We start from the raw sequence: 390115 nt of genomic DNA on the forward strand, positions 1-390115 counted from the left end.
AACTCGCTGCGATCTCTCGTAGCGGGAGGCGAATCATACAGCGTTAAAACCTGCTGTCAACTGCCTTTTTCACCGCTGCCGATCAGAAGACCGAAGCCCTTCCAATACTACCTGAAGCGTTCAACCCGTTGATTATCAAGGAGTTTTGCGTTTCGACTGCGTCGGAAGTGGGGCGCATTATAAGGGGATTCGAAACCCCGTCAACCGTTATTTCACAAAAACTTCAAAACAATGTCCTTAGCGTGTCACAACATCTCGTTCGATCATCCTGCCTCGCTCACGAACCGGCCGCGGCTGCCACCAGTTCTGTCCCTCATGCGGGGAATCCAGGCTGACCCGCTCACCCATTTGTGGCGTGGACAAACGCACCTGCGCTTGCGAGGCCAGGGCAACAATGCGCTCGAATGGCTCCTGCCATCCATGGATGGACAAGTCAAAGGTTCCATTATGGATTGGCAGCAACCAGCGCCCGCGCAGGTCAAGGTGGGCCTGCAAGCTCTGCTCCGGCTGCATGTGCACGTTGGGCCAGGCCAGGTTGTAGGCACCGGTTTCAATCAACGTCAGATCGAACGGCCCGTAGCGCTCGCCAATCCGACGGAAGCCGTCGAAATAGCCGGTATCTCCACTGAAGAACAGACGCAACGCTTCATCCATTACCACCCAGGACGCCCACAACCTGCGATTGCTGTCGAACAGACCACGTCCTGAAAAGTGCTGCGCCGGGGTTGCCGCCAAGCGAATGCCTTCAACCTCGATTTCCTGCCACCAATCCAGCTGACGCACCTTGGCTGCAGGCACCCCCCAACTGATCAAGAGATCTCCCACGCCAAGCGGTGTCAGAAACAACCCGGTACGTGGCGCCAGGTGGCGAATCGTCTGTTCATCGAGGTGATCGAAGTGGTCATGGGAAAGAATCACTGCGGTCAACGGCGGCAGCTCCTCCAGGCTCAGGGGCGGAGCATGGAAACGTAGCGGCCCAGCCCATTGCACGGGCGAGGCGCGCTCGGCGAACACCGGGTCAGTAATAAAGAAGCGTCCGCGCAGCTTGAGCAGTACCGTCGAATGCCCTAGGCGCCAGAGGCTGTGGTCCGGCGCATCAAGCACTTGTTGACGGGTCATCGGCTGCAGGCTGATGGATGCGGTCGGGCGTGTTCCGGGGGGCTTGCGCAGGAACAGGTACTTCAAGCCAATACGCAGTTTTTTCAGAGCGCCGTCCTGAGGCAGGATGGCCTGGTTATGAAAACGCCCATCCCGATGGGGCGCCGCCCCACCAGCGTTAGAGTCAAGGGGCAACATGAGCAGTAGCACTCCGACCAAGAGCAAGGCGTTCATGGTACCCCACAGTGATTGGCTCAACCGTGAAATAGCCTGCGAGGCCATTTTTCATCGATGAATTGATGCTGAACACATTAATGCGGCTTATGCGATAAACGTGCCCCCACGCAACAGTAGCGGGCTGGGCCCCTGTAAAGCCGACCCCAAGTCTCCCGAACAGTGCAGCCAAGCGCGAAAAACGTGACCAAGTGAATTTCTCCCAGGACGGCGCTGCCACGCGCAAGCTGGCCTATCCTGACTGAACCTGCCCCAGGCCGCCGCGCACCAGGGATGCAGTTCATCAAGGAGCTCTCGCGCATGGACAGGCATGTCGACTCTTCGCCCAGCACCCCTGCTCCGCGCTTGCAGGTTCGTCGCCTGATCATTGGTTTTTCCCTGCTGTTTATACTCGCCGCTCTGGTCACTCTAGGCGCACTGTTTAACATTGCCCGAATTCTCGATCGACAGGAGCAGGAACGCAGCACGTTCCAGGCTACCCAGGCCTTGGAACAACGACTGCAGGCTTCGCGTCAGTTCCTGTCCAGTTATGCGGTGTGGGATGCCGCCTACCAGCACTTGGCCGGCCAGGTCGATTGGCATTGGGCTTACGAAGAGAAGAACATCGGCGATTCACTGTACACCGCCAGTGGTTACGAAGGCGTCTTCGTGGTGGACGACCAGCGCACCACTTATGCCCTGCTCAGAGGAAAGCCGACCGACTCGCCGGCCAGCGCCCTCATCGATGGACCTTTGGCGGCGATTATCACCGAGGCCCGCGCGGCGGCCCCTGCTCGGGAACAGGTGACCCAGTTTGTGTTGCTCGACGGTTCACCGGCCGTGCTCAGCGCCGCCGCCGTACGCCCGGACAAAGACGTCGAGCCAAGCGAGGTGGACGACGCACCGGTGATGCTGTTCGTCGATGAACTGACCGGACCGAAGCTCTCCCAGCTCGGTAAAGGCGCCGGCCTGACCGACCTGCACCTGGAAAAGGACGCGATCGATGCCCGCAGCCATCCTCGCATCACGCTGGGCGACACCGGCTACAGCCTGGCCTGGAGCAGCCCGCAACCGGGCAGGCAATTGCTCTGGGCGGTACTCCCGCCTCTGTCTGGGGCATTGCTGGTACTGGGGCTGGTGATGCTCTACCTGTTTCGCCAGGTGTTGCAGGGCTCGCGTGCCGTCGAGCTGAGCCTGCAACGCCTGCAGCAGAGCAACCAGGCCTTGGAGGCCAGCGAGCAGCGTTTTCGCGCCGTCGCTGAGGCAGCGTCCGATTGGATCTGGGAAACCGATCGCCAACAGCGCCTGACCTACCTGTCCCAACGCTTCGTGCGAGTCACCGGCTACGCCGTCGAAGATTGGCTGGGCCAGCCGCTGAACCAACTACTGTCTTGCGACACCACTCCCCTCTCCTCCTGGCTGGACAGCCAGGCGCAGGCCGACCCGCAGCAGTTGGCCAACCTGCGTTGCGCCTACCGGGATCACAACGGCCAGAACCGTTATTGCCGGATCTCGGCTCGGCCGATCCTGTTCGAGGGCAAGCACAACGGTTTTCGCGGTACCGCCAGCGATATCACCGACGAAGTGGACGCCCATGCGCGTATCCAGCACCTTTCGATGCACGATGCCCTCACCGGCCTTGCCAATCGCAACAAGCTCGCCCGCCACCTGGAACAGGCGCTGCTGCGTGGCAGCGACGCGCCGCCACTGACTTTGCTGTTGTTGGATCTGGACAACTTCAAGCCGATCAACGACGCCCTTGGCCATGCCGCTGGCGATGCCGTGCTGCTGGAAGTCGCCACGCGCCTGCGCGATACCACCCGCGAAGGTGACCTGGTAGCGCGCCTGGGCGGAGACGAGTTCGTATTGGTACTCAGTGGACTGGACAATCACAGCGAAGTCGATCGCTTCTGTGCCCGACTGATCGATCTGCTGCAGCAGCCCATCCTCTTCGAAGACCAAGCACTGCACATCGGCGCCAGCCTCGGCATCGCCCAGAGCCGCGCCCAGGGCTACGATGCCGGGGAGCTGATACGCTGCGCCGACATCGCCCTTTACCAGGCCAAAGGCGAAGGCAAGCACACTTGGCGTTACTTCGATGCGCAGATGAATCAGCAGATCCAGTATCGCCGCCAATTGGAGAACGACCTTCGCCGCGCCCTGAAACACGAAGAATTCGTGCTTCACTATCAACCCCGGTATCGCCTGCGGGACCTTCAGATCGTTTCGGTCGAAGCGCTCCTGCGCTGGCAGCATCCCCAGGAAGGTCTGCTCGGCCCGGATACCTTCATTCCTCTAGCCGAACAAAGCGATCTCATTGTCGCCCTCGGCCGATGGGTACTGCGCGAGGCCTGCCAAAGCGCCCGAGACTGGCCCCAGGACCTGCTGGTTTCGGTCAATCTTTCGCCGGCGCAGTTTTCCCGTAGCAACGTAGTGGCGGATGTGCGCGAAATCCTGTTGGACACGGGTTTTCCGGCCCAGCGCCTGGAGCTGGAAATCACCGAAAACGTCATGCTCAACGACATCGAGGGCGCCCTAGGCACCATGCTCGCCCTCAAGGAGCTCGGCGTACGCCTGAACATGGACGATTTCGGCACCGGCTATTCTTCCCTGGGCTACTTGCGGACTTACCCGTTCGACAGCATCAAGATCGACAAGCGATTCATCGCAGGCCTAGGCAACCCGAGCGGCAACGATCGCGCCGTGGTTCAGGCAATCATCAACCTGGGCCGGGCCATGGGCCTGGAGGTGACCGCCGAAGGAGTGGAAACCGAGCAACAGCTCAAGCTGCTGGCCAAGGATCGTTGTGACGAAGTCCAGGGCTACTACCTGAGCCGCCCGCTGGATCGCCATCATTTCGAATGTTTGCTCAAGGCGCGCAGCGACCAGCGTGGCGCGCTCTGAGCCTTGCATTCAACGCAACCGGCGCTCGGCGATGATCTCCGGAAGATCCCCACGACGCAGGTAGAGGCGCAGCGGCTCGCCGATATTAAGCCGATCATCCACATGCTGGGCCAACAACAGTGCCAGGCGCTCGCGGCACAGGGCCATGCGGGCGCCTTGCACAGGGCGCCAGACGAATTCGCTGCAGGGTGTGATGCTTTCATCGGCCACATCCATGCCGAAGGCGTCTTCGCTAAAGCGCACGATATGGGTGCCGCGCTTGCCGTGGTAGCCGACGAAGCCGATGAGCTGGTCGGCGGCATTGCAGATATCCAGGGATGTGATGGTCATACGTACCTCGCAATTGATGTCGAAAGGACGCACGCCGGGCGGGAGCGGTCGCCTCTTCTCGGGCGACGCGCACGGCCAGCCTAGCGCAAGTGGCAGACCGTTCGCCAAGTTTTTCCATGCTCCCACCATCGGCCCGCTAGACTGAACTTCCTACCGCCACGGACATCGGACCGTCATGGCCATCGACCTCAGTGCCGACATCGCCATCATTGGCCGCATCAACGCCGTTCCGGCCATCCTGCAAGTGATCTGCGAGACCACAGGCCTGCGTTTTGCTGCCGTAGCACGGGTCACCGAGAACAATTGGGTCGCCTGCGCCGTGCTGGACAACCTGGGCATGGGCCTGCGACCTGGTGATGAACTGGACGTGACCACTACCCTGTGCCAGGAAACCCGCAGCAGCCAGCAGACCATCGTGATCGACCAAGCCAGCCTGGACGAGCAGTACTGCCAGCATCACGCACCGCGGATCTACCGCTTCGAAAGCTACATCTCGGTGCCGGTGCTGCGCACCGATGGCAGTTTCTTCGGCACCATCATCGCCTTCGACTCACAGCCCGCACCGCTCAAAGGCAGCGCAATCCAGCCCATGATGGAGTCCTTTGCCCGGCTGCTGGCGATCCAGATAGAAAGCGAACAAAGCGCCCAGCGCACCGAGCGCGCCCTTCAGAAGGAACGGGCCATGGCCGAAGTGCGCGAGCAGTTCATCGCCGTCCTCGGTCATGATCTGCGCAATCCGCTGTTCGCCATCACCGCCGGTGCCGAACTGCTCATCCAGCGCCTGCAGGATGAGCGTAACCGTGTCATCGCACGACACATCCTAACCTCCGGCAAACGTGCCTCGCAGTTGGTGCGTGATGTGCTGGACTTTGCCCGTGGTCGCCTCGGTGCCGGCATCACACTTAACGTGCAGCCCTGCCACGATCTGCATGGCGCGCTCAGCCACGTCGCCTCGGAATTGCAGCGTGTCCATCCGCAGCGCCAGATGGTGCTGAACATCGGCGATCTGGGCGGACTGTATTGCGACCGGGAACGAGTGATGCAGCTACTTTCCAATCTGATTGCCAATGCCCTGACCCACGGCGCCACCGATGGGCCGGTGACCATCACCGCCGCCGTACGTGACGGCACTTTCGTGCTCAGCGTGCACAACTTGGGCGAGCCGATCCCGGCGCATACCCTGGCGCAATTGTTCCAGCCGTTTTCCCGGCCGCTCTCCAACAGGCCGCAACAAGGGCTGGGCCTTGGGCTGTACATCGCCAACCAGATTGCTCTGGCCCACGGTGGGCGTATGGACGTCGTGTCCAACCCGCAGACGGGGACGCTGTTCAGTTTTCGTCTGCCTGTGGATCGACCTGGGACGCCAGCACCTGGGCCAGCCAGTTCATGAACACCTGGACTCGGCGCGGTACATGCCGCTGCCGGGCGTACAGCAACGACACCGGCATGGCTTGGGCCTGAAACCCTTCCAGCACACAGACCAGCGCACCACTGCGCAGATGGTTGGCGACGCCCACAGCGGGCACCTGGATCAGCCCCAGGCCTGCCAGACAGGCCGCCGAGTAGGCCTCGGCGTTGTTCACGGTCACGGCACCCGTCATGGCCTGGACATGCACTTGTCCGTTGCGCTCGTATTCGAACCCTGGGCTGCGCGCGCCCAGGGTGCCGACGTAATGAACCAGGCGATGCTCAGCCAGATCCTGCAGGCTGCGCGGCTCACCGTAACGCGCCAGGTACCCTGGGCTTACGCAGTTGCGCATGCTCAATTGGCCAACCGGTCGCGCCACCACGTCCAGGTCGTTCAGCACACCAATTCGCAGCACACAGTCGAAGCCTTCGCGCAGTAGATCAACCCGCCGGTCGGTGCAACTGATCTCCACCTCCAGACGCGGGTAGCGATCCAGGAACCCAGGCAGCGCCGGAATGATCACTTGCCTGGCCATCATGGTCGGCAAATCGATGCGCAAACGCCCCGTCAGATCAACATCGTGAGCACGAAACAGCCCCTCGATTTCTTCCATGCCCGACAGCAGATTCTTGCTGCGCTCATACAACAGCATGCCGTCCTGAGTGGCCTGCACACGTCGGGTGGTGCGGTTGAACAGCCGGGTGCCCAGCAGATGCTCTAGCGCCCGAATCTGTTCGGACACTGTTGATCGCGGCAACCCCAGGCTGTCGCCGGCCAGGGTGAAACTGGACAGTTCACTGACCCTGACGAAAGTGCGCAGCAGCTCCAGCTTGTTCATGGAAACGTCGCTCATTGTCCAAAACATTCGAACAGTATTTCCATAAATACCGGATTTATCACCCCTGTGCAGACCAATAGTCTGTTACCCACAGCCATCAACGAGGTAACCGACATGACCCGCAAACTCGCTTTGATCACCGGCGCCAGCCGAGGCCTGGGCAAGAACGCCGCAGAACACTTGGCCGCGCGAGGCATCGACATCATCGGCACGTTCCACAGCAAGGCCGACGAAGCCCAAGCGCTCGCACGCCGCCTGGAACAGGCCGGAGTGAAAGCCGCCATGCTGCAATTGGATGTGAGTGACAACGCCAGTTTCGCGACCTTCGCCGAGCGTGTAGGCCAGACCCTGCGACAGCACTTTGGCCGGGAGCGTTTCGACTATCTTGTGAACAATGCCGGCATCGGGCTGAACGTGCCGTTCACCGAGACCAGCGAGGCCCAGTTCGACCAGTTGCTCAACATCCAGCTCAAAGGGCCGTTCTTCCTGACCCAGCGCCTGTTGCCGCGGATGGTCGATGGCGGGCGCATCGTCAATATCTCCACCGGCCTGACCCGCTTCGCCCTGCCTGGCTATGCCGCCTACGCGGCCATGAAAGGTGCGATGGAGGTGCTGACCCGCTACCAGGCTAAGGAGCTAGGAGCCCGGGGCATTCGTGTGAACATCCTGGCCCCTGGGGCGATCGAGACAGACTTCGGCGGTGGCGTGGTTCGCGACAACCAGCAGGTCAATGACTTCATTGCCGGTAACACAGCCCTGGGCCGGGTCGGTCTGCCCGATGACATCGGCGCGGCAATCGCCCTGCTGCTCGAAGATGGCAACGGCTGGATTACCGGCCAACGGCTGGAAGTATCCGGCGGCATGTTCCTCTAAGCCGGCACTCAGCGCTGCGCCTGCTCATGAACCTGCACGCTGGCCGTCATGCCCGCGCTCAGGTTCATGCCCTCCGGGATCTGGTCAAGACGAATGCGCACCGGGATCCGTTGGGCCAGGCGCACCCAGTTGAAGGTCGGCTCGACCTCCGGCAGCAACTGGCTGTCGGGATTGCTGTTGCTGTCGGTGATGCCGCGGCTGATGCTTTCCACGTGCCCATCGATCGACTCACCTGCGCCCATCAACCAGACTTTGACCGGGTCGCCCACGCGAATGCGCGGCAGCTTGGTCTCCTCGAAATAGGCCTGGATATAAAAAGTCGAGTCGTCCACCAAGGCCATCACCGATTGCCCGGTGTTGACGTAGTTGCCCTGGGCCAGACGCAGGTTGGTGATGTGCCCGCTGCGCGGCGCACGCACTTCGCTGCGGTCCAGGTTTATCTTGGCCACCTGCAGCTGTGCCTGGGCTTCGTGCAGTTCACCACGGGCGATCGCCGCGTTGATCTGGGCGTTCTCGCGCAGCTCAGCGCTGATGGCCTCTGGGCCGAGCGCAGTGCGCCGGGCCGCCTCGCGCTCACGCAGGCGCAATTGGTGGGCACGGGTTTCGGCCACAGCGCTGGCTTGGTCGTAGGCGGCCTGGAAGCGCTCGCGGTCGATGTTCATTAGCACATCGCCGGCCTTGACCTGCTGATTATCATGGACCTTCAGCTCGCGTACCCATCCGGAGACGTCCGGGGCGATGACCACCACGTCCGCGCGGACCCGTGCGTCCCGCGTCCAGGGGGTGAGCATGTAGTACTGCCAGAGCTGGTAACCGGCGAACACCGCCAGCGCCACCACACACAGGGTGACCAGGGTACGTACGGCTGTACGCATGGACTTCACTCCTTACAAAGGCCCTAGCAGGTGCACCACCAGGGACAGAACACAAACGAACAATGCGGCATCGAACAATGCTTCGTGCCAGATCCAGCGCCCCAAAGGCGTGGCCTGCACCACCAGACGCAGCAATCCGGTAAGCGCCAGGGCCATCAGCACATAGACCAGAAACGGGCTGAGCAACACGCCGCCCAGCGCCCACTCACGCAAGCCCATGGATTTCCTCCTGCCGGCGGCACCACTTGCCCCAGCTCCTTTGCAGTTGCAGCACCGCGCCAATAGCCAGGTGCAGCGGGTCGCTTGGCGGCTGGCGACGCAGGGCCTCGATGAATTGCTCGCTGGCCGCGTCCAGGCGCTGACCACGGCCCGGCGCCGGGCCGCTGGCGAGCACTGCTTCCAAATGTTGCAAGTAATGACGCTCGGCTGCAGCCAACGGCGCCTGAGCGACGGCAAGGCACATGCGCAGATGCACCAGCTCATCGCCGATATCCAGGCCGTGCAACCCATCGTCCCAACGCTTGCGCTCAGCCTCCGGCAGCTCGCTGGCGTGTCGCGCCAGCTGCATCAGACGGTCGGCCATGCGCCCGCCGAACCAGCTATCGGCTCCCCGCAGGTCACGGCGGGTCAGGCGCACCAGATCGCCCTGAGTCGCCTTGCGCAGACGCCGACCGAGCCAGGCCGGATGACGCAGCACCAGCAGCCGAAACGCCAACACCGCCGCCCCCACACCGATCAACATGGCCTGGGCGCTGTTGAGCATGGCAGCCACATCGAAATGCATGGTGTTCAGTGGCGCCACCAGCACGATGAAATGCAGGCAATAAGAGGTCGCCGTGGCGCCTGTGCGCGGGTGCGCCATGCCCAAAGCACCGAAGAACAGCGGCACGCCCATCCCGAGGCATAGCATCGCGAAGCTGCTCCACTGTGGCAGGAGGATCTGTCCCACCAGAAACGCCACTGGGATTGCCAGGAGAATCCCGCGCAGGAAACTCAGCCCGATCTGCGCACCGTTCTCACGGCTGGCGAACAAACTGCAGACCACACAAGTGAGCACCAATCCACCCGGTGCCGCCGGCCATGCAGTGGCCAGCCAGAAACTGCTCATGGCCAGGAACGCCAAGGCGCTGCGCGACCCAAACAACAGCGCCAACGGCAAATCCCGGTGAGCGGCCAGGCTCTGGGACACTTCTTTGGGAGCCCTGCCCTGCTCCACGTCCTGCAAAGCCTGGGTCGCAGCCATGGCAAAATCCAGCAACAGAGTCAGGCGCGCCAGGCAGTAATGCTCGGCAGAGCTGATCTGCCCGTCATGGGCTGCATCCCAGAGGCGCTGGCGCAACAGCAGCAGGTTCGCGGGTTCAGGCGCGATCAACTGTGCGCGAACCTCATCCAGCCATGGCGCCAGCCGACCGGCCTCGGTCTCGTCAAGCTGGCTCCATTGGCGCCGCACCGATCGCGAAATACGCAGCAGCATCATCAATTTCTGGCTCAATCCACGAATGGCCCGGGCGCGCTGACGGCCGCGGTGTCCTTCGAACCAGGCGTGTTCGCGCTGGGCATCGATGGCAACGATTCGTCCCAGAATTTCCAACAGCCCCTTACGCGCTTCGTCTTCGCCACCGAGCATGGCACTGCACGCCTGCAGGCCGTTCTGCCAGGCCTGGCGTGCCTGGCCTGCGAGCTGCTGTTCGACCCGCAGCGGCCAGAGCAAGGCGCTGGTGGCGGTGGCGCAGACGATCCCCAGGCAGATCTCCGTGCAGCGTGCCACCGCCTGGTCGAACACTTGCAGCGGATGGTTGATCGCCGGCAAGGCGATGATCGCAACGGTATAGCCGGCCAGCACGAAGGCGTAAGCCCAGGCGCTACGTAACTGGGTGGACGCCGCCGTACACAGCGCCAACCACAACGCCAAAGTGAGCAGGAACAACCACGGTGTCTGGGCGAACAGCCCCATGAACACCACCGACATGAACGTGCCTACCAAGGTCCCGGCCAACCGGGCCAGGCCCTTCTGCACCACCATGCCAGACAGCGGCTGGGCCACGATGAAAGCCGTCATCAACGCCCAGGAAGGCTGCTCCAGGCCCCAACGCATGGCCAGCCACAGCGCCAGCCCCCCACCGAGCAAGGTCTTGATGGCGAACTTGACAGCGAGGGGGGTGGGAGCAAAAAGGGCCGTGAGGGTGATGGGCACGGAATCGGGCCTTGCGCAGCGGTAATGGATGAAAGATAGACAACGGCGCAAGGATAAAGCGGAATCGTTTAATTAGCTAGCTAAGCATCATTCTGGATCCACTCCCGCTCCATCTGCATCAGCAGTTACGCGGATAGCGAAAACACAGGCAAAAAAATGGGCGACCGAAGTCGCCCTAAATGCCTTGCGTGCTCGTGAATCGGGAAGGATCAGCGCGACTTGCGCTTGCTCGAGTCCTTCCAGATGAAAATGCCCAGACCGGCGAAGAACACCAACATCAACCCGACCGTTACCACACCGGCGATAACCACGTTGTCGAAGAACATGTCGGCCTCCCGTTCGTTTGCCGTTGTCCGATGGATGCAAGGTAACGAATGCGGGAGTGGAAAAAATTGACGGGCGTCAATGGTGCCCGGGGGCGGGCACGCGAGGCGTGTACAGATTTGACATGCGTCAAATTTCAGCGTTTTTTCGGCTTGCCCTTGGGCTTCTTCTTGGATTTGCCCAACGGCATGGCCTGTTCGAAGGCCTGGCGCACTTCGTTCAGGCGCTTTTCCTTGAGGTCATGGATGCGCTTGCTGCGCTCGGCATCGAAATCGATCAGGTTGTCTTGGCTCATGGCAGGCTCGACTGACAGCAGAGGCTTGCATGATGAAGCCTGACGCCGATGCTGACCAGCTCAGACTTCGATATCCACCAGCAGCCCCTGGCGCGGTCGCTCGCCCAGCGGCGATACCGGTACAGTGTTGTCGGCGTTAAGCTCATCATCCGGCACAGCGCTGAACGGCTCGTCCTGATCTTTTTGCTGACGCTGCTGTTGTTGCCGGCGTTGCTCTTCGCGCAACAACAGGGCCTGCTCCTGCGGGTCGCGCTGGTGACGCAGATCGATGGTGCCGTCGCTCGAGCTGGGCTGCGCGGGGACCACCGGCGGAATGGGCGGGGTCTGTTTGACCGGATCCTGTTGCGAAGTCACCGGTGCGGCGCTGAGCGGAATGATGGGCGGCAGCATGGAAATCGTCTCCTGTTACCCTTGTATCGGCCAACGCCCGGCCGCCTTGAGCGACCGCTCGCAAGCCCCTTCATGGTCAGGTGCCCGGAGTATAGGACACCGCCTTCATTGGACCTCGACGTCATCTTCGGTCGGCTCATCGGCCGATGGACTGGTTTCGCTCCAGGGCCGCTTGTAGACCTGCTGCCACACCGCATCCATATGATCGCGCAACACCTGCGGCGCACTCTTGAGCGAGGCGCTGTCCTCGCGCTCGCCGCCGACTGGTTCCTCACCGGCCGGCGTGATCAGTGACTGGCCGGTAATGCTGTAGACCGCCTGCCCTTCGCGCATCTCGATGGCGATGTCATGGGGATCGATACCGCCACCACAGAAGGCATGGCTGGCCACGGTCAGTTCGGCGACGCCATCTTTGTTCAGGTCGCTGACATCACTGACATCGGTGTAGAAGTCCACGTCCAGATCCAACCCCGGGCAACTGGTCTCCTGTTCGATCTGCCAGCGGGACTTGAACGCATCCGCCTCCGCGCTACGCCCATAGAGGGTGGCCTTGAGCACCACCTTGTCGACTTCCTGCTCGGTTTCGGCGTCGGTGGCCTGGCCGTCGGTTCGGCTGAGCACCAGCAGGCCTTCGCCGTCACGGTCACGGAAATGCACGCTCTTGATCGGGGTCTGCACGCCCAGCACTTCCAGCTGCTCGGCGGGAATCGGCGGCAAGGTCTCGAAGTTTTTCTGGTCACAGGCAGCCAGCAACAAACTGCTCAGGGCCAGGGAGGCATACAACCAGCGGTGCTTGGCAAGCATGGTGGCGTGGGGCCCTCGTTGTGCAACGGTATTCGTCGATGAACAGCTAGACTCTTTGGTCTAACCGGCCCTATCCGTTAACATAGCCGGCTTTTCATCGCGGGAGTTCAGGCAGTATGGCGCAGCAGTATCAACCGGGGCAACGCTGGATCAGTGACAGCGAAGCCGAGCTCGGCCTGGGGACCATCCTGGCGCAGGATGGCCGCCTGCTGACCGTGCTCTACCCGGCCACTGGCGACACCCGCCAGTATTCCCTGCGCAATGCGCCGCTGACCCGCGTGCGCTTCTCGCCTGGCGACCAGATCACTCATTTCGAGGGTTGGAAGCTGACCGTGCGCGAGGTCGAGGACGCCGATGGCCTTCTGGTCTACCACGGCCTCGACGGTCAGAACCAAGCGCGAGTCCTGCCGGAGACCCAGCTGTCCAACTTCATCCAGTTCCGTCTGGCCAGCGACCGCTTGTTCGCCGGGCAGATCGACCCGCTGTCGTGGTTCTCCCTGCGCTACAACACCTTGCAGCACACCAGCAAGCAGATGCTCTCAACCCTGTGGGGTCTGGGCGGCTGCCGCGCCCAGCCGATCGCGCACCAGTTGCACATCGCCCGTGAAGTGGCTGACCGCATTGCGCCACGGGTACTGCTGGCCGACGAAGTGGGCCTGGGCAAGACCATCGAAGCAGGCCTGGTGATCCATCGTCAGTTGCTCTGCGGGCGCGCCAGCCGCGTGCTGATCCTGGTGCCGGAAAACCTGCAGCATCAGTGGCTGGTGGAAATGCGTCGGCGCTTCAACCTGCAAGTGGCGCTGTTCGATGCGGAGCGCTTCATCGAAAGCGACGCCAGCAACCCGTTCGAAGACGCCCAGCTCGCGCTGGTGGCGCTGGAGTGGCTGGTCGAAGACGAGAAGGCCCAGGACGCTCTGTTCGCCGCTGGCTGGGACCTGATGGTCGTCGACGAAGCGCACCATCTGGTCTGGCACGAAGAACAGGCAAGCCCCGAGTACGCCTTGGTCGAGCAACTGGCCCAGGTCATCCCGGGCGTGCTGCTGCTCACCGCCACTCCCGAGCAATTGGGCCAGGACAGCCACTTCGCCCGCCTGCGCCTGCTCGACCCCAACCGTTTCCATGACCTGGCCGCCTTCCGCGCCGAGAGCGAGCACTATCGCCCGGTTGCCGAAGCTGTTCAGGAACTGCTCGACGAAGGCCGTCTGTCACCCAAGGCCCACGCCACCATCGAAGGCTTCCTCGGTGCCGAGGGCGAAGCGCTGCTGGCCGCTGTCACCGACGGCGACAGCCAGGCCAGCGCACGCCTGATCCGCGAGCTGCTCGATCGCCACGGTACCGGCCGCGTGCTGTTCCGTAACACTCGCGCGGCGATCCAGGGCTTCCCGGAGCGCCAGCTGCACCCCTACCCGTTGGCCAATCCGGCGCAATACCACGATCTGCCGAGCGGCGAACGTGCCGAGCTCTATCCGGAAGTGGCCTTCCAGGCCCAGGGCGAAACCAGCGACGACGAGCGTTGGTGGCGCTTCGATCCGCGGGTCGACTGGCTGATCGACACCCTCAAGATGCTCAAGCGCACCAAAGTGTTGGTGATCTGCGCTCACGCCGAGACCGCCATGGACCTGGAAGACGCCCTGCGCGTGCGCTCCGGCATTCCGGCCACGGTGTTCCACGAGGGTATGAGTATCCTGGAGCGCGACCGCGCCGCTGCCTACTTCGCCGACGAAGAGTTTGGCGCCCAGGTGCTGATCTGCTCGGAAATCGGCAGCGAAGGCCGCAATTTCCAGTTCGCCCACCACCTGGTCATGTTCGATCTGCCGGCCCACCCCGATCTGCTCGAGCAGCGCATCGGCCGCCTGGACCGTATCGGCCAGAAACACACCATCGAGCTGCACATCCCCTACCTGCAGGACAGCCCACAGGAGCGCCTGTTCCAGTGGTACCACCAGGGCCTTAACGCCTTCCTGGCCACCTGCCCGACGGGTAACGCCTTGCAGCACCAGTTCGGCCCGCGCCTGCTGCAGCTGCTCGAAGGGGGCGACAGCAAGGCCTGGGAGGCGCTGGTAGATGAAGCCCGTGCAGAGCGCGAGCGTCTGGAAGCCGAGCTGCACAGCGGCCGCGACCGGCTACTGGAGCTCAACTCCGGTGGTGCGGGCGAAGGTCAGGCGCTGGTGGAGGCGATTCTCGAACAGGACGACCAGTTCGCCCTGCCGATCTATATGGAAACCCTGTTCGACGCCTTTGGCATCGACAGCGAAGACCACTCGGAAAACGCGCTGATCCTCAAGCCGAGCGAGAAGATGCTCGACGCCAGCTTCCCGCTGGGCGACGACGAAGGCGTGACCATCACCTATGACCGCAACCAGGCGCTCTCGCGCGAGGACATGCAGTTCCTGACCTGGGAACATCCGATGGTCCAGGGCGGCATGGATCTGGTGCTGTCCGGTTCCATGGGCAACACCGCGGTGGCGCTGATCAAGAACAAGGCGCTCAAGCCTGGCACCGTGCTGCTCGAGCTGCTCTATGTCAGTGAAGTGGTCGCCCCTCGCAGCCTGCAGCTGGGTCGTTACCTGCCTTCGGCGGCCCTGCGCTGCCTGCTCGATGCCAACGGCAACGACCTGAGCCCTCGTGTGGCTTTCGAAACCCTCAATGACCAGTTGGAAAGCGTGCCCAAGGCCAGCGCCAACAAGTTCGTCCAAGCCCAGCGCGATGTACTGGCCAAGCGCATCGCCAGCGGCGAAGCCAAGGTCATGCCTAGCCATGTCGAGCGCGTGGCCGAGGCGCAGCGCCGCCTGGCCGCCGAAGCTGACGAAGAACTGGCCCGCCTGACCGCACTCAAGGCCGTCAACCCGAGCGTACGCGACAGCGAAATCGACGCCCTGCGCAAGCAGCGCGAAGAAGGCCTGGCCATGCTGGAAAAAGCCGCCCTGCGCCTGGAGGCGATCCGCGTCCTGGTCGCGGGCTGATCTGCATCCTCGCGCAGGCTTCGCCAGCGCCTACCGTGTTTCGACGACTTGTAGGCGCTGGCACTCACCGCCAAGCTTAGATCCGCGCGCTATTAAGCCAATATCCAAATGGTTGAAATCAAAGTGCCATTAATCAGGAAGGCTTAACCACTCATTTCTATACTGCTGCAGAACGGTCTCCACCGGCTTTTTTGGGGACGAGTGCGAACTCGACGAAGAGGCATGCAATGGAGTGGTTGGGACTGCAATTGTTCGCCAAGCTGCCAACTACCGGCCAGATCTTCCTGGACTGCCGCCATGACCCCCTACTGGTTCTGCTGGCCTATGGGGTGGCCTGCATTGCCTGTTTCGCGACGCTGGACATGGCCGAACGCCAGAGCCAGAGCGAAGACCCCATGGCCCGAAGGCAATGGCGTGTGCTGGGCGCCTGTTGTCTGGCCGCCGGCATTTGGGCGCTGCACTTCATCAGCACACTGGCCTTGCAGGCACCGGTCGATATTCGCTACGACGTGCCGATGACCGGCTTGTCACTGCTGATCGCCCTGCTCACCGCCTGGTTCGCGATGAACAGTCTCGATCGGGACGAAATGCGTCTGGGCCATTACGTGCAAAGCGCCCTGCTGACCGGGCTGGGCATCGTGCTCATGCATTTCGCGGGGATGGCGGGCCTTAAGATCAACGCCAACCAATTCTACGAACCCGTCCTGACGTTCCTGGCGCTGGCCGTCACCCTCGGCGCCAGCCTGCTGGTGCTGTCGATGGGACGTTTTTTCAGCCGAGGCAGCGGCACCCTGCATCTGGCCAGCAAGTACGCCGCCAGCCTGCTGATAGCAGGCGGCCTGATCGGCACGCATTTCATCAACATGGCTGCCATGACGCTGGTGGTTCCCGTCGACACTGCCTTGCGTCTGCCTTCGGCCGACAACAGTCTGCAATTGGGCCTGACCGTCGCCTTGATTACCCTTCTGATCAGCGGTAGCAGCATCAGCGCCGCCTTGTCCGACAGAAAACTGCAGAGCAAAGAGCACGACCTGCGTCGGGTCAATGTCCTGCTCAGCCAATTGGACCAGGCGCGCGCCTCCCTGCAGCAGGCCGCCCATTACGATGCCCTTACCAACCTGGTCAACCGCCGCGGTTTCAACCAAGTCTTCGCCGAACGCCTGTGTGAACACGCCAACAGCGAAAACCGGCTGGCGGTGATGTTCCTGGACATCGATCATTTCAAACGGATCAACGACAGCCTTGGCCACGCCGCAGGCGACGAGCTGCTCAAGGTCATCGCCGGCCACATCAAGGCCGCAACCCGTAACCAGGATCTGGTAGCCCGTTTTGGCGGAGACGAGTTCTGCATCGTCACCAGCCTCAACAACCGCGACGAAGCACGCCACCTGGCCCAGCGCATCATGCAGAGAATGAAGGACCCGATCGACCTAGGCGGCCGGCGCATGGTCATGACCACCAGCATCGGCATCAGCATCTTCCCTGATGACGGACGCACGGCCGAAGAGCTGCTCAAGAATGCTGATCTGGCGCTGTACCAATCCAAGGGTTGCGGGCGCAACAGCCTGAACTTCTTCAACAGCAGCCTGAAGACGCGCGCGACACTGGAGTTGCAACTGGAAGAAGAGCTGCGCGTGGCCCTGCTCGAAGAGCGAGGACTGTGCGTTCACTACCAGCCGATCTTCGACCTGCACAATGGCCAGGTCGCAAAGCTCGAAGCCCTGGTGCGCTGGCAGCACCCCCAGCACGGCCTGCTCAGCCCGGACCGTTTCATCGGTATCGCCGAAACCAACGGTTTGATCGCCGACCTGGACTTGTGGGTACTGCGCCGGGCGTGTCATGACCTGGCGCAGCTCAATCGCCACGGCTATAGCAACCTCAAGGTCACGGTCAATTGCTCGGCGGTGACCCTTGGCCGCGAGGAGTTGCCCAATGAAGTGGAAAGGGCGCTGTTCCAGGCCGGGGTGTCCGCTCGTCAACTGGAGCTGGAAGTTACCGAGAATGCCTTGATGGGCGATATCCAGCGGGTCGTCAGCCTGCTCAAGCGCATCCGCGCCCAAGGCGTAGCCCTGTCGATCGATGATTTCGGCACTGGGTATTCATCACTGGCCTACCTCAGGCGCCTGCCGCTGGACGTACTCAAGATCGATCGGTCGTTTATCCAGGACGTGCCGGGGAGCCAGAAGGATCGCGAGATTGTCCAGGCGATCATCATCATGGCCCACACCCTGCACCTGCAGGTCGTCACCGAGGGCGTCGAGACCACCGAGCAGCATGCCTTCCTCGCCGCCCACGGTTGTGATTTCCTGCAGGGCTACCTGCTCAGCCGCCCGGTGCCCCTGGCCGAACTTCAGCCGATCCTCGAGCGCCTCGACGGCCAAGCGCCAACGTTCAGTCCTTGTTGCGATACAGCTCTACCAGTGTCGCCGGATCTTTTTGCAGATACCCCTGGCTACCGTGCAAGCGCATCAGTTGCGCAGCCAGGCCACTGACCGGTGTCGCCGAACCCTGCTCGCGCGAGAATTTCACTGCGGTATCCAGGTCCTTGAGTAGCGTGCGCACATGCCACTTGATCGGCTCGAACCGACTCTCAGCCATTTGAGGCGCCAGGATCTGCAGTGGCTTGGAGTCGGCAAAGCCCCCAGCCAGGGCCTCGGCGATCAGGCGAGCGTCAACGCCCGATTGCTCGGCCAGCGCGACAACCTCGGCGATGACCAGCGCGTTGCACGCCACGATCATCTGGTTGCAGGCCTTGGTCACCTGGCCTGCCCCCACACCGCCCATGTGCGTGACCCGCTGCCCCAGGGTCAACAACACAGGGCGCACGCGCTCCAGATCCTGCGCCTCGCCTCCCACCATGATCGCCAGCGTGCCGGCCTCGGCGCCCGGAGTACCGCCGGAGACCGGCGCATCCAGCCAGGCCATGCCGCACAGCGCGGCAAGCTCGGCCGCCATCTCACGGGTAGCGGTCGGCTCCAGGCTGGAGAAATCCACCAATAGCTGGCCGGCACGTCCGCCCTGGGCAATACCTTGCTCGCCGAATACCACCTCCCGCACCACAGCCGTATCGGCCAGACACAGCAGCACGATATCCGTGTCGCGGCACAACTCGGCGGGGCTGGCGGCTTGGCGCGCACCGGCCGCCACCAGTTCGGCGCACTTTTGCCGGTTGCGGTTCCAGACCGTCAACGGGTAACCCGCCGCCAGCAAGCGCTGGCACATCGGCAATCCCATCAGTCCGATTCCGGCGAACCCCAGCGAAGGCAATGCAGTACTCATGAACTACTCCAAGCAGACGATTAAAGAAGCATGACAAACAGACGATACAGTCGCGTAATCCCACCCGTGATGGCTAGATGACATAACTTGTCCGACGGCCCACCACCCAAGGCAAATGGCGCACTATGACCCTAACAACTACTTCTGCCAATGCGGTGCCCGAGTCGTCGATCCCCTCCCCCCTGCCCACGGGTGCCGCCCGGGACCTCGCGCCGTTGCGCAGTGTGCCCACGCAGCAATACCTGTACTACACCGAACCGGACATCCAACGCATCCTCGATAATCTCGATGGCCTGCGCGACCTGGTGTTTCCGCAGAACCTGCACGCCGAGGATGAGAACCAGCTGCGCCTGGAGCAGCAGTTCCCTTCGGTGTGCTTGATCGGCCTGGGCCGCTGTGGCTCGAACATCGCCCTTGACGTGGCCGAGCTGGTCTACAACGCCCGGACATTCTTCCTCAACGAGTTCAACAACGAGGATCGGCACAAAGGCGAAACTGGCTACAGCCCAGCGCGCTGGATCCGCCAGAACCTGCGTCTGGTACAGAACAAGGCCATGAAGCCGGTGTTTCTGGTGGAGCCGCTGGTGATGCTCGGTGACCTGGACAAGGACATTGCCGGGCGCATCCGCTTCTCCCGCCAAGGCGAGCGCGGTGGATTCTTGCGTGACTACAGCAAGATGAAAATCATGGATCTATCCGAGGTCCACGCCGGCGGGGCCGGTAACGCGCCGATCCTAGGCCAGTACCTGGCCAAGATCATCCTCAACAAGGACACCCAGCGTTTCTCCAGCGCCGACTGGAAACTGATCCACTCGTACCTGATCGACTCCTGCGGCATCAAAGCCAACCAGTCGCGCCTGTATTTCTACATCTTCAGCGCCGGCGGCGGTACCGGCTCAGGCATGGCCTCGGAATTCGGCCTGGCCCAGCAGTACTCGTACATGAACAAGACCTTCGATACCAAGCCAGCCGACGAGAACGACGGCAAGAGCGGTCACTCGTTCGTCTTCGAACCGATCTTCACCAGCGGCATCTGCGTGCTGCCGAATATCTCCGACCACCGCAGCGAGATGTCCGAGGCATTGCACATCAATGCCGGGCGCCTGTTGTGCAAGTACCTGTCGGAAGAATGGGACTTCTCGTACAACTTCGATAACGAAGACAGCAGCGAAGCCAGCGTCATGGGGCGCATCCGCCCCTGGAATGCCATGATGCTCATCTCCAACGACATCATGCGCTACGCCGAGGAAAGCGACGACGGCACGATCCAGAACATCGACGTCAACGCCATGGAGAAGCACGCCAACCAGTACATCTCCCAGCAGATCTTCAACATCCTTACGGCCCAGGCCGTGACCACCGACTACGACCAGAACTACTTCCGTCGCGCCGGCATCGACATTGGCGAAACCATTCGCCTGGACGCCAACGACCTGTTCATGAGCCTGGCAGGCCCGGTCGCCATCGCCTATGCCGAGTCGGTGGTGCCGGAGCGCCCTGCGCCGGCTTCGGACAAGTTCAAGGTGTTCGAGAAAGAAAGCCCGCGGCTGGACATCGACGATCTATTCTTCCGCTCCATCGACCTGCCGCACTTCAACAAGCAGACCCAAGCCATCGAAGGGATCAGCCTGCTGCCGATCGAATCGCGTCGCTACCGCGCGGCGCTCGAGCAATACCAAGCCTCCGGCTATGACGCCGCGGCCCTGCATGACCTGCACTTCTTCAAGAACTGCTCCTCGGTGGTGTCGATCGTGTCGCTGCCCAAGGACTACAAGCTGTCGTACATGGACCTGAACCGGCTCAAGACCCACCTCAACAGCCTGTTCCCCAATACCACGCTCAAGCGCTACGCGCTGGTCATCGGCGCCTCGGCGAATCTGTCGCTGACCACCCTGATCGCCAAGAGTCCGTGCCTGTCGGACGACTTCCTGACACTGATCGTGGCCTTCATCAAGCGCTGCTTCGCGCGTACCCCGTACCGCTTCGACGACACGCTGGACAACGCCATCCTCGAATTCATCACCAGCGAGCACTTCGCCGAAGAACGCATCGACGACCTGCTCAACGAGTTCGAAAACCCGGCCAAGATCCTCGACACCAACTGGTACGCGATCAAACCGATGTACGAGAAGAAGTACCGCGAGTTGATCAATGACAAGAGCCGCTTCGTCTCGATCAACGACATCCGCCTGTCACGCGAGTGCGTGAAGAAAGCAGTGAAATACCTGCGCGAGATCTTCCGCCACCGGATTGGCAAGACTCGGGTCATCTCTTTGAACAACCATACCGGGCGGGTAGATTACTAACGGACCGCTTGGGGCCGCGTCGCGGCCCATCGCAGGCTTGGCCAGCTCCAGGGATTCAACTGGCGCTGGCCAAGGCTGAAGCGGGATGTGCATTACGCATGCCGTAAACTGTTACCGCCACGCCGAACCGCGGCGCCGTTGTTACTTGTTTCCACCTTACGTGAGCGTCAATGCGCACCCTTGTGGCGCACTGTGCGTTTTCGCGCACTAAAAACGCCCGTGCTTATTCCGGTTTCTTTACCTGGATCACGATGAACGGCGAAACGACCACCGCCCAGATCTCTGGATCGCGGCTTTGCAGGTCCAGCGCCTGCTCTGCGGTGACGGGCGCCACAGTGCCATCATTGCGCCACTTGGCGAAGATCTCGCTGCGATTCTCGGCCATCGCCTCGGCAACAGCGATCAGGTCCAGGCTGGGGTCGACCCAAATCAGGTCACCTTTGGCCCAGAAACGCTCCAATGCTTTCCACTCGATGATTGCCGTCTCGCCGAGCAATTTGGCATAGAGGGTGCTTGCTTGATCAGTCATGGGTTCCTACCGGCAGAAATGTGGCATTTGAAAAGGCCGGCATTTTTGCAGAAAAACCCGGTTTCAAATACGTAAATTGGTCGATCAGTCCCGAAGTTGTGGGGTGGGGCCAAGGATGCAGGCAAAGTAATGGCGCTTTTCTGTATCTTTGTTTCGATCAGGCGACACCCGGAGAAAGTCGCGCTTTTCGCCCGCTTTTCAAGCGCTCGAAGGGCGCTCTACACTGTACCGGTACAGTTCCGGGACATGTTCCGGGGGAAGGTAGGCTTGCGACATGGCGTGGCCATGCCGGAGCCGCCCGATCTGTAGCCCTGGCCGCCAGGACTATAAGAATTACAACAGAATGAGTGGAGCACTATGATCAAGATTTCCAAGCTGTTCGCCGCAATGGTTCTGGCCGGGGTTGCCAGCCATTCGTTTGCCGCCGACACCATCAAGATTGGTATCGCCGGCCCTAAGACCGGTCCGGTCACCCAGTATGGCGACATGCAGTTCATCGGCGCGAAAAAAGCCATCGAGGACATCAACGCCAAAGGCGGTATCGACGGCAAGATGCTCGAGGCCAAGGAATACGACGACGCGTGCGACCCTAAACAGGCCGTTGCGGTCGCCAACAAAGTGGTCAACGATGGCGTCAAGTTCGTGGTCGGCCACCTGTGCTCCAGCTCCACTCAGCCTGCGTCGGATATCTACGAAGACGAAGGCGTTATCATGATCACCCCGGCTGCCACCAGCCCGGAAATCACCGCCCGTGGCTACAAGCTGATCTTCCGCACCATCGGCCTGGACAGCGCCCAGGGCCCTGCCGCCGGCAACTACATTGCCGACCACGTCAAACCAAAGGTCGTCGCGGTCCTGCACGACAAGCAGCAGTACGGCGAAGGCATCGCCACCGCGGTCAAGCAGACCCTGGAAGGCAAGAACGTCAAGGTCGCTGTCTTCGAAGGCCTGAACGCTGGTGACAAGGACTTCTCCTCGATCATCCAGAAGCTCAAGCAGAACAACGTCGACTTCGTCTACTACGGTGGCTATCACCCAGAACTGGGCCTGATCCTGCGCCAAGCCCAGGAAAAAGGCCTGAAAGCCAAGTTCATGGGTCCAGAAGGCGTCGGCAACGATTCCATCTCGCAGATTGCCCAGAATGCCTCCGAAGGCCTGCTGGTCACCCTGCCCAAGTCCTTCGACGCCGACCCTGCGAACAAGGCCATCGTCGACGGCATCAAGGCCAAGAACCAGGATCCGAGCGGCCCGTTCGTGTTCCCGGCTTACTCCGCCGTCCAGGTGATCGCTGACGGCATCAAGGCCGCCGGCACCAGCGACGACGCCGAGAAAGTCGCGGCCGAAATCCACAAAGGCACCTTCAAGACCCCGACCGGCGACCTGTCGTTCGACGACAAGGGCGACCTGAAGGACTTCAAGTTCGTGGTTTACGAATGGCACTTCGGCAAGCCGAAGACCGAAGTCTCCCCCCAGTAACAGCGTGACTAGCTAACCGAAAGCCCACTGTGTGAGCAGTGGGCTTTGTTTTACGAGGTTCATGGGCCCGATTCCCGCGATCCGGGAGGGGGTTCACCTGAAAATCTTAAAACCGTCACCCGCGGTTCCCTGGCCGTGCCTGTCATCGTTGCCAAGCCCACGATGCGGGACGGGTTCACCACCCGCCAGCGAATGCAAATCAGGTTTTTAGGAGCGCTGTAATGCCTGAGATCTACCATTTCTTCCAACAACTGGTTAATGGATTGACCATCGGCAGCACCTATGCCTTGATCGCCATCGGCTACACGATGGTGTACGGCATCATTGGCATGATCAACTTCGCCCACGGCGAGGTGTACATGATCGGTTCCTACGTGGCCTTCATCGCCCTTGCGGGCCTGGCCATGATGGGTATCCATTCGCTGCCGATCCTGATGACCGTCGCTTTCGTCGCGACGATCTTCGTCACCAGTGCCTATGGCTATAGCATCGAACGGGTCGCCTACCGGCCGCTGCGCAACAGCAACCGCCTGATCCCGCTGATCTCTGCCATCGGTATGTCGATCTTCCTGCAAAACACTGTCCTGCTTTCCCAGGACTCCAAGGACAAATCCATCCCCAACCTGATACCGGGCGCTTTCTCGTTCGGGCCGGGCGGTGCGGAGGAAGTCCTGGTGTCCTACATGCAGATCCTGGTGTTCGTGGTCACATTGGTGGCCATGACCTGCCTGACCCTGTTCATCTCCCGTTCCCGTCTGGGGCGCGCCTGCCGTGCCTGCGCCGAGGACATCAAGATGGCCAACCTGCTGGGCATCAACACCAACAACATCATCGCCCTGACCTTCGTCATCGGCGCCGCGCTGGCGGCGGTGGCGGCCGTGCTGCTGAGCATGCAGTACGGGGTTATCAACCCCAACGCCGGCTTCTTGGTGGGCCTCAAAGCCTTCACCGCGGCGGTACTGGGCGGCATCGGCAGCATCCCGGGCGCCATGCTCGGCGGGCTGGTGCTGGGCGTGGCCGAAGCGTTTGGTGCCGATATCTTCGGCGACCAGTACAAGGACGTCGTGGCGTTCGGCTTGTTGGTTCTTGTCCTGCTGTTCCGGCCGACCGGCATCCTGGGCCGTCCGGAGGTTGAAAAAGTATGAACAGAAATCTCAAACAGGCGTTCTTCAGCGCCTTGCTGGTATGGGCGGTGGCCTTCCCGGTACTGGGCCTGAAACTCAGCATCGATGGCATCAGCCTGGCCGTGCACAGCCAGGGCTCGTTCACCATCAGCATCATCGCCGTGTGCTCGGTACTGATGTTCCTGCGCGTGTTGTTCGACAAGCAATGGAACTCGGTGATGGGCCGCCGCTCGGATCGCAAACTGATCCCTCCGGCCGTCAGCAACTACCTGACCCTGCCCAAAACCCAGCGCTATGTGATCATGGGTTTGATCGTCGCGGCGCTCGTATGGCCGTTCTTCGGCTCGCGCGGCGCGGTCGACATCGCCACACTGATCCTGATCTACGTGTTGCTGGGCCTTGGCCTGAACATCGTGGTCGGCTTGGCTGGACTGCTCGACCTGGGTTATGTCGGCTTCTACGCCGTCGGCGCCTACAGCTACGCCATGCTCTCGCACTATCTGGGCTGGAGCTTCTGGGTATGCTTGCCGATCGCCGGCTTGATGGCCGCCACGTTCGGCTTCCTGCTCGGTTTCCCGGTGCTGCGCCTACGCGGTGACTACCTGGCGATCGTGACCCTCGGCTTCGGCGAGATCATCCGCCTGTTCCTGCGTAACCTCACCGACTGGACCGGCGGCCCCAACGGCATCAGCAACATCCCCAAGCCGGAGTTCTTCGGCCTGACCTTCGAACGCCGCGCCGCCGAGGGAATGCAGACCTTCCATGAGTTCTTCGGCCTGCCGTACAACTCGATCAACAAGGTCATCTTCCTCTACCTGGTGGCCCTGCTGCTGGCGTTGCTGGCGCTGTTCGTCATCAACCGCCTGCTGCGCATGCCGATCGGCCGCGCCTGGGAAGCGTTGCGCGAGGACGAGATCGCCTGCCGTGCACTGGGCCTGAACCCGACCGTGATCAAGCTGTCGGCCTTCACCCTCGGCGCGTGCTTCGCAGGTTTCGCCGGTAGCTTCTTCGCCGCCCGTCAGGGTCTGGTGACACCGGAGTCGTTCACCTTCATCGAGTCGGCGATCATCCTCGCCATCGTCGTGCTGGGCGGCATGGGTTCGCAGTTGGGCGTGATCCTCGCGGCCATCGTGATGATCCTGCTGCCGGAGCTGATGCGTGAGTTCAGCGAGTACCGGATGTTGATGTTCGGTGCCCTGATGGTGTTGATGATGATCTGGCGTCCGCAAGGCCTTCTGCCTATGCAACGTCCCCATATGGAGCTGCGTCGATGAGCCGCGAAATTCTGCAAGTCAGCGGCCTGAGCATGCGCTTCGGCGGCTTGTTGGCGGTCAACGGCGTGGGCCTGACCGTCAAGGAGAAACAAGTGGTGGCGCTGATCGGCCCGAACGGCGCCGGCAAGACCACCGTCTTCAACTGCCTGACCGGCTTCTACAAGCCCAGCGGTGGCACCATCCTGCTCGACGGCCAGCCGATCCAGGGCCTGGCCGGCCATGAGATCGCTCGCAAAGGCGTGGTACGGACCTTCCAGAACGTGCGTCTGTTCAAGGAAATGACCGCCCTGGAAAACCTGCTGATCGCCCAGCACCGGCACCTGAACACCAACTTCTTCGCAGGCCTGTTCAAGACCCCGAGCTTCCGCCGCAGCGAGAAGGAGGCCATGGAGCGCGCACAGTACTGGCTGGAGAAGGTCAACCTGACCGAGTTCGCCAACCGTACCGCCGGCACCCTGGCCTACGGCCAGCAACGCCGCCTGGAGATCGCCCGCTGCATGATGACCCAGCCACGGATCATCATGCTCGACGAACCAGCCGCCGGCCTGAACCCCAAGGAGACCGAGGACCTCAAGGCCCTGATCGCCTACCTGCGCGAATCCCATAACGTGACCGTGCTGCTGATCGAGCACGACATGAAACTGGTGATGAGCATTTCCGACCACATCGTGGTGATCAACCAGGGCACGCCCCTGGCCGATGGCACGCCGGAAGAAATTCGCGGCAACCCTGATGTGATCAAGGCCTACCTGGGGGAGGCGTAAATGCTGAAGTTCGAGAACGTTTCCACCTTCTACGGCAAGATCCAGGCGCTGCACAGCGTCAACGTGGAGATCAACCAGGGCGAGATCGTCACCTTGATCGGCGCCAACGGCGCCGGCAAATCCACCCTGCTGATGACCCTCTGCGGCTCGCCCCAGGCCCACAGCGGCAGCATCAAGTACCTGGGTGAGGAACTGGTCGGCCAGCCCTCCTCGCACATCATGCGCAAAAGCATCGCGGTGGTGCCGGAAGGCCGCCGTGTGTTCGCCCGCCTGACCGTGGAGGAGAACCTGGCAATGGGCGGTTTCTTCACCAACAAGGGCGATTACCAGGAGCAGTTGGACAAGGTTCTGCAGCTGTTCCCGCGCCTGAAGGAACGCTACGTACAGCGAGGCGGCACCATGTCCGGTGGCGAGCAGCAAATGCTGGCCATCGGCCGGGCGCTGATGAGCAAGCCCAAGCTGCTGCTGCTCGATGAGCCTTCGCTGGGCCTGGCGCCGATCATCATCCAGCAGATCTTCGACATCATCGAACAACTGCGCCGTGACGGCGTGACGGTGTTCCTGGTCGAGCAGAACGCCAACCAGGCGTTGAAGATCGCCGACCGCGCCTATGTGCTGGAGAACGGCAAGGTAGTGATGCAGGGTACCGGTGAAGCGCTGCTGGTCGACCCGAAGGTGCGCGACGCCTATCTGGGCGGCTGATCGACCTACGATTGAAAAAGGGCCTTCGGGCCCTTTTTTCATGCCTGAAAGGCAGGCGCCTCATTCACCGGGCATGCCCTCCCGTTTTACCCACGAACGAGCCGGCACAATCAACCCCACGCTTGTGATAGACGTCCAGCCTGAGTAACGTGGCCAGCTCTTTTGCAACGTTTTCGGAGCCCGCCCCATGCGTCTGACCCCTCCCCTGCTGCTCGTCACCCTGCTGCCGCTGTTCGCCGGCTGTCAGCTCATGGCGGACAAGCCGGTCGATCCGAATATCGGCACCACCCGCATGCAGGGCGAGCTGAGCGCCGGGGGCGGCCAGTTGCTGTTCAAACCCTGCAATGAAGCCCGCCGTTTCGTGGTCAGCGATGCTGCCGGCACCGGCGTCCTGCAGGAGGCTGCCAATCTGGCCGACGACGCAGGCGACAAGCTGTTCGCCGATGTGCGCGGCAGCCTGACCGGCACCAAGCAGGCCAACAACGACGGCCGCCTGGAAGTGCAACGCCTGTATCGCCTCGAACCTTCCACACAGGCCTGCGAAGACCCCAACTTCAAGCAACTGACCCTGCGCGCCGACGGCCACGAGCCGGACTGGGCGATCAAGGCCAGCGGCAAGGGCATGGTGCTGGAGCGTGTCGGCAAGGACCCACTGCCTCTACCTTACCTGGAAGAGCAGATGCCTGGCGGTGGCTTGAGCCTGTCCAGCGAAGCCAACGGCCAACGCATCGAACTGTGGGTCGCCCCGCAACGCTGCATCGATGGCGCCACCGGAGCTGTTCGCCATCTGCGCGCCGAGCTGCGTATCGATGGCCAGACACTGCAAGGCTGCGGCTACTACGGCGGTGCCCGCGACAACTGATCACCGGGGCGCTTTTATCCTCCAGTCAGGAAGGCTAACAGCTTATACTTGGCGGTTTGTGTAAAGCCGCCGGCCGCCCCATGGCCGGGATACTGGACCCTGCCATGCTACGAATCACCGAACTGAAGCTGCCCCTGGACCACTCCGATGAAGCCCTGCGTGACGCGATCGTCGAGCGCCTGGGCATCACCGATGAACAACTGCTCAGCTTCACCCTGTTCAAGCGCAGCTACGATGCCCGCAAGAAGAACAGCGAAATGCTGTTCATCTACACCATCGACCTGGAAGCGAGCAACGAAGCGCAACTGCTGCGCAAGTTCGCTGACGATCGCAACATCGGCGTTGCCCCCGATGTCAGCTACAAGTTCGTCGGTCATGCACCTACCGACCTGCAGGAACGGCCGATCGTGGTCGGCTTCGGCCCTTGCGGCATCTTCGCAGGCCTTTTGCTGGCGCAGATGGGCTTTCGCCCGATCATCCTGGAGCGTGGCAAGGAAGTACGCCAGCGCACCAAGGATACCTGGGGCCTGTGGCGCAAGAGCGTGCTCAACCCCGAGTCCAACGTCCAGTTCGGTGAAGGCGGCGCCGGCACCTTCTCCGACGGCAAGCTGTACAGCCAGATCAAGGATCCGAACCACCATGGCCGCAAGGTCCTGGAAGAATTCGTCAAGGCCGGTGCGCCAGAAGAAATCCTCTACATCAACAAACCGCACATCGGCACCTTCCGACTGACCGGCATGGTCGAGCAGATGCGTCAGGACATGATTGCCCTGGGCGCGGAAGTCCGCTTCGAACAAAAGGTCACCGACCTGCTGATCGATGACGGTCAACTGACCGGCGTGGTCTTGGAGAGCGGCGAACAGCTGCACTCGCGCCATGTGGTCCTGGCCTTGGGCCACAGTGCTCGCGATACCTTCCGCATGCTCCATGCCAAAGGCATCTACATGGAAGCCAAGCCGTTCTCGGTCGGCTTCCGCATCGAACACCCGCAGTCACTGATCGACAAGGCGCGCCTGGGTAAATATGCCGGGCACCCGAAGCTGGGCGCTGCCGACTACAAGCTGGTGCACCATGCCAAGAACGGCCGCTCGGTCTACAGCTTCTGCATGTGCCCGGGCGGCACCGTGGTCGCCGCCACCAGCGAGCCGGGCCGAGTGGTCACCAACGGCATGAGCCAGTACTCGCGTAACGAGCGCAACGCCAACTCCGGCATCGTTGTCGGCATCGATCCGGAGCGCGATTACCCGGGCGGCCCGCTGGCGGGTATCGAACTGCAGGAACGCCTGGAGTCCCATGCCTACGTGATGGGCGGCAGCAATTATCAGGCGCCTGCGCAGTTGGTAGGCGATTTCGTCGCCGGCCGTCCCTCTACTGAACTGGGCAGCGTTGAACCTTCCTACAAGCCAGGTGTGACCCTGGGCGACCTGGCGCCGAGCCTGCCAGACTTCGCCATCGAGGCCATCCGCGAAGCGCTGCCGGCGTTCGATCGCCAGATCAAGGGCTACAACCTGCACGACGCCGTGCTGACCGGCATCGAGACACGCACGTCCTCGCCGGTGCGTATCACGCGAGGTGCGGACTACCAAAGCCTCAACCTGAAGGGGTTGTTCCCGGCAGGTGAAGGCGCAGGCTATGCCGGCGGCATCCTTTCCGCAGGCGTCGATGGCATTCGTATCGCCGAAGCCGTGGCACGGGACATGCTCGGTCTCGATGCCTGACTCAAATGGAAACGAGGGCTGCAGCACAGCCCTCAACTGAGTTCAAAGATCAGAAAGAACCCTCACACCCGCCAGACTTTTTCCATCACCGTGTCCGGCAAAAGCCCTTTAGGCTTCGCAGATCGAGCCGTAAAAACCTATAACAAAAGCGCAGGGCGTTTTTGTTCCAATACCCCACGCCCCCACGCTAGGGTGTACGTCTTTTTAATCCGAGCCCGTTCATGGAGACCCGTCAGGCCGTGCGTACCCTCATTACCCGTTTTCTCCAGCTGGAGGCCGCCGGTGGCCTGCTACTGATCGCCGCGGCGGTCCTTGCCCTGATCATCAACAATTCTCCCCTTTCGTATCTGTATGGCGGCCTGCTCGACGTGCCGGTCGCCGTGCAGGTCGGCGCCCTGCAGATCGCCAAGCCTCTGCTGCTGTGGATCAACGATGGCCTGATGGCGCTGTTCTTCCTGCTGATCGGCCTGGAGGTCAAGCGCGAAGTCATCGAGGGACAGTTGTCCAAACCTTCCCAGGTGATCCTCCCGGCCACCGCAGCCATTGGCGGCATGGTGGTGCCCGCGCTGATCTATTGGCTGATCAACCGGGACAACCCGGCTGCCATCGCCGGCTGGGCCATTCCCACCGCCACCGATATCGCGTTCGCCCTGGGCGTGCTGGCGCTGCTCGGCAAGCGGGTACCGGTGTCGCTGAAACTGTTCCTGATGACCCTGGCGATCATCGACGACCTGGGCGCCATCGTCATCATCGCCCTGTTCTACTCCGGTACCCTGTCGAACGTTTCGCTGATGCTGGCGGGTGCTTGCCTGCTGACCCTGCTGGCGATGAACCGGCTGGGCGTGATCAAGCTGACACCCTACCTGCTGGTGGGCCTGATCCTCTGGGTCTGTGTGCTCAAGAGCGGCGTCCACGCGACCCTGGCCGGAGTGGCCCTGGCCCTGTGCATTCCACTGCGCACTCGCCACGCCGCCTCCTCGCCACTGCTGCGACTGGAGCACGCCCTGCATCCCTGGGTCGCCTATGCCATCCTGCCTCTGTTCGCCTTTGCCAATGCCGGTGTCTCTCTCGCGGGCATGAACCTGGACAGCTTCACTCATCCGGTTCCCATGGGTATCGCCGTCGGCCTGTTGTTGGGCAAGACGGTCGGCGTGTTCGGCCTGACTTGGCTTGCGGTCAAGCTGCGCCTGGCTGCGCTGCCTGCAGGCGCAAACTGGGGGCAGGTGCTGGGTGTTGCGACCCTGTGTGGCATCGGCTTCACCATGAGCTTGTTCGTCGGCTCCCTGGCCTTCGTACCTGGGGACAGCGAGTTCGCCGGCATGGACCGCATGGGCATCCTGACCGGCTCCCTGTTCGCGGCCCTGATCGGTTACGCAATGACTGCGATGGCCAGTCGCAAGCCCATCAACTGAACACTACGGCAATAAAAAACCCCGACCGGCGTAAACCGAGTCGGGGTTTTTCATTGCCACAGAACGATCAGTGCGTCACACGGCTAGTGCCATCGACGGTCATGATGCGCACGCGCTCACCCACACGGAAGATTTCGTTCTGCTGCACTTGCTGCACATAGGCACGCATGCTGCCATCGTCTTCACGAACGGTGATTTCCACACCCTGGGTGCGGGTCAGGCCTTCTTCGGCGGCGGAGCCTGCCAGGCCACCGGCCACGGCACCGATCACGGCGGCGACGATACTGCCGCGACCGCCACCAATGGCGCTACCCGCCACGCCGCCGACCACGGCACCTGCACCACCACCGATCGGGGTCTTGGTGCCTTCGATTTTCACCGGACGCAGGGACTCGATGGTGCCCATACGCACGGTCTGTACGCGACGGGCCTCATCTCGGGAATAGCTGTCGCCGGTCAGACTGGAAGCACAACCGCCGAGCAGCAGCGACATGGTGGTGAAACTCGCCACCAGCAAAACGGATTTACGCATGGGAAACTCTCCATAAGTCAGGTGTCCATTAGACCCCGCGCGTTGATGACTGTCACGACACAGACGTTACAAATTTGCTTTTATTCAGCTGCAGTACAGCCTGCACACCCCATTGCGGGCTCGACTATCGAAAACCAAGGATAGCCATGGATTACTTCATCGTCGTTGTGGTGACTGTTACAGGCCTGTACTTCCATTGGTGGCTGTATGTGCGCATGCGCCGCTGGATGGACCGCGACCTGGCCTTGTCACTGGCGGGCGAGGACCCGGTCAAACGGGCCTACATGCTTGATTGCCTGGAGCAGGCGCGGGGACAGAAGATCAAGCGGAAGGAATTGGCAGCCTGGCTTGAACGTCAGGCCGCCGCTTACACAGGTTAAGGCGCCAGGCGCTCACGCAGCCACTGACCCTCTACCCATCGATAGTTCAAACGATCGTGCAGCCGGCTGGCGCGCCCCTGCCAGAACTCGATACGCTCAGGCAGCAGGCGATACCCCCCCCAATGCTCGGGACAGTGGGGCTGAGTATCGGAGAATCGCGCCTCGGTAGCCTTGACCAGGCCTTCGAGTTCCTCACGACCGGCAATCACTCGGCTCTGCGGCGAAGCCCAGGCCCCCAGGCGACTCCCCAGCGGACGCACCTGGTAATAGTCGTCAGACTCCTTGGCCGTAACCTTTTCCACCCGCCCCTCGATACGCACCTGGCGTTCCAGCGCCGGCCAGAAAAACGTCATGGCAGCGTATGGATTGGCCAGCAGTTGCTGGCCTTTGGCACTGTCGTAGTTGGTGAAAAAGGTGAAACCACGCTCGTCGAGCCCCTTTAGCAACAGCACCCGGCAATGGGGACGCCCTTGCTCATCGACAGTGGCCAGGGTCATGGCGTTCGCCTCAACCGGTGCCTGCTCGGTTTTCACGGCTTCGCCGAACCACTGGTGGAACAAGGCGAACGGCTCACCCGGTGCCTGGGCTTCGGCCAGGCCATCACGGGTGTAGTCGCGCCGCATATCGGCCAGAGATTGGGTCATGACTGCGTTTCCTTGACGATCAATTGGTCTTCGCAGAGGCTACTTTCTTTTCAGTCGTGGCCTTCTTTGCAACCGGCTTGGCCGGTGCGGCTTTCTTTTTCGCAGTGGCTTTGGCAGGAGCCTTGGCCTTGGCGGCTGGCTTTTTGGCGGCCGGCTTGGCGGCTGCCTTCGCCGCAGGCTTGCCGGCGGCTGCCTTGGCTGCGGGAGCCGGAGCGTCCTGGGTGGCAACCATCGACGCAGGCGCAGGTGCAGGCGCTGCCTGTTGGTACTTGGCCAGCAGCGCAACCATGGTGTTCTGTGGGGTCAGCAGCATTTCAACGCGGCGGTTCAGAGCGCGGCCTTCGGCGCTGTCGTTAGCAGCACGTGGCATTACCGAGCCCATGCCCTTGAGGGTCAAGCGGTCACGCTGCAGGCCGCTGAGGCGGAAAATCGCCGATACCGAAGCTGCGCGCTCCAGGCTGAGCTTCTGATTGGCTGCGGCGGCGCCGCTGGTGTCGGCGTGACCGAGAATCAGCACGGCGGTCTTGGGGTCGGTTTCGACGGTCTTGGCCACGCGAGTGATCGGGCCCAGGGTCATCGGTAGCAGCATGTTAGGGCGATCCGGGTTGTAGGAGCCGTCCACGGGGATGGTCACCGCGAGCACGTTGTCACGGCGTTCCAACTCGAACTTGCTGTCTTTGATGGCTTCACGCAGCTTTGGCTCGTATTCATCGAGCCAGGCCTGGGTGGCCTTCTGGTCGATCTTGGGTGCAACCGGGCCCTTGGCCTGCTTGTCGTCCCCGCCAAACGGCCACCACCAGCGGCTGCCGCTCTCGGACTTGGCATCGGCCTTGGCCACCTTTTCAGTCACGGCTTCCTTCACTTCCTGCTCGGCCACTTTGTCCGAGCCGAACGGCCACCAGCTGTGGCCTGCGTCGCTCGACGCATTTTGCGAATGCTGGGCACAGCCGGTAACGGCCAGGCACAGAGCGAGTGCTAAGGTTTTATGTGAAGACATCAGCGATACACCATGAAATAGAAAGAAATTTTGCCAACACACATCAGGCGTTGGCATTGAGGATAGTCAAAGGGCCTGGGCATTACCCGCACTACCCGATCAAAGGCAAGTGCCAAGAACGCGTACCAGCTTCTGGGCACGAGGGTCCATCAGCACATAGGGGCCCAGCGTATTGGTCACGAAACCAAAGGCTACGTCGTACTCCGGATCGGCAAATCCGACCGAACCGCCGGCCCCTGGGTGACCGAAGGCCCGGGCGCCCAATCCGAACGTCGCGTTGGCCACATCAGGCTGGTCGAGCATGCAACCCAGGCCGAAGCGTGTCTGGGTCAACAAGGTTCGGTCCTGGCCAAGGCTGTGCTCACGGGTCAGCTCATCGAGCAGTTCCGACTCCAGCAAGCTGCCGTCGAGCAGGCCGGCGTAAAACCCCGCGAGGCTACGGGCATTGCCATGGCCATTGGCCGCTGGCTGCTGCATGCGTCGCCACTCAGGTTTGTTGGTGCTGGTGAGAATGGCCGGGGGATTGGTGAAGGCACGAGTGGACAAGGCCTCGGGCTCACGCAGGGTCACCTGTAGCAGGCGCTGGGCCGCCGCGTCGCCGGGGTTACCCTTGCCGCGGGCGATGTGCGCCACGCGATGGAACTCTTCGTCGGCCAGACCGACATGGAAATCCAGCCCCAGGGGACGAGCAGTACGGGCGACGATCGACTCGCCTGGGCCACGCCCATCGACACGCCGGATGAGCTCACCGATCAGCCAGCCATAGGTGATAGCGGCATAACCGTGCTCGGTGCCCGGCGTCCACCAGGGGGCTTCGGCTGCCAAGGCGTCGACCATGGCTTGCCAGTCGTAAAGCGCCTCGGCCGGCAGCAGTTCGCGAATGGCCGGTAGGCCAGCCCGGTGGCTGAGCAATTGGCGTAAGGTCACGGACGCTTTGCCGGCCTGGCCGAACTCGGGCCAGTAGCGCACCACAGGAGCATCCAGGCTGAGCTTGCCCTCCCCGACCAGTTGCAACGCGGTGACGGCAGTGAAGGTCTTGGTGCACGAGAACAAGTTGGCGATGGTGTCGCTGTGCCAGGCCTCGCGGCCGTCCTTGTCGGCACTGCCGGCCCACAGATCCACCACGGTTTCGCCGCCAACCTGGATGCACAGTCCCGCACCACGCTCCTGGGGATCGTCGAACAACGCGGCGAAGGCTTCTCGCACCGCCTCGAACTTCAGCTCATAGTGACCCTGGATCTGCACCCGACAGCTCTCCGTACGACTCATCTCAACGAAAGTCGTGCATTGTTCCAGTAGTTGGCCAATTTGCAAACTGAATGTGGCCGGATGGTCATACGTGGCACGGGGCCGCTACGCTCTGTTGGTACTCCCATATAGCCGCCTAGCGGCCCTGCCCTCATTGCACAGGCTGCTCCAGGCCTTTGCGTAGGTGCTCGAGCGCCTGCTGGTTGCTCTTGCGCACCGCCTCCACAAACCCCGGATACGGCACGTCGGTGATGGCGACCAGGCCAAGGTGGCCGTTTTCCCCATCGAGCAGGCGCCCGCTGGCTGGCTGATCAAGGTACTGGAACCAGTGCGCACCGACGATCATCGGCTGGCCCAGAGCCGCCTTGAGGAAGTTGCCATAGGCCGGCCCACGGTCCTCCTCCCTTGCGACCTCCACCGGCCCCGGCCAGAACGGTCCACGATCGCGCGAGCCGAACTGGAACTCCGAGACCAGTACGGGCTTGTCCAGTTCAGCCAAGCGAGCGAAGTCATAGCCGTCCTCAGGCTTGAGGGTATAGAAATTGAAGCTGAGCACGTCGCAGAACTCGGCGCAGGCCTTGACCGCTTCCGGGGTGCTCACTGCATATCGACCGCCCAGCAACAGGTGGTTGGGTGCATGCCATTTGAGCGCGTCGGAGATGGTCTTGAAATACGTCTCGGCAAATACCTGCTGGAAGTACTGGTAGTCGCGCTCGATCTCGGGATGCTCGGGGTTCGGCAAAGGCGCTTCGAAACCAGGGTCTTCCATCAGCTCCCAGGCCTGCAGGTCGATGCCCCAAGCCTTGGACAAACCTTGCTGGTTGCGGTACTTGTCGCGCAACTGTTTGAGGAAGGCGCGCTTGGCCGGCACATCGGTCGTCAGGCGCAAGGTGCCGTAAGCCAGGCCATAGCGGGCCTTGGGGTCTTCGCCAGGGGCCGCCCAGGCCAGTTCGTTGTCAGCGAAGTAGCCGATCAGCCATGGGTCATCACGGTGATCCCGAGCCGCGATGGCGACCGCACGCTCGGTCGCCATGGCAAAGCGCGGGTCGAACGGATCGGGCATGCGGCCCCACCAATCCATGCCGGTGCTGATGCTGGTGTAGTCGCCGACGATTGACAACGGCAGGGTATAGGGCATCCGCCGAGCCTGCCCCAGCGCCGGATCGCTCCAGTTGCCCAGGGTGTTGAAGCCCCAGGCCTGCAGCCGGTCCAAGGTATGGGCCTGCCAGCGTGCAGCATCCAGGGAGGCTGGTGGGCACGGCACCGCTGGGCTTGGCGGACAAGGCTCGCCATAGGTGCGGTATAGATTGGCTGCATAGAAGTCGAACCAGCGACCTTGCTTGAAATTGCGCCCCTGGGATGAGGCATTGCCATCGTCGTTGTTACCCTGCCCATAGAAGGCTGCCAGCGGTTCACCCTCGCCAGGCAAAGCCTTGAACATGCTTTCGCGGCCCGCCACATAAGTGCGCCCGCCATCGGCGGCCACTGCATTGACGCCCAGGGAATAGAACGCGTGCCCATCCGGCGTCACCAGGTACCAGCGTCCGTCGCGCTTCTCGGTTCGAAAGAACCCTTTGGCTTCGAATGCAGGCCCGGCCAGCAGCCCCCCGTAGGCATCGAGCTGCTGTTTGCCGCGGGCATCAAGCCAGCCCTTGAGCTGCTGCTGCTCACGTCCTCGGGCGGCTTTCAACTGCTCATCACTGGTGATTTTTTCAGGCCATCGCCCGCGCGTAGACTGGCCGTAGGCGTCGAGCAGCCCTTCGTAGGCGGCCGTGAAGACCTGGTCATCGTCCTGGATACCGACCCTCTCGATCAGCAGGCTCTGGGCCACCTTCGGATTGGGGATGCTCAGGCTGACGCCAACCACCTGCGCAAGATCCACCTCCCCTGCACTGCTGGCGAGCAATACGCGCTGCCCCTCATACATCCAGGGCATTGGCGGCCCGGCGCGCATGCCCTGGCTCAATGGCGAACGGGCCCGCAAAGGCACCAGCACCGTCTGAGCAGGGCCCGCAGGTAGGTCGATACGGCTGCTCAGGGTGCGACCGTCGCTACTCTGCACCGTTACGTCCACAGTCAATGCCCAGTCCATGGCGCTTTGCAATCGTAGGGTCAGGGCCTGGCCGGCTGACCAATCCCAGGCGCCATTCTGCGGGCTCAGGCGCAAGGTCGGCTGCTGCACTGGGTTGAACACCACGCGCCGCAGCACCTCGCCTTCAGTGGTCTGCTCGGCGTTGTATTGCGGCATATTGGCATCGGTTGTAGTCACATTGACCACCGCTGCCGGACGCACGAAACTGAACAACGTCTGCTGCCCGGCCAGCAAGGGCGAGCTGAACAACAGGGCGAGAACGGCAGGCAGGGTGCGGCGGATCATAGGGTTGAAGCTCTCCTTCAGGGCCATGGGTCCGTGACAGGTAATGAACAGCAGGTCGCAGCCGAGCCGCGACCGTCAGGAAATTTCCCGCCGGAACGGCGGCAGCGCATTGAGGATAGCCTTGCCATAGCGCTGGGTGACCAGGCGACGATCGAGCAACGTGATCACCCCGCGGTCCTGCTCGGTACGCAGCAGGCGACCGCAGGCCTGGATCAAGCGCAACGAGGCGTCGGGGACGGCGATCTCCATGAACGGGTTGCCGCCACGGGCTTCGATCCACTCGGCCAGGGCCGCTTCGACCGGATCGTCCGGTACGGCGAAGGGGATCTTGGCGATGACCACGTGTTCGCAGTAAGCGCCGGGCAGGTCGACACCCTCGGCAAAGCTCGCCAGGCCGAAAAGCACACTGTGCTGGCCGTCATCTACGCGCGCCTTGTGCTTGTTCAGGGTTTCCTGCTTGGACAGATTGCCCTGGATGAGCACCAGCTTGCGCCAGTCTCGATCCAGGCCATCGAACACGTCTTGCATTTGCTTGCGCGACGAGAACAGCACCAACGCGCCACGGGCCTCCTCGAGCATGCCCGGCAGTTCGCGGATGATGGCTGCAGTGTGTCCCGGCACGTCGCGCGGGTCGGCTCCCAGGTCAGGGACCCGCAACAGGCCTGCATCGCCGTGCACGAACGGACTGGGTACGACACAGGTGATCGCATCGCGTGGCAGGCCCGAGCGCATGCGGAATCGATCGAATTTACCCAAGGCAGTGAGGGTCGCGGAGGTCACCAAGGCGCCATGAGCGACGTTCCACAGGCTGCGACGCAGCATTTCAGCAGCCAGAATGGGGCTGGCGTTGACCTCGATGTCGAACAGCGCACCACTTTCGGCAAGTGTGAGCCAACGCGCCATGGGCGGGCTGTCTTCGGGGTCCTCGGCGGTAAAGGCGGTCCATAGCTCCCAGTTGCCCTGGGCACGGGTCACCAGGCTGCCGAACAGCGGGTACCATTCCTCGGCCTGATGACTGGCGATACCGATGTTGACCTCACCGTCCATGCCTTCCTTGAGCAGGTCGGCCAGCCGGGTGAAAACATCATTGAGACGGGCGAAGCCTTTCTTCAGCTCGATCCCAACCTCGCGAATCTGCTCCGGCACCACACCGCCCTCGAAGCGGTAGCGTGGACGCTCCCGGCCTTCCATGTCTTCACCGGGACGGAAATCCGCGACCTGCTCGCACAGGGTGAACATGAACTGTTGCTGGGTACGCACTTCCCGCGCCAGTTCCGGCACTTGTTCGATCAGCTTGCCCAGGTCACCCGGCAAAGGATGCTGAGCCAAGAGCTTGGTGAGGTTCTTGGCGGTCTGCTCCAGCCAATCCGCGGTCGAGCGCAGCCGCGAGTAATGGGCGAAGTGGCCAATGGCCTTGTCCGGCAGGTGATGGCCTTCGTCAAAGACGTAAATGGTATCGCGCGGATCGGGCAATACGGCACCGCCGCCCAGGGCCAGATCGGCCAGGACCATGTCATGGTTGGTGACGATCACATCGACCTTGCCCATACCCTCACGGGCCTTGTAGAACACGCACTGCTGGAAGTTCGGGCAGTGGCGCCCCGTACATTGGCTGTGGTCGGTGGTCAGACGGGCCCAGTCCTGGTCCTCGAGTGCCTCGGGCCAGCTGTCGCGGTCGCCGTCCCAACGGTTGCCGGCGAGCCGCTCGATCATGCTGTTGAACAGCTTCTGGCTCTTTTCATCGACCTCGATGCGGAAGCCCTCTTCCTCGAACAGCTGCGCGGTGGCCGATTGGGCATGCCCCTCCTGCAACAGGATGTCGAGCTTGGACAGGCACAGATAGCGGCCACGGCCCTTGGCCAGGGCGAAACTGAAGTTGAGCCCGCTGCTGCGCATCAGGTCGGGCAGATCCTTGAAGACGATCTGCTCTTGCAGGGCGACGGTTGCTGTGGCGATCACCAACCGCTTGCCGGCAGCCTTGGCGGCGGGAATGGCGGCCAGGCTGTAGGCGACCGTCTTGCCGGTACCGGTACCGGCCTCGAGCGCGACCACGGCGGGCTCGCCTGCACGGCGTCCTTCATCGTCACAGGCGATGTCGCCGAGCACCTTGGCCACTTCGGCGATCATCAGGCGCTGGCCGTAGCGGGGCTTTAGGCTCTTGGCTTCGAGAAAACGCGAGTAGGCGCCCTGGATGGTGGCTTTGAGTTCGTTGCTGATCATGGTCTGCAGGCGCCCGGAGGGCTGGATAAATTTTCAGTGTTTCACATGGGCCGGCTATCATACCCCGCTATTGCCCTTTATGCCGCATGGAGATCCGGATGCTTGCCTTTGCCCTGCCCTACACATTGCATGTCCTCGCGGCCCTGGTTTGGGTCGGCGGTATGTTCTTCGCCTGGCTGGTACTGCGGCCAGCGGCGGTTTCAGCCCTCGAAGGGCCTGCACGACTGAAGTTGTGGGTGGAAGTTTTCCGACGGTTCTTCCGATGGGTCTGGCTGGCAGTGGTCATTCTTGCGATAAGCGGTATCGGGATGTTGCACCTGCGCTTCAATGGCTTCGAGACCGCACCGCGTTACATCCAGGTGATGATTGGGGGTGGGATTGCCATGTTTGCGTTGTTCATGCGGGTTCAGGCGCTGTTGCTGCCACAGCTGCGGGCGGCAGTGACGGCTGAGGACTGGGCGACGGGGGCTGGCGTGCTTGGGCAGATTCGTCGAATGGTCGGGGTTAATTTGCTGTTGGGGATTTTGGTTGTGGTGGTGGCCAGTTCGCGGGTTTTGGTTTGAGGTTGGGCTTGGGCTTCTCCGGCTAGCGGTGCAAGCCTCCATCTCGCGACTTCGGCTCACGCCGAAGGGCACTGCGCGCCAGCTCTACATAAACCTCCACGCGGCCTTGAGGTCGCCATTGATAGCGCCTGGACTATCGCGCATCAAAGGCGAAACAGCACAGAACCTGGCGCTGGCGAAGCCTGCGATGGGCCGCGCAGCGGCACCAACTTGAATGGTTGACGGTCGCTCCACCGTCCCAAACGGGCCACCATCAGCACGCCGAGTGGAGGTGCTTGGGACGAACTGAACCAGCTTCGCCCCAAGAATCAACTCATAAGCGCTCCAGGACCAACTCCCCAGCCGCTCCTGCCAACCCGGGCTGCCCCTCCACGCCTGGCCGCCCATCCGCACCGGCGTCGGTTCGATAAACAAGGCATCCCTTGCTGGCGCCGCCCAAGCCAGCCTTGCCCGCCGCACCCGGCTTGCCCGGCGCACCGCCATCGAGCCGAACCTGGATACGCTCCGGCGGGAACCCCTCCGGCACAGCCAGGCGAATGCGCCCACCGGAAGCGCCATCATGCCCGTTTCCACCGTCGTCTCCATTGGCGCCGCGGCTAGCCTGGCCCCAGGTACAACCGCCGGCTTTGCCGTTGGCACCATCGAGCCCGACATAGCCTGGCGCACCGGCGCCGCCTCGGGCATCGATCGACAGCCGCTGCGCCTGCAACCCGTTCAGCCTGAGTTCCAGATCCCGCCCAGGCCGAGCGGCGCGTTCATAAGTGCCGGCAGCGCCGGTGGCACTGAATTCGCTGCCGTCACCCAGCTCGGCAACACCGGTCTCGATACGCAAAGGGGCCTCGGCGGGGGTAATGGCTATGCGCGCATCGCGCCCCAGCACCAGACGATCCACCTTCAGTTCCGTCAGCGTCGCGGGCAGCAACAGTGTCGCCGAATCGGCGATCTGCAATTGCTCAAGGTGCACGCTGCTCGCTTTGTTCGGTAGGCGCAGCACCGAATGGGCCGCAACGTCCAGGCTTTCGGCCTGGACCATGGGACTGGTCAACGCCAGCATCAACATCACCTTACGCATGGCGTGGCGTCTCCAAGGGCTTGGGAATGGACATGACATGAAAAATGCCCGTCAGCAGGATCTGCAGCCGATCGAACCAACGGTGGCTACGCCCGCGCAAGCTGGCATTGAAGAACAGCACTTCCAGGCAGTGCAGGCTCAGCAGGAAAATCCCCGCGGCATTGAGTAACAGATTGAACGGCAGCGGTTGCGGCATGAACAGGTTCACCAGCACCACCCACCAGAACACCACCGTCAGGGCCTTGCCCAGGCCCAGGATGAATTTCATACCCGCCCCCTGAATTTGTTGTTATGGCTGCAAGGCCCGAGCGAGCAGGCCGTGCAGCCAACAGTAAACCTATGCCAGGGTAGGCGCTAGAGGTGTCAATTCAGGTGCAGTTCTACCCGTCGATTACGAGCCCGACCTTCTTCTGTGTCGTTGTCGGCCACAGGCTCACTTTCGCCGCGGCCTTGGCTGGTCACCTTGTCCGCGGCCAGACCCTGAGCGATCAGGAACTCCGCGACACTGCCGGCACGCTGCTCAGACAGGCCCTGGTTGTAGGCATCGGTGCCGACGCTGTCGGTAAAGCCAATGACCTTGATACGGGTCACCTGCGGATCGCTCAGCTGAGGGAGCAAGGCGCGCAGGCGTTGCTGGGCCTCGACGGTCAACTGTGCCGAGTCGAAGGCGAACAGCACCTGCCCCTGGTCATCCAGGGTAATGACCTCAGGCACCGGCGCTTCGCCTGCCGGTGGCGTTGTCGGATACTGCGGCAACGGGCAGCCCATGTGATTGACCGACGTCCCGGCCGGGGTATCAGGGCAGCGGTCGCGACGGTCGAACACGCCATCACCATCCCCGTCACCGTCCTGGGCGTAACAGATCAAGCCACCGGCGATGGCGCCGAGCGCTCCGGCACCGGCAGCCCAACTGGAATTCTCGATGGCACCCAGGCCGCCGCCGACCAGCCCGCCTAGCAGGCTGCACAGGGGCCAGGTCCTTTGATTGAGGGGCGCGCTGCCATCGCTGTGGGTGGCACAACCGGCGAGCAGGCCTGTAACCAGCACCAGCGGCAACGCCGCCTTCGACATAACACCCATGATCAATGCTCCTGTGTCACCGGTCTCTACCGGTCACCCGAGTAAAGACGCGCCCATGCCACTGCTCAAGGCATGGGCGCATGCCGTCAGCGCTGGATCTTGATCTCGGTGCGGCGGTTCATGGCACGGCCATCAGCCGTCGCGTTGTCGGCAACCGGCTGGGACTCCCCGGCCCCTACCACCGCAACGAAGCTGCTACGTGGCACACCGCTTTCGACCAGATAGTCGGTGACCGAATGCGCACGGCGCTCGGACAGTTTCTGGTTGTAGGTATCAGAACCCACACTGTCGGTATGTCCGGTGACGGTCAGGCGGGCGCTGGGCGCTTCCTGCTTCAGTCGGGTGGCAATGGTGTTCAGTCGCTCCTTGTCGGTGGCAGTCAGGCGGGCGGAATCGAATTCGAAGTGCACGTCGCGGATGACGATGACCTCTTCCTTCTGTACCACCACCTCCTCGACCGGCGCCGGTGCCGGTGGGCAGCCGTTGGCATCGACCTGTACACCGCGTGGCGTGCCAGGGCACTTGTCCCGGCTGTCCGGTACGCCATCGCCATCTTCGTCGCCATCGCCGTGGGCCCAGCAGTAGCCCGCCGCCAGGCCACCGCCAAGCAGCGCGCCCCAACCCGCCCAAGTGGAACTCTCGATGGCACCGAGGGCTGCGCCACTTACACCCCCGACGGCGGCACACTTCGGCCAGTCGGTTTTTTGCAAACCTGCACAACCAGTCAACACGCTGGTGAGCAGGACCAGGGGTATCGCTGTGCGTACTATGCTCATTTTGTCGCATCTCCTAGGGGGAATCGGCATAAGACCGATCCTTCGGAGTAAAGACCGCCCGCTTCCTCTCTGCCAGCAATAAGCCACACAGGGCACCACGCCTCTTTGCCGAGCGCTCCCGGCCCGATAGGCTAGGACGACCTGAACGAGGATTGGCAATGACCGACAGTTTCTCCCAGCGCACCCCACAGCAGGCCCTGGCAGCCTTGCTCGAGCGCTTCACACCCCAGCGTCTGCTGCTGGTGGGCACGCGCTTCCCGGCCTTGGAAGCCTTCGCCCAGGCGCATCCGCAAGTGCATATCGAAGTGGTCCCGCCAGGCCCGCTGCCCGCACCGGCCGCCGCCCAGCGCTTCGACCTTGCGGTACTGGTGGATTGTCTGGAGCACCTGCCCAAGCGCACCGGCCTTCAGTTGCTCGGCGGCATCCGCAACCTCAATGCCAGCCGGGTTGCAGTGCTCGCCGACCTGCAAGCCTGCGGCTGGCAGGACACGGACTTCTTCGCCCTGGCGCTGTCGGCCAGCGAGAAGTTCCGGCGAGACGAGCAGGTATTGAGCCTGTTCACCTATGATCTACATGACTACAAGCAGGTCCCGGACTGGCTCAACGCCAAGTTCTGGGCAAACCCTGAAAACTTCGGCAAGTACTGGTGGTGATTCAATGAGTGTCTCGGTCTGTCCATGCGGCAGTGGCAACCTGCTCGATGCCTGTTGCGGGCGATACCATGCCGGCACCCCGGCGCCCGACGCCCAGGCCCTGATGCGCTCGCGCTACAGCGCCTATGTGCTGGGCTTGGTCGACTATCTGGTGGACACCACCCTGCCGGCCCAGCAGGCCGGCCTGGACCGCGCCGCGATCGCTGCCTGGAGCGCCCAGAGCACCTGGCTTGGCCTAGAGGTCGAGAACGCCGAGGTATTGGGCGGACAGCCTGAGCACGCCTTCGTCAGCTTTACCGCACGCTGGCATGACCAGCACGGCGATCACCAGCACCGCGAGCGCTCTGCCTTCGTTCAGAACAGTGGTCGTTGGTACTTCATCGACCCGACAGTTTCACTCAAGGCCGGACGCAACGACCCTTGCCCCTGCGCCAGCGGACAGAAGTTCAAGAAGTGCTGCGCCAGTTACATCGGTAGCTGACCATGAGCACCCTGGCCCGCCTGCTTGCCCTGTCATTGCTGATGACGCTCCTGGCGGGCTGTGCGAGCTGGGGTGACGACGAATGGCGCGAACCGCAGGTGCACCTGGTCCGGGTCGAGACGGTCAAGGCCCGGTTGCTGCAACAGGAGTTCATTCTCCACGTGCGGGTCGAAAACCCCAACGACAGCCGCTTGTTCATCCGCAGCCTGGACTACTCGGTACGCCTGAACGACCTGTTGCTGGTGCAGGATGAAGCCAGCCTGTGGCGAAGCGTCGGCGGCCACGCCCAGCGCACGTTCAAGATCACGGCCCGAACCAACTTGTGGCAAAAGCTCAAGCCCTTGGCCAAGATGCTCAAGCGCGAGCAGCCTCTGCACTACCGCCTGCAAGCCGAACTGCACACGGGACTGATCATCCATCGGGACCTGCACTTGTCGCGCAGTGGTGAGATAATCCCCGGCGATCTTCAACCGGAGTAACCCTGCAATGACCCAGCAACCCCATGTTCATGGCCCGGACTGCAACCACGGTCACGACCATCACCATGATCACGACCACGGCCACGTGCACGGCCCGCACTGCAACCATGGCCATCAGGAGCCGGTGCGCAACGCTCTGAAAGACGTTGGCCGCAACGACCCGTGCCCGTGCGGTAGCCAGAAGAAATTCAAGAAGTGCCACGGGGCCTGACCCCGCGGCAGCGGCACGTTTCAAGCGACAAGAAAAAGCAGACTCGCCCTCGACCTGCTTTGACTTGAAGCTTGAAACTTCAGGTCCGGCCAACCACTGGGCAGCCCCCTGAAAATAAAGCCTACAGGCACCTTGCATGGCGACCGCGCGCTCACTAACGTAGCGCCTTTCCGAATCCCGCCACGCCCTGCAGGAGCCTTGTCATGGCAGCCCCCGTCCTTCCCCCCTTCCGCCTTCGGTTTGGCCCCGCTGCCGTCGTGCTCGGCATGTTCGGCCTTGCCGGCTGTCAGGTGGGCGGCTACCAGGACAGCGTGCCTCCGACCACTGGTGTGCAACCGCTCAAAGGCCTGGCACAGAATGTCTCGGTACGCCGCAACGCCATGGGCGCACCGCTGATCGAAAGCAGCAGTTTCCATGATGCCCTGTTCAGCCTGGGCTACGTGCAGGCCGGCGATCGCATCGAGCAGATGGTCGCCATGCGCCTGCTGGCCCAAGGGCGCCTGGCTGAACTGGCCGGCCCTGACGCCTTGGACATCGATCGTCTGATGCGCGCTGCCAACCTCAAGCAAAGCGCTGGACAGCTTTACGCCGACGCCTCGCCACGCCTGAAGCGGTTCTTCGAGGTCTATGCCCGCGGCGTCAACGCCTATCTGTTCCGTTACCGCGACAAGTTGCCTGCGGACCTGGCCCGCAGCGGCTATCGCCCGGAGTATTGGAAGCCTGAGGACTCGGCGCTGATCTTCAGCCTGTATGCCTTCAGCCAGTCGGTGAACCTGCAGGAAGAACTGACCGCCCTGACCCTGGCGCAGAAAGTCGGCAGCGACAAGCTCGCCTGGCTGCTGCCAGGTGCTCCCGACGAGCCACTGGCCGAAGCCGAACTGGACAAGCTCAAGGGTTTGAACCTCAAGAGCCAACTGCCAGGCCTGGAGCGCTTGGGCGCTGCAGGGCAGAAGCTCGCCGACCTGGGCCTGCTGGGCAGCCCCGGCTCGGCCAACCTGGCACTGTCGCCGCAACGCAGCCGCAGCGGCAAGAGCCTGTTGGCCAGCGATAGCCGCGCCACGTGGGCCCTCGCCCCGGTACAGATCCACACCGGCAAGTATCAAGTCGCAGGCCTGGCACTGCCGGGCCTGCCCATCATCCTCGCCGGCTACAACGGCAAGCTGGCCTGGAGCAGCAGCGCGGTGATGGCCGACAACCAGGACCTGTATCTGGAGCAATTGCGTCACCAGGGCAGCCAGGTGAGCTACTTGGCCGATGGCAAGTGGCAACCTGCCCGCGCACGCAGCGAAACCTTCTTCGTCCGCGGTCAACGTCCCCTGCGTGAAGTCATGTACGACACCCGCCACGGCACTCTGCTCAGCCAACCGGCCAATGCCAGCCTCGGCCTGGCCCTGAACCTGCCACAACTCAAAGGCGATCGCAGCCTTGACGCGCTGTTCGACCTGACCCGCGCATCGTCGGTGGAGCGGGCCTTCGACAATACCCGTGAAGTCGGCGCCGCTGCCCTGAACTTCGTCTTCGCCGAACCGCAGCACATCGGCTGGCAGGTCAGCGGCCGCTACCCCAACCGCCGCGAAGGCCAGGGCCTGCTGCCCTCGCCCGGCTGGGATAGCCGTTACGACTGGGATGGCTACGCCGATCCAATGCTGCACCCTTACGACCAGGACCCGGTCGCCGGCTGGGTCGGCCATGCCAACCAACGCAGCCTGCCACGTGGCTACGGGATGCAGCTGTCCAACACCTGGTACTACCCCGAGCGCGCCGAGCGCCTGGCCCAGCTGGCCGGCAACGGCCGCCACGACAGCCGTAGCCTGATGGCCCTGCAGAACGACCAGGTCGCTCTGCTGGCAGACAAACTCAAGCAGATGTTCGACGCCCCCGGCATGGCCCAGTCGCTCACTCAAGCGATCGACGCATTACCGGCCGCCCAGCGGGACAAAGCGCGTGAAGCACTGACCCGGCTAAAGGCTTTCGATGGCCGCCTGAACCCGGTATCGGCCGATGCCGCGCTGTATGCATTGTTCCTGCAGGAGGTCGCTCGCCAGACCTTCCTCGACGATCTGGGCCCGGAGTCCAGCCCGGCCTGGCAAGCGTTCATCGGCAATGCGCAGCTTTCCTACTCGGCCCAGGCCGACCACTTGCTGGGCCGCGAGGACAGCCCGTTCTGGGATGACCGCAACACGCCGCAAAAAGAAGACAAGCCTGCCATTCTCGCCCGTAGCCTGGCAGGGGCCGTGGATGCTGGCGTCGCCCAGCTGGGCAGCGACCGTCGCGCCTGGCAATGGGGCAAGCTGCACCAGTATCGCTGGCCAGCACCGACCTACCATGGCCTGGGTGATGCCATCAGCCGCAACCCCATGGCCGCAGGCGGCGATTTCAGCACCCTGGCGCTGACGCCTTATGCCTGGGGCGGCAGCTTCGATACCTACCTGCCGGCATCGGCGCGCATGATCGTCGATTTCGGGCAGGCCGAACCGCTGCAGGTGCTGACGAGCAATGGCCAGTCCGGGAACCCGGCGAGCCGGCATTACAGCGATGGCCTGGACGCCTGGTTCCAGGGCCGTTTCATGAACCTGCCGCTGCAACAGCAGAACTTCTCCCGCGCCTATGGCTCGCAGCGACTCACCCTGGTCCCTGGCCGCTGATCGCAAGCCCCCTTTGAACCGCGACGTCCGCCGTTGGACGCTCGCGGTTCCTTCACCAAGAACTTCCGTGACCCTGTCGTGCTCTGAGGTTACAAGCCCTTAGCCAACCGGCACGCCTATGGATCTCGTCATCGCCCGCCCCGAAGGCCTCTATTGCCCGCCCGGTGATTTCTACATCGACCCGTGGCGCCCGGTGGACCGCGCAGTGATTACCCACGGCCACGGCGATCACGCCCGGCCCGGCAATCACCATTACCTGACCGCCGCCCCCGGTGCAGGCATCCTGCGCAGCCGATTGGGGCCGGACATCCAGCTGCAGACGCTTGCCTATGGCGAACGCCTCGAACACCGGGGCGTGACCTTGAGTTTTCACCCCGCTGGCCACGTGCTCGGCTCGGGCCAGGTGCGCCTGGAATACCGAGGCGAGGTCTGGGTCGCCTCGGGAGATTACAAGATCGAGCCGGACGGCACCTGCGCTGCGTTCGAGCCGGTGCGCTGCCATACCTTCATCAGTGAGTCGACTTTCGGCCTGCCAATCTACCGCTGGCAACCTCAGGCCGAGGTGATGGCGCAGATCGATGCCTGGTGGCGGGCCAACCGTGAACAGGGCAAAACCAGCGTGCTGTTCTGCTATGCCTTCGGAAAGGCCCAGCGGATCCTCCACGGCTTGGACCCGCACGCCGGCCCAATTCTGGTCCATGGCGCGATGGAACCTCTGAACCGCGTCTATCGGGAAGCGGGCGTGCACCTGGCCCCGACGCACTATGCAGGCGACATCCCCCGCAACGATCCGATGCTGCGCCAGGCCCTGGTGCTGGCTCCGCCTTCGGCGGCCGGTAGCAGTTGGATGAAGCGCTTCGGCGATTACAGTGACGCCTTGGCCAGCGGTTGGATGCGCCTGCGCGGCACCCGACGACGCCGCGGCGTGGACCGCGGGTTCGTGCTCTCCGATCATGCCGATTGGCCGGGGCTGCTATGGGCGATCGAGCAGACGGGCGCCGAGCGGGTGATGGTCACTCACGGCTCGGTCGATGTGTTGGTGCGCTACCTCAACGAACAGGGCCTCGATGCCCGCGCCTTCGCTACCGAATACGGCGACGAGGACGAGACCGACACCGAGGCTGGCACATGAAGACCTTCGCCGAGCTCTATCTGCGCCTGGACGCGACCACATCCAGCAATGCCAAGCTCGAGGCCCTGCGCGACTACTTCGCAGACGCACCTGCCGAGGATGCAGCCTGGGCCGTGTACTTCCTGGCCGGCGGCCGTCCGCGGCAAATGGTCCCTACCCGTCTGCTGCGCGAGCTCACCCTTGAACTTTCGCACTTGCCCGACTGGCTGTTCGAAGAAAGCTACCAGGCTGTGGGCGATCTGGCAGAGACTATTTCCCTGGTGCTCCCGGACAACCCGCATGGCAATGACGAGGGACTGGCCTTTTGGGTCGAGGAGCACCTGCTGCCCCTGCGCGGCCTACCGCCGGAAACCATCCGTCAACGCCTGCCAGGCTTGTGGTCGCAGCTGGATCGACCCGGTTTGATGCTATGCCTGAAACTTATCACCGGCAGCTTCCGCGTCGGGGTGTCCAAACTGCTGGTGACCCGCGCCCTGGCCCAGCTCGCCGGTCTGGATGCCAAACGCGTGGCGCAGCGCCTGGTGGGCTATACCGATCTCAGCCACCGCCCGACGGCGCAAGACTACCTGCAGCTGATCGCCGCCGAATCTGCCGACGAACATCGCCAACGCGGCGGCCAGCCCTACCCGTTCTTCCTCGCCCACGCGCTGCAGGCTTCCGTCGAGCAGTTCGAGACATTGCTCGGCCCGGTGTCTGCCTGGCAGGCGGAGTGGAAGTGGGATGGCATTCGCGCACAGGTCGTCAAGCGCGATGGCCAGCTGTGGATATGGTCGCGGGGAGAGGAACTGGTCACCGAGCGCTTTCCGGAACTGCACAGCCTGGCCACCACTTTGCCTGACGGTGTAGTGCTCGATGGTGAAATCCTGGTCTGGAAACCGGGCAGCCAAGCCGGCGATGTCGCCGTGCAACCTTTCGCCCTGCTGCAACAGCGCTTGGGCCGCAAGACGCTGGGCAAGAAGTTGCTCACCGAGGCGCCGGTGGTGCTGCAAGCCTATGACCTGCTCGAATGGCAGGGTGAAGATTGGCGCAACCGGCCTCAACATGAACGTCGGGCCCAACTGCAACACCTGACGCAGCAGTACCCACTGGCCCCGATGCTGCTGTCACCGTTGCTACAGGGCAGCGACTGGCATGACCTCGCCCGCCAACGCGAGCAGTCACGCAGTCTGGGCGTCGAAGGTCTGATGCTCAAGCAGCGCGATGCCCTCTATGGCGTGGGCCGCACCAAAGACATGGGCCTGTGGTGGAAGTGGAAGATCGATCCTTTCAGCGTCGATGCCGTGTTGATCTACGCGCAGCGCGGTCATGGCCGTCGTGCCAGCCTGTACAGCGATTACACCTTTGCCGTCTGGGACGGGCCACCGGGGACTCCCGGACGCACCCTGGTGCCTTTCGCCAAGGCGTATTCCGGGCTGAGCGATGCAGAAATGCGGCAAGTCGATGCCATTATCCGCAAGACCACGGTGGAAACCTTCGGCCCGGTGCGCAGTGTGACCCCGACACTGGTGTTCGAGCTGGGCTTCGAGGGTATTGCCTTGTCCAAACGCCACAAGAGCGGCATCGCGGTGCGCTTTCCGCGCATGCTGCGCTGGCGCCATGACAAACCTGTGCAAGAAGCCGACGACCTGGCCACCTTGCAGGCCTTGCTTGCCTGAGTGCGGGCAAACCCGCGCAAGGAGGCTGCGCAATGGCAGAAGTTATGCTTCTATCTTTCTGCCGACTGTCATCGCAGACCGTATTCGCCACTTCAGCCAGGACCACCATGCATCATTCGACCCACGACCTGCTGTCCCCTGTCCCGGGCATTGCCCGCCAGCTTCATAGCTTCCACTTCGGCCCTCGCGGCGGTGGCAAGGTGTACATCCAGGCGTCACTGCATGCCGACGAGCTACCCGGCATGCTGGTGGCCTGGCACCTGAAGCGCCGTTTGCTGGAGCTGGAACAGGACGGGCGGCTGCAACGCGAGATCATCCTCGTTCCGGTGGCCAACCCCGTGGGCCTGGAACAGGTGCTCCTGGACGCGCCCTTGGGGCGCTTCGAGCTGCAAAGTGGCGAAAACTTCAACCGCAACTTCGTTGATTTGTCCGACAGTATCGGCGATCAGATCGAGGGCCATCTGACCCATGATCCTTCGCACAACCTGGCCCTGATCCGCGAGTACCTGCGCCGGGGCCTGGATGCGCATCCCGCGCGCACCCCACTGCAATCCCAGCGCCTGACCCTGCAACGCCTGGCGTGCGATGCCGATATGGTTTTGGACCTGCATTGCGACTTCGAGGCCGTGGAGCATCTGTACACCACACCGGAGGCCTGGGATCAGGTAGAGCCGCTGGCCCGCTATCTGGGCGTGCAGGCCAGCCTGCTGGCCACGGACTCCGGCGGCCAGTCTTTCGATGAATGCTTCAGCCTGGTGTGGTGGCAGTTACAGCAACGTTTTGGCAAGCAGTTCCCCATCCCTCTGGGCAGTTTCTCTGTGACTGTCGAGCTACGCGGGCAGGCAGATGTCAGCCACGACCTGGCCACTCAGGATTGCCAAGGGATACTCAATTTCCTGACCCATGCTGGGGTGATTTCGGGAGAAGCGCCCGGCCTGCCGCCATTGGCCTACCCGGCAACGCCGCTGGCCGCCGTGGAGCCTGTGGTGGCGCCGTTGGGCGGGCTGTTGGTCTTCCACGCGACACCCGGCCAATACCTGGAGGCGGGCGAGCTGATCGCGGAGGTCATCGATCCGCTGAACGACCGGGTGACCGCGGTGCGCAATACCCAGCCTGGCCTCCTTTATGCACGCAGCGTCAGGCGCATGGCCACAGCGGGCATGGTCGTCGCCCACGTGGCGGGCGAGCAGGTCTGTCGCAGCGGTTACCTGCTGGCCAACTGAGCCCGTCGTGCTGGCTGGCCCTCAGGCCACCGGCGAAGGAGGTGGTTCGTCAGGCAAGGTCGGCTCTCCCGGCTCCATGGGTGGCGACTCGCCAGGATCCGGGGGCTGAGGTGTGTCGGGGTCGGGCTGATGGGGTACGCCACCGGCTTGTACGGGCGTTGAAGGGTGCGCCAGCAATGACCAAGCCAGCAGCCCTATCTGGTTGGGCTGCAGGACGGCGAGCTTCGCACTGATTGCGGGGTGAAGTTTCATTGGCGGCTCCCGGCGATGCCCGATGCGCGTCATGCGCACCGGATCGTTCTAGCCATTGGAGTGCCTGGCGGGCGAGGAATTCCCCGCGCTCGTCGCCTCAGGTGCGTGGCAGGGTGACGCCGCGCTGCCCTTGGTATTTACCACCGCGATCCTTGTAGGACACTTCGCACTCCTCATCGGATTCGAGGAAGAGCATCTGCGCCACGCCTTCATTGGCATAGATCTTCGCCGGCAAGGTGGTGGTATTGGAGAACTCCAGGGTCACGTGACCCTCCCACTCCGGTTCCAGCGGCGTGACGTTGACGATGATGCCGCAACGCGCGTAGGTGCTCTTGCCCAGGCAGATGGTCAGCACATTGCGCGGAATGCGGAAGTACTCGACGGTGCGGGCCAGGGCGAAGGAGTTCGGAGGAATGATGCACACGTCGCTCTTGACGTCGACGAAGCTGCCGGCGTCGAAGTTTTTCGGGTCGACAGTGGCCGAATTGATGTTGGTGAAGACCTTGAATTCATCGGCGCAGCGCACGTCGTAGCCGTAGCTGGACACGCCGAAGGAAATGACTCGGCTGTCCTCGCCGCCGCGCACCTGGCGCTCGACGAACGGTTCGATCATGCCGTGTTCCTGCGCCATGCGGCGAATCCACTTGTCCGATTTGATGCTCATGGCGGGAGTGTCCTGAAAGTGCTAGGTGAAAAACGAGACGCGCATCTTACCGGTCCCGGCGGCTACGGCAAAGTTCCATCCCGCAATCCCGCGCCGGACGGGAGCTGCAGCCGCCGCCGATCCGATTTTCGACAAAGCCGTCATTGACCATTGGCAGGTCGGGGAAAGTGGGTTAAGGTGGCGCCACTGTGCTGCACGTGACACCGAGAATCTCTGTTTGATGCACGATTCCTATCGGCCCATCGCTGAATTTTCCGCTCTCTTTGCACTCAGTCCCGGCCAGGGTGTTCCTGTGCCGAAATCTACTTTGTCCAAGGAGACATACCATGTCCAACCGCCAATCCGGTACCGTCAAGTGGTTCAACGATGAGAAGGGCTACGGCTTCATCACCCCTCAGTCGGGTGACGATCTGTTCGTACACTTCAAGGCCATCCAGGCTGACGGCTTCAAAACCCTGAAAGAAGGCCAGGCTGTTACTTTCGTCGCTACCCGCGGCCAGAAAGGTATGCAGGCTGAAGAAGTTCGCATCGAAGGTTAATCCTTCTTTCGCGCTTCAAAAAAACCCGCCATATGGCGGGTTTTTTTATGCCTGACGCAGAAATTTGCAGGCTTCTTCGCGGATTGAACCCGCTACCACAGCGGCGGGAGCGGGTTTACCCGTGAAGCAAACCTGTCGGTCCTGCGGGTCAGTCCTCGCTGATGGTGATGTTCGGCATCGCAGGCGCCGCAGCTTCCTGCAGCACGATCCGCGCCCCTACCTGGCGAGCCAGTTCCTGGTAGACCATGGCGATCTGGCTTTCCGGCTCGGCAATGGCGGTCGGCTTGCCGTTGTCGGCCTGCTCGCGGATCAACATCGACAGGGGCAGCGAGGCCAGCAGGTCGACGCCATACTGAGCGGCGAGCTTCTCCCCGCCCCCCTCGCCGAACAAATGCTCGGCATGACCACAATTCGAGCAGATGTGCACGGCCATGTTTTCCACCACACCCAGCACCGGAATGTTCACCTTGCGGAACATCTCCACGCCTTTCTTCGCATCCAGCAGCGCCAGATCCTGCGGGGTGGTAACGATCACGGAACCTGCCACCGGCACTTTCTGCGCCAGAGTCAACTGGATGTCGCCGGTGCCAGGCGGCATGTCGATCACCAGATAGTCCAGGTTATCCCAGGCAGTCTGGGTCACCAGTTGCAGCAGCGCGCCGGAGACCATCGGGCCGCGCCAGACCATCGGGGTATTGTCATCAGTGAGGAAGGCCATCGACATGACTTCCACGCCGTGCGCCTTGATCGGCACGAACCACTTCTGCTCGCGGATCTGAGGGCGGGTGCCCTCCGCGATACCGAACATGACACCTTGGCTCGGGCCATAGATATCGGCGTCCAGGATGCCGACCCGGGCGCCTTCGCGGGCCAGGGCCAGGGCCAAGTTGGCAGCGGTGGTGGACTTGCCCACCCCGCCCTTGCCCGAGGCCACGGCGATGATGTTTTTGACGTTGGCCATGGCCGGGACCTGAGCCTGGGCCTTGTGCGCCACGACCACGCACTCGACGGACACTTGTGCGGCCGTGACGCCGTCCAGGTTCTCGATGGCCGTGCCCAGCACCTGCGCCCAGCCATTCTTGAACAGCCCGGCCGCATAGCCCAACTGCAACTGCACATTGACCTGGCCGCCCTGGATATCGATAGCGCGCACGCAACCGGCGCTGACCGGATCCTGGTTCAGATAGGGGTCGGTGTACTGGCGAAGCACGCCTTCGACGGCGGCACGTGTGACGGCACTCATGGAGGCTCCCATTGGCAGGCTTTAGATCGAACAGGTGCCTATGCTAACCCGTCAATCGTCAGCAGATGCGTCCTTGGGGTGAAATATATTCGTCAGCCCTTTATAGTTGCCGATCATCTTTATTTTTCCATCCTGTCGCCAGATTAAGTAGCCGAGCCACCATGTCCGAGCCACGCCAGATTCTCGTCACCAGCGCCCTGCCCTATGCCAACGGTTCAATCCACCTTGGCCATATGCTCGAGTACATCCAGACGGACATGTGGGTGCGCTTCCAGAAGCTGCGCGGCAACCAGTGCATCTATGTCTGCGCCGACGACGCCCACGGCTCGGCCATCATGCTGCGCGCCGAAAAGGAAGGCATCACACCCGAACAACTGATCGCCAATGTCCAGGCCGAGCACAGCAGCGACTTCGCCGACTTCCTGGTCGACTTCGACAACTTCCATTCGACCCACTGCGAAGAAAACCGCGAGCTGTCGAGCCTGATCTACACCCGCCTGCGCGACGCCGGCCACATCGCCACCCGTTCGGTCACCCAGTATTACGACCCCGAGAAGGGCATGTTCCTGGCCGACCGCTTCATCAAGGGCACCTGCCCCAAGTGCGCGGCCGAAGACCAGTACGGCGACAACTGCGAAAAATGCGGCGCCACCTACGCACCCACCGAGTTGAAGAACCCAAAATCGGCAATCTCCGGCGCCACGCCGGAGCTGCGCGACTCCCAGCACTTCTTCTTCAAGCTCCCGGATTTCCAGGCCATGCTGCAGCAGTGGACCCGCAGCGGCACCCTGCAGGAAGCGGTCTCGAACAAACTCGCCGAGTGGTTGGATTCGGGCCTTCAGGAGTGGGACATCTCCCGTGATGCGCCGTACTTCGGCTTCGAGATTCCAGGCGAACCCGGCAAGTACTTCTACGTCTGGCTGGATGCGCCGATCGGCTACATGGCCAGTTTCAAGAACCTCTGCGCGCGTCGTCCGGAACTGGACTTCGACGCGTTCTGGAAAGAAGACTCCAAGGCCGAGCTGTACCACTTCATCGGCAAGGACATCGTCAACTTCCACGCCCTGTTCTGGCCGGCCATGCTCGAAGGCGCGGGCTTCCGCAAGCCGACCGGCATCAACGTGCACGGTTACCTGACCGTCAACGGCGCGAAGATGTCCAAGTCGCGCGGCACCTTCATCAAGGCGCGTACCTACCTGGACCACCTGGCCCCCGAGTACCTGCGCTACTACTACGCCTCCAAGCTGGGCCGTGGCGTCGACGACCTGGACTTGAACCTCGACGACTTCGTGCAGAAGGTCAACTCCGACCTGGTCGGCAAAGTGGTCAACATCGCCAGCCGCTGCGCAGGCTTCGTGCACAAGGGCAACGAGGGCGTCCTGGTCGCCGGCGATGCCGCACCCGAACTGAGCGAGGCCTTCCTCGCGGCTGCGCCGTCGATCGCCGAAGCTTACGAGAACCGTGATTTCTCCCGCGCCATGCGTGAAATCATGGCACTGGCCGACCGCGCCAACGCTTGGATTGCCGACAAGGCCCCCTGGTCCCTGGCCAAGCAGGAAGGCAAGCAGGACGAGGTCCAGGCCATCTGCGCCCAGGGGATCAACCTGTTCCGCCAACTGGTGATCTTCCTCAAGCCTGTGCTGCCGCTGCTGGCTGCCGATGCCGAGGCCTTCCTCAACGTCGCGCCGCTGACCTGGAATGACCACCTGTCGCGCCTGGAAAACCACAAGCTCAACCCATTCAAGGCACTGATGAATCGCATCGAGCCTGCTAAGGTCGAAGCCATGGTCGCCGCCAGCAAGGAAGACCTGGCTGCCACCCAATCCCCGGTCCCGGCAGGCAACGGTGAGCTGACCAAAGACCCGCTGTCGCCAGAAATCGAGTTCGACACTTTTGCCGCGGTCGATCTGCGCGTGGCGCTGATCGTCAAAGCTGAGGCCGTTGAAGGGGCCGACAAGCTCCTGCGCCTGACCCTGGACATTGGCGACGAGCGTCGCAACGTGTTCTCCGGTATCAAATCGGCCTATCCTGACCCAGCCAAGCTCGAAGGCCGTCTGACCATGATGATCGCCAACCTCAAGCCACGGAAAATGCGCTTTGGCGTGTCCGAAGGCATGGTCATGGCGGCCGGCCCGGGTGGCGAAGAGATCTACCTGCTCAGCCCTGACAGCGGCGCCAAGCCTGGCCAGCGCATCAAGTAAGCGTCCGCGTTTCTGCCCCGGCCCAGTGCCGGGGCATTTCCATCCCCGGCCGCCTACCGGATAATGACGGCAGCCCCGGCCATCGGCATCCCCATGAACGACTACGTCTTGGTTCTGGTCAGCGCTGCGTTGATCAATCACCTGATCTTGCATAGGACGCCGGTCTCTCGCCTGCGGATTCACTTGCTCGGCGCATCCATAGCCTTACTCATGCTTTTGGGCCTGCCGCTTGGAAAGCTTTTGCATGATCAAGTGTTGAATGCGTTGGGCCTGCAGGACCTGCAATTGTTCCTGTTCCTACCGCTGTCGCTGTTACTGGGCTGGGGCATCGCCAATGCGCTCCAGCGGATACAGCCGACCTGGCCATTGCAGAACCTGCTGCCCTGGCTGCTCTGCAACGCCCTGGTGCTAGGCTTGCTGCTACAGGTCATCCATGCGAATGATCGATGGTTGGCGGTGTGGGGATGGGGCGTATTCGGTGGATTGGGCTTCTGGCTTGCCCTGGCATTGTTCGATGACCTGCGCCAGCGCAGCGATCATTCAGACCTCCCCAGTGCTTTGCGTGGCCTTCCCATCGACCTGATCGGAGCCGGAGTGATGACCATGGCATTTTCCGGTTTCAACGGATTATTTACACAATGAGTCTGATTCAACGCATCGATGCCCTGCTGCCGCAAACCCAATGCGGCAAGTGCGGCCATGCCGGTTGCCGGCCCTATGCCGAAGGGCTGGCCGCGGGCGAAGCGATCAACAAATGCCCACCCGGCGGCGACGAAACCATCGCCGCCCTTGCCAACCTGCTCAAGGTGCCGGTCATTGCACTGGACACCGGGCGTGGTAACGCACCGCCCCAAGTCGCCTTTATTCGCGAGGCCGAATGTATCGGTTGCACCAAATGCATCCAGGCGTGCCCAGTGGATGCCATCGTCGGCGCTGCCAAGCTGATGCACACGGTCATCGCCAGCGAGTGCACCGGCTGTGACCTCTGCCTGGCGCCTTGCCCGGTCGATTGTATCGACCTGCTGCCCCTGCCCGACAAGATCGTACCTATCGTCGGCGGCCTGGCTCACACTGCCGAACAACTCGATGCCCGCGCCAAACGTCGTGACCACGCCCGTCATCGCCACGAACAACGCAATGCCCGACTGCAGCGCGAGGAAGCACGTCGCCAGGCCGAACGTATGGCACGCAGCCAGCGTGCTGCGAGCAATCCGACCGCCAGTGGCGACGCATCCGACCCGATCAAAGCCGCTATCGAACGGGTCAAGGCACAAAAGGCCGCCCACAACGATGCCGCCCTCAAGCAAGCCAAGATCGCAGCGGCCATGAGCCGCGCGCAACTGAACAAAGCCCGCAGCGCATTCGGCGCCGCACCGAACGAGGCGCAGCACGCCCAGTTAAACCTACTGGAAAAAGCCGCCAAAGAAGCCCAACAGCACTTCGACGCCCTTCAGGCCGGGGCGGATCATGCCCGCGCCTGATCCGCGCTTGCGCAGCGCCATGGGCCAAGTGCTGCTGGCCTGTGTGCCAGGCTTGCTAGGGCTGCTTTGGCTGCACGGCTGGGGCGTACTGTTCAACTTGCTGTTTTGCGCAAGCACTGCGCTGGCCTGCGAAGCGTTACTCCTGGCCCTGCGCAGCCAACCTGCGCAACCGGCGTTGGCCGATGCAAGCGCATTGGTAACCGCCGTACTGCTGGCCGCCTCACTCCCCCCCCATGCGCCTTGGTGGTTGCCGGTCATCGCCACAAGCGTCGCCATCGGCGTTGGCAAGCACGCTTTTGGCGGGGTCGGCCGCAACCCCTTCAACCCCGCGATGGTCGGTTATGCCTTCGTGCTCCTGAGCTTCCCCCTACAGATGAACCAATGGCCGGGCCACTCGCCCGGGCTCATGGAAAGCCTGCACAGCCTTTGGGCCAGCACCGGAAATATCGACGCCTGGGCTACCCCGACAGTGCTCGATGGCCTGCGCCACAATCGCAGCCTGACCATCGATGAACTGTTCGCCCAGCACCCTGGATTCGGCGCGATTGGAGGTCGAAGCAGCGAATGGGTGAATGTCGGTTTTTTGGTGGGCGGGCTGTTTCTGCTTCAGCGCAAGGTCATCAGTTGGCACACGCCGGCAGGCTTGCTCGGCGGATTGTTCCTGTTCAGCCTGCTGTGCTGGAACGGATCAGGTTCCGACTCCAATGGCTCGCCGCTGCTGCACTGGTTTTCCGGCTCGACCATGCTGGCCGCATTCTTCATCGCCACTGAGCCTGTGTCAGGCCCCAAGAGTCCTCCGGCGCGGCTACTGTTCGGTTTCGGCACTGGGCTGCTCATCTACTTGATCCGAACCTGGGGTAGCTACCCCGACGGTACCGCGTTCGCCATCTTGCTGATGAACCTTGCCGTGCCGGCTCTGGAACGATACGCCGCACGTCTCACGCAGGCCGCCCCATGAACCGTATAGCGCGTGGTGTCCTGTTGTTTGTCGTGGTCGGCGCCTTGTCACTGGGCATGACATTGATCTGGAGGCATTGGACGCTCTCGGCCATCAAGCAAGCCGAGCAACAGCTGCAAAGCCGTCAATGGCTTTCGGTGCTTCCTGACAGCAGCTATGACAACCAGCCCCTGCAAGCGCCCCTCGCCCTGCGCGATACCCGTCTGCCCCATAGCGAGTTACTCGCCGGCTACCGTGCCACATTGGGCGCAAGCCCAAGCGCCATCTTGCTGCGCAGTCAGGTCCAGGGTTATGCCGGCCCGATAATCTTGGCAATCGCGATCGCTCCCGATGGGCGTCTGCTGGGCATCCGAGTACTGGAACAACAGGAAAGCCCTGGACTGGGGGCGCGGCTGATCGACCCTGCGGTGCACTGGTTGGAGCAATTTTCAGGCCACGCCCAGACCAGCCGATGGGCATTGAAACGTGATCAAGGGGACTTCGACCAGCTGGCAGGCGCTACCGTCACCTCACGCGCGGTAATCGACGCCCTGCAGGACGCATTGCGCTATTTCGACACCCATCGAACCGCATTGCTGGAGGAAAGTGCACATGAATAGGTTCGGATTGCTGGGGGTGAGCGTGGTGTCGTTGGTCGGTGCGACCTCGACCCTGGCGCAAGGGATAATGATCGGCCTTTGCGCGGCCGGGATGATCATCACTCATCAGGTCTTGATGATCCCTCTGCGCAAAACTCTGGCTGGCCTCCCCCGTTTGCTGGCCAGCCTGCTGCTGCTCGCCGGTTTGGCCAGTTGCCTGCAATTAAGTTTGAACGCTTGGGCGCTACCCCTGGCCCTGGCGCTCGGCCATTACCCGGTCTTGCTGAGCGTGCAGAGCCTCGCGGTGGATTACCTGCTCCCCACCACGGGGCGGTGGCGCTATCTCGCGGTTCACATGAGCGCTCTGTCAATGCTATGCGTACTGCTTGGCGCCTGTCGTCAATGGCTGGCAACAGGGCCAGGTCTTCATTTGGCGGGCCTTGTGCCTGGGGGGTTGATGCTGCTTGGCCTGCTGCTGGCCCTGTACAATCGCCTGCATCCGGGGGCTGCCCCCTCACGTTGTCAAGGAAGCCGTTGAGCCCATGAATGCTGCCAAACGCCTGGAGATCTTTCGCAGGCTGCACGAAGACAATCCCGATCCGAAAACCGAACTGGCCTACACTACGCCCTTCGAATTGCTGATCGCCGTAATCCTGTCCGCCCAGGCAACGGACGTCAGCGTCAACAAGGCCACCGCTCGCCTGTATCCGGTGGCCAATACCCCCGAGGCGATCTACGCACTGGGTGTCGAAGGGCTTAGCGAATACATCAAGACCATCGGCCTCTACAACAGCAAAGCCAAGAATGTCATCGAAACCTGTCGCTTGCTGATTGAGCACCACGGCAGCGAAGTGCCACAAACTCGTGAAGCTTTGGAAGCACTGCCGGGTGTGGGTCGCAAAACCGCGAACGTAGTGCTCAATACCGCTTTCCGTCAGCCCGCCATGGCGGTTGATACGCATATTTTCCGGGTCAGCAACCGCACCGGCATCGCCCCTGGCAAGACGGTGCTGGAGGTAGAAAAGAAACTCATGAAGTTCGTGCCCCGAGACTACCTGCTCGACGCTCATCACTGGTTGATCCTTCATGGTCGCTATGTATGCCAGGCGCGCAAGCCTCGCTGTGGCAGCTGTCGAATCGAAGACTTGTGCGAGTACAAACACAAGACTTCTGACGATTGATGCAATAGAAAGAAAGGGTTCTACACGATTGAAAAAATCTTTTTTACCGGAATCGGGTTTCTCGCTATAAGGACGGCCAACGGCCCCTTGGCTTGGAGTGACTCATGAGTACCGATAAAGACGAGCTGTCAATCGACGATGAATTTTCCACCTCGGAAGACGACGCAGAGCCTCAGGTGGAACCTGCAAAGACCAATTTGAGCAAGCGCCGCACCATCGACAACCTTCTCGAGGAGCGGCGTTTGCAAAAGCAACTCGCCGATTTTGATTACGACCTATGACGGGTCGGATATCCTAGATAGCCTCCCTTGCCGAGGCTTCGTGTTTCAGGGACGGGATAAGCCATGGCGCTGGGCGAGCTCGATGAGGTCGACCAGCGAATGGGCATTGAGCTTGAGTAATAGACGCGTCTTGTAAGTGCTCACCGTCTTGTTGCTGAGGAACATGCTGTCGGCGATTTCTTTGTTGCTCTTGCCGCTGGCCAGCTCCTTCAACACCATCACCTCTCTGCCGGAGAGGCGCTGGACCATTTCCTCCTCGCTGCCGCCCTTCACGCATCCACGAGCTTTGTGCAGCGCCTGATTGGGGAAATAGCTGTATCCAGACAACACGGCCTTGATCGCACTGAGCAACTCCGTCAGGTCTTGCTGCTTGCACACATACCCGGCAGCACCGGCCTGCATGCAACGCATCGAAAAATGTCCCGCCGCCTGCGAGGTCAGTACTAACACTTTGCTGCCTGGACTGATGCATGCCATACGGCCGATGACTTCCAGCCCATCCAGCTTCGGAATACCTATATCGAGTATCACGATGTCCGGAAGGTGCTCCCGGATCAATTGCAAGGCATCCACACCATTGTCGGTTTCCGCCACCACGTCGTACCCGTGCCGTTCCATCAGCATGCGTACGGCCAGACGAATTACCGGATGATCATCCACGATAAGCACTTTATTCATGCGGCATCCATTGGTTCACTATTACAACTCCAAAGCATTACGATAACCGAGCTGACTGCCTTATGGCGCAGCGAATTGCCGCTCATCACCAAGCAGAGAGAGCCCCTACATAAATTAAAGAATTTTCCTACAAGCCTAGTTACTTAAAACTTTTGCACCCAGGCGCCGCCTATAAAACTAACAATAAGCAATATAAAACCCCACTTCCATAACGCTTCTAACTTGAAGGAATTCTCGATTCAGGCGGGGTAACTTTAGAAAAATGCAGATGACATGAAAGCGTCATGTCGCTTCCACGGGAAACAGCTCTATCTTTTCATCAGGCTCAAAACAGGCGAGAGATAGGCAAACATTCGTGGGCAAGCACCATGCAAACAGACTCCATCAGCCCCTTGGCTATCATCGCCATCTTTGCAGGCATCATCGAAGCTTCTGCGCTGGCGACGTTGCCTTTTCTCAGTGAGAACAGTCAGGAAATCTACACGTGGTTCCTGGTAGGCTTTCCCTTCTTCCTGACTATGCTGTTTTTCCTGACCTTGAACTTCAACAATCAATCTTTGTATCAACCTCCCCTACCGGAGACGGCAGAAAAGACCGACCCTCAGAGTTCCCTTTCATCCCCTCCTGAACACGTCTCGCCAGAACAGCCCCTGAGCATCACCCTTTCCGGCCCAGACACGCGCAAGATCGTCGAACCCCACATTCTGCGTGCTCTCAACCAACCTCATACGCTCCCTCGCAGTTGGGTTCTCGAAAACCTCGAGACCGGTGTTCGCATCCATCTCTCGATCAATGTCGAGGGCACAAACGAAAAACGTGAGCAGCCCTGAAATCCAGGCAAAAAAAACCCCGGCACACGGCCGGGGTTTTCGAGGCGCTCGCAAAGATCAGAGCAGCGAACGGCCCTTGTTGGCTGCAATGCGCATACGCAGGGCGTTGAGCTTGATGAAGCCCGCGGCATCGGCCTGGTTGTAGGCACCGCCATCTTCCTCGAAGGTCGCGATGTTGGCATCGAACAACGAATCGTCCGACTTGCGCCCTACGACAATCACGTTGCCCTTGTACAGTTTCAGGCGAACGACACCGTTAACGTTGACCTGGGAAGCGTCGATCATCTGCTGCAGCATCAGACGCTCCGGGCTCCACCAATAGCCGGTGTAGATCAGGCTGGCATACTTCGGCATCAGCTCATCTTTCAGGTGAGCGACTTCGCGGTCCAGGGTGATCGACTCGATGGCACGGTGAGCCTTGAGCATGATGGTGCCGCCAGGGGTTTCGTAGCAACCGCGGGACTTCATGCCCACGTAGCGGTTCTCGACGATGTCCAGGCGACCGATGCCGTTGGCACCGCCGATACGGTTAAGCTCGGCCAGTACGGTGGCGGGGGTCATTTCGACGCCGTCGATGGCGACGATGTCACCATTGCGGTAGGTCAGCTCGATGTAGGTAGGCTGATCCGGGGCGTTTTCCGGAGACACGCTCCAGCGCCACATGTCTTCCTCGTGCTCGGTCCAGGTATCTTCCAGGACACCGCCTTCGTAGGAGATGTGCAGCAGGTTGGCGTCCATCGAGTACGGCGATTTCTTCTTGCCGTGGCGCTCGATCGGAATGCCGTGCTTTTCGGCGTAGTCCATCAGCTTCTCGCGGGACAGCAGATCCCACTCACGCCAGGGTGCAATGACCTTTACGCCTGGTTTGAGCGCATAGGCGCCCAGCTCGAAGCGCACTTGGTCGTTACCCTTGCCGGTGGCACCGTGGGAAATGGCATCGGCGCCGGTTTCGTTGGCGATTTCGATCAGACGCTTGGCGATCAGCGGACGGGCGATGGACGTACCCAGCAGGTACTCGCCTTCGTAGACGGTGTTGGCGCGGAACATCGGGAAAACGAAATCACGCACGAATTCTTCGCGCAGGTCATCGATGTAGATTTCTTTCACGCCCATCGCCTGAGCCTTGGCGCGGGCCGGTTCGACCTCTTCGCCCTGCCCCAGGTCAGCGGTGAAAGTCACCACTTCGCAGTTGTAGGTATCCTGCAGCCACTTGAGAATCACCGAAGTATCAAGGCCGCCGGAATACGCCAGTACGACCTTTTTTACGTCCGCCATGCCATCACTCCACGGGGTTGTACGGAAAGCGGTTGATTCTACCGGCCCCATTGAAATATTTACAATGGGGCGACAGCTTGTGACGACAAAGCGACAGGAACAGTCAAGACCGCGACCAGCGGTCGCATTCAGACAGCTTTACCCGTGCGTGGGCCAGCCACGGCAGCAGCCGGGGTCGCTGGGGCGGTGGCGGGAGGCGTCGCTGGCGGTTGGCCAGCGGGCTTGTCGGTGGGGGCTTCCACGGGTTTTTCCACCGGCGCGACGCGATCCAGCTGGATGCTCACCCGGCGGTTGCGCGCCCGGTTGGCGGCACTGTTGTTGCGCGCGAGCGGGTATCGCTCGCCGTGGAAGCGCACGGTGATCTGCTCCTGGGGCACACCATGGGCCTTGAGGTAATCGGCGACCGCCAGGGCCCGGCGCCTCGACGTGTCGCGGTTGGTCAGCCGATTGCCGCTGTTGTCGGAATGGCCATCGAGCTCGATGTGATTCACCGAAGGGTCGGCCTTGAGGTAATCGAGGATCACATCCAGTCGCGCCCTGGCAGCACTGTCCAGCTCGATCCCACGGGGGAAGCTCACCTGCGTCTGGCGAATCTGGTCGAAGTTCATTGGCAGCAATTTGCTGGCGCACACCTGGTAGTCGCTGTAAGCCTTGGCGAAACTCACAGGCAGCACACGCACTTCCATGGGCCTGCCAGCTTCGCCCGTGTAGTTGCGCACCACCGTGCTGCGACCATCGAGCAGGCCATTGATCAGTCGGCTGGCCTGGCCCTGGGACGAGGTGAACAACACCCCCGTGCGGCCCATGCGCACTGAGCCGAGATTGATATCACCGCGACCTGGTTGCCAAGGCGCCGCTGCCGCCAGCAAAGTCGCACCGCCGGCTCCCAGTGCGTTGGTGTCCGAACGCAATTGGAAGATCGGCTGCTCACCGGCCCGACGCACGAACTCGCCACTACCGAAACCGTCGATCGGCTGGACAAGGCGGCACTCGAACTGATCCCCTTCGACGTTCCAGGTAACGTTCTCCACGCGAGTCTGGAAGGTCAATGCCCCGGCCGGCAGGCTGGCAAACAGGATGAACAGGGCTAGGTAACGCTGGCGCACGGGCGGCTCCATTGATTCTGACGGCTTACCTGCAAGCTATCGGACGCTGGCAGGAAAACTTGATAGCCGTGCTCGAACGAGGGTTTTCCGGTAGCATTGGCACACGAGTTCGACCCGCCTGGAATCCCCAATGTCCGATCGCCTGACCCTCCTGCGCCCCGACGACTGGCACATCCATCTGCGCGATGGTGCCGTCCTGCCCCACACCGTTGGCGACGTGGCGCGCACCTTCGCCCGCGCCATCATCATGCCCAATCTCGTCCCACCGGTCCGCACTGCCACCGAGGCCGGAGCGTATCGTGAGCGCATCCTGGCCGCACGTCCGGCCGGCAGCCGATTCGAGCCTTTGATGGTGCTGTACCTCACCGACCGAACCAGCGCCGAGGACATCCGCGCGGCCAAGGCCAGCGGATTCGTGTATGCCGCCAAAATGTACCCGGCCGGCGCCACGACCAACTCCGACTCGGGGGTGACCAGCCTGGACAACATCACACCAGCGCTCGAAGCCCTGGCCGAGACCGGCATGCCGCTGCTGGTGCACGGAGAGGTGACCCGCCCCGAGGTCGATGTGTTCGACCGTGAGAAGCGCTTCATCGACGAGCACCTGGTTCGCCTGGTCGAGCGTTTCCCGACCCTGAAAGTGGTGTTCGAGCACATCACCACCGCCGATGCCGCGCAGTTCGTCCTGCAGGCCCCGGCCAACGTCGGCGCGACCATCACTGCCCAGCATTTGCTGTACAACCGCAACCACATGCTGGTGGGCGGTATCCGTCCGCACTTCTACTGCCTGCCGATCCTCAAGCGCAACACCCACCAGGTGGCCTTGCTGGATGCGGCCACCAGCGGCAACAGCAAGTTCTTCCTGGGGACCGACTCGGCACCGCACGCCCGTCATGCCAAGGAAGCCGCCTGCGGTTGCGCCGGCTGCTACACCGCCTATGCCGCCATCGAGCTGTATGCCGAGGCGTTCGAGCAACGTAATGCGCTGGACAAGCTCGAAGGCTTCGCCAGCCTCCACGGCCCGGCCTTCTATGGCCTGCCAGCGAACACCGACACCATTACCCTGGTACGCGAGGAGTGGACTGCCCCGGACAGCCTGCCACTGGGCGACAATACCGTGATCCCCCTGCGCGCAGGCGAGAAGCTGCGCTGGCGTCTGCTGGAGGGTCAGGCGTGAGCGAAGCGTTCTACGAAGAAGACCAGGAAGGTCAAGGCAGCGGCGCTCGCCATCCGATGGCCGAGCGTTTCCGCGGTTACCTGCCCGTCGTGGTGGACGTTGAAACCGGCGGTTTCAATAGTGCGACCGATGCCTTGCTGGAAATCGCCGCAGTCACCATCGGCATGGACGAAAAGGGCTTCCTGTTCCCGGAGCACACCTACTTCTATCGGGTCGAGCCTTTCGAAGGGGCCAACATCGAGCCGGCAGCCCTGGAATTCACTGGCATCAAGCTGGACCATCCGCTGCGCATGGCGGTGAGCGAGGAAACGGCGCTCACCGACATCTTCCGCGGCGTGCGCAAGGCGTTGAAGGCCAATGGCTGCAAACGGGCTATCCTGGTCGGGCACAACAGCAGCTTCGACCTGAACTTCCTTAATGCCGCGGTGGCGCGCACCGACCTCAAGCGCAATCCGTTCCACCCATTCTCCAGCTTCGACACGGCCACTCTGGCGGGCCTGGCCTACGGCCAGACCGTACTCGCACGGGCCTGCCAGAGCGCCGACATCGACTTCGACGGCCGCGAGGCCCACTCGGCCCGCTACGATACGGAGAAGACCGCCGAGCTGTTCTGCGGCATCGTCAACCGCTGGAAGGAAATGGGCGGCTGGCGCGACTTCAACGATTGAGCTCAAATCCGACGCATAAAAAAACCGGCCACGAAGGCCGGTTTTTTTATGCGCTTGGCAATTACAGCTTGCCAGCGTTCTCGCTCAGGTAGGCAGCAACGCCCTCTGGCGAAGCGGTCATGCCTTTGTCGCCTTTCTTCCAGTTGGCCGGGCACACTTCGCCGTGCTCTTCGTGGAATTGCAGAGCATCGACCAGGCGCAGCAATTCGTCCATGTTACGGCCCAGAGGCAGGTCGTTGACGATCTGCGAACGGACAACGCCGTTCTTGTCGATCAGGAAGGCGCCACGGAAGGCCACGCCGCCTTCGGATTCGACGTCGTAAGCCTTGCAGATGTCGTGGGCGATGTCAGCTGCCAAGGTGTACTTGACCTGGCCGATGCCGCCTTTGTCGACTGGGGTGTTACGCCAGGCGTTGTGGGTGAAGTGCGAGTCGATCGACACGCCGATCACTTCCACGCCGCGCGCCTGGAAGTCAGGGATGCGGTGGTCCAGGGCGATCAGCTCGGACGGGCAGACAAAGGTGAAGTCCAGCGGGTAGAAGAATACCAGGCCGTACTTGCCTTTGATGGCCGAAGCCAGGTTGAAGCTGTCGACGATCTCGCCGTTGCCCAGCACAGCTGGAACGGTGAAGTCAGGGGCTTGTTTACCAACGAGTACGCTCATTCGTGATCTCCTGAGGGTGGTGAAATACCGATGCCTGGGTGGGCGGGCCGCCCGGCATCCAGCAAAGGTCGCCCATCATACACGGCTTCTGGTGACAGGCCGAATCCAACCACCGGTCGCTCTAGACGGACGCTTACCGAAAGTTCTTTGACACGCATTCTCATTACCATTAAGCTCCAACCCATCGAGCCTAACCAGCGATGGTCTCCCCTATGTATGTGTGTCTTTGTGTCGGCGTCACCGACGGACAGATCCGCGATGCGATCTATGAAGGATGCTGCAGCTACAAGGAAGTCCGAGCCGCCACCAACGTGGCCAGCCAGTGCGGCAAATGCGCCTGCCTTGCCAAGCAGGTCGTTCGCGAGACGTTGACTGAACTTCAGGCCACCCAGCACGCTGCCCTGCCCTACCCTGTTGAATTCAACGCGGCCTGAACACACCCAATCAAGAAGAACCGGACCCAGTGTCCGGTTTTTTTATGCCCAGAATTCAAGAAGTTAGCGTCCTAACGCGGTTCACAAACATTCTTATTTCTATTAATTTTCACTTACTATTCAATTACTTAGGTTTGACAGAGGCCGTTGGCGGGATCAGACTTCTTGTATTGACACACTTCAACAAGGGCAGGAACCCGACATGAAAGGCGACGTAAGCGTCATCCAGCATCTCAACAAGATCCTCGGAAACGAGCTGGTCGCAATCAACCAGTACTTCCTGCACGCACGTATGTATGAAGACTGGGGCCTGAACAAACTCGGCAAGCACGAGTACAAGGAGTCCATCGATGAGATGAAGCACGCTGATAAACTGATCAAGCGTATTCTCTTCCTCGAAGGCATCCCCAACGTTCAGGACCTGGGCAAGTTGCTGATCGGCGAACACACCAAGGAAATGCTCGAATGCGATCTGAAGATCGAGCAGAAGGGCTTGGCCGACCTTAAGGCTGCGATCGCCCACTGCGAGACCGCAGGCGACTTCGGCTCTCGCGACCTGCTCGAGGATATCCTCGAGTCCGAGGAAGAACACATCGATTGGCTGGAAACCCAATTGGGTCTGATCGAAAAAATTGGTATCGAGAACTACCTGCAATCGCAGATGGGCGAAGAATAAGTTTCGCCAGCAACGAAAAAGCCCCGCCATATGCGGGGCTTTTTCATACCTGTCAAACCTTGTCAGCCCCGCCGGATTGCTCTATCGCGGGGCTGGCGGCAAGATCAGGCTTCGGAGGCCTTGGCCTTGGCGGCGGCTTCCTTGATCAAGGTTTGCAGCTCACCCTTCTCGAACATTTCGAGCATGATGTCGCTGCCGCCGACCAGCTCACCACCGACCCACAGTTGCGGGAAGGTTGGCCAGTTGGCGTACTTGGGCAGGTTGGCGCGGATTTCCGGGTTCTGCAGGATGTCGACGTAGGCAAACTTCTCGCCACAACCCATCACGGCCTGCGCAGCGCGCGCCGAGAAGCCGCACTGCGGGGCATTCGGCGAGCCTTTCATGTAAAGCAGAATGGTGTTGTTGGCGATCTGCTCTTTGATTGTTTCGATGATATCCATGAAGCACCTCGGCTGAACTTTCCGACGCAATCGTCGGCACGGTGACGCATTGTAACGGAAAGCCGAGCAGCATGCTCGGCCTTGCCGGCACCACAGCGGCCTTCACATAGGTATCGACGCCGCGCAATGCTTTGAACATCCTCCGACCTGTGGCACGCGATTCGCGACAAGGGGTTTGCCAAACCGCCGGCAAGCCGTGTACAACCCCTGTAGAAAATAAAAAACAGCAGCCCTACAAAGGGTTATGACACCCGCAGTAATAGAGCAGCTGTTTCCCCTCTTGGTTTGAGGCGACATTTAATTATAGTATTGCGCCTTCCCCTATTCCGTCCGCCTCGTGCGGCTTACGCCGCAGGTCACTCCCGTTGTCAACAAAACCATACGGTCGACCTGCAAACCGTTGCAGATAAGGTAGTCAATCATGAGCGCTAGGCACTTTCTCTCCCTGCTGGATTTCACCACCGACGAATTGCTCGGTGTGATCCGCCGAGGCATCGAGCTGAAGGATCTGCGCAAACGAGGCGTGCTGTTCGAGCCACTGAAGAATCGCGTACTGGGGATGATCTTCGAAAAATCCTCGACCCGTACCCGTGTCTCCTTCGAGGCTGGCATGATCCAACTGGGCGGCCAGGCGATCTTCCTTTCGCCGCGTGACACCCAACTGGGTCGTGGCGAGCCGATCAGCGACAGCGCCATCGTCCTGTCGAGCATGCTTGACGTGGTGATGATCCGCACCCACGCCCACAGCACCCTGACCGAATTCGCCGCTTATTCGCGCGTCCCGGTGATCAACGCCCTGTCCGACGAGTCGCACCCGTGCCAGTTGCTGGCCGACATGCAGACCTTCCTCGAGCACCGCGGCTCGATCCAGGGCAAGACCGTGGCCTGGATCGGCGATGGCTTCAACATGTGCAACTCCTATATCGAAGCCGCCCACCAATTCGACTTCCAACTGCGCATCGCCTGCCCGGAAGGCTATGAGCCCGATCCGCGCTTCCTCCAACTGGGTGGCGATCGCGTGACCATCGTCCGCGACCCCAAAGAAGCCGTGCGCGGTGCACACCTTGTGACCACCGATGTCTGGACTTCCATGGGCCAGGAGGAGGAAACTGCACGGCGCCTGGCGCATTTCGCGCCCTACCAGGTCACCCGCGAACTGCTCGACCTGGCGGCACCCGACGCCCTGTTCATGCATTGCCTGCCCGCCCACCGTGGCGAGGAAATCAGCCAGGACCTGCTCGACGACCCACGTTCGGTCGCCTGGGACCAGGCTGAAAACCGCCTGCATGCGCAGAAGGCCCTTCTGGAATTCCTTGTAGAACCGGCTTACCACCACGCATGAGTCATCCGCTACTGCTTAACCTGCGCAACCTGGCCTGTGGCTATGGCGACCAGCGCATCGTCCAGAACCTAAATCTGCACCTCAATGCAGGCGACATCGGTTGCCTGCTGGGGTCTTCAGGCTGCGGCAAGACCACCACACTGCGCGCCATCGCCGGTTTCGAGCCGGTGCATGAGGGCGAGATCCAGCTGGCCGGCGAGGTCATCTCCCGCGCAGGCTTCACCCTGGCGCCGGAGAAACGCCGCATTGGCATGGTATTTCAGGACTATGCACTGTTCCCCCATTTGACCGTCGCGCAGAACATCGCCTTCGGTATCGGGAAGCATCCCCGTCAGGGCGAGGTGGTCGACGAAATGCTGGAGCTGGTCAAGCTCAGCGGCCTGGGTAGTCGTTACCCCCACGAGCTGTCCGGCGGCCAGCAGCAACGGGTCGCCCTAGCCCGGGCTTTGGCGCCGGAACCCCAGTTGTTGCTGCTTGACGAGCCCTTCTCCAACCTGGACGTGGAGCTGCGCCGGCGCCTGAGCCATGAGGTGCGCGATATCCTCAAGAGCCGCGGCACCAGCGCCATCCTGGTTACCCACGATCAGGAGGAAGCCTTCGCCGTGAGCGATCACGTGGGCGTGTTCAAAGAAGGCCGCCTGGAGCAGTGGGATACCCCTTACAACCTCTATCACGAACCGCAGACGCCGTTCGTCGCCAGCTTCATCGGCCAGGGCTACTTCATCCGTGGCCAGATGAGCAGCCATGATGCGGTCAATACCGAACTGGGTGAGTTGCGCGGCAATCGTGCCTACACCATGGCGCTGGGCAGCTCGGTGGACGTACTGTTGCGTCCGGATGACATCATCCACGCGCCGGACAGCGATTTGCGGGCAACCATCATCGGCAAAAGCTTCCTCGGCGCGTCGACGCTGTATCGCCTGCAGCTGCCCACCGGTAGCCAGCTCGAGGCGATCTTCCCGAGCCATATCGACCATCAGGTCGGTCAGGATGTCGGCATCAGCGTGGCAGCAGATCACCTGGTACTTTTCCCGGTACCAGGCAGCGTGGCGGCGCAGTTGCCACGTCAGGAGAACGGGGTTCGCCGATACAGCTCGGCAACCTGAGCCACCCGACAAGGGCCGCTGGGCGGCCCATTCCTGATTGTCCGGAGCACCTGCTTCCCTCCATCCAATCCGCTAGGGTTCAGCCTCGCCCGATCCCGGCGAACTTCCCTTGGGTGTGCTCGGCCAGCACCGCCGCCGCCAGCTCCACCTCAAGCCCGCGTCGCCCGGCGCTCACATGGATGCTCTCGAACTGCTGCGCAGAATCGTCGATGAAAGTACGCAGGCGCTTCTTCTGGCCCAGCGGGCTGATCCCACCCACCAGGTAGCCCGTGACACGCTGCGCCGCCACCGGGTCGGCCATCTCACACTTCTTCACCCCTGCCGCATGGGCCAACGCCTTCAAATCCAGCGTACCTCCCACGGGCACCACTGCCACCAGCAATTCACCTTTTTCACTGCTGGCCAACAGGGTCTTGAACACCCGCTGCGGGTCGAGCCCTAGCTTCTCTGCGGCCTCCAAGCCGTAGGAGGCCGCCTTGGGGTCATGTTCGTAGCTGTGCACGCGGTGTTCGGCACGCGCCTTCTTCAAAAGATCGAGGGCGGGGGTCATGTACGGCTCCAGTCGATGGCAAGTCGCCGGCTACTTTAGGGCAAATCCCACAGAGCGACCAGCGAACCGAGCTCCACCGTGTCTGGCTCGCGGATTCACGCTTGATACAGGCAGTCAGATTGTGAATGACGGTTCACTTTCGACCTTTGACATCAGCGTTTCTTGTCTATATTTTTTCGTTTTTGAATAAATGGCGCCCTTTAAAGGTGCGTTTCCTACATTCGCCCGGGGTTTATGGGGATAGACACCGAGCCTTTTGTCGAGCGCCCAGTGCCTCACAACAACAAGAAACGAGGTTTCACATGACGACTGCTCTACGACAACCCACCCTTTCAAGCCAATGCCTGGCCGAGTTCCTCGGCACCGCCTTGCTCATCTTCTTCGGTACCGGTTGCGTCGCCGCTCTCAAGGTCGCGGGTGCCAGTTTCGGCCTCTGGGAGATCAGCATCATCTGGGGCATTGGCGTCAGCATGGCGATCTACCTCACCGCCGGCATTTCAGGGGCTCACTTGAACCCCGCCGTGAGCATTGCCTTGAGCCTGTTCGCCGATTTCGACAAGCGCAAACTGCCCTTCTACATCCTCGCCCAAGTCTGTGGCGCCTTCTGTGCCGCAGCGCTGGTCTACACGCTGTACAGCAACCTGTTCTTCGAATTCGAACAGACCCACGCGATGGTTCGTGGCAGCCAGGCCAGTCTGGAGCTGGCCTCGGTGTTCTCCACCTATCCACACCCGTCTCTGTCCATTGCCCAGGCCGTAGTGGTCGAAGTAGTGATTACCGCCATTCTCATGGCCGTGATCATGGCGCTGACCGACGACAACAACGGCTTGCCCCGAGGCGCCATGGCACCGCTCTTGATTGGCTTGCTGATCGCAGTGATCGGCAGCGCCATGGGCCCGCTCACCGGCTTTGCCATGAATCCGGCTCGGGATTTCGGGCCCAAGCTGATGACCTTCCTGGCTGGCTGGGGCCAAATCGCCTTCACCGGCGGGCGTGACATCCCCTACTTTTTGGTTCCGGTGTTCGCACCGATCCTGGGCGCCTGCCTGGGCGCCGCCCTGTACCGGGGCCTGATCGCCCGCAATTTGCCGACGGTGCAACCCGCGAACCTACAAACAGACGATAATCCTCAGGGCAAGACCCAGGTCTCCTGATGCCGCCGCCGGGCCAATTGCCCGACCAGCCCTGACTTCCCCCAATTTTGTGCAAGGCCACCGACATGACAGATACCCAGGACAAGAACTACATCATCGCCCTGGACCAGGGCACCACCAGTTCGCGGGCCATCATCTTCGACCGCGACGCTAACGTGGTCGGCACCTCGCAGCGCGAGTTCGCCCAGCACTACCCCCAGGCTGGCTGGGTCGAGCACGACCCGATGGAAATCTTCGCCACCCAGAGCGCGACCATGGTCGAGGCGCTGGCCCAGGCTGGCATCAGCCATGCCCAGGTGGCCGCGCTGGGCATCACCAACCAGCGTGAAACCACTGTGGTCTGGGACAAGGAAACCGGCCGCCCCGTGTACAACGCCATCGTCTGGCAGTGCCGGCGCAGCACCGAGATCTGCGAGCAGCTCAAACGCGAAGGCCATGAGGCGTACATCCGCGAAACCACCGGGCTGGTCACCGACCCCTATTTCTCCGGCACCAAGCTCAAATGGATCCTCGACAACGTCGAAGGTGTCCGTGAGCGTGCCGAACGGGGCGAACTGCTGTTCGGCACCATCGATACCTGGCTGATCTGGAAATTCTCGGGCGGCAAGGTCCATGTCACCGATTACACCAACGCCTCGCGCACCCTGATGTTCAACATCCATACCCTGCAATGGGACGACCAACTGCTGCAGATCCTGGGTATTCCTCGCCAGATGCTGCCCCAGGTACGCCCATCGTCCGAGGTCTATGGTCACACCAAAAGCGGCATCGCCATTGCCGGTATCGCCGGCGACCAGCAATCGGCCCTGTTCGGCCAGATGTGCGTCGAACCCGGTCAGGCCAAGAACACCTACGGCACGGGCTGCTTCCTGCTGATGAATACCGGCAAGCAGGCGGTGAAGTCGTCCCACGGCCTACTCACCACCATCGCCTGCGGCCCGCGGGGGGAAGTGGCCTATGCCCTGGAAGGCGCGGTGTTCAACGGCGGCTCCACCGTGCAGTGGCTGCGCGACGAGCTGAAGATCGTCAACGATGCCTATGACACCGAATACTTCGCCAGCAAGGTCAAGGACAGCAATGGCGTCTATCTGGTACCCGCCTTCACCGGCCTCGGCGCCCCCTATTGGGACCCCTATGCCCGTGGCGCGCTGTTCGGGCTGACCCGCGGTGTCAAGGTCGATCACATCATCCGGGCAGCCCTGGAATCGATCGCCTTCCAGACCCGCGACGTGCTCGATGCCATGCAGCAAGATTGCGGCCAGCGCCTGAGCGAACTGCGCGTCGATGGGGGCGCAGTGGCTAATAACTTCCTCATGCAGTTCCAGGCCGATATCCTCGGCACCTGCGTCGAACGACCGAAAATGCGCGAAACCACAGCCCTGGGCGCAGCCTACCTGGCAGGCCTGGCCTGTGGTTTCTGGAGCGGACTGGACGAACTGCGGGACAAGGCCATCATCGAGCGCGAGTTCAGCCCACAACTGGAAGAAGCGCAGAAAGAAAAGCTCTACAAAGGCTGGCAAAAGGCTGTGGAGCGCACCCGCGACTGGGAAGAGTAGGCTGCAAGCTGCAAGCTGCAAGCTGCAAGCTGCAAGCTGCAAGCTGCAAGCTGCAAGCATAGGCACGTCGGCCAACCGAACGCTGCTTTTTCTTATGGCTTGTAACTTGTAGCTTGTAGCTTATAGCCGCCTTTGGTTTCATTGCAGAATTTGTCCGGCAGCCCCAAAGGACCGCCCATGAATCTGCCTCCCCGCCAACAACAAATCCTCGAACTGGTGCGCGAGCGCGGTTACGTCAGCATCGAAGAAATGGCGCAGCTGTTCGTCGTCACCCCACAAACCATCCGCCGTGACATCAACCAGCTCGCCGAGGGCAACCTGCTGCGACGCTACCACGGCGGCGCAGCCTACGATTCGAGCATCGAGAACACCGCCTACGCCATGCGTGCAGACCAGATGCGCGATGAGAAGCAACGCATCGCCGAAGCCGTGGCCCGGCAGATTCCCGATCATGCCTCACTGTTCATCAATATCGGCACGACCACCGAGTCGATCGCCCGCGCCCTGCTCAATCACAACCATCTCAAGGTCATCACCAACAATCTGCATGTGGCCGCGATACTCGGCGCCAAGGACGATTTCGAAGTCCTGGTGGCTGGCGGCACCGTGCGCCGCGACGGCGGGGTCGTGGGCCAGGCAAGCGTCGACTTCATCAACCAGTTCAAGGTCGACTTCGCCCTGGTCGGCATCAGTGGCATCGACGAAGATGGCAGCCTGCTCGATTTCGACTATCAGGAAGTACGGGTTTCCCAGGCGATCATCAACAATGCCCGTCAGGTCATCCTGGCTGCCGACTCGAGCAAGTTCGGCCGCAATGCCATGGTTCGCCTGGGTTCGATCAGCCTGGTCGACTGCCTGGTGACCGACCAGCCCCCAACCCCCGCCCTCACCCAATTGCTCAACCAGCACAAGATTCGCCTAGAAGTCGTCTGATCCGGGCCGTCGGAATCCAGCAGATCCTGGGCTGCCTTGCAGCCCATTACAGGTCAGGTCCTCACCGGCCCACCCCCAGTGCTCGCATGCGCCGAATACGGCGCCTTCTATGTTCGCTATCGTTCATTTTCTTGTTCTCTGATCAGTTTTTTCTATAGAGACTGACTGGATAACGGCTATTCGTTGCGCTAGTATTTTCGATAATGAACATCAATGTTCACTTTCGATGTGAACTGCGCCCCCAGGAGGCCTTGCCGTGTCCCAGCCCGCTTCGTCCCAGCCGCCCCTCGCCGATTGTTACGACCTCGCTGTGATCGGGGGAGGCATCAATGGCGTGGGCATCGCCGCCGACGCAGCGGGACGCGGCCTGAAGGTGTTCCTTTGCGAAAAAGACGACCTGGCCAGCCATACGTCCTCGGCCAGTAGCAAGTTGATTCATGGCGGCCTGCGCTACTTGGAGCACTATGAGTTCCGTCTGGTCCGTGAGGCCCTGGCAGAGCGCGAGGTGTTGCTGGCCAAGGCACCGCATATCGTCAAACCCATGCGTTTCGTCCTGCCCCACCGCCCACACCTGCGTCCAGCCTGGATGATCCGCGCGGGCCTGTTCCTCTACGATCACCTAGGCAAGCGCAAGCGCCTGGGGGCCTCTCGCAGCCTGCGCTTCGGCGCTGGCAATCCGCTCAAGCCCGTCATTACCCGAGGTTTCGAGTACGCCGATTGCGCCGTGGACGACGCCCGTCTGGTGGTGCTCAATGCCATGGCTGCCCGTGAAAAAGGCGCGCACATTCATACCCATACCCGCTGCCTGCGCGCAGAGCGCGTCGATGGGGTGTGGGAGGTGGCACTGCAACAGGCCGACGGCAGCCAGCGCACCATCCGCGCCCGCGCCTTGGTCAACGCCGCCGGGCCTTGGGTAGCCAGCTTCATCAAGGACGATCTCAAGCTCGACGCGCCTTACGGCATCCGCCTGATCCAGGGCAGCCACATCATCGTTCCGCGTCTGTACGAAGGCGAACACGCCTACATCCTGCAGAACGAAGACCAACGCATCGTCTTCGCCATCCCGTACTTGGAGCGCTTCACCCTGATCGGCACCACCGACCGTGAGTACAGCGCCGACCCAGCCAAGGTAGCCATCACCGAGATGGAAACCGACTACTTGCTCAAGATCGTCAACGAGCATTTCAACCATCAGCTCAGCCGCGCCGATATCCTGCACACCTATTCCGGCGTACGCCCGCTGTGCAACGACGAATCCGACAATCCGTCGGCCGTCACCCGCGACTACACCTTGGCGCTGTCGGCCAGCGACGGCCAGGCACCTCTGCTGTCGGTCTTTGGCGGCAAGCTCACCACGTACCGTAAGCTGGCCGAATCGGCCATGGGCGAACTCAAGCCATTCTTCACCCAGATGCGTGATAGCTGGACGGCCACCGCCCCACTCCCAGGCGGTGAAAACATGACGACGGTTCAGGCGCTGGTCGATGCGGTATTGGCCCGCCACGGCTGGCTGCCGGTGGATATCGCCAAGCGTTGGGCAGTGACCTATGGCAGCCGGGTATGGCGCCTGATCGAAGGCGTGAGTGGGCCCGAGGACTTGGGCCAACCAATCGGTGGCGGCTTGTTCAGCCGTGAAGTGGACTATTTGATCGCCCAGGAATGGGCGGTGCAAGCCGATGACATCCTCTGGCGCCGGACCAAGCTGGGGCTGTTCACCAGCCCGGCTGAAAAGCAGGCACTGGCCGATTACCTGCACCGCGCCCACTCCAACCGAGCCGCCGAGCAGGCAGCCTGACCCTCAATCAAGCCCCCTGGCATGGCGCCCGCGCAGCCAGGGGGCTGACAGCCAGCCTATGGCTTGGCGCGCATGTAGACCTCCCGGGCCAGCGCCTTCACCAGCTCACGTTCGGCCCGGTTGAACTCATCAGCCATCTCCTTCAGCCGTCTTGCGTATTCCCCTTCTGTGATCTGGTCCGCAGCCAGCTTATCGTCGAGCGAATCCAGCTCTCCCCAAGACGCCTGATGCACCGCCTCGAAGCGCTGCGCGTAGTGTTCCCTGACGTAGTGCGCCCAGAACGGGCGTTGAGCGAGCGAGTCGATAAAGGCGTCATCATTTTCCAGCGAGAGCACCCGCGCTTGAGCGATTTCCACGTCGTGCTTGGTAAGCCTGGAAAAACGCCCAAAATGCATCCAGTCCTTTTGCAGCGGCAGACCGATCCATTCATAGAGCGCGACCCGGTAAGCCAGCTCCGTCTCAACCGGATCCACCACCCCCGTCTCTTGCCCCAGGGCAAGTTGCATTTCCCGTTCAGACTCCAGCCGGGCGACGTGTTCCGTGGCGATCTGGTCGATCTCATCCAGTCGGAAAAATGGACGTGCCAGGCCAAGCAAGGTGCTTTCCACCTGATCCTTCGCAACGCCGAGAATGGCCTGTTCGGCAAGCACGGCCTCTTCGGCGTGACGCAGCGTCAGCAACAATCTGTCATCACAGCCGCGGGGGCCATCCATCATCATGAACAGCCGCTGGCGCAAGGGCTCACGCTCGGCACACGCTTGCAGCAATGACCAGATGCGGGCGCGAAAGCGCTGCGGATTCCTCGTGAAATCCCGCGAGCTGGCAAAGTCAGCCAGAAACTGGAACAACGATGCCGAACCAGGCTCCTCCTGCAACGTCTCCCAGAGTGCCTGCCTGCGCAGGCTCTGTTCATCCGCTCCCTCATCCAGCCACCGCGCGCGCAGCGAAGCGTCGACGACAGCATGCTGGTAACCGGGATTCTCCTGGACATCCTCGCCCGCGATCGCCCTCACCGGCGCCAACGACACATCGCCCGAGCTGGAGGACCCTTCGCTGCCGCTGTGCGAGGGCGGATTATCGTGCAGCAGCACCCGCTCGAGTCGGTGGCGAAGCCTGTGGTTGTCACGCTGCAGCAACTGAATACGATTGCTGCGCAAATCCACCAGTGCAGCCAGTGGGAGTCGCTCCGGCAACGCCATCAACCCCGTCGCCCGCAAGCGCATCTCGCGCAGGTGGCGCAGGTGGCTCAGGTCCGGCGCGCGGCCGAGTTCGCCATTATGGCTGAGGTTGAGATGCTGAAGGCGCACCAGGCCGCGCAGACAGTGTTCCCCGGCTTCATCCATGACGATGTGATTACGCGACAGATCGAGCCACCTGAGCTGCCCAAGGTATTCCAGGCCCTGAGGCACGCGGCCAAGGCGGTTGCCCCTCAGATCGAGCTCACGCACATTGGCGAAGCGGTGCAGAAAATCCGCCTCGATGTCGGACAGTTCCATGTTGCGCAGAACCAGCCGCTCGACGTGATCGAACCTCACCCCTTCAGGCAAGGTCGGTAGCCCGCCGACCCGCTCTCCGTCGATCACCAGGACGTAGGAGCCATCTTCATTGACGATCTTGCGTCGCCAGCTACGCCTGATCTGGTCGGCGACCCGACGACGACGCAGACGAGTGAACAGCCCGCTGGCCTCGTTGCGCCAAGCCTCCAGCCCCGTGCGCAACTGCTCCAGATGCAGCGACAACATCGAAAAGTGCTCGTACAACCCCAAATGACGGGTGCGCAGCTCACGAATGTAGGCATCGAGCTGCAGGGCGCTCAACGTCGGGAAAATCCGATGGATGCCTCGCACGATGGCCGATCCATCGACAGCCCCTCTTCCGCTGAGTGCATACCCCGCCTGCCCATCGCCGAAGCGCAGCGGGGCACGTAGGGCCTTCGCATCGCCCATACCAAGGCACTTGGCAACCCGATCACGCGACTCGCTGGCATACGCTGCCAAGCGATTTTCCAGGGCGTCGACCTGCTTTCCCGCAATACCCAACGTACGTTTTTGCCCGTCGCTCAACAGGCCGAACAACAACGACATCAAATCCTGCTCGCCTTTGTGCCCCTGGAGCGCGTATCGATTACCTGAACGGATGATCGACCTCCGCCTGGCAGCCTGCGCCTTGCCCTGTTTGGCCAGCAGCGGTCCCTCGATCGAGCCTTCGCGAATCTCGATCCGCAAATCCGCAGGCCAGGGCGCCAGCAACTCGATCAACTCAAGCGCCAGACGCTGGGTGTCGGCATTGGTCGCCCTGAACAGGCGCAGCCCGGCGCAGGCGCGGTCGAGACGGCTCTCGCGCAGATACCATCGAGCACGTTCGGCCAATGCCAACGGCACTCGCTCGCTGCTCTCCAGGCGGGTGATTTCGGCGCCAGTGGCCTGGGCACAGATTTCCCGCGCACAACGAAGCGACAACCCCGGAAAATCCCGCAGCAATTTGCTTTGCGCTGGACCGGCCATGGGTTCGCGCTCCTTGAACAGCGCCTCGAGCTCAGCGCCCCCCAGATGAGCATGCTGCTGATGCAGTTGATGGCGCTCCAGCGCATCGAGCAATCGCGCAGGCGCCCCCTGGTTTTCGAGGTGCAATCGGCGTATCTGCGCCTCGCTGTAACCGGTCGCCTGCAACAAATGCTTTGCCGTTTCATCGGAAAGGTCAGACAAGCGCCCGCTCAGCCGCCGAACCAAGGTACCGGCACCGCTCCAGGTCCGCGGCTGCTCGAATTCGTGGCGCCAGCCCCCTGCTCCGTTGTCTTCTATACGCGGCGTGTACATATCAGCACGCGTGGGATGACGCAGGCGCCCGCCACGCTCGGTCTGCAGCCGGTAGAGCTGATTGTCGTCATGCAGCAACCATTGTTCTTGCGGGGTTTGAGCATTGTGGCTGGCGGGGTCTAGCCGGTAACCCTCGAGCGAGCCGTCGAACAGCTTCACCTTGCCCTGACGGGTGCGAACCAGGCTGAGCTTATCGACGAATGCCACTGGCTTGAGCGCCTTTACCGCCACCGATACCCCTTTAGCCAGCAGCGCTCCAGCGACCATGTTCTCGGCCACCCCAAACACATGGGCGATAGCTCCCTGACGATCGCCCAGGTTCCAATCCTCGTAACCTTCATAGAACTCGCTGGCGATCTGCACCAGGGCCACAGGCAGCAATGCCTCCCCCAATACCGGAACGAACAGCGAAGCGATATTGAGTACATTCAGGCCCAAGGACTCGTAACCGCTTAGCCGTTCGTTACGATCGTTTTCGTCTTCCTGACCTGTCGGCACAGCGAGCACACGTGCATCGTCGAAAATCTTGTCTATCTGCGAGTCAGCCAGAAAGACTCTCAACCGCTCTCCTATCGATTTGTCCTTTTTTGCAATGATCGGCTTATGTCCGCCGGTCAATGTCGCCAACCGTTCGTGCGTCCAGCCCTTGGACTGCTCGGCCAGACGGGTGAAGAACTTGACGCGGTCGGCCTCGCTGACGAATCGGGCAAAAAACTGCCGATAACGACGGCTGACCAAACGCCTGGCCAGCCCGTCGTAGACCGCCTGCCAGGAATCAAAACGCTTCACCGGACAATCCGGATCATTGGGCACCCAGACGATCACACCTTGCAACGCCCCACCGTCAGCCGCACTGGCCGCTGCGCAGACCACGCCATGAACGGGTACGCCCAATAAATACAGGTGCCGAAGCTCCACGTTGGACGAGGTTGCCGGCACGATTGACGGAAACGCCATCAAGGCCAGCATGCACTGGAAGCTGTGCTCATCCAGCTCGCCCTTGAGCTGCGCCGAGCGCACGGCGACCTCAAGGTGCGCCTGCTGGTTTTCCTGGAACAGGCGATACACGGCGTCAGCGCCGTCTTTGGGTTTGAGAACCGCCTTGAGTTTTTCCTGGTACTTCGCGCCGATGTCCAGCTCTCGGCAGCGCCCGGCAAAGGCATGAAACCCCAAGGCCATCCGCTTACCCGAACGCGTGCGCAGATACCCTTTGCGAGTGTCGGAAGGCCGGGTCTCGACCAGATGAAAGTTGTGCAGCGCAGCGGCCAATAGGCTTTGTGTCGATGATGGAACGAACTGGCGCGTCGAAAGTATTAAAGCAAAGGACGGCATGACCGGACGCCGCCAGATACACACCTGGCTGTGCCTGACGTCAGGAGCCGCTTCACCCAGTTGCACCAGCTTTTCACGTAAAAGCGGCTCGGCGAACGCCTCGATCGAAGGAATCTGCGCCAGCACCGGGCGCAAGGCAGCTACCGCACGCTCTTGCCTGAGCAATGCCTTGTGAAACGCACGCAGGCGATCGATGCTGTGCAGGTGGCCGTCCTCACGGCGCAACCAGCTTGGTATCTGTTGCGCGAACAAGGTGTCGATGGAATCGTCAGATGGAGCGGAATCAGGCATGTGCAATCTCGAGCAGTTGAAAAGCTCGATCTCATCAATTGCTTGCCCCGGTGGCGCAGTACCGGAGTACTACCCAGCCCCCTCATTCGGATTTCCGAACACGCAGAGGGTATTCATTCGGAAATCCGCACGTCTGCTCTGGCAAAAAACGGTAAAAAAAAGCCCCAAAACCAGTAATTTCGCGGCGATATGATCGACAGCAGGGCTTGGCACGACTCATGCTCTACACTTGGTAGCCGAATGCACCACGTTTGCTGCTGTATTCGTGGAACGAAGAGTCCGCCAACGGCTCCATAAAAAAAACAAACACGTCGAGGAAAATTTGATGCGCATCGTTCGTCAATTGCTGGGCGCCGCCATCGCGGCCGCTGTCATCGCATCGCCTGTCATGGCCGAAGAACTGACCGGCACCCTGAAGAAGATCAAGGATTCGGGCACCATCACCCTGGGCCACCGCGACTCCTCCATTCCATTTTCCTACCTGGCCGGCAAGCCAGAGCCTGTGGGCTATTCCCACGACATCCAGCTGGCCGTCGTCGACGCGCTGAAAAAGCAACTGGGTACGGACATCAAGGTCCGCTACAACCTGGTCACCTCCCAGACCCGCATCCCGCTGGTGCAGAACGGCACCGTGGACCTTGAATGCGGCTCCACCACCAACAACGTCGAGCGCCAGCAGCAGGTCGGCTTCTCGGTCGGCATCTTCGAAGTCGGCACCCGCCTGCTGACCAAGGTCAAGGACGGTCAGCCAGCCTACAAGGACTTCCCGGACCTGGCCGGCAAGAACGTGGTGACCACCGCCGGTACCACCTCCGAACGCATCCTCAAGGCGATGAACGCCGACAAGCAGATGAAGATGAACGTGATCTCCGCAAAAGACCACGGCGAAGCCTTCAACATGCTCGAAAGCGGCCGCGCCGTGGCCTTCATGATGGACGACGCCCTGCTCGCCGGCGAAATGGCCAAGGCGCGCAAGCCTGCCGACTGGGTCATCACCGGCACCCCGCAGTCCTACGAGATCTACGGCTGCATGGTGCGCAAGGGTGACGACGCCTTCAAGAAAGCGGTCGATGACGCCATCGTGGCGTACTTCAAGTCTGGCGCGGTCAACAAGAGCTACGAGAAGTGGTTCCAGCAGCCGATTCCGCCAAAAGGCCTGAACCTGAACTTCCCGATGAGCGAAGAGCTGAAAAAGCTGATCGCCGAGCCGACCGACAAGGCGGCGGACGAGAAGAAGTCCTGATCCCCAGCCAGTGGCCTACTGCTCGACCCGAGCAGCAATCAACCCGACAGGCCACTCATTAGTGTCTAACCTTTCAACCGAGGGCGCTCGCCGCCCTCGGTTGCTCGAAGGTGCCCGTGAAACAACCGTCTGAGGGGAAATCCCGATGAATTACAACTGGGACTGGGGCGTATTCTTCAAGTCCACCGGCGTGGGCAGCGAAACCTACCTGGACTGGTATATCACCGGTCTGGGCTGGACCATCGCCATTGCCGTGACCGCCTGGATCATCGCCTTGCTGCTGGGCTCGCTGCTCGGCGTGATGCGCACCGTGCCGAACCGTGTGGTATCGGGGATCGCCACCGCCTATGTGGAACTGTTCCGCAACGTGCCGCTGTTGGTGCAGCTGTTCATCTGGTACTTCCTGGTGCCGGACCTGCTGCCTGAAGGGCTGCAGGAGTGGTTCAAGCAAGACCTCAACCCGACCACCTCCGCCCTCATCAGCGTGGTCATCTGCCTGGGCCTGTTCACCGCCGCGCGGGTCTGCGAGCAGGTACGCACCGGCATCCAGGCCCTGCCTCGCGGTCAGGAATCGGCTGGCCGGGCGCTGGGCTTCAGCCTGCCGCAGATCTACATGAACGTGCTGCTGCCCCAGGCCTACCGGATCATCATCCCGCCGCTCACCTCGGAATTTTTGAACGTGTTCAAGAACTCCTCCGTGGCGTCGCTGATCGGCCTGATGGAACTGCTGGCCCAGACCAAGCAGACCGCCGAGTTCTCCGCGAACCTGTTCGAAGCATTCACGCTGGCCACCTTGATCTATTTCACCCTGAACATGGGGCTGATGCTGTTCATGCGTTTCATCGAGAAGAAAGTCTCGGTACCTGGCCTGATCTCCGTGGGGGGCAAGTAAATGGACATGGATTTCAGCGAAATCATCCCCGCCCTGCCGGCCCTCTGGGAAGGCATGGTGATGACCCTGCAACTGATGGTCATGGGCGTGGTCGGCGGTATCGTGCTGGGTACGATCCTGGCGCTGATGCGCCTGTCATCGAGCAAGCTGCTGTCGAATCTGGCCGGCGCCTACGTCAACTACTTCCGCTCCATCCCGCTGCTGCTGGTGATCACCTGGTTCTACCTGGCAGTCCCGTTCGTGCTGCGCTGGATCACCGGAGAGGACACCCCGGTCGGCGCCTTCACCTCCTGTGTGGTGGCGTTCATGATGTTCGAGGCCGCCTACTTCTGCGAGATCGTGCGGGCCGGCGTGCAGTCGATCTCCAAGGGCCAGATGGGCGCCGCGCAGGCACTGGGCATGACCTACGGCCAGACCATGCGCCTGATCATCCTGCCCCAGGCGTTTCGCAAGATGACCCCTCTGCTGCTGCAGCAGAGCATCATCCTGTTCCAGGACACCTCGCTGGTCTACACCGTGGGCCTGGTGGATTTCCTCAACTCGGCACGCTCCAACGGCGACATCATCGGGCGCTCCCATGAGTTCCTGATCTTCGCCGGGGTCGTGTACTTCCTCATCAGCTTCTCCGCTTCGTGGCTGGTCAAGCGCCTGCAAAAAAGGATCACCGTATGATTTCCATCAAGAACGTCAACAAGTGGTACGGGGACTTCCAGGTGCTGACCGACTGCAGCACCGAGGTCAAGAAAGGTGAAGTGGTGGTGGTCTGCGGGCCATCCGGCTCGGGCAAGTCCACGCTGATCAAGTGCGTCAATGCCCTGGAGCCCTTCCAGAAGGGTGACATCGTGGTCGACGGCACCTCCATCGCCGACCCGAAGACCAACCTGCCCAAGCTGCGTTCGCGCGTCGGCATGGTGTTCCAGCACTTCGAGCTGTTCCCGCACCTGTCGATCACCGAGAACCTGACCATCGCCCAGCGCAAGGTTCTGGGCCGCAGTGAGGCCGAAGCCACCAAGAAAGGTCTGGCCCTGCTCGACCGCGTAGGCCTGGGCGCCCACGCCAAGAAGCATCCTGGCCAGCTCTCCGGCGGCCAGCAGCAGCGTGTGGCGATCGCCCGTGCGCTGTCGATGGACCCGATCGTCATGCTGTTCGACGAACCGACCTCGGCGCTGGATCCGGAAATGGTCAACGAGGTGCTGGACGTGATGGTCGAACTGGCCCATGAAGGCATGACCATGATGTGCGTGACCCACGAGATGGGCTTCGCTCGCAAGGTGGCCAACCGGGTGATCTTCATGGACAAGGGCAGCATCATCGAGGACTGCCAGAAGGAAGACTTCTTCGGCAACCCCGAAGGCCGCCACGAGCGCACCCAGCACTTCCTCAGCAAGATCCTGCAGCACTGAGTCGGCCATGCCGCTGCCCGGCGATCCGGGCAGCGGACGCTGGTCGTGACAAGGCCACTGTGATGAAATGCGACCCCTCGCTCCTTCGCCCTGCCCAGCCTGCCGTGAAATCCCGCCTGATCCGTCAATTGCTGCTACCACCCCTGATCATTTTGCTGATGGTCGGCCTGGGGATGGCCGGCTACCTGATCAGCGAGAGCAACGGCATCCGCGCCTTGAGCGAGAACGGCGAACGCCAGCTCGAGCTCCACGCACGCACCGTCGAGAGCGAGATCAGCAAATACACCTACCTGCCGAGCCTGCTGGAACTCGAAGACAGCGTCTCGAAACTGCTCACCGACCCCGATGGCGGCTACCGCCAGACCGTCAACGAATACCTCGAAGGCCTGAACCGGCGCAGCCGTAGCCGGGCCATCTTCGTCCTGGACACCACCGGTCGCGTCCAGGCCACCAGCAACTGGCGCGACGCCGACTCCTTCCTTGGCGAGGACTTGTCGTTCCGCGCCTACTTCCAGGATGCCGTGCGCGGCGAGCCTGGCCGCTTCTACGGCATCGGCAGCACCACTGGCGAAGCAGGCTACTACCTGGCCCATGGGCTGGAAGAGCACGGCAAGATCATCGGCGTGGCGGTGATCAAGGTGCGCCTGGACACCCTAGAAGAACGCTGGCAACGCGCCCGCCTGGAAGCCTTCGTCAGCGATGAGAATGGCATCATCATTCTTTCCAGCGACCCGGCCCGCCGGCTCAAGTCGGTGCGCCCGCTGACCCCGCAGATCAAGGAACGCCTGGCGCGCAGCCTGCAGTACTACTGGTGGCCGCTCAACGAATTGCAACCACTGGCCCGGGAAACCCTGTCCGAGGGCGTGGAAAAACTCACCTTCCCTGCCAACAGCGAAATCGGCCAGGGCAAGCCCCGTGAAATGGCCTACCTGGCCCAGACCCGGCGCCTGGTGGACACCCCCTGGCACTTCACCTTGCTCACGCCCCTGCAGGACCTGCACCGTGAGTCCATGGTCCAGGGCATCCTGGTGGGTGTGGCCTTCGCCCTGCTGACCATCCTGGCGATCGCCTGGAACGAGCGCCGCAAGGTGATCGCCACCCGCCTGGCCGCCCGCGAAGCCCTCGAAGAGGCCAACAGCCAACTGGAGCGACGCATCACCGAGCGTACCGCTGATCTGCGCGCCAGCAACGAGCGGCTCAAGGGGCAGATCCGCGAACGTCGGCACGCCGAGCAGACCCTGCGCCACGCCCAGGACGAACTGGTCCAGGCCGGCAAACTGGCGGCCATCGGGCAAATGTCCACCAGCATCGCCCACGAGTTGAACCAGCCTCTGGCGGCGCTGCGCACGTTGTCTGGCAATACTGTGCGCTTCCTGGAACGCGGGGCCCTGGAAACGGCCAGCACCAATCTGCGCACCATGAACGACTTGATCGACCGCATGGGCCGTATCACCGCTAGCCTGCGCTCCTTCGCAAGGCGTGGCGATGACAGTGGCCAGGCCTCGTTGAGCAAGGCCATCGATGCCTCCTTGCAGGTGCTGGCCAACCGCATCGCCGGCTGCAAGCTACAGCTGCACAGCCAATTCGAGGACCAGCAACTGGCCATCGACCAGACACGCCTGGAGCAGATCCTGGTCAACCTGGTCGGCAACGCCCTGGACGCCATGACCCACCAGCCCACACCGCAGCTTTGGCTCGAGGGCGAGCTGCAGGGCGACAAATACCGCCTGCGGGTGCGCGATAATGGTCACGGCATCGATGCCGAGGCGCGCAAGCACCTGTTCGAACCTTTCTTCACCACCAAACCGGGCGAGCATGGCCTGGGCCTGGGCCTGACCCTTTCGGCGAGCCTCGCCGCCGCTGCCAAGGGCTCGCTGAGCGTCGAGCATCCTGCCAGTGGCGGGACCGCCTTCGTGCTCGCCCTGCCCTTGGTCACGCCCACCGGCAATTCGGTAGAACCTCTATGAACGCAGGGACCGTATGAACCAAGTGCCCTTGACTGTCCTGATCGTCGAAGACGACCCCCATGTGCTGCTGGGCTGCCAGCAGGCTCTGGCCCTGGAAGACATCGCCTGCGAAGGCGTGGGCAGCGCCGAGCAAGCGCTGGAACGCATCGGCGATGATTTCGCCGGTATCGTCGTCAGCGATATCCGCCTGCCCGGCATGGATGGCCTGGAGCTGCTCGGCCGGCTCAAGGCCCGCGACCGTAGCCTGCCGGTGGTGCTGATCACCGGCCACGGCGACATCGACATGGCGGTCGGCGCCATGCGCAACGGCGCCTATGACTTCATGGAGAAACCCTTCTCCCCCGAGCGCTTGGTGGATGTGGTCCGCCGCGCCCTGGAGCAACGCGGCCTGTCCCGCGAGGTCCATGCGCTGCGTCGCCAGCTGGCCGGCCACAGCACGCTGGAAGGCCGCATCATCGGCCGCTCGCCAGCGATGCAGAACCTGCGCGAACTGATCGCCAACGTGGCCGACACCTCAGCCAACGTGCTCATCGAAGGCGAGACCGGCACCGGCAAGGAACTGGTCGCCCGTTGCCTGCACGATTTCAGTCGTCGCCAGGGGCAGCCCTTCGTGGCGCTCAACTGCGGCGGCCTGCCGGAGAACCTGTTCGAGAGCGAGATCTTCGGTCATGAGGCCAATGCCTTCACGGGCGCCGGCAAACGGCGCATCGGCAAGATCGAACATGCCAATGGCGGGACGTTGTTCCTCGATGAAGTCGAGAGCATGCCGATCAACCTGCAGATCAAGCTGCTGCGCGTGTTGCAGGAGCGCACGCTGGAGCGCCTGGGCTCGAACCAGAGCATTCCGGTGGACTGCCGGGTGATCGCCGCGACCAAGTCGGACCTGGACGCCATGGGCCAGAACGGGCAGTTTCGCAGCGATTTGTACTACCGCCTGAACGTCGTCACCCTGGAGCTGCCGCCTCTGCGCGAACGCCGCGAGGACATCCTGCAATTGTTCGAGCACTTTCTCGAGCAATCGGCGCTGCGCTTCGACCGTGAGGTGCCGGAGCTGGACAGCCAGACCCTGTCACGGCTGATGGCCCACGATTGGCCAGGCAATGTGCGTGAGTTGCGCAACGTGGCCGAGCGCTATGCCCTTGGCCTGCCAGCCTTCAAGAAGAACGCCAGCGGCGCCAGTCAAGGCCTGGGCTTTGCCGAGGCCGTGGAAGCCTTCGAGCGCAACCTGCTCAGCGACGCTCTACAGCGCACCGGCGGCAACCTCAGCCAGGCCAGCCAGGAGCTGGGCATGGCCAAGACCACGCTGTTCGACAAAGTGAAGAAGTACGGCCTCAGCTGAGGCCAAGGGAAGCCCGTGGACCTCATACTCAAAGCCAGCCTGGGCGCCGCCGTCGTGGTGCTCCTGGCAATCCTTTCCAAGACCCGCAACTACTACATCGCGGGGCTGGTGCCGTTGTTTCCGACCTTTGCGCTGATCGCCCACTACATCGTGGGCAAGAGCCGGTCGCTGGCGGACCTGAAGGCCACCATCCTGTTCGGCATGTGGTCGATCATCCCGTACTTCGTCTACCTGGCCACCTTGTACGTTCTGGTCGACCGGCTGCGCCTGGAAGCCTCGCTGGCCCTGGCCACGGTGGCCTGGCTGGCGGCAGCGACAGTGCTGGTCACGCTGTGGGTGCGCTTTCACTGAGCAGCCGCGCCTCGTGATCCTTGTGGGTACGGGTTCCTCACCAGAAAGGCATCACAGGTCAAAGGCCGGCCACATGCCTCGGATCTTCGCGGTGCGAGCTCAAGTAAGGCAGCACCGCCGCCAACAGCGGCGCCTTGAACGGCTCCTGGAAACGGTGCGCCAGCCCCGGGATCAGCCGTAACTGGCTGCCCTGGATATGCGCGGCCAGGTGCACCCCATGCATCACCGGCAACAGCGGATCGGCCGTGCCATGCACGACCAGCGTGGGGACACGCAACTGATTGAGCAGCGCCACCCGGCTGGGCTCGGCCAGAATGGCCATGATCTGCCGCTGAGCCCCTTCTGGATTGAACGCCCGGTCATAGGCCACAGCCGCCTGGTCCAACAGCACCGTGCGCTCGTCGGTGATCGTCGGGCTACCCAGCGCAGCCAGCAGGTCCGCCTGGTGCTCGATGGCCACTTCACGATTCGGCGCATCACGCCGGGCCAGCAGTTGCACCAATGCAGCGCTTGGCGCCGGCAGGCCCTCGGCGCCAGAGGTCGACATCACCAGCGTCAGGCTGCGCACACGCTCCGGCGCCATCGCCGCCAGGTGTTGGGCAATCATGCCGCCCATGCTCACCCCCAGCACATGGAATTGCTCGACCTTCAGCTCATCCATCAGGCGCAAGCCATCGGTGGCCATGTCGGTCAAGGTATACGGGGCCGAAACGGGCAGCCCCAGCTTGTAACGCAACAGCTCGACGGTCAGGTTGGCCGAGGCTGGCAGCTGGTTCCAACGCGACAGCCCGGCATCGCGGTTGTCATAACGAACGACACGGAAACCTTGGCGACACAGGACCTCGACCACATCGTCGGGCCAGTGGATCAATTGCCCACCCAGCCCCATGACCAACAGCAACACAGGGTCCGACGGTGCTCCCACGCTTTGGTAAACCAGGCTCAATTCGCCCAGTTCGACCCGTTGTACCGGCGCACGCGTGTCGCAGCGTCCTTCGGCGAAGCTCGCCGGCGTGCTGAGTGACAAAAACAAGAAAACCAAAAAAGCCCGCATGAATGAAACACCAGAATGCAGATCCCCAGTAGAACGCGAGTCTGATGAAAACCGTTCGGGCGCGCTGCCACAAAAGCATGACAGTTTCGTGAACCCTGCCGGGCGGTCCTGCCATATCTGAGTACCTCATCCCTCCTACGCGGTTGCCCTTCAATGATTCCGGCCAATCCGGCCGAACGTTTGATGGAATCCTCATGACCGTTACGACGACATTTTACCTGCCCCCTCACGATGACTCGCGTGCCCTGTTAGCCGATACCCCGTCGACTCGCCGTGCCCTTGCACAGTGGCGCCAGGCACGCCAGACCTTCAACCGTCTGCTGAGCCTTGCGCCTGGCGTTCGCCAATCGGTCAATGACGTGCTGCAAAGCGCACTCGCCAGCGATCCGGAACATACCGGCCTGGTGCTGGAGTCCGATAACCAGTTCGTCAACCTGACCCAACTGTGCGTGTTCGCCGATCAACATCGGACACCACCCCAGGACCTGAACACCAAGGTCAAGGTGAAGGGCAAATCCGACGCCAATCGCCAGCTGACCCAGCTACGCCCGAACGAACTGTATGCCCGCCTCGCCGTGTTTGACCTGTCAACGGCGGTGAGCAAGCGCTGGCAGGCGTATTGGGACGCGCGCGCCGAAGGGACGACCTTGAGCCGGCGTGAGTTCGCCCGCCAGCAATACCGAGCACATTTCCTGGCCACGCTGGATATCGTGCTGGATCAAGGCACCTTGGACGTCGAGTATCGAGCGCCGGTGATCGGCCTGCTGGAAAATCCAGAGTGGTTGATCCACAACCAGAAAAAGGTGCAGCTCGAAGTGCCCTCGAGCCAACCCGGCGCCTTGGTCATCAGCCTCGAAGGCGAAGCGCCCCAGGTGCTCTACTCGCCGGACCAGACAACGGCCTTCACGGGCTACGCCACGCGTGAAGCGCTTGAGACCCATCTGGCCTCTACGGGCCAAGAAACGATCACCTACACCGCCGTGGACGGCATCGGCCTGGGCTTCACCGCGCTGCTCGACCAGCTCGAAGCCGACCTGCTGGACACACTGAAAACGGGGGTAGGTCCGGACCTTGAAACCGATGCTGCCACCAGCCTGGCCGGCGCCGACAAACTGGAACAAAGCTGGCGTAACAGCCCGGTGTTCGCCCAAGCGCCCGATGACGACTACCCACACGACCCGGAGGATACCCAGCCCACCCTGTTCGACTTCGGCAACCTAGGGTTGGACCTTGCCCCCACCCTGCGCAAAGCATTGATCGACAAACAGCTCACGCTGCTGGAGGCACTCTCCGCCAGCGAAGTCGAAGCGTGCCAACGGCATCAAGACGCCTTGGCCAAAGCCAGGAACTCGGCCCAAATATTGATTACCCAAGTGACCTCATCGGCCAAATGGCATTCGGACGCCCAGCCTGTGACCGCCAGCACACCACTGATCGAGGCTCATCGCGATGGACTGCTTGCCCATGCACAGTTCCAACATGCGCTGGGGCTGCTCGACGACCAGCATCTGGCTTGGGTGGAGTCGGTCTGCACCGAGGCGGGTACCGAGACAGGTACCGAAGCAGATACCGAAACAGATACCGAAGCGGTGGCCGCCCAGATCGAACTGCTGCACGAAACGAGCGAGCCCACTGACGGAACGCCGGCCGACATTCTGCACGGTGCGCTGGTCATCACAGTCCAGGCGGCACTGGACGCAACCGATGGTACCCAGACGTTGCTGTTGTATTGGCTAGGTGAACACGGCGGGCTGTTGCGATGCGAAGGACAACGCCAGCTCGAGATTTGCCTGAAAGCGGGTTTGCCTGTGCGTCTGTCCTCACTGTCGGAGAATGCGCTCGGCCACACGCTCGATGGCGTGCTGGCCACCTGCCGCAAGGAAAAAGACGCTCTGCAGGAGCGTCTTGGCCTGGACGCGATGCCTGCACAATTGCCGCAACTGCGAGAGTCACTTGCCCTTCGTCTGCAAGTGCCGCGTCACGCCGCGCGCGAAACAGCTCTGCTTCTACACAAACGGCAGCAAGACGTCATTACCCAAGCAGGTATTGCACTCGATAGCCTGGAAAAAGTACCCGCCAACGAACGCCAGCCCCTGCGCACGCTCATCCATGACTACCTCACGGCGTTGCGCAAGGCCCAGTCCCTGATTCGTCGCGACCTGCCAGAGCGGACACAGTTCTGCCGGAATCTGATCAACAAACGTCTAAAGCAGGACGTCCAGGGCTTCGTCGACCAATACATCGAACTCGACGTGCCTGTCAGTACAGCCAATAGCGGCAAAGACTTGGTCGCCGGCAGCGGAGCCCCCGGGACGCCCGTCAAATCCACACTCAAGCCCAGTACCGAACGTGTCACGCTCACCCTTGAAACTGTCCTGCTGCAGCACATCGATGACGCGATGCAGGACCGGCTGCGCTTTGTGAATGTGAAGGTCACGCCGGCCGATGACGACCTGCGCCAGCGCTTGCAAGGCCAGCTCGATGCCGCCTATCTGCGCACGCTGGCCAACGAGCTGGACGTTGCAAAGCAATACGAGGCGGCGATCATCCATGCCTTTAGGGGCAATGATGAAACCGACTTCGAGCAGGCCTACCGACGCGAATGCCTGATCGAGCCCCACCGCTTGATACTCAAGCTGCAAAATCTGCTGTTTCACACCAGCGGTCACCTGGACAGCACCAGCCACGCCATGTTCGCTCAAGTGATCGATTCACGCAGCCAAGCCGACCTGCAGGCCAACGGATTCGACCTGCGCCTGCTGGCTGCACGGCTGACAAGTGGAGGCAAGGACACCTCCGACCAGCCCACCACCCTTGGAGGCATCACGTTCATCGAGGACCGCATCCACAAGACCACGCTTTTGTACCGACCAGACCATCCCGTCGCGCCACTACGCCAGTATCCGGATCTGGAGTCGGCACGGCTCAGCCTGTTCGAGGGCAGCGTGGACGCACGCGAGCGCGACTATCTGGTCAGCCGGGCCTTGGAAGGAAATTCAAGAGCTCACCTTTCGCGGCTGAATCAGGCCCATCAACATCGTTTCAACGGCATTATCGGCATTGGCGCCGAGTGGCCCGCAACCCAATCGCTTGCTCAGTTGCAGCTCGATACCCATATGGGGCAATTGCTTCAGGCACATCGCGATACCTCACGAAGCAACCTTGACCTGCATATCGAAAACCTCGCCGCGCAAGCTGGAAAACTGCTGCTGGGCTTCAAGATCGCATTGGGCTTGATCCCCGTCCTGGGCTTACCGGTAAGTCTTTATGATCTGTACGACGCTTCTGCGGAACTGGTTAGAGCCCTGGCCGATGGCCAGACAGGCAATGTGCTCGATGCCATCGAGAATGTACTGGCCAGCCTGATCGATGTCGCCATGGATGTGCTGGGCAGTGGCGTGGACATCCGCGTCCCCGCGCTGCGCCGTTCAGCCAGGCGATACCAACTAGGACGATTGTCGACAGCAGGCGCAACATCGCCCCACCTGCCAACCCCCAGGCCGGAACCGTTTGCCGGACTGGCCGCTTATCGGGTCAGCGAACCCGTCTCCCTGGTAGGACTCTCTCCGGCCAATGAGGGCCGTTACCGAGGCATTTACCGTCATTCCCAAGGCAACTACATCGTGGTGCAGGGCCACCAGTACAAGGTACGGTGGGACGAGACCAGTCATACCTGGGAACTGACCGGCGACACCGGCAGCGCATTCAAACGGGCAATCGCGCTTGATGACACGGGTAACTGGGACACGCACTTTGCCCTGTACGGCGTCCACCGCCTGGGTGGAGGCGCAGGCGGTGGTCAGGCATTGGGCCATCTTGCCGACACACTGGACCCCATATGGCCCGCCTTCATCAGAGAACAACTGCCTCGCTGGTGGCGCGACCGGGCCTACCGGCTGCATAACCGCCTTCGTGAGAGCATTCCGCGCGAGTGGAACTTGTTGCAAGCTAGGGCTGAAGCGCTCAAGCATCGTATGGAGCCTTCGCTATCGGTACATTTTCGCGATACCGATCTGATCGCCGAGCTCAAAGCGTGCATCAAGGAGGCCAAACGCCTCCATGCGGACTGCCTGAGTCTGGAAGAAGTATCGTCCGGGCGCGTCAGAGCCAATAGCACGGCTGACGCGAATGAGGCGGCAATAATGATCGTTGACGGTCACTACCGGCTGATCGAGGTCAGTCAGTTGCGCTACCTGGAAATACTGGACGAACTGGGCAATCTCAGGCAGGCGAGCCACGCAAAAGCGTTTGAGCTGCGTCCTGAAATGGAGAGCTCGCTGTTCCAGGTCAAACTCCAGGAGTACTTGGTCATTCGCCAACAAATGAGCACCCAGCGTGTCAAGGCGCTGGCAGAACTGGACGAGTTTCGCCAACACATACAAACGCTACGCACATGGCGTAATGCAATCACGAACACCCAGCCGCGTCATAAGAATATCGCCACCATAGATGCCGGTATGCAGAGGCTGACAGACCCTGTTCTGGACTACATGGAGATCTCCCAACTGCAAGACCTGTTGCTCAAACCCGTACATTCCCCCGATGGCGGCTGGTTCAATCTCCGCGTTCTGATGGCAGCGCCACAAGCGGATCTGGATCGTGCCCTCTATCTTCTGCATGAACTGCCTAATGTGCAGGCCAGCAACCGTCAACGCCGCGTCATCGTCGCCAGATCGATCGACCTGATAGGGCAATTCAAAAGCAGTTTGAGGTACTGGAAGCTCAGCTACACCGACTACTTGGACCTTTCCCGAGTCAAACGCCTGGAAGCCAAGCTCGATGCCTATATGCCCTATGCCAGAAAGCTGCAGGAGAGCGCCACGCAGCCAGATCCCCACCAGCAACCACAACGCCCCGCTCAGGGACCCAACCAACCACGGGTATTCGAAACCGTGCAGGACGATTACCTGATCGGCACCCGTGACCGGCAACAGGCCAACACCTACCACGTCACAGGCGCGAACGGCCGCACAGAAACCTATCGACAGGACGCCTCCGGCAAGTTCGTCCTCACCAACCCGGCCCCCACCGACCTGAGGCACTTACGCAAGGCAACCCTCAAGGAACTGCAGGCTGAAGCGAATCGCCAGCTCGGCGCGCTAGAGGCCTTCAAGCGTCAGATCGAGCAGTACGCAGCACAGGACATGGACGGGGCAAGCCTGCAAGACCTGATGCAGTTCAAGGCAGCAGACCTTGATGATATTGTCAGCAGGATCACCCAGCTCGATTCCAACGACCCTTCGTTGCCCCGCCTACGCGAGGCTTCCGAGCGTCTTGTCGAACGCGGCCGGACCCTGCGTATCGAACAGATCGTGAAGACTCAGGAGCCCAAGGGTGCGCAGCTCGACTACCTGGTTGAGCAGGATGTCGTGAAGATCGAGAAAGTGGGCGCCTTGGTCGAGCTCAAGCGGCTTCCCGATGGACGTCGAGACTTCCTGCAGGAATTCAAAGTGATCGATAAGCGCCAGGACCTGACCAAGGTTCTGTGGTACGCCCATGTGCATTTCAACAAGCCAACACCTGCGTTCGACGACTTCGTCAAGGCGCACCTGAAGACACCGGCCCAACGCTATCTGGGCCGGGAATGGCAAATCAGCCATGTAGAGGCCATCTGGCGCGGCGACCTGAGTCGTGCCCAGGCTCAGAAACACCTCTCACCGCACTTCTAGCTATTGTGGGCACCTGTTCAGGTGCCCTTCTTTTTCCCGCGTCGACAACGCGCTCAACATGAGGGAAACTCAACAACACTCGTTGTTACCCCCATGAATGCCCTCGGAGCCGCCGTGCTGGAAATCCGTCACCTGAAAACCCTTCATGCCCTGCGCGAAGCCGACAGCCTGGTAGAGGCCGCCGAACGCCTGCACCTGACCCAGTCGGCCCTATCACACCAATTCAAGGAGCTGGAAGAACGCTTGGGAATGGCACTGTTCGTGCGCAAGACCAAACCGATCCGCTTCACCAGCGCGGGCCTTCGCCTGCTGCAACTGGCCGATGCCACCCTGCCCCTGCTGCGCGGCGCCGAACGAGACATCGCCCGGCTGGCCGGTGGTACCGCAGGCCGCCTGCACATGGCCATCGAGTGCCACAGCTGTTTTCAATGGCTGATGCCGACCATCGACCAGTTCCGCGATGCGTGGCCTGAGGTGGAGCTGGACCTGGCTTCAGGCTTTGCCTTCGCCCCACTGCCAGCCTTGGCCCGCGGCGACCTGGACCTGGTGGTGACTTCCGACCCTGTGGATCTGCCAGGGATCACCTACGTGCCGCTGTTTACCTACGAAGCCATGCTCGCGGTCGCCAACCAGCATCCGTTGGCCAACAAGCCCTACATCGTGCCCCAGGACTTGCTCGACCAGACCTTGATCACCTATCCCGTGGAGCGTGATCGCCTGGACATCTTCACCCGTTTTCTGGAACCGGCCGACATCGAGCCCGCCGCGGTGCGCACCTCGGAGCTGACGGTGATGATGATGCAATTGGTGGCCAGTGGCCGTGGTGTGTGCGGTATCCCGCACTGGGCACTGCACGAATACAGCTCGCGCGGCTATGTGAAAGGCAAACGCCTGGGTGAGAAGGGCCTGTTCGCCACCCTGCACGCGGCAGTGCGCACCGACATGCTCGATGCGCCTTACATGCGCGACTTCCTGCTGACGGCCAAGGACACGTCCTTCTCTACCCTCGATGGTGTCAGCGCGGTGCGCTGACCGCCTGGCGGTAGAGCGGCAGGATCAGGTCGCGGGTCAGGGGCGCCAACTCTAGATCCGTGATCTGGTCAGCGGCCAGCCAGACCACTTCTTCTATTTCTGCCGCCGGGGCGACGTCCTCGGCGCTGTCGACCCGAAACAGCTCGGCCAGGACTTCGAAGCCTGGCTCGTTGGCAGCCGGTGCGCTGAACTGACCCAGATAGACCGCTTGTGCGGGGTCCAGCCGCAGCCCCAACTCCTCATGCAGCTCACGCACCAGCGCCGCTTGGGGCGACTCACCGGCATCGATCTTGCCACCAGGCTGCATGAAGGCCTGGGTGCCGCGCTTGCGTACGAGCAGGGTACGACCTTGCGGGTCGATCAGCAGGGCGGCGGCGATGCGGATGATCTGGGACATGGGAACTCGCTTACAGGTAAAAAGGCAGCAAGGATCCCACGGGCGCAGGGTATGGACAAGGAACCGCTAAGTTCATGACGAACGGCCCCTTGCCAATGGCCGCCTCACCCTCCATAAACGACACATGAACCTTCCCGCCCAGCACCATCCGGTGCTCGACCTGTTCCACCCCGCCGTCGGCACTTGGTTCCGGCAACACTTCGCCACCGTGACCGACGCCCAGGCCCGAGCCTGGCCGCTGATCCACGGCGGCCAGTCGATGCTGCTCGCCGCCCCTACCGGCTCGGGCAAGACGTTGAGCGCCTTCCTTGCCGTGCTCGATGAGCTGTTTTGCCAGGGCCTGGCACAGGGCGGTGAACTGCCCGCGCAGACCCAGGTGGTCTATGTATCGCCGCTCAAGGCGCTGTCCAACGACATCCGTCTCAACCTGGACGTACCGCTGGCGGGCATCAGCCAGGCTTTGCAGGACCAAGGCCTACAGGCGCCACGCATCACCACCCAAGTGCGTACCGGCGACACCCCGCAAAAGGAACGCGCCGCCATGCGCAAGCAGGCGCCGCACATCCTGGTGACCACCCCCGAGTCACTCTACGTGCTGCTGGGCTCGGCCTCTGGCCGCGAGGGCCTGGCCAGCGTGCACACGGTCATCGTCGACGAGATCCACGCCTTGGCCGGCAACAAGCGCGGCTGCCATCTGGCCTTGACCCTGGAGCGCCTGCAAGCGCTGTGTGGACGCCCCCTGCGGCGCATCGGCCTGTCCGCTACGCAGCGTCCCGTGGAGCGGGTGGCGCAGTTTCTGGTCGGTCACCAGCGCCCGTGCGCTATCGTCGACGTCGGCCATGCCCGCCGCCGCGACCTTGCCATAGAAGTGCCACCGGTCCCGCTGGGGGCAGTGATGGCCACCGATGTGTGGGACTTGGTCTATGACCGCATCGCCACGCTCGCCCGCGAACACCGCACCACGTTGGTCTTCGTCAACACCCGGCGCCTGGCCGAACGCTTGACCCGTCACCTGGGCGAACGCCTGGGTCAGACTGCAGTGGCCGCGCACCACGGTAGCCTGGCCAAGGAGTACCGCCTCGCCGCCGAACAGCGTCTGAAGGCGGGCGAGCTGCAGGTGCTGGTGGCCACCGCCTCGCTGGAGCTGGGCATCGACATCGGCGAGGTTGAGCTGGTATGCCAGATCGCCTCGCCCGGCTCGATTTCAGCCTTCCTGCAACGGGTCGGGCGCTCCGGCCACCAGGTGGAAGGGGTGCCCAAGGGGCGGCTGTTCCCGACCTCGCGAGACGATCTGATCGAATGCGTGGCCTTGCTCGACAGCATTCATCACGGCGAGCTCGATGAGCTGCACATTCCCAAGGCGCCGCTGGACGTATTGGCCCAGCAGATCGTCGCTGAAGTGGCCAACCAGCCTTGGTCGGAACTGGCGCTTTACGACTGCCTGCGCCAGGCCACGCCTTACAGCGCCCTGGACCAGGACCATTACCAGGCATTGCTGCGCATGCTCGCCGAGGGCTACAACGGACGCCAGGGTATACGCAGTGCCTACCTGCACCGCGATGCGGTCAGCGCCACCTTGCGCGGACGCCGGGGCAGCCAGCTGACCGCCCTGACCAGTGGCGGGACCATTCCGGACACCGCCGACTACTCGGTGTTGCTCGAGCCGCAGTCGCTTAACATCGGCAGCGTCAATGAAGACTTCGCGGTGGAAAGCATCGCCGGCGACATCTTCCAGCTAGGCAACGCGTCCTATCGCATCTTGCGGGTCGAGCCTGGTCGGGTACGGGTCGAAGACGCCCACGGCCTGCCCCCGACCATTCCATTCTGGCTCGGTGAAGCACCGGGGCGCAGCGATGAGCTGTCCGCTGCCGTTGCCCGTCTGCAGGCGCGAATCGATGAACGCCTGCAGGCCAGCGGCGGCGACTTTGCCCCGGTGTTGGCCTGGCTCCAGGACGCCTTAGCGCTGGACGAAGCCTGCGCCAGCCAACTGCTCGACTACCTCGGCCGCACCTGGCAGGTGTTTGGCGCCCTGCCTTCCCAGCAAACCCTAGTCATGGAGCGTTTCTTCGACGAATCCGGCGGCACCCAACTGATCATCCATTCGCCCTACGGCAGCCGTATCAACCGGGCATGGGGCCTGGCCCTGCGCAAGCGCTTCTGCCGCACGTTCAACTTCGAACTGCAGGCCGCGGCCAGTGAAGACGCCATCGTGCTGTCGCTGTCGACCAGCCATAGCTTCGCGCTGGACGATGTCTGGCGGTATCTGTCCAGCACAAGCGCCGAGCCGATCCTGATCCAGGCCTTGCTCGACGCACCGCTGTTCGGCGTGCGCTGGCGCTGGAACGCTGGCGTGGCCCTGGCCTTGCCACGCTATGTCGGTGGACGCAAGGTGGCGCCGCAGATCCAGCGGATGAAAAGCGAAGACCTGATCGCCGCCGTGTTCCCCGACCAGATTGCATGCCTCGAAAACATCGCGGGCGAGCGGCAGATCCCCGACCACCCGCTGGTGCAGCAGACCTTGGACGACTGCCTGCACGAAGCCATGGACAGCGAGGGCTGGCTGGCCCTGCTGCGGCGCATGGAAAGCGGGCAGATACGCCTGCTTGCCCGCGATCTGCCCGCGCCATCACCGCTGGCCTCGGCCATCCTCAATGCCCGGCCTTACACCTTCTTGGACGATGCGCCTCTGGAGGAGCGCCGCACCCAGGCGGTGCTCAACCGCCGCTGGAACGAAGTCCAGGGCAGCGACGATCTGGGTGCGCTGGACATCGACGCCATCGCCGCCGTGCAGGCCGAAGCCTGGCCGCAACCGAGCAATGCCGACGAAATGCACGAAGCCTTGATGAGCCTGGGTGCCATCAGCCAGGCCGAGGTGCAGGCCAACGCATCGTGGGCTGACCTTCTTGGACAATTGGCAGACGCCGGTCGCGCCTGCCGACTGCACCACGGCGAGCACAACCTGTGGCTTGCCCGCGAACGCCAGAACCTGGTGCTGGCGTGTTATCCGCACGCCCACCTGGAGCCCGCATTCGAGCTGTTGCCAGGCTTCGACCACCCGATCGAGCCAGACAGCGCGCTGACCGAACTGCTGCGCTCGCGTCTGAGCGGTTTTGGCCCATTGACCGTGGCGCAAATCGCCGCGCCCCTGGGCCTGCCCAGCAGCGATATCGAACAGGCCCTTGCCCGCCTGGAGGTCGAAGGCTACGTACTGCGCGGGCATTTCAGCCCTGGCCAGCACACCCAGCAGTGGTGCGAGCGGCATCTGCTCGCGCGTATCCATCGCTACACGGTCAAGCGCCTGCGCCGGGAGATCGAGCCGGTCACCCTGCAAGATTTCATGCGCTTTCTGTTCGACTGGCAGCACGTGACGACCAGCGAGCGCGTGCAAGGCCCGCAGGCAGTGGCCTTGGTGCTCGATCAACTGCAAGGTTTTCCGAGTGCGGCCGGAGCCTGGGAGGCGGAGCTGCTGCCTGCCCGCATCAAGGACTACAGCCCGCACTGGCTAGACGATGCCTGTCGCAGCGGCCAGTGGGCCTGGAGCCGACTGGCATCGACCGTCTCCGCCAGCACGCTGTCGAGCACACCGCTAGTACTGTTGCCCCGCGAGCACCTCGGTCTATGGCGCAGCCTGGCCCCCGCTCCGGCGCCCGACACACTCAGCCCCAGGGCACAACGTGTGTATCAGACACTCCAAGAACAAGGTGCTTTGTTCTTCGATGAGCTGGCTCAAGAAACGCATCTGCTACCCAGCGAACTCGAAACAGCCCTGCAGCAATTGGTGGGCGCAGGCCTGATCAGTGCGGACAGCTTCACCGGCCTGCGCAGCCTGATCGCTCCCGCAGCCAAGCGCAGTTCACGCAACAGTCGCCGCGGCCATCCGCCGCTTTCGAGCAGCATGGCCCACGCCGGGCGCTGGGCACTGCTGCGCCGAAGCAGCCAGACGCAGGAACCAGAGCAGCGCCTGGAACACATCGCCCGTACGCTACTGCGCCGATACGGGGTGATCTGTTGGCGATTGCTGGAACGTGAAAGCGACGTGCTACCGCCCTGGCGTGATTTGCTGCGTTGCTATCATCGCCTGGAGGCACGCGGGGAGATCCGCGGTGGACGCTTCATCGCCGGGCTGGCCGGAGAGCAATTCGCCCTGCCCGAGGCGGTCGGTTTGCTGCGCCAGGTACGAAAGCGCACGCCACAAGGCGAGCGGGTGATGGTCAGCGCCTGCGACCCGCTGAACCTGCTGGGAACGTTGCTGCCAGGAAACAAAGTGGCCGCGGCGGGTGGCAATCGGCTGCTGTACCGCGATGGCGTGCCGGTGGCGACCCGGGTGGCGGGGCGTTATGAGTTCCTGCTGGAAGCGCCGACCACAGAACATGAGAGCTGGCGACAGCAGTTGTTGCGTGACAGGCCCTGAAGCCGCTTCGCACCCTTTCGCAGGCATCTGCCGATTGCATGCCACAAAGCCTTGTGAGAACTGGCCAAGCCTGCGCAGGGTCGTGCAGTGGCCCTTGAGCATGACCAATCTTTCATGTGTACAGCGGGCCATCGACTGGCAATACGCCACGCAATGGGGCTAAGGTCGGGGTTTGACCCAGGCCCCTGAGCCTGACCGAGCCATCGCAAGGACCCCGTATGAGCCTGTCACTTCTCAGCCGCTATGCCTTTTTCGCCGCCTGTGTGCTGTTCACCTTGGCCAGCCTGCCCTTCCTGCACCACGAATGGTTGTGGCCCTTCACCCTGACCACCGGCGTGCTCAGCCTGATCGGCCTGTTCGACCTGCTGCAGCAGCGCCACGCGGTGCGGCGCAACTACCCGATCCTTGGCAACATCCGCTACTTGGTCGAGGCCATTCGCCCGGAAATCCGCCAGTACCTGCTAGAAGCCGACAGCGATGCCCTGCCCTTCTCCCGGGCCCAGCGCTCGCTGGTCTACGCCCGCGCCAAGAACGAAGCGTCCGACAAACCCTTCGGTACGCTGATCGACGTCTATGAATCGGGCTTCGAATTCATCGGCCATTCCATGCGCCCGGCGCCCTTGGCGGACCCATCGAGCTTTCGCGTGGTGGTCGGCGGCCCGCAGTGCAGCCAGCCGTACTCGGCATCCATCTTCAATATCTCGGCCATGAGCTTCGGCTCGCTCAGCGCCAACGCCATCCGCGCCCTGAATCAGGGCGCCAAGCTGGGCAACTTCGCCCACGACACCGGCGAAGGCAGCATCAGCCCTTACCACCGCGAAAATGGCGGCGACCTGGTCTGGGAGCTGGGCTCAGGCTACTTCGGTTGCCGCACCCCGGACGGACGCTTCGACCCCGAACGTTTCGCCGAGCAGGCGCGCAACCCGCAAGTGCGCATGATCGAGATCAAGATGAGCCAGGGCGCCAAGCCCGGCCATGGCGGCATCCTGCCCAAGCACAAGGTCACCGAAGAGATTGCTGCGACCCGCGGCGTCCTGATGGGTGAGGACTGCATCTCGCCTTCACGCCACAGCGCCTTCTCCACGCCCATCGAGATGATGCAGTTCATCGCCCGCTTACGTGAGCTGTCCGGCGGCAAGCCGGTGGGCTTCAAGTTCTGCCTGGGCCACCCTTGGGAGTTCATGGGCATCGCCAAGGCCATGCTCGAGACCGGCATCCTGCCGGACTTCATCGTCGTCGACGGCAAGGAAGGCGGCACAGGTGCTGCACCTGTGGAGTTCACCGACCATATGGGCGTGCCGCTGCGCGAGGGCTTGCTGTTCGTGCACAACACGTTGGTGGGACTGAACCTGCGCGACAAGATCAAGCTCGGCGCCAGCGGCAAGATCGTCAGCGCCTTCGACATCGCCAGCGTGCTGGCCATCGGCGCCGACTGGGCCAATGCGGCCCGAGGTTTCATGTTCGCCATTGGCTGCATCCAGTCCCAGAGCTGCCACACCAACAAATGCCCCACCGGTGTGGCCACCCAGGATGCCCTGCGTCAGCGTGCCCTGGTAGTGCCGGACAAAGCCCAGCGGGTACTCAACTTCCACCACAACACGCTGCGCGCGTTGGCCGAAATGCTGGCTGCGGCAGGCCTGGAGCATCCGGCGCAGCTGGAGGCCAAGCACTTGGTTCGGCGCATCTCCGCCACCGAAATCAAACTGTTCTCGCAGATGCATGTGTTCCTCAAGCCGGGCGAATTGCTCACCGGCGAGGTGAACGGGCAGTTCTATTCGCGCATGTGGCAGATGGCCCGGGCAGACAGTTTCGAGCCGCACACCGAGGTCGCCGCCTGAAGGCCTTGCCATTTGATGTGCCTGCGCTGGGCCAGGCACATCGGGTGATTTAGAGCAATGTCCTACAATGCGCCGAGCCGCCTCCTACCCCCCCATTAAATAGTCGTTAATCAATGCCCGACATGCTCGATGCCTCTCATTCAGGAGTGCACATCATGTCGTCGACCAACAATCCAAACTTTCCAGAAACCTGCTCGGTCTCCAGGTCTCAGCGTCTGCTGGCGCTCGCCAGGCAGATCGCCGTGCTGGGCGTTGTCATGCCGATGTTGATGATCGGCCTGCTCAAATTCACATCGATCGAAGTACAAGCCCTCAAACCGCTCATCAGCCAGACACCTTGGCTGAGCTGGTTGTATGCCGTGTTTGGCGTGGCAGGGACATCCTACTTGCTGGGGGTAGTGGAAATATTGGCCGCCGTGCTGGTCTTGGCCAGCCGATGGTCGACCAAAGCCGCCATTGCCGGTGGAGGGCTTTGCGCGCTCACCTTCGCCACGACGCTGTCGATCATGCTTGCCGTGCCGATCTGGGAGGTCGCGTCAGGTGGTTTCCCTTGGCTCAACCGCGCCGGCAGCTTTCTGATCAAGGATCTGGCGCTGCTGGGCGTGAGCCTGATGGTATTGGCAGAAGGTCTGCTTCGCCGTCAGCGGCGTGCGCGTTTGCCAGCCAGCAACAGGGCAACGGTCAGTTCCACAGGTCATTGACGCTCAGCACAGTCGAAAAACAAAGCCCCGGCGCTGGCCGGGGCTTCGTTCGTCAGGAGGCGGTACTTGTCACGCCCTGCGTCTCTTTCGGAGCCAGGCGGAACGCGTAGTACAGCACGGTCAGCAACACCAGGAACGCCGGGCCGATGTACAGGGCCACGCGAGTGTCCTCGAAGTAGGCCATCAGGCCGACCACCAGCACCAGGAAGGCCAAGGCCAGGTAGGAGCTCAGCGGCCACAGCCACATGCGGTACTTCAGACCCTGACGCTCAGCGGTGGAGAGACCGGCGCGGAACTTGAGCTGGGCCAGCAGGATCATCACCCAGGTCCAGATCGCACCGAAGGTGGCGATCGAAGTCACCCAGACGAACACCTTCTCAGGTACCAGGTAGTTGGCCAGCACGCCCAGCAGCAACGCGCCGATCGACAACAGCAGCGCATTGCGCGGCACGCCGCTCTTGGAGGTACGGGCGAAAGCCGCAGGAGCCTGACCATTTTGCGCCAGGCTGTAGAGCATGCGCCCAGTGCTGAAGATGCCGCCGTTACAGGAGGACAACGCCGCAGTGATCACCACGAAGTTGATGATGCCAGCGGCAGTCTTGATGCCCAGACGCTCGAAGGTCATCACGAACGGGCTGCCTTGGCTGCCGATTTCGTTCCACGGGTAGATCGACAGGATCACGAACAACGCGCCCACATAGAACAGCAGGATGCGCCAGAACACCGAGCCGATGGCTTGGGGAATGGTCTTTTGCGGGTTGCGTGCTTCACCGGCAGTCAGGCCGATCATCTCGACGCCCAGGTAGGCGAACATGACCATCTGCAGCGACATCAGCACGCCGGTCACCCCGTTGGGCATGAAGCCACCGTTGCTCCACAGGTTGGAGATGCCCATCGCCACGCCATCGTTGCCGAAACCGAAGGCGATGATGCCGATGCCGCCCAGGACCATGGCAATGATCGTGACGATCTTGATCAGGGCAAACCAGAACTCGAACTCGCCGAACGCCTTGACCGCGATCAGGTTGATCGCTCCCATGCTGCCCAGTGCTGCCAAGGCCCAGATCCAGCGGGGTACGTCAGGGAACCAGATGCCCATGTAGATGGCCACGGCCGTGATTTCCGCCACGCAGGTTACCAGCCACAGGAACCAGTAGTTCCAGCCGGTCAAGAAGCCCGCCAGCGGGCCGAGGTAATCCTGGGCATAGCGGCTGAAGGAGCCGGCGACAGGGTTGTGAACGGCCATTTCGCCGAGCGCGCGCATGATCACCAGGATGGCCAGGCCACCGATGATGTAGGAAAGCATGATCGCAGGACCGGCCATTTCGATGGCCTTGGCCGAACCGAGGAACAGGCCTACACCGATACAGGCGCCCAGCGCCATCAGACGGATGTGCCGTTCGCCCAGCTCGCGCTTGAGTGGGCCGCCCTGGGCGGTCTCACCATGGGCAGGGTGGTTGCCGACTGGCATAGCAATACAACCTCATTTTGTTATTGGATATGACCTTCGTGCAGCGCCGGCCATGCCGATGGGCGTGGCGTCGTCTTGCCAAGTGAGCCTTGTGGGCCCGCCTGTCCACCGAATCCGGCGGACGAAGGGGTCGAGCAGTATAGGAATCCGCCCGCAGGGCTTTTCACTATATAAACAGGGAAATTTGGAGAGAGTTCTGGACCAAAATCCCTTACGCGGAAGAGAGAAATCCCTCTCGCCCCCCTCTCGAGGAGAATGGGGCGGCTACCATAGCAACATTGCCGCAGAATGGAAGCTGCACCAAAGGCGGATATTCCGACTCCAGCTTGCGAGGCTTCTTACAATTTTTTCACCAACCCCGCCTAACGTCTAAGCTTCAGACAAGCAAGACGAAAAGTACCTGGCCGGATTGAAGACTATGGGCGCACTGTGGCAATCGGAACCAACCAGAACGGAAGCACCCGAAACCTCTCCGGCTGAAGCGCCACTACCAAAGACTCCCCGCCAGCGTCGCCTATGGTGGCGGCTCATCGTGCTCATCGTGCTGCTCGCTGCCATCGTCATCGGCTTCGCCGCTTACGACGAAATGCGCACCTCCAAGCTGCAATCCAGGGAATTCAGCCGTCTGGCCGGCACCCTCACCTACTCCCTGGAGCCTGGCCCGAGCGATGCGATCATCTACCCGGGCGACGGCCCGTTCGACAAGCGTCTGGGCTACAGCGCACTGGGCGAGTTCCTGCCACGACTGCTCAAGCGCGACTACCTGATCAGCCAGCAAGTGCGCTTCTCGCCGGCGCTGATGAACTACGTCGAGCACGGCCTGTTCGTTCCCTACGTGGAGAAGATCCAGGCCGGCCTGTCGATTACCGACTGCCGCGGCCAGGATCTGTACCACTACAACTACCCGCAGCACCTGTACCCGGATTTCGCCTCGATCCCGCCGATCATCGTCAAAAGCCTGCTGTTCATCGAAAACCGCGACCTGCTCGACCCGCAAGACCCACGCAATAACCCGGCGGTGGACTGGCCGCGCTTTGCCAAGGCCGCCTACAGCCAGGTGGCCAAATACCTTGCCCTGCCCGGCCAGTCGGCTGGCGGCAGTACCTTGGCCACGCAGTTGGAAAAGTATCGCCACTCCCCCGACGGCTTGACCGTGTCCGGCTCCGAGAAGATCCGCCAGATGATTTCCGCCAGCGTGCGCGCCTACCAAGGCGGGCCGGATACCACGGTGGCGCGTGAACGCATCGTGCGCGACTACCTCAACAGCGTGCCGCTGTCGGCCGTGCCGGGCCACGGTGAGGTTCACGGCATGGCCGAAGGGCTGCGGGTCTGGTATGGCGCCGATTTCGACCAGGTCAACCAGGCACTGGCCGGTACCGCCACCGACCCGGACTCCATGACAGCGCGCGGCCTGGCCTTGCGCCAGGTACTGTCGTTGATGATCGCCCAGCGCCGGCCCTCCCATTACCTGACCAAGGGCCGGGTGGAGCTGGCCGAGCTCACTGACGCGCACATTCGCGTGCTCGCCGCCAATGGTGTGATCGACCGTCCCCTGGCCGATGCCGCCTTGGCCAGCAAGGCGGTGTACCGCGACTGGGTGGCCCAGCCGACCATCGTGCCGATCATTACCAACAAGGGTATCAGCCTGGCCCGCAACCGCCTGGCAGCCATGCTCAACCGGCCGCTTTACGACCTCGACCGTCTCGACGTCTCGGCCACCAGCACCTTGCAGGCCGACTTGCAGATGCAGGTCAGCCAGTACCTGAAAAACCTTTCCGACCCTGAGTTCGCAGCCCAGATGGGCCTGATCGGCGAACGCCTGCTCACGACCAAAACCACCGACCAGGTGCGCTACAGCTTCACCTTGTTCGAGCGCACCGCCGATGGCTCGCGGGTACGGGTGCAGACCGACAGCACCGACCAGCCCTTCGATATCAACGAAGGCAGCAAGCTGGAGTTGGGCTCCACAGCCAAGCTGCGGGTACTGACCACCTACTTGGAAATCATCGCCGAACTCCACGACAAGTACGCCGGCAAGCCTGCCGCGGAGCTCAAGAAGGTCCCGGTGGCCGAGCTCGACCGCATCACTCAATGGTCGCTCGAATGGCTGATGCAGAACCCCAAGGACCAGAGCCTGGATGCCATGCTCGACGCAGCACTGGAGCGCAAGTACTCGGCCAACACCGGCGAAGCCTTCTTCACCGGCGGCGGCATGCACGTGTTCAACAACTTCCGCAAGGAAGACAACAGCCGAAACCCGACCCTCAAGATCGCCCTGCGCGAGTCGATCAACCTGCCGTTCATCCGCCTGATGCGCGACTTGGTGCGCTATGTCACCTATCAGCAGCCGTTCAACCGCGAGCCGCTGCTCAAGGACGATTCCGACCCACGGCGCCAGGAATACCTGGCGCGTTTTGCCGACAAAGAAGGCACCAACTACCTGATGCGGTTCTGGAAAAAGTACCAGCGCAAGACCTCCCAGCAGCGCCTGGACACCTTCCTCGACAGCATGCGCGTCACCCCGCAGCGCCTGGCCGCCGTGCACCGCTACCTGTTCCCGGAGGCCGGACAGGAAACCTTCAACGCCTTCGTCCGCGCCCATAGCGCCAACGACAAGAAGGCCCTGGCCAAGCTCACCGATGGTCGTCTGTCGGAGATGTACGAGGCCTATGGGCCCGGCAAGTACGACCTGCCCGATCAGGGCTACATCGCCAAAGTGCACCCGTTGGACCTGTGGCTGCTGGGCTATCTGCTCAAGAACCCCGGTGCCTCGCTCACCGAGATGGTCAACGCCAGCCGATTCGAGCGCCAGGAGGTCTACAGCTGGCTGTTCAAGAGCCGCCATCAGGGCGCCCGCGACAGCCGCATCCGGACCATGGTCGAGATCGAAGCCTTCCTGGATATTCACCAACGCTGGAAGCGCGTGGGCTATCCGTTCGATCATCTGGTGCCGTCGCTGGCCACCGCCATTGGCAGTTCCGGTGATCGCCCGGCCGCACTCTCCGAGCTGGTCGGAATCATCCAGAACGACGGCGTTCGCCTGCCGACCTTGCGCATCGACACCCTGCACTTTGCCGCCAACACCCCCTACGAAACCAAGCTGATCAGCGACCCGGACCGCGGCCAGCGGATCCTTCCGGTGGAAGTGGCCAGGGCCCTGAAGGGCGCGATGTCGCAGGTGGTGGATGCCGGCACAGCGCGGCGGATCTCCGGCAGCTTCAAGCTGCATGACGGCACGTCGCTGGTGATGGGCGGCAAGACCGGCACCGGCGACAACCGCATCGAAAGCTTCGGTGCTGGGGGCCGCCTGATCGGTTCGCGCTCGCTCAACCGTACCGCCACGTTCGTGTTCTTCCTCGGCGAGAACCACTTCGGCACCCTGACCGCCTTCGTCCCGGGGCGTTCGGCCGAGGCGTTCACGTTTACCTCGGCCTTGCCGGTGCAGGTGCTCAAGGGGATGGCGCCGATTCTCATGCCGTATCTGGAGCCGGGCAGCGCCACCGAATGCAAGGCCCCGGAGGTGGCGATGCATACGCCGTGATGCAACGACTCATCGAAAATACAGATAAGAATCATCCGCATTTTGGCGCTTGTGTTTAGATATATCTTGAGTAATATCTTTCGATATATCGAAACACACGGAGCCGACTCTCCATGCGCGACCACGTCCCACACGACCCCTTCGAACGCCGCCCCGCCCGGGGCGAGCGTGGCCCGCGGGTCTTCGCCCCTGGCGATCTGAAGCTGTTGATGCTGTCGATGCTGGCCGAGCAGCCCGGTCACGGTTATGACCTGATCCGCCAGATCGAAAGCCTGTTCGACGGCAGCTATACCCCAAGCCCGGGGGTCATCTACCCGACCCTGAATTTTCTCGAAGAAGCCGAGCTGATCACCGGCCAGGTCCAGGGCAGCAAGCGCCTCTACGTCATCACCGAAGCGGGGCGTGAGGCCTTGGCCGAGCAGGCGGTGGCACTCGATGGCGTGCGTATGCGCATCGAAGTCAGCAAACGCGCCCTGCGTGGGCACGATCGCCCGCCAGAGATCCACGAAGCAGTCGGTAACCTGCGTCACGCCCTGCACATGCATAGCGGTCGCTGGACGCTCGAGGAGATCGAGCGGGTACGCACCCTGCTCAACGACACTGCCAAGGCCATCGCCTCAGGCCCCACCGAGGCTGTTACGGAGAACACCCCATGAGCGATACCATCCATCGCGTCAACCATGAGATCCGCCAACGCCGCCTGCAGGTGCTGCGGGTCACCGACCTGACCCCGCGCATGCGCCGCATCACCTTGGGCGGCCCAGAACTGCAAGGCTTCACCAGCATGGGCAGCGATGATCACATCAAGCTGCTGTTCGCCCTCTCCCCCGAAGAGCAACAGGCCATCGACGCCCGCAATCTCGGTCGCGATGGTGGCGCTCGTCCGACCATGCGCGAGTACACGCCCCGACGCATCGACCTGGTGGCCAATGAATTGGATATCGATTTCGTGCTGCACGGCGATGGCCCAGCGTCCACCTGGGCGGCGCAGGCTGCACCGGGCCAAACCCTGGACATCGCCGGCCCACGCGCCTCGATGGTGGTGCCGGACCTATTCGACAGCTACCTGCTGATTGGCGACGAAACCGCGATCCCCGCCATCGGTCGACGTCTCGAAGAATTGCCTGCTGGCCGCCGGGTGCTGGCGCTGATCCAGATCGAAGACGAGCAGGAGCAGCAGCCATTGCCGAGCAAGGCGCACGTCGAGGTGATCTGGGTGCATCGCCACCAGGACGACCTGTTGGCCATGCTCGAGCAACTGGCGCTGCCGCCCGGTGCGCTGTACGCCTGGGTTGCGTTGGAAAAGACCCTGACCCGCCAGGCCAAGGCATTGCTGCTGGAAAAAGGTGTGAAGGACGATGCGCTGAAAGCTGCGGCCTACTGGCGCCAGGACGGCAGTGTCGATGACGAATGATGTTCTGCAGCTCATGCATTGCAGGTACAACTGGCTTGCTCTGTAGCGTCCTCTTCGCAGGTAAACCCGGTTGCGCAGGTACTTCGGTGCTATAGGGACCACCGCTGTACCTGTGGGAGCAGGGTTACGCGCGAACGGGCCGACACTGCCTCAATAGGCCTGCGTCAACCGACGCCCCCGCCAGCGATCCACCCCGACCAACACCAACCCGATCCCCCAGAATCCCACAAGCACGCCCAAGGCATTGAGCAGCACCTGCCCATAGCCAAGAGTCGCGACATCGATGAACGGGTACGCATAAACGCCGATTTCCCGCCCCCGCCACAAGGCATAGGCAAAATACATTGCCGGGTACAGGGTCCACGCCGCCAAGTGCCACAGCCGCAAGCTGCCCTTGGGCACCTCACGCCACCAATACAGCACGCATACCAGCGGCATCACATCGTGCAGCAATTCATCGGCCACCCATTGCCAGCCCTGGGGTTGCCACAGATGGCGCAGCAGCACGCTATAGGCGAGCGCGACCAGCACGATGCTCGCGGTGATGCCGGAACCCACCACGGGCGAAAGGAAGAACCGCTGCGCACTCGACGCCCGGCCAAACGCCGCATAGCTAAGCACTGTCGCGACCAGGGTATTGGTCAGCACCGTGAAGTAACCAAACACATTCACCAGACCGCCGATCAGGCTAGCCTGCTCCTCCCAGCGGGCCCACAGCACCAGGTAGACCTGTATCGCCAGGCCCGTCCAGCCGAGCCACGCGGCGAAAGTCAGCCAGGGATGACGCGGCATCAGCCAGCCCGCTGGAGTTTCACGTAGAGCTGCTCGACCTTCTCCCGCGCCCAGGGCGTCTTGCGCAGGAAGGTCAGGCTCGACTTGATGGTCGGGTTGCTCTTGAAGCAACGAATGTCGATGCGCTCGGCCAGGCCTTGCCATTGGTAGTGGGCCACCAGCTCGGTGAGGATCTGCTCCAGCGTCTTGCCGTGCAGCGCGTTGTGTTGGGCCGTGCTCATGCCTGTGCTCCCGCGGGTAAAGATGCGCACCTTACACGAGTGTAGTGACAGGCGGCGCTGATTCGGCGTTGCGAGTCGCATTTGCACGAAGCACTGGCCAAAGCGTGAACCCTTGTGCTGCAATAGAGATGTTATATTGTAACAATAAAGCTCTCTGCCAAGGAACGTCACACCCCCATGCGTCACATGTCTCTGCGCCTCTCCCCCCTCGCTGTCGCCCTCTGGCTGGCCTCCATGCCCAGCCAGGCCGTGGAACTAGAACCTCAGGTCATCACCGCCAACCCCTTGGGCAATCGCCAATTCGCCGCCCCCAACACGGTGCTACAAGGCGACGACCTGCTGCATCAACAGCAAGGCAGCTTGGGCGAGACCCTCAACAAACAGCCCGGCGTCGCTTCGACCTGGTTCGGCCCCGGCGCTAGTCGCCCGGTGATCCGCGGCCTGGATGGCGACCGGATCCGCATCCTGCGCAACGGCGTGGGCGCACTGGATGCTTCATCGCTGTCCTATGACCACGCCGTCCCGCTGGATCCGGTCAACGTCGAACGCATCGAAATCGTCCGCGGCCCGGCCGCCCTGCTCTATGGCGGCAATGCCATCGGCGGTGTGGTCAACACCTTCGACAACCGCATTCCCGACTCGCCCATCGAGGGGATCCACGGCGCCGGCGAGCTGCGCTACGGCGGCGCCGACACCACCCGCAGCAGAGCCGGCAAGCTGGAGGCCGGCAATGGGGCTTTCGCCTTGCACCTGGACGCCAACAGCCGCCAGTTCAACGACCTGCGTATCCCAGGCTATGCCCGCAGCTCGAAAGTGCGCGACAGCGATGAGCCCGGCAGCCGTCATCGACTGGAAAATAGCGACGGACGCCAGGATGGCGGCGCCATCGGCGGTGCGTACCATTGGGACCACGGCTACACCGGCCTTTCTTACAGTCGCTACGACAGTAACTACGGCTCGGTCGCAGAGCCCGGGGTCCGCCTGGACATGCAGCAAGATCACTATGGTTTTGCCAGCGAGCTGCGCGACCTCGAAGGCCCGTTCAGCTCGATCAAAGTCGATGCGGGCTACACCGATTACCAGCACCGCGAGATCGAAAGCGGCGAAGTTCACACCACGTTCAAGAACAAAGGCTACGAGGCGCGGGTCGAAGCACGCCACCAGCCCTTCGGCCCCGTCGAGGGCGTCCTGGGCGCGCAAATCAGCCGCAACGAATTCTCCGCCCTGGGCGAAGAAGCGTTCGTTCCCCACACCGACACTGACAGCCTGGCGCTGTTCATGCTCGAACAATGGCAGACCAGCGAGCGCTTGAACCTGAGCCTCGGCGCGCGTCTGGAACACACCCGCATCGATCCGGATGCCAAGGGCAACGCCACCTTTGCCAGTGCCGACAACTCGGAAAGCTTCACTTCCGCAAGTCTCTCGTCCGGCGCGGTGTACCAACTCGACCCGGTCTGGTCGCTGGCCGCGAACCTCGCCTACACCGAGCGCGCCCCGACCTTCTACGAGTTGTACGCCAACGGCGCACACGTAGCCACGGGCGCCTTCGAAGTGGGCGACCCGAACCTGAACAAGGAAAAAGCCGTTTCCACCGACCTGGCCCTGCGCTTCGACAATGGCACCCACAAGGGCAGCGTGGGCGTGTTCTACAGCCATTTTCGCAACTACATCGGCCTGATCGGCACCGGCAACCTGCGCGAAGGCCACCACCACGATCATGATGATCACGATCACGATCACGACCATGGCGAACTGCCCGAATACCTGTACCAAGGCGTGCGCGCCCGGTTCTATGGCATCGAAGCCCAAGACCGCTGGCAGTTGGCCGAAAACCGCTACGGCAGCTTCGCACTGGAGCTCTCAGGCGATTACACCCGCGCCAAGAACCTTGACAGCGGTGAGCCTCTGCCGCGTATCGCGCCGCTACGCCTGAACAGCGGTTTGCTCTGGGAACGGGATCGCTGGCAAGCGCGGGTCGACGTGCAGCACGCGGCCTCGCAGCACCGCAAACCCGCCAACGAGACCAGTACCGACGGCTACACCACCCTCGGCGCCAGTCTGGGCTACCGCTTCGATATCGCTCAGAGCGACTGGCTGGTATTCGTGCGCGGAGAAAACCTGAACGACCAGACCGTGCGCTATGCCAGTTCGATCCTGCGAGACATCGCACCAGCGCCTGGACGCAGTGTACAGGTGGGATTGCGCACCTCGTTCTAAGCATTCTGGCGGCGCCATGGGCCCAATCGCGATGGTCCGGAGCCAGGACAAGCCAGTTCCCTCGGTGGCGCGGGAGCTGGCGAAGCCTACAAAAGGCTGCCCAACTGCCCCAACTATTACTCTCTGAGCAACAATCCGCTGCGACAATTTGTCTTTTTTTCTTACAACTTCCCCTATATCCTCCACGCCGCACGCTGAAACGCTTCATCCACGAACCTTGCAGCCATCTCCATTGAAGGGCCCGCCCTTCGATGCGCTTGCCGTTTTTTCAATAATCAAAAGATAGCGCTATCTCATGCTCCAACTGCCCAAAACCCGTTTTTCCAGCTTCGCCCTCGCCACTGTTCTGGGCGGGTTGTCGTCCACCAGCGCAGCCCATGAGCTGTTCGCCAGCGACTCCCCGTGGATGCTTGGCGACTGGGGTGGCACCCGCACCGAATTGCTGGAAAAAGGCTACGACTTCACCCTCGGCTACACCGGCGAGATGGGCAGCAACCTGCACGGCGGCTATGACCACGACCGTACCGCGCGCTACAGCGACCAGTTCACCTTCGCCAGCCACCTTGATCTGGAAAAGATCCTTGGCTGGCAGGATGCCGAGTTCAAGCTGGCGATCACCGAACGCCATGGCCAGAACATCAGCAACGACCGGATCAACGACCCCCGGGTCGGCGGCTTCACCTCGGCCCAGGAAGTCTGGGGCCGCGGCCAGACCTGGCGGCTGACGCAGATGTGGATCAAGCAGAAGTACTTCGATGGCGCCCTGGATGTGAAATTCGGGCGCTTCGGTGAAGGCGAGGACTTCAACAGCTTCCCTTGCGACTTCCAGAACCTGGCCTTCTGCGGCTCCCAGGTGGGCAACTGGGTGGGTGGCATCTGGTACAACTGGCCCGTCAGCCAGTGGGCCCTGCGCGTTCGCTACAACCTCAACGACTCGCTGTACGCCCAGGTCGGCGTCTTCGAACAGAACCCCTCGAACCTTGAAAGCGGTAACGGCTTCAAGCTCAGCGGCAGCGGTACCCAGGGCGCGGTCATGCCGATCGAACTGGTGTGGAGCCCGCGGGTCAATGGCTTTGAAGGGGAATATCGCGCTGGCTACTACTACAGTAATGCCAAGGCACAGGATGTTCTGAAGGACAGCAACGGCCAGCCGGCTGCCTTGAGCGGCCAGGCCTATCGCAGCAGCTCGAGCAAGCATGGCTTCTGGCTCGGAGCCCAGCAGCAAGTGACGTCGCTGGCCTCGGACCACTCCCGCGGCTTGAGCCTGTTCGCCAATGCCACGATGCACGACAAGAAGACCAATGCCATCGACAACTATGTTCAGGCAGGTGTGGTGTACAAAGGGCCCTTCGATGCCCGCGCCAAGGACGACATCGGTTTCGCCCTCGCCCGCGTGCACGTCAATCCCGGCTATCGCAAGAATGCCCGCCTCATCAACCAGGCCGCCGGCCTGGACGATTACGACAACCCTGGCTACCTGCCCGTCCAGGACACCGAATACAGCGCCGAGCTCTACTACGGCATTCACCTGGCCGATTGGCTCACCGTACGACCCAACCTGCAATACATCCGCCATCCAGGCGGTGTGTCGCAGGTCGACGCCGCCCTGATCGGCGGCCTGAAAATTCAGAGCAGTTTCTAACCCACCCCTTCGACCTACGGAGAACATACGATGAGCACTGACGGTGCCAAGAATGGAACCCGCTGGCTACCGCGCCTTCTGGGCGTGCTGCTGTTGCTGATGGGCCTGGCCCTGCTGGCAGGCGGCATCAAGCTGAGCCAGCTGGGAGGATCCCTGTACTACCTTATCGCCGGCATTGGCTTTGCCCTGTCCGGCATCCTCCTGCTGGCCATGCGCCGCATCGCTTTGGGCCTGTATGGCTTGGTGCTGTTGGGCAGCACGATCTGGGCACTGTGGGAAGTCGGCCTGGACTGGTGGCAACTGGTGCCACGTCTGGCGATCTGGTTCGCCGTCGGGGTCGTCCTGCTGCTGCCGTGGGCACGTCGTCCGCTGATCGGCCCGTCGTCGAAAATCAACACCGCGCTGCTCAGCGTCGCGGTGGTCGCCGCCGGCGCCAGCGCCCTGGGCAGCCAGTTCACACACCCGGGCGAGACCTTCGGCACGCTCAATCGCGACAACAGCGAAATGGGCAGCGCAGCCCCCGACATGCCGGACGGCGAATGGCAGGCCTACGGCCGTACAGAACACGGCGACCGCTACTCGCCGCTGCGCCAGATCACCCCGCAGAATGCCTACCGACTGGAAGAAGCCTGGCGCATCCGCACCGGTGACCTGCCGACCGATGACGATCCGGTAGAGCTGACCAACCAGAACACGCCGCTGAAGGTCAACGGCATGCTCTATGCGTGCACCGCTCACAGCAAGCTGCTGGCCTTGGATCCGGACACCGGTGCCGAGATCTGGCGCTTCGACCCGCAGATCAAGAGCCCTACCGGCTCGCTCAAGGGCTTTGCCCACATGACCTGCCGCGGCGTTTCGTACTATGACGAAAACCGCTACGTCAGCCGCGACGGCAAGCCTGCGCCAAAGATCTCCGACGCAGGCCAGATCGTGGCCCAGACCTGCCCGCGCCGCCTGTACCTGCCGACCGCCGACGCCCGCCTGATCGCCATCAACGCCGACAATGGCAAGGTCTGCGAAGGCTTCGCCAACCAGGGCGTGATCGACCTGACCACCGGCCTTGGGCCCTTCACCGCCGGCGGGTACTACTCCACCTCGCCAGCGGCGGTCACCCGCGAGCTGGTGATCATTGGCGGTCACGTCACCGACAACGAGTCGACCAATGAGCCGTCCGGCGTGATCCGCGCGTACGACGTGCACGACGGCCACCTGGTGTGGAACTGGGACAGCAACAACCCAGAGGACACAAAGCCACTCGCCGCCGGCCAGACCTACAGCCGCAACTCGGCCAACATGTGGTCGATCGCCAGCGTCGACGAAGACCTGGGGATGATCTACCTGCCGCTGGGCAACCAGACCCCCGACCAGTGGGGCGCCGACCGTACTCCAGGCGCCGAGAAGTACAGCGCCGGTATCGTCGCCCTGGACCTGGCCACCGGCAAAGTGCGCTGGAACTACCAGTTCACCCACCACGACCTGTGGGATATGGACGTGGGCAGCCAGCCGACCCTGGTGCACCTGAAAACCGACGATGGCATCAAGCCCGCGGTCATCGTGCCGACCAAGCAAGGCAGCCTGTATGTGCTAGACCGTCGCGACGGCACGCCGATCGTGCCGATCCGTGAGATTCCGGTCCCCCAAGGCGCCGTCAAAGGCGATCACACCGCACCGACCCAGGCACGTTCGGACCTCAACCTGCTCGGCCCCGAGCTGACCGAAAAGGCCATGTGGGGCGCAACGCCGTTCGATCAGATGCTCTGCCGTATCCAGTTCCGCAGCCTGCGCTACGAGGGCCAGTACACCCCGCCGTCCGAGCAGGGCTCGCTGGTTTACCCAGGCAACGTTGGCGTGTTCAACTGGGGTAGCGTGTCGGTCGACCCAGTTCGCCAGGTGCTGTTCACCTCGCCGAACTACATGGCGTTCGTCTCGAAGATGGTGCCCCGCGAGCAAGTCGCCGCCGGCAGCAAGCGCGAGAGCGAGACCAGCGGCGTGCAACCGAACACCGGTGCGCCCTACGCGGTGATCATGCATCCGTTCATGTCGCCTTTGGGCGTACCGTGCCAGGCGCCGGCCTGGGGTTACGTCGCGGCGATCGACCTGTTCACCAACAAAGTGATCTGGAAGCACAAGAACGGCACCACCCGCGACAGCACTCCAGTACCGATCGGCCTGCCGGTCGGCGTACCGAGCATGGGTGGCTCGATCGTCACCGCAGGTGGCGTAGGCTTCCTCAGCGGCACCCTGGACCAGTACCTGCGCGCTTATGACGTGCACAACGGCAAGGAGCTGTGGAAAGCCCGCCTGCCAGCGGGTGGCCAAGCCACGCCAATGACCTACACCGGCAAGGATGGCAAGCAGTACGTGCTGGTCACCGCTGGCGGCCACGGCTCGCTGGGCACCAAGATGGGCGACTACATCATCGCCTACAAGCTCGCCGACTAAGCGGCAAGCGACAAAAGAAAGCGGGGCCTACGAGGCCCCGCTTTTTTCTTGCAGCTTGCAGCTCGAAGCTCAAAGCTTGAAACCCATCCCCCCCCGCCCCATCTAAGCACCATAGTCATTTGCGCAGGTGCCCCATGAGCGACCAGCAAGATCTACCGGACCATCCAGACGAACACGAAACAGTCGAACATCTCCACGCCAAGGCCACCCCCGGCCACCACCTTGCCCTGCCCGGCCAACAACTGCCGGACAAGGTCTATGTGATCCCGATCCACAACCGCCCGTTCTTCCCGGCCCAGGTCCTGCCGGTGATCGTCAATGAAGAACCTTGGGCAGAAACCCTGGATCTGGTCGCCAAGACTCCGCACCACTCCCTGGCCCTGTTCTTCCTGGACGAGCCGCCAGAAGACCATCGTCATTTCGACACCTCGTCCCTGCCGCAGTACGGCACCTTGGTCAAGGTCCACCACGCCAGCCGCGAGAACGGCAAGCTGCAGTTCGTCGCCCAGGGCCTGACCCGGGTGCGCATCCGGACCTGGCTCAAGCACCATCGCCCGCCCTACTTGGTGGAAGTGGACTACCCGCATCAACCCGCCGAACCCACCGACGAGGTGAAGGCCTATGGCATGGCCCTGATCAATGCGATCAAGGAGCTGTTGCCGCTCAATCCGTTGTACAGCGAAGAGCTTAAGAACTACCTCAACCGCTTCAGCCCAAACGACCCATCGCCCTTGACCGACTTCGCCGCCGCGCTGACCTCGGCTACCGGCGCGCAGTTGCAGGAAGTGCTCGACTGTGTGCCAATGCTCAAGCGCATGGAAAAAGTCCTGCCGATGCTGCGCAAGGAGGTCGAGGTCGCGCGTCTGCAAAACGAGATCTCCGCCGAGGTCAACCGGCAGATTGGCGAACACCAGCGCGAGTTCTTCCTCAAGGAACAGCTCAAGGTCATCCAGCAGGAGCTGGGCCTGACCAAAGACGACCGTAGCGCCGACCTGGAGCAGTTCCAGCAGCGCCTGGAAGGCAAGACCCTGCCGGAGCAGGCGAAAAAGCGCATCGACGAGGAAATGAACAAGCTGTCGATCCTCGAGACCGGTTCGCCGGAATACGCCGTCACCCGCAACTATCTGGACTGGGCCACCGCACTGCCCTGGGGCGTTTACGGCCAAGACAAGCTTGACCTCACCCATGCGCGCAAAGTCCTCGACCAGCATCACGCCGGGCTGGACGACATCAAGGATCGGATCCTGGAGTTCCTTGCCGTTGGGGCCTGGAAAGGCGAAATCAGCGGCTCCATTGTCCTGCTGGTCGGCCCGCCCGGTGTGGGCAAGACCAGTATCGGCAAGTCCATCGCCGAAAGCCTCGGCCGGCCGTTCTTCCGCTTCAGCGTCGGCGGCATGCGCGACGAGGCGGAGATCAAGGGCCACCGACGCACCTATATCGGCGCCCAGCCGGGCAAGCTGGTGCAGGCCCTGAAGGACGTCGAGGTGATGAACCCGGTGATCATGCTCGACGAGATCGACAAGATGGGCCAGAGCTACCAAGGCGACCCGGCCTCGGCGCTGCTCGAAACCCTCGACCCCGAACAGAACGTCGACTTCCTCGACCACTACCTGGACCTGCGCCTGGACTTGTCCAAAGTGCTGTTCGTTTGCACCGCCAACACCTTGGACTCGATCCCCGGCCCACTGCTCGACCGCATGGAAGTGATCCGCCTCTCCGGCTACATCACCGAAGAGAAACTGGCGATCGCCAAGCGCCATCTATGGCCCAAGCAACTGGCCAAGGCCGGAGTCGCTAAATCCAGCCTGAGCATCAGCGACAGCGCTCTGCGCATGGTGATCGAGGGGTATGCACGCGAGGCCGGGGTGCGCCAACTGGAAAAACAGCTGGGCAAACTGGTGCGCAAGGCAGTGGTCAAGCTGCTCGAGACGCCGCAGGCCAAGCTCAAGATCGGCACCAAGGACTTGGAAGCGGCACTCGGTATGCCGGTGTTCCGCAGCGAGCAGGTGCTCGCTGGCAAGGGCGTGATCACCGGCCTTGCCTGGACCAGCATGGGCGGGGCCACCTTGCCGATCGAAGCCACCCGTATCCACACCCTCAACCGTGGCTTCAAGCTCACCGGCAAGCTGGGCGATGTGATGAAGGAATCGGCCGAGATCGCCTACAGCTATGTCAGCTCGAACCTGAAGCAGTACGGTGGCGACCCGAGCTTTTTCAACGAAGCCTTCATTCACTTGCACGTACCCGAGGGCGCCACGCCCAAGGATGGGCCGAGCGCCGGCATCACCATGGCAAGCGCCCTGTTATCGCTCGCCCGGGACCAGGCGCCGAAAAAAGGCGTGGCCATGACCGGTGAACTGACACTCACCGGGCAGGTGCTACCGATTGGTGGGGTCCGTGAGAAGGTAATCGCCGCACGGCGACAGAAGATCTTCGAACTGATCCTGCCAGAGGCCAACCGCGGCGACTTCGAAGAGCTGCCGGACTATCTACGTGAAGGGCTGACTGTGCATTTCGCCAAGCGCTATGCCGACGTGGCGAAAGTGTTGTTCGCTTGATTGAACAGAGGGGCCACGGCCCCTCTGTTTTTCAGGCAAAAGCCTCACGCAATCGCTGCGCGTGCACGGCAACCTGTTTCCACTGTCCCAAGAATATTTTGAAGTACACCATGAAAAGCGCCAGCTCTCGCTGGCGTTTCACTTTGCTCAAATGATTGTGTGCACTTTCGACATACGTGCCTATCGCTTGCCAAGCCGTATGAAGTTTTTCAATATTGCCATGCACGCCAGCCAGCTGTAGATCACGCACGCCAAACAAAGCCCTAAGCTGCTCGCGATCTTCTTCTTCAAAAGTCGCTTTCCGACAGTTTGTCCAAAACGGCTCGAATCTCAGCGTGCACTTGCGCACCTCAACCGTATCAAGCGCTTTGATCACCCTATCCAGGTCGGGTTGTAATTCACGCCGGTGCGTTTCGCGAAAGTCCTCGATACCTGACATGTATTCAGTGAGATGGATGTCAAAGGCCTCGACCTCCCTCCGAAGACTGAGCACGTACGCAACCATTGTTTCCACACGCGTCAAATCCCTGGGACTGAGTGCCAAATCCTTTTCGCCAGACAACGCCTCCCGTCTATCTGCATGACCGTTCGCCATCTCGAGCCGAGACGCAATGTTCTGTATTTCTGCACTCCGCTGCGTGACCGTTTGGGTATGCCCGACCAATGCCTGACTCAGCGCACTTCCACGCTCACGCAAGGACCACCAAAAACCACTCCTGTAGGACAGCCTAGCGATCAGCCGTTCCAAATTACCAATATTCAGGACTGGCTCAGAGACATACGAATAGCTCACCCAACGCGACAATCGTCCTTGAGGTAAATCGTGAACCCTGCGGACATAGGCATCCAGCTGCGCAACAGAGGCTTTTAGATCACCCACGCCGCTTCGCGCCTGTTTGAAGAGCGCTGCCACTCGCACTTCCATCGCCCGTGCAGCGCTCCCCATCGGCATCAGCATCCTTTGTTCCATGAGCATTAACTCCGTAAGCCTGACCGCCGCTCTGATGAATGGCAGTCAGGCTATTGATCACGAATCAAAATGCATTGCTGATCTGCTTGATCATGCTGCGCTGATAAGCCAGGAGCGTCTTCAAAAACGCATCGATAGCACGCAGGTCTTCGATTCCCTTGTACTTGGCGTTCTTCAGCAGGTTGTAGAAACTCCCCAACGCCATGCTCAGCGCATTCAAGGCAATCAGGCAGGCCTTACGTTGCGCGACGAGCCTAGGCACATTTTCCAGCGCCTTGAGCTGTTGACGGCATGTCGCCAGGGTTCGGCTATTGGCGGCAAGGTCCCGCTGCAGCGTTCTGAGTCCGAGTGTCAATTGCCGACGCTGTGCCTGCAGTCGGCTGTAATTGAGGTCAGCAGACAACTGCCCAAGCGTTTTCTCCAGGTTTTTCAGGGCCTGGGCTGCGGCCTCACTCAGTAAGGCGATCTGCCCACCGGGCACTGCCAGCGCAGCCAATTGCTCGGGCGTTGGAATCAGGCCGTCGAACTTGACCTCGATATCGATAGCTTCCAGCGCTTTGAGGGCGGTATGCAGTGCCTCGATCTTGGACGACTCGGCGTCTATTTCGGCTTTCAAGGCGACACTGGTCGTTTCCAGTTCCATCTGCTGCCTGAATAAACGGGCTTCGTCGCGGGAGGCGTTGGGGGCAGACAAAGCCGACAACTCCGTAGAGGCATTCTTTACGCCACTGATTTGAATCGTCAGATTCGACAGCACTTTATTGATAGTTTCCTGGGCAATGAACAGAAGCTCAGGGTCTTCGCCGATGTCCTCAAGCGCATCGACGATATCCTCTAACCCGCTTGCATGCAGCTCTGCCTCCATCCGCAGGGCTTGAGTTGCCATTCGCTTGGTAATGCTGTCCAGAAACTTGGCATGTCGCTCAATCGATTCATACAACGTCGGCAAGGGCTTCAGGTTGCCCTGCTGCCACTCAAGCAGGAAAACACGGGTCGTCGAGAGAATGTCGTCCAGTACGGGTTGCTGGCTGGCAGGCGACAGATAAGAAACCTTGGCATTCATGGTAATAGTCCTTTAATGAATTAGCGTGCCGATGCGGCATTGTCGAAAACCGCTGTCAGTTGCAGCGAAGTGCGCTCGATTTCCTTCCACTGCCGGAGGAATCGTTTGAAAAAGATCAGAAAGATCGCCAGCCGCTGGCCATCTGTGATCTTTCCGAGCTCTTCGATGGAGCTGGTGATGTAGACCTCGACACGCTCCCAGACTGTCTGCAAATGGGAGGCTGAGGTCAGGACATCGTTAAGACGCACGTCCAGATCATCCACAAACTGGGTCATTTCCTTGAGCCGGCCTTCCAGATTCACACGGGCCTTCAGTTTCGCTGCGACCCCCCTGCGCTGTTGTTCTAACTTTTTACGTTGCTTACGCGCAGATTCTGCTTTGGCGCCATAGATCGCACCGCCGACAATAGCCCCAAGCGGCCCCCCAGCGAGGCTGCTCAGTCCGTTGGAGAGGTACCTGTCGTATTCTTTTTTAAGTTCGCCGATCTCGACGTCGAGGGCTTTGAGTTCAGTGCGCAACGCTTCAACCAGCCCGTCTTGTTTCTTGCGTTTTAGCGCCTTGTCCTTGTTGCCGACTGCAGGCAGCAACTCCTTTTTAACGGTGTCCCTGAAGGCTTCGCTGTCTTTCTTTACACCGTCTACACGCTTGGCATAGTTCCTGACATCGTCGTTGAGGATTTGCATGTACTCGACCAGTTGCGTGACGGCTTTCTGGTCCTCGGCGCCCAGTTTGACCGGCCTCGCGAGCGCCACTTGCTCCCAGGTCATTTGCGGTTTCAGAAATCTCAGGCGACTGCACTCTGCAACAATTTCCTCGCCAACGACATCGATCAAGTTGGCGGTGGTTGCCAGTTCGCTCGAGAGCCGCTTGCTGCGATCTGACAGTGTTGTCCAGGCGTTGGCATGACGACGCAGACCCTCAAACAGGCTGGACATGGCCGAGGGCTTCAGCTCAGGCTCATCGATGGTCTTGTAGCCCAGCCATTGCTCAACGGTTTGTGGGGTCTTGGGCAGACCAAAAACAAAATTGGCATATTGGTTGATGGTGACGATGTGCTCGCGGCTGAGTGTCAGGCCGCCCTCATTACTACCGTCGCGCTCAGCCATTGCTGTAACCATTGCTACAGGTTGGCTGGCCGCCTCATTTGCCAGCGTTTCATAGCTGGCTCTTTGGAAACTCATACATTTCTCCTTGTACCCAAACCGGGCTGGTTTGGTGGTACAAAGTTATGACTCGCCCCGATGAGTCATCAGATGGCAATCGTTCCTCCTACAAGATCTATTGGTATATTCAGACAGGAGACTTCATGAGATCTCGCCTTGCACTGTTTCCCCTGGCCTTTGGGCTGTTGAGCGCCTGCAGCCAAACCCCGTCCTCCCCTGAACCTATCGTTCTGGAAAAAGCCAGTGAATGCCCAATCACCCTGGTGCCCGGACAAACATTGACCTTGCGTTTGCCCAGCAATCCCAGCACCGGTTACCGCTGGCTGGTTCAACACCCGGCGGCCAACATCCTGCGCAGCCTGGGCCCTGAGGTGTATAGCGATCCAGAAGACACAGGTGTGGTGGGCAGTGCAGGCCAGTCCTTGTGGCGCTTCCAGGCCCAGGGCCAAGGCGTGAGCCATCTCATTCTGGTGTATCAGCAACCCTGGGCACCCGAAGTGCGCCCTGCACAGACCTTCGACTGCGCCGTGACGGTCGACTGAACCTGCCCAGAGGCGATGCGCAAACGGTCAGGGTTGGCTAAAATGCACGCTCTTTACCACCCCCACCTGGTACTTCCGTGAGCCAACAACCCGACCGCCTCTTCGCCCAGCCCTTGGAGCAGGTGCCCGACTTTGCCTTCAACGAGGACGTGGTGCGGGTGTTCCCGGACATGATCAAGCGTTCGGTGCCAGGTTACCCGACCATCGTCGAGAACCTCGGCGTGCTCGCCGCCCGCTTCGCCCAGCCGCACACTGCGCTGTACGACCTGGGCGCATCACTGGGCGCGGTGACCCAGTCCCTGCGCCGGCACGTGCGTGCCGACGGCTGCCGGGTGATTGCGGTGGACAATTCCGCAGCCATGGTCGAGCGCTGCCGTCAGTACCTCACCGCCCAGGACTCGATGTTCCAGGAACTGCTGCCAGTACAGGTGCTGGAGGCCGATATCCTGGCCCTGCACTTCGAGCCGGCCTCGGTGGTGGCGATGAACTTCACCTTGCAGTTCATCGCCCCGGACCAACGCCTGGCACTGCTAGGTCGCATCCGCCAGGCGCTGCTGCCCGGTGGCGCGCTCGTCCTCTCCGAGAAGCTGCGTTTTGCCGATGACCAGGAGCAGGACCTGCTCAACGAGTTGCACCTGGACTTCAAGCGTGCCAATGGCTACAGCGAACTGGAAATCGCCCAGAAGCGCAGCGCCATCGAGAACGTGATGAAACCCGACACCCTGCAGACCCACAAAGACCGCCTGCATGCCGCCGGCTTCTCCAAGGTCGTGCCTTGGTTCCAATGCCTCAATTTCGCCTCACTGATTGCCCTGCCATGATCGACCTCTCCCCCCTCGTCCGCCGCCTGGCGGGCACGCCCCTTGCCACGTGGTCCCAAGGCCTGCAAGCACAACTGCACACCAAGCTGGAGAAAGGCCATGGCGATCTCGATCGTTGGCGCGGCGCGCTGGATGCCCTGCCGGATCTGCTGCCCAGCGAGGTAGACTTGCAAAACGGCCTGCGTCTGGACAGCGACTGTGACGATGCCACCCGAGCCCGGATGCACCAAGCGTTGATGGGCCTCTCGCCCTGGCGCAAGGGGCCGTTCGACCTGTTCGGCGTCCACGTGGACACCGAATGGCGCTCTGACTGGAAGTGGTCGCGGGTAAGCCCGCATCTGGATCTGAAAGGCAAACGCGTGCTCGACGTCGGCTGCGGCAATGGCTACTACCAGTGGCGCATGCTAGGTGCCGGCGCCGACATGGTGATCGGCGTGGACCCCAACTGGCTGTTCTTCTGCCAGTTCCAGGCCGTGCAAAAGTACCTGCCGGAGCTTCCCGCCTGGCACCTGCCCTTCGCTCTGGAAGAGCTGCCAGCGAACCTAGAAGGCTTCGACACCGTGTTCTCCATGGGCGTGTTCTATCACCGACGCTCGCCCATCGAGCACCTGCTGGCGCTCAAGGACTGCCTGGTCAAAGGTGGCGAGCTGGTGCTGGAAACCCTGGTCGTCGAGGGCGACGAACACCAGGTGCTGGTGCCCGAGGACCGCTACGCGCAGATGCGCAACGTTTGGTTCCTGCCGTCGGTGCCGGCCCTGGAGCGCTGGCTGCGCCGTGCCGGGTTCAGCGACGTGCGCTGTGTCGATGTCAGCGTCACCAGCGTGGAAGAGCAGCGCAGTACCGACTGGATGCGCTACCAGTCGCTCGCCGACTTCCTCGACCCGAACGATCACAGCCGCACCATCGAGGGCCTCCCGGCCCCACGTCGCGCCACCTTGCTGGCACGCAAATAAAAAAAGGCGCCCCCGTAGGGGCGCCAGACTCGCCTTCGTCAGAGGAGCGACTGCGAAGGCGGCTACACGTCAATCCTTGGCCAATTCACGGGCCTTCTCGTTCGCCTTGCGCTCACGCGCCACCACGGCTTGCTCTTTGTCGCCATGCAGGCGCTGCTGGTCTTGCCGGAACGCCTCCCAGAACTGCCTGGAACGCTCGGCGCCGCCTTCGGCCATTGCCCCAGAACTGCCCAGGGCGAGTACAGCCAACAACAAGTATTGGGTCAGGTTCATCGTGTTTGCCTCGTGATAACCAGTCGTTCGAGGCCATCGTAGCGAGGCGCAGCTAACGCCAAGGTGAGTCGGACATTACAGTGTTGCAAGACTTGAGCGGCGTTTCGGCACAGACTTGCGCAACGCCTTTCAGCCACATGTCCGGCCCATTACAAATCCGTTATTCAAGCTTTCCGCTCGGTTGCATCCCGTAACATCGGCAACCTTGACCCTGATCTCGCTACAGGGTCGAGAATCGCCACCTTTCATTACACCGAGCTTCCCATGCGCCTACTGATCATCGAAGACGAACTGCGTACCGCTGATTACCTGCAACAGGGTCTGCGCGAGAACGGCTACGTGGTCGACTGCGCCCATACCGGTATCGACGGGCTGCATTTGGCCCGCCAGCAGCCCTATGACCTGGTGATTCTCGACGTCAACCTGCCCGGCCTGGACGGCTGGAGCGTACTGCAACGCCTGCGCAGCGAATCGGCCACGCGGATCATGATGCTTACGGCCCATGGCCGCCTGGACGACCGGGTCAAAGGCCTGGACCTGGGCGCCGACGATTATCTGCTCAAACCCTTCGAATTCCCGGAATTGCTGGCTCGAATCCGCAGCCTTCTGCGGCGCAACGACCAGCATCTGCAACCGAGCACCCTGCGCGTCGCTGACCTGGAACTGGACCCTGGCCGCCACCGCGCCTACCGCGCAGGGCGGCGCATCGACCTGACCGCCAAGGAGTTCGCTCTGCTGCACCTATTGATGCGCCAGAGCGGCGAAGTGTTGTCGCGCACGCAGATCATCTCGCTGGTCTGGGACATGAATTTCGACTGCGACACCAACGTGGTGGAGGTGTCGATCCGTCGCCTGCGGGCCAAGATCGACGACCCGTTCGACGACAAACTGATCCACACTCTGCGCGGCGTGGGCTACGTGCTCGAGGCCAGGCCATGAAACCTGCCAGCCTGTCCTTGCGCCTGGGGTTGTCGGTGACCCTGATGGGCGCCACGCTGGTGCTATTGCTGGCTTGCCTGGCCGTGTTCGCTCTGCAGCACGAACTGGACAGCCGCGCCCGCAAAGACCTGGACCGTAAGATGCTGCAGATCGAACACAATCTGCGCGTCGATCTACGCAACGAGGATCTGGCCCGCCGCGCCCATCCCTTGCTCGATGTGATCATGGGCCATGACAACCTGAGCCTGAGCATCCTGGCGCTCGACGGTCGTCACCCCTTGCTGCTGAGCCTGGGACCTGCGCTGGAAGCACGCCTGAACGAGCTGCCGGTCGGCGACCGGCTGAGCTTCCACGAGTGGCGCGACAGTGCCGATGCCCAGATCCTCACCGCCACCCGCCTGATGCGCCTGCGCGACGACACCACCGTTCGGGTGATGATGTCGCTCAATCGCGCCGACGATAACACCCTGCTCCAGGCCTACCTGAACTCGACATTGTTGGCCCTGCCCTTGTTGCTGGTACTGATCGGCCTCAGTGCCTGGAAACTGATGCAAATGGGATTGCGCCCTTTGCGTCACTTTCGCCGGATTGCCGGGCGCGTCTCGGCCCAGGACCTAGGGCATCGCCTTCCCGACACAGGCTTGCCGGTGGAACTGGCCGAACTGGCCAAGGCCATCAATGTCATGCTCGATCGCCTGGATCAAGGTGTACGCCAGCTCTCGCAATTCTCCGATGATCTGGCCCATGAGCTTCGCACGCCCATCGGTAATCTCATGGGCAAGGCCCAGGTCACCCTGGCCCGGGACCGCGATGGCACCTATTACCGGGAAGCACTGGAGGACAGTATCGAGGAATTGACCCGCCTCAACCGCATCATCAACGACATGTTGTTTCTCGCCCAAGTCAGCCAACCCCAGGCCCAGGTACTGTTCGGGCCACTGGCCCTGGCTCAGGAAGCGGAGCGGGTCTGCGAGCTGTTCGCCGTCAGCGCCGAGCTCAAGGGGATCGAACTGCATCTGCAGGGTTGGGGGACGGCCATGGCCGATCGCTTGATGTTCCAGCGGGCACTGTCCAACCTGTTGAGCAATGCCATCCGCCACAGCCCGGAGAACCAGGTGGTGACGGTCCTGATCGAACGTCAGGGCGATGAGATACACCTAGGGGTGCGCAACCAGGGGCCAGGCATAGCCGGGTGTCATCTGCCGCACCTGTTCGAACGCTTTTACCGCGCAGGATGCGGACGCTCGCGGCTGGAGGGTGGGACAGGATTGGGACTGGCGATCGTGAAGTCGATCATGCAGTTGCATGGCGGACGAGTCGAGGCCAGCAGCACGCCTGCTGGCCCTACCCGCTTCACCTTGGTATTCCGAGCGCAATGACGGGGGCTGTACCGGCGAAGGGGCCAGTACAGCCGAACGGCAATTAGCGAGAAGCCGCTACGATCAGCGCCTTCATCTCGGCCACAGCCGCCTTGAAACCGACGAACAGCGCATGGGCCACCAGCGCATGGCCGATGTTCAGTTCATTGATGCCCTTGATCGCCGCCACCGCCTCGACGTTGTGGTAGTGAAGGCCATGGCCGGCATTGACGATCAGCCCCTGCCCTACCCCCACGGCCACGCCGTCAATGATCCGCTGCAGCTCTTCGGCCACCTCGGTAGGGGTTTCGGCATCGGCATAGCGGCCGGTGTGCAGTTCGATCGCCGGTGCACCGACACGGCGCGAAGCTTCGATCTGACGCGCGTCCGGATCGATGAACAGTGAAACTTCAGCCCCTGTGCGCGACAGACGCTCCACCGCAGCCTTGATCCGAGCCTCCTGGCCGGCGACGTCCAGGCCACCCTCGGTCGTCAGTTCCTGGCGGGTTTCAGGCACCAGGCAGATATGCGCCGGACGGATCTTCTCGGCGAAGGCCATCATTTCTTCGGTGATGCCCATTTCGAAGTTCATGCGGGTCTGCAGCACGTCCTTGAGCAGCAGCACGTCGCGCTCCTGGATATGCCGGCGGTCTTCGCGCAGGTGCACGGTGATACCGTCGGCGCCCGCTTCCTCGGCATCCAGCGCGGCCTTGACCGGGTCTGGGTAACGGGTGCCCCGGGCCTGGCGAAGGGTCGCCACGTGGTCGATGTTGACGCCAAGAAGCATGCGGTTGCTGTGAGTCACGAAAGGGCTCTCCTGAAAGTTGAGCCCCACAGCATACGATGTGCTCAACGCTTGCGAAACAGTTCCCGGCTCACCAGCGGCTTCGGCCCCAGGTGTACCGCCAAGGCCTGGCGCATCAGGCGCTTGGCAGCGAGCAACGCACCCGGGGCTTGCCAATCGGCCTCGGCCAGTGCCAGCAGCTCTGCCCCGGTGAACAACCCAGGCTGCGCCAGGTAAACCCGCTCCAGGCCCGCATCGACCTGCAGGCGATACAGTCCTTGGGTGTCGATGGGGTCGTCGTTGATATCGTGGGTCAGGGCAAAGGCATAACCTAACTCATCCAACAGGCGCCACTCGAAGGCACGCAACAGCGGCTCCAGGGGCCGACCGGCGGCCAGGGCCTGCAGCGTCAAGGTGTAGTGCTCGAACAACGCAGGATGCGGCGCCTCCGCAGGCAGCAGGCGCATCAACAGTTCATTGAGGTACAGCCCGCTGAACAAGGCATCGCCATGCAACCAGCCGCCGATGCCGACACTGTCCAGGCGACCGACGTTCTTCAGCTCCCCTCGCCCACGCAACTCCACCTCCAGCTCCACGAACGGCCGGACCAGGCTGCCCCCCTTGCCCCGGGCACGGCGCAGCACCGCACGTACACGGCCTTGGGGCGTGAGGAAATCCACCAGCGCGCTGGTTTCCTTGTAGGCACGGCTGTGAAGCACGTAGGCCGGCTGGCCGGCGGGTTGTTCCATCAGCGATCTCTGGGGTTTAAATGTGCCTGTGGGAGCGGGGCCACCTTCGAACGCATCAGTGAAACCACTGTCATTCGAAGGTGAACCCGCTCCCACAGGGTACGAGCCAGCTGTCTGTTGGCTGGAGCGGTTACAGGTCGCCGTAGCCCAGCGAGCGCAGGGCGCGCTCATCGTCGGACCAGCCGCCTTTGACCTTGACCCACAGGTTGAGCATGACCTTGGCGTCGAACAACACTTCCATATCCTTGCGCGCGTCCGAGCCGATGCGCTTGATGCGCTCGCCCTTGTCACCAATGATGATCTTCTTCTGACCGTCACGCTCGACCAGGATCAAGGCATGGATATGCAGCACATGGCCCTGCTGCTTGAATTCCTCGATCTCCACGGTGATCTGGTACGGAAGCTCAGCACCGAGCTGGCGCATGATCTTTTCGCGCACCAGTTCCGCAGCCAGGAAGCGGCTGCTGCGGTCGGTGATCTGATCTTCCGGGAAGAAATGCTCGTTCTCGGGCAGATGCTTGGCGATCAACGCTTCCAAGGCTTCGAGGTTGTGGCCTTGCTGGGCGGAAATCGGCACGATCTCGGCATTGGGCAACTGCTGCTGCAGCCACTGCAAGTGCGGGATCAGCTCGGCTTTCTCATCCATGCGGTCGGTCTTGTTGACCGCCAGGATCACCGGGCCACTCACGTACTGCACACGCTCGAGCACCAGTTGGTCCTCGTCGGTCCAGCGGGTCCGGTCGACCACGAAGATGACTACGTCGACATCCTTCAAGGCAGCCGATGCGTTGCGGTTCATGTAGCGGTTCAAGGCCTTGTCGTTGGCCTTGTGCATACCGGGCGTATCGACGTAGATCGCCTGCACGTCGCCCTCGGTCTTGATACCGAGCATGTTGTGCCGGGTGGTCTGCGGCTTGCGCGAGGTGATCGCCAGCTTCTGGCCGAGGATGTGGTTGAGCAGCGTGGACTTGCCCACGTTGGGGCGACCGACGATCGCGACATAGCCGCAACGGGTCGAAGTGTTCTCAGTCATTGCCATTCTCCACGCCAAGGGCGATCAATGCAGCAGCGGCGGCGACCTGCTCGGCGATACGCCGGCTCACGCCCTGGCCACGGCTCTTGTTGTTCAGCAGCACCACCTCGCATTCGACGAAGAAGGTACGGCAGTGCGGTTCGCCCTGGATGTCCACCACTTCATAGCGTGGCAGTTCGCAGGCACGCGACTGCAGGAACTCCTGCAGACGAGTCTTGGGGTCTTTGTTGGTGTCGACCAGAGTCAACCCATCGAACTCACCGGCCAGCCAGGCCAGGATGCGTTCGCGTGCGGTCTCCATGTCGGCGTCCAGGTAGATCGCCCCGATCAGCGCTTCGAGGGCATCGGCCAGGATCGACTCCCGCCGGAAACCACCGCTCTTGAGCTCACCCGAGCCCAAGCGCAGGTATTCGCCCAGATCGAAGCCCCGGGCCAGACGGGCCAGGGTCTCACCTTTGACCAGACGGGCGCGTAGGCGCGAGAGCTGGCCTTCGCGGGCCTGCGGAAAACGCTCGAACAGCGCTTCGCCGGCCACGAAGTTGAGGATGGCATCGCCCAGAAACTCCAGGCGCTCGTTGTTGCGCCCGGCATAGCTGCGATGAGTCAGGGCCAGGAGCATCTGGTCCTGGTTCTTGAAGGTATAGCCGAGCTTGCGCTCCAGGCGCGCGAGGGAAGCACTCATGGGGCCACCCGTGGATTGTTCAACGCGTTGTTCAAATCAACATCCTGAAAGACTGTTTGGCTGTGGCCCACCACCTTGTGGGCGGCGGAATCTCTCGATCCCTGAGAACACAGCCTATGTCAGAAATGCATTCGGCGCTGTCTGTCAGACAGCGCCGTTGGGTATCAATGGATCAGGCCTACCCGCGACAGGTTTGGGAAGTGGCTGAGCTTGGGCTCCGGCCAGCTCATCCAGACCGCGAAGGCCTTGCCGACAATGTTGCGATCCGGAACCATGCCGTGCAGTTCCTTGGGAATGTTCGGATCGTCCCAGTAGCGGCTGTCGTTGGAGTTGTCGCGGTTGTCACCCATCATGAAGTAATGGCCAGCCGGAACGGTCCATTGCTGGTCCGGCGGCATGCGGTAGCGGCTCATTTCCTTGCGGATCAGGTGCTCGGCCTCGCCGAGTTTTTCCTTGTACAGCTGGGCACTGCCCAGGGTGCCTGGCTCGGTACCGACCAATTGCTCGGCGACCGGCTGGCCATTGACGTACAGACGCTTGTCGCTGGTGTAGCGCACCTGATCGCCCGGCAGCCCGACCACACGCTTGATGTAGTTGACATTCGGGTCGCTCGGGTAGCGGAACACCATCACGTCGCCGCGCTGCGGGTCTCCCACCTCGATGACTTTCTTGTCGATCACCGGCAGGCGAATACCGTAGGAGAACTTGTTCACCAAGATGAAATCGCCCACTTCCAGAGTCGGTTTCATCGATCCCGATGGGATCTGGAACGGCTCGACCAGGAACGAACGCAACACCAGCACGATGAACAGCACCGGGAAGAACGACTTGCCGTACTCGACGAGCAACGGCTCCTTGTTCAGGCGCTCGAGCACTGCCATCTCGGGCTGGCTGACGCTGCCCTGGTAGTTGGCGACCGCCGCTCGCCGGCGCGGAGCCAGGAACAGCAGGTCGATCAAGCCCAACAGGCCGCAGACAGCTACGGCGATGACTAGCAACAGCGGGAAATTTAGCGACATAGGACCTAGCTATCCAACCTGAGCACGGCGAGGAAGGCTTCCTGTGGGATCTCCACGTTGCCGACCTGCTTCATGCGTTTCTTACCGGCCTTCTGCTTCTCCAGCAGCTTCTTCTTACGGCTGACGTCACCGCCGTAGCACTTAGCCAGTACGTTCTTTCTGAGCGCCTTGACGGTCGTACGGGCGACGATCTGGCCACCGATGGCTGCCTGGATCGCCACATCGAACATCTGCCGAGGGATCAGCTCCTTCATCTTCTCAGTCAGCGCACGGCCCTTGTAGTGGGCATTGTCGCGGTGAACGATCAGCGCCAGGGCGTCTACCTTGTCGCCGTTGATCAGCACGTCCAGCTTGACCAGGTTGGCCGACTGGTAGCGATCGAAATGATAGTCCAGCGAAGCGTAACCGCGGCTGGTGGACTTGAGTTTATCGAAGAAGTCCAGCACCACTTCGTTCATCGGCAGGTCGTAGCGCACCTGTACCTGGCTGCCGAGGAACTGCATGTCGCGCTGCACGCCACGCTTCTCGATGCACAGGGTGATGACGTTACCCAGGTGCTCCTGAGGCACGAGGATGGTGGCGGTGACGATTGGCTCACGGAAGTCCTGGACCGCAGAAACATCCGGTAGCTTGGATGGGTTGTCGACGTAGATGGTCTCACCGGTCTTGAGCACCAGCTCGTAGATCACGCTCGGCGCGGTGGTGATCAGATCCAGGTCGTATTCGCGCTCCAGGCGCTCCTGAATGATCTCCATGTGCAACATGCCGAGGAAGCCGCAACGGAAGCCGAAGCCCAGTGCGTCGGAGCTTTCCGGCAGGTATTGCAGCGAGGAGTCGTTCAGGGTCAGCTTCGACAGTGCGTCGCGGAAATCTTCAAAATCGTCGGAGCTGACCGGGAACAGGCCGGCATAAACCTGCGGCTGGATCTTTTTGAAGCCTGGCAGCACTTCGACCTCTGGGGTCGAGGACAGGGTCAGGGTGTCACCGACCGGTGCCCCGTGAATGTCTTTGATGCTGGCGATGATGAAGCCCACCTCGCCCGCCTTGAGGTCGGCGGTCTGCGTGTGTTTCGGGGTGAAGACACCGACGCTGTCCACCAGATGCACCTTGCCGGTGGACTTGACCAGGATCTTGTCCCCTTTCTTGACCCGGCCATGACGCACGCGGACCAGGGAGACGACGCCCAGGTAATTGTCGAACCAGGAATCGATGATCAGTGCCTGCAGAGGAGCATCGATTTCGCCTTCCGGGGCGGGAATGGTCTGCACCAGACGCTCGAGGACCTCATCGACGCCCATGCCGCTCTTGGCGCTGCATGCCACGGCGTCGGTGGCGTCGATGCCGATGATCTTCTCGATCTCGTCCTTGACGCGGTCTGGGTCGGCCTGGGGCAGGTCCATCTTGTTAAGCACCGGCATGACCTCCAGGCCCTGCTCGATAGCGGTGTAGCAGTTGGCCACGGACTGGGCCTCGACACCCTGACCGGCGTCCACGACCAGCAGCGCGCCTTCGCACGCGGCCAGGGAACGGCTGACTTCATAGGTGAAGTCGACGTGGCCGGGAGTATCGATGAAGTTCAGCTGGTAGACCTTGCCGTCCTGGGCCTTATAGCTCAGCGTGACGCTGTGGGCCTTGATGGTGATCCCGCGCTCACGCTCCAGATCCATGGAATCGAGGACCTGGGCTTCCATTTCGCGTGCCGACAGGCCACCGCACATCTGGATGAAACGGTCGGCCAGCGTCGACTTGCCATGGTCGATGTGGGCGATGATGGAGAAATTGCGGATATGACTCAAATCACTCACGGGTCAACACTCGAAAAGGCTGCGAGCCGGACGCCCGCCGAAAAATAGCCGGGAATTGTACCTTAAGCCGCAGGGATATGGGAGATTCCAGATCAAGCGACATGGTAACGAGCGCTGCCCTGTAGGAGCCCCGAATTGCGCGCGCCCGAGCTACCCGCAACCTTTGGATGAGGGGCGACAACGGAATATTTCATGAAAAAGGGCAGCCGAAGCTGCCCTTTCCTATGCAGTGCGCAGATTATTCCGCCAACTTGAAGGTAATGAAGCTGGCTCGGCCCTGACGCAGCACGCGCATCGACACCGAACGATTCTTCGGCAGATCCTTGGCAATTTCGGTGAACTGCTTGGCCGAAGCGATCGCCTGGTTGTTCAGGTGACTGATGACATCGCCAGGACGCAGGCCAATCAACGCCGCCGGACCATCCTGGACCTCCTTGATGACCACGCCGCCCTTGAGTTCCAGGGACTTTTTCTGCTCGGCGGTCAGGTCGGCCACGGAAACGCCCAGACGGTTGCTGTTGCGTTCTGCGCCGGCTCCAGCGCCGGTACCGATGTCCGCATCGTCCTCGGGCAGCGCGCCGATGGTGATATCCAGATTCTGGCGCTTGCCGTTGCGGATGATCTCCAGACGAGCCTTGGCGCCGTCCTTGAGGCTGCCGACCAAGTGCGGCAGGTCGGCCGACATGATGATCGGCTGGCCATTCATGCTCAGAATCACGTCCCCTACCTGCAAGCCACCCTTGGCTGCCGGACCGTCCTCTAGCACTTGGGCGACCAAGGCACCGGCTGGCTTGTCCAGACCGAAGGATTCAGCCAGGTCCTTGTTGACCTCCTGGATCACCACGCCAAGCCAGCCACGGCTGACCTTGCCGTCCTTCTTCAGCTGATTGGAAACATCCAGCGCCACATCGATCGGGATAGCGAACGACAGCCCCATGAAGCCACCGGAACGGGTGAAAATCTGCGAGTTGATGCCCACCACCTCGCCATTCATGTTGAATAGCGGGCCACCGGAGTTACCCGGGTTGATCGCCACGTCGGTCTGGATGAACGGGACATAAGTGTCGTTGGGCAGGGTCCGCCCCTTGGCGCTCACGATGCCCTTGGTCACCGAATGGTCGAAGCCGAACGGCGAGCCGATCGCCAGCACCCACTCACCGACCTTGAGCTTTTCGGAGTCGCCGAGCTTGACGGTCGGCAGGTTCTTGCCTTCGACCTTGAGCAAGGCCACGTCTGTGCGCGGATCGGTACCGACCAGCTTGGCCTGCAGCTCGCTCCGGTCGGACAGACGCACGATGATCTCATCGGCATCGGCGACCACATGGTTGTTGGTCAGCACATAGCCATCGCTGGAGATGATGAAGCCCGAACCGAGCGACTGGGCTTCTCGTTGACGGTCACCACGGGGCGAGCGCGGCACTTGCGGCATGTTGCGCTCGAAGAACTCGCGGAACATCGGCGGCAGGCCTTCCAGGTCCGGCATCTGCCCGGCGGCGACACGGCGGTCCGGCAGCTTCTGCTTGGTACTGATGTTCACCACAGCAGGCGAGGCCTGCTCGACCAGGGTGGTGAAGTCCGGCAGGGCTTCCTCGGCCTGGGCGGTGAGCACCTGGCCAAGCATCAGCACGGCGGCGAACATCGATAGGTAGGATTTCAAGCGTGGTATTGACATACGGCTCCCGTCACAACGAGCGTAGTTAACAAAGTGAGGCCTTTGCACAAGCAAGAAAGGCCAGACCCCGAGAAGCCTGACCTATAGAAAATTTACGAAGGGATTGCAAATGACAATGCTTTAATTTCATGTCAGAAGCATGCCCTACGAGATGTAGGAAGGCGCGCTATCACTGACGCGCCTGGGCATCCTGGGCCCGCATGGACAGGGCGACACGCTCGGCGGTTCCCAAGGGAATCTCGCCAACCACAGTGACCATGACCTTGCCCTTGGGCGTGTTGAGACGACGCGACACGGCGACGGTAGGCCCTAACTGCGCACGGGTATCCGGTCCGGCATCATCGCTCACCGGCTCCAGGAACACCGAGAAGCGTGCCAAGCCATCGTCATACATGAGGCTGCTGACCATGCTGTCACGCACCGGGTCCCGGCGCACGGAGCTGTTGATCAATTCGAAGCCCGGCGGCAACCAGTCCGAACGCCAGGCAGAGGCAGCGTCGGAATGCGCGGCTGCGACGTGCTCGACCGGCTTGCACGAAGAACTGGCGCGCAGGTCGTCATCGCTGGGTAGATCGTCGGTATCCAGGCGGGTCATCTGGAAGCGCTCGAGCAGCTGGCCCTTGTCGTTGATCATCAACGAGCGCAAGGGCAGTCCAGTGCGGCGATCCAAATGCAGTTCGAAAGCGTAGCGATGCTGGTCTCGCGGCGTGAGCGTCACGATCACGGCATCGCGCCCGGCAACCCGGGACTTGCCTGCGACGCTCAGGTCGTACCAGCTCATCAGTTTCAGAGGATCGAGCACACGGGGCGCGGAGTCCGGCGGGGTTCCTACGCGGCTAACCAGGGAGCCGCTGACGCACTGGACCTTGCCATCGACCCGCACGATTTCCTGGGTCGCCCCATCGAGCTGCAACAAACGCTCGCTGACCTTGCCGTCCTGGACGCGGTGCCAGATATCGTGTGAAGAGAAGCTGCCATTACGTTCGTAGACGAAGGAACCCTGGTAACTCTGTTCTCGCTCGGCCTGTGCCAGCTTGTTCAGCCACTCGCTCGCCTCGGGCGAGGAGTTGGCCGCCAAGGCCGGCACCATCATGCAACTGCCAAGCAGAAGCGTCAGGAGAGGTAGCGCGCGCATGATCCTCCTTACTTAACGGTTTTCCAGGCTGGCGGCGCGTGCATAGGGCAGAGCGGTCTCAGTACCCTTGAGCGCAGATTCCTGGGCATGCTGGCGCAGATACCCTGGCAGACGCTGATCCCAGCCGGCCTGGTTCTGCAGCACGCCGTTGGCCATCGGCCCGGTCGGTTGCTCACTGCTCTCACTATAGCCTGCCAAAACGGCGGGGCCCTGTGCTTGTGGCACGCTCAGCCCTTGCTGGACAGGCTGCTGGGCAGCGAGCTCGGCACCGGTGATTTCGTCCTGGTTGTACAGGCGCACGCCAGCCAGCACGGCAACGGTCACCGAGGCGGCTACAGCCAGGCGACCAATGGTGCGCCATGGGCCTTGCTTGACCTTGGCAGGCACGGCTTCGTCGGCCAGCGCTGCGGATACCGCCGAGGCGATATCGAGCTTGGGCAGTACCAGCTCGTTGTGCATCGCTGCGCGCGCTACTTGGTAGCGGGACCAGGTGGCACGGGTTTCAGGATCGTCGACCGCGTTCAACACGCGACGCAGTTCAAGTTCGTCCGCTTCGTTATCCATCACCGCGGACAGCGATTCCTGCAAAGCTTCACGACTCATGGCGGTTCCTCTCTTGGCTGTCGCCGCTGTCTCAGGTTTCCTGCAACAAAGGCTGCAGGGCTTTATCAATGGCCTCCCGAGCGCGGAAAATTCGAGAGCGCACGGTACCTACCGGACATTGCATGACACTGGCAATGTCTTCGTAACTCAGTCCGTCGAACTCACGTAGGGTCAATGCCGTGCGCAGGTCCTCGGGCAGTTGCTGGATGGTGCGATGGACGGTGCCTTCGATTTCATCCCTCAACAACGCGCGCTCTGGAGACTCGAGATCCTTGAGGCCATGATCGCCGTCGTAAAACTCCGCATCCTCGGAGCTCACATCACTGTCTGGTGGCCGTCTTCCGCGGGACACCAGGTAGTTCTTCGCCGTGTTAATGGCGATGCGGTACAGCCAGGTATAGAAAGCGCTGTCACCGCGAAAATTTCCTAGCGCCCGGTAGGCCTTGATGAAAGCCTCCTGCGCCACATCCTGGGCCTCGTGGGTGTCGTGTACGAACCGCACGATCAACCCGAGAATCTTGTGCTGATACTTCAGCACCAACAGATCGAACGCTCGCCTGTCGCCGCGCTGCACGCGCTCGACAAGCTGCTGATCCTCTTCCTGGGTTAGCATGAACACTCCTCAGTGGTCTCGAAGGAGCGTTGCAACAGCCATCGTTCAGGCTTGCAACCATAGACTCGGCCTTTGCGCAAAAGTTCTCCCCTCCAAGCAAGTTTCCTGCGGCCCTTGGTCGGCTCGCACGAAAGACGCAGCGCGGTCACGGCCGGCTGCGTCGATAATCTGATTTCGAATACGCAGGTGTCAGCCCCGAAAGAGCTACCGCCATGCGTCGCCGTGGCATTTGGTGGCGTGCGGGCAGCCTTCTTAGGATTTCCACCGGTATCGGAAAGTTCCCATAAAGATCGCGACGCCGGTGCAGATGCCATTGGAAATCAGACACCTGTGACTGCTATAAAGGCAGCCGGACAGGCTTAACGATAGTTTCACAATGCCATCTGCGCATGACTATTGTGCCGCTCCCCTTCCCAAGATTACTAGTGTCAAGACATGAGCCAACAATTCCAACACGATGTCCTGGTGATCGGCAGCGGCGCCGCTGGCCTCAGCCTGGCACTGAACCTTCCCAGCCACTTGCGCATCGCCGTGCTGAGCAAGGGCGACCTGGCCAATGGTTCGACCTTCTGGGCCCAGGGCGGCGTAGCCGCGGTCCTGGACAACACCGATACTGTCCAGTCCCATGTCGAGGACACGCTCAATGCCGGCGGCGGCCTGTGCCATGAAGATGCCGTGCGCTTCACCGTCGAGCACAGCCGCGAAGCCATCGAGTGGTTGATCGAACAAGGGGTGCCCTTCACTCGCGACGAGCATTACAGCGTCGATGACGGCGGCTTCGAGTTCCATCTGACCCGTGAAGGAGGTCACAGCCACCGACGCATCATTCATGCCGCCGACGCAACGGGCGCCGCGATTTTCACCACTTTGCTGAACCAAGCACGCCAACGGCCGAACATCGAGCTGCTGGAGCAGCGCGTCGCGGTCGACCTGATCACCGAGCGTCGTCTGGGCCTGCCAGGCGAACGTTGCCTGGGCGCCTATGTACTGGACCGCAATACCGGCGAAGTCGACACCTTCGGTGCGCGCTTCACCGTGCTGGCCACCGGCGGTGCGGCCAAGGTCTACCTCTATACCAGCAATCCCGACGGTGCCTGCGGCGATGGCATCGCCATGGCCTGGCGCGCCGGCTGTCGGGTGGCCAACCTGGAATTCAACCAGTTCCACCCCACCTGCCTGTACCACCCGCAGGCCAAGAGCTTCCTAATCACAGAGGCCCTGCGCGGCGAAGGCGCCCTGCTGCGCCTGCCCAATGGCGAACGCTTCATGCCGCGCTTCGACCCCCGCGAGGAGCTCGCGCCCCGAGATATCGTCGCCCGCGCCATCGACCACGAAATGAAGCGTTTGGGCGTTGATTGTGTCTATCTGGACATCAGCCACAAGCCAGCCGACTTCATCAAGAATCACTTCCCTACGGTCTATGAACGCTGCCTGGCCTTCGGTATCGACATCACCCGCCAGGCGATTCCGGTGGTCCCGGCCGCCCATTACACCTGCGGCGGCGTGATGGTCGATGATCGCGGCCATACCGATGTCCCCGGCCTGTACGCCATTGGCGAAACCAGCTTCACTGGCCTGCACGGGGCCAACCGCATGGCCAGCAATTCGTTGCTCGAATGCTTCGTCTATGGCCGTGCCGCTGCCGCCGACATCGAGGCGCACCTTGATGAAGTGCAGGCTCCGACCGCCCTGCCCTGCTGGGACGCAAGCCAGGTTACCGACTCGGACGAGGACGTGATCATTGCGCACAACTGGGACGAACTGCGGCGCTTCATGTGGGACTACGTAGGTATCGTGCGCACCAGCAAACGCCTGCAACGAGCCGAGCATCGGGTGCGCCTGCTGCTCGACGAGATCGACGAGTTCTACAGCAACTACAAGGTCAGCCGCGACCTGATCGAACTGCGTAACCTGGCCCAGGTCGCCGAGCTGATGATCCGCTCAGCCATGCAGCGTAAGGAAAGCCGCGGGCTGCATTACACACTGGACTATCCGGGAATGCTGCCCGAGGCCAAGGACACCATCCTCAGTCCGGTCTGAACTGACGCGTTCGCGGTTCGACCCGCTCCCACAGAACCCTGCGAGCCCTGTGGGAGCGGGTTATTGCACTGAAACCTCGGCCCAGCGCCTGCGGCTGAACTTCAACCTCACGCGCAAACGCCGATGCTGATCCGCATCCAGGGCATCGCGCGGTACGCACTGGCTCTCGCCAAACCAGCGTCCCGATCTGACAAAGCGCAGCACAACCAGACCTGGCATCGCCACGCTATCCCGACACAACCTCACCTGCTGCCATCCTTTGGCACGGCTGAACAGCCGCCAGCCGGTTGGATCACGGCGCAGGCCAGTGATGGCCTCGGGATGGGTCAGCAAAATACGACGGGGGATGGCCCAGCAGGCGTGGGCAAGGCAAGCAAGGACGAGGGGAACGCTCAACCACCAAGGCTGCGCGCTCAGGACCATGGCCCAGAGTGCGAGCACCTGGCAGGTCAGGTAGGCCGCCAGCAGCAGGCGCGAGCCTTGCCAGCGGCACTCGAAATACTCACTTGGGCTGGACACGGTCCAGGATGATGCGAACCATGCGTTGCAGCTCAGGGTCGTCGGACTCGGTGCGCTCCATGAACCAGCCGAACATGTCCTGGTCTTCGCAGGTCAGCAGGCGACGGTACAGCTCGCGGTCCGCTTCGCTCAGGGTGGGGTAGACCTCCTGGGTGAATGGCACCAGCAGTACGTCCAGTTCCAGCATGCCGCGGCGGCTGTGCCAGAAAAGCCGGTTGAGTTCAGTTTGTTCGACCATGGGGCCCTCCTCGAATGGGTCGCCAGTATACAGCGGGGCGCTCGCGGGGGCACAAGGCGTTGGTCTAGTCACCTACCTATTTTGTTACCGGCGTTCTATGATGGCCGCCAGTCTCAAGCAACCGCGATGACCCATGGCCGATTCCGCTTTCTTCTGTCCCCTGTCCCACGAGGGCATCCTCGCCGTCCGCGGCTCCGATGCCGGCAAGTTCCTGCAAGGCCAGCTGACCTGCAACATCAACTACCTGAGCCAAGAGCACGCGAGCCTCGGCGCCCGGTGCATGGTCAAGGGCCGCATGCAGTCGAGCTTCCGCATTCTCCCCGAGGGCAACGGTTACTTGCTGGCCATGGCCAGCGAGCTGCTCGACGCGCAACTGGCCGACCTCAAGAAGTACGCTGTCTTCTCCAAGGCTACCTTGACCGATGAGAGCGCCGCGTGGGTCCGCTTCGGCCTGACGCAAGGCGATGCCGCGCTAAACGCGCTGGGCTTGGCCACGCCGACCGAAGCTGGCGCCACGGTACGCCACGACGGCCTGATCGCCATTGGCGTCAGCACCGGCCGTGTGGAGCTCTGGGCGCCCGCCGCGCAAGCAGACACCGTGCGCCAGACCCTCGCCACTCACCTGACCGAAGGCAGCCTCAACGACTGGCTGTTGGGCCAGATCCGTGCCGGCATCGGCCAGGTCATGGGCCCCACCCGTGAACTGTTCATCCCGCAGATGATCAATCTGCAGGCGGTCGATGGGGTGAGCTTCAAGAAAGGCTGCTACACCGGCCAAGAGATCGTCGCGCGTATGCAGTACCTGGGTAAGCTCAAGCGCCGACAGTACCGCTTGGCCCTGGCCCAGCGGGACGTGCCCGCCCCTGGTGCCGAGATCTTCTCGCCCACCCACGGTTCGTCGGTGGGCGAAGTGGTCATCGCCGCCAGCACCGGTGACGGCTGCGAACTGCTCGCCGTGCTCAGTGCCGAAGCCGTGGCAGACGACAACCTGCACCTGGCTAGCCTCGAAGGCCCTCGCCTGACACTGCTGGACCTGCCCTATGAACTGGACCGCGACCGGGAAATCCTTCGCTGACCAGCCTGCCCCGCTGCCCTGCGGGGTCGCACCACCACTGCGGTAGAGAAGTTAGATGAACAAGCTGGCCGAGACGGTTCAAGCACAATTGCTCGCAGCCATCGACAAGGACGACCTGGTCCTGCCGACCCTTCCCGAGGTTGCCTTGAGCATCCGCGAGGCGGCGGAGGACAGCGAGATCAGCGTCGCCGCCTTGAGCAAGGTGATCGGCCGCGACGCCGCCCTCTCGGCGCGCCTGATCAAGGTGGTCAACAGCCCGCTGCTGCGTGCGGCAGTGGAGGTCACCGACCTGCACACCGCCATCACTCGCCTGGGTATCAACTACAGCTGCAACTTGGCGATCGGCCTGGTAATCGAGCAGATCTTCCACGCCCGCTCACCGGCCGTCGAACAAAAACTGCGCGATATTTGGGCCAACAGCCTTGAAGTTGCAGGTATCAGCTATGAACTCTGCCGCCGCTACACCCAGCTCAAGCCTGACCAGGCCACCCTAGGGGGCTTGGTCTACCAAATCGGCGCCCTGCCAGTTCTGATCTACGCCGAGGAGCACAACGAGCTGCTTTCGGACCCTGTGTGCCTGCACTATGTGATCGAACAGATCCAGCCGGTGCTGGGCGACAAAATTCTCAAGGCCTGGGAGTTTCCCGAGCAGTTGGTCAACCTGCCCAGCCAAGTGCAGGACCTGGATCGTCGCACCGAGAGCATCGACTACATCGACATCGTGCAGATCGCCCGTCACCTCAGCCATCGGACCCGCAGCCGGCCCCTGGCGGCCTTGCCTGCCTACCAGCATCTCGGACTCCCTTACGGGACCGAGTTGGATGTCGCCGACCTGCTCGATGCCCGCAGCATGCTGCGCTAAGCAAGACACCCGCTCCACAAGGATCACCGCCAACCCCGTGGGAGCGGGTTTACCCGAGAATAGGCCAGCGCAGATAACCCAGGACAGTTGCTCTCCAAGCCCCCGGGAAGCCCGCTCAATCGGCGATAAAACTCACCCGCACGCGCAACCCGCCTTTTTCGCCATCATGCAGGCTGATCTGCGCCAGGTGCGCGCGGCAGATTTCGCCGACTATCGCCAGCCCCAGGCCTGTGCCCTGGGCGCTGCGTCGATAGAAGCGCTCGAACACGCGCTCACGGTCAGACTCGGGAATACCCGGCCCGTCATCCTCCACTTCCAGCATGGCCGGGGCCATCACGCGCAGGATCACGTTGCCACCCTTGGGCGTATGGGCCAGGGCATTGTCCACCAGGTTGCTGAGCAGCTCATTGAGCAAAGTCGGCTCGCCTTTGAGCCATACCGGCGCCTCGGCTTCCAGCGCCAGGGCCACGCCCCGGGCATGGGCCAGAGGCGCCATGGCCATGCCGAGCTCACGCGTCAATTGGCACAGGTCCAGACGCTGGGCACCCCCTTCGGCAATCGCCCGGGCCCCATTTTCCACCCGCGCCAGGGACAACAACTGATTGGCCAGGTGAGTCAGACGGTCAGTACCCTGGGTGGCGGCTTCGAGGGTTTGTCGCCACTGCTCTGGCTCCTGGGAGCGCAAGCCCAGCTCAAGCCGCGCCTTGAGGGCGGCCAACGGCGTGCGCAACTCATGGGCGGCGTCGGCGATGAATTGTGCCTGACGCTCGAACTGACCACGCAGCCGCTCGGTGAAATGGTTCAAGGCGTGCACCAAGGGCCCGAGCTCTCGCTGCACCTGAACCACCGGCAAGGACCGCAAGTCATCGGGTTGGCGCTCTTCGACCGCCGTACGCAGCCGCTCCAGCGGCCGCAGTGCTGCGCTCACGGCGAACCAGACCATCATGAGCGCCCCCAGCGCCAGCATGCCCAGACGCAGCAAGGTATCGGCCATCAGGCCCCGGGCCATGCGCACCCGTGCCTCCTCGGTCTCGGCCACGCGGATCTCGGCCATGCCGTTCATGTTCGGTTCGCTGACTGGCTTGAGCAAGCTGACCACGCGTACATCCTGGCCCTGGTAGGTGGCGTTGTAGAAACGCGCCAAGGCCGGATAGTCGTCGGTACGCGGGGTGCCCGGCGGCGGAGGCGGAAGGTTCTCGTAGCCGGAAATCAGCCGCTGATGAATATCCAGCACTTGGTAGTAGATACGTCCGGCGCTGTCGTACGCAAAGGTGTCCAGGGCCACGTAGGGCACATCCGCGCTCAGGGTCCCGTCGCGCTGCGACAGGCCTGCGGCGATGGTCCGTGCCGAAGCCAGCAACGTGCGATCATAAGCGGTGTCGGCGGCCTCGCGGCCGTTCCAGTAGGCGCTCAGGCCGCTGGCGAGCATCAGCACCACCAACAGCAGCGCCAAATTGCCCAGCAAACGCCCACGCAGGCTGCCGTTGTCACGCATCGCGATGCTCGAGCAAATAACCCAGGCCGCGGAACGTGACGATAGCCACTGGATGGCCATCGAGCTTCTTGCGTAGCCGATGGATGTAGATCTCGATGGCATCGGGGCTGGCCTCTTCGTCCAGGCCAAATACCTGGGCCGCCAGTTGCTCCTTGCTCATCACTCGGCCCGGGCGGGCGATCAGGGCTTCGAGCACGCTTTGTTCGCGCTGGGTCAGGGTCAGAGCTTCTTCACCCAGGGTGAAGCGGCGGGTATCCAGATCGTAGACCAGCGGCCCGCAGCGCTGCTGACGCTCGCCACCGAGCACGCTACGGCGCAGCAGTGCCTTGACTCGCGCTTCCAGTTCGGTCAGTTCGAAGGGTTTGGCCAGGTAGTCATCGGCGCCCAGGTTCAGGCCATGTACCCGATCCTTGACATCGCTGCGCGCGGTGAGCATCAGCACCGGCAGCGTCTTGCCACGGCCACGCAGGCGCGCCAGCACTTCGAAGCCGTCCATGCGCGGCAGGCCGACATCGAGCACTGCCACCGCATAGTCCTCGCTGGCCAGGGCCAGGTCGGCGGCCACGCCATCGTGCAGCACATCCACGGTCAGACCTTGGCTTTTAAGGGCCAGGGCCACGCTTTCGGCCAGTTGCAGGTGGTCTTCGACCAGCAACACTCGCATCGGATTCTCCCTGCTCGGGTGGGGCTTTGGCGCGGAGTGTACCGCCGTCGGGGGGCCTGTGAAGCCCTCCCGGCAAACCTTTCACTCTGAAAGGTTAGCGAAAGGTTCATTACCTAGCATCGCACCACGGTCGCCCCGCGCGCCGAAAAAAAGCACCAGCAAGGTGCGCCCGATAAGAACAATAAACGGAGTCTCCCGACGATGCTGTCCATGCAGCCGCAGGCGTTCGCGCCTACCCGTTCCCTGTCCGCACGCCCGTCCGCCATCGCCAGCGCCCTTGCGCTAGCCGGTGTCGCCCCGCTGAGCCAGGCCGCTTTTTTCGAAGACAGCACGGCCACCTTCGAAACCCGCAACATGTACTTCAACCGTGACTTTCGCGATGGCACCAGCAGCCAGCAATCCAAGCGCGACGAATGGGCCCAGGGCTTCATGCTCAATTTCGAGTCCGGCTACACCGACGGCACCGTAGGGTTCGGCCTGGACGCGCTAGGCATGCTCGGCATCAAGCTCGACTCCAGCCCAGACCGCACCGACACAGGCCTGCTGCCGACCCATGATGACGGTAAGGCCGCCGACGAATACTCCAAGCTCGGCCTGACCGGCAAGATCAAGGTCTCCAACACCGAGCTCAAGGTCGGCACACTCATCCCGGAACTGCCGACCCTGCAGCCCAACGACGGGCGCATCCTGCCGCAGACCTTCGAGGGCGGCCTGCTCACCTCCAAGGAGCTCAAGGGCCTGACGTTCACCGGCGGGCGCCTGGAAAAAGCCAAGGACCGCAACGACACCAACTGGGAAGACCTCGCCCTCAACAACAAGAATGGCCGTTTCGGCGGCACTTTCAGCGCCGACAACTTCGACCTGGCCGGGCTGGATTACCAGTTCACCGATCGCATCACCGGCAGCTACCACTTCGCCGAACTCGACGACATCTACCGTCAGCATTTCATCGGCATGGTCGCTACCCAGCCCTGGGGCCCGGGCACCTTCGGTGCCGACCTGCGCCTGGCAGTGAGCGACGATGCAGGTCAGGCCAAGGCCGGCAACATCGACAACACCACCGTCAACGGCATGCTCAGCTATGCCCTTGGCGGTCACAAGGTCAGCGCCGCCTACCAGCACCTGTCGGGCGACAGCGCCTTCCCCTACGTCGATGGCGCCGACCCGTACCTGGTCAACTTCGTCCAGATCAACGACTTCGCCGGCGCCGACGAGCGCTCCTGGCAAGCACGCTACGACTACAACTTCGCTGCCCTGGGCATCCCCGGGCTGACCTTCATGACCCGCTATATCAGCGGCGACAACGTCAGCCGCGCCGACGGTGGCGAGGGCAAGGAGTGGGAGCGCAACACCGAGTTCAAGTACGTGGTACAAAGCGGCCCGTTGAAGGACGTCGCCGTTCGCCTGCGCAACGCCACCTTCCGCTCCAACTTCGCCCGCGACGCCGACGAAGTCAGGCTGCTGGTGAGCTACAGCGTGGCTCTGTGGTAACCCATAACAACAACGCTCACGGAGATAGACGATGACCTTTTCAATGCGCCGCCTCGTCCTGGCTACCGGTTGCCTGCTGCTGGCTGGCAACGCCCTGGCCGCTGAACCGAAACGCCCCGAATGCATCGCCCCCGCCTCGCCCGGTGGCGGCTTCGACCTGACCTGCAAACTGGTGCAAAGCGCCTTGGTAAACGAGAAGATCCTCTCCAAGCCCATGCGCGTGACCTACATGCCCGGCGGCGTCGGCGCGGTGGCCTACAACGCCGTGGTCGCCCAGCGCCCGGCCGATGCCGGCACTCTGGTGGCCTGGTCCAGCGGCTCCCTGCTCAACCTGGCCCAGGGCAAGTTCGGGCGCTTCGACGAGAACGCCGTGAAATGGCTGGCAGCTGTCGGCACCAGCTATGGTGCCATCGCCGTGAAGAGCGACTCGCCCTACAAGACCCTCGATGATCTGGTCGCGGCCTTGAAGAAAGACCCGAGCAAAGTCGTCATCGGCTCCGGCGGCACCGTCGGCAGCCAGGACTGGATGCAGACCGCCCTGATCGCCAAGGCCGCCGGCATCAATCCTCGCGACCTTCGCTACGTGGCCCTGGAAGGCGGCGGTGAAATCGCCACAGCGCTGCTCGGCGGGCATATTCAGGTGGGCTCCACCGACATCTCGGACTCCATGCCGCACATCCAGAGCGGTGACATGCGCATCCTCGCGGTGTTCTCCGAAACCCGCCTGGACGAGCCGGAAATGAAATACATCCCCACCGCCAAGGAACAAGGCTACGACATCGTCTGGCCAGTAGTACGCGGCTTCTACCTAGGGCCAAAGGTCAGCGACGAGGACTACGCCTGGTGGAAAGCCTCCTTCGACAAACTGCTGGCCTCCGAGGACTTCGCCAAGCTGCGTGACCAGCGTGAGCTATTCCCGTTCGCCATGACCGGGCAGGAGCTGGACACCTACGTGAAGAAGCAGGTCGCCGACTACAAGGCCCTGGCCCGGGAATTCGGCCTGGTCCAGTAGATCGAGCTGCAACGCTGCTCCCCTTTAGGGGGCGGGTTAACCCGCGAAACGGACATCGCCGACGCGTGGCCTGGGCTGCGCCCTGGGTCGCAGGTAAGCCCGCTCCCACAAGGTCGGCGCCGTACCGAACAATTCCGAGGATTCCCTCATGATCCTGCAACGCATTTTTGCCCTGGCTCTGCTGGCGGTATGCGCCGCCCTGGCCGTGATGGCCTGGCCGTACCAGGCTGCGTTTTCCTACGAGCCTGTAGGTCCACGGGCCTATCCCTTGCTGATGCTCGGCCTGATGGGCGTGGCTCTGCTCTACCTGGCCGTTCGCCCAACGCCCATCGTGCGCAAGGACGACGAACCGCCGCTGGACCGTGAAACCCTGGTCAAGATCAGCGGCTGTGTGGGCCTGCTGATCGTCTTCGCGAGCACCTTCGAGTCGCTCGGTTTCATCCTCAGCGCCGTACTCGTCGGCGTACCCATGGCACGCCTGTATGGCGGGCGCTGGCTGCACAGTCTGATCGTGGTGGGCGCCATGAGCCTGCTGCTCTACTGGCTGTTCGACCGCGTGATGGATGTACCTCTGCCCCTCGGCCTGCTGGATGTACTGGAGAACTGACACATGGATACCTTGAGCTACCTGGGCCAGGGCTTCGGCGTCGCCCTGAGCCCGTACAACCTGGTCACCGCCCTGACCGGCACCCTCATCGGCACCGTGGTCGGCCTGCTGCCGGGCCTTGGGCCGATTAATGGTGTGGCACTGCTGATCCCCATCGCCTTTGCCCTGGGCCTGCCACCTGAATCGGCGCTGATCCTGCTGGCCGCGGTCTACCTCGGCTGCGAGTATGGCGGAAGGATCAGCTCGATCCTGCTGAACATTCCCGGCGAAGCCTCCACCGTGATGACCACCCTTGACGGCTACCCCATGGCCCGCCAAGGCCTGGCCGGCGTCGCTCTGTCGCTGTCGGCGTGGAGCTCGTTCATCGGCGCCTTCATCGCCACCTGCGGCATGGTGCTATTCGCTCCGCTGCTGGCGAAATGGGCGATCGCCTTCGGGCCCGCCGAATACTTCGTGTTGATGGTGTTCGCCATCGTCGCCCTGGGCGGCATGGCCGGCGACAAACCACTGAAGACCTTCATCGCCGCGCTGATCGGCCTGTTCCTGTCCAGCGTCGGCATCGACGCCAACAGCGGCGTGTACCGCTTTACCGGCGACAGCGTGCACCTGGCCGATGGCATCCAGTTCGTGGTGCTGGTACTGGGTCTGTTCTCCATCAGCGAGATCTTGCTGTTGCTGGAAAAGACCCACCATGGCCACGAAGCGGTGAAGGCCACTGGGCGCATGCTGTTCAACCTCAAGGAAGCCGCTTCGGTGTTCATCGTCAACCTGCGCTGCGGCCTGCTGGGCTTTGTCATGGGCGTACTGCCCGGCGCCGGCGCGACCCTGGCCAGTGCCGTGGCCTACATGACCGAGAAACGCATCGCTGGCGACAAGGGCAAGTTCGGCAAGGGCGACGCGCGCGGCCTGGCCGCTCCGGAAACCGCCATCGGCGCCTCCTGCTGCGGCGCCCTGGTGCCGATGCTGACCCTGGGCGTGCCGGGTTCCGGCACCACCGCGGTAATGATCGGTGCACTGACCCTGTACAACATCACCCCAGGCCCGCTGCTGTTCGAACAGCAACCTGACATTGTCTGGGGGCTGATCGCCTCGCTGTTCATCGCCAACATCATGCTGGTGATCCTGAACATTCCGATGATCCGCATCTTCACCCGCATCCTCGCCGTGCCGAACTGGGCGCTGGTGCCGGTGATCGCGATCATCACCGGGATCGGCGTGTACGCCGTGCATGCGACCACCTTCGATCTGTTCCTGATGGTCGGCATCGGCATCATGGGCTACATCCTGCGCAAGCTGGACTTCCCGCTGTCGCCGATTCTGCTCGGCTTCATCCTGGGCGGGCTGATGGAGCAGAACCTGCGCCGCGCACTATCGATCTCCAACGGCGAGCTGGGCATCCTCTGGTCGAGCCCGATCAGCATGTCGGTGTGGGTGCTGACCTTCTGCATGCTGACCCTGCCGTTGCTGCGCAGCTGGCGTAAACGTAGCCTGCAGCGTCGGGCGATGGCCGATGCCTGATCGGTCACCGCCGTTCTGGGCTACCGGGCTGGTCGGTCTTGCTGGCGGGTTTCTTGCCAGTAAGGTCGGCTGGCCTTTGCCGTGGATGGTCGGCTCGTTGTTGGCAATCATCCTGGTGCGCTGCCTGACACCCTGGCAGCTGTCGGAAATCCCCAATGGCCGCAAGTGCGGGCAGTGGATCATCGGCATCGGTATCGGCCTGCACTTCACCCCAGCGGTCATCGAGCAAGTGGCCAGCCACTTTGGTCTGATCTTCTTCGGGGCACTGTTCACCACGTTGTCAGCAGTGATCAGCGTCTGGCTACTCAGGCGTACCGGCGAAGACCGCGCTACGGCGTTCTTCGCCAGCATGCCGGGGGGCTCGGGTGAGATGGTCAACCTGGGCGCACGCAACGGTGCGGTGCTCAGCCAGGTGGCCGCAGCCCAGAGCCTGCGGGTGTTGGCAGTGGTGCTGTGCGTGCCGGCGCTGTTCAAGTTTTTGCTCGGCGATGGCGTGCCGCTGACCCACGCAGGCAGCGTCAGTTGGGGCTGGCTGACCCTGATCGCGCCGTTTGGTGTGTTGGCCGCGTCGATCTGGCAGCGCCTGCGCCAGCCCAACCCGTGGCTGTTCGGTCCGCTGTTGGTTGCCGCCTGCGTGAGCCTGGCGGGGAACCTGCAGATCGCCCTGCCGCCCGGCGCCAGCCAGATCGGACAGTGGCTGATCGGCAGTGGCTTGGCCTGCCACTTCAACCGGGCGTTCTTTCGCCGGGCGCCGTCCTTCCTGGGGCGGACCTTGCTGGCGACCTTCCTGTGCATGTTGATCGCCGCCAGCGCGGCCTGGGTGTTGAGTGTGATGACCCAGCTGGACCTGCGCTCGCTGACCCTGGGAATGATGCCTGGCGGTATCGCCGAAATGAGCCTGACGGCCGAGACCTTGCAGCTGTCGGTACCGTTGGTGACGGCACTGCAGGTGATGAGGTTGCTGTTCGTGCTGTTTCTGGCCGAGCCGTTGTTCCGGCGCTGGAACACGAACCGACCGTGACGGCGTGCAGTTTTCTTCGCGGGTAAACCCGCTCCCACAAGGCTTATCGCCGCCCCTGTGGGAGCGTTCCCGCGAAGAAGGCCACACGTTTTTTCAGAGCGGCGGCAACGACCAGTTGATCGGCGCCAGCCCACGCTGCTCGAGGAAGCTGTTGGTGCGGCTGAAATGCCCGCATCCGAAGAAGCCCCGATACGCCGACAGCGGCGACGGGTGCACCGACTTGAGTACCAGGTGCCGAGTGCCGTCGATCAGCTTCTGCTTGCTCTGGGCATGCGAGCCCCACAGCAGGAACACCACGTTTTCGCACTGCTCGCTGACCACCTGGATGACCCGATCGGTGAATGGCTGCCAGCCCGCGTTGGCGTGGGAGGCCGCGTTGCCGCGTTGCACGGTCATGGTGGTGTTGAGCAGCAACACCCCCTGCTCCGCCCAGCTTTGCAGGTAACCATGGTTGGGAATCGGCAAGTTGAGGTCGCGGTGCAGCTCTTTGTAGATGTTCACCAGCGACGGCGGCGTCGGCACGCCAGGCTGCACCGAGAAGCACAGGCCATGGGCCTGGCCTGGCCCGTGGTAAGGGTCCTGGCCGAGGATCACCACCTTCACCTTGTCCAGCGGCGTGGAATTGAGCGCGTTGAAGATCAGCGGCCCCGGCGGGTAGATCTCCTTGCCCGCCGCATATTCCTCGCGCAGGAACTCGCGCAGCTTGTGCATGTAGGGTTGGTCGAACTCGGCGCGCAACGCGGCCTTCCAGCCGGGTTCGAGTTTGATGCGATCGTCGTCAGTCATGGGGCCATCCGTAAACAATGGCGCGACACTAGGTAAGCCGCCCGGCCTTGTCAATCGATCCGACCGACGACCGCCATGATCGTCTGTGGGGTCCATACTTGTGCGATGACTACACGAGGTCGCCCATGTCCATTCAATGCGAGGTACTCACAGGCGCCGATGGCGCGCGCATCGGCATCGCCACCCTGGATGCGCCCAAGGCGCTCAATGCCCTGAACCTGCCTATGATCGAGGTCCTCGATGAGCGCCTGCGCGCCTGGGCCAACGATCCGGGCATCGTCTGCGTGCTGCTGCGCGGCAGCGGGCCCAAGGCGTTCTGTGCCGGCGGCGATGTACGTGCGCTGGTCCAGGCCTGCCGCGACCACCCCGGTAGCGTCCCGCCCCTGGCCGCCACCTTCTTCGCCGCCGAGTACCGGCTCGATTATCGCCTGCACACCTATCCCAAGCCCTTGCTGTGCTGGGGGCATGGCCACGTGCTCGGCGGGGGGATGGGCCTTCTGCAGGCCGCGGGCATCCGCATCGTCACTCCCAGCAGCCGGCTGGCCATGCCGGAAATCAGCATCGGGCTGTATCCGGACGTCGGCGCCAGCTGGTTCCTTTCCCGCCTGCCCGGCAAGCTCGGCCTGTTCCTTGGGCTGACTGGCGCGCCGATCAACGCCCGCGATGCCCTGGACCTTGGCCTGGCTGATCGCCTGCTGGGCGAGCATCAGCAAGAAGCCCTGATCGAGGAACTGCTGCAACTGAATTGGCAGGAGCAGACCGCCCTACAGCTGAACAGCCTGCTCAAGGCCGAACAGCACCGGGCCTGCGCCGACCTGCCCGAAGCCCAGTGGTTGCCGCGCCGGGCATTGATCGACGAGCTGCTCGACGTAGCCGACCCTGCTGCCGCCTGGCGGGCGTTATCCGACCTGAGCCGTCATGCCGACCCACTGCTGGCCGAGGCCGGCCGACGCTTGCACGAGGGCTGTCCGCTGACCGCGCACTTGGTGTGGGAGCAGATCCGCCGGGCCAAATACCTGTCGCTGGCCCAAGTGTTCCAGATGGAATTCACCATGAGCCTGAACTGCTGCCGTCACCCGGAGTTCAGCGAGGGCGTGCGTGCCCGTTTGCTGGACAAGGACAACCAGCCGCGCTGGCACTGGCCGGACATCGCCCAGGTGCCAGCGGCGGTGGTCGAAGCGCATTTCACCAAGGTCTGGGAGGGGCGCCATCCCCTGGCTGATCTGGAATGAGCGCCGCTCCGGCAGGCAGACCGGGCTCAAGCCCGGTGATCAACGCCGCCAGTTACGACCGTCGTCCCCGTGCCTGCCATCATGACGACGATTGTTGTCGCCTCGACCATTGGAATGCCAACGGTCGTTCTGCGGCCGGCGATTGTCGTTGCGATAGTCATGACGGTCCCGGTCCCGCCCATAGTCATAGCGATGACGGTTGCCATAGTCGTTGCGCGGATTGCCATGCCATTGATTCACCTGATGCCCCGGGTAAGGCCGATAGTGTGGCGTGGGCGCCGGGCGGTAATAACGAGGTGCGGATTGATAGTAGCGAGGCGCGCTCTGGTAGTAGCGCGGCTGGCTGATGTAGTAACGATCCTGACGGTAATAGCCCGGATAATAGTCGCGGTCGCTTGAGTAGTAGTCCGAGCGGTAGTAACCCGAGCGGTAGTAACCTCCGTCCTCGTAGTAAGGGACGCAGGCGCTGGTGAGGAGTGCCAACAAGGCGATCAGCAGAATTCGTAGGTACATGGCGGCCTCCTGGACCGCGGGAGTGCCCGGCACAGCGGCGCTGGCGAGCATCGATGGCAATACGTACATCGACACCGAATAAGACCGTTGCGCCCGGGTGCAGTGCCATTTTCGCAATGAATTGAAACAGGTTGCCGACAGCCGGAAACACCTTGTCGCCATAACCGGTAGAATGCCTGCTACCTAGACGTCTGGATCCGACATGAACGACAAACAGCGCTGCCCGGCCTGTGGCGCCCTGAATCAGTGCAGCCTGGCCGACCCACGCCTCGCAACGCAGCCCTGCTGGTGTTTCACCGTCACCATCGATCCGGCCGCGCTCAGGGCGCTGCCCGACGAATTGCGCAACAAGGCTTGCCTGTGTCCTCGATGCGCCGAGGTCGATGACCAGCTCAAGGCGGCGCAATCAGCGTCCAACCGCTAGCCCTTTTTTCGAACCGCTCAGTGCCATGCGTCTTGATCGTTTTCTCGCCAACTTGCCCTGCTACAACCGCCAGCAGGTCCGCCTGCTGCTGGTGCAACAGCGCGTGCGCGTCGATGGCGTGGTTGCCACCGACCCGCGCCAGGAAGTACGCGAATTCAGCCGGGTCGAAGTGGACGAGCAAGTACTCCAAGCCGGTCGCCCGGCGCGCTACCTCATGTTGCACAAGCCCAGCGGCTGCGTCAGCGCCACCCAGGATCCGCAGCACCCTACCGTGCTCGACCTGCTGCCGGCCGAACTGCGCGAAGACCTGCACATCGCTGGCCGCCTGGACTACAACACCACCGGGTTGATGATCCTGACCAACGACGGTCAATGGTCGCGGCGCCTGACCCAGCCCAAGACCAAGCTGCCGAAGATCTATCACGTCCAGACCGAAGACGAGATCGGCGAGCACTACGTGGCCAAGTTCCGCGAAGGCTTCTACTTCGCTTTCGAGGACCTCACCACCCTCCCCGCGCAACTGGACATTCTCGGACCGCGCCAGGCGCGGCTGGCAATCGTCGAAGGCCGCTATCACCAGGTAAAGCGCATGTTCGGGCACTTCGACAACAAGGTGGTGGGGCTGCACCGGGAGCGGATGGGCTGCATTGGCCTGGATCCTGCTTTGGCTCCGGGTGAGTATCGTGAACTGACGGCCGAAGAGATCGCCTCGGTCTGAACCTCGAAGCCTCTGCGCAGGTGGGCCCCTGCATAGAGCGGTATAGACAGGTTCATCCCGTTGTTTTTCTCGTGCCATCCCCCTGAACGGCACTTGCGAGATCGCCACCCTGCTGCTTGAATCAAACTCGTCGGTCCGCATGTGACTTATCGGTCACGATTGCAGTCCAAGACGCCTTTTGCCGGTCACCCAGGGTCTCGATGCCCTGGGGCACGGCAAACCGCCCACCTAGAACAAATACCGTCGACGACCGTGCCATGGATCGACACAAGGGCCCCCGGTTTCTCTTCCAGGCGTATGCCTACCTGTCATAAACAACGTGCACCCTAGGTCACGCGAATACCCTTTTTGCGCCAGGAGTCGATGACATGAGGCCAGAAATCGCTGTGCTTGATATCCAAGGTCAGTATCGGGTTTACACGGAGTTCTATCGCGCGGAAGCAGCAGAGAAGACGATCATCCTGATCAACGGATCGCTGGCCACAACGGCCTCTTTCGCCCAGACGGTGCGCAGCCTGCACCCGCATTTCAACGTTGTGTTGTACGACCAGCCCTATGCTGGCAAGTCCAAGCCGCACAACCATCAGGAACGGCTGATCACCAAGGAGACCGAGGCGCACATTCTCCTGGAGCTGATCGAGCACTTCCAGGCCGACCATGTGATGTCGTTCTCCTGGGGCGGTGCCTGTGCCCTGCTGGCGCTGGCGCACCAGCCGAGCCGAGTGAAGAAGGCCGTGGTCAGTTCGTTCTCGCCGATCATCAACGAGCCAATGCGCGACTACCTGGCGCGCGGTTGCCAGTACCTGGCCGCCTGCGACCGCTACCAGGTGGGCAACCTGGTCAACGACACCATCGGCAAGTACCTGCCGTCGCTGTTCAAGCGCTTCAACTACCGCCATGTGAGTAGCCTGGACAGCCATGAGTACGCGCAAATGCACTTCCACATCAACCAGGTGCTGGATCATGATCTGGAGCGAGCCCTGAAATCGGCGCGCAACATCGACATCCCGGTGCTGTTCATCAATGGCGACCGTGACGAGTACACCACCGTCGAGGATGCGCGGCATTTCAGCCAGCACGTGGTCCAAAGCCATTTCAGCGTCATCCGCGATGCCGGTCACTTCCTGGATATCGAGCACAAGAGCGCGTGCGAGGACACCCGGGCCGCGATGCTTGGCTTCCTCAACCCGACGCTGCGCCAACCCCGTCAACGCAGTCACTACGTACAGGGGCAGCATGCACTGGCTATCTGAGTGGTTCGGCGACGTCTAGCCCTTGTAGTGCCCCGGGCTACACGTCGCCGACAGGCCTTTTTGCACGGCCGGGCTTCTCATGACTGGCGTGTTCTGGTAAAAATGTCGGCTTCTGAAGCGGGTATAGTTGAATGGTACAACTATAGCTTCCCAAGCTATCGGTGAGGGTTCGATTCCCTCTACCCGCTCCACTCCTCCTTTCCACGGATTTCCGCGAACGTCCGCTGAGCCATCCAAGTCATTGAAGATAAACGGTTTTTTCTTCTGACTCGATCCACAGACGTCCACTGAAATCCAAGCCAAGCCACGATTTTTTAGTCCATTATTTAGTCCATCTTTAGGACGGCGCGGCTTTCGGATTGTTGCTGGGAGAGCGGATCGATCGTGATCAGCATCTGGTTCCTGACCCGTATTCAGGAGCTAGAACATGCCACTGTCCGATCTTGCTGTCCGCAAAGCCAAGGCGACCGGTAAGGCATACACCCTTTTCGATCTGGATGGACTCTCACTGGCCGTAGGGCCGGGCGGGGGCAAATCCTGGCATTTCCGCTACCAGTGGTTCGGCAAGCAAAAACGGATGTCGCTGGGGAGCTACCCAGAACTCTCGCTGCGAGACGCCCGCACCCTGCGGGATGAGGCGCGCGCCTTGCTGGCCAGGGACATCAATCCCCGCGCCCACCGCAAGCAGAAACGGGCCACCGCCAAGCTCACCAGCGAGTACACCTTCAAGGCAGTCTTCGTGAAATGGCTCGGCCATCGGGGCTTGACCTTTGAAGAAGGCCGTCAGACCAGCCAGTCCCTGATCCCCCGAATCTTTGCCAAGGACGTCCTCCCGCTCCTGGGAAATCGGGCTATCTACGAAATCAGACGAACGGATCTGTTAGAGGTCATCGGCAACATCGAGCGGCGCAAGGCGCTATCGGTAGCAGAAAAGGTCCGGACCTGGTTCAACCAGATGTTCCGCTACGCCTTGGTGGTCGTGCCAGGCCTTGAACACAACCCAGCCTCGGACCTGGATGTGGTTGCCGTACCGCTGCCGCCTGTTAACCACAACCCATTCCTGCGCATGGCCGAACTCCCGAAGTACCTGCAGCGCGTGCGCAGGTACCGCGGCCGGCTACAAACTCAATTGGGATTGCGGTTGCTGATGCTGACAGGGGTGCGCACCGGCGAACTGCGCCAGGCTACCCCCGACCAGTTCAACCTGGATGAAGGCCTATGGTTCATCCCCGCAACTGTCGTCAAGCAGCTCAAGACCGACATGCGTCGAAAGCGCCAAGTGCCACACAATATTCCGCCCTACATCGTGCCGCTTTCGGTGCAGGCCATTGAGATCGTTCGCTACCTGCTGGAGCAGTTCAAACCGGCCCAGCGCTATCTGCTGCGCGGAGACGTCGATATTAAAGCCCGTGTCAGTGAGAACACCCTCAACGGCGCCCTAAAAAGGATGGGATATCAGGACCTGCTGACCGGCCACGGCATGCGCGCCACCATGTCCACCGCGCTCAATGAAATTGGATATCCGAAGGTCTGGGTGGACGCCCAGCTCTCCCACGTTGATCCCAACAAGGTCAGTGCGACCTACAACCACGCCGAGTATGTCGAACAGCGGCGACGCATGATGCAGGACTGGGCCGACCGGTTAGACCTATTTGAGCAAAACAAGGTGGAAGCCGCGAGCATGCCGCTCACGCTGCGCATGGAGGACGTGCCAAGTCTTGAAGAAGGCAAGCATCGCCCACCGCCGGCAGCTGCACCGATTCTGCTCATCACCCCGTCGTCCGACGCGGCGCCTTTGGTTAAAGCATCAGCTCATCGCCTCCCCGCGGTGCAACTGCCTCGCGCGGCAAGGGAAGAGCCCGTATCTGATGTCCAACGGAAACGAATGGAGCTGGTTGACCTCTTCGAGGCCCCCCACAACCTTCCTGTCGCCGAGTACGCCAAGATGGCGGGCAAGTCGCGGCGCTGGATCAGTTATGAGGTGAAGGCTGGCAACTTGCTGGCATTGAACCTCGGCAACCGAGGCCAGCGTGTGCCGGACTGGCACCTGGACCCTGCTAAGCACGCCCTGATCCAGGCATTGCTCAAGCTCAACCGTAGCGCGGAGCCATGGAGCATCTACCATGCCCTGACAGGGCCGTGCCCGGGTTTACGCAAGCGCTCAGCCATTGAGGCGGTGACCTTCGACAACCTCAACAAACTCATCAGTCTGGTTTCTGCGATGGTCAAAGAGGGGGAATGGGCGAATGTCGGTACTTACTAGCGGTGGACTTCGGCAATAGCGGCATTCTGTTGGGCAAACAGATTGCCTCTCCTAAGGGGCATCCAAACCTGGATCGGTTCTGATTGTGTGTGGCATTTCAGCCAATTTGGCAGAAAAGCTGCAATTTGATGCGCCTTCTCAGATCCATCCTGTTCTGCTGTTGGCGTGAAGATGTTCGGATTACTCAGGGCGAACTATGATGCAGCGACCAACAAGCCCACCGAATGCAAGGATGAACAATGGCTGACTATTTCAGTGATCGTGAGCGTGGACCCCGGCCAAGAATAGAGCAGGAAATGAATCCGATAGCTTGGGCTGGCATCGTTGCGACTGTGGAAGCGCTGGCAAACAAAGGCGCCTTCGGACACAGCTATCCAGAGCAGTGTCCGGATGGAGGCGCTATCTCTGGCAACGACATTCAAGGTTTGACTGGGGCCATTGAGGCAGAACTGCACGGCTTGTCATGGCCATTGCAAACCCAGTACGACCCCGATCCGGACTCCTACCTCAGTAAAAAGGAGCCGTGGTGTCCTCCAACCCTGCTAGCGCTCGATTTGATCGAGTTCGTCTGGAGAAAAGTCGCAACGCCCATAAATTTTGGTAAGTATCACGATTACTACCGACATCACCATTTGACATTTGATCAGGACAGCGGACGTCAGGAGTTCTGCAAGAACGTAAATCTTATTCTTGCGCGTAATGGCTTGGCCTACGAGCTGAACCCTGACGGTAAAATTCGGCGCATATTACCGGCAGTGATTGGTGAGGCCTTGTCTAGAACTTACTTTCGAACAGGGGATAGGACATTAGATGTCCTATTGGAAGAGAGCCGCATAAAGTTCTCCAGCCCAGACCCTCTAATTCGTCGCGAAGCTCTGGAACGTCTATTCGATTCATGGGAAAGAATTAAGTCCATGGCTCATCAGGACAAGAAAAAATCCATCACAACTATATTGGATCGATGCGCCAGTGAGCCTGAGTTTCGGTCGATGCTAGAAGCAGAGGCGATCGAACTTTCCAGAATTGGAAACAATCACCTTTTTCGACACCATGAAGTACGACAAAAGCCGGTCATTGACGTGCAGCAGGTGGACTATTTGTATCACCGCTTGTTTGCAATGATTGAACTAGTCATCCGCAAGAACGTAAAAGGTTAGAAAGTGGCACACCCGTGATATCGATGACTTCACTCGACTTTGTCAATGTGGAACGGAAGTAGAGAATCCAGGAGTTGCTTGTGGGAACCATTATTGATCTAACCGTTGGAGGCCTCGAAGTCGATTGGAGCAAAAACCATAGAGGCATTGACCATGGCATGCTATTCCAAGACTGCGATCGGCAATACGTGCGCTCTGATCAAATTGATTACAACTATCTCCAGGAGCGTGGACTAAGCGCGGCTGACAGAGAAATGGCGTTTAGCCGGCCGTTGCGTACACTCGTCCCTCGACTGGAACTCCTCGGATACCGCATTGAGACGGTCCGCCATGTTTACGAACAGTTGGCGAAGCAATGGAAAGAAAGCCGGGCTACGAACGGTGAGTTACATGAAGGCCCTGTAGAGCCTCTGAGCTTTGATGAGCTTCTGAGCTTTGTAAAAGCTCATGCAATACAGTCCCTTAATGATGAATATGTTGAGGATCTGGGCGACGAAGGCACCAAAGCTATTCGTGGTCGATTTGAAGGATCCGAATTCGCTGAGCGAATCCCATCTGACTCAGAATGCTTCTCCAATGCATATTCCGAGCGCAGCTATTTTGGCGTGCTAATCACCTTTTTACCGACGTACGCTGTCCTAAGATTGCTCGCGGAAAATCCAGTAAACCTAGACTTGGATGTCGTCTGGCAATATGGCCCACTCGTTCATGCGGGCTGGGCCGACGTCTCGGAGTTCGTGCCTTGTGCGCGTCGTGAGCAAACAATCCTGATCGCAACCGAGGGATCATCCGATATCCATATCTTGAAACGTGCGATTGAGTTACTTCGTCCGGAAGTGGCAGATTTCTTCCGCTTTATAGACATCAGCGAGCGACATCCATTTTCGGGGACGGGCAGCCTGGTTAAGTTCGCTGAAGGCCTAGCCAAGATTGATGTACAAAACCAAGTCATCTTTCTATTGGATAACGATGCAGAAGGCGTTGATGCATATGAGAACATTCAACGCTTCAAGCTTCCAGCCAACATGCGCGCAATGGTCCTTCCAGCGCTTGATGAGTTCCGAAGCTTCCCAGCCCGAGGCCCAGAGGGAATCAACAATAGCGATATCAACGGCCGAGCGGCAGCAATTGAGTGCTATCTTGATCTCAACTTGCCCAATTACGCCCCCGCCACTGTAGTTTGGACGAACTACAAAAAAGAGCGAGAAATTTATCAAGGCTCGCTGGAATTCAAGGATACGTACACGCGCGCATTCATGGCTCTGACTGCCGAGACTATACAAACCTGCAATTACGATACTCGAAAGCTAGAGCACGTGCTGAGCTCACTCTTCGAGGAAAGTAGCTTGCTGGTGGCATCCGCCATGGCGTCCTCTAGTTGATGATGCTTCGCCCTTCTTCGTCTCGATGGTTTAAGGGCACTCTAAGATGCGCCAACCCTAAAGGTAGCCGTCGAGCCCCCACATCAGACGAACCTCATTCAGCACCTCTACAAAGACAGAAACAGTAGGCAGGCGGCCTGCGACACTCGCATAAAACGCCAGCATTAATGACGTTTGGTCGCGATGGGGTTCCACACGAAACGCTAAGCTGTGCACCGACTACAACCAATTGCTTTTTGCGCCCGCAAAATTATCGCCACTCGCAACAAGACAATCCTTAAGAACCAAAAAATTCGGTCGATACTCAAGGTGAGGCATTCCTCAAGGAGATCGGTCATGAATGGCAAGTTTCCGTTAGTTGTCGCGATAGCAATGTTGGGTGCGTTTCCGTTGTCCCAAGCAGAAACACTCGTGGGGTCCGGTGTCATACGCTTTACCGGCAATGTAGTTGAATCCCCCTGCACAACTTCATTCGATTCCACCGGTTGGCGTATGGATGCTTGTCCCACCCCCTCCCGTAACATTGATGTCAGTGTGCACCCTGTCCGACCCAAAACGTCGCTCAGCTCATCTGACTCCACGTCGGTAAAGGCTAAGTTAGTCTTCAGCAGCACCACCGAGGGCCGCTACTTCGATCAGCAATACAAACTGGTGGACCGCGCTGGCAAGCCAGTAACCACCGGCAATTACCTCGTTACCATTACAATGCCTTGAGCCATCGGGGGCGTCCCTTGTGTCGCGACGCCCCTTGCCTCCTAATGAACCGGCTTGAAAGCCAAGAATTCCTCCATGGCATGGAATTCGAGCTGTTTGGCCATACGAGTCGGGGTCAAATACTCGACCATATTGGCAAATATGGCATCTGGATCACGCAGGTCTGTGTCGGTGTAAACGATGATGGGAATACCACGCTTGCGGAAGTACGCTTTCAGCTTACGCATCTCCTTCTCAAAGTTTTCCTGCGCCTCTTCGTTGATCTGCTTCTGAGTTTTATCTTTAGTTCGCTCGAGTCTTCCGTGAGTGGACCAAGGGGACAGCTCGAAGCCAACTTTGGAAAGGGTAAAGGGATCAATGATGGTGAAATCGAGCCGATACTCATGTCGGGCGACTTTTCCGCCGTAGCGTAACTCCGGTATCAACAGAGGGACCTCTAACGGGTTCTCGCTCTCTTGGACGAATGTGCAGTAGCGCTTGGCGATCTCCATCTCGTGCTTCGATCCAGAGTTGCGTACCAACGTCTGGCGGAAGAACGTGAGGTAGTGATCAACGGAAGCGAACTCTATTCGGTCATCTTCATCGGGAATTACGAAGCCGGTCTGCAGGACATGGCCGATGGTCCAGTAGTTGGGTCTGAAATGCCGGATCTCGCTTTTGTCGTTCTCCCACGCCCCATTCTTGAATCGGGGAGTCACGAGCAGGCCGTAGGAAGCGTTTTCCTGGCCGATCCAAATCTCGGCGTCCTCAACCTCGGGACGCTTTCGGGTGAGAGCGTCGTAGTTGCGCAGATAGGTCCTGGTGAGAAAGAGCCTGAACCACAGCATCACTTTTTCGGAATTTTTGATGTGCGAATGGGCATCGAAATAGGTGTTGCCTGGACGAGCTGCGCGCCCAAGGCTTTCAAGTACGTCAAGGAATCCACGGACATAGAGCGCGATGAATTGCTCGGGCGAATCTATGACTTCGTGTTTGATGTCGATGTACTCAGCGTACTTGCCGCCGTAGGTGGCATTGAGCGAGTGCTCGTTGCGGTAACCGGTAATCGCCAGAACCTCATCCTTGAGCTCGCCATCTTCTCTGTCAGTTCAGCGATCTTGCGATTACGAAGTGTCTTTGCTGGATCTCTGGGTGCCACCGCTCTTCCCCCGTTCCCTGTTAGCCACGCAGTGATCTCCGCGTTCGCGAACATGGAGCTCAGATGCAGTGGTCCTTTTGCCCTAAAAATGCCAGCGAATTTTCTCACGGGAGAAGCGTGCATTGCTACAAAACCCTAGCTAAGAACTGGTACGGGGGCCCGTCACGGTCTGCACGGCAGCGGTAGCTGGATCTATCGCGTGCTTGTCAGCCAAGCTCGTCGAATCCTGGCTATCAATGCACCATCGGCCATCGATACACAGAAACCGATCCGTCAGACAGGCTTCGAGCAGCTGGGGGACTGTAGCGCTGAAGAAACCGGCTCCACCGACGCCTACAGTGGGTTCCAGTTGCAACTGAGCCACGGGGACATCCTTGAGGCAAGGATAAAAACCCTCAGGCGGAAATCGACCACCGAACTCGGTACGCAGGCGTTCCTTCCCCATGCTCTTTACCAGGGTCAGATAGCGATCGCTTCGCATGAGCCACAAGGCTCGAACCCCTTCAGATCGGTAGCGCTCCTGACGGCGGCGATAGTCGCGCAATGACTGATAAGAGCGTTGGATCTCCACGGCCAGCTTGACCCCGCTGCGCTCCGCCCACACGTCAGCTTGCCATTTGCCCCCACTGCCATGGCCGGGAACCTCCAGCGCTGCCTGACACCCTAGGTTCTGCAGTTCGCTGCGTACCAACAGCTTTGCGGCCAGATGCCACTGGCTCTCTTCGGAGGTACTGCAAGCGCCTCCTGCATGGGCAAAGAAGGGAAATCCGTTTGGGCTGATTTTTGGGATGGCGGGTGCCGAGCAACACGGCATAAGTAACTCGCCAACCTGGTAGCTCGCCTGCAGCGCCAGCCATTGACTAGCCGTCATCTGGAGAGCGTTGGCTACCCCACGACCGTCAGCGAACGAAGCTTCGATCACCATCACCATCCAGCGTACCTCCATTGTCTCGATCGGCAGGCAGTCGGGTACTCCTGCTCGCATCAACGGCCCCTAACCAGTGCTTGGTGGGTTTGCGTATCCATGTTGACTGAGGGCGCCCCCCGTAAGCCGCCTGCCTTCAATGTAGCTCTCAAACGCTGGCATGACGCACTGGATGGATTGTCGTGGCGCCCCCTGGACGAGAGTGGAGGTGAGCGAGAGTGAGTAGACGAGAGCTTCGTTTGTATGGGAGGATTCAGTCCGCGATGTAGTCCATTTCAATTTTCTCATCGCGTAAAAACCCTTGTTAAACAAAGGGTTGTGAACCGGGTGCAAGTCGCATCACCCGCTCCACTTTCCTCCAGGCGCAGCCCGCGCCGATCCAGCCTTAATCAATACAAGCCCCCATCGCCTATCGCGAGGCGCGCCTGTTCGTATCTACGTAGTCCTGGACAATCCAAAGGTCGCTATCCATCGCAGGCTCCGCCAGTTTCCGGGATTGTGAACCTCCCCTTCGCTGCCCAATCTCCGCTGTTCTTGACCTAGCCCATAGCCATCATCGACCCGATCAGCTTGAATGCTGTCCGTGGGCTCGCAAGCGAAGCGGCCTCAGGACACTTATGCTGATCAGCACCCCGAAACATTTCCAAGGACGCGTGCATGTTTCTCTCCCGCTGGCTACCGGGCCTGGCCAATCTGCTGCACTACCGCCGCGAGTGGTTCCACGCTGACCTTCAGGCCGGCCTTTCGGTGGCCGCGATCCAGATCCCCATTGCCATCGCCTACGCCCAGATCGTCGGCCTGCCACCCCAGTACGGGCTATACGCCTGCGTGCTGCCGATGATCGTCTATGCCCTGGTCGGCAGCTCCCGCCAACTCATGGTCGGCCCGGACGCCGCTACTTGCGCCATGATCGCCGGCGCCGTCGCCCCACTGGCGATGGGCGATCCGCACCGCATCGCCGAGCTTTCGGTGATCGTCACGGTGCTGGTCGGCGTGATGCTGATCGCCGCCGGCTTCGCGCGGGCGGGCTTCATCGCCAGCTTCTTCTCGCGTCCCATCCTGATCGGCTACCTCAACGGTATCGGCCTGAGTCTGATCGCCGGGCAGATGAGCAAGGTGGTGGGGTTCAAGATCGAAGGCGACGGTTTCATCCTTAGCCTGATCAACTTTCTCCAGCGCCTGGGCGAGATCCACTGGCTGACCCTGGCCATCGGCCTGGTCGGCCTGGGCCTGCTGGTCTGGCTGCCGCGACGCTACCCCCGCTTGCCGGCAGCGCTGGTGACCGTGGCGGTATTCACCTTGCTGGCCGGCCTGTTCGGCCTCGACCGCTTCGGCGTCGCCATTCTCGGCCCGGTGCCAGCAGGCATTCCGGAGCTGGCATGGCCGCAAAGCACCCTGGCGGAAACCAAAAGCCTGTTGCGCGATGCCCTGGGCATCGCCACCGTCAGTTTCTGCAGCGCGATGCTCACCGCTCGCAGCTTCGCCGCCCGCCACGGCTATGCGATCAATGCCAACCACGAGTTCGTTGCCCTCGGCGTGAGCAACCTGGCGGCGGGGATGTCCCAGGGCTTTGCCATCAGCGGCGCCGACTCGCGCACGGCGGTCAACGACATGGTCGGAGGCAAGAGCCAACTGGTCGGAATCATCGCCGCGCTGGTGATCGCCTTGATTCTGCTGTTCTTCACCGCCCCCATGGCGTGGATTCCCCAGGCGGCGCTGGGCGCCGTCTTGTTGATGGCCGGCTGGGGGCTGATCGATGTGAAGTCCCTGAGCAAGATCCACAAGCTCAGCCGCTTCGAATTCTGGCTGTGCCTGCTCACCACCGCCGGCGTCCTCAGCCTGGGTGTGCTGCCTGGGATCATCTTCGCCGTGACCCTGGCGATCCTGCGCCTGCTGTACAGCATCTATCAGCCCACCGACGCCGTCCTTGGCTGGCTGCCCGGCGTCGAGGGCCAGGTCGACGTTCGCCATCACCCCGAAGCGCGGACGGTGCCGGGCCTTGTGGTGTATCGCTTCGACGACGCGATCCTGTTTTTCAACGCCGACTACTTCAAGATGCGCCTGCTCGATGCCGTCCAAGGTGAGAGCAAGCCCCAGGCCGTACTGTTCGACGCCGAGGCGGTGACCAGCATCGACGTCAGCGGCGTCGCTGCCCTGCGCGAGGCGCGCGACACCCTCGCCGCCCAAGGTATCTACTTCGCCATCGCCCGCGCCCGTGGCAACTTCCTGCGCATGCTGGTGCGCTCAGGCATGGCACGGGAAATGGAAGAAAAGCTGCTGTTCGGCTCGGTGCGTGCAGGGATTCGGGCGTATCGGGTGTGGCGCAACCGCACACGCCGACATCCGGTACTCGAACCGTAAGCAGTCCGTGGCCCGGTCACGAGCAGGCACGCGCTGGGGAGGCCTGGCCTAGGCAAGCGCGGTGCGCGTCCCGCATCAAGGCTGCGGCATGCTAAAGTCCCCGCGTTCCTCGCCTTGCCCAATGGACCTGCCATGCCCTCTCTCGATGCCCATCTGCCCTCCTGGCAGGCGCTCAATGACCGCCATCCCTGCACCGCCCTTCTGGTGGGCAACGGCGCCAGCCGTGCCGTGTGGAAGCCGTTCGGCTACTTCTCGCTGTTCGAGGAGGCCCAGCGGGTCCGTCACAAGGCCTTGGGCGTGAGCGACCAGGCGCTGTTCAAGTCCCTGGGTACCGAGCTGTTCGAGCCGGTGCTCAGCACCCTGAACACCACGGTACGCGCCAATGCCGCGCTGGCCATCAACTCCACCGCGCCACTGAACCGCTACTACTCGATCAAGGAAGCCCTGATCCACGCCACGCGCGCCGTGCACCTGCCCTGGACGCGCGTGCCGAGCGACACCTTGGCGACGATCAACCAGGCTCTGCGCAGCTACCGCAACGTCTACACCAGCAACTACGACCTGCTCCTGCCTTGGGCTGTCAATCAGGCGCCGGAAGGCTTCGCCACGCTGTTCGACGAGCAGGGCTTCTTCGATGTGCGCCGCACCGCGACCGAAGGCATCCGCATCGTTCATCTGCACGGCGGGCTGCACCTGCTCAAACTCCCCGACGGCACCACCCGCCAGCGCAGCGCCGAATGCGCCGAGCTGCTCGAAGGCTTTGCCGTGAACATTCCGGGGGAAGTGCCGCTGTTCGTCAACGAGAGCCGCAGCGAAGAAAAACTGCGCGCTATCCGCGCCTCGGACTACCTGTCGTGGGGGTTGGGCCAACTATCCGGGGAACGCGAGGGCCTATGCCTGTTCGGCCAGCACCTGGACGCCAGCGATCAGCACCTGCTCGAGGCCATTCGCCAAGCCCGCCCCACGCACCTGTCGATCGCCATCCGCCCCTTGAGCGAAGCGTCGATCATCAACCAGAAGCAGCATTTCATGCAGCGCTTCGCCGACCTGCCAGGAACGGCCGTGCACTTCTTCGACGCCGCCAGCCACCCGCTGGGCAACCCGGCGTTGGCGATCGTGGGGCCGGCAGAACACGCCCGACCCAGATGAATGCTCCACCTGTCATGGGCTGCTGTACACCCCAAGACAGGTCAAGCGGCGAGCAACCCATCCTGACGCAACAACGTCTCCAGGCAATGCTCCTTCACGCCATAGAACGCCTTCAGCTGCTCGATCTTGGCCAGCAATGCGGTGTTGTCCCCCGCCTGCCGGCGCTTGACCGCCAGAATCATCTTGTTCTTGTTGGTGTGCTCCAGCGAAATGAACTCGAACACCTTGGTCTCGTAGCCGCAGGCCTCGAGGTAAAGGGCGCGTAGGCTGTCGGTGAGCATCTCGGCCTGCTGGCCGAGGTGCAGGCCGTACTGCAACATCGGCTGGAGCAGGCCTGGGCTGTGCAGTTGCGGGCGGATCTGCTTGTGGCAGCACGGCGAGCACATGATGATCGCGGCGTTGCAACGGATGCCGGTATGGATGGCGTAGTCGGTGGCAATGTCGCAGGCGTGCAACGCGATCATCACCTCGATGGCTTCGGGCACCACGCTGCGCACGTCGCCGCACTGGAACTCAAGGCCAGGGTGCTCCAGCCGCGCGGCAGCGGCGTTGCACAGGTCGACCATGTCCTGACGCAGCTCGACACCGGTCACCAGGGCTTCACGCACCAGGCTGTTGCGCAGGTAGTCGTGCATGGCGAAGGTCAGGTAGCCCTTGCCCGAACCGAAATCCGCCACCCTTAGCGGCTGGTCCATGGTCAGGGGTGCGCTGGCCAGGGCGTGGTCGAAGACCTCGATGAACTTGTTGATCTGCTTCCACTTGCGCGACATGGACGGAATCAACGCGCCTTGGGCATCGGTCACTCCTAGATCGCGCAAGAACGGCCGCGACAGTTCCAGGTAGCGCTTCTTCTCTCGATCATGGGTGGTGGCAGCCTGTTCACGGGCAGGTTGCGCGATGTGGCGCTGGAGCATCGGCTTGCCCTTTTTGCTGAAACCCAGCTGCACCTCGCCCTCGGCGGTGAACAGATGGGCATTGCGAAAACTCTCGGGCAACAGCTCGGCCACCAGCGTCTGGGCCTGCTCCAGCGGCAGGTTGCGGGTAATGTCACGGGTCTGGTGGCGGTAGACCAGCGACAGGCAGTCCTGGCCCTTGACCTGTAAAGGCTTGGCGATGATCCGCTGAAGGGTCTGGTCAACGCCGACATGGCGCGCCAGCACCAGCTTGACCAGGGTACCGGCCTGCAAGGCATCGGCCAGCAAAGCCAGGAACTGGGCATGCGCATCCGGCGCGGTGGTAGCGGAGGGAGTGGCGGACATGGAAAGTGGGTGCCTCGAATCGCGGGGGGCGCGCAGCGCGCAATGGCCGGCATTTTACGTCGATGCCCGGCCAGCGCGAAGCTTTAATCGATGGACGCGGCTCAGTCCAGGATCACCAGGCGGTTGGGCAGCTCGTTGCGCGCGAAGGTCGGCGGTACGTGTTCGCTTAGCAGCTCGCCACAGGCTTCGATGCAATCGACGAAGCCCTGCAGGGTCTGGCCCTGGCACACCTGCTCGGTAAAGCGGGCGATGATGGCATCCCACGGCTGCTCGGGCAGATGCCGGGCAATGCCCTCGTCGACCAGGATCTCCACATGTCGCTCGGCCTCGCTGACGAAGATCAGCACCCCGGTAGCACCGGCGGTGTGTTGCAAGTTGAGCTCGAGAAACTGTTGCCGCGCCAGGCCCGAGGCGCGGCGCTGACGCAACAGGCGCGGGACCAGGCGGTTGGCCAGACGTGGATTGCGCAGCAGCAGGCACAGGCCGACGAACGTCACTACCTGGACCACCAACAGGCTGCGCAAATCAGGCCACCCCAAGGCCATGTGCGCCAGGCCCGGTATGGCCAAAGCCAGCAGCGCGGCCCATAGCAGGGGCAGGTAGGCGTAATCGTCCGCGCGGCGCGCCAGCACGGTCACCAGTTCCGCATCGGTGCGTTGCTCGGCCCGAGCGATGGCCTCGGCAATCTGGCGCTGCTCGTATTCGTTGAAGACAGTCATGCCATGGGTCTCTCGATCGTTCTTATTGTTGTTGTCCCGACAGCCGGTCGGCGGGAAGTGTATCTCATGATGCCCGCCATATAAGGCATAATCCGCCGCTGCATTGGACCAGGCAGGGCCGATCAGCCAAGTGAAGCCCGGCGAACTGTACAACAATAGCCGCCAAGAAAAACTCCGGCCGTGCACGTATCCCCCTGGATACGGCAAGGGGCCACGACAATGGAATTCATGATGAAACTGTCTTTGCTGGGCCTGGCCATGGGCCTTGCCAGTCAGGCGGCCCTGGCCGCCACCTCCGCACCGCCGCTGCAGGACAAGCAGGCGTTCATCGAACACCTGATCGGCCAGATGACCGAGGCCGAGAAGATCGGCCAGTTGCGCCTGATCAGCATCGGCCCGGAAATGCCCCGCGAGAAGATCCGTGAAGAAATCGCGGCCGGACGCATCGGCGGCACCTTCAACTCGCGCACTGCCCCCGAGAACCGGCCGATGCAGGACGCCGCCATGCGCAGCCGCCTGAAGATCCCGATGTTCTTCGCCTACGACACCATCCATGGCGAGCGCACCATTTTCCCGATCGGCCTGGGCCTGGCGGCGACTTGGGACATGGACGCCATTGCCAAGGTCGGCCGCACCTCGGCGATCGAGGCGGCCGCCGACTCCCTGGACATGACCTTCGGCCCGATGGTCGATATCGCCCGCGACCCACGCTGGGGCCGCACCAGCGAGGGCTTCGGTGAGGACACCTATCTCACTTCGAAAATCGGCCAGGTAATGGTCAAGGCATTCCAGGGCACCAGCCCGGCCGAACCCGACAGCATCATGGCCATCGTCAAGCACTTCGCCCTGTACGGCGCGGTGGAAGGCGGGCGCGACTACAACACAGTCGATATGAGCCTGCCGAAGATGTACAACGACTACCTGCCGCCCTACCGCGCCAGCCTGGAGGCCGGCGCCGGTGGCGTGATGGTCGCACTGAACTCGATCAATGGCGTGCCGGCCACCTCCAACACCTGGCTGATGAACGACCTGCTGCGCAAGGAGTGGGGCTTCAAGGGTGTGACCATCAGCGACCACGGCGCCATCCAGGAACTGATCCGCCATGGCGTGGCCCAGGACGGTCGCGAAGCCGCCAAGCTGGCCATCAAGGCCGGTATCGACATGAGCATGAACGACACGCTCTACGGCGAGGAACTGCCCGGCCTGCTCAAGTCCGGTGAAGTGACCCAGGCCGAACTGAACCAGGCCGTGCGCGAAGTGCTGGGCGCCAAGTACGACATGGGCCTGTTCAAGGACCCGTACGTGCGCATCGGCAAGGCCGAAAACGACGTCAAGGATTACTACGCTGAAAGCCGCCTGCACCGCGAAGCCGCCCGTGACGTGGCACGCCGCAGCCTGGTCCTGCTGGAAAACCGCGACCAGACCCTGCCTCTGAAGAAGGCCGGCACCATCGCCTTGGTCGGCCCTCTGGCCGATGCACCAATCGACATGATGGGCAGTTGGGCCGCCGACGGCAAACCGGAACACTCTGTGACCGTGCGCGAAGGCCTGCGCCGCGCCTTGGAGGGCAAGGCCAAGCTGCTTTACGCCAAAGGCTCGAACGTCACCGGCGACAAGGCCATCTTCGACTACCTGAACTTCCTCAACTTCGCCGCGCCCGAGATCGTCGACGACCCGCGTCCAGCCGCCGTGCTGATCGACGAAGCGGTCAAGGCCGCCAAACAATCGGATGTGGTGGTGGCGGTGGTCGGCGAGTCTCGCGGCATGTCCCACGAATCCTCCAGCCGTACCACGCTGGAAATCCCGGCAGTGCAGCGTGACTTGATCAAGGCGCTGAAGGCTACCGGCAAGCCTTTGGTACTGGTGTTGATGAACGGCCGCCCGCTGTCGCTGGCCTGGGAGCGTGAGCAGGCCGACGCATTGCTGGAAACCTGGTTCAGCGGCACCGAAGGCGGCAACGCGATCGCCGATGTACTGTTCGGCGACTACAACCCGTCCGGCAAGCTGGCGATCACCTTCCCGCGCTCGGTCGGGCAAATCCCGATGTACTACAACCACATGCGCATCGGCCGGCCATACACTCCGGGCAAGCCAGGCAACTACACCTCGCAGTACTTCGAGGAGCCCAACGGCCCGCTCTACCCGTTCGGCTATGGCCTGAGCTACAGCAGCTTCGAACTGTCCGGCCTGTCGTTGGGTAGCCAGCAACTCAAGCGTGGCGGCACGCTGGAGGCCAAGGTGACGGTGAAGAACACCGGCAAGCGCGACGGCGAAACCGTGGTCCAGCTCTACGTTCAGGATGTCAGCGCTTCCATGAGCCGCCCGGTCAAAGAACTGAAAAACTTCCAGAAACTGATGCTCAAGGCTGGCGAGTCGCGCACCTTGACCTTCCGCATCAGCGAGGATGATCTGAAGTTCTACAATGGCCAGCTGCAACGGGTCGCAGAGCCGGGGCAGTTCAATGTCCAGGTCGGCCTCGACTCCGAGGCTGTGCAGCAGCAGAGCTTCGAGTTGCTGTGACAACTTCCGCCCGCAGGGTTGCGCCCTAAGCACAGCCCTGTGGGCGTAGGTTTACCCGCGCCCACAGTCTGCGTGAAAAACCTTAAACACACCCAGCACAGGCCAAGGATCAGCCGCATGCTATTTTCCTTCCGAACCTTGCGTCTGGCCCTGATCGTCCTGGTGATTGTCATCGGCACCGCGCTCAGCGCTGGCTGGGCGATGCACCAGGCCAAGCGCCAGTCGATGGAGACCGACGCACGTCGGGCCAGCCAGCAACTGACCCTCTACGCCAATGCCCTGCACACCCTGATCGAGCGCTACCGTGCCCTGCCCGCCGTACTGGCGCTGGACCCGGAGCTGATCGCGGCCTTGCGCGGCCCGGTCACCGAACAGGTGCAGGACGCCCTGAACCGCAAGCTCGAACGCATCAACGGCGCCGCCAACTCCTCCACCCTGGAGTTACTCGATCGCACGGGCTTGGCCATCGCGGCCAGCAACTGGCGCCTGCCGACGACCTATGTCGGCTCCAACTACGGCTTTCGCCCCTATTTCAAGCAGACCCGCAGCCACGGCAGCGGCCGCTTCTACGCGGTCGGTGTCACCAGTGGCGTACCAGGCTACTTCCTGGCCAACGCGGTCACCGACGAACAGGGACGCTTCCTCGGCGCCATGGTGGTCAAACTGGAGTTCCCCGAACTTGAGCGCGAATGGCGCCAAGGCAGCGACATCCTGTTGGTCAGCGATGCCCGAGGCATCACCTTCATCGCCAACCAGGACGGCTGGCGCTACCGTGAGCTACAGCCGATTTCCCCCGCCGACCGCGCCGAGCTTGCCGAGACCCGCCAGTACGACAAGCAACCCTTGGTCCCCCTGCAGCATCAGGTGCTGACCGACTTCGGCGCCAACAGCCATTTGAGCCGCGTGCAAGGCCCGGATGGCAGCGTCGACTACCTGTGGGAAAGCCTGCCGCTGGAGGCAGAAGGCTGGACCTTGCATCTGCTGCGTAAGCCCCAGGTCAGCGCCGACGGACGCAACGCCGCCCTGACCGCGGCGGCGATCTGGCTGAGCCTGGTGTTCGCCGCACTGTTCGTCAGCCAGCGCCTGCGCCTGGCACGCCTGCGCCAGCGCAGCCGCAACGAACTCAAGCGCCTGGTCGAAGAGCGCACCCGCGAACTGCGCACCGCCCAGGAGGGCCTGGTGCAGTCGGCCAAGCTTGCGGCCCTGGGGCAAATGTCGGCAGCCCTGGCCCATGAAATCAACCAGCCCCTGACCACCCAGCGCATGCAGCTCGAGACCCTGCGCCTGCTGCTCGACCACGGTCGCTACGACGAGGCCCGGCAGGCCCTGGAGCCGCTGGAGCAGATGCTCACGCGCATGGCGGCGCTGACCGGCCATCTCAAGACGTTTGCCCGCAACAGCCCCGGCGGGCTACGCGAGCGCCTGGACCTGGCCACCGTGGTCGACCAGGCGTTGCATCTGCTCGATGCCCGCATCCGTGGCGAGGGCGTCGAAGTGGCGCTGTACCTGGCGCGCCCCGCGTGGGTCAGGGGCGATGCGATCCGCCTCGAGCAAGTGTTGATCAACCTGTTGCGCAATGCCCTCGACGCCATGGCCGACAAGCGTTACAAACGCCTGGAGATCCGAATCGAAGCCGATGATGGTCAGTGGCGCCTGAGCGTGCTGGACTCCGGCGGCGGTATCCCCCAGGCGGATCTGGCCCGAATCTTCGATCCGTTCTTCACCACCAAACCGGTCGGCGAAGGGCTCGGCCTGGGTCTGGCGATCTCTTATGGCATCGTCCATGAGGCCGGCGGCCAGTTGCAGGCCGAAAACCTGCCCGGTGGCGCCCGCCTGAGCCTTACCTTGCCCCGCGACCTGGAGCCTGTATGTTGAATTCGGTGATCGTCGTCGATGATGAAGCCAGCATCCGCACCGCGGTGCAGCAGTGGCTGAGCCTTTCGGGCTTCAGCGTGCAACTGTTCGCCCGCGCCGAAGAGTGCCTGGCCCAATTGCCGGAACACTTCCCAGGCGTGATCGTCAGCGATGTGCGCATGCCCGGCATCGATGGCCTGCAACTGCTCGAACGGCTGCAGGCACTGGACCCGGACCTTCCGGTGATCCTGCTCACCGGCCATGGCGACGTGCCCATGGCCGTCGAGGCCATGCGCAACGGCGCCTATGACTTTCTGGAAAAACCCTTTACGCCGCAGACCCTGCTCGGCAGCCTGCGCCGCGCCCTGGAGAAACGCCAGTTGGTGCTGGAGAACCGTCGCCTGCACCAGCAGGCCGATCTCAAGGCGCGCCTGGAAAACACCCTGCTGGGCATGTCCCAAGGCTTGCAGAGCCTGCGCCGGCAGGTGCTGGACCTGGCCAGCCTGCCGGTCAACGTGTTGATCCGCGGCGAAACCGGCAGCGGCAAGGAACGTGTGGCGCGTTGCCTGCACGACTTCGGTCCGCGCGCCGACAAGCCCTTCGTCGCCCTCAACTGCGCGGCGATTCCTGAAACGCTGTTCGAGGCCGAGCTGTTCGGCCACGAGAGTGGCGCCTTCACCGGCGCCCAGGGCAAGCGCATCGGCAAGCTGGAATATGCCAACGGGGGAACCGTGTTTCTCGATGAGATCGAGAGCATGCCCCTGGCCCAGCAGGCCAAACTGCTGCGGGTGATTCAGGAGCAGAAGCTGGAGCGCCTGGGCGCCAACCAGAGCATCAGTGTCGACCTGCGCATTATCGCCGCCACCAAACCGGACCTGCTCGAAGAAGCCCGCGCCGGACGCTTTCGCGAAGACCTGGCGTACCGTCTGAACGTCGCCGAACTGCGCCTGGCACCACTGCGCGAACGGCGCGAGGACATCCCCCTGTTGTTCGAACACTTTGCCCGCGCTGCCGCCGAGCGCCTGGGCCGCACGGCCCCGCCGGTGAGCGGTGGGCAGTTGGCGCAACTGCTGGCCCATGATTGGCCAGGCAATGTGCGCGAGCTGGCCAATGCCGCCGAGCGCCACGCCCTGGGGCTGGGCGCGCCGAGCGTCGAGGCCAGCGCCGCAGGGCAATCGCTCGCCGGCCAGATGGAGGCGTTCGAGGCACAGTGCCTGCGCGCCGCGCTGCGACAGTACAAGGGTGAGATCAAGGCCGTGATGGAGGCCTTGCAACTGCCTCGGCGGACACTCAACGAAAAGATGCAGCGTCATGGGCTGGTGCGGGACGATTTTCTCGAGCGCGAATGAGCGGTTTTTTGCCTAGCCATTGTGGCCGATGAGCAAAAAACCGCTTATCGAAAGTATTGAAGGGCGCGGCTACGCAGCCCATCGCGTGGCGACGTTGCGCCTGCAGGGCCTTTGGATTCGCGGGTTATGGAATGGTCGTGCGCCGCGATGGGGCATTCAGGCCCGCCAGTGCACGCCTTTGGCATAGCTTCTGCAAAACCCTTCTCAAGCGCTGACCTGCGCGCTCCACAAAAACAACGAGAAGGTATCCCCTGATGGATAACGCCAGCACCCTGCCCACCGGGGCGGCCATTGCGCCCGCCGCGGAAAAAACCACCGCAAGCCGTCTCAAGTCGATTTTCAGTGGCTCCATCGGCAACATGGTCGAATGGTACGACTGGTACGTCTATGCGGCGTTCTCACTGTACTTCGCCAAGGCCTTCTTCCCGGCCGGCGATACCACCGCACAACTGCTCAACACCGCCGCCATCTTCGCCGTGGGCTTTCTGATGCGCCCGATCGGTGGCTGGCTGATGGGCCTGTATGCCGACCGCAAGGGCCGCAAGGCCGCGCTGATGGCCTCGGTCCTGCTGATGTGCGCAGGCTCCCTGGTCATCGCCCTGACCCCTGGCTACGAGACCATCGGCGTCGCCGCGCCGATCCTGCTGGTCCTGGCGCGCCTGATGCAAGGCCTGTCGGTCGGCGGTGAGTACGGCACCTCGGCCACCTACCTCAGCGAGATGGCCAGCAAGGATCGCCGCGGCTTCTTCTCAAGCTTCCAATACGTGACCCTGATCTCCGGTCAGCTCATCGCCCTGGCGGTGCTGATCATCCTGCAACAGACGCTCACCACCGAGCAGCTGTATGCCTGGGGCTGGCGCGTACCCTTCGTGATCGGCGCGCTGTGCGCGGTGGTCGCCTTGTACCTGCGTCGCGGCATGGAGGAGACCAGCTCCTTCACCAAGAAGGAAAAGTCCAAGGAAAGCCTGATGCGCACCCTGCTGCGCCATCCCAAGGAACTGCTCACCGTGGTCGGCCTGACCATGGGCGGCACCCTGGCCTTCTACACCTACACCACCTACATGCAGAAATACCTGGTGAACACCGTAGGCATGAGCATCAGCGACTCGACCACCATCTCGGCGGCCACTTTGTTCCTGTTCATGTGCCTGCAACCGGTGATCGGTGGACTCTCCGACAAGATCGGTCGTCGTCCGATCCTGATCGCCTTCGGCGTGCTCGGAACCTTGTTCACCGTACCGATCCTCAGCACCCTGCACACCGTGCAGACCTGGTGGGGCGCCTTCTTCCTGATCATGGCGGCGCTGATCATCGTCAGTGGCTACACCTCCATCAACGCCGTGGTCAAAGCCGAGCTGTTCCCTACCGAGATCCGCGCCCTGGGCGTCGGCCTGCCCTACGCTCTGACCGTCTCGATCTTCGGCGGCACCGCCGAGTACGTGGCCCTGTGGTTCAAGAGCAACGGCATGGAAACCGGCTTCTACTGGTACGTCACCGGCTGCATCGCTTGCTCGCTGCTGGTCTACGCGACCATGAAAGACACCGCCAAGCATTCGCGGATCACGACTGACTGATCCTGCTCACGCGGTAATCGAAAAGGGGCGCTCCGGCTGACGGAGCGCCCCTTTTTCATGGTTCGACGAGCAGTGAGCCAATTACGCCCCATACAGTGACGGCCGTCAGGAAGCTTCCAACTCCCGACGCGCTTCGCGGTTATAGAACGACGCCATCAGAATCAGCACTAACAAGATGCCGCCGAGCACCGCTGAAGAGCCCACCGTACCGAAGTCCATCCCGCCTTTTTCGTGCGGTTTTGTCAGGAAGTCGCCCAAGGTCGCACCGAATGGGCGGGTCAGGACGAATGCGATCCAGAACAGCGCCACGCCTGGGATACGGGTCCAGTAGCGGGCCAGCACCACCAGGCCGATGGTGCTGCCGATCAGCAGTGCGCCACCGGCGAAACCGAGGCCTGAGTCGTCCGCCAGGAAGTCGCCCAGCGCGGTGCCAAGGGTGTTGGAAAACAGGATTGCCACCCAGTAGAACAGCTCGCCGCCTCGGTTCTTGATGCGGGTGACGTCCAGCGGATTTCCGCTCAGGCGCCAAAGGGCGAACGTCAGCAGCAAGATGCCGATCAGGATGGCCGAACCCGCGGCATAGCCCAGGCCCAGGGTACGGTCCATGAAATCGGACATCGTGGTGCCCGCAGTACTGGTGGATAGGATGACCAGCCAGTAGAGCCAGGGATTGTATGAACGAGAGTAAAGCTGGGTGAGCAATGTCACCAGAAACACGCTGATCAACAGCAGCGAGCTCATGGCATAGCCAATATCGAGGGTCATCGACAGCAGGTCGCCCGCCGTCTCGCCCAAAGTGGTGGCGCAGATCTTCATGACCCAGAAGGCCAAGGTGATTTGCGGAAGTTTATTCATTGTTTGCCGCTCCTGGGTTGAGTGGGCGCGATGCTGAGCGGGCGGGTTTGAAAAAACGGTTGGTGGAGCATGAAAAAAGCGTTCGTTCATCGAAGGTTTCATTTAACTCGGGATTAATTCCCCTCCCGCATCCTTGAACCGTGGAGAGACGAGGGCGCGAAGCGCCTGTCTCGCAGCACCTCTGTCGTTTAAAAGACGAAAGCGCGTCCAAACACATCGATTAAATCGATTTTTATGCGTGATTTTTTGCGCTTTTTAATCAAATTAATCGGCGTAGCATTAAACCCATAGAAACAAACAACCCGCGAATCTCACTGGAGCAACGACCATGAAAAGCAAACTGATCCTGACCCTGGCTCTGTCGGCACTGGCTACCGGTGCATTCGCCGAAGACGGTTTCGACCGTACCAGCGCCCACAGCTTCGCCGCCGCCCAGACCCAATCGGCAACTTACGCCGAAGACGGCTTCAACCGCACCGGCGCACAGCGCTTCGCTGAAGATGGCTACGACCGCACCGGTGCACAGCGCTTCGCTGAAGACGGCTACGACCGCACCGGCGCACAGCGCTTCGCCGAAGACGGCTTCAACCGCACCGGCGCACAGCGCTTCGCCGAAGACGGCTTCAACCGAACCGGCGCACAGCGCTTCGCCGAAGATGGCTACGACCGCACCGGCGCACAGCGCTTCGCTGAAGACGGCTTCGACCGCACCAATGCCCACCGCATCAGCTGATCCGATGCGAGCGCCCAGCCCGGCTTCGGCCGGGCTTGATCATTTCCAGCGGGCTGGAGCCTTGGCACACTAGGCACCTCGTCCACAACAAGGAAAGGGCCTACGGGCCTTGCGCAGATGTACTACTACGAACCCGCCAAAGGCCATGGCCTGCCCCACGACCCGTTCAATGCCATCGTTGGCCCCCGCCCTATCGGCTGGATCTCTTCCCAGGACCAGCAAGGCCGCCTCAATTTGGCGCCTTACAGTTTCTTCAACGCCTTCAACTACATTCCACCGATCATCGGTTTCTGCAGCGTTGGGCGCAAAGACAGCCTGAACAATATCGAGCAGACCGGCGAATTCGTTTGGAACCTGGCGACCCGAACACTGGCCGAGCCGATGAACCAAAGCTGCGCGGCGGTAGCCGCGGATGTCGATGAGTTCGAATTGAGCGGTCTGACGCCGACGGCATCGCGCATCGTCGGTGTACCTCGAGTAGGCGAAAGCCCGGTGGCCTTCGAATGCAAGGTGAGCCAGATCGTGCAGCTCAAGCGGGCCGACCAGGCGCTGGTGCCCAGTTGGCTGATCCTGGGGGAAGTCGTGGCCGTGCACATCGCCGAGCATCTGCTCAAAGATGGCATCTACGACACCGCCGCCGCCGAGCCGATCCTGCGGGGAGGAGGCCCAGCGGACTACTTCGAGCTGGGCAATCTGTTCAAGATGGCCCGCCCGCAGGTCTGATCAGAAAATCAGTTCGCCTTCCTCGCCCACGCCTTGCAGGCGTGCGAGTTCGGTACAGGCGGCCTCGTCGGCCGCCACTGCACTCTGAAACACCTGGCCATCGAGCACCTTGTGAAAGCGCGGCGCGCCGCCCATACCCAGGGCTTTTACGGCGATGGCCGCGTTGTAACCACCGCCTTGTACAGGGACCATCGCCGAAACGGCTTCGAAGTGGGAAAACTCTCTACGTGCCATGCTGCAAATCCGCATCCAAAAAACGAGGGCTGTCATTCTACCCCTCAATCACGGATGAAGTTTCACGCCTCTGTAGGAGCATGTTTGCCCGCAAAAAGTCCATGCATACACATCAGGCAAACGTATGCAGGTCCAGGCTGCTCACCACCTGGGCCTGCACCAGCTCGCCAAACACCTCGAGGGTCGGCGAAGCGAAGTAGCCGCTCATGGCTTGCTGATCGCTCCAGCTGCCGCTGAGCAACCACAGGTCGTCGTCGGCCTGGGACCGCTGTACGGTAAAACTCAGGCAACCCGGGGTACGCAGCGAAGGCTCCAGCAGGTCGCGCAGACGCGCGCCCAGTTCCGCCGAACGACCGCTGCTGGCACGGATGAAAGCCAGGTGAGTGACCGGTTGTGGCTGGGTCATGAACGATCTCCTTGAAGCATGCGGACGGAAAAACCAGGCTGCCAAGGTTAGGGCCCCGCCCTCGCGCGACGTTAGGTCATTACTGCCGCTCGATTGCCTGATCCTGCCGCGCGGCAGGATCAGGCAATCGAGCGGCAGCTTTCGACTAGCGCCTGTCATTGCCCAAACCTATGCTGCGTCGGTCAGCAGAGGAAACCGCCATGCCCGCAGCACCCTTGGAACCCACCCTCGAGGCCCAGCGCCAGGAGCTGGCCGACCTGATTGGCCGCCATGCCGGCGAGCCTTATGGTCCGGCATCGGCCATCGAGGATCTGTACCTGGTCCGCTACCGCGAAAGCGTGCGCTCGATGCCGGCCCTGGCGCAGCCGGCGTTGTGCGTCCTGGCCCAGGGCAGCAAGACCTTGTTCCTGGGCGATGAGCGCTACGCCTATGATCCGCTGCATTACATGGTGGTGTCGGTGACCTTGCCGATCAGCGGTGCGCTGCTCGAAGCCAGCCCCGAGAACCCGAGCCTTGGCCTTCGCATGGACATCGATCCGGCGCAGATCAGCCAGCTGATCGCCGAAAGCAGCCCGATGATGGTGCCCAACCTACCGTCTGGCCGGGGCCTGTATGTGGAAAGGACCGATCCGCAGTTGCTCGACGCCTTGCTGCGCCTGCTCCGGTTGCTCGATTCTCCAAGGGACATCCCGGTGTTGGCGCCACTGATTCGCCGCGAGATTCTCTACCGGTTACTGCGCGGCCCGCAGGGCCATCGCCTGTATGAAATCGCCCTGGCCAACAGCCAGACCCACCGCGTCTGCCAAGCCATCACCTGGCTCAACCGCCACTATCAGCAGCCGCTGCGCATCGAAGACCTGGCCCGGGAAGTGAACCTCAGCACCTCGACCTTGCACCACAGGTTCAAGGCCGTGACCTCGATGAGCCCCTTGCAGTACCAGAAACAGCTGCGCCTGCAGGAAGCCCGTCGGCTGATGCTCAATGACGGACTGGAAGCCGCCGTGGCGGGCTATCGGGTGGGGTATGAAAGCCCCTCGCAGTTCAGCCGTGAATACAGCCGGTTGTATGGGGCGCCGCCGATTCGGGACGTGGCGCGGCTGCGGGCCAACGCCAGTTGAGGCAAGGCCGCTTCCAGCAAGGCCTGCCTAAGGAGACCCAGTGGAAGCGGCTTTATCCGCGAACATGACCTCAGGGCTGGTGTTCGCCCTCAACCTGCCACCGCAGCTTGCCACTGCGTCTGGTCGACCTGGATCAAGGTCGGTCCCTTGCGCTCGACCGCTTTGTGCAGCGCCGCCTGCAACTGCGCGACATCGCCCACATTGCATGCCGCCGCGCCCAGCGCCTGGGCCACGCCGATGAAGTCAGGGGTATGGATGTCCACACCCACCGGCTCAATGGCTCGGTTGACCATGTACTTCTTGATTTCCTCGTACCCCTGGTTGTTCCACAGCAGCACGATCAACGGCACCTGGGCCTCCACCGCGCTGGCGAGCTCCGGCAGGGTGAACTGCAAGCCACCATCGCCGATCAGGCAAACCGCGGGCGATCGGTCCGCTGCGTCTTCGGCGCTGCCGAGCCAGGCGCCCATGGCGGCCGGCAAGGCGTAGCCCAGGGTGCCGTAGCCGGTCGAGGCGTTGAACCAGCGCCGTGGCTGGGACATGTCCAGCGTGAGATTGCCGGTGTACACCGGTTGGGTCGAGTCGCCCACCAGGATTGCCGTAGGCAGGGCCTCGAGAATGCCGGTGAGTAGACGGGTCTGGCTCAGGGTCGGCTGGTCCCAGGTGCTGGCCAGGTCCCTGCGCAGGCGTGCGGCACGGGTACTACCCCAGGCGGCGTTCAGCGCAGGTGTAGGCAGCGCTTGCAAGGCAGCCAGCAGCGCCTCGGCGGCTTGTTCGGCGTCAGCGACGAGTGCCAGCTCCGGCAGGTAGTTGCGCACGGTCTGGTCGGGATCGATGTCGATGCGCAGCAAACTACCCGGGATTTCGAAACCGCCCTTGAAGGTAACGTCATAGTCGGTTTCGGCCAGCTCGGTGCCGATCGCCAGCACCACATCGGCCTCCGCCACCAACGCGCGCGTCGCGACCAGCGATTGGGTCGAGCCGATCTGCAATGGATGGCTGGCCGGCAACAGGCCCTTGGCATTGATGGTCAGGGCCACCGGTGCCTGCAGGTGCTCGGCAAGCGTCGCCAGTGCAGGGCCTGCCGCCAGCGCACCGCCACCGGCCAGGATCAGCGGACGCTGGGCCTTGGTCAGGCGCTCGGCCATCAGCGCCACAGTCCGAGGCGCTGCCCCCGCACGAGCGGTGCGTACAGGCCGCGCCGGCAACAGGTGGTCGGCGGGCTCGACCAGCACATCCAGGGGGATCTCGATATGCACAGGCCGAGGACGTGCGCCCTCGAACACCGCGAAGGCGCGCGCCAGCACTTGCGGCAGGTCGTCAGCGCTCATCAGGGTGTGGGAAAACGCCGCCACGCCGGCAACCAACGCACCTTGGTTGGGCAGTTCATGCAGTTTGCCGCGACCACCACCAAGCTGGTCCCGGGACTGCACGCTGGAAATCACCAGCATCGGAATCGAGTCGGCGTAGGCCTGACCCATGGCGGTGGTGATGTTGGTCATGCCCGGGCCGGTGATGATGAAGCAGACCCCGGGCTTGCCGCGGGTACGGGCATAGCCGTCCGCCATGAACCCAGCGCCCTGTTCATGACGAGGGGTGATGTGGCGGATGGAAGAACCCGCGAGGCCCCGGTAGAGCTCCACGGTATGCACGCCCGGAATCCCGAAGACATGGTCCACGCCATAGCCTTCGAGGAGATTGACCAATACTTCGCCGCAGGTTGCCATCGGATTCACCCTGGTTCTTGTTGAAAATCTGTGTTTATGGAACCAAGGCGCAGCTATCGCCACAATGCAAAAAAACACATACTAGCCATGTCTCAGGATCATGGCTCACATCGATGAAACGCCTCCCGCCCCTCCCCGCCCTGCACACCTTCCTGATCACCGCCCAGCACTGCAACTTCACCCGGGCAGCCCAGCAGTTGCACATCACTCAAGGTGCAGTCAGCCGGCAGATCGCCGGGCTGGAAGAGCACCTGGGCTATGCGCTGTTCCAGCGTCAGGCGCGTGGCCTGAGCCTGACCCGGGAGGGTCAGGACTGGCTGCCGCGGGTACAGCAGATTTTCGCCCTGATCGAACAGGGTGTGCGCGAGGTCGGTCGCCACAGTGCCACGCTGCAGCTCAAGGCGCCCACCTGTGTCATGCGCTGGTTGCTGCCGCGGCTGATGGAATGGCAGGCATTGCGTCCGGACGTGCCGGTGGAGCTGACCACCACGGTGCAGCATGGCGTGGATTTCCGTCGCGAGGGCTTCGACGCCGCCGTGGTGTATGGCGCACTGCCCAACGGGGGACTGCAAGTACGCAAGCTGTTCGATGAGCAACTGACGCCGATGTGCGCGCCCTCGCTGCTCGAAGGGCAGTTGCCGCTAACGCGGCTCGAAGACCTGTCCCGTCACATGCTGCTGCATCCGTCACGGGACGAGCACGACTGGCGCCTATGGCTGCAGGCTGCAGGCGCCAGTATCGAGCTCAATGGGCCGCGCCAGCATTTCGAGACGCTGGACATGGCGATGGCCATGGCGTCCCAGGGTACGGGAGTCGCGATCGGCGATTGGGCATTGGTCGGCGATGACCTGCGCAGTGGCAGGCTGTGCATGCCGTTCGGGCTGAAGGTGCTCACGGGCAAAGGCTACTACCTAGTCAGCCCTGCCCGGAGCCTGCCGCCGGGGTTGGTCGAATTGCTGGACTGGCTCCAGGCACAGGCCAGACCAGACGACTCAGTACCCCACCGTGAACCGCTCCCGTGAATGGGCTGGTTTCTCCAATTCGTCGATCATTGCGATAGCGTAGTCAGCGAAGGTGATCCAGCTCCGGCCATCGGCACCGATCAGCAACTGATCCTTGCCCAGACGGTAGTGCCCGCTTCGCGCACCTTCGACGAACTCCGCCGAGGGCGAGAGGAAGGTCCAATCCAGGCCCGACGTCTGACGCAATGCGTCGAGAAAACGCACGCCGGCGCTGGCTTCGGCTTTGTAGGCCTCGGGGAAGTCCGGGCTGTCGATGACCCGTTGCCCGGAGGGTAGCAGCAGGCTGCCGGCACCGCCCACCACCAGCAAGCGGGCCACGCCCGCACGCTTGACCGGCTCGATGATCGCCTGGGGCTCGATCGTCGCGAAATGCGCCGCGCTCAGCACGGCCTCCGTCCCGGCCACGGCGGCCTGCAGGGCTGCACTGTCCTTGGCGTCCAGCGCCTTGGCGGTAACGCCTTCACGCCCGTCCAGCTTCGACGGGTCACGGGCGATGGCCACGACCTGATGGCCGCGGCGCAGAGCCTCTTCCAGCAACTGGCTACCGGCACGACCGGTGGCACCGATGATTGCGATCTTGCTCATGGGGACACACTCCATCAGTTGAAAAGAACTACCACTGCATTTCGCCCTTGGCGACCTTGGCGCTGAGTTCCAGCGAACTGGCGTCGCCCAGCTTTGGATACCGCTGCTCCATCGCCTTGATCAGCGCATCGGCATCGGCGGCCTTGGCTGCTTCGGCGTCGAAGGCGCGGATGTAACCGGCGGTGAAACGTACTGCGTCCAGCGAGCGGCTGCTCTGCCCGAGGTAGTGGCCGGGGATCACTGTGCGCGGAGCGAGCCGCTCGATGCGCTCGAGGGTGGCAAGCCAATCGGCATGGGACTGGGCGGTCTGGGTGTCGGCCATCCAGACATGAATGTGCTCGGCCACGACCACGCCACCGACCACAGCCTTGATCGAGGGAATCCACACGAAACTACGGTCTGGCTGTGGCCCATCGAGACCGACGACTTCCAGCGTCTGCCCTTCCAGCGCCAGGCGATCCCCCACCAGCACCTGCGGCACGACCAGTTTCGCGGGCCTGTCGCTGCCCATTTGCGGGCCCCAGTAGTCCAGCTTGGCGTCCATGGTCTTGCGGATATGCTCCACAGTGGCGGCCGAGGCGACCACTCGGGCCTGGGGAAACGCACGCGTCAGGGTGTCCAGCCCAAAGTAATAGTCCGGATCGCCATGGCTGACATAAATGGTGGTCAATCGCTTGCCACCAGCCTTGAGGCGCTGTACCAGTTGCTCGGCCTGGGCCTTGCCGAACTGGGCGTCAACCAGGATGGCATCGTGCTTGCCACTGACGATCACCGAGCTGACCGGGAAGATCGCATCATGGCCTGGGTTGTACACCTCGAGCTGAAGGGGTTCGGCGGCCAACGCCTGGCCGGCCAGGGCGAGGCTGGCCAGTACCAGACTGCGCAGGGTGGAGATGAGCGACATCGGACATTCCTGTGAACGGGAGAGTGAGCAACAGCATAGTTGCCCAATCCATCACAAAAAATGCGATGCTCAGACATAGTTTGTTTCTGAAAGCGGACAAATCATGGACCGTCTAAACGCCATGCGCGTCTTCGTCACCGTGGTCGACCTGGGCAGCCAGTCAGCCGCGGCCGACCATCTGCAACTCTCTCGGCCTGTGGTGTCGCGCTATCTGGCGGAACTGGAGGACTGGGTCGGTGCGCGTCTGATGCAGCGCACCACACGCAAGCTCAGCCTCACCGCCGCCGGCCAGCAAACCCTGCCGCGCTGTCGCCAATTGCTGGAGCTGGCCGGTGATCTACAGGCCGCTGTACGCCAGCCGGACGACGCGCCACGCGGTGAGCTGCGCATCAGCGTCAGCACCTCGTTCGGCCAGGCCCAGTTGGTGGATGCGGTGGCCGACTACGTACGGCGTTACCCGGGAGTGAAGGTGGAACTGCAGATGCTCGATCGTACGGTCAACCTGGTGGACGAACGCATCGACCTGGCGATCCGCACCAGCAACGACCTGGACCCGAACCTGATCGCCCGGCGCCTGACAGTGTGTCGCTCAGTGGTATGCGCCGCGCCGAAGTACCTGGCCGAACATGGCATGCCGCAGCAGGTCGAAGAACTGAGCCAGCACAATTGCCTGACCCACGCCTACTTCGGGCATAGCCTGTGGCAGTTCGAAGTCGGGGGGCGGCATGTGGCCGTGCCGGTGCAAGGCAACATCAGCGCCAACGAGGCCATGACCTTGCAGAAGGCCGCGCTGGCCGGTGCCGGCATCGCCATGCTGCCGACCTACCAGGCGGCAGGAGCGCTACGCAGTGGAGAACTGGTTCGGCTGCTGCCCGAGGCGCGCCCGCGCGAGCTGAACCTGAATGCCGTGTACACCTCGCGTAAGCACATGCCGGCAACCCTGCGCAGCATGCTGGATTTTCTCGCGCAGCGGTTCACCGATGAGCCGCAGTGGGATGAAGACCTCTGACCTGCAGGCGGCTGCGCCGAGTCAGTCGCCGGTCACTCCTCGACGCTCATGTACTCCTTGGCCCAACGGATGTAATCCTCAGGTTGGGTATAGGTGTGGGAAAGCTCGGTCGCGTTGAGGTTGTCGGATTTGTTCTGCTGCCCACGCTGAAGGCGCAGACAGTCATAGGTGGCTTTGATGGCGGCGAAATAGGCGGCATGGCCATCGACCACGATCCGCACCCCCAGGCTCGCCAGCCGCGCATCGTCACGCAGGTTGGGGTTGCCGTAGCTCACCAGCATCAGGGGCACCGTCAGGTGCTCGGCGATCTGCTCCAGTTGATCGAAATCCTTGACGCCTACCATGCAGATACCGTCGGCACCAGCCTTCTGGTAGCTCTGGGTGCGATGGATGATTTGCTCGGTCGACAGCACACCGGCGTTGGTCCGGGCGATGATCGACAGCGCCGAGTCGACCCGCGCCTCGATGGCCGCACGGATCTTGCCGACGCCCTCCTCCACTGAGATCAGGTCCGTGGATTTGCGACCGAACTGGGCCGGCAGCAGGGTGTCCTCAATGGTCAGCGCGGCGACACCGGCGCGCTCCAGCTCGATCACCGTGCGCATGACGTTGAGCGCATTGCCATAGCCATGGTCGGCGTCGGCGATCACCGGCAACTGTGCGACACGGCCAATGCGGGTGGCCTGCTCGACGAACTCGCTCAGGGTGATCAAGGCAAAGTCCGGCGCGGCCAGTACCTGCAGCGAGGCAACCGAACCACCGAGGATACCGACCTCAAAACCCAGGTCAGCGGCGATGCGGGCCGACATGGGGTCGAACACCGATGCGGTGTGATAGCACGAACCGGACGCAAGCAGTTCACGGAAGGCAAAACGCAGATCGTGGTGGGAAGCCTTGGGCATGATCACTCCGCAATAACAGGAAATTTGAACGGGCTGACTACTGACCCTTGAATCGGGTCTACCTGACCTGTTCCAACCGTCGCCATCAGGGCGGTCATGCTCGACATGCAGGCAGAGGAATAGAAGGTGTGGGGTACAACAGCATGAAATCCGCACGTAAATGGCTGCACCATGCTGGTGCAAAGCCCGGATTTCAGCCGTTGCGGTCAGATCACGATATCACGCAGCCATGCGCTACTGGATGGATGCGCCAATGCCGATCTTGCATAGGGGATGCGCATAGTACATAGGAAGCTACGTAACTCAGCTACAATGCGGCCTTGCTCCGCGCTTGGCTGAGCCGCAACCAACCCCCAGACAGCGACCACGACAAGGTATTTTCCGTGACTGCCGCCCTGCCCCCTACTGTCCTGCGCACAGTCCTCACCGCCCTGATGCTGGCGATTTTTCTCGGTGCGCTGGACCAGACCATTGTCGCCGTGTCCATGCCAGCGATTTCCGCACAGTTCAACGATGTCGGTCTGCTGGCCTGGGTCATCTCCGGTTACATGGTAGCCATGACCATCGCCGTGCCGATCTACGGCAAGCTCGGCGACCTGTATGGCCGGCGGCGCATGATCCTCACGGGTACGGCCTTGTTCACCCTGGCTTCGGTGGCCTGCGCCCTGGCCCAGGACATGCAGCAGTTGGTACTGGCGCGGGTGGTCCAGGGGATTGGCGCAGGGGGCATGGTTTCGGTGAGCCAGGCGATCATTGGCGATTTCGTGCCGCCTCGCGAGCGCGGCCGCTACCAGGGCTATTTCAGCAGCATGTACGCCCTGGCCAGCGTCGCCGGACCGGTGCTCGGTGGCTGGTTGACCGAATACCTGTCCTGGCGCTGGGTGTTCTGGATCAACCTGCCCCTGGGTCTGTTCGCCCTGTGGGCGATCCGCCGCGCCCTGGCCGGCATGCCGGTACAGCGCCGAGAGGCCCAGGTGGATTACCTCGGTGCGCTGCTGCTGATCCTGGGCCTGGGCAGCCTACTGCTGGGTATCACCTTGGTCGGTCAGGGCCACGCCTGGCTATCGCCGCCGGTGCTGGCACTGCTGGGCGGTGCCCTGCTGGGCCTTGTGGTGTTCATCGGCCATGAGCGGCGCTGCCCAGAGCCGCTGTTGCCGCTCAAGTTGTTCGGCAACCGCACTGCAATGCTGTGCTGGTGCGCGATCTTCTTGGCCAGCTTCCAATCGATCTCGCTGACCATGCTGATGCCTCTGCGCTACCAGAGCATCACCGGCGCAGGCGCCGACAGCGCCGCGCTTTATCTGTTGCCGCTGGCGATGGGGCTGCCCCTGGGCGCCTTCACCGGTGGACGCCTGACCAGTCGCACAGGTCGCTATCGCCCGCAAATCGTTATCGGTTTCGTACTGATGCCCTTGGCTATCCTCGGCATGGCCCTCACGCCACCGCAATCGGCGCTGCTCGGCGCGGTGTTCATGCTGTTGACCGGTATTGCCTGCGGCTTGCAGTTCCCGACCTCCTTGGTGGGGACCCAGAGCGCGGTGGAGCACAAGGACATCGGCGTTGCCACCAGTACCACCAACCTGTTCCGCGCCCTGGGCGGCGCCATGGGGGTGGCCTGCATGTCCAGTTTGCTGTTGGCGCTGCTGCATCAGGACGGTTTCGAGGCGTTGGGCAATCCGCTGCTGGGTAGCCTGCAGGCAGGCGAACCGGACCCATTGACCCAAGCGCGGCTGTTGCGAACCTTCCATCACTTGCTGATGACCAGTGCCGCCCTGTCGCTTCTGGGCCTAGCCGCCGCGCTGGTCATGCCCGACCGGCAACTACGAGGACGTTGATGTCATCTGCCACACTGCATTGGGCTGCGCAAACCATTAACTCCCCCTTAATGAAAGGGGGAAACACTTCATCACAATCATTCACAAAGTGTCATTTGCGCAAGGAAGGGCTCAAGCGCAGCATATCCAACCCTGTGTCGACCCAACGCTCCACATCGCGCAGCAGGTCGAAGCTGTCCGGCAGCAACAGCCAGCGCCCGATCAGGCCATCGACATAGGCGAACAACGCAACAGCGGCACGTTGCACATCCAGATCCTCGGGCAACTGCCCACGGCGCACGGCATTGGCCATGGCCAAGGCGATGCCTTCGTGGCAGTCCAGCACAGCGCCTTGGCGCTGCTGGCGGATCTCGCACATGTCGTCGGTGAACTCACATTTGTGGTGCAGGATTTCATTGATGCGTCGGGTCCTGGCATCGAGCACCAGGTCATTCAGCACCTGCAGCAACAGGGTGCGAATGCAGCCAAGCGGGTCGAGTTCGTCCTCGCTCTCGCTGGCGCGGGCCAGGTGGTCATGGGTTTCATGCAGGCTGTCCAGTAGCGCCTGCACCAGCTCGGCCTTGTTGTTGAAATGCCAATAGATCGCCCCACGGGTCACACCCGCCAGTTCAGCGATGTCGGCCAGGGTGGTTCGCGCAACCCCGCGCTTGTAGAAGGCCTTTTCCGCTGCCTCGATGATCTGGGCACGGGTTTCCTGGGCTTCCTCTTTGGTTCGACGGACCATGGCAGCTCAACCTCATCACGACCCGCAGGCTCGACCGGCGCGCGGGGTTCAGGCCGGGGTCGCCTCTTTAAGGGCGTCTCCCGGGGAGTATTCGACGGATCCGCAGCGCCCGTTCGAGGCTGACTGCGGTATTTACAAACAAGCATGAATGTAAGTATATTCGTTAGTAAGCTATTTATCCACCGGATAGCACCTTTTCTGAAAACACTTCAATTATTCTTGAGCGTCTCCCTGCTCTAGCGACCCGAGGATCCTATGCAATTCAAGCCAGCCGTCACCGCCCTGGTTTCCGCCGTCGCCCTGGCAACCCTGCTAAGTGGCTGTAAGAAAGAAGAAGCAGCGCCTGCGGCGCAGGCTCCTCTGGTCGGCGTTGTCACTCTCCAGCCTCAGGCCTATACCCTGACGTCCGAGCTACCGGGGCGTACCACCGCCTTCCGCGTCGCCGAGGTCCGCCCACAGGTCAATGGCATCATTCTCAAGCGCCTGTTCAAGGAAGGCAGTGACGTCAAGGAAGGTCAGCAGCTGTATCAGATCGACCCGGCCGTCTACGAAGCCAACCTGGCCAATGCCCAGGCCAACCTGCAAGCTACCCGTTCGCTGGCCGAGCGCTACAAGCAACTGATCGACGAGCAGGCTGTCTCCAAGCAGGAATACGACGACGCCAATGCCAAACGATTGCAGGCCGAGGCTTCGCTCAAAAGCGCCCAGATCGATCTGCGCTACACCAAGGTTCTGGCGCCGATCAGCGGTCGTGTCGGGCGCTCGTCCGTCACCGAAGGTGCCCTGGTGAGCAATGGCCAATCCAACGCGTTGGCCACCATCCAGCAGCTCGACCCGATCTACGTCGATGTCACCCAGTCCACCGCCGAGCTGCTCAAGCTGCGACGCGACCTGGAAAGCGGCCAGTTGCAGAAGGCCGGCGAGAACGCCGCCTCCGTCCAGCTGGTGCTTGAGGATGGCAGCCTGTTCAAACAGCAAGGTCGCCTGGAGTTCTCCGAAGTCGCGGTCGACGAAACCACCGGTTCCGTGACCTTGCGCGCCATCTTCCCCAACCCTGACCACACCCTGCTGCCGGGCATGTTCGTTCACGCCCGCCTGAAGGCCGGGGTCAATGCCAACGCCATCCTGGCACCACAACAGGGCGTGACCCGTGACCTGAAGGGCACCCCCACCGCGCTGGTGGTCAACCAGGAAAACAAGGTCGAACTGCGCCAGCTCAAGGCCAGTCGTACCCTGGGCAGCGACTGGCTGATCGAGGAAGGCCTGAACCCAGGCGACCGCCTCATCACCGAAGGGCTGCAGTTCGTGCGCCCTGGTGTCGAGGTCAAGGTCAGCGAAGCCACCAACGTCAAGAAGCCAGGCAGCCCAGACCAGGCCAGCACTGCGAAAGTAGACGCCAAAGCGGAGTAAACCATGTCGAAGTTCTTTATCGATCGCCCGATCTTCGCCTGGGTGATCGCCTTGGTCATCATGCTGGTCGGCGCGCTCTCCATCCTGAAGCTGCCGATCAACCAGTATCCGAGCATCGCACCGCCGGCCATCGCGATCGCCGTGACCTATCCGGGCGCCTCGGCGCAAACGGTGCAGGACACCGTGGTACAGGTCATCGAGCAGCAGCTCAACGGTATCGACAACCTGCGTTATGTCTCCTCGGAGAGCAACTCCGATGGCAGCATGACCATCACCGCCACCTTCGAGCAGGGCACCAACCCTGATACCGCGCAGGTCCAGGTGCAGAACAAGCTGAACCTGGCTACCCCGCTGCTGCCGCAGGAAGTGCAGCAGCAAGGTATCCGCGTCACCAAGGCAGTGAAGAACTTCCTGTTGGTGATCGGCCTGGTGTCCGAAGACGGCAGCATGACCAAGGACGACCTGTCCAACTACATCGTCTCCAACATGCAGGATCCGATCTCGCGGACTGCCGGCGTGGGTGACTTCCAGGTGTTCGGTGCCCAGTACGCCATGCGTATCTGGCTCGATCCGGCCAAGCTGAACAAGTTCCAGCTGACTCCGGTCGACGTGCGCAACGCGGTCAGCGCGCAGAACGTGCAGGTATCCTCCGGTCAGCTCGGCGGTCTACCTGCCATGCCCGGTACCCAGCTCAACGCCACCATCATCGGCAAGACCCGCCTGCAGACCGCCGAGCAGTTCGAAAAGATCCTGCTCAAGGTCAACAGCGACGGCTCCCAGGTGCGCCTGAGCGATGTCGCCAAGGTCGGCCTGGGCGGTGAGAACTACGCCATCAGCGCCCAGTACAACGGTTTCCCGGCCTCGGGCCTGGCGATCAAGCTGGCCACCGGGGCCAACGCCCTGGATACCGCCAAGGCGCTGCGCAAGACCATCAGCGACCTGGAGCCGTTCTTCCCGCCGGGCGTGAAGGCCGTGTTCCCTTACGACACCACTCCGGTGGTCACTGAATCCATCAGCGGCGTGATCCACACGCTGATCGAGGCGGTGGTCCTGGTGTTCCTGGTGATGTACCTGTTCCTGCAGAACTTCCGCGCCACCATCATCACCACCATGACCGTACCGGTGGTGTTGCTGGGTACCTTCGGCATCCTTGCCGCCGCGGGCTTTAGCATCAACACCCTGACCATGTTCGCCATGGTCCTGGCCATCGGCTTGCTGGTGGACGACGCCATCGTCGTGGTGGAGAACGTCGAGCGGGTCATGTCCGAAGAGGGCTTGCCGCCCAAGGAGGCCACCAAGCGCTCCATGGAACAGATCCAGGGTGCCCTGGTGGGTATCGCCCTGGTGCTGTCGGCGGTACTGCTGCCGATGGCTTTCTTCGGCGGCTCCACTGGTGTGATCTACCGTCAGTTCTCCATCACCATCGTTTCGGCCATGGGCCTGTCGGTGCTGGTGGCGCTGATCTTCACCCCGGCACTGTGCGCCACCATGCTCAAACCCCTGAAAAAGGGCGAGCATCATGTGGCCAAGCGCGGCTTCTTCGGCTGGTTCAACCGCAACTTCGACCGCAGCGTGCAAGGCTATGAGCGCAGCGTCGGCGGCATCCTGCGCAACAAGTTCCCGTTCCTGTTGGCCTACGCCCTGATCGTGGTCGGCATGGTCTGGCTGTTCATGCGCATTCCCACCGCGTTCCTGCCCGAGGAAGACCAAGGCGTGCTGTTTGCCCAGGTCCAGACCCCGGCCGGCTCCAGTGCCCAACGTACCCAGGTGGTCGTCGACCAGATGCGCGAGTACCTGCTCAAGGACGAAGCTGACACCGTCTCCTCGGTCTTCACCGTGAACGGCTTCAACTTCGCTGGCCGCGGCCAGAGCTCGGGCATGGCCTTCATCATGCTCAAGCCATGGGACGAACGCTCGGCGGAAAACAGCGTGTTCAACCTCGCGGCCCGCGCCCAGCAGCACTTCTTCAGCTTCCGTGACGCCATGGTGTTCGCCTTCGCGCCACCTGCGGTACTCGAACTGGGTAACGCCACCGGCTTCGACGTGTTCCTCCAGGACCGCGCCGGTGTCGGCCACGCGAAACTGATGGAAGCACGCAACCAGTTCCTGGCCAAGGCCGCCCAGAGCAAGGTGCTCACCGCGGTGCGTCCGAACGGCCTGAACGACGAGCCGCAGTACCAGCTGATCATCGATGACGAACGTGCCAGCGCCTTGGGCGTGACCATCGCCGACATCAACGCCACCCTGTCGATCGCCCTGGGCGGCAACTACGTCAACGACTTCATCGACCGCGGTCGGGTCAAGAAGGTGTACATCCAGGGCGAACCAAGCGCCCGGATGAGCCCGGAAGACCTGCAGAAGTGGTACGTGCGCAATGGCGCGGGCGAGATGGTGCCGTTCTCCTCCTTCGCCAAGGGCGAATGGAGCTATGGCTCGCCGAAGCTCTCGCGCTACAACGGTGTGGAAGCGGTCGAAATCCTCGGTGCCCCGGCACCGGGCTACAGTACCGGCGAAGCCATGGCCGAGGTCGAGCGCATCGCGGGCGAACTGCCAGCTGGCATCGGCTATTCCTGGACCGGCATGTCCTACGAGGAGAAACTCTCCGGCTCGCAGATGCCGGCGCTGTTCGCCCTCTCGGTCCTGTTCGTGTTCCTGTGCCTGGCAGCGCTGTACGAAAGCTGGTCGATTCCGATCGCCGTCGTGCTGGTCGTACCGCTGGGTATCATCGGTGCGCTGATCGCCGCCAGCCTGCGCGGGTTGTCCAACGACGTGTACTTCCTGGTCGGCCTGCTGACCACTATCGGCCTGGCGGCGAAGAACGCGATCCTGATCGTCGAATTCGCCAAGGAACTGCACGAGCAGGGCCGCAGCCTGTATGACGCAGCCATCGAGGCCTGCCGCATGCGTCTGCGCCCAATCATCATGACCTCGCTGGCGTTCATCCTCGGCGTGGTACCGTTGACCATCGCCAGCGGCGCAGGCTCGGGCAGCCAGCACGCCATCGGCACCGGGGTGATCGGCGGTATGATCAGTGCGACCGTGCTGGCCATCTTCTGGGTACCGCTGTTCTTCGTTGCAGTGTCGTCGCTGTTCGGCAGCAAGAAGCCTGAATCCGACGCCACCCCTGAAACTACTCGTTATGAGGCTGGGCAATGACCAAGTCTTTGTTATCCCTGGCGGTAACCGCTTTCATCCTTGGCGGCTGCTCGCTGATCCCTGACTACCAGCCCCCTGAATCGCCAGTGGCGGCGCAGTGGCCGCAAGGCCCTGCGTACTCGCCGACCCAGTCGGCCGACGTAGCCGCGGCCGAGCAGGGCTGGCGTCAGTTCTTCCATGATCCTGCGCTGCAGCAGCTGATCCAGACCGCGCTGGTCAACAACCGCGACCTGCGCGTCGCCGCCCTGAACATCGATGCCTACCGGGCCCAGTACCGCATCCAGCGGGCCGACCTGTTCCCGGCGGTATCGGCCAATGGCAGCGGCAGCCGCCAGCGGGTACCGGCGAACATGTCGCAGACCGGCGAAGCGGGCATCACCAGCCAGTACTCGGCCACCCTGGGTGTCAGCGCCTATGAGCTGGACTTGTTCGGCCGTGTGCGCAGCCTCACCGAGCAGGCCTTGGAGACCTACCTCTCCAGCGAGCAGGCCCGCCGCTCCACGCAAATCAGCCTGGTCGCCAGCGTGGCCAATGCCTACTACACCTGGCAGGCCGACCAAGCGCAGCTCAAGCTGACCGAAGAGACCCTCAAGACCTACGTCGAAAGCTACAACCTCACCCGCCGTAGCAATGAGGTGGGTGTTGCCTCAGCGCTCGATGTGAGCCAGGCCCGCACCGCCGTTGAAGGCGCGCGGGTCAAACTCGCGCAGTACCAGCGCCTGGTCGCCCAGGACCTGAACAGCCTGACCGTGCTGCTGGGCACTGGCGTGCCGGCTGACCTGCCGGCACCGCTTCAGCTCGACGCCGATCAACTGGCCGAGGTCCCGGCCGGCCTGCCATCGGATCTGCTGCAACGGCGTCCGGACATCCAGGAAGCCGAGCACCTACTCAAAGCCGCCAACGCCAATATCGGCGCGGCCCGCGCTGCGTTCTTCCCGAGCATCAGCCTGACCGCCAACGCCGGCACCCTGAGCCCGGACATGGGCGGGCTGTTCAAGGGCGGGTCGGGCACTTGGCTGTTCCAGCCGCAGATCAACCTGCCGATCTTCAACGCCGGCAGCCTGAAAGCGAGCCTGGACTACTCGAAGATCCAGAAGGACATCAACGTCGCCAAGTACGAAAAGACCATCCAGACCGCCTTCCAGGAAGTCTCCGATGGCCTGGCCGCACGCAAGACCTTCGAGGAGCAGCTGCAGGCCCAGCGCGACCTGGTGGCCGCCAACCAGGACTACTACCGCCTGGCCGAGCGCCGCTACCGCATTGGGATCGACAGCAACCTGACCTTCCTCGATGCCCAGCGCAACCTGTTCAGTTCGCAGCAGTCGCTGATCAACGACCGGCTCTCGCAGCTGGTCAGCGAGGTCAACCTGTACAAGGCCCTCGGTGGCGGCTGGTACGAGCAGACCGGGCAGGCCAACCAGCAGGCTTCGGTGGAAACACCGAAAGGCTGAGCGACCCGCTAGCAGTATCAAGCCCACCCTCGCGGTGGGCTTTTTTTATGGGACAGCCCCACCGCGCCCCCGAATTAACCACGTCGACATTCCGTTCGATAATCGCCCCGTTCCGCATTGGGCGAATTGCCTCACCCTCACCTTGCACCGCACCATCGCCCACGCAACGTTGCACACGCTCTCACAAAAGACGCCACACCCTGCGGCCCGCACCCGCAGCGCACCGGCTCGCCCGAATAAAAACAAGAGATCCGCAACCGATGAGCACTTTGCAACCCGCACGCCAACTGCTGCCCGGCCTGTTGGCCCTGTCCTGCGCCCTGCCCTCCCTGGCCGCTGAAAGCGGTTTCGTGGAAGGCGCCAAGGCCACCCTCAACCTGCGCAACTTCTACATCAACCGCAACTTCGTCGACCCGGCCAATCGCCAGAGCAAAGCCGAGGAATGGACCCAGAGCTTCATCCTCGATGCCCGCTCCGGCTTCACCCAGGGCACCGTCGGTTTCGGCGTGGACGTGCTCGGGCTGTATTCGATCAAGCTCGATGGCGGCAAAGGCACAACCGGCACTCACCTGCTGCCCGTGCACGACGACGGCCGCCCCGCCGATGATTTCGGCCGCCTTGGCATCGCGCTCAAAGCCAAGGCGTCGCAGACCGAACTGAAGGTCGGTGAATGGATGCCCGTGCTACCGATCCTGCGCTCGGACGATGGCCGCTCACTGCCACAAACCTTCCGCGGCGGCCAGCTCACCTCCCAGGAGATCGCCGGGCTGACCCTGTATGCCGGCCAGTTCCGTGGCAACAGCCCGCGCAACGACGCCAGCATGGAAGACATGTCGCTCAATGGCCGCGCCGCCTTCACCTCCGACCGGTTCAACTTCGCCGGCGGCGAATACACCTTCAACGACAAGCGCACGCTGGTTGGCCTGTGGAATGCCCAGCTCAAGGACATCTACCGCCAACAGTACGTCAACCTGGTGCACAGCCAGCCTCTGGGCGACTGGACCCTGGGCGCCAACCTCGGTTATTTCGTCGGCGGCGAGGACGGTGCCGAGCGCGCTGGCAAATTGGACAACCGCACCGCCTCAGCCATGCTCTCGGCACGCTACCAGGGTCATACGTTCTACCTGGGCCTGCAGAAGGTCAGCGGTGACGACGCCTGGATGCGGGTCAACGGGACCAGCGGTGGCACCCTGGCCAACGACAGCTACAACTCAAGCTTCGACAACGCCAAAGAGCGCTCCTGGCAGGTGCGACACGACTTCAACTTCGTCGCCCTCGGCGTGCCCGGGCTAACCCTGATGAACCGCTACATCAAAGGCGACAATGTGCAGGCCGGCGGCGTCACCGACGGCAAGGAGTGGGCGCGGGAAACCGAGCTTGCCTACGTGATCCAGGCCGGTTCCTTCAAGGACCTGTCGCTTAAATGGCGCAACTCCACCATGCGCCGGGATTTCAGCACCAACGCGTTCGACGAGAATCGACTGATCATCAGCTACCCGCTGAACCTGCTCTAGCCAGGACACTTCGCGGGTAAACCCGCTCCAACAAAGATCACCGTCGACTTTGTGGGAGCGGGTTCACACCGCGCATCGTCTGATCACCGGCAAATAGCCAAAAAGAATAACTAAATCAAATAACATTCTTTGACGCTATATGTAACAACCCGCTAAAACCGAGCCCTGATCCCCGCACCAGAGCCCGAACATGGACCTTCGCCAACTGCGCTACTTCATTGCCCTGACCGAATATCGCAGTTTCGTTCGCGCCGCCGAAGCCATGGGCATTACCCAGCCGGCCTTCAGCCGCGCCATCCAGGGCCTGGAGCAGACCTTGGGTTGCCCGCTTGTCGACCGCGCCAGCAAGGCGCTGCAGCCCACCCCTGAAGGGCAGGTGGTACTGCAACATGCCAGGCGACTGGTCCAGGGTGCCGCGCAGTTGAGCAACGATGTGCTCCAGATGACCAAGCTCGACGCCGGCGAGCTGCATTTCGGCAGCGGGCCGGCCCTGGCTGCGCGTCTGGTGCCCGAGGCTCTGCGCCATTTCATCCAGACCCACCCAGGGATCCTCACCCGCTTGCAAGTGAACAACGCAGAGCAGCTGGGCCAGGCACTGCGCCGTGAGCAAATAGAGTTCTTCGTCGATGACATCCGCCCCTTCGAGGCCGACCCGTACTTTCATACCGAACCGCTGACGCCACGCCCTGGCCTGTTCTTCTGCCGCCCCGGGCACCCCTTGCTGGCCAAGGACAGCCTGTCGACCAACGACCTGTTCGCCTATCCACTGGCCAGCGCCCTGCTCGTTTCCGGTGTGCGCAAACGACTGGCCAACTTGAGTGGGCGCAGCGACTTCACGCCTCACCTGCAAACCGAACACTTGGCCGTGCTGCGCAGTGTCGTGCTGGCCAGCGACGCCATCGGCAACGCCAGCGAAGAGGCGATCGCCGAGGACCTGGCAGCCGGCCGCCTGGTTCGGCTGCACTGGCGCAACCTGCCGCCAGGGCTGGAGGTGCTGAGCGTGCGATGTGGGGTGATCAGCCGCAGTGGCTACCGGCTGTCGCCTGCGGCGCGGGCCATGATCGAGACCCTGGTGAGACTCGACACGCCCGCACAGCCCTCCGCCCGCAGCCTGGGGTAACGCCATTCGCTGCGGTGATAACAGGCCATCACCTGCACCAGGTTCCGGCCATGATGTCCGGGCGCTATGCTCAGACAAGCCCTTTCGCAGGGAAACCTGCGAAAACGCCGGGACAGGCATCAGCCAATCAGGCCCCCAGGGAGTAACAACAATGAAAACCCTCGTTGACCACCTGAGCCAGTACGCCAGCTACCACCGTGACCCACGCAATATCGCCACCCATTTCGTCGGGATTCCGCTGATCGTGCTGGCGGTGACCATCCTGCTGTCACGCCCCGGCGGCTCAATGCTGGGGGTGTGGCTTTCCCCGGCGCTGCTGGTCGCCGCCGCCTCGGTGTGGTTCTACCTGCGTCTGGATGTGCGCTTCGGGCTGGTGATGGGCGCGTTACTGGGCGGGTGCCTGTGGGTTGGCCAGACACTTGCGGTACAGGCCACCGGGCTGTGGCTGAGCGCCGGGCTCGGCGCCTTCGTGGTGGGCTGGATCATCCAGTTCGTCGGCCATTATTACGAAGGCCGCAAGCCGGCGTTCGTGGACGATATCAGCGGGCTGATCATCGGGCCGCTGTTCGTGGTGGCGGAGCTGGCGTTCATGCTGGGGCTGTGTCCGGCGCTCAAGCGCGCCGTGGAAACCAAGGCAGGTCCGGTGGCGGTGCGCCAGAAGAAAGCGGCAGCCTGACGTCACACACCTGCGAGGGGCCGCAATGCGACCCCGCCAGGTTTCACTGCCGCGACTCGACCCCCAGCTCATCCCACACCGACTCAGCCAGGTGGAAGGTGGCATTGGCCGCCGGGATCCCGCAATAGATCGCACTCTGCATGATCACTTCCTTGATCTGCTCTCGCGTCACGCCGTTATTGGCGGCCGCACGCAGGTGCAGCTTGAGCTCCTCGTTGCGGTTCATGCCGATCAGCATCGCGATGGTGATCAGGCTGCGGGTATGCCGGGGCAAACCCGGGCGCGTCCAGATATCGCCCCAGGCATGCCGGGTGATCATCTCCTGGAACTCGCCATTGAAGTCGTTGAGCTTTTCCAGGCTGCGGTCCACATGGGCATCGCCAAGTACGGCGCGGCGCACCTGCATGCCTGCCTCGTAGCGTTGTTTCTCATCCATCGCCAATTCCTCAGCAGGTCAGCAGAAAATCGAGCACCCGGCGGGTGAACGGTGCGCCGATCTCGACATTGGACAGGTGCGCCGCAGCAAACTCCACATAGGCTGCCCCCTGGATCTGCGCCTGCATGAAGCGACCGTGTTCCGGGGTGGTCACCACATCCTCGGTCCCCGCGACGATCAGGGTCGGCACCTTGACGCTGACCAGTTGCTCACGAAAATCCGCATCACGCACCGCGGCGCAATTGGCCGCGTACCCCTGAGGGGAAGTCTGCGCGAGCATCTGGCAGATACGTTGAGCCTGATCGGGTTGGGCCTGGGCAAATCCTGGGGTGAACCAGCGCGCGATAGAGGCATCACGCAAATCGACCATCGCCTGCTGACCGCCCTTGAGCACCGTGTCGATACGGGTGTTCCACACTTCGTCGTTGGCGATCTTGGCCGCAGTGTTGCACAGGGTCAGGCTGAGTAGGCGGTGGCCGGCATTGATGCCCAGCCACTGGCCGATCAGGCCGCCCATGGACAGGCCGACGAAGTGGGCCTGCGGGATATCCAGCGCATCGAGCAGCGCCAGCACATCGCGGCCTAGCTGTTCGATGCGGTAAGGGCCTTCGGTGACCTGCGAGCCGCCATGACCACGAGTGTCGTAGCGCAACACGCGAAAATGCTCGGACCACGCCGGAATCTGGGTGTCCCACATGTGCAGGTCGGTACCCAGCGAGTTGGACAACACCAGCACCGGGGCGTGCTCTGGGCCGTCGAGTTGGTAGTTCAATACGCCATCGGCCAGTTGCAGTAGCGCCACAGCGGTCTCCTTCAGGCAGTGAAACGTTGATGTTCGGCCACGGCCCGCGCCACCCAGACGCGGGCCTGGCCCAGGTAGTGGGCTGGGTCGAGCAGACGGTCGAGTTCTTCGGCGCTCAGCTCGGCGCTGACTTGCGCGTCCTCGCCCAGCACCGCGCGCAGATGGCGCTGCTCGGCCACCGCACGTTGGCAACAGTCCTCTAGCAGATGGTGGGCGCGATCACGCCCCAGGCGCTGGGCCAGGACGATGCTCACCGCCTCGGCCAGCACCAGGCCCTGGGTCAAATCCAGATTGCGGCGCATGCGCGTAGCATCGACCTCCATGCCCTCGGCGATCACCTGGGCCTGGCGCAGGGCGCCGGACACCAGGCAGCAGATTTCCGGCAGGGTTTCCCATTCGGCGTGCCACAGGCCCAGGCTACGCTCGTGTTCCTGAGGCATGGCGGCGTACATCGTCGATACCAAGCCCGGCACCCGCGTGGCGGCGCCGATCAGCACCGCGGCGCCTACCGGGTTGCGTTTGTGCGGCATGGTCGAAGAGCCGCCCTTGCCCGGCGCGGAGGGCTCGAACACCTCCCCCGCCTCGGTCTGCATCAGCAAGCTCACATCGCGCCCGAATTTGCCCAACGTGCCGGCCACCAGCCCCAGTACCGAGGCGAACTCCACCAGCCTATCGCGCTGGGTATGCCAGGGTTGCTCGGGCAGGCTCAGGCCCAGGTCCGCAGCAAGCCCTTCAGCGACCGGCAGAGCCTTGCTGCCCAAGGCCGCAAGACTGCCGGAAGCACCGCCGAACTGCAGGCACAGCAGCCGTGGACGCAGTTCTGCAAGACGCTGACGATGGCGGGTCAACGCGCCCAGCACACCGGCCAGCTTCATGCCCAGGGTGACGGGCGTGGCGTGTTGCAACCAAGTGCGCCCTACCAAAGGGGTATCGGCATGTAGCAGGGCCTGGCGCGCCAGGGTCTCGGCCAGCTTGGCAAGATCGGCCTCGATCAGCGCCAGGGCATCGCGTAGTTGCAGCACCAGACCGGTATCCATCGCGTCCTGGCTGGTCGCGCCCAGGTGAACGTAACGCTCGGCCTCCGGTACGCCGCTGGCGATCACTTTGCCCAAGGCCTTCACCAAGGGAATCGCCGAGTTGCCCGCCGTGGCGATGGCCTCGGCTAGGGCGCGGATGTCATAGCGCTCGGCATGGCAGGCGGTCTCGATGGCCGCCACGGCACTGTGCGGTACCAGCCCGACGGCCGCTTCGGCGCGCGCCAGGGCAGCCTCGAAATCGAGCATGCCCTGCAGGCGACCGCGATCGCAGAAGATCTCGCGCATGGCGGGCGCTGTGAAGTAAACGTCGAAGAGCTGGTGGGTCATGCAACGTCCTTAATGATCATGGTGCAGGTACGCAGCCTGCTTCGGCAGGCGCAGACTGAACAGGAAGGCCACCGCCATCATGGCGGTCACGTACCAGTAGAAGGTGTTCTCCATTCCCAGGGTTTTCAAGCCCAGGGCCACGTATTCGGCTGAACCGCCGAATACCGCGTTGGCCACCGCATAAGCCAGGCCGACGCCCAAGGCACGCACTTGCGTGGGGAACATCTCGGCTTTCACCAGGCCGCTGATCGAGGTGTAGAAACTGACGATGCACAGCGCCAGCGTCACCAGGACGAAGGCCAGCAATGGGCTGGTCACGGTCTTGAGCGCCATCAGCAGTGGCACGGTGAACAGCGTCCCCAAGGCGCCGAACAACATCATCGAGTTACGCCGGCCAATGCGGTCGGACAACATGCCGAACAGCGGCTGCAGGATCATGAATAGGAACAGCGCCCCGGTCATCACGAAGCTGGCGCTCTTGGCGTTCATCCCGGCGGTGTTGACCAGGAACTTCTGCATGTACGTGGTGAAGGTGTAGAAGATCAGCGAACCGCCGGCGGTATAGCCCAGCACGGTGATGAACGCCGCGGCGTGGTTACGGAACAGCCCGCTGATGGTGCCGGCCTCTTTGTCCTGGCGGGTTTCGGCGCTGCTGGTCTCTTTCAGCGAACGGCGCAGCATCAGCGAGATCAGCGCGGCGATGGCGCCCACCACGAACGGGATACGCCAGCCATAGGCACGCAGCTCATCCTCGGTCAGCAACTGCTGCAGGATCACCACCACCAGCACCGCCAGCAACTGCCCACCGATCAGCGTGACGTACTGGAAAGAGGCAAAGAAGCCGCGCTGCCCGCGCAGTGCCACTTCACTCATGTAGGTCGCGGTAGTGCCGTATTCACCGCCCACCGACAGGCCCTGGATCAGCCGCGCCAGCAACAGGAGGGCCGGCGCCCAGGTGCCGATGCTCGCATAGGTAGGCAGACAAGCGATGATCAGCGAGCCGCCGCACATCATCAGCACCGAGATCATCAGGGAATTCTTGCGCCCATGGCGGTCAGCCAGACGGCCGAAGATCCAACCTCCGATCGGACGCATCAGGAAGCCTGCGGCGAACACCCCAGCAGTATTGAGCAACTGCACGGTGGGATCGTCCGAAGGGAAGAACGCCGGGGCGAAGTAGATCGCGCAGAAGGCATAGACGTAGAAGTCGAACCATTCCACCAGGTTGCCCGAGGAGGCACCGACGATCGCGAAGATGCGCTTACTGCGTTCTTCGCCTGTGTAATAGCTAGAGGTCATGACGTGCTTACTCCTGGAAGGCCATTGCTAAGTCTAGACACACCCAGTAACAGTCTCGTTCCGCAGCCCGGCCTGCACCTTACGTGGAGCGAGGTTCCGGCAGTCCCTATTCGCGGGTAAATCGGAGCGCTAAACCGCCGCTCCGATTTCCCCGCGATGGGTCCAAACACCCGATCAAACGCGCTCGATCGCCAATGCCAGCCCCTGCCCAACGCCCACGCACATGGTCGCCAGGCCTTTGCGCCCGCCGCGCTTCTCCAACTGATGCAGTGCGGTCAGCACCAGGCGGGCCCCGCTCATGCCCAGCGGATGGCCCAAGGCAATGGCCCCGCCGTTGGGGTTGACCTGAGGGGCGTCATCGGCGACGCCCAGCTCGCGCAGTACGGCCAGGCCCTGGCTGGCGAAGGCTTCGTTCAGCTCGATGACATCGAAATCTGTCACCGCAATGCCCAGCCGCTCCGTCAACTTGCGCACCGCAGGCACCGGACCGATTCCCATCACCCGAGGCGCCACACCGGCGCTGGCCATGCCCAGCACCCGTGCACGCGGGGTGAGGCCGTGCTTTTTCACCGCTTCAGCCGACGCCAGGATCAACGCGGCTGCGCCGTCGTTGACGCCCGAAGCGTTGCCGGCAGTGACCGTCTTGTCCGGGCCATTGACCGGTTTGAGCTTGGCCAGAGCCTCCAGGGTGGTCTCCGGGCGCAGGTGCTCGTCCTGCTCGACCAGGGTCTCGCCCTTCTTGTGAACGATACGCACCGGTACGATCTCTTCGGCGAAGAACCCAGCCGCCTGGGCTGCCGCAGCCTTCTTCTGGCTGCGCAGGGCGAAAGCGTCCTGGTCGGCGCGCGAAACCTGATAGTCGTCCGCCACGTTGTCGGCCGTCTCGGGCATGGCATCCACGCCGTACTGGGCCTTCATCAGCGGGTTGATGAAGCGCCAGCCGATGGTGGTGTCCTCAAGCTTCATGTTGCGCGAGTAGCCGCTCTCGGCCTTGCCCATGACGAAAGGAGCACGGGACATGGACTCCACCCCGCCAGCGATGGCCAGCTCCATCTCGCCGCTGGCGATGGCGCGGAACGCGGTGCCGACAGCATCCATTCCCGAGGCACACAGGCGGTTGAGGGTCACGCCCGGAACGCTTTGAGGCAGGCCGGCCAGCAGCAACGCCATGCGCGCCACGTTACGGTTATCCTCGCCGGCCTGGTTGGCACAGCCCAGGAACACTTCGTCGAGCTGCGTCCAGTCGACCTGCGGGTTGCGCTCGATCAATGCCTTGAGCGGCACCGCCGCCAGGTCATCGGCACGCACGCCGGCCAAGGCGCCGCCGAAGCGGCCGATGGGGGTGCGGATGGCGTCGCAGATGAATACGTCACGCATCAGGCTTCTCCTGCCGTCTGGCCATGGGCGGCGGCGGTACGGGCCTCAAGGTCGCGCAGCGCGCCCAGCTCGACCTCGGTGGGGGCATCGGTGGTCTGCACGCTGTCGGCAAAGCGGATCGGCCAACCGGTGGCGGCAATGATCTGCTCGCGGGTCACGCCTGGATGAATCGAGGTGACCACGAACTCATGGGTGCCGGCTTCCGGTTCCATGATGCACAGGTCGGTGATGATCCCGACCGGGCCCTCGCCCGGCAGGCCCAGGCGTTTGCGCGAATCGCCGCCCTCGCCGTGACCGACCGACGTGATGAAGTCCAGTTTCTCGACGAACGCACGAGGCGACTGCTTGAGGATGATCAGCACCTGCTTGGCGGAACCGGCGATCTCCGGTGCGCCGCCAGCACCCGGCAGGCGCGTCTTGGGCGCGTGGTAGTCACCGACAACGGTGGTGTTGATGTTGCCGAAGCGGTCGACCTGGGCAGCGCCAAGGAAGCCCACGTCAATGCGCCCGCCTTGCAGCCAATAGCGGAAGATCTCGGCGGTTGGCACTACGGTATCGGCGGTTTCAGCCAGCTCGCCGTCGCCGATCGACAGCGGCAACACGCTGGGCTTGGCACCGATCGGGCCGGATTCGTAGATCAGCACCACGTCCGGGGAGGACGTCAGGCGTGCCAGGTTGGCGGCCTTGGACGGCAGGCCGATCCCCACGAAGCAGACCGCGCCGTTACGCAGGCGACGGGCTGCGGCGACAGTCATCATCTCGGAAGTGGAATAGTTCATTGCGCAGCCTCCGCGGTGCTGGCCAGCTTGGCCTTGAATTCATTGAAGTCAGCGGTGCCACGGATGTAGGTGTCGATCCAGGCAGTGAACGACTCACGGTTGCGCGCAATCGGGTCCCAGGCTTGGTAGAAGCGGTTGTCGCGCTCGTAGTAACCATGGGCGTAGGACGGATGGGCGCCGCCGGGCACCAGACATACGGCGCTGAGCGCCCAGGTCGGCAGTACACAGGCGTTCATCGGGGCCTGCAGGTCATCGACGATTTCCTCGACCGTGACGATGCAGCGCTTGGCCGCCAGGGCCGCTTCCTTCTGCACGCCCAGGATGCCCCAGAGCAGTACGTTGCCCTTGCGGTCGGCTTTTTGTGCGTGGATCACGGTGACATCCGGGCGCACCGAAGGCACGGCGGCGAGTACTTCGCCGGTGAACGGGCAGGTCACGCTCTTGATCAGCGGGTTGACCTTCGGCAGGTCGGAACCTGCGTAGGCGCGCAGCACGGCAAAGGGCAAGCCCGAAGCACCGGCGACGTAGGCATTGGCCAGGTCGGCGTGGCTGTGCTCTTCGATTTCGATGGCGTGAGGCCAGTGTTTTTCCACCGCATCGCGCAGGCGGTGCAGCGAGCCCACACCGGGGTTCCCGCCCCAGGAGAAGATCAACTTGCGCGCGCAACCGGCACCGATCAATTGGTCGTAGATCAGGTCCGGGGTCATGCGCACCAAGGTCAGGTCCCGCTTGTTCTGACGGATGATCTCATGGCCGGCGGCGGTCGGGATCAGGTGGGTGAAACCTTCGAGGGCGACGGTGTCGCCATCCTGGATGAATTGCTTCACGGCATCATGAAGCGAGAGGATTGCTGCCATTGGAGACTCCTGGTCAGGACGAGTCGGGTCAGGGAGCAGCGGGCCGATGCATCGCTGCGATGGGCTCAGATTAAGGAGGACGCCGGGGTGCTTACAATCCGATAATCGCACTTTTGTGCGATTATCGAACTATTTGTTGTTCTGCTATCCATTCATCCCAGACCGCAGGGCACACCTGTGTGGAGCCGGGTTTAACCGCGAAACATCGGTGAGGTGCACCCTCTCATCTGCGGGTAAATCGCTCCTCCACCCAGAGCGATCAGGTCGCGTCGGCGTGGCTCACCAGCCCTTTGACCACCACACCCACGGTGGCCAGCGCCGCTGGCACCAGCAGCGCGGTCAGCACCTGTTCGAAGTTCCAGCCAAGTCCCAACAACGTCGCGCCGCTCCAGGCCCCGAGGATCGCGCCGAACCGGCCGATGCCGAGCATCCAAGACACGCCGGTGGCACGCCCTTGGGTGGGGTAGAACCGCGCTGCCAACGAGGGCATGGCCGATTGCGCGCCGTTAATGCACATGCCCGCCACCAGCACCAGGGTGGCCAGCAGAGTCATGTTGCCCAGGCTCTGCCCGACTGCGTAGGCGAACACACCCGCCAATAGATAGAACAGACCAATGACCTTGTGCGGGTTGAAGCGGTCCATCGCCCAGCCCACGCCAACCGCGCTGAGTACGCCACCGAACTGGAACAAGGCGCCAATGAACGCGGCCTGCTCCATGCTGGCACCACTGTCACGCATCAGGGTCGGCAGCCAGCTGGTCAGCAGGTAGACGATGACCAGCCCCATGAAGTAGGTCAGCCAGAGCAAAACGGTGCCCAGACCATAGGTGCCGGAGAAGATCACCGTGAACACGTTGCCGGCGGCTACCGCCTTCTGTTCCGGCACACTGAAGCTCGCCGCCTCAGCTACCTTGGCAGGAGCGATCGGAGCCAAGGCCTTGCGAACCTTGTCGATCCCGCGATTGCGCACCACCAGAAACCGCGCGGACTCCGGCAACCACACCAGCAGCACCACCGCCAACAGCAGCGGCAGCACGCCACCGAGCACCAGCAGGCTATGCCAGCCGTAGGCGGGGATCAGCTTGGCGGAAATGAAACCACCGCCTGCCATGCCCAGATTGAAGCCACAGAACATGCTGGTGACCAGCAATGACTTGAGCCGCTCGGGGGTGTACTCGGAGAGCAGCGTGGTGGCATTGGGCATACCAGCGCCCAGCCCCAGGCCAGTGAGAAAACGCAGCACCAGCAGTTGATCGACGTCGGTGGCATAGGCCGAGGCCAGGCTGAAGCCGCCGAACACCAGCACCGCCCCGACCAGCACGCCCTTGCGCCCGAAGCGGTCAGCCAAAGGCCCCGACCCCAGGGCACCGAACACCATGCCAATCAGCGCAGCGCTCATCACCGGGCCAAGGCTTGCGCGATCGATGCCCCACTCCTGGGACAGGGCCGGCGCGATGAAACCCATGGCCGCGGTATCCAGGCCATCGAGGAAGACGATCAGAAAACACAGGATCACCACCCGCCACTGATAGCGGGACAGTGGCTGGTCGTTGATGAAGGACTGGACGTCGAGGCAGTTTCCGACAGCGGTTTGCGGTTTATTCTTTGTTGTTGTCCGGAAAATGAGGCGCAGGCAGGCCACTGCACACGGAGGATGTGCAGGGAGCAGGATAAGCGAATGCGTCGGTGGATCAGCCGGAAAGCGGCGACGCTGCAGGCGGGTGCGGCCGCGACAGCGAAAGGACAATGCTCATGGGGTGCGTCTCGAATGTTGTTATTGTCCGGTCGGCAAACCGACCGTTGCGCAAGACATTAATCAGCGCATCCCAGGTGCGCAATTCATGGAAAACGAGACTGTGCGTTAATCGAACAAGAAACGCGTGGCGCCGTTCGGCCTGTGGATAAATGCAGACCGTGAATGGGCCGCGAAGCGGCCCTGGGCATTGCTATCCAAATAGCTGGTGGCAGAGGTCGCGGCTGGCCGCCAGCAGGATCGGCAGGAAGCGCTGCTCCAACTCGCTGCGCGTCACCCGGCCCACGTGAGTACTGACGTTGAGCGCGGCCAGTACCTGCCCCGAGGCGTCGTAGATCGGCACCGCGATCGAGCGCAGGCCCTGTTCCAGCTCCTGGTCCACCACGCACCAGCCTTGGGCGCGCACCTGCTGTATGCAGGCGAACAGTGAGTCCGGATCGTGCAGGGTTCGACTGGTGCGGGCTTTGAGGTCGGCGCGTTCGAGGTATTCCCAGAGACTGGCATCGTCCAGTGCTGCCAGCAGGATACGCCCCATCGAGGTGCAGTAGGCCGGCAAGCGGCCGCCCACCGAAAGGTCGACCGAGATCAACCGCTCCACCGTTGCCGAACGGGCGATATACAAAATGTCGTCACCTTCGAGCGTCGCCATGTTGGCCGCTTCGTGCAACTGATCGCTGATCCGATCCAGGTAAGGCTGCGCGGAGACCGCAAGAGGTGTCGAGGACAGATACGCATGCCCCAGGGTCAGGACCTTGGGCAACAACGAATAGGTGCGCCCATCGGTGGTCGCGTAACCCAGTTTGATCAGGGTATGCAGACAGCGGCGCACCGCCGCCCGGGGAATCTCGGTGCGATGGCTGATCTGTGCGATGGTCAGGTGGCGCTTGCGCTCCTGGAAGGCCTGGATGACCGCCAGCCCACGGGCCAGCGAAGTCATGAAATCCGGGTCGCCGGTAAAGGCCTGGATACGTTTGGCGGGCGAGGCCACGATCGGCGGGGCCAGTGCAGGCGCTGCGGTACGTCCCGGCTCCGGATTGACGGAAGCATTGTCCTGGGTTTCTTCGCTCATGGTGAACCTCAAAAAAAACGGTCGCTTGTGCGATTATCGAACCAACGGCCGATAATCGCAATTGACCGCTGACACTTTTACTTATACCTTTCTCCTGCCACATGTGGCTTCTTTGGAGAGACTGGTCAGGTACCCACCGTAGAAGTCCCAGGCAACGGCCTCGTTTCCCACGAGGCCGTTTTTGTTTTTCTTGTTGTTCGCCCGAACTTTCATGGACGAGCACACCTCAAACTTTCACGGCCAGTCTGATTATCGCCATTGTGCCCACTACATAACTTTGAATGTTTGGCACGTGCCGCTAAAGAATGATGGCCATTGACTTATCGATTGCTATAATCGAATGCGCTGGCCGGATCGTTCATTCAGAACGATATTCGTCGACGTTCCCACGGAGACGCCGCCAGTCAGGTGCAGGGCTCAGGGCCTACCCCGTTAATCCAAGTGCCATGTACCTCATGGATCCTGTCGCTGCGACAGCATGTTCGCCTTGGCGACGTAGCCGTCTGCATAACTTTGCATGATGAACGCCAAGGCAAAATTTCAACCTATTCGGGTATGACTGTGACGAAAGAAGAACTGCGCGCGGAACTCGAGCGCCAGGCTGAACGTTACAAGGAAGTATACGGTGGTGAAGTGACCACTTACGCCGCGCAATTGGAACCGGAGCGCAAACCTTGGCGCAAGCGCGCCACTGTCCAGGACCAGGTCTTCGCCCAAGAGCTGGAAAAAATGGAAAAGGAACTGCGCAGCGAGAACACCTGACCCGGTGTGCCTTGCGAAGCGGCGCACCACCGCCTTCAACGCGGTGGTGCGCAGCGGTCCTTTTATCGATGCGCCATGATGAAATGGAATTACACAAATTTCATACGATCGTTTGAAATAACCACCATATTCATGATTGCGGGTTTTACCTGCTTTTTTGTGGTTTTTTAGCGATTTTAGTCGTGAAAAACCCCACCCATCTTGCATCGAATCGCCGCTTCTCTGGGATGCTTCCCATCTCGTCGATCGGTTGCAGGGGCATCGATTGCCAAGGTTTTCTGGCATAATCGCGCCCCCCTATGACCGCCAGACAACCTTCATGATCGATTTATTCAGCGGACTGGATGCGTGGGTGCTGGTGAGCTTGCTGCTCGCTCTGACCTTCGTGCTCGCATTCGAGTTCATCAATGGCTTTCATGACACCGCCAACGCGGTAGCCACCGTCATCTATACCAAAGCCATGCCACCGCACCTGGCCGTGTTCTTCTCCGGTGTGTTCAACTTCCTCGGGGTTCTGCTCGGCGGCGTCGGGGTGGCCTATGCCATCGTCCACCTGCTGCCAGTCGAACTGCTGATCAATGTGAACACCGGACACGGGCTGGCCATGGTCTTCTCGTTGCTGGCCGCGGCCATCACCTGGAACCTCGGCACCTGGTACTTCGGCATCCCCGCATCCAGCTCTCATACCCTGATCGGCTCGATCCTGGGCGTGGGCCTGGCCAATGCCCTTCTCAACGACATCCCCCTCGGCGATGGCGTCAACTGGCAGAAAGCGATCGACATCGCCATGTCGCTGGTGATCTCGCCCATGGCCGGCTTCGCCGTCGCGGCCCTGGTATTGATCGGCCTCAAATGGTGGCGCCCGCTGTCGAAGATGCACAAGACACCGGAACAACGCCGCAAGCTGGACGACAAGAAGCATCCGCCATTCTGGAATCGCCTGGTGCTGGTGATTTCCGCGATGGGCGTCAGCTTCGTGCACGGCTCCAACGACGGCCAGAAAGGCATCGGCCTGATCATGCTGGTCCTGATCGGTATCGTTCCTGCCAAGTTCGTCCTCGACCTGAACAGCACCACCTACCAGATCGAGCGTACCCGCGACGCCACCCTGCACATGAGCCAGTTCTACCAGCGCAACGCCGCCACCCTGGGCGAGTTCCTGGCACTGGGCAAGGCCAAGTCGACCGACCTGCCGGAGCAGTTCAGCTGCAATCCGCAGCAGACCGAACCGACCATCGCCGCCCTGCAATCGTCGCTGCATGGTGTCACCGACTACCGCGACCTGAGCGCGGAGAAGCGCGTCGAAGTCCGTCGCTATCTGCTCTGCCTGGATGACACCGCCAAGAAGGTCGGCAAGCTCCCAGGACTGGAAAGCCGTGAAAAGGCCGACCTCGAGAAGCTGCGCAAAGACCTGACCGCCACCACCGAATACGCACCGTTCTGGGTGATCGTGGCTGTCGCCCTGGCCCTGGGCCTGGGCACCATGGTCGGCTGGAAGCGCGTGGTGCTGACCGTCGGCGAGAAGATCGGCAAGCAAGGCATGACCTACGCCCAGGGCATGTCGGCGCAGATCACCGCAGCCTGCGCCATCGGCTTGGCCAACGTTTTCAGCCTGCCGGTCTCGACCACCCACGTATTGTCGTCGGGTGTCGCCGGCACCATGGTCGCCAACAAGAGCGGCCTGCAAGGCGGCACCGTGAAGACCATCCTGCTGGCCTGGGTCCTGACCCTGCCGGCTTCGATGGGCCTGGCCGCCGGCCTGTTCTGGCTGGCCTCCAAGGCGATCGGCTGATCGATACCGCTGTCATGAAAAAGGCGCCTTCGGGCGCCTTTTTCATGGGTTCACGATGCCTAGCACCTGTGAGTGCTGGCACCACTGGCCACTACCGCCGTTTGCCGCCCAGCAGCGAGCCCATCAGGCCACGCACCAATTGGCGCCCCAACTGATTGGCCGCCTGGCGCACTGCCGACTTGATCGCCTGCCCCGCAGCACTCTGCAAAAACTCTCCAGCCTTGTCGGCGAAGCTCTCCTCATCGGCCTTGGGCTGCGGCACGGGCTCCACCGGCTCGCCCTTGCGAGCGGTCAGCATCTCATAAGCCGATTCACGGTCGACTGGTTTGTCATAACGTCCCGCCAGTGGCGAGGCTGCAACCAGCGCTTTGCGCTCGGTCTCGGTCAACGGCCCGATACGCGACTGCGGTGGCGCTACCAGTACCCGCTGGACCATTTCCGGCGTGCCTTTCTCCTGCAGGGTCCCTACCAATGCCTCACCGATACCCAGTTCGGTCAACACGGCGAGTGCATCGAATGCCGGGTTAGGACGGAATCCGTCGGCCACGGCCCTGAGCGACTTCTGCTCCTTGGCGGTGAACGCACGAAGCCCATGCTGGATACGCAGCCCCAACTGCGCCAGCACCGCATCGGGCAAGTCCCCTGGCGACTGGGTCACGAAATAAACCCCTACGCCTTTGGAGCGGATCAGTCGAACCACTTGCTCGAGGCGATCCTGCAGGGCCTTGGGGGTGCCGTTGAACAGCAGATGCGCCTCGTCGAAGAACAACGCCAACACCGGTTTGTCGGCATCACCACGCTCGGGCAACTGTTCGAACAGCTCGGCCAACAACCATAAAAGGAAGGTGGCGTAGACCTTCGGCGCCTCATGCACCAACCGGCTGGCATCGAGCAAGTGGATGCGCCCTCGCCCATCGCGGTCCGGGCGCAGTAGATCCTCCAGTTGCAGGGCCGGCTCTCCGAACAGGGCCTCGGCCCCCTGTTGCTCCAGAGTCGCCAGGCGACGTAGCAGGGCCTGGGTTGAGCCCGTGGTCATCAATGCGCTGTCCTCACCCAGCAATTGCGGGTTGTCCTTCAAGTGCCCGAGCAGCGCCTTGAGGTCCTTGAGGTCCAGGAGCAATAGCCCTTCGCGGTCAGCCACCTTGAAGGCTGCGTATAGTGCTGCCTGCTGGCTGTCGGTCAGCTCCAGCAAGTTGCCCAACAACAGAGGCCCCATTTCACTGAGTGTCGTTCGCAAGGGATGACCCGACTCCCCTGCAATATCCCACAAGGTCACGGGATAGGCCTGAGGGCGGTGGCCCAACCACGGCATTGCGGCGATACGCTCGGCCACTTTGCCCTGCGGGGCTCCGGCTGCCCCCAGGCCGCACAGGTCGCCCTTCACGTCGGCGGCGAACACCGCAACTCCCGCATCGCTGAAGACCTCGGCCAGGCGTTGCAGGGTCACGGTCTTGCCCGTCCCTGTGGCTCCGGCAACCAGCCCATGACGGTTGGCCAGTCGCATGGCTTGGCTCACTGGCTGGCCGTCAGGCCCCGCCCCCACAACTATTTGCGAAGTATCCGACATCTTCTTTCATCCTCTATTCAAGCTTTGCCGCATAACGGCCGATACCCCGTGGTGCTACTCATTCTGAAAGACAGGAACATCCCGAAAAGGACCTCCGGTGATTGTTGCACTGTTTTCAAGCTGCCTTCGTGCGAACGACCCGATAAAAACCTTAGCGGACCACGCCATGAACAAAAGCCTACGTTTCAGCCACAAGATTCTCTTGGCGGCGTCTTTGATCGTGATACTCGCCTTCAGCCTGTTCACCCTCTACAACGATTATCTCCAGCGTAATGCCATTCGCGCCGACCTGGAGAGTTATCTGGCTGAAATGGGCGAATCCACCTCGACCAACATTCGCAACCTGTTCGATGGCCGAATCAAGTTAGTGGAAAACCTGTCGCAGAACATCGCACAGAATCCGGCCAATGCCGAAACCTTCATGAGTCAACAAGCCCTACTGTCGAGCTTTCTCACCGTCTACCTGGGCAAGGTGGACGGCGGCTTCAGCGTGCGTCCCGATTCCAAGATGCCCGACGGCTACGACCCTCGCGTGCGCCCCTGGTACAAGGACGGCATGAACGCCAGTGGCGCCATGCTGACCGAACCCTACATCGACTTGACCACCAACAAGATGGTCATCGGTATCCTCAGCAAGGTCTCGAGCACTGTCGGTGTGGTCGGTGGGGACCTGGCCCTCGACGGCCTTGTGGACATCATCAATTCGCTGGACTTCGGCGGCATGGGCTACGCCTTCCTGGTCAACGACCAAGGCAAGATCCTGGTACATCCGAACAAAGACTTGGTGATGAAGTCGCTGTCGGACCTGTTCCCACAGCAAACACCCAAGCTGTCCGGCGAGCTGACCGAAGTCGAGTCCGACGGCCAGGCTCGCTTGCTGACCTTCACCCCGATCAAGGGGCTGCCTTCGGCCAACTGGTACATCGGCCTGTCGGTAGATAAAGACAAAGCCTTCGCCATGCTCAGCACCTTCCGCACCTCGGCGGTGATAGCGACGATCGTGGCGGTGGTCATCATCATTGCCCTGCTGGGTTTGCTGATCCGCGTGCTGATGCAGCCCTTGCACACCATGACCCGTGCGATGGAAGACATCGCCGAGGGTGAAGGCGACCTGACCAAGCGCCTGCAGATCCATCAACACGATGAGTTCGGCATCCTCGGCACGGCGTTCAACCGCTTCGTCGAGCGTATCCACGCCTCGATCCGCGAAGTGTCCTCGGCCACCGAACAAGTCAACGAAGTGGCCTTGCGGGTGATCAGTGCCTCCAACTCGTCGATGGCAAACTCCGACGAGCAGGCCAACCGCACCAACAGCGTCGCCGCCGCCATCAACGAGCTCGGCGCCGCTGCCCAGGAGATCGCCGGCAACGCGGCCCAGGCCTCTCAGCACGCCACCTCGGCGCGCCTGCTGGCCGAAGAAGGCCAGCAAGTGGTGGAGCGCAACATCGAGGCGATGAATCGCCTGTCCGACCTGATCGTCACCTCCAGCGCCCACATCGAGACGCTCAACAACAAGACCGTCAACATCGGCCAGATTCTCGAGGTGATCACCAGCATTTCCCAACAGACGAACCTGCTGGCGCTCAACGCGGCGATCGAGGCCGCCCGTGCAGGCGAGGCTGGCCGCGGTTTCGCCGTGGTCGCCGACGAAGTACGCAACCTCGCCCACCGCACCCAGGAATCGGCACAGCAAGTGCAGAACATGATCGAGGAGCTGCAGGTCGGTGCCCGTGAGTCGGTCGAAACCATGGGTCAGAGCCAGCGCCACAGCCAGGACAGCGTGGAGATCGCCAACCAGGCCGGCGAGCGCCTGGACAGCGTGACCGTGCGTATCGGCGAAATCGACGGCATGAACCAGTCGGTGGCTACGGCCACCGAGGAGCAAACCGCCGTGGTCGACTCGATCAACATGGACATCAACGAAATCAACATGCTCAACCAGGAGGGCGTCGAGAACCTGCAGGCTACCCTGCGCGCCTGCACGGACCTGGAACAGCAAGCCACCCGCCTCAAGCATCTGGTCGGCAGTTTCCGGATCTAAGAGCTTCAAGCCGCAAGCTTCGAGCTTCAAGCAGCAAGAACAGCAGGCAGGGCGCCTGCTGACTCTTGCAGCTTGAAGCTTGCAGCTCGCACCCTGCAGCTTGACGCTGACCGCTGCCTCCCTCCGATCGAACAAACTATCCTTCAGTAAGGTCAACCTTTAGGCGCGTCATCGCCTGCTCATCGCAGCCCGATGACAGACCCGAAGACGATCCCGGAGGGATGCTGATCGTGCACATCGCTGACATCACCATGTTCTACGCCCCGGCCAGTGGCGGCGTACGTACCTATCTTGATGCCAAACATCGCCGACTCGACGCCAGGCCCGGCGTGCGTCACAGCCTTTTGATTCCTGGCGCCAGCGCCACCGATGCCGATGGCATCTACCAGGTGCCGGCGCCGCCCCTGCCCTTTGGCAACGGCTACCGCTTTCCCGTCCGCCTGGCCCCTTGGTGCAACGTGTTGCGGCGCCTGCAGCCTGACCTGATCGAAGTCGGTGACCCCTACCTCACGGCCTGGGCCGCCCTGGAAGCGCGGCGCAAGCTCGACGTACCGGTAATCGGCTTCTACCATTCCGACTTGCCGCTGCTGGTGAGCAACCGCATGGGCAACTGGTTCACCCCCAACGTCGAGGCCTATGTCAGCAAACTGTACGGCAACTTCGACCGCGTGCTGGCGCCCAGCCAAGTGATGGCTGACAAGCTGTGTCGGCTAGGCGTCAAGGACGTGCATGTGCAACACCTGGGCGTCGACCTGTGCACCTTCAACCCCGAACACCGCGATCCGGGCCTTCGGGCCGAACTGGGGATCCCCGACACCACGCGCCTGCTGGTGTTCGCCGGGCGTGGCTCGCGGGAGAAGAACCTGCCGGTGCTGCTCGACTGCATGAGGCGATTGGGCCGCCACTATCATTTATTGTTGGTCGGCTCGAACATGCCCGCCAATGTGCCGGACAATGTCAGTGTCATCGACCATTTCTGCCCACCTCAAGAGGTCGCCCGGCTGTTCGCCAGTGCGGACCTGCTGGTACATGCAGGCGATCAGGAAACCTTCGGCCTGGTTATCCTCGAGGCCATGGCCAGTGCCCTGCCCGTGGTCGCGGTACGTGCCGGCGCCTTCAGTGAAATCGTCGATGAACGCTGCGGACGCCTGTGCACACCCAACGACGCCCAGGCCATGGCTAACGCTGTGCGCGAAACCTTCGAGGCCGGTGTCCGTCGGCTGGGAGCCCAGGCCCGTCGTCATGTCGAACTGCACTACGCCTGGGACCATGTGGTCGATGGCCTGCTGGAGCACTACCAGGCCGTGCTCGGTCACCAGCCGCAGGTACGCGCCCATGGTTGAGACAGACGCCGCGCCGCGTAGCCTGATGCTGGTGCTGCACGATGTCGCGCCCGAAACCTGGCCGGACTACCAGCCGTTCGTCCAGGCCGTGGAACGCCTGGGCAACGTGCCCATGACATGGCTGGTGGTGCCGGACTTCCATCATCGCAATCCCCTGTCCCGCTCGCCGACCTTCTGCCGCTTGCTCGAACGACGCTTGGCACAGGGCGACGAGCTGGCCCTGCACGGCTATTTCCATGCTGATGATGGGCCCCCGCCGCGCAGCGCCCGCGAGTTCTTCATGCGCCGAATCTACACCCATGAAGGCGAATTCTATGGGCTAGAAGAGGCCGAGGCCCTGCTGCGCCTGGAAGCCGGCTTGGAAGTGTTCGACCGCCACGGCTGGCCGGTGGCCGGTTTCGTCGCCCCGGCCTGGTTGATGAGCGAAGGCACACGCCAGGCCCTGCGTCGGTTGCCGCTGCGCTACACCAGCACGCCCCAGCACCTCTATCGCCTCCCGGAGTTCACCGCCATCCAGGCCCCCGGCTTGGTGTGGAGCGCCCGCAGTGCTTGGCGACGGGGGCTTTCGCGGATGATCTGCGACTGGCAAGGGCGACGCTGGCGCAATGCAGCCACGCTGCGCCTTGGCCTGCATCCCGTGGATATGCGTCATCCGGCCTCTCGCGACTACTGGTTGCAGACATTGCAAACGTTGCTAGCGCAGGGACGTCAACCCCTGACCAAATCCGCCTGGCTGGCGCGTCAGGTCCAGGCATGAACCGCCTGGGCTGGCTGGGCCTGGCACTGCTGCTGGCGTTGCTGGTACCCACCTTGCTCGGTGGCAGCGATTTGCTGGCGCGCCTACGCGCCTTTGCCCCGAGCCTGATGGCTGTGCTACTGGGCATGATCCTGCTGTGCTGGGTGATCAATGCCGTGCGCCTGCGGCTGCTGCTCGGCCAACAAGGGGCACGCCTCGGCCGGGTACGCAGCCTGGGTGTGGTCATGGCCACCGAATTCGCCATCTGTACCACCCCTGGCGGCAGCGGCGGACCATTGACCCTCATGGCCCTGCTGGCGCGCGAGCGTATCGGCCCGGCGCGCAGCGGTGCGGTGTTCGCCATGGATCAGTTGAACGATCTGGTGTTCTTCTTCTGCGCGATGCTGGCGATTGCAGGCTATGCCCTGTTCCACAGCCTGGGACATACCCAGCAGAGCATGCTGTTGGGCAGCGCCCTGTTGCTGTGTTCGGCGCTGCTTGGGATTCTCGCGTTGCTGCGCTACCGGCGCACGGTGATGCGCCTGAACGGCCGGTTACTACGCCGCTTGGGCATGTCGGCGCGGCGCAGACGGCAATGGGCGCGCAAGCTGTTGCGTTTCGTCCATGCACTGACGGACACCTGGCGCCTGCCCAAGCGCATCCTGATTCTGGTTTTCAGTTTGACTTGTGTGCACTGGAGCCTGCGCTACAGCGTGCTGTACCTGGTTCTGCGAGGGCTGGGTGTGGAGCTTTCGTGGATTCCAAGCTTTCTGGTGCAGATCCTGTCACTCAGCGCCGGGCAGTTCAGCCTGCTGCCAGGCGGAGCCGGAGCCGCCGAATTGACCTCGGCGAGCCTGCTGACGCCCTTGGTGGGCAGCTCTACGGCGGCGGCGGCGATCCTGATCTGGCGCGCGGTCACTTACTACTTCTACCTGATCGCCGGGGGCCCGGTATTCGTTTGCCTGTTGGCGCGTCCGTTGCTGGAGCGCTGGCGTCGTCAGGCGAGTTGAGCTGGCGCCAGAGCGCGGCGGCATCCGGGAAGTGGGTGCCAGCCTCTTCGCTCAAGCGCTCGAGATCGAAGCGAGCGAGGCACCCCTCGCCCAGAGTGGGCGGCGACGCCGCCGCAGCCTTGTCGCGGGGATCGGCCATCGGCGCTTAGTCGAACACCACGGTTTTGTTGCCATGCACCAAGACACGGTCTTCCAGGTGGTAGCGCAGGCCGCGGGCCAGCACCATCTTCTCCACGTCACGACCGAAACGCACCATGTCTTCAATGCTGTCGGCGTGGGTGACACGCACCACGTCCTGCTCGATGATCGGACCGGCGTCCAGCTCTTCGGTGACGTAGTGGCAGGTCGCACCGATCAGTTTCACGCCACGCAGCGCCGCCTGGTGGTACGGCTTGGCGCCGACGAACGATGGCAGGAAGCTGTGGTGGATGTTGATGACTTTTTCGGCGTATTCCTGGCACAGCTGCGGCGGCAGGATCTGCATGTAGCGCGCCAGCACCACGACATCGGCCCCATGCTCCTGGACCAGACGCGAGACCTCGGCGAACGCCGGTTGCTTGTCCTTGGGATCGACCGGGACATGGAAGAACGGGATGCCGTGCCACTCGACCATGCTGCGCAGGTCGTTGTGGTTGGAGATCACGCAGGGAATTTCGCAATCGAGCTCGTCGGTGTGCCAGCGATGCAGCAGATCGGCCAGGCAGTGGGATTCGCGGCTGGCCATCAGCACCACGCGTTTCTTCTGGGCCGAGTCGGTGATCCGCCAGGTCATGGAGAACTCTTCGGCGATCGGCGCGAACGCCTCGCGAAACGCTTCGATGCCAAATGGCAGGGATTCGGCGCGGATCTCATGGCGCATGAAGAACCAACCGCTCTGCTCATCGGAGTGGTGGCTGGCTTCGTTGATCCAGCCGTTGTACAGGGCCAGGAAATTACTGACTTTTGCCACGATGCCGACACGGTCGGGGCAGGCAATCACCAGTCGATAGGTGCGCATGAAGGAGACTCCGGAAACTTCGCAAAGGCGCACATTCTAGCGGCCCGCCAGAAAAAACGCAGTAATGATTGCCCGCTACAGCACACACGCTCGGCCCGCGAGGGGCAAAGCTGCCAATTGAGCCGACCACGTAGGAAATGATGAATTTGTCGGGCGATATGTAAAATTTTCTTAACCAAATGCCTGCATTGCCCCACGACAATTAACAGTTTATTGCCTTTTTAATTGTTTACTTGAGAGTATCGCCTGTCTATTATTGGCCCGAACTGTTTCTCTTTGAACATTGCACTAAGGACCACTCCATGTCCCTGATCAACGAATACCGCGCTACCGAAGAAGCCATCAAGGAACTTCAGGCCCGCCTGGCCAACCTGTCGCAAGATGACAAACTGAAGAAAGAACTCGAGTTCGAAGGCAAACTGCGCGCACTGATGGGCGAATATTCCAAGTCCCTGCGTGACGTGATTGCCCTGCTGGATCCAGAATCCAAACTGAGCAAAGCTCCGCGCGGTGCGGTCAAGACCACTGGCACCAAGCGTGCTCGCAAGGTCAAGCAGTACAAAAACCCGCACAATGGCGAAGTGATCGAAACCAAAGGCGGCAACCACAAGACCCTGAAAGAATGGAAAGCCAAATGGGGTGGCGATGTGGTTGAAGGCTGGGCAACACTGCTGGACTGACAGCTGGCTGCCTCTCACACGCCCAATAAAAACGCCGGCACATTGCCGGCGTTTTTATTGGGCGTGCACCTTAGCGTTGATATTGCGCCTTCAACTGCTGAACATGTGCCTGCCACGCCTCCAATACTCCCCTTCCGGCAGCATCTGCCGTTGCCAGGGCGCTCTGGCAAGCCTGCCCGAAGTCACCCAGCGTGTTCGGCGCGCCCAGTCGCGGGTCGCTCAAGCGCTGCTGACAGAACGAGAACCAACGCTGCCGCTCCTCGGCACTCAAGGTATCGGGGAAGTTTCTTGCCCGATAACGGAATAACAGCTCTGACATCCTCGAGTCATCGAACATCCAGTGCCCCTGTCCCAATTGCACAGGGTCAAGGGCGCGCACTTGATCACAGAGGCGACGATCTCGGTCTCCCAGAAAACCATCATACAACTGTTGCTCAGGGTCCTCGCTAGGCGCGAACTCATCGCCGCTGTAAATGCCTTCGAGCTTGTCCTGCCAAATATGCTGTTGCTCGGCCAATTGTTCCCCACGACGTTGCAACTGCGACATATCCAGACCCAGCCGCTGCTGATCGACAGGGCGCAATACCGTCAACGGGGCCACGACCGGGCAACGATTGATGTGCACCAACTTCAGCGGAACGGGTAATTGTCCATCAGGCAATTCGTCACGCCGGGTATACAAACATTCTCGTAATGTTTCTGTGGTCTCTTGCAATAACGGCAAGGTATCCAGGTGCAGGTCGCACACAATCAGCGCATTCCGATTACGTGGATGCCAGGCCAATGGCAATACCACCCCCAGATAATTACGCTCTGCAGAGAAGCGGCCAGATACATGTACCAGCGGCTGCAAAAGACGGATCTGCTCCATCACCTTGTGCTTGCTGCGCAATTGGAACAACCAGTCATATAACTTGGGTTGCTTCTGGCGAATCAGGCGAGCCAAGGCGATCGTTGCCCGTACGTCGGAAAGCGCTTCGTGGGCGTGGCCATGGTCGATGCCGTTGGCCTTGCTCAGCAGTTCAAGGCGCAGACTGGTGCGACCGTCCTGCTGCGGCCAGACGATGCCTTCCGGGCGCAAGGCATAGGCGGTGCGCACCACGTCGATCAGGTCCCAGCGGCTGTTGCCGCCCTGCCATTCTCGGGCGTAGGGGTCGAAGAAGTTTCGGTAGAGGCTGTAGCGGGTGACCTCGTCATCGAAACGCAGGGTGTTGTAGCCTGCGCCACAAGTGCCGGGGCGGGCCAGTTGTGCATGGACCCGGGTCATGAATTCGGCCTCGCATAGACCCTCACGGGCCAGTTGCGCGGGCGTGATGCCGGTGACCAGACAGGCGGCCGGGTGCGGCAGGATATCGTCGCTTGGACGACAATAGAGGCTGATAGGCGCTTCGATCTCGTTGAGTTCAAAGTCCGTTCGCACGCCTGCGACCTGCAGCGGGCGGTCGCAGCGTGGATTGATGCCGGTGGTTTCGTAGTCGTGCCAGAAGATGCTGGAGCTCACGGGGTCTTCCTGTAACAAGGTCGACCAGAGTCTAGCGACCTGACAGGCCGGTCCGCACCCACGAATTCGCTGCAGCGCGTTGCCGAAGACTCAGGCGGAGGCGTTGATGGGGCGGAAGCTGAAGTAGTTGCGCAGAGCCCGGACGAAGTCGTCGTATTCGCGCGGGGGCTGCAACAGCATGAAACCGGCGTCGTAGTGGCCGGGGGTCTGATCCTCACGGCACCACAGGCAACTGGCGGTAAGATTGATGCATTGCACCCCGCCACCAACCACCGGCAGGCGCAGTTGCAACTCGAAATCCGGCCCCACCAGTACCGGCAGATGGCTGATCAACATCAGGCCGTCTTCCGAAGCATTGCCCAAGTAGCCGATCTGCTGGTCGGTGAACCGGTTGTAGACCTTGAGGACACAAGGCAACTGGTGGCGTTCTATATGGCGTTGAATAAACATGGCGTGGCGCGATCCGTACCTGATGCCAGGAAGACAAGGTACTGGCGGTGAGCGTTACATCTGGTTAACAGATTAGCTCAGCGCGACTCGGCATTTCCATGAAATCAAGAACACCTTGGTGTTAACGCCAAGGTGTACCGGTCGCAGGCGTCGCCACCGCCGACTCGCCACGCAGGTGCCCAAGCTGTTCGAGGGTCTGCAGGCGCGCCTTGGCGCGGTAGGCATACTCGTTCTGTGGATAACGCTGCATCAGGTACTGATAGGTCTGGGCCGCGTCCATGTAGAGCTTCTGACGCTCAAGGCACTGGCCACGCAGCATCGAAACTTCCGGATGGATGAACGGCCGTGCCCGGCTGGTGCGGTCCACCTGTGAGAGCTCCAGCATCACACGCTGGCAGTCGCCCCGGTCATAGGCTCGGTAGGCATTGTTCAGGTGATGGTCCATCGACCAGCGGGTGCAGCCGACGACACTGGCCGCGACGGCTAAAACGATCAGGGCTCGCATGGGGGATCTCCTTTGATGGACAGTGTATCGGCCTGGCGCGGCAAATCTTCACATGCATCTGCAAGCATACCCCGACCGTTCAAACGCCACCCTGCCAACTGGTGAGGTAGTGCAACGGAACAATGACTACAGCGATATTCAGGAGTAGCCTTTCGCTGCGCTTCACTATAGGAGTCTGTGCATGACCATCCGCCGTACCAAAATCGTCGCCACCCTGGGCCCCGCCAGCAATTCACCGGAAGTGATCGAACAACTGATCCTCGCCGGCCTGGACGTGGCGCGCCTGAACTTCTCCCACGGCACTCCAGACGAGCACAAGGCCCGCGCCCGCCTGATCCGCGACATCGCCGCCAAGAATGGCCGCCACGTCGCGCTGCTGGGCGATCTGCAGGGTCCGAAGATCCGCATCGCCAAATTCAGCAACAAGCGCATCGAATTGAAGATCGGTGACAAATTCACCTTCTCCACCGCCCATCCGCTGACCGAAGGCAACCAGGAAATCGTCGGTATCGACTACCCCGACCTGGTCAAGGACTGCGGTGTCGGCGACGAGCTGCTGCTCGACGACGGCCGCGTGGTCATGCGCGTCGAAACCGCGACCGCCGACGCCCTGCACTGCGTGGTGATCATCGGCGGTCCGCTGTCCGACCATAAAGGCATCAACCGCAAAGGTGGCGGCCTGACCGCGCCGGCCTTGACCGAGAAGGACAAGGCCGACATCAAGCTGGCTGCAGAGATGGACCTGGACTACCTGGCCGTTTCCTTCCCGCGTGACGCCAGCGACATGGAATATGCCCGCAAGCTGCGCGACGAAGCCGGTGGCACCGCCTGGCTGGTGGCCAAGATCGAACGCGCCGAGGCCGTCGCCGACGACGAGACTCTGGACAACCTGATCGCAGCCTCCGACGCGGTAATGGTCGCCCGTGGTGACCTTGGCGTGGAAATCGGCGACGCCGAGCTGATCGCCATCCAGAAGAAGATCATCCAGCATGCCCGCCGCAACAACAAAGCGGTGATCGTCGCGACCCAGATGATGGAGTCGATGATCCAGAACCCGATGCCGACCCGCGCCGAAGTGTCCGACGTGGCCAACGCCGTGCTGGACAACACCGACGCGGTCATGCTCTCCGCCGAAAGCGCCGCCGGTGCCTACCCGATCGAAGCGGTCAAGGCCATGGCCCGCGTCTGCCAAGGTGCCGAGAAGCACCCGACCAGCCAGAAATCCAGCCACCGCCTGCACACGACGTTCGAACGTTGCGACGAAAGCATCGCCCTGGCCGCGATGTACACCGCCAACCACTTCCCGGGCGTCAAGGCGATCATCGCCCTCACCGAGAGCGGCTACACCCCGCTGATCATGTCGCGCCTGCGTTCGCACGTGCCGATCTACGCCATGTCGCCGCACCGTGCCACCCAGGCGCGTGCATCGCTGTTCCGCGGCGTCTACCCGATCGCCTTCGACCCAGCCTCGCTGCCAGCCGAAAAGGTCAGCCAGGCAGCCGTCGACGAACTGCTCAAGCGCGGCTTGGTGCAACAGGGTGACTGGGTGATCCTGACCAAAGGCGACAGCTACCACACCATCGGTGGCACCAACGGCATGAAGATCCTGCACGTGGGTGATCCGCTGGTCTGATGTTGTCGGACCCTGGGGCCGCTTCGCGGCCCATCGCAGGCTTGGCCAGCGCCCACCGCTTTACCTGTGGGGGCGGCCTTGCATCGCGAAAGGAGGGCAACGCCCTCCTCTGTTCACTCAGGCATGTTCGGTGAACACATCGGCAAACACCTGGTTCCTCGGCACACCGGCAATGAACAGCCGCCGCGCGAACTGCTCCACACTGCCCGGCGCTCCGCACGCAAGCGCCACCGTCTGTCGCGACGAAGGGCACAACCCCGCCAACGCTTCCTCCAACGCCTCTGCGGTCACGCAGCACACACTCACCTGTGGATAACGGCTCGCCAGCTCATTCAAGGGGCCAGCCAGATAATGTCCCTGGCGATCCCGCGCCACGTGCATCACCTTGATTTCCCCCTGATGCCCCTGTCGCAGCGCCTCGCGCAGAATCCCCCACAACGGCCCAAGCCCTGTCCCTGCCGCCAGCAGCCATAGCGGCCGATCCTGCCACCCGGCGTCGTAGTGCAGGGCACCGCCCCTGAGCTCACCCAGGCGCAGTCCGTCGCCGACGACCAAATGCCTGGCTTTATCGCAAAAGGCACCCGGCAGGCGGCAGTCCAGATGAAACTCCAGAAACCTGTCCTCGCCTGGCAGGCTGGCCAGCGAATAAGGCCGTGCAACGCCCTGCTGCCACAGCACCAGATGTTGGCCTGCCTGATAGCGCAGAGTCCGCTCGGGTTGCAGACGCAAACGCAATACGTCACCGAACCAGTCCAGCTCGCAGACCCGTGCAGGCAAGCCGTCGGTCAGCGGGTCGAAGACGGCGACCTGCAGATCGCCGTTCACCCGGCACTGGCAGGCCAGGCGCCAGCCCTGATCGCGCTGCTCACTGCTCAAGGCTTCGGGCATGGCATCCTCGGGCTGGCCTTCCAGGCAATGCACCAGGCAGGCGTGGCAATTGCCGGCGCGGCAGCTGTAGGGCACGGCATAGCCGGCCTCGTTGAGGGCGTCGAGCAGGTTGCTGGCGGCCGGCACGCTCCAGCGGTGCTCGCCGACGCGAAGTTCGGGCATGATCGAAACATCTCCACACATCACTGCGCCCACTCTAGGGCTTGCCCGGCAATTGAGCAAAAAGGATGCCCACAGCATGCCGACCTTGGTCCAGACCACGCGCAGGTGTGCCGGGCATCGATGCGCGCTATACTGCCGCGCCCTTTTGCGTCGGCCACTGCCTGCCGGCGCGCCTTGCAAGGTGTTTCGACGCGCTGGTCGGCTGTGTCGGAAGAGCCTTTTTGAATGTTCCCGTCTTTAAGAGGAGCGCGCTGCATGACCGTGATCAAGCAAGACGACCTGATTCAGAGCGTTGCCGACGCCCTGCAATTCATCTCGTACTACCACCCCGTCGATTTCATCCAGGCGATGCACGAGGCTTATCTGCGTGAAGAGTCGCCCGCTGCGCGCGACTCCATCGCCCAGATCCTGATCAACTCGCGCATGTGCGCCACCGGCCACCGCCCGATTTGCCAGGACACCGGTATCGTCACCGTGTTCGTGCGCGTGGGCATGGACGTGCGCTGGGATGGCGCCACCATGAGCGTCGACGACATGATCAACGAGGGTGTGCGTCGCGCCTACAACCTGCCTGAAAACGTCCTGCGCGCCTCGATCCTGGCTGACCCCGCCGGTGCCCGCAAGAACACCAAGGACAACACCCCGGCCGTCATCCACTACTCCATCGTGCCCGGCGACAAGGTCGAGGTCGACGTCGCAGCCAAGGGCGGTGGCTCGGAGAACAAGTCGAAGATGGCCATGCTCAACCCATCCGACTCGATCGTCGACTGGGTCCTGAAGACTGTCCCGACCATGGGCGCCGGCTGGTGCCCGCCTGGCATGCTGGGTATCGGCATCGGCGGCACTGCAGAGAAAGCTGCGGTCATGGCCAAGGAAGTGTTGATGGAGTCCATCGACATCCATGAGCTCAAGGCCCGTGGCCCGCAGAACCGCATCGAAGAACTGCGCCTGGAGCTGTTCGAGAAGGTCAACCAGCTGGGTATCGGTGCCCAGGGCCTGGGCGGTCTGACCACCGTGCTCGACGTCAAGATCATGGACTACCCGACCCACGCCGCCTCGCTGCCGGTCTGCATGATCCCGAACTGCGCCGCCACCCGCCACGCCCATTTCGTGCTGGACGGCTCCGGCCCGGCCGAGCTGGAAGCGCCGTCGCTGGACGCCTACCCGGAAATCGTCTGGGAAGCCGGCCCGAGCGCCCGCCGCGTCAACCTCGATGCGATCACCCCGGAAGAAGTCGCCAGCTGGAAGCCGGGCGAGACCCTGCTGCTCAACGGCAAGATGCTCACCGGTCGTGACGCCGCGCACAAGCGCATGGTCGAGATGCTCAACCGCGGCGAAGAGCTGCCGGTCGACCTCAAAGGCCGCTTCATCTATTACGTCGGCCCGGTCGATCCGGTCGGTGACGAAGTGGTAGGCCCTGCCGGCCCGACCACCGCCACCCGCATGGACAAGTTCACCCGCCAGATCCTCGAGCAGACCGGCCTGCTGGGCATGATCGGCAAGTCCGAGCGTGGCCCGACCGCCATCGAGGCGATCAAGGACAACAAAGCGGTGTACCTGATGGCCGTTGGCGGCGCCGCCTACCTGGTGGCCCAGGCAATCCGCAAGTCCCAGGTCCTGGCCTTCGCCGAGCTGGGCATGGAAGCGATCTACGAGTTCGAGGTCAAGGACATGCCGGTCACCGTCGCGGTGGACAGCAACGGTGAGTCGGTGCACATCACCGGTCCCGCCCTGTGGCAGAGCAAGATCGCGCAGAGCCTTGCGGTTGAAGTGAAGTAAGCCTGATGTAGCAGCGGCGCCTTCTTCGCGGATGGACCCGCTCCCACAGGGCATCCACTGAACTCCAAAACAGTGGAGCGTTCGTAGGAGCCGGTTCACCCGCGAAGGGGCCGCAACTGTCCTATCCAATTCTGTCGAACTGCTCCGGCCAGTCCCGCCGGATGAACACCTGTCCTTCGCGTCGAACCCGACGTACTTCCTCCAGATCGACTTCACCCAGCAGCCAGCGACTGCCATCAGGGCAAAGCTCGGCGCTCTCGGCAATCACCCCATTACTCGGCATGCCGTAATCCGGCGGCACGAACAGCCCTGCCCGTCCGATATTCTCGTCAAGCGCCGGCGACCAAGGCGCCATACCCACCGTCGGGCTTTGCAGCACCGCGATCTGATTCTCCAGTGCTCGGGCCTGGGCACCGATGCGCACCCGGTGATAACCAGCCTCGGTGTCAGTACAGCTTGGGGCCAGGATCAAGTCGGCGCCTCGTTCGGCCAAGTTTCGGGCGAGCAGGGGGAATTCGTTGTCGTAACAGATCAGGATGCCCAATTGTCCCAGCGCCGTATCGAACACCTTGAGCCCTTCACCAGCAGCGATGTCCCATTGCTCACGCTCGAAGCGGGTCATGATCAGTTTGTCCTGATAACCCAGCACGCCGTCCGGTCCGAACAACCAGGCACGGTTGCGGTAGCGCCCGTCCGTCTCGAGCACCGGCAGGCTGCCTGGCTGCAGATAGATTCCCCAGCGCCGAGCGATTCCCTCGCACAAGGCAAGCCAGGGCTCGATCAGCGGCTGGATCCCAGCGATCGATCCCTTCAGGTCGCTCCGTTGCTCAGAGGGCAGCTGGCCACTTAGGACCAGCCCCGCATACTCAGGCAGCAGCAACAACTGCGCGCCGCCCTCGACAGCCTCGGCGCACAAGCTCTGGAGGTGCTCGGCATAGGCCGCCCAGGTCGTGTGCAGCTCGATGGCGTACTGGCAAGCGGCCAGACGGATCACAAGGGTAGTTCCTTGAGCCAGAAGGACATGATCTTCGCCGATGCCTGCTCCTCGTCGAGGTCGCGCCAGGCATAGGTCGTGCGCAGCGACGGCTCATGCAAGAAGCCCCGATTGCGCCAGAAGCCGTGCAAGGGCTTGTAGTCGGCAGGACGCCGGGGATGCCCGGCCGGCCGCTCGACCGAGCAGAACGCGCAGTAGTCGAATTCGGCGAGCTTGTGAGCGTAAGACTCGCGCTCGATGAAAAAGCGCACACCCAAGCCCTGGCCCCGGTAAGCCGGCAATAGCACCGACTCGCCGAAGTAGTAGACGCTCGCAGGATCGCGCCCTTGGGCCAGGAACGGCTGTTGGAATTCAGGCGTCTCGTCGACCAGAGGCAGGCCCGTGGAGGCCCCCACCACCTGCCCTTGGTCGATGGCCAGCACCGCCAGGCTGCGCCCGGAGCGGGCGTAGGTGGACAAGTAGTCGGCCTCGTACTGCGGCGTACCGTCGTAAAGGTAGGGAAACTCGCGAAACACCGAAAGGCGCAGGCGAGCGAGGTCATCGATGTAAGGCGCAATCGCGGCGCCGTGCAACAGGCGGATTTCCATGCTTAGCGGTCGTTTTGTCGATGTGGATGACGCGCTCGGCTAAGCCGGGCTTGAGGGGAAACCCTATCATCCGGCCCAAGCCATCCCCTTTCCCGTACACGACAGGAACATTGCCATGACCGCTACCGAACTTGTGAACGCTTATTACGCAGCCTTCAATGCTGGCGACATGCCCGCCTTCCTCGGATTGCTCAGCGAAGATGTGATTCACGACATCAACCAGGGTGAGCGGCAGATGGGCAAAGCGGCGTTTGCAGCGTTCATGGACAAGATGAACCGCTGCTACCGGGAGCGTCTGGCGGACATCGTGGTGATGCAGAATGCCGATGGGAGCCGTGCGGCGGCGGAGTTCACCGTACATGGGGAGTACCTGGCCGACGACGAAGGGCTGCCACCGGCCAACGGACAGACGTATGTGCTGCCGGCGGGGGCGTTCTTCTATATCCATTGTGGGAAGATTGCTCGGGTGACCAATTACTACAACTTGAATGATTGGGTTGAGCAGGTAGGTTGAGCTTTTTGAGGAGCGTGTGAATATCCAATGTTGGTGGGGGCGCTGATGGCGCTTCTCGCCCTTACGGCGACCTACTTTGCTCTTGGGCAAAAGTGACCCGCCGTAAGGGCGAAACGGTGAGTCAGCGTCGACAACTCAAATGAATGAAACCACCAACACCGACACCGACCTAGCCCAAGAAACTACCCAAGCACCCGCAGAAACGCCGCCAACCAGGCAGGATGCGCCGGCCAGGCAGGCGCCGTCACCATTTTCCCATCCACATGCGCCTGGTCCAGAGCGATATCCACAAACCGCCCCCCCGCCAACCGTACCTCAGGTGCACACGCAGGATACGCACTGCACTCACGCCCCTCCAGCACACCTGCCGCCGCCAGCAACTGCGCCCCGTGACACACCGCCGCGATCGGCTTGCCCGCCTGGTCGAAGGCCTTGACCAGCGCCAGCACCCGCTCATCCAGGCGCAGGTACTCAGGCGCCCGGCCACCGGGGATCACCAACGCGTCGTACCCCTCGGCCCGAACCTGCACGAAATCGAAGTTCAAGGCAAAGTTGTGCCCAGGCTTCTCGCTGTAGGTCTGGTCGCCCTCGAAGTCATGGATCGCCGTGCGCACCGTCTGCCCGGCCAGCTTCTCCGGACACACCGCATGCACCGTATGCCCGACCATCTTCAGTGCCTGGAACGGCACCATCACTTCGTAGTCCTCGACGAAGTCACCCACCAGCATGAGAATTTTCTTGGCCGTCATCGCATCCACCCCTTCCGTTGCATGGGAACAATCCCTGCACGATAGTCCGCTTTGCTGGATCCGATAAGCCAATCGGCACAGAGCCCGTCGAATGGTTTCCGACCCAGCAGCTTGCCTGCAGTGCGGTAGTTATATATCTCCACGCTGCTCGGAACGCCCACTTTAATGAGTCGAAGTTCCCATACAGGTCAGACTCGTGATCCGCACAATGCAAGCCAATCAATGGCTCCGACGCTTCCGCATCGACATCACTTCCAACTCGAACCGCCTCTATGCCAATGGCCGACAACAGGTCAAAGTCAGCATCACGCTAGAAGCGCGTGAAGGGCAAACCATTAGTTCAGCGTCACTGAACAGCCTAAGGCTCTTCGTACTTGATGACGATGGCGCTGTTATAGACCTCACACATACAGACACAGCAAACACAGGTCTGAAAGCGGCCACCAGGCGCGATGAACGATTCGAGTACCATGCGCATCACCCACAGATACACACGAGGTCCTTGAGCAGATCGTTGAGTAGCTCGCTCAAGGTGCTACGCCGTCACTTCTATGTGTCCTCGACGCTTCCGGGCGGCACGCTCAGCACGCTTCATGCCCGCATTCAGAAAGATGACGACACCTGGTTCGATACGCTTGTGGCCCCCTTCGTATCGTCGGTGGAGATCGAATCGATTTCTCCGCTTCGCCTGGACGAAACCCATTTCGAACTGGACAGAGAGGATGCACATGACCATGAGAACTACGACCTTGATCTCTGGTACCTGCGTTTCATCAATCCAAACTTCCGGATTGTGGCCAACAGAAGTCTGAAATGTCCCGGTGGCAGGCACTTCTCCATCCAGTCCACAGGCTATACCTCCACGACAACCGTGGGCCAGATTCATTACATCTCGAAAATCCATACGCTTCATGCTTTCGATATCGGCAAACCGCCGCACTGGTATTCCCTGGACCGCAAGTTTCATATCGCGCTGAACGCTAAACCAGGGGCCATGACGCTGCTCTATGCACGATTGACCGTCAGGCAGAGACTGGTCATCGACAAGCGATACGAAAGTGTCTGGGCGGTCATCGACCAGCACGGCAACGAACATACGGTCAAATTTCGCCCCATGGATGGCGGCAAGCGAATCGGCTTCACTACGAACTTCTGAAGCCGCGCTCACCGACACCCGATCTCTCGACACGAGTTCCCATGACTGATACTCCATTTCACTCCCAGGCGAGCAACTTCTTCGACTGCCTCAAAACCGGTGTGGACAACCGCACCGGCCAGTTCACCCTCGCTTTGGTCTTGCCGCTCCCCCCCGCCAATCACCTCTGCGGCCCCGCGCTTTCGCTAAACCTGGCCTTCAACACACTCGGCTCGATGAGTGACAGAGGATATGGCCAAGGGTGGAACCTGGGGCTGTCCGAGCTTTACCTCGATCAAGAGACCACCCGACTTACCCTGACATCAGGTGAACAGTTCGCCATCGACATGGACACCTCCAGCTTTGCCATCGACCAGCCTTTGAGGTTTCTCGACCAGAAGCTCGAAACATTGCAACTGTTGCAACAAGCTGACGGCAGCCTGAAGGTGGAGAAAAAAAACGGCGAAAGCGAAATACTCCGCCAGCAGCAATCCAGCCCACGGTTTCTGGTCGAGGAAATGCGCTCTGCCGAAGGCCGCCGGTTGTTTCTCGATTGGCAGCCGTTCGGGGATAACGACTGCATGCTCCAGCAGATCCGAGATGAGCAGCGCACAATACTACTCCTCGAAAAGAACGACGACGCAGTGCATCTGACGTTGAATCCGGGTACAGCGCAGTCCGCCACATTACGCCTGCTGATGAGCAACGATCGGCTTACGCAGATCCTGCTACCCGATATCGCCCCCTCCTTCGAAATCGAATACGACACCCTTGAGCTCGATCGTAAGGCACGGTTACTGTTACCCGCCAAACTACGCAGCCCCCTGGGTTCGACAGACATCGTGCACTGGGCAACAGGCAAGGAAGGTCATCACCTGCCGCCGGGAAGCCCATTCCCCTATCTGCCGCGCGTAGCGTCCTGGACGCATTCGGCCGGAGCGCCTCACAACGAGCTGAACCGAAGTTACACCTGGGTAGGTGACAGCAATTTTCTGGGTTTCGGCAGCGACCAGGCATTCGTCTGGGACATTGGCCGGGACAATCTGTACCAGACCAGCCACGACTATCAGTATCAAGTCATCGAGACCATGACCGACGCGCTCGGTGAAACGCTCGGCACCACCAGCCGTATCTGGAATCGCTTTCATTTGCTGACCGAAGAACGTTCCCAACGCGGCCAGTGTGAAGTCCTCACTCTGATGTCCTACGGCATCGACCCGGCACTCGAGTGGCCACAGCAGTCCGTCAGCTGTCAGTTGCCTCATCAGGTGACTACCTGCTACCGGGACCATAGCCGCGAAAACGCCATTCGCAGTGAAATCATCACCTACCGGTACGATGCGTTCGGCAACATCGTGGAAGTCCATTATCCCAACGGCGTCCAGGAACACAGCGAGTACTATCCCGCCCAAGGCAGTGAAGGCTGCCCCGCCGACCCGTTTGGCTTGGTGCGGCATCTGAAATGCAGAACCGTGGTACCCGCCCCCGGCAAGGGCGAAGCACCTACCCTCGGCTACCGCTACACCTACCAGACACTGCCGTCACTGCTCGAAAGTGCGCCCGCGCATCTGGTGATCGCTAGCGAAGAATGCTTCGCAGTGCAGGACGATCGGGTACTGCAGCGAACGGAGCACAGCTATGTCAGCGAACCCGGAGCCCTCTATGCACGGGAGCGCCAAAGCGTCACCTACCTCGGAGGCAAAACCACCACCACGCGCTACGACTACCAGCTCACGAAAGACGAACTGATTATCAAGACCACTGTCATTGGCTTCGAGAATGATGACGAGAACAGCGCAAGCCAAACCAGCGCACAGTCGCTATTGACCGGCCAGACCACCTGGGAAAGAGACCGAAATGCAACGATCAATCGCTACCAGTACGATGTGATCGGGCGCATCGTGCGCACCACGAATGCTGTCGATACCCCCTTCCAGACAATACGCACCGCCCGCTATCACCTGCACGACGGCGTGGTCGGCCACGCTTCCATGAGTACGCTGCACAGCAGCGTCATGATCGAACAGACCGATGTCCACGGTTGCCGACAGCGTCAATGGCTCGATGGCGATGGCCGTGTCGTGATGATGGAAAAGGAGGACCTCGATCATGCACCCGGCACGTTCCGGGAGGTTTCTCGCCAGGAATATGACGCCTTGGGACGGCTGGTCAGCCAGACCCAGCAAGACTGGCTGGGTGAGAACGCCACCCAGCCACTGGTCTTGACCAGCACCACGGTGTACGACGATTGGGGACAGCCTGCGCTGAGCACCAGCCCGGAAGGGATTGAGCATCACCACCAAAACGACCCTGTCACGCGGCGCAGTGAACACTGGCAGTCGGCAGGACAATGGGTAGGGAGGAAGCTGGCAGTACGCCATGACTCGTCAGGAAATCCGATCGAACAGCAGCACTTGACGCCCGATGGCAAGCGGGTTCGTACCCTCACGCAAGTACGGGATGGGTTGGGCAGGACCATCGAAGAGCGGATAGAGACAGACGACGTGCCGGCGATCATCACCCGCATGCGTTATGACGATCACGGCCGCCTTTGCGAACACGTACTGGCAGACGGCACTGTGCTGTCATGGACCTACGCTGCCCACAGCAATGGCCCGCACGTCGAAACCATGATGGTCACCCCGCAAACGGAGCAGGTGCCTGGCCTTCCCCTTCGGGCAGGTCACCAGACATTCGACGGTCTCGGGCGCCAACTGTCAGTCGAGGTCGGTGGACGTACAACCCGCCACCACTATCGCCCAGGCCAGATGCCGCCCGTAGCCACGACCCTGGCCGATGGCAATCGCGTGGCCTTCCGCTATGAACCGTCATTAGGCAATGCGCTGATCGTCAGTAGGGTCGCAGGGCAACCCCGCGAACGACTGACCTACCACGAGCGGCACTACCAACCAACGCAGGCCGAGGGGGAACTCGGCCGTCAACAATGGCGTTTCACCCCATCTGGAAAACCGCAACATGACATCTGGACGGTCGACGGCCAGACACACGAGACACACTGGCAATACTCATTGAACGGGCTGCTGCTTGCCTTCACCGATGCAGCAGGTATCCAACACCAACGGACGCATGATGCATTCGGACGTCTAGCCAGCATCAAGGCCGACCGCACAAGAACATCCTTCACCTACGATGCCCTCTCGCGACCGGCGACCCTCACCACCGAGGACCTTGTCGGCGACCGGGTTATGAACGTGCAACTGGACTATGACAGCCTGGGTCGCGAGAGTCGCCGAACCTTCAGCGTGACCGAGGGGGAACAACGTCAAACCTTTTACCAGACCTTGGCCTATTCCCCCCTCGACCAACTGCTCACACGTACCTGGCAGGAGGATGGGCGCAAAACTGAGGAACACTTCGCCTATGATCTTCGCGGTCGCCTGGTGCACTACCGCGCCGATGGCGAGATGGCACCGCAGGACCCATTCGGTAACGTTATCGTGGAGCAGCGCTTTCGCTTCAACGCGCTCGATGGCCTGCAAGAAGTGTACAGCACCTTCGCCGATGGCACCGACGATACTGCCCTTTTCCGCTTCGCCGAAACCGACCCAACGCAGGTCGTGTCGATAACCCATACCCACCCCAGCTGGCCGGCCAGGATCGATCTAAGCTACGACGCCTGTGGCCGGCTGGTCCACGACAGCCTCGGCCGCAGCATGACGTGGAACAGCCAGGATCGGCTGACCAGCGTGCGCTACCAGCAAAGCACCTGCCATTACCGATACAACCCTAGTGGCCAGCTGTGCGACCGGGTACTCGATGGCACACTTATTCGCAGCTTCTACAGCGGGGCGCAGCTGACCCACCAGCAGCAACAAGGTGAGCAGGTGGAGATGATGAGCGATGGAACCATCCTGTTTGCACTGAACAAAGTGGCCGAAGGGGTACAGCAGAGCATCCTGCTCGGATGCGATGGCCAGGGCAGCGTTCGACTACAGGCAGGTGCCGAGCTGCACAGCCGTCGATATAGCGTCCACGGCGCAGATTCCGACCCGGCAGCCGCACGGAACACCGCATTCGGCTATTGCGGCGAGCAGCACGAGCCGCTGACTGGCTGGATCATCCCAGACGCCTATCGCCCCTACGATCCTGTGCTGATGTGTTTCCTCAGCCCCGACAACGAAAGCCCGTTTGGCCGCGGCGGCATCAACCCCTACACCTACTGTGGTGGCGATCCGGTTAACCGTGTCGATCCGGATGGCCATAGCTGGGTCAGTTGGATGGCAGCCGCTGCGGGTGTAGCCATCAGCCTCGCCGTCACTGTGTCCAGCATGGGCAGCGCCGTACCGGCCATCGCAGCAATGTTCACCAAAGGCATCATCAGCTTCAATGGAATACTGGCGGTCGCAACGGCAACGCTCAACTCCATTTCCTTGGGCACCGGTGTCGCCGCGCTCGCGCTGGAAACCAGCGGCAAGGATGAGCAAGCCGCCAGCGTGCTCGGCTGGATCTCCCTCGGTACCGGCCTAGCCAGCAGCGTGACCAGCATGATGACGAAGCCGACCCAGCCGATGGCCCTCACTCGCAAGATGGCCCTTCGTGCACGTACCTCTCCTGTCACCAAACCGGTCCGTAAGTGGTATGCCAGCGAAGTGTTGTTCGAGAACAACTATCTGGACCATGACGTGTCCTGGCACAGCAACTTCCTGGGCAAGGGGTACCAGGCATTCGAGACCCACGGCAGTCCGTTTGGCCATCTGATGAACAGCAAGGGGAAGATGGTTGATCCTTTGGAGGTCACACTCAAGGAGATCGCACCCCGCCTAGGAGACGTCGATGCGAATGTGCCTCTGTTCCTACTGGCCTGCGAAGGCGGCAAGAGCGGAGCCGCGCAGCGCGTGGCGGACGTGCTCCGACGTCCTGTGTATGGGTATGACAAGGTGATCACGCTCTACGATATCTCCACGGTCCAGCGCTTCACTCGTCAAGGCTTTGCGCCAACGGTCCCGATGCAGAAAATCTCCCGGTGGCGGCGGTTCCTGGGCGAAACCGGCCCGTTCAAACACCATCCGAGCTATGAAGACGCCACCGGAAAGTTCTACCACCCACGGTAACAGCCGCGCTCGGGATTCACCCGCTACCTCGCGCTGTCAGTCGCGTCGATCGAGCAGGGTAACCACCAGCCGGTCGAGCCACCCCCAGAGCCGTTGCTGGACCCGACGCCAGAAAGGCCGGGCGCTCCATCGCGTCAGGTCGACCTCTTGGCTTAGGGTGAAATCCCGTTCGAAACTGGCCGCGACCGCGGCAGTCAGTGGCGGGTCTAGGGCCTCTACATTGGCCTCGAGATTGAAGTGCAGGTTCCAGTGGTCGAAGTTACAGGAGCCCACGCTGACCCAGTCATCCACCAGCACCATCTTCAAGTGCATGAAACACGGCTGGTACTCGAAGATCCGAACGCCGGCGCGCAGTAGACGGGGGTAATAGCGGTGCCCGGCGTAACGGACCGCCGGGTGGTCGGTGCGCGGGCCGGTGAGCAGTAGGCGCACGTCGATGCCCTTCTGCGCCGCTCGTCGCAGGGAGCGACGCACACTGAAGGTCGGGAGGAAGTACGGTGTGGCCAGCCAGATGCGCCGTTGGCCGCTGTTGAGGGCACGCACCAGCGAGTGCAAGATGTCCTGATGCTGACGGGCGTCGGCGTAGGCCACCCGGCCCATGCCCTGGCCTTGGGCGGGCACCCGCGGCAGGCGGGGCAGGCCAAAGCCCTCGGCTGGCCGCCAGGCGGTGCGCCGATTGTTGGCGTGCCACTGGCGATCGAACAACAGTTGCCAGTCGGTGACGATGGGGCCTTCCATTCGCACCATCACTTCATGCCATTCGCTGGTGTCGACGCCTGGGGTCCAGAATTCATCGGTAACGCCCGTCCCGCCCACCACTGCCCAACATTCATCGACCAGCAACAGCTTGCGGTGGTCCCGGTACAGGTTGCGAACCCCACGCCGCCAACGCAGGCGGTTGTAGTAGCGCACCTGTACGCCCGCCGCCTCCAGGCGTTGGCGCAACGCTGAGGGGAAGGCCAGCGAGCCATAATCGTCGAACAGGCAGCGAACCCGCACGCCACGGCTGGCGGCCTGCTCCAAGGCCTCGACCACCGCATCTGCACAGCGACCGGCTTCGACCAGATAGAGCTCCAGATCGACCTGGAATTCGGCGCGCACGATCGCCAGGAGCATGCGCGGAAAGAATTCGGGGCCGTCGATCAGCAGTTCGAACTCGTTGCCATCCCGCCAGGGGAAGACCGGCCCCGGCATGTCAGCGGGCGGAGAAGATCAGCACCGCACTCACCGGCACCGATGGGCTGATGGATGCAACACCGGAAAGCTTGCGCAGGGACGCCAGCCCCGGCAACAGATCGAACTCCTCGGCACGCAGGATCAACGGCTCCAGGGTTACCACCTGGAAACGACGTTCATCCAGACGGGTGGCCAGCAGCAAGGTGTCGTAGCGGTGCGATTGCCCGTGCAGGGTCACAGTCACCGGCAAACGCAGTTCGACCTGCGCGCCATTGGCCAGGTCGTTGATGGGGCGCAGGTCGATCTTCGTCTGCACAAGGGCCTCGGGAAACTTGGCGACCTGGAACAGCTCATTGCGCATGCGCTCGTCACGTAGCGGTATGCCACCGCTGACCGAATCCATTTCGATGCTGACCTGGGCATTGCCTTTGCCGTCGACCTTGCCATGGAACACCAGGAAGCGATGCACCTCGGAGGTGTCACCATTCTTGCTGGTGACAAAAGACAAACGTGAGGACTCGCCATCCAGGTGCCAGCTGGCATGGGCAGGCAGGCACAAGGCCATGAGCAGAGCAGGCAGTAGACGGGGCAGTTTGAACATTTGAAATCTCGTGTAACAAGGCCGTCAACCTTACCCGCCCGCCTTCACGGCAGCAAGCGGCAGCCCTCCCGCGCGTTCACCCAGGCTGCCTGATTGCGCCGTCCCAAGCCTTCAGCGAGCACCCGACGTCGCGCGTGGTCCTCTTCCAACCTGCCCAAGGGCAGGTACTGCTGTACATAACCCCGGCAGTAGACCTCATCGAAGCCCATGACGAAGCGGCACGAGCAGTACTCCTTGGCCGAGTAGGCCGACAGGATGCTCGGAAAATCCGCCAACGCCTGGCGCTCGTGCCACGCCCACACCAGCAACGCCACCATCAACAACAGCAGGACGCGCTTCATCGGCCCTCCCCCGCAACGGCCGCCAACACCCGCTTGAGCAGTTCGTTGTGCTGGTAGGTGCCATCGCGGTCATCGGCGTAACGCACGATCACCAATTTCTGCGAAGGCACCACATAAAGTGCCTGGCCCCAATGACCCAGTGCGGCATAGACGTCTTGGGCAGCGTCCGGCCATGGCGCCGGCTGGCCCGGCAACGGCTGGTTGAGCCACCAGTGCCCGCCAGGATTGGCCTCGTCCGGGATCGCCTCGGCCCGCTCGAACAGCTGCCGATTGAACGCCACCCAGTCCCTGGGCAACAGTTGCCGCCCTTGCCAACGCCCATCACGCAGCATCAGAAGGCCGATGCGGGCCAGGTCTCGCGCACTCAAATAAAGATAGGAGGAGCCCACGTAGGTGCCGGCGCTATCGCGCTCCCAGACTGCGCGGCGAATACCCAAGGGCTCGAACAACGCCTGCCATGGGTAGTCACCACGGCTGTCGGGAGGCAGCATGCCGCGCAAGGCCGCCGCCAGCAGGTTGCTGTCGCCACTGGAGTAGCGAAAGCGCTCGCCCGGTGCCACCTCGGCCGGCTGCGCTGCGGTGAAGGCAGCCATGTCCTTACGGCCACGGGTATACAGCATGGCCACCACCGAGGACTTGAGCGGTGCGTATTCGTAGTCCTCCTGCCAGGCCAGGCCGCTGGCCCAATGCAGCAGGTCGACGATGCGCAGTTCCGAATGCACCTTGAGCGGCGGATAGTAGTGCCATGCCGGCGCATCGAGGGTAAAGCGCCTTTCGCCGTAAGCCACCCCCAGCACAGTGGCCAGCACACTCTTGCTGATCGACCAGGTCAGGTGCGTCGTGTCGACACGGGTGGGCGCGACGTAGCGCTCATACAGGATACGCCCATCACGGATGACCAGCAGCGCATCGCTGCGCACACCCGTGCGCCCGGTCTCGTCGCGGTCGGGAAAGGCATAGGCCTCGACCGCCTGCCAGTCGATGGCCGCAGGTTCGCGCTGCCACTGTGGATCCGGCCACGACTCGGCCCACGCCGAAACGCTCACCCCTGCCAGAATGCCCAGCAATTTCCCCAACCTGCCCATGGCCGCCCCTCACGTGGCTGAACGGGCGAGCCTGCCAGGGTTTCATGACAATCCGACAGCGGCCCAGGCCTTGTGCAGGCGCTTCTCCCGCGCCGCCGTGGCCAGCGCCAGCACGCCCTGATCGCGCTGCCACAACTGCATCCAGTGAGGCGGCCCGCCCGCCAGGGCTTTGTCGATCGTCTCGCGCAGCGCATGGAACTGGGCGAACAGACCGCCCAGCAGCAAGTGGCAGGCGGCGCTGTCGGCGCACTGTCGGCTGCCCTCGGCGCATCCACCCAGCAGGCCCAGTAAACGCAGCCGCAGGTCCTGGGGCCAGGCACTTTCCTGACCGACGCCATACAGCCAGGCCACCAGCGCGGCGAGCACGTAGAGGTCTTCCAACGAGCGGAAGGGTTTGACGTAGGCATCCCAACCATCACCGGCGAGCCGTTCGCAGGCGGCCTGGTGCAACTGCAGGCGCGCATGGCCGACTTCGGGCATCAACGGCAAGGTGGGCAAGGCCTCCAGCGTCACCCCTGCCTCGCCCGGATAGACCACCGCCAGTTGCAGTCGAGGCTTCTCGCCATCAGCCTCGCTGCGCGCCGCCACCAGCAGCCATTCGGCGTCCAGCCCGGCGGTGACGAAATCCTTGCTGCCGGTCAGGCGCAGGTTCTCAAGGCGGGTCTGCATGTCCGCCGGCCGCACGCTGCGCCGCTCGGTGGCACACAAGGCACCCAGGCTGGCTGGGGCACTGGGCCAGAGCACACGCAGGGCCGCTTGGTAACCGACTAGAAAAGCCAGCCCCGGCGTCGCCATCGCCCGCCCACCGAGCACCGCCAGCTCGAAGGGCGAGACTGGCCCGAGACGCTCGAGCAGGGCGGCGTAGCCTTCACCCAGGCTTTGGGCCTCGGGCTGGCGGTAGGGGTCGTTGACTCGTTGCAACCAGGGCATCGCAGGCTCCTCGTCAGGGGTTGTCACGCAAGCATCACCAAAGCTTCACGGGGGTGACACCGCGCGTACCTAGGCTGACTTTGCACAACAAAGTCGACCGGCCGCAACCCTTGGCTGGCTCATGGAGACTCGCAATGACTCGGACCGCACGCTCTGGCGACACCAGCACTGAACGCCGTCTGCAAGCCGAACGCCTGGTCGGCGCCACGGCGCTTCAGGAAGCACAGGCCCTGCGCTTCAAAGTGTTCAGCGCCGAATTCCAGGCCAAGCTCAAGGGCGCGGAACTGGGCCTGGACATGGACGACTACGACATCCATTGTCGCCACATCGGCGTGCGTGACCTGGCCACCGGCCAACTGGTCGCCACTACCCGTCTGCTCGACCACCAGGCCGCCAGCAGCCTGGGACGCTTCTACAGCGAAGAAGAGTTCAGCCTGCACGGCCTGCTGCAACTGCAGGGGCCGATCCTGGAGCTGGGCCGTACCTGCGTCGACCCGGCCTATCGCAATGGCGGCACCATTGCCGTGCTCTGGGGCGAGCTCGCCGAAGTGCTCAACGAAGGCCGCTACAGCTACTTGATGGGGTGCGCCAGCATTCCCATGCAGGACGGCGGCGTGCAGGCCCACGCCATCATGCAGCGCCTGCGCGAACGCTACCTGTGCACCGAGCACCTGCGGGCCGAGCCGAAAAAACCACTGCCGACCCTGGCCCTGCCGAACAACGTCATCGCCGAAATGCCGCCCTTGCTCAAGGCTTACATGCGCCTGGGCGCGAAGATCTGCGGCGAACCGTGCTGGGACGAGGATTTCCAGGTCGCCGATGTGTTCATCCTGCTCAAGCGCGACGACCTCTGTCCGCGCTACGCCCGCCACTTCAAGGCGGCGGTGTGATGCCTGGATTGCGGGCATTCGCCCGCCTGTCGCGTCTGCTGCTGGTGCTGGCACTGGGCATCGTCATGGCCAGCGCGATCACCCTGGGAGAACGCCTGGGCCTGAAGCCTTCCTGCCAACGGCGCCAGCGCTGGACATGCCTGTTCATGCGGTATCTGGTCGCTGCCCTGCCCTTCGAGGTCCGAGTGATTGGCCCTTTACCGTTACAGCCGATGCTGTGGGTCAGCAACCATGTGTCCTGGACCGACATCCCCCTGCTTGGCATGCTCACGCCGCTGTCGTTCCTGTCCAAGGCCGAAGTGCGCCACTGGCCGCTGGCCGGTTGGCTGGCGGAAAAAGCCGGCACCCTGTTCATCCGCCGTGGCGGTGGTGACGGCCAGCGTCTGTCTCAGCAGATCGGTGAGCAGTTGGCCCAGCAACGGCCGCTGCTGATCTTTCCGGAAGGCACCACCACCGACGGCCGCGCCCTGCGTACCTTCCATGGCCGGCTGCTGGCCGGCGCCATCGACCAAGGCACCCCGGTGCAGCCGGTGGCGATCCAGTACCTGCGCAACGGTCAAGCGGACCCGATCGCGCCGTTCATTGGCGATGACGACCTGGTGTCTCACCTGATGCGTTTGTTCCGCCAGCCGCACGGGGAAGTGATCATCCAGCTGCTGGAGCCGATCCCCAGCCTAGGCAAGGAGCGGGCGGTGCTGGCGTTCCAGGCGCAGCAGGCGGTGCAGCTGGCCTTGTATGGCGCCGACGGGTGGGAAGCGGTGCCGCGACGGCAAGCGAAGGCGGCCTGAGTCGTGTGGCGGTCCAATCGGCCCTTTCGCGGGTAAACCCGCTCCGATAAGGGTGGCGGTGCCTTGTGGGAGCGGGTTTACCCGCGAAAAGGCCCGTACGGTCGTATGAAGGTTCACCGACTCGCCAGCGCAAAAGCCTGCAACTGCGGATAGAACTCGCGAAAATCCGCCAACAACGGCTCGTACAACACCTCCAACTCCCCCATCACCCCGTCCATGCCTTCCGGCCGTGACAACCGCCGGGCGATACCGCGAAACACCTGCTCCAGCGTGTCGAAATCGCCATAGGCGCCCAGCCAGTCGTCTGCGGCCATGAACGGGGCGATATGCGCCAGCCGCCCGGGCAGTGCCGGCTCGGCGAGCAGTACGCGGTAGAAGTCTCCGGTGAAGGCGCTCAGCGGCTGTTCGGCGTAATCGTCCCAGTGCCGCGCCAGGCAGTGGTCGAAAAACACATCCAGGACGATCCCGGCAAAACGCCGCCGCTCACGGGGAAAGCGCGCCAGCGCCGCCAGTACCAGCGGGTGGCTGTCGGTGTAGCTGTCGATATGGCGGTGCAGACGAATCGAAGCCTCGAGGGCCGGCGGGAAGCGCCCTTGCAGCGAACCTTTGACGAAATCGCCATACAGGCTGCCGAGCAGTTGTTGCGGCTCTCGGCCGCCCAGATGCAGGTGTGCGAGGTAGTTCATGGCGCCCAGTCTAGCACTCACGGGAACCATATCGTTATAACGCGATATAGCGATTCGCGCTCAGCTAAGAACCTCTTCATATTTGTATATCGCGAAATACCGATTTATATTTCGCCTCATCGCGATATAACGCTACACACCATGAGTCCCACCATGCCTCTTGATCTCGACGAAATAATAAAAGCCCTCTCCCACCCGGTAAGGCGAGAAATCCTCACCTGGCTCAAGGACCCGGCTGCGCAGTTCCCCGACCAGCAGCACAGCACCGAATACGGCGTCTGTGCCGGGCAAATCGACCAACGCTGCGGCCTGTCGCAGTCGACCGTCTCCGCCCACCTGGCCACCTTGCAGCGCGCGGGCCTCATCAGCAGCCAGAAGATCGGCCAGTGGCACTTCTTCAAACGCAACGAGGACACCATCCAGGCGTTCCTCCAGCAGATGAGCCAAGAGCTCTGACAAGGACCTTGCAATGCCTCTTTCCCTGATGATCCTGGCGCTCAGCGCCTTCGCCATCGGCACCACCGAATTCGTCATCATGGGCCTGCTGCCCGATGTGGCGCAGGACCTGGGGGTGACCATCCCCGGTGCCGGCTGGCTGGTGACCGGCTACGCCCTGGGGGTGGCCATCGGCGCACCGTTCATGGCCCTGGCCACTGCGCGTCTGCCGCGCAAGGCCGCGCTGGTGACGCTGATGGGCGTGTTCATCGTCGGCAACCTGCTCTGCGCGGTGGCCGCGGACTATGACCTTTTGATGTTCGCCCGCGTGGTGACCGCCCTGTGCCATGGCGCCTTCTTCGGCATCGGCTCGGTGGTGGCGGCAAGCCTGGTACCGGCCAACCGCCGCGCCTCGGCCGTGGCCCTGATGTTCACCGGCTTGACCCTGGCCAACGTGCTCGGCGTGCCCTTGGGGACTGCGCTGGGCCAGGCCGCTGGCTGGCGCTCGACCTTCTGGGCGGTGACCGCCATCGGCGTGATTGCACTGATCGGCCTGGTGCGCTACCTGCCGCTGCAGCGCCAGGAAGAGAAAGTCGACATGCGCGCCGAACTGGGCGCCCTCAAGGGGGCCGGCATCTGGCTGTCGCTAAGCATGACCGTGCTGTTCTCGGCCTCGATGTTCGCCCTGTTCACCTACGTCGCCCCCCTGCTCGGCGACGTCACCGGCGTATCGCCACGTGGCGTCACCTGGACCTTGCTGTTGATCGGCCTGGGCCTGACCGTGGGCAACATCCTCGGCGGCAAGCTCGCCGACCGCCGCCTGGGGGCGACTCTGGTGGGTGTGTTCGCCGCCATGGCAGTGGTGTCCACGGCGTTGAGCTGGACCAGCACGGCCCTGGTACCTGCCGAGATCACTTTGTTCCTCTGGGCCACCGCCGCCTTTGCCGCCGTGCCTGCCCTGCAGGTCAACGTGGTGACTTACGGCAAGGCCGCACCCAACCTGGTGTCGACCCTGAACATCGGTGCCTTCAACCTGGGCAATGCCCTGGGCGCCTGGGTCGGCGGCAGTGTCATCGCCCACGGCTTCGGCCTGACCCGCGTGCCCTTGGCCGCGGCTGCCCTGGCGATCCTGGCGCTGATCGTCACCTTGATTACCTTCCACCAGCGCGGCGGCAACGCCGAACTGGCCACCGCTTCCAACTGACACTCGCGAGGCTACGCCAATGACCACGCTCTTCGATCCGATCACACTGGGCGACCTGCAATTGCCCAACCGCATCATCATGGCCCCATTGACCCGTTGCCGCGCCGACGAAGGCCGAGTGCCCAACGCATTGATGGCCGAGTACTACGTGCAACGCGCCAGCGCCGGGCTAATCCTCAGCGAGGCCACCTCGGTGACCCCCATGGGCGTTGGCTACCCTGACACTCCCGGCATCTGGTCGGACGAACAGGTGCGCGGCTGGACCAACGTCACCAAGGCCGTGCACGGGGCTGGTGGGCGCATCTTCCTGCAGCTGTGGCACGTCGGGCGCATCTCCCACACCCAGTACCTCAACGGCGAACTGCCGGTGGCCCCGAGCGCGATCCAGCCCAAGGGCCACGTCAGCTTGATCCGTCCGATCACGGAGTACCCGACGCCACGAGCCCTTGAGACCGAAGAAATCGCCGACATCGTCGAGGCCTACCGCACCGGTGCCGAAAATGCCAAGGCGGCCGGCTTCGATGGCGTAGAGATCCACGGGGCCAACGGCTACCTGCTCGACCAGTTCCTGCAGAGCAGCACCAACCAGCGCACCGACCGTTACGGCGGCTCCCTGGAAAACCGTGCTCGTCTGCTGTTGGAGGTGACCGACGTGGCGATCGAGGTGTGGGGCGCCAATCGTGTAGGCGTGCACTTGGCACCACGGGCCGACGCCCATGACATGGGCGATGCCGACCGTGCCGAGACCTTCAGCTATGTCGCTCGGGAGCTGGGCAAGCGCGGCATCGCATTCATCTGCTCGCGGGAGAAAGAAGCCGACGACAGCATCGGCCCACTGATCAAGGAAGCCTTCGGTGGCCCGTACATCGTCAATGAGCGCTTCGACAAAGCCAGTGCCAACGCGGCGCTGGCCAGCGGCAAAGCCGACGCGGTGGCCTTTGGCATCCCATTCATCGCCAACCCCGACCTGCCCGCCCGTCTGGCCGCCGATGCGCCGCTGAACGAGCCGCGCCCGGAGACCTTCTACGCCAAAGGGCCGGTGGGCTACATCGACTATCCGCGGATGTGATCGTAAATCCGCTCCTACAAGCCTTGTGGGAGCGGGTTCACCCGCGAACACAGCTCAGTAGATTCAAGGCCGGGCGTTGATCTGCTGTTGCAGGTTCTGGATCTGGCTCTGCAAGGTATTGAGGTTGCGGGTCACCTGGCTGCGGAAGGCATCGAACTCCTGCACCGAAGCCCCACCAGCGCTAGGTGCCGGGCGGTTGTCGATCTGACTCTTGAGCACCAGCACATCCTGCTCCAGGCTCTCGATCGCCGCACTGGGATTACCCTGTTTCTTCAGGCTCGCCACTTCGCTGCTCAGGCTCTTGATCTGGCCGTCGAGCTTGCCGCCATCGAGCTGGCCGGACTTGAGCGCGGCCAACTCACCATTGACCGCCTTGAGCTGCGCCTGCAACTGGCTCTGCAATTCTGTCACCGCTTTTTGCTGTGCACGGGTATCGGCCAAGACCTGCTCCAGACGCTTGCCCAGATCCCCCGCCTGGCCCGCCACACCCTGCTGCTGCTTGCTCTGCTCGGCCAAGCTCGCCTTCAACTGGCGGATCTGCAGCTTCAAGGCCTCGCTACCGGTGTTGACACTGGACTCGCTGGCCTCGACTTTGCCGCTGATCGCCTGCAGTCGCCCCGCGGCTTCTTCGCTGATCCGGGCGAAGCTCTCCTGGGTCGCTACCAACTGCTGCTCCATCAGCGAGATTTGTTGGAAGCTCCACCATCCCAGGCCCGCCAGGGCGATGACCGAGGCCCCCAGCAGCGCCCACAGCGGGCCCGTGCTGGCCGGACGCGCGGCCTTGCGCCGGCTCCGTGCCACGTGCGCCGGGAGCAGTTCATCATCATCCGGAGTACCGGCACGCAGGGTCGGCACATCGTCGAAATCGTCGAGGGGGTCGTTACGCATGGAGGCTTTCAACCACAGTAATAGCAAAGAGGCATGAGTATAAACCGCCAGAGCGGCGCACTGATGACCATTATCCTCTGCCGGGGTTCATTGTTGGCCGGGCACGTTCTTCCACCAGGCGCAGAATTCATCCAGCGCGGTCCACAGGCTGACCTTGGGCCGGTAGTCCAGATGTTGCCGCGCGCGGCTGATATCCAAAGTGAAATCCCTGCTCATCATCTGCGCCCCGAGGCGCGACAGGGTCGGTTGTGGACGGCCTGGCCACAGCAGGCAGGCGGCCTCGTTCAACGCGCCCAGGCTGTAGGCCAGGCCATAGCCACGGTAGCGGGTAACCTGGGGCAGCTGCATCTGGCGCATCACGTAATTGATCACATCCCACAGCGGCAACGGTTGGCCGTTGCTGATGTTGTAGGCCTGGCCAAGCGCCTGCTCATCGGCGAACAGAGCGCTGAGCAGGGCTTCGTTAAGGTTGTGCACACTGGTGAAATCGACCTTGTTAAGGCCATTGCCGATGATGGCCAGGCGGCGCTTGCGCTGCAGCTGCATGAGCCTTGGGAAGAAACCGGCATCGCCCGCGCCGGTGACCCGTTGCGGTCGCAGGGCCAGCACTTCCAGGCCGAACTCCTGGGCGCCGAAGACCTTCTGTTCGGCCAGGCGCTTGGTCGCCGCCTGAAGGTCATGAAATCGCCGAGGTAATGGCTCCTCGCGGATATCAAGACGCGAGGAGCCATTGAAGTACAGCGACGGCGACGACAGGTACACCAGGCGCCGCACGTGCTCCTTCAAGCAGCCTTCCACCACGTTCTCGGTGACCACCACGTTACCCTGGTGAAAATCCTGATAGCGACCCCAGTGGCCGGTGGCGCCAGCGCAATGGACCACCGCGTCGACACCCTGACAGAGCCGCCGGGCCAGCTCGGCATCGCCTAGGTCGCCAGAAATGAACTGGGCGCCGCGCTTGACCAGATGCTCCACGCCCTCGGCGCGCCGGCCATTGACCCGCACCTCCAGGCCCTGCTCCAAGGCAAAGCGCGCAAAGCGCCCGCCGATGAAGCCGCTCGCACCGGTGACCAGAATTCGCATGTAACACTCCGCCTTGCCAAATTACAGATGCAGCTGACGCCGTCCGCGCCTACAAGGGCACCAGCCAGCTCGATGCCGTATGGCGCAGGTGCTCGGTCAGCTGAGCGAGCAACTGCCCGCCATTGCGCCAATGATGCCAGTACAACGGCACGTCGATGGGGGTATCGGTGCAGATTTCCACCAATTGGCCGCTGGCCAGTTGTTCGCGGGCCTGCAATTCCGGCACCAACCCCCACCCCACACCGGCCTCGGTCATGCGCAGAAACCCTTCGGACGAAGGGCACAGGTGATACAGGAAACTGCCCTCGATGCCCAACGAAGCCAGGTAGCGGTGTTGCAGGAAATCATCCGGGCCGTACACCACTGCCGGGATCCGCGCCAGGCGCCGGGCCTCGAACCCCTGGGCAAAGTGCCGGGCCATGAACGCGGGGCTGGCCAATGCCCGGTAACGCATGGCTCCCAGCAACACGCTGCGCGCGCCGGCCACCGGCCGCTCGCTGCCACACAGGCACGCCGCCACTTCGCCGGCACGCATGCGCTTGAGGCCGACCTCCTGGTCTTCGACTACCAGATCGAGCAACACCTGCTGCCCCGCGCAGAAATCCCCCACCGCACCCGACCACCAGGTCGCCAGGCTGTCGGCGTTGAGGGCGATACGCAGGCGCTCGGGCAGGCCTTCCTCGTCCAGCGCCGGGACCTGGCGCTGCAGGTCACGCTCAAGCAGACGCACCTGCTGCACATGGTTGAGCAACTGTCGCCCCACCTCCGTGGGGCTCGGTGGCGTGGCCCGCACCAGCACCGGCTGGCCGACCCGCGCCTCGAGCAGCTTGATGCGCTGGGAAATGGCCGATTGCGACAGGCCCAGAACTTGAGCAGCACGTTCGAAACCGCCTTGTTCGATGACGGCAGCGAGGGCGGCAAGCAGCTTGTAGTCGAACATCTATTTTTCTAATGCCAGATCAGCTTTATTTGTTTTTCTTATACAGGGCATTTCCTCACAATGGCCAGCATCTTCTTGGGTAATCAACGCCGGCGCTTGTTCGGCGTCAGTGGAGTGTTCCTGTTATGTGGCAAAGCTATCTGAACGGCATGCTGGTGGCATTCGGCCTGATCATGGCCATCGGCGCACAGAACGCCTTCGTCCTGGCCCAGAGCCTGCGCCGCGAGCATCACTTGCCGGTGGCCGCGCTGTGCATCATCTGCGATGCCATCCTGGTGGCCGCCGGGGTGTTCGGCCTGGCCACGGTCCTGGCTCACAACCCGACCTTGCTGGCGGTCGCACGCTGGGGCGGTGCGGTGTTCCTCATTTGGTACGGGGCCAAGGCACTGCGTAGCGCGTGCTCCAAGCAGAGCCTGCAACACCAGCAAGGCCAAGGCATGCGCTCGCGTCGCGCGGTATTGCTCAGCGCCCTGGCAGTGACCCTGCTCAACCCTCATGTCTACCTCGACACCGTGCTGCTGATCGGCTCGCTGGGCGCCCAACAGACCGTACCAGGGGCCTATGTGGCCGGCGCCGCCAGTGCCTCGCTGGTGTGGTTCTCGACCCTTGCGCTGGGCGCGGCCTGGCTTGCGCCATGGCTCGCCCGTCCAGCCACCTGGCGCCTGCTGGACCTGATGGTGGCTGTGATGATGTTCGCCGTCGCCGCGCAATTGATCTTTTCTTGAAGGGTGAGTTCTAAGCTGCAAGCTGCAAGCCAAAGGCAGACACGGCGCCCTCTTCCAGCTTGAAGCTTGAAGCTTGACGCTTGCGTGAAGCTCGCAGCGCCCACTATTCCCTATGTTTGTTGCGTGGTTATGCGCAAGGGCCGGTGCTATGATCCAGCCCTTGCGTCGCAAAGCGTGTCAAACGCGCTGACGCACCTCGGGCCGCCCGTGATCGGCCTTGCGCAAACCGCGAACAGACCTGAATCAGGAGATCCACCATGGCTTTTGAATTGCCGCCGCTGCCGTACGCCCACGATGCCCTGCAGCCGCACATCTCCAAGGAAACCCTGGAGTATCACCACGACAAGCACCACAACACCTATGTCGTGAACCTGAACAACCTGGTCCCAGGCACCGAATTCGAGGGCAAGTCCCTGGAAGACATCGTCAAGACCTCCTCGGGTGGCATCTTCAACAACGCCGCTCAAGTCTGGAACCACACCTTCTACTGGAACTGCCTGTCGCCAAACGGCGGCGGCCAGCCAACCGGCGCCCTGGCCGATGCCATCACCAAGGCTTTCGGTTCCTTCGACAAGTTCAAGGAAGAGTTCACCAAGACTTCCGTCGGCACCTTCGGTTCCGGCTGGGGCTGGCTGGTGAAGAAGGCCGACGGTTCCCTGGCCCTGGCCAGCACCATCGGCGCCGGCAACCCGCTGACCAGCGGCGACACCCCGCTGCTGACCTGCGACGTCTGGGAACACGCCTACTACATCGACTACCGCAACCTGCGTCCTAAGTACGTCGAGGCGTTCTGGAACCTGGTCAACTGGGCCTTCGTGGCCGAGCAGTTCGAAGGCAAAACCTTCAAGGCCTGATGCCTGGGGTAACCTTCGATCCAAGAAATCCGACGCTCATGCGTCGGATTTTTTTTGTGCAGGTTTCGCCAATGAGGCCCTCGCACACGCACACGCTTCGCCAGCGCTTGCCCACACCCGATAGCGCGCTAACATGAATCTTCTGGAAAGTTGATACAGCGCACTCAAGTCGCCAGTCCCCACAACCGATATATTGCCATGAGAGGATGAACGACGGCCGTCACCTGTCGCGACAATCGGTCGATAGTGTATTGCCAAGGGTAATGGCAAAATAATGGCATGCGCATGGATTAAGGAAACCCCATTGAAGCTGGAATTTCGGGACAGCTTGTCGGTCAAGTTGCTCAGGGTCGTGCTGCTCTCGGCGCTGGCTGTCGGCGTTGTCCTCAGCTGCGCGCAGATCGTCTATGACGCCTACAAGACCCGCCAGTCCGTCAACAACGATGCCCAACGCATCCTCGACATGTTCCGCGACCCGTCTACCCAAGCGGTCTACAGCCTTGACCGGGAGATGGGCATGCAGGTCATGGAAGGCCTGTTCCAGGACGCTTCAGTGCGCGCGGCCTCCATCGGCCACCCCAACGAAACCATGCTCGCGGAAAAATCCCGTCCGCTTCAGGACACGCCCGCACGCTGGCTGACCGACCTGATCCTCGGCCAGCAAAGGACCTTCACCACCCAACTGGTCGGCCGTGGGCCGTACAGCGAGTATTACGGCGACCTGAGCATCACCCTGGACACCGCCACCTATGGCGAAGGCTTTCTGATCAATGCAGTGATCATCTTCATTTCCGGGGTGCTGCGCGCGCTCGCCATGGGCCTGGTGCTGTATCTGGTCTATCACTGGCTGCTGACCAAGCCATTGTCCAAGCTCATCGAGCACCTCACCCAGATCAATCCCGACCGCCCCAGCCAGCATGAGATCCCGCTGCTCAAGGGCCATGAAAAGAACGAGCTGGGGCTGTGGGTCAACACCGCCAACCAGTTGCTGGCCTCCATCGAACGCAACACCCACCTGCGCCACGAAGCCGAGAACAGCCTACAACGCATGGCCCAGTACGACTTCCTCACCGGGCTACCAAACCGCCAGCAGTTCCAGCAGCAGTTGGACAAGATCCTCGTCGATGGTGGCCGCCTGCAGCGCCGGGTCGCGGTGTTGTGCGTGGGCCTGGACGATTTCAAGGGCATCAACGAGCAATTCAGCTATCAAGTCGGCGATCAATTGTTGCTGGCCTTGGCCGACCGCCTGCGTGCCCACAGCGGCCGCCTCGGCGCCCTGGCGCGGCTCGGTGGGGACCAGTTCGCCCTGGTCCAGGCCGACATCGAACAACCCTACGAGGCCGCCGAGCTCGCCCAGAGCATCCTCGACGACCTGGAAATGCCCTTCCCCCTGGATCACCAGAACATCCGGCTGCGCGCTACCATCGGCATCACCTTGTTCCCCGAAGATGGCGACAGCACCGAGAAACTGCTGCAAAAAGCCGAGCAGACCATGACCTTGGCCAAGGCCCGCTCCCGTAACCGCTACCAGTTCTATATCGCCAGCGTCGACAGCGAGATGCGTCGGCGCCGCGAGCTGGAAAAAGACCTGCGCGAAGCCCTGCCGCGCAACCAGTTGTACCTGGTGTACCAACCCCAGATCAGCTACCGCGATCACCGTGTGGTCGGCGTCGAAGCCCTGTTGCGCTGGCACCACCCGGAGCTGGGCATGGTTCCGCCCGACCAGTTCATCCCTCTGGCCGAACAGAACGGCAGCATCATCGGCATCGGCGAGTGGGTGCTCGACCAGGCCTGCCGACAGTTGCGTGAATGGCACGACCTGGGCTTCAGCGACCTGCGCATGGCCGTCAACCTGTCCACCGTGCAGCTGCACCACAGCGAGCTGCCCCGGGTGGTGAACAACCTGTTGCAGATCTACCGCCTGCCCCCGCGCAGCCTGGAGCTGGAGGTGACCGAGACCGGCCTGATGGAGGACATCAGCACCGCCGCCCAGCACTTGCTGAGCCTGCGCCGCTCCGGGGCGCTGATCGCCATCGATGACTTCGGGACCGGTTACTCCTCGCTCAGCTACCTGAAGTCGTTGCCGCTGGACAAGATCAAGATCGACAAGAGCTTCGTCCAGGACCTGCTGGATGACGATGACGACGCCACCATCGTCCGGGCTGTCATCCAGCTAGGCAAGAGCCTGGGCATGCAGGTGATCGCCGAAGGCGTGGAAACCGCCGAGCAGGAAGCCTACATCATCGCCCAGGGCTGCCATGAGGGTCAGGGCTACCACTACAGCAAGCCGCTGTCGGCTCGCGAACTGACGGCCTTCCTCAAGCACGCGCAGCGCAACCAAGTCACCGCGTTCTGACCCCAGCGACCGCTCGATCGCGAAAGCGACCCTTGCGCATGAATTGCGCACCTGCCCCTTTACACAAAATGCAAATCTTTCGCATTATGTTGCGGTTTCGCAGGCCACACTGTCCAACCTCACGACGCAGGATACCTACAATGATTCGAATGCCTCTGGCCTCCGCCAGTCTGCTGGCCATCGCCATCGCCCTCGCCGGTTGCGGTGAGAGCAAGGATGACAAGGCTGCCGCGCCGCAAGCCCAGGCACCGGCTGCCGCAAGCGCCACCGCAGCGCCCGGGGCTGTCGACGAAGCGGCCGGCAAGGCCGTGGTCAAGCACTATGCCGAAATGGTCCACGCCGTCTACAGCGACTCGCTGAGCACCGCCAAGACCCTGCAGACCGCCATCGACGCCTTCCTGGCCAAGCCCAACGACCAGACCCTGATGGCTGCCAAGCAAGCCTGGGCAGCGGCTCGTGTGCCGTACCTGCAGAGCGAAGTGTTCCGCTTCGGCAACACCATCATCGACGACTGGGAAGGCCAGGTGAACGCATGGCCTCTGGACGAAGGCCTGATCGATTACGTCGACAAGAGCTACGAGCACGCCCTGGGCAACCCGGCGGCCAGCGCCAACATCATTGCCAACACCGAAGTCCAGGTCGGCGAAGAAAAGGTCGACGTCAAGGACATCACCCCTGAGAAACTGGCCAGCCTGAACGAGCTGGGCGGTTCCGAGGCCAACGTCGCCACCGGCTATCACGCCATCGAATTCCTGCTGTGGGGCCAGGACCTCAACGGCACCGGCCCAGGCGCCGGCAACCGCCCGGCTTCGGACTACCTGGAAGGCCAAGGCGCCACTGGCGGTCACAACGAGCGCCGTCGCGCCTACCTGAAGGCCGTGACCCAACTGCTGGTTCAGGATCTGGAAGAAATGGTCGCCAACTGGGCGCCGAACGTCAGCGACAACTACCGCGCCAAGCTGGAGGCCGAGCCTGTGGCCGATGGTCTGCGCAAAATGCTGTTCGGTATGGGCAGCCTGTCGCTGGGCGAACTGGCCGGTGAGCGCATGAAGGTCTCCCTGGAGGCCAACTCGCCAGAAGACGAGCAGGACTGCTTCAGCGACAACACCCACTACTCGCACTTCTACGACGCCAAGGGTATCCGCAACGTCTACCTGGGCGAGTACACCCGCGCCGACGGCTCCAAGCTGACCGGCCCGAGCTTGTCGGAGTTGGTCGCCAAGGTCGATCCGGCCACCGACGCCACCCTCAAGGCGGACTTGGAAGCCACCGAGGCGAAGATCCAGGTCATGGTCGACCACGCCCTCAAAGGCGAACACTACGACCAGCTGATCGCGGCTGACAACGCTGCTGGCAACCAGATCGTGCGTGACGCCATCGCATCCCTGGTCAAGCAGACCGGCTCGATCGAGCAAGCCGCCGGCAAGCTGGGCATCGCCAACCTGAACCCGGACACCGCCGATCACGAATTCTGATCCGGATCCAGTGGTTCGACAGAGGCGGCCTTCGGGCCGCCTTTTTCATGGCCGGAAAATTCACTGCCGCAGACGCGAGCCAACGACAACCTGACACCGATTTCATCAAGGCAATTGCAAATTGCTCTTATTCAAACTCCATCACCCTGCTAAGCTTGCACGCCGGTTTTTTAGCACTCACCCAGGATCCTCGATGCCCGCGTCGCTGCTCCGACTCTCTCCCTTGCTGCTGGTCGCCGCCCTGGCCGCCTGTGATGACGCCCCGCGTTTCACCCAGGCCGAGCCCGGCGAAGCCCTTTCCGCCGGCAAGGCCACCGTGCAGCGCAGCGACCGCAACGCCTTTTCCCTGCCCTCGGCCAATCTCTCGCCAGAGCGGCGCCTGGACTTCAGTGTCGGCAACAGCTTCTTCCGCAACCCCTGGGTGATCGCCCCCTCCACCACCACCGCCCGTGATGGCTTAGGCCCGCTGTTCAATACCAACGCTTGCCAGAACTGCCATGTGCGCGATGGGCGTGGCCATCCACCTGAGCCCGACGCCAGCAACGCGGTCTCGATGCTGGTGCGCCTGTCGATTCCCGATCAGGCGCAATACGCCAAGGAAATCGAACGCCTGGGCGTGGTGCCGGAGCCGGTGTATGGCACGCAACTGCAAGACATGGCCGTCCCCGGCGTGGCACCGGAGGGCAAGGTGCGGGTGGATTACACCAGCGAGACCGTCACCTTCGAGGACGGCCATGTGGTGGAGCTGCGTCGTCCGGCGCTGCAGATCACCCAGCTCGGCTACGGACCGATGCACCCCGATACCCGTTTCTCCGCCCGGGTGGCCCCGCCGATGATCGGCCTGGGCCTGCTGGAGGCGATCCCGGAGGCCGCAATCCTTGCCAATGCCGATCCGGACGATCGCAACGGCGATGGCATCCGTGGACGCCCCAACCAGGTCTGGGACCAGACGACGAACAAGACCGTGCTCGGCCGCTTCGGCTGGAAAGCCGGGCAGCCCAACGTGAACCAGCAGAACGTCCATGCCTTTGCCGGCGACATGGGCCTGACCAGCACCTTGCAGCCGGTCGATGACTGCACGCCCACCCAGGTCGATTGCCTGGCCGCCCCCAACGGCGACGGCACAGGCGGCGAGAAAGAAGTCAGCGACAATATCCTGCGCCTGGTCACCTTCTACACCCGTAATCTAGGCGTGCCGGAGCGCCGCGACGTCGGCGCGCCCCAGGTATTGGCCGGCAAGAACCTGTTCTTCCAGGCCGGCTGCCAAGGCTGTCATACCCCGCAGTTCACCACCGGCCCCGACACCCACGAACCCGAACTGGCCAACCAGGTGATCCGGCCGTACAGCGACCTGCTGCTGCACGACATGGGGCCAGGTCTGGCCGACAACCGCAGCGAATTCAAAGCCTCCGGGCAGGATTGGCGTACCCCTCCACTGTGGGGTATCGGCCTGACCGAAACGGTCAGCGGCCACACCCAGTTCCTGCATGACGGCCGCGCCCGCAATCTGCTGGAGGCCGTGCTCTGGCACGGCGGCGAAGCCGAAGCGGCGCGCAACCATGTACTGACCTTCAATGCCGAGCAACGCGCTGCGCTGCTGGCCTTTTTGAACTCACTTTAACGCGCAAGGAGCCGGGCAATGTTCCGACCCAAACTGTTGTTCACCAGCCTCGCCGCACTCGCCCTCGGTGCCTGCTCGCCCCAGGACCCGCAGGCTGTGACCTCCGCCGCCATCGCCAAGCAGGTGATCCTGCCGACCTACAGCCGTTGGGTCGAAGCCGACCGCCAGCTGGCCGCCAGCGCCCTGGCTTATTGCGAAGGCAAGGAGTCGCTCGAGACCGCGCGCGCCGATTTCCTCAACGCCCAAAAGGCCTGGGCCGAGCTGCAACCGCTGCTGGTCGGCCCGCTGGCCGAAGGTAACCGCGCCTGGCAAGTGCAGTTCTGGCCCGACAAGAAAAACCTGGTCGGCCGTCAGGTCGAGCAACTGGTCGCCGGCGACAAGCCGATCGACGCCGAGACACTGGGCAAGTCCAGCGTCGTGGTGCGCGGCCTGTCCGCCTACGAATACATCCTGTTCGACAGCAAGCCGGACGTCGCCACGCCTGAGCAGAAGGCCCGCTATTGCCCATTGCTGGTGGCCATCGGCGAGCACCAGAAGGCCCTGGCCGAGGAGATCCTCAAAGGCTGGAACAGCACCGATGGCATGCTCTCGCAGATGACCAAGTTCCCCAACCAGCGCTACGCCGATTCCCACGAGGCGATCGCCGACCTGCTGCGTGCCCAGGTCACCGCCTTGGACACCCTGAAGAAGAAGCTCGGCGCGCCGATGGGCCGCCAGAGCAAGGGCATCGCCCAGCCGCTGCAGGCCGAAGCCTGGCGCAGCCAGTCCTCGCTCAAGAGCCTGGAAGCCAGCCTCAAGGCCGCCCAGGCGGTTTGGGTCGGCGTCGACAACCAGGGCCTGCGCGCCTTGCTGGGCAAGGACCAGGCTGCCCTGGCGCAGAAGATCGACGACGCCTACGCCGCCTCGCTCAAGCTGCTGGAGGCCAACGACAAGCCGTTGGGCGAACTGTTGGCCGACGACGCTGGCAAACAGACCCTCGACCAGATCTACGACAGCCTCAACGCCGTCCACCGCCTGCACGAAGGTGACCTGGCCAAGGCACTCAACATCCAGCTGGGCTTCAATGCCAACGACGGTGACTGATCATGCTGCGACGCCAGGCCCTCAAACTCGGTAGCGTCGTGCTCAGCGCCCTCACCCTGGGCGGCTGGAGCCTGTTTCGCAACAGCGCCAGCGAACCCCTGCTGCTCTCGGCGCGCGACGATGGCGACGGCAGGCACTATGCCGTCGGTTACCGTCTGGACGGCACCCAGGTGTTCGCCACCCAGGTGGCCCAGCGTTGCCATGACATCATCAACCACCCCGAGCGGCCGATCGCCCTGTTCGTGGCACGTCGACCAGGCACCGAAAGCTACCTGATCGACCTGCGCGACGGGCGCCTGCTGCAGACCGTCACCTCGCAACCGGACCGGCACTTCTACGGCCACGCGGTGATTCATAAAAGCGGTGAGTGGCTGTACGCCACCGAGAACGACACCACCGATCCGGGGCGTGGCGTGCTGGGCATCTACCGCTTCGAAGGTGATCGCCTGGTCCACAGCGGTGAGATCCCTACCCACGGCATCGGCCCGCACCAGGTATCCTGGCTGCCGGACGGCGAAACCCTGGTGGTGGCCAACGGCGGTATCCGCACCGAGGCCGAAAGCCGGGTGGAAATGAACCTCGACGCCATGGAGCCCAGCCTGGTGCTGATGCGGCGCGACGGTACCCTGCTGAGCAAGGAAACCCTCGCCCAGCAGATGAACAGCGTGCGCCATCTGGCCGTCGGCAGCGACGGCACCATCGCCGCCTGCCAGCAGTTCATGGGCGATGCCCACGAGACCGCCGAATTGCTCGCGATCAAGCGTCCAGGCGAACCGTTCAAGGCCTTCCCGGTGCCCGAGCGACAGTTGCAGTCGATGGCCCAGTACACCGCCAGCGTCGCCATCCACAGCGACCTGCGCCTGGTGGCGTTGACCGCACCACGGGCCAACCGCTTGTTCATCTGGGACCTGGACAGCGGTGCGGTCAAGCTCGACGCGCCGATGCCCGACTGTGCGGGCGTGGGCGCGGTGAAGGACGGTTTCGTGGTCACCTCCGGCCAAGGGCGCTGCCGGTTCTATGACTGCCGCAAAGCAGAGCTGGTCGCCCAGCCGCTGAACCTGCCGTCCGGGTTCTGGGACAACCACCTGCACCTGGCCTAGGGGACCGCACGGCCCTTTCGCGGCCACCCCGCGAAAGGGCTGCAAATCTGCGTGTTCGCCCATCGGCGACCACCTGTCCATCCCCGCCTTCCCCCATCCCTGAAAAACAGGCAATACTTCTCCCATCCGCACGTGGGCAGGATCGCCCGTTGTCGTGCCAGACGAACAACAACTATCCAAGGAACCGGACTATGCTGCGCCGCCGCATGCTGATCATGTTGGCCGTGGTCCTGCTGATCGTATTGACCTTAGGTGGCATCAAGGCGTTCTCGATCTACAAGCAGATCCAGATGTTCTCCGCACCGAAACCGCCGGTCAGCGTCGCTGCGGCAGTGGCCGAAGAGCGCCAGTGGCAGGAGCGTCTGCCTGCGATCGGCAGTCTCAAGGCGTTCCAGGGCGTCGAGTTGAGCCTGGAAGTGGCCGGCACAGTCAAATCGCTGCATTTCGAGTCGGGCCAGAAGGTCAAGGCCGGCCAGCTTCTGTTGCAACTGGACCACGACCAGGAGACCGCACTGCTCGGCACAGCCCAGGCAGACCTGGGCCTGGCCAAGGTGGACTTCGGCCGGGGCAGCCAGTTGGTTGGCGATTCGGCGATTTCCCGCGGCGAGTTCGACCGCCTCACCGCCCAGTACCGACGCAACCAGGCCGTCGTCGACCAGCTCAAGGCCTCCCTGGCCAAGAAAAGCATCAGCGCGCCCTTCAGCGGCACCATCGGTATTCGCCAGGTGGACGTGGGCGACTACCTCGCCAGCGGCACAGTGATCGCCACCCTGCAGGATCTCTCCAGCCTGTATGTCGACTTCAACGTGCCCGAGCAAACCCTGCCCCAACTGAGCCTCGGCCAGCAGGTGCTGGTGCAAGTGGCGGCCTACCCGGGCCAGACCTTCCCTGCCAGCCTCAGCGCCATCAACCCCAAGGTCGAGGAAAGCACCCGCAACCTGTTGCTGCGCGCCACCCTGGCCAACCCCGACGGCAAGCTGCTGCCTGGCATGTTCGCCAGTTTGCTGGTGCTGTTGCCCGACCCGCGTCCTCAAGTGGTGGTACCGGAAAGCGCCATTACCTACACGCTCTATGGCAACTCGGTGTACGTGGTCGCCCAGAAGAAAGACAAGAACGGCCAGGTGGAAAAGGCCGCCGACGGCCAGCCGCAACTGGTCGCCGAACAGCGCACGGTCAAGACCGGAGAACGTCGTGATGGTCTAGTGGTGGTGGGCGAAGGCCTCAAGGCGGGTGAACAGGTGGTGACCGCCGGCCAGCTGAAGCTCACGCCTGGCACGGCCATCCGCATCAGCCACGACGAAGCCCTCCAGCTGGATGGCCAGCGCGCCTCCGGCGCCAACTGATCAGGAGGCTGGCATGGCGTTCACCGACCCGTTCATCCGCCGCCCGGTCCTGGCCAGCGTGGTCAGCCTGTTGATCCTGCTGCTGGGCTTCCAGGCCTGGAGCAAGCTGCAGATCCGCCAGTACCCGCAGATGGAAAACGCCCTGATCACGGTGACCACCGCCTATCCCGGGGCCAATGCCGAGACCATTCAGGGCTATATCACCCAACCTTTGCAACAGAGCCTGGCCAGCGCCGACGGCATCGACTACATGACCTCGGTGAGCCGCCAGAACTTCTCGGTGATCTCGGTCTATGCACGCATCGGCGCTGACACTGACCGCCTGTTCACGCAACTGCTGGCCAAGGCCAACGAGGTACGTAACAAGCTGCCCCAGGACTCCGAAGACCCGGTGCTGAGCAAAGAGGCCGCCGACGCCTCGGCCCTGATGTACATCAGCTTCTACAGCCAGCAGATGAGCAACCCACAGATCACCGATTACCTTTCGCGTGTGATCCAGCCCAAGCTGGCCACACTGCCTGGCATGGCCGAGGCGGAAATCCTCGGCAACCAGGTGTTCGCCATGCGCATCTGGCTGGACCCTGTGAAGCTGGCAGGCTTTGGCCTGGCGGCCACCGACGTGACCAACGCGGTCCGCCGCTACAACTTTCTCTCCGCTGCCGGCGAAGTCAAAGGCGAGTACGTGGTCACCAGCATCAACGCCACCACCGAGCTCAAATCCGCCGAGGCCTTTGCCAAGCTGCCGGTCAAGACCGTCGGCGACAGGCGTGTGCTGCTGGGCGATGTAGCGCGGGTGGAAATGGGCGCGGAGAACTACGACACGGTCAGCTCCTTCGACGGCACGCCTTCGGTGTACATCGGCATCAAGGCCACCCCCGCCGCCAACCCGCTGGAGGTGATCAAGGAAGTCCGGCGGATCATGCCGACGCTGGAAGCGCAGTTGCCGTCGAATCTCAAGGTCTCCATCGCCTACGACGCGACCTTGTTCATCCAGGCTTCCATCGATGAGGTGATCAAGACCCTCGGCGAGGCCGTGCTGATCGTCATTGTCGTGGTGTTCCTGTTCCTGGGTGCCCTGCGCTCGGTGCTCATCCCGGTGGTGACCATTCCGCTGTCGATGATCGGCGTATTGTTCTTCATGCAGATGATGGGTTACTCGCTGAACCTTTTGACCTTGCTGGCCATGGTTCTGGCCATCGGCCTGGTGGTGGATGACGCCATTGTCGTGGTGGAGAACATCCACCGGCACATGGAAGAAGGCAAGACGCCCTTCGAGGCCGCCCTGGAAGGCGCTCGGGAGATCGCCATGCCGGTGGTGTCGATGACCATCACCCTGGCGGCGGTCTATGCCCCCATCGGCTTTCTCACAGGCCTGACCGGCGCGCTGTTCAAGGAGTTCGCCCTGACGTTGGCCGGGGCGGTGGTCATCTCCGGCATCGTCGCCCTGACCCTGTCGCCGATGATGTGCGCCCTGCTGCTGCGCCACGAACAGAACCCCAGCGGTCTTGCCCATCGCCTGGACGTGCTGTTCGACGGCCTCAAGGTCCGCTACCAACGCCTGCTGCATGGCACCCTGAACAGCCGGCCGGTGGTGCTGGTGTTCGCCGTGATCGTGTTGTGCCTGATCCCGGTGCTCTTGATGTTCACCCATAACGAACTGGCGCCGGACGAGGACCAGGGGGTGATCTTCATGATGAGCAATGCCCCGCAAACGGCCAACCTGGACTACCTCAACGCCTACACCGATCAGTTCACACCGGTGTTCAAGACCTTCCCCGAGTACTACTCATCGTTCCAGATCAACGGCTTCAATGGGGTGCAGAGCGGTATCGGGGGCTTTCTGCTCAAGCCTTGGAACGAACGCGAGCGCACCCAGATGGAGTTGTTGCCGCTGGTGCAAGCCAAACTGGAAGAAATCGGCGGACTGCAGATCTTCGGCTTCAACTTGCCGTCGCTCCCGGGCACAGGCGAAGGCCTGCCGTTCCAGTTCGTGATCAATACCGCAGGCGACTACCCTGCCCTGCTGGAGGTGGCCGAACGGATCAAGGCCCGCGCCCAGGCATCAGGCAAGTTCGCCTTCCTCGACATCGACCTGGCCTTCGACAAGCCCGAGGTGGTGGTGGACATCGACCGGGACAAGGCAGCGCAGATGGGCGTGTCCATGGATGATCTGGGCGGCACCCTGGCAACGTTGCTGGGCGAGGGCGAAATCAACCGTTTCACCCTTGAGGGGCGTAGCTACAAAGTCATCGCCCAGGTCGAACGGCCCTACCGGGACAACGCCGGCTGGCTGAACAACTACTACGTGAAGAACGATCAGGACCAGTTACTGCCCTTGTCGACCCTGATCACCGTCAGCGACCGCGCAAGGCCCCGCCAGCTCAACCAGTTCCAGCAACTGAACTCGGCGATCATCCAGGGCTTTCCACTGGTCAGTGTCGGCGAGGCGCTGCAGACCGTGCAGGCGATCGCCAAAGAGGAGGCTCCGGAAGGGTTCTCGTTCGATTACGCTGGCACCGCACGGCAGTTCGTCCAGGAAGGCAGCGCCTTGTGGGTCACCTTTGGTCTGGCGCTGGCGATCATCTTCCTGGTGCTGGCGGCGCAGTTCGAAAGTTTCAGGGATCCGCTGGTGATTCTGGTCACGGTGCCGCTCTCCATCTGCGGCGCCCTGTTGCCGCTGTTCCTCGGCGTTTCGAGCATGAACATCTACACCCAGGTGGGGCTGGTGACGCTGATCGGCCTGATCAGCAAGCACGGCATTCTGATCGTCGAGTTCGCCAACCAGTTGCGCGAGCGGATGGGCGTGGATGCCCGCGAGGCCATAGAAGTCGCCGCAGCCATACGCCTGCGGCCGGTGCTGATGACCACTGCAGCTATGGTATTCGGCATGGTGCCGTTGATCCTGGCGACCGGGGCCGGTGCGGTCAGCCGCTTCGACATCGGCATGGTCATCGCCACCGGCATGTCGATCGGCACATTGTTCACCCTGTTCGTGTTGCCCAGCATCTACACGCTGTTGGCGCACCGGACCGTGGCGACGTCTTCACGGGTACCCCCGGTCCCACCAGGTCCGCCCTGATCCCTTTGGGAACGGGTTCTACCCGCGATGCGGTCAACACAAACAAAATTGGCGGGCAATAAAAAACGCCAGGGGCCCTTCATTGGGCCCCTGGCGCTTCACCATCACGCGCTCGATCAACCGAACGGTCGCAGCCCTTGGCGCATACCGAACAGGAACAGCAACAGGTCATGATCCGGCTGGGCCGTATTCTGCTGCTTCACTTCGCGGGGCACCGCGCACAGGCCACCGATTTCGGCCTTGCTGAACACCGCCGGTCTAGGCTCTTCCCACGCCGCCACAGCAGCGGTGGTCACTGCCAGTGCCGCGACCATGAACAAAGCTCGAGCGATTTCTAGTTTCATTGCTCTAACCCTTTGACAGCGCTGCCAAACGCCATCTGGTAAAAATAGAGCAGGCTCTGCCACTGTGCATCGTTGAGTGACGAATGGCGCCGCAATTGGCGCAGGTCCTTGGCGGCTGCGCGCTGGCAACTGATGCGCCGGCGGCACTTTTCCAGGTCCAGCAGCGCGACTTCGGCCCGGGCCTTCTCGCCCTCGCCGATGACCTTGACGAACACATGCTTGCCATACAGGCAGCCGTGCTGCCAATGGCCCAAGTGCATGCGCGCCAGATTGTCGGCCAGCTCCTTGAGCATGCGTTCGTGCAGCACTTGCGGGTAACGCTCGCGGGCGCCTTCGGCATGCCAGGTGTCCAGGTCGACGAACCCGTCGAGCGCCTCGCTCACCAGCAGGGCTCGCCACTGGTGATCGGCGCCGCGCTCGGCGCCAGCGAACACCAACCGCGGCACACGCACACCAAGCTGCTCGAAACTGTTCAGGGCATCCAGCTCACGCAATACCGTCGGGCGGCCGAACGGATGGCGCAGGCTGCGATAGATGTGACCGACCTGACGCTTGGCATACAGGACCTTGCCCTTCGCGTCGCTCAGACGCTGCACACCACTCTCCCCACCGCGCCGCTGGTTGGGCTCCTCCACCCATTCACCCTGTTGCTGCCAGTAGTACTCGAAATCGGACATCGCATTGCCGGCCACTGCCATGAACACCTACCCCTTGCGTAATACGTATACCCGCCACATCGCATACAACGGCAGGAAATCCAGACGGTCCTGGATTCTGAAACCGGCTGTAACAAACTCATTTTCGATGGTATCGACCGGCAACACAAAGCGATTTTGATAACTGCCCTGCGCGGCCTTCGCACTGCGCCGATGCTCGAGCTTCTTGCGTCGCCAGGCCTTGAAGTTGCCATCGACCCACAGCGACAGGATCACGCTGTCGCGGCTGACCCGATGAAACTCCGAGAGGATCGTCTTGCGGTGAGCGGCATCGCCGATGTGGTGGAACAGGCGCATGCAGAAAATGCTGTCCACCGCGTTGTCCGGCAAATCGATAGCGAATGCGGAAGTCTGCAAGGGGCGCACCCGGGCAACCACCTCTGGCGGCTGGGAAGTACAGGCGGTCTCGATCATGTCGGCGGAATTGTCGGCGCCGATGATCACCCGATTGGGCTTTTCCGCCAATAGCGGCCAGAAACGCCCTGCACCACACGGTAGGTCGAGTACCAGGCCAGGCTCCCCTGCAAGCGCCAGGGCGCGGCGGGCCAGTTGTTCGTCACGGTAATGGGAAAGGCGGCGTGCCAGACCATCTTGATGCTTGAGGAAGTACTCCTGGGCATGCTGACGGTCATACTTTTCGGAAAATGGGAGTTTGATCGGGCTCCGCATTGGGCATCTCCTGATTCAATTCCACCCACTCTACGGAGCGAAGCGTTGGAATCAGGTCATGCCCATGTGAAAAATCCGTCATGCCTGCAACAGCATATTTCAGGTATCACCCCAACAGTGGGGCTTGGTCGCCGGCCTCGCTGTCCGCTGTAATCGCCTTGCCCCTGCTCAGGTCCACCTGGAAGCGACAGCCATGAGGCAACGTCGCCGTCAGGGTGACGCGCCAGCCCTGGTCGTCGCAGATCCGCTGCACCAGCGACAACCCCAGACCCAGGCCCTCGCCACGGCGTTCGTCACCGCGCACGAAGGGGCGGAACATCGCTTCGCGCTGCTCCTCAGGGATGCCCACACCGCTGTCCTCGACGCTGAAACCGTTCGGTTCCAGGCTCAGACGAATGTAGCCACTGTCGGTGTAGTGGGCGGCATTGCGCAGGAGATTGCCCATCACCGATTGCAGGAACGTCGCGTTGTACAACACCGGGCTCGCACTGACCCGGCCGTCGTAATAAAGGGTCAGGCCCTTCTGTTCGATGGTATCGCGCCAAACCCCTACCAGGTCGTCGGCCACTTCGCTCAAGGTCGCCTGCGAAGCGACAGCGCCTTCATCGCGTTGGGCACGGGCCAGCATCAGGAAGGTCTTGACCAGCTCACGCATCTCCTCGGTCGCCCGCGCGATGCGCTCCACCTGGCTGCGTGAACGGCTGTCCAGGTTGGGATTCTCCATCAGCAGTTCGCAGGAGGTGGCGAGCACCATCAGCGGCGTGCGCAGCTCATGGCTGACATCGCTGGTGAACAACCGCTCGCGGGTCAGTGCATCGCGCAAGCGGCCGAGCGTATCGTCGAAGGCCACGGCCAACTGCCCGACCTCGTCCGCGGCATAGTCCGGGGCCAGCGGGGGTGCCAGGCCCAGCAACTGGTCCCGGTGGCGGACCTGCCGGGCCAGGCGGATCACCGGGGCCATCACTCGCCTTGCCAACAGCCAGCCCAGGGTCACCGCCAATACCAGGCTGAGCACGAAGCCCACCACCACGACCGCGAACAGCACCCGCTCGCGCTCTTCGAAATCGCTCTGGTCCTGCAGCAGCACGTAGCGCCGGCCATCGACGATCTCGACCATCGCGTGATAGGAAAGCTGGTCGCGGAACACCTCGTGGAAGCCCGGCGTCAGGTGCCGCAAGTCCTTGGGCAGTTCGAAATCGTCACGCCCGCCACTGAAGTAGAACAGCTGGTCAGGACGGGGCCGATGGCTCCAGTCGCTGATGCTGTCCATGCGCAACAAGCGCTGCAGATCGCCACCGAGCACGGCGGAGATCAAACGCTCCTCGACCAGGTGGACCGTGGCGACGATGCCGAAAGCGAAGGCCCCGGCCACCAGGGCGCTCATCAACGCAAAGGCGATGATGATGCGCTGGGCAAGACTTTGCTTAAACTCCATCACGGCCCTCGGCGAGGCGATAGCCGACGCCATGGACGGTATGCAGCAACGGTTTCTCGAAGGGTTTGTCGATGACCTGACGCAACTGGTGTACATGGCTGCGCAAGCTGTCGCTGTCGGGGCAGTCGTCCCCCCAGAGGGCTTCTTCCAGCACCTCGCGGCGCAGCACGTGCGGACTCTTCTGCATCAGCACGGCCAGCAGCTTGAGGCCGACCGGGTTGAGCTTGAGCAGGCGGCCCTGGCGAGTGACCTCCAGGGTGTCGAGGTCATAGCTCAGATCAGCGACCTGCAACGTGCGTCGGCCGCCCCCCTGGGAGCGTCGCAGCACTGCTTCGATACGCGCTGCCAGCTCCGACAGGGCAAAAGGCTTGAGCAGATAATCGTCGGCACCGGAACGGAAGCCCTGCAGGCGATCATCGAGCTGATCGCGGGCGGTGAGCATGATCACCGGGGTATCACGGCGGGCATCTTCGCGCAGGCGTTTGCACAGGGTGTAACCGTCGATCCCAGGCAGCATGATATCGAGCACGATCAGGTCGTAGTGTTCGGTCGCGGCAAGATGCAGCCCTGACAGGCCATCCTGAGCGCAGTCGACGGTATAGCCTTTCATCCCAAGGTAGTCGGCCAGGTTGGCGAGGATATCGCGGTTGTCTTCAACCAGTAGAATGCGCATCGGTTTCTCCTGTACGACGCTTTCGCTCTGCGCGGCAGGCGCAGCTTAAGGCCATCGCCCGCGCCGCGCCAGCCTTAGGGCATTTGGCCGTTGCTGACGTATTTTTCACTGATCCTTCACGAACCCAGGATAGCCGCAGGCCGACAATGCCCGGCATTTATCGTCCCTGGAGTCGTCATGCAAGAAACCACCCGCCCCCGCCCGATCAACCTCTGGTTGTACCTGGGTATTCCGCTGGCCACCGTGGTGGCCCTGCTCCTGAGTGAGTGGACCTCTTTGGACATGGACGTGGCCAATCTGGCCTTCGACCCAGTGGCTGGGGCATTCATCGGCCGTCATAGCTATTTTCTGGAAAACATCCTGCATGACCGGGTCAAGCAGATCGTGATCGTCATGGGTTTGCTGTCCATTGTCGCCTTCATCGCCAGCTTCTTCTGGTCGCGCCTGTTCGGCTGGCGTCGCGAACTGGGTTGCCTGGTACTGGCGCTGGCGCTCTCCACCTCCTTCGTCACCCCACTCAAGGCGGTGACCGAAGTCCAGTGCCCCTGGAGCCTGAGCCAGTTCGGCGGCAAGGAAACCTATAGCAAATTGATGGAGCATCGTCCGCAAACCGACAAGCCTGGCCGCTGCTGGCCAGGCGGCCACGCGGCAACGGGTTTCAGCCTGTTTGCGCTGTTCTTCATGCTGCGCGATCGCAGACCACGTCTGGCCCGTGCAGCCTTCACCGTAGCGTTCGTGACCGGTACCGTGCTGTCCATCGGCCGTATGCTGCAAGGGGCACACTTCCTGTCGCACAACGTGTGGACGGCGGTTTTCTGCTGGTTGATCGGGCTGGGCTGCTATTACCTGGTCTTGTATCGCCGAGGCATTGCGCTGGAGGCAGTGCCTCAACGCAGCGTGGCCTGAAGGAGCACTGTGCGCCCCATCGCAAACTGTCGCCTGCTGCCACATCGATCTGTGGGAGCGGGTTTACCCGTGAGAAGCTGCGCCACCGGAGCAAAACACACGCCCAAGAAAAAGCCCCGCACTAGGCGGGGCTTTTTCATGCAGCGGGTGAGGCTGGCTTACATCATGCCGCCCATGCCACCCATGCCGCCCATGTCAGGCATGCCGCCTGCAGCTGGCTTGTCTTCCGGCAGGTCGGCAACCATGGCTTCGGTGGTGATCATCAGACCACCGATCGAAGCTGCGGCTTGCAGAGCCGAACGGGTGACCTTGGCTGGGTCCAGGATACCCATCTCGATCATGTCGCCGTATTCGCCGGTAGCAGCGTTGTAGCCGTAGTTGCCCGAACCTTGCTTGACCTTGTCAGCGACAACGCTTGGCTCGTCGCCGGCGTTGGCAGTGATCTGGCGCAGCGGTGCTTCGACCGAGCGACGCAGCAGAGCGATACCGACGTTCTGGTCTTCGTTGTCGCCTTTGAGTTCGGCAACGGCCTGCAGAGCGCGAACCAGGGCAACACCACCGCCAGGCACCACGCCTTCTTCGACGGCTGCGCGGGTAGCGTGCAGGGCGTCTTCAACGCGGGCTTTCTTCTCTTTCATCTCGACTTCGGTGCCAGCACCGACCTTGATCACGGCAACACCGCCAGCCAGCTTGGCCAGACGCTCTTGCAGCTTCTCACGGTCGTAGTCCGAAGAGGTTTCTTCGATCTGGGCACGGATCTGCTTGACGCGTGCTTCGATATCAGCGTCGGAACCTGCGCCGTCGATGATGGTGGTGTTTTCCTTGGACAGGATGACGCGCTTGGCGTTACCCAGGTGCTCCAGGGTAGTGGTTTCCAGGGTCAGGCCGATTTCTTCGGAGATGACCTGGCCGCCAGTCAGGGTGGCGATGTCCTGCAGCATGGCCTTGCGGCGGTCGCCGAAGCCAGGTGCCTTGACAGCCGCGACCTTGACGATACCGCGCATGTTGTTGACGACCAGGGTAGCCAGGGCTTCGCCTTCGACGTCTTCAGCAACGATCAGCAGCGGACGGCCGGCCTTGGCAACGGCTTCCAGCACTGGCAGCAGTTCGCGGATGTTGGAGATCTTCTTGTCGACCAGCAGCAGCAGCGGGCCTTCCAGCTCGGCAACCATGGTGTCCGGCTTGTTGACGAAGTAAGGCGACAGGTAGCCGCGGTCGAACTGCATGCCTTCTACGACGGACAGTTCGTTTTCCAGGCCCGAGCCTTCTTCGACGGTGATGACGCCTTCTTTACCGACCTTTTCCATGGCTTCGGCGATGATTTCACCGATGGAGCTGTCGGAGTTGGCGGAGATGGTACCTACCTGGGCGATGGCCTTGGAGTCGGCGCAAGGCTTGGACAGGTTCTTCAGCTCGGCGACGATGGCAGCAGTGGCCTTGTCGATGCCGCGCTTGAGGTCCATCGGGTTCATGCCGGCGGCAACGGCCTTGAGGCCTTCGTTGACGATGGCCTGAGCCAGAACGGTAGCGGTGGTGGTGCCGTCACCGGCAGCGTCGTTGGCCTTGGAAGCGACTTCCTTGACCAGCTGGGCGCCCATGTTCTCGAAGGCGTCTTTCAGCTCGATTTCCTTGGCAACGGAAACGCCGTCCTTGGTGATGGTCGGAGCGCCGAAGCTCTTGGCCAGGACAACGTTACGGCCTTTCGGGCCCAAGGTCGCTTTTACTGCGTCGGCCAGAACGTTAACGCCAACCAGCATTTTTTTACGGGCGGAATCGCCGAATTTTACGTCTTTAGCAGCCATGATCGTTTAATCCTTGAATTCTAGAATGCTTCTGGAAACCGGGAGGGGAATCAGCCTTCGACGACAGCGAGGATTTCGTTCTCGCTCATCACCAGCAGGTCTTCGCCGTCGACTTTGACGGTGTTGCTGCCCGAATAAGGGCCGAAGACCACTTTGTCGCCCACTTTGACGGCCAGGGCACGAACTTCGCCGTTGTCCAGGATGCGACCGGTGCCGACGGCGACGACTTCGCCGCGGTTTGGTTTTTCAGCGGCCGAACCCGGCAGGACGATACCGCCAGCGGTTTTCGATTCTTCTTCGCTGCGACGGATGACGACGCGGTCATGCAGAGGACGAAGCTTCATTGTCGATCTCTCCCAAATTGTGGTTTTCATCGGCCGGTGTCGATACCGGCGGGTTGATACGGTCCGGCGTTGCCGGTCAGGGCTCGCACGGGACGAGCCCCGTATATATGTCTGGTGTCGCCACCAGAAACCTTGCGGTGACCCATACATGTGGTCGGCAAAATCAATTACAAGGCTTGGCTCGGAAAATTTTTCATCGACTTGAAAAAAGCGAGGGCCGCATCGCCTTCCATCGCAGCTTTACCTGCGATCGAAGGCGATGCGGCCCCTGGAACGTTACTTGTCGTGCCGCTCGTACTCACCCTCGATTACATTGGGGCGATGGCCGGCATCGTTGGGACGAGGCTGGAACGGGTCATCCTGGAAGGCCCGCTGGCGCATGGCCTGGGCTTCGGCGCGCTGACGCATCTTGCGTGCGGCGAGATGACGGGTGAAAGGCAACAGGCACAGCAGGCCCAACACGTCGCTGATGAAGCCCGGCAGCAACAGCAGGCCACCGCCCAGCGCCAGCATCATGCCCTGGAACATGTCCTCGGCGGGCAGTTCGCCGCGCTGCAGACTCTCACGGGCGCGCAGGGCGGTGGCCAGCCCGGCCACCCGCATGACCAGCACACCCAAAGCGGAACCGGCGATGATCAGCAGCAGCGCCGGGAAGAAACCGATGGCGGCACTGACCTTGACGAAGACGAACAGCTCCAGCACCGGAAAAATCAGAAACAGCAATAGAAAAGCACGCATCAAAGGATCCTCGGCGGAAGAAAACCTTCCATTACGACCACCAGATGGATGCGTGGACTCGGCATTTCAACCCTCGACTTTCGCCGTAACCGGCCATTGGTCGGCGCGGGCCAGCAAGACCAAGGCTTCGCGAACCTGTATCGGCGTATTGCAAACCTGGGGGAAAGCCAACCAGTGGATACCCTGGCCGATGCGAAGGTGCATGCCCTCGCTGTCGATGCCGACCAGCTCGGCAGGTGCGGTGCGCGGCAGGTCGGTCAGCGCTACGTAATGCGCAATGGCATTGGCGTGATCACTGTTCATGTGCTCGATCATGCTCGCCTCGACCTTGCCGGCGAAGGGGTTGGCCAAGGTGACCTGGTCGAGCCAATGGATTGCGCCGAAACCACCGATGTAGCGGTGGCGCACTGGCTGCAGGACCCAGAAATCGAAATCATGGGCCTTGTGGTAGTTGGCCGCTTCAGGAAAGTAACGGTAATAACGCTCGGCCGCCGCTTCGATGGCGGCCTCGTCGGTGAGCTTGTGCGCCTCGGCCATCACCGTCAGGCGCCCTACCGCCTGAACATCCTCGGCATCGCGCTCGCCCACCAGCAGAGAGCACTTGGCATCTTTCTGCAGGTTATGCGTGTGCTGGGCGATGCGGCTGATGAGGATCAGCGGGTGCCCCTCGGCGTCAAGGCAGTACGGCACCACGGAGCCGAACGGATAGCCGGGCATGGATTTGGAATGGGTCGAAAGCACGCCGCGGAATTCCTTGAGCAGGAGTTCTCGGGCGGGGCGCAGGGCGTTGTCACTCACGAAAGGCGCTCCTGGTGGCGGACTGGTTGGCTGACAAGATAAGCATTATCCCTGTCGGGTGCCATAGATTCCCCACGCGCCAGGCACTGCCTTGCTCCCTGGCGCTCTGTTCGCGAAGGGCTGCGTGGCAGCCCAGGCGCTTACCAGGTCACGCCAAAGCCTGCGGTGTAGCGGGTTTTGTCCAGGTCGCTGTCACGCGTGCCGCTGATGATGTCTTTCTCTGCCTTGAGGTTGAGCGAGGCCCATTCGGTGACTTTGTAGCGCAGGCCTGCCTCGGCATCCAGCGCATAGTTCGCCACACCACCCAGCGGTTTACCCACCTCGCCGCGGGTGAACAGCTCGACACTCTTGCCGATCAGATAGCGGTTGTAGTCCCACTTCACGGCAGCGGAATAGAAATTGTCCTTGCCGCCATCGCGGTATTCGAAATCCGTGCGGTTGATCAGCGAGCCAAGGGAGAAAGCCCCCAACTCGTCGTCCCAGAACTGGTAGCCCGGGCCAGTACCCACGGTGCGCTGGCGAGCCAGGTCCTCGACATGGTCACGCTTGTATTCCATACGCCCCTGCCAGAACCACTTGTCGGTGATGAAGCGGTCCAGTGCGTATTCGGCGCTCCAGTTATTGGTGGTGGTGACGTCGTCCTTGGTCTCGCGGTTGTACTCGCCTTCGGCGTTGTGCCGCCAGCGGCCATGGCGGGCGGTGGTCTTGAAGCTGATGTCGTAGTCGTCGGTATCGTTCTCGGCGCGCTTGTAGTCCATGGCAAGGTCCACATTGCCTTTCCACAGGAAGTCTTCGACCAGCGGCTGAGGCTTCATGATCTGCTCGATGCTGGCAAGGTCCACGGTCTTAGGGACATCGCCATTGGCCAGGGTGACCTTGCCGGGCTCGGCGGCCTTGAGCGACTTGGCCTTTTCACCGCTATAGGCGTCCTGCTTGACCAGCAGTTCCTGGTCGCTTTCCAGGGTCTGCACTTGCTTCCAGTCCAAGGCGATGGCACCGCCGTAAGTGGTTTGCAACAACAGCTTGCCACCATCGAAGACCTTGATCGTGCCACTGAGCCTGTCGCCGTTTTTCATCCATACCGTGTCGGCAAACGCCGGCACGCAGGACAAGACAGCGAGAATGAAAAGCAGGGTTCTAGAATACATAAGCTGACTACAGGTTCGATTTGACGAAAAAAGCCGGGCATTATCCAGATCGCCACGACCAGAGCAAGGACAGACCCAGACCATGCCGTTGAGTTCCACTCTCATTTATCCCGACCGTTGGTCCGCTTTCATCTGCAGGCCAGGGGGCCTTTGATGTCCGGATCATCACACGCCTCCACCGACGAGGCCCAGGCCCGACGAATGGCGCTGTACTCGGTGCTCGGCGAGATTCCACCCGGCAAGGTGGTCAGCTACGGTGAGCTGGCCGAGCTCGCAGGGATCGGCCGCGCGGCGCGTTGGGTGGGTCGCACTCTCGGACAACTGCCTGCAGACACCCGCTTGCCCTGGCATCGGGTGCTCGGAGCCGGCGGTCGCCTGAGCCTGGCGTTGGGCACCCCGTCAGGAGACGAACAGCGCGCACGATTGCGTGCAGAAGGCGTGACAGTCAGGAACAATCGCGTGGATATGTCGCGTCACGGCTGGCGTCCAATGGAGCACAGCGGTTAGAGTGCGCGTTTTGTTTTCGCAAACTTGAGGCAGATGTTGGCCCATGCCCCGTAAAACCTGGCGCGCTGCGCTCGCTGCCTATGCCAGCCCGTCGACCTTGGTGCTTTTGTTGCTCGGCTTCGCCGCCGGCCTGCCCTACATGCTGGTGTTTTCGACATTGTCGGTCTGGCTCCGGGAAGCCGGCGTTGCCCGCGAAACCATCGGCTATGCCAGCCTGATTGGCCTGGCCTACGCCTTCAAGTGGGTCTGGTCACCGTTGCTCGACCAATGGCGCCTGCCAGTGCTCGGCGCTCTGGGCCGTCGCCGCTCTTGGCTGCTGCTTTCACAGATGCTGGTGATGATCGGCCTGGTCGGCATGGGGCTGTGCGACCCGCAAAAGCACCTTTCCTGGCTGATTGCCCTGGCCGTGCTGGTGGCGTTTGCCTCGGCCACCCAAGACATCGCCGTCGACGCCTACCGCCTGGAAATCGCCGATGACCAGCGCCAGGCCGCCCTCGCCGCCAGTTACATGGCCGGTTACCGGGTCGCCGCCCTGCTCGCCACCGCCGGCGCCCTGTTCTTCGCCGAATGGTTCGGTTCCACCGGCTTTAGCTACCTGCATCAGGCCTGGACCGGCACCTACGTACTGTTCGGCGTGCTGATGCTGCCAGCTGTGTTCACCACGCTGGTGATGCGCGAACCGCCGGTGCCCATGCGCACCCAGCTGTCGGCGGCGCGCTATGGTCTGGTACACCAGCTGGCGTCGGTGTTCGTGCTGATCATCCTGCTGGTGTCGGTACCGGCGAGTTTCACCCAGATGTTCAATACCGGATGGTCGAGCGTGATTTCCGGCGACGCGACGGTTCTGGACCTGCTGATCGAGGACCGTGCCTTCCTGCGCCTGATTCTCTATGTGCTGCTGACCTGGGCCTGCCTGTCGTCCCTGGGCCGGCGGGGCCTGGCGCCTGTGCTGACACCGGTCAACGACTTCATCCTGCGCTATCGCTGGCAGGCGCTGCTGCTGCTGGGCCTGATCGCCACCTATCGCATGTCGGATACCGTGATGGGTGTGATGGCCAACGTGTTCTACATCGACCAAGGCTTTACCAAGGACCAGATCGCCAGCGTCAGCAAGATCTTCGGCTTGATCATGACCTTGGTCGGCGCGGGTATCGGTGGCCTGTTGATCGTACGCTTCGGCATCCTGCCGATCCTGTTCATCGGCGGTGCGGCGTCGGCGGCGACCAACATCCTGTTCCTGATGCTGGCCGATATGGGTCCGAACCTGGAGATGCTTGTGGTCACCATCTCGCTGGACAACTTCAGCTCGGGCCTTGCCACCTCGGCCTTCGTCGCCTATCTGTCGAGCCTGACCAACCTGAAGTTCTCGGCGACCCAGTACGCCCTGCTGAGCTCGATCATGCTCTTGCTGCCACGTTTGATCGGTGGCTATTCGGGCGTGCTGGTAGAGAAGTTCGGCTACCATGACTTCTTCCTGATCACCGCCCTGCTCGGCGTGCCGACCCTGATCCTGATCGCCTTGCACTGGCATCAGGAAGCCGGTCGAGGCAAACAGGCGCCGGTGGAAGACTCCGCGGCCGAGCGCCCTTGAGGAACAGGGGCCGCCTTGCGGCCCCCCAAACCCAGGGTTTGCTTTCCAGTGAGTGAGTACGGAAATATTTCGTACAGCGCCTAGGCCACGGCTCCTTCGTCCCGGCGCCCACCCACCACGTACCACAACGGCCACAGCGCCAGCGCCCCGGCAATACCTGCCGCCAACGCGAAGTGCAGCAGGCTCGCCCCCGCCCCCAACATCGCCAGCAACGCGCCACCGAGCCCCAACAGGGCAATGGTGATCATGCCCAGCATGGCCGATACCAGCCCCTTGCTCTGCTCGCTGGAGAACAGGGTCATGCGGTACAGGACCGCATTCGCCACCCCCAGGCCCAAGGCATACAGGGACATCCCCGCGACCAGGCTGGTGACCGTCGGCCAGGTCCAGGTGGCCACGACCATCAGGCACAACCCCGCCAGGTAGGGCCACAGCGCACCGCGTACCAGGCTGGGCAACGGATAGCGGTCGGCGATGCGGTTGATGATCAAGTTGCCCAGAATCAGCCCGCCAAACACTGGCAATTGCCACAGCGCATACTCCATCGTGCTCAGGCCCTCGTCACTGATCAACAGCACAGGCGACAGGCCGATCCAACCGATCAGTGGCAAGCCCACCAAACCCAGCGCCGCGCTGCCCGCGACGAAGCGGCGGTTGGCCAGCAACTGGCCATAACCCGCCAGCAGCGGCAACAGGTGAATCGGCGTGAAGGGCAACCGCGAGCCATCGCGCCGCTCTACGCCCAGAGTCTCCGGCATCAACCGGTACAGCAGCAGCCAGGTCAGCACCGCGCCAGCGGCGAACGCCAGGAACAACCAGCGCCAGTCCAGCCATTGCAACAGCAAGGTGCCCACCAATGGGCCCAATAGCGGCGATAGCAGGGCGATGTTGGCCAACAAGGCCATCATGCGTACCGCATCGGCTTCGCTGAAGGCCTCGTTCAGCGCCGGGTAGCTGACCGTGACGACGAAGCCCAGACCTACGCCCTGCAACAAGCGCAGCAGATTGAACAGGCCAATGTCGTGTACCCAGTAAGTGGCCAGGCAAGCCACGCCAAAGAACGCGCAACCAGCCAGCAACAGCGGGCGACGACCGTAGCGATCGGCCAGCGGACCGATCAGCCATTGCAACAGTACACCGCCGAGCAGGTACAGGTTCAGGGCGTGGGGAATGTACTCGGGGCTGGCCTTGAGGTCGTCGACCACCACGGGCATGGCGGGCATGACCGCATCGCTGGCGAGATACGTCAGCAATTCGAACAGGGCCAGGGTAAGTGCGAACAGCAAGGCTCGCAGGGGCGTGATATGCAGCAATGGCTTCATGATGAAAAACAGCTGGAAACAGGAGGGATCAGCCTATATGCCAGAAATGACAGGATCAGGCTGTGAACAAGTGTAATGGAGAGAAAACGCATCGCGGGGCAAGCCCCACTCCACCGATCGTATGCGCGCTGAACACTTGCGCTGCATCGGTAGGAGCGGGCTTGCCCCGCGACAGTACGTCGTGCGGTGCAGCTTACTGCACAGCCGGCTCCTGCACCACGCGGATGACCCGCTGCGGGAAGGGAATGTCGATACCTTCGGCCTTGAGGCGATCGCGAGCATGCTCGTTGAGCATGAACATCACGTCCCAGTAATCGGCGGTCTTGACCCACACACGCAGGGACACGGTGATCGCACTGTCGCCCAAGGTGGAGATCACCGCCTGCGGGGCGGGATCCTGCAGGACCCGTGGATCCTTGGCCAGGTCCAGCAGGACATTGCGGGCTTTCTGCAGGTCGGCGTCATAATCGACGCCCACATCGAACACGACCTTGCGGGTGGGCTGGCGGTTGAAGTTGGTGACGATACCGTTGGACAAGCTGCCGTTGGGCATGATCACGGTCTTGTTGTCACCGGTGCGCAGCACGGTGTGGAAGATCTGGATACTGTCGACGGTGCCGCTCACGCCCTGGGCTTCGATCCAGTCGCCGATACGGAACGGGCGGAACAGCAAGATCAGCACGCCGCCCGCGAAGTTCGCCAGACTACCCTGCAGGGCCAGGCCGATGGCCAGGGCAGAACCACCGATGGCCGCCACGAACGAGGTGGTCTCGATGCCGATCATCGAAGCCACACTGATCGCCAGCAGAATCTTCAGCACGATATTGGCGATGGTACTGATGAAGCTTTGCAGCGCCGGATCAGGGTTGCGCATCCCAACCAGCTTGCCCAAGCGAGCGCTGAGCTTGTTGGTGACCCACCAACCGATGGCCAGGGTCACCAGCGCGAGCGCCACACGGCTGCCGTATTCCATGATCAAAGGGATCCAGGTCTGCGATTGGCGGACCAGCTGATCGACTTCAGCGTTCAAATCCATATTCATCTCCTGATGCCGGATGACACATACACGAAAAAACAGGCCGCGGAAATTCCGCGGCCTCAGGGCCTCATGGACATCAATACGCCATCAAGGTTCCTGCGATACCTGATCAGTCGCGGAAGTTGTTGAACTGCAGCGGCATGTCGAACTCCTTGGTGCGCAGCAGGGCGATGGCTTCCTGCAGGTCGTCACGCTTTTTCCCGGTGACGCGCACTTGCTCGCCCTGGATGGCGGCCTGGACCTTCAGCTTGCCGTCCTTGATGGTGGCAACGATCTTCTTGGCCAGATCTTTGTCGATGCCCTCGCGGAACTTGGCTTCCTGCTTCATTTCCTTACCCGAAGGGTAGGCGTCCTTGACTTCCAGGCACTTGACGTCGATCTTGCGCTTGACCAGTGCCAGGCGAAGGATCTCGATCATCGCCTCGAGCTGGAATTCCGCCTCGGCGGTCAGAAGCACGGTCTGCTCCTTGTCCTTGAACTCGAAGCTGCCCTTGCCCTTGAGGTCGTAGCGACGGTCCAGTTCCTTCACCGCGTTGTCCACGGCGTTGGTGACTTCGTGCTTGTCCAGTTCCGATACCACGTCGAACGAAGGCATGGTTGTTCTCCAAAAATAAAAGCGCGCTCGGTCGGATGGAGCGCGCCAGGTTTGACGGTTAAAATGCGGGCTCATTATAACGGGTTGCGAAACGCAGATGAGCAGCACCTGGCATATTCTCGGCGCCGGTAGCCTCGGCAGCCTCTGGGCCTGTCGCCTGGCCCGCGCGGGCAAGGCGGTCCGCCTGATCCTGCGTGACGAGCAGCGCCTGGCCGCGTACCAGGCCGCCGGCGGCCTGACCTTGCTGGAGCAGGACCTGACCAGCCACTACGCGATTCCCGCCGAAACCGACCAGGCCCACGCGCCTATCCACCGCCTACTGGTGGCCTGCAAGGCGTATGACGCCGCGCCTGCCATCGCCCGTCTGGCGCCTCGCCTGGCCGCGGGCGCCGAATTGGTGCTGCTGCAAAACGGCCTGGGCAGCCAGGATGAAGTGGCCGATCAGGCGCCTCACGCCCGGTGCATCTTCGCCTCCAGTACCGAAGGCGCCTTCCGCGAGGACGACTGGCGCGTACGCTTTGCCGGGCAAGGCTTCAACTGGCTGGGCGATCCCGTGAACCCGTCCGTGCCGCAATGGTTCGACGATCTGCACGATGCCGCCATCCCCGCCGAATGGACGGTGGATATCCTCACCCGCCTGTGGCGCAAACTGGCGCTCAATTGCGCAATCAACCCGCTGACTGTACTTCACGACTGCCACAACGGTGGTCTGCTGGCACACCTGGAGCAAGTCTCCACCCTGTGCGTCGAACTGGCCGATATGCTGCGTCGTTGCGGCCAGCCAGAAGCCGCCGAGGGCCTGGATGAACAGGTGCAACGGGTGATTCTGGCCACCGCGGCCAACTACTCTTCCATGTACCAGGATGTTCGCCATGGCCGTCGCACCGAAGTGCACTACCTGCTTGGCCACGCCTGCCGGGCCGCTGCCCGCCATGGCCTGGAGCTGCCGCACCTGGAACAGTTGCACCAGCGCCTGGTCGATAACTTGAAGGCCCGTGGCCTGCCCAGCGACTGACGCTGGCCCTTCAACCGCACAGAGGACGCACCCTCGCCCATGACCTTGCGCCAACGCTTGGAAAATCTCCCGGTCGGGCAGAAACTGCTGGCGGCCCTGCTGGTACTGCTGGTCACCATCCTGCTGGTGGCCAACCTCACGTTCATCAGCGCCGCCTACTGGATCACCCAGGAAAGCATGGCGCCCCAAGCCCTGCAGACCATCGGCCGGCTGGTGTCCAACCCTCAGCTGTCGGCCCGCGCCGGCGACTCACCGCAAACGGCCACGGCACTGCTCAAGGAGCTCGACAGCTACACCCCGTTGCGTGCGGCGGCCTTGTACGGCAGTGACGGACGCATGCTGGCCCAACTGCAACACGGCGAGCCGCTGGCGCTGCCCAAACGCTTTCGCAACATCGATGGCTGGCGCCTGATGGAGTTTCGCAGCACCCAGCTGATCCGCCTGCCTCGCGACGGCGGCCCGCCAGCGCACCTGCTGCTGGTGGCCAGCAGCGAATTGCCCGTGGCCTTCTACACCGGCACTCTGACCGCCAGCCTGGCGATCCTGGTGTTCAGCATCCTGCTGTGGATGGTCATTGCCCGGCAAATCAAGCGCCTCATCACCCAACCGATCAACCAGCTGGAGGAGCTCAGCCGTCAGGTCACCCGCGAGGAGAGCTACGCCTTGCGCGCCCAGCGTGGCAACGACGACGAGATCGGCAGCCTGGCCGAGGCGTTCAATACCATGCTCTCGCGCATCGAGGCGCGCGAGCAGCAGCTCAAGCGCACGCGTGACGAGTTCCAGATGGCCTATGACCAAGCCCAGGGGTTGGCCGAGGAAACCCGCCATACCAACCGCAAGCTGGAGCTGGAAGTCCAGGTGCGCAGCAAGATCGAGAAAAAACTCACAGGCTTCCAGAACTACCTCAACAGCATCATCGACTCCATGCCCTCGGCCCTGATCGCCCTGGACGAGCAGCTCTACGTGACCCAATGGAACCACGAAGCGACCGTGCTCTCGGGCACGCCCCTGGATGAGGCGTTGAACCAGCCGATCTTCATCGCCTTCGAACCGCTCAAGCCGTTCCTCCCGCAGCTCAAGGAAAGCGTCGAGAAACACCGGGTGGCGAAAATCGAACGGGTCACCTGGCCCAAGGGCGAGGACCTGCGCCACTATGCCCTGACCTTCTACCCCTTGACCGGCGGCGGAGGCCGGGGGGTGGTGATTCGAATCGACGACATCACCCAGCGTCTGTCGCTCGAAGAGATGATGGTGCAATCGGAAAAAATGCTGTCGGTGGGGGGGCTGGCCGCCGGCATGGCCCATGAGATCAACAACCCGCTCGGGGCCATCCTGCACAACGTACAGAACATTCGCCGACGGCTATCGCCTGAACTGCCACGCAACCAGGAGCAGGCCGCGGAGCTGGACATCGACCTGGCGACCGTCAACCGCTACCTCGAAAGCCGCGACGTACCGCAGTTGCTCGACGGCATCCAGCAGGCCGGTGCACGGGCGGCGAAAATCGTTACCCACATGCTCAGCTTCAGCCGCCGCAGCAACCGACAACTGGTGCCCTGCGACTTGCCGGCCCTGATCGACCAGGCGGTGGAAATCGCGGGCAACGACTTCGACCTGACGGTCGGTTTCGACTTCAAAGGGCAAAACATCGTGCGCCAGTTCGACCCCGCATTGGGGCCGGTGCCCTGCACCGCCAACGAGCTGGAGCAAGTGCTGCTGAACCTGCTCAAGAATGCAGCCCAGGCCATCCATCAACGGCCACAACCAGCCGAACCTGGGCGTATCGTCCTGCGTACCCGGCTCAACCCGCCCTGGGCGGAAATCCAGGTCGAAGACAACGGCGTCGGGATGCCGGAGTCGGTGCGCAAACGCACCTTCGAACCGTTCTTCACCACCAAGGAGATCGGCCAGGGCACAGGGCTTGGCCTGTCGGTTTCGTACTTCATCATCACCAACAACCACAAGGGGCAGATGGAGGTTCACTCCGCACCCGGCCAGGGCACCTGTTTCACCCTGCGCCTGCCCCTTGGTCAGCCGGCACCGATGGCGTCGGCCAACTCGGAGGCATGACATGGGCTATCGGCTGTCGAAGATCTACACCCGCACCGGCGACAAGGGCGAAACAGGCCTTGGCGACGGTCGCCGGGTACCCAAGGATCATCCGCGGATCGAGGCGATCGGCGAGGTGGACAGCCTCAACAGTCAACTGGGCGTGCTGCTCGCCGGGCTGCAGAGCGAAGGGCTGGAGGAGTTGATCGAGATTCTGGCGCCTTGTCAGCACCGGCTGTTCGACCTGGGCGGCGAATTGGCGATGCCCAGCTATCAAGCCTTGGACCAAGTCGAAGTAGAGCGGCTGGAAGCGGCCATCGATCGCTGGAACGAGGAGCTCGGCCCCCTGAAGAACTTCATCCTGCCCAGTGGTTCGGCGCTGGTGGCCCAGGCCCACGTGTGTCGAAGCCAGGCGCGCAGCGCAGAGCGTCGGTGCCAGCAGTTGAATGCCATCGAGCCGCTGGATGGGGTGGGCTTGGCGTACATCAACCGGCTGTCCGATCTGTTGTTCGTCGCAGCGCGGATCATCGGGCGTCGCCAAGGGGTCGCAGAGGTGCTGTGGCAGGCTGCGGCCAAACCGCAGGCCTGATATCGCAGCTAAACCCGCTCATACAGGGAAGGTGTTGACCGTGTACGAGCGGGTTTACCGGCCAATGACCGAGATCAGGAGTGCGGCCAGAACGCCCGGATACCTGCCACGCCCTGGGCACCAGCTTCCCAGGCACGCTCACGCTCCCCGGCGCCAACCCCTCCCAGCAGGAACACCGGATGATTGATCCCCTGGATCAACCGCCCAGCCTCCTCCCAACCCAACGGGGTAGCCTCTGGATGAGTCTGGGTCGCCTGCACAGGCGACAAGGTGACGAAATCCACTCCCATCTGCTCGGCCAAGGCCAGCTCTTCAGCGTTGTGGCACGAAGCCGCCAACCAGCGCGTCTTCGGGAACGGTCGCCCGTTGGCGGCGTACTTGCGCAGTTGTGCGGACGTCAGGTGCCAACCCGCCGACGGGAAGTCGCCCAGCCATTCCAGCGGTCCCTTGAGCATCAGCTGGGCCTTGCCGGCACACAGCCCGACCGCATCCACTGCCACATCACGGTATTTGGGATCGTACATGTCCGGCGCACGCAGCTGGATCAGACGGATGCCGCCTGCGATGGCCTTCTGGATGCCGCGCAGCAATTCGGGCGCCTCCAGGCCATCGGGGGTGATCAAGTACTGGTCGGGCAGTCGCGCGGCAGCAACGATCGGCTTGTTGGCCTCAGGGAACTCGTATTGCCCCAAGTCCCGTGGCGCTACCCAAGCCAGGGGCTGGCCCTCGGCGCCATGGGGTTCGCCGGTGAAGGCGTCCACCTCACGGACATCCAGCAGCACCTGTTTGTCCGGGTAGTCGTGGCTGACCTTGATAAGTGGTCGCGAGCCCGTCACCTCGATACCCAGCTCTTCGCGCAACTCACGCGCCAGCGCCACCTCGACGGCCTCACCCTCTTCCACCTTGCCGCCAGGGAACTCCCACAGGCCGCCCTGGTGCTGGGTATCGGCGCGTCGGGCAATCAGGATGCGCCCGTCTGCGCCACGAATGACCGCCGCAACAACATGAATCCGTTTCACCCTTCTCGCTCCGCCAGGCCAGCCTTCTGCCAGGCCTGGAAGGCCGGCCATTGATAAATGGTTTCAATGTAAGCGGCCGCTTCGGCCGGAACTTCGACGCGGTAGGTGCGCAGACGCACCGCCACCGGCGCGAAGAACGCATCGGCCAGGCTCGGCTTGCCGAACAGGAACGGCCCAGGCTCCTTGGCCGCCAGTCGGCACTCAGACCACAGGGCAACGATTCGGTCGATATCGACTTGCACGTCCAGCGGCATGTTCTCCAACGCTTCATCGCGAGACAGATCGAACGGCATCGTGCTGCGCAGCGCCATGAAACCACTGTGCATCTGCGCACACGCTGAACGCGCCTGGGCACGGGCAGCGATGTCCGCCGGCCACAGTTGGGCCTCGGGATGACGTTCGGCAAGGTATTCGGCAATGGCCAAGGAGTCGGCGATGACGCCGTGCTCGGTCTTGAGCAGCGGCACCTTGCCGGTAGCGGAGAATTCGAGGATACGTTTGCGGGTATCGGGCTGGTTCAGGGTGATCAGCGTCTCTTCATACGGCACGCCAGCCAGCTCAAGGGCCAGGGCACCGCGTAGCGACCAGGATGAGTACAGCTTGTCGCCGATGATCAGGTGATAGCTCATGGTTCGGCTCCATTGGATCGGAATACTAGGGACTGCTGTGCAGCGCTTCGCGGGCGAACCCGCTCCCACAACGTTTGCATATGCTGCATGGGAGCGGATTTACCCGCGAAGAGGCCATCAGGTGCGGTATTCGGCGTTGATCTTCACATACTCGTGGGACAGGTCGGTGGTCCAGATGGTTTCGCTGCATTGGCCACGACCAAGCTCGATGCGAATGGTGATTTCTTCCTGGGCCATCACCTTGGCGCCCTGGTCCTCGGTGTAGCTCGGGCTGCGGCCGCCCTTGCTGGCAATGCACACGTCATCGAGGAACACGTCGATCAGGCTGACATCCAGTGCGGGCACGCCGGCACGGCCGACAGCGGCAAGGATGCGGCCCCAGTTGGGGTCGGAGGCGAACAGTGCGGTCTTGATCAGCGGCGAGTGGGCCACGGCGTAGCCGACGTCCAGGCACTCCTGGTGATTGCCACCACCGTTGACCTGAACGGTAACGAACTTGGTCGCGCCTTCACCGTCGCGAACGATGGCCTGGGCAACTTCCATGCACACCTCGAAGACAGCCTTTTTCAGGGCCTCGAACAGCGCACCGCTGGCCTGGGTGACTTCCGGCAGATCGGCCTTGCCGGTCGCGATCAACATGCAGCAGTCGTTGGTCGAGGTATCGCCGTCGATGGTGATGCGGTTGAACGACTTGTTGGCGCCATCGAGCAGTAGGTCCTTGAGCACCGCAGGAGCCACCTTGGCGTCGGTGGCAATGTAGCCGAGCATGGTGGCCATGTTCGGACGGATCATCCCGGCGCCCTTGCTGATGCCGGTCACAGTGACGGTCACGCCGTCGTGCTGGAACTGGCGGCTGGCCCCCTTGGGCAGGGTGTCGGTGGTCATGATGCCGGTGGCGGCCTCGGCCCAGTTGTTTTCCGACAGGTCATCCAGGGCAGCTTGCAGCGCGCCCTCGATCTTCTCGACCGGCAGCGGCTCGCCGATCACGCCAGTGGAAAACGGCAGCACAGCGCTGGCCTCCACGCCCGCCAGTTCCGCCAGCTTGGCACAGGTGCGCTCGGCAGCGGCCAGGCCCGGTGCGCCGGTACCTGCGTTGGCGTTGCCAGTGTTGGTCAGCAGGTAGCGCACGGTGCCCTGCACGCGCTGCTTGGACAGGATCACAGGCGCTGCGCAGAAGGCGTTGAGGGTAAACACACCGGCGACGCTGGAGCCTTCGGCGCAACGCATCACCACCACGTCCTTGCGCCCAGGGCGCTTGATACCCGCCGAGGCGATGCCGAGTTCGAAACCGGGAACCGGGTGCAGGGTGGGCAAAGGACCAAGACCAACAGCCATGTAAGCGCTCCTAGAGAAACCAAAGGGGATGTGGCGATGCCGCACGATCTTAATAGCGGCCAACGCGCGGATGGAAGAGCGGGACCGCTATGCGGCCCTTTTGCGACACAAGGCCGCTATCACAAGGTTGCAGCGTTTTGGAGTCACGCGCTGCACCTGTGGTAGCGGCCTTGTGTCGCGGTGGGCTGCAAAGCAGCCCTGATCAACAGTCAGCGCCAGGGCTATCCGATCACTCGATCTGGCCGTGGCAGTGCTTGAACTTCTTGCCCGAACCGCACCAGCACGGCTCGTTGCGACCCAGCTTCTGCTCGTTGCGTACCGGCGCGGCAGCCACAGCCACCTCGGCGCCTTCCTCGGCGAGCTGCTGCTCGCTTTCCAGGCCAGGGGCAGCAGCATGCTGGAACTGCATGCGCTGAGCCAGTTCCTCGGCTTCGCGGCGCAAGCGGGCCTCTTCTTCGGCCGGATCCTCGCGGCGAACCTGGACGTGGGAAAGCACGCGGATGGTATCGCGCTTGATCGACTCCAGCAGTTCCTGGAACAGGGTGAAGGATTCGCGCTTGTACTCTTGCTTCGGGTTCTTCTGCGCATAACCGCGCAGGTGGATACCGTGGCGCAGGTGGTCCATGGTCGACAGGTGGTCTTTCCACAGATCGTCCAGCACGCGCAGCAGGATCTGCTTTTCGAAGGTGCGCAGGGCCTCGATGCCAGCCTGGTCTTCCTTCTCGTTATAGGCAGTGGTGATTTCGTGGAGCAGCTTCTCGCGCAGGGTCTCTTCGTAGAGGCGCTCGTCCTCGTCGAGCCACTGCTGGATCGGCAGCTTGATGGCGAAATCACTGGCCAGCGCGGCCTCCAGGCCTGCCACGTCCCACTGCTCAGGCAGCGATTGCGGCGGGATGTGCTGGCTGATGGTGGCATCGAGCACTTCCTGGCGGAACTCGGCGATGGTGTCACCGATGTTCTCGGCGGCCAGCAAGCTGTTGCGCATGTGGTAGATCACCTTGCGCTGTTCGTTGGCCACATCGTCGTATTCGAGCAACTGCTTGCGGATGTCGAAGTTGCGACCCTCGACCTTGCGCTGGGCCTTCTCGATGGCATTGGTGACCATGCGGTGTTCGATGGCCTCGCCGGACTGCATGCCCAGCGCCTTCATGAAGTTCTTCACGCGGTCGGAGGCAAAGATACGCATCAGGCTGTCTTCAAGAGACAGGTAGAAGCGGCTCGAGCCTGGGTCGCCCTGACGACCGGCACGACCACGCAGCTGGTTGTCGATACGGCGGGACTCGTGACGCTCGGACGCGATCACGTGCAGGCCACCGGCCTCGATCACCTGTTGATGACGCTTCTGCCAGTCGGCCTTGATCTGGGCGATCTGCTCGGCGCTCGGGTTCTCAAGGGCGGCGACTTCTGCCTCCCAGTTGCCGCCCAAGAGGATGTCGGTACCACGGCCGGCCATGTTGGTGGCGATGGTCAGCGCACCTGGCGCACCGGCCTGGGCGATGATCTCGGCTTCTTTTTCGTGGTACTTGGCGTTGAGCACCTTGTGGTCGATACCTTCTTTTTTCAGAAGGTTGGACATGTGCTCGGAGGTCTCGATGGTGGCGGTACCGACCAGCACCGGACGTCCCTGCTTCATGCTTTCCTTGATGTCGGCGATGATCGCCGCGTACTTCTCGTCGGCAGTCAGGTACACCAGGTCGTTGAAGTCCTTGCGCGCCAACGGCTTGTTCGGCGGAATGACCATCACGTTGAGGTTGTAGATCTGGGCGAACTCGAAGGCCTCGGTGTCAGCGGTACCGGTCATACCGGACAGCTTGGTGTAGAGGCGGAAGTAGTTCTGGAAGGTGGTCGAAGCCAGGGTCTGGCTCTCGGCCTGGATGTTCAGGTTTTCCTTCGCTTCGATGGCCTGGTGCAGGCCTTCGGAGAGACGGCGGCCCGGCATGGTACGACCGGTGTGCTCGTCGATCAGCAGGACCTGGCCGTCCTGGACGATGTACTCGACGTTGCGATGGAACAGTTTGTGGGCGCGCAGACCGGCATAGACGTGGGTCAGCAGGCCCAGGTTGTGCGCCGAGTAGAGGCTCTCGCCCTCGGCCAGCAGGCCGGCCTGGGTCAGCATCTCCTCGATGAACTGGTGACCGGCTTCGTTGAGCTCCACCTGACGGCTCTTTTCGTCGATGGTGAAGTGGCCTTCCTGGGTGACCTGGCCTTCGACTTCCTCGATGTGCTGCTTCAGGCGCGGGATCAGGCGGTTGATCTCGATGTACAGCTTGGAGCTGTCCTCGGCCTGGCCGGAGATGATCAGCGGCGTACGGGCTTCGTCGATGAGGATCGAGTCGACTTCGTCGATCACGGCGAAGTTCAGCTCACGCTGGAACTTCTCTTCCAGGCTGAACGCCATGTTGTCGCGCAGGTAATCGAAACCGAATTCGTTGTTGGTGCCGTAGGTGATGTCCGCGGCGTAGGCAGCGCGCTTTTCTTCCGGCGGCTGGAAAGCCGACACGATGCCCACGGACAGACCGAGGAACTCGTACAGCGGGCGCATCCAGTTGGCATCGCGGCGGGCGAGGTAGTCGTTGACGGTCACCACGTGCACGCCCTTGCCGGACAGTGCGTTGAGATAGACCGCCAGGGTACCGACCAAGGTCTTGCCTTCACCGGTACGCATTTCTGCGATCATGCCTTCGTGCAGGGTCATACCGCCGATCAGCTGCACGTCGAAGTGACGCATGCCCATGACACGCTTGCCGGCCTCGCGGGCCACGGCGAAGGCTTCCGGCAGCAGTTGGTCGAGGGTCTCGCCTTTGGCCAGGCGCTCCTTGAACTCTGCGGTCTTGCTCCGCAGCTGCTCGTCGGAGAGGGCCACCATCTTCTCTTCGAAGGCATTGACGATGTTCACCGTCTTGAGCATGCGTTTGACTTCACGCTCGTTCTTGCTTCCAAAAAGTTTTTTTAACAAAGGCGCAAACATATCGGCAGGATCTTCCACACGTAGGGATGGAGGGCGGCCCCATGAGTCGCCCGTGCAGCCCTGAGGCCGCATGCGAACGAGCATTCTACCCGGAAACGATGGTGAGGAAAGTGGTGGATTTCCACGATGCTGGCACAGCGCTTTGGCGGGGGCCCTCCTAACATAAGGCCTTTTCGAACAAGTTCAAGGTGCTGGAAGATGAAACGTCTCAGGGACATTTCCCAAAGAGATCATGGGGTTGCCGCCCTTGCAGGTCAGCCTGCCCTCTCAATTGAGCTATAAAACCGCCACAGCGGGAGTGTCCTGCGGTCAGTCCAGCGCCATGGCTTCTGTTAAGATGGCCAATCTGTAACCACCTGCGTACCCCCATGGCCTACAAGCCCTCCCCCGCCCAGCCTCCGGCCGCGCTGTTGCGTCAGGCCAGGCCACTGCGCCTGCTGCTCAACCAGGCCGAGCGCTTGGCCCATTTGCAGCGTCTGCTGGAAAGCCAGCTGCAACCGGCCGCTCGCGAGCATTGCCATGTGGCGTCCTGGCGAGATGGCACCTTGCTGCTGGTGGTGACGGACGGTCACTGGGCTACGCGTCTGCGCTATCAGCAGAAGCGCCTGCAACGCCAGCTTCAGGCACTGGAGGCATTCGGCAATTTGCAGCGCATCTTGTTCAAGGTGCAACCCCCGCTGGTGCCGGCCAAACGGGATGGCCAAGGTGTAGAGCTGTCCTGCAAGGCCGCCGAGAGTATCCGCGATTCGGCCGAGGGCATCGCCGACCCCAAGCTGCGGGCAGCCCTGGAACGGCTGGCAGCGCATGCCCAAGGCAAGGAAAAGGGCTGAAAACGCCCCATAAAAAAGGCCACCCGAAGGTGGCCTCAATGAACTAGAGAGTGTTCGAACTTACACGGCCGCAACAGGGCGCATGTAGGAGATCGGTGCCGTGCTGGCATTTTCGAAAGTGACCACTTCCCAGGCGTCCTTCTCAGCGATGAGCTTGCGCAGCAACTGGTTGTTCAGCGCGTGTCCGGACTTGTAGCCCTTGAACTCGCCGATCAGGCTGTTGCCCAGCAGGTAGAGATCGCCGATGGCATCGAGGATCTTGTGCTTGACGAATTCGTCTTCGTAACGAAGGCCGTCTTCGTTGAGCACGCCGTCCTCATCGACCACGATGGCGTTTTCCACACTGCCGCCCAACGCAAGGTTGTGCTTGCGCAGGTACTCGATGTCACGCATGAAACCGAAGGTACGGGCGCGGCTGACTTCCTTCACGAACGACGTGCTGGAGAAGTCGACACTGGCGCTCTGGGTCCGGTTGCGCAGTACCGGATGATCGAAGTCGATCTCAAAGCTCACCTTGAACCCGTCGAAAGGCAGGAAGGTGGCGCGTTTGTCGCCCTCCTCCACCGTCACTTCGCGCAGGATGCGGATGAACTTCTTGGCGGCGTCCTGTTCTTCCAGGCCGGCGGATTGAATCAGGAATACGAAGGGGCCCGCGCTGCCATCCATGATCGGTACTTCCGAGGCGGAGAGCTCGACGTAGGCGTTATCGATGCCCAGGCCCGCCATGGCGGAGAGCAGGTGCTCGACCGTATCGACCTTTACGTCACCGTTGACCAGCGTCGTCGACATGGTTGTCTCGCCGACGTTGGCCGCACGGGCCGGGATCTCGACGACGGGGTCGAGGTCGGCACGGCGGAAGACGATGCCGGTGTCCACAGGCGCTGGCTTGAGGGTCAGGTAGACCTTCTCCCCGGAGTGCAGGCCGACACCTGTGGCACGGATGGTATTCTTCAGGGTGCGTTGTCTAATCATGGCTTTGGCCGCTTCAGCGCAAATTGCGAACAGGTATCAACAAAGGCTGGGGATGATAACAGACCCGGCCTTTGCTGAACACCAATCACCCCTATACCCCTGATAAATTCCATTAATCGGCCTGGCGACGCAGGAACGCCGGGATGTCGAGGTAGTCCAGATCATCCTGTGGGTTGAGTTTAGCCGCTGCTGCGGCACCTCCGTGGGCCTGGTTGCGCATCACGGTCGGACGCTCCAGGTCGCGGTAATTGACGGCAGGCTGCTCCTGACGCACCGGTGCAGGGTTGGACGCCTCGTAGGCGGCGGCCGCGCTCTGCAGAGTGTTGTCGACGACTTTGACCGGTTTCTCGATACGTGCGCCCAGACCAGTGGCAACCACGGTCACGTGCAGCTCGTCGCGCATATCCGGATCGATCACGGTGCCGACCTTGACCATGGCATGGTCGGAGGCGAAGGCTTCGATGATGCTACCGACGTCGGAGTACTCGCCCAGGGACAGGTCCGGACCTGCGGTGATGTTCACCAGGATGCCGCGGGCGCCCTGCAGGTTGACGTCTTCGAGCAGCGGGTTGCGGATCGCCGCCTCGGTGGCTTCGCGGGCACGGTTCGGACCGCTGGCGCAGCCGGTACCCATCATCGCCATGCCCATCTCACCCATTACGGTGCGCACGTCGGCGAAGTCGACGTTGATCATGCCCGGACGCTTGATGATGTCGGAGATACCACGCACGGCGCCAGCCAGTACGTCATCGGCCTTGGCGAAGGCCGACAGCAGGCTTGCATCCTTGCCCAGGATGGTCAGCAGCTTCTCGTTGGGGATGGTGATCAACGAGTCGACGCTTTCGGCCAGCATGCGGATGCCCTCGTCGGCGATCTGCATGCGCTTGCGACCTTCGAACGGGAACGGACGGGTCACCACCGCAACGGTGAGGATGCCCATTTCCTTGGCCACTTCGGCGATGATCGGCGCAGCACCGGTACCGGTACCGCCGCCCATGCCAGTGGTGATGAAGACCATGTTGGTGCCCTGCAGCACCTCAGCGATACGCTCACGGTCTTCCAGCGCGGCCTGACGGCCGACTTCCGGATTGGCACCAGCACCCAGGCCCTTGGTGACACCGGTACCCAGCTGCAGGATGGTGCGCGCGCCGATGTTCTTCAGCGCCTGGGCATCGGTGTTGGCGCAGATGAACTCGACGCCTTCGATGTTGCTTTTGACCATGTGGTTGACGGCGTTGCCACCACCACCACCGACACCGATCACTTTGATGACCGGACTTTGCGGGACGTTGTCTACGAGCTCGAACATTTTCCCTCTCCTTAACTGTTCTCTAGTTTTTGCGCCTACCACTACTGCTTTGAAACTTAGAAGTTGCCCTGGACCCAACGCTTGAATCGTTCAAGCACCGGAGCCTTCGGTTCATCGCCATAGCTGTTGTTGCTGCTGTTGCCGGTCAGGGGCAGGTCCTCGGTCTGCTTTTGCAGGCCGTAGGTGAGCAAGCCCACGCCGGTGGAATAGATCGGGTTGCGCACGACATCGCTGAGCCCCCGAACGCTGTGCGGTACGCCAAGGCGCACCGGCATGTGGAAGATTTCCTCGGCCAGTTCCACAGCGCCTTCCATCTTGGAGGTGCCGCCGGTCAGGACGATGCCGGCCGGCACCAGATCCTCGTAGCCGCTGCGACGCAGCTCGGCCTGGATCAAGGTGAAGAGCTCGTCGTAACGGGGCTCCACCACCTCGGCCAAGGCCTGGCGCGACAGCTCGCGCGGTGGGCGGTCGCCCACGCTCGGCACCTTGATGGTCTCGCCAGCGCCGGCCAGCTTGGCCAAGGCACAGGCGTAGCGGATCTTGATTTCCTCGGCGTACTGGGTCGGGGTCCGCAGGGCCATGGCGATATCGTTGGTCACCTGGTCGCCCGCGATCGGGATCACCGCGGTGTGGCGGATGGCACCCTCGGTGAAGATGGCGATGTCGGTGGTACCACCACCGATGTCCACCAGGCACACGCCCAGTTCCTTCTCGTCATCGGTCAGCACCGAATAGGCCGACGCCAGTTGTTCGAGGATGATGTCGTCGATTTCCAGACCACAGCGGCGCACGCACTTTTCGATGTTCTGGGCGGCGTTGACTGCGCAGGTGACCACGTGGACCTTGGCTTCCAGACGCACACCGGACATGCCCAGAGGCTCGCGCACGCCTTCCTGGTTGTCGATCACGTAGTCCTGCGGCAGGGTGTGCAGCACCCGCTGGTCTGCCGGGATGGCCACGGCCTGGGCGGCGTCCAGTACGCGCTCGAGGTCAGCGGTGCTGACTTCGCGATCGCGAATCGCGACGATGCCGTGGGAGTTGAGGCTGCGAATGTGATTACCGGCGACGCCGACGAACGCCGAGTGAATGCGGCAGCCGGCCATCAGCTGCGCCTCTTCCACCGCGCGCTGGATCGACTGCACGGTGGACTCGATGTTCACCACCACGCCTTTCTTCAGGCCGCGGGAGGGATGGGTACCGATGCCCACGATTTCCAGTGTGCCGTCAGCGGCTACCTCACCCACCAGCGCCACCACCTTGGAGGTGCCGATGTCCAGCCCGACGATCATTTTGCCGCTATGCGCGTTTGCCATGGTCCTGCCTCTCTCTAATTCTTCGCAACGGCGGGTTGGGCCGTCGTCGGTGCAATCGGTTCCCGCCAGCCAACGGCAAGCCCGTTGGCGTACCGCAGATCAACGCGGGCGATGTTGGTGATCTGCTCTTTGAGTGTCTTGTCGTAAATGGCAATGAAACGGCGCATCTTCTCCACCAGATGGTCGCGCCCCAGCAGCAGCTCGATCCCAGGCCCGGCGCTACCCGCGCCGGTGGTGAGGAACCAACTGCCTCGCTCGCGCAGCTCCAGGCGAGCGATGGAAAAGCCCAGGGGGCGCAGCATCTGGCTCAATACTTGATACTGCTGCATGACTTGTTGCTGAGCGCGCTGCGGCCCGAACAGCTGCGGCAGGTGCTCGTAGTTGGCCAGTTCGCGCGGGGTGAAGGCCTGGCCTTGGTTGTTGAGCAAGGCTTCGTCGCCCCAGCGCGCCACCGGCAACTGTTCTTCCAGGCGGATCACCACCTCGTCCGGCCATACCCGGCGGACTTCGGCATGGGCGATCCATGGCATCTGTTCGAGCTCCAGGCGCATCGCCGTCAGGTCGACACTGAAGAAGCTTGCGGCCACGTACGGCGCGATCCGCTGCTGCACTGCCTGCTGGCTGATGTAGCTCAGGTCGCCCTGCACGGCGATCTTGGTGATCGGCCGGTCGGCATACGGCATCAGGCGCACGGCGCCTTCATAGGCCCCGAAGCCTGCAGCGACCAGCAACACCGGCCACAGCAAGCGTTTGAGGCCGCCCAGGCTGGGCCGCGGCAGGCGCGCCGATACGGGCTCGTCGGCCACCAGTCGGCTGGCACCACGCGGCACCGGCTTGCTACGGCCGGTAACGGGTTGCTGCTGACGTATCATCGCGCCGTGCATGGCTCTTAACCTCGCGTCGCTACGCTTTCGGCCAGGATCGCCAGCACCAGTTGCTGGAAGTCCAGACCGGCCGCGCGGGCCGCCATCGGCACCAGGCTATGGTCGGTCATGCCGGGTGCGGTGTTGACTTCGAGCAGCCAGAACCGGCCCTGCTCGTCCTGCATCACGTCCAGACGCCCCCAGCCTTCGATGCCAATGGCATCGCAGGCGCGTGCGGTCAGTTCGATCAGTTCCTGTTCCTTGGCGTTGTCCAGGCCGCACGGGATGCGGTATTGGGTATCGTTGGCCAGGTACTTGGCGTCGTAGTCGTAGAACACGTGCGGCGTGCCCAAGGCAATCGGAGGCAGCACCTGACCGCGCAGCACGGCCACGGTGAACTCCGGACCATGGATCCACTGCTCGACCAGCACCTGGGAGTCGTAGCGGGCGGCATCGCGCCAGGCAGCGACCAGCTCCTGCTCGTTGTTCACCTTGGCCATGCCGATACTGGAACCTTCATGGGCCGGTTTGACGATCAACGGGAAGCCCAGTTCCTTACCGGCCTCGACACAATCGTGCTCGCTGCCCAGCACGGCATGGCGCGGGGTCGGAATGCCCAGGCTCTGCCAGACCTGCTTGGTGCGCAGTTTGTCCATCGCCAGCGCAGACGCCAGGATGCCGCTGCCGGTGTAGGGAATGTCCAGGCACTCCAGCAGGCCCTGCATGCTGCCATCTTCTCCCCCACGGCCGTGGAGAATGATGAAGGCGCGGTCGATCTTCTCGCTCTGCAGGCGTGCCAGCAGGTCATCGCCCACATCGATGCCGACCACGTCGACACCGGCGCTGGTCAGCGCTTCGAGCACCGCCTTGCCGGACTTGAGCGACACCTCGCGCTCGGCGCTCTTGCCGCCGTACAGCACAGCGACGCGACCGAAGGCTTTTACGTCCAGGGTCGAGTGCAATTGGTCGTAGGCGCTGCTCATTTCGACTTCTCCTGGCTGGCGACGGCGCCAGCGAACAGCGGGCTCTTGATCAGTTGCGGGGCCAGGCCGCCGATGTCACCGGCGCCTTGGCACAGCAGGATGTCGCCGGCGCGCAGCAATGGCTTGACCAGCGGCGCAAGATCGACACCCCGTTCGATGTAGATCGGGTCCAGTTGGCCGCGCTGACGGATGCTGTGGCACAGCTGGCGACTGTCGGCCCCCGGGATCGGCTCCTCGCCGGCCGGGTAGACCTCCATCAGCAGCAATACGTTGGCGTCGGCCAGTACCTGTACAAAGTCGTCGTACAGGTCGCGGGTGCGGCTGTAGCGGTGCGGCTGATAGACCATCACCAGACGCCGGCTCGGCCAACCGCCACGCACGGCCTTGATTACCGCGGCCACTTCGGTCGGGTGGTGTCCGTAGTCGTCGACCAGCATCACGCTGCCGCCTTCGACCGGCAGCTCGCCGTACACCTGGAAACGCCGGCCCACGCCCTGGAAGCCGGACAGGCCCTGGACGATGGCGTCGTCGCTGATGCCTTCGTCGGTGGCGATGGCAATGGTGGCCAGGGCATTGAGCACGTTGTGGTTGCCCGGCATGTTGACCGAAACCTCCAACGGCTCGCAGTCGCGGCGCAACACGGTGAAGTGGGTCTGCATGCCTTCCTGGCGAACGTTGATGGCGCGCACGTCAGCTTCTTCGCTGAAGCCGTAGGTGACGCTCGGACGCTTGACCTGTGGCAGGATCTCGCGCACCACCGGATCGTCCAGGCACATCACGGCCAGACCGTAGAACGGCAGGTTGTGCAGGAACTCGACGAAGGTTTTCTTCAGTTTGTTGAAGTCGCCTTCGTAGGTGGCCATGTGGTCGGCATCGATGTTGGTGACGACCGCGACCATCGGTTGCAGGTGCAGGAAGCTGGCGTCGCTCTCATCGGCCTCGGCGATCAGGTAGCGGCTGGTGCCGAGCTGGGCGTTGGTGCCGGCTGCGGTCAGGCGCCCACCGATGACGAAGGTCGGATCCAGGCCGCCGGCGGCGAACACCGATGCCAGCAGGCTGGTGGTGGTGGTCTTGCCATGGGTACCGGCCACGGCGATGCCATGACGGTAGCGCATCAGCTCGGCGAGCATTTCGGCGCGCGGCACCACAGGAATGCGCCGCTCGAGGGCGGTGGCGACTTCCGGGTTGGCCGGATTGATGGCGCTGGACACCACCAGTACATCAGCGTTGGCGGCGTTCTCGGCACGGTGGCCGACGAAAATCTCGGCGCCGAACGACTCCAGGCGCTCGGTGACCGGGGACGCTTTGAGGTCCGAACCGGACACCTGGTAGCCCAGGTTCAGCAGCACTTCGGCGATGCCGCACATGCCCACGCCGCCGACACCGACGAAGTGGATGCGACGGATGCGGCCCATTTTCGGCTGGGGCATGGCTTTCTGGCTCTCAACCATGGGCCACCTCCAGGCAGATATCGACCACGGTGCTGGTTGCGGCAGGTTTGGCCAGGCGCCGTGCGGTGCTGGCCATGGTGTTGAGTTTCTCGGGTTGCATCAGCACCTCGTTCAGGCGTTCAGCGAGCTGCGCTGCGCCAGTTGTCGCTTGTGGCATCAGGAAGGCAGCGCCTTCACGAGCCAGGTATTGGGCGTTGTGGGTCTGGTGGTCGTCGATGGCGTGGGGCAAAGGCACCAGCACCGAGGGCAGGCCTGCCGCAGCCAGTTCGCTGACGGTCAGGGCACCCGCCCGGCATACCACCATGTCAGCCCAGCCATAGGCATGGGCCATGTCCTTGATGAAGGGCTCTACCTGAGCCTCGACCCCCGCCTCGCGATAACGCTCGGCGGTGATCGGCGCGTGTTGCTTGCCGGCCTGATGGAACACCTCGGGGCGCAGGCTCGCAGGCACTTCCGACAGGGCCTTAGGCAGCAATTTGTTCAATGGTTCCGCACCCAGGCTGCCACCGAGCACCAACAGGCGTGCGCGGCGCTCGGCCAACGGGGCGCGTGGCGCCTCCAAGAACAGCTCCGGGCGCACCGGATTGCCGGTAGTGCGGCGCTTGCCGCTGGCCTGGAACGTGTCCGGGAAAGCTTCGCAGACTCGCGCCGACAGCGGCACCAGCAGCCGATTGGCGGTACCGGCGCGGGCGTTCTGCTCATGGATGACCAGCGGCACACCACACAGCCGCGCGGCAACACCGCCCGGGCCGGTCACGTAGCCGCCAAAGCCCAGCACGCAGACCGGCTTGAGCTGACGGATGATACGTCGCGCCTGGAGCACCGCCTTGACCAGCGTGAACGGCGCCTTGAGCAGCGAAAGCTTGCCTTTGCCGCGCAGGCCGCTGACCTGGATCAGGTGCAGGGGCAGACCTGCCTGGGGCACGAGTTCGTTCTCGATACCGCGCGGGGTACCCAGCCAATGCACGCTGTAGCCACGGGCCTGGAATTCACGGGCGCAGGCCAGGGCCGGGAAGACATGCCCCCCGGTGCCACCGGCCATGATCAGAACGTTTTTGCCGTCAGCGGCCATGGTAGGTCTCCTCGGCAAAATCGCTTTCCTTGAACTCGTGCTCCTCGCTGCCCAGGTGCGTGCGGCTTTCCCACTCGATGCGCAGCAGCAATCCCACGCAGGCACAGCAGATCACCAGCGAACTGCCGCCGTAGCTGAGGAACGGCAGGGTCAGGCCTTTGGTCGGTAGCAGGCCGACGTTCACGCCGATGTTGATCAGGAACTGGCCGATCCACAGGAACGCCAGGCCGAACGCCATGTAGGCGGCAAAGAACTGCTTGGCCTTTTCCGCCCACAGGCCAATGTACAGGGCCCGCACGGTGACGAAGACGAACAGCGCCACGGTGCACAGCGAGCCGACCACGCCCAGTTCCTCGGCCAGGACCGAGAACACGAAGTCGGTGTGCGCTTCAGGCAGGTAGAACTGCTTCTGCACGCTGTTGCCCAGGCCCACGCCCAGCCATTCGCCACGCCCGAAGGCAATCAGTGCCTGGGTCAGCTGGTAGCCGGAGCCGAACTGGTCGGCCCAGGGGTCGGTGAAGGTGATCAGACGCGCCATCCGGTAGGGCTGGGCCTGGACCAGAATGAACACCGCCACCACCGCCAGCACCACCATCAAGCTGAAGCGGAACAACCCCACCCCGCCGAGGAACAACATGGCTGCGGCTGCGCCCATCATCACGACGGTGGCGCCGAAGTCCGGTTCCATCAGCAGCAGGCCGGCCATGGGCAGCAGGACGATGAAGGGTTTGAAGAAGCCCATCCAGCTCTCACGGACTTCCTGCTGGCGACGTACCAGGTAGCCGGCCAGGTAGATGACCACGAAAACCTTGGCAATCTCGGAGGGTTGGACGTTGAAGAAGCTGAAGCCGATCCAGCGCATGGAACCGTTCACTTCCCGGCCAATGCCTGGCACCAATACCAGGAACAGCAAGCCAAAGGCACCGACCAGCATCATGAAGCCCATGCGCTGCCAGGTGGCGATCGGCACCATCATGGTCGCGCCACAGGCGACCAGGCCCAGGGCCACGTACACCAGATGGCGGAACATGTGATACAGCGGGTTGCCCGACTGCACTGCGGCCACTTCCGAGGAGGCCGAGGTGATCATCACCAGGCCCAGGCCCAGCAGCGCCAGACAACCGGCGAGGAAGGCGAAGTCCAGGTCGATGCCGCGGCCGCTGATCAGCGGCGATGGATAAGGCTTGAGGATGCCGAAGATCATGCCAGCCCCTCCGCTGCCCGGGCGAACAGACGTCCGCGCTCTTCGAAGTTCTTGAACATGTCGAGGCTGGCGCAGGCCGGCGACAAGAGCACGGCATCGCCTGGCTCGGCCAGCTCGGCGCATTGCTGCACGGCTTCATCCAGGGTCTTGACCCGAACCTGGTGCACGCCCTCGCCCAGCGACTGGGCCAAGCGCTCGGCATCCCGCCCCAGCAGGACCACGGCGCGGCAGAAACGCGCCACCGGCTCACGCAATGCCGAGAAGTCCGCTCCCTTACCGTCGCCACCGGCGATGAGCACCAGTTTGCCGTCGATATCCGCTCCCAAACCTTCGATCGCCGCCAGGGCAGCACCGACGTTGGTGGCCTTGGAGTCGTCGTACCAGTTGACACCGTTGCGCTCACGCACCCATTGGCAACGGTGGGCGAGCCCGGTGAACTCACGCAGCGCTTCGAGCATCGGCGCGAACGGCAGGCCCACGGCATGACCCAGGGCCAGGGCGGCCAGGGCGTTGCTCTGATTGTGGGCACCGCGGATCTTCAGTTCACGCACCGGCATGAGGGTCTGGAATTCGAAGGCCAGGTACTTCTCGCCGTCCACTTCACGCAGGCCGAAAGCCTTGAAGTCTGGAACGTTCAAGCCAAAGGTCCAGCACGGGCGGCCCTCGACCGGCAACGGCCGGCTCAAGGCATCCTGGCGGTTGACCACCACCTGGCGAGCGCCACGGAAGATCCGGTGCTTGGCCAGGTGATAGGCCGGCAGGCCGCTGTAGCGGTCCATGTGGTCTTCGCTGATGTTCAGCACAGTGGCCACTTCAGCGTTGAGCTGGTCGGTGGTCTCCAGCTGGAAGCTGGAAAGCTCCAGAACATACAGTTCCACCGTGTCATCCAGCAGATCCAGCGCCGGCGTACCCAGGTTGCCGCCCACCGCCACACGCTTGCCCGCCTTGGCGGCCATTTCGCCGACCAGGGTGGTCACGGTGCTTTTGGCATTGGAGCCGCTGATCGCCACGATGGGCGCCTTGGCATGACGCGCGAACAGCTCGATGTCGCCGGACAGCGTCACGCCGCGGGCCGCAGCCTGCTGCAGGGCCGGGGTGGCCAGGGCCAGGCCAGGGCTGACATAGAGTTCGTTGGCGCGGCACAGGAAGTCCACGTCCAGCTCGCCACAGCGCACTTCCACCTGCGGATATTCACGACGCAGGGTTTCCAGTTCCGGCGGCTGCTCGCGGGTATCGGCGACCGCAAAGGCAATGCCCCGGCTCGCCAGGAAGCGAACCAGGGACATGCCGCTCTTGCCGAGGCCGACAACGATGCGGAATTGGTCGGAAGCGATCAATGACACGCTCACTTACCTCAGTTTCAGGGTGGCAAGGCCGATCAGCACCAGAATCACGGTGATGATCCAGAATCGGACGATCACCCGCGGCTCGGGCCAACCCTTGAGTTCAAAATGGTGATGGATCGGCGCCATGCGGAACACCCGCTTGCCGGTCAACTTGAAGGAGGCCACCTGGATCACCACCGACAGGGTCTCCATGACGAACACGCCGCCCATGATGAACAGGACGATTTCCTGGCGAACGATGACGGCGATGGTGCCCAGCGCAGCGCCCAGCGCCAGCGCGCCGACGTCACCCATGAAGACCTGGGCCGGGTAGGTGTTGAACCACAGGAAGCCCAGGCCGGCACCGATCAGCGCGCCGCAGAACACGATCAGCTCACCTGCCCCCGGTACGTACGGGATCAGCAGGTATTCAGCGAACTTAACGTTGCCGGACAAGTAGCAGAAGATGCCCAGGGCGCCGCCGACCATCACGGTTGGCATGATCGCCAGGCCATCGAGGCCGTCGGTCAGGTTGACCGCGTTGCTCGAGCCGACGATGACGAAATAGGTCAGCACGATGAAGAACGCGCCCAGGGGAATGGTGAGGTCCTTGAGCATCGGCACGATCAGGGTGGTCTCGACGCTGGTCGGTGCGGTGGTGTAAAGGAACACTGCCGCGCCCAGACCGAACACTGATTGCCAGAAGTACTTCCAGCGGCTCGGCAAGCCACGGGAGTTCTTCTCGATCACCTTGCGATAGTCGTCGACCCAGCCGATGGCGCCGAACAGCATGGTCACGATCAGTACGACCCAGACGTAGCGGTTGGTCAGGTCGGCCCACAACAGTGTGCTGATGCCGATGGCAGACAGGATCAGGGCACCGCCCATGGTAGGGGTGCCGGATTTGGACAGGTGCGATTGCGGGCCGTCGTTACGGACAGCCTGACCGATCTGGCGGATCTGCAGGGTGCGGATCATCCACGGCCCGAGCCACAGCGCCAGGGACAGCGCGGTCAACACACCCAGGATCCCGCGCAGGGACAGGTACTGGAAGACCGCGAAGCCCTTGTAGAACTGTTGCAGATACTCGGCCAACAGCAGCAGCATTAATGTTTCTCCCCGCTGGGACCGCACAAGGCCGCCACGACGTTTTCCATCGCAGCGCTGCGCGAACCCTTGATCAAGATAGTGGTGTCACTGGCAGTCTCGGCGCGAACGGCATCGATCAGCTCAGCCTGGGTGGTGAAATGGCGGCCATTGGCGCCGTACGCCGCGACCGCGTGGGCCATGTTGGTACCTACCGCGTACAGGGCGTCGACCTTGCCGCGGGCGTAGTCACCCACCTGACGGTGGCCTTCTTCAGCCCATTGCCCCAGTTCGCCGATATCCCCGAGCACCAGAACGGTGCGTCCGGAAAAGCCGGCGAGTATATCAATGGCAGCGCACATCGAGGTGGGATTTGCGTTGTAGCTGTCGTCGATCACACGCACGCCGTTGGCAGCGATCTGGGCAACGGTGCGGCCTTTGACTGGCTGGACTGCCTCCAACCCGGCTGCAATGCCTTCCAGGCTCACGCCCAAGGCATGGGCAGCGGCGGCGGCGGCCAGCGCGTTGCTGACGTTGTGGGTGCCCAGCAGGTTCAGTTGCACCTTCACCGAGCCTTGCGGCCCGTTCAAGGTGAAGGACGGGCAGCCACGGGCGTCGCGCCCGATGTCGCTGGCGTGGAAATCAGCCTGAGGATTGTCCAGTGCAAAGCTGAGGATGCGGTGCTGGCCCGCGCGCTTGCGCCAGACCTCGAAGGCTTTGTCGGCCAGATTAAGGACAGCCGTGCCGCCCTCGCCCAGGCCCTCGAGGATCTCGCCCTTGGCCTCGACGATCTTCTCGGGACCGCCGAATTCGCCAACGTGGGCGGTTCCGGCGTTGTTGATGATGACGACCTGAGGCTGGGTCAGACCGACGGTATAGCGGATCTCGCCGATACGCGAGGCGCCCAGCTCGATCACCGCTGCGCTGTGCTCCGGGGAAATCTCCAGCAAGGTCAGCGGTGCGCCGAGGTCGTTGTTGAGATTGCCGCGAGTGGCAAGTACCAAGCCGCGCGTGCGCAGGATGCTGGCCAGCAGTTCCTTGACCGTGGTCTTGCCGCTGGAACCGGTGATGGCCGCGACCGGCTTGTCGAAGGCAGCGCGATTCAGGGCACCGAGCTGGCCCAGGGCGAGCCGGCTGTCGGCAACCACCAGCTGTGGCAAGTCGACGCCTTCCACTTCGCGCTCCACCAGCGCAGCCACGGCGCCCTTGGCCTTGACGTCAGCCAAATAGTCGTGACCATCGAAACGCGGCCCGGCCAGAGCGACGAACAACTGTCCGGCCCCCACGGTGCGGCTGTCGATGCTGACGCCGCTGAAGCTCGCATCGGCACCGACATGGCGTCCCGCGAGCGGCGCGACCAACTGGCTAAGTGTCATGGGCTTAAGCATGCGGAGCCTCCCAGGCTGCAAGTGCCTTCTCGGCCTCGACCAGATCGGAGAAGTCATGGCGTTCGCCATTGATCTCCTGATAATCCTCATGCCCCTTGCCAGCGAGGACGATGACATCGTCGGCGGCAGCGGTGGCGATCAGATGGGCGATGGCATCGCCTCGGCCGGCGACGAATTCGACGTCGGCCGGCTTGGCGAATCCAGGGCGAATATCATCGAAGATCCGCTGCGGGTCTTCGGTACGCGGATTGTCGTCGGTGACCAGCACGCGGTCAGCCAGGCGCTCGGCCACTTCAGCCATCAACGGACGCTTGCCGCGATCACGATCGCCACCGCAGCCAAACAGGCACAGCAGGCGACCATGGGCGTGCGGACGCAGGGCTTCGAGGACCTTTTCCAGCGCATCGGGCGTATGGGCGTAATCGACCACCACCAGCGGCTTCTCGCCACCCCCCAGGCGCTGCATGCGCCCGATAGGGCCCTGCAGCTGCGGGGTGACCTTCAGGATTTCGTCCAACGGGTAGTCCAGCGCGAGCAGGGTGGCCACCGCAGCGAGCATGTTGCTCAGGTTGAAGCGGCCCAGCAGACGACTGCGCAGCGCATGCTCGCCCTGCGGGGTCACCAGCACAGCACGCACGCCGTCGTCATCGAAGCGGGCTTGTTTGCAGAACAACGTGGCGGTCGGATCCAGCAGGCTGTAGCTGATCAGACGGGACTCGCCGTGGCTCTGGGCCAGGCGACGACCGAACTCATCGTCCAGGTTGACCACGCGGCAACGCAGGTTCGGCCAGGCGAACAGCTTGGCCTTGGCAGCCTCGTAGGCCTCCATGCTGCCGTGGTAGTCCAGGTGATCACGGGACAGGTTGGTCATCACCGCGATGTCGAATGCCAGTGCCGCGACACGGCCCTGCTCCAGGGCATGGGACGACACTTCCATGGCCACGGCCTTGGCGCCGCCATGCTTGAGGTCGTTCAAGGTCGCCTGCACAGCGATCGGATCAGGTGTGGTCAGGCGGCCGCTGCGTAGCTCGCCATAGAAACCAGTGCCCAGCGTGCCGATCAGCCCGCAGCGCTGCCCCAGGGCATCAAGGGCTTGGGCCACCAGTTGGGTAACGCTGGTCTTGCCGTTGGTGCCGGTGACACCCACCAGATCCAGCTGACGGCTTGGTTCGCCATAGAACCGCCCGGCGATTTCCGACAGTTGGCCAATCAGGCCGCGCACCGGAATCAGCGGCGCCTCGGTGATCGGCAGAACGCTCGCTCCCTGCTCTTCATAGGCCACGGCGGCGGCGCCGCGGGCCAAGGCATCGGCGATGTGCTCGCGGCCGTCGACCTTCGCCCCTGGAACAGCCAGGAACAGGTCGCCCGGCCGCACCTGGCGGCTGTCGAGCGTCAACTCGCGGATCAGTGGATCGCGGCTGGCATAGGCGAAAAGCTTGCTCAATGGCATTGTCATCAACCACGCCCTCCATTGGCGGGTACTGCGCTGGCCTGCTGGGTCGCGGGGGGCGGCAGGTTGTCTGGCGGAACGTTCATCAAGCGCAGGGTGCCCGACATCACCTTGCTGAATACAGGCGCCGAGACCAGGCCGCCGAAATAGCCACCTTTGCTCGGCTCATCGATGACCACCACGATGGCGTAGCGCGGATCGCTCATCGGACCGAATCCTGCGAACAGCGAACGGTAGGCGTTTTCGGTGTAGCCCTTGGAGCCGACAGTGGCCTTACGCGCGGTACCGGACTTACCTCCCACGTGATAGAACGGCACCTGGGCGCGGAACACACCGCGCGGAGCTTCGATAACCTGCTGCAACATGGCCTGGACGGTTTCGGCGGTGTCGGCCGGAATCGCCTGCACGGCTTCCGGCGCCTTGTCGACCTTGAGAATCGACAGCGGCACCATCTTGCCGTCGTTGGCAATCGCCGCGTAGGCATGCACCAACTGCAAGGCCGTCACCGAAACGCCATAGCCGTAGGACAGGGTGGCGGTCTCGGCCTTGCGCCATTCGCGGTGGTTGGGCAGATTGCCGACACGCTCGCCCGGGAAGCCCAGGCCGGTGTACTGCCCCAGGCCGACTTGGGACATGACCCGATAGATCGCCTCGCCACCGATGTCGAAAGCAATCTTGCTCATGCCGACGTTACTGGAGTTGATCAGGATGCCGGTCAGGTCGAGGATCGGCCCCTCGCTCTTGGACACGTCCTTGATGGTGTAGCGGCCAATCTGCAGGCTGCCCGGATACACTTCGACCTTGTCGGTGGGTTTCCAGCGGCCGCTCTGCAGGGCCGCACTCATGGAGATCGGCTTGACGGTGGAGCCCGGCTCGAACACGTCGATGATCGCCCGGTTGCGCATGGCCGCCGGGAACATGCTGCGGCGGTTGTTCGGGTTGTAGGTCGGCTGGTTGACCATCGCCAGGACCTCGCCGGTCTTGACGTCCATGATTACCAGGCTGCCGGCCTTGGCTTCCTGCTCGGCGATGGCATTGCGCAGCTCACGGGTGGCCAGGTACTGCAGGCGCAGGTCGATGGACAACGCCAAGGTCTTGCCGGCCTTGGCGTTCTTGGTGACCTGGATGTCCTTGATCAGCCGACCACGCCGATCCTTGATCACCTGGCGTTTGCCAGGCACCCCGGCGAGCCACTCGTCATAGGCCAGCTCGACCCCTTCGCGACCATGGTCGTCCAGGTCTGTGAAGCCCACCATGTGCGCGGTGACATCGCCTGCCGGATAGAAGCGGCGGAACTCTTCCATGCCGTAGACGCCCGGCACCTTGAGGTCGAGCACCTGCTGGCCCTGCTCCGGCGTCAGCCCGCGGACCAGGTAGATGAATTCTTTGTTGGCTTGCTGGGTCAGGCGCTCGGTCAGTTGCTGAGCGTTCTGCCCAAGCGCGGCAGCCAGTTGTGGCCAGCGATCACGGGCAACCTGCATTTCCTTGGGGTTGGCCCACAGGGTGGTGACCGGCGTACTGACGGCCAACGGCTCACCGTTGCGGTCGGTAATCAGGCCACGGTGCGCGGGAATAGGAATATGACGCAGGCTGCGGGCATCGCCCTGGCCCTTGAGGAAGTCACGGTCGATCACCTGAAGGTCGATGATACGCCAGGCGATGGCGCCGACCATCAGCGCCAGCAAAGCGATCACAACCCGGAAGCGCCAGGGGTAGAGTGCGCCTTCGAGCTTCATCATGGCGCCACCATCCGCACTTCGTCAGCGGCCGGCACACGCATTTTCAGTTGCTCGCTGGCCAGGTTCTCGATACGGCTGTGGGCGGTCCAAGTGCTTTGCTCGAGAATCAACCGACCCCACTCGGCCTGGGCTTTGTCACGCTCGTTAAGCTCGCCATAGAGAGTGTTGAGCAACTGACGGTTCCAGTGGGCGCTGTAAGACACGGCGATCGCCGACACCAGCACACCGATAAACAGCAGAAGCATCAGGAAGCTTCCGCCTGGCAAAGGTTTGGCAAACAGCCGGCTCACCGCAGTTTCTCCGCCACCCGCATCACGGCACTGCGTGCGCGCGGGTTGGCCTGAAGCTCTGCATCGGAGGCGAACTGCGCCTTGCCGATCAGGCGGATCCGGGGTTCGAAGACCTTGTGCTGCACCGGCAGGTTGCGCGGCAGGTTGTCTGCCTCGCCCTTGGCCAGCTTGCGCATGAACAGCTTGACGATGCGGTCCTCGAGCGAATGGAAGCTGATCACCGCCAGTCGGCCACCAACCTCCAGCGCCTCGATAGCAGCTTCAAGGCCGGTCTCGAGGTCGCCCAGTTCGTTGTTGACGTGAATACGCAGCCCCTGGAAGGCGCGGGTGGCGGGATTCTTGCCCTTTTCCCAGGCAGGGTTGGCGACCTTGAGCACTTCGGCAAGGTCACCCGTGCGAGTGAACGGCTGCTGCTCTCGGCGCTGCACGACGGCGCGCGCCATGCGCTTGGCGAAACGTTCCTCACCGTATTCTTTGAAGACCCGGGCGATTTCGTCTTCGGGGGCAGTGGCGATGAACTCGGCGGCGCTGATGCCCTGGCCGGGATTCATGCGCATGTCCAACGGGCCGTCGTTGAGGAAACTGAAGCCACGCTCGGGGTCATCCAATTGCGGCGAGGAGACGCCAAGGTCCAGCAGAATGCCGCTGACCTTGCCATCGAGGCCACGTCGCGCGACTTCGTCGCCCATCTCGGCAAAGCTGCGCTGCACAATGACAAAGCGGCCGTCTTCGGCCGCCAGCGCTTGCCCTGTCGCAATCGCTTGTGGATCTTTGTCGAAACCCAGCAACTGTCCTTGCGGCCCGAGCTTGCTGAGAATAAGGCGACTGTGCCCACCCCGCCCGAAGGTGCCATCCAGATAGCAACCGTCGGCGCGCAGGGCCAATGCCTCGACAGCCTCGTCGAGCAGCACGGTGATGTGGTTGAAGCCGCTATCTATCGTCACAGGATCAGGTCACGCAAATCATCGGGCATGGCGCCCGGTTGTTGAATAGCTGCAAGGTCGGCTGCCGAAACCGCGTTCCAGGCATCTTCATCCCACAGCTGGAATTTGTTCAGCTGCCCCACCAGCATCGCCTTCTTGTCGAGCTTGGCGTATTCGCGCAGACGGGGCGGCACCAGGAAACGACCACTGCCATCGAGCTCCAGGTCCACCGCATTGCCGATCAGCAAACGCTGCAGGCGGCGGTTTTCCTCACGCAACGACGGCAAGGCACGCAACTTGGCTTCGATCTGTTCCCACTCATCGAGGGGATAAACACACAAGCAGGGGTCTACTGCGTCAATGGTCACGATCAATTGACCATTGCAACGCGAATCGAGCTCGTCACGGTACCGACTCGGCATGGCGAGTCGGCCCTTTGCATCGAGGCTGACGGCGTTGGCTCCGCGGAACACGGCTGCGATTCCCCACTGAGGTTAGCTTTATTTGGTCAGAAAACCCACTTCATCCCACTTTCTGCCACTTGCGCACACTATAGGAATCCGTCCGCCACACCGTCAAGGCACGTTCATAAGGAAATCCCTTACAGGACGGCGATTTAGCGCAACAAAGGAAGGAGGAACGACTACCAGCGAAGAAATTTGGCGAGAAAAATCAAAGATACGCGGACAGATGCAGCGTGAAGTTAAAGTGATTTATTAAGAGTAAGAATTTTTCGGTATTACCAGGACATATCTGCTATCGATTCAAGCAGGGAGAGGAAGGTGGAGAGTCGATCTGTAAGCCGGGTTCTGTCGAGGACAGTCATTCCTCTACGACGGCCATCACTGGACGCCTTTAGCAACCTACCCGGTTCCGACGCGGGCCACGCCGTAAGGAACCCTATTTGGTCTTGCTCCGAGTGGGGTTTACCTAGCCACGAACTGTTACCAGTCGTGCGGTGCGCTCTTACCGCACCTTTTCACCCTTACCGGCACCGAAGTGCTTAGGCGGTTGTTTTCTGTGGCACTTTCCGTAGGCTCGCGCCCCCCAGGCGTTACCTGGCACTCTGCCCTATGGAGCCCGGACTTTCCTCCCCCCTCTTTTGCGGAACAAAAGAAGGCAGCGACTGTCCGATCGACTCTCCGCCGACAAGGTTAACGGCAGGCGCGCTCAAGAACAAGTGACGCACCAAAGAATATCAATTTGCCACTATTTGGCTTTCTGTTTTTCCAGGGCAAATTGATAGAGCAAGTTCTTGCGAACGCCAGTGATTTCCGCCGCCAGCGCAGCCGCGCGCTTGAGCGGCAACTCCGCCAGCAACAGGTCGAGCACCCGCTGCGCTTCGCCGCTGATGGCTTGTTCATCCTCAGGTGCGCTCCAACCACCGACCAACACCACACACTCACCGCGCTGCTGATTGCTGTCGCCCTCGACAAAGGCGCGCAACTCACCCAGCGGCAACCCCTTGAGGGTCTCGAAGGTCTTGGTCAGCTCACGCCCCAGCACTGCCGGGCGATCCGCACCGAGCACCGCTTCCATGTCCTCCAGGCATTCGAGGATGCGGTGCGGGGCTTCATAGAAAATCAGGGTCCGCGGCTCCTCCTTGACCAGCTCGAGCCGGGCCCGGCGGCCCGCCGCCTTGGCCGGCAGGAAGCCTTCGAAAATGAATCGGTCCGACGGCAGCCCCGCCGCCGACAACGCGGCGATCAATGCGCAGGCGCCGGGCACTGGCACCACCTGCACCCCTGCCGCACGCGCCTGGCGCACCAAGTGGTAGCCTGGATCGGAGATCAGCGGCGTGCCGGCATCCGATACCAAGGCCACGTCGTCTCCCGCCAGAAGCCGAGTGATGAACCGCCCGCCTTCATCTCGCTCGTTGTGTTCGTGGCAAGCTGCCAGTGGAGTGCCAATACCGAAATGCTGAAGCAGGCGCACCGAGTGACGGGTATCTTCAGCAGCGATCAGCGCCACATTCGCCAGGACCTTGAGGGCCCGGGCACTCATGTCGTCCAGATTGCCGATCGGCGTGGCGACGACATAAAGCGTGCCCATCATGGATTTCGAAGCCCCTGCAACATCAGTCACTGCGCACACCTGTCTTGTGGATCAAAGGCGCCATTGTAGCCCGAGCACCCGCAACAGCGCGCAAAGAACTTCACGGACCTGCTCCTGCAGACGACCTATAGTGAAGGATTCCACGTCAGCAACATCGCGCCCCGGCCGACGCTTGGGTACAATTGCCGGCCACCTTGATCGAGTAACAGGACTTTTACATGATCGCTTGCCTGCGGCTGTTCACAGCCCTCTGCTTCGCTGCCCTGCTGGCAGCTTGCGCCAGCTCGCCCTCATCCAGCCTGGGTGAACTGCCGCGCACCCCGGATGCCAGCATCGAGCAACTGCTCGACAAGGCAGCCACCAGCAAGTCCGCGGAAGATGCCGCGCTCCTGCGCCTTAGCGCCGCCGACCTGGCCTACAAGCAGAAGGACTACCCACGCGCCGCACGCATTCTCGAGCAGGTCCCGATGGACTCGCTCAAGCCTGCCCAACAAGTGTTCGCCAGCACCTTGGCCGCCGAGCTCGCCATGAGCCGAAACCAGCCCAAGGCGGCCCTGAGCGCCCTCTCCCATCCGAGCCTGCAACGCCTGGACGAACTGCCAAAGGACCAGCAGGCACGTACCTACAGCGTCCACGCCGCCGCCCTGGAGGCCGACGGCCAGACCCTGGCCGCCGCCCAGCAGCGTGTCCTGCTTGCCCCGCTGCTCAGCGACAAGGCCGCTGCCGCGAACGACGACGCCATCTGGGCCCTCGTCGCCTCGCTGCCGGCCGAGCAATTGCAACAGCCTGCCAGCAACGAAACCCTCGCCGGCTGGACGAGCCTGGCGCTGGCCGTCAAACGTGCTGGCACCCTGGAGCAACAACAGGCAGCCATTGATACCTGGCGCGATCAGCACCCGGATCACCCAGCCGCCAAGCAACTGCCGCAGGCCCTGGTCAAACTGAAGGAACTGGCCAGCCAGCCGCTGACCAAGATCGCCCTGTTGCTGCCTCAGGAAGGCCCACTGGCCGGCGTTGCCCGCGCCCTGCGTGACGGCTTCATGGCCGCTCACTTCCAGGCTCAGCAGTCCGGCCAACCTGCGCCGGCCGTACAGGTCTTCGACAGCTCGCGCATGACCTCGCTCGACGAGTTCTACCGCCAGGCCCAGGCCGCCGGTGTACAGCTGGTCGTCGGCCCGCTGGAAAAACCCTTGGTGAAAAAGCTCGCGGCTTACCCGCAACTGCCGATCACCACCCTGGCGCTGAACTACGCCGATGCCGGCCAGAAAGCACCGCCACAACTGTTCCAGTTCGGTCTTGCCGCCGAGGACGAAGCCCGCGAAGTCTCCCGCCGCGCCCGGGCCGACGGCATGGTTCGCGCCGTGGCACTGGTGCCAAGCGGTGAATGGGGTGACCGCGTGCTGGCCGCCTTCCGTCAGGACTGGGAGAGCCATGGCGGCACCCTGCTGGCCGCCGAACGCATCGCCCAGCCGGTCGCCCTCGCCCAGCAGATCGCCGAGCTCTTCCAACTGCGTCAGAGCGAAGGCCGCGCCAAGAGCTTGCAAAGCACTGTCGGCGGCACCATCGCCGCACAACCTTCGCGTCGCCAGGATATCGACTTCATCTTCCTCGCCTCTACTCCACAACAGGCGCAGCAGATCAAGCCGACCCTGAACTTCCAGTACGCCGGTGACGTTCCGGTCTACGCCACCTCGAACCTGTACAGCGCCAGCGGTGACGTGAACCAGTACAACGACATGAACGGCATTCGCTTCTGCGAAACCCCATGGCTGCTCGACTCCACCAACAGCTTGCGTCAGCAAGTGGTCCAGCAGTGGCCTCAGGCCGCCGGCAGCCTCGGGCGCCTGTACGCCATGGGTGTCGACGCCTACAGCCTGGCGCCGCGCCTGAACCAGCTCAAGGCCCTGCCTGACAACCGAGTCGAGGGCCTCTCCGGCAGCCTGACCATGAACCCCAGCCAGCGCGTCGAACGCCAACTGCCCTGGGCCGAGTTCTCTGGCGGCCAAGTCAAGCGCCTGCCGGATACCCCTCGCTGATGCCCGACGCATCGCCTGCCAGCGCAGGCCTGGCTGCGGAAAACCACGCCCTCGCATTTCTTCGAGGGCACGGTTTGCAGCTGCTGGCGCGCAACTGGCGATGCAAGGGCGGTGAGCTCGATCTGGTCATGCTCGACGCCGATACAGTAGTATTCGTCGAAGTCCGCTACCGGTTGCATGCGGCCTTCGGCGGAGCCGTCGGGAGCATCGACACACGCAAGCAGAAGCGACTGGCGCTAGCCGCCAACCTGTTCCTGCAGAAGGAGCCTCGCTGGGCCGATCAGCCCTGCCGCTTCGACGTTGTCGCCCTGCAGGGCAGCCACCACGCGGGCCAACCGCTGCAATGGCTGAAAAACGCCTTCGAATGCTGAACCCATTCCGATTTTTTAGCTCTATGTTTCGCGGGCTGGTTCCTGTCGCGCGTCGCGCTGGCCACCGCCCCTCTTAAGGTCACACCAGATGGACATGCAATCCCGAATTCGCCGGCTGTTCCAGGCCAGCATCGATACCAAGCAACAGGCGATGGACATCCTGGCACCTCACATCGAGCAGGCCAGCCTGGTCATGGTCAATGCCCTGCTCAACGAGGGCAAGATGCTCGCGTGCGGCAACGGCGGCTCGGCAGGCGATGCCCAGCATTTCTCCTCGGAGCTGCTCAATCGATTCGAGCGTGAACGCCCGAGCCTGCCAGCCATCGCCCTGACCACCGACAGCTCGACCCTCACGTCGATCGCCAACGATTACAGCTACAACGAGGTCTTCTCCAAGCAGATCCGTGCTCTGGGGCAGCCCGGGGATGTATTGCTGGCGATCTCTACCAGCGGCAATTCCGCCAACGTGATACAAGCGATCCAGGCTGCGCACGACCGTGAAATGATCGTCGTGGCACTGACCGGGCGCGACGGTGGAGGCATGGCCTCGCTGCTGCTGCCTGAAGACGTGGAGATTCGCGTGCCGTCGAACGTCACCGCGCGAATCCAGGAAGTCCACCTGCTGGCGATCCATTGCCTGTGCGACCTGATCGACAGCCAACTGTTCGGGAGTGAAGAATGAACCCCAAGCGCCTCGGCCTGATGGCCCTGACCCTGTGCCTGAGCATCTCGGGTTGCAGCTCGGTACTGACCTCCACCCGCAACTCGCCCATCGAGGACGATCGCGGCACTCGCACCATCGGAAGCAAGATCGATGACTCGCTGATCGAGACCAAGGTTTCGGTCAACATCGCCAAAGCCAATGCCGACCTCGACAAGGGCTCTCACATTGTCGTCAGCAGCTACAACGGCATCGTCCTGTTGGCCGGCCAGACCCCACGTGCAGACCTCAAGAGCCTGGCCGAACAAACCGCCAGCCAGGTCCAACGCGTCAAGAAGGTCCACAACGAGCTGCAGGTCATGCAGCCATCCTCGATCCTCGCCCGCAACAACGACGCCTGGCTGACCACCAAGATCAAGGCCCAGATGCTGGGCGATGCCAATGTGCCCAGCACCCGCATCAAGGTGATCACGGAGAACGGCATCGTCTATCTGCTGGGCCTGGTGACCCAAGGGGAAGCCAACGCCGCCACCAACGTGGTACAGGGCGTGTCGGGTGTGCAGAAGATCGTCAAGTTGTTCGAGTACATCGACTGACCCACCTGGCAGCGTAACACCTGACCGCGATACCAGCCCGCTCCTGCAGTGATCCCCCTGCGGAGCGGCACCCTGCCCCAAGATTCGTTCCACCCCTCGTAATCCTCAGGAAGTACCCATGAAGAAGTCCCTGCTGTCCGTCCTCGCAATCGGCGCCTTCGCCGCCCTGGCCGGCTGCTCGACCCCAAGCCAGATCACCCTCAACGATGGCCGTGAAATCCAGACCGTCGACGCACCGAAGTTCGACAGCGATGCCGGCTTCTACGAGTTCGAGCAACTGGATGGCAAGCGCACCCGCGTCAACAAGGACCAGGTCCGCAGCATTCAAGACTTGTAAGCCAAGCCCTGAAGCCAATAAAAAAGGCGATCCATCCGGATCGCCTTTTTTATTACTTGACCACCTTGAGACTGGGTCGGCCACTGGGACGTGGCGGCTGACCACCGCCCTCCGGCGGCCCATCATCATCAGGCTCGACACCCTCGTCGTCCAGCTCATCGCTGTCCAGTGGCGGCTCCAGCTCGAAGACCATGCCCTGGCCATTCTCCCGGGCATAGATACCCAAGATCGCACCCACAGGCACGAACAACGAATGCGCCACGCCGCTGAAGCGACCTTCGAAACTGACCGCATCGTTGTCCATGTGCAGGTTACGCACGGCATTAGGGGAGATGTTCAGGACGATCTGACCATCGCTGGCGAATCCCTGGGGAACCTGGACCGCTGGAAACTCAGCATTGACCAGCATGTGGGGGGTGCAATCGTTGTCGACGATCCACTCGTACAGCGCTCGAACCAGATAGGGGCGACTGGAGTTCATCAACGGCTCCTTAAAGCTTGCGCATTTCACGTTCTGCAGCGGACAGGCTCGCCTGAAAAGGCTCGCGGGCAAACTGCCGCTCCATGTAATCCAATAGCGGCTTGGCCTGCCGCGGCAATTCGATACCCAATACCGGCAACCGCCACAATATGGGCAATAGACAACAATCGACCAGGCTTTGCTCCTCACTCATGAAGCAAGGAAATTCTCCGAACAACGCAGAGACGCCGGTCAGGCTCTCGCGCAACGCTTTACGCGCATCAACGCGCGCCGCCTCCGTGCTGCGCGCATCGAGAATCGTATCGGCCAACGCGCACCAGTCACGCTGGATACGATGCATCAGCAGCCGACTGTTGCCGCGCGCCACCGGATAGACCGGCATGAGCGGCGGATGCGGATAACGCTCCTCGAGGTACTCCATTATCACGGTCGATTCGTACAGGGCCAGATCGCGGTCGACCAGGGTCGGCACGCTGGCGTAGGGGTTTACTTCGACCAGCTTGGGCGGCAGACGCGCAGGATCGACATCGACGATCTGCACACTGATGCCCTTCTCGGCGAGAACAAGGCGTACCCGGTGAGAATAATGATCAGCGGGGTCGGAATAGCAGGCTAACCGGTTGGTTGCGCCCATGTAGCGCCTCCTCGCATGGGGATGCTTTGTGAAACTCTAAATGCAAACGCGCCCTGGAGGGCTCCACCGCATCAGCGATGGAGCGCCCCAGGGCGCGTTCAACTACCAGAAACTACTGCGTGATCAGTGCACGTCCTTCCAGTACTCGCGCTTGAGCAAATAGGCGAATACGAAGAAGAAAGCCAGGTACAGCAACACATAGGTACCGATGCGCTGGCTTTCCAGTTTGACCGGGTTGGCCGAATAGGCCAGGAAGGTCACCAGGTTCTTGACCTTCTCGTCGAACTGCTCGGACGTCAGGGTACCGGATTTCGGCTCGATGGTCAGCTGGTCACAGGCCTCATGGGTCAAGGGGCTGCCGGTCAGCGGGTCAAACTGCTTCTTGCCGTCGACCACCATCTGCACCTGCTTGCAACCGATCACCTGGTTACCTTGCAGGCCAACCAGGACGTTGGGCATACCCACGTTCGGGAACACCTTGTTGTTGACCCCATAAGGACGCGACTTGTCCTCATAGAAGCTGCGCAGATAGGTGTACAGCCAGTCGGTGCCACGCACACGAGCGACCAGGGTCAGGTCGGGCGGTGCCGCACCGAACCAGGTCTTGGCATCGCTTGGCTGCATGCCGATCTTCATGTGATCGCCGATCTTGGCACCGGTGAACACCAGTTTCTCGAGCATCAGCTCGTGCGGAATGCCCAAGTCGTCGGCCACGCGCTCATAGCGCTGGAACTTGGCGCTGTGGCAGCCCATGCAATAGTTGGCGAAGGTACGCGCGCCATCCTGCATGGCGGCTTTGTCGGTCAGATCGATATCGACCTTGTCCAGCACCGGGCCGTGCTCGCTGGCGGCGAAGGACAAGGCGGGCATCATTGCCAGGAACAGTACTGCAATTAGCTTTTTCATCAGCCAGTCACCCTTTCCGGAACCGGTTTGGTCTTCTCGAGCCTTGTGTAGAACGGCATCAACAGGAAGTAGGCGAAATACAGCACGGTGCAGACCTGCGACAACAAGGTCCGACCCGGCGTAGGCGCCAGTACGCCCAGGACACCGAGAATCACGAAGGCAATGCAGAACACCAGCAGGAACACTTTGCTCAGCCAGCCCTTGTAGCGCATCGAGCGCACTGGGCTGCGGTCAAGCCAGGGCAACACGAACAGCACGGCAATGGCGGCCCCCATGGCGATCACGCCGAACAATTTGTCAGGGACAGCACGCAAGATCGCGTAGAACGGCGTGAAGTACCAGACCGGCGCGATGTGCTCAGGGGTCTTGAAGGCGTTGGCCTGCTCGAAGTTCGGTTTTTCCAGGAAGTAACCGCCCATTTCAGGGAAGAAGAACACCACCGCACAGAACACGAACAGGAACACCACCACGCCGACAATGTCCTTGACGGTGTAGTACGGGTGGAACGGGATACCGTCGAGCGGAATGCCGTTTTCATCCTTTTTCTTCTTGATGTCGACGCCGTCCGGGTTGTTCGAACCCACTTCGTGCAGCGCGAGGATGTGCAGCACCACCAGACCCAGGATCACGATCGGCAGGGCAACCACGTGCAGAGCGAAGAAGCGGTTCAGAGTAATACCCGAAATCAGGTAGTCGCCACGGATCCACTGGGTCAGGTCACCCCCGATCACCGGAATGGCACCAAACAGCGAGATGATCACCTGGGCGCCCCAGTACGACATCTGCCCCCATGGCAGCAGGTAGCCCATGAATGCCTCGGCCATGAGCGCCAGGTAGATCAGCATGCCGAACAGCCAGACCAGCTCGCGCGGCTTCTGGTAGGAGCCGTAGAGCAGGCCGCGGAACATGTGCAGGTACACAACGATGAAGAACGCCGAGGCGCCGGTCGAGTGCAGGTAGCGCAGGATCCAGCCATATTCGACGTCACGCATGATGTACTCGACCGAGGCAAATGCCTCTTCCGCCGAGGGCGTGAAGCTCATGGTCAACCACACACCGGTAACGATCTGGTTGACCAGCACCAGCAGCGCCAGGGAGCCGAAGAAGTACAAGAAGTTGAAGTTCTTGGGCGCGTAATACTTGCTCAGGTGGTCTTCCCACATCTTTGTCGCGGGGAAGCGAGCATCAATCCAGTCCATGAACTTGCTCATCATGCCTTCTCCTGATCGATGCCGATGACAATGATGTCGTCCGACTCATACGAGTGCGGAGGCACTGGCAGGTTGAGAGGTGCCGGCTGCGATTTGTAGACGCGACCAGCCAGGTCATAGTGCGAACCGTGGCAAGGGCAGAAGTAGCCCCCGACCCATTTCGGCCCCAGGTCGGCGGGCGCAACCTCGGGACGGAAGGTCGGCGAACAACCCAAGTGGGTGCACAAGCCAACAAGGACGAGGATTTCGGGCTTGATCGAGCGATTTTGCGGGTCGACATAGGTCGGCTGCACCGAAGCCTTGGATTCGGGGTCGGACAATTCCCCGGTGATTTTCTTGAGATTCCCGAGGATCTCCTCAGTCCGTCGCACGATGAACACAGGTTGCCCTCGCCACTCAGCCACCATCTGCTGACCTGGTTCGACCTTGGCGATATTGACCTTCACCGGTGCGCCGGCGGCCTTCGCCTTGGCACTGGGGAACCATGACCCCACGAACGGTACCGCAGCCCCCACTGCCCCCGCTGCGCCTACCACGGATGTGGCGGCTACGAGGAAGCGGCGCCGGCCTGCGTTGACGCCGTCATTGCTCATTCAGTCCTCTCCCATCAGCTGCTTTGGCCTGTTGGATCAGGCATCTACTTAGTTGTGTCTGTGGCACTTAAAGTTGGCCGCAATGGTAAGGAACAAGTCCACACACTGACAAGGTGATTACCCCCCAGGCGGGCTGCAACCCTCGCTTTGCTTGATCTGCGTCTATGCGGCAAGTTGTCACTGACATGCTGACAGGTTAGTTCAAGACATAAAAAAAGCCCGGCTCCATAAACGGAACCGGGCTTTTTTTCGACTGCCGAAGCGGTATTAACGCTTGGAGTACTGAGGACGCTTACGCGCTTTACGCAGACCCACTTTCTTACGCTCGACTTCACGAGCGTCGCGGGTGACGTAACCAGCACGACGCAGAGCGCCACGCAGGGATTCGTCGTAGTCCATCAGAGCGCGGGTGATACCGTGACGGATCGCACCGGCTTGACCGCTGACACCACCACCGGAAACGGTGACGTAGATGTCGAACTTCTCAACGGTCTCGGTCAGTTCCAGCGGCTGACGAACAACCATGCGAGCAGTTTCGCGACCGAAGAACACGTCCAGAGAACGGTTGTTGATGGAGATGTTACCAGTGCCCGGACGCAGGAAAACGCGAGCGGTTGCGGTCTTGCGACGGCCAGTGCCGTAATTTTGAGTCGCCGACATAATGAACTATCCCGTTAGATCTTCAGTTCTTGAGGCTGCTGAGCAGTGTGTGGGTGAGCAGCACCCGCGTACACTTTCAGCTTGCGGTACATGTCGCGACCCAGCGGGTTCTTCGGCAGCATGCCTTTGACCGCGGTCTCGATGACACGCTCAGGGGCTTTGTCGATCAGCTTCTCGAAGCTGATTTCCTTGATGCCACCTGGGAAACCGGAGTGGGAGTAGTACATCTTGTCCGAAGTTTTGGCACCAGTGACACGTACCTGCTCGGCGTTGATGACGACGATGTAGTCGCCGGTGTCAACGTGAGGGGTGTATTCTGGCTTGTGCTTGCCACGCAGACGACGAGCGATTTCGGTAGCCAGACGACCCAGGGTCTGACCAGCGGCGTCAACTACGTACCAGTCGCGCTTTACTGTTTCCGGTTTAGCAGTAAAAGTTTTCATTCTCTAAAGCCTCAGAGGCCGCCCAGCGAAAAATAGACGGCGAATCTTACTGGATAGTGCACAGCTTGCCAAGGGCAAGCGCGCAGCCGCACACGGACGCTATTGGGGGCTCGGGTCGGCGCGTCCAATGTTCGACAAGGGTTCCTCCTGCATGGTGGTGCATCACTTCCGCCACACGGAGAGGTGCCGAATTATCCAGATTGCAGAAAAAAATTCAACCTGATTTGATGGTTCGATTTGCAGGAGACGGTACCCCATGGAATATCGCCAACTCGGCCGAACCGACCTCAATGTCAGCGCCCTGTGCCTGGGCACCATGACCTGGGGCGAACAGAACGACGAAGCCCAGGCCTTTGCCCAGATCGCACTGGCCAAGGCCAGCGGGGTCAATTTCATCGACACGGCAGAGATGTACCCGGTGCCGCCACGGCCCGAAACCTACGCCGCCACCGAGCGCATCATCGGCAACTGGTTCCGCCGTCATGGCGATCGTGACGACTGGATCCTCGCGAGCAAAGTCGCAGGTCCCGGCAACGGCATCAGCCATATCCGCGACGGCCAGCTCAAGCACAACCGCCAGCATATCGTCGCTGCGCTGGAGGACAGCCTGCAGCGCCTGCACACCGATCGCATCGACCTGTACCAGCTGCATTGGCCCGAGCGCAGCACCAACTTCTTCGGCAAACTGGGCTACCAGCATCTGCCTCACGACCTGTTCACGCCACTGGAAGAAACCCTCGAAGTACTGGACGAACAGGTGCGCGCCGGCAAGATCCGCCATATCGGCCTGTCCAACGAAACGCCATGGGGCACCATGAAGTTCTTGCACCTGGCCGAGACTCGCGGCTGGCCGCGAGCCGTGTCGATCCAGAACCCCTACAACCTGCTCAATCGCAGCTTCGAGGTAGGCCTGGCGGAGGTGGCGATCCGTGAGCAGTGCGGCCTGCTGGCTTATTCGCCTCTGGCTTTCGGCATGCTCTCGGGCAAGTACGAAGGCGGCGCACGGCCGGCACAGGCACGCCTGACGTTGTTCAGCCGGTTCTCGCGCTACTCCAATCCGCAGACTGTGTCCGCCTGCAGCCGCTATGTGCAGCTGGCCCGCCAGCATGGTCTTGACCCGGCCCAGATGGCCCTGGCCTTCGTCACCCGTCAGCCGTTCGTGACCAGCAACATCATTGGCGCTACCAGCGTTGAGCAACTGCAAAGCAACCTGGACAGCCAGGCCTTGACCCTCAGCGATGAATTGCTTGCAGCCATCGAGGCCATCCACCAGGACCAGCCCAACCCGGCGCCTTGAGGGCTGCGGCAATGGCAAGCTGCAAGTGGCAAGCAAAAGCAGTCCGCGGACTGCTCTGGCTTTTTTCTTGCCGCTTGCCGCGTGCCACTTACCGCTTGAAGAAGCTTGCAGCCCAACAGAAAAAATAAGACGATCCAGCCGGTGATTGACCACTCTACCCTATAAGAACAATGACAATGATGTTTACCCAACCCTCCGCGTCGTTGCGGCGCGTCAGCATCCTGGCCATTGACAAGGTGTTCGCCTCGACACTGATGCAGGCAAAGGATTTCTTCCACCTGGCCAGCCTGCGCTACAGCAAGCAGCTGGGCCTGGGGCTGCAACCGATGTTCGAGATCTGCCTGGTGAGCCCGGACGGCAAGCCCGTGGACAGCTTCAGCAATGTGCAGGTACCGGTCGACAGCGGCCTGGTCGATGCCGACGTGATCATCCTCCCGGCGTTCTGGGAAGACTTCGATAACCTGCAACAGCGCTACCCCCAGGTCCTGCCCTGGCTACGCGAGCAGCATGCCCGCGGTGCGGTGTTGTGCGGCGAGGCCAGTGGTGTGTTCTGGCTGGCAGAGGCAGGCCTGCTCGATGGCAAGGAGGCAACTACGTACTGGCGCTTCTTCAACAGCTTCGCAGAGCGCTTCCCCAATGTCCGGCTGAACCAGGACAAGCACCTGACCGACGCCGACAACCTGTATTGCGCTGGCGGCACCACATCGGCGTGCGACCTGTACATCTATCTGATCGAGCGATTCTGCGGCCCCAACGTCGCCCGCGCCGTGGCCCGAGACATCCTCTACGAAGTCCAGCGCAGCTATACCCCGGGACGCATGGGCTTTGGCGGACAGAAGCTGCACCAGGACCTGATCATCCTGCAGATCCAGCACTGGCTGGAGGAGCACTTCGCCGACAAGTTCCGCTTCGAGGACGTAGCGCGCAACCACGGCATGAGCATCCGCAACTTCATGCGCCGTTTCCAGAGCGCCACCGGCGACAAGCCCCTGCATTACCTCCAACGTCTGCGTATCGAGACGGCCAAGGGGCTCTTGTCGAGTACGCGCAAGAGCATCAAGACCATCAGCTATGAAGTGGGTTACGACGACGCCAGCTTCTTCGCCAGGCTGTTCCGTCAGCACACCGAACTGTCCCCGAATCAGTACCGGCAGCAGTTCGTGCAGGAAGCCTGAGGGCTTTCTTGAGTGGCAAGCTTCTAGCGGCAAGCCACGAGAAAAAGAAAAAGCCAGAGCAGTTCGCGAACTGCTCTGGCTTTTTTGTAGCTTGTAGCTTCCCTCAGGGCTTGTGCGCCCGCGCCAGGAACTCGTGGGACTGCATCTCCAGCAGGCGGCTGAGCGTGCGCTGGAATTCGAAGCTCAGGCGGCCGCCGGTGTACAAATCCTTGAGTTCGACCTCGGCGGAGATGATCAATTTGACGTTGCGGTCGTAGAACTCATCCACCATGTTGATGAAGCGGCGGGCGATGTCGTCGGTGGTCACGCCCATCTGCTCGACATTGCTCAGCAACACGGCATGGAAGATCTTGCCCAGCTCGATGTAGTCGTTCTGGCTACGCGGGCCGTCGCACAGGGCGCGGAAGTCGAACCAAGCGACGTCATCGCAGGTGCGGATGGCTTGGATCTCGCGGTTCTCGATCACCAGCACGTCGTTTTCCACAGCCTGGGTGCACTCGGGCGTCAAGGCGCGGAAACTCTGGCGCAGGCTTTCATGGGCGGCTTCGTCGAGCGGGAAGTGGTACAGCTCGGCCTGCTCCAGGTGACGCAGGCGGTAGTCGACCCCGCTGTCGACGTTGACCACCTCGGTGTTCTGCTTGATCAGCGCGATAGCCGGCAGGAAACGCGCGCGTTGCAGGCCGTCCTTGTACAGGCCGTCGGGGACGATGTTCGAAGTCGCCACCAAGGTGACGCCATTCTTGAACAGCTCTTCCATCAACGTGCCGAGGATCATGGCATCGGTGATGTCGGACACGAAGAACTCATCGAAGCAGATCACCTTGGCTTCCTCAGAGAAGCGCTTGGCGATGATGGTGAGCGGGTTCTTCTCCCCCTTGAGGGTTTTCATCTCTTCGTGAACACGCTTCATGAAGCGGTGGAAGTGCGTGCGCATCTTCTGCTTGAACGGCAGCGCCTCGAAGAAAGTGTCGACCAGATAGGTCTTGCCGCGTCCCACGCCCCCCCAGAAGTACAAGCCCTTGACCGGTGCCTGCTCCTTCCTGCCGAACAGCTTGCCGAACACGCCCGGCTTGTTGTTCTGCGCCGCCAACAGGTCATCGTACAGGCGCTGCAGGTGACGCACCGCAGTTTCCTGCGCCGCATCATGGAAGAAGTCGGGACGTTTCAGATCTGCTTGATATCGTTCGAGGGGCGTCATGATTCGTTAGCGAGGCAACAAAAAACGGGCCGTCACTGTAGCGACAGGCCCGCTTAATGGCAATCATACATACGGCCATCGCGCCGCAGGGCCGTAAGCTACCGGTACACAAGCCTCTATCCGGCTTGTCTGTTCCGGCCCTTTCACGGGCAAACCCGCTCCCACAGGTACAGCAGCGTTCTCATTGACACCGCAGGACTTATGGCAACGGATTCATCCGTCGATACCGGCGAACAGCCGGGACCCTACGCCTCAGTCTTGAGGCTGCAATGCCGCGCGCAGGCTCTCGATGGCGGCGTCACGAGCCTCGCCGGTCTGGAACCGTGGCCCATCGGCCACCTGCTCACCGTTCAGCCAGAGCGAGAAGCCCAGGCCGTCGACGCGCACATCGGCCTCACCGCCCTGCTGCAACTGCTTGCTAACAGCGCCGGCGCTCTTGCCGTCAGCGAAGCTGCGCGAAAGCAGCAGCTGTTCGCCATCGGCTGCCAGCAAACGGAAGCGGAAGCTGCCATCGTCGTCGCGGAAACTGACGAAGCGCGCGGTCTTGGCGGCTTTCTTCTTCACTTCGGTGCTGGCCTGGACACTGGTGCGGAACGAACGCAGGCCCACTGCCTCGCGCAGTTGCTCGAGGAACGGCGTGGCGCTCTTGCGGGCCTTGGCCGCACCGGCCAGGAGAATGTCTTCCAGGTCCGAGGGGCGCGAGATCAATTGGTGATAGTGTTCGCGCTTTTCGGCCAACTGGCCGTCGAGCAGTTGGAACAGGCGCTGTTTGGCCTCGCCCCAACCAATGCCCTGCAGCAGCTCTTCACGGAACTCGGCCGCCTGCGCGGGGGTGGCGAAGGCCTGGAACAGGGTGAACAGGTGCGAGTTGTCCGCATCCTTCGGCTCGCCCGGCGCGCGGGAGTCGGTGACGATGCGCGAGATCGCGTCCTTCATGTCCTTGGCGCTGGTGAACAGCGGAATGGTGTTGTCGTAGCTCTTGGACATCTTGCGACCGTCCAGGCCCGGCAGCGTCGCCACGGTTTCCTCGATCACCGCCTCCGGCAAGGTGAAGAAGTCCTTTCCCTGGCCGAACAGGTGGTTGAAACGCTGGCCGATGTCGCGGGCCATCTCCACGTGTTGGATCTGGTCACGACCGACCGGCACCTTGTGGGCGTTGAACATCAGGATGTCCGCGGCCATCAGCACAGGGTAGCTGAACAGGCCCATGGTCACGCCGGCATCCGGGTCTTCGCCGGCTTCGACGTTCTTGTCCACCGAGGCCTTGTAAGCATGGGCGCGGTTGAGCAGGCCCTTGGCGGCGACGCAGGTCAGCAGCCAGGTGAGCTCGGGAATCTCAGGGATGTCGGACTGGCGGTAGAAGGTGACCTTGTCCGGGTCCAGGCCACCGGCCAGCCAGGTGGCGGCAATTTCCAGACGCGAGCGCTGGATGCGCAGCGGATCGTCGCATTTGATCAGGGCGTGGTAGTCGGCCAGGAAATAGAACGAATCGGCACCGGGCTGTTGGCTGGCGACGATCGCAGGGCGGATGGCGCCGGCGTAGTTGCCCAGGTGCGGGGTTCCGGTGGTGGTGATACCGGTGAGAATACGCGTAGTCATGGGTGTTCGCTTGATCAGGCTTGGCTCAGTTCGAAAGACGCGGCAGCACCAGATCCTTCAGATCGGTCAGCTTGCCATGGAAAAAGTGTCCGCATTCTGCCACTTTCAGCAGCTCATGGGGGCGCTGCAGGTTGTCGGACCAGTCGTAGACCAGCTGAGGATCGACGACTTCATCGGTGTCCGGCTGCACCACGGTCAGCGGGCAACGCTGGGCCAGCGGGAACTGCTCGCTCAAGCGCATCACCGCCGGGGCGATCATGAACAGATGCTGCAACGCCACATCGTCGGCTTCCAGGCGTCCGGCCAGGCTGGCCGCGACAAATCCGCCGAATGAGAAGCCCATCAGCACCAGCGGCAGCTCAGGGTGCTTGGCCCGCAGCCAGGCCGCGGCCGCCTCGGCATCGGCGACCTCGCCGGCCCCCATGTCATGACTGCCCGCACTCTGACCCACGCCGCGGTAGTTGAAGCGTAAGGTGATGTAACCTGCATCACGGGCGGTGCGCTGCAGGGTCGAGACCACCTTGTTGAGCATGGTGCCACCCTGGACCGGGTTGGGATGGCAGATCAGCACCGCACCGCGGGCGCCGGCCACATCCAGGTACAAGGCTTCCAGCTGGCCGCTCGGGCCATCAATGAACAAGGGGGTTTCGCGGATAAGCAAGGCACTACTCCGTGACCTCGGTGAAGGTCGACTCGTCTAGCTGAAGAATTCTGTTCTGATTTGCGATCGCTCGCGGTATACAGCGCAGGTCTGAGCCGTTAACGTAAAGCAAAGCCGTTTATAGAGGAAGGACTCGTGGAACTCTCGCTCCTTGTTTGGTTGTTGCCGACCCTGGCCCTCGTCGTCGGCGTGGTGGTGGGCTTTGTCGTCGCCCGTCTGCTGCCCAACGCAGCGCCCAGCAGCACCCAGCGTCAGTTGGATGACATCCAGCAGCGCTTCGATAGCTACCAGAACGAAGTGGTCACCCACTTCAACAGCACAGCAGCGCTGGTCAAGAAACTGACCCAGAGCTACCAGGACGTCCAGGACCACTTGGCCGACGGCGCCAACCGTCTGGCCCTCGACGACGTGACCCGCCAGCGCCTGCTGGCCGCCCTGCACTCCGAAGCGGCCCAGGGCCCGCGTGATCGCCTGACTCCGCCGAAGGACACCGCCGAAGTGCCTCGCGACTACGCGCCCAAGGCGCCGAACTCGCCGGGCATGCTCGACGAGAGCTACGGCCTCAAACGCTGAACATGAAAAAGGCCTCGCAAGAGGCCTTTTTTTGTGGGCGTTTGTAAGCAACTTCCTGGCAATGCCCATAAGAGCTGGCGAAGCCTGCGATGAGCTGCAAAGCACCTCGAGGACGAAATGGGCTTTGCCTTCAAACCCAAGCCCTTGCCAAGCTGCCGCTCATCGACACCAAGGGGCCACCCCGCCAGCGATTTCGTACCGCGCCCTCGCCTGCTCCAATACCTGCTCGTCCAACCGCCCCTGCCTGACCAGGCTGTACAGCGCTGCCATCACCACACCGTAACGATCCACCTCGAAGAACCGCCGCAGTTGCTGACGTGTATCACTGCGCCCGAAGCCATCGGTACCCAGGGTCATGTAAGGTGCCGGTACGTATTCGGCGATCAACTGCGGCCAGGCACGGGCATAGTCTGTGGCGGCAACCACCGGGTCATCACCCGCCAGGCACAGGCTCACGTGGCTGACCCCGCCTCGCCCTTGGGTCGCCGCTCGCTGCACTTCCCGTGCCTGGCGTGCCAGTTCGCTGAAACTGGTGACACTGAACACATCACTGTCCACCTGCCATTCGGTAGCGAGCAGCTCACTGGCGGCAATCACCTCGCGCAAAATCGCCCCTGAGCCCAGCAGACGCACCTTGGCACGTGGCTGCAGGGCCTGCTGCCTGGCGAAACGGTACATGCCGCGAAGCACATCGCCGTGCATCGCCTCGGGCAACGAGGGCTGTGGATAGTTTTCGTTCATCACCGCCACGTAGTGGAATTCGTCGCACTGCTCCACCAGCATGCGCCGGGCTGCATGATCGAGAATCACGGCCAGCTCGCCGGCAAAGCATGGGTCCCAGGCCCGGCAGTTGGGCACCAAGGCCGCCATCACCAAGCTGGAGCCGTCCTGGTGCTGCAATCCTTCGCCACCCAAGGTGGTGCGCCCGGCGGTAGCACCCAGCAACAAGCCACGGGCGCGCTGGTCGGCGGCAGCCCAGATCAGGTCACCGACCCGCTGGAATCCGAACATCGAGTAATAGATGTACACCGGCAACATAGGCTCGCCGTGTACCGCGTAGGACGTGGCCGCCGCTACCCAAGAAGAAATCGCCCCTGCCTCGGTGATGCCCTCTTCGAGCAACTGGCCGTCACGCGCCTCTTTGTAGGTGAGCAAAGACCCGGCATCCTCAGGTTCGTAACGCTGCCCGCAAGACGAATAGATACCGATCTGTCTGAACAAACTGGCCATACCGAACGTACGCGCCTCATCGGCGACGATCGGTACCACCCGCGGACCCAGCTCCGGCGCCTTCAACCAGTGGCCGAGCAGGCGCACGGCGGCCATGGTGGTGGACATTTCCTTGCCCTCAGCGTGCAAGGCAAAACCACCGAAGGTTTCAAGATCCGGCAACGGCAGGCGAGGACAGTCGCTGCGCCGCATCGGCAACGGCCCACCCAACGCAGCCCGCTGCTTGCGCAGGTAACGCATCTCCGGGCTGTCCTCGTCAGGCCGGTAGAAGCGCAGTTGCTCCACGGCTTCGTCCGACAGGGGGAGATGGAAGCGATCCCGAAATGCCAGCAGTGCCTGAACGTCGAGCTTCTTGGCCTGGTGCGCAGTCATCCGCGACTCGCCAGCGCTGCTCATGCCATAGCCCTTCTTGGTCTTGGCCAGGATCACCGTCGGCCGGCCCTTGCATGCCTTGGCCGCGGCATAGGCGGCGTATAGCTTGCGAAAATCATGACCGCCACGCTTGAGGGCGTTGATCTCGTCGGAGCTCATGTGCGCCACCAGCTGTTGCAGTGCCGGGTGCTGGTTGAAGAAATGCTCCAGGTTGTAGGTGCCGTCGTTGGCGCCAAGGGTCTGGAACTGGCCATCGGGCGTCGCTGCAAGTTGACGCAGCAGCACATGGTCATGGTCGCGGGCGAACAGAGCATCCCACTCCGAGCCCCAGAGCACCTTGATCACGTTCCAACCGGCGCCGCTGAACAGCGCTTCCAGTTCCTGGATGATCTGCCCGTTGCCGCGCACCGGGCCATCCAGGCGTTGCAGGTTGCAGTTGACGATGAACGTCAGGTTGTCCAGGCCTTCGCGCGCCGCCAGGGTCAGGCCTGCGGTGGACTCCGGTTCGTCCATTTCGCCATCACCGAACACGCCCCAGACATGCCGTGACTCCGTCTCGAGCACACCACGGTGCTGCAGATAGCGCATGAAACGCGCCTGGTAGATGGCATTGAGCGGACCGATCCCCATGGAACCGGTGGGAAACTGCCAGAAGTCGGGCATCAACCAAGGGTGTGGGTAAGAGCACAGGCCATTGCCGGCGACTTCCTGGCGATAGCTGGCCAGTTGCGCCTCGCTCAAACGCCCTTCGAGAAATGCCCGGGCATAGATACCCGGGGCGGAATGAGGCTGGAAGAACACCAGGTCTGCCGAGCGGCGCTCGCCACCGCTCTCGCCCCGGAAAAAGTGCTGGAAGCCCACCTCGAAGATCTCCGCCGCCGAGGCATAACTGGCGATATGCCCACCCAGATCGCCATAGGCATGATTGGCCCGCACCACCATGGCCAGCGCGTTCCAGCGCAGGATGCCAGTGATGCGCTCGTCCATCTCCAGGTCGCCCGGATAGGCGCCTTGCTGCTCTACCGACAAGGTGTTGCGGTAAGCCGAGAACGGCAAGGTATCGCGCGCCAGCCCCAATTCCAGGGCATGGCTTTGCAAGCGCTGCAGCAGATAGCGCGCCCGCGCCGGGCCGCAATGGGCCAGGGTGGACTCGAGCGCTTCGCACCATTCGCCGGTTTCAGCCGGGTCGCTGTCCAGGTCGGTATCCTGGGCCGTCAATGGCTCGTTCGGATTCATCATCGCCACCATCGGGCTTTTCCTTCGGTTTCCGGACACGATTCGCGGGTAAACCCGCTCACACAGCGCTTGGCGCGGTTTCAGGCGCAGGCCTTCAATGCCTGGGCGATATCAGCCACCAAGTCATCGATGTCTTCCAACCCCACCGACAGCCGCACAAGGCCCTCAGAGATGCCATGGTGCGCGCGCTCCTGCGGCGTATAGCTCGAATGGGTCATGCTCGCCGGATGCTGGGCCAGTGACTCGGCATCGCCCAAGCTCACCGCCCGACTGAACAACTGCAGGGCATTCATGAACCGACGCCCCGCCTCGATCCCACCCTTGAGCTCGAACGCGATCATCCCGCCCGGCAGGCGCATCTGCCGCTGAGCCAACGCATGCTGGGCAAAACTCGGCAGGCCCGGATAGTGGATCAACTCCACCTGGGGCTGGCGCGCCAGGTACTCGGCTAACTGCTGAGCGTTGCTGCAGTGGCGCTCCATGCGCAGGGCAAGGGTCTTCATGCCGCGCATCAGCAGCGAGGCATCGTGAGGCGAGAGGACCGCGCCGGTCATGTCCTTCAGGCCTTCCAGGCGGATCCGGTCGATCAGCGCCTTGCGCCCGACCACCAGGCCCGCAGTGATATCGCCATGGCCGCTCAGGTACTTGGTGGCCGAATGCACCACCAGGTCGGCACCCAGCTCCAGCGGACGCTGCAAGTAGGGCGTGCAGTAAGTATTGTCGACCACGACGTGGATGTCGCGACCATGCACCGCCTGTGCGACGGCCGCGATGTCGACCAGTTGCATGTTGGGGTTGGCCGGGCTTTCGAAATAGATCATCCGGGTCTTAGAGGTTATGGCCGCCTTCAACGCCTTTTCGTCGTTAAGGTCAACGTGCTGGATCTTGACTCCGAATTCGCCGATGCCATGGTGCAAGTAGGCAAAGGTGCAGCCGTACAGGGTACGCCCGACGATCAGCTCATCGCCCGGACGTAGTAGCGTCCATAGCGTCGAGGTGATGGCGCCCATGCCCGAGGCCAACGCCAGTCCTGCTTCGCCACCTTCGAGCGATGCCATGCGTTGTTCGAGCAAGGCCAGGGTCGGGTTGGAAATGCGGCTGTAGAAATGCCCACTCTCCTCACCTGCAAAACAGGCCGCGCCGTACTCGACAGTCGGGAAGGCATAGGTGGCGGTCTGGTACACCGGCGGCACCAGCGCGCCGCCGTGGGAAAGCGGGTCATAGCCATGATGGATGGCCCGTGTTGAAAAACCGGTGTTGTTATTGGAGTCGCGCATGGCAACAGCCTCTGATGGTTTGTTATAAGCTTATGCCACCGGGTCGCGGGTAATTTTCCAAAATCGCCCACGCATTCGCCTATCTTTTGGCATAAAAACAACAAACCAAACACCAGGAGGGCAAATCATGCCTTCGACCCTAGACCGCACCGACCGCGCCCTGCTCGCGGCCTTGCAGGACAACGCCCGCCTCACCGTCGCTGAACTTGCCGACCAGGTTTCCCTCACCACCTCGCCCTGCTGGCGTCGCGTCAAACTGCTGGAGGACAACGGCTACATCACCGGCTATCAAGCCATCCTCTCGCCCAAGTCGCTGGGCTTCGGCGTGACCGCCTTCGTGAGCATCATGATGGACTCGCACACCAAGGAAATGGCCCTGGCCTTCGAGAAACGGCTGTTGGAAATCCCCGAGATCGTTTCCTGCCACAACATTTCCGGGCGCTATGACTTCTTGTTGGAGATCCTTGCGCGGGACCTGGAATCGTTCGGGGAATTTACCCGGGAGGTGTTGCAGCGTTTGCCGGGCGTTAAAGAGATCTATTCGAGCTTTTCGTACAAGGCGGTGAAGGAACGCCGAGTGATTCCGGTGTCGGAAAAACACATATGAAATAGCTGAAAACCTTATACCCAGCGACTCCACACGACACCACAAAACTAACTAGCGCATGTTTTCATCCGGTCGATTCATCTATGCCCCCATGAAGGCATGCGCCACCCTCCTATGTAAGACCCGTCTCCCACTAACGAGGAGAGCTTCCTACTTAAGCTTGTGAAAAAATGAAGTATCCCTCAACGGGGTTCGTGGTGAAAATAAACCCCCCCTTAGATGCGCGAGCACACCATGAAACACCTCAACCTTATGCTCATGTTTTTTCTTTCCGGGTGCGGCAACGACTGGATGTGGATCCCTGATAGACAAGACATAAAATTCAATGTGACATGGACCCCTATCGGCAAGGTTGCGAAAGAAGAATAGATTATCAAGAGCATTACAAACTGATTCAAAAGCCGCAACGCTAAGCCCATTATACATTCTTACCTACAGTCAGCCGAAAACTCCAAGCCATGTCACCAGACCCAGGATATTAAACTTGGAACTACTTATATTCGGCTACCCCTACAGCTAGGGATAATCATGCTTCACTTGGAATAGCGGAGGTAGCTCAGGCAGGTCAGAGTGCGGCCATATCTTTTCCCTACGCCGAAGGCGGCTTGGCACAAACCTTGAGCGCGCCCATCTAATCTCTCCATTCCTTCCATCATAAATTTCCAGATTACCTGTATCGGTTACCCCTAGGTGATTATGACGCCAATAGGACTTGTCTCGAGTCTCTGTAGCTTGAGCGGACCATACCCGACCACGGGATGGATCATAGAGAAAGCCAGAATTCTGGATAACGAAGTGAAGTGTTTCCCGCTTTCTCAATTTGAAAGTGTCGCTGTGCGGTTGTTTCTCGTTAGCCACCCAGATTACAGAGCCACGATCTTCAAGTACTAAGTTTCCATCAGGGCGAAGACGCAGCGCATAGCGCCCATTAGGAGATTTTATGAAATCGCCCGCATGCATAGATTGGTTGGGAGGAAGGACGGTACCTCCAGACCCGCTGAATCGTGCAACCTTCAATTTTGAATACTTCCCCATTACACCACCTTTAATTATTGAGCTGAAAGGGCTTGGTAAAGCCGGCCTACCAAAACTAGCCCCACAACAATTACAAGTCGTGCAAAGCCTAAGCGAACCGGAAACCCTCCCCCTATAGTCATCAGACTCTCCCTACAGCCGCAGCCGAGGTGTCGCACAACATACAATCCAGATTTTACCAGGCTTACTTGTCAGACTTAGAAATCCAAAACACGTCACCCCCACAAAAGAATAATCAATGAGCGGCTTACCCTACTCAACCATTAAAGAGCTGACCGCTCTATCAGTAATCTTTCTAGCAGGACGCAATAACAAATGCCTTTATTCTTCCCCGACCGATAAGCGGTTCATTTCAAATGCGACATGGATCCTTTCCGGCATGGCCACGAACGGCAAATGGACTATCAGGAGTACTTTCGATGGATCAAGCTACCCCAGCACTAGGCCTATTGAAACAATCACTTCTCACCGGCCTCCTGCTCCTATCAGCCTGTAGCGCCGGCGGCCCCTACCTCGGGCCAGACAACCCAGATCAACACTTCAACTGCGACATGTCCCCCTACAGCCCAGCGTGCGCGCAACGCAGCGATTATGACCGGCACCTGGAAATGATCAGGACCGAAAAACAGACCCGGCGCCTGTTGCGCAACTAGTCAGGTGCCATAAACAAAAAACCCCGCCGAAGCGGGGTTTTCTGTTTATGGCAAGCGGATCAGCAGCACATCCAGCACCTGCTTGACGCCGTCTTCAACGCTGGTGGTCTGGGTATCGATCACCAGGTCCGCGTCCAGCGGCACATCGTATGGAAAATTTTTCCCCAGGGTGTAGTTCCATAGTTAGAAGGTACATATGAATCCTACAACGTGCTCCTACGGCGCTTACCGCGCCTTCGTTCACAGCCCTGCTATATACGCGACAGAATCCTCTCAGCCAATTCTCAATAATCTCCATGACCGTTCAACTTGGAGAGGCTCATGGCCCCACAAAAAATCGGAAGCACTTATTATCTAGATGAAGGCCTCTATATCAATGCTTATCGCGACAAGCCATTTACAGGTGGCATAGGTGGCGGTGGAAACGGCTCGGGTGGCTGGGGACTGAACGAAGGCCCACGTAGGGGAGAGGGGCAAGGGTCTCAACGCCCGCGTCATGACATCATACCTGGCTGGAACACTATATTATTTGACGAACTAAAAGGCATCAATGCTGATATCGATAAAAAAATGGCGCCTCGCTACAAAGCGCTTTCCAAAACAATAGAGATCGAAATCAACGAAGCAAAAATTCGCCATATTTCAAAAGGCGCCACTCCTTACATTAAAGCCAAAGCCGAACAGCGTGGGTTGTTTGAACTCATCCACAGCAAACGAAGCGAATACACCACCCACCTTGAAAGAGAGCTTTCATTCTGGGGTAGCAACATCTTCTACAAACCCCCAATCTATTTTATTTCCAAAGGCACGAAGCTCCTGAAGAAAAACAAACTAGATGCGGCATTCTTGGGATACGAAACCTCTTTACAATCCGCCCATGAGCGAAAAATAATTGACCGAATATTCGAAGCCATCCGCCCGCACCTTCATGCCACAGCGAAAGCGTTGGAAACCACTGAAAATCTTGCCCAACTTGATTACGCCCTAACAATAAAAACCCTCGATGAAAAAGCCGACGCCATCCGGATCGAACAAATATTTTATTTCCAGGCCCTCCCTGGCTTCTTACAAAATGATTTACTGAGGGCATCTCCGAAGGCAAGCCAACAAAACTCGGTACAAACGTTGGCCTACTATGAACAAGCACTACGGACGTTGGCTGCTAATAGGGCTAAAGCGATAACCCCTTATCTCAAGGCCAATCCCAACATTAAGGCCCCTCTGACAAGCGCTGAGCTGGAAGCACTTGATAGCCTGATCCAACATCAACAGCTCAAAGGTGTCGGGCCACGTTGGCTCGACTATCACAAGTCACTGCTCAACAAAGAGTCTGCTCGGATACTGAACGACACACTGACGGCATTTTCCGGACTGAATGCCCGTGCAAAACGAGTGGAGCAACAGCGAACCGCCGCCAACGCGCAGGAAGCGGCTCGCAAAAAAGCAGAAGCTGAACGCAAAGCCAAAGAGTTGGCTCAGCAAAAAGCGGACGCAGCGCGCAAAGCCGAAGAGCTCGCGCGCCAAAAAACCGAGGCTGAACGCAGAGCAAAAGAAGCTCAGCAGAGGGCTGAAGCTGAACGCCAAAAGATCAGTTTTATCGCGCTGGAAGGCGCTTCGGTCTCCTTACCGCTGGCGCTTCCTATCGGTGCAGCCACCTTCGCGATTCCACAAACAGCCTACATTGCACTGCAAAACGCCATACAGGAGGCCGTGACTGGTTTGGCCCGCATTGCAGCGCCAGTGGTCGGTAACATCCTTGTTGGCACTCTGTTTCTGGCTTGGCCTTCGACATTGGGAAACAGCGAACGGCGCTACCTGGTCAGCGTCCCTCTCACAGACCTTTCTACACCTGACAGACCAGACTTAGCAGCCCTGGCTCTGAAATCGGAAAGTATCGACCTGCCTTATCTGATCGCAAGCAGCGGGAGCGGGGCCGAACTAGATCTGTACCTCACCCCCGGAGGTCGGGCGGTTCCTGTTCGCGCCGCCACGTTCGACAGCCAACGCCAAGTTTACAGCCTGGCACTGGACAACCCGCAGCGCATTCTTACTTGGACGCCCGCCAACGCACCAGGTAGCGAACATGGGGGCCCCACCAGCCTGCCCCCCATCCCGCCCGGCACTGTCGTCTACACCGGCAGCAGCTTGAATCCGGTCAAGACGGAGCAACAGGGCTATCCTGCGTTGGATCTGCTGGATCAAGAACGGCTGATCGTTACCTTTCCGGCTGATTCGGGTTTGCCACCGATACTGGTGATATTCAAAGATCCTCGTCTGGATCCGGGGGAACATTATGGGCAAGGCTTGCCCACCTCCGGCGTCTGGCTTGGAGATCAAGCGCGTAGCTCAGGAGCGCCTATCCCATCGCAGATTTCAAAGGCGCTATCGGGTAAAGCGGTGCGAGACATGAAAGAATTCCGAGAGGATATTTGGAAAGCGGTGGCACAAGACAATCAACTTTCCGCCCAGTTCTCCGAAGCCAACCTGAAGCGCATGGCATCAGGGCTAGCTCCAAAAGTACAAAGTATTGATCGGCACAAGTCACAGTCTACTTTTGTACTTCATCATCACATTCCTGTTTCAGCAGGCGGTGCGGTCTACGACCATGACAATATTCGAGTCGTCACCCCAAAAGCTCACTTACAAATTCATTACGGAGAGCAGCCATGAAAGAGAAAAGCAAAATCTCTGACTATACTGAATCAGAGTTCCTCGACTTTTTAAAATTAATATTCGAGACAAACGGATCCAGCCCTGATGAAATACTGGACCCATTACTGGATCATTTTGAAAATATTACCGAACACCCGCTGGGGACTGATCTAATTTTCTGGCCAGAAACGGCTGAATTAGGAAAGCCAGAGCAAATTGTTCGAATTGTCAAAGAGTGGCGCTTGGCAAATGGCAAGGACGGCTTCAGAGCTTCATAAAATTGGGCCAGTCAAGGCCCCTTATGAAACGTCAGCGCTCACCGGCCTCCTGCTCCTATCAGCCTGTAGCGCCGGCGGCCCCTACCTCGGGCCAGACAACCCAGATCAACACTTCAACTGCGACATGTCCCCCTACAGCCCAGCGTGCGCGCAACACAGCGATTATGACCGGCACCTGGAAATGATCAGGACCGAAAAACAGACCCGGCGCCTGTTGCGCAACTAGTCAGGTGCCATAAACAAAAAACCCCGCCGAAGCGGGGTTTTCTGTTTATGGCAAGCGGATCAGATCGCGCCGCGCTGACGCAGCACATCCAGCACCTGCTTGACGCCCTCTTCAACGCTGGTGGTCTGGGTATCGATCACCAGGTCCGCGTCCAGCGGCACATCGTACGGGAAGCTTTCGCCTGGGATGTTGTCGCCACCAGCAGCGTACAGGCCTTGAGGGTCGCGTTCGCGGCAGGCGATCGGCGAGGCCTGGACGTAGACAGTGACCAGGCGCTCCTTGCCGATCAGCGCTTTGGCCTGCTCGCGACCTTCGGCGTCCGGGGCCACGAAGGCGGCCAGGGTCAGCATGCCGGCTTCGTTGAACTGGCGCGCCACGTGGGCGGCGCGACGCCAGTTTTCGGTACGACCGGCGCGGTCCTGTGGCAGGCCCTTGTTCAGGTCGTGGCGCAGGTTCTGACCGTCGAGTACATAGACCGCACGGCCCATGTCGAACAGCTTGCGCTCCACGGCATAGGCCAAGGTGCTCTTGCCGGCACCGGAGAGGCCGCTGAACAGCACGGTGGCTGGCTGCTGGCCGAAGCGCAGGGCACGCTCTTCGGTGGAGACGTGGGCCAGCTTGCCATGATGGCCGGTGCTGCCGTGCGGCAGGACTGGCGGGGCGATGATCATGCCGGCGCCGACGGTACCGTTGGTCAGGCGGTCGATGACGATGAACGCGCCGGTAGTGCGGTTGCTGTCGTAGCCGTCCAGGGCGATGGCGGCATCCAGACTGACCTTGACGCGACCGATCTCGTTCAGTTGCAGGGCACTGGCAGCGCCCTGCTCCAGGGTGTTCACATCGACTTTGTGGGTGATGCTGGCGATCGAGCCCGGCACGTAGCTGGTGGCGCGCTTGATGTCGTACTTCTTGCCTGGGAGCATCGGCTCCTCGGACATCCATACCAGCATGGCGTCGAACTGGTCAGTGACCGGCGGAACGTTGTCGGCATGCACCAGCAAATCGCCACGGGAGATGTCGATCTCGTCTTCCATGGTCAGGGTCACGGCCTGGCCTGGGCCTGCGTTTTCCAGCTCACCTTCGAAGGTGACGATGGACTTGACCCGGCTGCTCTTGCCCGACGGCAGCACGACCACTTCGTCCCCCTTGTGCACGACACCGCTGGCGATGGTGCCGGCAAAGCCGCGGAAGTTCAGGTTCGGACGGTTCACGTACTGCACCGGGAAGCGCAGGTCGGTGAAGTTGCGGTCGGCCGCCACTTCCACGGTTTCGAGGATTTCCATCAGCGCAGGGCCGGTGTACCACGGCGAACGCTCGCTGCGGTTGACTACGTTGTCGCCCTTGAGCGCCGACATCGGCACGAAGTGCAGGCTCGACGGCTTGAGGTTGATGCCTTCGGCGAACTTAAGATAGTCGGCCTTGATCGATTCGAAGACCTGTTCGTCGAAGTTCTTCAGGTCCATCTTGTTGACCGCGACGACGATGTGCTTGATGCCGAGCAACGAGGCGATGTAGCTGTGGCGACGGGTCTGGGTCTGCACGCCATAGCGCGCATCGACCAGGATGATCGCCAGGTCGCAGGTCGAGGCGCCGGTGGCCATGTTGCGGGTGTACTGCTCGTGGCCCGGAGTGTCGGCGATGATGAACTTGCGCTTGGCGGTGGAGAAATAGCGGTAGGCGACATCGATGGTGATGCCCTGCTCGCGCTCGGCCTGCAGACCGTCGACCAGCAGCGCCAGATCCACTTCCTCGCCGGTGGTGCCGACCTTTTTCGAGTCGCGGGTGATGGCCTCGAGGTGGTCCTCGTAGATCATCTTCGAGTCATGCAGCAGGCGCCCGATCAGGGTGCTCTTGCCGTCGTCGACGTTGCCGCAGGTCAAAAAGCGCAGCAGTTCCTTGCGCTCGTGCTGGGCCAGGTAGGCGAGGATGTCCTCGCTGATCAGATCAGATTGGTGCGACATGGAGTAACCCTGAAATTAGAAGTAGCCTTGGCGTTTCTTGTCTTCCATGGAACCGGCGCCATCGTGGTCGATGACGCGGCCCTGGCGCTCGGACGTACGGGTCAGGAGCATTTCCTGAATGATGTCCGTCAGGGTCTCGGCTTCCGACTCGACAGCACCCGTCAACGGGTAGCAGCCCAGGGTACGGAAACGCACCTTCTTCTTGACGATGCGCGCTTTCTCTTCATCGGTCAGATGCTCGAGGATGCGCTCGTCGTCGATCATGATCAGGGTGCCGTTCTTCTCGATGACTTCACGCTCGGCAGCGAAGTACAGCGGCACGATCGGGATACCTTCGAGGTAGATGTACTGCCAGATGTCCAGCTCGGTCCAGTTCGACAGGGGGAAGACGCGGATCGACTCGCCCTTGTTGACCTTGCCGTTGTAGATGTTCCACAGCTCAGGGCGCTGGTTCTTCGGGTCCCAGCGGTGCTTGCTGTCGCGGAACGAATACACACGCTCCTTGGCGCGGGACTTCTCCTCGTCGCGGCGGGCGCCGCCGAACGCGGCGTCGAAGCCATGCTTGTCCAGCGCCTGCTTCAGGCCCTGGGTCTTCATGATGTCGGTGTGCTTGGAGCTGCCATGGGTGAACGGGTTGATGCCCTGCGCCACACCTTCAGGGTTGACGTGGGTGATCAACTCCAGGCCCATCTCCTCGACCATCTTGTCGCGGAAGCGGTACATCTCCTGGAATTTCCACTGGGTGTCGACGTGCATCACCGGGAACGGCAGCTTGCCTGGGAAGAAGGCCTTGCGCGCCAGGTGCAGCATCACGGCGGAGTCCTTGCCGATCGAGTACAGCATCACCGGGTTGTCGAACTCGGCGGCCACCTCGCGGATGATGTGGATGCTCTCCGCCTCCAGCTGTTTCAAGTGCGTCAGTTTGTCGACCATGGCTACTCACGAAAAACGATCTTATGGACGGCCTGCGGGCCGTGTTCGAGCGAGGAACTGTATCACAGCGCCTGATTCTATTTAGGAGGCTGACTAGACCGAAAGAATCTAACGATATGACTGCGGGTTTGGGGACGTGGAGCGCGTCTTCGCGGCTAAACCCGCTGCCACAGCCAATCGTCTGCGGGAGCGGGTTCACCTTTGAAATGGCCGAGATCAGATGGGGTTGGGGCAGTCGATGAACAGGTGCTCCACCGCAAAGCGCCGTGCCAGGTAGTCGCCCAGCGCCTGCACGCCGTAACGCTCAGTGGCATGGTGCCCGGCCGCGATGAAACTGATGCCGTTCTCCCGGGCGCTGTGGAAGGTCTGCTCGGACGCCTCGCCACTGAGGAACAGATCCACGCCGGCAGCGATGGCTGTGTCGATGTAGCCCTGACCGCCACCTGTGCACCAACCGACCCGGCGCACCAATTGTTCGCCCTCGATCACCAACGGCTCACGCCCCATCACTTCCTGCACCCGGCGGGCAAAATCGCGTGCCGACATCGGCTCGGCCAGAGAGCCCACCAGACCGACTACTTTGGGGTTCAGCGGGTCCAGCGGCCCCTCGACGGTGATGTCCAGTTGACGGGCCAACTGCACGTTGTTGCCCACCTCAGGGTGTACGTCCAGCGGCAGGTGGTAGGCGAGCAGACTGATGTCATGCTTGAGCAGGGTTTTGATCCGGCGCTGCTTCATGCCCGTGATGCACGGGCTCTCGCCTTTCCAGAAGTAACCATGGTGCACCAGCACCAGATCGGCCTCGGCCTCAACTGCCGCATCCAGCAATGCCTGGCTGGCAGTGACGCCGCTGACGATCCGGCTGACCTGCGGACGGCCTTCGACCTGCAGGCCGTTGGGGCAGTAGTCTTGGATCTTCGCGCTGCCCAGGTAGCGCTCGGCTTCCTCGACCAGAGTGTTCAGGGCGACGGCCATGGAAAATCTCCTCGAAATCTGCACGTTCGGCGGGCACAACGCCCGTATAATGGCCGCCATTATGGGCCGTCGCCGGCTTCGGGGAAACCGGCTGCAACCCGCCTGGGGATCAGCTCGTGGCACGCTCATCCGCGAGTAAACCCGCGGACGCTGCACCACGTTCAAGACCGTCGCCTGATCAACGCTTTCACGTGTATGATCGCGCGCGCTCGCACCCCTGCTGCGTAGCCACTGGCCCCTGCCCTATTCCCAGGATTCATTCGATGCTCAAGGCTCTGCGTTACTTTGGCTGGCCCCTGCTTACCGGTGTGCTGGTCGCCCTGCTGATCATCCAGCGCTTTCCCCAGTGGGTCGGCCTGCCCAGCCAGGACGTCAACCTGCAGCAGGCTCCGCAGACCTCGCGGATCGTGCAGGGCCCGGTGTCCTATGCCGATGCCGTGACGCTGGCCGCGCCGGCAGTGGCCAACCTGTACACCACCAAGGTGGTCAACAAGAGTGCCCATCCGCTATTCGAAGACCCGCAATTCCGCCGCTTCTTCGGCGACAACCTGCCCAAGCAGCGGCGTTGGGAGTCCAGCCTGGGTTCGGCAGTGATCATGAGCCCCGAAGGCTATCTGCTGACCAACAACCACGTGACCAGCGGTGCCGACCAGATCGTGGTGGCGCTCAAAGACGGTCGCGAGACCCTGGCCCGGGTCATCGGCAGCGACCCGGAAACCGACCTCGCGGTGTTGAAGATCGACCTGAAGAAACTGCCTGCGATCACCATCGGTCGCTCCGACAATATCCATATCGGCGACGTGTCCCTGGCCATCGGCAACCCCTTCGGCGTCGGCCAGACCGTGACCATGGGCATCATCAGCGCCACCGGCCGCAACCAGTTGGGCCTGAACAACTACGAAGACTTCATCCAGACCGACGCGGCGATCAACCCCGGCAACTCCGGCGGCGCCCTGGTCGACGCCAACGGCAACCTGATCGGCATCAACACCGCGATCTTCTCCAAGTCCGGCGGCTCCCAAGGCATCGGCTTCGCCATCCCGGTCAAGCTGGCGCTGGAGGTGATGAAATCGATCGTCGAGCATGGCCAGGTCATTCGTGGCTGGCTGGGCATCGAGGTGCAGCCGCTGAGCCAGGAGCTGGCCGAGTCCTATGGCATGCAGGGTCGTCCAGGCATCGTCGTGGCGGGCATCTTCCGCGATGGTCCGGCCCAACGTGCCGGTCTGCAACTGGGCGACGTGATCATGAGCATCAACGGCGAACCTGCCGGCGATGGTCGCAAGTCGATGAACCAGGTGGCGCGGATCAAGCCCAACGAGAAGATCACCATCGAAGTGATGCGCAACGGGCAACAGCTCAAGCTGATCGCCGAGGTGGGGCTGCGACCGCCACCTGCGCCGGTCGCCGCCCAAGAAGAAAAGTAACAAAAAGGGCTGCTTTGCAGCCCTGGTGCAGGCTTGCACCCCTCCCAAAGCGGTGAACCGGCGAAGCCTGCGAAAGGGCCGCGCCGCGGCCCCCGCCACATCAATGCAGGATCTGGCTCAGGAACAGCTTGGTCCGATCACTGCGCGGCCGGTCGAAGAAATCATCCGGCGCAGCCTGTTCGACGATCTCACCCTTGTCCATGAAGATCACCCGGTTCGCCACGGTCCGGGCAAAGCCCATCTCGTGGGTCACGCAGAGCATGGTCATGCCGTCCTCGGCGAGCCCCACCATGGTATCGAGCACTTCCTTGACCATCTCCGGATCCAGCGCCGAGGTCGGTTCGTCGAAGAGCATGATCTTGGGCTTCATGCACAGGGCCCGGGCGATCGCCACCCGCTGCTGCTGGCCACCGGACAGTTGCCCCGGATACTTGTGCGCCTGCTCGGGAATGCGCACCCGCTCCAGATAGTGCATGGCGATTTCCTCGGCTTTGCGCCGGGGCATCTTGCGCACCCACATCGGTGCCAGGGTGCAGTTTTCCAGAATGCTCAAGTGCGGGAACAGGTTGAAGTGCTGGAACACCATGCCCACCTCGCGGCGGATCGCTTCGATCTGCTTGAGGTCGTTGGTCAGTTCCACGCCATCGACGACGATGCGCCCCTGCTGGTGTTCCTCCAGGCGATTGAGGCAACGGATGGTGGTGGACTTGCCCGAGCCGGACGGCCCGCACAGCACGATGCGCTCGCCCTGACGCACATTGAGGTTGATGTCCTTCAGTACGTGGAACTGCCCGTACCACTTGTTCACACCCTGCATCTGGATGATGCCTTCGGGGCCGACAGGCTGCTTGATCGCTTCACTCATTTCGAGACTCCTAACGCTTGTGGCCAGTGTCCAGCTTGCGCTCCAGGTGCATGGAGTAGCGGGACATACCGAAACAGAAAATCCAGAACACCAAGGCGGCGAACACATAGCCCTCGGTCGCCATGCCCAGCCAGGTCGGGTCGGCCGCAGCCTGCTTGACGCTGTTGAGCAGGTCGAACAGGCCGATGATGATCACCAGGCTCGTGTCCTTGAACAGGGCAATGAAGGTGTTGACGATGCCGGGGATCACCAGCTTGAGCGCCTGAGGCAGGATCACCAGCCCCATCGACCGCCAGTAGCCCAGGCCCATGGCCGCAGCCGCCTCGTACTGGCCCTTGGGGATGGCCTGCAACCCACCGCGGACCACCTCGGCGATATAGGCCGACTGGAACAGGATCACCCCGATCATCGCCCGCAGCAGCTTGTCGAAGCTCATACCCTCAGGCAGGAACAACGGCAACATCACCGAGGACATGAACAGCACAGTGATCAGTGGCACGCCACGCCAGAACTCGATGAAGGTCACGCAGACCACCTTCACCGCCGGCATGTTGGAACGCCGTCCCAGCGCCAGCAGGATGCCCAGGGGCAAGGCGCCGACGATGCCGACGGTGGCGATCACCAAGGTCAGCATCAGGCCGCCCCACTGGCTGGTCGGCACCGTGCTCAGCCCCAGGTAGCCACCGTGCAGCAAGGTGTAGGCGATGATCGGGTACAGCACCAGAAAGCCCAAGCCATAGGCCACCTTGCGCGGGAAACGCTTGATGAACAACGGCGCGGCGCCCAGCACGGCGAGCCAGACAGTCAGGTCGACCCGCCAGCGCAACTCCACCGGGTAGTAGCCGTACATGAACTGGCCGAAGCGTTGCTGGATGAACACCCAGCAGGCGCCTTCCTTGGTGCAATCGGCACGGGTGGTGCCGACCCAGTTGGCATCGATGAACGCCCATTGCACCAAAGGCGGCACGATCAGCCACACCAGGTACAGGGCGAACAGCGTCAACAGGGTGTTCAGCCAGCTGGAGAACAGGTTCGCACGCATCCATGCGAGCACGCCGGCGGTCTTGACCGGTGGCGGCATGTCAGGTTTGAAAACATGGGCAGTCACTGGCGTATCCTCACCGCTCGATCAGCGCGATGCGCTTGTTGTACCAGTTCATCAGCAGCGAAATGCTGATGCTGATGGCCAGATAGACACTCATGGTGATGGCGATCACCTCGATGGCCTGACCGGTCTGATTGAGCACGGTACCGGCGAACAGCGAGACCATTTCCGGGTAGCCGATGCCGGCCGCCAGGGACGAGTTCTTCGCCAGGTTCAGGTACTGGCTGGTCAGCGGCGGCACGATCACTCGCAATGCCTGGGGGATGATCACCTTGCGCAGGGTCGGCCCCTCGCGCAGGCCAAGAGAGCGCGCAGCCTCGGTCTGGCCATGGCTGACCGAACGGATGCCCGAACGCACGATCTCGGCGATGAACGCTGCGGTATAGATGGTCAGCGCCAAGGTCAGGGCCAGCAGCTCAGGGATCAGCACCCAGCCACCGACGAAGTTGAAGCCCTTGAGCTGCGGCACTTCCCAGCTCAACGGATTGCCGAACAGCAGCACGCACACGCCTGGGATGCCAACTAACATGAGCAGCCCCACCCAGAACTTGTGGAACGGCTCGCCGGTTTCATCGAAGCGTTTGTTGGCAAGACGCACCATCAGCGCGATGGCGACGATCGCCAGCACCACGGCGCCCACGAATGGCCAGAAGCCCTCGGCCATGGAGGCACCGGGCATGTTCACGCCACGGTTGCTGATGAAGAAAGTGTCCTGCAGGTTGATGCTGCCCCGCGGCCCCGGTAGCGTCAGGAACACCGCGAAGTACCAGAACAGGATTTGCAACAACGGCGGAATGTTGCGGAACGTCTCGACATAGACTGTCGCCAGCTTGTTGATCATCCAGTTCGGCGACAGCCGCGCCACACCGATGATGAAGCCCAACAGCGTTGCCAGGATGATGCCGATGAAGGTAACCAGCAGGGTGTTGAGCAGGCCGATGAGAAACACCCGGGCGTAGCTGTCCGACTCCACGTAGGGAATCAGGTGCTGGGCGATGCCGAAGCCTGCGCTGCGCTCGAGAAAGTCGAAACCCGAGGTGATGCCCCGGTGTTGCAAGTTGGTTTGCGTGTTGTGGAACAGGTACCAGCCCAGGCCGACCACGAAGATCACCGTGACGATCTGGAACAGCCACGCGCGCACACGTGGATCGCTCAGGGAAAACCCCTTCTGCGCGCCAATTTGATTTTGCATGTAATGCCCCGAAAGGATGGGATCGAACAACCTGCGGCGGCGCGGTGCCGCCGCAGGTGCAACCATCAGCGCACTGGTGGCGCGTACTGGATGCCGCCGTTGTTCCACAGGGCGTTCATGCCACGATCGATCTTCAGGTCAGTGCTCTGGCCCAGGTTCTTCTCGAACACTTCGCCATAGTTACCCACCTGCTTGACGATCTGCACCACCCAGTCCTTGGGCAGCTTCAGGTCCTTGCCGTACTCGCCGTCGGCACCGAGCAGGCGAGCGACGTCGGGGTTCTTGGTGGACTTGGCCTCGGCCTCGACATTCTTCGAGGTGATGCCTGCCTCTTCGGCGTTGAGCATGGCGAAGAGGGTCCACTTGACAATGCTGAACCACTCCTCGTCCCCTTTGCGCACGACCGGGCCCAGAGGTTCCTTGGAGATGGTTTCCGGCAGTACTACATACTCGCTTGGCGCCGCCAGCTTGGAGCGCTGGGCGAACAGCTGCGATTTGTCGGAGGTCAGCACATCGCAACGACCGGACTCCAGCGACTTGGCGCTTTCATCGGAAGTGTCGAAGGTGATCGGGGTGTACTTCAGGCCGTTGGCACGGAAGAAGTCAGAGACGTTCAACTCAGTGGTGGTACCGGCCTGGATGCAGATGGTCGCGCCATCGAGCTCCTTGGCACTGGAGACGCCCAGCTTTTTGTTGACCAGGAAACCGACGCCGTCGTAGTAAGTCACGCCGGCGAATACCAGGCCCATCCCGGCATCACGCGAACTGGTCCAGGTGGTGTTGCGCGACAGGACATCGACTTCACCCGATTGCAGCGCAGTGAAGCGTTCTTTGGCGTTGAGCTGGCTGAACTTGACCTTGGTCGCGTCGCCGAAGACGGCGGCGGCCACGGCGCGGCACACATCGGCATCGATACCGACGATCTTGCCGGTGCTGTCCGGTACCGAGAAGCCCGGCAGGCCGTCACTCACGCCACACTGGACGAAGCCCTTCTTCTTTACCGCATCTAGCGTAGCGCCAGCGTGGGCGAAGCTGGTGGCGCCCAGCGCAGCGGCAGCGGTCAGGACTGCCAGGGTGGTTTTCAACATCTTCATTCACAACCTCCAATCGCTCTTGTTGTATCGAGCCGGAATTGCACCGCACCCTTATGAGGCGCATCCGACCCCTTGTTGGCTTGTTATCGGGTCAATTGGCGCAATGGGCCGTTCTGGTGACAGCCTTCTATCCGCACGAGGGGTGTTACCGTCTCCGGCCATCCCCTCGCATCGGTTGATTCATAGCAAAGGGCGTACCACAGTCTCGGGCTCAAGCGTTTAAGGGGTCGTCAAGCAGGAAAAGTTGTAGAGTTGCGACATCTTCTTGTGGCATTACCCATGCACGCCTTTATTTCATGCACTCGATCAGGCGCGTGCGCACACTTTCGGAGCAGTCATGACCAACCCGTTGATCCTCGAACCCCAGAACACCGCAGACGCCTGTGTTATCTGGTTGCACGGCCTGGGGGCCGACCGTTACGACTTCCTACCGGTGGCCGAAGCGTTGCAGGAACACCTGCTCAGCACCCGCTTCGTTATGCCCCAGGCGCCGACACGCGCGGTAACGATTAACGGCGGCTACGCCATGCCCAGCTGGTACGACATCAAGGCCATGACGCCTGCGCGCGCTATCGACGAAGCGCAGCTGGAAGCGTCCGCCGATCAGGTGGTGGCGTTGATCGAAGCCGAGCGAGCCAAGGGCATCGACCTGACGCGAATCTTCCTGGCGGGGTTCTCCCAGGGTGGCGCGGTGGTGCTGCACACGGCCTATATAAAGTGGCAGGAAGCCCTGGGCGGTGTACTGGCGTTGTCCACCTACGCGCCCACTTTCAATGAAAACCATCAGCTGAGCGCCTGCCAGCAGCGTACTCCGGCCCTCTGCCTGCACGGCGTGCACGACCCGGTGGTGATCCCGTCCATGGGCCGCACGGCCTATGAGCACCTCAAGCAGTGGGGCGTCGAAGTGGCCTGGGAGGAATACCCGATGGAACACGAAGTGGTCCCCCAGGAAATCAACGATATCTACAACTGGCTGGTGCGCCACCTGCGCTAGCGGTGCAATCTGCTGTAGTTGTAGGCGCACCGCACTACGCCCTGCCCGGTTCTTGCATTACACTGCCGGGCGTACATTCCTTAACCAGTTGACGAGACGATCGTGCTCAAGGCACTCAAGAAAATTTTCGCCAAGGGCGACGCCGCACCCCAGGCCAACGTGCCTGCCGCCGGCGTGATGACGCCCCCACCTGCACCTGCGGTCGAACCGCCGGCGCCCCCAGCCTCGCCGGTCAATACGCCCGAGGCCACGTCCCCCACTCGCGACGACAAGCCCGCCAAGGACAAGCCACGTCGCGAACGCAAACCCAAGCCCCAGGCCAGCCTGTGGAAGCCGGAAGATTTCGTGGTCGAGCCCCAGGAGGGCAAGACCCGCTTCCATGACTTCAAGCTTTCCAACGAACTGATGCATGCCATCCATGACCTGGGCTTCCCGTACTGCACGCCGATCCAGGCCCAGGTGCTGGGTCATACCCTGCGCGGCAAGGACGCCATCGGCCGGGCCCAGACCGGCACCGGCAAGACCGCCGCGTTCCTGATCTCGATCATTTCCCAGCTGCAGCAGGTACCGCCGCCCAAGGAACGCTACATGGGCGAGCCGCGCGCGCTGATCATCGCGCCGACCCGCGAGCTGGTGGTGCAGATCGCCAAGGACGCCATGGCCCTGACCAAGTACAGCGGCCTGAACGTCATGACGTTCGTCGGCGGCATGGACTTCGACAAGCAGCTCAAGGCCCTGGAAGCGCGTCACTGCGACATCCTCGTAGCCACGCCAGGCCGCCTGCTGGACTTCCACCAGCGCGGCGAAGTGCATCTGGACATGGTCGAGGTGCTGGTGCTCGATGAAGCCGACCGCATGCTCGACATGGGTTTCATCCCCCAGGTCCGGCAGATCATCCGCCAGACCCCGCCCAAGAGCGAGCGTCAGACCCTGCTGTTCTCCGCCACCTTCACCGATGACGTGATGAACCTGGCCAAGCAGTGGACCACCAACCCGGCCATCGTCGAGATCGAGCCGGAGAACGTGGCCAGCGAAACGGTCGAACAGCACGTCTATGCAGTGGCCAGCAGCGACAAGTACAAGCTGCTGTACAACCTGGTCACGCAGAACAAGTGGGAACGGGTGATGGTCTTCGCCAACCGCAAGGATGAAGTGCGCCGCATCGAAGAGCGCCTGGTGCGTGACGGCATCAACGCCGCCCAGTTGTCGGGCGACGTGCCGCAGCACAAGCGCATCCGCACCCTGGAGAACTTCCGCGAAGGTCGCATCGCGGTGCTGGTGGCCACCGACGTGGCCGGCCGTGGCATTCACATCGACGGCATCAGCCACGTGATCAACTTCACCCTGCCGGAAGACCCGGACGACTACGTACACCGCATCGGCCGTACCGGCCGTGCCGGGACCAGCGGCGTATCGATCAGCTTCGCCGGCGAGGACGATGCCTACCAGCTTCCGGCTATCGAAGAGCTGCTGGGGCGCAAGATCAAGTGCGAGATGCCACCGGACGAACTGCTGAAGTCGATACCGCGAAAGCATCACTGAGCCGTGTACCTTGGGGCACCTTTTGCCCCTTCCCGAGCGGTCCGGCGCCCCGGCAAGACCGCTCCCACAGGCCCTGCTCCGAGCCGCAGGGCCTGTTCTGCGGGCCAAGCCCCACCCCTGCTTTCTCTACCCCTCCCTTTCTGGCGCCGAATTGCGCCGCAACCTTTTTGCGCCTGCGATATTGTCCAAATAAACAAAAAGTCCATAATGGAAAAAATAGTTTATCTGGAGCTTCGTATGACCGCGCCCCTCGTCGTCGATCAACAACACGCCCGCCAATTGCTCGCCCAGGTGGATGTCCCGCACATCCTGCGCAACCTGTTCCGTGACCTGGCCCGTGGCCAGGCGGTACAGCCGCCCCAACAACTGGTGGAGTTTCCGGCTGGCCGGGGCGACTTCATCAACTATGGCGGCGTGTTGGCCACGGAGCGGGTCTATGGGGTAAAAACCTCGCCCTACATCGTCCGTGACCAAGGCCCCCTGGTCACCGCCTGGACCCTGCTGATGTCCATGGACAGCGGTCAACCTCTGATGCTCTGCGACGCCGGCGAACTGACCACCGCCCGCACCGCCGCTACCACTGCCGTGGCCATCGACGCGCTGGCCCCAGGCCATGCCCGCCGCCTGACGGTGATCGGCAGCGGCCCGATCGCCCGCGCTCACCTGCACTATGTGCGCGGCCTGCGCGATTGGCAGGACATTCGCCTGTATTCCCCCAGCCTGGGCCAACAGAGCGCAGGGCAACGCGAACACCTGGCCGGCCTCGACAGCCGCCTGCAATTGATGGAAAACCTCGAGCAGGCCCTGGACGATGCCGACGTGATCATGCTCTGCACTTCCTCGGCCGTGCCAGTCATCGACCCACGCACGCTGAGCAAACCTGCGCTGATCACCTCGATCAGCACCAATGCCGTACGCGCCCATGAAATCCCGCCAGCCTGCCTGGCCGAGATGGATGTCTACTGCGATTACCGGGTAACCACCCCCGCCAGCGCAGGCGAAATGCGCATCGCCGCCGAGCAGTTGGGGTGGCAGGCAGACGCGATCGTCGGCGACCTGCCGCAACTGCTCAGTGGCGACGCCGCCGCGCCGGCCTACCAGCGCCATGCCTTCTTCCGCTCCATCGGACTGGGCCTGGAGGACATTGCCCTGGCCAATGCCCTGTATCAGCTGCTGCGCGAAGCCTGAGGAGAACAGCATGCAGACTGCCGACTACATCATCGTCGGCGCCGGTATCGCCGGCGCCTCCACCGGCTACTGGCTCGCCGCCCATGGCCGCGTGCTAGTGCTCGAGCGCGAATCCCAGCCTGGCTATCACTCCACCGGCCGTTCGGCGGCGCTCTACACCGCCGCCTACGGCACGCCACAGGTACGCGCCCTGACCCTCGCCAGCCGTGCTTTTTTCGATCATCCGCCCAGTGGTTTCGCCGAGCATCCTCTGCTCACCCCGCGCGGTGAGATGACCGTGGACTTCAACGGCGATCCGGCCGAACTGCAACGCCAGTACCTCAGCGCCAAGGCCTGCGTGCCCGAGTTCGAGCTGCTCGATGCCGACCAGGCCTGCGCCCGCCTGCCGGTGCTGTGTCGGGACAAAGTCCATGGCGCCCTCTACGACCCGAGCGCCAGCGACATCGACACCGATGCCCTGCACCAAGGCTACCTGCGCGGCATTCGCCGGCAACAGGGCGAAGTGCGCAGCGATTGCGAGGTGCAACGGGTGGAGCGTGACGCCCAGGGGCTGTGGCAGGTGCATACCAACCAGGGCAGTTTCAGCGCCCCCGTGCTGATCAACGCCGCGGGCGCCTGGGCGGACCACATCGGGGTACTGGCCGGCGCTCGCCCCCTCGGCCTGCAACCCAAGCGCCGCGCTGCCTTCATCTTCGCCGCCCCCGAGGGCGTCGACTGCCACCACTGGCCGATGCTGGTCAGCCTCGATGAATCCTTCTACATGAAGCCGGATGCCGGCATGCTCCTGGGCTCTCCCGCCAATGCCGACCCGGTGGAGCCGCACGATGTACAACCCGAAGAGCTCGACATCGCCTTAGGCATCTATCAGATCGAGGAAGCCACCACCCTGCGCATCCGCCGTCCTACCCGCACCTGGGCCGGGCTGCGCAGTTTCGTTGCTGACGGCGACCTGGTCGCCGGCTTCGACCCGCAGGTGCCTGGGCTGTTCTGGGTCGCGGGCCAAGGCGGCTACGGCATCCAGACCTCACCCGCCATGGGCCAGGCCAGCGCCGCCCTGGTGCGTGGCGAGGCGCTGCCGGATCACCTGCATGGCTTTGGCCTGACGGCCGCCATGCTATCCCCGGCACGCCTGTCGGGATGACGCGCCGCCGCGATTGCGGCACACTCGCAGCGCCCTCGCCGCAGGGCGCTGACACAGCCTGGAGCCTGCCTCAATGCCATCCCCTCGCCCTGACCCGGCCCTGGACAACTACCGGGCCATCGCCGATGCCATCGCCACCCTGTTCTTCCCCCACGCCGAAGTGGTGCTGCACGACCTGCGCACCCAGAAGATCGACTACATCGCCAACAACCTGTCCAAACGCGAGATCGGCGACGATGCGGCCCTGGAAGACATGCTCGAGCACGGTACCGATGAAACCAACATCGGCCCCTACGAAAAACTCAACTGGGACGGGCAGAAGATCCGCTCGTTGAGCACCGTGTTGCGCGATGCCGCAGGCACACCCCTGGCCATGCTGTGCATCAATCTGAATATCTCGCTGTTCGAGAACGCCAAGGCGGCGCTGGATCTGTTCCTTTCGCCCAGCCGATTGATTCCCCAACCCGACGCGCTGTTTCGCGATGACTGGCAGGAACGTATCAACACCTTCCTCAACGGCTGGCTGCGCCAGCGTCAGTTGAGCCTTAACCTGCTGACCCGCGATCACAAGCGCGAGCTGGTCCTGGCCCTGCATGCCGAGGGCGCCTTCAAGGGCAAGAGTGCGGCCAACTACGTGGCCAACGTGCTGGGAATGGGACGGGCGACGGTGTACAAGCACTTGAAGGAACTCAAGGCCTGAGCGCTGCAGAGGTCCCTTGACGATTGCCGGGACTACACAGCGGTCGGAAAAGGGGCGCAAGGCGCCCCCAGCGCAGTGTTTCAGTCGCCGTAGATATCCGATTTGAAGTACTTGGCCTGGATCTTCTGGTATTCGCCGTTGGCACGAATGGCATCGATGGCGCTATTGAGCTGGCTCACCAATTTGGTGTTGCCTTTGCGCACCGCGATCCCGGCACCTTCACCGACGTACTTGGGGTCCTTCAGCTCCGGCCCTACGAAGGCAAAGTCAGCGCCACGAGGCATCGACAGGAAGTCCTCCAGGGGAATGGTATCGGCAAAAATGGCATCCACACGCCCGGACGCCAGGTCCATGTAGATCTCTTCGTTGTTGCTGTAGCGGTTGACCTTCACACCCATGGGCTCGAGCACTTCGGTGGCGTAGCGGTCGGTGGTGGTGGCACGCTGCACGCCGATGGTCTTGCCTTTGAGGCTCTGGTACTGGTCATCGACCACCGCCCCTTTCTTCATCACCAGGCGCGATGACGTGAAGTAGTACTTGTGGGTGAAGTCCACCGATTGCTTGCGCTCTTTGGTAATGGTCATCGACGACAGGGCCGCATCGATCTTCCTGACCTTCAACGAGGGGATCAGCCCGTCGAACTCGACCTCGTTCCAGACACATTTGACCTTCATCTGCGCGCACAGGGCATTGCCGATCTCGTAATCGAAGCCCACGATTTCGCCCTTGTCGTTTTTCGAGGCAAACGGCGGGTAGGCGGCCTCGATACCGATGCGCAGGACGTTCTCGGCAGCGTACAGGTTGCTACCGGCCAACAGGCCCAGGGCCAGACCGCTGATCAGGATGAGCTTTTTCATGGGGGATCTCTCTCGCTCGTTATTGGAGGTGTGGTGCAAGACAGAGGAAAGGTGACAGGCGCAAGGCTGCCTGGAATCATTTTGTACTTATGATTCCATACTGGACTTTTTTGTATAGAAACTCAACTACCAACCACAACGTGCAGCACAGGCAGACGCATCCGGCCCGCCCGTGCCCCGGCAGGTCACCAGCGACCGGCGGCATCCTGGTCGCTTTGCCGACCTTCGACCCAACGCGGCCCATCCTGGGTGTTCTCTTTCTTCCAGAACGGCGCCCGGGTCTTGAGGTAGTCCATGATGAAATTGCAGGCATCGAACGCCGCCTGACGGTGAGCGCTGGCCACGCCGACAAAGACGATCGGTTCGCCCGGCTCCAGCGCGCCGATGCGGTGCAGCACCTCGACCTTGAGCAGTGGCCAGCGCTGCTCGGCCTCGACGACGATCTTGGCCAAGGCTTTCTCGGTCATGCCTGGGTAATGCTCGAGGAACATCCCCGCCACTTCACGGCCATCGTTGAAATCCCGCACATAGCCAACGAACCCTACCACCGCGCCCACGCCGACGTTGGCCGCATGCATCGCATTGACCTCAAGGCCTGGATCGAAGGCCTGCTCCTGTACTCGAACGCCCATGCTCAACCTCCCGTGACCGGCGGGAAGAACGCCACTTCGTCGCCCTCCTCCACCGGCTCGGCCAGCTTGCTCAGATCCTGATTGCGTGCGCACATCACGTTCTGCTCGGCCAGCACCTCGTATTGCCCGCCCTTGGCCACCAAGGCCTGGCGCACGTCGTCCAGGGTCGCGAAGGCACCTTCGAGCGGCTCGCCATCGACCCCTAGCAATTCACGATAACGGGCGAAATACACCACCTGAACCTTCATCACGCCTCCACCTGGTAATGGCCGCTCTTGCCGCCGAGCTTCTCCAGCAGGCGTACTTGCTCGATCACCATGCCTTTGTCGACGGCCTTGCACATGTCATAGATCGTCAGCGCCGCAACGCTGGCGGCAGTCAGCGCTTCCATTTCCACACCGGTCTGCCCGGCCAGCTTGCAACGGGCGACGATGCGCACCGCATCAGAACCTTCGGCGTTGAGCTCGACCTTGACGCTGGTGAGCATCAGCGGGTGGCACAGCGGGATCAGGTCGCTGGTCTTCTTCGCCGCCTGGATCCCGGCGATGCGCGCCACGGCGAACACATCGCCCTTGGGATGCTCGCCGTCGACGATCATCTGCAACGTCTGCGGCAACATGCGCACCCGCGCTTCGGCCACCGCCTCACGCGCGGTCACGGCCTTTTCGGTGACGTCGACCATGTTGGCGCGCCCCTGGGAATCGAGATGAGTCAGCACTGCATTGCTCCTGTGAAGGGAACAAAGAGTGTAAACCCGCAGGTCAGCTTTGAGCAGTGGTTGTGTCGCGGGCAGGCCAAATCCCGCTGGCCGCCATGGGAGCGGATTAATCCGCGTAGAGGACATCACAGAAGCCGGGCGGCGAACCGCCCGGCAGACTGGGATTTACAGGTGGGACTCGGCGTACTCGGCCAGCACCGAGCGTGGCACGCCCTGCAAGGTGATATGAACGCCGTGAGGGAAGTCCTTGAAGCGTTCGGTGAGATAAGTCAGCCCGGAGCTGGTGGCCGACAGGTAAGGGGTATCGATCTGCGCCAGGTTACCCAGGCACACCACCTTGGACCCTGCCCCGGCACGGGTGATGATGGTCTTCATCTGGTGCGGGGTGAGGTTCTGGCACTCGTCGATCAGGATCAGGCTCTGCTGGAAGCTGCGCCCACGGATGTAGTTCAGCGACTTGAACTGCAACGGGACCCGCTCGAGGATGTACTCGACGCTACCGTGGGTACTCTCGTCATCCATGTGCAGGGCTTCGAGGTTGTCGGTGATGGCGCCCAGCCAAGGCTCCATCTTCTCGGCCTCGGTCCCCGGCAGGAAGCCGATCTCCTGGTCCAGCCCCTGCACGCTGCGGGTGGCGATGATGCGCCGGTAGCGCTTGCTGACCATGGTCTGCTCGATGGCGGCGGCAAGCGCCAGGATGGTCTTGCCGGAGCCGGCGGCGCCGGTCAGGTTGACCAGGTGGATATCTGGGTCGAGCAAGGCGAACAACGCCAGGCTCTGATGGATGTCGCGGGGTTTCAGCCCCCAGGCTTCCTGGTGCAGCAACGGCTCCTGGTGCAGGTCGAGCAGCAGCAGTTCGTCTTCACGGATGCCTTTGATCCAGCCGACGAAGCCTTGTTCGTCGATGATGAACTCATTGACGTGCACCGCCGGCAGGTTGTCGGTCAGTTGTACCCGATGCCAGGTGCGACCACGCTCCTGCCGGGTTTCGACCTTGCTGACGCGATCCCAGAACGAGCCGGTCACCGAATGGTAGCCCTTGGACAGCAAGGAGACGTCATCGACCAACTGGTCGGTGCTGTAGTCCTCCGCGGCGATGCCACAGGCACGCGCCTTCAGGCGCATGTTGATGTCCTTGGTCACCAGCACCACGTCCAGATCGCAGCGGCGGGCACGCAACTCCAGAAGTTGGTTGATGATGATGTTGTCGTTGAGGGTTTCGGGCAGCAGCCGGTTTGGCTCGTTGCGTGGGCTCATCAGGATCGACAGGAACCCTTTGGGCCCGCTCTTGCCACGCTGGATCGGCACGCCCTGCTCGACGTCGCTGGGCGAGGCATCGCCAAGGGTCTGGTCGATGAGGCGGATGGCCTGGCGGCATTCGGCGGCGATGGTGTGTTTGCCGGTCTTGAGCTTGTCGAGTTCCTCCAGCACCGTCATCGGAATGGCGACATGGTGCTCCTCGAAGTTGAGCAAAGCGTTTGGATCGTGGATCAGGACATTGGTATCGAGCACATACAGGATTGGCTGGGTGGAGGAAGAATTGCGTCCTTGGTCATCCATACTCGGTCACCTTATGTGAAAGCCACGCGACGCGTAATGCTGCGCCGCAGAGTGACCGCCGTTCTCCCCGTATCCGCGTCGTTACGGGCGGGGAGCGCACCTGGCAAGGAGGGCCTGGATGACGCCACCTGTGCTGCAGGATTCGGCTGTCTGGTACCTACATACCGCATTAATGATGACCAAAAAAAGTCTTTTTACGTTCCTTTGAACTTTATTTTTCCGATTGACGTTCAGGACTTGGCTTGAGCCGTGAGCGGGACTAGAGTCAAAGATCAAGCCCCATCACGCTGCCCATAATCCCGGCAATCTTCCCAGCCGATTCCACTCTGCGCCGTGTTGCGCAACAGCCAATCCAGCGCCGGTTGCGCCTTGGGCAGGTTGTCGTGGAACTGGATCACCCCTTTGCGCCACAACAGCATCAAGGTCAGCACCCGATGTGCCGAGGCCTCGGCGCTGAGCGCACTGTCGTCCTGGGCGTCGATCTCCCACAGCGAAACCTGAAGCTTCTGGCTGGCCATGAATGCCTCGCCATCGGCACGACGCTGCCCGTACGGCGGGCGGAACAACGGCACATACTGCGCCGGCAGGTCGGACTGGACCCGGGCCTGGGCCCGGCGCAGCGAATCCTGCCAGTCCAGCCATTGGGCATGGGAGCGGTACTCCCAGCCCTGGATGCCCACGCATTGCCCGGTATAGAGCGCCCCCACAGGGGCGCGCTGCTGCAAGCGGTTACCGAGCACGAAGAACAGGCCGCCGAGCTTCTGCCGGCGCAGATAATCGGCCAGCTCGTCGGTGGCACCGCCCGCGAGAGTGGGGCCACCGACGAATGTCAGCAGGAACACCCGGTCGTTGAGTTCATCGCCTGTGCGCTCGCTGTCCGACAGGCGCTCGACCTCGCTGCTGGTCTGAGGGAACAACGCCGCCTTGCGCAGTTGTTCATCCAGGTAACGGGTGTGGAATGCCCGGCTAGGCTCGAGCCAGCCGGTATAGAACTCGCCCACGCCGGAGGTGAAAGTGGCGGCCAGGGTCCGCAGTTCGGCCATGGACTCCAGCGGATAGCAGAAGGACGCATCCTGCTCGCAACTGCGCTGGGCCTGTTGATAGTTTTCCCATAGCCGCTGCCACATGCGCGCGCGCACCGCACGTATCACCGCCAGGTTGATCTGGCGCAGTTGCAGGCGCGCCGCCAGAGCCGGCTCGTCGAGCATTTCACTCTCCTGCAGCACCTGGGCGAACGACAGGATTTCGGCCCGCGAAGCGACATCGAACAAAGCCGGGCTGTCCAGTTGTTCAGGCCACAGCGTGCGGTCCAGGGTGGCCTGGGGCGAAGGGGCAGCCTGGGCGGCAAGGCTCAGCAGGCCGGCCAGCAGGACGAAGGCAATACGCACGAATCAAGCTCTCCGCAGCAACATGACACGCACTATAACGTGGCGTTGGGCGATGGTCCGTGACTATCGTCGCGATAGTTTGGTCTTGCCGGCCCCAGCCCGTAGAATCCGCCTCGACGATTCCAGGAGCCGACCCGATGCTGACGGTGATTTCCCCCGCCAAGACTCTCGACTACGACACCCCGCCGGTGACCCAGCGGTTCACCCTGCCCCAGTACCTGGACGACTCCCAGGTGCTGATCACCCAACTGCGCGAATTCACACCCGCACAAATCAGTGAACTGATGCACCTTTCCGACAAGCTCGCCGGCCTCAACGCCGCCCGCTTCGGCAGCTGGACCCCGGATTTCACCCCGGCCAACGCCAAGCAGGCGCTGCTGGCGTTCAAGGGTGACGTGTACACAGGCCTGGACGCCGAAAGCCTCGGCGAGGACGACTTCAGCTACGCCCAGGACCACCTGCGCATGCTGTCGGGCCTTTACGGCCTGCTGCGCCCGCTGGATCTGATGCAGCCCTACCGCCTGGAAATGGGCACCAAGCTGGCCAACGTCCGCGGCAAAGACCTCTATGCCTTCTGGGGCACGCGCATCAGTGAATGGCTGAATCAGGCCCTGGCCGATCAAGGCGATGACATCCTGCTGAACCTGGCCAGCAACGAGTACTTCAGCGCGGTCAAGCGCAGCGCCCTGAAGGCACGGGTGATCGATGTCGACTTCAAAGACTGGAAGAACGGGCAGTACAAAATCATCAGCTTCTACGCCAAGAAAGCCCGCGGAATGATGAGCCGCTTCGTGATCCAGGAGCGCATCAACGACCCCGAACAGCTCAAGCGCTTCGATGTGCAGGGCTATTACTACAGTGCCGAACAGTCCAAGCCAGACCACCTGGTGTTCCTGCGCGACCACCCTGGCGAGTAAGACCTTCAGGTCCTGCGCATTAACAGTGGGAGCAACAGTCTTGCGTTGCTTGCACCGGCCTCTTCGCGGGTAAACCCGCGAAGAGGCCACCCCTGAACAAGACAGCTGCTCCTACTGGTCATGTCACCGCATCCGACAGCCCTGCAATGGGGCAGGCTTCAAATGGCCATCTCGTCATAATTTCGACGTCAAAAAAACCACCGCCCAGCCGTTATTGCAAAACGCCATAAGACCGTTCGTAGTTTTTTGACGAATTTTGAAAAAAATTTTCGCATGCTGGCATATAACCATCCCACGTCGTTTTCGCCCTTTATATATAGGGGTGAAACTGATACGTGCTATCAGATTGAAAGTATTTTCCACTGAAAAAATATTTAGAAATCTTTCATACCTGCAGAACCCACCTTGGAACTTCTGCTACCGGCAATCGCTCATAGGACCCGTAACGATTTTCTTGCGGGTGTCGTGAGAGATGACTTACAGATGACAACCGGCCGGTATCCACTACCGGCTCCGATAACTTCGACAGACGCAACGGTATCAACCGAAAGCCCTGTCCACGAAGGAGAGACGCGCCCCTACTAATCGTCCTAGTGGTTGATTTCATAGGATTTTTCCAATTGAAAGAGCAAGCACAGCAGTAGGCGTAATAGCACACTGCAATAAAGACGGCTGCATTTCAGGGCACGCCTTTTAATACTGGCCATTTAACTGCCAACTTTGAGTGCACAACTTTGCGCGCTCTGGATTTATTCATGCCTGCGTTCGGTGATATGTGCAATCGCCATGGCACCGTGCGCCCGAAAACTGCTGGTTAATCAACCCGGTCCGGCTCTTTTGCGAAGGAGCCGACGTGATAAACACACGAGGTGAATACGATGCGTATCAGCATCTTTGGTTTGGGTTATGTGGGTGCGGTCTGTGCAGGTTGCCTGTCGGCACGGGGTCACGAAGTGATTGGCGTGGACGTGTCCAAGACCAAAATCGACCTGATCAACCAGGGCAAGTCGCCCATCGTCGAGCCGGGTCTGGAACAGCTCCTGCAGCAAGGCATCGCCAACGGCCGCCTGCGTGGCACCACCGATTTCGCCGAAGCCATCCGCGCCAGCGATGTGTCGATGATCTGCGTCGGCACTCCCAGCAAGAAGAACGGCGACCTGGGCCTTGAGTACATCGAGTCGGTGTGCCGCGAGATCGGCTACGTGCTGCGCGACACCGAGCGTCGCCACACCATCGTGGTGCGCAGCACCGTGCTGCCGGGGACCGTCAAGAACGTGGTCATCCCGATCCTCGAGGACTGCTCCGGTAAGAAAGCCGGCGTCGACTTCGGTGTCGCGGTCAACCCGGAGTTCCTGCGTGAAAGCACCGCCATCGCCGACTACGACCGCCCACCGATGACTGTCATCGGCGAGCTGGACAAGGCCAGCGGCGACGTGCTCCAGGCCATCTACGAGGAACTGGACGCACCGATCATCCGCAAGCCGGTCGAAGTGGCCGAAATGATCAAGTACACCTGCAACGTCTGGCACGCCACCAAGGTCACCTTCGCCAACGAAATCGGCAACATCGCCAAGGCGGTGGGTGTCGATGGTCGCGACGTGATGGACGTGGTTTGCCAGGACAAAGTCCTGAACCTGTCGCAGTACTACATGCGCCCAGGTTTCGCCTTCGGCGGCTCGTGCCTGCCCAAGGACGTGCGTGCCCTGACCTACCGCGCCTCCAGCCTCGACGTGAAAGCTCCGCTGCTCGACTCGCTGATGCGCAGCAACGAGTCCCAGGTGCAGAACGCCTTCGACATCATCGAAAGCCACGACAAACGCAAGGTCGCTTTGCTCGGCCTGTCTTTCAAAGCTGGCACCGACGACCTGCGCGAAAGCCCGCTGGTGGAACTGGCCGAGCGCCTGATCGGCAAAGGCTACGAGCTGAACATCTACGACCAGAACGTCCAGTACGCCCGTGTCCACGGCGCCAACAAGGAATACATCGAGTCGAAGATCCCCCACGTGTCCTCGCTGCTCAATGACGATCTTCAACACGTCATCGACAACGCCGACGTGATCGTCCTGGGCAACCGCGACGAGAAGTTCCGCGCCCTCGCTCAGCAGGCACCGGAAGGCAAGCAAGTGATCGACCTGGTCGGCTTCATGACCAAGCCGACCTGCACCACCAGCCGCACCGAAGGCATCTGCTGGTAACCCCCGGCCGGGCAGCGGGCGACCGCTGCCCTTCCCCCTGATTCGCGCGACGGATGCTGAACATGCAAAGACTCCAGACAGTGCTGCTGCAGTGCGCCGGATGGCTGCTCTACATGAGCCTGCTCATGTTGATCGCCTTGGCCTTGCCCAGCGACATCTTCGACTCGCAGTCGAAGCACTTCATCTTCCTGGTCGGCGCGGTCGGCATCTGGCGCTACTCCATGGGCGCCACCCACTTCATCCGTGGCATGGTGTTCCTCTACGGCGTCTACCCCTACCTGCGCCGCAAGGTACGCAAGCTGGGCAAAGCTGCCGACCCGTCCCACGTGTACCTGATGGTCACCAGTTTTCGCATCGATGCCCTGACCACCGCGCAGGTGTACAGCTCGGTGATCCGCGAGGCCATCGAATGCGGCTTCCCCACCACCGTGGTCTGCTCGCTGGTGGAGATGTCCGATGAGCTGCTGGTCAAGAGCCTGTGGGCCAAGTACAACCCGCCCGCCCACGTCAACCTGGACTTCGTGCGCATCGCCGGTACCGGCAAGCGCGATGGCCTGGCCTATGGCTTCCGGGCCATCTCGCGGATGATGCCGGACGAGCATGCCGTGGTGGCGGTGATCGACGGCGATACCGTGCTCGGTGAAGGCGTGGTCCGCAAGACCGTGCCGTGGTTCAAGCTGTTCCCCAATGTCGGTGGCCTGACCACCAACGAATTCTGCGAAGTGCGCGGCGGCTACATTATGAGCGAGTGGCACAAGCTGCGCTTCGCCCAGCGCCACATCAACATGTGCTCGATGGCCCTGTCCAAGCGCGTGCTGACCATGACTGGGCGCATGTCGATGTTCCGCGCAAGCGTGGTGACCGATCCTGAGTTCATCGCCGACGTGGAAAGCGACTCGCTGCACCACTGGCGCCTGGGCCGCTTCAAGTTCCTCACCGGGGACGACAAGTCCAGCTGGTTCAGCCTGATGCGCCTGGGCTACGACACCTTCTATGTGCCGGACGCTGCGATCAACACGGTCGAGCACCCACCGGAAAAAAGCTTCATCAAGGCCAGCCGCAAGCTGATGTACCGCTGGTACGGCAACAACCTGCGGCAGAACTCCCGCGCCCTGGGGCTGGGCCTCAAGCGCCTGGGCCTGTTCACCTGCATCGTCCTGCTCGACCAGCGCGTGTCCATGTGGACCAGCCTGCTGGGCCTGACGGTGGCGGTGATCGCCAGCCTCAAGTTCGGCATGGGCTTCTTGCTCGTGTACCTGCTGTGGATCGGCATCACCCGCCTGATCCTCACCATCATGCTGCTGTGCTCGGGCCATAACGTGGGGCCGGCCTACCCGCTGATTCTCTATTACAACCAGATCGTCGGCGCGCTGATGAAGATCTACGTGTTCTTCCGCCTCGACAAGCAGTCCTGGACCCGCCAGCCGACTGCCCTCAAGCGTGACCTCGAAAGCTTTCAACAATGGTTCAACACCTGGTCTTCACGGACCATGACCTTCTCGGCAGCCAGCATCTTCGTCGCTGTGCTGTTCATGGTCGTGTGAGCCCCCCGGAACGGATCTAACAGGAACGAAATCGCCATGAATACCGCCGTGAACGCCAATGTCGTGCATGAGTCCGAAGCCCAGCGCCAGCATGTCCGGGTACGTATCCCTGCCAAGCTGCGCTACCTGGACCGCAATCGCGAACCGCACGATGTGAAGGTGGACGATCTCTCCGCCGGGGGCCTGTCCTTCCATACCAGCAAACCCTTGAACGTCGGCGATGTGCTGCGCGGTCGCCTGCAGTTCACGGTCGACAACCTGGGCCTGTCCATGGACGTCGAGTTCCAGGTGCGCTCCTACCAGAGCACCGGTCGCACCGGCGTGCAGTTCCAGAACCTCGAACCGCGCGACGTGGCCACCCTGCGCCATATCATCACCACTTTCCTGTCCGGCGAGATGATCAACGTCGGCGGCGTGCTCAGCACCCTGCAACGCGACAACTTCACCAAGGCACGCAAGCAGAAAGACAGCGGCTCGGGGCTCTCGGCCTTCGGTCGCCTGCGCGCGGTGACCGTCAGCCTGGGCGTGTTCGTGGTCGGCGTGGCCGCGTTCGGCTTCATCGCCAAGTCGCTGTACGGCATGTACTTCGTCAGCCACGCCGAGGCCGGTGTGGTCTCGGTGCCCACCACCAACGTCACCATGCCGCGCGACGGCAGTGTGCAGAGCCTGGTGGAAAACGGCGCCCAGGTGGTCAAGGGCGCGCCGCTGGCAAGCTTCAGCACCAGCATGCTCGATTTGCTCAAAGGCCATCTGGACGACTCGCAGCTCGAGCCCGCCAAGGTCGAGGAGCTGTTCGGCAAGCAGCTCTCCGGCACGCTCACCAGCCCATGCGACTGCGTCGTCGCCCGCCAGCTGGTGGATGACGGCCAGTACGCCAGCAAGGGCCAGCCGATCTTCCAACTGGTGCCACGCACCACCAACCCGATGGTCGAGGCGCGCTTCAGCTATCGCCAGTTCGACCAGGTCAAGCCAGGCACCCGCGTGCAGTTCCAGGTGGCCGGCGAAGACGAGATGCGCACCGGCAAGATCGTCAGCAGCGCCAGCCTCAACAGCGAAGACCTGGCCTCGGATATCCGCGTGCAGATCAAGCCTGACAGTGGCCTGCCGGCAGAACTGGCCGGTCGCCCGGCGGCCGTCAACGCCGATCGTGGCCCGTCCCTGGACTGGCTGATCGACAAAGCCGTAGCCCGCGGGCTGTAAGAGGGATCGGACCATGAACCCTTCGAACCGTATGACACCGCTGCAAGCGGCCGGGGCCTTGTTCGCGGGTAAACCCGCTCCCACAGGGATCGAATCGAGCCCTGCGCGCAGCATTCGCCCGCTGGCCTGGTGCGGCCTGGCCTTGGCCGTCGCCCTGGCCGGCTGCTCGGGCCTGCCCGACCAGCGCCTGGCCAACGAGGCCATGAAGCGCGGGGACACCGCCCTGGCCGAGCGCAATTACAAGGCCCTGGCCGACCTTGGCTACAGCGATGCCCAAGTGGGCCTGGCCGATATCCAGGTCGCCAGCCAGGACCCTGCCAAGCTCAAGGCAGCCGAGGCCACCTACCGCGCCGCCGCTGCCACCTCGCCCCGAGCCCAGGCACGCCTGGGTCGCCTGCTGGTGGCCAAGCCTGGCACTACCCAGGCCGAGCGCGAGGAGGCCGAAACCCTGCTCAAGCTCGCCGCCCAGCAAGGCGAGCGCAACACCCTGATCCCGCTGGCGATGCTCTACCTGCAATACCCGCAGAGCTTCCCCAAGGTGAACGCCCAGCAGCAGATCGACCAGTGGCGCGCCGCCGGTAACCCCGAGGCGGGCCTGGCCCAGGTGCTGCTCTACCGCACCCAGGGCACCTACGACCAGCACCTGGGCGACGTCGAAAAAATCTGCAAGGCCGCGCTGGACACCACCGACATCTGCTATGTGGAACTGGCCACCGTCTACCAAAAGCGCGCCCAGCCCGACCAGCAGGCCGCACTGATCCAGCAGCTCAAGGCCGCCTATGGTCGTGGCATCGTGCCGGCCACCCGGGTCGACAGCGTCGCCCGCGTGCTGGCAGACCGCAGCCTGGGCCAGACCGACGAAAAGACCGCAAAGGAGCTGCTCGAGCAAGTCGCCCCGGTCAATCCGGCTTCCTGGGTGAGCCTGGCGCAGTTGGTGTACGACTTCCCGGAGCTGGGCGACAACGACCAGTTGCTCGCCTACATCGAAAAGGGCCGTCAGGCCCAGCAGCCCCGCGCCGAACTGTTGCTCGGCCGCCTCTACTACGAAGGCAAGACGCTCCCGGCCGACGCCAGCAAAGCCGAAGAACACCTGCAGGCCGCCGCCGCCGCCGGCGAGGTCAGCGCCCACTATTACCTCGGCCAGCTGTACCGCCGTGGCTACCTGGGCCACGTCGAGCCGCAAAAAGCCGTCGACCACCTGCTCAGTGCCGCCCGTGGCGGGCAGAACAGCGCCGACTACGCCCTGGCCCAACTGTTCAGCGAAGGTCATGGCATCCGCCCTGCTCCGGCCAACGCCTGGGTGTTCGCCCAACTGGCCCAGGCCAACCCGTCGCCGCAATCGACCGAGCTGCTGCAAAAGCTCGACACGCAATTGAGCCCTGACCAGCGCAACCAGGCCCAGCGCCTGCTGGACCAGGAAAAGCAGGCACGCGGCAGCATGGCCCAGGTCGGTTCCAACCCCCTGGCCTTCGAAGCCCTGCAAGACGACGCAAAAGAAGAAGTAGACGGTGAGGACTCGCTATGACGCTCAATCCCTTCGTGAAAGCCGGCATTGGCCTGAGCTTCGCCCTGCTGTGGTCGTGCCCGACCCTGGCGGACATGACCGCCGAGAAGAACTTCGGCCTGGACATCAAGATCACCGGCCAATCCGAGGACGACCGCGACCTGGGCACCCGCTCCGGCGGTGACGTCAACGGCCTGGGCCTTGACCTGCGCCCTTGGGTCTACGGCGAACGCGGCAACTGGAGCGCCTTCGCCATGGGCCAGGCAGTAGCCGCCACCGATATCATCGAGACCGACACGCTGCGCCAGTCCGAGGACGGCAGCACCGTGGACAACGCCGATGACAGCCGCAAGCCGGACAAGAGCTACCTGGCCATGCGCGAGTTCTGGGTCGGCTACAGCGGCTTCACGCCCTACCCAGGCGAACAGCTGCGCCTGGGCCGCCAACGCCTGCGCAGCGACGACGGCATGTGGCGCGACACCAACATCGAAGCGTTGAACTGGACCTTCGACACCACCCTGCTCAAGGCCGACCTGGGCGTGGCACAGCGCTTCAGCGAATACCGCACCGACCTCACCGAGCTTGCGCCCGAGGACAAGGACCGCACCCACGTGTACGGCAACGTTGCCACCCAGTGGACACCTGGGCACTGGGTCGGCGTGCGCGCCCACCACTCCAGTGACAGCGGCAGCCTGAAAGACCCCGGCGAAACCGTCGACCCGTTGGACAAGACCCGCACGGGCGATCTGACCTGGCTGGGCCTGGAGGCCAACAGCGACGCCTACAACTGGCGCAACGACCACACCGTCAACTATTGGGGCAGCGTCACCTGGCTGACCGGCGATCGCGACACCCTCAGCACCCAGACCGTGGGCAACGACCAAGTCGCCACCGGCAAGCAGAGCGGCGATGTCAACGCCTGGGCCACTGACTTGGGTGTGCGTCTGCGTCTGGACCCCAACTGGCAGGTCGGTGCGGCCTATGCCCGTGGCAGCGGCGGTGGCGGCAGCGACGGTTCGAGCAACTACGAGCAGACCGGGCTCGAGAGCAACCGCTCCAACTTCACCGGCACCCGCTCTCGCGTGCACCGCTTCGGCGAAGCCTTCCGTGGCGAGCTGGGCAACCTGCAGGCGGCCACCCTGTTCGCCTCCTGGCAACTGCGCGACGACTATGACGCAAGCTTCATCTACCACAAGTTCTGGCGCGTCGATGACCAGCAGAACATCGGTTCCAGCGGCATCAACGCGGTGGTCGAGGACAACGGTGTGAACCGTCCGCTGATCAATGGCGAGAAGGACCTGGGCCAGGAAATGGACGTGGTGGTCACCAAGTACTTCAAGCAAGGCCTGCTGCCGGCTTCGATGAGCCAAGCCATCGACGAGCCGTCGGCCCTGGTGCGCCTGCGTGCCGGCGTGTTCAAGCCAGGCGATGCCTACGGCAGCGAAGCTGATTCCTACATGCACCGCGCCTTCGTCGACGTGATCTGGCGCTATTGAGGCCCGGGAGAGGACACTCATGAACCTTCACCCGCATTTTCGCCATGGCCTGCTGGCCAGTGCCCTGCTGCTGGCCAGCAGCGGCCTGGCCTATGCCGAGCCGGTCAAGCCGGTGGTCAAGGAATTGCAGCAGGCCAAGACCTACACGGTCTCCAGCGCGCCGATCGAGCCGTTGCAGATGGACCCGCCCAAGCTGCCCGACCTCTCCGGCTACACCGCCGAAGCGGTTCAGAAAAAGCTCGACCGCAGCCATAAAGGCAAGGTCAGCGTGCGCCGCATGCTCCAGGAGGAATCGCTCAAGGAGTTCATCGGCGGCGACAACAAAGGCGCCGAGTGGGTTCGTCGCCAGCAGGGCATTCCCCAGGCGATCTTCGTCGATGATGGCCATGTGGACCTGGTGCAACTGAGCAAGCAGGTGCCCAAACAGTACCTGCGCGAAACCGAACCAGGCGTGTACCTGGCGCGCCTGCCGATCGTGGTCGGGCGCAAGGGCGTGCTGGAGATCAATGGCAAGGTCAAGGAACTGCGCCTGTCCCAGGAGGGCGGCTCGTTCCTGATCAACGACGGCAAGCTGTTCGTCACCGACACCCAGGTCACGGGCTGGCGCGAGAAGGACAACGGCCCGGCCACCTTCCGCAAGCCGGACGAGTTCCGTCCCTTCCTGCTGTCGTGGGGCGGCACCGAGACCTACATCGTCAACACCAAGATGGCCAGCTTCGGCTACGCCAAGTCCAAGTCGTACGGCGTGAGCATCTCCCAGTACACGCCGAACATGGCCAAGCGCATGGGCCGCCCGGAACCCACCGGCTGGATCATCGGTTCCGAATTCAGCGACATGTGGTACGGCTTCTACTGCTACGAGACCCAGGACTTCGTGATCAAGGACAACACCTATCGCGACAACATCGTCTATGGCATCGACCCCCACGACCGCTCGCACCGCCTGATCATTGCCGGCAATACCGTGTATGGCACCAAGAAGAAACACGGAATCATCGTCTCGCGCGAGGTCAACGACAGCTGGATCATCAACAACAAGAGCTACGACAACAAGCTCTCCGGCGTGGTCCTGGACCGTAACAGCGTCAACAACCTGGTGGCCTACAACGAGATCTACCGCAACCACACCGACGGCATCACCCTGTACGAAAGCGGCGACAACCTGATCTACGGCAACAAGCTGCTCAACAACCGCCGCCACGGCATCCGCGTGCGCAACAGCGTGAACATCCGTCTGTACGAAAACCTCGCCATGGCCAACGGCCTGGTGGGCGTGTACGGGCACATCAAGGACCTCTCCGACACCGACCGCGACATCGCCCTGGACCCGTTCGATACCAAGGTCTCGCTGATCGTGGTCGGCGGCGAACTGGCGGCCAATGGCTCCGGCCCCTTGTCGATCGACTCGCCGCTCTCGGTCGAGCTCTACAAGGTCTCCATGCTCGCCCCGCGCAAGGCCAACGGCATCAGCCTCAACGGCATCCTTGGCCAGCGCCAGGACGAAATCCTCGACCTGCTGGTGCGCCAGCAGAAGGCCGTGCTGATCGACCCGGTCGAACGCCAGACCGAAATGATCGATTAAGGAAGCCCAGACCATGACTCCGCATCTGATGAAACTGCTCGGCCTGTCCGCTGCCCTCCTGGCCATCAGCCAGGGCGTGCGCGCCGCCGATGTACAGGCCCCGAGCTTCACCGCCGAGCCTTGCTGCCAACTGTGCCCAGAGGCCCACGACGCCAGCCGTTACGTGACCCGCTACCAGCAGAACTTCACGACTCTGGTCCAGGCCAAAGGCGACTGGCTGTTCCGTACCCGCGAAGACCTGCGCACCGAATTCAACACCACCCCGGCCGGCTACAAACGCCTGCAACAGGTACATGACGCGTTCAAGAAACGCGGCGTGGAACTGGTGCTGGTGTACCAGCCAACCCGTGGCCTGGTGAACCGCAACATGCTCAACCCCGCCGAGAAAGCCGCCTTCGATTATCAAAAGGCGCTGGGCAACTACCAGGCCATGCTCAAGCGCTTCGCCAGCATGGGCTACAACGTGCCCGACCTGTCGCCGCTGACCAACGAGCAATTGGCCGCCGCCGACCAGGGCAAGGACTTCTACTTCCGCGGTGACCAGCACTGGACGCCCTACGGCGCTGAGCGCGCGGCCAAGATCGTGGCCGACACCGTACACAAGATGCCAGCCTTCGAAGGCATCCCGCGCAAGGAATTCGAAACCCACAAGTCCGGCCGCATGGGCAAGACCGGTACCCTGCACAACGTCGCCGGGCAACTTTGCGGCACCAGCTATGCGGTGCAGTACATGGACCAGTTCGCCACCGAGCCCAAGGGCGGTGCGAGCGATGGCGACGACCTGTTCGGCGATTCGGGCAATGCCAAGATCACCCTGGTCGGCACCAGCCACAGCGGCAAGAACTACAACTTCTCGGGCTTCTTGCAGCAGTACATCGGTGCCGACGTGCTCAACGTCGCCTTCCCCGGTGGTGGCCTGGAAGGTTCGATGATCCAGTACCTGGGCAGTGAAGAGTTCAAAAAGAACCCACCGAAGATCCTCATCTGGGAGTTCTCGCCGCTGTACCGCCTGGATCAGGAAACCATCTGGCGCCAGATCCTCGCCTTGCTCGACGACGGCTGTGACGACCGTCCGGCCCAGATGAGCGCCAGCGCCACCCTCAAGCCCGGTAAGAACGAGCTGATGGTCAACGGCAAGGGCGGTGTGATCAAAGACCTGATCAACCGCAATCACCAGCTGGACATCAAGTTCGAGGACACCTCGGTAAAGGTCCTGCAGGCCACCCTCTGGTACCTCAACGGCCGCCACGAGGACATCAAGATCGAGAAGCCGGAAACCTCCGACACCGACGGCCGCTTCGTCTTCCAGATGCGCGAAGACGAGGACTGGGCCAGTCAGAACCTGCTCGCCCTCGAGATCCAGGGGCCGGAAACCGGCACCCAGAAAGTCGAGGCCAAGCTGTGCAAACGCAACAACTTCGCCGGCCCTGCGCAGAACACCGCGCAGGCCGGCCAGTGAGGCGACCATGAACCCATTGCGCACAATCACCGCACCTGCCCTGCTCGCCCTGGCCCTGTTCGGCCCGGCCGCGCAGGCCGGCAGCCTGGTGCCGCCACAGGGCTACTACGCAGGCATCGAGAAGCTCAAGAAAGGCGACGGCAACTTCCGCTGCGAACCGGCGCCCAAGCCCTACACCGGCCCCCTGCAGTTTCGCAGCAAGTACGAAGGCTCCGACGGTGCCCGTGCGACCCTGAACAAGGCGTCCGAAAAGGCCTTCCGCCAATCCACCGAGGACATCACCACCCTCGAGCGTGGCGTCAGCAAGATGGTCGGCCAGTACATGCGCGATGGCCGCCCGGCCCAGCTCGACTGCGCCCTGACCTGGCTGGGTACCTGGGCGCGGGCCGATGCGCTGGCGTCCACCGACTACAACCACACCGGCAAGTCGATGCGCAAATGGGCGCTGGGCAGCATGAGCGGCTCGTGGCTGCGCCTTAAGTTCTCCAACTCCCAGCCGTTGGCCGCGCACCAGGCCGAGGCCGAGCTGATCGAGAAATGGCTGGCGCGCCTGGCCGAACAGACCGTGCGCGACTGGAGCGACCTGCCGCTGGAGAAGATCAACAACCACAGCTACTGGGCGGCCTGGTCGGTGATGGCCACCGCCGTGGCCACCGACCGGCGCGACCTGTTCGACTGGGCGGTGAAGGAATACAAGGTCGGCGCCAACCAGGTGGACGAACAGGGCTTTTTACCCAACGAGCTCAAGCGCAAGCAGCGAGCCCTGGCCTACCACAACTACGCCCTGCCGCCGCTGGCGATGATCGCAAGCTTTGCCCAGGTCAACGGCGTGGACGTGCGTGGCGAGAACAACAACGCCTTGCAGCGCTTGGCGCAACGAGTGCTCAGCGGGTCGAAGGACCCGAGCGCGTTCAAGACCCGCAACGGCGAGAAACAGGACATGCACGACCTGAAGATCGACAGCAAGTATTCGTGGATGGAGCCCTACTGCAGCCTCTATGCGTGCAGTGGCGACACCCTCCAGCGCAAGCGCGGCATGCAGCCGTTCAACAGTTTCCGCTTAGGCGGAGACCTGACCCGGGTCTACGACCCGAGCGCAGAGAGCAAGAAGTGACACGACACCCTGTGGGAAGCGGGTGAACCCGCTCCCACAGGGCCTAGGTATCTCCCACTTTCGAGTGGGGGGTTTGGGGGGCGCTGTGCCCCGGATGCTGTGAACAAAAAAGGAGAACCGGGATGGTCTTCTCGTCCAACGTGTTCCTGTTCCTGTTCTTGCCGATCTTCCTCGGCCTGTATTACTTGAGCGGGCAACGCTATCGCAACCTGCTGCTGTTGATCGCCAGCTACATCTTCTATGCCTGGTGGCGGGTGGACTTCTTGGCACTGTTCGCCGGTGTCACCCTGTGGAACTACTGGATCGGCCTCAAAGTCGGCGCCGCGGGCGTGCGTACCAAGCCGGCCCAACGCTGGCTGCTGCTGGGTGTGGCAGTCGACCTGGCGATTCTGGGCTACTTCAAGTACGCCAACTTCGGCGTCGAGAGCCTCAACGCGATCATCACGTCGTTCGGCCTGGAACCGTTCATCCTCACCCATGTGCTGTTGCCGATCGGTATCTCGTTCTACATCTTCGAGTCGATCAGCTACATCATCGACGTGTACCGCGGCGACACCCCGGCCACGCGCAACCTGATCGACTTCGCGGCATTCGTGGCGATCTTCCCGCACCTGATCGCCGGCCCCGTGCTGCGTTTCAAGGACCTGGTCGACCAGTTCAACAACCGCACCCACACCCTGGACAAGTTCTCCGAAGGCTGCACCCGCTTCATGCAGGGCTTCATCAAGAAAGTGTTCATCGCCGATACCCTGGCGGTGGTCGCCGACCACTGCTTCGCCCTGCAGAACCCGACCACGGGCGATGCCTGGCTGGGCGCACTGGCCTACACCGCGCAGCTGTACTTCGATTTCTCCGGCTACAGCGACATGGCCATCGGCCTGGGCTTGATGATGGGCTTTCGCTTCATGGAGAACTTCAAGCAGCCGTACATCAGCCAGTCGATCACCGAGTTCTGGCGGCGCTGGCACATCAGCTTGTCGACCTGGCTGCGTGATTACCTCTACATCACCCTGGGTGGCAACCGCAAAGGCACCTTCAACACCTACCGCAACCTGTTCCTGACCATGCTGCTGGGCGGGCTTTGGCACGGCGCCAACTTCACCTACATCATCTGGGGCGCCTGGCATGGCACCTGGCTGGCCATCGAGCGCGCCCTGGGCATCGACACCAACCCGCAGCGCTTCAACCCGATCAAGTGGGCGTTCACCTTCCTGCTGGTGGTGGTTGGCTGGGTGATCTTCCGCGCCGAGAACCTGCACGTGGCCGGCCGCATGTACGGCGCCATGTTCAGCTTCGGTGAGTGGCAATTGTCGGAACTCAACCGCGCCCAGCTCACCGGCCTGCAGGTCGCGACCTTGGTGGTCGCCTACGTCACCTTGGCGGTGTTCGGCCTGCGCGACTTCTACCGCGACGCCAAGCCCACGCCCAAGGCCACCCCGGTGCAGATCAACGCCGACGGCTCCGTGGGCCTGGACTGGACCCGCGTCATGACCCGCGCCCTGGTCCTGCTGCTGTTCGTTGCCTCGGTGCTCAAGCTCTCGGCGCAGAGCTACTCGCCGTTCCTCTACTTCCAGTTCTGAGGACAGGACCATGAACCGGACACTACGCATCACCTATTCCCTGTCGTTCCTGGGCCTGCTGACCGGGCTTGGCGCCTGGTCGGTGGGCGGCCTTGAAAGCTTCAACCGCACCGAGCAGATGACCCTGCTCAACGGCAAGCTGGCCAAGGCCGCCGAGACCCACTACGACGAGCAGTTCCCGATCAAACGCATCGGCACCAACCTGTGGGCGGCGCTGGACTACAAGCTGTTCAACGAAGGCCGCCCGGGCGTCGTGCTGGGCCGCGAGCAGTGGCTGTTCAGCGATGAGGAGTTCAAGCCCACTGCCGGCGCCGAGCAGCTGATGCAGGAGAACCTGGCGCTGATCCGCGGCGTGCGCGACACCCTGCAGCGCCAGGGCACGCAGCTGGTGCTGGCGATCGTCCCGGCCAAGGCGCGGATCTATTCCGAGTACCTGGGCAAGGACCAACCGGCCAGCCTGCACGAGAACCTGTACAACCAGTTCCACGCCCAGGCCCGCCAGGCCGGTGTCTTCGCTCCGGATCTGCTCGCGCCCCTGGAGCAGGCCAAGGCCCGTGGCCAGGTGTTCCTGCGCACCGACACCCACTGGACGCCCATGGGTGCCGAGGTCGCGGCCCAGGCCCTGGCCGAGGCGGTGTCGCGCCAGAGCCTGCTCAATGGCGACCCGCAGGCGTTCATCACCGAAGCCGGCGCCACCAGCCCCTACAAGGGCGACCTGACCAACTTCCTGCCGCTGGACCCACTGTTCAGCAACCTGTTGCCCTCACCGGACAATCTGCAGCAACGCAGCACCCGTCCGGTCGAGGCCGAAGGTGAAGCAGGCGACGCGCTGTTCGCCGAAACCCGGATCCCGGTGGCGCTGGTCGGTACCAGCTACAGCGCCAACCCGCACTGGAACTTCCTCGGCGCCCTGCAGCAAGCCTTGCGCAGCGACGTGGCCAACTACGCCGAAGACGGCCATGGCCCCCTGCTGCCAATGCTCAAGTACCTGCAGAGCGACGCCTTCAAGGACGCTCCCCCGCAAGTGGTGGTGTGGGAATTCCCCGAACGTTATCTGCCAATGAAGAACGACCTCAGCGCCTTCGATCCGACCTGGATCGCCCAGCTGAAGAACACCCGCAAGACCGAAGAAAACCTGGCCCTGTCGTCCAATCGGACGGTTCACTGAAGAGGACATCAACATGACCAACAAACCTTCCTTCGCTAAAGCCTTCACCCTCGCTGCGGGCCTGTCCCTGCTCTCGCTGCAGGCCCTGGCCGGCGCCGATGCGGCGCTCTACGGCCCGAGCGCGCCAAAAGGCTCGACCTTCGTGCGCCTGTACAACGCCTCCTCCAGCCCTGCCGCGGCGTCGGTGGGCAACACCCAGATCAAGCCGGTCGGCGCCCAGGCCAGCAGCGACTTCAGCTTCCTGCCCGGAGGTGACTACACCGCCCAGGTCGGCGGCAAGAGCGTCCCGGTCAAACTGGCCGCGGACAAGTACTACACCTTGGTCAACAACGCTGGCGGCAGCCCGCAACTGATCGAAGAACCACCGTTCAAGAACAAGCAGAAAGCCCTGGTGCGCGTGCAGAACCTGAGCGACCAGTCGCTGACCCTCAAGACTGCCGACGGCAAGACCGAAGTGGTCAAGCCTGTGGCCGCCAAAGGCCGTGGCGAGCGCGAGATCAACCCGGTCAAGGTCAGCCTGGCCCTCTACGAAGGCGACAAGAAAGTCAGCGACCTCAAGCCGGTCGCCCTCGAGCGCGGTGAAGCCGCGGTGCTCTATGTCACAGGTTCCGGCAGCAACCTGTCGCCGGTCTGGGTCACCCGTCCCGTTGCCAGCAACTGATTCAAACCCCTATCGACCTTTTGGAGAAACATCATGATTCCGGTAATTCTTTCTGGTGGTAGCGGTTCGCGTCTGTGGCCTCTGTCGCGCAAGCAGTTTCCCAAGCAGTTCCTGGCCCTGACCGGTGAGCACACCCTGTTCCAGCAAACCCTGGAGCGCCTGGTGTTCGAAGGCATGGACAGCCCGATCGTGGTCTGCAACAAGGACCACAAGTTCATCGTCCAGGAGCAACTGGCCGCACTCAACTTGCAGACCCAGGGCATCCTCATGGAGCCCTTCGGTCGCAACACCGCGCCTGCGGTGGCCATCACCGCGATGAAGCTGGTCAACGAAGGCCGCGACGAGCTGATGCTGGTGCTGCCGGCCGACCATGTGATCGAGGACCAGAAGGCCCTGCAACGCGCCCTGGCCTTGGCCACCGTGGCCGCCGAGCGCGGCGAGATGGTGCTGTTCGGTGTGCCGGCGACCAAGCCTGAAACCGGCTATGGCTATATCCGCTCCAGCCAGGATGCCCTGCTGCCCGAAGGCGTGGCGCGCGTGGCGCAGTTCGTCGAAAAACCCGACGAGAAGCGCGCCAACGAGTTCGTCCGCGCCGGCGGTTACTTCTGGAACAGCGGCATGTTCCTGTTCCGCGCCAGCCGCTTCCTCGAAGAGCTGAAAAAGCACGACCCGGACATCTACGACACCTGCCTTCTGGCCCTGGAGCGCAGCGACGAACAAAGCGACGTGCTGAGCATCGACGCTGCGACCTTCGCCTGCTGCCCGGACAACTCCATCGACTACGCGGTGATGGAAAAGACCCAGCGTGCCTGCGTGGTACCGCTGTCGGCCGGCTGGAGCGACGTGGGTTGCTGGTCGTCGCTGTGGGAAGTGCACGAGAAAGACGACAACGGCAACGTCACCAAGGGCGACGTGGTGGTGCAAGACAGCCACAACTGCATGATCCACGGCAACGGCAAGCTGGTGTCGGTGATCGGCCTGGAGAACATCGTGGTGGTCGAGACCAAGGACGCCATGATGATCGCCCACAAAGACAAGGTCCAAGGCGTCAAGCAACTGGTCAACACCCTTGACCAGCAAGGTCGCAGCGAGACCCAGAACCACCTGGAGGTATACCGCCCGTGGGGCTCGTACGATTCGGTGGACATGGGCGGACGCTTCCAGGTCAAGCACATCACCGTCAAGCCGGGCGCGAGCCTGTCGCTGCAGATGCACCACCACCGCGCCGAACACTGGATCGTGGTGTCCGGCACCGCCGAGGTGACCTGCGACGAGAACGTGTTCCTGCTCACCGAGAATCAGTCGACCTACATCCCCATCGCCTCGGTCCACCGCCTGCGCAACCCAGGCAAGATCCCATTGGAGATCATCGAAGTACAGTCCGGCAGCTACTTGGGCGAAGATGACATCGAGCGCTTCGAAGATGTCTATGGCCGCACCTCGACGCCAGTGGAACGCGGCATCTCGATCAAGACCATTGCGCAGTAGAGCGGCTAGCCGCTAGCGGCAAACTGCAAGAAAAAAGCAGGGCGGCGTGAACCGACCATTCGGATTCACCACCGCCCTGCTTTTTTCTTGTGGCTCGCCGCTTGAAGCTTGAAGCTCGCAACTCCAAGATACCCAAATCCTCGAAACGGAATTTGGACGACATGCTCATTGGCGCCCTGCTCATCCTCACCTGGCTGGTTCTGCTGCTGCGCTACCCGGCCAAGGCCTTGCCGATTTCCCTGGCGGCGGTGTTCGGCCTCGGGTTGGTGGCACTCGGGGTGGTGTGGCAGGACAGTCGCGAAGCCTCGCAGCTGGCGCGCCTGGATCTGCGCCTGAGCTACGCCCCCGACAAGTGCCCTGCCGATCGCACCTTGCAGGTGCACATGAAGAACGGCAATTCAGTGCCCCTCACCGAACTGCGCTGGCGCGTCGCCGCCTATGCCCCAGGTGACACCGTCAACCTGGCCGAGAACACCTACAACGCCCCGCGCTACCGAGGCCCCGGCGAGCTGCAACCGGGCGCCGAATGGACCGACTGCCTGCCCCTGCCGCCGCTGCGCAGTGGGTACCGGCCGCAGACATTGGAATTTCGTGCCGAACATCTGCAAGGTACATTCGCCAACTAATGTGTTGCCGGTGTCGAGCCGTTCGCGAGTGACCCGCGAGGGAGCCGACACAAGTTCATACCCATCCCCTCTGCCAACAGGCCTGAACCCATGCCCACCGTCCTGATCACCGGTTGTTCCAGCGGCATCGGCCGCGCCCTGGCCGACGCCTTCCGCGATGCCGGCCACCACGTGTGGGCCACCGCCCGCAAGCCCGAGGATGTCGAACGACTGGCCGCAGCAGGCTTTGCGGCGCGGCAGTTGGATGTCACTCACCCCGATGACCTGGCGCGTCTGGCCGACGAGCTGCAGGACCGCCATGGTGGTCTGGACATCCTCATCAACAACGCCGGCTACGGCGCCATGGGGCCCCTGCTCGACGGTGGCGTCGAGGCCATGCGCCAGCAGTTCGAGACCAATGTCTTTGCCGTGGTCGGGGTCACCCGCGCGCTGTTCCCGCTGCTGCGTCGCAATCGGGGCCTAGTGGTGAACATCGGCAGCGTGTCGGGTGTACTGGTCACCCCGTTCGCTGGCGCCTACTGCGCCTCCAAGGCGGCCGTGAATGCCCTGAGCGATGCCCTGCGCCTGGAGCTCGCGCCGTTCGGCATTCGCGTGATGGAAGTGCAGCCCGGAGCCATCGCCTCGCAGTTCGCCGACAACGCTCAGCGTGAAGCCGAAGGCGTGCTGGCGGCGGATTCGCCGTGGTGGCCGTTGCGCGATTACATCCAGGCGCGGGCCCGAGCTTCCCAGGACAAACCCACGCCAGCCGCGGTGTTCGCCCAAGGGCTGTTGGCAGCGACCTGTAAGCGCCCGACGCCTGCCATGGTACGCCTGGGCAATGGCAGCACGGCCCTGCCGCTGCTGGCCCGGCTGCTGCCCCGGCGGTTGCTGGACAAGGTGCTGCGCAAACGCTTCGGGTTGCTGCGCCCACTCTGATACGGCGCAGCGCCTTTCGCGGCTACCCCCCGCCCACAGGTGCCCTGCGGCCCTTGAAAGCCACAGTACCTATGGGCGCTGGCGAAGCCTGGGACGGGCCGCATAGCGGCCCCTTAGGCCTTCTCGTCGAACGCCTGCCAGCCACCGCCCAGGGCTTTGTACAACCCCACCAGCGCCTGGGACACTGCCGCTGAACTGTCGATCCACTGCTCCTCGCTGGCCAGCAGCGCGCTCTGCACGGTCAGCACATTGAGAAAGTCCACCGCCCCTTCCACGTACTGTCGCTGGGCCGTCTCCAGCGCGACGCGGTTCTGTCTCACCGCCTCGGCCAGATGATCGCGACGCAACTGGCTGGCGTTGTACAACCGCAGCACATCGTCGATCTCATGCCAGGCACTCAGCACCACCTTGCGGTAATTGAGCGCCGCCTCCTGCTGCTGCGCCTCACGCAGCTCGAGCGTGCCTTTCAGGCGCCCGCCTTCGAAGATCGGCAACGACAACTGCGGGCCGAAGGCGAAACGCCTGGCATCCCACGCACCGAAGTCGGACAGCTGCATGGCCTGCAAGCCCACGCTGCCGGAGAGCCGAATGCTCGGGTAGAAGTCGGCCTTGGCCACGCCGATGCTGGCGGTAGCCGCGTGCAGCCGCGCCTCGGCCTGGCGGATATCAGGACGGCGCTCGGCGAGCGCTGACGGCAGGCCGATGGCAAAGCGCTGCTGCGGTGTCGGCAAATCGCCAGGGGCCAGCAACTCGCTTTGCAGGCTACGCGGAGGTTGCGCGGCGAGCAGGCTCAGGGCGTTGATCAGGTCGTCGCGGCGCGCCTCCAGCGTGGGCAAACGCGCCTCGATCGACGCGACCTGGGCGCTGGCCTGGGCCACGTCCAGGCGCGTGGCGACGCCTTCGGCCTGACGATCCTGGGACAGCTTGAGGCTGTGCCGGGCGACCTTGAGGTTGTCCTGGGTGACTTCCAGGGTGTGCTGCACCGCGCGCAACTGGATGTAATCACCTGCCGTTTCGGACAACAGCGCCAGCAGTACGCCGCGCCGGTCGTTCTCGGCCACTTGCACCGAAGCATCGGCCGCCTCGACCTGGCGACGTACCCGTCCCCACAGGTCCAGCTCCCAGCCTGCGACCAGATCGCCCTGCCATAGATTGAAGGCAGACTTGCCCGCTTTGCCAGACGGGTCGTTCAGGCCTTCGGCGCTGTTGCGCGCGCGGCTGTAGCCGGCGTTCACATCCACCGAAGGCACCTCGTCGGCCGCCACGGTGCTGCGCAAGGCGCGGCTTTGCAGCAGGCGCGCACTGGCCATCTGCAGGTCAAGGTTACGTTCGGCGACGCGCTGGATCAGCGCGCTCAGACGGGCATCGTGGAAGCTGTCCCACCAGCGCAGCTCCAGCGGCTCGGCGGTCGGCTGACTTGCCGCCGCCTCGCCTTGCAGCTGCGCCCAGGCCTGGGGCGCCTGGCTCTCGGGGCGCTTGAAATCCGGCCCGAGGGTGCAGCCGGCGAGCATCACCGCCAGCAGCAGAGGGCTAATGCGTGTTACCGCCTTCATCGCGCGCTCACCGCTTTGCCATCGAGGGTGTCGCCGTCGGTGTCGATGGTCGCCACCACCGACATCCCCACCCGCAGGCGCTCGAGCAGTGGCTGGCCATCATCGAAGACGATCTTCACCGGAATACGCTGCACCACCTTGGTGAAGTTGCCGGTGGCATTGTCTGGTTTGACCGCGGCGAAGGTGACGCCGGTGGCCGGGGCGATGCTCTGCACATGGCCGTGCAGTTTCTCCCCGGAAAAAGTATCGACACTGATGCTCACCGGCTGGCCCGGCTGCACGTGAGTGAGCTGGGTTTCCTGGAAGTTGCCCACCACGTAGGCCTGCTGCAGCGGCACCACCGAGAGCAGACGCGCGCCCGGATTGACGTACGCACCGATGCGCAGGGCACGCTCGCCGACCATGCCATCCACCGGCGCGGTGATGCGGGTGTAGGACAGATCCAACTGGGCTTTCTCAACGCCAGCCTCGGCACGCTTGAGCTGGCCCTCGGCGCTCGCCACCTGGGCCGTGAGGATGTCCACCTGCTTGCGCGTGGCGACCAACGCCGCCTGGGCGTTGGCCAGACGCGCGCGGGCCTGCTCGACACGGCTGCGCGCCTGCTGGGCGTTCTGCACGGTACCGGCGCCCTGCTCTGCCAGGCGGCTGTAGCGGGTCACTTCATGATCGGCAAAGGCCATTTCGGCCTGGGCGGCCTTCACCGCCGCTTCGGCCTGGGCGATCAACGACGCCTGACGCTCGAGGGTGGCGCGAGCATCGGCGCTCTGCGCCTTGGCCACCAGCAATTGGGCTTGGGCGGCGTCGAGGGCCGCGCGGTAGTCGCGATCATCGATGGTCGCCAGCAACTGGCCGGCGCTGACCTGCTGGTTGTCTTCGACCAGCACTTCCTTGATGAAACCTGGCACCTTCGGCGCGACTACGGTGTAGTCGGCGGTCACATACGCATCGTTGGTGCTTTGCCGGTGGTCGCTGCCCAGCATCCAGGGGGTCACCAGGGCAGCCAGCACGGCCACGGCGAGCACCGAGCCGATCACGAGTGTCTTGCGGTTGTTGGTCATTTCTACAGTCTCGAATTCATCCAGGCGTCAGGCCACCGCACGCGGTGGGTAGATCCGGGTAGGCACGAAAGGAATCAGGCAGATCAGGGCCACGGCGACACCGGCCATGACCAGGTACAGGTCGGCCGAAGTCAGCACTTGGGCTTGTTCGTGGAGGCGCCGGGCCAGGCCTGCCGCCTGGTCATCGACCAGTGGCGCGTTGCCCAGGCTGTCCACCAGATGGTTGGAATGAAAATGCCGACGCACGGTGCCCAGGGCGTCCAGCAGCCCGGTGGCGATCACCGAGGCCAGCCCCTTGACGGTGTTGAACCAGCTGGAGGCGAACGGGCCTTCCTGGGGCGTCATGCCATTGGTGGAGAGCATCAGCAGCGGCAGCACCGACATCGGCTGACCGAACACCTGCAGCAGGTAGAAGGGGTAGAAATCGCCGCGGATCCATTGCGAGGTCAACAGGCTGCTGCCCACGCAGGAGACCGCCAGCATCCCCAGGCCCAGCGCCAGCACCCAGCGGCAGTCCACCGCACGGATGTTGCACAGTGCTGCCGTGAGCGGCAGGGCGATCAGTTGCGGCATGGCCACCAGCATCATCAACGGGCTGGTCTGCGCCGGGCGATAGCCCTGGATCTGCGCCAGGTACGCCGAAGGGATGCTGCCCACGCCCGAGAGCACGATCAGCACGCCGGCCAGTGTCACCAGGGCAAAGCTCAGGTTGCGCCGCGTCAGCAGGCGCAGCTGGAAGAACGGCAGTGGCTCGGACCATTCGTTGTACATGAACAGCACCAGCAGCAGCACGCCACCACCGAGCAGCCAACAAATCAGCGGCGAATCGAACCAGCCCCAACGATCGCCCAGGGACAAGCCCAGGACGATGCAGCTGATGGCCGGCAGGCCGAGCACCACGCCCCGCCAGTCGAATTGCTTGAAACGCTCCAGACGCAGCGGGTCCTGGGGCAAGCCCCAGCCCACGCAGAACATGGCCAGACCCGACGGCAGGATGATCTGCCAGAACGCCCACTGCCAACCGACATATTCCGTCCACAAGCCCGCCAATGGCGTGCCCAGGTTGGGGCCGAAGGTCGCGGTCAGGGCATAGCAGGCCAGGCCATAGATCTTGATACCCGGGGGCAGAAAGCGCAGCGCCACGGTCATCAGCATCGGCGGTAAGGCCCCCGATGCCAGGCCCTGGACGATGCGCAGCAGCATCAGGCTGTGCAGATTGGGCGCGAAGGGCTGGACCAGGCCTAGCACGGCGAACAGACCGGTCGCGCATAACGTGAAGCGGCGCAGGGAAAAGGTGCCGGCCATCCAAGGCGCGAAGGCCATGGCCGAGACCGAGGCGGCCGAATACACCGCCAGCAGCCAGGCGCCTTCATCGGCGCCGATGCCCATGGCGCCGCGGATGTCGGCCAGGGAAATCTTCGTCACCGCCTCATTGAGTCCGGCGCAGAGCACCGCCAACAACACGCCGAACAGCCCGACCACCACCCGCAGGCCGAACGCCGTCTGCACCGGTGCTGCAGGCGCCGGAGCGGCGACAGGCACGGCGGAAGGCGCGGACAGGGAACTCATGGACAGACATCTCCAGCAACAAATTCAAGGCAGGAGGGAAGTCTAAGAAGGTCGAATGCTGACGAAAACTGACTTATTGGCAGGTTTATGTTGCACCAGACGCAATCGACACAATTGTTAGTGGGGGAGTCGCCGCGCCCATATATCCCCTGTGTGAGCGGGCTTACCCGCGAAATCAGACGACGCGGCGCATGGCACGGGCTGCGCCCGTGGTCACGGCTGAACCCGCGCCTAATGGATCTGCGGTGATCGTCGCTCCGATTTATCCGCGAATGGCCCCGTCAGGGATCGACGCTGCAGCAGGCCTTGAGCGTCTGACGCAACCAACGATGGGCCGGGTCGTTCTGAAAGCGCGGGTGCCAGGCTTGCATGACGGTCACCTGCTCCAGCGGCAGCGGGATCTGGAACGAGCGCAGCGGCAGGCCCAGCTTGTTCACGCTGTTGAGGATGTTGGCCGGCATCGGCAGGATCAGGTCGGAATCCGGCAGCGAGAACATCGCCGAATGAAAGCTCGGGGTGATCAGCGCCACGCGCCGCTGGGCCTTGAAGTTGGCCAGTTCCACATCGATCGGCCCGTTAGCCCGGCCGCGTCGCGACACGCTGATCTGCGGGTAGGCGGCAAAGCGCTGCGGGGTGATCTGGGCGTCGAAGATCGGGTGGTCGCGGCGCGCCAGGCCAATGTATTCGGTGTGAAACAGGCTCTGCACCTTGATCTCCGGACCCAACTCCACGGTCGAGCTGATGATCAAATCGGTGCGCCCGTCGCGCAGCACGCTGTCGTCATCACCACCCGGGCTCTCGGGCACGAACCTGAGCACCGTGCGCGGCGCCTGCTCGTGCATCATGCGCAACAACTGGGCGCCGTACAGGGCGATGAACAGGTCGTTGGTGCGGATGTTGAAGGCCCGCTCCAGGTTCGGCAGATCCACCTCATCGCCACTGCGAAACACCTGCCCGGCCTGCTCGACCAAGGCCGAGACCTGCTCGCGCAGGGCCAGGGCTCGGGGCGTGGGCACCAGGCCACGGCCAGCGCGCACCAGGATCGGGTCGCCCAGGGCATCGCGGATCCGCCCCAGGGTGCGGCTCATCGCGGCGGGGCTGAGGTTCATGCGCTGCGCCGCGCCGACCACACTGCCCTCATCGAGCAGGGCATCGAGGGCGACGAGCAGGTTCATGTCGGGCAATTGCATGGGCCGTTTTCCGTGACAGCTGTGGGAAAGGACATCTTATCAGGCCGGATGGTTGCGTCTGGCGCAATGTCCCCGTGCGTGGTGGGCCATTTATCCAACGCGATGGACGATCAAGAATGGTGCGCACAGCTTCGCGGGTGAACCCGCAACAAGGCCACCACCGAACCGAAGGAACCTCCATGCCCCGCCCGGTCCTGATCGCCATCGACGCCTCCCCTGCCACCAGCGCCCTGCTCGACCTCGCCCAGCGTTACTGCCGGCCCGGCGAGCACGAACTGCACGTGCTGCTGGCCATCGACACGACCTTCGCCGTGCACGATCACCCGATGGCCTACACCGAAGAGGAAGAGCAGGAGTATCCGGCCGCCTGCGAAGAACAGCACCTGGCAGACCAGGCCGTGGCCACCGCGGTACGTGCGTTGCGCAAGGCCGGTTTCAGCAGCCATGGCTGCATGGTCGCCGCAGAGCCCGTCGAGGCCATCGTCGGCAAGGCCAGGGCGCTGGAATGCGAACTGATCATCATGGGCCACCGCCATCTGTCGCGGCTCGGGCGGCTGCTGGATCCATCGATAAGCGCGAAGGTGATCGACCGGGTGCAGGTTCCGGTGTTGGTCGGGGCGGCGGGATAAGCCAACAGGCTCGGTGCTGCCACCGACGCATTCGCGGGTGAACCCGCGAATGCGTCAGTAGCCTCAATGCCGAATTCGGATCAGCCCTCGCTCGGCTTGACCACCACCGTGCAGGTGGTCCCCGCTGCCAGCAAAAAGCCTTCCGGCACTTGATCGATATGAATGCGCACCGGCACCCGCTGGGCCAGACGCACCCAGTTGAAGGTCGGGTTCACGTCGGCGATCAGCTCGCGGCTCTGCGGGTTGTCGCGGTCGTAGATGCCGCGGGCGATACTCTCCACATGCCCCTTGATGCGCTCGCCGCTCATCATCTGCAGTTCGGCCTGGTCGCCCACCTTCACGTGGGGCAGCTTGGTCTCCTCGAAGAAGCCATACACCCAGAACGAGTTCTCATCCACCACCGCCATCACCGCCTCGCCGGTGCGGGCGTAGTCGCCCTTGTGGATGTTGAGGTTGGTGACGTAGCCATCGACCGTGGCAATGATCCGCGTGCGCTTGAGGTTGAGTTCGGCGGCCGCCAGTTGGGCCTGGGCCTGCTGGTAGTCGGCCAGCGCGGCGCTTGCGATGTTGCTGGCGTCGTCGCGGTTTTCCTTGGAGATCACCAGGTTGTCCAGGTCGGCGCGGCGCTTGGCGTTGACCTTGCGCATCTCCCACGTGGCCTTGCGCGAGGCGACCAGGGCCTTGGCTTGGTCCACCGCCAGCTGGTAGTGCTCGGGGTCGATCTGGATCAGCAGGTCTCCCTTCTTCACGCGTTGGTTGTCCTTGACCGGCACGTCCACCACGTAGCCCGGCACGTCAGCAGCGACGTTGATGATGTCGGCGCGCACCCGGCCGTCACGGGTCCAGGGGGTGGTCATGTAGTGCAGCCACAACTGGCGACCGATCACCACGGCGCCCGCCAGCACCAGCAGGGTGGCGATCAGGCTGAAGAATTTTTTCATCGAAGGATTCTCACCAGTAGACAGACAGCGCCATGGCGCCGAAGAGGCAGATGAACAGGCACAGGCGCAGCAGCGCCGGGTGCCAGAAGAAGCGGTAACCGTCATGGCTTGCGATGAAGCGGTCCAGGCCCCAGGCCAGGCCTGCGGCGAACAGGAACATCAAGGTCATGGTGGGCATGTACACGCCATGGAAGGCGATTTCACGAGGCATGGTGCAATCCTTTGGCCGGAGCCAGGGGCGACTTGGGGTCGAGCAGGGACGTACGAATGAAATGCAGGTAGCTCTGCACCCGACGCAACACCGAGGTGTCGAAGTGCCGGGCGAAGGGTTCGTCGGTGGCCTGCACGCGGCTGATGGCATGGTCAACCGCCACCAGGGCGCGTTCGTGGTTGCTGGCGTTGGGCTGCAGGAACAGCCGCGCCAAGGCCCGGCCCATCACGCGGATGGCCTGGCGCCAGGGCTGGCTTTCGGCATAGGCCGGGTGGATCGGGGCGCGCACCTGTTCCTTGCGCAGCTCGATGATCGCGTGGCCGATTTCCAGGACAGTGAACATCCAGCGCATCAGCTCGCTCTGCACCTGCGGCCGGCCGGCAGCCAAACCGTAGGCCTGGTGGAGCAGGTCGCGGGTACGGCTCTCGAACGCCGAGCCCAATCCGCGCAGGCGACCGGTGATGGCGAATAGCACTTGCTCACGCAGGTCCTGCTCCAGGCGGCTCCACAGCCAACGGCTGTTGGGCGGCAGGATGATCGCCCCGGCGGCGGCGCAGACCAGCATCCCGATGACCATGCCGATGTAATCGTTGATGAACACGTAGGGGTCGTACACCGTCAGGTTGTTCGGCACCGAGCCGATGGCGAAGAACACCAGCAGGCCGATCCCGTAGCCAGCATAGGCCGGGCGCGAGGACAGAAACGCCCCGAGCACGAACACCGGCGCCAGCACCATGCACAGCAATGGGAAGCCATCGATCCAGGGGAAGACGAAGAAGGTCTCGAAGAAGCCGACGAAGGCGCCGATCATCGTGCCGCACGCCATCTGGAACGACATGCGTTTGGGGTTCGGCGAGGCAGCCGACAGCCCCACGGTGACTGTCGCGATCAGCGTCATCATGGCGCCGCTTGGCCAGTCGCTGAGCAGCCAGTAGCTGCCCAGCAGCAACAGCACCGCCGAGGCACGCACGCCGGCAGCCAGCGACACCAGCCAGTTGGTCTGGGCCACGTAGGGCTCGTCCCACTGTTCGCGCTCGTGCCTGTGGGCGGCGAGCGAGGCGTGGGTCTGGGCGTAGCTGTACATCTCGTCGACGAAGCGGTAAAGCAGCTCGAAGGCGGTGTGGAAGTCGAGCAGGTCCGACTCGCTGGGCTCGGTCTCGAGGTAGTCGGCGCGCAGGCCGCGCACCTGGGCTTGCAGCCCTTCCTTGTAGGCCGCCAGCTCCAGGGTCAGGCGCAGCGCATCGGCGTCGGTCAGGGCGCGGCCCACATAGGGGTCGAGCAATTCGGCAAGGGTCGCCAGGCCCGGCTCGATGGCCCCGACGATCTGCAACGGCCCACGGGCGCGCAGGCGCTCCAGCAGACTGTGCAGGGCGTTGAAGCGGGTGGTGATGGCCATGAACTCGCTGTTCATGCGCACCAGCCGGCCCGAGCGCCTGCGCATGTGCGGGTCTTCGAAGGCGGTGACGTTGCGCAGACTCTCCAGGCCCACGGCCTCGGCGATGAAACGCACGTTGCTGCTTTCGTAGCGGTCCGGCTGGCTGTCGCCACGCAGGGCCTCGACCACCACCCCGGCGAACACGCCAAAGCGTTGGTACAGGGCGTTGCGCATGGCGGCGCTGGCCGACTGGGGCAGGATCGCCGCGCTGACCAAGGTCGACACCAGGATCCCCAGGGAGATTTCCAGCACCCGCCACACCGCCGCCATGAACGCTTGGTCGGGGTGCTGCAACACCGGCAGGCCGATCATCGCCGCGGTATACCCGGCCAGCACGAAACCATAGGCCTGGAAGGTGCGGTAGCGCATGGCGCCGGCCGAACACAGGCCGACCCACAACGCAAGGCTGGGCAGGAACAGCTCGGTGTTCTGCGGAAAGAGCGCGACCAGCGCGACCATCATCGCCGAGCCCGCCAGGGTGCCGAGCACCCGGTAGAAGCTTTTGGCGAACACATGCCCGCTCTGTGGCTGCATGACGATGAACACGGTGATCATCGCCGTGCGCGGTTGCGGCAGCTCCAGACGCATGGCCAGCCACAAGGTGATGAAGGCGGCTGCCAGGACCTTGAAGATGTAGACCCAGGTCACCCCGTCGGTGCGCGCCCAGGCAAAGAAGCCCCGGCGCCATTCCAGGCTCTGCAGCCAGCGCAGGGGCAGGCTCGATGTGCTCATTCGGCGTGGCTCGGCGTGTCGAAAATGGCCAGGGTCGCAGGCGTTTTCGGCGCCAACTGGCGTTGCTCGTCCGGTACGTCCTGGCCGGCCTGCAGCCCACCACCGAGGGCGGTGACCAGCTCGGCATGGGCGCTCAGGCGCGCGGCCTGGACCTGCTGTTGGATCTGCTGCTGACGGAACAGCAGGGTCTGGGCGTTGAGCACATTCAGGTAATCGGTCAGCCCGCGCTGGAAGGCGACCATGGCGATGTCATAGGTCTTCTGCGCGGCAGCCACGCTCTGTGCGGCGAAGTGCGACTGCTCTTTCATCGACTCGCGGCGGATCAGCTGGTCGGAGATGTTCTTCAGCGCACCGACCACGGTTTCGTTGTAGCGCGCCACCGCCATGTCATAGCCCGCCGATGCCACGCCCAGCTGCGAGCGCAGGCGACCGCCATCGAAGATCGGCAGGCTGATGGCCGGGCCCACGTTGTAGTTGAACTTGCGCCCGGTGAGAAACTCCAGCGGGCCACCGCCGGTGGCCATGAAGCCCAGGCTGCCGACCAGGTCGACGTTGGGGAAGAAGCCCGCGTGAGCCACATCGATGCCACGAGCCTGGGCCGCCACTTGCCAGCGGCTGGCGACCACATCGGGGCGCTGGCCGACCAGTTCGGCGGGCAGGTTCGACGGCAGCTTCAGCGGTGCGCGAAGGCTCAGGGTGGGGCGTTGGATCTGCGCGCCCTCCCCCGGCCCCTTGCCAGCCAAGGCGGCCAACTGGTTGCGGGTCAGGGCGATCTCTTCGTTGAGGCTGTCGAGCTGACGATGGGTTTCAGGCAACGGGGCCTCGGCCTGGCTGACCTCGAAGTGCGTGCCTAGGCCGCTGTCCAGACGCCGCTTGGCCAGGGCGAGGATCTGCTCCTGCTGCTCCAGCTCGGCCTGGACGATATCGCGCAGGGCGAAGTGCAGACTCAGCTGGATGTAGGCGCGCACCACGTTGTTCTGTAGCTCCAGTTGGGCCTGGCGGGCTTCGGCAACGCTCATGTGCGCCTGGTCCACGGCCTGCTCGCTGGCATTGCGCTCACGGCCCCAGAGATCCAGGGCGTAGCTCAAACCGATGGCGGCGTTGTTGTCCCAGGTGTTGGCCCCGGACAGCGCGCCAGGGCCATAGAACTGATCTTCCGGCCAGTTGTGGCGCTTGAGGGTGGCCTGGCCGTTGGCCTGGAGCTTTTCCGCCGACTCGATCACACCGGCCATGGACTTGGCTTGGCGCACCCGCGCCGCAGCCATGGCCAGGGTCGGGCTGCCGCTCTGGGCCAGCTCGACCCAGCGGTCCAACTGCGGGTCGCCATAGGCACGCCACCACTGTTGCGCCGGCCAATGGGCGTCGGTGGCAGCTTCGCGGATCGCGTCGTCGGTGGTCAGGGTGTTGGCTTGCAGCGTCTTGCTTTGCGGGGCGATGCCCCAGGTTCCGATACAGCCGCTCAAGGTGAGGCTAAGGGCACAGGCACTGAGCGCATTCAGCGCTCTGATGATGCGACGCGGCACAGCTGCGATTTCCCGAGGATGAGGTGAAGAGGCCGGGCAATTCTAGGGGGCGGTCGCACTGGCGATAAGCGCATATTCCTGCGAATCTTTGTTACCAAAACAGTGATAATCCGGCTTTAGTCTGAAGACCGTTTTGGTTACTTCATGTCACAATTTTGTCCTCTACCTTGAGAGTGACCCATGGACACCCTGCAAAACATGCGTGCTTTCAGTTGCGTAGCCCAACTCGGTAGCTTCACTGCCGCCGCGGCGCAACTGGATACGACCACCGCGAACGTCTCGCGGGCGGTCTCCAACCTGGAAGCCCATCTGCAAACTCGGCTGCTCAACCGCACCACCCGACGCATCGCTCTGACCGAGGCGGGCAAGCGTTACCTGATGCGCTGCGAACAGATTCTCACCTTCGTCGAAGAAGCCGAGGCCGAAGCCAGCGATGCCCACGCCCGCCCGGCCGGGCAGTTGAAGGTGCATTCGATGACCGGCGTCGGCCAGCACTTCGTGGTCGATGCCATCGCCCGCTACCGTGAGTCGCACCCGGACGTGACCTTCGACCTGACCATGGCCAACCGCGTACCGGACCTGCTCGACGAGGGCTATGACGTGTCCATCGTGCTGGCCAGCGAGCTGCCGGATTCCGGCTTCGTCTCCCAGCGTCTGGGCATCACCTACAGCATCGTCTGCGCCTCGCCCGAGTACGTGGCCAAGCACGGCACCGCGCACAAACCATCCGACCTGCTCAAGCATTCGTGCCTGCGCATGGTCAGCCCGGTGATCCCGCTGGAGAAGTGGCTGTTCGACGGTCCGGAAGGCCAGGAGGTGGTCAACATCACCAGCTCGCCGTTCCAGGTCAATTCGGCCGACGCCATGAAGACGGCGATCCGCAGCGGCATGGGCGTGGGCGTGCTGCCGATCTATTCGGCCATCGACGGCCTGCGCGACGGCAGCATCGTGCGGATCATGCCCGACTACCGTCTGCAGGAGCTGAACCTCTACGCAATCTACCCCTCGCGCCAGTACCTGGATGCCAAGATCAAGACCTGGGTCGAATACCTGCGCAACTCGCTGCCGGAAATCCTCGCCGCCCACGAGGCGGACCTGAAGATCCACGAGAGCGGTCGCTAACCGCAAGTTTCAAGCCGCAAGAAAAACCAGGCCCACGCCGCCCGGCTTTTCTTGCCGCTCGAAGCGTGAAGCTTGTAGCTTTCAATTTTTTGCCATGAGAAGTAGCCCGATGAAAAAGACCGTCCTGGCCTTCAGCCGCATCACCCCGGCCATGGCCGAACGCCTGCAGCAAGACTTCAACGTGATCGTGCCCAACCCCAAGCACGGTGACATCGCCGCCCAGTTCAACGAAGCCCTGCCCCAGGCCCATGGCCTGATCGGCGTCGGTCGCAAGCTCGGCCGGGCGCAGCTCGAGGGCGCAGGCAAGCTGGAGGTGGTGTCCAGCGTCTCGGTCGGCTACGACAACTACGACCTGGACTATTTCAACGAGCGCGGCATCGCCCTGACCAACACCCCCGACGTGCTCACCGAAAGCACCGCCGACCTGGCCTTCGCCCTGGTCATGGGCTGTGCGCGCCGGGTCGCCGAGCTCGACGCCTGGACCAAGGCTGGCCACTGGCAAGCCACCGTCGGCCCAGCCCATTTCGGCAGCGACGTGCATGGCAAGACCCTTGGCATCGTCGGTCTGGGCAACATCGGCGCCGCCATCGCCCGGCGCGGCCGCTTCGGTTTCAACATGCAGGTGCTGTACAGCGGCAACAACCGCAAGCCCGCGCTGGAACAGGAGCTTGGAGCCCAATACCGCAGCCTGGAGCAACTGCTGGCCGAAGCCGACTTCGTGTGCCTGGTGGTGCCGTTGTCGGAGGCCACGCGCAAGTTGATCGGTGCCCGCGAGCTCAAACTGATGAAGCCCAGCGCCTTTTTGGTCAACGTCTCCCGCGGGCCGGTAGTGGACGAGGCGGCGCTGGTCGAGGCGCTGCAGAGCGGCACGATTCGCGGTGCCGGGCTGGACGTGTACGAGAAAGAGCCGCTGGCCGACTCGCCGCTGTTCACGCTGCCCAACGCCCTGACCCTGCCACACGTGGGTTCCGCCACCGCTGAAACCCGCGAAGCCATGGCCAATCGGGCGATCGACAACCTGCGCGCGGCGCTGTTGGGCGAGCGACCTCGGGACCTGGTCAACCCGCAGGTCTGGAAGGGCTGAGTCGTGTTTCAGGAGGCCTTCGCGGGTGAACCCACGAAGGCCTCAGCGCCGCACTACCTGATCTTGCGCCGCCTGCCGACGACCTTGCGCACCACATAGCGCGGCCGGTGCTTGGTTTCCTGGTAGATCCGCCCGATGTACTCCCCCAGGATGCCGATGCCGATCAGCTGCACCCCGCCCAGGAACAAAATGGCCGTCATCAACGATGGATATCCCGGCACATCGGTCCCCCACAGCAATTTGTCGACCACCATGTACACCGCAAAGGCAAACGCGAACAGCGACACCCCACCGCCTACGTAAGTCCATAGCCGCAAGGGCACGGTGCTGAACGAGGTGATGCCGTCTAGCGCCAGGTTCCACAGTCGCCAGACGCTGAACTTGCTGTTGCCCGCGACCCGCGGCGGCCGGTCGTACTCGATGATTTCGGTGCGAAACCCCACCCACGACAATACCCCTTTCATGAACAACTGCTGCTCCGGCAACTGGCGGATCGCGGCGACCACCTTGCGGTCGAGCAGACGAAAATCACCGACGTTCTCCTCGATGTGGGTCGAGGCGATGCGGTTGTGCAGGCGGTAATAGAGCCGCGCGCTCCAACGCTTGAACGGCGTATCGGCAGCCCGGTCGCGGCGCTTGGCCAGGACCACGTCGGCGCCCTGCTGCCAGCGTTCGACCATCTGCGCGACCAGCTCGATGGGGTCCTGCAGATCGACATCGATCGGCACCATGGCATCGCCCTCGGCGTACTCCAGCCCGGCGAACAGCGCCGACTCCTTGCCGAAGTTGCGCGAGAAATTGATCACCGTGACCCATTCATCGCGCATAGCCAGGTCTGCGCAGATGGCCTCGGTGCCATCGGTGCTGCCATCGTTGATGAACAGAATCTCCACTGTCATGCCCTGCAACGACGGCTCGCGCCGCACGGCGCGGTAGAAGCGCTCCAGGGTGTCCTGCTCGTTGTACACCGGCACGATCAGGGAAATGTTCATGGCGCCCTCCGTCTGAACACTACAGTGCGCGAATAGCTATAGCCCACCACCAGGCTGACCGTGGAGAACGCCACGAGGGTCAACCAGGGCGACAGGCGCGCCCAGTCGGACACCGCCCCCATGGCCAGGCTCAGCCCTCCCATACCCGCCAGGAACAACAGGTAGCGCTTGCCGCCTGGCCGGGCGAAGAAGGTGTAGCGGGCGTTGAGCTGGTAGGACAGGCTCGCCGCCCCGGCAAAGGCCAATACATTGCTCAGCGCCTGGCTGCGCCCAAGGACCAGGTGCAGCACGAAGAACACGAGCCAGTGCACGCCTGTGTTGACCAGGCCGACCACGCCATAGCGGGCGAAGCGCCGAAGGTTCACCAACGGTAGCGCTCGGGGTCGCGGGGCTTTTTCATCAGCACGTAGACGGTATCGCCCAACCCATGGATGTCATAGAACTTGCCTCGCACTACAGGTTGCGGGCTACGCGCCAGCACCTGTCGACGGTCCAGCGGCGGATGCGAGCCGAAGTTGCTCAGGCCTACACGCGGCATCATTTCCGGGAGCAGCAGGTAGTTGATGTTGAGCACATAACGCAGCGCCGGCATGGCCTTGAACGAGCCACTGGCGGCCGGCAACCACTGGCCGCCAGAGTCGATGCCCAGCACGTAGTAGCGTCGGGCGCTGGCCAGCGAGGGCTGGGCGCTGATGTCGTGGGCCAGGGCGAAGGTGACGGCCTGGTGCAGCGTCTTCTGCACGATCAGCACGCGGCCGTAGGCGAAGGCGAACGACAGCATGCACAACAGCGGTATCACCAGCAGCCAGCCCAGGCGCGGGTGGATTTCACTGAGCGCCTCATGGGCGAGCAGCAGCACCAGCAGCATGAGCACGCCCAGGCCCATCAAGGTGCGCGCGCCATCGTTGAAATCGGCGAACACCAACGTGATGCCGGGGATTAGCAGCAGAATCACCGGTATCGGCACCAGCAACGCCAGGCATAAGCCGACACGGGCGCCGACGCTACCCTGCCCGTCCAGCACACGCCAGAGGTGCCGGGCCAGCGCGACGATCGCGAGCGCGATCAACACCAGGCAGCACCACGTGGTGCCCGGCGTGAACAACAACCCCACTCGCTCGCCGATCACCTCCAGCCGTGCCACAGTGATGAACGGCCAAGGCCCCTCGACAGGCAGCAAGCCCTGGCGCAAGGGCGTCATCAGTTGATAGGCCGTCAGCCCATACAGCGCACAACCGCCCAGCGCCTGGCCCAGGCGCCCTAGCGCATGGCGCCAGACCTGGCCGCACCGCTTGCCCAGCATTACCTGGCGCATGACCTCCACACCGCACAGCCCGGCGAACACGTTCAGGCTGATCTGGTAGAAAGCCAGCGCCACCGCCACCAGCAGTGCGCCGCAGAGTATCTGTCGCCAGCTGCCAGGCTCCAGGGTGATGGCCAGCACACAGGCGGCCAGCGCCAGTGCCATGGTCGGTCCGTCGTACTGGTAAGAGAGGTTTTGCAGGAAGAACGGTTGATACCACAGCGGCAGCACCACCAGTACCGCGCTGGCGGTGGGAGCGACGAAATAGTGACGCACAAGGCGGGCCAGGGCCAGGGCGGCCGCCGTGCCTGCCAGCAACAGCGGCAAGGGGAACAGGTTCGGCGCCCCATGGCCGAAGCCAAGCGCGCCGTAGAACAGGTCGTTCATCACCCGCCCCTCGACTGCCCAGGCATTGCCGGCCAGATGCCCGCGCCAGCTGTCGTCCATGTACGGGTAGTCAGCCAGCAACAGCGGGATCACGTGCAGGCCGAGGGCGAGCAGGCACAGCAACTGTACCTGGCGGTACGACAGGTGTCGGTCCCAGGCTGACAGTGTCGACATGGCCGGATCCAACGATAAAAGGTCTGGCCTAGTGTAGACACCGGCGAATCTGACGCGCGGTATTCGCGGGCTTCCCCATGAAAGAACCGCACCAGAGGGCCGTCGCCTACCTCACGCCGACCGCACGCCCCATCACCTTGGCCTTTGGCTTGCGAAACACCAGCACGTTGCCCGCCATCACCGCCACCAGCCCCAGCAGCGCTGGCGCCGTCCACTGGTAGCCCTCGGCGACGGCCGAGACATTCAACGCCACCAGCGGGAACAGCACCGTGCAGTAGGCCGCCCGCTCCGGCCCCATGCGTCCGACCAAGGTCAGGTAGGCGGTGAAACCTATGACCGACCCCGGGATCACCAGGTACAGCAGCGAACCGATGTAGCGGGTGTTCCATTCCATGTCGAAGGGAATGCCGCTGAGCAGGCAGTACAGTGCCAGCATCATCGCCCCATACACCATGCCCCAGGCGTTGGTGGTCATGGGCTTGAGCCCTGCCTTCTGCTGCACGCTGGAAAGCATGTTGCCCGCCGAGAAACACAATGTGCCCAGCAACGCCAGGCCCAGGCCGTACAAGGTCTCGCGGCTGGCAGTGTGGCTGAACAGCTCCGGCCAGAACAGCAGGCCCAGGCCCACCAGCCCCAAGGCACCACCACCCAACACATTGGCGGCGATACGCTGGCCAAAGAAGATCCGCGCGTTGAGTGCGTTCCATAGGGTGGCGGTAGAGAACACCACGGCGATCAGCCCACTGGCAATCCACTGGCTGGCGGTGAGAAAACACATGAAGTTGACGCAGAACAGGCAAAAACCCTGGGCCAGGCACACCAGGTGGGCGCGGCGGTTCATCGGTTGCAGGCGCCGGGTGAGCAAGAGGATGGCGAACAGGATCAACCCGGCCAGGGCGAAGCGATAGACGATCGACACCGGGATGGCGACCACGCCCAGCTGCAGTTTCAGGGCGATCCAGGTGGTGCCCCAGATCAGGACAGTGAGCAGATAGAGCGAGAGGTTCATGGCAGGACTTCCGTGGCGGTCACAAGAGCTGGGGCTGCGTTGCAGCCCATCGCAGGCTTCGCCAGCGCCCACAAGGCTCAGTGGCACCTGCAGGCGAAGCCTGTGATCGAGGGCCCAGCCCTCGTCGTGATCTCCAGTCTCCACCCGCCGCCGATGCCTGCGCTTGCACAAACTTGCGCATTTGCCATCCCCGGGGCTGTCAGCCCGAACGCCACGCAGTAGGATGGCAACACGAGGAATCGCCGATGACCCCACTGACCCAATTGCAAGTTTTCAACGCCATGCACGCCTCCCCCAATGCCCGCCTGGAGCTGAGCGCGCACCTGGGCGACGGCCTGGCTGCAGCAATGTGGAGCAATCGCGACGATGCCCGCGACTACCAGGCACCGAGCCACCATACCCTGTCGTGCTACATCGCCGACGGCACCGGCACCTTCCGACGTCAGCGCCCGGCCGACAAAGGCGCGCCGGACAAACTGTGCATCATGCCCGCAGGTCACGAGTCCAACTGGGTGGTCAATGGGCACATCCGCCTGGCCCACCTCTACATCAGCGAGGCCCAGTTCGCCCTGGGTTGCCTGCACCTGCTCGACCGCGAACCGCGGGAAATGCAGTTGCAAGAGGCGACCTTCCTCGATGATCCGCAACAGGCCCGACGCTTCCGCCAACTGGTGACCCTGGACTGGGACGAACCCGGCGAGCGTCTCTTGGCCAGTAGCCTGGCCCACGAAATCGTCGACCACGCCGTGCTCAGCCAGGCAGGTCTGCGCCAGGGCCTGCGCCTGAAGGGCGGCCTGGCACCGCACCAGCGCCGGCAGTTGGTGGAGTACATCGAAGCGCACCTGGACCAACCCATCACCCTGGGCGAGCTGGCCGTGCGCTGCAACCTGTCCGAATACCACTTCGCCCGCATGTTCCGTACAAGCTTCGGCCTGCCGCCGCACCAGTACCTGCTGGCCCGCCGCCTCAACCGCGCCTGCCAGCTGTTGCGCCTGGGCCAGTTGCCGCTGGGCCAGGTGGCCCTGCTATGTGGATTCGCCAGCGCCAGCCACTTCAGCAACCGCTTCCGCCAGGCCCTGGGCGCGACGCCCGGGGACTACCGGGCGGCCTTCTCCGGCTGAGCGACGAGCGCACGTTCGCCGGGCGCATCAGCACCAGAAGCATGTTTCGGCGGTTTGCCAAGGCCGATTTGCAACAGAAAATTTATTTTCAAAAGGGGCTTGATTTCGTTTCGCCGTTGGCTGACTTTAGGGTCAAGAGGCGAAGAAATTCCAAGGGCCTCAAAGGCCTAGGCGCGTCTCTTGCGAGCAAGCTGAATAAGGATTGAATCATGCAAATCCAGGTCAACAGCAGCAATCACATCGAAGGCAACATCCGGCTCAACGAGTGGGTTCGCAGCACGCTTGAAAGCACGCTCGAACGCTACGAGGACGACCTCACCCGCATCGAGGTCCACCTGCGTGACGAGAACGGCGCCAAGCCCGGCCCACATGACAAACGCTGCCAGATGGAGGCTCGCCCGAAAGGCCATCAACCGATTTCCGTGACCCACACCGCCACGTCCCTGGACCAGGCTGTGGATGGCGCCGCCAGCAAGCTGAACAACGCGCTGGATCACTTCTACGGCAAGTTGCGCAGCAAACGTGGGGTACTTCAGATGAGCGACCCTGAAGCCTGAACCCCGCGATCGACAAAGAACGCCCGGCATTGCCGGGCGTTTTCATGTCCACCGATCAATGGCCCTGAACCAACCGCGCGCTCAGTCGGTCAACCTCTGCAGTCATTCATTACAGACAGCCCGACCATGCACAATCCATTCGACCAGATCAGCGACGCCTTCGCCCCCGAGTACCGGGTCAACCTGAGCATCGAACGCCTGGACGGCAGCATCATGCTCACCCTCTCCGACGACAGCGGTGTAGTCGCCAAACGCCTGATCACCGCCGCCCAGCGCAATGACCCGCAGCGTCTGCAGCGGGTGATCGACAGCATCCGCCTGGGGCTGGCCATCGAACTGGGCCAGAACCCGCTGGAGGTCCTGGCCGCCCTCACCCAAGCCCCCCACCAGACACCACGCCGCTTCCCCGCCGCCGGCCTGGCCAACTGACCCCTACTTGCCGTCCTCGACCTCTTTGCCATTGGCATCGAGCACCTTGGTGGACGGATAGCGGTACGAGGCGTAGCGCACCACAAGAATCGAAAACGTCAGCAGCAGGATGCCGCCGCACAGGTACAGATGCGGCTTCCGCGCAACGCACCCCAATACGCTATCTAGCATCAGGCGATTACTAGATCCCGGAGAGCCGGTACGCCTGCGTGCAATAAAAAATCGATGACTATTTCTCAGTCTATGCCAGAAGTTTCGTATCGCTGGGGCACGGCAGAATGTCCAATAATATGTATGAAATAGAGGCAATTTATCGGCCGGTCGCTCAGATTGTGCTCAGTGAGGAAGGCTTACCAACAGGCTGCAAAAAGGGTGGGAGCAGGCGCCTTGGAAGGAAATATGGCTTATGGTTCGGTCGACTTGGCTCTTTCGGCCTGCAGCCTTAGTAAGCTGATATTGAAACCAGATGCATGGCGTTTATTTAGGTATGTACGCAGCGATTATGTTCGAGGATATGAGAAATCAAGCAAAGCGGCATTAGCATTTGAAGCCATCTCCGACACCGCCACCCTCAACGCCTTATATATGGAGAGTCAAAGCGGTGACCAGTAACCCGTTACTGATGGAGGCCTTATACCTACTGATCTCCCTGATAGCCTTCTTGGCCTTCCACTCGACATCAAAAATAATTTCCGGAGCACGTCTTACCCCTGGAGTATTTTTAATTTTTCTTGCACCACTTATACTCTGGGGAGCGACCCAACTCAGCGTAGCCCGTTATGGCTATGTTTTATTCTATCTACCCTCCCGAGATTTTTTGGGAGGTGACTATATAATCCGCTGGGTCGCGTTCATAAGCGCCCTGCTTCAAATATTTTGTCTGCCGAGCAAGGACAGTCCAAGACGATACTTGTCACGACAGTGAACTCAATGTTCTCCAGCTGCACATCTTGAACACCTACACTCTGTACGGAATGTATCCGCACTCGCCCATACTACGTTTAAACGGGGCTCGGAATGCTCATGCACTCCAGCGCACTTCGCTTTCTGACCCCGTTTCGCCTAGTCTGGCCTTTGCGCGAACACACTTCATATCCCTGGGGACACGGCTACCCTTCAACCCGTTCAGCGCCGGGTTCGCAACCGAGCAACAACAGCATGGCCCAGGCCTGGCCAACTGACCCCTACTTGCCGTCCTCGACCTCTTTGCCATTGGCATCGAGCACCTTGGTGGACGGATAGCGGTACGAGGCGTAGCGCACCACAAGAATCGAAAACG

341 protein-coding genes, 1 tRNA gene, 1 other RNA gene and 5 pseudogenes are annotated in these 390115 nt (G+C 62.3%); 177 read left to right on the forward strand and 171 right to left on the reverse strand.

What is annotated here, in order from left to right; all coding sequences use genetic code 11:
• Window positions 1–237 precede the first annotated feature (237 nt).
• Window positions 238–1332 (reverse strand): MBL fold metallo-hydrolase, encoded by a 1095-nt coding sequence (locus DQ397_RS21295; RefSeq protein ID WP_043215769.1) that lies wholly within the window; start codon window positions 1330–1332, stop codon window positions 238–240.
• A 300-nt stretch (window positions 1333–1632) separates the two neighbouring features.
• Between DQ397_RS21295 and DQ397_RS21300 the strand changes: the two genes are divergently transcribed.
• The gene (locus DQ397_RS21300; RefSeq protein ID WP_043215768.1) at window positions 1633–4215 is read left to right on the forward strand and encodes an EAL domain-containing protein; all 2583 of its coding nucleotides are present in this window, start codon (window positions 1633–1635) and stop codon (window positions 4213–4215) included.
• Window positions 4216–4224: 9 nt separating this feature from the next.
• On the opposite strand, the gene DQ397_RS21305 is transcribed toward DQ397_RS21300, so the two are convergent.
• Window positions 4225–4545 carry a DUF2025 family protein gene (locus tag DQ397_RS21305; protein ID WP_043215770.1) on the reverse strand — a complete coding sequence of 107 codons (321 nt, stop codon included), beginning with the start codon at window positions 4543–4545 and terminating at the stop codon, window positions 4225–4227.
• A gap of 175 nt (window positions 4546–4720) precedes the next feature.
• On the opposite strand from DQ397_RS21305, the gene DQ397_RS21310 reads away from it, so the two are divergent.
• On the forward strand, window positions 4721–5935 hold the full coding sequence (locus tag DQ397_RS21310; protein WP_043215767.1) for a GAF domain-containing sensor histidine kinase: 1215 nt from the start codon (window positions 4721–4723) through the stop codon (window positions 5933–5935).
• Here DQ397_RS21310 and DQ397_RS21315 read toward each other — a convergent pair.
• A complete protein-coding gene (locus DQ397_RS21315) occupies window positions 5874–6791 on the reverse strand; it encodes a LysR family transcriptional regulator (protein ID WP_043215766.1) in 918 nt (305 codons plus the stop codon). The genes DQ397_RS21310 and DQ397_RS21315 overlap by 62 nt on opposite strands.
• Window positions 6792–6905: 114 nt before the next feature.
• Between DQ397_RS21315 and DQ397_RS21320 the strand changes: the two genes are divergently transcribed.
• The gene (locus tag DQ397_RS21320; RefSeq protein ID WP_043215764.1) at window positions 6906–7664 is read left to right on the forward strand and encodes an SDR family NAD(P)-dependent oxidoreductase; all 759 of its coding nucleotides are present in this window, start codon (window positions 6906–6908) and stop codon (window positions 7662–7664) included.
• 8 nt (window positions 7665–7672) lie between these two features.
• On the opposite strand, the gene DQ397_RS21325 is transcribed toward DQ397_RS21320, so the two are convergent.
• The 7 genes from DQ397_RS21325 to DQ397_RS21345 all read right to left on the reverse strand — a co-directional run bounded on the left by DQ397_RS21325 (window position 7673) and on the right by DQ397_RS21345 (window position 12546).
• Window positions 7673–8539, reverse strand: coding sequence for an HlyD family secretion protein (locus DQ397_RS21325; RefSeq protein ID WP_043215763.1), 867 nt, complete (start codon window positions 8537–8539; stop codon window positions 7673–7675).
• 12 nt (window positions 8540–8551) lie between these two features.
• The gene (locus DQ397_RS21330) at window positions 8552–8758 is read right to left on the reverse strand and encodes a DUF1656 domain-containing protein (protein WP_043215762.1); all 207 of its coding nucleotides are present in this window, start codon (window positions 8756–8758) and stop codon (window positions 8552–8554) included.
• Window positions 8745–10733, reverse strand: a complete 1989-nt coding sequence (locus DQ397_RS21335) for an FUSC family protein (protein WP_148921621.1) — start codon at window positions 10731–10733, stop codon at window positions 8745–8747. Before DQ397_RS21335 ends, DQ397_RS21330 begins: the two co-directional genes overlap by 14 nt.
• Before the next feature lie 209 nt (window positions 10734–10942).
• On the reverse strand, window positions 10943–11059 hold the full coding sequence (gene ccoM, locus DQ397_RS24840) for a cytochrome c oxidase subunit CcoM (protein WP_043215106.1): 117 nt from the start codon (window positions 11057–11059) through the stop codon (window positions 10943–10945).
• A 134-nt stretch (window positions 11060–11193) separates the two neighbouring features.
• Window positions 11194–11352 (reverse strand): hypothetical protein, encoded by a 159-nt coding sequence (locus DQ397_RS24585; RefSeq protein WP_090345081.1) that lies wholly within the window; start codon window positions 11350–11352, stop codon window positions 11194–11196.
• Between the two features lie 60 nt (window positions 11353–11412).
• Entirely contained in the window at window positions 11413–11742 is a 330-nt protein-coding gene (locus tag DQ397_RS21340) for a hypothetical protein (protein ID WP_043215108.1), read from the reverse strand.
• Window positions 11743–11847: 105 nt separating this feature from the next.
• Window positions 11848–12546 carry a M949_RS01915 family surface polysaccharide biosynthesis protein gene (locus DQ397_RS21345; RefSeq protein WP_043215111.1) on the reverse strand — a complete coding sequence of 233 codons (699 nt, stop codon included), beginning with the start codon at window positions 12544–12546 and terminating at the stop codon, window positions 11848–11850.
• A gap of 116 nt (window positions 12547–12662) precedes the next feature.
• Between DQ397_RS21345 and rapA the strand changes: the two genes are divergently transcribed.
• Both rapA and DQ397_RS21355 read left to right on the forward strand, forming a co-directional pair.
• Window positions 12663–15509: an RNA polymerase-associated protein RapA gene (gene rapA / locus DQ397_RS21350; protein WP_043215113.1), complete on the forward strand. Its 2847-nt coding sequence runs from the start codon at window positions 12663–12665 to the stop codon at window positions 15507–15509.
• A gap of 227 nt (window positions 15510–15736) precedes the next feature.
• The gene (locus DQ397_RS21355) at window positions 15737–18001 is read left to right on the forward strand and encodes a bifunctional diguanylate cyclase/phosphodiesterase (protein WP_043215115.1); all 2265 of its coding nucleotides are present in this window, start codon (window positions 15737–15739) and stop codon (window positions 17999–18001) included.
• Here the strand turns inward: DQ397_RS21355 and DQ397_RS21360 are convergent.
• Window positions 17901–18788 carry an NAD(P)-dependent oxidoreductase gene (locus DQ397_RS21360; protein ID WP_043215117.1) on the reverse strand — a complete coding sequence of 296 codons (888 nt, stop codon included), beginning with the start codon at window positions 18786–18788 and terminating at the stop codon, window positions 17901–17903. The two genes, DQ397_RS21355 and DQ397_RS21360, sit on opposite strands and share 101 nt — an antisense overlap.
• Before the next feature lie 125 nt (window positions 18789–18913).
• Between DQ397_RS21360 and DQ397_RS21365 the strand changes: the two genes are divergently transcribed.
• A complete protein-coding gene (locus DQ397_RS21365; RefSeq protein ID WP_043215121.1) occupies window positions 18914–21094 on the forward strand; it encodes a hypothetical protein in 2181 nt (726 codons plus the stop codon).
• A gap of 223 nt (window positions 21095–21317) precedes the next feature.
• Here the strand turns inward: DQ397_RS21365 and DQ397_RS21370 are convergent, their stop codons facing one another.
• Entirely contained in the window at window positions 21318–21623 is a 306-nt protein-coding gene (locus DQ397_RS21370; RefSeq protein ID WP_043215123.1) for a DUF2288 domain-containing protein, read from the reverse strand.
• Between the two features lie 357 nt (window positions 21624–21980).
• Here DQ397_RS21370 and DQ397_RS21380 point away from each other — a divergent pair, with 357 nt between their 5' ends.
• The 8 genes from DQ397_RS21380 (at window position 21981) to nhaA (ending at window position 30955) form a co-directional block, all read left to right on the forward strand.
• Window positions 21981–23099 carry a branched-chain amino acid ABC transporter substrate-binding protein gene (locus tag DQ397_RS21380; RefSeq protein WP_043215128.1) on the forward strand — a complete coding sequence of 373 codons (1119 nt, stop codon included), beginning with the start codon at window positions 21981–21983 and terminating at the stop codon, window positions 23097–23099.
• A 221-nt stretch (window positions 23100–23320) separates the two neighbouring features.
• Window positions 23321–24244, forward strand: coding sequence for a high-affinity branched-chain amino acid ABC transporter permease LivH (gene livH / locus DQ397_RS21385; RefSeq protein WP_043215131.1), 924 nt, complete (start codon window positions 23321–23323; stop codon window positions 24242–24244).
• Window positions 24241–25497 carry a high-affinity branched-chain amino acid ABC transporter permease LivM gene (locus DQ397_RS21390; RefSeq protein ID WP_043215133.1) on the forward strand — a complete coding sequence of 419 codons (1257 nt, stop codon included), beginning with the start codon at window positions 24241–24243 and terminating at the stop codon, window positions 25495–25497. The genes livH and DQ397_RS21390 overlap by 4 nt, the downstream gene beginning before the upstream one ends.
• Window positions 25494–26261, forward strand: a complete 768-nt coding sequence (gene livG / locus DQ397_RS21395) for a high-affinity branched-chain amino acid ABC transporter ATP-binding protein LivG (RefSeq protein ID WP_043215134.1) — start codon at window positions 25494–25496, stop codon at window positions 26259–26261. Before DQ397_RS21390 ends, livG begins: the two co-directional genes overlap by 4 nt.
• Window positions 26262–26963 (forward strand): ABC transporter ATP-binding protein, encoded by a 702-nt coding sequence (locus DQ397_RS21400; protein ID WP_043215137.1) that lies wholly within the window; start codon window positions 26262–26264, stop codon window positions 26961–26963.
• A gap of 187 nt (window positions 26964–27150) precedes the next feature.
• Window positions 27151–27825 (forward strand): COG3650 family protein, encoded by a 675-nt coding sequence (locus tag DQ397_RS21405; protein ID WP_148921622.1) that lies wholly within the window; start codon window positions 27151–27153, stop codon window positions 27823–27825.
• 104 nt (window positions 27826–27929) lie between these two features.
• Window positions 27930–29543 (forward strand): NAD(P)/FAD-dependent oxidoreductase, encoded by a 1614-nt coding sequence (locus tag DQ397_RS21410; protein WP_043213115.1) that lies wholly within the window; start codon window positions 27930–27932, stop codon window positions 29541–29543.
• A gap of 221 nt (window positions 29544–29764) precedes the next feature.
• Window positions 29765–30955, forward strand: a complete 1191-nt coding sequence (gene nhaA / locus DQ397_RS21415) for a Na+/H+ antiporter NhaA (RefSeq protein WP_043213114.1) — start codon at window positions 29765–29767, stop codon at window positions 30953–30955.
• Between the two features lie 67 nt (window positions 30956–31022).
• On the opposite strand, the gene DQ397_RS21420 is transcribed toward nhaA, so the two are convergent.
• The gene (locus tag DQ397_RS21420; RefSeq protein ID WP_043213112.1) at window positions 31023–31487 is read right to left on the reverse strand and encodes a glycine zipper 2TM domain-containing protein; all 465 of its coding nucleotides are present in this window, start codon (window positions 31485–31487) and stop codon (window positions 31023–31025) included.
• 146 nt (window positions 31488–31633) lie between these two features.
• On the opposite strand from DQ397_RS21420, the gene DQ397_RS21425 reads away from it, so the two are divergent.
• Window positions 31634–31867, forward strand: a complete 234-nt coding sequence (locus DQ397_RS21425) for a hypothetical protein (protein ID WP_043213111.1) — start codon at window positions 31634–31636, stop codon at window positions 31865–31867.
• Here DQ397_RS21425 and pdxH read toward each other — a convergent pair.
• The 5 genes from pdxH to dinG all read right to left on the reverse strand — a co-directional run bounded on the left by pdxH (window position 31864) and on the right by dinG (window position 39353).
• Complete coding sequence (pdxH, locus tag DQ397_RS21430; RefSeq protein ID WP_043213110.1) at window positions 31864–32511, reverse strand: pyridoxamine 5'-phosphate oxidase; 648 nt, start codon at window positions 32509–32511, stop codon at window positions 31864–31866. The genes DQ397_RS21425 and pdxH overlap by 4 nt on opposite strands.
• Before the next feature lie 19 nt (window positions 32512–32530).
• A complete protein-coding gene (locus DQ397_RS21435; RefSeq protein ID WP_043213109.1) occupies window positions 32531–33508 on the reverse strand; it encodes an OmpA family protein in 978 nt (325 codons plus the stop codon).
• Between the two features lie 99 nt (window positions 33509–33607).
• Window positions 33608–34753 (reverse strand): EstA family serine hydrolase, encoded by a 1146-nt coding sequence (locus DQ397_RS21440; protein WP_043213107.1) that lies wholly within the window; start codon window positions 34751–34753, stop codon window positions 33608–33610.
• Between the two features lie 154 nt (window positions 34754–34907).
• Window positions 34908–37133, reverse strand: coding sequence for a beta-galactosidase (locus DQ397_RS21445; protein WP_043213106.1), 2226 nt, complete (start codon window positions 37131–37133; stop codon window positions 34908–34910).
• A 75-nt stretch (window positions 37134–37208) separates the two neighbouring features.
• The gene (gene dinG, locus DQ397_RS21450) at window positions 37209–39353 is read right to left on the reverse strand and encodes an ATP-dependent DNA helicase DinG (RefSeq protein WP_043213105.1); all 2145 of its coding nucleotides are present in this window, start codon (window positions 39351–39353) and stop codon (window positions 37209–37211) included.
• Window positions 39354–39451: 98 nt separating this feature from the next.
• On the opposite strand from dinG, the gene DQ397_RS21455 reads away from it, so the two are divergent.
• Window positions 39452–39916 (forward strand): CopD family protein, encoded by a 465-nt coding sequence (locus DQ397_RS21455; protein WP_043213103.1) that lies wholly within the window; start codon window positions 39452–39454, stop codon window positions 39914–39916.
• 313 nt (window positions 39917–40229) lie between these two features.
• On the opposite strand, the gene DQ397_RS21460 is transcribed toward DQ397_RS21455, so the two are convergent.
• From DQ397_RS21460 to DQ397_RS21475, 4 genes are all read right to left on the reverse strand, one after another.
• Complete coding sequence (locus DQ397_RS21460) at window positions 40230–40988, reverse strand: hypothetical protein (RefSeq protein WP_043213102.1); 759 nt, start codon at window positions 40986–40988, stop codon at window positions 40230–40232.
• Window positions 40981–41256, reverse strand: coding sequence for a DUF1145 domain-containing protein (locus tag DQ397_RS21465; RefSeq protein ID WP_043213100.1), 276 nt, complete (start codon window positions 41254–41256; stop codon window positions 40981–40983). Before DQ397_RS21465 ends, DQ397_RS21460 begins: the two co-directional genes overlap by 8 nt.
• A 95-nt stretch (window positions 41257–41351) precedes the next feature.
• A complete protein-coding gene (locus tag DQ397_RS21470; protein WP_043213096.1) occupies window positions 41352–42068 on the reverse strand; it encodes an OmpA family protein in 717 nt (238 codons plus the stop codon).
• A gap of 86 nt (window positions 42069–42154) precedes the next feature.
• Entirely contained in the window at window positions 42155–42844 is a 690-nt protein-coding gene (locus tag DQ397_RS21475; RefSeq protein ID WP_043213095.1) for an OmpA family protein, read from the reverse strand.
• A gap of 158 nt (window positions 42845–43002) precedes the next feature.
• Here DQ397_RS21475 and DQ397_RS21480 point away from each other — a divergent pair, with 158 nt between their 5' ends.
• The 8 genes from DQ397_RS21480 to DQ397_RS21515 all read left to right on the forward strand — a co-directional run bounded on the left by DQ397_RS21480 (window position 43003) and on the right by DQ397_RS21515 (window position 51323).
• On the forward strand, window positions 43003–43497 hold the full coding sequence (locus tag DQ397_RS21480; protein ID WP_043213092.1) for a DUF6231 family protein: 495 nt from the start codon (window positions 43003–43005) through the stop codon (window positions 43495–43497).
• Between the two features lie 4 nt (window positions 43498–43501).
• A complete protein-coding gene (locus DQ397_RS21485) occupies window positions 43502–43978 on the forward strand; it encodes a YchJ family protein (RefSeq protein ID WP_043213090.1) in 477 nt (158 codons plus the stop codon).
• A 2-nt stretch (window positions 43979–43980) separates the two neighbouring features.
• Window positions 43981–44457 (forward strand): LEA type 2 family protein, encoded by a 477-nt coding sequence (locus tag DQ397_RS21490; RefSeq protein WP_043213087.1) that lies wholly within the window; start codon window positions 43981–43983, stop codon window positions 44455–44457.
• A gap of 7 nt (window positions 44458–44464) precedes the next feature.
• Complete coding sequence (locus DQ397_RS21495; protein ID WP_011532538.1) at window positions 44465–44668, forward strand: SEC-C metal-binding domain-containing protein; 204 nt, start codon at window positions 44465–44467, stop codon at window positions 44666–44668.
• A gap of 203 nt (window positions 44669–44871) precedes the next feature.
• A complete protein-coding gene (locus DQ397_RS21500) occupies window positions 44872–47313 on the forward strand; it encodes a penicillin acylase family protein (protein ID WP_043213083.1) in 2442 nt (813 codons plus the stop codon).
• A 118-nt stretch (window positions 47314–47431) separates the two neighbouring features.
• Entirely contained in the window at window positions 47432–48445 is a 1014-nt protein-coding gene (locus tag DQ397_RS21505; protein WP_043213082.1) for a ligase-associated DNA damage response exonuclease, read from the forward strand.
• Entirely contained in the window at window positions 48442–50100 is a 1659-nt protein-coding gene (locus DQ397_RS21510; protein ID WP_043213080.1) for an ATP-dependent DNA ligase, read from the forward strand. The genes DQ397_RS21505 and DQ397_RS21510 overlap by 4 nt, the downstream gene beginning before the upstream one ends.
• A gap of 107 nt (window positions 50101–50207) precedes the next feature.
• The gene (locus tag DQ397_RS21515) at window positions 50208–51323 is read left to right on the forward strand and encodes a succinylglutamate desuccinylase/aspartoacylase family protein (protein ID WP_043213078.1); all 1116 of its coding nucleotides are present in this window, start codon (window positions 50208–50210) and stop codon (window positions 51321–51323) included.
• Window positions 51324–51344: 21 nt separating this feature from the next.
• Here DQ397_RS21515 and DQ397_RS21520 read toward each other — a convergent pair whose 3' ends face one another.
• Window positions 51345–51575 (reverse strand): hypothetical protein, encoded by a 231-nt coding sequence (locus DQ397_RS21520; protein ID WP_080642124.1) that lies wholly within the window; start codon window positions 51573–51575, stop codon window positions 51345–51347.
• Between the two features lie 97 nt (window positions 51576–51672).
• Window positions 51673–52239 (reverse strand): dCTP deaminase, encoded by a 567-nt coding sequence (gene dcd / locus DQ397_RS21525; protein ID WP_043213075.1) that lies wholly within the window; start codon window positions 52237–52239, stop codon window positions 51673–51675.
• A gap of 326 nt (window positions 52240–52565) precedes the next feature.
• Here dcd and DQ397_RS21530 point away from each other — a divergent pair, with 326 nt between their 5' ends.
• Entirely contained in the window at window positions 52566–52778 is a 213-nt protein-coding gene (locus tag DQ397_RS21530; protein WP_043213073.1) for a cold-shock protein, read from the forward strand.
• Between the two features lie 148 nt (window positions 52779–52926).
• Here DQ397_RS21530 and apbC read toward each other — a convergent pair whose 3' ends face one another.
• Window positions 52927–54021, reverse strand: a complete 1095-nt coding sequence (gene apbC / locus DQ397_RS21535; protein WP_043213071.1) for an iron-sulfur cluster carrier protein ApbC — start codon at window positions 54019–54021, stop codon at window positions 52927–52929.
• 161 nt (window positions 54022–54182) lie between these two features.
• Here apbC and metG point away from each other — a divergent pair, with 161 nt between their 5' ends.
• From metG to DQ397_RS24590, 8 genes and pseudogenes are all read left to right on the forward strand, one after another.
• The gene (gene metG, locus DQ397_RS21540; RefSeq protein WP_043213069.1) at window positions 54183–56222 is read left to right on the forward strand and encodes a methionine--tRNA ligase; all 2040 of its coding nucleotides are present in this window, start codon (window positions 54183–54185) and stop codon (window positions 56220–56222) included.
• A 93-nt stretch (window positions 56223–56315) separates the two neighbouring features.
• Window positions 56316–56864 carry an Rnf-Nqr domain containing protein gene (locus DQ397_RS21545; RefSeq protein WP_043213117.1) on the forward strand — a complete coding sequence of 183 codons (549 nt, stop codon included), beginning with the start codon at window positions 56316–56318 and terminating at the stop codon, window positions 56862–56864.
• Window positions 56861–57685 (forward strand): annotated as a pseudogene (rsxB, locus tag DQ397_RS21550) (electron transport complex subunit RsxB); the annotation flags it as partial. The gene DQ397_RS21545 and the pseudogene rsxB, both read left to right, overlap by 4 nt.
• Before the next feature lie 4 nt (window positions 57686–57689).
• Window positions 57690–58661: an RnfABCDGE type electron transport complex subunit D gene (locus DQ397_RS21555; protein ID WP_148921623.1), complete on the forward strand. Its 972-nt coding sequence runs from the start codon at window positions 57690–57692 to the stop codon at window positions 58659–58661.
• Complete coding sequence (locus DQ397_RS21560) at window positions 58658–59260, forward strand: RnfABCDGE type electron transport complex subunit G (RefSeq protein WP_043213061.1); 603 nt, start codon at window positions 58658–58660, stop codon at window positions 59258–59260. Before DQ397_RS21555 ends, DQ397_RS21560 begins: the two co-directional genes overlap by 4 nt.
• A complete protein-coding gene (locus DQ397_RS21565) occupies window positions 59253–59777 on the forward strand; it encodes a hypothetical protein (protein WP_043213059.1) in 525 nt (174 codons plus the stop codon). Before DQ397_RS21560 ends, DQ397_RS21565 begins: the two co-directional genes overlap by 8 nt.
• A gap of 4 nt (window positions 59778–59781) precedes the next feature.
• On the forward strand, window positions 59782–60420 hold the full coding sequence (gene nth / locus DQ397_RS21570) for an endonuclease III (RefSeq protein ID WP_043213057.1): 639 nt from the start codon (window positions 59782–59784) through the stop codon (window positions 60418–60420).
• Between the two features lie 104 nt (window positions 60421–60524).
• Window positions 60525–60701 (forward strand): PA3496 family putative envelope integrity protein, encoded by a 177-nt coding sequence (locus tag DQ397_RS24590; protein ID WP_043213055.1) that lies wholly within the window; start codon window positions 60525–60527, stop codon window positions 60699–60701.
• A 45-nt stretch (window positions 60702–60746) separates the two neighbouring features.
• On the opposite strand, the gene DQ397_RS21575 is transcribed toward DQ397_RS24590, so the two are convergent.
• Entirely contained in the window at window positions 60747–61379 is a 633-nt protein-coding gene (locus DQ397_RS21575) for a response regulator transcription factor (RefSeq protein ID WP_043213052.1), read from the reverse strand.
• Between the two features lie 368 nt (window positions 61380–61747).
• Between DQ397_RS21575 and DQ397_RS21580 the strand changes: the two genes are divergently transcribed.
• On the forward strand, window positions 61748–62209 hold the full coding sequence (locus DQ397_RS21580; RefSeq protein WP_043213051.1) for a hypothetical protein: 462 nt from the start codon (window positions 61748–61750) through the stop codon (window positions 62207–62209).
• A 57-nt stretch (window positions 62210–62266) separates the two neighbouring features.
• On the opposite strand, the gene DQ397_RS21585 is transcribed toward DQ397_RS21580, so the two are convergent.
• Together DQ397_RS21585 and DQ397_RS21590 are read right to left on the reverse strand one after the other, a co-directional pair.
• The gene (locus DQ397_RS21585; protein ID WP_043213048.1) at window positions 62267–63484 is read right to left on the reverse strand and encodes an argininosuccinate synthase; all 1218 of its coding nucleotides are present in this window, start codon (window positions 63482–63484) and stop codon (window positions 62267–62269) included.
• Window positions 63485–63612: 128 nt separating this feature from the next.
• Entirely contained in the window at window positions 63613–64590 is a 978-nt protein-coding gene (locus tag DQ397_RS21590; protein ID WP_043213047.1) for an OmpA family protein, read from the reverse strand.
• 130 nt (window positions 64591–64720) lie between these two features.
• Between DQ397_RS21590 and pyrC the strand changes: the two genes are divergently transcribed.
• Together pyrC and rnt are read left to right on the forward strand one after the other, a co-directional pair.
• On the forward strand, window positions 64721–65767 hold the full coding sequence (gene pyrC, locus DQ397_RS21595) for a dihydroorotase (protein WP_043213044.1): 1047 nt from the start codon (window positions 64721–64723) through the stop codon (window positions 65765–65767).
• Window positions 65768–65823: 56 nt separating this feature from the next.
• Window positions 65824–66435, forward strand: coding sequence for a ribonuclease T (gene rnt, locus DQ397_RS21600; RefSeq protein WP_230387848.1), 612 nt, complete (start codon window positions 65824–65826; stop codon window positions 66433–66435).
• A 61-nt stretch (window positions 66436–66496) separates the two neighbouring features.
• Here the strand turns inward: rnt and DQ397_RS21605 are convergent, their stop codons facing one another.
• Window positions 66497–67099: a peroxiredoxin gene (locus DQ397_RS21605; protein ID WP_043206522.1), complete on the reverse strand. Its 603-nt coding sequence runs from the start codon at window positions 67097–67099 to the stop codon at window positions 66497–66499.
• Window positions 67100–67311: 212 nt separating this feature from the next.
• Between DQ397_RS21605 and DQ397_RS21615 the strand changes: the two genes are divergently transcribed.
• On the forward strand, window positions 67312–67533 hold the full coding sequence (locus tag DQ397_RS21615) for a bacterioferritin-associated ferredoxin (RefSeq protein ID WP_043206521.1): 222 nt from the start codon (window positions 67312–67314) through the stop codon (window positions 67531–67533).
• Between the two features lie 202 nt (window positions 67534–67735).
• Window positions 67736–68209, forward strand: a complete 474-nt coding sequence (bfr, locus tag DQ397_RS21620; protein WP_043206520.1) for a bacterioferritin — start codon at window positions 67736–67738, stop codon at window positions 68207–68209.
• A 104-nt stretch (window positions 68210–68313) separates the two neighbouring features.
• Here bfr and grxD read toward each other — a convergent pair whose 3' ends face one another.
• Entirely contained in the window at window positions 68314–68649 is a 336-nt protein-coding gene (gene grxD / locus DQ397_RS21625) for a Grx4 family monothiol glutaredoxin (RefSeq protein ID WP_043206518.1), read from the reverse strand.
• A 421-nt stretch (window positions 68650–69070) separates the two neighbouring features.
• On the opposite strand from grxD, the gene argF reads away from it, so the two are divergent.
• The gene (gene argF / locus DQ397_RS21630) at window positions 69071–69991 is read left to right on the forward strand and encodes an ornithine carbamoyltransferase (RefSeq protein ID WP_043206517.1); all 921 of its coding nucleotides are present in this window, start codon (window positions 69071–69073) and stop codon (window positions 69989–69991) included.
• On the forward strand, window positions 69988–71097 hold the full coding sequence (locus tag DQ397_RS21635; protein WP_043206516.1) for an ABC transporter ATP-binding protein: 1110 nt from the start codon (window positions 69988–69990) through the stop codon (window positions 71095–71097). Before argF ends, DQ397_RS21635 begins: the two co-directional genes overlap by 4 nt.
• A 79-nt stretch (window positions 71098–71176) precedes the next feature.
• On the opposite strand, the gene ybaK is transcribed toward DQ397_RS21635, so the two are convergent.
• Window positions 71177–71647, reverse strand: coding sequence for a Cys-tRNA(Pro) deacylase (ybaK, locus tag DQ397_RS21640; RefSeq protein WP_043206515.1), 471 nt, complete (start codon window positions 71645–71647; stop codon window positions 71177–71179).
• A 302-nt stretch (window positions 71648–71949) separates the two neighbouring features.
• Here ybaK and DQ397_RS21645 point away from each other — a divergent pair, with 302 nt between their 5' ends.
• From DQ397_RS21645 to glpD, 4 genes are all read left to right on the forward strand, one after another.
• A complete protein-coding gene (locus tag DQ397_RS21645) occupies window positions 71950–72801 on the forward strand; it encodes an MIP/aquaporin family protein (RefSeq protein WP_043206514.1) in 852 nt (283 codons plus the stop codon).
• A 65-nt stretch (window positions 72802–72866) separates the two neighbouring features.
• Entirely contained in the window at window positions 72867–74357 is a 1491-nt protein-coding gene (glpK, locus tag DQ397_RS21650) for a glycerol kinase GlpK (RefSeq protein ID WP_043206513.1), read from the forward strand.
• Window positions 74358–74534: 177 nt separating this feature from the next.
• Window positions 74535–75290, forward strand: coding sequence for a DNA-binding transcriptional repressor GlpR (gene glpR, locus DQ397_RS21655; RefSeq protein WP_043206512.1), 756 nt, complete (start codon window positions 74535–74537; stop codon window positions 75288–75290).
• Window positions 75291–75546: 256 nt separating this feature from the next.
• Complete coding sequence (glpD, locus tag DQ397_RS21660; RefSeq protein WP_043206511.1) at window positions 75547–77085, forward strand: glycerol-3-phosphate dehydrogenase; 1539 nt, start codon at window positions 75547–75549, stop codon at window positions 77083–77085.
• 56 nt (window positions 77086–77141) lie between these two features.
• Here the strand turns inward: glpD and DQ397_RS21665 are convergent, their stop codons facing one another.
• Window positions 77142–81524, reverse strand: a complete 4383-nt coding sequence (locus DQ397_RS21665) for an NEL-type E3 ubiquitin ligase domain-containing protein (RefSeq protein WP_043206510.1) — start codon at window positions 81522–81524, stop codon at window positions 77142–77144.
• A gap of 325 nt (window positions 81525–81849) precedes the next feature.
• Between DQ397_RS21665 and DQ397_RS21670 the strand changes: the two genes are divergently transcribed.
• The 7 genes from DQ397_RS21670 (at window position 81850) to DQ397_RS21700 (ending at window position 88719) form a co-directional block, all read left to right on the forward strand.
• On the forward strand, window positions 81850–82767 hold the full coding sequence (locus DQ397_RS21670; protein WP_043206509.1) for a glutamate/aspartate ABC transporter substrate-binding protein: 918 nt from the start codon (window positions 81850–81852) through the stop codon (window positions 82765–82767).
• A 145-nt stretch (window positions 82768–82912) separates the two neighbouring features.
• Window positions 82913–83659, forward strand: coding sequence for an amino acid ABC transporter permease (locus DQ397_RS21675; RefSeq protein ID WP_043206508.1), 747 nt, complete (start codon window positions 82913–82915; stop codon window positions 83657–83659).
• The gene (locus tag DQ397_RS21680) at window positions 83660–84331 is read left to right on the forward strand and encodes an amino acid ABC transporter permease (RefSeq protein ID WP_043206507.1); all 672 of its coding nucleotides are present in this window, start codon (window positions 83660–83662) and stop codon (window positions 84329–84331) included.
• Window positions 84328–85062, forward strand: a complete 735-nt coding sequence (locus DQ397_RS21685) for an amino acid ABC transporter ATP-binding protein (RefSeq protein ID WP_043206506.1) — start codon at window positions 84328–84330, stop codon at window positions 85060–85062. Before DQ397_RS21680 ends, DQ397_RS21685 begins: the two co-directional genes overlap by 4 nt.
• Before the next feature lie 62 nt (window positions 85063–85124).
• Complete coding sequence (locus DQ397_RS21690; RefSeq protein WP_043206504.1) at window positions 85125–87029, forward strand: ATP-binding protein; 1905 nt, start codon at window positions 85125–85127, stop codon at window positions 87027–87029.
• A gap of 13 nt (window positions 87030–87042) precedes the next feature.
• Window positions 87043–88368, forward strand: a complete 1326-nt coding sequence (locus tag DQ397_RS21695; protein WP_043206502.1) for a sigma-54 dependent transcriptional regulator — start codon at window positions 87043–87045, stop codon at window positions 88366–88368.
• A 24-nt stretch (window positions 88369–88392) separates the two neighbouring features.
• Window positions 88393–88719, forward strand: coding sequence for a GlpM family protein (locus DQ397_RS21700; protein WP_178113811.1), 327 nt, complete (start codon window positions 88393–88395; stop codon window positions 88717–88719).
• Between the two features lie 58 nt (window positions 88720–88777).
• Here DQ397_RS21700 and DQ397_RS21705 read toward each other — a convergent pair whose 3' ends face one another.
• The gene (locus DQ397_RS21705; protein ID WP_043206499.1) at window positions 88778–89773 is read right to left on the reverse strand and encodes an alpha/beta fold hydrolase; all 996 of its coding nucleotides are present in this window, start codon (window positions 89771–89773) and stop codon (window positions 88778–88780) included.
• Between the two features lie 449 nt (window positions 89774–90222).
• Between DQ397_RS21705 and DQ397_RS21710 the strand changes: the two genes are divergently transcribed.
• Window positions 90223–95442, forward strand: coding sequence for a dermonecrotic toxin domain-containing protein (locus DQ397_RS21710; protein ID WP_148921624.1), 5220 nt, complete (start codon window positions 90223–90225; stop codon window positions 95440–95442).
• A 114-nt stretch (window positions 95443–95556) separates the two neighbouring features.
• Window positions 95557–96474 (forward strand): transcriptional regulator MetR, encoded by a 918-nt coding sequence (gene metR / locus DQ397_RS21715; protein ID WP_043206532.1) that lies wholly within the window; start codon window positions 95557–95559, stop codon window positions 96472–96474.
• On the opposite strand, the gene DQ397_RS21720 is transcribed toward metR, so the two are convergent.
• Window positions 96458–96871, reverse strand: a complete 414-nt coding sequence (locus DQ397_RS21720; RefSeq protein WP_043206497.1) for an NUDIX domain-containing protein — start codon at window positions 96869–96871, stop codon at window positions 96458–96460. The two genes, metR and DQ397_RS21720, sit on opposite strands and share 17 nt — an antisense overlap.
• Window positions 96872–96995: 124 nt before the next feature.
• On the opposite strand from DQ397_RS21720, the gene DQ397_RS21725 reads away from it, so the two are divergent.
• The 3 genes from DQ397_RS21725 to DQ397_RS21735 all read left to right on the forward strand — a co-directional run bounded on the left by DQ397_RS21725 (window position 96996) and on the right by DQ397_RS21735 (window position 103821).
• Window positions 96996–101282 carry a DNA glycosylase AlkZ-like family protein gene (locus tag DQ397_RS21725; RefSeq protein WP_043206496.1) on the forward strand — a complete coding sequence of 1429 codons (4287 nt, stop codon included), beginning with the start codon at window positions 96996–96998 and terminating at the stop codon, window positions 101280–101282.
• Between the two features lie 218 nt (window positions 101283–101500).
• Window positions 101501–103120, forward strand: coding sequence for an FMN-binding glutamate synthase family protein (locus DQ397_RS21730; RefSeq protein ID WP_043206495.1), 1620 nt, complete (start codon window positions 101501–101503; stop codon window positions 103118–103120).
• Window positions 103121–103233: 113 nt separating this feature from the next.
• Window positions 103234–103821: a YkgB family protein gene (locus tag DQ397_RS21735; RefSeq protein WP_197971511.1), complete on the forward strand. Its 588-nt coding sequence runs from the start codon at window positions 103234–103236 to the stop codon at window positions 103819–103821.
• 52 nt (window positions 103822–103873) lie between these two features.
• Here DQ397_RS21735 and DQ397_RS21740 read toward each other — a convergent pair whose 3' ends face one another.
• On the reverse strand, window positions 103874–105292 hold the full coding sequence (locus DQ397_RS21740; RefSeq protein WP_043206494.1) for an amino acid permease: 1419 nt from the start codon (window positions 105290–105292) through the stop codon (window positions 103874–103876).
• Window positions 105293–105710: 418 nt separating this feature from the next.
• Between DQ397_RS21740 and DQ397_RS21745 the strand changes: the two genes are divergently transcribed.
• From DQ397_RS21745 to DQ397_RS21755, 3 genes are all read left to right on the forward strand, one after another.
• On the forward strand, window positions 105711–108833 hold the full coding sequence (locus DQ397_RS21745) for a biosynthetic peptidoglycan transglycosylase (protein WP_043206493.1): 3123 nt from the start codon (window positions 105711–105713) through the stop codon (window positions 108831–108833).
• Window positions 108834–108946: 113 nt separating this feature from the next.
• Window positions 108947–109489, forward strand: coding sequence for a PadR family transcriptional regulator (locus tag DQ397_RS21750; protein WP_043206492.1), 543 nt, complete (start codon window positions 108947–108949; stop codon window positions 109487–109489).
• A complete protein-coding gene (locus DQ397_RS21755; protein WP_043206491.1) occupies window positions 109486–110247 on the forward strand; it encodes a siderophore-interacting protein in 762 nt (253 codons plus the stop codon). Before DQ397_RS21750 ends, DQ397_RS21755 begins: the two co-directional genes overlap by 4 nt.
• Before the next feature lie 150 nt (window positions 110248–110397).
• Here the strand turns inward: DQ397_RS21755 and DQ397_RS21760 are convergent, their stop codons facing one another.
• Entirely contained in the window at window positions 110398–111039 is a 642-nt protein-coding gene (locus DQ397_RS21760; protein ID WP_043206490.1) for a Pr6Pr family membrane protein, read from the reverse strand.
• On the reverse strand, window positions 111039–111260 hold the full coding sequence (locus DQ397_RS21765) for a VF530 family DNA-binding protein (RefSeq protein WP_043206489.1): 222 nt from the start codon (window positions 111258–111260) through the stop codon (window positions 111039–111041). Before DQ397_RS21765 ends, DQ397_RS21760 begins: the two co-directional genes overlap by 1 nt.
• Before the next feature lie 177 nt (window positions 111261–111437).
• Between DQ397_RS21765 and DQ397_RS21770 the strand changes: the two genes are divergently transcribed.
• The 4 genes from DQ397_RS21770 (at window position 111438) to lon (ending at window position 120119) form a co-directional block, all read left to right on the forward strand.
• Complete coding sequence (locus DQ397_RS21770) at window positions 111438–113477, forward strand: TonB-dependent receptor (RefSeq protein WP_043206488.1); 2040 nt, start codon at window positions 111438–111440, stop codon at window positions 113475–113477.
• Between the two features lie 295 nt (window positions 113478–113772).
• Window positions 113773–115119 carry a carbohydrate porin gene (locus tag DQ397_RS21775; protein ID WP_043206487.1) on the forward strand — a complete coding sequence of 449 codons (1347 nt, stop codon included), beginning with the start codon at window positions 113773–113775 and terminating at the stop codon, window positions 115117–115119.
• Window positions 115120–115149: 30 nt separating this feature from the next.
• Entirely contained in the window at window positions 115150–117561 is a 2412-nt protein-coding gene (locus DQ397_RS21780; protein WP_043206486.1) for a glucose/quinate/shikimate family membrane-bound PQQ-dependent dehydrogenase, read from the forward strand.
• Window positions 117562–117695: 134 nt separating this feature from the next.
• Complete coding sequence (gene lon, locus DQ397_RS21785) at window positions 117696–120119, forward strand: endopeptidase La (protein ID WP_043206485.1); 2424 nt, start codon at window positions 117696–117698, stop codon at window positions 120117–120119.
• Window positions 120120–120150: 31 nt separating this feature from the next.
• Here the strand turns inward: lon and DQ397_RS21790 are convergent, their stop codons facing one another.
• The 3 genes from DQ397_RS21790 to DQ397_RS21800 form a co-directional block, all read right to left on the reverse strand.
• Entirely contained in the window at window positions 120151–121089 is a 939-nt protein-coding gene (locus DQ397_RS21790; protein ID WP_043206483.1) for a hypothetical protein, read from the reverse strand.
• Between the two features lie 64 nt (window positions 121090–121153).
• Window positions 121154–122152, reverse strand: a complete 999-nt coding sequence (locus tag DQ397_RS21795) for an alpha-xenorhabdolysin family binary toxin subunit B (RefSeq protein ID WP_043206482.1) — start codon at window positions 122150–122152, stop codon at window positions 121154–121156.
• 20 nt (window positions 122153–122172) lie between these two features.
• Window positions 122173–123333: an alpha-xenorhabdolysin family binary toxin subunit A gene (locus DQ397_RS21800; protein WP_043206481.1), complete on the reverse strand. Its 1161-nt coding sequence runs from the start codon at window positions 123331–123333 to the stop codon at window positions 122173–122175.
• Between the two features lie 125 nt (window positions 123334–123458).
• On the opposite strand from DQ397_RS21800, the gene DQ397_RS21805 reads away from it, so the two are divergent.
• From DQ397_RS21805 to cmoB, 3 genes are all read left to right on the forward strand, one after another.
• Entirely contained in the window at window positions 123459–123857 is a 399-nt protein-coding gene (locus DQ397_RS21805) for a protease inhibitor I42 family protein (protein ID WP_043206480.1), read from the forward strand.
• A 77-nt stretch (window positions 123858–123934) separates the two neighbouring features.
• On the forward strand, window positions 123935–124678 hold the full coding sequence (gene cmoA / locus DQ397_RS21810) for a carboxy-S-adenosyl-L-methionine synthase CmoA (RefSeq protein ID WP_043206479.1): 744 nt from the start codon (window positions 123935–123937) through the stop codon (window positions 124676–124678).
• A complete protein-coding gene (gene cmoB / locus DQ397_RS21815; RefSeq protein ID WP_043206478.1) occupies window positions 124675–125631 on the forward strand; it encodes a tRNA 5-methoxyuridine(34)/uridine 5-oxyacetic acid(34) synthase CmoB in 957 nt (318 codons plus the stop codon). The genes cmoA and cmoB overlap by 4 nt, the downstream gene beginning before the upstream one ends.
• A 69-nt stretch (window positions 125632–125700) precedes the next feature.
• Here the strand turns inward: cmoB and DQ397_RS21820 are convergent, their stop codons facing one another.
• Window positions 125701–125904 carry a hypothetical protein gene (locus DQ397_RS21820; protein WP_043206477.1) on the reverse strand — a complete coding sequence of 68 codons (204 nt, stop codon included), beginning with the start codon at window positions 125902–125904 and terminating at the stop codon, window positions 125701–125703.
• A 264-nt stretch (window positions 125905–126168) separates the two neighbouring features.
• On the opposite strand from DQ397_RS21820, the gene DQ397_RS21825 reads away from it, so the two are divergent.
• Window positions 126169–126843, forward strand: a complete 675-nt coding sequence (locus tag DQ397_RS21825) for a heavy metal response regulator transcription factor (RefSeq protein ID WP_043206476.1) — start codon at window positions 126169–126171, stop codon at window positions 126841–126843.
• Window positions 126840–128222, forward strand: a complete 1383-nt coding sequence (locus DQ397_RS21830) for a heavy metal sensor histidine kinase (protein ID WP_043206475.1) — start codon at window positions 126840–126842, stop codon at window positions 128220–128222. Before DQ397_RS21825 ends, DQ397_RS21830 begins: the two co-directional genes overlap by 4 nt.
• A 43-nt stretch (window positions 128223–128265) precedes the next feature.
• On the opposite strand, the gene pdxJ is transcribed toward DQ397_RS21830, so the two are convergent.
• The 10 genes from pdxJ to rpoE form a co-directional block, all read right to left on the reverse strand.
• Window positions 128266–128988: a pyridoxine 5'-phosphate synthase gene (pdxJ, locus tag DQ397_RS21835; RefSeq protein WP_232111557.1), complete on the reverse strand. Its 723-nt coding sequence runs from the start codon at window positions 128986–128988 to the stop codon at window positions 128266–128268.
• 62 nt (window positions 128989–129050) lie between these two features.
• Window positions 129051–129734: a DNA repair protein RecO gene (gene recO, locus DQ397_RS21840; RefSeq protein ID WP_043206473.1), complete on the reverse strand. Its 684-nt coding sequence runs from the start codon at window positions 129732–129734 to the stop codon at window positions 129051–129053.
• A gap of 130 nt (window positions 129735–129864) precedes the next feature.
• Entirely contained in the window at window positions 129865–130767 is a 903-nt protein-coding gene (gene era / locus DQ397_RS21845) for a GTPase Era (protein WP_043206472.1), read from the reverse strand.
• Entirely contained in the window at window positions 130760–131449 is a 690-nt protein-coding gene (rnc, locus tag DQ397_RS21850; protein WP_043206471.1) for a ribonuclease III, read from the reverse strand. Before rnc ends, era begins: the two co-directional genes overlap by 8 nt.
• A 164-nt stretch (window positions 131450–131613) precedes the next feature.
• Window positions 131614–132468, reverse strand: coding sequence for a signal peptidase I (gene lepB, locus DQ397_RS21855; RefSeq protein ID WP_043206470.1), 855 nt, complete (start codon window positions 132466–132468; stop codon window positions 131614–131616).
• Between the two features lie 5 nt (window positions 132469–132473).
• Window positions 132474–134273: a translation elongation factor 4 gene (gene lepA, locus DQ397_RS21860; protein ID WP_043206469.1), complete on the reverse strand. Its 1800-nt coding sequence runs from the start codon at window positions 134271–134273 to the stop codon at window positions 132474–132476.
• A gap of 238 nt (window positions 134274–134511) precedes the next feature.
• Window positions 134512–135912: a DegQ family serine endoprotease gene (locus DQ397_RS21865; RefSeq protein WP_371906690.1), complete on the reverse strand. Its 1401-nt coding sequence runs from the start codon at window positions 135910–135912 to the stop codon at window positions 134512–134514.
• A gap of 202 nt (window positions 135913–136114) precedes the next feature.
• Complete coding sequence (locus DQ397_RS21870) at window positions 136115–137080, reverse strand: MucB/RseB C-terminal domain-containing protein (protein ID WP_043206467.1); 966 nt, start codon at window positions 137078–137080, stop codon at window positions 136115–136117.
• Between the two features lie 12 nt (window positions 137081–137092).
• A complete protein-coding gene (locus DQ397_RS21875) occupies window positions 137093–137683 on the reverse strand; it encodes a sigma-E factor negative regulatory protein (RefSeq protein ID WP_043206465.1) in 591 nt (196 codons plus the stop codon).
• A gap of 31 nt (window positions 137684–137714) precedes the next feature.
• Window positions 137715–138296: an RNA polymerase sigma factor RpoE gene (gene rpoE / locus DQ397_RS21880; RefSeq protein WP_010220971.1), complete on the reverse strand. Its 582-nt coding sequence runs from the start codon at window positions 138294–138296 to the stop codon at window positions 137715–137717.
• Between the two features lie 435 nt (window positions 138297–138731).
• Between rpoE and nadB the strand changes: the two genes are divergently transcribed.
• Window positions 138732–140336 (forward strand): L-aspartate oxidase, encoded by a 1605-nt coding sequence (gene nadB, locus DQ397_RS21885; RefSeq protein WP_043206464.1) that lies wholly within the window; start codon window positions 138732–138734, stop codon window positions 140334–140336.
• Window positions 140337–140396: 60 nt separating this feature from the next.
• Here nadB and DQ397_RS21890 read toward each other — a convergent pair whose 3' ends face one another.
• Entirely contained in the window at window positions 140397–140855 is a 459-nt protein-coding gene (locus DQ397_RS21890) for a protein YgfX (RefSeq protein ID WP_043206463.1), read from the reverse strand.
• Window positions 140839–141093: a succinate dehydrogenase assembly factor 2 gene (locus tag DQ397_RS21895; RefSeq protein WP_043206462.1), complete on the reverse strand. Its 255-nt coding sequence runs from the start codon at window positions 141091–141093 to the stop codon at window positions 140839–140841. The genes DQ397_RS21890 and DQ397_RS21895 overlap by 17 nt, the downstream gene beginning before the upstream one ends.
• Window positions 141094–141226: 133 nt before the next feature.
• Here DQ397_RS21895 and DQ397_RS21900 point away from each other — a divergent pair, with 133 nt between their 5' ends.
• Both DQ397_RS21900 and DQ397_RS21905 read left to right on the forward strand, forming a co-directional pair.
• A complete protein-coding gene (locus tag DQ397_RS21900; protein WP_043206461.1) occupies window positions 141227–142168 on the forward strand; it encodes a folate-binding protein YgfZ in 942 nt (313 codons plus the stop codon).
• 55 nt (window positions 142169–142223) lie between these two features.
• The gene (locus tag DQ397_RS21905; protein WP_043206460.1) at window positions 142224–143030 is read left to right on the forward strand and encodes an HDOD domain-containing protein; all 807 of its coding nucleotides are present in this window, start codon (window positions 142224–142226) and stop codon (window positions 143028–143030) included.
• A 115-nt stretch (window positions 143031–143145) separates the two neighbouring features.
• Here DQ397_RS21905 and DQ397_RS21910 read toward each other — a convergent pair whose 3' ends face one another.
• Together DQ397_RS21910 and DQ397_RS21915 are read right to left on the reverse strand one after the other, a co-directional pair.
• Window positions 143146–144525: a sensor histidine kinase gene (locus DQ397_RS21910; protein WP_043206459.1), complete on the reverse strand. Its 1380-nt coding sequence runs from the start codon at window positions 144523–144525 to the stop codon at window positions 143146–143148.
• Window positions 144518–145189 (reverse strand): response regulator, encoded by a 672-nt coding sequence (locus tag DQ397_RS21915; RefSeq protein ID WP_043206458.1) that lies wholly within the window; start codon window positions 145187–145189, stop codon window positions 144518–144520. The genes DQ397_RS21910 and DQ397_RS21915 overlap by 8 nt, the downstream gene beginning before the upstream one ends.
• A gap of 201 nt (window positions 145190–145390) precedes the next feature.
• On the opposite strand from DQ397_RS21915, the gene DQ397_RS21920 reads away from it, so the two are divergent.
• The 5 genes from DQ397_RS21920 (at window position 145391) to DQ397_RS21940 (ending at window position 150838) form a co-directional block, all read left to right on the forward strand.
• Window positions 145391–146680 carry an OprD family porin gene (locus DQ397_RS21920; protein ID WP_043206457.1) on the forward strand — a complete coding sequence of 430 codons (1290 nt, stop codon included), beginning with the start codon at window positions 145391–145393 and terminating at the stop codon, window positions 146678–146680.
• A gap of 31 nt (window positions 146681–146711) precedes the next feature.
• A complete protein-coding gene (locus DQ397_RS21925) occupies window positions 146712–147692 on the forward strand; it encodes a tripartite tricarboxylate transporter substrate binding protein (RefSeq protein WP_043206455.1) in 981 nt (326 codons plus the stop codon).
• Window positions 147693–147840: 148 nt separating this feature from the next.
• A complete protein-coding gene (locus tag DQ397_RS21930; protein ID WP_043206454.1) occupies window positions 147841–148299 on the forward strand; it encodes a tripartite tricarboxylate transporter TctB family protein in 459 nt (152 codons plus the stop codon).
• A 3-nt stretch (window positions 148300–148302) separates the two neighbouring features.
• Window positions 148303–149817 (forward strand): tripartite tricarboxylate transporter permease, encoded by a 1515-nt coding sequence (locus DQ397_RS21935; RefSeq protein WP_043206453.1) that lies wholly within the window; start codon window positions 148303–148305, stop codon window positions 149815–149817.
• Window positions 149810–150838, forward strand: coding sequence for an AbrB family transcriptional regulator (locus DQ397_RS21940; protein ID WP_043206452.1), 1029 nt, complete (start codon window positions 149810–149812; stop codon window positions 150836–150838). Before DQ397_RS21935 ends, DQ397_RS21940 begins: the two co-directional genes overlap by 8 nt.
• Before the next feature lie 93 nt (window positions 150839–150931).
• Here DQ397_RS21940 and ung read toward each other — a convergent pair whose 3' ends face one another.
• Window positions 150932–151624, reverse strand: a complete 693-nt coding sequence (ung, locus tag DQ397_RS21945) for a uracil-DNA glycosylase (protein ID WP_043206451.1) — start codon at window positions 151622–151624, stop codon at window positions 150932–150934.
• Window positions 151625–151749: 125 nt separating this feature from the next.
• On the opposite strand from ung, the gene DQ397_RS21950 reads away from it, so the two are divergent.
• Window positions 151750–152856, forward strand: coding sequence for an enoyl-CoA hydratase/isomerase family protein (locus DQ397_RS21950; protein ID WP_043206450.1), 1107 nt, complete (start codon window positions 151750–151752; stop codon window positions 152854–152856).
• A 39-nt stretch (window positions 152857–152895) separates the two neighbouring features.
• On the opposite strand, the gene DQ397_RS21955 is transcribed toward DQ397_RS21950, so the two are convergent.
• The gene (locus DQ397_RS21955) at window positions 152896–153369 is read right to left on the reverse strand and encodes a hypothetical protein (RefSeq protein WP_043206449.1); all 474 of its coding nucleotides are present in this window, start codon (window positions 153367–153369) and stop codon (window positions 152896–152898) included.
• Between the two features lie 202 nt (window positions 153370–153571).
• Between DQ397_RS21955 and DQ397_RS21960 the strand changes: the two genes are divergently transcribed.
• The 8 genes from DQ397_RS21960 to DQ397_RS21995 all read left to right on the forward strand — a co-directional run bounded on the left by DQ397_RS21960 (window position 153572) and on the right by DQ397_RS21995 (window position 161280).
• Complete coding sequence (locus DQ397_RS21960; protein WP_043206448.1) at window positions 153572–153793, forward strand: cysteine-rich CWC family protein; 222 nt, start codon at window positions 153572–153574, stop codon at window positions 153791–153793.
• A gap of 25 nt (window positions 153794–153818) precedes the next feature.
• Window positions 153819–154511: a pseudouridine synthase gene (locus DQ397_RS21965; RefSeq protein ID WP_043206447.1), complete on the forward strand. Its 693-nt coding sequence runs from the start codon at window positions 153819–153821 to the stop codon at window positions 154509–154511.
• 368 nt (window positions 154512–154879) lie between these two features.
• Entirely contained in the window at window positions 154880–155764 is an 885-nt protein-coding gene (locus DQ397_RS21970) for an alpha/beta fold hydrolase (RefSeq protein WP_043206446.1), read from the forward strand.
• A 117-nt stretch (window positions 155765–155881) separates the two neighbouring features.
• Window positions 155882–155955: transfer RNA gene (locus tag DQ397_RS21975), tRNA-Gly, on the forward strand.
• A 236-nt stretch (window positions 155956–156191) separates the two neighbouring features.
• Complete coding sequence (locus tag DQ397_RS21980; RefSeq protein WP_043206445.1) at window positions 156192–158027, forward strand: integrase arm-type DNA-binding domain-containing protein; 1836 nt, start codon at window positions 156192–156194, stop codon at window positions 158025–158027.
• 239 nt (window positions 158028–158266) lie between these two features.
• Entirely contained in the window at window positions 158267–159184 is a 918-nt protein-coding gene (locus tag DQ397_RS21985) for an AbiJ-NTD4 domain-containing protein (protein ID WP_043206444.1), read from the forward strand.
• Between the two features lie 80 nt (window positions 159185–159264).
• The gene (locus DQ397_RS21990; protein ID WP_043206443.1) at window positions 159265–160566 is read left to right on the forward strand and encodes a HEPN/Toprim-associated domain-containing protein; all 1302 of its coding nucleotides are present in this window, start codon (window positions 159265–159267) and stop codon (window positions 160564–160566) included.
• A gap of 336 nt (window positions 160567–160902) precedes the next feature.
• Window positions 160903–161280: a hypothetical protein gene (locus DQ397_RS21995; protein WP_052352317.1), complete on the forward strand. Its 378-nt coding sequence runs from the start codon at window positions 160903–160905 to the stop codon at window positions 161278–161280.
• 41 nt (window positions 161281–161321) lie between these two features.
• On the opposite strand, the gene DQ397_RS24650 is transcribed toward DQ397_RS21995, so the two are convergent.
• Window positions 161322–161771, reverse strand: coding sequence for a hypothetical protein (locus tag DQ397_RS24650; protein ID WP_202959330.1), 450 nt, complete (start codon window positions 161769–161771; stop codon window positions 161322–161324).
• A gap of 54 nt (window positions 161772–161825) precedes the next feature.
• Between DQ397_RS24650 and DQ397_RS24655 the strand changes: the two genes are divergently transcribed.
• A complete protein-coding gene (locus DQ397_RS24655; protein ID WP_202959329.1) occupies window positions 161826–162557 on the forward strand; it encodes a hypothetical protein in 732 nt (243 codons plus the stop codon).
• Here the strand turns inward: DQ397_RS24655 and DQ397_RS22005 are convergent, their stop codons facing one another.
• Complete coding sequence (locus tag DQ397_RS22005) at window positions 162558–163349, reverse strand: competence protein CoiA (protein WP_052352314.1); 792 nt, start codon at window positions 163347–163349, stop codon at window positions 162558–162560.
• 651 nt (window positions 163350–164000) lie between these two features.
• On the opposite strand from DQ397_RS22005, the gene DQ397_RS22010 reads away from it, so the two are divergent.
• Window positions 164001–165704, forward strand: a complete 1704-nt coding sequence (locus DQ397_RS22010) for a SulP family inorganic anion transporter (RefSeq protein ID WP_043206442.1) — start codon at window positions 164001–164003, stop codon at window positions 165702–165704.
• A gap of 132 nt (window positions 165705–165836) precedes the next feature.
• Window positions 165837–166853, forward strand: coding sequence for a DUF4917 family protein (locus tag DQ397_RS22015; protein ID WP_043206441.1), 1017 nt, complete (start codon window positions 165837–165839; stop codon window positions 166851–166853).
• Window positions 166854–166894: 41 nt separating this feature from the next.
• On the opposite strand, the gene DQ397_RS22020 is transcribed toward DQ397_RS22015, so the two are convergent.
• Both DQ397_RS22020 and DQ397_RS22025 read right to left on the reverse strand, forming a co-directional pair.
• Window positions 166895–168112 (reverse strand): SAM-dependent methyltransferase, encoded by a 1218-nt coding sequence (locus DQ397_RS22020; protein WP_043206440.1) that lies wholly within the window; start codon window positions 168110–168112, stop codon window positions 166895–166897.
• A 101-nt stretch (window positions 168113–168213) separates the two neighbouring features.
• Window positions 168214–168831, reverse strand: a complete 618-nt coding sequence (locus DQ397_RS22025; RefSeq protein WP_043206528.1) for a TPM domain-containing protein — start codon at window positions 168829–168831, stop codon at window positions 168214–168216.
• Window positions 168832–169059: 228 nt separating this feature from the next.
• On the opposite strand from DQ397_RS22025, the gene bglX reads away from it, so the two are divergent.
• The 4 genes from bglX (at window position 169060) to DQ397_RS22045 (ending at window position 176128) form a co-directional block, all read left to right on the forward strand.
• Window positions 169060–171351, forward strand: coding sequence for a beta-glucosidase BglX (gene bglX / locus DQ397_RS22030; RefSeq protein ID WP_043206527.1), 2292 nt, complete (start codon window positions 169060–169062; stop codon window positions 171349–171351).
• 117 nt (window positions 171352–171468) lie between these two features.
• The gene (locus DQ397_RS22035) at window positions 171469–173226 is read left to right on the forward strand and encodes an ATP-binding protein (protein ID WP_043206439.1); all 1758 of its coding nucleotides are present in this window, start codon (window positions 171469–171471) and stop codon (window positions 173224–173226) included.
• Complete coding sequence (locus DQ397_RS22040; protein ID WP_043206438.1) at window positions 173220–174554, forward strand: sigma-54 dependent transcriptional regulator; 1335 nt, start codon at window positions 173220–173222, stop codon at window positions 174552–174554. Before DQ397_RS22035 ends, DQ397_RS22040 begins: the two co-directional genes overlap by 7 nt.
• Before the next feature lie 254 nt (window positions 174555–174808).
• Window positions 174809–176128: an MFS transporter gene (locus DQ397_RS22045; RefSeq protein ID WP_043206437.1), complete on the forward strand. Its 1320-nt coding sequence runs from the start codon at window positions 174809–174811 to the stop codon at window positions 176126–176128.
• A gap of 105 nt (window positions 176129–176233) precedes the next feature.
• Here the strand turns inward: DQ397_RS22045 and DQ397_RS22050 are convergent, their stop codons facing one another.
• Complete coding sequence (locus DQ397_RS22050) at window positions 176234–176983, reverse strand: membrane protein (protein ID WP_043206436.1); 750 nt, start codon at window positions 176981–176983, stop codon at window positions 176234–176236.
• A gap of 328 nt (window positions 176984–177311) precedes the next feature.
• Here DQ397_RS22050 and DQ397_RS22055 point away from each other — a divergent pair, with 328 nt between their 5' ends.
• Together DQ397_RS22055 and DQ397_RS22060 are read left to right on the forward strand one after the other, a co-directional pair.
• A complete protein-coding gene (locus DQ397_RS22055; protein ID WP_148921625.1) occupies window positions 177312–177716 on the forward strand; it encodes a heme utilization protein in 405 nt (134 codons plus the stop codon).
• Between the two features lie 117 nt (window positions 177717–177833).
• Entirely contained in the window at window positions 177834–178439 is a 606-nt protein-coding gene (locus DQ397_RS22060; RefSeq protein ID WP_043206434.1) for a flavin reductase family protein, read from the forward strand.
• Here DQ397_RS22060 and DQ397_RS22065 read toward each other — a convergent pair whose 3' ends face one another.
• Both DQ397_RS22065 and DQ397_RS22070 read right to left on the reverse strand, forming a co-directional pair.
• Window positions 178440–178673 (reverse strand): hypothetical protein, encoded by a 234-nt coding sequence (locus DQ397_RS22065; protein WP_090345107.1) that lies wholly within the window; start codon window positions 178671–178673, stop codon window positions 178440–178442. It abuts the gene before it with no gap.
• 112 nt (window positions 178674–178785) lie between these two features.
• On the reverse strand, window positions 178786–179079 hold the full coding sequence (locus DQ397_RS22070) for a putative quinol monooxygenase (protein WP_043206432.1): 294 nt from the start codon (window positions 179077–179079) through the stop codon (window positions 178786–178788).
• A gap of 200 nt (window positions 179080–179279) precedes the next feature.
• Here DQ397_RS22070 and DQ397_RS22075 point away from each other — a divergent pair, with 200 nt between their 5' ends.
• Complete coding sequence (locus DQ397_RS22075; RefSeq protein WP_043206431.1) at window positions 179280–180197, forward strand: AraC family transcriptional regulator; 918 nt, start codon at window positions 179280–179282, stop codon at window positions 180195–180197.
• A gap of 89 nt (window positions 180198–180286) precedes the next feature.
• Here DQ397_RS22075 and DQ397_RS22080 read toward each other — a convergent pair whose 3' ends face one another.
• Window positions 180287–181924, reverse strand: a complete 1638-nt coding sequence (locus tag DQ397_RS22080) for a 5-guanidino-2-oxopentanoate decarboxylase (protein WP_043206430.1) — start codon at window positions 181922–181924, stop codon at window positions 180287–180289.
• 113 nt (window positions 181925–182037) lie between these two features.
• On the opposite strand from DQ397_RS22080, the gene DQ397_RS22085 reads away from it, so the two are divergent.
• Window positions 182038–182946, forward strand: coding sequence for a LysR substrate-binding domain-containing protein (locus DQ397_RS22085; protein WP_052352311.1), 909 nt, complete (start codon window positions 182038–182040; stop codon window positions 182944–182946).
• On the opposite strand, the gene DQ397_RS22090 is transcribed toward DQ397_RS22085, so the two are convergent.
• Both DQ397_RS22090 and DQ397_RS22095 read right to left on the reverse strand, forming a co-directional pair.
• Window positions 182917–183531: an NAD(P)-dependent oxidoreductase gene (locus DQ397_RS22090; RefSeq protein WP_043206429.1), complete on the reverse strand. Its 615-nt coding sequence runs from the start codon at window positions 183529–183531 to the stop codon at window positions 182917–182919. The genes DQ397_RS22085 and DQ397_RS22090 overlap by 30 nt on opposite strands.
• A 28-nt stretch (window positions 183532–183559) precedes the next feature.
• Window positions 183560–184435 carry an MBL fold metallo-hydrolase gene (locus DQ397_RS22095; RefSeq protein ID WP_043206428.1) on the reverse strand — a complete coding sequence of 292 codons (876 nt, stop codon included), beginning with the start codon at window positions 184433–184435 and terminating at the stop codon, window positions 183560–183562.
• 103 nt (window positions 184436–184538) lie between these two features.
• Between DQ397_RS22095 and DQ397_RS22100 the strand changes: the two genes are divergently transcribed.
• Window positions 184539–185444 (forward strand): LysR family transcriptional regulator, encoded by a 906-nt coding sequence (locus DQ397_RS22100; protein ID WP_043206427.1) that lies wholly within the window; start codon window positions 184539–184541, stop codon window positions 185442–185444.
• Between the two features lie 32 nt (window positions 185445–185476).
• On the opposite strand, the gene DQ397_RS22105 is transcribed toward DQ397_RS22100, so the two are convergent.
• Window positions 185477–186346, reverse strand: coding sequence for an oxaloacetate decarboxylase (locus DQ397_RS22105; protein WP_043206426.1), 870 nt, complete (start codon window positions 186344–186346; stop codon window positions 185477–185479).
• A gap of 383 nt (window positions 186347–186729) precedes the next feature.
• Between DQ397_RS22105 and DQ397_RS22110 the strand changes: the two genes are divergently transcribed.
• A complete protein-coding gene (locus DQ397_RS22110) occupies window positions 186730–188181 on the forward strand; it encodes an MDR family MFS transporter (protein ID WP_043206525.1) in 1452 nt (483 codons plus the stop codon).
• 91 nt (window positions 188182–188272) lie between these two features.
• On the opposite strand, the gene DQ397_RS22115 is transcribed toward DQ397_RS22110, so the two are convergent.
• Window positions 188273–188905 carry a TetR family transcriptional regulator gene (locus DQ397_RS22115; protein WP_043206425.1) on the reverse strand — a complete coding sequence of 211 codons (633 nt, stop codon included), beginning with the start codon at window positions 188903–188905 and terminating at the stop codon, window positions 188273–188275.
• Between the two features lie 255 nt (window positions 188906–189160).
• Between DQ397_RS22115 and ttgA the strand changes: the two genes are divergently transcribed.
• The 6 genes from ttgA to DQ397_RS22145 all read left to right on the forward strand — a co-directional run bounded on the left by ttgA (window position 189161) and on the right by DQ397_RS22145 (window position 198232).
• Window positions 189161–190315 (forward strand): toluene efflux RND transporter periplasmic adaptor subunit TtgA, encoded by a 1155-nt coding sequence (gene ttgA, locus DQ397_RS22120; protein WP_043206424.1) that lies wholly within the window; start codon window positions 189161–189163, stop codon window positions 190313–190315.
• A 3-nt stretch (window positions 190316–190318) separates the two neighbouring features.
• Complete coding sequence (gene ttgB / locus DQ397_RS22125; protein WP_043206423.1) at window positions 190319–193471, forward strand: multidrug efflux RND transporter permease subunit TtgB; 3153 nt, start codon at window positions 190319–190321, stop codon at window positions 193469–193471.
• A complete protein-coding gene (locus DQ397_RS22130; protein ID WP_043206422.1) occupies window positions 193468–194922 on the forward strand; it encodes an AdeC/AdeK/OprM family multidrug efflux complex outer membrane factor in 1455 nt (484 codons plus the stop codon). The genes ttgB and DQ397_RS22130 overlap by 4 nt, the downstream gene beginning before the upstream one ends.
• 260 nt (window positions 194923–195182) lie before the next feature.
• Window positions 195183–196436, forward strand: a complete 1254-nt coding sequence (locus tag DQ397_RS22135) for an OprD family porin (protein WP_043206421.1) — start codon at window positions 195183–195185, stop codon at window positions 196434–196436.
• Window positions 196437–196626: 190 nt separating this feature from the next.
• Window positions 196627–197556: a LysR family transcriptional regulator gene (locus DQ397_RS22140; protein ID WP_043206420.1), complete on the forward strand. Its 930-nt coding sequence runs from the start codon at window positions 196627–196629 to the stop codon at window positions 197554–197556.
• A gap of 151 nt (window positions 197557–197707) precedes the next feature.
• Complete coding sequence (locus DQ397_RS22145; protein ID WP_043206418.1) at window positions 197708–198232, forward strand: DUF962 domain-containing protein; 525 nt, start codon at window positions 197708–197710, stop codon at window positions 198230–198232.
• Between the two features lie 43 nt (window positions 198233–198275).
• Here the strand turns inward: DQ397_RS22145 and pcaC are convergent, their stop codons facing one another.
• The 9 genes from pcaC to pcaR form a co-directional block, all read right to left on the reverse strand.
• Entirely contained in the window at window positions 198276–198668 is a 393-nt protein-coding gene (pcaC, locus tag DQ397_RS22150) for a 4-carboxymuconolactone decarboxylase (RefSeq protein WP_043206417.1), read from the reverse strand.
• Window positions 198669–198678: 10 nt separating this feature from the next.
• Window positions 198679–199470, reverse strand: a complete 792-nt coding sequence (gene pcaD / locus DQ397_RS22155; protein ID WP_043206416.1) for a 3-oxoadipate enol-lactonase — start codon at window positions 199468–199470, stop codon at window positions 198679–198681.
• 11 nt (window positions 199471–199481) lie between these two features.
• Window positions 199482–200834 carry a 3-carboxy-cis,cis-muconate cycloisomerase gene (locus DQ397_RS22160; RefSeq protein WP_043206415.1) on the reverse strand — a complete coding sequence of 451 codons (1353 nt, stop codon included), beginning with the start codon at window positions 200832–200834 and terminating at the stop codon, window positions 199482–199484.
• Between the two features lie 9 nt (window positions 200835–200843).
• Window positions 200844–202133 carry an MFS family transporter gene (locus tag DQ397_RS22165; protein ID WP_043206413.1) on the reverse strand — a complete coding sequence of 430 codons (1290 nt, stop codon included), beginning with the start codon at window positions 202131–202133 and terminating at the stop codon, window positions 200844–200846.
• Between the two features lie 174 nt (window positions 202134–202307).
• On the reverse strand, window positions 202308–203513 hold the full coding sequence (gene pcaF / locus DQ397_RS22170) for a 3-oxoadipyl-CoA thiolase (RefSeq protein WP_178113812.1): 1206 nt from the start codon (window positions 203511–203513) through the stop codon (window positions 202308–202310).
• Window positions 203510–204289 carry a CoA-transferase subunit beta gene (locus tag DQ397_RS22175; RefSeq protein WP_043206411.1) on the reverse strand — a complete coding sequence of 260 codons (780 nt, stop codon included), beginning with the start codon at window positions 204287–204289 and terminating at the stop codon, window positions 203510–203512. Before DQ397_RS22175 ends, pcaF begins: the two co-directional genes overlap by 4 nt.
• Window positions 204286–205146, reverse strand: a complete 861-nt coding sequence (locus DQ397_RS22180) for a CoA transferase subunit A (RefSeq protein ID WP_043206410.1) — start codon at window positions 205144–205146, stop codon at window positions 204286–204288. Before DQ397_RS22180 ends, DQ397_RS22175 begins: the two co-directional genes overlap by 4 nt.
• A gap of 259 nt (window positions 205147–205405) precedes the next feature.
• Complete coding sequence (locus tag DQ397_RS22185; protein ID WP_043206524.1) at window positions 205406–206770, reverse strand: MFS transporter; 1365 nt, start codon at window positions 206768–206770, stop codon at window positions 205406–205408.
• A 322-nt stretch (window positions 206771–207092) separates the two neighbouring features.
• Window positions 207093–207968, reverse strand: coding sequence for a pca regulon transcriptional regulator PcaR (gene pcaR / locus DQ397_RS22190; RefSeq protein ID WP_043206409.1), 876 nt, complete (start codon window positions 207966–207968; stop codon window positions 207093–207095).
• A gap of 561 nt (window positions 207969–208529) precedes the next feature.
• Between pcaR and DQ397_RS22195 the strand changes: the two genes are divergently transcribed.
• Window positions 208530–208730 (forward strand): hypothetical protein, encoded by a 201-nt coding sequence (locus DQ397_RS22195; RefSeq protein WP_043206523.1) that lies wholly within the window; start codon window positions 208530–208532, stop codon window positions 208728–208730.
• Between the two features lie 319 nt (window positions 208731–209049).
• Complete coding sequence (locus DQ397_RS22200; RefSeq protein ID WP_043206408.1) at window positions 209050–210522, forward strand: inorganic phosphate transporter; 1473 nt, start codon at window positions 209050–209052, stop codon at window positions 210520–210522.
• 91 nt (window positions 210523–210613) lie between these two features.
• Here DQ397_RS22200 and DQ397_RS22205 read toward each other — a convergent pair whose 3' ends face one another.
• Window positions 210614–212089 (reverse strand): helicase HerA-like domain-containing protein, encoded by a 1476-nt coding sequence (locus DQ397_RS22205; RefSeq protein ID WP_043206407.1) that lies wholly within the window; start codon window positions 212087–212089, stop codon window positions 210614–210616.
• Window positions 212090–212255: 166 nt separating this feature from the next.
• On the opposite strand from DQ397_RS22205, the pseudogene DQ397_RS25095 reads away from it, so the two are divergent.
• The 5 genes and pseudogenes from DQ397_RS25095 to DQ397_RS22225 form a co-directional block, all read left to right on the forward strand.
• Window positions 212256–213275 (forward strand): annotated as a pseudogene (locus tag DQ397_RS25095) (cache domain-containing protein); the annotation flags it as partial.
• A 90-nt stretch (window positions 213276–213365) separates the two neighbouring features.
• Complete coding sequence (locus DQ397_RS25100) at window positions 213366–214130, forward strand: methyl-accepting chemotaxis protein (RefSeq protein ID WP_371906703.1); 765 nt, start codon at window positions 213366–213368, stop codon at window positions 214128–214130.
• Between the two features lie 230 nt (window positions 214131–214360).
• Complete coding sequence (locus DQ397_RS22215) at window positions 214361–215473, forward strand: glycosyltransferase family 4 protein (RefSeq protein ID WP_371906704.1); 1113 nt, start codon at window positions 214361–214363, stop codon at window positions 215471–215473.
• Window positions 215466–216230, forward strand: coding sequence for a DUF2334 domain-containing protein (locus DQ397_RS22220; protein WP_043206404.1), 765 nt, complete (start codon window positions 215466–215468; stop codon window positions 216228–216230). The genes DQ397_RS22215 and DQ397_RS22220 overlap by 8 nt, the downstream gene beginning before the upstream one ends.
• Window positions 216227–217219, forward strand: coding sequence for a lysylphosphatidylglycerol synthase transmembrane domain-containing protein (locus DQ397_RS22225; protein ID WP_043206403.1), 993 nt, complete (start codon window positions 216227–216229; stop codon window positions 217217–217219). The genes DQ397_RS22220 and DQ397_RS22225 overlap by 4 nt, the downstream gene beginning before the upstream one ends.
• Before the next feature lie 145 nt (window positions 217220–217364).
• On the opposite strand, the gene purU is transcribed toward DQ397_RS22225, so the two are convergent.
• On the reverse strand, window positions 217365–218216 hold the full coding sequence (gene purU / locus DQ397_RS22235; RefSeq protein WP_043206402.1) for a formyltetrahydrofolate deformylase: 852 nt from the start codon (window positions 218214–218216) through the stop codon (window positions 217365–217367).
• Between the two features lie 302 nt (window positions 218217–218518).
• Between purU and mvaT the strand changes: the two genes are divergently transcribed.
• Window positions 218519–218896, forward strand: a complete 378-nt coding sequence (gene mvaT / locus DQ397_RS22240) for a histone-like nucleoid-structuring protein MvaT (RefSeq protein WP_043206401.1) — start codon at window positions 218519–218521, stop codon at window positions 218894–218896.
• A gap of 70 nt (window positions 218897–218966) precedes the next feature.
• On the opposite strand, the gene sbcB is transcribed toward mvaT, so the two are convergent.
• The 3 genes from sbcB to DQ397_RS22255 all read right to left on the reverse strand — a co-directional run bounded on the left by sbcB (window position 218967) and on the right by DQ397_RS22255 (window position 221352).
• Window positions 218967–220397 (reverse strand): exodeoxyribonuclease I, encoded by a 1431-nt coding sequence (gene sbcB, locus DQ397_RS22245; protein WP_148921627.1) that lies wholly within the window; start codon window positions 220395–220397, stop codon window positions 218967–218969.
• A 90-nt stretch (window positions 220398–220487) separates the two neighbouring features.
• On the reverse strand, window positions 220488–220847 hold the full coding sequence (locus DQ397_RS22250; RefSeq protein ID WP_070576060.1) for a PilZ domain-containing protein: 360 nt from the start codon (window positions 220845–220847) through the stop codon (window positions 220488–220490).
• 121 nt (window positions 220848–220968) lie between these two features.
• Complete coding sequence (locus DQ397_RS22255; protein WP_043214930.1) at window positions 220969–221352, reverse strand: tol-pal system YbgF family protein; 384 nt, start codon at window positions 221350–221352, stop codon at window positions 220969–220971.
• Window positions 221353–221533: 181 nt separating this feature from the next.
• Between DQ397_RS22255 and pyk the strand changes: the two genes are divergently transcribed.
• Window positions 221534–222985, forward strand: coding sequence for a pyruvate kinase (pyk, locus tag DQ397_RS22260; protein WP_043214932.1), 1452 nt, complete (start codon window positions 221534–221536; stop codon window positions 222983–222985).
• A 117-nt stretch (window positions 222986–223102) separates the two neighbouring features.
• On the opposite strand, the gene DQ397_RS22265 is transcribed toward pyk, so the two are convergent.
• Window positions 223103–224035 carry an iron-sulfur-binding ferredoxin reductase gene (locus tag DQ397_RS22265; protein ID WP_043214934.1) on the reverse strand — a complete coding sequence of 311 codons (933 nt, stop codon included), beginning with the start codon at window positions 224033–224035 and terminating at the stop codon, window positions 223103–223105.
• Window positions 224036–224290: 255 nt separating this feature from the next.
• Here DQ397_RS22265 and DQ397_RS22270 point away from each other — a divergent pair, with 255 nt between their 5' ends.
• Window positions 224291–225814 carry a fumarate hydratase gene (locus DQ397_RS22270; RefSeq protein ID WP_043214937.1) on the forward strand — a complete coding sequence of 508 codons (1524 nt, stop codon included), beginning with the start codon at window positions 224291–224293 and terminating at the stop codon, window positions 225812–225814.
• A 121-nt stretch (window positions 225815–225935) separates the two neighbouring features.
• Here DQ397_RS22270 and DQ397_RS22275 read toward each other — a convergent pair whose 3' ends face one another.
• Window positions 225936–226808, reverse strand: coding sequence for a carbon-nitrogen hydrolase family protein (locus DQ397_RS22275; protein WP_043214939.1), 873 nt, complete (start codon window positions 226806–226808; stop codon window positions 225936–225938).
• On the reverse strand, window positions 226805–227395 hold the full coding sequence (locus tag DQ397_RS22280) for a GNAT family acetyltransferase (RefSeq protein WP_043214941.1): 591 nt from the start codon (window positions 227393–227395) through the stop codon (window positions 226805–226807). Before DQ397_RS22280 ends, DQ397_RS22275 begins: the two co-directional genes overlap by 4 nt.
• Window positions 227396–227510: 115 nt before the next feature.
• Between DQ397_RS22280 and DQ397_RS22285 the strand changes: the two genes are divergently transcribed.
• Window positions 227511–227909 (forward strand): nuclear transport factor 2 family protein, encoded by a 399-nt coding sequence (locus tag DQ397_RS22285; protein ID WP_043214944.1) that lies wholly within the window; start codon window positions 227511–227513, stop codon window positions 227907–227909.
• Window positions 227910–228091: 182 nt separating this feature from the next.
• Here the strand turns inward: DQ397_RS22285 and DQ397_RS22290 are convergent, their stop codons facing one another.
• Window positions 228092–228658: a DJ-1/PfpI family protein gene (locus DQ397_RS22290; RefSeq protein WP_043214946.1), complete on the reverse strand. Its 567-nt coding sequence runs from the start codon at window positions 228656–228658 to the stop codon at window positions 228092–228094.
• 208 nt (window positions 228659–228866) lie between these two features.
• Between DQ397_RS22290 and DQ397_RS22295 the strand changes: the two genes are divergently transcribed.
• Both DQ397_RS22295 and DQ397_RS22300 read left to right on the forward strand, forming a co-directional pair.
• A complete protein-coding gene (locus DQ397_RS22295) occupies window positions 228867–229814 on the forward strand; it encodes a hypothetical protein (protein ID WP_148921628.1) in 948 nt (315 codons plus the stop codon).
• Window positions 229815–229855: 41 nt separating this feature from the next.
• Window positions 229856–234865 (forward strand): RHS repeat domain-containing protein, encoded by a 5010-nt coding sequence (locus DQ397_RS22300; protein ID WP_043214951.1) that lies wholly within the window; start codon window positions 229856–229858, stop codon window positions 234863–234865.
• A 36-nt stretch (window positions 234866–234901) separates the two neighbouring features.
• Here DQ397_RS22300 and DQ397_RS22305 read toward each other — a convergent pair whose 3' ends face one another.
• The 5 genes from DQ397_RS22305 to DQ397_RS22325 are packed head-to-tail and all read right to left on the reverse strand — an operon-like array spanning window position 234902 to window position 238998.
• Window positions 234902–236059, reverse strand: a complete 1158-nt coding sequence (locus tag DQ397_RS22305; RefSeq protein WP_043214953.1) for a phosphatidylserine/phosphatidylglycerophosphate/cardiolipin synthase family protein — start codon at window positions 236057–236059, stop codon at window positions 234902–234904.
• Between the two features lies 1 nt (window position 236060).
• Complete coding sequence (locus tag DQ397_RS22310) at window positions 236061–236642, reverse strand: YceI family protein (RefSeq protein WP_043214956.1); 582 nt, start codon at window positions 236640–236642, stop codon at window positions 236061–236063.
• 44 nt (window positions 236643–236686) lie between these two features.
• A complete protein-coding gene (locus DQ397_RS22315) occupies window positions 236687–236983 on the reverse strand; it encodes a hypothetical protein (RefSeq protein WP_043214957.1) in 297 nt (98 codons plus the stop codon).
• Window positions 236980–238068 carry a serine hydrolase gene (locus DQ397_RS22320; protein WP_043214959.1) on the reverse strand — a complete coding sequence of 363 codons (1089 nt, stop codon included), beginning with the start codon at window positions 238066–238068 and terminating at the stop codon, window positions 236980–236982. The genes DQ397_RS22315 and DQ397_RS22320 overlap by 4 nt, the downstream gene beginning before the upstream one ends.
• Before the next feature lie 42 nt (window positions 238069–238110).
• Complete coding sequence (locus tag DQ397_RS22325; RefSeq protein ID WP_043214961.1) at window positions 238111–238998, reverse strand: acyl-CoA dehydrogenase; 888 nt, start codon at window positions 238996–238998, stop codon at window positions 238111–238113.
• Window positions 238999–239132: 134 nt separating this feature from the next.
• Between DQ397_RS22325 and olsB the strand changes: the two genes are divergently transcribed.
• The gene (gene olsB, locus DQ397_RS22330; RefSeq protein ID WP_043214963.1) at window positions 239133–239888 is read left to right on the forward strand and encodes an L-ornithine N(alpha)-acyltransferase; all 756 of its coding nucleotides are present in this window, start codon (window positions 239133–239135) and stop codon (window positions 239886–239888) included.
• The gene (locus DQ397_RS22335; RefSeq protein WP_043214965.1) at window positions 239888–240676 is read left to right on the forward strand and encodes a lysophospholipid acyltransferase family protein; all 789 of its coding nucleotides are present in this window, start codon (window positions 239888–239890) and stop codon (window positions 240674–240676) included. The genes olsB and DQ397_RS22335 overlap by 1 nt, the downstream gene beginning before the upstream one ends.
• Window positions 240677–240789: 113 nt before the next feature.
• Here the strand turns inward: DQ397_RS22335 and DQ397_RS22340 are convergent, their stop codons facing one another.
• Window positions 240790–241362 carry an ACP phosphodiesterase gene (locus DQ397_RS22340; protein WP_043213585.1) on the reverse strand — a complete coding sequence of 191 codons (573 nt, stop codon included), beginning with the start codon at window positions 241360–241362 and terminating at the stop codon, window positions 240790–240792.
• A gap of 153 nt (window positions 241363–241515) precedes the next feature.
• Between DQ397_RS22340 and DQ397_RS22345 the strand changes: the two genes are divergently transcribed.
• From DQ397_RS22345 to DQ397_RS22355, 3 genes are read left to right on the forward strand one after another with little or no spacing between them, the layout of a single operon-like run.
• Window positions 241516–241818 carry a helix-turn-helix transcriptional regulator gene (locus tag DQ397_RS22345; RefSeq protein WP_043213583.1) on the forward strand — a complete coding sequence of 101 codons (303 nt, stop codon included), beginning with the start codon at window positions 241516–241518 and terminating at the stop codon, window positions 241816–241818.
• Between the two features lie 13 nt (window positions 241819–241831).
• The gene (locus tag DQ397_RS22350) at window positions 241832–243001 is read left to right on the forward strand and encodes an MFS transporter (RefSeq protein WP_090344930.1); all 1170 of its coding nucleotides are present in this window, start codon (window positions 241832–241834) and stop codon (window positions 242999–243001) included.
• Window positions 243002–243020: 19 nt separating this feature from the next.
• Window positions 243021–244070: an alkene reductase gene (locus tag DQ397_RS22355; protein WP_043213581.1), complete on the forward strand. Its 1050-nt coding sequence runs from the start codon at window positions 243021–243023 to the stop codon at window positions 244068–244070.
• A 63-nt stretch (window positions 244071–244133) separates the two neighbouring features.
• Here DQ397_RS22355 and DQ397_RS22360 read toward each other — a convergent pair whose 3' ends face one another.
• The 3 genes from DQ397_RS22360 to DQ397_RS22370 form a co-directional block, all read right to left on the reverse strand.
• Window positions 244134–244958: an ATPase gene (locus DQ397_RS22360; RefSeq protein ID WP_043213579.1), complete on the reverse strand. Its 825-nt coding sequence runs from the start codon at window positions 244956–244958 to the stop codon at window positions 244134–244136.
• 87 nt (window positions 244959–245045) lie between these two features.
• A complete protein-coding gene (locus tag DQ397_RS22365) occupies window positions 245046–246041 on the reverse strand; it encodes an NAD(P)-dependent oxidoreductase (protein ID WP_043213577.1) in 996 nt (331 codons plus the stop codon).
• 49 nt (window positions 246042–246090) lie between these two features.
• Window positions 246091–246981, reverse strand: coding sequence for a LysR family transcriptional regulator ArgP (locus DQ397_RS22370; RefSeq protein ID WP_043213574.1), 891 nt, complete (start codon window positions 246979–246981; stop codon window positions 246091–246093).
• Window positions 246982–247106: 125 nt separating this feature from the next.
• On the opposite strand from DQ397_RS22370, the gene DQ397_RS22375 reads away from it, so the two are divergent.
• The 9 genes from DQ397_RS22375 to DQ397_RS22415 all read left to right on the forward strand — a co-directional run bounded on the left by DQ397_RS22375 (window position 247107) and on the right by DQ397_RS22415 (window position 260617).
• The gene (locus DQ397_RS22375; RefSeq protein WP_043213572.1) at window positions 247107–247706 is read left to right on the forward strand and encodes a LysE/ArgO family amino acid transporter; all 600 of its coding nucleotides are present in this window, start codon (window positions 247107–247109) and stop codon (window positions 247704–247706) included.
• A 257-nt stretch (window positions 247707–247963) separates the two neighbouring features.
• A complete protein-coding gene (locus DQ397_RS22380; protein ID WP_043213571.1) occupies window positions 247964–248560 on the forward strand; it encodes a superoxide dismutase in 597 nt (198 codons plus the stop codon).
• Between the two features lie 304 nt (window positions 248561–248864).
• Window positions 248865–250916 carry a bifunctional diguanylate cyclase/phosphodiesterase gene (locus DQ397_RS22385; protein WP_043213568.1) on the forward strand — a complete coding sequence of 684 codons (2052 nt, stop codon included), beginning with the start codon at window positions 248865–248867 and terminating at the stop codon, window positions 250914–250916.
• A gap of 140 nt (window positions 250917–251056) precedes the next feature.
• Window positions 251057–252391, forward strand: a complete 1335-nt coding sequence (locus tag DQ397_RS22390) for an imelysin family protein (protein ID WP_043213566.1) — start codon at window positions 251057–251059, stop codon at window positions 252389–252391.
• A gap of 193 nt (window positions 252392–252584) precedes the next feature.
• Window positions 252585–254012: a di-heme oxidoredictase family protein gene (locus DQ397_RS22395; protein WP_043213563.1), complete on the forward strand. Its 1428-nt coding sequence runs from the start codon at window positions 252585–252587 to the stop codon at window positions 254010–254012.
• A gap of 18 nt (window positions 254013–254030) precedes the next feature.
• Window positions 254031–255095, forward strand: coding sequence for an imelysin family protein (locus tag DQ397_RS22400; protein ID WP_043213561.1), 1065 nt, complete (start codon window positions 254031–254033; stop codon window positions 255093–255095).
• Window positions 255096–255097: 2 nt separating this feature from the next.
• Complete coding sequence (locus DQ397_RS22405; RefSeq protein ID WP_043213559.1) at window positions 255098–256195, forward strand: DUF1513 domain-containing protein; 1098 nt, start codon at window positions 255098–255100, stop codon at window positions 256193–256195.
• Between the two features lie 191 nt (window positions 256196–256386).
• On the forward strand, window positions 256387–257538 hold the full coding sequence (locus DQ397_RS22410) for an efflux RND transporter periplasmic adaptor subunit (protein WP_043213557.1): 1152 nt from the start codon (window positions 256387–256389) through the stop codon (window positions 257536–257538).
• A 13-nt stretch (window positions 257539–257551) separates the two neighbouring features.
• Entirely contained in the window at window positions 257552–260617 is a 3066-nt protein-coding gene (locus DQ397_RS22415; RefSeq protein WP_043213555.1) for a multidrug efflux RND transporter permease subunit, read from the forward strand.
• Window positions 260618–260733: 116 nt separating this feature from the next.
• Here the strand turns inward: DQ397_RS22415 and DQ397_RS22420 are convergent, their stop codons facing one another.
• The 5 genes from DQ397_RS22420 to colR all read right to left on the reverse strand — a co-directional run bounded on the left by DQ397_RS22420 (window position 260734) and on the right by colR (window position 264454).
• On the reverse strand, window positions 260734–260961 hold the full coding sequence (locus tag DQ397_RS22420) for a hypothetical protein (RefSeq protein ID WP_043213552.1): 228 nt from the start codon (window positions 260959–260961) through the stop codon (window positions 260734–260736).
• Window positions 260958–261659 (reverse strand): lipopolysaccharide kinase InaA family protein, encoded by a 702-nt coding sequence (locus DQ397_RS22425; protein WP_043213550.1) that lies wholly within the window; start codon window positions 261657–261659, stop codon window positions 260958–260960. Before DQ397_RS22425 ends, DQ397_RS22420 begins: the two co-directional genes overlap by 4 nt.
• Window positions 261660–261665: 6 nt before the next feature.
• A complete protein-coding gene (locus DQ397_RS22430) occupies window positions 261666–262346 on the reverse strand; it encodes a class I SAM-dependent methyltransferase (protein WP_043213548.1) in 681 nt (226 codons plus the stop codon).
• A 106-nt stretch (window positions 262347–262452) separates the two neighbouring features.
• Window positions 262453–263781, reverse strand: coding sequence for a HAMP domain-containing sensor histidine kinase (locus DQ397_RS22435; RefSeq protein ID WP_043213545.1), 1329 nt, complete (start codon window positions 263779–263781; stop codon window positions 262453–262455).
• On the reverse strand, window positions 263771–264454 hold the full coding sequence (gene colR / locus DQ397_RS22440; protein ID WP_043213544.1) for a two-component system response regulator ColR: 684 nt from the start codon (window positions 264452–264454) through the stop codon (window positions 263771–263773). The genes DQ397_RS22435 and colR overlap by 11 nt, the downstream gene beginning before the upstream one ends.
• A gap of 177 nt (window positions 264455–264631) precedes the next feature.
• On the opposite strand from colR, the gene DQ397_RS22445 reads away from it, so the two are divergent.
• Window positions 264632–265360: a phosphatase PAP2 family protein gene (locus DQ397_RS22445; protein WP_043213542.1), complete on the forward strand. Its 729-nt coding sequence runs from the start codon at window positions 264632–264634 to the stop codon at window positions 265358–265360.
• 158 nt (window positions 265361–265518) lie between these two features.
• On the opposite strand, the gene groL is transcribed toward DQ397_RS22445, so the two are convergent.
• The 5 genes from groL to DQ397_RS22470 form a co-directional block, all read right to left on the reverse strand.
• Window positions 265519–267162 carry a chaperonin GroEL gene (groL, locus tag DQ397_RS22450; protein WP_043213539.1) on the reverse strand — a complete coding sequence of 548 codons (1644 nt, stop codon included), beginning with the start codon at window positions 267160–267162 and terminating at the stop codon, window positions 265519–265521.
• A 50-nt stretch (window positions 267163–267212) separates the two neighbouring features.
• Window positions 267213–267506, reverse strand: coding sequence for a co-chaperone GroES (locus DQ397_RS22455; protein WP_009395550.1), 294 nt, complete (start codon window positions 267504–267506; stop codon window positions 267213–267215).
• Window positions 267507–267782: 276 nt separating this feature from the next.
• Window positions 267783–268244: an FxsA family protein gene (locus DQ397_RS22460; RefSeq protein WP_043213533.1), complete on the reverse strand. Its 462-nt coding sequence runs from the start codon at window positions 268242–268244 to the stop codon at window positions 267783–267785.
• A 66-nt stretch (window positions 268245–268310) separates the two neighbouring features.
• Window positions 268311–269042 carry a HugZ family protein gene (locus DQ397_RS22465; RefSeq protein ID WP_043213531.1) on the reverse strand — a complete coding sequence of 244 codons (732 nt, stop codon included), beginning with the start codon at window positions 269040–269042 and terminating at the stop codon, window positions 268311–268313.
• Between the two features lie 140 nt (window positions 269043–269182).
• The gene (locus DQ397_RS22470) at window positions 269183–270190 is read right to left on the reverse strand and encodes a DUF481 domain-containing protein (protein WP_043213529.1); all 1008 of its coding nucleotides are present in this window, start codon (window positions 270188–270190) and stop codon (window positions 269183–269185) included.
• Window positions 270191–270343: 153 nt separating this feature from the next.
• On the opposite strand from DQ397_RS22470, the gene DQ397_RS22475 reads away from it, so the two are divergent.
• Both DQ397_RS22475 and DQ397_RS22480 read left to right on the forward strand, forming a co-directional pair.
• Window positions 270344–270697: an MGMT family protein gene (locus tag DQ397_RS22475; protein WP_043213527.1), complete on the forward strand. Its 354-nt coding sequence runs from the start codon at window positions 270344–270346 to the stop codon at window positions 270695–270697.
• A 43-nt stretch (window positions 270698–270740) separates the two neighbouring features.
• Entirely contained in the window at window positions 270741–272288 is a 1548-nt protein-coding gene (locus DQ397_RS22480) for an AmpG family muropeptide MFS transporter (protein ID WP_043213525.1), read from the forward strand.
• Window positions 272289–272368: 80 nt separating this feature from the next.
• Here the strand turns inward: DQ397_RS22480 and DQ397_RS22485 are convergent, their stop codons facing one another.
• The 3 genes from DQ397_RS22485 to DQ397_RS22495 form a co-directional block, all read right to left on the reverse strand.
• Window positions 272369–273610 (reverse strand): MFS transporter, encoded by a 1242-nt coding sequence (locus tag DQ397_RS22485; protein ID WP_070576162.1) that lies wholly within the window; start codon window positions 273608–273610, stop codon window positions 272369–272371.
• A 193-nt stretch (window positions 273611–273803) separates the two neighbouring features.
• Entirely contained in the window at window positions 273804–274646 is an 843-nt protein-coding gene (locus DQ397_RS22490) for a mechanosensitive ion channel family protein (protein WP_043213521.1), read from the reverse strand.
• 112 nt (window positions 274647–274758) lie between these two features.
• Window positions 274759–275244 (reverse strand): YajQ family cyclic di-GMP-binding protein, encoded by a 486-nt coding sequence (locus DQ397_RS22495; protein ID WP_043213519.1) that lies wholly within the window; start codon window positions 275242–275244, stop codon window positions 274759–274761.
• Window positions 275245–275341: 97 nt separating this feature from the next.
• On the opposite strand from DQ397_RS22495, the gene DQ397_RS22500 reads away from it, so the two are divergent.
• From DQ397_RS22500 to DQ397_RS22510, 3 genes are read left to right on the forward strand one after another with little or no spacing between them, the layout of a single operon-like run.
• The gene (locus DQ397_RS22500) at window positions 275342–276259 is read left to right on the forward strand and encodes a putative 2-dehydropantoate 2-reductase (protein WP_148921629.1); all 918 of its coding nucleotides are present in this window, start codon (window positions 275342–275344) and stop codon (window positions 276257–276259) included.
• Window positions 276260–276298: 39 nt separating this feature from the next.
• A complete protein-coding gene (locus DQ397_RS22505; RefSeq protein ID WP_043207541.1) occupies window positions 276299–278329 on the forward strand; it encodes an ATP-binding protein in 2031 nt (676 codons plus the stop codon).
• A gap of 1 nt (window position 278330) precedes the next feature.
• Window positions 278331–278897, forward strand: coding sequence for a cob(I)yrinic acid a,c-diamide adenosyltransferase (locus DQ397_RS22510; protein ID WP_043207538.1), 567 nt, complete (start codon window positions 278331–278333; stop codon window positions 278895–278897).
• Window positions 278898–278971: 74 nt separating this feature from the next.
• On the opposite strand, the gene DQ397_RS22515 is transcribed toward DQ397_RS22510, so the two are convergent.
• The 4 genes from DQ397_RS22515 to secA all read right to left on the reverse strand — a co-directional run bounded on the left by DQ397_RS22515 (window position 278972) and on the right by secA (window position 284848).
• A complete protein-coding gene (locus DQ397_RS22515) occupies window positions 278972–279916 on the reverse strand; it encodes a Nudix family hydrolase (protein WP_043207536.1) in 945 nt (314 codons plus the stop codon).
• A complete protein-coding gene (locus DQ397_RS22520; protein ID WP_043207534.1) occupies window positions 279913–280545 on the reverse strand; it encodes a glutathione S-transferase family protein in 633 nt (210 codons plus the stop codon). Before DQ397_RS22520 ends, DQ397_RS22515 begins: the two co-directional genes overlap by 4 nt.
• A 117-nt stretch (window positions 280546–280662) precedes the next feature.
• Window positions 280663–281880 carry a bifunctional glutamate N-acetyltransferase/amino-acid acetyltransferase ArgJ gene (gene argJ, locus DQ397_RS22525; protein WP_043207533.1) on the reverse strand — a complete coding sequence of 406 codons (1218 nt, stop codon included), beginning with the start codon at window positions 281878–281880 and terminating at the stop codon, window positions 280663–280665.
• A gap of 229 nt (window positions 281881–282109) precedes the next feature.
• Window positions 282110–284848: a preprotein translocase subunit SecA gene (gene secA / locus DQ397_RS22530; RefSeq protein ID WP_043207530.1), complete on the reverse strand. Its 2739-nt coding sequence runs from the start codon at window positions 284846–284848 to the stop codon at window positions 282110–282112.
• A gap of 368 nt (window positions 284849–285216) precedes the next feature.
• On the opposite strand from secA, the gene DQ397_RS22535 reads away from it, so the two are divergent.
• The gene (locus DQ397_RS22535; RefSeq protein ID WP_043207527.1) at window positions 285217–285678 is read left to right on the forward strand and encodes a DUF721 domain-containing protein; all 462 of its coding nucleotides are present in this window, start codon (window positions 285217–285219) and stop codon (window positions 285676–285678) included.
• Window positions 285679–285738: 60 nt separating this feature from the next.
• Here DQ397_RS22535 and lpxC read toward each other — a convergent pair whose 3' ends face one another.
• The 18 genes from lpxC to rsmI form a co-directional block, all read right to left on the reverse strand.
• The gene (lpxC, locus tag DQ397_RS22540; protein WP_043207525.1) at window positions 285739–286650 is read right to left on the reverse strand and encodes a UDP-3-O-acyl-N-acetylglucosamine deacetylase; all 912 of its coding nucleotides are present in this window, start codon (window positions 286648–286650) and stop codon (window positions 285739–285741) included.
• Window positions 286651–286762: 112 nt separating this feature from the next.
• The gene (gene ftsZ / locus DQ397_RS22545; protein WP_043207523.1) at window positions 286763–287959 is read right to left on the reverse strand and encodes a cell division protein FtsZ; all 1197 of its coding nucleotides are present in this window, start codon (window positions 287957–287959) and stop codon (window positions 286763–286765) included.
• Between the two features lie 56 nt (window positions 287960–288015).
• The gene (gene ftsA / locus DQ397_RS22550) at window positions 288016–289272 is read right to left on the reverse strand and encodes a cell division protein FtsA (RefSeq protein ID WP_043207521.1); all 1257 of its coding nucleotides are present in this window, start codon (window positions 289270–289272) and stop codon (window positions 288016–288018) included.
• Between the two features lie 14 nt (window positions 289273–289286).
• Window positions 289287–290156, reverse strand: coding sequence for a cell division protein FtsQ/DivIB (locus tag DQ397_RS22555; protein WP_043207518.1), 870 nt, complete (start codon window positions 290154–290156; stop codon window positions 289287–289289).
• Window positions 290157–290161: 5 nt separating this feature from the next.
• On the reverse strand, window positions 290162–291118 hold the full coding sequence (locus DQ397_RS22560) for a D-alanine--D-alanine ligase (RefSeq protein WP_043207514.1): 957 nt from the start codon (window positions 291116–291118) through the stop codon (window positions 290162–290164).
• Window positions 291115–292569: a UDP-N-acetylmuramate--L-alanine ligase gene (gene murC, locus DQ397_RS22565; protein WP_043207512.1), complete on the reverse strand. Its 1455-nt coding sequence runs from the start codon at window positions 292567–292569 to the stop codon at window positions 291115–291117. Before murC ends, DQ397_RS22560 begins: the two co-directional genes overlap by 4 nt.
• Window positions 292562–293641, reverse strand: coding sequence for an undecaprenyldiphospho-muramoylpentapeptide beta-N-acetylglucosaminyltransferase (gene murG / locus DQ397_RS22570; protein WP_043207510.1), 1080 nt, complete (start codon window positions 293639–293641; stop codon window positions 292562–292564). Before murG ends, murC begins: the two co-directional genes overlap by 8 nt.
• Window positions 293631–294845, reverse strand: coding sequence for a putative lipid II flippase FtsW (gene ftsW / locus DQ397_RS22575; RefSeq protein WP_043207508.1), 1215 nt, complete (start codon window positions 294843–294845; stop codon window positions 293631–293633). Before ftsW ends, murG begins: the two co-directional genes overlap by 11 nt.
• Window positions 294842–296188 carry a UDP-N-acetylmuramoyl-L-alanine--D-glutamate ligase gene (gene murD / locus DQ397_RS22580; protein WP_043207556.1) on the reverse strand — a complete coding sequence of 449 codons (1347 nt, stop codon included), beginning with the start codon at window positions 296186–296188 and terminating at the stop codon, window positions 294842–294844. The genes ftsW and murD overlap by 4 nt, the downstream gene beginning before the upstream one ends.
• Window positions 296189–296194: 6 nt before the next feature.
• Window positions 296195–297277, reverse strand: a complete 1083-nt coding sequence (mraY, locus tag DQ397_RS22585) for a phospho-N-acetylmuramoyl-pentapeptide-transferase (RefSeq protein WP_043207506.1) — start codon at window positions 297275–297277, stop codon at window positions 296195–296197.
• Window positions 297277–298644, reverse strand: a complete 1368-nt coding sequence (gene murF / locus DQ397_RS22590) for a UDP-N-acetylmuramoyl-tripeptide--D-alanyl-D-alanine ligase (RefSeq protein ID WP_043207503.1) — start codon at window positions 298642–298644, stop codon at window positions 297277–297279. Before murF ends, mraY begins: the two co-directional genes overlap by 1 nt.
• Complete coding sequence (locus DQ397_RS22595; protein WP_043207499.1) at window positions 298637–300100, reverse strand: UDP-N-acetylmuramoyl-L-alanyl-D-glutamate--2,6-diaminopimelate ligase; 1464 nt, start codon at window positions 300098–300100, stop codon at window positions 298637–298639. Before DQ397_RS22595 ends, murF begins: the two co-directional genes overlap by 8 nt.
• Window positions 300100–301830, reverse strand: coding sequence for a penicillin-binding protein 2 (locus tag DQ397_RS22600; protein WP_167358096.1), 1731 nt, complete (start codon window positions 301828–301830; stop codon window positions 300100–300102). The genes DQ397_RS22595 and DQ397_RS22600 overlap by 1 nt, the downstream gene beginning before the upstream one ends.
• A complete protein-coding gene (gene ftsL, locus DQ397_RS22605; RefSeq protein ID WP_043207496.1) occupies window positions 301830–302123 on the reverse strand; it encodes a cell division protein FtsL in 294 nt (97 codons plus the stop codon). Before ftsL ends, DQ397_RS22600 begins: the two co-directional genes overlap by 1 nt.
• Entirely contained in the window at window positions 302120–303067 is a 948-nt protein-coding gene (rsmH, locus tag DQ397_RS22610; RefSeq protein ID WP_043207495.1) for a 16S rRNA (cytosine(1402)-N(4))-methyltransferase RsmH, read from the reverse strand. Before rsmH ends, ftsL begins: the two co-directional genes overlap by 4 nt.
• A complete protein-coding gene (gene mraZ, locus DQ397_RS22615) occupies window positions 303064–303519 on the reverse strand; it encodes a division/cell wall cluster transcriptional repressor MraZ (RefSeq protein WP_011535546.1) in 456 nt (151 codons plus the stop codon). The genes rsmH and mraZ overlap by 4 nt, the downstream gene beginning before the upstream one ends.
• Before the next feature lie 309 nt (window positions 303520–303828).
• Window positions 303829–304188, reverse strand: an RNA gene (gene rnpB, locus DQ397_RS22620) — RNase P RNA component class A.
• A 67-nt stretch (window positions 304189–304255) separates the two neighbouring features.
• Window positions 304256–305098: a 16S rRNA (cytidine(1402)-2'-O)-methyltransferase gene (gene rsmI / locus DQ397_RS22625; protein WP_178113814.1), complete on the reverse strand. Its 843-nt coding sequence runs from the start codon at window positions 305096–305098 to the stop codon at window positions 304256–304258.
• Between the two features lie 221 nt (window positions 305099–305319).
• On the opposite strand from rsmI, the gene DQ397_RS22630 reads away from it, so the two are divergent.
• The 5 genes from DQ397_RS22630 to DQ397_RS22650 all read left to right on the forward strand — a co-directional run bounded on the left by DQ397_RS22630 (window position 305320) and on the right by DQ397_RS22650 (window position 309102).
• Window positions 305320–307137 carry a penicillin-binding protein activator gene (locus DQ397_RS22630; RefSeq protein ID WP_043207490.1) on the forward strand — a complete coding sequence of 606 codons (1818 nt, stop codon included), beginning with the start codon at window positions 305320–305322 and terminating at the stop codon, window positions 307135–307137.
• Window positions 307137–307508, forward strand: coding sequence for a YraN family protein (locus DQ397_RS22635; RefSeq protein WP_043207488.1), 372 nt, complete (start codon window positions 307137–307139; stop codon window positions 307506–307508). Before DQ397_RS22630 ends, DQ397_RS22635 begins: the two co-directional genes overlap by 1 nt.
• Before the next feature lie 88 nt (window positions 307509–307596).
• Window positions 307597–308190, forward strand: a complete 594-nt coding sequence (locus DQ397_RS22640) for a phosphoheptose isomerase (protein WP_043207486.1) — start codon at window positions 307597–307599, stop codon at window positions 308188–308190.
• A complete protein-coding gene (locus tag DQ397_RS22645; protein ID WP_043207483.1) occupies window positions 308187–308765 on the forward strand; it encodes a BON domain-containing protein in 579 nt (192 codons plus the stop codon). The genes DQ397_RS22640 and DQ397_RS22645 overlap by 4 nt, the downstream gene beginning before the upstream one ends.
• Before the next feature lie 118 nt (window positions 308766–308883).
• Window positions 308884–309102: a YgdI/YgdR family lipoprotein gene (locus tag DQ397_RS22650; RefSeq protein WP_043207481.1), complete on the forward strand. Its 219-nt coding sequence runs from the start codon at window positions 308884–308886 to the stop codon at window positions 309100–309102.
• 52 nt (window positions 309103–309154) lie between these two features.
• Here the strand turns inward: DQ397_RS22650 and DQ397_RS22655 are convergent, their stop codons facing one another.
• From DQ397_RS22655 to rplM, 7 genes are all read right to left on the reverse strand, one after another.
• A complete protein-coding gene (locus DQ397_RS22655; protein WP_043207479.1) occupies window positions 309155–309583 on the reverse strand; it encodes a ClpXP protease specificity-enhancing factor in 429 nt (142 codons plus the stop codon).
• A 10-nt stretch (window positions 309584–309593) separates the two neighbouring features.
• Window positions 309594–310217: a glutathione S-transferase N-terminal domain-containing protein gene (locus DQ397_RS22660; RefSeq protein ID WP_043207478.1), complete on the reverse strand. Its 624-nt coding sequence runs from the start codon at window positions 310215–310217 to the stop codon at window positions 309594–309596.
• A 123-nt stretch (window positions 310218–310340) separates the two neighbouring features.
• Window positions 310341–311123 (reverse strand): cytochrome c1, encoded by a 783-nt coding sequence (locus tag DQ397_RS22665; RefSeq protein ID WP_043207476.1) that lies wholly within the window; start codon window positions 311121–311123, stop codon window positions 310341–310343.
• The gene (locus DQ397_RS22670) at window positions 311123–312334 is read right to left on the reverse strand and encodes a cytochrome bc complex cytochrome b subunit (protein WP_043207474.1); all 1212 of its coding nucleotides are present in this window, start codon (window positions 312332–312334) and stop codon (window positions 311123–311125) included. Before DQ397_RS22670 ends, DQ397_RS22665 begins: the two co-directional genes overlap by 1 nt.
• On the reverse strand, window positions 312334–312927 hold the full coding sequence (petA, locus tag DQ397_RS22675) for a ubiquinol-cytochrome c reductase iron-sulfur subunit (RefSeq protein ID WP_043207473.1): 594 nt from the start codon (window positions 312925–312927) through the stop codon (window positions 312334–312336). Before petA ends, DQ397_RS22670 begins: the two co-directional genes overlap by 1 nt.
• 267 nt (window positions 312928–313194) lie before the next feature.
• Window positions 313195–313587: a 30S ribosomal protein S9 gene (rpsI, locus tag DQ397_RS22680; protein ID WP_043207470.1), complete on the reverse strand. Its 393-nt coding sequence runs from the start codon at window positions 313585–313587 to the stop codon at window positions 313195–313197.
• A gap of 14 nt (window positions 313588–313601) precedes the next feature.
• Window positions 313602–314030: a 50S ribosomal protein L13 gene (gene rplM / locus DQ397_RS22685; protein ID WP_043207468.1), complete on the reverse strand. Its 429-nt coding sequence runs from the start codon at window positions 314028–314030 to the stop codon at window positions 313602–313604.
• Between the two features lie 256 nt (window positions 314031–314286).
• On the opposite strand from rplM, the gene DQ397_RS22690 reads away from it, so the two are divergent.
• Both DQ397_RS22690 and DQ397_RS22695 read left to right on the forward strand, forming a co-directional pair.
• Window positions 314287–315327 carry an NADP(H)-dependent aldo-keto reductase gene (locus tag DQ397_RS22690; protein ID WP_043207467.1) on the forward strand — a complete coding sequence of 347 codons (1041 nt, stop codon included), beginning with the start codon at window positions 314287–314289 and terminating at the stop codon, window positions 315325–315327.
• A 278-nt stretch (window positions 315328–315605) separates the two neighbouring features.
• A complete protein-coding gene (locus tag DQ397_RS22695; protein ID WP_167358094.1) occupies window positions 315606–316502 on the forward strand; it encodes a GlxA family transcriptional regulator in 897 nt (298 codons plus the stop codon).
• Between the two features lie 103 nt (window positions 316503–316605).
• Here the strand turns inward: DQ397_RS22695 and zapE are convergent, their stop codons facing one another.
• The 3 genes from zapE to DQ397_RS22710 form a co-directional block, all read right to left on the reverse strand.
• Window positions 316606–317700, reverse strand: coding sequence for a cell division protein ZapE (gene zapE / locus DQ397_RS22700; protein WP_090344884.1), 1095 nt, complete (start codon window positions 317698–317700; stop codon window positions 316606–316608).
• 252 nt (window positions 317701–317952) lie between these two features.
• A complete protein-coding gene (locus DQ397_RS22705; protein ID WP_043207466.1) occupies window positions 317953–319299 on the reverse strand; it encodes a tryptophan--tRNA ligase in 1347 nt (448 codons plus the stop codon).
• 25 nt (window positions 319300–319324) lie between these two features.
• Window positions 319325–319960: an alpha/beta hydrolase gene (locus DQ397_RS22710; protein ID WP_043207462.1), complete on the reverse strand. Its 636-nt coding sequence runs from the start codon at window positions 319958–319960 to the stop codon at window positions 319325–319327.
• 135 nt (window positions 319961–320095) lie between these two features.
• On the opposite strand from DQ397_RS22710, the gene DQ397_RS22715 reads away from it, so the two are divergent.
• Window positions 320096–320533 (forward strand): YhcB family protein, encoded by a 438-nt coding sequence (locus DQ397_RS22715; protein ID WP_043207459.1) that lies wholly within the window; start codon window positions 320096–320098, stop codon window positions 320531–320533.
• Between the two features lie 159 nt (window positions 320534–320692).
• Here DQ397_RS22715 and mdeB read toward each other — a convergent pair whose 3' ends face one another.
• Both mdeB and DQ397_RS22725 read right to left on the reverse strand, forming a co-directional pair.
• The gene (mdeB, locus tag DQ397_RS22720; RefSeq protein ID WP_043207456.1) at window positions 320693–323383 is read right to left on the reverse strand and encodes an alpha-ketoglutarate dehydrogenase; all 2691 of its coding nucleotides are present in this window, start codon (window positions 323381–323383) and stop codon (window positions 320693–320695) included.
• A gap of 68 nt (window positions 323384–323451) precedes the next feature.
• Window positions 323452–324648 carry a methionine gamma-lyase gene (locus DQ397_RS22725; protein WP_043207454.1) on the reverse strand — a complete coding sequence of 399 codons (1197 nt, stop codon included), beginning with the start codon at window positions 324646–324648 and terminating at the stop codon, window positions 323452–323454.
• A gap of 127 nt (window positions 324649–324775) precedes the next feature.
• Between DQ397_RS22725 and DQ397_RS22730 the strand changes: the two genes are divergently transcribed.
• Window positions 324776–325255: an Lrp/AsnC family transcriptional regulator gene (locus tag DQ397_RS22730; protein ID WP_043207451.1), complete on the forward strand. Its 480-nt coding sequence runs from the start codon at window positions 324776–324778 to the stop codon at window positions 325253–325255.
• A 1733-nt stretch (window positions 325256–326988) separates the two neighbouring features.
• Here the strand turns inward: DQ397_RS22730 and DQ397_RS25105 are convergent.
• Window positions 326989–327108 (reverse strand): annotated as a pseudogene (locus DQ397_RS25105) (hypothetical protein); the annotation flags it as partial.
• A 156-nt stretch (window positions 327109–327264) separates the two neighbouring features.
• On the opposite strand from DQ397_RS25105, the gene DQ397_RS22740 reads away from it, so the two are divergent.
• Window positions 327265–329613, forward strand: coding sequence for an S-type pyocin domain-containing protein (locus DQ397_RS22740; RefSeq protein ID WP_043207450.1), 2349 nt, complete (start codon window positions 327265–327267; stop codon window positions 329611–329613).
• Window positions 329610–329873, forward strand: coding sequence for a bacteriocin immunity protein (locus DQ397_RS22745; protein ID WP_043207449.1), 264 nt, complete (start codon window positions 329610–329612; stop codon window positions 329871–329873). The genes DQ397_RS22740 and DQ397_RS22745 overlap by 4 nt, the downstream gene beginning before the upstream one ends.
• Before the next feature lie 285 nt (window positions 329874–330158).
• On the opposite strand, the gene cysN is transcribed toward DQ397_RS22745, so the two are convergent.
• The 3 genes from cysN to DQ397_RS22760 form a co-directional block, all read right to left on the reverse strand.
• The gene (gene cysN / locus DQ397_RS22750; protein WP_043207448.1) at window positions 330159–332060 is read right to left on the reverse strand and encodes a sulfate adenylyltransferase subunit CysN; all 1902 of its coding nucleotides are present in this window, start codon (window positions 332058–332060) and stop codon (window positions 330159–330161) included.
• 15 nt (window positions 332061–332075) lie between these two features.
• Entirely contained in the window at window positions 332076–332993 is a 918-nt protein-coding gene (gene cysD, locus DQ397_RS22755) for a sulfate adenylyltransferase subunit CysD (protein ID WP_043207446.1), read from the reverse strand.
• A gap of 216 nt (window positions 332994–333209) precedes the next feature.
• The gene (locus tag DQ397_RS22760) at window positions 333210–333968 is read right to left on the reverse strand and encodes a Nif3-like dinuclear metal center hexameric protein (protein ID WP_043207445.1); all 759 of its coding nucleotides are present in this window, start codon (window positions 333966–333968) and stop codon (window positions 333210–333212) included.
• 263 nt (window positions 333969–334231) lie between these two features.
• Between DQ397_RS22760 and algW the strand changes: the two genes are divergently transcribed.
• Window positions 334232–335392: a Do family serine endopeptidase AlgW gene (gene algW, locus DQ397_RS22765; RefSeq protein WP_043207443.1), complete on the forward strand. Its 1161-nt coding sequence runs from the start codon at window positions 334232–334234 to the stop codon at window positions 335390–335392.
• A 100-nt stretch (window positions 335393–335492) separates the two neighbouring features.
• Here algW and DQ397_RS22770 read toward each other — a convergent pair whose 3' ends face one another.
• The 4 genes from DQ397_RS22770 to DQ397_RS22785 all read right to left on the reverse strand — a co-directional run bounded on the left by DQ397_RS22770 (window position 335493) and on the right by DQ397_RS22785 (window position 339648).
• On the reverse strand, window positions 335493–336257 hold the full coding sequence (locus DQ397_RS22770) for an amino acid ABC transporter ATP-binding protein (RefSeq protein WP_043207442.1): 765 nt from the start codon (window positions 336255–336257) through the stop codon (window positions 335493–335495).
• A gap of 10 nt (window positions 336258–336267) precedes the next feature.
• Complete coding sequence (locus DQ397_RS22775; protein ID WP_043207440.1) at window positions 336268–337365, reverse strand: amino acid ABC transporter permease; 1098 nt, start codon at window positions 337363–337365, stop codon at window positions 336268–336270.
• A 10-nt stretch (window positions 337366–337375) separates the two neighbouring features.
• Window positions 337376–338554, reverse strand: a complete 1179-nt coding sequence (locus DQ397_RS22780; protein WP_043207550.1) for an amino acid ABC transporter permease — start codon at window positions 338552–338554, stop codon at window positions 337376–337378.
• Window positions 338555–338619: 65 nt separating this feature from the next.
• Window positions 338620–339648 (reverse strand): amino acid ABC transporter substrate-binding protein, encoded by a 1029-nt coding sequence (locus DQ397_RS22785; protein WP_043207439.1) that lies wholly within the window; start codon window positions 339646–339648, stop codon window positions 338620–338622.
• Window positions 339649–339985: 337 nt separating this feature from the next.
• Between DQ397_RS22785 and DQ397_RS22790 the strand changes: the two genes are divergently transcribed.
• The 5 genes from DQ397_RS22790 (at window position 339986) to DQ397_RS22810 (ending at window position 345213) form a co-directional block, all read left to right on the forward strand.
• Window positions 339986–340642: an alpha/beta hydrolase gene (locus DQ397_RS22790; RefSeq protein ID WP_043207438.1), complete on the forward strand. Its 657-nt coding sequence runs from the start codon at window positions 339986–339988 to the stop codon at window positions 340640–340642.
• A gap of 102 nt (window positions 340643–340744) precedes the next feature.
• Entirely contained in the window at window positions 340745–342184 is a 1440-nt protein-coding gene (rhlB, locus tag DQ397_RS22795) for an ATP-dependent RNA helicase RhlB (RefSeq protein WP_043207436.1), read from the forward strand.
• 237 nt (window positions 342185–342421) lie between these two features.
• Window positions 342422–343372, forward strand: coding sequence for an ornithine cyclodeaminase family protein (locus DQ397_RS22800; protein WP_043207434.1), 951 nt, complete (start codon window positions 342422–342424; stop codon window positions 343370–343372).
• 10 nt (window positions 343373–343382) lie between these two features.
• Window positions 343383–344513: an FAD-binding oxidoreductase gene (locus DQ397_RS22805; RefSeq protein WP_043207433.1), complete on the forward strand. Its 1131-nt coding sequence runs from the start codon at window positions 343383–343385 to the stop codon at window positions 344511–344513.
• A gap of 73 nt (window positions 344514–344586) precedes the next feature.
• Window positions 344587–345213: a transcriptional regulator gene (locus tag DQ397_RS22810; RefSeq protein ID WP_043207432.1), complete on the forward strand. Its 627-nt coding sequence runs from the start codon at window positions 344587–344589 to the stop codon at window positions 345211–345213.
• Window positions 345214–345293: 80 nt separating this feature from the next.
• Here DQ397_RS22810 and DQ397_RS22815 read toward each other — a convergent pair whose 3' ends face one another.
• The 6 genes from DQ397_RS22815 to DQ397_RS22840 all read right to left on the reverse strand — a co-directional run bounded on the left by DQ397_RS22815 (window position 345294) and on the right by DQ397_RS22840 (window position 350368).
• On the reverse strand, window positions 345294–346070 hold the full coding sequence (locus tag DQ397_RS22815; RefSeq protein ID WP_043207431.1) for an ABC transporter substrate-binding protein: 777 nt from the start codon (window positions 346068–346070) through the stop codon (window positions 345294–345296).
• A gap of 185 nt (window positions 346071–346255) precedes the next feature.
• The gene (moaE, locus tag DQ397_RS22820) at window positions 346256–346702 is read right to left on the reverse strand and encodes a molybdopterin synthase catalytic subunit MoaE (protein WP_043207430.1); all 447 of its coding nucleotides are present in this window, start codon (window positions 346700–346702) and stop codon (window positions 346256–346258) included.
• 2 nt (window positions 346703–346704) lie between these two features.
• On the reverse strand, window positions 346705–346950 hold the full coding sequence (locus DQ397_RS22825) for a MoaD/ThiS family protein (RefSeq protein ID WP_043207429.1): 246 nt from the start codon (window positions 346948–346950) through the stop codon (window positions 346705–346707).
• Window positions 346950–347420, reverse strand: a complete 471-nt coding sequence (gene moaC / locus DQ397_RS22830) for a cyclic pyranopterin monophosphate synthase MoaC (protein WP_043207428.1) — start codon at window positions 347418–347420, stop codon at window positions 346950–346952. The genes DQ397_RS22825 and moaC overlap by 1 nt, the downstream gene beginning before the upstream one ends.
• Before the next feature lie 165 nt (window positions 347421–347585).
• Complete coding sequence (locus DQ397_RS22835) at window positions 347586–348980, reverse strand: PhoH family protein (protein WP_043207427.1); 1395 nt, start codon at window positions 348978–348980, stop codon at window positions 347586–347588.
• Window positions 348981–349252: 272 nt separating this feature from the next.
• The gene (locus tag DQ397_RS22840; RefSeq protein WP_043207425.1) at window positions 349253–350368 is read right to left on the reverse strand and encodes a polysaccharide deacetylase family protein; all 1116 of its coding nucleotides are present in this window, start codon (window positions 350366–350368) and stop codon (window positions 349253–349255) included.
• A gap of 137 nt (window positions 350369–350505) precedes the next feature.
• Here DQ397_RS22840 and yaaA point away from each other — a divergent pair, with 137 nt between their 5' ends.
• The 15 genes from yaaA (at window position 350506) to DQ397_RS22920 (ending at window position 369817) form a co-directional block, all read left to right on the forward strand.
• Window positions 350506–351285 (forward strand): peroxide stress protein YaaA, encoded by a 780-nt coding sequence (gene yaaA, locus DQ397_RS22845; RefSeq protein ID WP_043207424.1) that lies wholly within the window; start codon window positions 350506–350508, stop codon window positions 351283–351285.
• 878 nt (window positions 351286–352163) lie between these two features.
• On the forward strand, window positions 352164–353480 hold the full coding sequence (locus DQ397_RS22850) for a nucleotide sugar dehydrogenase (RefSeq protein WP_043207423.1): 1317 nt from the start codon (window positions 352164–352166) through the stop codon (window positions 353478–353480).
• A 62-nt stretch (window positions 353481–353542) separates the two neighbouring features.
• Entirely contained in the window at window positions 353543–355024 is a 1482-nt protein-coding gene (locus DQ397_RS22855) for a glycosyltransferase family 2 protein (RefSeq protein WP_043207422.1), read from the forward strand.
• 36 nt (window positions 355025–355060) lie between these two features.
• Window positions 355061–356224 (forward strand): alginate biosynthesis protein Alg44, encoded by a 1164-nt coding sequence (locus tag DQ397_RS22865; RefSeq protein ID WP_043207421.1) that lies wholly within the window; start codon window positions 355061–355063, stop codon window positions 356222–356224.
• A 13-nt stretch (window positions 356225–356237) separates the two neighbouring features.
• Window positions 356238–357749 (forward strand): alginate biosynthesis TPR repeat lipoprotein AlgK, encoded by a 1512-nt coding sequence (gene algK / locus DQ397_RS22870; protein WP_232092067.1) that lies wholly within the window; start codon window positions 356238–356240, stop codon window positions 357747–357749.
• Window positions 357746–359224: an alginate export family protein gene (locus tag DQ397_RS22875; protein ID WP_043207420.1), complete on the forward strand. Its 1479-nt coding sequence runs from the start codon at window positions 357746–357748 to the stop codon at window positions 359222–359224. Before algK ends, DQ397_RS22875 begins: the two co-directional genes overlap by 4 nt.
• Before the next feature lie 19 nt (window positions 359225–359243).
• Window positions 359244–360806 (forward strand): mannuronan 5-epimerase AlgG, encoded by a 1563-nt coding sequence (algG, locus tag DQ397_RS22880; protein ID WP_043207419.1) that lies wholly within the window; start codon window positions 359244–359246, stop codon window positions 360804–360806.
• A 13-nt stretch (window positions 360807–360819) separates the two neighbouring features.
• On the forward strand, window positions 360820–362265 hold the full coding sequence (locus DQ397_RS22885; RefSeq protein ID WP_043207418.1) for an alginate O-acetyltransferase: 1446 nt from the start codon (window positions 360820–360822) through the stop codon (window positions 362263–362265).
• 7 nt (window positions 362266–362272) lie between these two features.
• Complete coding sequence (locus tag DQ397_RS22890; RefSeq protein ID WP_043207417.1) at window positions 362273–363379, forward strand: mannuronate-specific alginate lyase; 1107 nt, start codon at window positions 362273–362275, stop codon at window positions 363377–363379.
• 122 nt (window positions 363380–363501) lie between these two features.
• Complete coding sequence (locus DQ397_RS22895; RefSeq protein ID WP_043207415.1) at window positions 363502–364959, forward strand: MBOAT family protein; 1458 nt, start codon at window positions 363502–363504, stop codon at window positions 364957–364959.
• A gap of 10 nt (window positions 364960–364969) precedes the next feature.
• Window positions 364970–366127 carry an alginate O-acetyltransferase gene (locus tag DQ397_RS22900; protein ID WP_043207414.1) on the forward strand — a complete coding sequence of 386 codons (1158 nt, stop codon included), beginning with the start codon at window positions 364970–364972 and terminating at the stop codon, window positions 366125–366127.
• A 13-nt stretch (window positions 366128–366140) separates the two neighbouring features.
• Window positions 366141–366788 carry an alginate O-acetyltransferase AlgF gene (locus tag DQ397_RS22905; RefSeq protein WP_043207413.1) on the forward strand — a complete coding sequence of 216 codons (648 nt, stop codon included), beginning with the start codon at window positions 366141–366143 and terminating at the stop codon, window positions 366786–366788.
• Between the two features lie 33 nt (window positions 366789–366821).
• The gene (locus DQ397_RS22910) at window positions 366822–368276 is read left to right on the forward strand and encodes a mannose-1-phosphate guanylyltransferase/mannose-6-phosphate isomerase (RefSeq protein ID WP_043207412.1); all 1455 of its coding nucleotides are present in this window, start codon (window positions 366822–366824) and stop codon (window positions 368274–368276) included.
• 161 nt (window positions 368277–368437) lie between these two features.
• Complete coding sequence (locus DQ397_RS22915; RefSeq protein ID WP_043207411.1) at window positions 368438–368902, forward strand: hypothetical protein; 465 nt, start codon at window positions 368438–368440, stop codon at window positions 368900–368902.
• 90 nt (window positions 368903–368992) lie between these two features.
• The gene (locus DQ397_RS22920; RefSeq protein WP_043207410.1) at window positions 368993–369817 is read left to right on the forward strand and encodes an SDR family oxidoreductase; all 825 of its coding nucleotides are present in this window, start codon (window positions 368993–368995) and stop codon (window positions 369815–369817) included.
• Window positions 369818–369930: 113 nt separating this feature from the next.
• Here the strand turns inward: DQ397_RS22920 and DQ397_RS22925 are convergent, their stop codons facing one another.
• The 4 genes from DQ397_RS22925 to DQ397_RS22940 all read right to left on the reverse strand — a co-directional run bounded on the left by DQ397_RS22925 (window position 369931) and on the right by DQ397_RS22940 (window position 375187).
• The gene (locus tag DQ397_RS22925; RefSeq protein WP_043207408.1) at window positions 369931–371370 is read right to left on the reverse strand and encodes an efflux transporter outer membrane subunit; all 1440 of its coding nucleotides are present in this window, start codon (window positions 371368–371370) and stop codon (window positions 369931–369933) included.
• Window positions 371367–372428 (reverse strand): HlyD family secretion protein, encoded by a 1062-nt coding sequence (locus DQ397_RS22930; protein ID WP_043207407.1) that lies wholly within the window; start codon window positions 372426–372428, stop codon window positions 371367–371369. Before DQ397_RS22930 ends, DQ397_RS22925 begins: the two co-directional genes overlap by 4 nt.
• Before the next feature lie 27 nt (window positions 372429–372455).
• Entirely contained in the window at window positions 372456–373997 is a 1542-nt protein-coding gene (locus DQ397_RS22935; RefSeq protein WP_043207406.1) for an MFS transporter, read from the reverse strand.
• Between the two features lie 281 nt (window positions 373998–374278).
• A complete protein-coding gene (locus tag DQ397_RS22940; RefSeq protein ID WP_043207404.1) occupies window positions 374279–375187 on the reverse strand; it encodes a LysR family transcriptional regulator in 909 nt (302 codons plus the stop codon).
• Between the two features lie 179 nt (window positions 375188–375366).
• Between DQ397_RS22940 and DQ397_RS22945 the strand changes: the two genes are divergently transcribed.
• Window positions 375367–375816, forward strand: coding sequence for a universal stress protein (locus DQ397_RS22945; protein ID WP_043207401.1), 450 nt, complete (start codon window positions 375367–375369; stop codon window positions 375814–375816).
• 80 nt (window positions 375817–375896) lie between these two features.
• Here the strand turns inward: DQ397_RS22945 and DQ397_RS22950 are convergent, their stop codons facing one another.
• Genes DQ397_RS22950 through DQ397_RS22965 form a run of 4 tightly spaced genes read right to left on the reverse strand, consistent with a single transcriptional unit; the run spans window position 375897 to window position 380658 of the window.
• Window positions 375897–376757 carry an HlyD family secretion protein gene (locus tag DQ397_RS22950; protein WP_043207398.1) on the reverse strand — a complete coding sequence of 287 codons (861 nt, stop codon included), beginning with the start codon at window positions 376755–376757 and terminating at the stop codon, window positions 375897–375899.
• Between the two features lie 10 nt (window positions 376758–376767).
• Window positions 376768–376968 carry a DUF1656 domain-containing protein gene (locus DQ397_RS22955; protein WP_043207396.1) on the reverse strand — a complete coding sequence of 67 codons (201 nt, stop codon included), beginning with the start codon at window positions 376966–376968 and terminating at the stop codon, window positions 376768–376770.
• On the reverse strand, window positions 376958–379135 hold the full coding sequence (locus DQ397_RS22960; protein ID WP_043207393.1) for an FUSC family protein: 2178 nt from the start codon (window positions 379133–379135) through the stop codon (window positions 376958–376960). The genes DQ397_RS22955 and DQ397_RS22960 overlap by 11 nt, the downstream gene beginning before the upstream one ends.
• The gene (locus tag DQ397_RS22965) at window positions 379132–380658 is read right to left on the reverse strand and encodes an efflux transporter outer membrane subunit (protein ID WP_043207391.1); all 1527 of its coding nucleotides are present in this window, start codon (window positions 380656–380658) and stop codon (window positions 379132–379134) included. Before DQ397_RS22965 ends, DQ397_RS22960 begins: the two co-directional genes overlap by 4 nt.
• Window positions 380659–380838: 180 nt before the next feature.
• On the opposite strand from DQ397_RS22965, the gene DQ397_RS22970 reads away from it, so the two are divergent.
• Together DQ397_RS22970 and DQ397_RS22975 are read left to right on the forward strand one after the other, a co-directional pair.
• A complete protein-coding gene (locus DQ397_RS22970; RefSeq protein ID WP_043207389.1) occupies window positions 380839–381780 on the forward strand; it encodes a LysR family transcriptional regulator in 942 nt (313 codons plus the stop codon).
• Between the two features lie 109 nt (window positions 381781–381889).
• Window positions 381890–382864 carry a D-glycerate dehydrogenase gene (locus DQ397_RS22975; RefSeq protein WP_043207386.1) on the forward strand — a complete coding sequence of 325 codons (975 nt, stop codon included), beginning with the start codon at window positions 381890–381892 and terminating at the stop codon, window positions 382862–382864.
• Between the two features lie 53 nt (window positions 382865–382917).
• On the opposite strand, the gene DQ397_RS22980 is transcribed toward DQ397_RS22975, so the two are convergent.
• From DQ397_RS22980 to DQ397_RS22995, 4 genes are all read right to left on the reverse strand, one after another.
• Window positions 382918–383856: a glycosyltransferase family 2 protein gene (locus DQ397_RS22980; protein WP_043207384.1), complete on the reverse strand. Its 939-nt coding sequence runs from the start codon at window positions 383854–383856 to the stop codon at window positions 382918–382920.
• Window positions 383853–384221: a GtrA family protein gene (locus DQ397_RS22985; protein ID WP_306106463.1), complete on the reverse strand. Its 369-nt coding sequence runs from the start codon at window positions 384219–384221 to the stop codon at window positions 383853–383855. The genes DQ397_RS22980 and DQ397_RS22985 overlap by 4 nt, the downstream gene beginning before the upstream one ends.
• Window positions 384218–385720: a glucosyltransferase domain-containing protein gene (locus tag DQ397_RS22990; protein WP_043207379.1), complete on the reverse strand. Its 1503-nt coding sequence runs from the start codon at window positions 385718–385720 to the stop codon at window positions 384218–384220. Before DQ397_RS22990 ends, DQ397_RS22985 begins: the two co-directional genes overlap by 4 nt.
• A 106-nt stretch (window positions 385721–385826) precedes the next feature.
• Window positions 385827–386729, reverse strand: a complete 903-nt coding sequence (locus DQ397_RS22995) for a DMT family transporter (RefSeq protein ID WP_043207378.1) — start codon at window positions 386727–386729, stop codon at window positions 385827–385829.
• Window positions 386730–386974: 245 nt separating this feature from the next.
• Between DQ397_RS22995 and DQ397_RS23000 the strand changes: the two genes are divergently transcribed.
• The 3 genes from DQ397_RS23000 to DQ397_RS23010 all read left to right on the forward strand — a co-directional run bounded on the left by DQ397_RS23000 (window position 386975) and on the right by DQ397_RS23010 (window position 388836).
• Window positions 386975–387850 (forward strand): helix-turn-helix domain-containing protein, encoded by an 876-nt coding sequence (locus tag DQ397_RS23000; protein ID WP_043207374.1) that lies wholly within the window; start codon window positions 386975–386977, stop codon window positions 387848–387850.
• Between the two features lie 209 nt (window positions 387851–388059).
• Entirely contained in the window at window positions 388060–388407 is a 348-nt protein-coding gene (locus tag DQ397_RS23005) for an HPF/RaiA family ribosome-associated protein (RefSeq protein ID WP_043207371.1), read from the forward strand.
• A gap of 126 nt (window positions 388408–388533) precedes the next feature.
• The gene (locus DQ397_RS23010) at window positions 388534–388836 is read left to right on the forward strand and encodes a DUF3509 domain-containing protein (RefSeq protein ID WP_043207369.1); all 303 of its coding nucleotides are present in this window, start codon (window positions 388534–388536) and stop codon (window positions 388834–388836) included.
• A 3-nt stretch (window positions 388837–388839) separates the two neighbouring features.
• Here DQ397_RS23010 and DQ397_RS23015 read toward each other — a convergent pair.
• Window positions 388840–388965 (reverse strand): annotated as a pseudogene (locus DQ397_RS23015) (phosphate-starvation-inducible protein PsiE); the annotation flags it as partial.
• Between the two features lie 210 nt (window positions 388966–389175).
• Between DQ397_RS23015 and DQ397_RS23020 the strand changes: the two are divergent.
• Window positions 389176–389448: a DUF4225 domain-containing protein gene (locus DQ397_RS23020; RefSeq protein ID WP_080642054.1), complete on the forward strand. Its 273-nt coding sequence runs from the start codon at window positions 389176–389178 to the stop codon at window positions 389446–389448.
• Window positions 389449–390020: 572 nt separating this feature from the next.
• Here the strand turns inward: DQ397_RS23020 and DQ397_RS23025 are convergent.
• Window positions 390021–390115 (reverse strand): annotated as a pseudogene (locus DQ397_RS23025) (phosphate-starvation-inducible protein PsiE); the annotation flags it as partial.

Origin of the sequence: Pseudomonas sp. CK-NBRI-02 (assembly GCF_008124495.1) — a bacterium.
Classification (GTDB): domain Bacteria; phylum Pseudomonadota; class Gammaproteobacteria; order Pseudomonadales; family Pseudomonadaceae; genus Aquipseudomonas; species Aquipseudomonas guariconensis.

Excerpts from the sequence above, each read along its gene's own strand:
- DQ397_RS21295 (WP_043215769.1), bottom strand. The coding sequence starts at position 1,332 with ATGAACGCCTTGCTCTTGGTCGGAGTGCTACTGCTCATGTTGCCCCTT.
- DQ397_RS21300 (WP_043215768.1), top strand. The coding sequence starts at position 1,633 with ATGGACAGGCATGTCGACTCTTCGCCCAGCACCCCTGCTCCGCGCTTG.
- DQ397_RS21305 (WP_043215770.1), bottom strand. The coding sequence starts at position 4,545 with ATGACCATCACATCCCTGGATATCTGCAATGCCGCCGACCAGCTCATC.
- DQ397_RS21310 (WP_043215767.1), top strand. The coding sequence starts at position 4,721 with ATGGCCATCGACCTCAGTGCCGACATCGCCATCATTGGCCGCATCAAC.
- DQ397_RS21315 (WP_043215766.1), bottom strand. The coding sequence starts at position 6,791 with ATGAACAAGCTGGAGCTGCTGCGCACTTTCGTCAGGGTCAGTGAACTG.
- DQ397_RS21320 (WP_043215764.1), top strand. The coding sequence starts at position 6,906 with ATGACCCGCAAACTCGCTTTGATCACCGGCGCCAGCCGAGGCCTGGGC.
- DQ397_RS21325 (WP_043215763.1), bottom strand. The coding sequence starts at position 8,539 with ATGCGTACAGCCGTACGTACCCTGGTCACCCTGTGTGTGGTGGCGCTG.
- DQ397_RS21330 (WP_043215762.1), bottom strand. The coding sequence starts at position 8,758 with ATGGGCTTGCGTGAGTGGGCGCTGGGCGGCGTGTTGCTCAGCCCGTTT.
- ccoM (WP_043215106.1), bottom strand. The coding sequence starts at position 11,059 with ATGTTCTTCGACAACGTGGTTATCGCCGGTGTGGTAACGGTCGGGTTG.
- DQ397_RS24585 (WP_090345081.1), bottom strand. The coding sequence starts at position 11,352 with ATGAGCCAAGACAACCTGATCGATTTCGATGCCGAGCGCAGCAAGCGC.
- DQ397_RS21340 (WP_043215108.1), bottom strand. The coding sequence starts at position 11,742 with ATGCTGCCGCCCATCATTCCGCTCAGCGCCGCACCGGTGACTTCGCAA.
- DQ397_RS21345 (WP_043215111.1), bottom strand. The coding sequence starts at position 12,546 with ATGCTTGCCAAGCACCGCTGGTTGTATGCCTCCCTGGCCCTGAGCAGT.
- rapA (WP_043215113.1), top strand. The coding sequence starts at position 12,663 with ATGGCGCAGCAGTATCAACCGGGGCAACGCTGGATCAGTGACAGCGAA.
- DQ397_RS21355 (WP_043215115.1), top strand. The coding sequence starts at position 15,737 with ATGGAGTGGTTGGGACTGCAATTGTTCGCCAAGCTGCCAACTACCGGC.
- DQ397_RS21360 (WP_043215117.1), bottom strand. The coding sequence starts at position 18,788 with ATGAGTACTGCATTGCCTTCGCTGGGGTTCGCCGGAATCGGACTGATG.
- DQ397_RS21365 (WP_043215121.1), top strand. The coding sequence starts at position 18,914 with ATGACCCTAACAACTACTTCTGCCAATGCGGTGCCCGAGTCGTCGATC.
- DQ397_RS21370 (WP_043215123.1), bottom strand. The coding sequence starts at position 21,623 with ATGACTGATCAAGCAAGCACCCTCTATGCCAAATTGCTCGGCGAGACG.
- DQ397_RS21380 (WP_043215128.1), top strand. The coding sequence starts at position 21,981 with ATGATCAAGATTTCCAAGCTGTTCGCCGCAATGGTTCTGGCCGGGGTT.
- livH (WP_043215131.1), top strand. The coding sequence starts at position 23,321 with ATGCCTGAGATCTACCATTTCTTCCAACAACTGGTTAATGGATTGACC.
- DQ397_RS21390 (WP_043215133.1), top strand. The coding sequence starts at position 24,241 with ATGAACAGAAATCTCAAACAGGCGTTCTTCAGCGCCTTGCTGGTATGG.
- livG (WP_043215134.1), top strand. The coding sequence starts at position 25,494 with ATGAGCCGCGAAATTCTGCAAGTCAGCGGCCTGAGCATGCGCTTCGGC.
- DQ397_RS21400 (WP_043215137.1), top strand. The coding sequence starts at position 26,262 with ATGCTGAAGTTCGAGAACGTTTCCACCTTCTACGGCAAGATCCAGGCG.
- DQ397_RS21405 (WP_148921622.1), top strand. The coding sequence starts at position 27,151 with ATGCGTCTGACCCCTCCCCTGCTGCTCGTCACCCTGCTGCCGCTGTTC.
- DQ397_RS21410 (WP_043213115.1), top strand. The coding sequence starts at position 27,930 with ATGCTACGAATCACCGAACTGAAGCTGCCCCTGGACCACTCCGATGAA.
- nhaA (WP_043213114.1), top strand. The coding sequence starts at position 29,765 with ATGGAGACCCGTCAGGCCGTGCGTACCCTCATTACCCGTTTTCTCCAG.
- DQ397_RS21420 (WP_043213112.1), bottom strand. The coding sequence starts at position 31,487 with ATGCGTAAATCCGTTTTGCTGGTGGCGAGTTTCACCACCATGTCGCTG.
- DQ397_RS21425 (WP_043213111.1), top strand. The coding sequence starts at position 31,634 with ATGGATTACTTCATCGTCGTTGTGGTGACTGTTACAGGCCTGTACTTC.
- pdxH (WP_043213110.1), bottom strand. The coding sequence starts at position 32,511 with ATGACCCAATCTCTGGCCGATATGCGGCGCGACTACACCCGTGATGGC.
- DQ397_RS21435 (WP_043213109.1), bottom strand. The coding sequence starts at position 33,508 with ATGTCTTCACATAAAACCTTAGCACTCGCTCTGTGCCTGGCCGTTACC.
- DQ397_RS21445 (WP_043213106.1), bottom strand. The coding sequence starts at position 37,133 with ATGATCCGCCGCACCCTGCCTGCCGTTCTCGCCCTGTTGTTCAGCTCG.
- dinG (WP_043213105.1), bottom strand. The coding sequence starts at position 39,353 with ATGATCAGCAACGAACTCAAAGCCACCATCCAGGGCGCCTACTCGCGT.
- DQ397_RS21455 (WP_043213103.1), top strand. The coding sequence starts at position 39,452 with ATGCTTGCCTTTGCCCTGCCCTACACATTGCATGTCCTCGCGGCCCTG.
- DQ397_RS21460 (WP_043213102.1), bottom strand. The coding sequence starts at position 40,988 with ATGCGTAAGGTGATGTTGATGCTGGCGTTGACCAGTCCCATGGTCCAG.
- DQ397_RS21465 (WP_043213100.1), bottom strand. The coding sequence starts at position 41,256 with ATGAAATTCATCCTGGGCCTGGGCAAGGCCCTGACGGTGGTGTTCTGG.
- DQ397_RS21470 (WP_043213096.1), bottom strand. The coding sequence starts at position 42,068 with ATGGGTGTTATGTCGAAGGCGGCGTTGCCGCTGGTGCTGGTTACAGGC.
- DQ397_RS21475 (WP_043213095.1), bottom strand. The coding sequence starts at position 42,844 with ATGAGCATAGTACGCACAGCGATACCCCTGGTCCTGCTCACCAGCGTG.
- DQ397_RS21480 (WP_043213092.1), top strand. The coding sequence starts at position 43,003 with ATGACCGACAGTTTCTCCCAGCGCACCCCACAGCAGGCCCTGGCAGCC.
- DQ397_RS21485 (WP_043213090.1), top strand. The coding sequence starts at position 43,502 with ATGAGTGTCTCGGTCTGTCCATGCGGCAGTGGCAACCTGCTCGATGCC.
- DQ397_RS21490 (WP_043213087.1), top strand. The coding sequence starts at position 43,981 with ATGAGCACCCTGGCCCGCCTGCTTGCCCTGTCATTGCTGATGACGCTC.
- DQ397_RS21495 (WP_011532538.1), top strand. The coding sequence starts at position 44,465 with ATGACCCAGCAACCCCATGTTCATGGCCCGGACTGCAACCACGGTCAC.
- DQ397_RS21500 (WP_043213083.1), top strand. The coding sequence starts at position 44,872 with ATGGCAGCCCCCGTCCTTCCCCCCTTCCGCCTTCGGTTTGGCCCCGCT.
- DQ397_RS21505 (WP_043213082.1), top strand. The coding sequence starts at position 47,432 with ATGGATCTCGTCATCGCCCGCCCCGAAGGCCTCTATTGCCCGCCCGGT.
- DQ397_RS21510 (WP_043213080.1), top strand. The coding sequence starts at position 48,442 with ATGAAGACCTTCGCCGAGCTCTATCTGCGCCTGGACGCGACCACATCC.
- DQ397_RS21515 (WP_043213078.1), top strand. The coding sequence starts at position 50,208 with ATGCATCATTCGACCCACGACCTGCTGTCCCCTGTCCCGGGCATTGCC.
- DQ397_RS21520 (WP_080642124.1), bottom strand. The coding sequence starts at position 51,575 with ATGAAACTTCACCCCGCAATCAGTGCGAAGCTCGCCGTCCTGCAGCCC.
- dcd (WP_043213075.1), bottom strand. The coding sequence starts at position 52,239 with ATGAGCATCAAATCGGACAAGTGGATTCGCCGCATGGCGCAGGAACAC.
- DQ397_RS21530 (WP_043213073.1), top strand. The coding sequence starts at position 52,566 with ATGTCCAACCGCCAATCCGGTACCGTCAAGTGGTTCAACGATGAGAAG.
- apbC (WP_043213071.1), bottom strand. The coding sequence starts at position 54,021 with ATGAGTGCCGTCACACGTGCCGCCGTCGAAGGCGTGCTTCGCCAGTAC.
- metG (WP_043213069.1), top strand. The coding sequence starts at position 54,183 with ATGTCCGAGCCACGCCAGATTCTCGTCACCAGCGCCCTGCCCTATGCC.
- DQ397_RS21545 (WP_043213117.1), top strand. The coding sequence starts at position 56,316 with ATGAACGACTACGTCTTGGTTCTGGTCAGCGCTGCGTTGATCAATCAC.
- DQ397_RS21555 (WP_148921623.1), top strand. The coding sequence starts at position 57,690 with ATGCCCGCGCCTGATCCGCGCTTGCGCAGCGCCATGGGCCAAGTGCTG.
- DQ397_RS21560 (WP_043213061.1), top strand. The coding sequence starts at position 58,658 with ATGAACCGTATAGCGCGTGGTGTCCTGTTGTTTGTCGTGGTCGGCGCC.
- DQ397_RS21565 (WP_043213059.1), top strand. The coding sequence starts at position 59,253 with ATGAATAGGTTCGGATTGCTGGGGGTGAGCGTGGTGTCGTTGGTCGGT.
- nth (WP_043213057.1), top strand. The coding sequence starts at position 59,782 with ATGAATGCTGCCAAACGCCTGGAGATCTTTCGCAGGCTGCACGAAGAC.
- DQ397_RS24590 (WP_043213055.1), top strand. The coding sequence starts at position 60,525 with ATGAGTACCGATAAAGACGAGCTGTCAATCGACGATGAATTTTCCACC.
- DQ397_RS21575 (WP_043213052.1), bottom strand. The coding sequence starts at position 61,379 with ATGAATAAAGTGCTTATCGTGGATGATCATCCGGTAATTCGTCTGGCC.
- DQ397_RS21580 (WP_043213051.1), top strand. The coding sequence starts at position 61,748 with ATGCAAACAGACTCCATCAGCCCCTTGGCTATCATCGCCATCTTTGCA.
- DQ397_RS21585 (WP_043213048.1), bottom strand. The coding sequence starts at position 63,484 with ATGGCGGACGTAAAAAAGGTCGTACTGGCGTATTCCGGCGGCCTTGAT.
- pyrC (WP_043213044.1), top strand. The coding sequence starts at position 64,721 with ATGTCCGATCGCCTGACCCTCCTGCGCCCCGACGACTGGCACATCCAT.
- rnt (WP_230387848.1), top strand. The coding sequence starts at position 65,824 with ATGGCCGAGCGTTTCCGCGGTTACCTGCCCGTCGTGGTGGACGTTGAA.
- DQ397_RS21605 (WP_043206522.1), bottom strand. The coding sequence starts at position 67,099 with ATGAGCGTACTCGTTGGTAAACAAGCCCCTGACTTCACCGTTCCAGCT.
- DQ397_RS21615 (WP_043206521.1), top strand. The coding sequence starts at position 67,312 with ATGTATGTGTGTCTTTGTGTCGGCGTCACCGACGGACAGATCCGCGAT.
- bfr (WP_043206520.1), top strand. The coding sequence starts at position 67,736 with ATGAAAGGCGACGTAAGCGTCATCCAGCATCTCAACAAGATCCTCGGA.
- grxD (WP_043206518.1), bottom strand. The coding sequence starts at position 68,649 with ATGGATATCATCGAAACAATCAAAGAGCAGATCGCCAACAACACCATT.
- argF (WP_043206517.1), top strand. The coding sequence starts at position 69,071 with ATGAGCGCTAGGCACTTTCTCTCCCTGCTGGATTTCACCACCGACGAA.
- DQ397_RS21635 (WP_043206516.1), top strand. The coding sequence starts at position 69,988 with ATGAGTCATCCGCTACTGCTTAACCTGCGCAACCTGGCCTGTGGCTAT.
- ybaK (WP_043206515.1), bottom strand. The coding sequence starts at position 71,647 with ATGACCCCCGCCCTCGATCTTTTGAAGAAGGCGCGTGCCGAACACCGC.
- DQ397_RS21645 (WP_043206514.1), top strand. The coding sequence starts at position 71,950 with ATGACGACTGCTCTACGACAACCCACCCTTTCAAGCCAATGCCTGGCC.
- glpK (WP_043206513.1), top strand. The coding sequence starts at position 72,867 with ATGACAGATACCCAGGACAAGAACTACATCATCGCCCTGGACCAGGGC.
- glpR (WP_043206512.1), top strand. The coding sequence starts at position 74,535 with ATGAATCTGCCTCCCCGCCAACAACAAATCCTCGAACTGGTGCGCGAG.
- DQ397_RS21665 (WP_043206510.1), bottom strand. The coding sequence starts at position 81,524 with ATGCCTGATTCCGCTCCATCTGACGATTCCATCGACACCTTGTTCGCG.
- DQ397_RS21670 (WP_043206509.1), top strand. The coding sequence starts at position 81,850 with ATGCGCATCGTTCGTCAATTGCTGGGCGCCGCCATCGCGGCCGCTGTC.
- DQ397_RS21675 (WP_043206508.1), top strand. The coding sequence starts at position 82,913 with ATGAATTACAACTGGGACTGGGGCGTATTCTTCAAGTCCACCGGCGTG.
- DQ397_RS21680 (WP_043206507.1), top strand. The coding sequence starts at position 83,660 with ATGGACATGGATTTCAGCGAAATCATCCCCGCCCTGCCGGCCCTCTGG.
- DQ397_RS21685 (WP_043206506.1), top strand. The coding sequence starts at position 84,328 with ATGATTTCCATCAAGAACGTCAACAAGTGGTACGGGGACTTCCAGGTG.
- DQ397_RS21690 (WP_043206504.1), top strand. The coding sequence starts at position 85,125 with ATGAAATGCGACCCCTCGCTCCTTCGCCCTGCCCAGCCTGCCGTGAAA.
- DQ397_RS21695 (WP_043206502.1), top strand. The coding sequence starts at position 87,043 with ATGAACCAAGTGCCCTTGACTGTCCTGATCGTCGAAGACGACCCCCAT.
- DQ397_RS21705 (WP_043206499.1), bottom strand. The coding sequence starts at position 89,773 with ATGCGGGCTTTTTTGGTTTTCTTGTTTTTGTCACTCAGCACGCCGGCG.
- DQ397_RS21720 (WP_043206497.1), bottom strand. The coding sequence starts at position 96,871 with ATGTCCCAGATCATCCGCATCGCCGCCGCCCTGCTGATCGACCCGCAA.
- DQ397_RS21725 (WP_043206496.1), top strand. The coding sequence starts at position 96,996 with ATGAACCTTCCCGCCCAGCACCATCCGGTGCTCGACCTGTTCCACCCC.
- DQ397_RS21730 (WP_043206495.1), top strand. The coding sequence starts at position 101,501 with ATGAGCCTGTCACTTCTCAGCCGCTATGCCTTTTTCGCCGCCTGTGTG.
- DQ397_RS21735 (WP_197971511.1), top strand. The coding sequence starts at position 103,234 with ATGCCCGACATGCTCGATGCCTCTCATTCAGGAGTGCACATCATGTCG.
- DQ397_RS21740 (WP_043206494.1), bottom strand. The coding sequence starts at position 105,292 with ATGCCAGTCGGCAACCACCCTGCCCATGGTGAGACCGCCCAGGGCGGC.
- DQ397_RS21745 (WP_043206493.1), top strand. The coding sequence starts at position 105,711 with ATGGGCGCACTGTGGCAATCGGAACCAACCAGAACGGAAGCACCCGAA.
- DQ397_RS21750 (WP_043206492.1), top strand. The coding sequence starts at position 108,947 with ATGCGCGACCACGTCCCACACGACCCCTTCGAACGCCGCCCCGCCCGG.
- DQ397_RS21755 (WP_043206491.1), top strand. The coding sequence starts at position 109,486 with ATGAGCGATACCATCCATCGCGTCAACCATGAGATCCGCCAACGCCGC.
- DQ397_RS21760 (WP_043206490.1), bottom strand. The coding sequence starts at position 111,039 with ATGCCGCGTCATCCCTGGCTGACTTTCGCCGCGTGGCTCGGCTGGACG.
- DQ397_RS21765 (WP_043206489.1), bottom strand. The coding sequence starts at position 111,260 with ATGAGCACGGCCCAACACAACGCGCTGCACGGCAAGACGCTGGAGCAG.
- DQ397_RS21770 (WP_043206488.1), top strand. The coding sequence starts at position 111,438 with ATGCGTCACATGTCTCTGCGCCTCTCCCCCCTCGCTGTCGCCCTCTGG.
- DQ397_RS21775 (WP_043206487.1), top strand. The coding sequence starts at position 113,773 with ATGCTCCAACTGCCCAAAACCCGTTTTTCCAGCTTCGCCCTCGCCACT.
- DQ397_RS21780 (WP_043206486.1), top strand. The coding sequence starts at position 115,150 with ATGAGCACTGACGGTGCCAAGAATGGAACCCGCTGGCTACCGCGCCTT.
- lon (WP_043206485.1), top strand. The coding sequence starts at position 117,696 with ATGAGCGACCAGCAAGATCTACCGGACCATCCAGACGAACACGAAACA.
- DQ397_RS21790 (WP_043206483.1), bottom strand. The coding sequence starts at position 121,089 with ATGGAACAAAGGATGCTGATGCCGATGGGGAGCGCTGCACGGGCGATG.
- DQ397_RS21795 (WP_043206482.1), bottom strand. The coding sequence starts at position 122,152 with ATGAATGCCAAGGTTTCTTATCTGTCGCCTGCCAGCCAGCAACCCGTA.
- DQ397_RS21800 (WP_043206481.1), bottom strand. The coding sequence starts at position 123,333 with ATGAGTTTCCAAAGAGCCAGCTATGAAACGCTGGCAAATGAGGCGGCC.
- DQ397_RS21805 (WP_043206480.1), top strand. The coding sequence starts at position 123,459 with ATGAGATCTCGCCTTGCACTGTTTCCCCTGGCCTTTGGGCTGTTGAGC.
- cmoB (WP_043206478.1), top strand. The coding sequence starts at position 124,675 with ATGATCGACCTCTCCCCCCTCGTCCGCCGCCTGGCGGGCACGCCCCTT.
- DQ397_RS21820 (WP_043206477.1), bottom strand. The coding sequence starts at position 125,904 with ATGAACCTGACCCAATACTTGTTGTTGGCTGTACTCGCCCTGGGCAGT.
- DQ397_RS21825 (WP_043206476.1), top strand. The coding sequence starts at position 126,169 with ATGCGCCTACTGATCATCGAAGACGAACTGCGTACCGCTGATTACCTG.
- DQ397_RS21830 (WP_043206475.1), top strand. The coding sequence starts at position 126,840 with ATGAAACCTGCCAGCCTGTCCTTGCGCCTGGGGTTGTCGGTGACCCTG.
- pdxJ (WP_232111557.1), bottom strand. The coding sequence starts at position 128,988 with ATGCTTCTTGGCGTCAACATCGACCACGTGGCGACCCTTCGCCAGGCC.
- recO (WP_043206473.1), bottom strand. The coding sequence starts at position 129,734 with ATGGAACAACCCGCCGGCCAGCCGGCCTACGTGCTTCACAGCCGTGCC.
- era (WP_043206472.1), bottom strand. The coding sequence starts at position 130,767 with ATGACTGAGAACACTTCGACCCGTTGCGGCTATGTCGCGATCGTCGGT.
- rnc (WP_043206471.1), bottom strand. The coding sequence starts at position 131,449 with ATGAGTGCTTCCCTCGCGCGCCTGGAGCGCAAGCTCGGCTATACCTTC.
- lepB (WP_043206470.1), bottom strand. The coding sequence starts at position 132,468 with ATGTCGCTAAATTTCCCGCTGTTGCTAGTCATCGCCGTAGCTGTCTGC.
- DQ397_RS21865 (WP_371906690.1), bottom strand. The coding sequence starts at position 135,912 with ATGTTCGCCGCCGTGCTGATGCTTGGCCAGGTGCTCACCGCCCAGGCC.
- DQ397_RS21870 (WP_043206467.1), bottom strand. The coding sequence starts at position 137,080 with ATGCGCGCGCTACCTCTCCTGACGCTTCTGCTTGGCAGTTGCATGATG.
- DQ397_RS21875 (WP_043206465.1), bottom strand. The coding sequence starts at position 137,683 with ATGAGTCGTGAAGCTTTGCAGGAATCGCTGTCCGCGGTGATGGATAAC.
- rpoE (WP_010220971.1), bottom strand. The coding sequence starts at position 138,296 with ATGCTAACCCAGGAAGAGGATCAGCAGCTTGTCGAGCGCGTGCAGCGC.
- nadB (WP_043206464.1), top strand. The coding sequence starts at position 138,732 with ATGAGCCAACAATTCCAACACGATGTCCTGGTGATCGGCAGCGGCGCC.
- DQ397_RS21895 (WP_043206462.1), bottom strand. The coding sequence starts at position 141,093 with ATGGTCGAACAAACTGAACTCAACCGGCTTTTCTGGCACAGCCGCCGC.
- DQ397_RS21900 (WP_043206461.1), top strand. The coding sequence starts at position 141,227 with ATGGCCGATTCCGCTTTCTTCTGTCCCCTGTCCCACGAGGGCATCCTC.
- DQ397_RS21905 (WP_043206460.1), top strand. The coding sequence starts at position 142,224 with ATGAACAAGCTGGCCGAGACGGTTCAAGCACAATTGCTCGCAGCCATC.
- DQ397_RS21910 (WP_043206459.1), bottom strand. The coding sequence starts at position 144,525 with ATGCGTGACAACGGCAGCCTGCGTGGGCGTTTGCTGGGCAATTTGGCG.
- DQ397_RS21915 (WP_043206458.1), bottom strand. The coding sequence starts at position 145,189 with ATGCGAGTGTTGCTGGTCGAAGACCACCTGCAACTGGCCGAAAGCGTG.
- DQ397_RS21920 (WP_043206457.1), top strand. The coding sequence starts at position 145,391 with ATGCTGTCCATGCAGCCGCAGGCGTTCGCGCCTACCCGTTCCCTGTCC.
- DQ397_RS21925 (WP_043206455.1), top strand. The coding sequence starts at position 146,712 with ATGACCTTTTCAATGCGCCGCCTCGTCCTGGCTACCGGTTGCCTGCTG.
- DQ397_RS21930 (WP_043206454.1), top strand. The coding sequence starts at position 147,841 with ATGATCCTGCAACGCATTTTTGCCCTGGCTCTGCTGGCGGTATGCGCC.
- DQ397_RS21935 (WP_043206453.1), top strand. The coding sequence starts at position 148,303 with ATGGATACCTTGAGCTACCTGGGCCAGGGCTTCGGCGTCGCCCTGAGC.
- DQ397_RS21940 (WP_043206452.1), top strand. The coding sequence starts at position 149,810 with ATGCCTGATCGGTCACCGCCGTTCTGGGCTACCGGGCTGGTCGGTCTT.
- ung (WP_043206451.1), bottom strand. The coding sequence starts at position 151,624 with ATGACTGACGACGATCGCATCAAACTCGAACCCGGCTGGAAGGCCGCG.
- DQ397_RS21950 (WP_043206450.1), top strand. The coding sequence starts at position 151,750 with ATGTCCATTCAATGCGAGGTACTCACAGGCGCCGATGGCGCGCGCATC.
- DQ397_RS21955 (WP_043206449.1), bottom strand. The coding sequence starts at position 153,369 with ATGTACCTACGAATTCTGCTGATCGCCTTGTTGGCACTCCTCACCAGC.
- DQ397_RS21960 (WP_043206448.1), top strand. The coding sequence starts at position 153,572 with ATGAACGACAAACAGCGCTGCCCGGCCTGTGGCGCCCTGAATCAGTGC.
- DQ397_RS21965 (WP_043206447.1), top strand. The coding sequence starts at position 153,819 with ATGCGTCTTGATCGTTTTCTCGCCAACTTGCCCTGCTACAACCGCCAG.
- DQ397_RS21970 (WP_043206446.1), top strand. The coding sequence starts at position 154,880 with ATGAGGCCAGAAATCGCTGTGCTTGATATCCAAGGTCAGTATCGGGTT.
- DQ397_RS21980 (WP_043206445.1), top strand. The coding sequence starts at position 156,192 with ATGCCACTGTCCGATCTTGCTGTCCGCAAAGCCAAGGCGACCGGTAAG.
- DQ397_RS21985 (WP_043206444.1), top strand. The coding sequence starts at position 158,267 with ATGGCTGACTATTTCAGTGATCGTGAGCGTGGACCCCGGCCAAGAATA.
- DQ397_RS21995 (WP_052352317.1), top strand. The coding sequence starts at position 160,903 with ATGAATGGCAAGTTTCCGTTAGTTGTCGCGATAGCAATGTTGGGTGCG.
- DQ397_RS24650 (WP_202959330.1), bottom strand. The coding sequence starts at position 161,771 with ATGGAGATCGCCAAGCGCTACTGCACATTCGTCCAAGAGAGCGAGAAC.
- DQ397_RS22005 (WP_052352314.1), bottom strand. The coding sequence starts at position 163,349 with ATGGTGATGGTGATCGAAGCTTCGTTCGCTGACGGTCGTGGGGTAGCC.
- DQ397_RS22010 (WP_043206442.1), top strand. The coding sequence starts at position 164,001 with ATGTTTCTCTCCCGCTGGCTACCGGGCCTGGCCAATCTGCTGCACTAC.
- DQ397_RS22015 (WP_043206441.1), top strand. The coding sequence starts at position 165,837 with ATGCCCTCTCTCGATGCCCATCTGCCCTCCTGGCAGGCGCTCAATGAC.
- DQ397_RS22020 (WP_043206440.1), bottom strand. The coding sequence starts at position 168,112 with ATGTCCGCCACTCCCTCCGCTACCACCGCGCCGGATGCGCATGCCCAG.
- DQ397_RS22025 (WP_043206528.1), bottom strand. The coding sequence starts at position 168,831 with ATGACTGTCTTCAACGAATACGAGCAGCGCCAGATTGCCGAGGCCATC.
- bglX (WP_043206527.1), top strand. The coding sequence starts at position 169,060 with ATGATGAAACTGTCTTTGCTGGGCCTGGCCATGGGCCTTGCCAGTCAG.
- DQ397_RS22035 (WP_043206439.1), top strand. The coding sequence starts at position 171,469 with ATGCTATTTTCCTTCCGAACCTTGCGTCTGGCCCTGATCGTCCTGGTG.
- DQ397_RS22040 (WP_043206438.1), top strand. The coding sequence starts at position 173,220 with ATGTTGAATTCGGTGATCGTCGTCGATGATGAAGCCAGCATCCGCACC.
- DQ397_RS22045 (WP_043206437.1), top strand. The coding sequence starts at position 174,809 with ATGGATAACGCCAGCACCCTGCCCACCGGGGCGGCCATTGCGCCCGCC.
- DQ397_RS22050 (WP_043206436.1), bottom strand. The coding sequence starts at position 176,983 with ATGAATAAACTTCCGCAAATCACCTTGGCCTTCTGGGTCATGAAGATC.
- DQ397_RS22055 (WP_148921625.1), top strand. The coding sequence starts at position 177,312 with ATGAAAAGCAAACTGATCCTGACCCTGGCTCTGTCGGCACTGGCTACC.
- DQ397_RS22060 (WP_043206434.1), top strand. The coding sequence starts at position 177,834 with ATGTACTACTACGAACCCGCCAAAGGCCATGGCCTGCCCCACGACCCG.
- DQ397_RS22065 (WP_090345107.1), bottom strand. The coding sequence starts at position 178,673 with ATGGCACGTAGAGAGTTTTCCCACTTCGAAGCCGTTTCGGCGATGGTC.
- DQ397_RS22070 (WP_043206432.1), bottom strand. The coding sequence starts at position 179,079 with ATGACCCAGCCACAACCGGTCACTCACCTGGCTTTCATCCGTGCCAGC.
- DQ397_RS22075 (WP_043206431.1), top strand. The coding sequence starts at position 179,280 with ATGCCCGCAGCACCCTTGGAACCCACCCTCGAGGCCCAGCGCCAGGAG.
- DQ397_RS22080 (WP_043206430.1), bottom strand. The coding sequence starts at position 181,924 with ATGGCAACCTGCGGCGAAGTATTGGTCAATCTCCTCGAAGGCTATGGC.
- DQ397_RS22085 (WP_052352311.1), top strand. The coding sequence starts at position 182,038 with ATGAAACGCCTCCCGCCCCTCCCCGCCCTGCACACCTTCCTGATCACC.
- DQ397_RS22090 (WP_043206429.1), bottom strand. The coding sequence starts at position 183,531 with ATGAGCAAGATCGCAATCATCGGTGCCACCGGTCGTGCCGGTAGCCAG.
- DQ397_RS22095 (WP_043206428.1), bottom strand. The coding sequence starts at position 184,435 with ATGTCGCTCATCTCCACCCTGCGCAGTCTGGTACTGGCCAGCCTCGCC.
- DQ397_RS22100 (WP_043206427.1), top strand. The coding sequence starts at position 184,539 with ATGGACCGTCTAAACGCCATGCGCGTCTTCGTCACCGTGGTCGACCTG.
- DQ397_RS22105 (WP_043206426.1), bottom strand. The coding sequence starts at position 186,346 with ATGCCCAAGGCTTCCCACCACGATCTGCGTTTTGCCTTCCGTGAACTG.
- DQ397_RS22115 (WP_043206425.1), bottom strand. The coding sequence starts at position 188,905 with ATGGTCCGTCGAACCAAAGAGGAAGCCCAGGAAACCCGTGCCCAGATC.
- ttgA (WP_043206424.1), top strand. The coding sequence starts at position 189,161 with ATGCAATTCAAGCCAGCCGTCACCGCCCTGGTTTCCGCCGTCGCCCTG.
- ttgB (WP_043206423.1), top strand. The coding sequence starts at position 190,319 with ATGTCGAAGTTCTTTATCGATCGCCCGATCTTCGCCTGGGTGATCGCC.
- DQ397_RS22130 (WP_043206422.1), top strand. The coding sequence starts at position 193,468 with ATGACCAAGTCTTTGTTATCCCTGGCGGTAACCGCTTTCATCCTTGGC.
- DQ397_RS22135 (WP_043206421.1), top strand. The coding sequence starts at position 195,183 with ATGAGCACTTTGCAACCCGCACGCCAACTGCTGCCCGGCCTGTTGGCC.
- DQ397_RS22140 (WP_043206420.1), top strand. The coding sequence starts at position 196,627 with ATGGACCTTCGCCAACTGCGCTACTTCATTGCCCTGACCGAATATCGC.
- DQ397_RS22145 (WP_043206418.1), top strand. The coding sequence starts at position 197,708 with ATGAAAACCCTCGTTGACCACCTGAGCCAGTACGCCAGCTACCACCGT.
- pcaC (WP_043206417.1), bottom strand. The coding sequence starts at position 198,668 with ATGGATGAGAAACAACGCTACGAGGCAGGCATGCAGGTGCGCCGCGCC.
- DQ397_RS22160 (WP_043206415.1), bottom strand. The coding sequence starts at position 200,834 with ATGACCCACCAGCTCTTCGACGTTTACTTCACAGCGCCCGCCATGCGC.
- DQ397_RS22165 (WP_043206413.1), bottom strand. The coding sequence starts at position 202,133 with ATGACCTCTAGCTATTACACAGGCGAAGAACGCAGTAAGCGCATCTTC.
- DQ397_RS22175 (WP_043206411.1), bottom strand. The coding sequence starts at position 204,289 with ATGAACTATTCCACTTCCGAGATGATGACTGTCGCCGCAGCCCGTCGC.
- DQ397_RS22180 (WP_043206410.1), bottom strand. The coding sequence starts at position 205,146 with ATGGCAGCAATCCTCTCGCTTCATGATGCCGTGAAGCAATTCATCCAG.
- pcaR (WP_043206409.1), bottom strand. The coding sequence starts at position 207,968 with ATGAGCGAAGAAACCCAGGACAATGCTTCCGTCAATCCGGAGCCGGGA.
- DQ397_RS22200 (WP_043206408.1), top strand. The coding sequence starts at position 209,050 with ATGATCGATTTATTCAGCGGACTGGATGCGTGGGTGCTGGTGAGCTTG.
- DQ397_RS22205 (WP_043206407.1), bottom strand. The coding sequence starts at position 212,089 with ATGTCGGATACTTCGCAAATAGTTGTGGGGGCGGGGCCTGACGGCCAG.
- DQ397_RS25100 (WP_371906703.1), top strand. The coding sequence starts at position 213,366 with ATGGCAAACTCCGACGAGCAGGCCAACCGCACCAACAGCGTCGCCGCC.
- DQ397_RS22220 (WP_043206404.1), top strand. The coding sequence starts at position 215,466 with ATGGTTGAGACAGACGCCGCGCCGCGTAGCCTGATGCTGGTGCTGCAC.
- DQ397_RS22225 (WP_043206403.1), top strand. The coding sequence starts at position 216,227 with ATGAACCGCCTGGGCTGGCTGGGCCTGGCACTGCTGCTGGCGTTGCTG.
- purU (WP_043206402.1), bottom strand. The coding sequence starts at position 218,216 with ATGCGCACCTATCGACTGGTGATTGCCTGCCCCGACCGTGTCGGCATC.
- mvaT (WP_043206401.1), top strand. The coding sequence starts at position 218,519 with ATGTCCCTGATCAACGAATACCGCGCTACCGAAGAAGCCATCAAGGAA.
- DQ397_RS22250 (WP_070576060.1), bottom strand. The coding sequence starts at position 220,847 with ATGTTTATTCAACGCCATATAGAACGCCACCAGTTGCCTTGTGTCCTC.
- DQ397_RS22255 (WP_043214930.1), bottom strand. The coding sequence starts at position 221,352 with ATGCGAGCCCTGATCGTTTTAGCCGTCGCGGCCAGTGTCGTCGGCTGC.
- pyk (WP_043214932.1), top strand. The coding sequence starts at position 221,534 with ATGACCATCCGCCGTACCAAAATCGTCGCCACCCTGGGCCCCGCCAGC.
- DQ397_RS22265 (WP_043214934.1), bottom strand. The coding sequence starts at position 224,035 with ATGCCCGAACTTCGCGTCGGCGAGCACCGCTGGAGCGTGCCGGCCGCC.
- DQ397_RS22270 (WP_043214937.1), top strand. The coding sequence starts at position 224,291 with ATGACCGTGATCAAGCAAGACGACCTGATTCAGAGCGTTGCCGACGCC.
- DQ397_RS22280 (WP_043214941.1), bottom strand. The coding sequence starts at position 227,395 with ATGGAAATCCGCCTGTTGCACGGCGCCGCGATTGCGCCTTACATCGAT.
- DQ397_RS22285 (WP_043214944.1), top strand. The coding sequence starts at position 227,511 with ATGACCGCTACCGAACTTGTGAACGCTTATTACGCAGCCTTCAATGCT.
- DQ397_RS22290 (WP_043214946.1), bottom strand. The coding sequence starts at position 228,658 with ATGACGGCCAAGAAAATTCTCATGCTGGTGGGTGACTTCGTCGAGGAC.
- DQ397_RS22295 (WP_148921628.1), top strand. The coding sequence starts at position 228,867 with ATGCAAGCCAATCAATGGCTCCGACGCTTCCGCATCGACATCACTTCC.
- DQ397_RS22300 (WP_043214951.1), top strand. The coding sequence starts at position 229,856 with ATGACTGATACTCCATTTCACTCCCAGGCGAGCAACTTCTTCGACTGC.
- DQ397_RS22305 (WP_043214953.1), bottom strand. The coding sequence starts at position 236,059 with ATGCCGGGGCCGGTCTTCCCCTGGCGGGATGGCAACGAGTTCGAACTG.
- DQ397_RS22310 (WP_043214956.1), bottom strand. The coding sequence starts at position 236,642 with ATGTTCAAACTGCCCCGTCTACTGCCTGCTCTGCTCATGGCCTTGTGC.
- DQ397_RS22315 (WP_043214957.1), bottom strand. The coding sequence starts at position 236,983 with ATGAAGCGCGTCCTGCTGTTGTTGATGGTGGCGTTGCTGGTGTGGGCG.
- DQ397_RS22320 (WP_043214959.1), bottom strand. The coding sequence starts at position 238,068 with ATGGGCAGGTTGGGGAAATTGCTGGGCATTCTGGCAGGGGTGAGCGTT.
- DQ397_RS22325 (WP_043214961.1), bottom strand. The coding sequence starts at position 238,998 with ATGCCCTGGTTGCAACGAGTCAACGACCCCTACCGCCAGCCCGAGGCC.
- olsB (WP_043214963.1), top strand. The coding sequence starts at position 239,133 with ATGACTCGGACCGCACGCTCTGGCGACACCAGCACTGAACGCCGTCTG.
- DQ397_RS22335 (WP_043214965.1), top strand. The coding sequence starts at position 239,888 with ATGCCTGGATTGCGGGCATTCGCCCGCCTGTCGCGTCTGCTGCTGGTG.
- DQ397_RS22340 (WP_043213585.1), bottom strand. The coding sequence starts at position 241,362 with ATGAACTACCTCGCACACCTGCATCTGGGCGGCCGAGAGCCGCAACAA.
- DQ397_RS22345 (WP_043213583.1), top strand. The coding sequence starts at position 241,516 with ATGCCTCTTGATCTCGACGAAATAATAAAAGCCCTCTCCCACCCGGTA.
- DQ397_RS22350 (WP_090344930.1), top strand. The coding sequence starts at position 241,832 with ATGCCTCTTTCCCTGATGATCCTGGCGCTCAGCGCCTTCGCCATCGGC.
- DQ397_RS22355 (WP_043213581.1), top strand. The coding sequence starts at position 243,021 with ATGACCACGCTCTTCGATCCGATCACACTGGGCGACCTGCAATTGCCC.
- DQ397_RS22360 (WP_043213579.1), bottom strand. The coding sequence starts at position 244,958 with ATGCGTAACGACCCCCTCGACGATTTCGACGATGTGCCGACCCTGCGT.
- DQ397_RS22365 (WP_043213577.1), bottom strand. The coding sequence starts at position 246,041 with ATGCGAATTCTGGTCACCGGTGCGAGCGGCTTCATCGGCGGGCGCTTT.
- DQ397_RS22370 (WP_043213574.1), bottom strand. The coding sequence starts at position 246,981 with ATGTTCGACTACAAGCTGCTTGCCGCCCTCGCTGCCGTCATCGAACAA.
- DQ397_RS22375 (WP_043213572.1), top strand. The coding sequence starts at position 247,107 with ATGTGGCAAAGCTATCTGAACGGCATGCTGGTGGCATTCGGCCTGATC.
- DQ397_RS22380 (WP_043213571.1), top strand. The coding sequence starts at position 247,964 with ATGGCTTTTGAATTGCCGCCGCTGCCGTACGCCCACGATGCCCTGCAG.
- DQ397_RS22390 (WP_043213566.1), top strand. The coding sequence starts at position 251,057 with ATGATTCGAATGCCTCTGGCCTCCGCCAGTCTGCTGGCCATCGCCATC.
- DQ397_RS22395 (WP_043213563.1), top strand. The coding sequence starts at position 252,585 with ATGCCCGCGTCGCTGCTCCGACTCTCTCCCTTGCTGCTGGTCGCCGCC.
- DQ397_RS22400 (WP_043213561.1), top strand. The coding sequence starts at position 254,031 with ATGTTCCGACCCAAACTGTTGTTCACCAGCCTCGCCGCACTCGCCCTC.
- DQ397_RS22405 (WP_043213559.1), top strand. The coding sequence starts at position 255,098 with ATGCTGCGACGCCAGGCCCTCAAACTCGGTAGCGTCGTGCTCAGCGCC.
- DQ397_RS22410 (WP_043213557.1), top strand. The coding sequence starts at position 256,387 with ATGCTGCGCCGCCGCATGCTGATCATGTTGGCCGTGGTCCTGCTGATC.
- DQ397_RS22415 (WP_043213555.1), top strand. The coding sequence starts at position 257,552 with ATGGCGTTCACCGACCCGTTCATCCGCCGCCCGGTCCTGGCCAGCGTG.
- DQ397_RS22420 (WP_043213552.1), bottom strand. The coding sequence starts at position 260,961 with ATGAAACTAGAAATCGCTCGAGCTTTGTTCATGGTCGCGGCACTGGCA.
- DQ397_RS22425 (WP_043213550.1), bottom strand. The coding sequence starts at position 261,659 with ATGGCAGTGGCCGGCAATGCGATGTCCGATTTCGAGTACTACTGGCAG.
- DQ397_RS22430 (WP_043213548.1), bottom strand. The coding sequence starts at position 262,346 with ATGCGGAGCCCGATCAAACTCCCATTTTCCGAAAAGTATGACCGTCAG.
- DQ397_RS22435 (WP_043213545.1), bottom strand. The coding sequence starts at position 263,781 with ATGGAGTTTAAGCAAAGTCTTGCCCAGCGCATCATCATCGCCTTTGCG.
- colR (WP_043213544.1), bottom strand. The coding sequence starts at position 264,454 with ATGCGCATTCTACTGGTTGAAGACAACCGCGATATCCTCGCCAACCTG.
- DQ397_RS22445 (WP_043213542.1), top strand. The coding sequence starts at position 264,632 with ATGCAAGAAACCACCCGCCCCCGCCCGATCAACCTCTGGTTGTACCTG.
- groL (WP_043213539.1), bottom strand. The coding sequence starts at position 267,162 with ATGGCTGCTAAAGACGTAAAATTCGGCGATTCCGCCCGTAAAAAAATG.
- DQ397_RS22455 (WP_009395550.1), bottom strand. The coding sequence starts at position 267,506 with ATGAAGCTTCGTCCTCTGCATGACCGCGTCGTCATCCGTCGCAGCGAA.
- DQ397_RS22460 (WP_043213533.1), bottom strand. The coding sequence starts at position 268,244 with ATGCGTGCTTTTCTATTGCTGTTTCTGATTTTTCCGGTGCTGGAGCTG.
- DQ397_RS22470 (WP_043213529.1), bottom strand. The coding sequence starts at position 270,190 with ATGTATTCTAGAACCCTGCTTTTCATTCTCGCTGTCTTGTCCTGCGTG.
- DQ397_RS22475 (WP_043213527.1), top strand. The coding sequence starts at position 270,344 with ATGTCCGGATCATCACACGCCTCCACCGACGAGGCCCAGGCCCGACGA.
- DQ397_RS22480 (WP_043213525.1), top strand. The coding sequence starts at position 270,741 with ATGCCCCGTAAAACCTGGCGCGCTGCGCTCGCTGCCTATGCCAGCCCG.
- DQ397_RS22485 (WP_070576162.1), bottom strand. The coding sequence starts at position 273,610 with ATGAAGCCATTGCTGCATATCACGCCCCTGCGAGCCTTGCTGTTCGCA.
- DQ397_RS22490 (WP_043213521.1), bottom strand. The coding sequence starts at position 274,646 with ATGGATTTGAACGCTGAAGTCGATCAGCTGGTCCGCCAATCGCAGACC.
- DQ397_RS22495 (WP_043213519.1), bottom strand. The coding sequence starts at position 275,244 with ATGCCTTCGTTCGACGTGGTATCGGAACTGGACAAGCACGAAGTCACC.
- DQ397_RS22500 (WP_148921629.1), top strand. The coding sequence starts at position 275,342 with ATGAGCAGCACCTGGCATATTCTCGGCGCCGGTAGCCTCGGCAGCCTC.
- DQ397_RS22505 (WP_043207541.1), top strand. The coding sequence starts at position 276,299 with ATGACCTTGCGCCAACGCTTGGAAAATCTCCCGGTCGGGCAGAAACTG.
- DQ397_RS22510 (WP_043207538.1), top strand. The coding sequence starts at position 278,331 with ATGGGCTATCGGCTGTCGAAGATCTACACCCGCACCGGCGACAAGGGC.
- DQ397_RS22520 (WP_043207534.1), bottom strand. The coding sequence starts at position 280,545 with ATGAGCTATCACCTGATCATCGGCGACAAGCTGTACTCATCCTGGTCG.
- argJ (WP_043207533.1), bottom strand. The coding sequence starts at position 281,880 with ATGGCTGTTGGTCTTGGTCCTTTGCCCACCCTGCACCCGGTTCCCGGT.
- secA (WP_043207530.1), bottom strand. The coding sequence starts at position 284,848 with ATGTTTGCGCCTTTGTTAAAAAAACTTTTTGGAAGCAAGAACGAGCGT.
- DQ397_RS22535 (WP_043207527.1), top strand. The coding sequence starts at position 285,217 with ATGGCCTACAAGCCCTCCCCCGCCCAGCCTCCGGCCGCGCTGTTGCGT.
- lpxC (WP_043207525.1), bottom strand. The coding sequence starts at position 286,650 with ATGATTAGACAACGCACCCTGAAGAATACCATCCGTGCCACAGGTGTC.
- ftsZ (WP_043207523.1), bottom strand. The coding sequence starts at position 287,959 with ATGTTCGAGCTCGTAGACAACGTCCCGCAAAGTCCGGTCATCAAAGTG.
- ftsA (WP_043207521.1), bottom strand. The coding sequence starts at position 289,272 with ATGGCAAACGCGCATAGCGGCAAAATGATCGTCGGGCTGGACATCGGC.
- DQ397_RS22555 (WP_043207518.1), bottom strand. The coding sequence starts at position 290,156 with ATGCACGGCGCGATGATACGTCAGCAGCAACCCGTTACCGGCCGTAGC.
- DQ397_RS22560 (WP_043207514.1), bottom strand. The coding sequence starts at position 291,118 with ATGAGCAGCGCCTACGACCAATTGCACTCGACCCTGGACGTAAAAGCC.
- murC (WP_043207512.1), bottom strand. The coding sequence starts at position 292,569 with ATGGTTGAGAGCCAGAAAGCCATGCCCCAGCCGAAAATGGGCCGCATC.
- murG (WP_043207510.1), bottom strand. The coding sequence starts at position 293,641 with ATGGCCGCTGACGGCAAAAACGTTCTGATCATGGCCGGTGGCACCGGG.
- ftsW (WP_043207508.1), bottom strand. The coding sequence starts at position 294,845 with ATGATCTTCGGCATCCTCAAGCCTTATCCATCGCCGCTGATCAGCGGC.
- mraY (WP_043207506.1), bottom strand. The coding sequence starts at position 297,277 with ATGCTGCTGCTGTTGGCCGAGTATCTGCAACAGTTCTACAAGGGCTTC.
- murF (WP_043207503.1), bottom strand. The coding sequence starts at position 298,644 with ATGCTTAAGCCCATGACACTTAGCCAGTTGGTCGCGCCGCTCGCGGGA.
- DQ397_RS22595 (WP_043207499.1), bottom strand. The coding sequence starts at position 300,100 with ATGACAATGCCATTGAGCAAGCTTTTCGCCTATGCCAGCCGCGATCCA.
- DQ397_RS22600 (WP_167358096.1), bottom strand. The coding sequence starts at position 301,830 with ATGAAGCTCGAAGGCGCACTCTACCCCTGGCGCTTCCGGGTTGTGATC.
- rsmI (WP_178113814.1), bottom strand. The coding sequence starts at position 305,098 with ATGGGCACGCTTTATGTCGTCGCCACGCCGATCGGCAATCTGGACGAC.
- DQ397_RS22630 (WP_043207490.1), top strand. The coding sequence starts at position 305,320 with ATGATCGCTTGCCTGCGGCTGTTCACAGCCCTCTGCTTCGCTGCCCTG.
- DQ397_RS22635 (WP_043207488.1), top strand. The coding sequence starts at position 307,137 with ATGCCCGACGCATCGCCTGCCAGCGCAGGCCTGGCTGCGGAAAACCAC.
- DQ397_RS22640 (WP_043207486.1), top strand. The coding sequence starts at position 307,597 with ATGGACATGCAATCCCGAATTCGCCGGCTGTTCCAGGCCAGCATCGAT.
- DQ397_RS22645 (WP_043207483.1), top strand. The coding sequence starts at position 308,187 with ATGAACCCCAAGCGCCTCGGCCTGATGGCCCTGACCCTGTGCCTGAGC.
- DQ397_RS22650 (WP_043207481.1), top strand. The coding sequence starts at position 308,884 with ATGAAGAAGTCCCTGCTGTCCGTCCTCGCAATCGGCGCCTTCGCCGCC.
- DQ397_RS22655 (WP_043207479.1), bottom strand. The coding sequence starts at position 309,583 with ATGAACTCCAGTCGCCCCTATCTGGTTCGAGCGCTGTACGAGTGGATC.
- DQ397_RS22660 (WP_043207478.1), bottom strand. The coding sequence starts at position 310,217 with ATGGGCGCAACCAACCGGTTAGCCTGCTATTCCGACCCCGCTGATCAT.
- DQ397_RS22665 (WP_043207476.1), bottom strand. The coding sequence starts at position 311,123 with ATGAAAAAGCTAATTGCAGTACTGTTCCTGGCAATGATGCCCGCCTTG.
- DQ397_RS22670 (WP_043207474.1), bottom strand. The coding sequence starts at position 312,334 with ATGAGCAAGTTCATGGACTGGATTGATGCTCGCTTCCCCGCGACAAAG.
- petA (WP_043207473.1), bottom strand. The coding sequence starts at position 312,927 with ATGAGCAATGACGGCGTCAACGCAGGCCGGCGCCGCTTCCTCGTAGCC.
- rpsI (WP_043207470.1), bottom strand. The coding sequence starts at position 313,587 with ATGTCGGCGACTCAAAATTACGGCACTGGCCGTCGCAAGACCGCAACC.
- rplM (WP_043207468.1), bottom strand. The coding sequence starts at position 314,030 with ATGAAAACTTTTACTGCTAAACCGGAAACAGTAAAGCGCGACTGGTAC.
- DQ397_RS22690 (WP_043207467.1), top strand. The coding sequence starts at position 314,287 with ATGGAATATCGCCAACTCGGCCGAACCGACCTCAATGTCAGCGCCCTG.
- zapE (WP_090344884.1), bottom strand. The coding sequence starts at position 317,700 with ATGACGCCCCTCGAACGATATCAAGCAGATCTGAAACGTCCCGACTTC.
- DQ397_RS22705 (WP_043207466.1), bottom strand. The coding sequence starts at position 319,299 with ATGACTACGCGTATTCTCACCGGTATCACCACCACCGGAACCCCGCAC.
- mdeB (WP_043207456.1), bottom strand. The coding sequence starts at position 323,383 with ATGGTGGCGATGATGAATCCGAACGAGCCATTGACGGCCCAGGATACC.
- DQ397_RS22725 (WP_043207454.1), bottom strand. The coding sequence starts at position 324,648 with ATGCGCGACTCCAATAACAACACCGGTTTTTCAACACGGGCCATCCAT.
- DQ397_RS22730 (WP_043207451.1), top strand. The coding sequence starts at position 324,776 with ATGCCTTCGACCCTAGACCGCACCGACCGCGCCCTGCTCGCGGCCTTG.
- DQ397_RS22740 (WP_043207450.1), top strand. The coding sequence starts at position 327,265 with ATGGCCCCACAAAAAATCGGAAGCACTTATTATCTAGATGAAGGCCTC.
- DQ397_RS22745 (WP_043207449.1), top strand. The coding sequence starts at position 329,610 with ATGAAAGAGAAAAGCAAAATCTCTGACTATACTGAATCAGAGTTCCTC.
- cysN (WP_043207448.1), bottom strand. The coding sequence starts at position 332,060 with ATGTCGCACCAATCTGATCTGATCAGCGAGGACATCCTCGCCTACCTG.
- cysD (WP_043207446.1), bottom strand. The coding sequence starts at position 332,993 with ATGGTCGACAAACTGACGCACTTGAAACAGCTGGAGGCGGAGAGCATC.
- DQ397_RS22760 (WP_043207445.1), bottom strand. The coding sequence starts at position 333,968 with ATGGCCGTCGCCCTGAACACTCTGGTCGAGGAAGCCGAGCGCTACCTG.
- algW (WP_043207443.1), top strand. The coding sequence starts at position 334,232 with ATGCTCAAGGCTCTGCGTTACTTTGGCTGGCCCCTGCTTACCGGTGTG.
- DQ397_RS22770 (WP_043207442.1), bottom strand. The coding sequence starts at position 336,257 with ATGAGTGAAGCGATCAAGCAGCCTGTCGGCCCCGAAGGCATCATCCAG.
- DQ397_RS22780 (WP_043207550.1), bottom strand. The coding sequence starts at position 338,554 with ATGCAAAATCAAATTGGCGCGCAGAAGGGGTTTTCCCTGAGCGATCCA.
- DQ397_RS22785 (WP_043207439.1), bottom strand. The coding sequence starts at position 339,648 with ATGAAGATGTTGAAAACCACCCTGGCAGTCCTGACCGCTGCCGCTGCG.
- DQ397_RS22790 (WP_043207438.1), top strand. The coding sequence starts at position 339,986 with ATGACCAACCCGTTGATCCTCGAACCCCAGAACACCGCAGACGCCTGT.
- DQ397_RS22800 (WP_043207434.1), top strand. The coding sequence starts at position 342,422 with ATGACCGCGCCCCTCGTCGTCGATCAACAACACGCCCGCCAATTGCTC.
- DQ397_RS22805 (WP_043207433.1), top strand. The coding sequence starts at position 343,383 with ATGCAGACTGCCGACTACATCATCGTCGGCGCCGGTATCGCCGGCGCC.
- DQ397_RS22810 (WP_043207432.1), top strand. The coding sequence starts at position 344,587 with ATGCCATCCCCTCGCCCTGACCCGGCCCTGGACAACTACCGGGCCATC.
- DQ397_RS22815 (WP_043207431.1), bottom strand. The coding sequence starts at position 346,070 with ATGAAAAAGCTCATCCTGATCAGCGGTCTGGCCCTGGGCCTGTTGGCC.
- moaE (WP_043207430.1), bottom strand. The coding sequence starts at position 346,702 with ATGGGCGTTCGAGTACAGGAGCAGGCCTTCGATCCAGGCCTTGAGGTC.
- DQ397_RS22825 (WP_043207429.1), bottom strand. The coding sequence starts at position 346,950 with ATGAAGGTTCAGGTGGTGTATTTCGCCCGTTATCGTGAATTGCTAGGG.
- DQ397_RS22835 (WP_043207427.1), bottom strand. The coding sequence starts at position 348,980 with ATGGATGACCAAGGACGCAATTCTTCCTCCACCCAGCCAATCCTGTAT.
- yaaA (WP_043207424.1), top strand. The coding sequence starts at position 350,506 with ATGCTGACGGTGATTTCCCCCGCCAAGACTCTCGACTACGACACCCCG.
- DQ397_RS22850 (WP_043207423.1), top strand. The coding sequence starts at position 352,164 with ATGCGTATCAGCATCTTTGGTTTGGGTTATGTGGGTGCGGTCTGTGCA.
- DQ397_RS22855 (WP_043207422.1), top strand. The coding sequence starts at position 353,543 with ATGCAAAGACTCCAGACAGTGCTGCTGCAGTGCGCCGGATGGCTGCTC.
- DQ397_RS22865 (WP_043207421.1), top strand. The coding sequence starts at position 355,061 with ATGAATACCGCCGTGAACGCCAATGTCGTGCATGAGTCCGAAGCCCAG.
- algK (WP_232092067.1), top strand. The coding sequence starts at position 356,238 with ATGAACCCTTCGAACCGTATGACACCGCTGCAAGCGGCCGGGGCCTTG.
- DQ397_RS22875 (WP_043207420.1), top strand. The coding sequence starts at position 357,746 with ATGACGCTCAATCCCTTCGTGAAAGCCGGCATTGGCCTGAGCTTCGCC.
- algG (WP_043207419.1), top strand. The coding sequence starts at position 359,244 with ATGAACCTTCACCCGCATTTTCGCCATGGCCTGCTGGCCAGTGCCCTG.
- DQ397_RS22885 (WP_043207418.1), top strand. The coding sequence starts at position 360,820 with ATGACTCCGCATCTGATGAAACTGCTCGGCCTGTCCGCTGCCCTCCTG.
- DQ397_RS22890 (WP_043207417.1), top strand. The coding sequence starts at position 362,273 with ATGAACCCATTGCGCACAATCACCGCACCTGCCCTGCTCGCCCTGGCC.
- DQ397_RS22895 (WP_043207415.1), top strand. The coding sequence starts at position 363,502 with ATGGTCTTCTCGTCCAACGTGTTCCTGTTCCTGTTCTTGCCGATCTTC.
- DQ397_RS22900 (WP_043207414.1), top strand. The coding sequence starts at position 364,970 with ATGAACCGGACACTACGCATCACCTATTCCCTGTCGTTCCTGGGCCTG.
- DQ397_RS22905 (WP_043207413.1), top strand. The coding sequence starts at position 366,141 with ATGACCAACAAACCTTCCTTCGCTAAAGCCTTCACCCTCGCTGCGGGC.
- DQ397_RS22910 (WP_043207412.1), top strand. The coding sequence starts at position 366,822 with ATGATTCCGGTAATTCTTTCTGGTGGTAGCGGTTCGCGTCTGTGGCCT.
- DQ397_RS22915 (WP_043207411.1), top strand. The coding sequence starts at position 368,438 with ATGCTCATTGGCGCCCTGCTCATCCTCACCTGGCTGGTTCTGCTGCTG.
- DQ397_RS22920 (WP_043207410.1), top strand. The coding sequence starts at position 368,993 with ATGCCCACCGTCCTGATCACCGGTTGTTCCAGCGGCATCGGCCGCGCC.
- DQ397_RS22925 (WP_043207408.1), bottom strand. The coding sequence starts at position 371,370 with ATGAAGGCGGTAACACGCATTAGCCCTCTGCTGCTGGCGGTGATGCTC.
- DQ397_RS22930 (WP_043207407.1), bottom strand. The coding sequence starts at position 372,428 with ATGACCAACAACCGCAAGACACTCGTGATCGGCTCGGTGCTCGCCGTG.
- DQ397_RS22935 (WP_043207406.1), bottom strand. The coding sequence starts at position 373,997 with ATGAGTTCCCTGTCCGCGCCTTCCGCCGTGCCTGTCGCCGCTCCGGCG.
- DQ397_RS22940 (WP_043207404.1), bottom strand. The coding sequence starts at position 375,187 with ATGCAATTGCCCGACATGAACCTGCTCGTCGCCCTCGATGCCCTGCTC.
- DQ397_RS22945 (WP_043207401.1), top strand. The coding sequence starts at position 375,367 with ATGCCCCGCCCGGTCCTGATCGCCATCGACGCCTCCCCTGCCACCAGC.
- DQ397_RS22950 (WP_043207398.1), bottom strand. The coding sequence starts at position 376,757 with ATGAAAAAATTCTTCAGCCTGATCGCCACCCTGCTGGTGCTGGCGGGC.
- DQ397_RS22955 (WP_043207396.1), bottom strand. The coding sequence starts at position 376,968 with ATGCCTCGTGAAATCGCCTTCCATGGCGTGTACATGCCCACCATGACC.
- DQ397_RS22960 (WP_043207393.1), bottom strand. The coding sequence starts at position 379,135 with ATGAGCACATCGAGCCTGCCCCTGCGCTGGCTGCAGAGCCTGGAATGG.
- DQ397_RS22970 (WP_043207389.1), top strand. The coding sequence starts at position 380,839 with ATGGACACCCTGCAAAACATGCGTGCTTTCAGTTGCGTAGCCCAACTC.
- DQ397_RS22975 (WP_043207386.1), top strand. The coding sequence starts at position 381,890 with ATGAAAAAGACCGTCCTGGCCTTCAGCCGCATCACCCCGGCCATGGCC.
- DQ397_RS22980 (WP_043207384.1), bottom strand. The coding sequence starts at position 383,856 with ATGAACATTTCCCTGATCGTGCCGGTGTACAACGAGCAGGACACCCTG.
- DQ397_RS22990 (WP_043207379.1), bottom strand. The coding sequence starts at position 385,720 with ATGTCGACACTGTCAGCCTGGGACCGACACCTGTCGTACCGCCAGGTA.
- DQ397_RS22995 (WP_043207378.1), bottom strand. The coding sequence starts at position 386,729 with ATGAACCTCTCGCTCTATCTGCTCACTGTCCTGATCTGGGGCACCACC.
- DQ397_RS23000 (WP_043207374.1), top strand. The coding sequence starts at position 386,975 with ATGACCCCACTGACCCAATTGCAAGTTTTCAACGCCATGCACGCCTCC.
- DQ397_RS23005 (WP_043207371.1), top strand. The coding sequence starts at position 388,060 with ATGCAAATCCAGGTCAACAGCAGCAATCACATCGAAGGCAACATCCGG.
- DQ397_RS23010 (WP_043207369.1), top strand. The coding sequence starts at position 388,534 with ATGCACAATCCATTCGACCAGATCAGCGACGCCTTCGCCCCCGAGTAC.